The organism is Paenibacillus sp. FSL H8-0104 (assembly GCF_038050215.1).
Lineage (GTDB): Bacteria > Bacillota > Bacilli > Paenibacillales > Paenibacillaceae > Paenibacillus > Paenibacillus amylolyticus.
Genome location: NZ_JBBOTC010000001.1, coordinates 2,076,174 through 2,537,546 on the forward strand (window position 1 = coordinate 2,076,174; position 461,373 = coordinate 2,537,546).

Annotated in this window: 399 protein-coding genes, 3 tRNA genes, 1 other RNA gene, 2 pseudogenes and 1 riboswitch (2 of these 406 running past the window's edge); of the genes and pseudogenes, 313 read left to right on the plus strand and 92 right to left on the minus strand. The window is 46.1% G+C overall.

Annotated elements, in window-relative coordinates; translation table 11 throughout:
- Positions 1-1,485, plus strand: partial view of an ABC transporter ATP-binding protein gene (locus tag NST38_RS09455; protein WP_179087903.1) — the 3' portion only. The gene continues 333 nt to the left of window position 1, outside the view; the window shows 1,485 of its 1,818 coding nt (coding positions 334-1,818); its start codon lies beyond the left edge, outside the window; its stop codon occupies positions 1,483-1,485.
- A 162-nt stretch (positions 1,486-1,647) separates the two neighbouring features.
- Here NST38_RS09455 and cysC read toward each other — a convergent pair whose 3' ends face one another.
- Positions 1,648-2,286, minus strand: a complete 639-nt coding sequence (cysC, locus tag NST38_RS09460; RefSeq protein WP_017689556.1) for an adenylyl-sulfate kinase — start codon at positions 2,284-2,286, stop codon at positions 1,648-1,650.
- Between the two features lie 207 nt (positions 2,287-2,493).
- Here cysC and NST38_RS09465 point away from each other — a divergent pair, with 207 nt between their 5' ends.
- Together NST38_RS09465 and pdaA are read left to right on the plus strand one after the other, a co-directional pair.
- Positions 2,494-2,904 carry a hypothetical protein gene (locus NST38_RS09465; protein ID WP_076209139.1) on the plus strand — a complete coding sequence of 137 codons (411 nt, stop codon included), beginning with the start codon at positions 2,494-2,496 and terminating at the stop codon, positions 2,902-2,904.
- A 97-nt stretch (positions 2,905-3,001) separates the two neighbouring features.
- Entirely contained in the window at positions 3,002-3,781 is a 780-nt protein-coding gene (gene pdaA / locus NST38_RS09470; protein WP_076252385.1) for a delta-lactam-biosynthetic de-N-acetylase, read from the plus strand.
- Positions 3,782-3,980: 199 nt separating this feature from the next.
- On the opposite strand, the gene NST38_RS09475 is transcribed toward pdaA, so the two are convergent.
- Positions 3,981-4,829, minus strand: a complete 849-nt coding sequence (locus tag NST38_RS09475) for a DegV family protein (RefSeq protein WP_036609970.1) — start codon at positions 4,827-4,829, stop codon at positions 3,981-3,983.
- 106 nt (positions 4,830-4,935) lie between these two features.
- A complete protein-coding gene (locus NST38_RS09480) occupies positions 4,936-5,406 on the minus strand; it encodes a hypothetical protein (protein ID WP_083684617.1) in 471 nt (156 codons plus the stop codon).
- Positions 5,407-5,693: 287 nt separating this feature from the next.
- Between NST38_RS09480 and NST38_RS09485 the strand changes: the two genes are divergently transcribed.
- Positions 5,694-6,080, plus strand: coding sequence for a DUF423 domain-containing protein (locus NST38_RS09485; protein WP_017689551.1), 387 nt, complete (start codon positions 5,694-5,696; stop codon positions 6,078-6,080).
- Positions 6,081-6,204: 124 nt separating this feature from the next.
- On the opposite strand, the gene NST38_RS09490 is transcribed toward NST38_RS09485, so the two are convergent.
- Positions 6,205-6,777, minus strand: coding sequence for a hypothetical protein (locus NST38_RS09490; protein WP_076252384.1), 573 nt, complete (start codon positions 6,775-6,777; stop codon positions 6,205-6,207).
- 269 nt (positions 6,778-7,046) lie between these two features.
- Between NST38_RS09490 and NST38_RS09495 the strand changes: the two genes are divergently transcribed.
- The 16 genes from NST38_RS09495 to NST38_RS09570 all read left to right on the plus strand — a co-directional run bounded on the left by NST38_RS09495 (position 7,047) and on the right by NST38_RS09570 (position 26,940).
- Positions 7,047-9,767, plus strand: coding sequence for a hypothetical protein (locus NST38_RS09495; RefSeq protein WP_083684614.1), 2,721 nt, complete (start codon positions 7,047-7,049; stop codon positions 9,765-9,767).
- On the plus strand, positions 9,764-10,522 hold the full coding sequence (locus NST38_RS09500; RefSeq protein WP_076252382.1) for a hypothetical protein: 759 nt from the start codon (positions 9,764-9,766) through the stop codon (positions 10,520-10,522). Before NST38_RS09495 ends, NST38_RS09500 begins: the two co-directional genes overlap by 4 nt.
- Before the next feature lie 146 nt (positions 10,523-10,668).
- A complete protein-coding gene (locus tag NST38_RS09505) occupies positions 10,669-11,430 on the plus strand; it encodes a hypothetical protein (protein WP_076252380.1) in 762 nt (253 codons plus the stop codon).
- A gap of 19 nt (positions 11,431-11,449) precedes the next feature.
- The gene (locus tag NST38_RS09510; RefSeq protein ID WP_036609956.1) at positions 11,450-11,992 is read left to right on the plus strand and encodes a hypothetical protein; all 543 of its coding nucleotides are present in this window, start codon (positions 11,450-11,452) and stop codon (positions 11,990-11,992) included.
- 64 nt (positions 11,993-12,056) lie between these two features.
- Positions 12,057-12,677, plus strand: coding sequence for a hypothetical protein (locus tag NST38_RS09515; RefSeq protein WP_036609954.1), 621 nt, complete (start codon positions 12,057-12,059; stop codon positions 12,675-12,677).
- Between the two features lie 32 nt (positions 12,678-12,709).
- On the plus strand, positions 12,710-13,282 hold the full coding sequence (locus NST38_RS09520) for a hypothetical protein (RefSeq protein ID WP_036609952.1): 573 nt from the start codon (positions 12,710-12,712) through the stop codon (positions 13,280-13,282).
- A 4-nt stretch (positions 13,283-13,286) separates the two neighbouring features.
- Positions 13,287-13,973: a hypothetical protein gene (locus NST38_RS09525; RefSeq protein WP_076252378.1), complete on the plus strand. Its 687-nt coding sequence runs from the start codon at positions 13,287-13,289 to the stop codon at positions 13,971-13,973.
- Between the two features lie 3 nt (positions 13,974-13,976).
- Positions 13,977-16,610: a discoidin domain-containing protein gene (locus tag NST38_RS09530; protein WP_076252376.1), complete on the plus strand. Its 2,634-nt coding sequence runs from the start codon at positions 13,977-13,979 to the stop codon at positions 16,608-16,610.
- A gap of 50 nt (positions 16,611-16,660) precedes the next feature.
- Entirely contained in the window at positions 16,661-17,872 is a 1,212-nt protein-coding gene (locus tag NST38_RS09535) for an SPRY domain-containing protein (RefSeq protein ID WP_341343919.1), read from the plus strand.
- A gap of 60 nt (positions 17,873-17,932) precedes the next feature.
- Entirely contained in the window at positions 17,933-19,081 is a 1,149-nt protein-coding gene (locus NST38_RS09540) for a hypothetical protein (protein ID WP_076252372.1), read from the plus strand.
- A 58-nt stretch (positions 19,082-19,139) separates the two neighbouring features.
- The gene (locus tag NST38_RS09545) at positions 19,140-20,339 is read left to right on the plus strand and encodes a hypothetical protein (RefSeq protein ID WP_076252370.1); all 1,200 of its coding nucleotides are present in this window, start codon (positions 19,140-19,142) and stop codon (positions 20,337-20,339) included.
- A gap of 47 nt (positions 20,340-20,386) precedes the next feature.
- Complete coding sequence (locus tag NST38_RS09550) at positions 20,387-22,495, plus strand: hypothetical protein (protein ID WP_341343920.1); 2,109 nt, start codon at positions 20,387-20,389, stop codon at positions 22,493-22,495.
- 11 nt (positions 22,496-22,506) lie between these two features.
- Positions 22,507-24,465, plus strand: a complete 1,959-nt coding sequence (locus NST38_RS09555) for a DNRLRE domain-containing protein (RefSeq protein WP_341343921.1) — start codon at positions 22,507-22,509, stop codon at positions 24,463-24,465.
- Between the two features lie 146 nt (positions 24,466-24,611).
- The gene (locus tag NST38_RS09560) at positions 24,612-24,872 is read left to right on the plus strand and encodes a hypothetical protein (RefSeq protein ID WP_341343922.1); all 261 of its coding nucleotides are present in this window, start codon (positions 24,612-24,614) and stop codon (positions 24,870-24,872) included.
- Between the two features lie 636 nt (positions 24,873-25,508).
- Positions 25,509-26,270, plus strand: a complete 762-nt coding sequence (locus tag NST38_RS09565; protein ID WP_341343923.1) for a hypothetical protein — start codon at positions 25,509-25,511, stop codon at positions 26,268-26,270.
- A 367-nt stretch (positions 26,271-26,637) separates the two neighbouring features.
- Entirely contained in the window at positions 26,638-26,940 is a 303-nt protein-coding gene (locus NST38_RS09570; protein WP_017689545.1) for a YunC family protein, read from the plus strand.
- Between the two features lie 106 nt (positions 26,941-27,046).
- On the opposite strand, the gene mtnA is transcribed toward NST38_RS09570, so the two are convergent.
- Both mtnA and mtnK read right to left on the minus strand, forming a co-directional pair.
- On the minus strand, positions 27,047-28,120 hold the full coding sequence (mtnA, locus tag NST38_RS09575) for an S-methyl-5-thioribose-1-phosphate isomerase (RefSeq protein WP_339188565.1): 1,074 nt from the start codon (positions 28,118-28,120) through the stop codon (positions 27,047-27,049).
- A gap of 24 nt (positions 28,121-28,144) precedes the next feature.
- Complete coding sequence (mtnK, locus tag NST38_RS09580) at positions 28,145-29,362, minus strand: S-methyl-5-thioribose kinase (protein ID WP_339191362.1); 1,218 nt, start codon at positions 29,360-29,362, stop codon at positions 28,145-28,147.
- Positions 29,363-29,658: 296 nt separating this feature from the next.
- On the opposite strand from mtnK, the gene NST38_RS09585 reads away from it, so the two are divergent.
- From NST38_RS09585 to NST38_RS09630, 10 genes are all read left to right on the plus strand, one after another.
- Positions 29,659-30,120, plus strand: coding sequence for a Dps family protein (locus NST38_RS09585; protein WP_017689542.1), 462 nt, complete (start codon positions 29,659-29,661; stop codon positions 30,118-30,120).
- A 125-nt stretch (positions 30,121-30,245) separates the two neighbouring features.
- On the plus strand, positions 30,246-30,821 hold the full coding sequence (locus tag NST38_RS09590) for a DUF1802 family protein (RefSeq protein ID WP_017689541.1): 576 nt from the start codon (positions 30,246-30,248) through the stop codon (positions 30,819-30,821).
- A 377-nt stretch (positions 30,822-31,198) separates the two neighbouring features.
- Positions 31,199-31,981, plus strand: coding sequence for a Fe-S cluster assembly ATPase SufC (sufC, locus tag NST38_RS09595; protein WP_036609931.1), 783 nt, complete (start codon positions 31,199-31,201; stop codon positions 31,979-31,981).
- Positions 31,982-32,006: 25 nt separating this feature from the next.
- Entirely contained in the window at positions 32,007-33,311 is a 1,305-nt protein-coding gene (gene sufD, locus NST38_RS09600; protein ID WP_339188562.1) for a Fe-S cluster assembly protein SufD, read from the plus strand.
- Positions 33,308-34,528 (plus strand): cysteine desulfurase, encoded by a 1,221-nt coding sequence (locus NST38_RS09605; RefSeq protein WP_047842300.1) that lies wholly within the window; start codon positions 33,308-33,310, stop codon positions 34,526-34,528. Before sufD ends, NST38_RS09605 begins: the two co-directional genes overlap by 4 nt.
- Positions 34,518-34,949: a Fe-S cluster assembly sulfur transfer protein SufU gene (gene sufU / locus NST38_RS09610; protein ID WP_017689537.1), complete on the plus strand. Its 432-nt coding sequence runs from the start codon at positions 34,518-34,520 to the stop codon at positions 34,947-34,949. Before NST38_RS09605 ends, sufU begins: the two co-directional genes overlap by 11 nt.
- Before the next feature lie 20 nt (positions 34,950-34,969).
- Entirely contained in the window at positions 34,970-36,367 is a 1,398-nt protein-coding gene (gene sufB, locus NST38_RS09615; protein WP_036669904.1) for a Fe-S cluster assembly protein SufB, read from the plus strand.
- A 370-nt stretch (positions 36,368-36,737) separates the two neighbouring features.
- Positions 36,738-37,352 carry a jacalin-like lectin gene (locus NST38_RS09620; protein ID WP_341343924.1) on the plus strand — a complete coding sequence of 205 codons (615 nt, stop codon included), beginning with the start codon at positions 36,738-36,740 and terminating at the stop codon, positions 37,350-37,352.
- Positions 37,353-37,560: 208 nt separating this feature from the next.
- On the plus strand, positions 37,561-38,280 hold the full coding sequence (locus tag NST38_RS09625; protein ID WP_341343925.1) for a M23 family metallopeptidase: 720 nt from the start codon (positions 37,561-37,563) through the stop codon (positions 38,278-38,280).
- A gap of 150 nt (positions 38,281-38,430) precedes the next feature.
- A complete protein-coding gene (locus NST38_RS09630; protein WP_017689533.1) occupies positions 38,431-38,571 on the plus strand; it encodes a hypothetical protein in 141 nt (46 codons plus the stop codon).
- Between the two features lie 132 nt (positions 38,572-38,703).
- Here NST38_RS09630 and NST38_RS09635 read toward each other — a convergent pair whose 3' ends face one another.
- Positions 38,704-39,753, minus strand: coding sequence for an HD-GYP domain-containing protein (locus NST38_RS09635; protein ID WP_036609925.1), 1,050 nt, complete (start codon positions 39,751-39,753; stop codon positions 38,704-38,706).
- Between the two features lie 123 nt (positions 39,754-39,876).
- Entirely contained in the window at positions 39,877-40,623 is a 747-nt protein-coding gene (locus NST38_RS09640) for a molybdenum cofactor biosynthesis protein (RefSeq protein WP_076252351.1), read from the minus strand.
- Positions 40,624-40,743: 120 nt separating this feature from the next.
- On the opposite strand from NST38_RS09640, the gene NST38_RS09645 reads away from it, so the two are divergent.
- The 8 genes from NST38_RS09645 to NST38_RS09680 all read left to right on the plus strand — a co-directional run bounded on the left by NST38_RS09645 (position 40,744) and on the right by NST38_RS09680 (position 48,081).
- Positions 40,744-42,174 carry a bifunctional metallophosphatase/5'-nucleotidase gene (locus NST38_RS09645; protein WP_076252349.1) on the plus strand — a complete coding sequence of 477 codons (1,431 nt, stop codon included), beginning with the start codon at positions 40,744-40,746 and terminating at the stop codon, positions 42,172-42,174.
- Positions 42,175-42,247: 73 nt separating this feature from the next.
- On the plus strand, positions 42,248-43,369 hold the full coding sequence (locus NST38_RS09650) for an HD-GYP domain-containing protein (RefSeq protein ID WP_036609917.1): 1,122 nt from the start codon (positions 42,248-42,250) through the stop codon (positions 43,367-43,369).
- Between the two features lie 220 nt (positions 43,370-43,589).
- Complete coding sequence (yfkAB, locus tag NST38_RS09655; protein WP_101313331.1) at positions 43,590-44,726, plus strand: radical SAM/CxCxxxxC motif protein YfkAB; 1,137 nt, start codon at positions 43,590-43,592, stop codon at positions 44,724-44,726.
- Positions 44,727-44,772: 46 nt separating this feature from the next.
- A complete protein-coding gene (locus NST38_RS09660; RefSeq protein WP_076252347.1) occupies positions 44,773-46,125 on the plus strand; it encodes a hemolysin family protein in 1,353 nt (450 codons plus the stop codon).
- A gap of 278 nt (positions 46,126-46,403) precedes the next feature.
- Positions 46,404-46,643, plus strand: a complete 240-nt coding sequence (locus NST38_RS09665) for a spore coat associated protein CotJA (protein ID WP_076252345.1) — start codon at positions 46,404-46,406, stop codon at positions 46,641-46,643.
- Positions 46,633-46,908, plus strand: coding sequence for a spore coat protein CotJB (locus NST38_RS09670; protein WP_017689525.1), 276 nt, complete (start codon positions 46,633-46,635; stop codon positions 46,906-46,908). The genes NST38_RS09665 and NST38_RS09670 overlap by 11 nt, the downstream gene beginning before the upstream one ends.
- Before the next feature lie 102 nt (positions 46,909-47,010).
- The gene (locus NST38_RS09675; RefSeq protein ID WP_076252342.1) at positions 47,011-47,580 is read left to right on the plus strand and encodes a manganese catalase family protein; all 570 of its coding nucleotides are present in this window, start codon (positions 47,011-47,013) and stop codon (positions 47,578-47,580) included.
- Positions 47,581-47,772: 192 nt separating this feature from the next.
- Positions 47,773-48,081, plus strand: coding sequence for a hypothetical protein (locus NST38_RS09680; RefSeq protein WP_076252340.1), 309 nt, complete (start codon positions 47,773-47,775; stop codon positions 48,079-48,081).
- Between the two features lie 265 nt (positions 48,082-48,346).
- Here the strand turns inward: NST38_RS09680 and NST38_RS09685 are convergent, their stop codons facing one another.
- From NST38_RS09685 to NST38_RS09700, 4 genes are all read right to left on the minus strand, one after another.
- The gene (locus NST38_RS09685; protein ID WP_341343926.1) at positions 48,347-49,345 is read right to left on the minus strand and encodes a 3-oxoacyl-[acyl-carrier-protein] synthase III C-terminal domain-containing protein; all 999 of its coding nucleotides are present in this window, start codon (positions 49,343-49,345) and stop codon (positions 48,347-48,349) included.
- A 48-nt stretch (positions 49,346-49,393) separates the two neighbouring features.
- Positions 49,394-49,744 carry a hypothetical protein gene (locus NST38_RS09690; RefSeq protein ID WP_036609902.1) on the minus strand — a complete coding sequence of 117 codons (351 nt, stop codon included), beginning with the start codon at positions 49,742-49,744 and terminating at the stop codon, positions 49,394-49,396.
- A gap of 187 nt (positions 49,745-49,931) precedes the next feature.
- The gene (locus NST38_RS09695; RefSeq protein ID WP_017689521.1) at positions 49,932-50,300 is read right to left on the minus strand and encodes a carboxymuconolactone decarboxylase family protein; all 369 of its coding nucleotides are present in this window, start codon (positions 50,298-50,300) and stop codon (positions 49,932-49,934) included.
- Positions 50,301-50,312: 12 nt separating this feature from the next.
- Entirely contained in the window at positions 50,313-51,944 is a 1,632-nt protein-coding gene (locus tag NST38_RS09700; RefSeq protein ID WP_076252336.1) for a thiamine pyrophosphate-binding protein, read from the minus strand.
- A 411-nt stretch (positions 51,945-52,355) separates the two neighbouring features.
- Between NST38_RS09700 and NST38_RS09705 the strand changes: the two genes are divergently transcribed.
- Positions 52,356-53,327 carry a Gfo/Idh/MocA family protein gene (locus tag NST38_RS09705; protein WP_076252334.1) on the plus strand — a complete coding sequence of 324 codons (972 nt, stop codon included), beginning with the start codon at positions 52,356-52,358 and terminating at the stop codon, positions 53,325-53,327.
- A gap of 179 nt (positions 53,328-53,506) precedes the next feature.
- Here the strand turns inward: NST38_RS09705 and NST38_RS09710 are convergent, their stop codons facing one another.
- Positions 53,507-55,225, minus strand: a complete 1,719-nt coding sequence (locus tag NST38_RS09710; RefSeq protein ID WP_076252332.1) for a methyl-accepting chemotaxis protein — start codon at positions 55,223-55,225, stop codon at positions 53,507-53,509.
- A 294-nt stretch (positions 55,226-55,519) separates the two neighbouring features.
- Between NST38_RS09710 and NST38_RS09715 the strand changes: the two genes are divergently transcribed.
- From NST38_RS09715 to NST38_RS09750, 8 genes are all read left to right on the plus strand, one after another.
- Positions 55,520-56,206: an HAD family hydrolase gene (locus NST38_RS09715; protein WP_076252725.1), complete on the plus strand. Its 687-nt coding sequence runs from the start codon at positions 55,520-55,522 to the stop codon at positions 56,204-56,206.
- 205 nt (positions 56,207-56,411) lie between these two features.
- A complete protein-coding gene (locus NST38_RS09720; protein ID WP_017689516.1) occupies positions 56,412-57,302 on the plus strand; it encodes a carbohydrate ABC transporter permease in 891 nt (296 codons plus the stop codon).
- Between the two features lie 22 nt (positions 57,303-57,324).
- Positions 57,325-58,194 carry a carbohydrate ABC transporter permease gene (locus NST38_RS09725; RefSeq protein ID WP_051447142.1) on the plus strand — a complete coding sequence of 290 codons (870 nt, stop codon included), beginning with the start codon at positions 57,325-57,327 and terminating at the stop codon, positions 58,192-58,194.
- A 104-nt stretch (positions 58,195-58,298) separates the two neighbouring features.
- Positions 58,299-60,050, plus strand: coding sequence for a sensor histidine kinase (locus NST38_RS09730; protein ID WP_076252330.1), 1,752 nt, complete (start codon positions 58,299-58,301; stop codon positions 60,048-60,050).
- Positions 60,051-60,061: 11 nt separating this feature from the next.
- Positions 60,062-61,666: a helix-turn-helix domain-containing protein gene (locus NST38_RS09735; protein WP_076252327.1), complete on the plus strand. Its 1,605-nt coding sequence runs from the start codon at positions 60,062-60,064 to the stop codon at positions 61,664-61,666.
- Between the two features lie 133 nt (positions 61,667-61,799).
- The gene (locus tag NST38_RS09740; protein ID WP_076252325.1) at positions 61,800-63,197 is read left to right on the plus strand and encodes an ABC transporter substrate-binding protein; all 1,398 of its coding nucleotides are present in this window, start codon (positions 61,800-61,802) and stop codon (positions 63,195-63,197) included.
- Positions 63,198-63,265: 68 nt separating this feature from the next.
- Positions 63,266-63,601: a cupin domain-containing protein gene (locus NST38_RS09745; protein ID WP_036669940.1), complete on the plus strand. Its 336-nt coding sequence runs from the start codon at positions 63,266-63,268 to the stop codon at positions 63,599-63,601.
- On the plus strand, positions 63,598-65,520 hold the full coding sequence (locus tag NST38_RS09750) for an alginate lyase family protein (RefSeq protein ID WP_076252323.1): 1,923 nt from the start codon (positions 63,598-63,600) through the stop codon (positions 65,518-65,520). The genes NST38_RS09745 and NST38_RS09750 overlap by 4 nt, the downstream gene beginning before the upstream one ends.
- A 62-nt stretch (positions 65,521-65,582) precedes the next feature.
- Here the strand turns inward: NST38_RS09750 and NST38_RS09755 are convergent, their stop codons facing one another.
- Genes NST38_RS09755 through NST38_RS09775 form a run of 5 tightly spaced genes read right to left on the minus strand, consistent with a single transcriptional unit; the run spans position 65,583 to position 71,945 of the window.
- Entirely contained in the window at positions 65,583-66,761 is a 1,179-nt protein-coding gene (locus NST38_RS09755; protein WP_143781262.1) for a YheC/YheD family endospore coat-associated protein, read from the minus strand.
- Positions 66,762-66,796: 35 nt separating this feature from the next.
- Positions 66,797-67,903: a YheC/YheD family endospore coat-associated protein gene (locus tag NST38_RS09760; RefSeq protein WP_036609870.1), complete on the minus strand. Its 1,107-nt coding sequence runs from the start codon at positions 67,901-67,903 to the stop codon at positions 66,797-66,799.
- Positions 67,903-69,276, minus strand: a complete 1,374-nt coding sequence (locus NST38_RS09765) for a YheC/YheD family endospore coat-associated protein (RefSeq protein WP_036609869.1) — start codon at positions 69,274-69,276, stop codon at positions 67,903-67,905. The genes NST38_RS09760 and NST38_RS09765 overlap by 1 nt, the downstream gene beginning before the upstream one ends.
- A gap of 60 nt (positions 69,277-69,336) precedes the next feature.
- On the minus strand, positions 69,337-70,527 hold the full coding sequence (locus NST38_RS09770; protein WP_076252321.1) for a YheC/YheD family endospore coat-associated protein: 1,191 nt from the start codon (positions 70,525-70,527) through the stop codon (positions 69,337-69,339).
- Between the two features lie 50 nt (positions 70,528-70,577).
- Complete coding sequence (locus NST38_RS09775; RefSeq protein ID WP_036609865.1) at positions 70,578-71,945, minus strand: YheC/YheD family endospore coat-associated protein; 1,368 nt, start codon at positions 71,943-71,945, stop codon at positions 70,578-70,580.
- Between the two features lie 237 nt (positions 71,946-72,182).
- Between NST38_RS09775 and NST38_RS09780 the strand changes: the two genes are divergently transcribed.
- The 3 genes from NST38_RS09780 (at position 72,183) to NST38_RS09790 (ending at position 74,558) form a co-directional block, all read left to right on the plus strand.
- Entirely contained in the window at positions 72,183-72,530 is a 348-nt protein-coding gene (locus NST38_RS09780; protein ID WP_036609862.1) for a YlbF family regulator, read from the plus strand.
- A gap of 196 nt (positions 72,531-72,726) precedes the next feature.
- Positions 72,727-73,011 carry a hypothetical protein gene (locus NST38_RS09785; protein ID WP_085981456.1) on the plus strand — a complete coding sequence of 95 codons (285 nt, stop codon included), beginning with the start codon at positions 72,727-72,729 and terminating at the stop codon, positions 73,009-73,011.
- Positions 73,012-73,223: 212 nt separating this feature from the next.
- Positions 73,224-74,558 (plus strand): DRTGG domain-containing protein, encoded by a 1,335-nt coding sequence (locus NST38_RS09790; RefSeq protein WP_036609860.1) that lies wholly within the window; start codon positions 73,224-73,226, stop codon positions 74,556-74,558.
- A 148-nt stretch (positions 74,559-74,706) separates the two neighbouring features.
- Here NST38_RS09790 and NST38_RS09795 read toward each other — a convergent pair whose 3' ends face one another.
- The 3 genes from NST38_RS09795 to NST38_RS09805 all read right to left on the minus strand — a co-directional run bounded on the left by NST38_RS09795 (position 74,707) and on the right by NST38_RS09805 (position 75,970).
- On the minus strand, positions 74,707-75,048 hold the full coding sequence (locus tag NST38_RS09795) for a YtpI family protein (protein WP_036669948.1): 342 nt from the start codon (positions 75,046-75,048) through the stop codon (positions 74,707-74,709).
- A gap of 82 nt (positions 75,049-75,130) precedes the next feature.
- Complete coding sequence (locus tag NST38_RS09800; RefSeq protein WP_036609856.1) at positions 75,131-75,619, minus strand: hypothetical protein; 489 nt, start codon at positions 75,617-75,619, stop codon at positions 75,131-75,133.
- A 21-nt stretch (positions 75,620-75,640) separates the two neighbouring features.
- Positions 75,641-75,970, minus strand: coding sequence for a YtrH family sporulation protein (locus NST38_RS09805; RefSeq protein WP_026081169.1), 330 nt, complete (start codon positions 75,968-75,970; stop codon positions 75,641-75,643).
- A gap of 171 nt (positions 75,971-76,141) precedes the next feature.
- Here NST38_RS09805 and NST38_RS09810 point away from each other — a divergent pair, with 171 nt between their 5' ends.
- The 12 genes from NST38_RS09810 to NST38_RS09865 all read left to right on the plus strand — a co-directional run bounded on the left by NST38_RS09810 (position 76,142) and on the right by NST38_RS09865 (position 89,890).
- Complete coding sequence (locus NST38_RS09810) at positions 76,142-77,812, plus strand: ABC transporter substrate-binding protein (RefSeq protein ID WP_076252319.1); 1,671 nt, start codon at positions 76,142-76,144, stop codon at positions 77,810-77,812.
- Between the two features lie 119 nt (positions 77,813-77,931).
- The gene (locus NST38_RS09815) at positions 77,932-78,849 is read left to right on the plus strand and encodes an iron-siderophore ABC transporter substrate-binding protein (RefSeq protein WP_076252317.1); all 918 of its coding nucleotides are present in this window, start codon (positions 77,932-77,934) and stop codon (positions 78,847-78,849) included.
- Between the two features lies 1 nt (position 78,850).
- Complete coding sequence (locus tag NST38_RS09820) at positions 78,851-79,435, plus strand: nitroreductase family protein (protein ID WP_076252315.1); 585 nt, start codon at positions 78,851-78,853, stop codon at positions 79,433-79,435.
- Positions 79,436-79,598: 163 nt separating this feature from the next.
- Positions 79,599-83,708, plus strand: coding sequence for a DNA polymerase III subunit alpha (locus NST38_RS09825; RefSeq protein WP_341343927.1), 4,110 nt, complete (start codon positions 79,599-79,601; stop codon positions 83,706-83,708).
- Positions 83,709-84,017: 309 nt separating this feature from the next.
- Positions 84,018-84,509 (plus strand): phosphatidylglycerophosphatase A family protein, encoded by a 492-nt coding sequence (locus NST38_RS09830; protein WP_036609851.1) that lies wholly within the window; start codon positions 84,018-84,020, stop codon positions 84,507-84,509.
- Positions 84,510-84,793: 284 nt separating this feature from the next.
- A complete protein-coding gene (locus tag NST38_RS09835) occupies positions 84,794-84,982 on the plus strand; it encodes a hypothetical protein (RefSeq protein ID WP_017689496.1) in 189 nt (62 codons plus the stop codon).
- A gap of 207 nt (positions 84,983-85,189) precedes the next feature.
- Positions 85,190-85,324 (plus strand): hypothetical protein, encoded by a 135-nt coding sequence (locus NST38_RS09840; RefSeq protein ID WP_255319678.1) that lies wholly within the window; start codon positions 85,190-85,192, stop codon positions 85,322-85,324.
- 63 nt (positions 85,325-85,387) lie between these two features.
- Positions 85,388-86,281 (plus strand): acetyl-CoA carboxylase, carboxyltransferase subunit beta, encoded by an 894-nt coding sequence (gene accD, locus NST38_RS09845; RefSeq protein ID WP_036609844.1) that lies wholly within the window; start codon positions 85,388-85,390, stop codon positions 86,279-86,281.
- Positions 86,282-87,313, plus strand: coding sequence for an acetyl-CoA carboxylase carboxyltransferase subunit alpha (locus tag NST38_RS09850; RefSeq protein WP_036669951.1), 1,032 nt, complete (start codon positions 86,282-86,284; stop codon positions 87,311-87,313).
- A gap of 105 nt (positions 87,314-87,418) precedes the next feature.
- Positions 87,419-88,846: a pyruvate kinase gene (gene pyk, locus NST38_RS09855; protein WP_017689492.1), complete on the plus strand. Its 1,428-nt coding sequence runs from the start codon at positions 87,419-87,421 to the stop codon at positions 88,844-88,846.
- A 101-nt stretch (positions 88,847-88,947) separates the two neighbouring features.
- Positions 88,948-89,484 (plus strand): acyl-CoA thioesterase, encoded by a 537-nt coding sequence (locus NST38_RS09860; protein ID WP_047842320.1) that lies wholly within the window; start codon positions 88,948-88,950, stop codon positions 89,482-89,484.
- A gap of 7 nt (positions 89,485-89,491) precedes the next feature.
- Complete coding sequence (locus NST38_RS09865) at positions 89,492-89,890, plus strand: FxsA family protein (protein WP_036609835.1); 399 nt, start codon at positions 89,492-89,494, stop codon at positions 89,888-89,890.
- A 101-nt stretch (positions 89,891-89,991) separates the two neighbouring features.
- On the opposite strand, the gene ytvI is transcribed toward NST38_RS09865, so the two are convergent.
- Positions 89,992-91,110 (minus strand): sporulation integral membrane protein YtvI, encoded by a 1,119-nt coding sequence (gene ytvI / locus NST38_RS09870; RefSeq protein WP_036609832.1) that lies wholly within the window; start codon positions 91,108-91,110, stop codon positions 89,992-89,994.
- A gap of 530 nt (positions 91,111-91,640) precedes the next feature.
- Between ytvI and citZ the strand changes: the two genes are divergently transcribed.
- The 4 genes from citZ (at position 91,641) to NST38_RS09890 (ending at position 95,711) form a co-directional block, all read left to right on the plus strand.
- Entirely contained in the window at positions 91,641-92,753 is a 1,113-nt protein-coding gene (gene citZ / locus NST38_RS09875; RefSeq protein WP_017689488.1) for a citrate synthase, read from the plus strand.
- A 147-nt stretch (positions 92,754-92,900) separates the two neighbouring features.
- The gene (gene icd / locus NST38_RS09880) at positions 92,901-94,193 is read left to right on the plus strand and encodes an NADP-dependent isocitrate dehydrogenase (RefSeq protein WP_036609828.1); all 1,293 of its coding nucleotides are present in this window, start codon (positions 92,901-92,903) and stop codon (positions 94,191-94,193) included.
- Between the two features lie 15 nt (positions 94,194-94,208).
- The gene (gene mdh, locus NST38_RS09885; protein ID WP_074094381.1) at positions 94,209-95,150 is read left to right on the plus strand and encodes a malate dehydrogenase; all 942 of its coding nucleotides are present in this window, start codon (positions 94,209-94,211) and stop codon (positions 95,148-95,150) included.
- Between the two features lie 135 nt (positions 95,151-95,285).
- Complete coding sequence (locus NST38_RS09890) at positions 95,286-95,711, plus strand: hypothetical protein (RefSeq protein WP_017689485.1); 426 nt, start codon at positions 95,286-95,288, stop codon at positions 95,709-95,711.
- A gap of 264 nt (positions 95,712-95,975) precedes the next feature.
- Here the strand turns inward: NST38_RS09890 and NST38_RS09895 are convergent, their stop codons facing one another.
- On the minus strand, positions 95,976-97,535 hold the full coding sequence (locus tag NST38_RS09895) for a histidine kinase N-terminal 7TM domain-containing diguanylate cyclase (RefSeq protein ID WP_101313348.1): 1,560 nt from the start codon (positions 97,533-97,535) through the stop codon (positions 95,976-95,978).
- A gap of 389 nt (positions 97,536-97,924) precedes the next feature.
- Here NST38_RS09895 and NST38_RS09900 point away from each other — a divergent pair, with 389 nt between their 5' ends.
- The 12 genes from NST38_RS09900 (at position 97,925) to NST38_RS09955 (ending at position 111,104) form a co-directional block, all read left to right on the plus strand.
- On the plus strand, positions 97,925-98,797 hold the full coding sequence (locus NST38_RS09900; RefSeq protein ID WP_036669971.1) for an SDR family oxidoreductase: 873 nt from the start codon (positions 97,925-97,927) through the stop codon (positions 98,795-98,797).
- 292 nt (positions 98,798-99,089) lie between these two features.
- Entirely contained in the window at positions 99,090-99,437 is a 348-nt protein-coding gene (locus tag NST38_RS09905) for a cupin domain-containing protein (protein WP_101313349.1), read from the plus strand.
- Between the two features lie 43 nt (positions 99,438-99,480).
- Positions 99,481-101,301 carry a two-component system histidine kinase PnpS gene (gene pnpS, locus NST38_RS09910; protein ID WP_036669981.1) on the plus strand — a complete coding sequence of 607 codons (1,821 nt, stop codon included), beginning with the start codon at positions 99,481-99,483 and terminating at the stop codon, positions 101,299-101,301.
- 116 nt (positions 101,302-101,417) lie between these two features.
- Positions 101,418-102,146, plus strand: coding sequence for a response regulator transcription factor (locus NST38_RS09915; RefSeq protein WP_036609823.1), 729 nt, complete (start codon positions 101,418-101,420; stop codon positions 102,144-102,146).
- Between the two features lie 152 nt (positions 102,147-102,298).
- Positions 102,299-103,480 carry a methyl-accepting chemotaxis protein gene (locus NST38_RS09920; protein WP_101313350.1) on the plus strand — a complete coding sequence of 394 codons (1,182 nt, stop codon included), beginning with the start codon at positions 102,299-102,301 and terminating at the stop codon, positions 103,478-103,480.
- A gap of 229 nt (positions 103,481-103,709) precedes the next feature.
- The gene (gene pstB, locus NST38_RS09925) at positions 103,710-104,465 is read left to right on the plus strand and encodes a phosphate ABC transporter ATP-binding protein PstB (RefSeq protein ID WP_036609821.1); all 756 of its coding nucleotides are present in this window, start codon (positions 103,710-103,712) and stop codon (positions 104,463-104,465) included.
- 63 nt (positions 104,466-104,528) lie between these two features.
- Positions 104,529-105,188 (plus strand): phosphate signaling complex protein PhoU, encoded by a 660-nt coding sequence (gene phoU, locus NST38_RS09930; protein ID WP_101313351.1) that lies wholly within the window; start codon positions 104,529-104,531, stop codon positions 105,186-105,188.
- Positions 105,189-105,421: 233 nt separating this feature from the next.
- Positions 105,422-108,076, plus strand: a complete 2,655-nt coding sequence (gene polA, locus NST38_RS09935) for a DNA polymerase I (protein ID WP_101313352.1) — start codon at positions 105,422-105,424, stop codon at positions 108,074-108,076.
- Between the two features lie 118 nt (positions 108,077-108,194).
- Positions 108,195-109,022: a DNA-formamidopyrimidine glycosylase gene (gene mutM / locus NST38_RS09940; protein WP_036669994.1), complete on the plus strand. Its 828-nt coding sequence runs from the start codon at positions 108,195-108,197 to the stop codon at positions 109,020-109,022.
- A gap of 142 nt (positions 109,023-109,164) precedes the next feature.
- Positions 109,165-109,938, plus strand: a complete 774-nt coding sequence (locus tag NST38_RS09945; protein ID WP_036670002.1) for a manganese efflux pump — start codon at positions 109,165-109,167, stop codon at positions 109,936-109,938.
- A gap of 9 nt (positions 109,939-109,947) precedes the next feature.
- A complete protein-coding gene (gene coaE / locus NST38_RS09950; protein WP_101313353.1) occupies positions 109,948-110,544 on the plus strand; it encodes a dephospho-CoA kinase in 597 nt (198 codons plus the stop codon).
- Entirely contained in the window at positions 110,541-111,104 is a 564-nt protein-coding gene (locus tag NST38_RS09955) for a lytic transglycosylase domain-containing protein (RefSeq protein WP_062833563.1), read from the plus strand. Before coaE ends, NST38_RS09955 begins: the two co-directional genes overlap by 4 nt.
- Before the next feature lie 82 nt (positions 111,105-111,186).
- On the opposite strand, the gene NST38_RS09960 is transcribed toward NST38_RS09955, so the two are convergent.
- The gene (locus NST38_RS09960) at positions 111,187-111,408 is read right to left on the minus strand and encodes an alpha/beta-type small acid-soluble spore protein (RefSeq protein WP_017689472.1); all 222 of its coding nucleotides are present in this window, start codon (positions 111,406-111,408) and stop codon (positions 111,187-111,189) included.
- Between the two features lie 116 nt (positions 111,409-111,524).
- On the opposite strand from NST38_RS09960, the gene nrdR reads away from it, so the two are divergent.
- From nrdR to NST38_RS09975, 3 genes are all read left to right on the plus strand, one after another.
- Positions 111,525-111,992, plus strand: a complete 468-nt coding sequence (gene nrdR / locus NST38_RS09965) for a transcriptional regulator NrdR (protein ID WP_026081166.1) — start codon at positions 111,525-111,527, stop codon at positions 111,990-111,992.
- 185 nt (positions 111,993-112,177) lie between these two features.
- Positions 112,178-112,250: transfer RNA gene (locus tag NST38_RS09970), tRNA-Ala, on the plus strand.
- A gap of 159 nt (positions 112,251-112,409) precedes the next feature.
- Complete coding sequence (locus tag NST38_RS09975) at positions 112,410-113,447, plus strand: tyrosine-type recombinase/integrase (RefSeq protein WP_341343928.1); 1,038 nt, start codon at positions 112,410-112,412, stop codon at positions 113,445-113,447.
- A 599-nt stretch (positions 113,448-114,046) separates the two neighbouring features.
- On the opposite strand, the gene NST38_RS09980 is transcribed toward NST38_RS09975, so the two are convergent.
- Positions 114,047-114,271: a helix-turn-helix domain-containing protein gene (locus NST38_RS09980; RefSeq protein ID WP_341343929.1), complete on the minus strand. Its 225-nt coding sequence runs from the start codon at positions 114,269-114,271 to the stop codon at positions 114,047-114,049.
- Positions 114,272-114,632: 361 nt separating this feature from the next.
- Between NST38_RS09980 and NST38_RS09985 the strand changes: the two genes are divergently transcribed.
- The 18 genes from NST38_RS09985 (at position 114,633) to NST38_RS31615 (ending at position 129,810) form a co-directional block, all read left to right on the plus strand.
- Positions 114,633-114,983, plus strand: coding sequence for a hypothetical protein (locus NST38_RS09985; RefSeq protein WP_341343930.1), 351 nt, complete (start codon positions 114,633-114,635; stop codon positions 114,981-114,983).
- Positions 114,984-115,144: 161 nt separating this feature from the next.
- Positions 115,145-115,411, plus strand: a complete 267-nt coding sequence (locus tag NST38_RS09990; protein ID WP_341343931.1) for a hypothetical protein — start codon at positions 115,145-115,147, stop codon at positions 115,409-115,411.
- Positions 115,412-115,873: 462 nt separating this feature from the next.
- The gene (locus tag NST38_RS09995) at positions 115,874-116,752 is read left to right on the plus strand and encodes a hypothetical protein (RefSeq protein ID WP_341343932.1); all 879 of its coding nucleotides are present in this window, start codon (positions 115,874-115,876) and stop codon (positions 116,750-116,752) included.
- A gap of 149 nt (positions 116,753-116,901) precedes the next feature.
- Complete coding sequence (locus NST38_RS10000; protein WP_341343933.1) at positions 116,902-117,084, plus strand: hypothetical protein; 183 nt, start codon at positions 116,902-116,904, stop codon at positions 117,082-117,084.
- A 15-nt stretch (positions 117,085-117,099) separates the two neighbouring features.
- Positions 117,100-118,503 (plus strand): winged helix-turn-helix domain-containing protein, encoded by a 1,404-nt coding sequence (locus tag NST38_RS10005; RefSeq protein WP_341343934.1) that lies wholly within the window; start codon positions 117,100-117,102, stop codon positions 118,501-118,503.
- Positions 118,504-118,571: 68 nt separating this feature from the next.
- Entirely contained in the window at positions 118,572-118,802 is a 231-nt protein-coding gene (locus NST38_RS10010) for a helix-turn-helix domain-containing protein (protein ID WP_341343935.1), read from the plus strand.
- Positions 118,803-119,146: 344 nt separating this feature from the next.
- On the plus strand, positions 119,147-119,338 hold the full coding sequence (locus NST38_RS10015; protein WP_341343936.1) for a hypothetical protein: 192 nt from the start codon (positions 119,147-119,149) through the stop codon (positions 119,336-119,338).
- Positions 119,316-119,528 (plus strand): cold-shock protein, encoded by a 213-nt coding sequence (locus NST38_RS10020; RefSeq protein ID WP_341343937.1) that lies wholly within the window; start codon positions 119,316-119,318, stop codon positions 119,526-119,528. Before NST38_RS10015 ends, NST38_RS10020 begins: the two co-directional genes overlap by 23 nt.
- Positions 119,529-119,532: 4 nt before the next feature.
- Complete coding sequence (locus NST38_RS10025; protein ID WP_341343938.1) at positions 119,533-119,985, plus strand: hypothetical protein; 453 nt, start codon at positions 119,533-119,535, stop codon at positions 119,983-119,985.
- Between the two features lie 13 nt (positions 119,986-119,998).
- Entirely contained in the window at positions 119,999-120,703 is a 705-nt protein-coding gene (locus NST38_RS10030; protein ID WP_341343939.1) for a hypothetical protein, read from the plus strand.
- A 215-nt stretch (positions 120,704-120,918) separates the two neighbouring features.
- The gene (locus NST38_RS10035) at positions 120,919-121,191 is read left to right on the plus strand and encodes a hypothetical protein (protein WP_341343940.1); all 273 of its coding nucleotides are present in this window, start codon (positions 120,919-120,921) and stop codon (positions 121,189-121,191) included.
- A gap of 14 nt (positions 121,192-121,205) precedes the next feature.
- A complete protein-coding gene (locus tag NST38_RS10040) occupies positions 121,206-121,853 on the plus strand; it encodes a hypothetical protein (protein ID WP_341343941.1) in 648 nt (215 codons plus the stop codon).
- Positions 121,850-122,137: a hypothetical protein gene (locus tag NST38_RS10045; RefSeq protein WP_341343942.1), complete on the plus strand. Its 288-nt coding sequence runs from the start codon at positions 121,850-121,852 to the stop codon at positions 122,135-122,137. The genes NST38_RS10040 and NST38_RS10045 overlap by 4 nt, the downstream gene beginning before the upstream one ends.
- A 48-nt stretch (positions 122,138-122,185) precedes the next feature.
- Complete coding sequence (locus tag NST38_RS10050) at positions 122,186-122,422, plus strand: hypothetical protein (protein ID WP_341343943.1); 237 nt, start codon at positions 122,186-122,188, stop codon at positions 122,420-122,422.
- Between the two features lie 395 nt (positions 122,423-122,817).
- A complete protein-coding gene (locus tag NST38_RS10055) occupies positions 122,818-126,708 on the plus strand; it encodes a phage tail tape measure protein (RefSeq protein WP_341344263.1) in 3,891 nt (1,296 codons plus the stop codon).
- On the plus strand, positions 126,705-128,786 hold the full coding sequence (locus NST38_RS10060) for a phage tail protein (RefSeq protein ID WP_341343944.1): 2,082 nt from the start codon (positions 126,705-126,707) through the stop codon (positions 128,784-128,786). Before NST38_RS10055 ends, NST38_RS10060 begins: the two co-directional genes overlap by 4 nt.
- Before the next feature lie 67 nt (positions 128,787-128,853).
- A complete protein-coding gene (locus NST38_RS10065; RefSeq protein ID WP_341343945.1) occupies positions 128,854-129,396 on the plus strand; it encodes a hypothetical protein in 543 nt (180 codons plus the stop codon).
- A gap of 114 nt (positions 129,397-129,510) precedes the next feature.
- The gene (locus NST38_RS31615; RefSeq protein ID WP_445933716.1) at positions 129,511-129,810 is read left to right on the plus strand and encodes a phBC6A51 family helix-turn-helix protein; all 300 of its coding nucleotides are present in this window, start codon (positions 129,511-129,513) and stop codon (positions 129,808-129,810) included.
- Positions 129,811-130,714: 904 nt separating this feature from the next.
- Here the strand turns inward: NST38_RS31615 and NST38_RS10070 are convergent.
- Positions 130,715-134,344, minus strand: coding sequence for an S-layer homology domain-containing protein (locus tag NST38_RS10070; protein WP_101313354.1), 3,630 nt, complete (start codon positions 134,342-134,344; stop codon positions 130,715-130,717).
- A gap of 419 nt (positions 134,345-134,763) precedes the next feature.
- On the opposite strand from NST38_RS10070, the gene NST38_RS10075 reads away from it, so the two are divergent.
- On the plus strand, positions 134,764-142,788 hold the full coding sequence (locus NST38_RS10075; RefSeq protein WP_341343946.1) for an immunoglobulin-like domain-containing protein: 8,025 nt from the start codon (positions 134,764-134,766) through the stop codon (positions 142,786-142,788).
- Between the two features lie 144 nt (positions 142,789-142,932).
- Here NST38_RS10075 and NST38_RS10080 read toward each other — a convergent pair whose 3' ends face one another.
- On the minus strand, positions 142,933-143,871 hold the full coding sequence (locus NST38_RS10080; RefSeq protein WP_101313356.1) for an FAD:protein FMN transferase: 939 nt from the start codon (positions 143,869-143,871) through the stop codon (positions 142,933-142,935).
- 9 nt (positions 143,872-143,880) lie between these two features.
- A complete protein-coding gene (locus NST38_RS10085) occupies positions 143,881-144,810 on the minus strand; it encodes a LysR family transcriptional regulator (RefSeq protein ID WP_101313357.1) in 930 nt (309 codons plus the stop codon).
- A gap of 180 nt (positions 144,811-144,990) precedes the next feature.
- Between NST38_RS10085 and NST38_RS10090 the strand changes: the two genes are divergently transcribed.
- The 5 genes from NST38_RS10090 to NST38_RS10110 all read left to right on the plus strand — a co-directional run bounded on the left by NST38_RS10090 (position 144,991) and on the right by NST38_RS10110 (position 151,143).
- On the plus strand, positions 144,991-145,605 hold the full coding sequence (locus NST38_RS10090; protein ID WP_341343947.1) for an NADPH-dependent FMN reductase: 615 nt from the start codon (positions 144,991-144,993) through the stop codon (positions 145,603-145,605).
- A 13-nt stretch (positions 145,606-145,618) separates the two neighbouring features.
- On the plus strand, positions 145,619-148,045 hold the full coding sequence (locus NST38_RS10095; RefSeq protein WP_341343948.1) for a flavocytochrome c: 2,427 nt from the start codon (positions 145,619-145,621) through the stop codon (positions 148,043-148,045).
- 258 nt (positions 148,046-148,303) lie between these two features.
- Positions 148,304-149,113: an alpha/beta hydrolase gene (locus tag NST38_RS10100; RefSeq protein WP_341343949.1), complete on the plus strand. Its 810-nt coding sequence runs from the start codon at positions 148,304-148,306 to the stop codon at positions 149,111-149,113.
- A 46-nt stretch (positions 149,114-149,159) separates the two neighbouring features.
- Positions 149,160-149,681, plus strand: coding sequence for a MarR family winged helix-turn-helix transcriptional regulator (locus NST38_RS10105; protein ID WP_036609787.1), 522 nt, complete (start codon positions 149,160-149,162; stop codon positions 149,679-149,681).
- 112 nt (positions 149,682-149,793) lie between these two features.
- Entirely contained in the window at positions 149,794-151,143 is a 1,350-nt protein-coding gene (locus NST38_RS10110) for an FAD-binding oxidoreductase (protein ID WP_341343950.1), read from the plus strand.
- A gap of 172 nt (positions 151,144-151,315) precedes the next feature.
- On the opposite strand, the gene NST38_RS10115 is transcribed toward NST38_RS10110, so the two are convergent.
- The 3 genes from NST38_RS10115 to NST38_RS10125 form a co-directional block, all read right to left on the minus strand.
- On the minus strand, positions 151,316-151,612 hold the full coding sequence (locus NST38_RS10115) for a putative quinol monooxygenase (RefSeq protein WP_036609783.1): 297 nt from the start codon (positions 151,610-151,612) through the stop codon (positions 151,316-151,318).
- A 64-nt stretch (positions 151,613-151,676) separates the two neighbouring features.
- On the minus strand, positions 151,677-152,327 hold the full coding sequence (locus tag NST38_RS10120) for a nitroreductase family protein (protein ID WP_036609781.1): 651 nt from the start codon (positions 152,325-152,327) through the stop codon (positions 151,677-151,679).
- 27 nt (positions 152,328-152,354) lie between these two features.
- Positions 152,355-152,774, minus strand: coding sequence for a MarR family winged helix-turn-helix transcriptional regulator (locus NST38_RS10125; RefSeq protein WP_036609779.1), 420 nt, complete (start codon positions 152,772-152,774; stop codon positions 152,355-152,357).
- A 421-nt stretch (positions 152,775-153,195) separates the two neighbouring features.
- On the opposite strand from NST38_RS10125, the gene NST38_RS10130 reads away from it, so the two are divergent.
- The 14 genes from NST38_RS10130 (at position 153,196) to NST38_RS10195 (ending at position 175,919) form a co-directional block, all read left to right on the plus strand.
- Positions 153,196-155,217, plus strand: coding sequence for an AraC family transcriptional regulator (locus NST38_RS10130; protein ID WP_341343951.1), 2,022 nt, complete (start codon positions 153,196-153,198; stop codon positions 155,215-155,217).
- A gap of 50 nt (positions 155,218-155,267) precedes the next feature.
- On the plus strand, positions 155,268-156,869 hold the full coding sequence (locus NST38_RS10135; RefSeq protein WP_341343952.1) for an AraC family transcriptional regulator: 1,602 nt from the start codon (positions 155,268-155,270) through the stop codon (positions 156,867-156,869).
- A gap of 108 nt (positions 156,870-156,977) precedes the next feature.
- Complete coding sequence (locus tag NST38_RS10140) at positions 156,978-157,958, plus strand: ABC transporter substrate-binding protein (RefSeq protein WP_036609773.1); 981 nt, start codon at positions 156,978-156,980, stop codon at positions 157,956-157,958.
- Complete coding sequence (locus NST38_RS10145) at positions 157,959-158,771, plus strand: (2Fe-2S)-binding protein (RefSeq protein ID WP_036609771.1); 813 nt, start codon at positions 157,959-157,961, stop codon at positions 158,769-158,771.
- A 235-nt stretch (positions 158,772-159,006) separates the two neighbouring features.
- Entirely contained in the window at positions 159,007-159,528 is a 522-nt protein-coding gene (locus NST38_RS10150; protein ID WP_036670036.1) for a TetR/AcrR family transcriptional regulator, read from the plus strand.
- Between the two features lie 74 nt (positions 159,529-159,602).
- Positions 159,603-160,562 carry an NAD-dependent epimerase/dehydratase family protein gene (locus NST38_RS10155; protein WP_341343953.1) on the plus strand — a complete coding sequence of 320 codons (960 nt, stop codon included), beginning with the start codon at positions 159,603-159,605 and terminating at the stop codon, positions 160,560-160,562.
- A 352-nt stretch (positions 160,563-160,914) separates the two neighbouring features.
- A complete protein-coding gene (locus NST38_RS10160) occupies positions 160,915-168,234 on the plus strand; it encodes a beta strand repeat-containing protein (RefSeq protein WP_341343954.1) in 7,320 nt (2,439 codons plus the stop codon).
- 111 nt (positions 168,235-168,345) lie between these two features.
- Complete coding sequence (locus NST38_RS10165) at positions 168,346-168,585, plus strand: DUF896 domain-containing protein (protein ID WP_047842338.1); 240 nt, start codon at positions 168,346-168,348, stop codon at positions 168,583-168,585.
- Positions 168,586-168,908: 323 nt separating this feature from the next.
- Positions 168,909-170,339, plus strand: coding sequence for an NAD(P)-binding domain-containing protein (locus tag NST38_RS10170; RefSeq protein WP_076249939.1), 1,431 nt, complete (start codon positions 168,909-168,911; stop codon positions 170,337-170,339).
- A 134-nt stretch (positions 170,340-170,473) separates the two neighbouring features.
- Positions 170,474-170,959 carry a hypothetical protein gene (locus tag NST38_RS10175; RefSeq protein ID WP_036609765.1) on the plus strand — a complete coding sequence of 162 codons (486 nt, stop codon included), beginning with the start codon at positions 170,474-170,476 and terminating at the stop codon, positions 170,957-170,959.
- Between the two features lie 253 nt (positions 170,960-171,212).
- Positions 171,213-171,959 (plus strand): DeoR/GlpR family DNA-binding transcription regulator, encoded by a 747-nt coding sequence (locus NST38_RS10180; protein ID WP_017689448.1) that lies wholly within the window; start codon positions 171,213-171,215, stop codon positions 171,957-171,959.
- Positions 171,960-171,961: 2 nt separating this feature from the next.
- Positions 171,962-172,873, plus strand: a complete 912-nt coding sequence (gene pfkB, locus NST38_RS10185; RefSeq protein WP_076249938.1) for a 1-phosphofructokinase — start codon at positions 171,962-171,964, stop codon at positions 172,871-172,873.
- A 90-nt stretch (positions 172,874-172,963) separates the two neighbouring features.
- Positions 172,964-174,931 carry a PTS fructose transporter subunit IIABC gene (locus NST38_RS10190; RefSeq protein WP_076249937.1) on the plus strand — a complete coding sequence of 656 codons (1,968 nt, stop codon included), beginning with the start codon at positions 172,964-172,966 and terminating at the stop codon, positions 174,929-174,931.
- 199 nt (positions 174,932-175,130) lie between these two features.
- Complete coding sequence (locus tag NST38_RS10195; protein WP_076249936.1) at positions 175,131-175,919, plus strand: class I SAM-dependent methyltransferase; 789 nt, start codon at positions 175,131-175,133, stop codon at positions 175,917-175,919.
- Positions 175,920-176,058: 139 nt separating this feature from the next.
- Here NST38_RS10195 and NST38_RS10200 read toward each other — a convergent pair whose 3' ends face one another.
- The 3 genes from NST38_RS10200 to NST38_RS10210 all read right to left on the minus strand — a co-directional run bounded on the left by NST38_RS10200 (position 176,059) and on the right by NST38_RS10210 (position 179,432).
- Positions 176,059-177,198 (minus strand): zinc-dependent alcohol dehydrogenase, encoded by a 1,140-nt coding sequence (locus tag NST38_RS10200; RefSeq protein WP_036609757.1) that lies wholly within the window; start codon positions 177,196-177,198, stop codon positions 176,059-176,061.
- A gap of 79 nt (positions 177,199-177,277) precedes the next feature.
- Positions 177,278-178,441 (minus strand): oxalate decarboxylase family bicupin, encoded by a 1,164-nt coding sequence (locus NST38_RS10205; protein WP_076249935.1) that lies wholly within the window; start codon positions 178,439-178,441, stop codon positions 177,278-177,280.
- Positions 178,442-178,583: 142 nt separating this feature from the next.
- Entirely contained in the window at positions 178,584-179,432 is an 849-nt protein-coding gene (locus tag NST38_RS10210) for an SDR family NAD(P)-dependent oxidoreductase (RefSeq protein WP_076249934.1), read from the minus strand.
- A gap of 172 nt (positions 179,433-179,604) precedes the next feature.
- Between NST38_RS10210 and NST38_RS10215 the strand changes: the two genes are divergently transcribed.
- Positions 179,605-180,039, plus strand: coding sequence for a MerR family transcriptional regulator (locus NST38_RS10215; RefSeq protein WP_306068485.1), 435 nt, complete (start codon positions 179,605-179,607; stop codon positions 180,037-180,039).
- A gap of 64 nt (positions 180,040-180,103) precedes the next feature.
- Here NST38_RS10215 and NST38_RS10220 read toward each other — a convergent pair whose 3' ends face one another.
- Positions 180,104-181,039, minus strand: coding sequence for an AraC family transcriptional regulator (locus tag NST38_RS10220; protein WP_076249932.1), 936 nt, complete (start codon positions 181,037-181,039; stop codon positions 180,104-180,106).
- Positions 181,040-181,255: 216 nt separating this feature from the next.
- Between NST38_RS10220 and NST38_RS10225 the strand changes: the two are divergent.
- From NST38_RS10225 to NST38_RS10245, 5 genes and pseudogenes are all read left to right on the plus strand, one after another.
- Positions 181,256-181,360 (plus strand): annotated as a pseudogene (locus NST38_RS10225) (Atu4866 domain-containing protein); the annotation flags it as partial.
- Positions 181,361-181,384: 24 nt separating this feature from the next.
- Positions 181,385-182,122 carry an SDR family oxidoreductase gene (locus NST38_RS10230; protein ID WP_076249931.1) on the plus strand — a complete coding sequence of 246 codons (738 nt, stop codon included), beginning with the start codon at positions 181,385-181,387 and terminating at the stop codon, positions 182,120-182,122.
- Positions 182,123-182,181: 59 nt separating this feature from the next.
- Positions 182,182-183,084 carry a LysR family transcriptional regulator gene (locus NST38_RS10235; RefSeq protein ID WP_017689438.1) on the plus strand — a complete coding sequence of 301 codons (903 nt, stop codon included), beginning with the start codon at positions 182,182-182,184 and terminating at the stop codon, positions 183,082-183,084.
- Between the two features lie 159 nt (positions 183,085-183,243).
- Positions 183,244-183,981 (plus strand): spermidine synthase, encoded by a 738-nt coding sequence (locus NST38_RS10240; RefSeq protein WP_076249930.1) that lies wholly within the window; start codon positions 183,244-183,246, stop codon positions 183,979-183,981.
- A 272-nt stretch (positions 183,982-184,253) separates the two neighbouring features.
- Positions 184,254-185,765, plus strand: coding sequence for a sensor domain-containing diguanylate cyclase (locus tag NST38_RS10245; RefSeq protein ID WP_306068484.1), 1,512 nt, complete (start codon positions 184,254-184,256; stop codon positions 185,763-185,765).
- A gap of 50 nt (positions 185,766-185,815) precedes the next feature.
- Here NST38_RS10245 and NST38_RS10250 read toward each other — a convergent pair whose 3' ends face one another.
- Complete coding sequence (locus NST38_RS10250) at positions 185,816-186,178, minus strand: winged helix-turn-helix transcriptional regulator (RefSeq protein WP_036609739.1); 363 nt, start codon at positions 186,176-186,178, stop codon at positions 185,816-185,818.
- Positions 186,179-186,402: 224 nt separating this feature from the next.
- Positions 186,403-187,395, minus strand: coding sequence for a Gfo/Idh/MocA family protein (locus NST38_RS10255; protein ID WP_076249928.1), 993 nt, complete (start codon positions 187,393-187,395; stop codon positions 186,403-186,405).
- 225 nt (positions 187,396-187,620) lie between these two features.
- On the opposite strand from NST38_RS10255, the gene NST38_RS10260 reads away from it, so the two are divergent.
- Positions 187,621-187,704, plus strand: a tRNA-Leu gene (locus NST38_RS10260).
- 105 nt (positions 187,705-187,809) lie between these two features.
- Here the strand turns inward: NST38_RS10260 and NST38_RS10265 are convergent.
- Entirely contained in the window at positions 187,810-187,995 is a 186-nt protein-coding gene (locus NST38_RS10265) for a hypothetical protein (protein WP_036609735.1), read from the minus strand.
- Between the two features lie 158 nt (positions 187,996-188,153).
- Here NST38_RS10265 and NST38_RS10270 point away from each other — a divergent pair, with 158 nt between their 5' ends.
- A complete protein-coding gene (locus NST38_RS10270; protein ID WP_341343955.1) occupies positions 188,154-189,308 on the plus strand; it encodes a sn-glycerol-1-phosphate dehydrogenase in 1,155 nt (384 codons plus the stop codon).
- A gap of 223 nt (positions 189,309-189,531) precedes the next feature.
- On the opposite strand, the gene NST38_RS10275 is transcribed toward NST38_RS10270, so the two are convergent.
- Positions 189,532-190,128, minus strand: a complete 597-nt coding sequence (locus NST38_RS10275) for a helix-turn-helix domain-containing protein (RefSeq protein ID WP_017689431.1) — start codon at positions 190,126-190,128, stop codon at positions 189,532-189,534.
- 448 nt (positions 190,129-190,576) lie between these two features.
- Here NST38_RS10275 and NST38_RS10280 point away from each other — a divergent pair.
- The 10 genes and pseudogenes from NST38_RS10280 to NST38_RS10325 form a co-directional block, all read left to right on the plus strand.
- Positions 190,577-190,960: pseudogene (locus NST38_RS10280) on the plus strand (phage holin family protein); the annotation flags it as partial.
- Between the two features lie 285 nt (positions 190,961-191,245).
- Positions 191,246-191,533 (plus strand): Dabb family protein, encoded by a 288-nt coding sequence (locus NST38_RS10285; protein ID WP_017689429.1) that lies wholly within the window; start codon positions 191,246-191,248, stop codon positions 191,531-191,533.
- A 173-nt stretch (positions 191,534-191,706) separates the two neighbouring features.
- Positions 191,707-192,168, plus strand: coding sequence for a DUF86 domain-containing protein (locus tag NST38_RS10290; RefSeq protein ID WP_076249926.1), 462 nt, complete (start codon positions 191,707-191,709; stop codon positions 192,166-192,168).
- A gap of 10 nt (positions 192,169-192,178) precedes the next feature.
- Positions 192,179-193,093 carry a DUF4261 domain-containing protein gene (locus tag NST38_RS10295; protein WP_076249925.1) on the plus strand — a complete coding sequence of 305 codons (915 nt, stop codon included), beginning with the start codon at positions 192,179-192,181 and terminating at the stop codon, positions 193,091-193,093.
- 183 nt (positions 193,094-193,276) lie between these two features.
- Positions 193,277-193,654 (plus strand): YtxH domain-containing protein, encoded by a 378-nt coding sequence (locus NST38_RS10300; protein ID WP_017689426.1) that lies wholly within the window; start codon positions 193,277-193,279, stop codon positions 193,652-193,654.
- A 219-nt stretch (positions 193,655-193,873) separates the two neighbouring features.
- Positions 193,874-194,683: a glutamate racemase gene (racE, locus tag NST38_RS10305; protein WP_076249991.1), complete on the plus strand. Its 810-nt coding sequence runs from the start codon at positions 193,874-193,876 to the stop codon at positions 194,681-194,683.
- A gap of 228 nt (positions 194,684-194,911) precedes the next feature.
- Complete coding sequence (locus NST38_RS10310) at positions 194,912-196,123, plus strand: M14 family zinc carboxypeptidase (RefSeq protein WP_370511406.1); 1,212 nt, start codon at positions 194,912-194,914, stop codon at positions 196,121-196,123.
- 196 nt (positions 196,124-196,319) lie between these two features.
- On the plus strand, positions 196,320-196,577 hold the full coding sequence (locus tag NST38_RS10315; protein ID WP_017689423.1) for a hypothetical protein: 258 nt from the start codon (positions 196,320-196,322) through the stop codon (positions 196,575-196,577).
- A 142-nt stretch (positions 196,578-196,719) separates the two neighbouring features.
- On the plus strand, positions 196,720-197,022 hold the full coding sequence (locus tag NST38_RS10320; RefSeq protein ID WP_036609727.1) for a heme biosynthesis protein HemY: 303 nt from the start codon (positions 196,720-196,722) through the stop codon (positions 197,020-197,022).
- 21 nt (positions 197,023-197,043) lie between these two features.
- Complete coding sequence (locus NST38_RS10325) at positions 197,044-197,265, plus strand: DUF1450 domain-containing protein (protein ID WP_017689421.1); 222 nt, start codon at positions 197,044-197,046, stop codon at positions 197,263-197,265.
- 100 nt (positions 197,266-197,365) lie between these two features.
- Here the strand turns inward: NST38_RS10325 and NST38_RS10330 are convergent, their stop codons facing one another.
- The gene (locus tag NST38_RS10330) at positions 197,366-197,764 is read right to left on the minus strand and encodes a hypothetical protein (protein WP_076249924.1); all 399 of its coding nucleotides are present in this window, start codon (positions 197,762-197,764) and stop codon (positions 197,366-197,368) included.
- Between the two features lie 149 nt (positions 197,765-197,913).
- On the opposite strand from NST38_RS10330, the gene NST38_RS10335 reads away from it, so the two are divergent.
- Together NST38_RS10335 and NST38_RS10340 are read left to right on the plus strand one after the other, a co-directional pair.
- Positions 197,914-198,195, plus strand: a complete 282-nt coding sequence (locus NST38_RS10335) for a hypothetical protein (protein ID WP_076249923.1) — start codon at positions 197,914-197,916, stop codon at positions 198,193-198,195.
- A gap of 174 nt (positions 198,196-198,369) precedes the next feature.
- On the plus strand, positions 198,370-199,200 hold the full coding sequence (locus NST38_RS10340) for an aldo/keto reductase (protein ID WP_076249922.1): 831 nt from the start codon (positions 198,370-198,372) through the stop codon (positions 199,198-199,200).
- A 354-nt stretch (positions 199,201-199,554) separates the two neighbouring features.
- On the opposite strand, the gene NST38_RS10345 is transcribed toward NST38_RS10340, so the two are convergent.
- From NST38_RS10345 to NST38_RS10360, 4 genes are all read right to left on the minus strand, one after another.
- A complete protein-coding gene (locus NST38_RS10345; protein ID WP_076249921.1) occupies positions 199,555-200,280 on the minus strand; it encodes a DsbA family oxidoreductase in 726 nt (241 codons plus the stop codon).
- A gap of 82 nt (positions 200,281-200,362) precedes the next feature.
- Entirely contained in the window at positions 200,363-200,791 is a 429-nt protein-coding gene (locus NST38_RS10350; protein ID WP_076249920.1) for a cytidine deaminase, read from the minus strand.
- 75 nt (positions 200,792-200,866) lie between these two features.
- Entirely contained in the window at positions 200,867-202,867 is a 2,001-nt protein-coding gene (locus NST38_RS10355; RefSeq protein WP_076249919.1) for an LTA synthase family protein, read from the minus strand.
- A 215-nt stretch (positions 202,868-203,082) separates the two neighbouring features.
- Positions 203,083-204,237 carry a THUMP domain-containing class I SAM-dependent RNA methyltransferase gene (locus NST38_RS10360; protein WP_076249918.1) on the minus strand — a complete coding sequence of 385 codons (1,155 nt, stop codon included), beginning with the start codon at positions 204,235-204,237 and terminating at the stop codon, positions 203,083-203,085.
- Between the two features lie 239 nt (positions 204,238-204,476).
- Here NST38_RS10360 and NST38_RS10365 point away from each other — a divergent pair, with 239 nt between their 5' ends.
- Positions 204,477-205,109, plus strand: coding sequence for an O-methyltransferase (locus NST38_RS10365; RefSeq protein WP_036670998.1), 633 nt, complete (start codon positions 204,477-204,479; stop codon positions 205,107-205,109).
- A gap of 181 nt (positions 205,110-205,290) precedes the next feature.
- Here the strand turns inward: NST38_RS10365 and NST38_RS10370 are convergent, their stop codons facing one another.
- Positions 205,291-206,502: an asparaginase gene (locus NST38_RS10370; protein ID WP_047842361.1), complete on the minus strand. Its 1,212-nt coding sequence runs from the start codon at positions 206,500-206,502 to the stop codon at positions 205,291-205,293.
- A 487-nt stretch (positions 206,503-206,989) separates the two neighbouring features.
- Here NST38_RS10370 and NST38_RS10375 point away from each other — a divergent pair, with 487 nt between their 5' ends.
- A complete protein-coding gene (locus NST38_RS10375; RefSeq protein ID WP_076249917.1) occupies positions 206,990-208,192 on the plus strand; it encodes a cytochrome P450 in 1,203 nt (400 codons plus the stop codon).
- A gap of 106 nt (positions 208,193-208,298) precedes the next feature.
- Here NST38_RS10375 and NST38_RS10380 read toward each other — a convergent pair whose 3' ends face one another.
- Entirely contained in the window at positions 208,299-209,510 is a 1,212-nt protein-coding gene (locus tag NST38_RS10380) for an MFS transporter (RefSeq protein WP_076249916.1), read from the minus strand.
- 204 nt (positions 209,511-209,714) lie between these two features.
- On the opposite strand from NST38_RS10380, the gene hemE reads away from it, so the two are divergent.
- From hemE to NST38_RS10410, 6 genes are all read left to right on the plus strand, one after another.
- Entirely contained in the window at positions 209,715-210,779 is a 1,065-nt protein-coding gene (gene hemE, locus NST38_RS10385) for a uroporphyrinogen decarboxylase (RefSeq protein ID WP_074094433.1), read from the plus strand.
- Positions 210,772-211,722 (plus strand): ferrochelatase, encoded by a 951-nt coding sequence (hemH, locus tag NST38_RS10390; RefSeq protein ID WP_036609705.1) that lies wholly within the window; start codon positions 210,772-210,774, stop codon positions 211,720-211,722. The genes hemE and hemH overlap by 8 nt, the downstream gene beginning before the upstream one ends.
- Positions 211,722-213,146 (plus strand): protoporphyrinogen oxidase, encoded by a 1,425-nt coding sequence (gene hemY / locus NST38_RS10395; protein WP_047842365.1) that lies wholly within the window; start codon positions 211,722-211,724, stop codon positions 213,144-213,146. Before hemH ends, hemY begins: the two co-directional genes overlap by 1 nt.
- Before the next feature lie 185 nt (positions 213,147-213,331).
- Positions 213,332-214,753, plus strand: a complete 1,422-nt coding sequence (locus NST38_RS10400) for a CapA family protein (RefSeq protein ID WP_076249915.1) — start codon at positions 213,332-213,334, stop codon at positions 214,751-214,753.
- Between the two features lie 24 nt (positions 214,754-214,777).
- Complete coding sequence (locus NST38_RS10405) at positions 214,778-215,530, plus strand: glycerophosphodiester phosphodiesterase (RefSeq protein ID WP_047842367.1); 753 nt, start codon at positions 214,778-214,780, stop codon at positions 215,528-215,530.
- A gap of 46 nt (positions 215,531-215,576) precedes the next feature.
- Positions 215,577-216,209, plus strand: a complete 633-nt coding sequence (locus NST38_RS10410; RefSeq protein ID WP_076249914.1) for a fumarylacetoacetate hydrolase family protein — start codon at positions 215,577-215,579, stop codon at positions 216,207-216,209.
- A gap of 122 nt (positions 216,210-216,331) precedes the next feature.
- Here NST38_RS10410 and NST38_RS10415 read toward each other — a convergent pair whose 3' ends face one another.
- Positions 216,332-216,739: a hypothetical protein gene (locus NST38_RS10415; protein WP_076249913.1), complete on the minus strand. Its 408-nt coding sequence runs from the start codon at positions 216,737-216,739 to the stop codon at positions 216,332-216,334.
- 386 nt (positions 216,740-217,125) lie between these two features.
- Here NST38_RS10415 and NST38_RS10420 point away from each other — a divergent pair, with 386 nt between their 5' ends.
- From NST38_RS10420 to NST38_RS10460, 9 genes are all read left to right on the plus strand, one after another.
- The gene (locus NST38_RS10420; protein ID WP_076249912.1) at positions 217,126-217,683 is read left to right on the plus strand and encodes a MarR family winged helix-turn-helix transcriptional regulator; all 558 of its coding nucleotides are present in this window, start codon (positions 217,126-217,128) and stop codon (positions 217,681-217,683) included.
- A 59-nt stretch (positions 217,684-217,742) separates the two neighbouring features.
- Positions 217,743-219,191 (plus strand): aryl-sulfate sulfotransferase, encoded by a 1,449-nt coding sequence (locus NST38_RS10425; protein ID WP_101313392.1) that lies wholly within the window; start codon positions 217,743-217,745, stop codon positions 219,189-219,191.
- Between the two features lie 12 nt (positions 219,192-219,203).
- The gene (locus tag NST38_RS10430) at positions 219,204-220,259 is read left to right on the plus strand and encodes an ABC transporter substrate-binding protein (RefSeq protein WP_076249910.1); all 1,056 of its coding nucleotides are present in this window, start codon (positions 219,204-219,206) and stop codon (positions 220,257-220,259) included.
- Positions 220,260-220,286: 27 nt separating this feature from the next.
- Positions 220,287-221,063, plus strand: coding sequence for an ABC transporter ATP-binding protein (locus NST38_RS10435; RefSeq protein ID WP_076249909.1), 777 nt, complete (start codon positions 220,287-220,289; stop codon positions 221,061-221,063).
- 17 nt (positions 221,064-221,080) lie between these two features.
- Entirely contained in the window at positions 221,081-221,854 is a 774-nt protein-coding gene (locus tag NST38_RS10440) for an ABC transporter permease (protein ID WP_076249908.1), read from the plus strand.
- A 229-nt stretch (positions 221,855-222,083) separates the two neighbouring features.
- The gene (locus NST38_RS10445) at positions 222,084-222,893 is read left to right on the plus strand and encodes a DUF92 domain-containing protein (RefSeq protein ID WP_036609682.1); all 810 of its coding nucleotides are present in this window, start codon (positions 222,084-222,086) and stop codon (positions 222,891-222,893) included.
- 13 nt (positions 222,894-222,906) lie between these two features.
- Positions 222,907-223,485 (plus strand): TetR/AcrR family transcriptional regulator, encoded by a 579-nt coding sequence (locus NST38_RS10450; RefSeq protein ID WP_036609680.1) that lies wholly within the window; start codon positions 222,907-222,909, stop codon positions 223,483-223,485.
- 60 nt (positions 223,486-223,545) lie between these two features.
- Positions 223,546-225,477, plus strand: coding sequence for an ABC-F family ATP-binding cassette domain-containing protein (locus NST38_RS10455; RefSeq protein WP_076249907.1), 1,932 nt, complete (start codon positions 223,546-223,548; stop codon positions 225,475-225,477).
- A gap of 161 nt (positions 225,478-225,638) precedes the next feature.
- Entirely contained in the window at positions 225,639-226,577 is a 939-nt protein-coding gene (locus tag NST38_RS10460) for a hypothetical protein (protein WP_076249906.1), read from the plus strand.
- 121 nt (positions 226,578-226,698) lie between these two features.
- Here NST38_RS10460 and NST38_RS10465 read toward each other — a convergent pair whose 3' ends face one another.
- The 5 genes from NST38_RS10465 to NST38_RS10485 all read right to left on the minus strand — a co-directional run bounded on the left by NST38_RS10465 (position 226,699) and on the right by NST38_RS10485 (position 230,792).
- Positions 226,699-227,739 carry a M42 family metallopeptidase gene (locus NST38_RS10465; protein ID WP_076249905.1) on the minus strand — a complete coding sequence of 347 codons (1,041 nt, stop codon included), beginning with the start codon at positions 227,737-227,739 and terminating at the stop codon, positions 226,699-226,701.
- A gap of 113 nt (positions 227,740-227,852) precedes the next feature.
- Entirely contained in the window at positions 227,853-228,233 is a 381-nt protein-coding gene (locus NST38_RS10470; protein WP_047842377.1) for a LapA family protein, read from the minus strand.
- Between the two features lie 132 nt (positions 228,234-228,365).
- A complete protein-coding gene (gene pepF, locus NST38_RS10475) occupies positions 228,366-230,156 on the minus strand; it encodes an oligoendopeptidase F (RefSeq protein ID WP_036609671.1) in 1,791 nt (596 codons plus the stop codon).
- A 213-nt stretch (positions 230,157-230,369) separates the two neighbouring features.
- Entirely contained in the window at positions 230,370-230,555 is a 186-nt protein-coding gene (locus NST38_RS10480; RefSeq protein ID WP_036609669.1) for a hypothetical protein, read from the minus strand.
- A gap of 3 nt (positions 230,556-230,558) precedes the next feature.
- Positions 230,559-230,792 (minus strand): hypothetical protein, encoded by a 234-nt coding sequence (locus tag NST38_RS10485; protein ID WP_017689395.1) that lies wholly within the window; start codon positions 230,790-230,792, stop codon positions 230,559-230,561.
- A 162-nt stretch (positions 230,793-230,954) separates the two neighbouring features.
- On the opposite strand from NST38_RS10485, the gene NST38_RS10490 reads away from it, so the two are divergent.
- Positions 230,955-231,152 carry a cold shock domain-containing protein gene (locus NST38_RS10490; RefSeq protein ID WP_017689394.1) on the plus strand — a complete coding sequence of 66 codons (198 nt, stop codon included), beginning with the start codon at positions 230,955-230,957 and terminating at the stop codon, positions 231,150-231,152.
- 155 nt (positions 231,153-231,307) lie between these two features.
- Here NST38_RS10490 and NST38_RS10495 read toward each other — a convergent pair whose 3' ends face one another.
- Together NST38_RS10495 and NST38_RS10500 are read right to left on the minus strand one after the other, a co-directional pair.
- Positions 231,308-232,480, minus strand: a complete 1,173-nt coding sequence (locus NST38_RS10495; protein WP_076249904.1) for an MFS transporter — start codon at positions 232,478-232,480, stop codon at positions 231,308-231,310.
- Between the two features lie 40 nt (positions 232,481-232,520).
- On the minus strand, positions 232,521-233,861 hold the full coding sequence (locus NST38_RS10500) for a multi antimicrobial extrusion protein MatE (protein ID WP_076249903.1): 1,341 nt from the start codon (positions 233,859-233,861) through the stop codon (positions 232,521-232,523).
- 179 nt (positions 233,862-234,040) lie between these two features.
- On the opposite strand from NST38_RS10500, the gene NST38_RS10505 reads away from it, so the two are divergent.
- Complete coding sequence (locus NST38_RS10505; protein ID WP_017689390.1) at positions 234,041-235,120, plus strand: tetraprenyl-beta-curcumene synthase family protein; 1,080 nt, start codon at positions 234,041-234,043, stop codon at positions 235,118-235,120.
- 53 nt (positions 235,121-235,173) lie between these two features.
- Positions 235,174-236,145 (plus strand): 6-phosphofructokinase, encoded by a 972-nt coding sequence (gene pfkA, locus NST38_RS10510; protein ID WP_036609663.1) that lies wholly within the window; start codon positions 235,174-235,176, stop codon positions 236,143-236,145.
- Between the two features lie 87 nt (positions 236,146-236,232).
- Here the strand turns inward: pfkA and NST38_RS10515 are convergent, their stop codons facing one another.
- From NST38_RS10515 to NST38_RS10530, 4 genes are all read right to left on the minus strand, one after another.
- Positions 236,233-237,585 carry an MATE family efflux transporter gene (locus NST38_RS10515; RefSeq protein ID WP_076249989.1) on the minus strand — a complete coding sequence of 451 codons (1,353 nt, stop codon included), beginning with the start codon at positions 237,583-237,585 and terminating at the stop codon, positions 236,233-236,235.
- A gap of 201 nt (positions 237,586-237,786) precedes the next feature.
- Entirely contained in the window at positions 237,787-238,968 is a 1,182-nt protein-coding gene (locus tag NST38_RS10520; protein WP_076249902.1) for a putative glycoside hydrolase, read from the minus strand.
- Between the two features lie 163 nt (positions 238,969-239,131).
- Complete coding sequence (locus tag NST38_RS10525; protein ID WP_029880762.1) at positions 239,132-239,320, minus strand: hypothetical protein; 189 nt, start codon at positions 239,318-239,320, stop codon at positions 239,132-239,134.
- Positions 239,321-239,494: 174 nt separating this feature from the next.
- Positions 239,495-240,316, minus strand: coding sequence for a YitT family protein (locus NST38_RS10530; protein ID WP_036609659.1), 822 nt, complete (start codon positions 240,314-240,316; stop codon positions 239,495-239,497).
- 305 nt (positions 240,317-240,621) lie between these two features.
- On the opposite strand from NST38_RS10530, the gene NST38_RS10535 reads away from it, so the two are divergent.
- The 4 genes from NST38_RS10535 (at position 240,622) to NST38_RS10550 (ending at position 244,072) form a co-directional block, all read left to right on the plus strand.
- Complete coding sequence (locus tag NST38_RS10535; protein ID WP_340389993.1) at positions 240,622-242,223, plus strand: DEAD/DEAH box helicase; 1,602 nt, start codon at positions 240,622-240,624, stop codon at positions 242,221-242,223.
- Positions 242,224-242,441: 218 nt separating this feature from the next.
- Positions 242,442-243,254 (plus strand): YesL family protein, encoded by an 813-nt coding sequence (locus NST38_RS10540; protein ID WP_036609655.1) that lies wholly within the window; start codon positions 242,442-242,444, stop codon positions 243,252-243,254.
- 51 nt (positions 243,255-243,305) lie between these two features.
- Positions 243,306-243,497: non-coding RNA, 6S RNA (ssrS, locus tag NST38_RS10545), on the plus strand.
- A gap of 182 nt (positions 243,498-243,679) precedes the next feature.
- Positions 243,680-244,072 (plus strand): DUF1499 domain-containing protein, encoded by a 393-nt coding sequence (locus tag NST38_RS10550; protein WP_017689382.1) that lies wholly within the window; start codon positions 243,680-243,682, stop codon positions 244,070-244,072.
- Positions 244,073-244,144: 72 nt separating this feature from the next.
- Here NST38_RS10550 and tpx read toward each other — a convergent pair whose 3' ends face one another.
- Entirely contained in the window at positions 244,145-244,663 is a 519-nt protein-coding gene (gene tpx, locus NST38_RS10555; RefSeq protein WP_036609653.1) for a thiol peroxidase, read from the minus strand.
- A 148-nt stretch (positions 244,664-244,811) separates the two neighbouring features.
- Between tpx and NST38_RS10560 the strand changes: the two genes are divergently transcribed.
- Together NST38_RS10560 and NST38_RS10565 are read left to right on the plus strand one after the other, a co-directional pair.
- Positions 244,812-245,438: a rhomboid family intramembrane serine protease gene (locus NST38_RS10560; RefSeq protein ID WP_036670140.1), complete on the plus strand. Its 627-nt coding sequence runs from the start codon at positions 244,812-244,814 to the stop codon at positions 245,436-245,438.
- Between the two features lie 69 nt (positions 245,439-245,507).
- Positions 245,508-246,419, plus strand: coding sequence for a LysR family transcriptional regulator (locus NST38_RS10565; protein WP_036609648.1), 912 nt, complete (start codon positions 245,508-245,510; stop codon positions 246,417-246,419).
- Between the two features lie 43 nt (positions 246,420-246,462).
- On the opposite strand, the gene NST38_RS10570 is transcribed toward NST38_RS10565, so the two are convergent.
- The gene (locus tag NST38_RS10570; RefSeq protein ID WP_036609646.1) at positions 246,463-247,143 is read right to left on the minus strand and encodes a zinc metallopeptidase; all 681 of its coding nucleotides are present in this window, start codon (positions 247,141-247,143) and stop codon (positions 246,463-246,465) included.
- Positions 247,144-247,171: 28 nt separating this feature from the next.
- Positions 247,172-247,600: a MerR family transcriptional regulator gene (locus NST38_RS10575; protein ID WP_017689377.1), complete on the minus strand. Its 429-nt coding sequence runs from the start codon at positions 247,598-247,600 to the stop codon at positions 247,172-247,174.
- Between the two features lie 351 nt (positions 247,601-247,951).
- On the opposite strand from NST38_RS10575, the gene NST38_RS10580 reads away from it, so the two are divergent.
- From NST38_RS10580 to NST38_RS10590, 3 genes are read left to right on the plus strand one after another with little or no spacing between them, the layout of a single operon-like run.
- Positions 247,952-249,352, plus strand: a complete 1,401-nt coding sequence (locus NST38_RS10580) for an ammonium transporter (RefSeq protein ID WP_341343956.1) — start codon at positions 247,952-247,954, stop codon at positions 249,350-249,352.
- A 41-nt stretch (positions 249,353-249,393) separates the two neighbouring features.
- Complete coding sequence (locus NST38_RS10585) at positions 249,394-250,479, plus strand: DUF294 nucleotidyltransferase-like domain-containing protein (RefSeq protein WP_445933725.1); 1,086 nt, start codon at positions 249,394-249,396, stop codon at positions 250,477-250,479.
- Complete coding sequence (locus NST38_RS10590) at positions 250,476-251,213, plus strand: exonuclease domain-containing protein (protein WP_017689374.1); 738 nt, start codon at positions 250,476-250,478, stop codon at positions 251,211-251,213. The genes NST38_RS10585 and NST38_RS10590 overlap by 4 nt, the downstream gene beginning before the upstream one ends.
- On the opposite strand, the gene NST38_RS10595 is transcribed toward NST38_RS10590, so the two are convergent.
- Positions 251,199-251,690, minus strand: a complete 492-nt coding sequence (locus tag NST38_RS10595; RefSeq protein WP_100529307.1) for a M67 family metallopeptidase — start codon at positions 251,688-251,690, stop codon at positions 251,199-251,201. The two genes, NST38_RS10590 and NST38_RS10595, sit on opposite strands and share 15 nt — an antisense overlap.
- 226 nt (positions 251,691-251,916) lie before the next feature.
- On the opposite strand from NST38_RS10595, the gene NST38_RS10600 reads away from it, so the two are divergent.
- Positions 251,917-252,468, plus strand: coding sequence for a TlpA family protein disulfide reductase (locus NST38_RS10600; RefSeq protein ID WP_341343958.1), 552 nt, complete (start codon positions 251,917-251,919; stop codon positions 252,466-252,468).
- A gap of 119 nt (positions 252,469-252,587) precedes the next feature.
- On the opposite strand, the gene cimA is transcribed toward NST38_RS10600, so the two are convergent.
- Positions 252,588-254,207: a citramalate synthase gene (gene cimA, locus NST38_RS10605; RefSeq protein WP_076326940.1), complete on the minus strand. Its 1,620-nt coding sequence runs from the start codon at positions 254,205-254,207 to the stop codon at positions 252,588-252,590.
- Between the two features lie 531 nt (positions 254,208-254,738).
- Here cimA and NST38_RS10610 point away from each other — a divergent pair.
- From NST38_RS10610 to NST38_RS10620, 3 genes are all read left to right on the plus strand, one after another.
- Positions 254,739-256,040: a DNA polymerase IV gene (locus NST38_RS10610; RefSeq protein ID WP_076249898.1), complete on the plus strand. Its 1,302-nt coding sequence runs from the start codon at positions 254,739-254,741 to the stop codon at positions 256,038-256,040.
- A gap of 116 nt (positions 256,041-256,156) precedes the next feature.
- Positions 256,157-256,399, plus strand: a complete 243-nt coding sequence (locus NST38_RS10615; protein ID WP_017689369.1) for a ferredoxin — start codon at positions 256,157-256,159, stop codon at positions 256,397-256,399.
- Positions 256,400-256,617: 218 nt separating this feature from the next.
- Positions 256,618-258,060: a L,D-transpeptidase family protein gene (locus tag NST38_RS10620; RefSeq protein WP_341343959.1), complete on the plus strand. Its 1,443-nt coding sequence runs from the start codon at positions 256,618-256,620 to the stop codon at positions 258,058-258,060.
- 42 nt (positions 258,061-258,102) lie between these two features.
- On the opposite strand, the gene NST38_RS10625 is transcribed toward NST38_RS10620, so the two are convergent.
- A complete protein-coding gene (locus NST38_RS10625) occupies positions 258,103-258,240 on the minus strand; it encodes a hypothetical protein (RefSeq protein WP_017689367.1) in 138 nt (45 codons plus the stop codon).
- Positions 258,241-258,495: 255 nt separating this feature from the next.
- On the opposite strand from NST38_RS10625, the gene NST38_RS10630 reads away from it, so the two are divergent.
- From NST38_RS10630 to NST38_RS10640, 3 genes are all read left to right on the plus strand, one after another.
- Positions 258,496-259,593 (plus strand): quinone-dependent dihydroorotate dehydrogenase, encoded by a 1,098-nt coding sequence (locus NST38_RS10630; protein ID WP_341343960.1) that lies wholly within the window; start codon positions 258,496-258,498, stop codon positions 259,591-259,593.
- Positions 259,594-259,728: 135 nt separating this feature from the next.
- A complete protein-coding gene (locus NST38_RS10635) occupies positions 259,729-260,544 on the plus strand; it encodes a GTP pyrophosphokinase (RefSeq protein ID WP_036609636.1) in 816 nt (271 codons plus the stop codon).
- On the plus strand, positions 260,531-261,013 hold the full coding sequence (locus NST38_RS10640; protein WP_101313403.1) for a DUF309 domain-containing protein: 483 nt from the start codon (positions 260,531-260,533) through the stop codon (positions 261,011-261,013). The genes NST38_RS10635 and NST38_RS10640 overlap by 14 nt, the downstream gene beginning before the upstream one ends.
- Positions 261,014-261,230: 217 nt before the next feature.
- On the opposite strand, the gene NST38_RS10645 is transcribed toward NST38_RS10640, so the two are convergent.
- Entirely contained in the window at positions 261,231-261,779 is a 549-nt protein-coding gene (locus tag NST38_RS10645; RefSeq protein ID WP_047842389.1) for a thioredoxin family protein, read from the minus strand.
- Between the two features lie 221 nt (positions 261,780-262,000).
- Here NST38_RS10645 and NST38_RS10650 point away from each other — a divergent pair, with 221 nt between their 5' ends.
- The 6 genes from NST38_RS10650 to NST38_RS10675 all read left to right on the plus strand — a co-directional run bounded on the left by NST38_RS10650 (position 262,001) and on the right by NST38_RS10675 (position 268,781).
- Positions 262,001-263,698, plus strand: a complete 1,698-nt coding sequence (locus tag NST38_RS10650) for an RsmB/NOP family class I SAM-dependent RNA methyltransferase (protein ID WP_101313404.1) — start codon at positions 262,001-262,003, stop codon at positions 263,696-263,698.
- On the plus strand, positions 263,695-264,441 hold the full coding sequence (locus tag NST38_RS10655; RefSeq protein ID WP_101313405.1) for a pseudouridine synthase: 747 nt from the start codon (positions 263,695-263,697) through the stop codon (positions 264,439-264,441). Before NST38_RS10650 ends, NST38_RS10655 begins: the two co-directional genes overlap by 4 nt.
- A 420-nt stretch (positions 264,442-264,861) precedes the next feature.
- Complete coding sequence (locus tag NST38_RS10660) at positions 264,862-265,665, plus strand: Cof-type HAD-IIB family hydrolase (protein ID WP_036670159.1); 804 nt, start codon at positions 264,862-264,864, stop codon at positions 265,663-265,665.
- Between the two features lie 96 nt (positions 265,666-265,761).
- Positions 265,762-266,802 (plus strand): hypothetical protein, encoded by a 1,041-nt coding sequence (locus NST38_RS10665; RefSeq protein ID WP_076249894.1) that lies wholly within the window; start codon positions 265,762-265,764, stop codon positions 266,800-266,802.
- Positions 266,803-266,908: 106 nt separating this feature from the next.
- Entirely contained in the window at positions 266,909-267,457 is a 549-nt protein-coding gene (locus NST38_RS10670; protein WP_076249893.1) for a GNAT family N-acetyltransferase, read from the plus strand.
- 193 nt (positions 267,458-267,650) lie between these two features.
- Positions 267,651-268,781 (plus strand): glycosyltransferase family 4 protein, encoded by a 1,131-nt coding sequence (locus NST38_RS10675; protein ID WP_076249892.1) that lies wholly within the window; start codon positions 267,651-267,653, stop codon positions 268,779-268,781.
- Positions 268,782-268,916: 135 nt separating this feature from the next.
- Here NST38_RS10675 and NST38_RS10680 read toward each other — a convergent pair whose 3' ends face one another.
- Positions 268,917-269,972, minus strand: a complete 1,056-nt coding sequence (locus NST38_RS10680; RefSeq protein WP_036609619.1) for a YkvI family membrane protein — start codon at positions 269,970-269,972, stop codon at positions 268,917-268,919.
- A gap of 204 nt (positions 269,973-270,176) precedes the next feature.
- Here NST38_RS10680 and NST38_RS10685 point away from each other — a divergent pair, with 204 nt between their 5' ends.
- The 4 genes from NST38_RS10685 (at position 270,177) to NST38_RS10700 (ending at position 271,994) form a co-directional block, all read left to right on the plus strand.
- Positions 270,177-270,758 carry a xanthine phosphoribosyltransferase gene (locus tag NST38_RS10685; RefSeq protein ID WP_036609617.1) on the plus strand — a complete coding sequence of 194 codons (582 nt, stop codon included), beginning with the start codon at positions 270,177-270,179 and terminating at the stop codon, positions 270,756-270,758.
- A 97-nt stretch (positions 270,759-270,855) separates the two neighbouring features.
- Positions 270,856-271,185 (plus strand): hypothetical protein, encoded by a 330-nt coding sequence (locus tag NST38_RS10690; protein WP_036609615.1) that lies wholly within the window; start codon positions 270,856-270,858, stop codon positions 271,183-271,185.
- 119 nt (positions 271,186-271,304) lie between these two features.
- A complete protein-coding gene (locus NST38_RS10695) occupies positions 271,305-271,523 on the plus strand; it encodes a hypothetical protein (protein WP_036609613.1) in 219 nt (72 codons plus the stop codon).
- 141 nt (positions 271,524-271,664) lie between these two features.
- On the plus strand, positions 271,665-271,994 hold the full coding sequence (locus NST38_RS10700) for a carboxymuconolactone decarboxylase family protein (RefSeq protein WP_017689352.1): 330 nt from the start codon (positions 271,665-271,667) through the stop codon (positions 271,992-271,994).
- Positions 271,995-272,067: 73 nt separating this feature from the next.
- On the opposite strand, the gene NST38_RS10705 is transcribed toward NST38_RS10700, so the two are convergent.
- Complete coding sequence (locus NST38_RS10705) at positions 272,068-272,532, minus strand: C40 family peptidase (protein WP_036609611.1); 465 nt, start codon at positions 272,530-272,532, stop codon at positions 272,068-272,070.
- 5 nt (positions 272,533-272,537) lie between these two features.
- Positions 272,538-272,669: riboswitch (cyclic di-AMP (ydaO/yuaA leader) on the minus strand.
- A 419-nt stretch (positions 272,670-273,088) separates the two neighbouring features.
- Here NST38_RS10705 and pelA point away from each other — a divergent pair.
- A complete protein-coding gene (gene pelA / locus NST38_RS10710) occupies positions 273,089-274,051 on the plus strand; it encodes a pectate lyase (protein ID WP_036609609.1) in 963 nt (320 codons plus the stop codon).
- A 176-nt stretch (positions 274,052-274,227) separates the two neighbouring features.
- A tRNA-Leu gene (locus NST38_RS10715) sits at positions 274,228-274,311 on the plus strand.
- Positions 274,312-274,456: 145 nt separating this feature from the next.
- Here the strand turns inward: NST38_RS10715 and NST38_RS10720 are convergent.
- The gene (locus NST38_RS10720; RefSeq protein WP_036609608.1) at positions 274,457-276,151 is read right to left on the minus strand and encodes a carbohydrate-binding protein; all 1,695 of its coding nucleotides are present in this window, start codon (positions 276,149-276,151) and stop codon (positions 274,457-274,459) included.
- 451 nt (positions 276,152-276,602) lie between these two features.
- On the opposite strand from NST38_RS10720, the gene NST38_RS10725 reads away from it, so the two are divergent.
- Positions 276,603-277,397, plus strand: coding sequence for a divergent polysaccharide deacetylase family protein (locus NST38_RS10725; RefSeq protein ID WP_442789428.1), 795 nt, complete (start codon positions 276,603-276,605; stop codon positions 277,395-277,397).
- On the opposite strand, the gene NST38_RS10730 is transcribed toward NST38_RS10725, so the two are convergent.
- A complete protein-coding gene (locus tag NST38_RS10730; protein WP_036609607.1) occupies positions 277,372-278,118 on the minus strand; it encodes an N-acetylmuramoyl-L-alanine amidase family protein in 747 nt (248 codons plus the stop codon). The genes NST38_RS10725 and NST38_RS10730 overlap by 26 nt on opposite strands.
- A 195-nt stretch (positions 278,119-278,313) precedes the next feature.
- Here NST38_RS10730 and NST38_RS10735 point away from each other — a divergent pair, with 195 nt between their 5' ends.
- Positions 278,314-278,532, plus strand: a complete 219-nt coding sequence (locus tag NST38_RS10735) for a YqzE family protein (protein WP_036609606.1) — start codon at positions 278,314-278,316, stop codon at positions 278,530-278,532.
- 120 nt (positions 278,533-278,652) lie between these two features.
- Here NST38_RS10735 and NST38_RS10740 read toward each other — a convergent pair whose 3' ends face one another.
- The 3 genes from NST38_RS10740 to NST38_RS10750 form a co-directional block, all read right to left on the minus strand.
- Positions 278,653-279,660: a hypothetical protein gene (locus tag NST38_RS10740; RefSeq protein ID WP_341343962.1), complete on the minus strand. Its 1,008-nt coding sequence runs from the start codon at positions 279,658-279,660 to the stop codon at positions 278,653-278,655.
- 154 nt (positions 279,661-279,814) lie between these two features.
- The gene (locus NST38_RS10745; RefSeq protein ID WP_076249886.1) at positions 279,815-281,014 is read right to left on the minus strand and encodes a YqhG family protein; all 1,200 of its coding nucleotides are present in this window, start codon (positions 281,012-281,014) and stop codon (positions 279,815-279,817) included.
- Between the two features lie 3 nt (positions 281,015-281,017).
- Positions 281,018-282,781, minus strand: coding sequence for a DEAD/DEAH box helicase (locus NST38_RS10750; RefSeq protein WP_076249885.1), 1,764 nt, complete (start codon positions 282,779-282,781; stop codon positions 281,018-281,020).
- A gap of 501 nt (positions 282,782-283,282) precedes the next feature.
- On the opposite strand from NST38_RS10750, the gene NST38_RS10755 reads away from it, so the two are divergent.
- On the plus strand, positions 283,283-285,922 hold the full coding sequence (locus NST38_RS10755) for an adenosylcobalamin-dependent ribonucleoside-diphosphate reductase (protein WP_076249884.1): 2,640 nt from the start codon (positions 283,283-283,285) through the stop codon (positions 285,920-285,922).
- An 82-nt stretch (positions 285,923-286,004) separates the two neighbouring features.
- Here the strand turns inward: NST38_RS10755 and catA are convergent, their stop codons facing one another.
- Positions 286,005-286,652 (minus strand): type A chloramphenicol O-acetyltransferase, encoded by a 648-nt coding sequence (gene catA / locus NST38_RS10760; RefSeq protein WP_076249883.1) that lies wholly within the window; start codon positions 286,650-286,652, stop codon positions 286,005-286,007.
- Positions 286,653-286,885: 233 nt separating this feature from the next.
- Here catA and NST38_RS10765 point away from each other — a divergent pair, with 233 nt between their 5' ends.
- The 9 genes from NST38_RS10765 (at position 286,886) to NST38_RS10805 (ending at position 300,068) form a co-directional block, all read left to right on the plus strand.
- The gene (locus tag NST38_RS10765) at positions 286,886-287,446 is read left to right on the plus strand and encodes a flavin reductase family protein (RefSeq protein ID WP_076249882.1); all 561 of its coding nucleotides are present in this window, start codon (positions 286,886-286,888) and stop codon (positions 287,444-287,446) included.
- A gap of 574 nt (positions 287,447-288,020) precedes the next feature.
- Positions 288,021-290,114 carry an acyltransferase family protein gene (locus tag NST38_RS10770; protein ID WP_076249881.1) on the plus strand — a complete coding sequence of 698 codons (2,094 nt, stop codon included), beginning with the start codon at positions 288,021-288,023 and terminating at the stop codon, positions 290,112-290,114.
- Between the two features lie 258 nt (positions 290,115-290,372).
- On the plus strand, positions 290,373-291,686 hold the full coding sequence (locus NST38_RS10775; protein ID WP_076249880.1) for an extracellular solute-binding protein: 1,314 nt from the start codon (positions 290,373-290,375) through the stop codon (positions 291,684-291,686).
- A 101-nt stretch (positions 291,687-291,787) separates the two neighbouring features.
- The gene (locus tag NST38_RS10780) at positions 291,788-292,669 is read left to right on the plus strand and encodes a carbohydrate ABC transporter permease (RefSeq protein ID WP_047842406.1); all 882 of its coding nucleotides are present in this window, start codon (positions 291,788-291,790) and stop codon (positions 292,667-292,669) included.
- A gap of 36 nt (positions 292,670-292,705) precedes the next feature.
- A complete protein-coding gene (locus tag NST38_RS10785) occupies positions 292,706-293,560 on the plus strand; it encodes a carbohydrate ABC transporter permease (RefSeq protein ID WP_165790059.1) in 855 nt (284 codons plus the stop codon).
- Between the two features lie 30 nt (positions 293,561-293,590).
- On the plus strand, positions 293,591-295,372 hold the full coding sequence (locus tag NST38_RS10790) for a cache domain-containing sensor histidine kinase (protein ID WP_341343963.1): 1,782 nt from the start codon (positions 293,591-293,593) through the stop codon (positions 295,370-295,372).
- Positions 295,369-296,955 (plus strand): helix-turn-helix domain-containing protein, encoded by a 1,587-nt coding sequence (locus tag NST38_RS10795; RefSeq protein WP_076249877.1) that lies wholly within the window; start codon positions 295,369-295,371, stop codon positions 296,953-296,955. The genes NST38_RS10790 and NST38_RS10795 overlap by 4 nt, the downstream gene beginning before the upstream one ends.
- A gap of 90 nt (positions 296,956-297,045) precedes the next feature.
- Positions 297,046-299,622: a beta-mannosidase gene (locus tag NST38_RS10800; protein WP_076249876.1), complete on the plus strand. Its 2,577-nt coding sequence runs from the start codon at positions 297,046-297,048 to the stop codon at positions 299,620-299,622.
- 215 nt (positions 299,623-299,837) lie between these two features.
- Complete coding sequence (locus NST38_RS10805; protein ID WP_076208990.1) at positions 299,838-300,068, plus strand: hypothetical protein; 231 nt, start codon at positions 299,838-299,840, stop codon at positions 300,066-300,068.
- A 117-nt stretch (positions 300,069-300,185) separates the two neighbouring features.
- Here the strand turns inward: NST38_RS10805 and NST38_RS10810 are convergent, their stop codons facing one another.
- Positions 300,186-301,301 carry an FAD-dependent monooxygenase gene (locus tag NST38_RS10810; protein ID WP_076249875.1) on the minus strand — a complete coding sequence of 372 codons (1,116 nt, stop codon included), beginning with the start codon at positions 301,299-301,301 and terminating at the stop codon, positions 300,186-300,188.
- A gap of 270 nt (positions 301,302-301,571) precedes the next feature.
- Here NST38_RS10810 and NST38_RS10815 point away from each other — a divergent pair, with 270 nt between their 5' ends.
- A complete protein-coding gene (locus NST38_RS10815; protein WP_036609579.1) occupies positions 301,572-302,054 on the plus strand; it encodes a MarR family winged helix-turn-helix transcriptional regulator in 483 nt (160 codons plus the stop codon).
- 98 nt (positions 302,055-302,152) lie between these two features.
- On the opposite strand, the gene NST38_RS10820 is transcribed toward NST38_RS10815, so the two are convergent.
- On the minus strand, positions 302,153-302,452 hold the full coding sequence (locus tag NST38_RS10820) for a hypothetical protein (protein ID WP_047842412.1): 300 nt from the start codon (positions 302,450-302,452) through the stop codon (positions 302,153-302,155).
- 214 nt (positions 302,453-302,666) lie between these two features.
- Between NST38_RS10820 and NST38_RS10825 the strand changes: the two genes are divergently transcribed.
- The 5 genes from NST38_RS10825 (at position 302,667) to NST38_RS10845 (ending at position 307,617) form a co-directional block, all read left to right on the plus strand.
- Entirely contained in the window at positions 302,667-304,691 is a 2,025-nt protein-coding gene (locus NST38_RS10825) for a Na+/H+ antiporter (RefSeq protein WP_036609574.1), read from the plus strand.
- A gap of 109 nt (positions 304,692-304,800) precedes the next feature.
- Positions 304,801-305,739, plus strand: coding sequence for an aldo/keto reductase (locus NST38_RS10830; RefSeq protein ID WP_076249874.1), 939 nt, complete (start codon positions 304,801-304,803; stop codon positions 305,737-305,739).
- A gap of 66 nt (positions 305,740-305,805) precedes the next feature.
- The gene (locus NST38_RS10835) at positions 305,806-306,594 is read left to right on the plus strand and encodes a polysaccharide deacetylase family protein (protein WP_076249873.1); all 789 of its coding nucleotides are present in this window, start codon (positions 305,806-305,808) and stop codon (positions 306,592-306,594) included.
- A gap of 214 nt (positions 306,595-306,808) precedes the next feature.
- Positions 306,809-307,015, plus strand: coding sequence for a YwbE family protein (locus NST38_RS10840; protein ID WP_076249872.1), 207 nt, complete (start codon positions 306,809-306,811; stop codon positions 307,013-307,015).
- A gap of 2 nt (positions 307,016-307,017) precedes the next feature.
- Positions 307,018-307,617: a DUF4269 domain-containing protein gene (locus NST38_RS10845; RefSeq protein ID WP_083684245.1), complete on the plus strand. Its 600-nt coding sequence runs from the start codon at positions 307,018-307,020 to the stop codon at positions 307,615-307,617.
- A 222-nt stretch (positions 307,618-307,839) separates the two neighbouring features.
- On the opposite strand, the gene NST38_RS10850 is transcribed toward NST38_RS10845, so the two are convergent.
- The gene (locus tag NST38_RS10850) at positions 307,840-309,282 is read right to left on the minus strand and encodes a hypothetical protein (protein ID WP_076249871.1); all 1,443 of its coding nucleotides are present in this window, start codon (positions 309,280-309,282) and stop codon (positions 307,840-307,842) included.
- 399 nt (positions 309,283-309,681) lie between these two features.
- Between NST38_RS10850 and NST38_RS10855 the strand changes: the two genes are divergently transcribed.
- From NST38_RS10855 to NST38_RS10950, 20 genes are all read left to right on the plus strand, one after another.
- On the plus strand, positions 309,682-311,481 hold the full coding sequence (locus NST38_RS10855) for a sensor histidine kinase (protein ID WP_076249870.1): 1,800 nt from the start codon (positions 309,682-309,684) through the stop codon (positions 311,479-311,481).
- Complete coding sequence (locus tag NST38_RS10860; RefSeq protein WP_076249869.1) at positions 311,456-313,069, plus strand: response regulator transcription factor; 1,614 nt, start codon at positions 311,456-311,458, stop codon at positions 313,067-313,069. Before NST38_RS10855 ends, NST38_RS10860 begins: the two co-directional genes overlap by 26 nt.
- 180 nt (positions 313,070-313,249) lie before the next feature.
- Positions 313,250-314,236, plus strand: coding sequence for an ABC transporter permease (locus NST38_RS10865; RefSeq protein WP_076208980.1), 987 nt, complete (start codon positions 313,250-313,252; stop codon positions 314,234-314,236).
- Positions 314,237-314,253: 17 nt separating this feature from the next.
- Positions 314,254-315,162, plus strand: coding sequence for a carbohydrate ABC transporter permease (locus NST38_RS10870; RefSeq protein WP_017689303.1), 909 nt, complete (start codon positions 314,254-314,256; stop codon positions 315,160-315,162).
- 133 nt (positions 315,163-315,295) lie between these two features.
- A complete protein-coding gene (locus NST38_RS10875) occupies positions 315,296-316,825 on the plus strand; it encodes an ABC transporter substrate-binding protein (protein WP_036609560.1) in 1,530 nt (509 codons plus the stop codon).
- Between the two features lie 319 nt (positions 316,826-317,144).
- Complete coding sequence (locus tag NST38_RS10880; protein ID WP_341343964.1) at positions 317,145-317,705, plus strand: hypothetical protein; 561 nt, start codon at positions 317,145-317,147, stop codon at positions 317,703-317,705.
- A 300-nt stretch (positions 317,706-318,005) separates the two neighbouring features.
- Entirely contained in the window at positions 318,006-319,760 is a 1,755-nt protein-coding gene (locus NST38_RS10885) for a sensor histidine kinase (RefSeq protein WP_036670219.1), read from the plus strand.
- Between the two features lie 62 nt (positions 319,761-319,822).
- Positions 319,823-321,451 (plus strand): response regulator, encoded by a 1,629-nt coding sequence (locus NST38_RS10890; RefSeq protein ID WP_036670221.1) that lies wholly within the window; start codon positions 319,823-319,825, stop codon positions 321,449-321,451.
- A gap of 123 nt (positions 321,452-321,574) precedes the next feature.
- Entirely contained in the window at positions 321,575-323,260 is a 1,686-nt protein-coding gene (locus NST38_RS10895) for an extracellular solute-binding protein (protein WP_076249867.1), read from the plus strand.
- 189 nt (positions 323,261-323,449) lie between these two features.
- Positions 323,450-324,340: an ABC transporter permease gene (locus NST38_RS10900; protein ID WP_017689297.1), complete on the plus strand. Its 891-nt coding sequence runs from the start codon at positions 323,450-323,452 to the stop codon at positions 324,338-324,340.
- 29 nt (positions 324,341-324,369) lie between these two features.
- On the plus strand, positions 324,370-325,248 hold the full coding sequence (locus tag NST38_RS10905; protein ID WP_036670224.1) for a carbohydrate ABC transporter permease: 879 nt from the start codon (positions 324,370-324,372) through the stop codon (positions 325,246-325,248).
- Between the two features lie 32 nt (positions 325,249-325,280).
- On the plus strand, positions 325,281-326,366 hold the full coding sequence (locus tag NST38_RS10910) for a glycoside hydrolase family 53 protein (protein WP_082219046.1): 1,086 nt from the start codon (positions 325,281-325,283) through the stop codon (positions 326,364-326,366).
- Between the two features lie 97 nt (positions 326,367-326,463).
- On the plus strand, positions 326,464-328,536 hold the full coding sequence (locus NST38_RS10915) for a beta-galactosidase (RefSeq protein WP_076249866.1): 2,073 nt from the start codon (positions 326,464-326,466) through the stop codon (positions 328,534-328,536).
- A gap of 211 nt (positions 328,537-328,747) precedes the next feature.
- Entirely contained in the window at positions 328,748-330,187 is a 1,440-nt protein-coding gene (locus NST38_RS10920) for an NAD-dependent malic enzyme (protein ID WP_074094504.1), read from the plus strand.
- A 1-nt stretch (position 330,188) separates the two neighbouring features.
- On the plus strand, positions 330,189-330,911 hold the full coding sequence (locus NST38_RS10925; RefSeq protein ID WP_083684243.1) for an HD domain-containing protein: 723 nt from the start codon (positions 330,189-330,191) through the stop codon (positions 330,909-330,911).
- Between the two features lie 300 nt (positions 330,912-331,211).
- Positions 331,212-332,279 carry an FUSC family protein gene (locus tag NST38_RS10930; protein ID WP_017689291.1) on the plus strand — a complete coding sequence of 356 codons (1,068 nt, stop codon included), beginning with the start codon at positions 331,212-331,214 and terminating at the stop codon, positions 332,277-332,279.
- 135 nt (positions 332,280-332,414) lie between these two features.
- On the plus strand, positions 332,415-332,876 hold the full coding sequence (locus tag NST38_RS10935) for a hypothetical protein (protein WP_076249985.1): 462 nt from the start codon (positions 332,415-332,417) through the stop codon (positions 332,874-332,876).
- Between the two features lie 244 nt (positions 332,877-333,120).
- Complete coding sequence (helD, locus tag NST38_RS10940) at positions 333,121-335,496, plus strand: RNA polymerase recycling motor HelD (RefSeq protein WP_047842422.1); 2,376 nt, start codon at positions 333,121-333,123, stop codon at positions 335,494-335,496.
- Positions 335,497-335,805: 309 nt separating this feature from the next.
- Positions 335,806-337,665, plus strand: coding sequence for an adenine deaminase (locus NST38_RS10945; RefSeq protein WP_076249865.1), 1,860 nt, complete (start codon positions 335,806-335,808; stop codon positions 337,663-337,665).
- A gap of 385 nt (positions 337,666-338,050) precedes the next feature.
- Positions 338,051-338,971, plus strand: coding sequence for a hypothetical protein (locus NST38_RS10950; RefSeq protein WP_076249864.1), 921 nt, complete (start codon positions 338,051-338,053; stop codon positions 338,969-338,971).
- 166 nt (positions 338,972-339,137) lie between these two features.
- On the opposite strand, the gene NST38_RS10955 is transcribed toward NST38_RS10950, so the two are convergent.
- A complete protein-coding gene (locus NST38_RS10955; RefSeq protein ID WP_076249863.1) occupies positions 339,138-340,058 on the minus strand; it encodes an AraC family transcriptional regulator in 921 nt (306 codons plus the stop codon).
- A 172-nt stretch (positions 340,059-340,230) separates the two neighbouring features.
- On the opposite strand from NST38_RS10955, the gene yicI reads away from it, so the two are divergent.
- The 4 genes from yicI to NST38_RS10975 all read left to right on the plus strand — a co-directional run bounded on the left by yicI (position 340,231) and on the right by NST38_RS10975 (position 347,990).
- Entirely contained in the window at positions 340,231-342,549 is a 2,319-nt protein-coding gene (gene yicI / locus NST38_RS10960; RefSeq protein WP_076249862.1) for an alpha-xylosidase, read from the plus strand.
- A gap of 75 nt (positions 342,550-342,624) precedes the next feature.
- Positions 342,625-343,635, plus strand: a complete 1,011-nt coding sequence (locus NST38_RS10965) for a phosphotransferase family protein (RefSeq protein ID WP_076249861.1) — start codon at positions 342,625-342,627, stop codon at positions 343,633-343,635.
- Between the two features lie 19 nt (positions 343,636-343,654).
- Positions 343,655-346,606: a glycoside hydrolase family 3 C-terminal domain-containing protein gene (locus NST38_RS10970; RefSeq protein ID WP_076249860.1), complete on the plus strand. Its 2,952-nt coding sequence runs from the start codon at positions 343,655-343,657 to the stop codon at positions 346,604-346,606.
- Between the two features lie 82 nt (positions 346,607-346,688).
- On the plus strand, positions 346,689-347,990 hold the full coding sequence (locus tag NST38_RS10975) for an MFS transporter (protein ID WP_076249859.1): 1,302 nt from the start codon (positions 346,689-346,691) through the stop codon (positions 347,988-347,990).
- Between the two features lie 158 nt (positions 347,991-348,148).
- On the opposite strand, the gene NST38_RS10980 is transcribed toward NST38_RS10975, so the two are convergent.
- Together NST38_RS10980 and NST38_RS10985 are read right to left on the minus strand one after the other, a co-directional pair.
- Entirely contained in the window at positions 348,149-349,492 is a 1,344-nt protein-coding gene (locus NST38_RS10980; protein ID WP_076249858.1) for an MFS transporter, read from the minus strand.
- 30 nt (positions 349,493-349,522) lie between these two features.
- Complete coding sequence (locus NST38_RS10985; protein ID WP_235200756.1) at positions 349,523-349,969, minus strand: MarR family winged helix-turn-helix transcriptional regulator; 447 nt, start codon at positions 349,967-349,969, stop codon at positions 349,523-349,525.
- A gap of 231 nt (positions 349,970-350,200) precedes the next feature.
- Between NST38_RS10985 and NST38_RS10990 the strand changes: the two genes are divergently transcribed.
- From NST38_RS10990 to NST38_RS11000, 3 genes are all read left to right on the plus strand, one after another.
- On the plus strand, positions 350,201-350,674 hold the full coding sequence (locus NST38_RS10990) for an RbsD/FucU family protein (RefSeq protein ID WP_036609525.1): 474 nt from the start codon (positions 350,201-350,203) through the stop codon (positions 350,672-350,674).
- A gap of 242 nt (positions 350,675-350,916) precedes the next feature.
- Positions 350,917-351,447: a GNAT family N-acetyltransferase gene (locus tag NST38_RS10995; RefSeq protein WP_083684241.1), complete on the plus strand. Its 531-nt coding sequence runs from the start codon at positions 350,917-350,919 to the stop codon at positions 351,445-351,447.
- Between the two features lie 77 nt (positions 351,448-351,524).
- The gene (locus NST38_RS11000; protein WP_237176010.1) at positions 351,525-352,145 is read left to right on the plus strand and encodes a TraX family protein; all 621 of its coding nucleotides are present in this window, start codon (positions 351,525-351,527) and stop codon (positions 352,143-352,145) included.
- A gap of 125 nt (positions 352,146-352,270) precedes the next feature.
- On the opposite strand, the gene NST38_RS11005 is transcribed toward NST38_RS11000, so the two are convergent.
- Both NST38_RS11005 and NST38_RS11010 read right to left on the minus strand, forming a co-directional pair.
- Positions 352,271-355,945, minus strand: coding sequence for a non-ribosomal peptide synthetase family protein (locus NST38_RS11005; RefSeq protein ID WP_076249982.1), 3,675 nt, complete (start codon positions 355,943-355,945; stop codon positions 352,271-352,273).
- A 79-nt stretch (positions 355,946-356,024) separates the two neighbouring features.
- Complete coding sequence (locus NST38_RS11010; RefSeq protein WP_076249981.1) at positions 356,025-357,767, minus strand: methyl-accepting chemotaxis protein; 1,743 nt, start codon at positions 357,765-357,767, stop codon at positions 356,025-356,027.
- Between the two features lie 510 nt (positions 357,768-358,277).
- Between NST38_RS11010 and rpiA the strand changes: the two genes are divergently transcribed.
- The 13 genes from rpiA (at position 358,278) to NST38_RS11075 (ending at position 371,485) form a co-directional block, all read left to right on the plus strand.
- On the plus strand, positions 358,278-358,949 hold the full coding sequence (gene rpiA / locus NST38_RS11015) for a ribose-5-phosphate isomerase RpiA (RefSeq protein WP_076249857.1): 672 nt from the start codon (positions 358,278-358,280) through the stop codon (positions 358,947-358,949).
- Positions 358,950-358,974: 25 nt separating this feature from the next.
- A complete protein-coding gene (locus tag NST38_RS11020) occupies positions 358,975-359,574 on the plus strand; it encodes a GNAT family N-acetyltransferase (RefSeq protein WP_076249980.1) in 600 nt (199 codons plus the stop codon).
- 15 nt (positions 359,575-359,589) lie between these two features.
- On the plus strand, positions 359,590-360,051 hold the full coding sequence (locus NST38_RS11025) for a MarR family winged helix-turn-helix transcriptional regulator (RefSeq protein WP_017689273.1): 462 nt from the start codon (positions 359,590-359,592) through the stop codon (positions 360,049-360,051).
- Positions 360,052-360,337: 286 nt separating this feature from the next.
- Positions 360,338-361,426, plus strand: a complete 1,089-nt coding sequence (locus NST38_RS11030; RefSeq protein ID WP_076249856.1) for a cobalamin B12-binding domain-containing protein — start codon at positions 360,338-360,340, stop codon at positions 361,424-361,426.
- Between the two features lie 15 nt (positions 361,427-361,441).
- On the plus strand, positions 361,442-363,139 hold the full coding sequence (locus NST38_RS11035) for an ATP-binding protein (protein ID WP_076249855.1): 1,698 nt from the start codon (positions 361,442-361,444) through the stop codon (positions 363,137-363,139).
- 36 nt (positions 363,140-363,175) lie between these two features.
- Positions 363,176-364,129, plus strand: a complete 954-nt coding sequence (locus NST38_RS11040) for an alpha/beta hydrolase (protein WP_076249854.1) — start codon at positions 363,176-363,178, stop codon at positions 364,127-364,129.
- A gap of 68 nt (positions 364,130-364,197) precedes the next feature.
- Positions 364,198-364,911: a class I SAM-dependent methyltransferase gene (locus NST38_RS11045; protein WP_076249853.1), complete on the plus strand. Its 714-nt coding sequence runs from the start codon at positions 364,198-364,200 to the stop codon at positions 364,909-364,911.
- A 68-nt stretch (positions 364,912-364,979) separates the two neighbouring features.
- Positions 364,980-365,165: a hypothetical protein gene (locus tag NST38_RS11050; RefSeq protein ID WP_076249852.1), complete on the plus strand. Its 186-nt coding sequence runs from the start codon at positions 364,980-364,982 to the stop codon at positions 365,163-365,165.
- Between the two features lie 55 nt (positions 365,166-365,220).
- Positions 365,221-365,658, plus strand: a complete 438-nt coding sequence (locus NST38_RS11055) for a GNAT family N-acetyltransferase (protein ID WP_036609514.1) — start codon at positions 365,221-365,223, stop codon at positions 365,656-365,658.
- A gap of 219 nt (positions 365,659-365,877) precedes the next feature.
- Complete coding sequence (locus NST38_RS11060) at positions 365,878-366,336, plus strand: MarR family winged helix-turn-helix transcriptional regulator (protein ID WP_036609512.1); 459 nt, start codon at positions 365,878-365,880, stop codon at positions 366,334-366,336.
- Positions 366,333-369,500, plus strand: a complete 3,168-nt coding sequence (locus tag NST38_RS11065; RefSeq protein WP_076249851.1) for an MMPL/RND family transporter — start codon at positions 366,333-366,335, stop codon at positions 369,498-369,500. The genes NST38_RS11060 and NST38_RS11065 overlap by 4 nt, the downstream gene beginning before the upstream one ends.
- 204 nt (positions 369,501-369,704) lie before the next feature.
- The gene (locus NST38_RS11070) at positions 369,705-370,331 is read left to right on the plus strand and encodes a GDSL-type esterase/lipase family protein (protein WP_017689264.1); all 627 of its coding nucleotides are present in this window, start codon (positions 369,705-369,707) and stop codon (positions 370,329-370,331) included.
- Positions 370,332-370,423: 92 nt separating this feature from the next.
- Complete coding sequence (locus tag NST38_RS11075; RefSeq protein WP_101313420.1) at positions 370,424-371,485, plus strand: phosphotransferase; 1,062 nt, start codon at positions 370,424-370,426, stop codon at positions 371,483-371,485.
- A gap of 113 nt (positions 371,486-371,598) precedes the next feature.
- Here NST38_RS11075 and NST38_RS11080 read toward each other — a convergent pair whose 3' ends face one another.
- The 3 genes from NST38_RS11080 to NST38_RS11090 form a co-directional block, all read right to left on the minus strand.
- Positions 371,599-372,276, minus strand: a complete 678-nt coding sequence (locus NST38_RS11080; RefSeq protein ID WP_026081149.1) for a tetratricopeptide repeat protein — start codon at positions 372,274-372,276, stop codon at positions 371,599-371,601.
- Positions 372,277-372,290: 14 nt separating this feature from the next.
- A complete protein-coding gene (locus tag NST38_RS11085; RefSeq protein ID WP_076249849.1) occupies positions 372,291-374,279 on the minus strand; it encodes an elongation factor G in 1,989 nt (662 codons plus the stop codon).
- A gap of 142 nt (positions 374,280-374,421) precedes the next feature.
- Positions 374,422-375,348 (minus strand): AraC family transcriptional regulator, encoded by a 927-nt coding sequence (locus tag NST38_RS11090; RefSeq protein WP_083677279.1) that lies wholly within the window; start codon positions 375,346-375,348, stop codon positions 374,422-374,424.
- Positions 375,349-375,489: 141 nt separating this feature from the next.
- Between NST38_RS11090 and NST38_RS11095 the strand changes: the two genes are divergently transcribed.
- Positions 375,490-377,007 carry a tagaturonate reductase gene (locus NST38_RS11095; protein WP_076249847.1) on the plus strand — a complete coding sequence of 506 codons (1,518 nt, stop codon included), beginning with the start codon at positions 375,490-375,492 and terminating at the stop codon, positions 377,005-377,007.
- A complete protein-coding gene (locus NST38_RS11100; protein WP_179086417.1) occupies positions 377,004-378,518 on the plus strand; it encodes a UxaA family hydrolase in 1,515 nt (504 codons plus the stop codon). Before NST38_RS11095 ends, NST38_RS11100 begins: the two co-directional genes overlap by 4 nt.
- 101 nt (positions 378,519-378,619) lie before the next feature.
- Here the strand turns inward: NST38_RS11100 and NST38_RS11105 are convergent, their stop codons facing one another.
- The 3 genes from NST38_RS11105 to NST38_RS11115 all read right to left on the minus strand — a co-directional run bounded on the left by NST38_RS11105 (position 378,620) and on the right by NST38_RS11115 (position 382,763).
- Complete coding sequence (locus NST38_RS11105) at positions 378,620-379,339, minus strand: AlkZ-related protein (protein WP_341343965.1); 720 nt, start codon at positions 379,337-379,339, stop codon at positions 378,620-378,622.
- Between the two features lies 1 nt (position 379,340).
- On the minus strand, positions 379,341-380,297 hold the full coding sequence (locus NST38_RS11110; RefSeq protein WP_047842441.1) for a helix-turn-helix transcriptional regulator: 957 nt from the start codon (positions 380,295-380,297) through the stop codon (positions 379,341-379,343).
- A 438-nt stretch (positions 380,298-380,735) separates the two neighbouring features.
- Complete coding sequence (locus NST38_RS11115; protein WP_076249846.1) at positions 380,736-382,763, minus strand: beta-galactosidase; 2,028 nt, start codon at positions 382,761-382,763, stop codon at positions 380,736-380,738.
- A gap of 128 nt (positions 382,764-382,891) precedes the next feature.
- Between NST38_RS11115 and NST38_RS11120 the strand changes: the two genes are divergently transcribed.
- From NST38_RS11120 to coaD, 15 genes are all read left to right on the plus strand, one after another.
- Positions 382,892-383,725, plus strand: coding sequence for an AraC family transcriptional regulator (locus tag NST38_RS11120; RefSeq protein ID WP_076249845.1), 834 nt, complete (start codon positions 382,892-382,894; stop codon positions 383,723-383,725).
- 143 nt (positions 383,726-383,868) lie between these two features.
- Positions 383,869-384,657 carry an alpha/beta hydrolase gene (locus tag NST38_RS11125; protein ID WP_036609494.1) on the plus strand — a complete coding sequence of 263 codons (789 nt, stop codon included), beginning with the start codon at positions 383,869-383,871 and terminating at the stop codon, positions 384,655-384,657.
- Between the two features lie 81 nt (positions 384,658-384,738).
- Entirely contained in the window at positions 384,739-385,404 is a 666-nt protein-coding gene (locus NST38_RS11130; protein WP_047842445.1) for an SGNH/GDSL hydrolase family protein, read from the plus strand.
- A 12-nt stretch (positions 385,405-385,416) separates the two neighbouring features.
- Complete coding sequence (locus NST38_RS11135; RefSeq protein ID WP_076249844.1) at positions 385,417-386,298, plus strand: SMP-30/gluconolactonase/LRE family protein; 882 nt, start codon at positions 385,417-385,419, stop codon at positions 386,296-386,298.
- Between the two features lie 404 nt (positions 386,299-386,702).
- Positions 386,703-389,783 carry a X2-like carbohydrate binding domain-containing protein gene (locus NST38_RS11140; protein WP_076249843.1) on the plus strand — a complete coding sequence of 1,027 codons (3,081 nt, stop codon included), beginning with the start codon at positions 386,703-386,705 and terminating at the stop codon, positions 389,781-389,783.
- Between the two features lie 271 nt (positions 389,784-390,054).
- Entirely contained in the window at positions 390,055-391,602 is a 1,548-nt protein-coding gene (locus NST38_RS11145; RefSeq protein WP_076249842.1) for a response regulator transcription factor, read from the plus strand.
- Positions 391,603-391,620: 18 nt separating this feature from the next.
- The gene (locus NST38_RS11150) at positions 391,621-393,390 is read left to right on the plus strand and encodes a cache domain-containing sensor histidine kinase (protein ID WP_036670305.1); all 1,770 of its coding nucleotides are present in this window, start codon (positions 391,621-391,623) and stop codon (positions 393,388-393,390) included.
- Positions 393,391-393,741: 351 nt separating this feature from the next.
- Positions 393,742-395,025, plus strand: coding sequence for an extracellular solute-binding protein (locus tag NST38_RS11155; protein ID WP_256719978.1), 1,284 nt, complete (start codon positions 393,742-393,744; stop codon positions 395,023-395,025).
- A gap of 141 nt (positions 395,026-395,166) precedes the next feature.
- A complete protein-coding gene (locus NST38_RS11160) occupies positions 395,167-396,057 on the plus strand; it encodes a carbohydrate ABC transporter permease (RefSeq protein ID WP_036610887.1) in 891 nt (296 codons plus the stop codon).
- The gene (locus NST38_RS11165; RefSeq protein ID WP_036609483.1) at positions 396,050-396,880 is read left to right on the plus strand and encodes a carbohydrate ABC transporter permease; all 831 of its coding nucleotides are present in this window, start codon (positions 396,050-396,052) and stop codon (positions 396,878-396,880) included. The genes NST38_RS11160 and NST38_RS11165 overlap by 8 nt, the downstream gene beginning before the upstream one ends.
- Positions 396,881-397,037: 157 nt before the next feature.
- The gene (locus NST38_RS11170; protein WP_076249841.1) at positions 397,038-400,085 is read left to right on the plus strand and encodes a glycoside hydrolase family 2 TIM barrel-domain containing protein; all 3,048 of its coding nucleotides are present in this window, start codon (positions 397,038-397,040) and stop codon (positions 400,083-400,085) included.
- Positions 400,086-400,255: 170 nt separating this feature from the next.
- Positions 400,256-400,561, plus strand: a complete 306-nt coding sequence (locus NST38_RS11175) for a hypothetical protein (protein ID WP_017689244.1) — start codon at positions 400,256-400,258, stop codon at positions 400,559-400,561.
- A 521-nt stretch (positions 400,562-401,082) separates the two neighbouring features.
- Entirely contained in the window at positions 401,083-401,517 is a 435-nt protein-coding gene (locus tag NST38_RS11180; protein ID WP_076249839.1) for a hypothetical protein, read from the plus strand.
- Between the two features lie 301 nt (positions 401,518-401,818).
- Complete coding sequence (gene rsmD / locus NST38_RS11185; protein WP_036609474.1) at positions 401,819-402,427, plus strand: 16S rRNA (guanine(966)-N(2))-methyltransferase RsmD; 609 nt, start codon at positions 401,819-401,821, stop codon at positions 402,425-402,427.
- Position 402,428: 1 nt separating this feature from the next.
- Positions 402,429-402,935 (plus strand): pantetheine-phosphate adenylyltransferase, encoded by a 507-nt coding sequence (gene coaD / locus NST38_RS11190; RefSeq protein ID WP_085981453.1) that lies wholly within the window; start codon positions 402,429-402,431, stop codon positions 402,933-402,935.
- On the opposite strand, the gene NST38_RS11195 is transcribed toward coaD, so the two are convergent.
- Entirely contained in the window at positions 402,913-404,241 is a 1,329-nt protein-coding gene (locus NST38_RS11195) for a nucleoside recognition domain-containing protein (RefSeq protein ID WP_076249838.1), read from the minus strand. The genes coaD and NST38_RS11195 overlap by 23 nt on opposite strands.
- A 251-nt stretch (positions 404,242-404,492) precedes the next feature.
- Here NST38_RS11195 and NST38_RS11200 point away from each other — a divergent pair, with 251 nt between their 5' ends.
- Positions 404,493-405,533 carry a SepM family pheromone-processing serine protease gene (locus NST38_RS11200; protein ID WP_076249837.1) on the plus strand — a complete coding sequence of 347 codons (1,041 nt, stop codon included), beginning with the start codon at positions 404,493-404,495 and terminating at the stop codon, positions 405,531-405,533.
- 349 nt (positions 405,534-405,882) lie between these two features.
- On the opposite strand, the gene NST38_RS11205 is transcribed toward NST38_RS11200, so the two are convergent.
- Complete coding sequence (locus NST38_RS11205; protein ID WP_076249836.1) at positions 405,883-407,115, minus strand: nucleotidyltransferase; 1,233 nt, start codon at positions 407,113-407,115, stop codon at positions 405,883-405,885.
- Positions 407,116-407,334: 219 nt separating this feature from the next.
- Positions 407,335-408,570 carry an NO-inducible flavohemoprotein gene (gene hmpA / locus NST38_RS11210; RefSeq protein WP_076249835.1) on the minus strand — a complete coding sequence of 412 codons (1,236 nt, stop codon included), beginning with the start codon at positions 408,568-408,570 and terminating at the stop codon, positions 407,335-407,337.
- A 463-nt stretch (positions 408,571-409,033) separates the two neighbouring features.
- On the opposite strand from hmpA, the gene NST38_RS11215 reads away from it, so the two are divergent.
- The 21 genes from NST38_RS11215 to NST38_RS11315 all read left to right on the plus strand — a co-directional run bounded on the left by NST38_RS11215 (position 409,034) and on the right by NST38_RS11315 (position 429,017).
- Positions 409,034-409,540: a YceD family protein gene (locus tag NST38_RS11215; protein WP_036609465.1), complete on the plus strand. Its 507-nt coding sequence runs from the start codon at positions 409,034-409,036 to the stop codon at positions 409,538-409,540.
- Between the two features lie 67 nt (positions 409,541-409,607).
- On the plus strand, positions 409,608-409,781 hold the full coding sequence (gene rpmF / locus NST38_RS11220; RefSeq protein WP_017689233.1) for a 50S ribosomal protein L32: 174 nt from the start codon (positions 409,608-409,610) through the stop codon (positions 409,779-409,781).
- 372 nt (positions 409,782-410,153) lie between these two features.
- On the plus strand, positions 410,154-410,702 hold the full coding sequence (gene fapR, locus NST38_RS11225; RefSeq protein WP_047842457.1) for a transcription factor FapR: 549 nt from the start codon (positions 410,154-410,156) through the stop codon (positions 410,700-410,702).
- A complete protein-coding gene (plsX, locus tag NST38_RS11230) occupies positions 410,699-411,694 on the plus strand; it encodes a phosphate acyltransferase PlsX (RefSeq protein WP_076249834.1) in 996 nt (331 codons plus the stop codon). The genes fapR and plsX overlap by 4 nt, the downstream gene beginning before the upstream one ends.
- An 8-nt stretch (positions 411,695-411,702) precedes the next feature.
- Positions 411,703-412,692 carry a beta-ketoacyl-ACP synthase III gene (locus tag NST38_RS11235; RefSeq protein ID WP_076249977.1) on the plus strand — a complete coding sequence of 330 codons (990 nt, stop codon included), beginning with the start codon at positions 411,703-411,705 and terminating at the stop codon, positions 412,690-412,692.
- Positions 412,693-412,717: 25 nt separating this feature from the next.
- Positions 412,718-413,659, plus strand: coding sequence for an ACP S-malonyltransferase (gene fabD / locus NST38_RS11240; protein ID WP_076249833.1), 942 nt, complete (start codon positions 412,718-412,720; stop codon positions 413,657-413,659).
- Between the two features lie 211 nt (positions 413,660-413,870).
- Positions 413,871-414,620: a 3-oxoacyl-[acyl-carrier-protein] reductase gene (gene fabG / locus NST38_RS11245; protein WP_017689228.1), complete on the plus strand. Its 750-nt coding sequence runs from the start codon at positions 413,871-413,873 to the stop codon at positions 414,618-414,620.
- Positions 414,621-414,772: 152 nt separating this feature from the next.
- Entirely contained in the window at positions 414,773-415,006 is a 234-nt protein-coding gene (acpP, locus tag NST38_RS11250; protein WP_024630176.1) for an acyl carrier protein, read from the plus strand.
- Between the two features lie 176 nt (positions 415,007-415,182).
- A complete protein-coding gene (gene fabF, locus NST38_RS11255) occupies positions 415,183-416,421 on the plus strand; it encodes a beta-ketoacyl-ACP synthase II (RefSeq protein ID WP_036609459.1) in 1,239 nt (412 codons plus the stop codon).
- A 13-nt stretch (positions 416,422-416,434) separates the two neighbouring features.
- Positions 416,435-417,139, plus strand: coding sequence for a ribonuclease III (gene rnc, locus NST38_RS11260; protein ID WP_036609458.1), 705 nt, complete (start codon positions 416,435-416,437; stop codon positions 417,137-417,139).
- A 218-nt stretch (positions 417,140-417,357) separates the two neighbouring features.
- On the plus strand, positions 417,358-420,927 hold the full coding sequence (smc, locus tag NST38_RS11265; protein ID WP_076249832.1) for a chromosome segregation protein SMC: 3,570 nt from the start codon (positions 417,358-417,360) through the stop codon (positions 420,925-420,927).
- A 108-nt stretch (positions 420,928-421,035) separates the two neighbouring features.
- Positions 421,036-422,049 (plus strand): signal recognition particle-docking protein FtsY, encoded by a 1,014-nt coding sequence (gene ftsY, locus NST38_RS11270; protein WP_036609455.1) that lies wholly within the window; start codon positions 421,036-421,038, stop codon positions 422,047-422,049.
- 146 nt (positions 422,050-422,195) lie between these two features.
- Complete coding sequence (gene trhA / locus NST38_RS11275; protein ID WP_017689222.1) at positions 422,196-422,843, plus strand: PAQR family membrane homeostasis protein TrhA; 648 nt, start codon at positions 422,196-422,198, stop codon at positions 422,841-422,843.
- A gap of 262 nt (positions 422,844-423,105) precedes the next feature.
- On the plus strand, positions 423,106-423,456 hold the full coding sequence (gene ylxM, locus NST38_RS11280; protein ID WP_017689221.1) for a YlxM family DNA-binding protein: 351 nt from the start codon (positions 423,106-423,108) through the stop codon (positions 423,454-423,456).
- Between the two features lie 63 nt (positions 423,457-423,519).
- Positions 423,520-424,899, plus strand: a complete 1,380-nt coding sequence (gene ffh, locus NST38_RS11285; RefSeq protein WP_076249831.1) for a signal recognition particle protein — start codon at positions 423,520-423,522, stop codon at positions 424,897-424,899.
- A gap of 53 nt (positions 424,900-424,952) precedes the next feature.
- Positions 424,953-425,225, plus strand: a complete 273-nt coding sequence (rpsP, locus tag NST38_RS11290; RefSeq protein ID WP_017689219.1) for a 30S ribosomal protein S16 — start codon at positions 424,953-424,955, stop codon at positions 425,223-425,225.
- 23 nt (positions 425,226-425,248) lie between these two features.
- The gene (locus NST38_RS11295; RefSeq protein ID WP_017689218.1) at positions 425,249-425,479 is read left to right on the plus strand and encodes a KH domain-containing protein; all 231 of its coding nucleotides are present in this window, start codon (positions 425,249-425,251) and stop codon (positions 425,477-425,479) included.
- A gap of 292 nt (positions 425,480-425,771) precedes the next feature.
- Complete coding sequence (gene rimM / locus NST38_RS11300) at positions 425,772-426,284, plus strand: ribosome maturation factor RimM (RefSeq protein ID WP_036609454.1); 513 nt, start codon at positions 425,772-425,774, stop codon at positions 426,282-426,284.
- Between the two features lies 1 nt (position 426,285).
- The gene (gene trmD / locus NST38_RS11305) at positions 426,286-427,053 is read left to right on the plus strand and encodes a tRNA (guanosine(37)-N1)-methyltransferase TrmD (RefSeq protein ID WP_036670343.1); all 768 of its coding nucleotides are present in this window, start codon (positions 426,286-426,288) and stop codon (positions 427,051-427,053) included.
- 187 nt (positions 427,054-427,240) lie between these two features.
- On the plus strand, positions 427,241-427,615 hold the full coding sequence (locus NST38_RS11310) for a VOC family protein (protein ID WP_076249830.1): 375 nt from the start codon (positions 427,241-427,243) through the stop codon (positions 427,613-427,615).
- A 154-nt stretch (positions 427,616-427,769) separates the two neighbouring features.
- Positions 427,770-429,017, plus strand: a complete 1,248-nt coding sequence (locus NST38_RS11315) for a hypothetical protein (RefSeq protein ID WP_076249829.1) — start codon at positions 427,770-427,772, stop codon at positions 429,015-429,017.
- A gap of 3 nt (positions 429,018-429,020) precedes the next feature.
- On the opposite strand, the gene NST38_RS11320 is transcribed toward NST38_RS11315, so the two are convergent.
- Positions 429,021-429,986, minus strand: a complete 966-nt coding sequence (locus NST38_RS11320) for a polysaccharide deacetylase family protein (protein ID WP_076249828.1) — start codon at positions 429,984-429,986, stop codon at positions 429,021-429,023.
- 349 nt (positions 429,987-430,335) lie between these two features.
- Here NST38_RS11320 and rplS point away from each other — a divergent pair, with 349 nt between their 5' ends.
- The 10 genes from rplS (at position 430,336) to NST38_RS11370 (ending at position 439,023) form a co-directional block, all read left to right on the plus strand.
- Positions 430,336-430,677, plus strand: coding sequence for a 50S ribosomal protein L19 (gene rplS, locus NST38_RS11325; protein WP_017689212.1), 342 nt, complete (start codon positions 430,336-430,338; stop codon positions 430,675-430,677).
- 304 nt (positions 430,678-430,981) lie between these two features.
- A complete protein-coding gene (gene lepB / locus NST38_RS11330) occupies positions 430,982-431,602 on the plus strand; it encodes a signal peptidase I (RefSeq protein WP_036609449.1) in 621 nt (206 codons plus the stop codon).
- Between the two features lie 30 nt (positions 431,603-431,632).
- A complete protein-coding gene (ylqF, locus tag NST38_RS11335; RefSeq protein ID WP_017689210.1) occupies positions 431,633-432,496 on the plus strand; it encodes a ribosome biogenesis GTPase YlqF in 864 nt (287 codons plus the stop codon).
- 463 nt (positions 432,497-432,959) lie between these two features.
- The gene (locus NST38_RS11340) at positions 432,960-433,661 is read left to right on the plus strand and encodes a ribonuclease HII (RefSeq protein WP_083669772.1); all 702 of its coding nucleotides are present in this window, start codon (positions 432,960-432,962) and stop codon (positions 433,659-433,661) included.
- A gap of 31 nt (positions 433,662-433,692) precedes the next feature.
- Positions 433,693-435,750: a hypothetical protein gene (locus NST38_RS11345; protein ID WP_076249827.1), complete on the plus strand. Its 2,058-nt coding sequence runs from the start codon at positions 433,693-433,695 to the stop codon at positions 435,748-435,750.
- Entirely contained in the window at positions 435,747-436,058 is a 312-nt protein-coding gene (locus NST38_RS11350; protein WP_036609395.1) for an EscU/YscU/HrcU family type III secretion system export apparatus switch protein, read from the plus strand. Before NST38_RS11345 ends, NST38_RS11350 begins: the two co-directional genes overlap by 4 nt.
- Positions 436,052-436,450: a YraN family protein gene (locus tag NST38_RS11355; protein WP_076249826.1), complete on the plus strand. Its 399-nt coding sequence runs from the start codon at positions 436,052-436,054 to the stop codon at positions 436,448-436,450. Before NST38_RS11350 ends, NST38_RS11355 begins: the two co-directional genes overlap by 7 nt.
- 321 nt (positions 436,451-436,771) lie before the next feature.
- Positions 436,772-436,933, plus strand: a complete 162-nt coding sequence (locus NST38_RS11360; protein ID WP_139331839.1) for a paeninodin family lasso peptide — start codon at positions 436,772-436,774, stop codon at positions 436,931-436,933.
- A gap of 60 nt (positions 436,934-436,993) precedes the next feature.
- Positions 436,994-438,190: a carboxypeptidase-like regulatory domain-containing protein gene (locus NST38_RS11365; RefSeq protein ID WP_076249825.1), complete on the plus strand. Its 1,197-nt coding sequence runs from the start codon at positions 436,994-436,996 to the stop codon at positions 438,188-438,190.
- A 281-nt stretch (positions 438,191-438,471) separates the two neighbouring features.
- Positions 438,472-439,023, plus strand: coding sequence for a nitroreductase family protein (locus NST38_RS11370; protein WP_076249824.1), 552 nt, complete (start codon positions 438,472-438,474; stop codon positions 439,021-439,023).
- Between the two features lie 245 nt (positions 439,024-439,268).
- On the opposite strand, the gene NST38_RS11375 is transcribed toward NST38_RS11370, so the two are convergent.
- Positions 439,269-440,879, minus strand: coding sequence for a YifB family Mg chelatase-like AAA ATPase (locus NST38_RS11375; protein WP_076249823.1), 1,611 nt, complete (start codon positions 440,877-440,879; stop codon positions 439,269-439,271).
- Between the two features lie 471 nt (positions 440,880-441,350).
- On the opposite strand from NST38_RS11375, the gene NST38_RS11380 reads away from it, so the two are divergent.
- The 19 genes from NST38_RS11380 to NST38_RS11470 form a co-directional block, all read left to right on the plus strand.
- Entirely contained in the window at positions 441,351-441,806 is a 456-nt protein-coding gene (locus NST38_RS11380; RefSeq protein WP_036609387.1) for a MarR family winged helix-turn-helix transcriptional regulator, read from the plus strand.
- Between the two features lie 243 nt (positions 441,807-442,049).
- Complete coding sequence (gene sucC, locus NST38_RS11385) at positions 442,050-443,210, plus strand: ADP-forming succinate--CoA ligase subunit beta (RefSeq protein ID WP_036609384.1); 1,161 nt, start codon at positions 442,050-442,052, stop codon at positions 443,208-443,210.
- Between the two features lie 63 nt (positions 443,211-443,273).
- Positions 443,274-444,203 carry a succinate--CoA ligase subunit alpha gene (gene sucD / locus NST38_RS11390; RefSeq protein WP_074094556.1) on the plus strand — a complete coding sequence of 310 codons (930 nt, stop codon included), beginning with the start codon at positions 443,274-443,276 and terminating at the stop codon, positions 444,201-444,203.
- A 244-nt stretch (positions 444,204-444,447) separates the two neighbouring features.
- Positions 444,448-445,578, plus strand: a complete 1,131-nt coding sequence (gene dprA, locus NST38_RS11395) for a DNA-processing protein DprA (RefSeq protein ID WP_076249821.1) — start codon at positions 444,448-444,450, stop codon at positions 445,576-445,578.
- 116 nt (positions 445,579-445,694) lie between these two features.
- On the plus strand, positions 445,695-447,794 hold the full coding sequence (gene topA / locus NST38_RS11400) for a type I DNA topoisomerase (protein ID WP_047842473.1): 2,100 nt from the start codon (positions 445,695-445,697) through the stop codon (positions 447,792-447,794).
- Positions 447,795-447,850: 56 nt separating this feature from the next.
- Positions 447,851-449,194 carry an FADH(2)-oxidizing methylenetetrahydrofolate--tRNA-(uracil(54)-C(5))-methyltransferase TrmFO gene (gene trmFO, locus NST38_RS11405; RefSeq protein WP_370511405.1) on the plus strand — a complete coding sequence of 448 codons (1,344 nt, stop codon included), beginning with the start codon at positions 447,851-447,853 and terminating at the stop codon, positions 449,192-449,194.
- A 26-nt stretch (positions 449,195-449,220) separates the two neighbouring features.
- Positions 449,221-449,763, plus strand: coding sequence for an ATP-dependent protease subunit HslV (hslV, locus tag NST38_RS11410; RefSeq protein WP_017689194.1), 543 nt, complete (start codon positions 449,221-449,223; stop codon positions 449,761-449,763).
- Between the two features lie 116 nt (positions 449,764-449,879).
- Entirely contained in the window at positions 449,880-451,280 is a 1,401-nt protein-coding gene (gene hslU / locus NST38_RS11415; protein ID WP_047842474.1) for an ATP-dependent protease ATPase subunit HslU, read from the plus strand.
- 987 nt (positions 451,281-452,267) lie between these two features.
- Entirely contained in the window at positions 452,268-452,675 is a 408-nt protein-coding gene (gene flgB, locus NST38_RS11420; protein WP_036670359.1) for a flagellar basal body rod protein FlgB, read from the plus strand.
- 6 nt (positions 452,676-452,681) lie between these two features.
- The gene (gene flgC / locus NST38_RS11425; RefSeq protein WP_017689191.1) at positions 452,682-453,131 is read left to right on the plus strand and encodes a flagellar basal body rod protein FlgC; all 450 of its coding nucleotides are present in this window, start codon (positions 452,682-452,684) and stop codon (positions 453,129-453,131) included.
- Positions 453,132-453,188: 57 nt separating this feature from the next.
- Entirely contained in the window at positions 453,189-453,500 is a 312-nt protein-coding gene (gene fliE / locus NST38_RS11430) for a flagellar hook-basal body complex protein FliE (RefSeq protein ID WP_017689190.1), read from the plus strand.
- A 137-nt stretch (positions 453,501-453,637) separates the two neighbouring features.
- The gene (fliF, locus tag NST38_RS11435) at positions 453,638-455,221 is read left to right on the plus strand and encodes a flagellar basal-body MS-ring/collar protein FliF (protein WP_076249820.1); all 1,584 of its coding nucleotides are present in this window, start codon (positions 453,638-453,640) and stop codon (positions 455,219-455,221) included.
- 11 nt (positions 455,222-455,232) lie between these two features.
- Positions 455,233-456,249 (plus strand): flagellar motor switch protein FliG, encoded by a 1,017-nt coding sequence (gene fliG / locus NST38_RS11440; RefSeq protein WP_036609368.1) that lies wholly within the window; start codon positions 455,233-455,235, stop codon positions 456,247-456,249.
- Entirely contained in the window at positions 456,242-457,105 is an 864-nt protein-coding gene (locus tag NST38_RS11445) for a FliH/SctL family protein (protein WP_076249819.1), read from the plus strand. The genes fliG and NST38_RS11445 overlap by 8 nt, the downstream gene beginning before the upstream one ends.
- The gene (gene fliI / locus NST38_RS11450; protein WP_036609365.1) at positions 457,092-458,411 is read left to right on the plus strand and encodes a flagellar protein export ATPase FliI; all 1,320 of its coding nucleotides are present in this window, start codon (positions 457,092-457,094) and stop codon (positions 458,409-458,411) included. The genes NST38_RS11445 and fliI overlap by 14 nt, the downstream gene beginning before the upstream one ends.
- Before the next feature lie 11 nt (positions 458,412-458,422).
- Positions 458,423-458,875 (plus strand): flagellar export protein FliJ, encoded by a 453-nt coding sequence (gene fliJ / locus NST38_RS11455; protein ID WP_036670362.1) that lies wholly within the window; start codon positions 458,423-458,425, stop codon positions 458,873-458,875.
- A gap of 43 nt (positions 458,876-458,918) precedes the next feature.
- Positions 458,919-459,860, plus strand: coding sequence for a MotE family protein (locus tag NST38_RS11460; RefSeq protein ID WP_076249818.1), 942 nt, complete (start codon positions 458,919-458,921; stop codon positions 459,858-459,860).
- 39 nt (positions 459,861-459,899) lie between these two features.
- Positions 459,900-461,288, plus strand: a complete 1,389-nt coding sequence (locus NST38_RS11465; protein WP_076249817.1) for a flagellar hook-length control protein FliK — start codon at positions 459,900-459,902, stop codon at positions 461,286-461,288.
- A 19-nt stretch (positions 461,289-461,307) separates the two neighbouring features.
- Positions 461,308-461,373, plus strand: the 5' portion of a protein-coding gene (locus tag NST38_RS11470; protein ID WP_047842480.1) for a flagellar hook capping FlgD N-terminal domain-containing protein. 492 nt of this gene lie beyond the right edge of the window; 66 of the gene's 558 nt are visible here — the first part of the coding sequence; its start codon is at positions 461,308-461,310; its stop codon lies off the right edge, out of view.

Here is a 461,373-nt window from a genome sequence, read left to right on the forward strand (position 1 = left end):
CGCATGGAAACCTATGGTGCTATTATTATGGCGCAATGGTCATTTTTTCTCCAAAAACGAAAATCCGATTTTAACCATATATTAACGACTGAACTTGCACGTGTGAGCCAGGGTACGAGCATTATGCTGCAAATGGCAGCCTCTCTGATCTTTACGGGCATTCAGATCGGTCTTGCTTTCTGGTTATCCGCCAAGTTGACGGCACTTGTGCTGGTCTGTGGATTGTTATTATTTTTTGTCTTACGAAAATTCGTCAAGCGGGCCAAGCAGATCGGAGACCAGACCTCTGAATTCTCGCAAAGTTATTATAACGGCATTACCGAGCATTTCAACGGCATTAAGGATATTAAGAGTAACATGCTTGAGCGCTCACACATGAACTGGTTTGAGCGCATGTGCAGACAGATAGAACGCAATGTCATTCAGTTTAGCCAATTGAACAGTGGAACACAGCTGATTCACCGGATGTCCGCGGCAATCATTATTGCGGCATTCATCTATCTTTCTCTCCGTGTAATGACGGTGCCACCCGCAAGTCTGCTGCTCATCATCCTAATCTTTTCCCGCTTATGGCCAAGGTTTACGGCAATTCAGTCCAATCTGGAGTACATCAGCTCCATGCTGCCTGCATTTCGGGTAGTCAGAGAATTACAAGCGCAGACGGCGAAGAGTCGTGAGATTAGTGAAGAGATTGCTTCGGCAGGAGACGTTGGAACTGATGGGATTCAACCTATGGAACTGAAGGGATCTATCACCTGTGAGGATGTCTGCTATCGCTATGAGGGAAGTGATGCTTACTCATTGAGAAATGTGCAAGCTTCGATTCCAGCAAGGGGTATGACCGCAATTGTGGGGAAATCCGGAGCAGGCAAAAGCACGCTGATAGATCTGATTATGGGCCTTGTGAGGCCTGAAACTGGTCGTATTTTGATTGACGGTGTTCCTCTGTCAGAAGAACGATTATTGAGCTGGCGAAGTTCAATCGGATATGTCTCCCAAGATCCATTCCTGTTTCACACAAGTATTCGTGAGAATCTGCGTCTGGTTGATCCAAATGCAAGTGAAGAACAGATGTGGCAGGCTTTGCAATTTTCCTCCTCTGCAGCATTTGTACGGAAGTTGCCTCAGGGTCTGGATACGATTATTGGTGATCGGGGTATTCGTCTATCCGGGGGTGAACGTCAGCGATTGGTGCTTGCCCGGGCTATGCTACGTAATCCTTCTGTATTGGTACTGGATGAAGCAACGAGTGCGCTGGACAGTGAGAATGAACAGTACATTCATGAGGCGCTGGAACGGTTAAAAGGACATGTGACCATTATCGTGATTGCACACCGATTGTCCACGATTCGGACGGCAGATCGTGTAATTGTACTTGATGAAGGTCGGGTGATTCAAGAGGGCGGGTACCAGCAGTTATCTACTGATCCGGTAGGGACGTTCAGCAAACTTTTGAACATGCAAGCGGGTGTTGTGGGGCAGTAAGTGAGTGAGTGGACATCAGAAGACGTTCAAACGTGATGATAGAGTGTGTATCTTTTTCTCTTTATTCATTTATCTATGGTATAACCAGCAATGGGTTCACGTAAAGAGGCGCGCCACGATTGGTGCGCCTTTCATGTAAGTAGTTAGTATAATGAGCAAGAATTAATGAACGAGGGCTGTTTTCGTAGGAAGCGGCAGTTGAAGAGCACCGATCTGCTCCAAATGCTGTACGATCTCTTGCACGGCTTCCTCAATGGACCATTGCTCTGTATCGATGATAAATGAAGGAGATTTGGGTACATCATAGGGGGCGGAAATGCCTGTGAAATGCGGGATGTCACCATTGCGTGCTTTTTTGTATAGACCCTTGGGATCACGACGCTCACATTCTTGAATTGAACAGCGCACATAGATTTCAATGAAATCATCTGGTTCAAATAACTGTCTAACCATCTCCCGATCCTGTTCATGAGGAGAGATAAAAGCCGAAAGTACAAACAACCCGGCGTCTACCATTAACTTTGATACTTCACCAATTCGCCGCAGATTTTCTTGACGATCCCCTGCTGTAAAACCGAGATCACGGTTCAGTCCATGACGTACATTATCCCCGTCCAGAACATAACAGCGTACGCCTTGATCGTAGAGATACTGCTCCAGGGCAAATGCAAGGGATGACTTTCCTGCACCTGATAACCCGGTAAACCATATGGCACGACTATGGTGCCCATTATGCTTCTCCCGGTCTTGCCTGTTGATGCTGGATGATTGCCAGGTTATGTTGCGCTCTTCCTTCGACATGAGTATCCCGCCTTTTCCCTACCATGATATGTATAATATTTTAACATATTTACAAGATTATAGCACCTTACAGATTTCTTCAAAATAAGCGTGAATCGACAAAATATCGGGTATAGATGTAGTACATACATAAGCATTATGCATATATCCAAGGAGTATTTTGAATCGAATGATGCAAAATGCTCACATAGCAGGAGGAACAATGTCATGAACAAAAACATTCAAAACATACAAGTTGGGTTCAAATGCCCGGATTGCGAGCAGGATATCCGAGCGGAATTTATAGATGAACAGGTCAGCACGGTTCGTTGTAAAGGTTGTGACAGAGCGTATACACTTTTGAAGCCAACCATCGGTGATGAGATTCTACTGGATTGGGAGCAGGAGGCTTTGTATCACAAGCTGAGGGCAGAGCGGTCCGAACTGGATAATCACAATATGTCGGCCTTGATTATCAAAGTTATCGAGTTGCTTACATGGCGTGATCGGGGAGATGGACAGACCCGTGCCATACAGACCGTGAGGGAATGGCTTGCTTCCAGTGGCAAACCTCAGACCTTACTTGAATTGTTCCATCAATCTCCGCCACAACCTGAAAATAAACGTTTCGATCGTTAATGATTTACATACATTAGCCGTTCCTGTGGCATATTACCTGAAGGTGTTCGTGTGTGCAAACGACTAACCGAATTTTTCAGGAACAGGAGCGGATAGAATGAAGCGAATGGTTCTATATATACTGTTGGGACTGTTATCCATCAGTATGGTACCGGCACAGACTGAAGCATCACCGGTTACCGGAGCGTATCACTTTGGCTTCAAAAAAAGTCAAAACGGTCAACTGCCCTCCATTGATCAGGAAGGCTTCAAATCAATCTTACAACATAACGATGCCATTTTCCTGGGGGATACAAAACAGAAGGAATTGTATCTCACGTTTGATAACGGGTATGAGAATGGATTCACACCTGCCATACTGGATGTTTTGCGTACCAAGAAGGTGCCGGCGGCTTTCTTTGTGACAGGTCATTATCTGAAAGATCAGCCTGAGTTGGTCAAACGTATGGCGGCTGAAGGTCATATTGTCGGTAATCATTCATGGAGTCATCCGGATATGACCTGCATCTCCAATGAAAAGCTTAGAGAGGAACTTGAGAAGGTCAAGACGGAGGTCAATCGGCTGACCGGTCAACAAGCGACCTTTTTACGGCCACCGAGAGGAATTTTTAACAATCGTACGCTTGCAGAGAGTCATGCCCAAGGGTATGTGAATGTGTTCTGGTCTGTTGCTTATAAAGATTGGGATACCAATGTGCAGCGTGGCGCACAATATGCTCATCAACAGGTGTTGAAACAACTCCATCCGGGCGCTGTCATTTTGCTTCATTCAGTATCCAAAGATAACACGGAGGCTCTGGGTTCCATTATTGATGAGGCCCGCAAGCAAGGATATGCATTCAAAAGTCTGGATGATCTGCGGACCAAAAGTTATTGATCCATTATCATAATGAGCAATGGACCAAGTGTAGGTCATTCAAAAGTTTAGCAAAAATATTAAAGGGCATCCTGAGCGATTAAGCTCGGAATGCCCTTTTTAGTTATAACGTTATGCCAGTCCAAGTATTGGATGTACCACATACAGATCCAGAAGAAAGGATTGGATTGGGTAATACGATACGATGTAAAGTGTAATACTATAAAACAGTATTATAGATGATTCCAATCGTTTTCGGGCCGCAATGACTGCATACTACACAACCAGCAGTGGTTAGTTCAACTCGGGCACCCGTCTGTTCCTGCAAAGACTTCTGCAAGTCAAGCGCATCCTCTTCAGCCATGGTGTGCACAACAATCAGCAGGTCTGGATCGATCTGATCCTTCTGGCTGAGCGTATTATTCAGCATTTGTTCCAGAGCTTTCTCCCGTTTGCCGCGCACTTTATAGGCAGGTGCCATCTTGCCATCTGTTACCCGGATGACAGGACGAATCTTCAACAGGCTTCCAATCAGGTTCTGCATGCCCGAACAGCGTCCGCCTTTATGCAGATACTCTAGTGTATCGATAACAAACTCCGTGCGTACATTTGATTTCATCGCCTCAATCAGGTGTGTAATCTGAGTCAGGTTTTGTCCTTTATCAGCAGCATGAACAGCTTTCATCACCATCAGTGCAATTCCTGATGAGAGATTCTGTGAGTCAATGACCGATATTCGACCTTCCGGGAACTCGGAACTCGCTAGTCGTGCATTTTGATAGGTAGAGGAAAGTTCAGAAGATAAGCTGATATATAAAATCTCATCCCCTTGATCTATGTAAGGTTGAAATGCCGTTATGAAATCAGCGGGGGAAGGTGCAGCTGTTTTGGGAAGACGCCCATCTTGGCTAACACGTTCATATAGCTGTTCAGGCTTAATCTCAGCACCGTCTTTCAGTGATTCTTCACCGAACACGACATATAAGGGGATGATACCGATATCGTGCTGCTGGATCCATTCTGGAGCCAGATCACTTGTGCTGTCCGCAAAAATTTTGATTCGTGACATGTCAATCTCCTTTGAAAACAATGATTTTGGCAAAAAAATATAGATTATACTTATGTGTAAACCCATTCATTTTAATTATAAGGAAACATGACGCTGATGCAAAGCGTTACATCAGCGTCATGCCTACCAAGATAAGTCCAACGAATAACAGAATCATGATCCCATTTAATAGGGTTCCGATAATGGCAAAAACTTTCTTTCGATTCTTGAGGACAAGACCAATAATTCCGACGATGCCTCCGGCCAGATTGAGAATCAGGCAGACCAGGATGGCTAATGAAGCCAGAGCCACTGCTGGATGCAAGGCGATCTCTTCTGTCTGCAACGGGGTTAGAACTCCGATGGACTCGTTTACAGCCATGGTGGCAATAAAGAATATCAGAATATAACCCAAGATTGCAACCAACCCAATGACAAAGCTGGCGATCCCAGGTCCGGAATGTTTCAGTGGTGCCATTGGTTGCCTCTCATGATCTGGCGGGTATGCTTCATACCCATTGTTATTGTATGGATCTGCACGGCCAGGATTCTGATCCGTGTTGTTATAACCTGAATTATAGGAATCGCGATTATCCATAATGTTGACTTGCCTCCCTTAATCATCGTACTGAGTGTTATTAACCTAATCGATGAGTAATGATTCTCCTTTTAAAATACAACGATTACATACCTGTTTACTTTTCCATAATTATCGATAAAAATCAAGGATATACGCCAGTTTTCTACGATATTTAGGGTAGGGATAGGTTTAGTAAGTATAAACAGACATATGATCTATGAAGCTCCACCCCGACTGGTAAAGGAGGAGTGGATTCGCTACAATAATAGGAGTGAAGTGTAGTTGAATTAAGGGAGAGAACTTATATGCAACGAAGATGGATGATGCTTGGAGCTGTAATGACCATGCTATCGGTGGCGATTGGTGCGTTTGGTGCTCACATGCTCAAGGATACGATTGGGCCGGCGGCCATAGCTACATATGAGACAGGTGTGCAATATCACATGATTCATGCATTGGCTTTGCTCATTATTGGTTTGACGGCTGGTCAACTTGGAGCATCGACAAAACTGAAGTGGGCAGCGCGTCTGTTGTTTATCGGAATTATTGTGTTCTCGGGCAGCTTGTATGTGCTTAGTATTTCTGGCATCAAGATTCTGGGCGCCATCACACCGATTGGTGGGGTAGCCTTCATTGCCGGATGGTTGTTATTGGCATTAGATGTATGGCAGCGAGGTAAGGATCGCTCCTGATGGGTCCAAACAAATCCCGGAGGGTTCAATTCTACATGAACCATAGAACTAAAAAAGCAACTTGCGTTAGAATGTACCGTCATTCTAACGCAAGTTGCTTTTTGTTTTAATCCGATGAAGTTAGTTACAGGAACTCATCGATTTCATTGGTTCGGAACGTATACACCTGTTTTTCATCGACATGGTAGATGCTCACAATACTGGTATCACGATCAAAATTCAGAATACGGCAAGGAATGCTCTGATGTTTACCGTTCTTGTTATTGACAACAATACGGGTGAGTTTATTCTCTTTGATGAGTGTGTCAATCCACGCATCAAACGAGTTTCCATCGGATACATTGGATGTTTGGGTGGCAGGCTTTATCTCGCTAACCGGTTGTTCTTGTAGATTCTGTGTTTTGACTGGAGCAGGTGAGGCAGGTGTCTGAGCTGCAGTGGACGCCTTCTGTGCTGCGTTGGCTTTTTTGCGTTCGTTGTGAAGTGTGACGAAAGAGTCCTTCTTGGACTGGAGTGTCGCTTCAATAATTTTGCCTAGCTCTATGCCGGATTGAATCCGAAAGTCCGCAATTTGTTCTTCATTGTTTATGAACTCCAACAGGGACTGCAGTGCCAATGCATTTGAGCGGCTCTTAATAAGTATATCGACATTAAATAAAAAGCCGATGTCCTCTTGATTGGATAAGGTTTCTTTCATTCATCCCAGCCCCGTTAAAAATTATGTCAGCTCAAAAAAACGCTTCAATTCACTATATCATTAAAAAGGAAATTATCATAGTGCTAGAGACGCAGAAATATGCCGATTCGAGATGAATCTAGTCCCGGAGTGCCCCTTAAATTCTCTCCAGAATAGAACAAATATTCTTCTTTTTTCATCCCCTGATCGTCCTGTTTGCCTGCGCCAGTCGTGCGGGTCTACTCTATAATTTATTTAATCAGGACAGGAAGCAACAGGGGGAATCGGGAATGGGCAATGCATATCAGGATCGATTGAGATACGTTTATAAAATTACATCTTCCAGAATTAGAAAAGCGGATTATGATCTGCATCTTACTTATCAAGAAGCGACAGTAAATGGAGAAGTAGCATCTATTGGGAGTCATCAGGTGTTTCGTTTTATAGATCGTATTCGAGGCTACAAGGATAGAGAGGCAGATCTGGCTAGAATCAAGTTGGAAATGCAGCAGTTAAAAACCTTGAAAACCAATGCTGAACATAAAAGAACAATGAAGAAATTGCATGAAGAACTGAAAAATCTGAAGTTTGCCGATGATTACCTGCTGGTAGTCATTGAAAATAATAAAGACTATGATCGGCTGAATTCATCGAAAGCTTTCTCCATCAACGGCAAGAAATACAAGCGGTTATTGGCTACGACAGGTGGAGCCAAAAGTTCGACGGTCATTTATGTGAGTGAGGATATTCATCCGCTGTTAGAGAAAAGATTGAACAACGGCAGAGATCCCAATAAAGAGCTGGTTCCTGCCAAACTGGAGGCGTATAAGGCCTTGGCTTGCAGTACAAGCACGCCTGTGTCACATCCCGAGCGGGTATTGGTTGTTCATGATTGTATAACTGAATTTGGCGCAGACATAATTCAGATTGATGATACCGAGACAGAATACCCTCGCATAGAGAGTAGGAAAAATGAGCCTATTCAGATGAACATGAGTGATGGGTTCGGTCTTATCTCTCCTGCACTTAGTGAACGATGGGCAATCGAGCTGGGACATAAATATATCCCGAGTGGATTTTGTATTCGCAATAGCTTCTGTAAAGGTATGGTCTTTACATTTGATTATCACGAATTTGCTGATCGAGTTGCAGGTAATTATATGGTGGACGATGCCTGGGGTAATCCTGTGGATATTCGAGAGATAGACCTGATCATCACAACGTCTATGCTCAAACTATGGAGCTCATACAACAGTATCGACGATTACCTGTTATGTTGCGGTTATTATGGCTACACGTTTAGCGTAACGAAGGTTACACCTGAAGAGCTCGAGGACGAGCGTCATTTAAACTACCAGTTTATTCAGTCGCTCCAATTGGATGATAATGAGATTGGTGAACTTATTCGGCCTACGGTAGACTCGATTAAAAATGTGCTAGGTGAAGACTATCGCAAGGCACTGTTATTTCTCAAAGGAATTCACATCCATGAGAACGATTATAGAAATAGTCCAGATGATTATATTAAAGGGCTGATGGTAGACCCGCGACTTATAGATGATCCTTTTGTGCGCAACAAAATTCATACCTTATTACGTAAGCGAATGAATGAAGCCAAGATCGGAGTTCTAAGAGTGAAAGGCAATTTCAGCATTATATCTGGCGATCCCTATACATTGTGTCAGAGCATTTTTGGCTTGCCTTTAACAGGATTGCTGAGCTCGGGTGAGTTCTACTCCAGATATTGGAATGAACACCATGTGGACCGCGTAGCTTGCTTCAGAGCTCCGATGACTTGTCATAACAATATCAAGGTGCTTCGTTTTCAAAATACAGATGAGATGCAGCATTGGTATCGCTATATGAACACGGTCACGATCTTAAATTCATGGGATACGACGACGCATTCCTTAAATGGTGCAGATATGGATAGTGATCAGGTCTTAACTACAGACAACGACACAATTCTTGGGGCAATTCAGGAGCTTGATGCGATTGTATGTGTACAGAAAACCTCAGCCCAAAAAATTCCGGATGAGAAGGATCTGATTCAGGCTAACAAAGACAGCTTTGGTGATCTGATCGGTTTTACAACGAACAAAATCACGTCGATGTTTGATGTATTAGCCAATTATGAGGAGCATAGTGCAGGATATCAGGAAATGATGTACCGAATTCAATGTGGTCAGCATTATCAACAAAATGCCATTGATCAGGCTAAAGGTATTGAATGTAAAAAAATGCCGAAGCACTGGTATGATATTCGCGCTGCGGTAACCGACGAGTCTGCCTTGAAAATGGTAGCACACAAGAAACCTTATTTTTTTATATACAATGACCCGGAACAGAAAAAAGAATATACCACCTATGTAGAAAAAACGAGTCAGAAGTGCTTGCAGTTATTTGGCATGACTGTGGATGAGTTGTATTCGAATAAGGAGCTATCTCCGGATCAGGAACAGTTCCTGGCACAGTATGAACAGAGAATGCCTGTATCCACAGCACCATCTGTGATGAACCGGTTATGTCATCAAGTGGAAGATGAGTTCAACAAGTTAAAGCTAAAACAGTCCGAGAGTCCATTTGATCATACGATATTGATGAGTACCAAAAAATACTCACAAGCTCGTTACAAAGAGATTCAACGTTTATATCAGATGCATAACGAAGAGCTACGTAGCTATATGACTAACTTGCGCAAGAGTAAGGTGAAAAAGGAAGAAAGATCTGCCCGATGGCAGTTGTTTGTTTCACGCTTTAAGGAGCAGGCGCTGGAGATCTGTAATAACGAAGAAGATCTGTGCAATATGATTGTGGACATGTGTTATCGAAATGCGGAGAAATCAAAGCAATTTGTATGGGATGTGTCAGGAGATCAGATTATTCGCAATCTATTGCTCAGCAATGATCACATCATCCATTATCCGGTTAGAGAGCCGGACGGCGATATTGAGTATGCCGGAAGAACCTTTAAAATGACCCAAATGTATGTGAAGGAGCAGCGCCCTTGAAAATCATTCTGAATGAACGTCATCATGCCGAGCAAGCAATTGCACATGGGAAAATGGATAAGAAGCCAACCAAAACGTTGATTTGTTTAGCTAAATACGGGCTTCAACAAGGGAAGAACGCCGAAGATGCATATGCGTTGTTAAATCAGTTTATGACCAAGTATTATCCAGACTACAATGCTGTCCAGTGGGATACATTTCTCAATCGTATCATTAAGCAGTCTCAGAAGTATATCAAGATAAGGGAGGAGGCAAGCAAGAGCACGCTAATCGAGATTGATCATGTACCTGTAACGCACGAAGAACTTCAAAAGATCAAACAACTTAAAAGTAAACGACTCGAGAAATTGGCCTTTGTTTTACTGGTCTACAGCAAGATTAATAATCGAATCAATGAAAATGATACGTACTGGATTAATAATGAATGGAAAGAAATCTACGGTGATAGTCAAATGGCCGTAAGCAAAAAAGATCAGGGGTTATTGGTGCACAAACTTATTCAGTTAGGGTATCTCAAAGAAAGTCAACGTGTCGATTCAACTAACGTACAGGTTTTGTTCGCTGCGGAGCATGGTGAGGTTGCCTTCCAGTTAGTTCGCTTCGATGATTTTGTGTTGGAGTATTCTCACTGGAAAGGAGAAAACATCAAAAATTGTACCGTATGCGGAAAACGAATGCTTGCAAAATCGAATCGAATGAAATACTGCAAGGAGTGCAAAAAAGCTGGCATTAGTCCAATTAGAAAACTTCTCTAAAGCCAGACACAGCAATGCTTTGCATGGTTGTTCAAGAATTTCTTTAATGATAAGCCAGAGACAGGTTTCCTAGTTATGGGGGAGGTATCAACTTGGAAACAGTCTTATAAAGAAAATATGCTACATAACGCTTAGGTAGGTGAATTATGTCAAATGGGATAACTTTAGCACATGTAGAGTCTTTAATTAGAGAAGCGGTGAAACATAGCGGTCCCGGGCAGCCAGGAGATCCTGGCGAAACTGAACTCGCTATCAAGCGGGCACTGGAGGCTGCTGGCGAAGCCTTACAGGCCGCCGGAAAAGCAAAAGAGGCTTATCAGACGACTCGACTTGTGTATCAGAGTCCAGTTGCTGATTTTGAGGAGTTAAGTATGCAATACCCTTCTCCTGAAATAGGCTGGACGGTGCAGACGTATAAGGATGGTAAAAGATATCGTTTTGATGGACAGACATGGGTAGAGATTGATGTATTTGGTCAAAACCTTCAGGTGGTTAATTCCGATATGGATGGGCTCATGAGTACAGCTGAACACCTGAAATTAAATGAGATTCCGTTGGAAGTAAAGGATCGGGTTATAGTCTTTTGCAAAGAATCACGGGTGTACCCGGAAGTACTGGGGATTTTAGCCCCCTTTCCATTCGATGGCGAGATTTTACATGTAAAGGGCTACTGTGGAGTTTCTGGAGATACCGCGACTGAAATAAGAATTGAACGATCCAAGGATCTCATTCACTGGCAGGATGTGATGGGGAGTCCACTGAAATTTGAAGCATTTCAACATCAAGATGATGGTGAGGCTACATTTGAGGTGAGAAAAGTGGAGGCTGGAGATATCTTCAGAATCAACATCATCGAAGCCGGTTCAAACATTCAACATCTTACGATTCAATTAACGATCAGAACATAAAAAAAGGAGATGGATTATAATGACACAACCAATTATTTCATGGATGGATGCTACACATAGTAATGAGATTATTACCCCTTTTGACTACAAGGTTATTGATGCGGATAGTAAAAGTGATATTTTTATTTTCAATGTATGGAACAATAAAAATGGTGCTTCGGACGTATCTAAAATGGAAGATTGCACGATTACAACGCGAGATATGACTGGTGGTACTGGTGACACGGAGGCTCATGATGTAGAAGTGGTGAAGAATAACTGGTTCCACGTTCAGGTTGATTCCTTGGGGGAGACAGACCTGGAAGAAGAAAGTTCACGTATTGGTAAGGATTTTTCCAAACCCATCGGAACAACAGGCAAGACAACCAAAGATCATACGGGAACCGCTTATGCAACACCATTTGCACCGGGACCGAAAGAAATCCTGGGCGTTAGTAACAATGGAAATCCTCAAGATGCGGCTGGTAACTATGTAACGCTATCCATTCAATGTGTAGTACCGCTGAACGCGAAAAGTGGCAAGCAACAGTTCAAGAAACGTATTTCCTACCGTTACGTGTAAAAAAAGAAACAGTTATGGGACAGGCTATTGCAGCCTGTCCTTTTTATTAAAAGGGGGAAGTCCTGTGATTCTAGGTAATACACAATTTACGCGCTCACCTGTATCTCAAGCCTATGTATGGATTGCTGATTATTATGATGGTACTTATTTAAGCGAATTCGATTTGCAGACACAACAATCAAACAGTTTTTATAAAATTAACAAGGAAAAGTTGGTCTCTTTTGGATTGATCGGGCAAGGATCTCACGTGTATCACAACGTTGCCAACGGTGTATTTCATATTAATGCGGATCGGTACTCTATATCATACGTATGTGAAGAACAAGAATACCCGCTAACGGGTAGGACCTTTCTATACAGTGACATCATTCAATTCAAGAATGTTTCTTCAGATGTGAATATGAGTGGACATTCAGGTCCTGGGAGTTCGGGGGCTTTCAATAATACGATTGAATGTTTTAACTTCGGGTACAAAAAAATGATGAATTTGAACGATGTGCAGATTAACTTTCAATGTGTGTGTTCCCTGCCATTGAAAGAAACTGCTTTTCTCCAAATTAAAATTACCTCAGATCAGGACCTGCCTGGGCAATTAGTTATTCGTAAAAATGGCTTTGTCATAGATCAAGTTGTAGCCCCTCTGAAGGCAAATCATGCAGGAATCATAAACTGGGACATTCGTTGAGTTGGATTTTGAGATGAGAAGGTGGTGAAAGTATGGCGATTCAAGAAATAGCACTGGATATAGATCTATCCATAGGTGTTTTCAAAGATACGATATATCAGGCCCAGAAGTTGAAACTAAGAGAGTTGAGCCAGGATGCGGACGGGAATTCAATCTATCCAGCTAATGGGTCTTGGGAGTCCACTCCCATTCGGATTCAGGATAAGATTGCTTCATTTAAAGGTGTGGCTGCAAGCGTAGATATTGCGGGTGGCGCAGCATACAAGATCTACTGGAGTACATCTGAGGATGGGTTTGAGTGGGGGGCGTATGAGGAAATCTCTGCTAATAGCGCTGTGTCCAAATCGCCTGCAAAGTATGCGAAGGTGAAAATTGAGATTTTTGCAGAAAAGAAATATTCGAACTTTTACATAGACGATTTTAAAGAGAAGGGGAAATACAACAACTCCTTTGTTGAAAGCGATTCGGGTTCACTAGGCTTGAAGAGAATATATCAATTGAACATGGAACGAGCATCGGATACTCCGACAGGGATAGTGCTACGTCAGAAGGTTGAAAATACGAAATTTCAAAAAGTAGATGGAATCAGAGTGAGTAAGGGGTGATTTTATGGCAGTTCCAGCGACTATAGGGCAGTTGAGAGAAAAGCTTTCTGATATGGAGATCGGAGACTATATTGTCTGGAAGTACGACAATACAACAAGTGGATATATTTTTGGAGGAAGTACGACCGGTTATACAGAAATTCCGCTAACAGGAAATCCGTTAGCCAGTATGCCTTTGAAATACTTCTGGTATGCGATCAAAGTGGATAAAGGTTTACTAATAGCAGATAGGGTCGTAAGTAACACGACAACATGGGATTGGTTAAATTCCAATAAGTTCGTCGAAGGTTCGCCACGCATTATAAGTGAAACATCAGGTGTGGTTCGTTGCCCAAGCGGAGGTGTTGCATATGCCGATGCGAGTGGAAATAAAGTTTTAACTACCACAAATACAGGGTATGGGGCTTGGCCTAGGATAAATGAGTGGGATACATATGTTGTTAATTTCCCAATGAATAAGATTCTTTCTGGAAAATCATTAAATGATGTATGGAACTTTAAGTGCATGACATGGTGTAAAGAAACGACAATATCTCTATCTGGAACAGTACCCGGAGGTTGGACAACAGGTGGCAGAACAGTTCGTTCTGAGAATACAACAAACAGCAAAGATAGACTTTGGAGTACAGCTTCTAACTACTCTAATGTAGCAGTGGGCTTTCGTCCAGTATTTGAATATAGGGAGGTGTAATATATGGCAACTGTAGGAGATCAGCTAAAAGAACCAGAGGTAGGATGGAGACGTTATGATGATACACATATAGGTTTAAAGTATACAGGAACTTGGACCACCCCATCCCCATCCAATACAGGTTATTATGGTGGCAGTATAAGAGTAACTAGCCGAGCTGTCGACAATAACTATGTTACATTTTCATTTTACGGAACAAAACTTAGGATAATCTCCGACTTTTATGAGCATAGGCATTCTGATAACGCTATCACGATAGATGGTGTAACAGAGACGTATAGTGCCTTTCGTGCAGTAGGCTCCCCTAGCCTTCAGCAATCCATAGTGTATGAAAAGACTGGATTACCTCTTGCATTTCACACAGTTACCATTGCAACAGGTCATAATCGTATAAATTTCACTTTAGATGCTATAGATATTGATGAAACAGGGTATCTGAGTGGGTATGCTTTAACGGCGACAGAATCTGGATGGAAAAGGTATGATGATAGTCATCCATTTGTGGTTCCCAGTGGGAACTTTGCACGAAATTCAACAGATACTAATTTTCACAACACATCCGCGATATTTATTCAAGATACTACAGGCGAAATAAAAATAAATTTCTATGGAACAAGGTTTAGACTGATCGGAGCTAAAAACACAAATCGGTCAACTAATGTAGAGGTGTTAATTGATGGAGTTTTGGATCAATCATTCTCTCAAAATGGAGCTCTATTGTATAAATCACTTGATTATGAAAGGTCAGGGCTTTCATTAGGCAACCATAGTATCATAATCAAAGGCAATGGATTATATGGATTTGATGCTATTGACATTGATGATAATGGACAACTTATAGCTAGTATTGGTTCCCGATTACCAACTCCAGATGAGTGGTGGAAGAGGTATGATGATAATAATTCGGCTATTAATTATGAAGGAGTAGGTTGGATTTCCGCTACAGGTGATCCTAATACTTATGCAGGGACAGCCCACTATACTTCGTTGAATGGAGAATCATCTAATAGGATCAAATTCAATTTTTATGGAACAAAATTGAGAATCATTGATCTTTATTGGACTAATAGAGTGAATAACGTGACCATAGAAATTGATGGAGAAGTCTCTACATGGAATCCCAACAATCCAGCGAATAAGTATCAAGTATTGGTTTTCGAAATATCAGGTTTAACAAAGGGTTTACACGAAGTGAAATTATCGACAACTAGTTCGAGTGGAACATTTTCTCTTGATGCTATAGACATTGACCTTGATGGTCGATTGTTCCATCCAGATGAAGTAACAAGTGTTACTGAACTTGAGATTGGTAAGCGTATCAGATGTCATTACCAGACTTCAGTAGCGAACAACGTTGGATTGTTTAGCGGATTAGGAGAGCAATCTTCTGATCTTATTCCTATATCAAGTTCTGCAACACCGAATGGTGATTTTTACTTCATTATGGTAGAAGATGGGGATGATCACAAGCTGTTGGTCGCTGATCGAAATATTCAACACAGCATAAGTTGGGACTCTATAAATGCAAATGGAATGGCTGGTGGTGGCGGTGCACCAATTTCATTATTAAAGACAAAAGAGATTTCAACCTCAATTCGACTTCCCACAGGCGGTATCAACGCAACGGATAAGGATAATGAATGGGATAAATATATTGTTAACTCTGCACTAAATGGAGCGATCAGTTCTGGTAGCAATGGTGTATGGAATTGGAGCGGAGCCGCATCATGGACTTCTACAACAAATACTGGTGGATCAGCAAACAGAACTGGACGAGGTGGCACAGGCGGAAATGTAGGAGCGAGTGGATATAATCCAACGTCTTATGTGGGTGCTGCTGCTGCAACTGGCTTTAGACCATTAATGGAAATTGAAATTCTCCCAATGTTTAGATCATTAATTAAGCATGACGCTGAATACAAACGCTTTAAATTGGGGAGCTCTAAAGTGGATAAAACTCTAATCATTACTCCTTTAATGACATCCAATACTACTCCATCAGGTGTAACAAGTGCAAGTAGCATATATAATTCCAGTTATGAAGGATGGAGAGCATTTAATGGTGGAGCAACAGGTACAGAAGATTGTTGGGCTTCAAGTGCTGGCAGTCCTAGTGGGCATCTAGCATATAAATTTAATGATATAACCACATTAAGTATGTATTCCATAACGTCAAGAGACGCATCAGATTTAGGTTCAGCACCTAAAGATTGGACATTTCAAGGATCTAACGATGGGATTAACTGGAGTGTAATTCACACGGTGAGCAACTCAACAGGATGGAGTCAGAAAGAAACTAGGCAGTTTGTTTTAGATAAAGAATATTCATACTTCAATTATAGACTAAATATTACATCTAATAACGGACTGAACTATACTACAGTAGGAGAATTGGAATTAATTAAGAAGAGTATAATTGATGCAATTCCATCTGAATGGAGCATGATTTCAGTAACTTTACCATCAGAAAGCACTTTTATTAATGATGGAATGGATGATCTGTCTGTATTTGATAGAAAGAATGTAGATTTAATTCAGATTATGACTGCCAATGGATCACTAGGATCAGGAAAATTGTTTAAAGGAAGCATTGATCTGAAGAAGTATATTGAAATAAAAAATGTGAGTGTGAAGTAGAGTATGTATGCTCTACTTCTTTTTTTATTTATATGAAAGGAGATAGATTTATGACAGGTGTATTTTGGCAACAACTACCTGGTATCACATTGTCGAATGATGATCTAACTGCAACATCACTAAACCATAATTATGCTGCAGTTGCTACAATAGGTAGGAGTTCGGGTAAGTGGTATTGGGAAGTGGTTTTGTCGGACAATTTAGCAATGATTGGTGTTACTAGCGTCACAACGGGTGTGAAAGTATGGAATACAGTTAATCATAGGGGATATTTCTCTGACGGTAAGAAATGGAGTGGTGCTTCAGGAGTAGCTTATGCGAACACTTTCATTATAGGAGATACAATAAGTATATTGATGGATTTGGATAATGGCACATTGGAGTTCTGGAAAAATGGGGTATCACAAGGAGTTGCATTTAATGACTTAAAAAGTCTTGGAATGATTTATCCAACTCATGGTAGCGGAGCAGCATCAACAGCATCCACTGTAACTGCAAATTTTGGAAAAAAAACCTTTAGATACAAAATGCCTTCTGGGTACGAGAGATATCAGGGATATGAAAATAAAATCTTACTTTCATCAGGCGATAAAGCATATTCTCTAATGAAGAAGTTTTCAGATAATTTGATAGCAATCATGACATCTAACACCACTCCAGCTGGAAAAGCATCTGCAAGTAGCATCTACAGTAATAATTATGGGGCGTGGAAGGCGTTTGACAGATTAGATGATCAATTTCTTTGGGCATCAACATCTAAAATTGGCTGGCTAGCATATGAGTTCTTTAAACCTGTAGTCATTGCTAAATATACTTTACTGGCAAATAGCGCAGAGTTAACTCAAGCACCTAAAAACTGGAAATTTGAGGGTTCTAACGATGGTGTTAATTGGACTGTATTAGATGCACAAACCAATCAGGTTGGATGGCAATCAGGAATGAAAAGAGAATTTGTAATTATTAATAAGAAGTCTTTCATTCAATACAGGGTAAACGTAACGGATAATAACGGAAGTAGTCTGTTATCTATCAGAGGTTTTGAAATGTATAATTATGAAATTAATCCAGATAAATTGGCTATCATCTCTAATCAATCAGAACAAACTTTTATTAGATATGGTATGGACTTATTAGTTGATATTGACCTGTTTAACGGAGTCCTGTCCGTTGAAACCAAAGATAATGTATTAAGTTCAGGCAAAACCTATGAGCACACAATTGATATGTCAAAACGCCGAGTGGATAAAATTACGCTTAGCTAAATTTATGAGGAGCACATCTATAAGGTGTGTTCTATTTAATTTTGAAAGGAGAAGGGTTGAATGGTAACATACACAGAAAATTTGATCCCTATCATGACATCAGATACCACTCCAAAAGGTAGAACTTTTGCAAGTAGTTTTAATCTCAATGGTGCGTTTATGGCATTTGATAATTCTGATACCTATGGATTTGTGAGTGGGAATGGTAGTGTTGGACAACTTGGATATGAATTCGTGAACTCTGTTAGAATTGGCAAGTACGTTGTTAGGAGCTTATCCTCAACTTACTTTGCTCATATGCCTAAATCATGGACATTCGAAGGCACTAATGATGGTGTTAGTTGGACTATTCTCGATACACAGTCTAATCAAATATGGACAACTGCAAATACAGATAAAGAATATATTATTGATTACAATAAAGCTAAAAGATACAAAACATATAGGTTAAACTGGACATCCAACAATGGGGGGGCACAAGTTGTAATAAATGAATTGAAAATGTTTGGAGTCGGTTATTTTGATAAATTCTTGATTTCATCTGAAGACACGACATATTCATTGTACAGAAAGATCGGCAAACCTCTAATTCCTTTGATGGACGGATATGAGAATACAATTGGTAGCGTTATTGGATCAGCAAGTTATTCGACTGGCTACACTTGGAAAGCCTTTGATAGTGATGATACTACCGCTTATGGGACTAACTTCATACCAGATTCGTCAAAACCAATTTATGTAGGCTTCAGATTCAATGATCCTGTGTGTGTAAAAAGATATTCTTTTTTAGCGGGCCTGAGAACATTTAAATTCATGGCATCCAATAATGGAACTACCTGGGATACCCTTGACACCCAAACGTCACTAGTATCGAATACTTCAACAATACAGATGTTTGATATACAGAACGATAAGCTTTATAGCTATTACAAACTAGAAGCGACATTAGCGACTAGTGGAAATGCTTGGGTGAGCATTTTTTCTGTTCAGTTTTATGGATTGATGCCTTCTATTCTATTAGAATGCCCTTCTAGCGAGGGGAGTTATATTCGGAATGGTATGGACAAAGGATTTCAAATCGATACAGTTGAAGTGTTGAATGTTAAACAACATATTAAAGAAGATTCAATTCCGCTAGGATCAGGCAAACTCTTCAGACAACCAATCGACAGGGAGAAGCATAGAGCAAAAAAAATTATATTAGGCTAAATTTATGAGGAACACATCTATATGGTGTGTTCTATTCGTTTTGAAAGGAGATGTTTAAATGGCGAAATACAGCAATAATATTCTTCCAATTTTTACGTCCGCAAGTCCTGTAGATGGTGTATCAATAACAGCAACACCATTCGTTTCTGGATTTGAAGGTTGGAGAATACTTGCGTCTTCAGGCAATGGATGGTATCCCAACAACTCTACATCTGGAAGAGATAGTGGTGTTATTATTATTGAGTTAGACAAACAAAGAAAAATCGGAAAATATGAAATTGAGAGTGGAAGCTATTTTCCGAAAACATGGACAGTGCAAGGTAGTAATACAGGACTTTTTTCTGGCGAACAAGAAGTACTTGCAACTGTATTGGATAGTGAAATTGCACCAGATGGCGTAGAGACTAAGACTTTTATTATTGAAAATCCTAAAAGCTACAGATACTATAAGTTCGATATAACTAAATCGGCTACAGGTACATTTCTTCAAGTGCGTAAGATAAAGATGATGGAGAAGCTTCCAGAACATAAATTCTTAATTTCATCTGGTGCCGAAACACTTTCTATCGTTGCTGGAAAGAAAATCAATGATACTGCAATACCAAAAATGACTTCTGATACAGCACCATCTGGCAGGGCTTTTGCTGAAAGTGTTTATAACACAGCTTATGCTCCTTGGTACGCATTTAATGGTGTTGATGATGCAGAGGGATACGCTTCGCGACAGAGCAGTGGTGGAGTAGGGTATTTAGGATATGAATTCAGTGATTCTATATCATTATATAAATACGCTGTTCGATCTTGCGGATCAAGTAGTCTAAATAAAATGCCGAAGGATTGGACATTTGAAGGCAGTAATGATGGATCTAGTTGGGTTGTACTGGATACGCAGATTAATCAAACTTGGACAACTCAATATACAGATAAAATTTATCTATTAGATGAACATGTCCATTATATGAAATTCAAGATGTATCGTTTAAATTGGACAGCTAATAATGGATTTGCAAATTATACAGATGTAAATGAATTGAAGATGTTTGAAATAATCTTTCCAAAGCATATCAAACTCCCTTCTGCATCTGAAGAAATGTTTGTTAGATATGGAATGGACAAAGGAGATAATATTGATTTGTTTGCAGATACTGGATCAATCAGTTTTCTAAATATTTCACCTGCAACGCTTGGTTCAGGCAAAGTCTTCAAGCAAAAAATAGATACAACTAAAATACCAATCAAGAAAGCATCAGTTACATAACTATGTGAAATGATTGTTTGATTTAGAATTTAGAGAGGAGTGAGACAATGGCAACAATAGGACAATTTTTACCATCTCCAGAATCGGGTTGGCAGAGAATTGATGATCGACATGAGCTAATCACCTACGCTGGAAGTAGTTGGTCAAAACCAGCATCTAGCGATTTATATAACAATACAGCGATGTTAGCATCGACTAATGATAGTACTGTTAAGTTTACCTTTAAGGGTACTAAAATCAGGTTAATCGGTGCTCAATATACAACTGGTAGTAGTGATATTAGTGTCATCATAGATGGAGTAGTTGAAAAAACCACTCAGAATGCTGGATTAGTTTATCAAGTTCTTACTTATGAAAAATCAAGCTTGACTAATAAAGTCCACACTGTCGAAATTAAAAATAATCAAAACGCAAATATTTGGATAGATGCTATTGATATTGATAGTTCTGGTGAATTTGGTGCTACTGGCTTGTACAAAACGCTAGTCTTCCATGCCGATCAATATAAATATATCAATGGTACGAACTGGACAACTCTGATTAATGCAATTCCAACGGAAAATGATTATAAAGAATTCGGGATAGATGATATCACTACTATTCCAGAAGACATGTGGGTAAAGTTGGTAGGCGAAATAGAATTGTGTTATTACACAACAGATTCAAGAGTTTCGAATGCATCCTTTAACATCGAAACCGAACCTTTTACTCTCGAAGAGGAGTGGGCAGACAAGGATATTGAAGTACTTTATTATACAGACGATCCCAATGCAACAGAATCGGTGGTAACAATCGAAACCGAACCCTTCACCCTAGCCGAAGAGTGGGAAGACAAAGAGATCAAAATCATAGAATACACTGATGACCCCAAACAAACCGAATCAACGATCACCATTGAAACTGAACCGTTTACCCTCTACGATGAGCTGGGTGATAGTGTAGACGTTCTATACTACACAGACGATCCCTCCAAAACATCAGCGGAACTAAATATCACGGCTAACTACTCCCCATTGGATGAACTTGAGGGAGATTTTGACGTGGTTACGTGGACGAATGATGAAGAGGTAATTGCAGGGAATCGGGACATGATGCTAACGTATGACGCGCTACCGTTTGAACAATTAATTGTGCAACCAACAGACATAGCGTTATATGGAGACGTGAAAAAGGTTGTCGCTACGAAAGTAACGGAGAACAGTCCGGAAGGTATATTAAGAATGGCTGCTTCGTTCGACTCAGGGCTCACATGGAAGACATACCGTTTCAACAAGTGGCTTGATCTGGATATCCAGGATACAACGTTATTCAAAAGAAAAGGAATGAACCTGGACACACTCAACGCCATCCCTGAAAAGGATCTAATAGCTTTAACTCGAATTGCCTACTACTTCGATAGCAGTAAGCATTATGAAAACAGCTATTCGCTTGACGAAGTGAAAATGGTCGTTGATGCACCGCGACATGCAGTGGAGTTTAGAGATATGTCACTGCAACTGTTAAACACCACAGCCACAATCGACCTGACCTTCTCTGGTAACAAACTTACAGGTGTGCTGGATGATGCAGATCACGGCAAGGTTAAATACCGCGTCTTGTTGAACGGTAAAACGTATTATCCGGCGGATGGCAATTTTACACGACTAGCAGCATCTCCATTCAATATTGAACTCAATATTGACGAGAGAAATGTTAATTTTGGCGTAGAGAATACATTGAAGGTTGAATTTCAGGATTATTGGGGTGCCGTAGACTCACGGGAAATCAAGTTTATCGGATCGTATTCAGGATTAATGTTTATGGATGAGTCTGGAGATTTTCTTTCAGATACCTTTGGTGGTATTTTGAAAAAACTTGATTATGGGGTGATCATTGCCGGACAGACGACGTTAACAAAGAAAGTCAGAATCAAAAACTTGCTTGGTTATGCTGTGGATCATGTTTACCTGGAGATGGATAAGAAATTCGAAACGGATGGTGTTGAAGTCCAATTATCCAGACAGGCCGACCCGTTTCTTCCGATCGATTATCTGACCTATGGTCTGATTCAACCGGAGGATAGCATCGATTTTTATATTCGTATCGCAACTGATATTCATGCCAAGCCGAATCCTAATGGCAATTTTGAAATGAAAGTCACAGCAGACCGGGTGTAGCTCTCAATACAATGAGACAGGAAGTGAGTGGAATTAATAACGGGGAGACTCTATTAGATAGTTATATACATATTAAAAGTCCGGAAAATCGTTTTACAGCAAAGTATATTCTGTACAATCAGGTGGATGAAGAACTGTCTTCAACCCTAATAGCTGCTACAAGAAAAGTGTCCGAGATCGTCTCTAGTGTATCTGTACGTGTCAGACGGTCACAGGAATTGAGCAATTCGCTATCGGTGATGTACAGGTCGCAAGGAGATCTGAGCGCAACCATTCAAGCGGCATCCAAAGTTGATCTTGGAGGCATGTTGTACGTTCGACCACATAACCGTGCACACGGCAAATATGAATTACTGGAAGCACCGCGTGTGACTGTTAACCTGAAGCCTGTTGCTGATGCGACCACACGAAGCCAAACTCACCTGCAGACGCTCAACTTTGGTGATACACAGCGTATGATGATCGGTAGAGACGAGATAGAGCAATTCGAATCGTTTATACATTTCGGTGATTTGGATACTAAAATACCTGATCTGTTATATCTGGAAGACGCTAAATTGAGGTTATATTACACAGGAACCCTGGCACCTGGAGCACACATTGAGCTGCATCAGCCTGATACGTTGTGGCGTGAGTACGGGATTACGTATGCGAACAGACCTCATTCCATTCAGCTCTTATCGTCCAGTTATACCCTGGATACGACTGAACGTTATGTTGAGTTTGATATGATGGAATTATTTCAAATATGGAGAGAAGGTATTCTTTCAAATGTTGGAATGATTATTCAGTCTAGCGGTAACACGCCGATATATTTCAACACTCGTGAGTCTTCCAAACCACCTGTTTTGCAGATTAAATATATTACTTCTCAAATCTATTCTATCGGTCGAACCGAAATCGAAAGTGAAGTTTTTATTTATGGTGCAGGTCGCAAGGAGATTAGTTCAACGTTAGTTGTACACAGTGATATTGGGCTGGATTGGCTCAAATCTCAGTTGTACGTCCACCGATATGAGGATCACATGCATCATGATATACCTCAAGTAATCGCGGTCAGCCGTCCAGACCTGGATGTAGATCTGATAGTAGCTAAACGTATAGATGCGGAACTGAATTCGAACATTTCTATTGCTGAAAGTAGGACAGAAGAGAAAGAAACATGGGTTTCAATTTCTAAGCCCGAGCTTCATTCGCAGTTCATTACTGCTATACGAACAACTAAGGATACAGACGGTAATCTTGCCATTAGAACAGGTCTGGACGACGAAAAAACTGTAGAAATCGCAGTGTCTCATCCTGACTTTCCTTCAGTTATTACGGTAGATAGACAAATGTCTCTTGTCAGTACGTTAACGATATCACAGTTGTTCGATGATGGACGGGATACGAGTTTAATTGTATCCGTACCAGATATTCATGCTTCATTGGAAGTCTCCAATTATATAAAAGCAACTTCAACGTTGGGATCTTTGCTTACGGTCATGTACGACGGTGATTCGACTGTGATTTCGGAGATTAAGGTTAATAACCCTGATCTGAATAGTGATCTTCAAGTCAAAGCATTAGATCATGATGAGAGGGCAGCTAGTCTTGAGATTCCTTACTTAGCAGAGCAGCTTGGGCAATTATATATTTCAAGACCTGATGTGCTTTCCAGCATTGAGGTCAAGTATATGGATGTTTTGGATGCACACATTAGTATCAAGGAAAGAGAATACTTGGATAGCTATCTTCAGGTGCGAGAGTGGAAGGATATGCAGTCTACAGTAGATGTGAGACAGATTGTCGATATGGCTACTGAAATGACAATTTCCAAGCCTGATCTGGCTGCGTATATCCGACCAAGAGTTGTTGCAAATGAAGAATTGGATTCGATCACAAGTATCCGTAAACGGGATGCCAGTGATTTAGTGACCACAGTAATTGTGAAGAGTCCAGGAAATCAAGCGTATTTTTACATTTTATAGAATGAGTACATTATCAAAGAGGGCGTTGGCCCTCTTTTTTTTTACGTTTAGGATTTGCCCAACTCTAAGCATCTGTACTTTATTATGTAACAGTCATCTTCTCGTTATGATACAATGTGTTCATCACATATTAAGGAATGAAGAGCATGCGTCAAGAGGACAGCGTATTTGAACAGATTATGAAGCAGAAAAGATTGAAGCCTATCAAGCCTGAAACTACAAAAATTCAAGTTAAACCAATACATAAAAAGAAACTAGCTCAGGAGCCATTAAGTGATTTGGATGTCCAGTTCAAAAAGTCGGTAGCTGAATCAATAGACCGCAGTGTACTGCATAGACGTGTACTGGGAATTAGAAGAGAGTTAACGGAGATAAGACGATTAAAGAATGATGAGCATACGTTTTAAGGTAGGCCCAATTTGGCTCACTTTAGACGACGCTTTAATCCGTTTTCATATGGTGTGAATTCCATTTATAGTCTATTTTAACCAGTTAAATTTATGATAGCAAAGACGTAGAAAAAGATATAGACGCCGATGTGGTTGCTTTTGAATCTAATTGGGTGAGGGTCAAAAATAACCATCTCCACCTCCTGAAACAGAGATTGATGATAGGTGGTGATTATATACTTGCGCCCTCTGTTTTTTATTTTCTTGCGATATATTGATGTATTGATTATTTCTAATAGCTTTATCTGAAAGTGGAGAGGAACGAACAACAGGTTCTCTATTGCTACTACAGTCTTTTTTCGGTGATTTCTTTTGTTGTTTTCTACATCCATAACCATGTTTAGGATTTGTCTTTTTGTTCGTACTTAAAGTTGTTAGAGGAGAGTCTGCCTGAATCTTATAATAATAGTTATATGGTTCAAAAGAGATAGACGTAAAGAAACAAATTGAATGTAAAATGAAAGATAAATTTTATGCCGGTATTTAAGGCCTGTTTCAATGAACATCGCGGGATGAAATGGCAATTATTTAAAGACATTAGTCATTATTTACTATATAATTAGCAATGTAAATAGTACATTAGGAGGTAGTGTTTTGAAGTTGTTAAGAATTTTAGCTTGGTTATTTGTTCCTTTCATTATGATTTTTGTCTCATGGAAGAAGCTTGGCAAGGTTGCGAAAATCGGCGGTGCTATATGGGCTGGCTTTATTTTATTGATAATTGTGATACCAACTGAGGAAAAGCCAAACGTGACAGCAACCGTAGAAACAGATGCAGTGGCCTCACAGGAAAAAGCACCAAAAGTGGAAAAGGCAGTTGCTGTGGTTGATACAAAAACCGAGAAAAAAGATGATCAAAAGGCTAAAGAAGAGGCTAAGCTGAAAAACGAAACTGACGCTGCTGCTAAAAAAGCCAATCAAAAAGAAGTATTAGCATTTGAAAAATCAGTTTATGCATTTGAAGAGACTATGTCTCCAATTATGAATACATATCAAGAAGCTATGACAGGTTTAGGAAATGGTACGGTTGACATCTATACTGTCTATGAAGCAACAGAAAATGCACAGAAGGCCGCCAAACACTTGCAGAGCAAATTCTATAATTTAGATGTTCCAGAAAATCTCCCTAAAGATGTGAAACAAATGTTGAATGCAACGGCTTCGAACTTGAGTACAGCCTATTATTCTAAAGGTAAAGCGTTCGATGCAGTTCTTGAGTTCTTGGACGATCAGAAGCCCAGTCATATGTCCAAATTTAAAGAAGAAATCTCTATGGCAGATTCATTTGTTATGAAGGGTATTTTGAAATTAATGGAAGCGAAAACTGCTGTTGGATTAGAGGTAGATTCAAAATAGGTTGATATTAGAATAAAAATGAGATGCCCGTTATAGGGCATTTTTTCATTTTTAAAAGATTAATTTTAACAGTAACTAAGCAGTCCTAATAGATCGGTTTTTTTATTTTATGAGAAAATAAAAAGAAGTCCAGTTCGTACTATATCGCATTTTTTGTCCTGTTAAAAAGCTGCCTCATTTCTGAGGTGGCTTTTCATATTCCAATGAAAGTGTATATCTATATCTAAGTCTGCGAGGAGAATTACCAACAGTATATTTGAACTGTAAGTACCTACATTTTCTCAACCACGGCAGGTGTCCACACGACAATCCAGAATGAGGCATACAATTATCGTGACCTGTGGAAGAGGAGGTGGATCGGGAAATTATGGTGACGATGGAGCCTATTGTAGTTGGAGAACATGTATTAGTTGGGGTAGAAGTCAAACTGCCCAAAACAACTTTGCTGACTATTAACACATCCAAAGGATATATCATGTGCGGAGCACTCGACGTGGGATTACTTAATGAGAAGCTCGGGGATCGCAAAATTATTGCAGCTCGGGCGGTTGGTGTGCGTACACTGGAGCAATTATTGCATGCACCTATGGAGTCGGTGACAACAGAAGCCGAGGCCATGGGCATTACGGTTGGCATGACGGGTGTAGAGGCTTTGTTGAAAATGATCTAAGCACTAACAAAAGGGCTCCCTATGGGAAGCCCTTATTTAACGCCGTAATACAGAGCCTGGCACATCGTAGCTCCCACCTCTATACACACGAACGCTTTCTATTAAATTAAGCTTCTTCCTTCGCGAACAAGGCAGCCAGATTTTCTTGGAAAGGTGCGCGAACAACGCCTTTTTCCGTGATAATAGCTGTTACATATTCGTTAGGCGTTACATCAAATGCTGGATTGTATACTTTAACACCTTGCGGTGCTGTACGTTTCCCAAATCCTTCAGTGACTTCTTCCGCAGCACGTTCCTCAATTGGAATGAGGTCCCCGGATGGAGTGGACAAGTCGATGGTCGACAATGGGCTGGCTACATAGAACGGAATATTGTGAGCTTTGGCAAGCACAGCCACGCTGTATGTTCCGATTTTGTTAGCTACATCGCCATTCGCAGCAACACGATCAGTTCCGACGATAACGGCTTGAATCCAGCCTTTGGACATCACCATGCCTGCCATGTTATCACAGAGCAGCGTAACGTCAATGCCGGCTTGCTGTAACTCAAATGCAGTCAGGCGTGCACCTTGAAGTACGGGACGAGTTTCGTCTGCAAATACCTTCAGGTGAATGCCACGTTCCTGTGCGAGATACATTGGAGCAGTTGCCGTACCATATTTCGCAGTAGCCAGTCCACCTGCATTACAGTGAGTGAGTACACCCATACCATCTTCGAACAATGGCAGTGCATTCTCACCGATCATGCGGCATACTTCTTCGTCTTCTTTCTGAATCAACAGAGCTTCTACTTCAAGAGCATCATTGCCCTCATCCAGGCTCAGGCCGGATTCAACGACCTCATTTGCTTTTTGCATCATGCGATCCAGTGCCCAGAAAAGGTTCACCGCTGTTGGTCGGGAAGTAGCCAGATGAGCACATATGGATTTTACGTGATCCAGCCAACCTTGAATGGTCGATCCGTCATATGACTTGGCACCCAGTACGACACCAAATGCAGCAGCAATACCGATTGCTGGAGCACCGCGCACTTTCATGGAGTGGATGGATTCCCATACTTCCTCAGGAGTGTACAATTTCAGCATGAGGATGGTTTCGGGCAGCAGACGCTGGTCAAGCATTTCAAGCTTGTCCTTTTTCCAGATGAGAGAGGACAGAGGCTGATATTCAGGGGTTGTCATGGGTGGTTCCCTCCGTTCCTTATGTTAAGCCTTAGTAGTAGTAACAGCTGTGGATACAATATCCAATACTTCGCCGATGGTATTCAAGCGACGATTGTTCTTGATCAATGCTTTACCAATGGACAACGCTTTACGCTGAGCATGTTCACGTTCAGTCGCATTTGGAATGGTATCTATATCCGCCACGTGAGCGAGTCCCACGATACGACGAACCATTTTGGCACCTGCAAAGCCGATCGAATCTCTGAACAATTGTTGCACATACAGATCCTGATAGCCTGGCGTTTTTGCCATCGGATCAACGAGGTCATTAACCCAGAGGGCACGGAAACGAGATTCGAATTCAGTCCATACATCACGAACCATATTCAGCAAAAGCGTCTCACGCTCACGCAAAGCAGTCTCATCCTGAATCCATCCTGGCAGGGATGCGTAATTCAAGAGCAGGTTCGCAAGGACTGCACCGACATCAAATCCCATGGGGCCGTAATATGCAAATTCGGGATCGATGACCTTGGTTGATTCAGGTGTAACAAAAATACTGCCTGTATGCAGATCTCCATGAAGCAATGCCTGCCCATGTGTTAGGAATTTTTCCCGCAGCAAGGCCACTTCAAGGTGAAGCTTTCCATCTGTACGAAGGGCTTCAGCCTCGTCCTCAATGGAAACATCATAATTATTTTTCTCAGCGATCCGGTAGGGTTCATCAAAGATCAGATCCTCCGTTATTTTGCATTGGTCCGGATTAATGAATCTGCCCTGTTGTTCCTTCTTCAATTGCTGATCCATGCCCAAGTCGGATGTGAAGAACAGCGTTCTTGCCATGAATTCCCCGATATGCTGTGCAAAAAGAGGATAGGAAACACCTTCGATCAGGCCTTTGCGCATGATCACATGATCACTCAGATCTTCCATAACCGTTAACGCAAGGTCATCATTGTAATGATACACTTCGGGTACCATCCCTGGACACAGACGATACTCTTCCTGAAGAATCTCACGTTCAATGCGGGCACGTACCAGAGAGAGCGGCCATGATTCTCCAACCACTTTCGCATAAGGAAGCGCCTGTTTGATAATGATACTTTTATCGGAGTTCTGATCCGTGATGTGGAATACCAAATTCAGATTGCCATCGCCGATCTCGTGACAATCCAGATTTGCATCTGCCGCAAATGGACCCGGTAATGTTTTGGCCAGTTCAATTGCATCCTGGGGGGTAAACGGGCGATATTGGGACAAAGGTGCCACCTCCATATATATGAAGAAACAGGAAAACCCACTTCTTTGCTTGGTATATGTCAGTATATCGGAAATAACGCGGTTTTTGAACTTTTTTTTGAGACAAGTCAAGTCGATCATGATTCGAACTTCCGGTTCAAGGGTAAAAACAAATAGGCCGGACGGTTGAGAGAAACGCCGTTAACAAGCCTCTCCACTACATGTGGTGACACATTATTAACTCTCTGTTATGCATTGCGGGACAACCTGCTTATCATGGCATGACAGACTAATTTTAAATAAAGGATGGGATTAATATGGCTACAAAAAACAAAACAGATCAAGCAAAATCGGTGGAACAAGTACTTAATCGTCAGGTAGCTAACCTGAACGTATTGTATGTTAAAATCCATAACTATCACTGGTACGTCAAAGGACCTAACTTCTTCACGTTGCATGTGAAATTCGAAGAGTTCTACAACGAAGTTACAGTACAAATGGATGAAATCGCAGAGCGTATCCTTACGCTGAAAGGTAGCCCAGCGGCTACAATGAAAGAGTATTTGGAGCTTTCCTCTATCCAGGAAGCAGCAGGCGGAGAAGACGCAAAAACAATGGTGCAAAACCTGATCGAGGACTTCGCTACACTTTCGAATGAATATCAGGAAGGTATCGAAGTTGCTGATGCAGCTGAAGATCAACCAACATCCGATATGCTGACAGGCTTTAAGGCTGACCTGGAGAAACACATGTGGATGCTTCGCTCTTTCCTGGGTTAATATAGCCAAGATTTTGCCTAATACAAGTGGGTCTCTTGCGTAAGCTTTCTGATCCCCGATCATGTTGTCAGAAACGCCCTGAGCGTCTATACTGCTGACAAGAACGATAGGGGAGGGGACCGCTTATGTTAGAACCAACGATACCGGCTTTAAAAGAATGGGCTTCTGCAATCAAAGCACTGGAAACGGGTCGCCAGATTATGGTGATGCGCAAAGGTGGGATTGTAGAGGAAACCCGACATTTTGAGCTGAAAAGTCCAGCGTTTTATCTGTATCCGACTTATGAACATCAGCGTAAAGAACTGATTAAGTCCTCGGATCAATCCTATGTTGAAGAATCACTGGCCGAATGGGTGCCCGAAGCTTCGACAATCCGTATTACTGCATATGCCGAAGTAACGCAGGATCTGGAGATACGAGATCAGGAGATGCTGGATCGACTTCTTGACTTTCATATGTGGACAGCGGATTTTGCCGAAGACCGTTTGAAATGGAAACGCAAAGATCCGCTCCATGTATTGATTTTACGTGTGTACCTTTTGAAAGAACCGATGGAAATCCCCGTACTGCCTGAATATAATGGTTGCCGTTCATGGATTTCTATTCCGAATGGTCCGGTGCCGCGCGAAATGACGCCGGTGGTGGACGTTGCGGATTTTGACGAACAGGTACAGAAGATTAACGAGATGCTCAAATTGTAAATGGTAACGTTATTTAACGGAGGGGCTTGTCCATAATATGGATGAGTCCTTTTTTAGATTAGTGTACAGCAGATGACATAAAAGCTTGAATTGCTGTGATTTTTCTCACTGTGCATTTGTGCTTAAGATGTTTTCTGATTTGATTCAATTTGTCTTTTACTATAGAATCAGAAAGAATAAGGTTTCATGCAAGGCACAAAGGTTCTTAGGAAATGACTTGATTATCATTGAGAATCAGTTTAGAATTATTCTAAAGTGTTCTTGCTTTAAGAATCGAGTACAGGAGAAATTCAGGGGAAGCCCTGTTCAGATATAATAGGCGCTTTTTCGTTTTCGACAACTAACATCAATTTAATCAATGGAGGGAAACAATACACATGGCTACGAATTTCGTCATTGAAGGTCTGAAAGCGACGATCGAAGGTAAGGAAATCCTTAAAGGCATCAACCTGGAAATGAAAGGTGGAGAAATCCACGCAATCATGGGTCCGAACGGAACAGGTAAATCCACTCTGGCTTCTGCATTGATGGGTCACCCGAAATATGAAGTAACAGACGGTAAAATTACACTTGATGGTGAAGATGTATTGGATATGGCTGTAGATGAGCGCGCACGTGCAGGTCTCTTCCTGGCTATGCAATACCCAAGTGAAATTGCAGGTGTTACTAACTCCGACTTCTTGCGTAGTGCAATTAACGCACGTCGTGGCGAAGGTAACGAGATCTCCCTGATCAAGTTCATTCGTCAAATGGAAGGTAAAATGAAAGAACTCGACATGAACCCTGAGTTCGCTCACCGTTACCTGAATGAAGGTTTCTCCGGTGGTGAGAAAAAACGTAACGAGATTCTGCAAATGATGTTGCTTGATCCGAAAATCGTAGTACTTGATGAAATTGACTCCGGTCTGGACATCGATGCTTTGAAAATCGTGGCTGACGGTGTGAACGCTATGAAGAGCGAAGACCGTGGCTTCCTGATCATCACTCACTACCAACGTCTGTTGAACTACATTACGCCTGACTATGTTCACGTAATGATGCAAGGTCGTATTGTGAAATCCGGCGGACCTGAATTGGCTCACCGTCTGGAAGCGGAAGGGTATGACTGGGTAAAGGCAGAGCTGGGAATTACAGACGAAACTGTAGGCCAAGAAGCGTAAAGACAAAACGGAGGAGGATTAATTAATGACTACACAAACAATTCTTCCGGTTGAATCTGAAGCGCTTCGCGCCTTGTCGGAAAGCAACAATGAACCCGGCTGGTTGACCGAACAGCGGCTTGAAGCTTTAAAGCTTGCGAGCGGGCTTGCGCTTCCTAAACTGGAAAAACAAAAAATCGAACGCTGGAATGTCAGCGAGTACGGAACATATAAAACAAGTGAAGCCATTTCTTCTTTGACAGAAGTACCTGCTTCTATCAAAGATCTGGTTCAGGATCAAGCTGAAGGCAGTCTGGTTATCCAGCGCAATTCCGGTACGGTATACTCCAAGGTGTCTGCTGATCTGGCAGCAAAAGGAGTTATCTTCACGGATCTGGCTACAGCGGTTCGCGAACATAGCGATCTGGTAAAACAATATCTGAACACAGCAGTGAAAGCGGATGAGCATTCCCTCGCTGCATTACATGCGGCACTTTGGAATGGCGGGGTCTTCCTGTATGTTCCGAAAAATGTCGAAATCGAAGTACCACTGCAAGCAGTGTTGCTTACGGACGACGCATCTGCAACGTTTGCACCTCACGTGCTTGTAGTTGCAGAAGCAAACAGTTCAGTAACTTATGTTGATAACTATGTATCTGGTGAATTGTCCGCACCTGTTTTCCATAATGGTGTTGTGGAAGTATTCGCAAAATCCGGTGCTAAAGTACGTTTCGCATCGGTTCATCAACTGAGTGTGAATGTAACTGATGTTTCATTCCGTCGTGCAGTGTTGGAGAATGATGCTTCCATCGAGTGGATTGTAGGCGAAATGAACAATGGCGACACAGCGAGCAACACGATGACCGTGCTGAAAGGCAATGGATCAAGTTCTGATTCCAAAGTCATCGCTGTAGGTTCCGGTTCGCAGAAAATCAACTACACCACAGAAGCTCGTCACTTCGGTAAGAATACGCCAAGCCAGATGATTACACGTGCAGTTATGCGTGAAGAAGCTTCTGCAATCATCAACGGCATCACGAAGATTGAGAAAGGCGCTACCAAAGCTGATGGACAGCAGACAGAGAAAGTGTTGATGCTGAGCCCTAAAGCACGTGGAGACGCCAACCCAATCCTTCTTATTGACGAGGATGATGTAACAGCAGGTCACGCGGCTTCTGTTGGTCAAGTCAATGCCGAGCAGATTCATTACTTGATGTCGCGCGGAATTAACCGTACGGACGCCGAACGCCTGATCATCTATGGCTTCCTGGCTCCGGTGGTGGCGGATATTCCTCTGGAAGCACTGCGCACCCAATTGCAGTCCCTGATTGAGAAGAAGCTGGGACAATGAACCCGTCCATTCGCGAGCAGTTCCCGATCCTCCACCAGGAAATTAACGGACACCCGCTCGTATATTTAGATAGTGCTGCAACTTCACAGAAGCCTCATGCTGTGATCGAAGCAGTCAAACATTATTATGAGTATGAGAACTCCAACGTACACCGCGGTGTTCATACCCTTGGAAGCCGTGCAACTGACGCTTACGAAGGCGCACGGGAGAAGGTAGCCAAGTTTATCAATGCCCGTAGTACACAGGAGATTATCTTTACTCGCGGGACAACGACAGCCCTGAACCTGGTGGCTTCATCGTACGCCCGCGCCAATTGCAAAGAAGGCGATGAGATTGTTATCACGCAAATGGAGCACCATAGTAACCTGATTCCTTGGCAGCAAGTTGCCAAGGAGACAGGTGCAACATTGAAATACATTCCGCTTCAGCCTGACGGTCATATTGAATTGGCTGATGTCGAGAAGACGATTACGAACAATACTAAAATTGTAGCAATCGCTTATGTATCCAATGTTATGGGTCTGATCCATCCTGTGAAACAAATTGCTGAAATTGCACACCGCAATGGTGCTGTCATCGTTGTTGATGGGGCACAAAGCACACCTCACATGAAGGTGGACGTTCAGGATCTGGACTGTGATTTCTATGCATTATCCGGTCATAAAATGTGCGGACCAACCGGAATCGGTGCACTCTACGGCAAAAAGGCGCTGCTGGAGTCCATGGAACCCATTGAGTTCGGTGGTGAAATGATTGATGATGTGGGTCTGTACGAATCCAACTGGAAAGAGCTTCCCTGGAAATTCGAAGGTGGAACCCCGATTATCGCAGGTGCGGTAGGGTTGGGAGCTGCCATTGATTTTCTGGAGCAGATTGGTATGGATGAGATCGCACATCATGAGAGTGTGCTGGCAGCTTATGCAACAGAACGACTGGCCGAGATCGATGGGTTAACCATCTATGGCCCAGCCAAGCGGCATGTGGGTGTTGTTACCTTTAATCTGGGGGATGTTCATCCGCATGATGTGGCAACTGTGCTGGATGCGAGTGGCGTAGCCATTCGTGCCGGACACCATTGCTGTCAACCGCTAATGCGCTGGCTTGAAGTTAGCTCAACAGCTCGTGCCAGCTTCTATCTATACAATAACGAACAAGATGTAGATCGGCTTGTCAGCGCCTTAATCCAGACAAAGGAGTATTTTGGCGATGCAACTTGATGATCTGTACAGACGTGTTATAATGGACCACTACAAAAACCCGCGTAACCGCGGAACATTTGATAATGACGCTGTCACGGTGAATTTGAACAATCCAACGTGCGGCGACCGGATTTCACTGCAAATTTTGCTAAAAGACGGAATCGTTCAGGAAGCCAAATATACGGGTGAAGGCTGCTCCATCAGCATGTCCTCTGCATCGATGATGACAGAGGCCGTCAAAGGCAAAACGATGGAACAGGCACTCGATATCGCTAACCGTTTTTCCTCACTGATGAAAGGTGAAGAAGTCGATTTCGACGATTATGAAGATCTCGAAGCCCTATCCGGTGTGAACAAGTTCCCTGCACGCATCAAATGTGCCACTCTGGCCTGGAATGCATTACGCAAAGGGATTGACGAAGAGAACAAAGTACAATAACGATAGGGAGGTAGAGCAAGATGGCTAAAAAAGCACCAGAAATGGAAGAGTACAAATATGGTTTTCGCGATGAGCACAAATCCATCTTTCAAACCGGTAAAGGTCTGACTGCAGAAGTGGTTACCGAAATTTCCAAGATTAAGAATGAACCGGAATGGATGTTGGAATTCCGTTTGAAATCCCTGAAGCAATTCGAAAAGATGCCAATGCCGAAATGGGGCGGAGATCTCGACGGATTGGATTTCAATGAAATTCAGTACTACGTTCGTGCTTCTGAAAAACAAGGTAAAACATGGGAGGAAGTTCCTTCCGAAATCAAGGAAACCTTTGATAAATTGGGTATCCCTGAAGCAGAGCAAAAGTTCCTTGCAGGTGTATCGGCTCAGTATGAGTCCGAGGTTGTATACCACAACATGCAAAAGGAATTGGAAGACCAAGGTGTAATCTTCATGGATACGGACACGGCTCTGAGAGAGCATCCGGAAATCCTGCGTGAATATTTTGCAACGGTTATTCCACCAGCAGATAACAAATTTGCTGCATTGAATAGTGCGGTATGGTCCGGAGGAAGCTTCATCTACGTGCCTAAGGGCGTTAAATGTGAAGTACCTCTGCAAGCCTACTTCCGGATTAACTCCGAGAATATGGGACAATTCGAGCGTACACTCATCATTGCGGACGAAGATAGCTTCGTTCACTATGTAGAGGGATGTACAGCTCCAATCTACAGCACGAACTCACTGCACAGTGCGGTTGTTGAGATCATCTGTAAGAAAAATGCTCGTGTTCGTTACACAACGATTCAAAACTGGGCACCAAACATCTACAACCTCGTTACGAAACGTGCGGTTGCAGAAGAAAATGCAACGATGGAATGGGTCGATGGTAACATCGGTTCCAAACTGACGATGAAATATCCAGCGGTTGTACTGAAAGGCCGTGGAGCTAAAGGTTCCGTACTCTCCATCGCTGTAGCTGGTAAAAACCAGCATCAGGATGCAGGTGCGAAAATGATCCACTTGGCTCCGGATACAACATCTACGATCGTTTCCAAATCGATCAGTAAACATGGTGGTAAAGTAACGTACCGTGGTTTGGCTTCCTTTGGACGTCAAGCTGAGGGCGCGAAATCCAACATCAAGTGTGATACACTCATTCTCGATAATGAGTCCACATCGGATACAATTCCTTACAATGAAATCATGAATGATAACATCATGCTGGAGCATGAAGCTACAGTATCCAAAGTGTCTGAGGATCAACTCTTCTACCTGATGAGCCGTGGTCTGACTGATGCAGAAGCAACACAGATGATTATCATGGGCTTCATTGAGCCATTCACGAAGGAATTGCCAATGGAATACGCCGTTGAGATGAATAGATTGATCAAGTTCGAAATGGAAGGTTCCATTGGTTAATCCAATGCAGCGCCTTTCGAAGCCGTAAAGCTGAAGCTAGTTGCTGATGTTAAGCGGTAGATATCTTTTTATGTGATCGAATACCCTCTAGAACAGACTTTCTAAAAAGTCTCTCTAGGGGGTATTTTTATTCAAAAAATCTGGGGATAACAGTGATCAGAAGATTATTTGTTATCGGAGTGGCAAGCGACTCTCCAATTACATAAAGGAGCACTCGGACGGGAACGCAGTTATCGTATTTGGGGATACCAATACACGGTACACCCGTGCCGCTGACAATATAGAGCTACTCATGTCTGAGAATGGTTTAAGAGATCCATGGATCGATTTGATTCGAGGTGGGAGTATTCCCGCTGATGGAGAAGCCCTTATGGATGCAAGCAATTTAAATGGACCCAACTATGAGATCGTGGACAAAATTTTGTATCGCGGAAGTAAAGCGTTGTCTCTGAATGCACAGAGCTATCGGTTAGAAAATCAAACATTTGTTGATCCGAGTGGGAAGCAACTCTCCGATCATTATCCGATTACAGCGGAATTTGTGTACAGCACATCTTCTCAGTACCAACTAAGTTCAACAATCGGAGGATCTGGAGGAAGTGGGTTTAATGATCTAAATCATATTCCGGAGTCCAGACCTAGTTCAGTGGTACTTAACTCGGGCAACCGTGTAGACGGCATTTCAACGTTGTACAGGGATGGAACGAACCTGGCACATGGTGGTCAATCCAACATTGTCACACTGAACCTGGCAGACGGAGAGTACTTAACTCAGGCTACAATTGGTCAGGTGACACGTAATGGAGATAAACGGATCTTTTACGTGGAGTTGTCCACCAATCTTGGAAATAAAGTAGAAGGCGGACAAAAGACCACAGAACAAATCAAACTTGAGGCACCAGCGGGGTGGTACATTGCCGGATTTTATGGAAGAGCAGGACAGGAATTGGATCAGCTAGGCGTCATATACAGACCTCTGAATTAGAAGTGAGCAGTGGTTAAAATGAAATAATAATATATACATCTCATAGAGTGTTCATATTAGCACAGCGCCGCTTGGAATATACCGTTGGAGAGACCATAAGGTTTCCTTAATGATATTCTGAGCGGTATTTTTGTGGAATAAAATAAGACCAATAGCACAAGCCATTTCATAGATTTAAGCATTTAATGATAGAAAAGGATGTGAGTGTATGAGCGTGAACCCTTTCGAGGGATATCGGATTACAAGTTCATTCGGCTATCGAATTCATCCTATTCATGGTGGACAGACATTCCACCGCGGAATTGATCTCGTGACAGAGCCCTGGAATGGCCCCGTCTACGCCTTTATGGAAGGCAGGGTACGTTTTGCTTCCAAAGGAGTTACAGGCTCCGGATTCGGCGGTTACGGGCTTACAGTTGCCCTTCAAGATCATCGTGGCTACTTGCATTGTTATGCTCACCTTTCGCGGATTGCCGTAACCGTTGGGCAGCGGGTGAAGCGAGGCCAGCTTATCGGTAATCAGGGAAGCACGGGTCAGAGTACTGGCCCGCATGTACATTATGAGATTCGTAAAACAAGTACACCATCTTACGGGTATACAGCCAGCGAAGATGGTGTGACGGAACCGGGTGCGTATCTACAGGCCGAATACGGAACTGGATCTCAGGAACAGGAGGCTCCGCCGATGACCACTGAGCAGAAGAAAATGTTTGAAGCTATGCAGAAAACGCTGGAGATTCAAGGGGGATGGATTCAGCAACAGGAGCAACTTTCCAATATGGATTGTCCCGCATGGGCCAAGCAAGCATTTGATTATTATCGACCGTTTATTATGAATGATAAAGGTAGTTATGAATTTTGGAGATTACTTGTTATCATGTACCGCAAGGAAAAAGGCATCCAGGTTCATTCGGAGTCCGATATATAGATCCCTGTAAAGAACAGGGAGTAGCAAAAGGCTAACCCACTCAGGTAGATGCAGACAGACAACCATTTATCGAATGTTGCCTGTTCGCCCGGTTCATTCCAACGGAAACGTCATATGTTAGGGTATACCTGATGAAGAGGAGGCAATCACATGAGCGAAGTAGGATATGGCTGTGGTGGCAATGTAGGCGGAGTAGGCGGCGTTGGTGGATACAATATGTTCACAAACACTGGTGCAATCTTGGTACTGTTCATTCTGTTGGTTATCATCACAAAAGCATTCTGCGTGTAATCCAACATGATTGAATCGGAATAGACAAAAGGGAAGCCGATTACGGCTTCCCTTTTGTCATACGCCAACCTATAAGTTGGTTATTTCAGTTACTATGGGGTTCTTCGTATACATGCTGTGTACAATGAACAGTTACTGTACATAAATCTCAACGATAGCAATATCTCTTTCTTTCGCTAAATCGATAAAGGCCGTAGAGGTCTGAACGAGTGGTCGGAAATAATCCGCAGGATTATTCATGACAATGAGCCCCGTCTGACCCGTGGTGAGCAGAACCCTTTTACCGATAAAATTAGGCAGCATATGCTTGATCAGTTCCTGTGTTGCTTCAGCATTTAACTGACCAAAGCTGAGGCTGTACAGTTCACATAGAACAGAGATCAGTTCCTGTTTGGTCTGGTATACCCGATTCGTCGTCATGGCGCTGTAAACGTCTGCTACAGCAGTTATACGGGCATATGGGTGGATCTCGTCTCCTCGCAGTCCATGAGGATAACCACTTCCATCCTCGCGCTCATGATGTTGAAGTGCAACCATTGCCAGAATTTCATCCTGCGTGGATTCTTTAATGATATCGTACCCATAGAATGTGTGTTTCTTCATTTCGTCAAATTCTTCCGTGGTCAATTTACCAGGTTTATGTAAAATCTCAGAAGGAATCTTGGACTTGCCGATATCATGAAGATATCCTGCTTTGGCTACAGTTAGACATTCCTCGGGGTTGTAACCCATCCAGCCGGCGATATAAAAAGCGAGCATTCCGACTTGCAATGAATGGTTGTACGTATAATCGCTATCCCCGTCCAGCATAAGCAACAAGGAGACAACATCTTTTTGTTTTTCCAACTGTTCTGTTAGGGTAAACAAAATCTCATCGACCTGTGTCTCATCAATAAAACCCTTCTCCATCGCTTGTTGAAATAGAGATTCAGTACCTTTGATCGTATCGTTAAACAAATTAGTTAACAGACGGGTTTGATCGGAAGGTAAGGTTTGTGCATCAGAGTGTAGGTCGGATGGTGTGTGTTCTACATCTGCGTACTCGATTCCATGTTGCAACAGTTTGGATAGGTCATCTTCACTGAGGGTGGAACCTTTCATCAGCATGTGGAGACCCGAACTGTTGTATACATCATTTTGTAACAGGTCACCCGGTTTAAGATCAGTAACATGCACTCTCACGTATAAACCACCTTTTCTCGACTAATATCGACACATATAATTATAATAACAAGAAAAAAATGGGTTGACAACGACTTATTTACTATTAACCCACTCTATCTAGAAGGTGTAAAGGCTCATTATTTAGTTCTCCATGGGGTTCCATGGTCCTAATTGATGTCCCTTCCATTCAGATCCATCTTCCCAAATTTCCTTTTTCCAGATCGGAACGGTCTGTTTCAGTCTCTCTATGGCGTAACGGCTTGCATCATAACAGTCGTTGCGATGAGGCGAGGAAACAGCAATGACTACACTAATCTCTGCTACATCCACTTTCCCGATTCGGTGACTGATTGCACATAATACACCAGGCCAGCGATCGGAGATTTCCACACCAATGGCTGCCATCTGAGAAAGAGCCATCGGCACATAGGCCTCGTATTCAAGATGGACGGTGCGCTGTTCACCGGTCATTTCACGAGTTGTACCTACAAAAGTAAGAGCTGCCCCGTGATTTGGGGTAATCACTAGCGCCGTTGTTGCTTCCACGGACAAAGTGGATTCTGTAATTAGAAATAAGCCATCTTCAGTCCGATGCTCTGGAACGTTAGAGCGAAGCTGTTCATCGGATATATCCGTACCATCGCCTCCAGAGACGGGAGGGATCAACGCAAGTTCATCTTCTGAGCTAAGTATAGTATCGGCAGGAGCGTACTGCTGGTTAACTGCCAAAAAGGATGTCCTTATCTGAGAAGCTGCCTCTGGGTAGGCCAGACTCAGTTTTTCTTTTAAATCGGCAGCGGTTGGAATGTCTCCAATGTACTCAAACTCCAGAAGGGATGTATTTAAACGTTCTGCAATGCCTGCAAATAGTTGAATTGTCAATTTCATAGATATGACTCACCTCTTTTTGATCTCTAAACCCTATAAATATATCATAACGACGCGGAAAATGTTATGCTTATCCATTAGAAGAATGAACGTTTATTGAAGAGCAGGGGAGGCGGTGTGATGAGCACCAGGGAGAAGCAAACGTTAACGATTCTGCACACCAACGACATCCACAGTCACTTCGGCTCCATGAGTACCATCGCCGCTATGATCAATGAGGAACGTGACCAAGGTGGCAACTTCCTTGTATTGGATATCGGCGATCATATGGACCGAATGGCCGTTGAAACAGAGGGAACACTGGGTACGGCTAATGTTGATGTTATTAACCTGACGGGCTACGATGCCATTACAATCGGTAACAACGAAGGACTAACCTTTACGCCAGATCAGCTCTCACAGTCCTACGCTGGACTTCTGTGTCCTGTGGTATGCAGCAATGTTGTAGAGCAAGATACTGGACTTGCGCCAGTGTGGATGAAACCTTCTCTGATTGTGGAGAAAGGTCCATTTCGCGTTGGTCTGCTGGGGGCAACGGCCCCTTTTACCACGTTCTATGAATTGCTCGGGTGGGATGTTCTGGACCCTGTGGAGTCATTAAGAGCTCAAGTGGAAGCATTACGTGATGAAGTAGATGTTGTGGTTATTCTTTCTCATCTGGGGCTTTCGACAGACCGGAGACTGGCAGAGCAGATTACGGGAATTGATGTTATTCTCGGTGGACATACCCATCATGTTCTCGAAGAACCCTTAGTCATTGGTCAGACCGTGCTGGGTGCAGCTGGAAAATTTGGCCAATGGCTTGGGAAAGTGGTTCTGGAACGAACAAGTGTGGGAGAACCTCTCCAACTGGTAAGTAGCGGTTGTATGGCTGCCAAGAGTATATTACTGGATGATCAGGTCGCGCTGGCAATCGCTACGAATCGTACGGAGGCTGAAAGGACACTCAATCAGACGGCAGTGATAACGGATCGGGTGCTGCCCATCACGTACGACCGGGAATCCCTGTTTGCAACCTTGCTTGCACAAGCTGTACGTCATTTCACGGGGGCACAGCTGTCTCTGGTGAATGCAGGTCAGCTTCTCGGAGATCTTCCACAAGGTAATATTACAAAAGGAATGTTGCATTCCCTATGTCCATCTCCTATAAATGCTTGTACAATATGCTTGAGTGGAAGTCATATTCGTGAAGCACTTGAGCAGTCCTTGTTGGACGAGTTTTCAGGTAAGCCCATTGTGGGATTTGGTTTTCGTGGTCATATTCTAGGCACGTTATGTATGGACGGAATAGAAGTTCAATACAACCCAGATGCGCCAGCCTATGAGAAGATCCAGACCATATCCATCAATGGGGAGCCTATGGACGAACAATGTGAGTATATCGTTGGGACACTGGACATGTTTACGTTCAATGTGGGGTATCCTCCTCTTGCTCATGGAACCCGTACGCTCTATCATCTTCCGGAATTCATACGCGATTTGCTGGAAACGGAAATAAAACGACCAGGGGCTCTGGACGACAGCCTGCGAGCCCGCTGGCATCAAAGCTAAATTTAAAGTGCTTGCCTTCTGCTGAAGCGGCGGCTAGTGGTAATTACATCTACGGAGCGGGAGAGGATAGGCTGTGCGTTTAGTACATATAAACTTATTGCAGCCTGGCATGAAGCTGGGGAAACGTATTTATAGTGAAGAAGGCCTTGTATTACTTAGTGAGGATGTAGAGCTAACCAGTCGATTGATTGGACGCCTTAAGGATCTCGGAGTCGGTTATGTGTATATTAAAGATGCTGCGACAGAGGACATCATTGTTCCTGAAATGTTGCAGGAAGAGACCCGAAGGAAAGCACTGGTCGAGATTAAACAGCAATTTCAGAGCATGTCAGGACTGAAAACAAAAAATCGGATTCCTCATTTCGGTAAAGCGCTTAGTGGTGTGATGAATGCGATTCTGGAAGACATCGGCAGTCAGAAGGAAGCCATGATTATGCTGATGGACATGAACTCCAGTGATTTTGACCTGTATAATCATTCGCTGAATGTATGTGTGTATACACTGGTTCTTGGTGTCGCTTCGGGTTACACACGCCAGCAATTAATGGAGATTGGCCTGGGTGCCTTATTGCATGATATTGGCAAGACTCAGATTGCACCAGAAATTCTGCATAAGCCTTCCAGATTAAGTGACGAGGAATTTAAAATCATTCAGCAGCACACTACATATGGACATCGTATTCTCAAAGACGAACCAGGTATACCGCTTCTATCTGCACATTGTGCATTGCAGCACCATGAGCGAATTGATGGCAGCGGATATCCCTTTGGGCTGAAGGATAAAGAGATTCATGAGTATGCCAAGTGGATTGCGCTTGCTGATTCGTATGATGCCATGACAACGAATCGAGTCTACAAGCAAGCCTTGCTGCCACATCAGGCCGTAGAGGTGCTGTATACGGGCTCAGGAACGCTTTATGAACAACGAATGCTGGAGAGATTCAGGGATTGTGTAGCGATCTACCCCGTGGGCCTATCGGTCACGCTCAGTACGGGAGAGGTTGGGGTGGTCGCAGCGATTCATCCACGTGTTCCTCAACGTCCACTTATCCGGGTGCTCAAGGATGCCGACGGCCAGACCTTATCTTCGCCCTACGAAATTAACCTGTCCACAGCACTGTCTGTGATGATCACAGGTGTAGAGGGTCTGGAGGATACACCTTCATCTGCCCAAAGTGAACGGTTGGAAAGCTGAACAAGCTTAGAAATGATTAGCGCTCATGTCGTAATATCGGGGCCGTTTCGTGATTCGGCCCGGAGTTACCTGAGTGTTTTTTGTCATGTAATGGACAGGGTCTACGTATGCCGGAGCATTCAAAATTGTGCTATGATAAAAGATAACTCCAAAAAGAGAAACACAAGGTATGATGTAAATAAAACTTTTTAGGTTAATAAAAGGAATAAGGTGAAGAACAATGACCATGCTAAACTCAGGATCGGTACAACCGATGCCTTTATCTCCAACGAATGATCCGTGGGATCCGATTGGCTCTCTGCGTACATATGGACGCCATGTGTTGACCAGTGTAGAAATGACTGTGACACATCTGTGTAACATGCGGTGTGAGCACTGTGCCGTAGGAGATATGCTTACGATGCGTGAAGCGCCGGCTCTTCCATTACCGCTGATGCTGAAACGATTGGATGAAGTGGAGCATCTGCAGACGATTAGTCTGACGGGTGGCGAGCCAAGCTTTAGCCAGAAAACAGTGGATGAGATGATCATCCCGCTGCTCAAATATGCCAAGGAACGTGGAATCCGTTCCCAAATCAATTCCAACTTAACGCTGGATATCAGCCGATATGAGCAACTTTTGCCGTATCTGGACGTTATGCATATCTCATTCAACTACCTGAATGCTGACGATTTCCATCAAGTTGGATTTGCGAATAGTGGCAGACCTGTGAAACGTGAAGTCGCGGTGAAGATGTATGAGAAAATGATTGAAAATTCCCGCAAATTAAGTGAAGCAGGCATGTTTATCTCTGCCGAGTCCATGATTAACTTCCGTACACACGACAAGCTGGATGGTATTCATCAATTGATTCGTGAGATGGGCTGTGTTCGTCACGAAGTGCATCCAATGTATAATTCGAACTTTGCTTCGTCGTTGCCCGTGTTATCACTGGACCATATGAGAGCAGCGATTCATCGTTTGCTTGATGCACGTGACAAAGATATGTGGATGCTCTTTGGTACTCTGCCATTCTTCGCGTGCAGTGCAGCAGAGCAGGATCGGGAACTGATCAACCGTTTATACAGCGAACCAAATGTGACGGTACGTAATGATCCGGACGGACGCAACCGCGTTAACGTCAACATGTTCACGGGTAATGTGTATGTGACCGATTTTGCCGATATCCCGGAATTTGGTAATATTCGTGATCGTAAACTGGATGATGTGTTCCATGAATGGTCAGCTGAACATCCGTTGAATCAAACGGTCAATTGCCATTGCGATATTGCATCCTGTTGCGGACCAAACCTGCTAGTGGCAGATATGTATTACAAAGGTGTGGATTTCAAATCGAGAAAGGCAATCACACGTTGATATTCCAGGTGTATTCCTGAAATAGATAGAAAAGGGGAGTTTCAACTTGGATATTCATACCGAATTTCATCTTGGGCAGCTGGTATTTAATCTGGTCTGTGTCTTTTTGCTCGTATTTTTGAATGGCGTATTTGTCGCAGCGGAATTTTCCCTTGTGAAAGTAAGGCAGACACGCTTAACTCAATTGCAGAGTGAAGGAAATCGTATGGCTGGTTATGCACTGAAGGTGAATAGTAAACTGGATTCCTATCTATCGGCAACTCAGTTCGGGATTACGCTGACATCGCTTGGACTCGGGTGGCTGGGAGAACCGGCCATCTCCGAATTGCTCGTTGAGCCACTCATGTTTAAACTTGGTGTAGGAGATACAGGGCTTATTTCGACCGTGTCGGTCATTATCGGTTTTTGTATCATTACGTTTCTGCATATTGTGCTGGGTGAGCTTGCACCTAAATCGTTGGCAATTCAAAAAACAGACGGAGTGGCATTGTTTTTATCTGCGCCCTTGCTGTTGTTCTACAAAATCTTCTTCCCGTTCATCTGGGTACTGAATGTATCGGCCAATGCATTGCTGCGTCTAGCGGGTATCGAACCTGCCAGTGAAGGCGAAGCTCACTCGGAAGATGAACTTCGTATTCTGATGAAGCAGAGTGCCAAAAGTGGTGTCATCGATAAAGATGAGATCAAACTGATGGACAACATCTTTGATTTCTCCGATATGCTGGCACGTGAAGTGATGCTGCCACGTACAGACATAGATTGTTTGTACACGCATATGTCTTTGGAAGAGAACTTGGAGATCATTAACGCAACCAAACATTCCCGGTATCCCGTAGCAGTAGAAGACAAGGATGAGATCATTGGATTTATACACATCACCGATCTGTTGCTGGCTAAACCGGAGCAACAACATGATCTGGCTTCACTTGTTCGTCCAATCTTAAACGTTCCTGAATCGATGGAAATCAGCCATGTGCTGCGTCTCATGCAGAAGAAACATTCACAGATGACGCTGGTTGTGGATGAATATGGTGGCACAGCGGGACTACTGACTGCGGAAGAAATTCTGGAAGAGATCGTTGGAGACTTGTATGACGAGTTTGAGGATGAGCGTCCGCATATGGAACGGAGTGGAGATTCATTTTCCATTGATGGTCGTTCGCTTATAGAAGAAGTTCATAAGTGGACCGGAGCCATCATTGAGGATGAAGAAGTGGATACCATCGGCGGATGGTTGTTTAAAGAGCTTGGGGGCAATCCATCCAAGGGGAAAACGCAGGAGCTGAATGGGTACGTTTTTGAAGTGGAAGAATCGACTCGTTTGCGAATTACCCGTGTTCGAGTGTACAAGCAATCTGTCCCTCAAGACATGAATTCGGAAGAAAAACCAGCAGAATAGAACTCGTTGCAGGAGTAAGATAAGACGAGCAAAAGTATGAAATGATGCAGATTACGAAGATCTGCCAGGATGTAAGACCTTTGGACGTTACCTGAAAGGGGAACGAACCGAAGGTCTTTTTTTATTTTAAAGAAGAATTTGGAGAAATTATGCACATAGTTCAAACGAATTTCGGATTAACTTCGGGGACAGCGTCATATGGATATAGAGACGGGAAGCGGGAAAGAACTCAGTGTTATTCAATATGCACCAACGATGTAATAAGGAGGCGTTGTTTTGTGAAAGATCCGCAACTTCGTGCTTACGCCCCTTTTGTGGGGCCGTTTGATCCTTGTCCGCCTGTAGAGATTCGAACGTATCTGGTTCCTCCGCAATTATTTATTCCATTTCAGCCTATGGGCTGGCCACAGTACAGTCCGGCAGAAGCATTAAGAGTGGGAACGTTGTGGCCTGCATTATACAGCCCTTATACACCAGCGAGATCAAAGGGAAGGAAGGTGGAAGTGGATGGAACCTGAAGTACCGAAACCCTGTGACCCTAAATACTACGAATTGCTTGAAGAACTTCAGGCGCTGGATTTCGTGTTAGTGGAACTGAATCTGTACCTGGACACCCATCCGGGAGACTTCCAAAGCATTGAGCAGTACAACAAGTTCAGTCAGGAGCGAATGCGGGTAGCCCATGAATTTCAGCAGTTGTATGGACCGTTGATGAACTTTGGTCATGCTTTCTCCAAGTATCCTTGGGAATGGTCTCAGACACCTTGGCCATGGCAAGTGTGACAACAGCAGCAGCCTCGGGTTTCCTTGCAAGACTATAAAGTTCGGGAAGCTCGGGGGCTGAAGAAGGGGCATTTTTTGATAACATAGAGGGAGGCGTCTGGCATGTGGGTGTATGAGAAAAAACTGCAATACCCCGTAAGGGTTAGTAAATGTGATCCTCATATGGCGAAATTGCTGGCGGAGCAATACGGGGGAGCGGATGGGGAACTCGCGGCGGCACTGCGGTATTTGAACCAGCGATATACGATTCCGGACAAAATTATCGGGCTATTGACAGATATAGGAACTGAGGAATTCGCTCATCTCGAAATGATTGCCACCATGATCTATAAGCTGACAAAGGACGCTTCGGTAGAACAGTTGCAAGAAGCGGGACTTGGGCCGAACTATGCGCAGCGTGACTCTGCCTTGTTTTATACGAATTCATCAGGAGTACCATTTACAGCAGCTTATATCGCTTCAAAGGGTGACCCGATCGCAGATTTGTACGAGGACATTGCAGCAGAAGAGAAAGCCAGGGCTACATATCAATGGTTGATTGACCTGACCGATGACGTGGATCTGCAGGATAGTCTGAAGTTTCTGCGGGAACGGGAGATTGTGCATTCCTTACGTTTCCGGGAGGCCGTGGAGATTCTGAAAGACGATCGGGATACGAAGAAGATATTTTGAACGTTTGGTATAAGGCAGAAGTCTGGCAGTCCATAAGGGCTGCCTTTTTGTATGAAAGGATCATATTATGAAAGGATTAATTTTAAAATAAAATTACATATAATTATATAATTTACAAATATTGTTGTAAAATACACTAGAATACTATACAATGAAATAGTAGTTAAAAATTCTATTTAGGAGATGATCATTTTGAGACTTAGTAAAGTTCTTATGTTGACTGCATGTTCCTTTATTCTGACCACTTCCATTTCAAGTGCAGGCGTGTCTGCGGCAAATATTCAACCGAATACTAGTGCAAGTGTATCAAACGTAGTAGCTGCTAAGCTTGAAAGCAGATTTGTATCTGTAGTGAATTATTACGCTGTAGGTTCTGGAGTACCGCAATATCTTACGAATTATCAGACGAGTGACGGTTATGTTGGAACCTTGGTGTTGGTTAGTTATAATACTGTGAATGGAACAGTTGCTGCAAGATACGAAGGGACCGTTTACAGATAATCAGAAATGGTAGATTAAACCTTCTAGTATTTAGATTCTTATAACAACGCATTTATTATAAATTTGAAAGTAGCAGTTCCAAGATTAAATAATTTTGGACTGCTACTTTTTACTTTTAAATAATATTTTTTGTGTAATAATATGTAAGTGTCTATTTTCACAATCGTGGATGTTTAATCTTCAATGATAGGGGGAGAAAAAGGAGAAAATAAAACCATCCCCAGTATACTACTGGAGATGGTTTTATTGAATTTGAAGTGTTTACCTAATATTCAACTACCATGGCAACATTTTGCCACCCGGCTCCAACGGTCCAGAACAGAACTTTGTCACCACGCTGAATCTGACCGGTTGTAACCGCTCGATGTAATGCGATGAACGGACTGCTGGTTGAGGTATACCCGAACTCATCTCCGATATAGACGGCAATATCATCACCAATGCCGACGTTCGCGGATACAGCCCGAATGTTACTAATGGATAGCTGGGAGAAGCAGGCGGCTCTGATCTCGTCTGGTCCAATCTCGTTACGTATCAGCAAGGTACGAATGGACTCTGAAGCAGCATCCACACAGATGGAATCATCAAATGGGATGAATTTCACATGAAAGGCACCCGCATCTACACCCGTTTTGCCCAGCTTTGCCAAGCCTTGTGCAGGAAAAAGAGAATTACCATACACGCAGGTATCCGTCTGATAGATTGAATCAATGAAACCGACAGCATGTTCATCCCGCTCTACAATAACCGCCGCTGCTGCATCACCGAAATTGGCGAAGTATACGGGATCATCGGGACTGGCGTGAGGAGCCACGTAATCAGAGCCGATGATTAATGCGCGGCGAATTCGAGGATTGCCCAGCATCTGCCGGCTAACTTGTTCGAAAGCAGCAGTCATACCCGCGCAGTTGGCGTTGCTGTCAATACAGATCGTGTGAGAAGCTCCGTTAATCAGGCGATGGATCATCAGGGAATTCGTAGGAAAGATGTATTCTGGCGTTTGGCTTGCATAAGCAATCAGATCAATATCTGCACCGGTGAGTCCGGTTTTCTCCAGTAGGTTACTGGCTGCCTCATAGGCCATGCTTAGTGAATTTTCGTCATCGTTGTCAATTTTATAACGTGTATCACGACCCAGTGCCTGTAACAATCCACGAATATCTACACCTCTTGCATCAAAATGTTCAATATAAAAATCATTGTGCACCTTGGTTGCTGGATGATAGATATCGATATCTACAATACGAATTCCGGCCATCTTCATTCTCCTCTTGAGCGGAAGGGTGAATTCACAGCTTGTCCGCCTGGTTTATTAAGTGGTAACGGTAGATATGATTTCGAGATTGTCCAGACCGACTGATCGGCCGAGCCGGGACAATTGCATTTTTAGAATCGCGTTGTTCTCGAGGGTCAACACGACTTTTTTATATTCATCTTTTTTGAACAATTGAAGGCAGCCTTCCAGAAGAGGAACAATCTCCGGAGCAGTAACATTCAACTTTTTGCAATCGATGTTCAGGTCATACTCCTTGGTGTTAATAGAAGCGATCGTATCCTGATAGGCCGAGATGGAACGCAAACCGTCTTCTTGAGAGAAAGAACCCTCCAGTTCAATGTTTAACACCTTGTTTGGAACGTCAGTCTTCAGAATGAAATTTCCCATGTTTGATCTCTCTCCTTTAAATGAGTTAAGGCTATCCTGTTAGTGGATACACAGCCCCATAGGGCCTCTGCTGAAAGCTTCTAAGATGAGAGCTGGTTCGAAGGATAATTTAACCATATTATAAAGGTAGGAATGTAAAAAGATCAATAAAAAAGTCGAATCATGTATAAAAATGTAGAAAAGTGAATTACTGTATTTCGTCCAAGGTGGCAAGCAAAATATTAAATGCACTTATAATGCGTGGAGCACCCACACATGGCGCCAGATGTAGCAATATTCCCTTGAGCTGATCTACAGTTACCCCGACACTCAGAGCCATCGTGTAATGTACGCCCAATTGTTCATACTGTCCTTGGGTGATCAACGAAGAGATGATAGCAACTTCCTTCCATTGATCCGTAATCGTGGTGCGCTGAAAGATATCCCCGTACGCCGTCCCCATAATAAATTCCGACAATTCGGGAAAATGTTCTTTGATGGGTGCGAGAGCTCTTGCGCCGTACTCACCAGATAGTTTCGCGAAACGGTCTAGTCCCTGAGCTACATGTTCACTCATGATATGCTCCTCCTAATTCAAATTTACGGTGCGGTGAGCTGTGGGTGGAATTTCATCTCGATCGGTCAGAAGCTCAATAACAGTTACCTGATTCAACGTCTGGGCTGTGTTCAACGCAGATGAGAATTCAGCAAGAGTCTCTGCTCGAAACGCAACCGCACCGAGAGATTCGGCAAATTTGGCAGCATCCATAGGAACTTCATATAACGTGCCATCAATTCTGCCTGTTGTTTTTTCCATTCCTTTGAGTGCCATGTCCAGTTGTTTGTTGTTAACGACAATGAAGATGACGTTCAGATTGTTGCATACTGCGGTATTGATCTCCGTCCCCAGCATCATGAAACATCCATCCCCGGTGATACATACAACGGTCTCTTCAGGAGAAGCGGCCTTTGCACCTATCGCCATACCAATGGCGTTCCCCATGCAGGCAAAGTACGCGTCAAACACAAAGCTGCCTGGTTTCTTGACTTTATATCGCTGGACCGCATGAAATCCATGGCTGCCATCATCAACAAACAGCTTATGATCATACGGAAGCAGATCACTCATTCCATCTAGTACAGAAGCTAGAGACAGTTGGGGGAGATCTGGTAAAGGGACAGTGTAATCCATGGGTGCCGTGGTTCTCACAGGAGTAGGGAGGTCTTCTAATATGCCCAACAAATATTGCAGGTTGTCCTTCAAATCACCGGTGATATGTAAGGTTTGAGCGCTCAGAATCTTGCCTACAAATGTAGGATCAGCGTCAAATTGAATGAGGTGTGCCGGGTGATGTTCAGGCTTCAGATTGCAGAGGGTCATGTCACTTAGACGTGAACCGAGTACGATATAAAGGTCACTTTGGTTCAACATGTCGTCTGCATGCGGGAAACCTCCAACACCACAAGGTCCATGGTACAGGGGATGGTCCCACGCAATCGCTCCTTTTCCACCAGGAGTAGTAATGACGGGAATGTTGAACGATTCGGCCAATTGAAGCAATTCATCATGGGCTCTGGCGCGACTTACGCCTTTACCAGCAATAATTAAAGGGCGGTTGGATTGTTGAATGAGAGGAAAAATGCGATTCAGATTAGATACGCTAAGCAGAGGTTCCGGTTCGGGAATAACAATCCGGCATTGGGATAACAATTCAGTCTGTACGTCAAAAGGAATACAGAGGTGAACAGGGCCTTTATTAGGGCCGAGTGCAATGGAAAGGGCATGATTCAGCAGTGTGCCGAAGTGATCTCCACGCTCAACCAGTTTGCTGAATAGCGTAGCAGGCCTGAACATTTCGGCCAGATCAGCCAGATAGGAAGAAGAATCCTGACACTGGGGGAGCCCCAGTTCCTGAATGGATTGATGACCCGTAATAAACAGTACAGGCAGATTGTTGGCTTTTGCATGGGCTGCTGCAGTAAGCAGGTTGGTTCCGCCTGGACCGGATGTGGCAAAGGCAACGCCGAGTTTACCTGTCTGTAATGCATAACCGGATGCGGCAAAACCTGAGCTGGATTCATGACGGCCTGGAATGAACTCTAATCCGTAATCCACCATTTTCAGTACAGCAGGACAGATGGATTTACCAATAATACCAAAGACATGAGTAACGCCTAGATTACGCAGAGTTTCTGCCAAATAGTCCGCAACTGTTCTCATGCGGGACACCTCGCTTCATGAAATAGGTTATTAGAACCATACGCATATTCCATTTATTGAATGCAAGTTACAGTCTAAGGTTGTAAGAGGAAATATTCATTGTTATTAGGAAGAGTATCTTTTTTTGTGGTTTTTTGTCAACCTGTTTTTGTGAGTCTAAATTCCTGATTCTTAAGTTGGTAACGCTTTAAGTGTTGCTGGTTAAAGTGAAAACAATTGGTTATATATCCCTGCAACGAATTACCCAATCGCAACAGAATTACAAATAATGTAAAATGATGACTGTAAATGAAGAATTTCAGCCTCTAATAGCAACTTGAAAGCTAGAGGTTTATTTTTTTTCGTAACAACGCATCGCATTCGCAATTCTTTGCTTTCTGCTATACTGGAAAGGAATTGGGAGGGGATGGAATGACAGTCATCAAGATGGCTCTGATTGGGCTGGGTAAAATGGGATTACATATGGTTCATCTAATCGAGAATACCAAGATGGGTACAAAGATTGAGATTGTAGCGGTGTGTGATGCGAATGAGGACGGTTTGGCGTCTTTTGCAGCTTCTCATCGGGGAGTTAGGACGTATACGGATTACAAGCAATTGATGAATGAACATCAGATTGATCTGCTGTATATTGCAGTTCCACCTAAATTTCATTACCCTGTTGTCATGGAAGCACTGGAGCGCAAAATTCATGTATTCTGCGAGAAACCACTTGCCAATAGTGTAGAAGAAGCCAAAAAGATGCTGGATGCAGCAGAGCAGGCGGGCGTAGTTCATGCCATCCACTTCTCTATGCCGCATGAACCTTCCGTGCTGAAGTTGCAAGAGATGATTGAGCAGGGTACAGTGGGGGCCATTCGCAAAATAGATCTCATTTTGCAATTTCCGCAGTGGCCACGATCATGGCAACAGAATGCATGGATTACGAGCCGGGAACAGGGTGGATTTATTCTTGAAGTGGGGATTCACTGGATTCATATGATTCAAAAGGTGTTTGGTGCCATCCGGGTTGTTAGCACTCAGGTTCAATATCCTGAGAATGGTGACTGTGAACTAGAAGTACAGGCTGCAATGGAACTGGAAGACGGAACCCGAATTCAGCTGAACGGCATCTCTCAATTTGCCGGGGAAGAACGTGTATCCATGGTGGTGTACGGTGCGAAGGGCACGATTGCCTTGGAAAATTGGGAAGAATTGAAGACGGGCCTGGTGGGACAGCCACTTTCTCCAGTGGAAGTGCTTGAATCCGCCAGTGAATTGCCGGTTCTTAAACATGTCATTGCCCGTATACAAGGCAAACCAGCTAAGATATATGATTTTAACGATGGGTATCAGGCACAATTGGTACTGGAAGCGCTACGGAACACAGAACAATCGAGATAAGAAAAGGAGTGCTTAGGTTTTTTCATATGAGGTGCACGGTGTACCTTTTCCTGATTCAGCTCTCCTTAACACAAAGAAGCATCGCAGAGGCTCGGGTGAGTCTGTCTGCGATGCTTTTTTCCTTTGATATATGCTCATGATACAGCTATTTAGATACTCGATCAGTATGTTGATTCAGTTCAAGCCAGCTTGAATTGCTTAACCAGCTGATCAAGTGCATCGGACATTTCATTCAACTGCTTGGACGTGTCAGACATTTCCTGCAGAGAAGCAAGTTGTTCCTCCGTCATCGCAGATACTTCTTCCGTGGCTGATGCAGTGTCTTCCACAACAGCCGATACTTCATTAATGGACTTCATCACAGCCTCACTACCGGAAGTTAACTCCTCGACAACAGCAGATACCTCTAGAACTTCACCACTGAGGTTATGAATATGCTGAGTAATGGTTGAAAAAGCATTACCTGCATCCTCAATGGTCCGCAATCCTTCATTCACATGTAGAGTGCTCTCATCAACCACTTGCACCGTACTTTGAACACCTGCTACCACGGTTTCCAATATACTTGTAATCTCTTTGGCTGATGTTGCACTTTGGTCTGCAAGATTACGGATTTCCGCGGCAACGACAGCGAAGCCGCGTCCATTATCCCCAGCGCGGGCAGCTTCGATTCCGGCGTTAAGTGCAAGCAGATTGGTTTGTCTCGCAATACCCGACATTGAATCTGCAATGTTGATCACTTGATCAGACATCTTCGAAATTTCATTAATGGCTTCCTGTACAGAGAGGAAGGATTGCTCAATGGAACTCATTTTACCTACAGCATTATCAATGCGCTGTTGCCCATCCACAGCAATGGATTCGGTACGAACTGCACGGCCTGCCACATCACTTGCCGAGGAGGCGACACGATTAAGCCCGTTGAGGGATTGCTGCATCGCAGCTACCATGGTTTGCGTAAGAGCAACCTGTTCATCAGCGCCTTCAGCGACACGTTCCATGGCAGTGGCAACTTCTTTTCCTGCAAGATGGCTATCGGCCACACCTTTATCCAATCGATCCGAAGCTGTGCTCAGAATCATGGCATTGCTCTGAACGTCCAGCATCATTTGCTGCAAACCAGTGAGCATTGTATTGGCCGCCTCCGCGAGTTCACGAGTTTCGTCTTTCATTGGCGTAGCGATTCTCAGTGTCAGGTCGCCATTGGAAGAACCGATGTCATTTAATGCCTGCTTTACGGTACGAATGTTTTTAACAATGGCACGTGACAGGACCAAAGCAGTGATGAACGAGATAATGGCCACAACGATAAGTGCCCCATACAGTTCCAAGTTCAGTATTGTGTTTTTTTGCTTCAGTGCTTCTGTACGGTTATCGGTTAACGTATGCTCGTTGGTTCGAAACGTATCGAGAGCAGTCCGAATCTGGTCCATGTCTCTTTTACCTGGATCATCTGCGAAAAAATCTCGAATGGCCTGTGTATTATTGGCTTGGCGAAGGGCGACCATAGGTTCACCAGCGACCTGGACCCAGTTCTCCATATTAGTATGTATGTCTTCCAAAAGTGCAAGTTGAGCCGGATTATCCGAAATTAAAGCAGCAAGTTCATCTCTGAGTGTAATAAGTTGCTCTTTTCCTTGGGTGTAGGGATCGAGATAGTTGTCCTGACCCGTGATGATGTATCCGCGTTGACCTGTTTCCATATCTACCATGTTTCTTTCGAGTTCATAGGTGAGGGCGTGTACCCTCATATCGTGATCGACCAGAAAATCCAGTTCCCGTTGGAGCTGACTTGTGCTGTTCTGAATCAGCAGGATGCAACCAGCCAGTACAGCCAGTACGAGTAAATATCCTAATCCAATCTTATAGAAAATCTTAAAGGTCTTTCGCTTTTTCATGTTTGTTATTCCTCTCTATGGGGTATATGTAGTTGTCGAAAAAACCGGAAATGTGATAATTGTAGGTCTTTAGATTAGGTGTCTAAAGAACTATTTTTTAGTATTATACGTAAAGAAACTTCTTTTGTATATAGTTTGTTTAACTATAATATAACGTTTGGTTAATGCTGTATAAGGTTGGGGTTGATGATGTTTTACAATCGTTGGTTTACACGTTCAAACGTTATGTTTATCATGGGAAGGGAACGATTCCAATTACATATACAATATCCCAATCCGAAAGGAACATTGGACATGAATAAAGAGAAGGTATTGCTCAAACCGGAAGCGATGATTTTTGACATGGATGGTACGCTGTTCCAGACAGAGACCCTGTTGTTGCCAGCTTACCAGCAACTATTTGATACATTGCGTGCCGAAGGGCACTTTGAAGGAGAAACTCCACCCGAGGAACGGATGCTGGGAAGTTTGGGCATGTTGCTCGAAGATATATGGAAAGTGGTTATGCCTGAGGCGTCGGAAGCGGCACATCGCCGTGCAGACGAACTGTTGCTTCAACTGGAGATTGAGGGGCTTGATCAAGGAAGTTCTCAATTGTATCCTGGGGTGAAAGAAACACTGCAATCATTAAAACAACAAGGAGTGCGTCTTTTTGTCGCAAGTAACGGGCTGGAGGACTATGTGAAGGGTGTGGCGTTTGCACACGAGATTATGCCTTTCTTTGAAGGGGTATACAGTGCAGGCCAGTACAAGACTCCTTCCAAGATTAATCTGGTGCAGATCCTGCTTGAGAAACATCGTATTCAGGACGCATGGATGGTAGGGGATCGCTCTTCTGATGTGGAAGCGGGTAAAATGAACGGTCAGGCGGTCATCGGCTGTGCCTATGCCGGGTTTGGTCGTGATGAGGAGCTTGCAGGCTCAGATGTGCTCATCTCTGATTTTACAGAACTGCTGCGTCTGTATGATGAAGCAGAGTAGCCTCTACGCCGTATACGTATCCTGAGATTTAAGATTACGAACCACATGATATGAACCTGTAGACTCAACGGAAATTCGTTGAATACAGGTTTTTTTGTATGATCATGCAGTCACATTCTCCCCTGTAGAAAGTTGATTTCCCTATCCCGCTTTCCTCCATATTCCCTCTATACTTCATTCAAAAGCTATAGGGGGTCCGATTCTGGTGAAACCATCCAAAATACATGCCTATATGTTCATCTTTCCAAGTCTTTTTTTAACTGTTGTATTCGGGATCTATCCGCTGTTATGGGCGCTGCGTTACATGTTCTATGATTATCAAGGCATCGGGACGCCTGTCTTCATCGGACTTGATAATTTTGGACGAATTTTGCGTGACGGCCAATTCTGGGATTCAGTAGGCAACACGGGTGTGTATGCCCTGGGCAAACTCGTCGTTACGATTCCACTGTCGTTAACTTTGGCGATTATTCTGAATCGCAAATGGAGAGGGCGATCCCTCTTTAGGGCGATCTATTATCTTCCCACTATTTTTAGCGCTTCGGTCATGGCGATTGTATTTTTTATTATTTTCAACTCCTATAACGGAATATTGAACCAATTACTGCTTAAGTATCATGTGATCTCCGAACCGATCGGCTGGCTGGGAGCTGAGCATGCTATGCTGACGACCATTATCATTGCCATCTGGGGTGCTGTGGGGAACTATATGTTGTTGTTCATTGCCGGTCTCCAGAGCATTCCCGAAGAGCTCTACGAGGCGGCATCACTGGATGGAGCCAGTGAGTTTCAGAAGCTGCGTAATGTGACGATTCCTTTGCTTGGTCCTGTTCTGCAGATGATTATCATGCTGGCGATTACCACGGCGCTGAAAGGTTACGAGAGTATTATGGTGCTGACCGAAGGGGGGCCGTATGGCAAAACAGAGGTGATGTATCTGTATTTGTTCAAACTGTTGTTTCCCGTGTCGGCTGACACACAATCACTCCAGCAGCTCGGTTATGGCAGTGCAGTCGGTTTCACAACGGCTCTCATCGTAGGGGCTGTGACGCTCATTTACTTCCGTATATCCAAAAAGCTCAATGATGTCTATTAATCCCTATCAGGAGGAAACGATGATGACTCAAAACGTGCTTGCGCCCTCAGGGTCTCCCCAACTCATTCGCTGGACCAAACGAACGGTACTTTGGTTGTTTTTGATCGCTATCGCTCTGCTGTCGTTGTTCCCCATCATACTTGTATTGCTCGGTTCCTTCAAAACAAACCAGGAATTGACCGGAGGAGCTACCATCTGGCCGAAGATTTGGCAGTTCTCCAACTATGCTCAGGCTTGGAAAACCGCCAATTTTTCGGGTTTTACCATTAACAGCGTGTTTGTTAGCATCAGTACAACAGTTGGCACACTGCTGGTAGCTTCGATGTCAGCCTACGCTGTGGATCGAGTGAATTTCAAAGGGAAAAAGGGGTACACCTTGCTCATGGCATCTACTCTGTTTATTTCCATAGGCGCGGTTGTGCTGCGTCCGCAATTTGACCTCATGGTCAAGCTGGGGCTGAATACCACGTTGTGGGGCGTTATTATTATATTGATCAGCGCACACGCTGCCACATACTTTATTCTGATTGGTTTCTTCAAGAGCATCCCGCGCGAACTGGATGAAGCGGCGATGATTGATGGCTGTAATTTCTTCACCACCTACTGGCGAATTATTCTTCCGCTCCTGCGGCCTGGACTCGCCGTTGCAGGTCTGGGTGTATTCCAGAGTTCATGGAATGAATATATTCTTCCTTTTGTGTTCACCATGAGCAATCCGGACTTGCAGACTTTGCCGGTTGGGCTGGCTAATCTGCGATATGGCATCGGAGCTGCGGCTGAGGTCCAACTGATGATGGCCGGAGCCTGTCTGTCCATTTTGCCACTGCTCATCGTTTATATTTTTGCCAACAAATCATTCATGCAGGTGACCTTGGGAGCTGTGAAAGGATAGGCGTGAGCACAATCATGGAAACGGTTTTACGGGTTATTCCACTGTGCTATACTCATTTTAATTCACAGCGGACGGGCCAAGCCGTGTTCAAGGAGCGAGCGCCGATGATATTCAACTTTTATAAAATGTCCCTGAAAAAAAGAATACAGCTGCTGTACATTTTTCTCGTTGTCTTGTGCATCAGTGTGACCGGGATATGCTCTTATCTCTTTGCTGCACGAAGCATTGAGCAGAATGCACTTGAACTGAAACAAAGCATTCTGAACAAATCGGTGCAGGTTATGGATGAACATCTGAGGCACATTGTTGTATCCTCTTTTTCTTTTATGCTCAATGAAACGTTCACCCAGGTCATGAAGGACGTGGGAAAAAATAACACATCTCATTATTATCAGAATCTCTCGCTGCTGCAAACATCGTTTGCTCAATTGAAGCTCGTAGAGCCACTGATTGATACCGCATATCTGACCACACCCATCGGTGATTTTTTCTCGACCAAAGATTTTCCGAATCACAATAACTCATTCAACAAGGAATACGGACGCTACGTGAAGCTGCAAGGCTGGAATACGATGTGGTTTGGTTCACATCAGAGTCAGTTATTCCAGTCCCAAGGAAATGTGTTATCTCTGTTGCTCAAACCCATTGTGATCGATAATCATACCTATTCGAATGTATACATGGTCGTCAATATGAAGGAAGAGGCGATGCGAGACATTCTGACGCAGGATCTCATGAATAACCAGATTCAACTGTTTTTGCTGCACAAAAACGGAAATGAAGTCATTCGGCCCAGGTCCCGAAATTACGATTTCATTATGGAGCCTGACTTTACCCAACAGTTTAGTCGTGGCGATGCTGGGGATTTTACCTACAGGAACGATCAGGGGGAGGACATGCTTGTTAACTATTCGGCATTGTCGATGAACGAGGATTGGGTCATGGTAAGTGTACAGTCCAAGGCTGACTTGTTGTCCCCCCTACAAAAGATACGCTGGCTGATCATCCTGATCATGTTGTTTTGCATTTTGCTCGCACTCGGGTTGTCCAAGCTGCTGGCCTCCGCTCTGTTGAAGCCACTGAACAAACTGCGACGCTTGATGGTTGAGGTGGAGTCCAATGATCTGGATGTGCGGTTTCGCAGCAAGTATGACGATGAAGTTAGCGCTGTAGGGCATCGTTTCAATCGGATGTTGGACCAGATTCAGATTCTGTTTGAAGAAGTACGGACAACGGAGCAAGACAAACGGCGGTTTGAAGTCAAGGCGCTTCAGGCGCAGGTTGATCCTCATTTCCTCTACAATACCCTTAATACGATGTTCTGGAAGAGTGAGAGCGGAGAGAAGAAGGATGTAAGTGAGATGATCGTCTCCTTATCCTTATTATTCCGTCTGGGACTGAATGATGGGAAAGACATCACCAGTGTGGATCAGGAGATCAAACATGTCGAACAATACATGCAGCTTCAGCAAAAATGTTACGAGGATCTGTTCGTTTATCGGATTGAGGTGGGGGACCCCTCTTGTTACGCTGTTGATATTTTAAAAATATTGCTTCAGCCCTTGGTGGAGAATTCCATCCTGCATGGATTCAAGGACAAAGAAGATTTGGGCGTTATCCTGATCCGCATTGATCGTCAGGGTGACACACTACGGCTGGAGGTGGCTGACAATGGATGTGGGATGGATGTAGCCAGTATCTATGCTGAGGATGTTCCTGACGGGGGACGCAAAGGTTATGCCCTATCCAATCTCCATGGCAGATTAAGCCTGCACTATGGGGATGTGGCCTCAATTGTATTTCATAGCAGTACAGATGTGGGAACAACGGTTGTTATCACGATTCCGATCACCTGAGGAGGGGCAGTATGGGCCAATTGACGATGTGTGTTATGGATGATATCCAGGCAGTTGTAAAGGGCATATCTTCAACTATTCCGTGGGAAGATCATCAGGTTCGGATTGTAGGCACGGCGAGTAATGGAGAGCGCGGTTGGTCCTTGTTGCTGGAGCAGCAACCCGACATCGTGATTAGTGATATCAGGATGCCCAAGTTGAGCGGGCTGGAGCTAATGAAGCGGGCATTGGATGCCGGACTGCGAGCCAGATTTATTTTCATCAGTGGTTATTCGGATTTTCAATATGCACAGGAAGCCATCAAGATGGGTGCATCCGATTATTTACTCAAACCGTTTACCCCTGAAGAAATACTCGGTGCGGTGTTGAAGGTAAGACAGGTGATTAAGGAAGAACAGGCACAGTGCAAACAGTTGGAACAGTTGGAGCAGAAGGTGGAGAGCAGCAGCCAGTACGAGCGTCACAGCTATCTACTGGGCTTGTTGCGTCATGAAGTCGGGGGATTCCTGAATGAAAGTCGCTGGAACGAGCTGCATATTGATCTCGATTCCTCCAATCTTATCGTCATGGTTATCGAGGTGGATGGTTATACGCGATATGGATACACGATGCATCTGGATGCCGAAATCGTTCCTTTTGCGGTTCAAAATATTGTTGGAGAAACCATAAATCGTTATACCAAAGGCGTTGTTTTACGGGAAAACCGATACCGGCTTGCAGCTATATTGAACACAACAAGCCAGATCGACGTCTCCGAGCTACTGGAGCAATGCCGCCAAAATGTGGAGCGATTCAGCAAAAAAACAGTCTCGATTGGTGTGGGTACGATTGCCCGCAGACCACAGGAGATCTGGACGTCCTACGCACATGCAGATCAGGCGATATCCTATCGTTTTTACAGTGAAGGAAATTGCATCCTCCAGTATACTGAACTGGAAAATCAGGCCTGTGTGGCTCCGATATATCCTCTGGAGAAGGAGAAAGAGCTCTTTTATGCACTGAAATGTGGTAATGAGAGCACCTGTCACCGCATCATTGATGAAATTCTCGAAGAATGGCAGGTTTCCGAAGGTTTTCCCGAGCCACTCACGATGATTCGTTTGCTGTCTGGACTTGCTTTTGCCATCTACCGTGCCTTTTGTGATGAGATTACAGCAGAGGAACGCTTGCGTCTGGAGGCCGACCTGACAGTGCTTGAGGCGATGCGCTCCTTGACGTTTGAGGGCTGGAGGGGATATATCAAACATTTTAGCAGTATGGGTTGCGAGATTATGGACAAAAAACGACTCACCGATGTCAAACAGGCGATTAGCAAGGCGCAGGAATATATCAGTTTGAATCTTGCAGAAAATCTGACGCTGCATGCCTGTGCCCAATCCGTACATTTAAGTCCGAGTTACTTTGCCAATGCCTTCAAAAAGGAAACGGGCATAACGCTGATTCAATATATTACTAAGATGAGGATGGAAAAGGCCAAAGAATTGCTGGTTGCAGGTGTACAGGTGCAAGAGATCTGCCAGAGGCTGGGTTATGAGGACAGGCCGTATTTCAGCGGTTTGTTCAAGAAATATTGCGGCATGACGCCAACCTGCTTCAGGCAAATGTATGAGAATTGAAACCGATACGGATCGTCATTTTTCCCACCATGCAAAGTCAGAATGTCCCTCACCTCCATGAAAGCGTAGCGATTATCATTACGTTAACGGATAACCAAACGGGTTGTCCAGACAAGCATAAGGGGGCATATCAATGGTTAAAAAGTGGATGGTGACTACGCTAAGTGCATTGCTGGCGCTAAGTTTGGCAGGTTGTTCTGCTGACAGTGGTACTTCGGCAAATAGCGAATCGGGGACCAGCGGGGAGAATGCCGGAGGGAAAACCAAAATCATATATTGGACACCGGACCGCCATGATGCTGATTTTATGAAATCCAAGATCGATGAGTTCAACCGGACGAACAAGGACAACATTGAAGTGGAGATGACCGTGATGGGGGACAACTATCCACAGGCGGTCGATATTGCTTTTGCCAGCAAGCAGGCACCCGATGTGCTGCAAGTTAATGATTTTCAGACGTATTATCAGAAGGGGTATCTCGCCCCGATCGATGGATACATGAGTGATGAGATGAAGGCCGTGTTTAAAGACAGCTTGATTGAAAATAAAAACACGATTGATGGAAAAATATATTCCCTCCCCAATACAGGGCAGGTCTGGCGGCTTGTGTATAACAAAGATATTTTCAAAAAGGCAGGGATCGAGAGTCCGCCAAAAACGTTGGCTGAGATGGTAGCGGATGCCAAAAAAATTACCGAAGTTGGTAAAAGTGAAGGCATCTATGGCTTTGCCAGCCCATTCAAGAGCAGCAGCGGCTTCTGGAGAGCAGCCAATACGATTGCAGGTGCAAGCAATAATGTTGGTATTGATGGTTACAACTACAAGACTGGTCAATTTGATTTTGGGATGTACAAGGATATCGCAATGGCGCTTCGTCAGATGAATCAGGATGGCAGCATGCTGCCAGGGGTTGAAAGTCTGGACATCGATCCACTCAGAGCCCAGTTTGCTCAAGGCAAAATCGGAATGTACATTAACCACTCCGGTGAACCAGGTGTATATAAAGATCAGTTTCCTACAAAAGAAAATTGGGCAGCCGCTCCTGTACCAACTAATGATGGAACGATCAAGGGCGCTTCACAAGTCATCGGGGGCTCCTACATCGGCATCAATGCAGATTCTGCCAACAAGGAAGCGGCATGGAAGTTTATGGCGTATGTGTACAGCACAGATCTTCAGAGTGAGTATTACGAAAAAGGATACGGAATCTCACTGATTCCTGCTGTACTAAGCTCTGACAAAAAACCAAGCATTCCGGGCATTGAAGGTTTCCTGCCCAAACGATATGATGCCATTTTCCCGGCAAATCCAAGTGTGGTGACCGAGAGTTCACTGGAAGGCACCAAATGGGGTGAGGCTTTTTCAATCTTTGTATTCACGGGTGGCGATCTCGATGCTGTGATCAAGGATCTGGATACAAGGTATAATGCAGCTCTGGAGAAAACCAAAGCGGCAGGGCTGACCAACATAACTGCTGATCCTTCGTTTGATTCTTCCAAACTTCAGGGTAAATTGTCCACAGAAGACTAATAAACGTTCATAGCGGCCGTGGTTTAACTACTTCGGTCGCTTATTCACAAGGAAAGGGGAAAAGCAAAATGATTATTAATCATGCGTCTATCGATGCACATATCGTGAACGAAACGAGTTCCCGCAAGATCTTGGGTATGGGCGGTACATTAATGATGGTGGAGGTTACCTTTGCTAAAGGTGGTATTGGAGAAGTTCACTCCCATGATGCGCACGAGCAGGTCAGTTATATCGTCAAAGGTAGCTTTGAGGTTCAGGTCGGTGAAGAAACTCGCATCTTAAAAGCAGGGGACAGCTTTTATGCCGGTTTTAACGTCCCGCATGGGGTTAAGGCACTGGAGGACTCCGTCATTCTGGATGTGTTTACCCCGTTCCGTCAGGATTTTCTTGAGGCGTCCCAATGAGCGATTTTTACCTTTCGGCAACGGACCTGCAACGGGCTGCCCAATATTATGAAAAACATTTTCCGGAAGAAGCCCGAAATTCGCTCACGATTGCCAATCGTGCCATCCTGAATGAATTTATCGTTCCTTATACCAACGATCTGAATCGCTGGATTCCGATGGGGACACCCTTGGACTGGCTTCACAACCCGACCAATGATCTGGAGTTCACATGGGGCATCAATCGACACTGGCATATGCTCGATCTGGGCAAGGCGTATCTGATGAAGGGCAATCCGCTATATGTAACAGCATTTATTGACCACTTCCGTAGCTGGAGACAGCAAAACCCGGTACCTGTAAATCTGGTTTACGACGAGGCTGTGTTCTTTCAAAAACCCGGTCCGTGGCGCCTGCTGGAGACGGGACTACGTGTGCAGTCCTGGATATCGGCATATAAATATATGGAAGCGAGTTCACTGATAGACGAAGGCTTTCAGGCGGAGTTTCGACAAGGTCTGGACGAGCACGCCGAGTTTTTGACCCGTTACCTCGGCAGCACGGAAATCAATCATGCCATTATGCATATGCAAGGGTTGTTCATGATCGCTACGTTCTACCACCAGCACCCGCGAAGTCCATACTGGCGTCAAGTGGCGATGGAACGTCTTGAGCTGTGTTTGCTGCATCAGTTGGGTGAAGAGGGAATACAGGTTGAACTGACAACACATTACCACAATGCCAGCATCGAAATGTTTGGCACCCCTTATCGGTTGGGCGAGATATCAGGACATCCTTTCTCGGCATGGTATGCCCGCTGTCTACGCCAAATGGCCGCATTTACTGAGGCGCTGATCCGACCAGATCATCAGTCTACCGGTATTGGTGATTCGGATTGGGTTGGCGATGGACGACAACGACTGACCCTGCTTGGAGCAATCCTGGACGATGATGATTTGATGGCTCGCGGAACGGATAGCTCGGAGTGTCTCTGGTTGCTGGGTGTAGAAAAATATGAGCGATGCCTCAGACTACAGGCTTCTTCTTCTCCGGTGTTGTCGAGCCGAGCCTTTCCGCAGACAGGATATTATGTCATGAGGGACAAGTATCAATATCTTTTTTTTGATGCGGCTGCCATGGGCGGAGCACACGGACATGCGGATGCGCTGAATGTGGAGTGGATGTGGAAGAACCAGCTTTTCTTCACGGACACCGGACGTTATACGTATGAAGAAGGGAAATGGCGTCGGTATTTCAAAAGTACGCGGGCACACAATACCGTCACGGTGGATGGTCTGGATCAGACACCTTATCTCTCCACACAGCAATGGGGTGAACCGGAGGCTCAGGCCACAACGTTACGTTGGGAGAGCAATGACACCTATCACTTCATTGATGCTTCACAGGATGGATATACACATTTGCCAGATCCAGTTACACATCGTCGGTGGATGCTGGCAGGGGTGGAGATCCCTATACTATTAATTGTGGATTGGCTGGAGGCAGAAGCAGAGCATACTCTGGAGCAACGTTTTCACCTGCATCCGCAAGCGGATATTGCGTTGAGAATGAATGAAGCTGGAGAAATGACGGCGGATATGAGCTATGAGGCATCTTCCATAACGCTGACGATGCAATGGGTTACGGCAGGCATCGGGAAGGGAGCCTTCGCGTTGACGGAGCAGCCCGGCTGGGTATCTGAGGTGTATGGTTCCAAGTCGGAAACATCGGTCATCCAGGGCAAGACTGATTTCTCGGGTAAAGTGGGTATTCTGACGTTGTGCCTCCCCGCGGATCATACAGACCAGGTTACACGTGTAACCACATGCCAACTGGAACCTGACCTGATGAGATTGGCATTATCTTATGTGCAAGGTGAGGAAAAAGGGTATATTGTGATTGACAACGACACGCTGCAATGGTCGAAAGAACAGAAATAAAAACAGTGAAGCAGGAGCAGATGCTCGCACTTGGCGAACATAGACTCCTGCTTTTTCTTCACTCACTTGGCTTTATTTTTTCTTTTTACTCTGGGTGATTTTTGCGTAACGGGCTTGGGACTGGCTGGCTTTCTGGCCGTTCCGGGAGGTCTGTTGCGATATACCCATAAGGCATACTCCAGCGGCTGAGTGATGGCTTTATAATAGATATCCCGCTCCCCGATGCGAGCGAATACTTCACGTGCAGGTTTGGGGTTAACTTCAAGCAGGTAGATACGCCCGCTTCTGTCAATCGCCAAATCCAGTGCCAACTCACATAGGTCCCCATACGTATCTTCCAGAAACGAAGCAACATCAATGCCGAATTTCTCTGCAGTTGTGTTAATTTCTGCCCGGAGGTCGTCATCTTCGATCCATTGCTTCATGAGTCGGTCCATCGCTATTGCCTGACCGCCGCCATGCAGATTGGAGGTCACGCTTTTTTCTGCACCCATGCGTCCGGCACATCCAGTAAGCTCCCATTGTCCTTCTCCGTTCTTCTGAACGAGCATGCGATAATCATGCACACGTCCATTCGGAAGCTGAAGTTGAATGCCCTTTTGTACAAGATACTTGTCTTTCATGTTCCAGTGCTGGAGCAACGCGCCAAGTCGTGATAAATGAACTTTACGTGGAGTGATGATACGACGCTTCTGATCCCGCCCTTGAACAAGCACTGTATTAGCCTCGCTACTGCTGCGTTCAATGCGCAGAATACCACGTCCGCCTGTTCCATTAATGGGTTTGAGATAGACCAGAGAAGAAACTTTAAGCATCCGGTTTACATCGGACATATCCTGAAATAGAGCGGTTTCCGGCAGGTGTTCACGAAAGTTGGCTTTTTGCAAAAGGGTCTGGTGGATGGTCCATTTATTGCGCAGTGGCCTGTTCAGAAAGAGCAGATGCCCATATTTCTCACGAAAAGCAAGCAATTGCTGGAACCTTCGGTTACGCTGAATCCGGCAACGATCAAAGATCAGGTCCGGGAATGATCGCCACTCCCTGGACCAGCCTTTTCCTTCATGAAAAACCATGGCTTCAATTTGTTTGCCGCCGGGGTGTACGTCGGCTGGTGTGAATACATAGATATCGAGTCCCCGCTTGCGCCCTTCAAGAATCATTCTGCGATAAACGCTTCGTTCTTCAAGAGCGCGATGTTCATTTAAGTACAACGTCATAATGCCCAGAACAGGTGAGGACACAAACAATCACCTTCTTTTTGCAGTATTCCTGTCTATCATCGTTTGGACTGACGGGCAAGATAAGCGCTGTAGTGAAATATACGTTCCAATGACCGCCGTCTGATCTGTGGTTCATCAAACTTCATGGGCTTTGCATTGGCTTCGAAGAACCAGAGTTCCCCCAGGTCATCAATGCCCAGATCCATGGACATTTCTCCGAGCGTGTAACCTGATCCCCGTTCTACCTGTCTTGCGATCATTAATGAAGTGGATTTCACACGTTTCATCAGGGTTGTTGACATTTCTTCGCCAAAAAGCTCGGTCAGCAGCTTCTCAGGGTCTTCTACGCTCCCGCCGCGCGGCACATGAGTTGTAATGCTACGGGAGCCAGCAAGTCTCGCTCCTACACCGGTTACGCTCCATTGGCCCTTGGTGTTCTTTTGTACAAGAACACGCAAATCGAAGGGGCGTTTACGAGAGGATGCCAGTTCAATGCCTTGTTGCATGATATAGGGCGTATGTCCGGTTTCTTTGCGAATTCGTGCCCATAACTTGGCAAGTGTAGATGCTTTATAGGTCGTGCTTCTACGTGTGGTTTGTATTTTGAGACGATAGGGAAGCCGTTCTTTTTCCTGAAATTTAAGCATCATGATTCCTTTACCAGCTTTGCCGCTCTCGGGCTTAAGGTACAGATAGGGATACGTCCGTAGAACGGCACCCAGAGAAGAAGCACTTCGCATCCGCCGAGTATAAGGGATCAGTTGCTGAGTCGATTTGGATTTCCTGAGCCATTCGAACAGATCCCATTTGTTGAAAAAGAATGGGTTATACAGTTCGATTCCTGATTGCATGCATTCGTCAATTTTACGCTGCACGGAAGGTTTTCCTTCGTCTTCCCGGTTGGGAATACGATTGTACAGAACATGGGGAAGGGGGAAAGGTTGTGAAACCCACTTTCCACTCCCCTTGTTGTACGTATATCCTTTCACGGTGGGGCCACTCACGTTCAGATCCCGTACAGTTACAATGTACACCACGTATCCCATGCTCTCGCCTGTCTGTAAGATATCCTGAAAATTTTGATGATTTCCCCTGAACATACGCTGTTTATCATGCATGGTCAAAACAGCAATGACAGGTTTGAAATCATCATGAAGGGTCATCAAATCTCTTCCTTCTTCCGGAACTTGCTCAAATACAGGCAGTGTTCCAAGATGTGCTCCACCGACGATTTGCCCTCCACCCGGAGTGAAGGGTGACGGAAAATGGAGCGCCCGGGTTTGGCGTTCGCTTCGAACATCCATACATGTTCCTCCTGATCAATGCCCAGATCAAAGCCAATCTCACCAATCAGATGCTGGTGCTGGGTTTCAATCGCCTGGGCCAGTGTAATAGCGACGGATTTGGCATGCTGAAGAACTTCTCCCGCACGATCGCCGAAGTTGCGACTGAGCGCCTGCTCAGGAGTCATTAGGGAGCCGCCATTTTTGATGTGTGTTGTGACGCTGCCACGTCCTGCCTTTTTGGCTCCAATTCCGACAACAACCCATTGATTGTTACCATTTTTGTGCATGTGAAAACGGAAATCAATTGGACATTCATCAATCTCAATTAGACGTATTCCCTGCTGAACTACATATCCGCGTAGCTGTTTGCCATGTCTTCCCTGAAGCATGCGCATCAGACTGTTGAAGGACCCAAAACGCAGGAGTGCATTACCGCCTTTTTTGCGATAACGTGCGAAATATCCACGTTTGGGCGAATAAGTCAGGCGGTAGATCCCGTTCCCCAGACTTCCTGCAGTAGGCTTATAGTAGACGAACTGATGGCGTTCCAACATTTCCTTCATCTGTTCAACGGAAGGATTGGTAATCGATTCAGGGATATACCGTCCTGCTGCCGGCTCGTTCTCCAGCAACGTATAGATATCCGATTTGTTGAAGAAGCTCCAGTTGAAGAACGGAATTTTTCGGCGAACAAATCGTTCCCGCAGCTGGTTGATTGCTGGTGAGAAGTCTGAACGACGGCTTGGTAACCGGTTGTAGACAACATCGGGCAGAGGTACCGTTCTGCGGGTAAAGCTTCCGTTATCATTCAGGAAAAAACCGGATACCGTCTCATTCTGCCAATTGATATCCCGAGGAGTAAATGCGTAAATGTAGGATTTACGGCTGCCTTCACGGAGTAACTGTTTGATGAAACCAGTACGGGAACCGAATGGATTCGTGCTCGTCGCAGGCCCATCAGAGAGTACGCCGATCAGTGGACCTAACTGGACCTCATCATTTTGCAAATTCCGGAGATAAATACTGCCCCGTTTGGGAACGTTCATCATATTACGGATACCTGAAGCGAGATACAGATGTTTACCTGCTTTTTTGATTGGTTTGATCGTTGCAGGTACCCGGTCACGCCCGAAGCGAAGGTGCACCGTTTTTTTGCCGGACAGGTTGAGGCTCTTCATTAAAGCGTTGGATACATAAACCACTTTATCCGGTTGCTTGGTGAAATGCAGATTGCAAAAGGTCAAACTCATGATTTATCCTCCTATCCTGAAAAGATCCTTGGGCTCCATGGCAAGCGGGCGCTGCGGGCCTCAGCCGCCGTGAATCGGGATGGGTTTCAGGCCAGCTTTGCTGGATGTATTCGGCAATTTCATTGGACGAAAGACGTCCGTGAGAACATGTTGTTGCAACAGATAACGGGCATAGGCAAGCGGCCGGGTATAAGTCAGGGTATGCATGCGTCGGTCGCCCGCTTCTGCAAATGAGGTGCGGCCTGGTTTGGAGTTGACTTCAATTAGCCAGAGTTGGCCCTCTGCATCTGCTCCGAAATCAAGCCCCAATTCGGCTAACCTGCCGAAACGGCTTTCCAGCAGGGTGGGGATAAGAGTAGCAGTCTGCCGGATGCTCTTCAGCAGAGTTTCCGTGCGGATCGTTCCATATCGCTGGAGCAGATATGCGTGGGCAGGATATGCTTTACCCCCACCGTGAAGATTGGACGTGAGTGAACCTTCGGGTCCTTCCCGTACCATACATCCGGTAAGCGTCCAGCGACCTTGCCCATTCTTTTGCATTAGAGCCCGTATGTCGAATGCTCTTCCATGATGGCTAAGCTCCAGATATGGCTGCACGATCATCTTACGTTCAGCCTGATGTAATGCTAGCCAGGAAGATACAGCCTGGGTATGGTTGAATGTAAGAAAAAAGGTTTCATTGTCCTCGTTACGGCCCTCCACGATCCATGTTGATGGAGTCGTTCCCCGAGACAGGCGAAAGGTATTTTTGCCATGAGTCCCGGATACCGGTTTGAAGAACAGTCCTTTGGGCCAACGGTCCAGCCATGTTTCCCAAGGAATATGCGATCCGATCCGGGTTGTGGGAGCAAGTTGTGACCTCAATTCAGGATTTCGGGACAACACACGATGTACCTCCCATTTTCCTGGAAGGGAAGCAGACCAATAACGGTGTTGATCTGTGCCGTTGGTTGGTATCCATTCCTTAAGCTGTTGTCTGACGTACCTGGAGATAGGGCGAAGACAACGATCCATAATGAGATCGACTGCAGGAACAGGTACCGAATTCCACTTCCCTTGATGATAGACATATCCCCATTGAAGAGGGAGATGGACTGCATCATTCGATATCGGGATCACAATAATCTGAAGGGCGTATTTCATGCTCCCCAAACTGAGACGACGGCAGAAAAGTTCATCCGTAAAGGGAGGTGAGCCTTCGGTTGCACGTACCAGAATGGCCAGTGTCTTGGTCTGAGATGTTGGAAACATTACGCTGCACCTCTCCTCTATCAGATTTGTTTCCAATAGGGAATAACTTTTCAAAAACCCGCCAGGTACGTAGAATATTCGAGCATGGCTTTGACGGAAGGGCGGATCTTGCTCTCACTCAGTGGTGTATTATCATTCTTGGATGGTTTGGAGTTGACTTCGAGCAGCCATACGCGCCCAGTGGTGTCCAAGGCCAGATCAATACCAAGTTCACCAAAATGAGCAGGGATGGCACTCTCGATTCCTTTAGCGATATCCAGTGCTGCGGTATGCAATCCTGCATACGCGGAAGCTTTGGCTGATCCAGACAACTGTGTTTTGGCAACAGCATCCTTGACGGTGCTGAGACTTCCACCCCGTGCCAGATTGGATACGTAGTGACTCCCGCCCGCAATCCGGGCGACGATGGAGGTTACACTCCATTTACCTGTACGGTTTTTTTGCACGAGCGCACGGAAATCCACGGGTCTGCCACTGTTGTCAATGAGAGTCAGCCCTTGTTGGATCTGATAACGCGTTGTTTTCATTTTCCCAGACATACTGGCATACAGTTTATCCAGAGAAGTATACGTTTGTTTCCGGGTCCCCCCGACGCCAGTCGCCAGAGTCAGGAAGCTTCCGTCAATCTGACGTGAGACCCGGATGATCCCTTTGCCCAAAGAACCGCGGACGGGCTTCAGAAATACAACCGGATGTCGGTTGCACATCGTCTTGAGCATGGCAGACGTCTTGAGCAAATGAGACTCGGGAAGAACTCGTTTAAGCGTTGAAATGGACTTGAGTGCGTCAAACACTTCGTTTTTGTCCAGAAACTTTTCATTGAAGGTTTGCGTGCCGTAGAGCGATTTTACTTCTTTCATAAAATGCTGTACGCTAGGTTTGTTCTCAAGCTTGCGGGACGTTAGCCGGTTATTGACGACGTCTGCTACAGGCAGAACAGTCTTTTTCCAGCCGTCATCATACACCCAGCCTTTCATATAACCCGTTACCGCTCCAATATCCTCCGGTGTGAAAAAGGATACATAGGCGCCTTGCTTACGGCAGGCGTTCACCAGTTCTTGACAGAACATCGTGATGGAGCCAAAGGGCCGATCGGGCTGATCGGGATAGTCCTGGCTAACCAGTACACTGATGTAGGGTCCAAGGCGAAGCGTACGGCTGGCTGAACGATAGGATACCCTCAGGACCGAACGTGGAACGAGACCGGTCTTGCTGGCAACTGTCTGATTGATGCGCAGCCCGTCATACCTTGGTACCGGAATAACAGTGACTTCGCGGCGGAAAGAGCCAAATTGCAACTGAAGCGGCCTTCCTGAAGGGATTTTAAGCGCCTTAAGCACCCCTTCGCCCAGCATGATGACGTCGTCCTGCAGGATGCCCGAGCCGGTAACCTGAATCGTTACTTTTTTAGTGGACATCACGGATCTCCTTCCGGGCGGCAACTTGATGTCTGATCTCGAAGTTGAACGGCATCTGAACATGGCATGTGCTTCATCATATGAGGACATATAACCCTTGGTGATTGACCCATATGGATTAAATGCATTTGATTTCGAGGCAGGTTATGGATGGCCTGTTTCAGAGCGCCCTTGTTTGACAGGAGAGAAAAGCGTGTATTAACACGGATGAACAAACCAATCTGAGGAGGAATAATAGTGAACATTTATGACAAAGCCAATGATTTGGCCAAAGCACTGAGAGAAAGCAGCGAGGTGGAAGAGATTACTTCCGCGATGAAGCTGATTGAAGCTGATCCGGATGCAAAAGCAATGCTGGATAACTTCCGTGATCAACAAATGGAATTGCAACAACGTATGATGAGCGGGGATATGCCAGCTCCGGATGAGATGGAGAAAATGGAGAAACTGTTTGAAGTACTGAGTTTGAATCTGAATATCCGTCGCTTGTTTGATGCGGAGCGTCGCCTCAGTGTCATCATTGAAGACGTGAATAAAATTATTGCTGACAGCCTGGGTCATCTGTACGGTGGCGCTGAAGCGTAAAAAGGTAATTCAAAAAGTCCACTTTTGATTACGAAGGATGCCTAGCTTCATTCCATCTTCTCGGTACTTAAAACTGATCTTTTTGAACACGTACTAAACGCTTGTCTTGTTTTTTTACCTGAACCTTTCATATTAGCTCCTTATCGTTCATAGACTAGACATATAGAGTCGATCAAGAACGAAGGAGCTGTGAATGGTGAAGAGGTTGAAAAAAGCAAAACATGTAATCTATCTGCTTATTGCGTTGTCGATGCTGGTCATTGCACTGCCGCGGATTTCCTTTGCTGGAGGAATGGACTGGGTTAATATTTTTGGCATCGTATGGGTGCTGTTCTCCTTATTAATCGTTGGTGCACATCTGCATTTTATTCTCGGTGTGGATGAAGAGAAGAAGCGTGCACTGGAAGCCGTTCGCCGGGCGAAGCTGCGGCAGTGGGAGATGAAACTGCTGGACAAGCAGGAGCGGAGCGAGTCTGTATAAGGTACAGTATGAGATCCAACATGGAAGACCGGAATCCCTTGGTACAAAGGGGCCCCGGTCTTTTTTGGTACATACAGAATTAGAGGTTAATGGAATGATTAAATTCAGATGGCGAACTTGCCTGTGAGAATGGGTAGGGGTGGGGTTATTTTCCTAAAGCCGTGTTATAATAGATACAGTATAGTACAGATGCATCTTCGGGGGTGGTACAGTTGGACGGACAGGAAGAGAACGTCACGAAGCATGAACAGTTACTTCAACATATTGAACAACTGAAGGTTGGCAGCAAAATATCAGTACGTGGACTCGCGCGGGAGCTGGGTGTAAGTGAAGGGACAGCGTATCGTGCGGTGAAAGAGGCGGAGAACTTCGGGCTGGTCGTGACCAAGGAACGAATTGGAACGGTGCGGATCGAGAAGAGACCTCGGGGCATGTCAGAACAGTTGACCTTTGCTGATGTTGTGACCATTGTGGAGGGCCATGTGCTGGGGGGGAACGAAGGTCTCGCCAAACCGCTACACAAGTATGTGATTGGCGCGATGAAGGAACAGGCAATGGCCCGTTATATTGACGCTGGGAGTCTGCTGATTGTGGGTAACCGTGAAGATGCTCACTCGCTTGCCCTCGAACAGGGAGCGGGCGTGTTGATTACGGGTGGTTTCGGGACAAGTCGTGAAGTAAGAATTATGGCTGACGAGCTTGGGCTACCAATTATTTCATCCAGACATGATACATTCACGGTGGCTTCGATGATTAACCGTGCGATCTTCGACCGGCTGATTAAGAAAAAAATTATGCTTGTTGAGGATATCATTGGTCAGAAACCTCGCTTGCAGGTGCTGAAGGTGACCAGTTCAGCCGCAGATTTTCATATGTTGGTTTCAGAGACGGGTGAACATCGCTTCCCGGTCGTGGATGAATGGAACCGGGTCATCGGGATTGTGAGTCTGAAGGATGTCAGTGAGCTGAAAGAAGATCAAAGTATTGAGAAATGTGTGATACGCCGCCCGATTACGGCCTCATTGCAGACATCTCTTGCTTCTGCTGCCCAGATTATGACCTGGGAAGGTATCGATTTTCTGCCAATCGTGGATCGGAATCGCAAACTGATTGCGTCCGTCACACGCAAGGAAGTACTTCAGGCCATGCGGGATGCACAGAAGCAGCCACAACTGGGAGAGACGTTTGATCATCTGATCTGGAACGGGTTTGCCGAGGAGCGCGGTGAACAGAACGAACTGTTATTTCACGGATTCATCATTCCTCAGATGGCAACGGATCTGGGTACGATCTCCGAAGGTGTTCTGTTGAATGTGATGACCCAGGCTGGCCGGCGGGCAGCGTGGGATGTTACAGGGAACGACCACGTGGTGGATAATGTAACAACTTATTTTGTTCGACCAGTACAGATTGAGGATCAGATCCTGGTTCGACCGTTAATTCTGGAAACCAGTCGTCGAACGTGCAAAATGGACATTGTGGTTACCCGTGAAGGCAGTGTGGTATGCAAAGCGGTAATGACATTGCAGTCGATTGACCATGCCTAGCAGGGTACGTTGCCTCGGGCATAGACAACAAAGAGAGTACTCCCTGATCAAGAAGCTCTGCCGGGTTGCGCTGTCGCGCGGTTCTGGCTTCGCTTAATGAAGGGGAAGTACTCTCTTTTTGCAGACACAACGATATAGCTTCAACGAATCATGCAGATTGTCCGGAGGTTGTACCTGATCCGTTACTGGACCGTTGTTGAAGCCGTGCATAATAACTGCGGTTACGTATTCCGGCAAATACATTGTACGCACCCATAATCAGAAATAGCGCTTCCACAATCACAGATAAAGTGGAGCCCGTGAAGACAAACATCAGGATCAGGGCAAGAACAACAAGCATGCCACCCATCCAGATATTTGTCCACGAACGGTACAGACCGGCGCTGGTAGCATCCGAACTTCTGTGTGAACGAATACTGTTCAACGCTGCAAAAACCATGGCAACAGCAAAGATGGCGATTAGAGCATATTTGAGTACATCAATGAACACAAAGACGCAGCTCCTTTTCTGGAAAGCATTTACTGCCCTTATTGTACCATGCAGAGATGCAGACAAGGGCAGTTTTTTGCTGTTACGCAGGAACGTGCATGCGAATCTGTACCCAAACTTGCAGTACCCCTTCCATAACCAGCATCGTTTTGACCTGAACGGTGTACTCCTTTTCCCTGACCGAGTACACTTTCTGATTCAGCATGATTCGCGTCATTTTGCTATATTCATCGATGTTGAATACATCTCTGCCCCGAAGTACCTCAAGTTCGTCTCCGAGCTTCTGTAACATCACTTTCAGAGAAGCCTCGTCTGGCCCCTTATCCGATTCTTCTGCACGGACTTTGATTTCCTTGATAACGGTTTGGCGTTTACTGTATTTTTTCAGCGTTTTGATATCCTCCTCATTCTGATGCAGCTGAAGCTGCAGCTCCTGATTGTTCAGCCACAACGCATTGTAACTCAGGTGAAATACACCGTTGTAGACGACACATCCAGCGATCATTCCCAGAACAAACACAGCGGTCATTCGCATCAGCGGGCGGTAACGAGAAAATGGCGGAACTCTCATGAACGCTGTTCCTGTCTCATATTAGCTCCGGCCTCCGCCGCACACCCATTTCACTAGCTCGGTTCCCATATGCGCGCCCATAAAAGCAGAGATCAGATACAGGATTTGTTTGACCGCCGGAGACAGGTTACCATCCAGAAAATTGCTCTCGATGACACGCATGGGATCTATTGTGCCGCCGACAGCGGCTGCGAGTGCCCATATCTTTATTTTTCCAGAAATATCGAGCATCGTCTGTGTCGGAGGCTGAAGAGAGATCACGGCTCCAATACCTCCGATCATCGCGCCGCCCAGCACGATTCCAAACGCAATAAAGAAATCAAGAATGGCTTTGGACAAAAATGTGCTCACTGGCAACACCCCTTTCAGACCTAGCAGCACACCTCCTGTCTTCGGTCTGTCACAGGGGGAGCGGCTTGTACTTCTATTGTATGGGCGTGCCCCCAAACGTTATGATAGAATGTCGATAAAAATGTATCGAGCGATTAAAGTTACTCACAGTCTGGCAGGGGAGATAAAGATATGAACTTGGAGACGAAATACGGATTGTTATTCAGAGACTGGACCATGGTGCTGAAAGATGCCGTGCAGGTCAGCTTGCTCGCAGGGGAAAAGTATAACTTCGGCACAGGTGTAGCTGTGAGGTCTGCTGCCGTATCTGGCGTGGAGTTGGTTCTTGGAGTTAGCGGCGATGGAGAGGTTGAACTGGAAGAGGGCATCCAATCCATTCGTCCCCATGACTTGCTTTTAATCGAAAAAGGGCAGTCGCCCTTTATGGTCAACCGGGGTTCAACTCCACTGGTCTGTTATATCATTCAATGTCATAGGGTTCGGCTGACGCAGGAGCTGGCACCCACGGAAGACCCATGGGACAAGCAGAATGATGAGGACGATCACGAGCTTGAGCCAAGCAGCTTCGTTGCTCTTCAACATGCTGCTGTGGAGGATATTAAGAAGATCGTGGAGGCATTTCAACATACTGACTTGCATGATCCAATGTGGTGTCATCTTCTTTTTCAACAATGGATATGTAAATTGGTCGAGCATATAAGAAGGGAAGCTGAACCCGAAGTTCACTCGCAACAGCCCGATCAGGCTGTACAAAGAACGATTGACTACCTAGATGAACATTACGACGAACCTGTCACGGTCCAGCAACTGGCGCAGATGGCTAATGTCAGCCGCAAATGGTACACCGTAAGGTTCAGGGAAATCACGAATCAAAATCCAAGTGATTATATCACCGAATTACGCATGAAACGGGCCAAGGAGTTATTGAATCTTACTGGAGACAGTGTCTATGAGATTGCCCGTAAGGTCGGTTATGAAGATGAGCATTATTTCAGCCGAAGATTCAAGCAAAAAGTAGGACGTTCCCCCCGTCTGTATCTGCATAATCGTCGATATTTAGGAACCACGATGACTGCACCTGAGCTGTTATATACACTTGGGATGACTCCAATAGCTGCCCAAGCGCCGTTTTGTGAATTTCCGCATTACCTGAAAGAATCGTTTAAGCAAGTTCGCAAGTGGGAGAGAAGTCATGTACTCAACCTGGAAGAGATTCGGAGGATGAAACCCGATCTGATCATTGCGTCCGCATGGCAGGACAGCATGAATTATGAGCAACTTAACCGAATTGCAACAACGGTGCTTCTGCCTGAGCGCAGCAACTGGAGAGAGGAACTAAGAGATCTGGGAGAATTATTAGGAAAAAGCAAACAGGCGCTGCAAGTGATCAGCAATTTTGATGAGGGGCTGTACCAGGCAAGAGAACAGTTACAGACGCTTATTCCTGATGAGACTATCGTCTACATTCGTCTGACCCGTGAGGGAATAACGCTTTATGGGGAACAGTCTTCAAGGGGGAGTATGCTGTATCGGGAGCTGGATTTGAACATGCCCAAGGCATCTCTTTTTTCTGGGGAGGGAACGCTGGTTGCCGTTGAACATCTCGCTGAAATTCAGCCTGATCATATTCTGCTTCAGATGGAGGATGGGGTAGATGCCCGGCTTCATCTTTATGATCACCCGATGTGGGATCGGCTTCTGGCTGTGCAGAATCATCGGGTGTATGTGCTTAGCAATACGGAGTGGTATAATTTCTCGTTTTCCCCACTTGCCACTCAATATGCCATTCATGAGATGTTAGATCTTTTGAAGAGGAAGAGACTGATAAGACGTATGACCTGAACTTGCCGACTTCGCAAAAATCCAAATCGGGACGCCCAAATATCCATTCATTAATATCTGGGTGTGTATATAATGAGAATGAGAATCGTTATTATTTAAACACCGAAGGGGATAAACAGATGAAACATTCGAACAAATGGTTTGGATTAGGAATGATCCTTACCTTGCTACTGGCTACAGCTTGCGCGGGGACGAATGGAGAGAAGGCGGAACCCAATGCGGGAACCGAACCTCAGACACAAGCACAGCGCGTGGTTGCGACTTCGGTGACATATCCTGATTTTTTGTATGTTCTTGGTGTGACTCCTGTGGCTGCAGAGAACTATCATTCGGATTATCCGGATTATTTGGAAGGCAAATTCGACAGCGTGCCTAAGTTAGGTAATGGTTCCAACATGGAGGGCATTCTCGCAACCGATCCGGATATCATTATCGCGCCGAAATGGCGGGATGAGAAATTATATGACCAGTACGCCAAGATTGCCAAAACAGTTCTTCTTCCCGATAGGGACAATTGGCGGGATGAATTGAAGGATATGGGTGAGGCACTGGGCAAGCAGAAGGAAGCGGAGCAGGCTATACAGGATTATGATAAGAAAATTGCGACTGCTCGCGATGAGCTAAAAGCTCTTGTAGGAGACGAGACGTTTATTTACTTAAGAATCATGCCCAAAGAAAGCTATGTTATGGGTGAACTGTCCAACAGAGGTATGGTGATTCATAAAGAGCTTGGATTGAAAACGGTAGCAGCCTATCCTAAAAATGAAGGGAGTGTGCCGGTCTCGCTGGAACTGCTTACCGAATATCAGGCTGATCACATCATTCTCCAAATTGACGGTGGCGATGACAACACGGATGCCCAGAAATTATACGATGAAATGAAAGAAAGTAACATCTGGAAAGGAATGAAGGCAGTCAAGGAAGATCAGGTATATCTGGTTGGGGACAAGGAGTGGATGAACTTTGGGTACTCATCCGTCGCTACTTTGAATGCAGTCGAGGATATTGTTTCTGTAATTAGGGAGAGAAATCACTAAGATGAAGAATACACAATCTAATTCGGTGGAGCGCGTTATTCGTGAGCGAAGAACAGTACGGTCATTCAGCAACAGACCCGTATCTGAGGATAAGCTGCTTGAATTGCTTGAGGCTGCGGTGTGGGCTCCGTATCATTCCAAACAAGAACCATGGCGCTTTATCGTTTTTATGAACGAGGGTCGCAAAATGTTCAGCAATGCTGTGCTATCGACATATACACCACAAGAACTCGAACAGTTTGGGCAGAGTGCAGCGAAGGACTATTGTGAAGACACGCCAGTGCATGTGTGCGTTGTGGTTCGACAGGGTACGGATCGTTGGAAAAATGAAGAGGCTTTGCTCGCAGCTGCTGGGCTGATTCAGAATTTGCAATTGCTCGCCTGGGAAGAACGCATCGGACTGGTATGGAAAACAAACGAATACAACCGGGAGGATACGTTTGCCGCGAAAATAGGCCTGAATTCCGGCGAACGGTTGGTGGGGACACTTCATCTTGGGTACCTTCGAGAAGATGCTGTTTCACGACCTGTAAGCAGAAAACCGGCAGAGCAACTCATTACCTGGATTCGTCATGAAGAGGGATAAGAAGGTTACACAGACTTGTAAAAAGAGATGTACAGATATTATGATATATCTGTTACCTCTCTTTTTTTTGTTCCCAGTCACACGTTTTTGCAAAGTTTAGCATACGTCTTTTATTTATAGATTTTTAATGGAATGTCTTTAGTGGGGAAAGGAAGAAAAAAACATGAGTTCTTTTGTGCATTTGCACGTTCACAGCGAATACAGTTTGCTGGACGGCGCTGCGCGTATTCCGGATCTCGTGGGCAAAGCCGCAGATCTCGGAATGACAACACTGGCGCTGACCGACCATGGCGTGATGTATGGTGCTATTCCTTTCTATAAAGCCTGCGTTGAACGAGGCATCAAGCCGATTATAGGGTGCGAGGCATACATGACAGCAGGGTCCCGCAAAGAGCGGGGAAGCCGCAAGGATCAACCGATTCATCATTTGATTTTGTTAGCCAAAAATATGACGGGTTACCGAAATCTGATGAAATTGTGCTCGATTGGACATCTCGAAGGTTTTCATTACAAACCCCGTGTAGATATGGAAAGTCTGGCTGCCCATCACGAGGGCATTATCTGTCTAAGTGCGTGTCTTGGTGGTGAAGTACCACAACATTTACTGCATGGACGAGAAGAAGAGGCGAGACGTGCGGCGTTACGCTACAAAAATATTTTTGGTGACGACTTCTATCTGGAACTTCAGGATCACGGGCTGTCGGAGCAAAAAAGGGTAAATCCACAGTTGATCAAACTGGCTGCCGAGCTTGAGATTCCACTTGTAGCCACCAATGATGCACATTATCTGTCCGAAGAGGACGCGGAGCTTCAGGATGTACTGATCTGTATCGGAACAGGCAAGACCGTGGATGATGAGAATCGGCTCCGAATTGGAACCAATCAGCTCTATCTGAAAAGTGAAGAAGAGATGGCTCGTTTGTTTCCTCATGTACCGGAAGCTCTGGCAAACACCGTCCGCATTGCGGATTCCTGTGAGTTGAAGCTGGAATTTGGCAAATCGATTTTGCCGGAATACAGACCGCTTCCTGATGGACTCAGCCCTTCGGTGTATCTGCGTCAGCTGTGCGAAGAAGGAATGAAGGAGCGTTATGCGCAGTCCACACGTTGGACAGATGCAGAGCTTCGATCCGAACTCGAACAACGATTGGCGTATGAGCTGGGTATAATCGACAGCATGGGATTCTCGGATTATTTTTTGATTGTTTGGGATTTTATCGCCTATGCGCATAAACAAGGCATTGTTACTGGACCGGGCCGGGGCTCCTCGGCAGGTAGTCTGGTAGCGTACACTTTGCATATTACCGATGTTGATCCGATGAAATACAACCTGCTCTTCGAACGATTCCTGAATCCCGAGCGGATCTCCATGCCGGATATTGATATTGACTTCAGCGATGAGCGGCGGGATGAGGTCATTGATTATGTCGCGCATAAATATGGCAAAGCCCATGTCGCCCAGATTATTACGTTTGGAACGATGGCTGCCCGTGCAGCCGTACGTGATGTTGGGCGGGCCCTGAATGTGCCTTATGGCGAAGTGGACAAGGCTGCAAAGCTGATTCCGGCGCAACTTGGTATTAACATCGAGCGGGCCATGGAAGCTACACCTGAGCTGAAGGCGCTGTATGAAACCAAGCCTAAGACACGTGAGCTGCTGGATATGGCGATGAAGGTCGAGGGCATGCCACGTCATGCTTCGACCCATGCTGCGGGAGTGGTTATCTCCCGTGACCCGCTGACCGATGCGGTGCCACTTCAGGAGGGCAGTGAAGGGACAGCGTTAACCCAGTATTCCATGGAAAACCTGGAGTCTATTGGGCTGCTTAAGATGGATTTTCTTGGTTTGCGTACCCTCTCAATCATTGAGCGGTGTGTACGCTGGATTGGGGAACATGGAGAAATTCCGGATTTCCGCCTTATCCCCGATGATGATCCGTTAACGTACGAGATGCTTGGGCGAGGGGACACGATGGGCATATTCCAACTGGAATCTGCCGGGGTACGCCGTGTGCTGAAAGAGATGAAGCCAAGTAGTTTTGAAGATGTAATCTCTGTACTTGCCTTGTACCGTCCGGGTCCGATGGAGTTCATATCCAAATACATTCAGGGCAAGCATGGACAGATTGAAGTGGATTACCCCCATGTGGATCTGGAGCCTATCCTGAAAGATACGTACGGGATCATCGTGTATCAGGAACAGATCATGCAGATAGCCTCCCGGATGGCGGGTTTCTCGCTGGGTGAGGCAGATTTGCTCCGCAGAGCGGTCTCCAAGAAGAAACGGGAAGTGCTGGATCTGGAGCGTGGACACTTTGTACAAGGCAGCCTGAAACAAGGGTATAGCGAAGAAGAGGCAGAACTGGTCTATGATATGATCGTCAAGTTTGCAAACTATGGCTTCCCGCGTGCTCATGCCGCGGCATATGGTGTGCTTGCGTTCCAGACGGCTTATCTGAAGGCGCATTATCCGGTTCATTTTATGGCATCCATGTTAACAGCCGTAATGGGCAGTCATCGGAAAGTGGCAGAGTACGTGGTGGAATGTCGGCGTATGGACATGGAGGTGCTTCCGCCGGATGTGAATGAGAGCGGTATTCTGTTTACACCTGTATTTCTGCCGTCCGGCAACGCAGGAACTGGGGATCAGAGCAATGTATCGCAGCAGACTGCGGGAGCAGATGCAGAGAGTGATGCCGGAAGCCCTGCCGAAGAACATGCCACGAACAGTAACGGGAGTTCCTTGAGGGAAGATCACGTTCATGAGCATGATGGGCATTCGGGACAAGCCGAATATGGTGAAGCACCTCTGCCGGATGATCCCGGTCCTGGACCGGAAGAGGACGGTGGTGGATATGAGTGGCAGGCAGCGACAACCATGCCTGAGGCATCCGACAACCGGAAGGAACCGGGATTGGTGACGGTTTCTTCAATGGATAATGGTAATGACGAAGGACAAGAGGTGTCTTCTTCGCGCGCGGAACAAGAGGAGCTGTCCTCTGTGGAGAAGAACGTTGCAGTGTCTGATGATAATTCGGATGAGGAAAAATTAACGGGTGCAATACGATTTGGTCTGGCCGCTGTGAAAAATGTCGGTACCCAGGCAATGGAAAGCATTATGATCGTAAGGCAGGAGAGACCGTTCGACAGTTTGCTCGATTTTTGTCGTCGTGTGGATTTGCGTGTATGCAACAAACGTGTGATTGAATCGCTGATCCAAGCCGGAGCTTTTGACACATTACCTGGGCACCGGGCCCAATTGCTGGCGATGCTGGATGAGACTGTTGAAGCAGCGTTGAAATGGCGCAAGGAACGTGAGGATTTGCAGATTCAATTGTTTGACTTTGTTGAGACGCCAAACTGGGAGATTGAATATCCGGAAATTCCTCCTTATTCCTCAGGGCAACAACTGGAGCTGGAGCGTGAGTTGTTAGGTTTGTATCTCTCCGGGCATCCGCTGGATGACTATGAAGATGTGCTGGAATCGAGTGGGGCTGACCGGATCATGGAGCTGACCGAGGCGGCAGACGACACGATGACCGTCGCCGCGGGTATGGTTGTGTCTGTGAAGTCGATTACGACGAAACAGGGCAAGGCTATGGCGTTCATGGAGCTGGAAGACCAGATTGAACGCTGTGAAGTGGTTCTCTTTCCCGAGGTATGGCGGCGTAGCCAGCAACATGTCGGGAAAGGTGAACTGCTCGTCGTGCGTGCCAAAGTGCAGCAGCAGGACGAAGGGTTTAAGCTGCTGGCTGAGGAAGTGGTGGCGTTGTCACCGGCGGCACTGGAGCAGCAGCTGCGCAGCCGTGACCGGCGCGTCAAGCCCGGCAGCGGCAGCTCTTCGCGCGCGGCGCAGGCGGCTTCGCCGCGGCGACCAGCGGGCGCAGGAGCCGAAGCGCAGCGCAGCAGCGCAGGCGGGGATGCTTCCGCTGTGCGTAGCAGCGGGAGCCAAGGCTCGGCAGCGACGCGCAGCGATGCGGGAGGTACGGGCGCAGCCACGGCGGCGGCAGGCAGCCCGGAGCAGAGCCGCGAACCGCGGGCTGTGGAGCAGCGGGTGTTCGTGAAGATTGCCCCGCATGCGGAGAAGCCTGAGCTTCTGGCACGTCTGAAGCAGCTACTTCAGGAGCATCCCGGACCTGTGGCGACAGTGCTCTTCTATGAGCAACAGCAGAAGCTGCTTGCGCTGAGTGATGCCTACCGGATTAAGCCATCACCAACCTTGTTCTCCGAGATGGAGAAAATGCTGGGTGAAGGCACGGTCAAAATTAAATAAGAGGCTGTCCCGTAAGTGATAGCACTTATCCATAGTATGAAACCTGTTTGGCTCAATGCTGAACAGGTTTTTTTTGATTATTTTAGTGCGAGCTCGGTTCCCTGACGACAGGGTTTAAACAAACAAATTGCAGACTTGTTATAGGCCAGCTACAGACCAGAGCGGAATGTACAATCCTGAAACAGGTTTAGGCTGCGACTGGTCTTAACCATCCGCACATTTTATGAACATTTTAACAGGTTGCTGCATACACTTGAGAACACCGAAGGACCTCGTGGTCCTCGGGGGATTGATGCGGGAGGTCGAGATATGTCATATGAAATCGTAGAAGCCATGCTGGCCCGGCGGGGTGTACGGATTGATGCAATCGCAGCAATTGTATACCGTCTGCAAAAAGGGTACCACCCCGAACTGACCTTGGACGACTGTGTAACCAGCGTGAAATCCGTTCTGCAGAAACGAGAGGTGCAATATACGCTCTATACGGGTATTGCTCTCGACGAACTTGCGGAGAAAAAACTCTTGCCCCAACCGTTACAGGCTATTATGGAAGCGGATGAATCCCTGTATGGAGTGGACGAGACTCTGGCCCTCGGCATTACTCATGTGTATGGTATGATTGGTTTAACCAGCTTTGGTTACCTGGATAAAGAAAAAATAGGTGTAATTCATGATTTGAACGAACACACAACAGCCATTCATGTCTTTTTGGATGATCTGGTCGCAGGGGTGGCTGCTGCGGCTTCTGCCCGGATTGCACACAAAAATATTAAAGCCAAAAAATACCCCTCAGACCTTTAACCCCCTGTATTTCCATGCTTGTCTGTTATGGTCAATCTAATGGCTCATATGAAGGTCTTCAAGGGCGGCTGACGCTGCCCTGATAAGCTTGCGGCTGCTTATGGAAGAGGTATGAACAAGAAGATTTCGTCAACCATATGAGTTATTCGTGGGGGACTAATGTCCCTCATGATCCCAAATTCTCCCCAAAGGTCCCGAACCCTTTCTTGCAGAAAAAAAGTGAGGTATGTTATCATTAGTCCAATATACGGGCTCTGAACATTAGCTTAGGGGGCGGACAAGGCATGTGGACGGTGATTTACATTGCACCGACAGCAAAGGTTGCGGACAAGATCAAGACCAAGCTTTCGGAAGAAGGTTTTCTGGTACAGACCCGTCCCATCAGTTTATCCAAGCAGCAATTTGAGATTCGTGTCCCTTCTGGGGAATTGGAAGAGGTCCAGGAAGTGTTGAATTCCATTCTGCATTCCTGATTTGTTCGACATCAACGTGCCTTGGCAGATGAAGAAGTACCATCGGTACATAAGGGACTAATCGCGTAAGCGGAGAGAGGAATCGACTTGCATGTATTGTATGCTGCTGTCCTTCCTTCTTTTTTTGTTAGGACAAGGACCGACCTGGTTGCTCCCGGAGACCCTACCAAGATAGATTCAAACATCGGCGCAACAATCTTTCGGTTTTTGCAGGTAACATCAATCGTGCTGACAGAAGCCGGTGATCCTTGCCCTGTACCGGCGGATTTTTTTGTTGTGAATGCTGGACAAGGCCCATGGCAGCGTGTGGGTCGTAAGCGGTTTACCGTAACACGCGGATGAAGCTGCCACAAGCAGCGCTCTGCAGGTTGCGGCCATCAAATCAACGGCTGGAGAGGTGTAGTTGTGTTCAAAGATATATTCCAGAAGAAACGGAAGTACGCTACCATACCTTCCGAGCGTGCACTTCCCGGCGAAGGCCAGGAAGTCCTAGAACGCCCAAAACGTGAAATACCTGAAGGGCTTATGAACAAGTGCAGCAAATGCGGCACCATTCAATATAGCAAGGAATTGGAGAAAAATCTGAAAGTATGTCCTGCCTGTGGTTACCATATGCGTCTTAACGCTATGGAGCGCATTGCTATGGTACTTGATGATCAAGGATTTGTTGAGTTTGATGCTGATATGATATCGGTTGATCCACTTGGCTTTCCTGGATATAGCAACAAATTGGAACAACAGCGTCTGAAATCGGGCCTGAAGGAAGCGGTAATTACAGGGGAAGGAACCATTGATGGCCTTCCTGTAGTTGTTGCTGTCATGAGCTTTGATTTCTTCACAGGCAGCATGGGTTCTGTTGTAGGGGAGAAAATTACCCGTGCCATTGAGCATGCCACAGAGAAACGGTTACCATTGATTATTTTCTCAACATCAGGTGGTGCTCGGATGCAAGAGAGTATTCTCAGCCTCATGCAAATGGCCAAAACAAGTGCAGCTTTATCCCGTTTGGATGAACAGGGCGGGTTGTACATTTCGGTCATTACGGACCCAACAACAGGTGGAGTCTCGGCAAGTTTTGCGAGCCTGGGCGATATTAACATTGCCGAACCTGGCGCTGTATTTGGTTTTGCCGGCAGAATCGTTATCGAACAGACGATCCGTCAGAAGTTACCTGATGATTTCCAAACGGCTGAATTTAATATGCAACATGGTCAGTTGGACATGGTTGTGCACCGGAAAGAGCTTCGGGCCACTCTTGGCAAGCTTTTGGATATGCATAGTGAAAAAGGAGGGGTCTAAATGGCGGGTGAGTTGCCATATGAAGCGCCTCTGGTTGAGATGCGCAAAAAGATTGATGAACTCGTACAGTTTGGACAGGAAAAAGGGATCGACTTCACGGACGAGATTGCCCGCCTGGAAGAACGTTACCATAGACTTGAAGAAGAGATCTACACTGGCATAACAGCAGCTCAGAAGATGCATCTGGCCCGTCATCAGCAGCGCCCAACGGCGCTGGACCTGATCCAGCTGATATTTACGGACTTCATTGAGCTGCACGGTGATCGCATGTTCGGAGACGATCTTGCGGTTGTTGGCGGACTTGCCAAGTTGAATGGAAAGACAGTAACGGTAATCGGACAACAGCGGGGGAAAGACACGAAGGATAATATCGCCCGCTTTTTCGGCAGCGCTCATCCAGAAGGTTTCCGAAAAGGACTTCGTCTGATGAAACAAGCGAACAAATTTGGCCGTCCTATTATTACGTTTATTGATACTAAAGGGGCGTATCCGGGTAATACTGCAGAAGAGAGAGGTCAATCGGAAGCGATTGCTCGCAACCTGATGGAAATGGCGAAGCTATCGGTTCCTGTTATTGTTGTGGTCATCGGCGAAGGTGGAAGCGGCGGTGCCCTCGCTATGGCTGTGGGTAATCGTGTGTTGATGCTGGAACATGCGATCTATTCTGCAATCTCTCCGAACGGCGCTGCTTCGATTCTCTGGAAGGATGCATCCAAGGCAGATCAGGCGGCTGAAGCAATGAAAATAACAGCCAAAGACCTGTTAGAGATGGAAGTCATTGAAGAGATTGTCCCTGAGCCACGCGGCGGTGCTCATCGGGATTATGAAGCGTCTGCTGCTTTCATCAGTGAAGCTTTGGTCCGTCATCTCGACGATATGAAGGGTTGGAGCGGGGATCAGCTGAAACAGGATCGTTATGAGAAATTCCGTAAAATTGGATCGGTCACGTTTGAACCTCAAGCATCCAATGAAGCCCCTCAAGAGCTTGTAAAAGTCGATGTTGCGAGTAATTTGTCGGGAAATGCTGAATAATGTGACGAATTTCCTATACAAATGAGCAAAAGTATAGTAAATTTAATAGTTGGAAAAAGAAAAATAGATAAAGAGTAATACCTTTAAAATCGGAGGAAACCCAAAATGCGTAAAACGAAAATTGTATGTACCATTGGTCCATCCAGTGAATCTCTGGAGAACACCAAAAAATTGATTATGGCCGGTATGAATGTGGCCCGTCTGAACTTCTCCCACGGTGATTTCGATGAGCACGGCGGACGGATCATTGCGATTCGCCAAGCATGCGAAGAGTTGAACAAAACAGTAGCGATCCTGCTGGACACCAAAGGACCGGAAATTCGGACAGGTAAACTCGAAGTTGAACCGATCGAATTGGTTCAAGACGAGTACATCACTTTGACAACAGAAGAAATTCTGGGCACCAAAGAACGTCTTTCCATTACGTATACAGATCTTCCGAATGATGTTGAACCGGGATCTACAATTCTGATCGACGACGGTCTGATCGGACTGACTGTGGTGGAAGTGCAAGGCACCGAGATCAAATGCCGTATCGTTAACGGCGGATCGATCAAAAGCAAAAAAGGTGTTAACGTTCCGGGCGTTGCCATTTCTCTACCGGGTATCACCGAAAAAGACGCTAACGATATCGTATTTGGTATCGAACAAGGTGTCGATTTCATCGCGGCTTCTTTTGTACGTAAAGCAAGTGATGTACTTGAGATTCGTGAATTGCTTGAAAAACACAATGCTGGACATATCCAAATCATCTCCAAAATCGAAAACCAACAAGGTGTCGATAACCTCGACGAAATCCTTGAAGTGTCTGACGGCCTGATGGTTGCTCGTGGAGACCTGGGTGTTGAGATTCCTGCGGAAGAAGTACCATTGGTACAAAAACGCATGATCCAAAAATGTAACGTTGCAGGTAAACCGGTTATCACAGCTACACAAATGCTGGATTCCATGCAGCGTAACCCGCGTCCAACACGTGCGGAAGCAAGTGACGTGGCGAATGCGATCTTCGACGGTACGGACGCAATCATGTTGTCCGGTGAGACAGCTGCGGGTAAATACCCAGTTGAATCTGTTCTGACCATGTCCCGTATTGCTGAAAAAGCAGAATCTGCTCTGCCTTACCAAGAGTTGTACCTGAAACAACGTGTTGCTCAACAAACAACAGTTACGGAAGCAATCAGCCAATCGGTTGCTCTCCAAGCTCAAGATTTGAACGCAAAAGCGATCATTACTTCGACTGAATCAGGACATACTGCACGCATGATTTCCAAGTATCGTCCAGAATCTCCAATCATCGCTGTGACAACGGAAGACAGAACTTCCCGTCGTTTGGCTCTGGCTTGGGGTGTAACTCCTGTCAAAGGAAGACTGGTTGATTCCACGGATGCTTTGTTCGAAAATGCAATTGAAGGCGGCGTAAAATCCGGACTTGTTAAAGAAGGAGACCTGGTTGTGATCACAGCAGGTGTACCTTTGGGTCGTTCCGGTTCTACCAACCTGATTAAAGTAAGCCAAATTCCAAACAACGCTTAATAGCGTCTTGGATGGAGAAGCAACAGGAGAGAAGCAATGGGGCTTTATTGTCCCGTTGCTTTTTTTCCATCTTATTGACACTTTACAACGAGGTAACACGTATGAATGATAGAACGAAGGAGGCCGATAACGTGCGAGAACAGAGCAATGGTAACTGGTATGCGGCACGTCTTCGTGTACGCTATCAAGAAAGTGACCAGATGGGCGTGGTCTACCACGCGAACTATTTGAATTGGTTTGAAATCGGTCGAACTGAGATGATTCGCCAAATGGGGTATACATATCGTAAAATGGAGGAACAGGGGTTACTGCTTCCCGTAACCGGACTGGATGTGAAGTATCACAAGCCTGCCCGATATGATGATGAGATTATCATATTCACCCGTATTGCTGCATTTAGTGGTCTGCGACTGAATTATGAGTATGACGTAAGACGCATGTCTGAAGAACCTGATGAGCATATGGCGATTGGAGAACGGGTATGGTCAACTGATGAATCACTCCCCGGTGAACGGCTAGTTACAGGTTCTACCCAGCATGTATGGGTGAATGGGGACTGGAAGCCAGTTCGGCTGGATAAGGCAGCCTCTGAGTTATACAGCGCGCTTGAAAAGGTGTGGCTTTCGGGAAAGGGGTAATACGTCAATGCGAAAATGGATGTGGGCTTTACTCTTAATCATTCCGGTGATTGAATTATTTGGTTTTATTCTGATGAGTGACTGGATCGGAGCCGGAAAGACATTGCTTCTCATGATTCTCACGTCCTTGATTGGTATAGCAATGTTGCAGTTTGAAGGGCGAAAAGTACTTGTGGACGCCAAATCCGAGATGGAGCGTGGCAAGGTACCTGGAAGAAAAATGGTCGATGGTCTTTTTATTTTTGTCGGTGGTTTCTTGCTTTTGATTCCAGGCTTTGTAACGGATCTGATCGGCTTTACACTGGTATTTCCTTTAACACGTCCGGTGTACCGTCTGTTCTTCCTGGGGTGGCTGGAGAAAAAAATGAAAAGTGGCAAAATTACGTTTTATCGTCGTCCGAAATGAAACACCAGTTGTTTTGCATAATGAAAAGGCTCCGCTCAACAGATGATTTCTGTTGAACGAAGCCTTTTTCTATTTTTCCTGCGTGCTCATAAGGTCATGCCTCATCGGACACGTCCGTTGATGATATACGTTCTGAGGTCGCGTAATACGTTAGCCCGATTGAACGCATCGAGAATCACGAGACTGACAGGGCCAATAATCAAGCCCAGAACACCAAACAACTTCAAACCCACAAACATGCCAACCAGCGTGGCGAGTGGGTCGAGCCCTACACTGCTTGCAAGTACCTTCGGTTCAATAATCTGACGGGCGATCAATAAGATCAGATAGATAATACTAATCCCAATACCCAGATACAGATCCCCATTCATAAAGAGGTACGCTGCCCAAGGCACCATGATAAGGCCAACACCCAGATAAGGAAGCAGATCGACCAAACCAATCATCAGAGCGATGGTGAAGGCTGAATTGACTTGCAATATAAGCAGTCCAATCATGACGAATAGTGCTGTAATCGAGATCATGATCAATTGTGCTCTTGCGTATCCGAACAGTGCCTTCTTAAGGTCGGTCCATATGTCGGATATCGGCTTGCGAATGGAAGAGGGTACCCATCCCGATACGGTGATGTTGTGCCTGGTCCAGCTTTTGCTAATGAAGAATGTAGACAACAGAACAACGATTAATACCGCACCCATGTTCGGCAGGGAAGTCAGCAGACTCAGAATCATGTTGAAAAATCCGGTGACCAGATCTGTCACGGCTGTACCCACCGTTTCAGTTGTTTTACTAATATTGCTGTTGATGGTTTCCTGGTAGTTGGGATTTTCCTTGTAAAATTCATTGATCTGCGCAGTCAAACTCTGAATGGTGTCATTCTGGGTCCAGCGCACAAACGTGTCCTTGATCTCATCAACATGTAGATCAAAGCTTGTCGTAAGTGAAATGACTTCTTTTACCATACGGGTAATCGCCGCAGACAGCACCACCGCAATGGCTCCAAAATAAAGGATCAATGAAAGAGTCACAGCCAGCCAGCGCGGGAATCGTGCTCGATGCTGAAGCAGTTTCACTAATGGATTCATGGCATAGGCGATAATCCAGGCAATCGCAAAAGGGTACAAGAGCGGGAACAGCAAGTATATGGCAACGGCGATCAGAACGGCCGCAATGATAACCCATAAGCCACGGAGCAGGCGTTTCATTATTATTCTATCCAAGCATCAACTCTCCTTATTTCAATTAAGCCGACCTATGTATGATCCATGAATCAGTATTAGAAATAGATGGCTATCTTAATTAATATAGAGCATTTTCAAGGTTTTGAAACGCCGGGATGTTAACAGATCTTGTTCAAGAGTGGACTTTTGCACAAGATCTACGAGGATTCTTTCTTTTGCCTAGAGTATGCCTTAGTATTACAGAATATAGCAATAGAAAGTTCCTCATACGACAGGATTGGTTAAAAAACATTAAATGTCAACCTTGTTTTTGTAAAGGCTTTCAAAAATGCTTTATCGGACCGATAAAGAAGTTTGATGTGCGAATGAACTCTCATCATGTTCACATAAACGACAAAATCCAGTATGATGTTATAAGTAAATACCGATTGACAGATAGGAAAACCTTAGTTTGAAATATTTGTTAATTTTAAAATGAAAATGTTTACAAAAAGAGAATAGGTGCATTTTGGCACTTATATGACACTCTGGAATGGTTCCTGATTTCGCTTATTAAAGGAGAGATGTATATGACAGCTACCAAAGGTCTGGAAGGCATCGTTGCGACAACCTCTTCGATCAGTTCTATTGTAGACGGTGTGCTCACATACCGTGGTTACGATATCGACGATTTGGCTGAACATGCCAGCTTTGAAGAAGTTGCCTATTTGTTGTGGTTTGGTAAATTGCCAACAACGGATGAACTGAAATCCCTTCGTAAAAGCCTGAGCGATTACGCGCCGATTCCGAGCGAGTTGATTGCACAAATCCAATTGTACCCGAAAAATGTCAGTACCATGGCAGCACTTCGTTCCGCTGTCTCTGCACTTGCACTGTACGACGAGCAAGCGGATGAGATGACAACGGAAGCGAATGAGAACAAAGCGGTTAAGTTGCAAGCACAGTTGCCAACGATTGTGGCAGCCATCGCCCGTATCCGTCAGGGCAAAGAACCTGTGGCTCCAAAAGAAGGCGCTTCCATCGCAGAGAACTTTTTATATATGATGACTGGTGAAGAACCATCCGAGACCGCAGTGAAAGCATTGGATCAAGCCCTTGTCCTGCATGCGGATCATGAGTTAAACGCTTCGACATTTGCAGCCCGTGTAACGGTTGCTACGCTGTCGGATATCTATTCCGGTGTAACTTCCGCCATTGGCGCACTGAAGGGACCACTGCATGGCGGTGCTAATGAAGCCGTTATGAAAATGTTGAATGAGATCGGTACGCCAGATCGTCTTGAAGCGGCAATTCAGGAAAAACTGAATAATCGTGAAAAAATCATGGGCTTTGGACATCGGGTGTACAAAAACGGTGATCCACGCGCCAAACATCTACAGAAGATGTCCAAGGAACTTGGCGAGATGAACAATGATACGCGTTTGTATGATATGTCTGTGAAGATCGAGGAACTGGTAACAGGACAAAAAGGACTGAAGCCTAACGTAGACTTCTATTCTGCTTCTGTATATACCCAACTGGAGATCGAACAGGAATTGTTCACTCCGATCTTTGCCATCAGCCGGGTGTCGGGATGGACTGCGCATATTTTGGAACAGCTTGCGGACAATCGCATCATTCGTCCACGTGCGGAGTACACTGGTCCTACAGAACAGAAATACGTTTCTATTGAACTTCGCTAATAGCCACAAAAACAGTATAATAATATGGACGAGGTGAAGGGTTGGAAAGCAGAGGCTTTACTGGCTTAAGCTCTCAGGACCCTTCTCTCAACAAGACTAGTGGTATGATGAATACTGCATATACGAAACCTAGGAGGAATTTTAACTATGAAATTAGAAAAATTTGCTCACCCAACTGAAGGCGAAAAAATCCAAATTGATAACGGTACACTTCAAGTACCTAGTAATCCAATCATTCCATTTATCGAAGGTGACGGTACAGGCCGTGATATCTGGAAAGCTTCCAAACGTGTATTGGATGCAGCTGTTGAAAAAGCTTATGATGGCAACAAAAAAATCGCATGGTATGAAGTGTTTGCTGGACAAAAAGCATTCGATACATACGGTGAGTGGTTGCCGAATGATACACTGGAAGCCATTCGTGAGTATATCGTAGCGATCAAAGGACCATTGACTACGCCAATCGGTGGCGGTATTCGTTCCCTGAACGTAGCCCTGCGTCAAGAGCTTGACCTGTACACATGCTTGCGTCCTGTTCGTTATTTCGACGGTGTACCTTCTCCGGTTAAACGTCCTGAGTTGGTAGACATGGTCATTTTCCGTGAGAATACGGAAGATATCTATGCAGGAATCGAGTATGCTGAAGGTTCTGAAGAAGTGAAAAAAGTGATCCAGTTCCTGCAACAGGAGATGGGTGCTAACAAAATCCGTTTCCCTGAGACTTCCGGTATTGGTATCAAACCAGTTTCTTCCGAAGGTTCGAAACGTCTGGTACGTGCAGCAGTGCAGTACGCAATTGACCATAACCGTAAGACGGTTACATTGGTACACAAAGGTAATATCATGAAATTCACAGAAGGTGCCTTCAAAAACTGGGGATATGAAGTGGCTGAAGAAGAGTTCGCTGACAAAGTATTCACATGGGCACAATACGACATCATCAAAGAAAACGAAGGTACAGATGCAGCGAATGCAGCACAAAAAGCTGCTGAAGATGCTGGTAAAATCATCGTAAAAGATGCGATTGCCGATATCGCTCTGCAACAAGTATTGACTCGTCCAGGCGAATTTGATGTTATCGCAACATTGAACCTGAACGGTGACTATCTGTCCGATGCACTTGCAGCGCAAGTTGGCGGAATTGGTATCGCTCCTGGAGCGAACATCAACTACGTAACAGGACATGCTATCTTCGAAGCAACTCACGGTACTGCACCTAAATACGCGGACAAAGATGTCGTGAACCCTGGTTCCGTTATTCTGTCCGGAGTAATGTTGCTTGAGCACTTGGGATGGCAAGAAGCAGCTAACCTGATCTACAAAGGTATGGAAACATCCATTAACAATAAAACAGTAACGTATGACTTTGCACGTCTGATGGACGGCGCTACTGAAGTGAAATGTTCTGAATTCGCGGATCAAATCATTAAAAACCTGTAAGGGGAGATGTGAATCTTGACTATTCAGCGCAAAAAAATCACAGTAGTCGGCGCCGGTTTTACCGGTGCTACGACCGCATTAATGCTTGCCCAAAAAGAACTCGGGGATGTTGTGCTGGTTGATATTCCTCAACTGGAGAACCCGACGAAGGGGAAAGCACTCGATATGATGGAAGCAAGTCCTGTTCAAGGATTTGACAGTCATATCGTCGGTACTTCCAACTACGAAGATACTGCAGGTTCTGAGATTGTAATCATCACCGCTGGTATCGCCCGTAAACCGGGTATGAGCCGCGACGATCTGGTCAATACGAATGCGGGTATCGTGAAGTCCGTTTGTGAAAATGTGAAAAAATATTGCCCTGATTCCATCGTCATTATTCTAAGCAACCCGGTGGATGCGATGACTTATGCAGCTTATCAGACCCTTGGTTTTCCTAAAAACCGTGTTATCGGTCAGTCAGGTGTTCTGGATACAGCACGTTATTGTACCTTCATTGCGCAAGAGTTGAATGTATCTGTTGAAGATGTTCGTGGATTCGTTCTTGGCGGCCACGGGGACGATATGGTACCCCTCGTTCGTTATTCGAGTGTAGGTGGTATTCCGATTGACACGCTGATTCCGGCAGAACGCATTGAGTCCATTGTTCAACGCACACGTGTTGGCGGAGGCGAGATTGTGAATTTGTTGGGTAACGGCAGTGCCTATTATGCACCAGCAGCTTCGCTTGTTCAGATGACCGAAGCCATTTTGAAGGACAAGAAACGTATCATTCCAGTGATCGCTTATCTTGAAGGTGAATATGGCTATAATGATCTGTTCCTCGGTGTACCAACCATTTTGGGTGGTAATGGCATTGAGAAAATATTCGAACTTGACCTGACAGCGGAAGAAAAAGCAGGATTGGACAAATCTGCTGATTCGGTTCGCAACGTCATTTCGGTAGTAAACCTGTAAGTTTGAAAACTTTTTGAACAGAAGCTAAAAGAAAACCTCCGGTAAACCCGGAGGTTTTCTTTTCTTTGGATAAGTTCCCCAGTATAATGGGATGTGATGTATAGCACACCGAAAATGTTGAGGAGGATGAAAATTTTGACAATGATTATGTATTTGCTCCATATTGTTGGAGCACTGGCGATGGGATTCTATTTGATTCTGCCATTTGTGGTCGGTAAAATCCGTACCTTGAATGCCGCAGCACAAGAGGGAGCCTTTGCATCACTTCGTTCTTTGAACAAAGTCGCGCAGTATGGACTTGTAATCCAACTTCTTACTGGTGGTTACCTGATGACCAAAGGTGAGTATTCTCATGTCTGGATGGCTGTCGTTGTTGTTCTGCTTTTGGCTATTGCGGCTATTGGAGGAATCATGGGTAAACCGCTGCGACTCGCTGCAGAAGGTGTGAAAAACAAACGTGATGTGGGTCCTGAGCAAAGCAAGATCCGTATGTTCAGTACACTTCTGGCTGTATTCTTGTTAATCATGGTGTACCTGATGGTGAATAATCAGGTGATCTAAGTGCGTTGCGGACGGTTAATCCACCCTACGAAGATGTATTGTTAGTTGTTGGTTAAGCGTTTGCAGACGCAATTAGGACAAGCCGGATGAGATGTAAGATGGTGTTTCGTTGGAACAAACAAAAAATAGACAGCCTCATTGGCTGTCTATTTTTTGTTATTATCAAGATGAAATCAGCAGTACTCGGTTTATTTTGAACTGGAACTAGAGGGATCACTACCCTACATATCATCATACATATTCATCTGACACGGTCTACGTTGGTTAGGTTGTACTCACAGTATATGCCCGCACTGCATTTCGACCATTACGCTTGGATTCGTACAAGGCAGTATCAGCATCGCGTAACAAGGACTCCAGCGAATCTGACCCTCCATTGTACTGGGCAATACCAAAGCTTGAGGTGAGCGTAATAGGCACTCCCTTAACATCCAGGGGGTCATTCAACAAGGCAACTCTCAGTTTTTCGGCAAGTTTCTCGGCTTCTTGAAGCGAGGTATTCGGAAGAGCGATGACAAACTCTTCTCCTCCATAACGGGCAAATAACATCTCAGGGCTTAAATATCGATTACAGACAGAGACCACATGAATGATGGCCTGATCGCCAACATCATGCCCGTACGTATCGTTGATGCGTTTAAAGTAATCAATATCAAATAAAATGAATGAAACAGGTTGCGGATTAAGCTGAGCTTCACTCAAAATCTCCCGTCCTCTATGCAAAAATTGAGTGCGATTATAGATTTTGGTCAAACCATCGAAATAAGCCAGTTGTTTCAGCTGTTCTTGCAAGAAGCGTTGTTCCGTTATATCGATTAACATAATTAGACTGCCCACAGTCTGTGCATCCTTGTTATACACGTAAGATGTCCTGACCTGATAACAGACGGTCTCTCCGTTTAACTGCCAGTACAGATCGGTTTGCAATCCTTCTCTTCCGTATTCAACGGGAAACGTCTTTCCAGCAAGATTAAGCCAGATATCATCCAAGGGTTGGCCAATCATGGTTGTATTAAGCTCTGGCAACATGTCACGCAGAGATCTGTTGTAATCGACCAGTCGATTGAAACTATCCAGTACAATTACACCTTCACGCATACTCTCAAAAATACTGTCTTTGGCGATGGGTACGATGGTCAGTAGACGTGAGGATAGAATCGCCCAGATATACATGGCAGATGTGATACACATGAGCACGGGGACGGGGTCCATCCCGCCGGGGGTCAAACCAAGCAAATACAGAAAAGCTGCGACCATGGGAATAATCTGTGAAGTAATGAGAGTAAGTAATTGACGACGATACATCTTCTTGGTGTGTCTCCATTGTCCAATCAGAATAAGGCAGGCACATAACAGACAGGAGAAGGTGAATGCACCATGTACAACATACCATTGACCCACTGCGATATCCATCAGAGGAACGGGACTATCTTCTCTCAGCCATACTTTTTTATAAAATAGATGATGAAAGTCATTGGTTGCAACCATACCTAGTGTAATGGAAGGGATTACAAACAGCGAGGCAGTTACCTTTTTGGATAACGTTTTTCCTGTGTACTTTATCATCAACATGAGGCCAAGAGATGCGGAGAAGGGCATGCCTGTATACTCCACGGTGGTCCAAAACATCATCTGCTCCAGCGTGTTGCTGGCCAGCTCAATCGCATAACCAAAAGTATATATGGAGAGTGCTGCTGTGTAGAGAATGAATATTTTGGAACTTGGAATCTCGGATCTTCTGAAATAGGTATATAAACACAAAAAGACATTCAGCACGGCTGAAGTAGCGACGAGTGTTATATATGAATTAATATGCGATTCCATTGTAAGGTCTCCATGTTAGGTTAGAATGATTAAACCAATAAAGATGAGAGTTAAAGCACATCAGTATACTGTACATTGTACATCAGCCCAAGCAGCATAGGAATACACTTTGTATCATGAAACAGTCTAATTTCGAATAAATTTCGAATTTTGGCCAAACAGGCATTAAAGCAAATTGGTTGTTTGATATCCAAAGAGAGTGGTAAATAACGATTAGAGACAGCACGCTGAGGCTTAAGTTGCTGTTCATCGCAGAAGAATAATCTGAACTGTTCATGCCATCCTACAGAATGAGACTTTTTCAGAGAACGAAAGACAAGGAAGTATACAGTTAGGGTCCATGTCTTCTGTAATCCAAACATGTTCACATTTTGAGAGGAGAATGTTAGATGTCAACCAACACACAGCAAAATCAAAAAACAATGCCAGCACAGCATCAGGATCAACGCCCCGGTATTGAATCGGAGATGCATCCCAGACCGGAATTTGAGAAGCCTGAATACAAGGCAGCAGGTAAACTGACGGGTAAGGTGGCCCTTATTACAGGGGGTGACAGCGGAATTGGACGTGCTGTTGCTGTTACGTATGCCAAGGAAGGCGCGGATGTAGCCATTGTATACCTGAGCGAGCACGAAGATGCCAAGGAAACGAAACGTCAGGTCGAACAAGAAGGACGCAAGTGTATCTTGATTGCAGGGGACATTGGTGATGATGCCTTTGCGAAGAAATCGGTTCAGCAGACAGTAGATGAACTGGGCAAACTGGACATTGTCGTGAATAACGCAGCAGAACAGCATCCACAGCAGAATCTGGAGGATATTACGCCAGAACAGCTGGAGCGTACATTCCGTACCAATATCTTCGGCATGTTCTATGTGACGCAGGCAGCCCTTCCACATCTGAAGAAGGGCAGTACGATTATTAATACAACCTCCATCACAGCCTATCGCGGCAGCCCGACCCTGCTTGACTATTCATCTACCAAAGGAGCAATCACTTCGTTCACTCGTTCGTTATCGATGAATGTGATTGAGAAGGGAATTCGTGTTAATGCCGTTGCACCAGGGCCGATCTGGACACCACTCATTCCATCCACATTTGATGAGAAAAAAGTAAGTGAGTTTGGCGCAACGCAGCCAATGAAGCGGCCAGGACAACCGGATGAACTGGCTCCAGCCTATGTATATCTAGCTTCAGATGATTCTTCGTATGTGAGCGGACAGGTGATACATGTGAATGGCGGCGAAGTGGTGAACGGATAATACGTAATGAATGTTTAGACTCAGGATAGGATTGATTATATAGAGAGACGTATCGCTTTCAGCATGGCTGAGCGGTGCGTCTTTTTTATATCAGGTGAATATGTATGTCAAAGATGCGGTTAGCACCTGTTTACAAAAGTCGGCATCTCTGTTGATACAACTATGATATTTTATTATTAGCCTTGTCTCACTGCAGTTGATAGCGTATTGCAAAGTACTGACTGAAAAGATTGGGAGTCCCCTAATCTGTGATATGATAGATCGAGCAATTATACTCGGAGGGACAAGTCATATGAAAATTAGCAAACAGAATGCGGCGCATTATATATGGGGTGGGAATTGCGATGGTTGGCACCTTGTTCAAAACGAAAAATTGAGCATCATTCATGAACGAATGCCCGCAGGAACGGCTGAAATACGACATTATCATTCGGTAAGCCGTCAGTTTTTTTTCATCCTCAGCGGTGAAGCATGTATGGAACTTAATGGAGAGACGTTTGTGCTGGAAACCCATGAAGGAATAGAGATTGCACCCGGAATGCCGCATCAGATGATGAATCGGAGCGACGAAGAAGTGGAGTTTCTTGTAATTTCCAATCCGGGTACCCGTGGGGACCGAATTGAACTGGATTCAATGTAGAGCAATTCATTAGATATTAATCTGATCATAAAGGAAGAGATAGATGAGACCGTTCCGAATTCGCCTTGCCATCATTATGATGGTGCTGATCGGTGTATCCGTCATTGTGGCTGGATATACGATGGGCAGAGTGTTTAAGACTACGCATATAGCCGCATTGGAGCAAACCATGGTGCGCGAGATTAATTTGCTCAAAGCAACTTTTCCATTCCATGATGCAAGTGATCCAACCTCGGAAGCCACACGAAAGTATTATTCAGATCGGGCGCTGGAACTGGATCGTCTGACGGATTCCCGGGTAACCTTCATCAATAAAGACGGCATGGTCATTGGAGATTCCGAGAGTGATCCGGCATCCATGGATAATCACTTGAACCGTGAGGAGATTAAGGGTGCCGTCGGAGATGGATACGGGCAATCCATACGTTACAGTGAGACATTGGGACAAGACATGCTGTATGTAGCGCTACCTGTGAATTCGGATCAAAGTGATATGATTGAAATACCTAGTGGCAAATTTGATGGTTACATTCGTCTATCCATGAGTCTACAGGCTGTGGATCAAGGGCTTCAGCGTGGTTGGATGATCATGTTTGCTGCACTTGGGCTATTGTTCTTAATTGTCGCGTTTGTCAGTTATCGGGTTGCACGTGGATTAACCTCCCCGATTGAGCATATTACAAAAGTGGCCCATCGGATCACCAAGCTGGAATACGATGCCAGAGTTGATGTAACGCGTAGAGATGAGATCGGACAGCTGGGGCTTGCCATAAACGGAATGGCAGACAGCTTGCAGTCCCAGCTGAAGACGATCCGTGATAATGAAGCGTTGTTACAGAGTGTCCTCGCGAACATGACCGGAGGTATTGTCATGATCGACGCAGGGCAATCCATTGCACTGGTCAATCGGGAAGCGGAGCGTATGCTTGGTATTCAGGCAGGAAAGGTTACGGGTAAACCTTATACTGAATTGAAAAGACACTACGAATTAACTCGCACCATTGAAGAGAGTGTTGCACTGAAAGAACGGATGCATGAAGAAGTGAGTGTGTTCAACCCGGAGGAAAAACTGATCCGTATTGATGGAGTACCGATGTCCGAAGATGATGGTGGGTATCGAGGCATGTTGTTCCTGTTGCAGGACGTGACGGCGATTCGCCGATTGGAGTCCATGCGCAGTGAGTTTGTTGCAAATGTCTCTCATGAGCTCAAGACACCAGTTGCTGCGGTCAAAGGGTTTGCCGAAACGTTGCTCAGTGGCGGGGTACAGGATAAGGAGACAGAGCGATCATTCCTGAAAATCATCTATGATGAAGGAGATCGACTTAACCGATTAATCGGGGATATTCTGGAGTTATCCAAAATTGAATCGAAACGCGCACCGCTGCAATGCTCCCCTGTTCATGTACACTCTTTCTTCGAAATGGTGCTGGGCACCTTGTCCAAGGTGGCGGAGAAAAAGCAGATTCGTCTGGAAATGCATGTTCCGGAGGAACTGTACATTGAAGCGGATGAGGACAAGATGAAGCAGATTTTCATTAATCTGTTATCCAACGGCATCAACTATACCCCCGATGGTGGACGAGTGAAGTTACAGGTGACGATGGATAACGATGATGAAGTTGTCTTTGCGGTGTCAGATACAGGAATTGGCATACCGAAAAAAGATTTGCCGCGAATCTTCGAGCGGTTCTATCGTGTTGATAAAGGCAGATCCCGTAATTCAGGGGGCACAGGCCTTGGACTTTCCATCGTTAAACATCTGGTGGAATTGCATCATGGCAAATTGTCTGTAGAGAGTGAACTGGGCATGGGGACAACGTTCCGTGTGATCCTTCCATTCATTCAAGACGAAGAGATGTAGGCGTCAGGTATCAAAATGTAAAAAGTGTGTATTGTTTTACACCGCGTTAACAAATTAGTGCTATGATAGAAAAAGTGTTGTGGCAACAGACAACCTATGAAGAGAGAAGGGGTATCATGGCACAGCGTTTGCTAGTTATTGAAGATGAACCTACATTATCAAGATTACTCACGTATAACCTGACACAGGAAGGTTATGACGTTACGGCAGAGGATCACGGATCTGCAGGATATGATCGGGCCTTGTCCCAGGAATTTGATCTCATTTTGCTGGATTTGATGCTTCCGGGCATGAATGGTCTGGACATTCTGAGCAAGTTAAGAATACAGGGTGTTAGTACACCTGTTATCATTCTGACGGCCAAGAACGGTGAAGCCGAGGTTGTACAGGGACTGAAATCAGGTGCCGATGATTATATTACCAAACCGTTTGGTGTATCTGAGTTATTAGCCCGAGTGGATGCGGTATTAAGACGTTATTCCAATGGTGAAGATTTACCACAGCTTGAGGACAAGGATGGCTCACGAATTATTCTGGGAGAGCTGGAGATTTACCCTTTGAAATATGAAGTGACACTGGGTGGACAATCCATCAGTCTGCGTCCGAAAGAGTTCGAAGTACTTCTATATTTGGCTAAAAAGCCGGGTGTGGTACTGACAAGGGATGATCTGATGAACGCTGTGTGGGGCTTTGATTATATCGGAGGTCAACGAACGGTGGATGTTCACGTCAGTTCATTACGTAAAAAGCTGGAGTTGGACCCGGAATCGGTTCACATTGATTCCATTCGTGGTGTAGGTTATAAATTGGTTGTCAAAAGAAAAACTCCCCATCATTCAAGTTAGCAATGATCGGGGAGTTTTATTTTACGTTCATTTAACATAAAGGAAGATTTTTCTTTACGTAGAGGGAGTAGCATGGACTTATCTGAGTGATACTTTGTACCTACATAACCCACCTCAAGACGGAGGTATTACGTAAAGGAGATTGCGCATTTATGCCCATGTTGCTCGAAGTGAAACCTGACCAGCCTCATGTTGTTTTACATAATGAAGAATTAACGACACCCATAATGGAGCAAACTGAAGTAGCACTAGTTGCTGAAGAATCTGTGATCCATTTGCAGGACTATTATCGTCAGGTACCTGTCGCGGGAGTCCATACCACCTGTGGAGAAGCTGCCACGATGATGAATCAGGATCAGGAACACCCATGTATCGTATTGTGTGATGAGCAGATGGAACCCACTGGATTGTTAATGCGAGAGACGTTATATCGGATGTTAAATGGCCGTTTTGCGGCAGATCTATTCTACCGTAAGCCGGTCATACAAGTAGTGAATACATCTCCCGTTATTGCAGATATTCATATGGAAGCCGCAACGATTATTGATATCGCACTTGGACGGAATGAACAGCATTTCTACGATTGTCTGCTGGTTACGGAACAAGGCAGACTGCTTGGTGTGCTGACGATGCGAGACGTAATGTCCCTCTCTCGCAGACTGCAACAGGCTGTTACGGAAGAGCGTATACGTACAGTAACCGAGAGCAGACAGGAGATATCCAGAATCAACGATGCGGTCACCAAGCTGGTGAATGCTGCGAATCAGACCGTTCATGAGGCCCGTGAGATCATGGCATTGTCCAAACAGGGCGAAGAGAGTTTGAAGCACGTTGATGCTTCCTATAACCGGGTACATCAGCATATGGAAAGTCAAGGTCAACATGCGGATCACATGCTGAATTCGATCAAAACAGGCTCAGGCATGGCACAATCCATTCGCTCCCTGGCAGATCAAAGTGGTCTCCTCGCCCTGAATGCTTCCATTGAAGCAGCTCATGCCGGTGAATATGGACGAGGTTTTCAGATTGTTGCAGGCGAGATTCGAGCGCTCGCAAAACAGACCCGTGAGGTTGCGGGGAACATGTCTTCATTGCTAGAGAATATTGGTGGATTGACCCTTCAGACTGTTGAACTGGTTAAGGCAAGCGGAGCGGAGATTGACGACAGTTCGGTGCATGTCACCGCAGGGGGAGCAACGTTCCGACAACTGAACAGTGCGGTGAGAGATTTGTCTCGTATAGCAGAGGAGATCGCCATGGAAGGCGGGAAAGCTGGAGAAGTTGCAGAGCACATTCGTACGAAGCTGGATGAGATGGTTTCGAATGGAGAGTAAACTATAAGGTAGTCAATAAAGCAGGCATCAGCAATCAGATTGATCCATCAAGCAGATCATGAAGGTTAAGGATGTCTTTTTTACATTCCGTTAACATGAAAGTGATACTGTTTTTACAATGAAAGGGTAGGATATTAAAGATGGCCGAGCAGCGATGAAAGATTATCAGTATCGGTCTCAACGTAAAGGGAGTTTCCGTGTCCCTGCAGCGAAGGAGAAGTGAACATCCATGAAGGACCTCATTCACATTGAAAATCTTAATTTATATTATGATACGCATCACGCGCTTAAAAATATATCGATGGATCTGCCGGAAAAAACCGTTACTGCGTTCATCGGGCCGTCAGGTTGTGGTAAATCGACATTGCTTCGCACGTTAAACCGGATGAATGACATGATTCCGGGTGTTCGTGTGGAAGGACAGGTTATGCTGAATGGCTCTGACATTTACAGTAATGAGATTGAAGTGGAGACACTGCGCAAACGAGTTGGCATGGTGTTCCAACAACCGAATCCTTTTCCAAAATCCATATACGATAACGTGGCTTATGGACCGCGCTTGCACGGGGTAACCCAAAAGGCTGAACTGGATCAGTTGGTGGAACAAAGTCTTGTCCATGCTGCATTGTGGGATGAAGTGAAGGATGTATTGAAAAAGTCGGCACTTAGTTTGTCCGGCGGACAACAACAGCGTCTCTGTATTGCACGGGCGCTGGCTGTACAGCCTGACGTTCTGCTGATGGATGAAGCAACGTCTGCACTCGACCCAATCTCCACATTGAAGATTGAGGAACTGGTGAAGGAATTGCATCACAAGTACACGATCGTTATGGTTACCCACAATATGCACCAAGCGGCACGGGTATCTGGACGCACGGTATTTTTCCTGAATGGTGAAGTGGTGGAGGCAGCTGATACGGAGACGTTATTCTCCACACCGCAAGATTCCCGGACCGAGGATTATATATCTGGAAGGTTCGGTTAAGCGAGCTGAATTGGAATGATCCCGGCATACCCGGAGATGATGGATAAGGAGGACATGAAATCTATGATTCGCAGAAAAGAATTTGATCAGGAGCTTGAAGAGCTGCGTACCTTGCTCAAACAAATGGGTGAACATGTAGGAGCAGCATTGGATGGTGCTATTGAGAGTTTACAAACGATGAACGCGGAGAAAGCTCAGGTCATCATCAAGAATGATGCGAATCTGAATGCCCTTGAAGACAAAATTATGGAACTTGGCTCCAAACTGATCATCACACAACAGCCGGTGGCGAAGGATCTTAGACGTATTATTGTGGCATTCAAAATCTCCAGTGATCTGGAGCGTATGGGAGATCTTGCACTCGACGTGGCGAAGGTGACACTCCGGATGGATGGACAGAAGCTGATTAAACCTCTGGTGGATATCCCGCAAATGGCAGAAATCGTGAAATCCATGGTCGATGAATCCATCGAATCTTTCCTGAAAGAAAACACAGACCTGGCCTATAAAATGGCTCAAACGGACGATCAGGTGGACCAACTGTATAGCCACATGATCAGTGATCTTTACACTTTAATGACTGAGCACCCGAATCAGGCTTCACAGGCTATGCTGCTGATGATGGTTGGACGTTACATTGAACGGATTGGCGATCATGCAACCAACATTGGTGAGAGCACGGTATACCTGGTGACAGGTAAACGTCCAGATCTGAATCAATAGAAGAGTATTGATTTGGAATTGGGGAATCGGTACTGATTAAGTAATGCAATCATATGAATGGAAAAGGACTTTCTCTCAGGTAGGCTGTGTACAGCTGTCTGTGGAGAAGGTTCTTTTTTGCGATTAAATGTGAAGTGAAAGAGGCTATTCTTTTTGATGTGACAGGTGGGTATGGTATCATGAGAGTAGATGTAATTTGAAGAGGTTGACCATATAATACGCGAGGTGCTGGAATGGACAAGTTTATTCTCATAGATGGAAATAGCATTATTTACAGGGCGTTTTTTGCAATGCCGCCTCTGACCAACTCGAAAGGTCTGCATACCAATGCGGTATATGGCTTCACTACGATGCTGCTGAGATTGCTTGAAGAGCATAAGCCTACACATGTCATGGTTGCATTTGATGCAGGCAAAATCACGTTCCGCCACGAAGGGTACCAGGAATACAAGGGTGGACGGGAGAAAACACCACCAGAGTTGTCAGAGCAATTCCCTTTGCTCAAAGAACTGCTGAAAGGACTTGGCATTGCTCAGTTTGAGCTAGCTGGATTTGAAGCGGATGACATCATCGGAACGTTAACCAAACGCGCAGATGAAGCGGGTAGACAGGTGCTTGTTGTATCGGGTGACAAAGATATGCTGCAGCTTGCTTCCGAACATGTACATATCGGGCTGACGCGTAAAGGGGTAACCGATATTGAGCTGTATGATCCTGCTCAGATTAAGGAGCGTTATGGTCTGACGCCGCTGCAAATCATTGATCTCAAGGGTCTGATGGGCGATGCGTCCGATAACATTCCAGGCATTCCCGGGGTTGGAGAGAAAACAGCGTTGAAGCTGCTGCACCAGTTCGGATCGGTAGAGGATGTACTGAACGGCACAAGTGAGCTGAAAGGCAAGATGAAAGAAAAGATCGAGGCCCATGCCGAAGATGCCCGGATGAGCAAACAACTCGCGACGATTCACCGGGAAGTTCCGCTGGAGCAGACGTGGGAGGATATGCAATTCGCTGGATTAAAAGAAGAAAATGCGGGCCCTGCATTGGCCAAGCTGGAATTCAAATCCTTGCTCGAACGCCTGTCGTTCAGTGGCAGCATCGGTTCTGAACAGGAAGCGGTCCCTGCTGCCGAAGTTGAATCCTCCATTGCAACAGAGGACAACATCAGTGAGCTGTTCAGTTCACTGAATTCCATTGATGTCCTCCACGTGGAGACACATGGGGATAACCCGCACCAAGCGAAATTGATTGGACTTGCTGTAGGTTCCGCTGGAACATATACGTTCATATCTCCCGAATTGCTTCATTCCGAAGCTGCGGCTCCAGTGCGGGCATGGCTTGGTAATTCAGACCAGCCAAAGCGCGGTTATGATCTTCATCGTGTGGACCTGGCCCTGCATGCGCATGGCATTGAATTCGCTGGTGCGTCATTTGATGTACAACTAGCTGCGTATTTGCTTGATCCAACGGAATCCAACCAGACGATTAGTGGACTCACGACCAAGTATGGTCTGCCTTCACTTGTGGAGGATGACACGGTTATGGGCAAAGGGGCCAAGTACAAGGTACCGGAAGTAGAAATACTGGGGGATTTCCTATGTCGGAAGGCTGCTGCAGTAGCAGCCATTATTCCACTTCAGGAGCAGGTGTTGGAAACCGATGAGATGAATTCACTGTTCCATGAACTGGAAATGCCGTTGTCACGTATATTGGCGGACATGGAGAAACAGGGCATCAAGGCCAATACAGCCGATCTACAGGCTTTGGGCAGTGAGTTTGAAGAACAGATCAGCAGGTTGATGGCTGAGATTTACAAGCTGTCAGGAACGGAATTTAATCTGAATTCACCAAAGCAACTGGGTGAGATTTTATTTGATAGACTGGGCTTGCCAGTGGTGAAGAAAACAAAAACGGGTTATTCCACAGATGCGGAAGTATTGGAGAAATTGGCTCCTTATAATGATGTGGTCAAGCATATTTTACAATATCGTCAGCTTGCCAAGCTGCAATCCACTTATGTGGAAGGATTGCTCAAAGAGATATCCAATCGGGATGGCAAGGTGCATACGTATTATCGTCAGACCATTGCTGCAACGGGACGACTTAGCAGTCAATTCCCGAACTTGCAGAACATTCCGATTCGGATGGAAGAAGGTCGCAAAATCCGGAAGGTATTTGTTCCTTCCGAACCTGGATGGTCCATTTTGGCAGCAGACTATTCCCAGATTGAACTGCGTGTACTAGCCCACATTTCGGACGATGAGCGCTTGAAGGAAGCATTTGTCAATGATATGGATATTCATACAAAGACCGCTTCGGATGTATTCGGCGTGAAGCCTGAGGATGTGGATGGGGATATGCGTCGTTCCGCCAAGGCAGTTAACTTTGGTATCGTGTATGGAATAAGTGATTATGGCTTATCACAAAACCTGCATATTACACGTAAAGAGGCCGCGCAGTTTATAGATCAGTATTTTGAAGTATTCCAGGGTGTGCGCCGATATATGGATGATATTGTGAAGGAAGCTCGCCAGGATGGTTACGTCAAAACGTTGTTGGAACGTCGTCGCTACCTGCCAGAGATTAATGCCAGTAACTTCAACCTGCGTTCTTTCGCAGAGCGTACGGCGATGAATACACCGATTCAGGGAACAGCGGCAGATATCATCAAGCTGGCCATGGTACAGATGGATGAAGCGCTACGGGAACGCAAGTTGAAGAGCCGTATGTTGCTTCAGGTGCACGATGAACTTGTATTCGAAGTGCCTGCGGATGAATTGGAATTGATGAAGGAATTAGTGCCTTCTGTCATGGAAAAAGCATTGGAACTGTCGGTTCCGCTGAAAGCAGAAGTCAGCTTTGGTGATAACTGGTACGAAGCGAAATAAATCAAGTGCTGCGCGGTTTTTCCGGTATTTTACAATAGGCCCTTCCATGTCCGAGATATAAGAAAAGGGTCCCGCTGAGCGCCATCTTCCGTTATAATATAGGGGAGGTGAGAACATCATGCCGGAATTACCGGAAGTCGAAACAGTCAGAAGAACATTGAATCAACTTATTGTGGGCAAAACGATTGATCATGTTACCGTTAGCTTGCCGCGGATTATTCAGCGGCCGGACGACATAGATGCATTTGCAATGGAACTCGCGGGACATACCGTCATTGGGGTGGAGCGCCGCGGCAAGTTTTTGCGTATTTTGCTGGACGGGCTGGTGCTTGTCTCCCATCTGCGGATGGAAGGAAGGTACGGAGTGTACGAGCAGCATGAAGATGTGGAAAAGCATACACATGTGATCTTCCATTTTAATGATGGTACGGAATTGCGTTATAAGGATGTGCGTCAGTTCGGTACGATGCATCTGTTTAATGCAGGTGAGGAACTGGTGTCCAAACCTTTGCTGAAGCTGGGACTGGAGCCGCTTGATCCAGCCTTTACGGTAACTGCATTCCGCGAGGCGGTTGGCAAGCGTACAACCAAAATCAAGGCTGTACTTTTAAATCAGGCATATGTGGTTGGTATCGGGAATATTTATGTGGACGAGGCTCTATTTCGCGCAGGTATCCATCCCGAGACCATCGCCAAGACACTGACCGAAGCTCAGTTAACGGTGCTCCATGAAGCGATTGTAGCTACGTTGCAAGATGCAGTGAATGCAGGGGGATCTTCCATCAAGTCCTATGTGAATGGACAGGGTGAGATGGGGATGTTCCAGCATCAACTGAAAATCTATGGACGCAAATCAGAACCTTGTACAACTTGTGGTACGTTAATTGAAAAAACGGTGGTTGGTGGCCGTGGCACGCATTTTTGTCCGAACTGTCAGCTGCTGTAACATGAACTGAATGAACGAAATGATGAAATCATAGCACCCTTGGATTCCTCCCTCCATATACTGATATGGCAGAAATAAGCGGGCGTATACCCATACTGGCATCTTCAGTTGGCACGAGTACCGCACAGAGGAGGAGTCCGGGGTGCTGCATCATTTTATTTCATTGCTGGCGCTTGCTTTGGCGCTTAGTTTAGATGGTTTTGGAGTCGGGATTACATATGGGTTACGGAGGACTAAGATTCCCCTGTTATCTATCGCTGTTATTTCGATCTGTTCGGGATTGGTTATTGCCTTGTCGATGCAAGTAGGTGTGTTGTTGTCCCATGTGGTGTCACCGGATATCGCTTCGATCGTGGGAGCCGTTATATTGATAGGTATTGGTGCATGGTCACTGTTGCAACTAATTCGAAAGCAAGGCAAAGAACAGCTGGAAACAGACACTGGAATGGGTGAGGCAGCAGAAGCAAAGGTAACTGGAGTGGGAGAAGCACAAGAGAGACTGTCGGATTCAAAGGGCAGGAATCAGGTGCTCGCACTGGATCTGGAGCAGTCGGCTTCAAATGGATCACTGGAACGAATGGTATTTACACTGGAGCTGCGCAAGCTGGGCGTTGTCATTCAGATCCTTCGTAGTCCCTCCAAGGCGGATATGGATAACTCGGGAAGTATATCTGCTCAAGAAGCGATGTGGCTGGGTATTGCCCTGTCTCTGGATGCGTTTGGAGCAGGTTTGGGAGCGGCACTTCTGGGATTCCCTACACTATGGACAGCACTCATTATTGCACTGTTTAGTGGGGCGTTTCTGTCACTCGGCATGAAGGTTGGCCTACGATTCTCAGCTCTGCGCTGGATGCGAAGACTGTCTGTATTGCCAGCGCTATTGTTAATGATTATGGGAATAATGAAGTTGTTATGAGGTGAAACGATGAATATAGGCTTAACCGGCGGGATCGCGACAGGCAAAAGCAGTGTTTCCGCCTATCTCGCCAGTAAGGGAGCGTTGCTCATCGATGCAGACGTTATTGCCCGGGAAGTTATGATGCCCGGGCATCCCGTGTTGGCCGCCGCTGTTAAGCGGTTTGGACAAGCCATACTGAACGAAGATGGAACACTGGATCGGAAAAAGCTTGGGAGTATTGTTTTTCAACAACCAGAGGAACGAAAGGCATTGGAGGCTATCACACATCCGGCGATCCGAAAAGAGATGCGCGAACGGGCTGCTGCATATGCGTTGCAACATCCGGATAAACTTGTGGTATCTGATATTCCTTTGCTCTACGAATCAGGTCTGGAGGACGGTTTCGAGGAAGTCATGGTTGTATATGTCCCGAGATCGGTGCAACGAGATCGCTTGATGAGTCGGGATGGAATGACTGCAGCGCAGGCTGAGGCTCGAATGGATGTACAGATGGATATTGAGCGCAAAAAACAGCTGGCTGACATTGTCATCGATAACAGCGGCTTATGGCCTGCGACGGAACAGCAAATTGACTCATATCTACAGCGTAAGGGTTTGTTATGAAGATATTGCGTAAGAAACGTGTACTGCTGTTGATGTTTGTGTCTTTTGTACTGGTGTTATTTCTGAATACAAACTGGATGGCATGGTTCTATCCCATACATTATAAGGAAGAGATCCGTGCCCAATCTCAGAGTTATGAGGTTGATCCGTTTCTGATTGCTTCCATTATCAAGGTGGAGACCAATTTTAAGACAAGCAAGGAATCCAAACGAGGTGCCATTGGGCTCATGCAACTGATGCCTGACACGGCGAATTGGATACTGGAACAAGCCAAAATTCCCGACACTTCGCTGGAGGAATTGAAGCACGAGCCTGAACGAAATATTCAGTTAGGCACATGGTATCTGCGGAATCTGTCCGATCAATTTGATGGCAATGAAGCAGTTATGATCGCTGCCTATAATGCGGGTCCAGGCAAAGTAAACAGTTGGCTTAGAGATGGTGTATGGGATGGCTCGTTCGATACAGTGAAAGATATTCCGTTTGGTGAGACGCGTCACTATGTACAAAGAGTCATTTACTATTATAATCAGTATGTAAAGATCTATAATACGTTCTAAGTATATAAGTAGAAGCACAGAGCAGGCCGGTTATTCACCGGCCGCTCCATGCTCCTCTGTGTAGCGTATTACGATGCAGATATTATTGGTATTGACCTGCCAATTGCTGTTCTGCAATTGTTACCAGACGCTTCGTGATGTATCCACCGATCGAACCGTTCTCGTAAGAAGTCATGTTACCTTGGTATCCGTCTTGTGGGATGCTGATTCCGAGTTCTTGAGCAACTTCATATTTCATTTGCTCGAGTGCTGCGGAAGCTTTAGTTACCACCAAGTTGTTGGAGTTACCATTGCTTTGTGCCATTGCTGTTCACCTCCTCGCGGGTTGGTAAAAGTATTATGTGTCGGCAATGCGTTTTTCATTACAAAATCAGTACAGGGAATATGTGGTAAAAAGTAAAACGTGGGAAGTGATCTGTTTTGAAGTGTCCTTATTGCGGTTATATGGGTACCAAAGTGCTTGATTCGCGTCCGGCCAACGAAGCAAAATCCATTCGTCGTCGCCGTGAGTGTGAGCAGTGTGCCCGAAGATTTACAACGTTTGAGATGATTGAGGAGACTCCACTGATCGTCATTAAGAAAGATGGCAGTCGTGAAGAGTTCAGCCGGGACAAAATTCTCCGTGGGCTTATTCGTGCCTGTGAGAAACGTCCAGTCTCCGTAGAGACCCTGGAGATGATGGTATCTGAAGTGGAGAAATCTCTGCGTAATACAGCTGATGCTGAAGTGGAGAGTCGCCAGATTGGTGAGTTATTGATGGAACAGTTGTTTCCAGTTGATGAAGTGGCGTATGTCCGTTTTGCGTCGGTATACCGCCAGTTCAAAGATATCAATATGTTCATGAAAGAACTGAAATCCCTGTTGTCCAAAGACAATCTGGAGGATTAGTGAAGTTGGTAAAGGGAGAAGAGCAGTCTGGAGTTCCAGTCCGTGTGTACCAGAGAAATCGGTTGTTCTTCTCCAATCACTTTGGATCTTGAGAAAGTGATTGACAGCGAAAGCTGGATTTTATATGATATAGGAGTCGCCTGTGGAACGTAGCAGTGTTGGACAAGTTATCTATTTCATATCCTGGGGCCTTAGCTCAGCTGGGAGAGCGCATCGCTGGCAGCGATGAGGTCAGGGGTTCGATCCCCCTAGGCTCCATACTCGTAGAGAATCCGCTAATATAGCGGGTTTTTTCGTTTGTCTAGACGTTGACTGTTAACGTGGACACCTCGCAGATATACGCTCCACGCATCGCAGATATACGCGCCTAATCCCTCGTTTTCTTACCGTAATTATTATCGAAGGAGACGGTATGGAATGGATAAACGAAAAGGAAGAACAATTAAGAGTGAGCGCACATCAACGCGCTTACAACATTCGTTAGACTATTTATTCGATTATTACTACCAAGCGAAGAAGTCGGAAGGTCGAGCGGAGAATACGCTAAAGACATACGTACAAAATTACAATTACTTCTGCGAATTTCTGGACGAGCGTAAGATCATTCGTGACATCCGGAATATCAACGTTGAAGTAGGGCGTGATTACATAATTTGGTTACGTGATGAAAAACGGAGGTTTAGTGATAACTGTAACGTTCCGGAATCTGTTCGCACTGTGGGACTGCTTCCGAAATCAATTAACACGCGCATTAAAAATATGAAGACGATGTTTAAGTTTCTAAAAGAAGAGGAAGTAATTGAAGCAGACCCGTTTACGTATTTAAAGAACGTACAGGACATTGGGAAGGATATTGAGGTACTTACCGCGGAGGAAATGAACGACCTCCTCAAAGCGCCAAACCAGCGCAAATACAGCGACTTCCGTGATTTCGTTGTGATAAATCTCCTAATTGACGGAATGTTACGCGTAGACGAGGCGTTAACATTACGAAAGACTGACGTAGACTTCACCGCATGTTGTGCAACTTTACGACGCGAAGTGACCAAGACGCGTAAGCCTCGAATTGTGCCGATCACAAAACGAACTGCTAAGCTGATGCAAGAGTTAATCCGTGAATCAACGGAGTTTGGAAGTGAGTATATATTCCTTAATAATTACGGGGAACGGTTGGTTCCGAATCACTTCCGTCACCAATTAAAGAAATATGCGGATAGGGCGGGAATTGAGAAACGTGTATATCCGCATTTACTGAGGCATTCGGGGGCAACGCTGTTTCTTGAGGAAGGCGGCTCACAACGTCATTTGCAAGTGATTCTTGGTCACGCGGACGGCCGTATGACTGCTCACTATACCCACCTATCTGACAAGAACGTGAAGAAGAACCACGACGAGTTCTCCCCATTGAACGCGGTTATTGGGAAGCTGGAAAAGCCTAGAAAGACTAAACGGTAGGCCCACTGGGGCCCTTCCTTCCCCTTTCTCCCTCTCAGTATTGATGAATTAATACCTATTATGTTGCAACGAGTACATTATTGCCCGCAGCGGATCTCGTTTCCGTTCGCGGGCTTTTTCGTTACGGGAGCGCATCGCTGCAACTACTTATTTCGCATATCCGCGTAATTTCAAGAGTTGGCGACGTCGCCAGGTTTCTCCCTCTTGTATAATCCGCCACTCCCGCGCTAGTCAAATCACACGACGTCGTGGACTACGTATCGATGTCGATACATCCCCATGTGGGGAACCTAGTTAGGCGACGTCACTAAATGTTCCGACGTTGGAACGTATGCCCAGGTATACAAATGTCGCGACATCCTCAGGGTTCGGTACTTGGTAGGGGTTTATATCGGACGACGTCGTCCGTTTTGAATGCGACGACATCGTCGGGTTTGTTGCGACGTCGCAACATGTAACGACGTCGTTACATCACGTAGAATCCCCGTAAGATCACCGTACATATAGCGCGCCAAGCCCGTCCGGGTACGTTCCTATTACCGGAGCCTAAACACGCTTAATACACGATAATTCCACGTAAAAAAGAAAGAGACGCATGATTAGCGTCCCTCTTCGTTGTCTTCCGGTATGTATTCGATTAAATCGCCAGGCAATACACCTAGCTTTACGCATAACGTATTCAGCGTAGGAAAGTCAATCCGTGCGTTAGCGTTCAGCGCGAGAGCCTTTACGGTGTTCCGGTTTATTCCAGTGATTTGAACAACGTCTTTCTGTTCGAGTCCGCGATCCTTCATTATCTTATCGAGTGAGAATCGGATAGCCACAAAAATTCCTCCAAAAAATAATGTAGTAAACTAGTTGACAAGAGTAACGCAGGGATGTATATTAGTAATCAAGTAAACTAGTTGACAAGATAACCTGTTAACATCTTATACGTAGTATCGTACCAAATGGTTTCATCATTATCAAGCGATAGTGTGGCCCGGTCTGAGATCGTGAAACTTAATCCAACATTCGAGTTACTTTAAAAATATGATTTGAAAAGGGGATACCTAACATGCAACTTACCGTCAATAATAATCAAACTACGTCTAACAATATTAAATCGAACGCCTACGGTCGGAGGTTTCTGAAACTACTTCGCGCAGTCTACTGCCTGATTATTATTACGAAGGAGATCGTAGCATGAGAGGCCGGGCGGAATTGGAATTGGCTTCTGCGGTCCTTGGTCCATTTGATAATGAGTGGGAATTTGCTCTGTACACAGGTTACGTTCTCAATGAAAGATTCATCTTTATCGTGGACGACTCTCAACTATGGCTTAGACATGTACATAAAACTAACATGGATCACTTATACGTCGACGGTGAGTCGGGTGGAATGGTTATCGCGAATGTTGAAGGTGATGGCCGCGAACTTATAGACATTATCATAGAGCGTCTACAGAGTATGTCGGCGTTGGACTTTCTATTGAACACGTTGCTTTGGACGACAGACCGAGGAGATATTAATTTGAAGCTTGAACGATTACGTTAACATACCGCCTGACGAGTCTGTGCGCGGAGCCAGACGAAACCTACGGACTATGTCCGGACGGTCGCGGTCATCCGCAAATATCAAGTAACGGCGTACTGTAACGATATCTATTTGCTTTCTACTTAATAGTCGCGCGGACTAAAAACGCCGAGGAGGCATCCATGGAAAAAACGACATTAATTGAAATTGGTTATGTACGCGATCATCGCACCGGTAATTTCATTGTTACGCTCATTGACGAATCATTCCATCCTAACAGTAACCGCCGTCGCCAGCAGATCGTTGTGTTACCTGGCGCATTCTTCCGCATCCTAACCAAAATAGACCGCCGATCCATCGCGAACACAGTTTATGTCACGTTGGAACAGGCGGACAACCTCGGATTCATTGTCTCGAAAATTCCTCTAACCGTTGAAGCAATCGCCTAATTCTCTTATTTATCCGTACCGTCAACGCTAATTGGCGGATCGCTATGCGGATAGTCTGTACTTTCTGACGCCAATCGGGAGGATCGCCATTCAGACGTTTAATACTGATTTACTTTCGCCGGTCTCGCGCCAACGACTCCGGCTTTTCTTAGAACATTCGCGGTGGGGATCGGCAACTCCCTCAGGCACATCGCTTCACATAGATTCTTTCGGAGGACAGCGGGAACTGCTTCTCCAACTTGTAAGGCGGCCGGTTTTATCCGGTTCAGGCATCGTCTTGCTTGTGTTATAATAGGTAATACGGAACAGGTGTTCTATTGGTTCCAAAATGATGAAAAAGTTTTTTCGAAGAGGTTGGCACACATCAACGTTGAATAATAACAGAGACCCGGGTACCCACAATTGAATACGCGGCGGCTGCTTAACGGTGGCTGTCGCTTCCTATTAAGGAGGACATCAGGAATGGATTTTATGGAGGCTATCGAGGATTACCAAGTTGGTGCGGATATAGCCGCCTTATTAATGGTCAAGGACGCTATGAAAATCGATTTCTACCGGAAAGTGCCCGCAGAAGGACGCCCCGAACAGTTTGTCGCGTTGGCCTGTCTGGGGTTACTTACGGGAAGGCTCCGTACGATTAAATACCGCCTCAACGACGGCAAGGTGCGCGGCGAGTCGAACATTCAAGGGAATGACGAAGACTTGCGTATGTTTTACCGTGACTTCGCTGGCCCGTACCGAGATTGGTTCGGAGTTGACGTAACAATTGAAAACTATCCGGAGCACCGCGCGGAAATGGCGGACTATTTTGGTTATTCAATAAGAGACGCCGATCTGGCCTACAAAAGAATAAATACCGGCGCGGCTGGGCGTGCGATCGAGATTCAAGAAAGGATAGTCGAGCAACACTGGGCGGACATGTCCAAAGCTTTAGAGTACGCTTTTAAACGGGTTGATTTATCACGATCACCGAGGGAAGTGACCCGGTACATTAACCAAGCAGCCCGGAGTGAGTATTACCGTATCCAGACAAAAGGGATGCGCCGCGTCCGTAGGGGAGGAGAAACAATTCACGTAGACCCAACGTTCAGCAGTGAAGTTGAGCACACGATATTGGGAGATTATGTTCCAGGTCGTTATCGAAGGTTATCGGTGAGACAGCGGAAACTTTTCGATCAGATTGCAGAGGAGGTAAAGGTGGACATGCGTAAATACGACGGGAAGGATTATGCGGTTGATAAGGAAGGAATGTACATTTTAAACAACAGAAAGATGGCTGCGCGGATTGGAATACACGAAGCAAGCCTGAGTCGAGCTCTGAAATTCATGAGAAAGTGTTAAACTTTGGGTGTATGGACTCGACAATAGTGACGGGAAGAAAAGAAGCAACTAGCATTTGAATAAACTTTTATGAAGGTGGCTGCTCGGGAACGGGCGGCTTATTTTTCTTTGCCTTTTACTCATTTTAATTTAGTTGAGGAGGAAAACAAATGACAATGATTCGGCCAATTAAAGTACCTGCAGGTTACGCTCCTGCCACGTACGAGGACTTAGCACACATGACAGGTCTGCCCGTAGAGGAGGCAAAGAAAGGCGTATCCGAATTGGAAGAGGCCGGAATCGTTAGTATAATCCGCCTGAATGGATTCATGTTTTACAAACTCAACCTTTAGAGAGGAGACGTGCCGATGCCGGATTTAATTGACCGTTTATTCGAGTTGTACATCATTCAAAATAACCACTACCTCATTCAGTTCAAAGGCGGAGGATACCGAACATTCTCTGACCGAAGCAAAGCGCTGAGACGCTACCATCTCGAAAACCATCTAAAAGGAAAGGCAACAATCGGCACGTTCAGCGGAGAGCATTTCACTAAATTCATGACGTTCGATGTGGACTTTAGAGATGAGGCAATGGCGAAGTGGGTAACGTACAAGATTACCGCGGCGCTAGTCTCAGTCGGAATCGAAGACTACGCAGTCTCATTCAGTGGCGGCAAGGGGTACCACGTTGATATTTTCCTCAATAAAGCCATTCACGTTCAGACATCACGTCGGTTCTTCGACCACATCGTTAGGATCGCGGATCTAAACAACGTGTCCGGGGGCGAAGTTGAGTACCGTCCGTCCGGAACCCAAGGTGTTAAGCTTCCGATCGGCACGCACCAAAAGACCGGAAAATATTGCGGGTTCTGTCTCGTTGAGGACGGGCTCCGCGTTATGAGTCCGGAAGAGTCAACGGAATACATTCATGCAATTCAGAAGACGGACCATACGTTACTGCTCGCGGTTATTCAGGACGAGGAGGATCTGGCGCGAGATATCGAGGCTGCTTCCGAAATGGAGACGGTCATTAGCGGCCACACGATGCTCGATACGTACGAACAGACGGAGAGTTACACACTGAGCCGAGCGGCTGAACGTTACAACAACGGACTGACCGGGCCGGGCCAACGTCATAAATCGTTTCTGATGCTGGCGCGCCTCTTCAACCACAACGGAGTAGACCGGGATAGCGCGGTTGAAGCCATAACGGAGTGGTTCGAATGGCAAGATACGAAGTATTACGAGTCGGATGCGGAGTTTTGCCTAAAGGACTTGAGGGAGTGCGTCAACTACGTATTCGACAATAATCAAACGCTCAGCGTCGAACATCGCGATATCACAGTCAGGTTCGGGGAAATCGACGAGATCATGCAGCGATGCCCGTCCATGAATCACAAGGCGCTTGCCTACGCGGTACTGATTCATTCTAAACGGTGGGCGGGCGAGACGGGAGCTTTTTACATGTCGATGAAACAAATGGCGGAGGCAACAGGAATGAACCGGACAACTGTATGGAGGAACCTCCCCACACTTGAGAACGTGGGAATCATTCAAGTCATCCAGAGAGATCAGAAAGTACGCGGCACGGTTGAGAAGAAGCCAAACGTGTACCGGATGACACTCCGTGATACCGAAGAAGAATCGCCGGTAATGGACGTTAGTAGTGGGGAAACACTGCCTCAGTGCTTGCGCTTCTTTTACGATGAAAAGCAACTCCGAGGAATATTACCAAGAAAACAATACTCAGCACTCGTCAGTGCATCATAACGGATTAACCAGGCAGGAGCGAACGGCTCTCTGCTTTTTTGTTGTCCGCAAAAAGGAGGAAGATCACAATGATTACCGCAGACAACCTCAAAACAGTCCGAATGTACGCAGGTGTATCCGCGCGCAGCCTGGCCGAAATGTTGGATGTTGATCCATCTTACATCAGTCTTATAGAAACAGGCCGCTGCCCACTTCCTACAGATAGAGCACGTCAGATACAAGAGGCACTCAGGTTGGACATGGAAAAGCTTCGTCTTATTCAAGACACATTCGATAGATTGCGAGAGGGGAATACGTAAGTGGATAAAGAGGACACACGACATTGCGAATATATCAATCCGGACAAGACATGCGCTATTATGATGGCGCTATCCGGCGAAACTGATCCGCGCTGTAAGTTATGGCGCGACGATCCGCAGGACTGCCGCTACCTGAGACTGTACGTTCTCAAAGGACGTAGGATGTACCGCGGAGGACGTGCGCGGAAACAGCATAAAGGAGCTGAGGCGCAATGATTACGGAACCGTTCGAAATAAGCTACGGAGCATCCCGACCTCTTCGATTCGAACCGTACGTGCTCGATAGCTATGAGCGCGAGGATTTTCTGACGGTGATTTACAACCACGTTTATCGAAGCTTCATCATGAGTACGGCGGTAAAGTTGGATCAGCCGCGTTTGTGCCGCTTGATTGAGAAGGCAACGATCGAGATCTGTAAAGAGCACGCGCCAACCAGGAACTTCGGAATCAAGAAGGCCGAGATTCGTGCCGCAATTCTGGCGCTCATTGATGGACATAAGGCGGGTGCAGACGATGGAGGCCACGGGCCGAGTTGAATATTACGATATAGACCGCGGTTTTGGCTTCGTTAGCTGCGCGGGAATTGAGGGCACGGTGTTTGTTCACGCGTCGAACATACGCACCGAGGGCACAACGCTACAGGTCGGAGATACCGTCGCGCTTGATATCGTACCGGGAGATCGGCGGCCGGTCGGAAAACGGGTGACATTAATTTACGGAGGGTGACGAGATGATGGACGAACGTTTATTACCGGATCAAATCACATACGCCCATGTCGCGATACTTAACACGGGTAACGGCCGCATTGTCGCCGGCGTCCGCCTTTCTAAGCGTGACCCTAGCGTCGAAGGTACCGTATGGTATGAGCCTTACGCAGTGCTTTCGCTTCATTATGATGAGCGCGATACGAAGACGATTACCATGCGCCAGGTTATACCGCTCATGATCAAGGACATTATCCGGAACGTAGACAGCCGCACGAAGTTCGTTGTTATACGAGGGAACGCGCCGCACTTCCAAAGATACCGCCAATATGAGCAGCATGTCCGTTTGTTCGCGGAAAGTCGGAACGTAGGTATCCGGATTAGTTGGAAGCCGAACATTGAAAACCGCATACCTGAACTCAAGGAATTAGCAAACGATGCTTTACAGCGCGGCGAGTCTTTAGTCGCAGCTATCTAAAGGAGGAATACAAATGACAGACATTAACACACATATTCAGTACGCAACGAACATGATTCACGGAGATACAACGGTGGGCATCTCAAAAGATATATTCGACATTGTTAAAAACGAGGTTAAGGGAATCCAGGAAGACAAAACGCTATCTCCAATGGGTAAGATTCAAAAAGAAGATGAAGCCCGTAAACGCGGAGCGTACCATCTCGCTAACATGCTCAACGCGAACCAAAACATGGTTAACGCCGAACTCCACGCAGCCGAAACGAAAGCTAACAAAGCCCTCGCGCAATTACCCCCAACGCCCCCGGACACAGAATTGCGCCAGTTCAACGAGAAGTATGCGGAGCTCAAAGCAAACCTCCAAGTTCATGCAAACGCACGAGCAGCCGGTCAGCTTCTTGAGTTCATGCGCGGGGTCAACGATCCATATCTCGCGGATCTCCTGACGCAAGATTATGCGGAGCTCGGTGGCGCGCTTATCAAGTATACGAAGAACCCGATTGGTGTTAATACGATCTATGGAACCCTGCGGAGCGCCAGAGATACCGCGGAACAGGTACAAGCTCGCACAGCACTCCAAGAAATCGCGCAACTTCGCCAGACAAGAGCGTATAACTCGTTGCTTGAACTTGGTGCGGACAAGGCGCTCGGACCGATCGGAAGATCAGCGATGAATGATCCGGCAGGCTTCATGCAGGCTAACGAAGGGAGTGCGTAACAATCCGATACCAACTGTACATTGCGGCTGCCGCTGATGATAAGCGCGCGGCCTATTCGTTCGTTCTCGCAAACTACGCCGGTATCGTCGCGCAGGGAACGTTCCTGACGGGAGGTGAGCGAAAATTTGACGATTCATTCTGCGGACATGTCGCTATCCAACGAGCACTCCGGACAGCGGCGAACAAGGCGGAAGGTGTAGCGGACATTACCGTTGTGCTAGACGAGAACATCGCAAATGACGTCGGCTTCGAGCTACTTGGCGTCAATCCTCCGTTGTACCCATCGCTATGCCGAAATACTCAGCGCGTCATGAAGCGGTTCAACTCCTGCGAGCTGGCCGCGATGAAGAAGGGCGACGAGCTTAATCCGGAAGAGGCCAGCGTGTTCGACGAGTGTCTGGCGGCACTAGAAGAGGCAAGGACCCCGCGCGGTCAGTTTAGGCTGGCGTGGGATATAGTAACCGGCTCCAACAAAATTATCCGATAAGGGGAAATGACAAAATGAAGATGCCACAAAAGGTACAAACAGCGATCAAGACTTATCAGGAGGAGCATGCGAAGTCTAGTAAGGCGGCGGGGCTCCATCACGAAAGCGCGGCAAAACTCAGAGCGGAGCTCGAAGACGTACATGCTCAACTCGTAGTAGCCGAAGATAAGACGCTATCCGATCCGACTGAGGAGAACGTACAAAGAGAGACGGGCCTACAACGCAAGGTTGCGGAACTGACGATGAATATTGCCGCAGCCGAAGAACGTGCGCGGACTATTAGCGGGAAGGCAAGCGGCCGCCTCATCGCACTAGCCGACGAAGCAATCGAAGCTGCTCGCGATGAAGCGTATCGACACTTTCACGATAACTACGACGCGAAGTTGAAAGCGATCGAGGACGCCAAGTATGCGTATCTCCAAGCTGTCACAGGTCTGCACACGTTGCGTATGGAATCTTACAACCTCTGGCACAGCACAGGCCAAGAAACAAACGCGAACCGATTGGAACGAGGAGGCAATCTAGTGTTTCCGGAGCCAGCCCTACATTATCGAGGCAATGCACGCCAGGTACACGGTGTTTCTGAACAGGAGGTAGCGCGTGCGTACCGTGATGGCAAGATTTATAGATCTAGCGTTGCAGAAGGGAGGGAAGTTGAATGAGTAAACCATTTGCACACAGCCCGTTTAGATTCACGGGCAATTACGAGGATAAATTAATCTTCAAGTTTCCAAGGACGGCCAGCTCGTTATTTATCAGGAACAACGGGGACACACGCATTCGATTCAGAACAAGTGTGAACGGAAAGTATTTCAACGAGTTTACGTTACCAATCGGGCAGTGTTTTGACGAGAACCTGGCGCCTTTTACCGAGCTGACAGTCGAGATTGACAGAGATGATCCTGTCGAGCAGCACATGACGTTTTATGGATATATACGTAGCTAAACGCGAGGGGCCTTCGGGCCTCTTTTCTATTTATAAGGGGGAATTTAAATGAACGAGGAAATTATGTTGCTGACTTATGAGTATGTGGGCCGGGACATGGAGAACATGCTGAGCATCTTGGATACGTCAGCTTCGGAACAGGAGATAGAAGATACGTTAAGGTACGGTGCGGAGTGCGCAGCAGCTAAATTCGAAACGGCCGGCCTATCAACCGAAGAACACCGCGGAGTCGTAACCGAAGGAATAATCGCGCTTGTAAAAGTAATGCACAAGGAGGGCTGCTAATGGCTGTTGTAGACGTTGGGGGAATACGCGCAGTTATTACGGCAGATATTAGCGGATATAACCAGACGATGGACAAAGCCAAAGCTAAGGCAAAAGAGCTAGGGGACGCGGGTAAGACTGCGTCCTCTTCTTTTTCTGCGCTGAATACGAGCCTTGCCGGAGTTGGAGCGTCCGCCGCGCAGATTGAGAAGATCAATACGAGTATGCGTAAGGCTAATCCGGATTTGCTACGGAGACAGCTAGAAGCCGTCCGAACGGAGATGAAACGATTAGGCGCAAGTAGCTCGGAGATAGATCAGGTTACGCGCGGGTTGGAGAAGAACGCGAAAGCGGCAAAGGGCGCTAATGGAGAGTTGAAAACGCTCGGTCTCGCTTACATCGCGTTATCTGCTGCGATGGCGGGCGTGATTGCAAAGGCGGTTGAGACTGCCGCGACATTCGAGCAATCAATGGCGAAGGTTAAGGCGATATCTGGCGCCACTGCGGAAGAGTTCGAAAACCTACGTAACCAGGCGTTAGAGCTCGGTGCTACTACGGTGTTTACGGCTTCGCAAAGCGCGGACGCAATGGGATTTTTGGCTATGGCTGGATTTAAAACAACTCAGATTATGCAGGCAATGCCGGGTGTCTTGAACTTGGCGGCTGCGGGCCAGATGGAAATTGCGCGGACTGCGGACATTGCATCTAACATCCTGACCGGTTTCCAACTAGAGGCAGGCGAAACGGGAAGAGTTGTCGACGTATTAGCTAAAGCGATGACATCCAGTAATACCAATATTGAACAGTTGGGTTATGGGATGAAATATTTGGCTCCTGTTGCCGCATCACTAGGCGTATCCATCGAAGAGGCGGCGACAGCCGTCGGTGTCTTGTCTAACGCCGGTATTCAGGGCGAAATGGCGGGCACGCAGTTACGTGCGATTCTCTTACGCTTGGTAAAACCACCGAAGCAAGCGCGCGAAGCCCTTGCCGCGTTAAACGTGACGTTACAGGATACGCAAGGTAACTTCCTGCCGCTCGGCAACATAATCGGACAGCTTGAGCGCGCATTCGGCGGCTTAACTCAGTCACAGCAAGCGCAAGCGGCGAGTATGATCGCGGGTGTCGAAGCTACCTCCGGTTTCCTTACGCTGATCAACAACGGGCAGGCTTCGTTTGATTCCTTTACGGATAGTCTGGTAAACGCGGGCGGTACAGCTCAAGAGATCGCGGAAATCCAAATGGATACGCTCAAAGGCGCCATTATCGAAATGACATCCGCGCTTGAAGGTGTAGGTATCACGGTAGGAGATAAATTCGCGCCTGCTGTCCGTATGGTTACGGAGGAAATAACGGGCCTATTGCTAGGATTTAACAACCTGGACCCGGCAATGCAAACCGCTATTATCGCATTTACAACAGCGACACCTCTTATTATGGGCGGGGTGATGGCGATACGAGCGTTGTCTGTTGCTCTATGGGGATTAGCCACAGCGAACCCGGTCTTGCTTGCGGTCTCAGTAGCTATTGGACTCATAGCGGCAGGAGTGTCCGCGCTCATCTCTAGTAACAATGAGGCGGCGGAGGCAGTGAAGAAGCACGACGATGCGCAGAAATCGCTCAACGAGACTTTATCACAATCTCCGCTAGACAGGTCAGTTGCACAGTTACAGGAGCTTCAACAGCAGACTGTTGATCTGGTTGCTGAACTGGAAAAGCGTGCAGAGGTACAAAAGCGGCTCAACGAGATCGAAGCTCTTCAAAAGGAAGGACTCGGAACGCCGGCTCTTCTTAACGAAATGTTCGAGATTAATGATCAGCTCGAAGAGATGGACGGTAAATTGCGCGGTATGGGCTACGACGGCGTAGAAGACGCGACTGCCAAGCTTGAAGAGATGAACACTGCGATCAATAATTCGACGCCTGCGCTCCTGAAAATGAAAGAGGCCGAGATCCAGGACCTCATTGTTAAAAAGGAGAAGATAGCGGCGACGGAACAATTGGTTGCGAGGTATCGGAACCTTGAAGCCGTTCAGAATAAGGACGCAAATCAGAAACAAGAGCTTACGGATCTCACAAACCAGCTCCGCAAAGAGTACCCGGACCTCATCCGCGAAATTGATTCCGAAGGAACGGCGCGCCTGACCAATATCGGAATCGTGGACGATCATCTTTCCGCTGAGAGAGACTTCGTTAACGAGTCAGCCCGCATGATGGCTATATACATGGATAATATGGCGGCAACGGCTCGTGCGAACAAAGCGTCTATCGAAGCACAAATCAGCAACTATCAAGCGCTGCTCCGTACACTAAGCGCGGTAGCCGGTGCGACATCCGGTATGAAGCAGAAGGTTACGGGACTCGGTGGAGTCAGCGTTAACCCCACGCTCGAAAACCATATCCAGAATAACGCGGGTGATTATGCAACGCAGGTACAGCAGAAGCTCGGCGGCCTATCTGGAGACTTGTATGATCAGACGCAGCATATCCGCGAAGTTGAGCAATACAAACAGGGACTTACGGACGGTTCCGCACTCGATCGTACTAAAACGGCCGGAGTAGGTGGGATCAATCTTGGCGGAGAAGATAAGAAAAAATCCGGCGGGAAGAAGGCGAAGTCGAGCAAGGCTAAAAAGGAGAAATCTGCAGCCGAAATCGCTAAGGAACTCCGCGACAAAGCTTATAACGCGGATCTTGCCACGATACGTTATCAGGCCGACATGTACGATTGGTCTGCTGAGCAACAGATCAAAGCATATGAAAAGCTTCGTAAAGCCCATGCGCAACATCTCAAAGAGACGGTAGAAGATTCGCGGACTCTTAACCTACAGCTCAAGCGGCTTCAGGAGGATAGCGTCAAAGCCCGTTATGACTTCTCATCCACTTGGATCGATAAGGATCAACGTCGCATGGAGGACGCCGGTAAATCTGAGGTTGAGATGGCTAATTCGAAGCTCGCAGCCTGGACCCGCGTGAGGGATCGCTACAAGAAGGATTCCGAGGAGTACAAGAAAGCCGACGAACAGGTATATCAGGCGCGGAAGGACCTCGTTAAATCAAACGAAAATGCCGTAGCGGATGCGTATTCTGCTTCCGAGAAGTGGATTACGAAAGAGGAGCGCCGTATGGAAGCGGCCGGTAAGTCCGAGGCGGAGATTACTCAGATGAAGATTGCGGCCTGGACACGTATCCGAGATCGCCATGAGAAGGATTCGGAGTATTACGAGCGCGCCGAGGATCAGCTCTACAGTCTCCGTAAAAAGCTCGCGCAGGATACCGAAAAGCTGGCGACGGAACTCGTTAAAGTTCAGAAAACAGCGGTAGAAGATGCGAAGAAAGCGGAATTGGATGCGATCGAGGAGCGCAAGAAGGCGTTTGTTAGCGCTCAGGACGAGAAAATTGCAGCCATCGACGCACTCATAGCGAAGGAAGCGGAGTACAATTCCGACGCGGATTACGGTACGCAGCTCGCCGAGAAGAATGCGCGCATCGACCTGTTAGCTTCGGCGGTGAGTCCGGAAGGTATTCAGGAACGCGAGGATCTGATCAAAGAACGTGACCGGATGATTCTTGAGCATGAGCGTGACCTACGTAAGCGTGAGCTGGAATCGCAGAAATCCGCGCTACAGGACGAGAAAGACGAACGTACTTCCGCATTCGACGCAGAGAAGACTCAGACGGAGGCCAAGTACGACGCGCTGAAATCGGCATTCGACGCGTATTCAGACGATATCATGTTTATCGAATCGGCTATCGGAGAGTTCCGGAAGAACGCTAACGCGGCGGCTAACACGGAGATACTTACGCAATTGGATTCGTTTGTGTCCGAGTATAACGCGAAGATGGCTTCGTTGGCGGCTCCGGTTGGCGGTGCTAATACGGACCTGGCCGAGTACAACGCGAATAAGGACGCTTGGACGGCGGCGAAAGCAAAAGGCGATACTGCGGAAATGGCGCGCCTCAGCTCACGCAATGAGGAGCTGCGTAAGTTGTACGGAATCGAGAAGGATACCGGCAAGCTTCAGCAGTTTAAAGTCGGCGGAGTTGTTCAAGGCGCGGCGGGATCGGCAGTGCCGGTTATTGCCCATGCGGGAGAAATGATTCTTAACGCGGGTCAGATCGGTAACTTGTTCCGGATGATCGACACTGGCAGCGTAGCAGGCGCGCAGGCACCTCAGATTATCAACCAATTCGATATGTCCGTTGCAGAGCTCACGCTTTCGGATAGAGCGGACGTCGATCTGTTCTTCACGGAGCGGGAACGTATGGCAATGAGAAACCAAACAAGGGGGAGTAAAGCAGTATGATAAATACAAAATACCTTCAATCATACGACAAGAACCGTAAGAAGATCGGCGTCCTAGTAGACGCGCAAGATGTACAAAGGCTGCGCCGAATTAACTCGGACGATGAGCTCACGTTCCTTGTCCCGATGATCTCGGAGGACTTCAAAAGCAAAATCCAGCTAAAAGGATACGTCGAGGATGAGCGCGGACAACTCTACGTGGTCAATAGCATCCAACGGGTGCGAGACGGCAAGAAGCTCACCGCGCAAGTCCAATGTCGGCATCTTATGTTCAAGCTCGTGGACTACAAGGTATTATACTCCTCTTATATCCCAGAAGCGTACGGCGTTCCTATTACGAGATTGACGGATATCATTACGGCGGCCACTAACGGCCGCTTTACTTTTTCCGTAGATGATACGTTTGACCTTTGCGACGTAAAGGATTGGGGCCGCACGAACGCGCTCGAAGCATTGAACGCGGTAGTCTCGATGTATGGCGCGGAAGTTGATCCGGATAATTTCGTCATTCACTTGCGCAAGAAGATCGGCGCGAACAATGGCATGCAGTACCGAATCCGTAAGAATATCGTATCCTCTACGTATTCCAGCAGCGGAGACTCATTGTGTACTCGGATGTTCGCGCAGATGAAGGATGGACGTACCTGGATCGGACAACCAGCGACTATATTGACCGCGGATGAGCGCGTGAGACTTGCCGCTGTTCCTGGCGCGATCGTTAATGGTATTCTGCAATCGAACTACCTTATATCTCAGTACGCGAGCGTATGGGGATCGGCTGACACTCCGTATTATGACTCGGAACTGATTGAGCAGAATATTACGAACATTACGGAGCTGCTGCGTGAGACACGTAAGAAGCTTGCCGATAACGAGGTGCCTGCGCTAGAAGTGACTGTCAGTGCGGCGGACGTCCATAAGCTGTATGAATCCGAAGCTGCTCCGAACTTGGGTGACACGGTTTATTGCGTTGACCCGGAAATGGAGCTCACCAATATTACGGCACGTATCGTTGAAATCACGGAGTATCCGTATGCTCGCGATCAACATGCTCAGGTGACAATTGCTAACGTCATGCGTAAGGATTACGCGGAAGTGATGGCGGATCTCGACAAGACGAAGCAGATCGTCGGCAACATCGTAAGTGGCGGCCTTGTCCGGACGGAAGTGTTCGAGACGTTCGCTAAACAGGCGATCCATGACGTGGACGCATCCAAAACGGAGATCAAATACGATAATCGCGGCATTGTCCTACAGGATAAGACAGACGCCCGTAACCAAGTCATTATGACTTCGAATGGTATCGTACTCTCTACGGATGGCGGGAACACCGCTAGGACGGCCATTACAGCGCGCGGCGTACTTGCGGAAACCGTAGTCGGCCAGTTCGGTAGCTTCGTATCTATGCTGATTGGCTCCGGAAATAACGTAAACCAAATCAATACGAACGGAATAGCGGCCGGCCACGCAACGTATAGCCTGGCGCCTTTCCGCGTGGACATGCAAGGTAACGTTACAGCTAATCGATTAACGGCGAATTCCGCGAATATCTTCGAATCTAATCTTAATGCGTCTACGTGGAAGGACGGCGTATTCTCCGGAAACATCACCGCACAGGGCGAGATTACAGGCGGTATCGTAACTGGTGCGTTAATCCGGACAGCCGCGAGTGGGAGACGTGTTGAGTTGAATACGAACGGATTCCGTGCGATCGATACCAGTGGGCGGGCGCGCATTACGATAGCAACGGATTCAGACGAAGGGATCTCCGGTTTGGCGTTCTTTGATCCGGCAGGAAGCTGGCACGGGCAGTTAATTGGTACGCCTTCAAACCTCAGCATGACCGCGCGTGACGGTCTATATCTATCTGGAGGTACGGGTACGATTACGCTTGGCTCCCGCGTTAATTTCACATACGGAATTGATATCGGTTTAGTGAACGGGCTGCAGTCTCAAATTGACTCGATGTGGCAGGCAATTAACAACCATACCCACAACGTAACTTTACCTACCCACAATCACGGTAATACCGCGAATCAGAACTGGGGCGGAACGTTCACCACTTCGAGATCTGCGTAAATACTGTAGTGCTAAGTTCCTGATATTGGTATACTGGTCGCAAGACATAATTTAGGAGGAACAACGTATGAAGAAGAAGATCACAGCGGGTGTCCTTGCGGCGGTATTACTAATTGGAGGAACAACGGCATTAGCAGCCGCGCCTACTCTCGTTGGTAAGAAGGTAGCGAAAGAGGTAACGGTAAGGATTGACGGGGAGCCTACGAAGAACAAAGCGATAATCGTAAACGGAGTGACTTACGCGCCGGTTCGTGAGATTGGCGAGTCCTCCGGATACGACGTCTCATATAGCGGGTCAGTCGTTGACCTAGAAAGTACCGCGGAAGGAGTACCGGGAATGGAAGTACCAGGATTCGACGATAACGTGAGAGCGGAACAGATTGCGCAACGTGAGAAGGCCATCGAGGTTCATGAGGCGGAGATCGCGCGCCTACAGCAAGGTATTGATTACAACGTTCAGATGTACGCGGAGATCCCGATGTACCGTGACACTGGTTTGAAGTATCAGGATACGGACTCTTATAAGGAAACCGTTGAGCGCATTAAGGCTTTGGACGCTAAGATCGTCACACTGCGAACAGAGATCGAACAGTTTAGTGCAACTAAATAACGCACTAAGTTCAACATAGGCCGTCCTTCGGGGCGGTCTTTTTGTTATGTACTCGTTGCAACATAATAGGTATTAATTCATCAATACTGAGAGGGAGAAAGGGGAAGGAAGACTATGGGAGCGAAGAAGAAACGGAAGCGTCGCCGCGCCGCGTTAGATGATCGTCATTATCTCGCGATTGAATTGTTAACGACAGTTCCGACGCCGAACCTCGATGACATCGCGCGGGCGTGTGGGGTTGACCGCCGAACGTTATACCGCTGGCGACTACGCAAGGACTTCGATAAGGCATGGCGCGAGTTGGGTAGACAAAAGGCTGCGGCTCGTTTCCGGAGAGCGAAACGTAAAGTGTACGAAATTAGTCGGGTTGAAGACATCGAGCTCATTCTCCGCGCTACTAAGCTCGTAGGATGACGTAAACCGGCGTTAATTGGAGGAAAACGGAGATCATCGCATGGCTGGCGCGGGGATTAGGCGTTATTAAAGTGTCCCAAAATTGCACTTCCGGTGCTTTTTTCCTACAACTCGCGCTTGGCGGACAGCCCCCCGTAAACTTTTCGAAGGGACCGGAATAAGCTCGAATTTGAGCCGATAATATGCGGAATAGTGCAAACGGAGGGGCTGGCGGAGGTAACGCGCATGTATCGTAAACGCCGTAAAGCCGCGTCCTGTCAACGTTTAGGCCGAGTTGTAACTACTATAGATATATTCATCATATGTGGATTTTGTGCAAGAGTCTACGCGTTAATGCGGTGAAGTAGACGACCCCAAGGCCCCTCCGATTTTCCCCGCAATCAGGTACATTTACAATCCACGCGTCAAAATAAACTCCTGGGGTCTGCGAGTGGTAGACGTCGACCACTGTTACGCAGATATGCGCCGTACAATTTGCAGATATACGCTCCTAAACGGTATAATAACGGTATCGGTAAGGGAATAGCGCGGGTAGTTCGTAGTCTGTACGATGGATAACACGCTATTTTGCGGGGTTTTTAGTCTAGCGTTGACTGAACGTTGGACAGAGCGGAGACACTTGCGAGCTGGCAGCGATGAGGTCAGGGGTTCGATCCCCCTAGGCTCCATAATCAAGAATGCCATCACATTATTGCGATGGCGTTTTTTTTGTGGTGAAATAAATCAGAACATGCATAATTAATTAGAATTTTTTGGACTTGGGGACGAATATTCTAGATGCAAAAATAGAGGGTTTAAAGTCCTGACTGTGGAGTTGTCAAAAAAAGTACAGTTTGAAAACAAGGAGACCCTTCCGGCTGGATATTGTCCAACCGGAAGGGTCTGCATTTATCTGTATACGCTTTCAGTTAGCCAGATATTCGACGAATCTTACAAAGATCGTGGCTACTTCGGCGCGGGTGGCGGTGGCTTTGGGAGCAAAGAAGTTGTCCGGCTTGCCTACTACAATGCCGATGTCCCGCAGTGCCTGAACGGCCTCCAATGCCCAGGAGCTGATCTCACTCTCGTCCGTGAAGGACTTAGCCTGGCTTTCAGGGAGCTCATAGCCTTTGTACTTCATGTAGTTGTACAGTATCACCAGCATCTGCTCGCGCGTCATTGGTGAATTGGGGTCAAACAGGTCTGCGTTTGTACCGTGGACTATGCCTTTTTCGGCTGCCCACTCGGCTGCCGCGGTGTACCATTGTCCGTCCGTCACGTCGTTAAAGCGGGAACTCGTGTAGCTGGAGAGGTTTACGTTCTCAAGATTGGCCAGTACCTGCACGAACATTGCTCGCGTCATTGCGTTGCCCGGTGAGAACGTCGTGGACGTCGTACCGTTGAAAAGATCGTATGTGTAGGCGAAATTTATATCGTTGTAAAACCAGTCGTCCATGTTGGCATCCCTGAAAGGATTGCCCGATATCACGAGGAAGCCCAGTGGGGTGACGTCATCAAACGCCAGCTCCGTACCCTCACGGATGTTCAACGACATGCCGTTATCTAAGCTAACTTTTGCGCCGCTCGGTCCTACCACAACCGCTCCGCCGCTCCGTATCTTCGATCCGCCGTGAATATCCACACGGTTGCCGTTGGGCAGGGTCACATGCGCGTCTTTGCCGCCTACTGTAACCGTACCGTCGCTCGCTATCGTCGATCCTCCCGAAATGGTCACTGTGCTGTTGTCGCCGGGTAGTATCACTTCGGCGCTCTTGTCTGCCGGAATGGTTAACTTACCGTTTGAGTCTATCGATGTGCCTTCGGGTACCTTAATCTTCGTCCCGCCTTTGGTCGCAATCTCGCCGCCACCGGGAAGGGTGGTGTTGCCGTTTTTGTCTGTGATCGCGGGTTTATCCTTCGGTGTATTCACTGTGTAGGTCGACTTCAACGTTCCAGCGTCTGTCCCGGTGCCCGTATTGTCGGTGTTGCCCGTATTACCGATGTTGCCGGTATTTCCGGTATTTCCGGTGTTTCCCGTATTGCCGCCAGAATCAGGCACAGTGGGAGTCGTCGTCTTCATCGGCGTCGTCGTAGCACTGATCTCCGCGCCGTCGCCCTTTGCATTCACCGCGATGATGGTGAAGTTGTAGCCTTGGCCATTTGTCAGGTTCTTGAAGGTATATTTGGTCTCCGTCGCATCCAGTGTGATCGGCGTCCCGTTGCCATACCATACCTTGTAGCCCAAGATCGCACTGCCACCGTCGTCAGCAGGGGCGGACCAGTTCAATGTGACCTGTCCGTCACCGGCTGTCGCCTTGAAGCCGCTCGGAGCACCTGGCACGACCGGTTTTCTCTGCGCGAACATCCAATCAAAGACGTCTGTGTAGTCATTGTTCCAAGCCGGCAAGTTAGAGGACTGCGCCGTGGGAGCTATGCTCCAATTCCCCATAGTTATCTGGTTGTAAAGAACCGCCGCTTCAACTTCGTGGGCTATGTAATCAGCCAGAACAGGTGTGTTGGCCGGATTAGGCCTCAGATTTGGCTGATCAAATTGATTGTAGGGCCACGTAAGGACCTCATTACTCTCAAAGCGCGAAGCCCTCGCGTTGATCATTTTTGGCATATTGTTATTGATGAAGTTATTGAGGTTAGTCTGGTAGCCTCCAACATTATGAGCATTTAAAAACATCCAATAGGCCAGATTGTTGTGAGCGTCGTTGTCCTTAGCATTCGGTGAACCGCTTACCGGGGCCATAGGTGCGGCGGCGGCGAAGAAGCCAGGATGGCTGTTAACTAAGTTGTTTGTATACTGGCCGCCCCATGAGAAGCCCGCCGCGTAAACACGATTAGGGTCTACTTCGCCGCTGGCAATCAGGGCGTCTATGACCTTCTTAACATTCTCTGTTGAGGGAACAGATACGCCATTATAGGAAATATTCAGTACATGGCTGGCGTACTTGTCAGGATTTTTCTCCATTTTTTTCATTAGAGCGACCGAGCCGTTGGCGGATTTCATGGCCGCTTTTTGGTCTGTCGCAGCGTTTGTGCCGCCGCGTGACATGCCGTGGGTATAAACATACAGCGGCAATCCTTTGATCACTTTACCGTCTTCATCCTTGTGAAGGTAGAGCGAGCGATTGACCGAATTGTCCGTGAATGTTGTAAACTTGTCAAGGATCGGATTCACAACTATTTCCTGTTCAAAAACCACGTTGCGAAGTGGACTCCCTTCTGTCAGTACGATCTCTCCGTTTGGGACGATGTTGTAAACCTGCTTTGTCGAGTTACTGCTGCCATCCAGCGTTGTTTTGCCGCCGCTCGCTGAATAAAACTCAGACTCAACTACGATGTAACGGCCGCTTGCCAGTCCGTCCTGATAATCTGGTGAATTGCTTACCGGCCCCAGATAGCCGCGTACCTTCGGTTCGTCATTAGCGTATACCCTTGTGATCTTGCGCGTTCCTTCAAAGGTCACCGCTTCGCCGTTCAGGGTTGTGTTTCTGGCTGACAAGGTAAACAAGCCCGAATTAAGCTCGGAGCCTAACGCTGCCTTCCCCTCGCCTAAGTCGATGATGACAGCCGTTGTGTACTCGCCACTGGCGAAGTTGTCATTCCATACGATAAAGGGAAGTATCCCCGCGTCCGGATCGTTTTTGAATGTTACGTGAATTGTATGGTCAGCCTCAATATTCGAAAAGGTATAAGTGCCAGCAGATAGAGTCACGGTCTCGCCGTCTACCGTTACGGTATCCACCATTTTGCCGGAATCGGGGGTAAACGTAAATTCTTTGTTAGAGTCCCGATCTACTCTCAGAACATCGCCGGGTGGGTTCGGCGTTATTCGGCCGCCCGGTCCCGCAGTGGCGGTGATTGAGAATCTGGTGTCCACTTCATTGGCTAAAGAGAGCTGCAGGCTGTCTGTAAAAGAAGCAGCGCTGGTGTAAGCCGCGTCCGGATCTCCGAAACTGGAAACGACTTCATAGCGGTCACCGCCCTTTTCCGTTGAGTTATTAATATAAACCTCAAAGGTAAGCTTGCCCTCCTCCAAGGTCAAGGTTCTTTTGGGTATTCTCATCTCCACGATATATCCTGTTTCCGTGATCTGGGTCCATGCAGCTCTGCCCGGAGCGGCCTGCCCTGAGAACACACCCGACGCGCTGACGCGCCATTGGTTTGAGCCTCCGGTTCCGGTGCCGACATAAAACTCCAGGCTGTCGTACTGGTGATCTCCGCCAGCTCCCTGATATAGATTACTGTCATTCACAACTACTCGGGAATACAGGTAGTCATGGTCCCAAAGGATTTTGGCTGTGCCCGTGGCATGGGGTCTGGGATCGGCGGGCACAGTGCTTTTGTTGATGTGATGCTCCATGGTCTGGCCCCAGAGTGGGTCGTTTGACCCGAGTTCGGGAGTTCCAAAAATGGCGGTGGGTGTTTCATTCGCTTCTGCGTTCTCGATGTTGTCAGTGGCGGCGGCATAGCTGGTAGGCATTAGCGACGCCACCATTACCAAGCAACAGAGGAACGCGAGCATTCTGCTAAATCGTTTTGGCATAAATGAAAATCCTCCTTATTTTTCGATGCGGTGCACCCATGGCTTACCGCATCGTATTCGGACACGTTGTCCATATGACAAGCGCCCAACTATATATATTATGTTTATCAGGCGTTCAATCCTTTAATTTAAACATAGCGTATATATAGAATGAAAACGATTACTTCGAAGTATAGAGATAGTGTTGAAGTTTGCTTGAATTGCAATAAAAAAATCCACCTTATTAACAAGATACTACATTGAATTGGAAGTGTTGAAGACGTAATATGAGAAGAAATGTAAGCGCATTCTTTTTTTTAAAACGTATCTCTATTTCCTTGAGCGAGGTGGTCTGGTTTTATAGGTGAGAGATATGGGTTGTATGCTTCTGAAAATTAATCGAAGGGAAGAATGCTATGCGGAAGCAAATTACAATCCTAATGTTAGTTTTACTTATGACCTTCAGTAGCTGGTTTAATCTTGTTCTGCCATTTAGCAATCAAGCTTCAGCGGACACAATAACACCAACGATGTTGGCGCATTATCCATTGCTTGAGGATGTACAGGATATATCAGGTAATGAAAAGCATGGAACGGCCGTAGGAGACATTACTTACACCGATGGTCTCACTTTACCTGGGGGAACAGATAGTAATACAAACTACGTTCAGCTTCCTACTGGTTTGTTTGATAATCAAGAAAATACAACGATATCTGTATGGATCAAGAGCAACACTGGAAGTGGGAACTACTCAGCATTATTCTACGGTACTCCAGCAGCTGGCAATAACTTGCCAACGAATTACTGGATGTTTAATCCATCGAATCCAAGTGGTGATTTTAAGTCAGTATTTACGAATAACAATAATGTTGACCAGCCTTGGACGACTGAGGTAGGGGTATCAGGCACTTCTACGTCACAGTACGAAGGTCAATGGGTTCACTATACGACGGTCATTACAGAACGCTCTATTACAGGTTACATTAACGGTGTAAGTATAGGCACGACCGCCAAAGAGAAAACAACAGCAAGTTTTGGTACTGATTTGCATGCTTACATCGGTCGCTCCAATTATTTAGGGGATGCTACTTTTGCAGGCAGCTTTCAAGATTTAAGAATTTACGGAGAGGCACTAGATAATGAAGATATCGCTGTAGTATATGAACAATCGTTTAATGAAAAGCAAATACAACAAGGCAAAATAGAGCTAACGTTAGGTGATATATCGGCAGTTACAGAATCTCTTGAACTGCCTACTCAAGATAAGAATGGCGCAATGATCTCATGGACTTCTAGTGATGAGAGTGCGATTAGTGCAACCGGGGAAGTGTTCTTACGAGAAATGGAGCAACAAGTGACGTTAACTGCAACCATTTCTTTAGGTGGAAGCCAGGCAACGAAGGAGTTTATTGTTACCTTACTACCTAAGGATGACTCTATTGAGCAGATTGCCGTTAAGAATGTCTTGCTTAATGAACCTACATTTATTTTATCAGCGGGGGACAGCGAGATATTAGTAGCTACTATTTCACCTTCAAATGCAACAAATAAAAGAGTTATCTGGGCATCTAGTGACTCCAGTGTAGCGATTGTCAATTCAACGGGTAAAGTTACAGCTGTTAGTGAAGGTACAGCCACAATTACGGTACAGACTGAAGATGGAGAGTTTACAGCTACATCAGCCGTTACCGTTAAGGGAAAATCGCTAAAAGATGATCTTATTCTTCATTACAACATGAAGACGACTGAAGAAGTAGACGGTCAACTCGTACTGAAGGATGTTGCCAATAAGGCAGTTACATTTGACGGAATATTTAGAAATCCAAACAATGGACAATTCATTTCAAACAGTGAGGTTGGCTTTGTCTCCTTCAATGGTGGAAGCTCTACATCTAATAGTGGGCATGTTGAGATTCCTAAGGGCTCAAATGGATTAGATCTACTACACGGTCTGAATGAGATTACAGTATCTTCAATCGTGAACTGGACGAATGATGGGACGAATCGCTGGATCTTCGGTTTGGGTACTGTATTAACACCAGAAACGAACAAATATTTCTTCGTAACACCACGTCACGGTAGTGGATCAGGTAATATGATTGCCACAGGTATCTCTAAAAATGGCTGGCCGAACGAAGCATTAGTTACAGGTAGCGCAAACTCAAACCTTATCGGTGGGCAGTGGAAGCATGTAACGGTGTCCTTGTCCGAAGCTAGCAATAGGATAACGTTATTCGTGGATGGAGCTAAGGTTGCTTCGGGTAATGCAAAGGGACTAAAGCTGTCAGAAATTATTAATCCGGATGCTACTTTCTCTGGCTTTATCGGTAAATCAATCTTCTCAAACGATCCATACCTTCAAGGTAGCGTAGCTGATTTTCGAGTATATGATCGCGCGTTGACAGACCAAGAAGTAGGCGAGTTATATCAACAAGAAGGAGCAACTCACATCTCAAAAATACGTCAGCTGACTGTTGATGATGCAGCGAATCAACTCAACATCAGTCGTTACTTAGGTGAAGGCGATAAAAGCACCGATAAGATAACAAGAAACGTTACATTACCGACAAGCGGTAAAAACGGCGTGAGCATTACTTGGAGTTCCAGTCATCCTACTGTCATTTCTAACCATGGCACTGTACAACGTCCAGCTGTTCAAGCAGATAATGTTCAGGCAGAGCTTACGGCTACTTTAACGTATCAAGGCGTATCAACTACAGCTGTATTCCCTGTTACGATCTTGAAGCAATTCGATGATCAGCAGAAGGTTGATCTGGACGCTGAACAAATAGAGATCTACAATGCTGAGAACGTTAAAGGTAACATACGTCTTGCTGCTACAGGTGAACAAGGCTCCACAATTACATGGTTATCTAGCAAACCGGCTGTTGTGAAAGGAACGTCTGAAGCGGCTGGTAATGCTAAACAGCTAGGCTGGGTAAGTCGTCAAGCTACGGATACGCCCGTTACGCTAATAGCTACAATTACAAATGGTGCAGCTTCTAAAGAGCTAATTTTTAACGTTACGATTAAACAAGCAATTGCGCCAGTACAGCATGATGCTTACTTCTTTGCGTACTTTACAGGTGAATATGAGGGTGGTGAAGAGATATCCTTCGCTACAGCTGAAGATCCATTGTTCTGGAAAGGGTTGAATAATGGTAAGTCGATCCTTCAATCTGATATGGGTGAAAAAGGACTTCGGGATCCATTCGTTATACGGTCTCCAGAAGGTGATAAATTCTATATGCTGGCAACCGATTTGAAAATGGGCGAAAGTACAAATTTCGACCAAGCTCAAATTACGGGTAGTCATTACATGATGATCTGGGAGTCGGAGGATCTCGTTCATTGGAGCGAGCAGCGTATGATCGAGGTTGCTCCTAAGAATGGAGGAAATACGTGGGCACCCGAAGCTATCTATGATCCGCTAACTGGAGAGTATATTGTATTTTGGGCATCATCGATGAAAAACACAGAGACATATGGTGATTATAACGGAAGACCTGCAGGCCAGTACAATGTGATGTACTACGCAACAACAAGAGACTTCTACAACTTCTCTGAGCCAAAGGTCATGATTGAGGAGTCACTTCCGACCATTGATACGACGTTTATTGAGCATAATGATATGTTGTACCGATTCACCAAATCAGAAGTGAATACTAAAGTGTATGTGGAGAAAGCACCAACTTTTTATTATGACAAGGACGGTATTGCAGCAAACGGCCTTCAATACGACGCTGTTCCGGGTACACGTGATAATAAACTTGGCTTGATCGGAAATAATGGAAACAACGAAGGGCAAACGATTTTTAAGGATAATAATAAAGACCAATGGTATCTGTTCCTTGATTCATGGCCATATCATGTTCGATATACAACAGATCTGGATAGTAGCACACAATATATGAACAATGTATTAAGTAGTGATCAATATGCACTTCCGCCAGGACCACGACACGGAACCGTAATTCCAATCTCACGTGCAGAGTATGATGCTTTGCAAGAGAAGTATGCCTGGAAAGGTCCAGCACCATCAACAGACCCGGTTGTACATTACTCATTTGATGCAAATACAGTGAATGGTACAACGGTGAATGACATTTCTGGCAATGGTCATCACGCAACACTAGTAGGTGGAGCAACGATTAATGAAGAGGATCGTATTGGTAAAACGGGTGGTGCACTAGAGCTTAATGGATCAACAGGATATGTGAAGCTGCCAGATAACTTGATTCAATCCTTGAATCTTGAGAAGGCTACGTTCTCTACATGGGTTCAAATGGACAGAAATCAAGCAAATCAAAGAATATTTGATTTTGCTTCCGACACAGGCAGACAGGTTAACCGCAACACCATGTACTTGAGCACACAAGGTGATACAGGTAGTCTAGAGTTTGCTGTCGTAACACCTTTTACAGAGAAATTTAGCAATGACAGCACGCGACTAGGATCAGAATATAAATATGCGGTGAGAAATTCCGGGTTATTACCAACGAAGACTTGGCAGCATGTTGCAATTACAATGGATGAATTTGATGCAGTATTGTATGTGAATGGTCAAGAGGTTAAACGTAGCTCGACATTTAACGTTGAGCCGAGAATGTTACTGGAAACAACGATGAATTATATTGGTAAATCGAGAAACAGCTCTCATAGTTTATTTGATGGTAAATTGGATGATTTCCGTATTTATAATCGTGCATTATCCGTTGAAGAGATTGCAACATTAGCTGATGAAGACGTTACTCCTCCAGTAGAGCAGCCATCTGGGGCAGAGCTCATTCTTCACTACAATATGGATGATATTGATGGTGCAACGGTTATTGACCAAACAGGAAACTTCAACGGAAAATGGATGAATCCGTCTAAAGCAGAATGGATTCGTACACAAGATGCTGGTGTACTAAGCTTTACTGGTGGCACAACTAACTCTTATGTAGAACTACCACAAGGAGTTCTCGATGGTTTAACGGATATGACTGTTTCATCCATTGTGAACTGGAGCGGTAAAAACGCTGCGGAGTGGTTATATGCATTAGGAAGACCAAACAATAATACACACTATACGTACTTCACACCACGTTATAACGCTAACGGTCTAGCTCGCCTAGGTATCGCGACGAATGCTTGGAATAATGAGTCTTCAACTTCTACCACGGGCTTAAAGAATAATGAATGGAAAGTAGTTACGACTGTTGTTTCAGGCACGGATGGTACACTAACGCTTTATATTGATGGTGTTGCTGTTGCATCAGGCTCAACGAATGGAATGACACTAGAACAAATAAAAAATACTTCAGGCAGTAGTGGAACCATCGGTAAGTCATTTTATACAGCTGATCCATACTTCGGCGGTATGATTGCAGACTTCCAAATCTATGATGGTGCAATGACTGCGGCAGATATTACATCACTTAAGGCTCATGCAGATCAGAAGATTGCTAAAATGGAGGGCATGCTTGTATCGGCTGCGACGGAGAAATTAACGATTCATGATCTTCTTGCTGCTAATGCATCAAAAGATACGATTATAAGCAATGTAACATTGCCAACATCAGGTGCTTATGGCACGAGAATAAGCTGGACTTCAGATAAGGGGAATGTCATCTCAACTACAGGTGCCGTAACTAGACCAGCTAACGCAACAGGTGATCAAGTTGTAACGTTAACAGCAGTATTTACAGATGGTACAGAGACAGTTAACAAAACTTTTCAGTTGACGGTTAAGGCATTGCCAAACGATGTCACTTCTGTAGATGAAGCAAAAGCAGCACTAGTCGTTCATAACATTAATGATGTAAGAGGTCATATATCATTACCAACATCTGGTCTATATGGAACAACGATTACTTGGGCTTCTGCACAACCAAACGTCGTTTCAGTTACTGGAGAAGTAAAACGTCCGGCACACGGTAGTGGAAATGTAGATCTGAAGCTTACAGCTACGATTAAGTTGAATTCAGCATCCACTACGAAGGAATTCATTGCGAAGGTGAAGGAACTGCCTGCTGATGAAAAATATGCGGGATACTTTTTCACATATTTCACTGGAGAAGGTACTGCAACAGGGGAGCAAGTTTACTTTGCACTAAGTAACGGTAATGATCCGTTGAACTGGCGAGAATTGAATAATGGTAAACCTGTATTAACCTCTACCTTAGGGGAGAAGGGTGTACGTGATCCGTTCATTATTCGTTCGCCTGAAGGTGATAAGTTCTACATGATCGCTACCGATCTGAAAATTAACGGCAATGGTAACTGGGGCAGAGCACACACATGGGGCAGTCGTTCCATTATGGTTTGGGAATCGAATGATCTAGTCAACTGGACAGATCAACGCATGGTAGAGGTTGCACCGGAAGAAGCGGGTAATACATGGGCACCAGAAATTATGTACGACAACACAACAGGTGAATATATCGTATTTTGGGCATCAAGAATGTTTGATGATGCATCCCATACAGGCGATGCTTACCAAAAAATGATGTATAGCAAGACAAGAGATTTCTATACGTTTACTGAACCGCAAGTATATTTGGATTATGGATATTCCATTATTGACACAACGATGATTGAGCATGAAGGAAAAGTGTATCGTTTTACGAAGGATGAGCAAAACAACGGAGCTTCTGCTCCATTTGGCAAGATGATCTTCCAAGAGGTGGGTGACTCGATCTTAGATCCAACCTTCAAGATGATTAATCAAGGCGTTGGTAACATCAAATGGGTCGAGGGTCCAACGATCTTCAAATCGAATACCGATGAAAAATGGTATTTATTCGTAGATGAGTTTGGTGGAAGAGGTTATGTTCCATTCGAGACAACAAATCTTGCATCAGGTGTCTGGACATTATCTTCTAACTACAACTTACCAGCTAGTCCGCGTCACGGAACGGTAATTCCAATTACACAAAGTGAGTATGATGCACTCAATGGGAAGAACGTACCCGTTAGCGAAATTAGCTTGGACAAAACGACGTTGTCCATCTTAGAAGGTCAATCAGGGCAATTGACAGCTACGGTAGCACCAGCTAATGCAACGAAAAAAGCAGTAATATGGAGCTCTAGCGATACAGCTGTAGCGACTGTAAGTGCGACAGGTCAAGTAACAGCGGTGGCACCAGGAACAGCAAGGATTACAGTAACTACAGTGGATGGTGGTTTATCATCAAGCGCTACGGTAACGGTAACACCATTGGTCGATGGAACACCACAAGCACCAAGCAGTGGTGATGGAAATGGTGGCGGTGACGGTAACATTCCTGCACCTACAGTACCAACAGCTCCAGGTGGAAATGAGCCAGTGGTCATGGACAACGGCCAAATAAACATTAAACCAGTTGTAAATGAGAGCGGTACTTCTAAAGTGAAGTTAAGTGCGGATACGCTGAAGCGTGCGCTTGATCAAACGACAGGCGGTAAGTTACACATGCAAGTTGAAGCTGATGCAAGCTTGAACGGGCTAACGATTGAGCTCGCAGTAGATGCGCGCTTAACAAGTGGATCTTCTACGATAGATCGCATCGAGATCAACACAGGCTCTGCAGTCGTAACAGTGGCAACCGAACTGCTTGGAACAGGAACAAGTGCGGGAAAAACGTTAGGATTGTCGATTAAGAAAATTGCAGCTAATCAACTGCCAGCTGGCGCACAAGCTCAGCTGAACGGTGAGGTCGTATACGATATCGAGCTAACGATTGATGGTAAGAAACTTATAGAGTTTGATGGCAGAGATGATCTCGTGATTGAATTGCCATACACACTAAAGGCTAACGAAAATCCAAACAACGTCGTTGTATACGATGTGAAGGACAACGGAGAGCTAAGAGTGGTGACGAATGGTAAATACAATGCAGCGACAGGAAAAGTAGAGTTCAAGCCAACGTATCTGAGCAAGTATACGGTAGCGTATGTTGCAACGAGCTTTAAGGATGTGACCCAAGATTGGGCGAAGGATGCGATCTCAGCATTGGGAGCAAGAGGCATTGTGAAGGGTGTAGGCAACGGCGAGTTTAATCCGAATGGTCAAGTGACAAGAGCAGAGTTCATCACCATGCTGATGAATATGTTTGAGCTATCGGATGAGAGCGCAACGACAAGTTTTAGTGATGTGAAGCAAGGAGAATGGTACCATGGAAATATCGCAACCGCGCAGAAGCTGGGGATTGTGAACGGGAAACCAGATGGACGATTCGGAGTTCATGAGAACATTACGCGAGAAGATATGGCGGTTATGGTATACAAGGCTGTCCAAATTAAGCAACTAGCGTTAGCAAGTGGTGAAGCTACAGCCTTCAAGGATGAAGCAAACATCGCAAGTTATGCGAAGCAAGCGGTAGAGGCAATACAGGGAGCAGGCATAATAAACGGTGTAGGTAACGATGAGTTTGCACCGAAGAAGAATGCCAGCCGTGCAGAAGCAGCAGTGATGATCTATAATGTGTTGGGTTTGATGTAGACACGTTAATTATAAGGCAGTTGCTATTGATTCACTCAGATCATAAAGTTGGGCGGAAGAACTTGTTCCGTCCACTTTATTGTCTGTTTAATCAGCGAGCAGGAAAAGCCGTTAGATCCTGGCTTAAAGAAGTAGCTGTTAACTTTACCTTAATACGGGCTCAATTCTTCCTCTAAGATTATCTGTATAGGCCAGATTTCCATCCGTCGTGATTACGGCAGCTTCGATATCCTTCATATTATTAACTTTATGAATAATGGAGACCGCATCTAACCCAAATAATTCTGTAGTATATATATCACAGTCGAGCGATCGATCCGCAATAATCGTTAAAGAAGCGATATTACTTTCGATGGGATAACCTGTTCTGCTGTTAAATATATGATGGTACTGACTCCCTTCCTTTTCTAAAACTCTCTCGTATATTCCTGATGTAACAACGGATTGCTCGCGTATACTAACGAGTGTTGCTGCATTTCCTCTAGGTAAAAAGGGATTTTGAATTCCAACCTTCCAGTGACTGGACCCGGTGGGAGAATCGCCATGAACCAGAACATTGCCGCCCATATCGACCATAGCTGATGCAGCTCCGTTTTTCTTGAAGAATGACATAACTTGATCAGCAAAATAACCTTTAGCGATCGCTCCAAGGTCGATTTCCATGCCTTTTTTGAATAAATGGACCGTTTGCAGCTCATCGTCAAGCTGTATATGCTCCGGATTCAAGAGCTCCAGCACTGCTTTAATCTCGGTATCTTCCGGCACATGTGCCTCGCGAAAACCAATTCTCCACAATTTGATCAAAGGCCCTATCGCAATATTTAAAAATGAATCTTTATTCAGGCTGTGTTCTTTGCCTATCTTAATAAGATCATACAGTTCCTTGTCTACTCTAAGTGGATGTGATGCGGCTTCTTTTTTTAGCAGGGCAAGCTGCGATTGCTCACTGTTGGCACTAAATACTTGTTCATAACGGATGAGCATATTCACGGCTTCCTCGGCAAGCTCTTCAGCATCTGTCCCCTCGATATAGAGGGATATGTTCGTTCCCATGAGTGGTATCGTTCTCGTAAAAGCTTTCATGATAGCCTCCTATATTGCACATTGTTGTCCGTGATTGAGAAAAGTATGGATGAGGTCATGATCCACGCTATTCAGCTTTTTTGCTCCATGATGGGCTATAAAATAATCCAGACTCATCTTCTCTAGAGGGATTGGATAGATGTTGTATTCCGAAGGGCACTCCTTGATATGGATGCTTTCAGGCACAAAAGTTAGACCTAAATTATGCTTTGCAAGCTTGAGTACAGTGTAGATTTCATTGCTTTCCATAACGATATTAGGCTGTACCTTGTAGACACTGAGCAATTGATCAATCTGTTTTCGGATTGCCGAACCCTTGGACGTTAGAATAAGCTTTTGATTCAAAATGGTGCTGATCTCAATTGTGCCCTCCGGGATGACTGCAACATTCTCTTGATATAATTCGCAGCAACGCGGAATGATGGCCTGGTAACTATGCCTGCCCCAGTTAAACGAGTTCAAGTTAGGGGAGATACTGCTTGAATTTTGCCCGATCCAGAAGTCCAGCTCATTATTTTGGAGACGTTTCTCATTTTTTTCAGGTAAATCCTCGACAAGATTAATCTTATAAGCAGGATGAAGCTCGAGAAAATCTGGTAAAAAAAGGGGCGTTAAGTACACACCGAGGCTCGGAAGAATGCCGATCCGTATCACCTTATTGCCAATATCCGATACATATGAGATTTCCCTAATAAGCTTGGCATAGCTGTTTTCGAGTGAAGTTAAGTATTGATAATATATTTTCCCCTGCTCGGTTAATCGGTACGGAAGTTTGTTGCGAGTGATTAGCTCACAGCCCAACTCAATTTCGATTTTTTTGATAACCTTTGTGAGGTAGGGCTGAGATATGTAAAGGGATTGTGCGGCCCTGCTATAGTTGCTGTATTTTAATAGGCTGTCAATGTAACACAAGATATCTTGAGATTCTAACTTAGACATGTTCCTCACCCCTTGTGAAAAAAGTAACAAACTTTGAATTTGAGGTGATTATAACAAATTAGTTATCAAACTGCAATGAATAACTATTAGATCATTTGAGCTTTGATATGTTAGAGTTAGGCCGAAAGATTGAGCCTGACAGTTACGAGCATCATCTCGAATGACAGAGAGGGGATTACGATGAACTATTTAGCTATCGTGGGCACAAATTCGGATGTGTCAACTAACCGCATGCTGCTTCAATTTATGCAAAAGCATTTTGCTAGTGAAGCCCAGATTGACTTGTTTGAAATTAAGGATATGCCTGCCTTTATTGAAAAAGATGAATTAGAGGATGCTGAAGTTGATATTCCTGTGAAAGTACAAGACTTATTAGATCAAATCTCTAAAGCGAAAGGTGTCATTATCGCTACTCCCGAGTATGACCATGCGATCCCTGCCGTGTTGAAAAGTGCTCTGGAATGGATCAGCTACACGACTCAAACCTTGAAAGACAAGCCTGTTCTGATTGTAGGTGCTTCACATGGTGCACTCGGTTCTTCCAGGGCACAAGCGCATCTTAGACAAATCCTGGATTCACCTGAGCTTGGTGCGAGAATGATGCCTAGTAGCGAGTTTCTTTTGGGAAAATCCCAGAGTGCATTTGATAGCAGTGGTAATCTCATTGACGCTCAAAAAGTGGCCGAGCTTGACGAAATCTTCAATGAGTTTGTTTTGTTTACGGAGATCACTACGGAACTGTTATCCAAAAGGACGTTGAAGAAAAAAACGAAAAAATTTTCCTGGCAAGAGTAGGGGGCTAATCACAATGAAAATCATAGCGATCGTTGGCACAAATGCAAAGAAATCGTATAATCGCAAGTTGCTTCAATTCATACAAAAGCATTTTGAGTCCAGAGCAACCATTGAAATCCTCGATATTACAGATGTTCCGATGTTTAATCAGTCCGATAACCAAACAAACAGTGTAATTATACAATCGTTTAATGAAAAAATTATCGCAAGTGATGGTGTCATTATTGCGACTCCAGAATATAACCATTCCATCCCTTCATCCCTTAAAAGCCTGCTGGAATGGTTGAGCTTTGAAATCCATCCGCTGGCTGGCAAACCCGTGATGATCATAGGTGCGTCACAGGGAACACAAGGTTCCTCGCGTGCACAACTGCATCTTCGTCAAATCCTGGATGCACCAGGTGTCGAAGCTAACGTGATGCCAGGGTATGAATTTTTGCTTGGCAGCGCACATAAAGCATTTGACGAATCAGGCAACCTGAACAATGAAGGAACGATCGATTTCCTGGAAACATGTTTCCTGCGGTTCCTTCGGTTTGCCAAAATTTCAAATCAGCTCAACGAAGAAGAGGAGTTTACCTATAGACCCGGTGTGTATGAGGTCAATGCCATAGGTCACAGTGGCAATCTGCCGATGAAGGTATCCTTTAGTGAAAATAGAATTGAAAGCATCGATATCGATTCGAAGGGTGAAACCGAAGGCATCGCCGATGTTGTTTTTGTAAGAATTCCGAATAAAATCATTGAGGGACAGACGCTGAATGTAGATGCTCTCTCAGGTGCTTCTGAAACCAGTAATGCTGTCATCAATGGTGTAGCCAAAGCGGTTAAGCTTGCCGGAGTGAATCCTGACATCCTGAAAAGACGTCCAAAACCTGCTAGCAGCCAGATGAAAGATGACGAAGAATACACTTGCGATGTGGTCGTTGTAGGTGGAGGTGGCGCAGGACTCAGTGCTGCTGCTACAGCTTTACAACAAGGAGCAAGTGCGATTGTACTTGAGAAATATCCTGCTGTTGGGGGAAATACGATCCGCTCAGGTGGTCCTGTCAATGCTGCAGATCCTGTATGGCAACAACAGTTCACTGAGAATCCAGGGGAAAGACAGACGATTGAGAATTTGTTAAGTACCGATGAGAGCTTGATCCATCCAGAATATGTAGATGATTTCCATGCACTCAAAGAAGAGTTTACTGCGTATCAGGATAAGTTCGGCACAGAAAAGGCTTATTTATTCGACTCCCCACTTCTTCACAGAATGCAAACGTATTTTGGGGGCAAACGTACAGACCTGAATGGGAGCATGATCTATGGACAATACGATCTGGTCAAAGTACTTACAGACCGTGCCTTGGAAAGTGTAACGTGGCTTGAGGATATCGGGGTTGAGTATGATAAGAGTATCGTATTTGCTCCAGTGGGTGCCCTTTGGCGTCGTGGCCATAAACCTGTCAAAAGTTATGGCTCTGCCTTTATCATTGCACTTAGCAAATATGTAGAAGAGCATTCAGGAAAAATTATTACAGATAGCCCGGTCAAACAATTGATCATCGAAGATGGAAAAATAACAGGTGTTATCGCAACAGGTGTCAATGGTCAGAAAATTACCATTCATGCTAAAGCGGTTGTTCTTGCTAGTGGTGGTTTTGGTGCAAATACACAGATGCTCAAGGAATACAACACATACTGGAGCCATATTGACGATGATATCAAAACAACAAATTCCTATGCGATGACTGGTGATGGAATATCGCTCGGTAAGAGTGCAGGAGCAGCGCTGACAGGCATGGGCTTCACTCAAATGATGCCGGTAGCCGATCCGGATACGGGCGAACTCTTCAGTGGACTGCAAGTACCGCCTGAAAACTTTGTCATTGTTAATAAAAAGGGAGAACGATTTGTTAATGAATTCTCTGGACGAGATGTCTTAACGAAAGCAGCTATCGAGCAGGGAAGTTTATTTTACCTGATTGCGGATGACGAGATCAAGAAAACGGCAGCGAACACAAGCCAGGAAAAGATAGACCGTCAAGTCGAAGAAGGTACCTTGTTTAGAGCCGATACCATAGAAGAACTGGCAGTGAAAATCAATATGGAACCTGAAGTTCTTAGAAATACGATTGATAAGTATAACTCATATGTGGATGCGGGCTTTGATCCGGAGTTCCATAAGGATACGTTTAGCTTAAAAGTCGAGAAGTCTCCATTCTATGCCACACCTAGAAAGCCGGCAGTTCACCATACCATGGGTGGTATCAAGATCGACACCCAAACTCGCGTATTGGATGAAAATGGTCAGCCGATTGCACATCTGTATGCCGCTGGAGAAGTTGCAGGAGGTATACATGCAGGCAACCGTTTAGGCGGTAATGCCTTGACGGATATATTTACTTTTGGACGAATCGCTGGTAAGACTGCCGTTGATGAGATAAATGATTAGAATGTAACCTAAAAGCCCCCCACTAAACACAAGGATTCTCGAGTGTTTAGTGGTTTTTTTATGATGCATAGCAGTGATACTATTTATTTGAAAGCGCTTTAAATTTATTGTAGACAACAGCTATGTCGGATGATATATTGTTTCTATAAGAAACAATATTATTTTTGAGAAAAACAATAATAAACGTGTCCATGGTAGGGCGGAGGAAATGATCTCTCGGAGCTTAAGCTTGGACACCACAAAAAGGACGGGGAAACGATGACTAAAATCGAGACAAGCATTCAATCCTTTGATGGTACACAGCTTTATTTCAGCAAGGATACAGTAGAAAATGCAAAAGCCGCTGTCGTTATTGTTCACGGACTAGCTGAACATGCAGGGCGCTACGAATATTTGACAGAGAAGCTGAATCAGCGTGGGTTTAGCGTGTATCGCTTCGACCATCGGGGTCATGCCAGATCCGAGGGACAACGTACGTTTTATAAAGAGTTTGATCATCTTATTGAAGATGTTCATGTCATTGTCGAGGCGGCATTGCAAGAGAGCGGCGATCTTCCGCTGTTTGTTATCGGGCATAGTATGGGCGGTTTTGCAACCTCGTCCTTTGGAACGAAATATCCAGGCAAGGTCAAAGGCATCGTGTTATCCGGAGCGCTCACTCGGTACAATACAAAAGTTGCCGGAGAACTGCCGATGGATCTTCCTGCAGGCACCTATTTCCCAAATGAGCTGGGCAACGGCGTGTGTAGTGATCCCGCAGTTGTATCCGCTTATGCGAATGACCCGCTGGTTGAAAAGCAGATCTCTGTAGATTTATTTAATAGTCTGGGAAATGGCATAATGTGGCTCAAGGAGAACGCCAAGCAGTTTACAGATCCCGTGCTTGTACTGCATGGGGCCAATGATGGACTGGTCAGCGAAAAGGATTCCCGTGACTTTTACGGCGATATCGCTTCAACTGATAAAACACTCAAAATTTATGCTCATCTGATGCATGAGATCTTTAATGAACCGACTCGTGATGATGTTATTGAAGAAGCAATTACATGGATTGAAAAACGGATCTGATTTCAGTAGAGTAAGAGAGAGAATCTGAATATGAAAGGAATTACGCATGAAATTAGATTGGATGGGCGACCATCGGGAACTGATTGAGAAAATTATCAAATACGGTAATGCGTACTCGAACACCTATAAGCTGCAGCGAAGTTATGGTACAGACATGATGTTCTCGGCTTCACAGATTCAGACGCTGGAATACATTCTGGAAGCCGAGGACAAGGAAGAGAAGATGTCGGAGATGGCCGCACGTCTGGGTGTAAGCCGCAGTACATTTTCCAAGAACGTGAAGAATCTGACGGAAAAAGGCCTGCTCGAAAAATTTCATTTAAGCGGTAACCGCAAAGACATTTACGTCAAACCTTCGGAGAAAGGTCGCGAGGTATATGCGAAGTATACCGAATTTGTAAGGGAGCTTTGCTTTGATGAGATTTTCAAGTATGCAGATCAGATTTCAGAAGCGGATAAGCAGAACTTTGTTCGCATCATGGATCTGTTTGCCGATGTGCTCGTCTGGTATGGTGAAAAAGAACAGGAAGCGCGCAAGTTAATCAGAATTGATTCCTCTGAAACATGAACCTTGAAATTAAGGGCAACAGCCCAATCCCTCCGCGAATGTCCGTCATACAGTATAAAGTGCTCAATGTAGCAGAGGCTGTAGGACAATTATTCAGCAGGGAGTGGGACGTGTGAAATCATCAACAAAGCTTACCGGACGGGTTATTTATAAAGGAGATCCGGGTTATGAAGCGGCGCGTAAGAACTGGGACCCGCATACGGACAAATTTCCCAAAGTGTTTGTATTTGCCCAACGGACGAAGGATGTATCCAATGCTATCCGATGGGCTCGTGAAAACAATGTACCGGTCAGGCCGCGGAGCGGCAGACATGCGCTTGAAGTGAATCTTTCACAGGTGAATGGCGGTATCGTGATTGATGTGAGTGATCTGAATTCCATCAAGCTTGATAAAAAAAATGGAACGGTTGTTGTTGGAACAGGAAACCGAGTGGGAAGAATTGCAAATACCCTTGCCAAGCAAGGGTTCATAGCTCCTTTTGGTGACAGCCCTACTGTAGGGATCGGTGGAATTACGTTAGGTGGGGGAATTGGGCCACTCCAGCGTACCATCGGTCTCATCAGTGATAACCTGCTTGAGGTAGAGATGGTGGACGCCAAAGGAAAAGTGATTCGGGCCAATAAAAATCGTAATTCGGATCTCTTTTGGGCCTCGCGGGGAGGAGGCGGTGGTAACTTCGGAGTATACACCCGCTACAAATTCAAAGTGCGCCGTGCTCCTGCGAAAGCAACTGTATTTAAGATCACCTGGCCATGGGCTCAATTCGAAAAGGTGCTCAAAGTATGGCAGAGGTGGGCTCCCTCTGTGGATACAAGATTGGGTAGCGAGTTGTCCATCGGACCGAAAAAGGGTGGCAATGTCGTCATGGAGGGGCTGTTCCTAGGGTCAAAAACAGAGGCACTCCGTCTATTGCAGCCGATTACGAGTGTTGGCACACCGACAAGTTCCATTGTTCGTTTGTTACCTTACACGGAAGTTGTGAAGTTTTTATTACAACCTGATCCGACCGAAACTCAACGGTATAGCAACCAGTTCTCGTCCGGTTTTGGACGAAAACCATTCCCCGACAAAGCCATCAAATCGATGCGAACATTTTTGGAGAACCTGGAAGAGGGGCCAGGCGGGTTCTATTTCCTCAACTGGGGCGGAGCAGTAAGTCGCAAATCACCTAGATCAACCGCCTTCTTCTGGCGTAAAGAGAAGTTTTATGTGGAATGGACCAGTACGTGGCTCAAACCATCCCATGCCGCCAAAAATATCGCACTCGCTCGTAATACTCGCAAGAAATTGCAACCATACATTGTGGGTTCCTATATCAACGTTCCAGACCAAGGGATCAAGAATTCCGGTCCAGTGTACTATGGAGCCAACTATGCCAGACTGCGGAGAGTCAAAGCCAAGTATGACCCAAAAAATGTGTTCAACAATCCGCAAAGTATCACTCCGGCTCGGATAGTGTAGTCCATGTTCACTTGTTTAATATCTCTTCAATGAGTGAAGAAAACACGCCTTAATTGGCGTGTTTTTTGTTGAAGTGAACTTATTTTCAAAAGGAAACTAAAAAGCTGCCCTCGGTCATATGACCAAGAGCAGCTTATTCACATGTTAGATACGCATGGCAGTTAAAGCGCTATTAAGCTTTAACTTGTTCTCCAGCAAATACTTCAACGTTCATTGGAGCGGCCATGAATGCTGCTGCTTGTTGAACAAAAGCTTGGAAATGCGCGCTTGTGTTGTGGGATGCTGTAGCAGCTTCATCTTTCCACAGTTCGATCATCGTGTATTGTTGTTCACGTTCTGTGCTTTTTGCCAAATCGTAGCTGATGTTACCTTCTTCTTGACGTGTTGCAGCCATCAGTTCTTTCGCAGCTGCGAGGAATGCTTGCTCTTGGTCCGGTTTAACTTGCAGATGAGCGTGAATGATAATCATAATGTAAAACCTCCATATTGTGTTTGTTTGGAATGTGTTAAGAAAGGGGAAACCGTCCCTGATATTATGCCCAAGTTGTGATTGTTTCTACAGGCAGGCGGTAGGATGGGTGACCTTCCTTGGCCGATTTACCAATCGAGATCAACATAACGGGTTGATAACGCTCTTTGTCCATGCCAAATGCTTCTGCAATTTGATCTTTTTCGTAACCACCGATTGGGTTAGTATCATAACCGTGAGCACGTGCTACAAGCATTAATTGCATGGAAGCAAGTCCAGCGTCGATCATATTAACTTCGCGAATAGCGGAAGCAGGCATATTTTCATAATAAGGCAATACTTTTGATAGTTGCATATCTTTAACTTCTTGTGGCATATAACCGAGTTCTACGGCTTTACCAAAAATTTCTTCCATATGTTCCGCGTTTTTCATGTCAATGAATACGCCAATGACTGCGGAGGAAGTCAACACTTGATTTTGATTAAATCTCGCAAGTGGAGCAAGCTTTTCTTTACCTTCAGTTGTATCTACAACCAGAAAACGCCAAGGCTGCAAATTGATCGAAGATGGTGCACGGGAAGCTTCTGACAGAATTTCAGTCATTTCTTCACGGCTAATTTTCACTTCAGGATCGTAAAGTTTAACAGAACGACGACCGTAGGTGATTTCGTTAAAATCATTGGTTTTTTGGAATTTGCTTTGAATTGTACTCATGCATGGATCTCTCCTCTATATATGGGTTTAGAAATTGTTCTGCATACGTTCCAGGAAATCGGCGAGTGATTGAACTTCGTCTTCACTGAAATCCTGTAAAATCTGGTTGATAAAATTGGTCTTCTCAGCTTTGTAGCCTTCAATCTGCTTCCGACCGTGGTCCGTCAAACGAACAAAAGTGACCCGATTATCATCGGGATTCTTACGTCTTGTAACCATCAGGTCCGCCTCAAGTTGCTTCAAGTGGCGTGTAATCGCAGCACTATCAATGTTAATGATTTTCTGCAACATGGATTGGTTAATCTCATCGACCTGATCCAGCTCATGCAGAATTTCAAAGCGAGAGGAACTGATACCTGTACAGCGTTCGAACTTGGGACTGAGTTTGTTACCCAACACGTTCAACAGATTGATGATTTGTTCTTCTTTGGAAACAATACGTGTCATGACTAGACCTCCCGGGTGAATCTGAATCATGAACAACGGCGTATGTTAACCAATGATTAATGTTGCAGTATACAATGCCATTGCCTAATGATTATTTGGATGCTCTCGAATCATTGATGTATCAATATTTGATGCGTCAATCATTGATGGCTCAATTAATATATCATGCCTTTTATGATTTTGCAACAGGTTAGAAAATGTTGCTGATTCTAGCGTTATTATCCCGCTACGTATACATTGCAGTCCATATATGTTGTCCAAATGGGTAAGTTAATATTGATTGTGCATGTTATTGAGAATTGTTATCAATTGATTTATAATGAAATGAAATATACATACTGAGCGAAAATTACAGGCTCTTCATAAAGAATAGCAAGAAGGTATGTCGATGTAATATGGCGGGAGGGAAAGTACAGCGGATATGAATTTGAATGATCACATCAGGTTGTGGAATCATGCTTTTGTTAAAATACTGGATGTACGCCAAAACGCTTTGCATCCTGGGGAGAAGTTGAAGAATTATCAACTACCAGCAAGTACCTATCTATATATCACCGACGGAAGTGCACGGATACGAATGGATCAACACAGATACATCGTGGAGGGATTCCACATCATTCATGGAGGCAAGCAGGCGTATTTAAACATGGAGACGGATTCGGGCGTGGCGTATTATATGATTTTGTACAAAGCCATCCTAGCCTTGCCCTGTGGGATGGAAATTCAGTATCTGATGGACCATGAACGTCCGTTTCAGGACCAATATGCACTTGTACCAACCCGTCCGCTACACATGTATCAGTGTATGGAGGAATTGAAACAGGAGTGGGAGCAGTCTACTAAGCTTGCAAAGTTACATGCCAAAACCTTATTTCATCAATGGGTATATCTTTTATTGACAGACTTACACGAACAATCCATTCAGCCACATAAACCGGATACGGTCACACAGGCTATTGAATATATGAAAGCTCATCTCCATGAGCCCATAGCTCTTGACGTAATGGCAGAAGCAATGGAATGCAGTGTGGGGCACTTGTCGAGGCTGTTCAAACAAAAGTTAAACATCAGTCCCATCCAGTATCTTGGACAGATTCGAATGGAGAGGGCCGCACATCTTCTGGTGCATACCAGTGCAACGCTGCAACAGATTGCAGAACAGATCGGCTATCCGGATGCACATTCACTGAGCCGCAGCTTCAAAAAAATAAAAGGGCTTTCTCCAATTCGCTACAAAAAAGGAGTAAGTCAACGGTTAAACAAGTCGAAACACCCATTGGTATTGAACAACAAGCAAGATTTGCCCAGTGTAATGCAAGAAAATGCCCTTCATTCGTTACATTCCCATCTATATAATGATATTGATTATCAATATCAAAAGAGTGTTGGAGGGGAATTAATAATGCAAGGAAAATTCAAAATGACAGCACTAAGCATGATGTTGTGTCTCACGCTATTGCTCACGGCCTGTTCCAGTCCAGCGCCGTCTGCAAGTGGTACGCAAACAGAGACCAATGCGACTACTACACAATCGGGTAACCAGGCAACGGAGGCAGGGAAATCGACTGCACAGCCGGAGACGCGGACCGTCTCTACAATGAGGGGAGATGTGGTAATCCCGGCCAATCCGCAGCGTGTTGCTTCAGATCAATATATGGGGTACCTGCTGAAACTGGGCATAGTACCGGTTGGTGTAAGAACATTTATGCTGAACGAAGGATGGATTGAAAAGTCTGGCATTGCTACTGATGTTATAGCGGGTATTGAAGATTTGGGAGGAGAGTTCCCAATGAATCTGGAGAAGTTAGTGTCACTTGAGCCGGATCTCATCATCGGTTCCATTGATAAAAATATTGAGGATTACGAAAAAATTGCAACGACCGTCTTTTTACCTTATTGGGAAGGTGATAAAACTTCTGGCCCACTGGAAAAGCTGCGCCGGATTGCTGGTGTTTTTGGAAAAGAGAAGGAAGCAGAGCAATGGATCACGACATATGAAGAGAATATCGAAGAGACTAAGAAGCAGATTGATGGTGTAATTAAAGAAGGCGAGACCGTATCCATCATACAAATAGGGTACAAAGCGTTGTATGTACTTGGTGCAGAAGGCGGGAACTATGGTAGTTCCACGATCTATGAGATGCTGAAACTGCCTCCAACTCAGCAAGCACTCGAAATGAAGGATGGATTCGAGACGATCTCCCTTGAAGTACTGCCTGAGTATATGGGAGATCATATCTTCTTATATGGTTCGGGTAGTGAGGACGCCAAAGAGATACTGAACAGCGAGGTTTGGAAACGTCTGCCTGCTGTGCAGAAAGGACAAGTCTACACCTATGGTTCCTTGGATGGTACAGAGGATGAGTTCGTCATGGAAGATCCCTATTCACTGGAGTTGCAGTTGGATAGTATAAAGAATTTACTATTGGGAGCTGAAAAATAGAGTGTAATCAGTTCACATAGAATCGATCAGAACAGGGAGGGGACGTGAGCATGAAGGAAAATGATTGGATCAAACAACTGGAGCAACTACATTTCTCTGCTGTCCACGTCTGCCATTACTCTAGCAATCCGGGGGCTGTTCAGCGTCGGATCTGGAAAAGGTTCGCCATTTGCAGGGTCATCGCGGGCAAAGGATCTTTGTCTATGGATAACATTGTACATACGGTATCTCAAGACGAGTGGTTTTTGTTGAAGCCAGGAATGCATGTGGAGTTTCAGACGGATATGGAAGCACCTGTCCGATATCAGATCATTTTATTTTCCTGTGTTACACTTACCCGGCGTCGGAATGCTTGGCATACCGAGGCATTTGATCTCCCTGTGACGGGCAAGCTTAATGTTCCTTCCAATACACGTGATATTCAGGAGATGATGGATACCCTGATGAGTGGAAAACACTCGTTTACGAGTCTGGAAAAGACGCGCAGGAAACATCTTTTGCATCAGTTGTTGATTCAGTTAATGATGCACGTGAATGAAGCAACACCCCCTGTAGCGGGGATGGATTTGGCACTTGATTATATGACGCATCAGTATAGGGAAGACATTCGAATTGATCAGATGGCCCGCATGGCAGGGCTCAGTGTGAATCATTTTATAAGAACATTCAAACGACAATTAAATATGACCCCGATTGAATATATACTGAAACTACGTATGGCAAAGGCCAAGCAGTTGTTATTTTCTTCAGATAAAATCAAGGAAATTGCGGAGCAAGTGGGTTATAAGGACGAGCACTATTTCAGCAGAGTTTTCAAGAAAAACGAAGGAATCGCCCCAACGTTGTATATGAAAAATAAAGTGAATCGCATTGCCACCTTGTATTACGGGTTGGACGATTATGTGATAACGCTTGGTTTGAGGCCAGTATCCGCTTTATCCTATGGTCAGAGGGTGGCTCGACATGTTGCCATACCTGCGCTTCAAGCACACAGTCATCAGGGACTTATTCTGGATAGCTTCAATCAGAACTATGATGATTTGAGGCGAGTCCAACCGGACCTGATCATTACAAGTGATCGTTTGGAGCCAAATGACTCCCTGAATCGTATCGCGCCTACCACCATGCTGGAGCACACCAACCATTTTGGCGAGAGGCTTCTGTATATGGCGGACATTATGGGCCGCACCGAACAGGCCGTACAGTGGATAGAACAACATGCTGAACTGAGCCGGGTTCTTCGAGGACGCATTCAATCGAGGTGGGGGAAACAGAGTGTCATGTTCATCCGGGTGACTTCTCATTTCTACCGAATGTATGGATTGAACAACCAGACAGGGGCCCTGTTGTATGATGATCTGGGATTTTATTTGCCTCGTGATTTTCCGGAACAACAGTGGGCTGTAGAGAGTAAAGTTTGCGATTTACAGTTATACGACGCGGATCATGTGTTTGTAATGGTCGATCCCACAGAAGAGGCACGTGCTCAACTGAGGCAATTACAGCAATCCGGTGAATGGTTGGCATTAAAGGCTGTTCAAGAAGGCCATGTATATAATGCAGGAGATATTTTTTTCAAAACGCTGGGTCCCACCGGACGCATGTGGGCCATGCGATATGTGGCAGAGCAACTTGGGGTTACCTTACGGTGATATTGTGCAAGAGAAGAGAGTGGAATAATCCATGGTAAGCCTGTATGCTTTTCCCTACTATAGTGATAATGATTATTATTATTAAATAGTAGAGGGGATTTACTACAAATGGTAAGACAGAGAGCAACAACGATGATACTGTTGGCCCTGCTTGTGCTCGTTCTGACGGCATGTAGCAAGGCATCAGAAGTAACAGAAGCAACGCCTCCGCAACAGGATACACCTGTGGAAGAGAGTGGTACGCAAACGATTGAGCATCTTAAAGGAACAACGGTTGTACCGCAAAAAATAGAGCGTATGGTGGTATTATCTGCTGCTTACATCGATCACATGTTGACGATTGGTGAGAAACCAGCAGGCGTTAATGTAGAAGTTCGTTACGGAGGAGATTATTTGCCTTACTTTGCAGATCAGCTTGCCGGCATTCCAACGGTAGGGTCTGCAGACAGTCCTAACCTGGAGGCTATCCTTCAGATTGATCCGGATGTCATCGTTATTGAGAGTCGAACTGCGGAGAGTACGTATGATCAGTTGGAGAAAATCGCTCCGACGATTGTACTTGGTACTGAATGGCTGGATTTTGTTGATGATACAACATATTGGACACAGGATCTGTTGACCATTGCCGGGATGTACAACAAAGTGGATCTGGCAAAAGAAAAGATAGCCGAGGTAGAGCAGCAGGCGAAGCAATTAAAAGCGAAGATCGAACAACTGGATCAAAAAAAGTTGGCTTATCTGCGTGTAAGAGAGAAGACCTTGCAAATATACGCGGCAAAAGGACATCCAACCAACACACTTTTGTATCATGATCTTGGATTTGTGCCAACGACTGTGACACCTGCCGAACAACGTGAGGACCTGTCCATGGAGAAAATTGCAGATGTGGATGCTGATTTCGTAGTTCTGGAGATTGACCCGAATGCCGATGAGTATGTAAACAACATCAACGCAAGCTCACTCTGGAAGGCAGTGCCGGCTGTCGGTGCAGATCAGGTCTATACGACAGACTCGTTCTGGTTGTTTAAGGGCTGGGGAGCGATTGGGCGAAGCGAGATTATCAACGAAGTTGAAGAGATGATTCAATAGATGAGACATTATCCAAGACATGATTATTCAGAGATGTCGGAAGTGTTACAGCAATTTTTTGTGACGACGATCCAAGTGGACTGCGATGATTCCAAGTATCCTTTCCGTGTGAAGGATCTGCTGAATGAAGAGAAACGAAACTTGATATTGCGTGAACAGGCTATGCAGCAAGGGCTTCAATTGGGCGGAAGAGGAAGTGCGGCCGTCGGTACACTTTTTGCCAAACGTTACTCCGTATTCGTGATGTCCGTAATTTCAGCATTCAGTCTATACGATACTATACTTAGCGTTGCAGACGATGATGTGCGGTTTGAATTGAATGGTGCAGGTGGCATGCGATATGAGACTCTGCTGGAGAGAACCTCTCTGGAGGGTGAAGATCCTGTTCAGCGCAGGTCAGAGAGTGGCTTGCTCAAGAAAAGAGTGCTGCTACATCTGGAACCTGTCCTGCGAGCGGTAGCCGTCGCTACAAGAGCGAGCGATAAGGTCATGTGGTCTCTGGTTGCCCATAATGTGCAACAATTGTATGCACGTATGATCAATGATCAGAGCATTTGGAAGACAGATGAACGGCTTGCAAAGATTCAAGAAGATCAAAGCCTCTGGCTGGATCGGCAAAACGATAATGCATGTACATTTGCCAATGAGCTGCAGCGCTTCGAACATTCCGGGTGGCAGGGACCTCCGTTCCTGCTACGCCGATATTGTTGTTTGGCTTATCTGGTTGGAGACGGAAGTCATACACATGGGTATTGTGACAGTTGTCCGAAGCTGGATTCGGAATCCCGATTGCGTAAACTTCTTCAGCAGTGAACAGACACTCTTGTACCGCATGGTACGAATCTGTTTCAGACAAACCATGTTCTCTTCGGTTTCCAGTGGATAGAATCTATGATCGACAAGTTACACAACCTGCAGCGGCTTGAGCCAGCGTCTGCGGGTTTGTTGGCTTTGTACAAGGTCACGATACCTTTGCATCGAGGGATAGTATTCGTTATACTTCAAGCTATTGATCAATTAATCACTAACTATTGGAGGGCGGATTATCATGGCAAAGGATAAAGCAGCGTCGGTTAACCGGCGAAATGATATTATCTCTGCAGCAATTGACGTCTTCGCGGAAATTGGCTATTATCGTGCAACTACAGCCCAGGTGGCTGAACGGGCACAGATCTCACAGCCGTATATATTTCGTTTTTTCAAAACAAAAGAAGCTTTATTATTAACTGCAATTGAGGTCTCATGGACACGGGTGATTGATTCGTTTCGAATTGTGGTGGAGATGGCGACACCAGATCAGTTAGAGAATGATCTCATTGAAGCCTATGATAAGATTCTGGAATCGCACAAGAGCGAGATCTTGCTTCAGATGCAGGCGCAAACGATCCGGGAGGAAGTCATTCGTCAGGCTATGCAAAAAGGCATTAGTGATGTAAGAGCCATGGTACTGGAAGCTTTCACCGTTGCAGGAATTGCTGAACCGCTGAAAAGAACCATGATTTTTCTGGCAATCGGGATGTTGTGTAATGTATCTAATGCACTGGATATGCCAGAGTTGAAGGAACGATAGAGAGGGAGGTAAAGTCCCTTTTTATATTTTAGTTATTGATCAATCACTAAATGGATGAAAGAGGTCGATCTACGATGAAAAGAGCTATTGTGATTGGAGCCACAGGTGGAACAGGTGCAGCAATTACGGAGGAATTGATTAGACGAGGGATTTCAACGATCGCATTTGGGCGCTCCCGTCAAAAGTTGAAGCAACTTGCGGTAAAATTGGGATATCCGGATCACCTGCTAATTGCAGTTGGAGATGCATTTCGGTCGGAGGATATTATTGCTGCTTCCCAGGGTGCCGATGTCATATTTCATAGTGCGAATGTCCCTTATAACGAGATGGAGAGCAGGCTGATTCCGCTCGGTGAATCTGTGATGGCGGCGGCAGAACACTTGGTTCTGAAAGTGGTGGTAATAGACGGAATTTACCCCTATGGCAGAAGACAAATGAACGAGGTAACCGAAGAACATCCGAAACAGCCACATACCCGTAAAGGCAAGATACGACTTGCCTATGAACAGATGTTATTCAGCACAAGTTGGAGCAGAGCTCAGGTGATGATCGTTCGTTTGCCAGATTATTATGGCCCATCGGCTAATCAAGCTTCCTATCTGGGTTCAACCCTTGAAGCGATAGCAAAAGGTAAGATGGCTTTTTTTATCGGAAATATGAAGGTGCCGAGAGAGTACATCTATTTACCGGATGCAGCGGTCATGGTGGTGGAGCTGGCAAGCAGAGAGACGACGTATGGACAGAATTGGAACATTCCTGGATCGGGGATCATCTCGGGTCATGACATCGTGCGATTGGCACAGAAGGCTGCGGGAAGAAGCAAACCTGTGATGGCGTTAGGAAGAGTGGGATTGTCTTTGATTGGACTAGGTGTACCCGTTATGAAAGAAATTGTAGAAATGTTATATCTGACCGAGGAACCCCTGATCTTGAGTAGACTGAAGTATGAGGAACGGATTGGCCCGGTTGTGGCAACAACTTTTGAAGAAGGAATTGCATTGACGATTAAGGAGTTGGAGTTGCAGGGGGAGTAGAGGGGAATATATTTTTTAGAGAAAAGTAATTGATTGATCACTAACTGTGAAGGTTTCATAGGTATATTGAATAGGGGGGCGCACAAAGCTAGTCCAGGGCATAGAGTGTACTATTGTAAAATGCGGGGATTTGACGTGGTGTACAAGGAGGGGGGATTCTCTTGTGAGCGGTATATCCAAAAGGAAACGCAAAATTTCCTCAATCAGTACAGGTAAACGGAAAGCAAAAAAATCAAAAAAACACTCTATCCCAAAGAAGAAGAGTAAGTCTTGTAAGAAAAGCAGACGTAAATGCAAAAAAAAGAAAAGTCACAGGATTCCTTTCCTTCGCGGCCCACGGGGTTATCAGGGAATGAGAGGATTCACTGGAGCAACAGGTGCTACTGGGTTAACTGGAGACCCTGGGTATCCCGGCATATGGGGAGCAACCATTTTAACAGGACGGACCGGAGTAACCGGAACCACGGGAAGTACCGGAATAACTGGAGTCACAGGTGCAACAGGAGCTACCGGACTGATGGGCACCACAGGTGTGACTGGTACTACAGGATTTACAGGTCCGACCGGTCCAACGGGTGAGGCGGGAGCAACTGGATCTACAGGAAGCACAGGAGTTACAGGTGCAACGGGTACAGGATCGACTGGAGTCACAGGAACAACCGGCGCAACTGGAATTACCGGATTTGGTGTTACAGGCGTGACCGGTGCTACAGGAAATACCGGTATAACCGGCTTCACAGGTCCAACTGGAGTTGCAGGATTAGCTGGGGCTACCGGGTTCACTGGAGCAACTGGTCCAACTGGGATTGGTGTGATGGGACTAACGGGATCTACTGGTGAAACAGGATTCACAGGAGTTACAGGTTCGACTGGATTAACGGGAAGTACTGGCGAAATTGGAATCACAGGCCCGTCCGGAGCAATAGGAACAACTGGTATTACTGGAACCACAGGTATCACAGGTATCACTGGAGTTACAGGCGCTACAGGATTTACTGGGGCGATAGGAGCAACGGGAAGTACGGGTCCAACTGGAAATACTGGCATAACCGGCATGACAGGGATAACAGGTGCGATCGGCGCAACTGGTGCCACTGGGGAAACGGGACTTACTGGTACGACAGGCCCCACTGGGGGGATCGGGTCTACGGGAGTTACTGGTGTAACCGGAACTACAGGAAGCACTGGTACTTCTGGAACAACAGGCACTACGGGGGCAACTGGATTAACGGGTGTGACGGGAGCAACCGGCGAAACAGGCATCACTGGCGTTACTGGAAATACTGGTGCTTCAGGGATTACTGGATTTACGGGCAGTACAGGTGCGACCGGCACGACTGGTTTGACAGGATTCACCGGAGCGACAGGAAGTACTGGTGAGGCGGGGCTAAGAGGAGTTACAGGCACGACTGGTCTAACGGGACCCACCGGGGTCACTGGCGAAACAGGAACAACCGGAACTACAGGAAGTACTGGAATAACAGGTAATACTGGTGAAACAGGATCAACAGGTACTACCGGATTACCTGGCGTTACGGGTACCACGGGTGTAACCGGTTCTACTGGAATTACAGGCCTCACGGGAATTACTGGTGTGACAGGACTCACTGGGGCCACTGGTATAAGTGGTGTCACTGGTGAAACAGGACCAACAGGTACAACCGGAGTAACTGGCGTTACTGGAATTGCGGGCACAACAGGAACGACTGGAATAACAGGTGCAACAGGTATTACTGGATTTACAGGCAGTACAGGTGCGATCGGAGCAACTGGTGCCACTGGCACAACCGGAGTCACAGGTACGACTGGTGTGTCAGGACCCACCGGGGATACAGGAGTAACGGGAACTACCGGTACCACAGGAATAACTGGCGTTACCGGAGCAACTGGCGCCACTGGAGAGACGGGTCTAACTGGGAACACCGGCACTACTGGAGAAACGGGTACCACCGGAGTTACAGGTGCTACAGGATCTGCTGGGGCGATAGGGGCAACGGGAAGTACAGGTACAACCGGCGTTACAGGCATAACCGGCATAACCGGCAATACTGGTGTAACAGGAGCCACAGGAATTACTGGAGCAACTGGAACTACTGGAGCAACTGGAACTACTGGAGATACAGGTCAAACAGGGGTCACAGGAACGACAGGGTTAACAGGGGTAACCGGAATCACCGGTGAGACTGGAGCCACAGGGATTACAGGTACAACTGGACTAACTGGCATTACTGGAACCACGGGTATCACAGGCGTGACCGGAGCTACCGGACTGACTGGTGTCACTGGGGAAACGGGTCTAACAGGATTCACAGGCACGACAGGAGCGACGGGACCGACTGGGGCGACTGGAGCAACCGGAATTACAGGTATCTCGGGAGTGACTGGCGTAACCGGAATGACGGGAATTACGGGAGCGACCGGGGCCACTGGTGTCACTGGAGAGACGGGTCTAACAGGAGGTACAGGTGCAACTGGTATTACAGGTCTTACGGGTGCGACTGGGACCACAGGAATCACGGGTACAGCTGGTGTAACTGGCCCAACAGGTGCGACTGGAGAAACAGGAAGTACAGGTGCCACGGGAGTAACCGGAACAACTGGTGTAACTGGAGAGTCGGGTCTAACTGGGGCTACAGGTGTAACGGGCTCAACCGGTTCGACTGGCCCAACAGGAGAGACAGGACTAACAGGTCTAACTGGAGCTACTGGAAGTACCGGTGCGACGGGAACAACTGGTGTTACAGGTGCAGCCGGAGTTAGTGGCACAACAGGAATTGCTGGCGTAACTGGCGCGACAGGACTCACCGGGGTTACTGGTTCAACTGGTAATACCGGAGCTACTGGCATAACCGGGGTCACCGGCGAAACAGGGCCAACCGGCACAACTGGCTTAACTGGCGTTACGGGTACAATTGGTGTGACCGGAGCAACAGGCGTCACTGGAGAGACAGGAGCTACAGGTCTGACGGGAAATACAGGACCAACGGGTGTCACCGGATTTACGGGTCCAACAGGTGAAACAGGAATCACTGGAGTTACAGGCCCTACTGGAGCAACCGGCTCAATCGGAACTCCTGGAGATACAGGTCCAACAGGGGTCACAGGTACGACTGGTGTGACGGGATCGACCGGTGCAACTGGAGAAACGGGAATTACAGGTGCGGCTGGACTAACTGGCAATACCGGAACCACGGGTGTCACAGGAGGTACCGGAGCTACAGGAATTATGGGAGCGACCGGAACCACTGGCGTTACTGGGGAGACTGGTCTAACAGGGAACACAGGTGTAACGGGACCAACCGGCACGACTGGTTTAACTGGCGTAACGGGACTTACTGGTGTGACCGGAACTACTGGCACTAGTGGTATAACGGGAACAACTGGTATTACAGGAGTAACCGGAGCAACAGGTGTCACTGGAGAGACGGGTCTAACAGGAGGTATAGGTGCAACTGGTATTACAGGTCCGACTGGTGTGACGGGACTGAACGGTGCAACTGGAGAAACTGGAATTACAGGTACAACTGGACTAACTGGCATTACTGGAACAACGGGTATCACAGGCGCGACCGGACTGACTGGTGTCACTGGGGAAACAGGTCTAACAGGATTCACAGGCGCGACGGGACCGACGGGATCGACTGGGGCGACAGGAGCAACCGGAATTACAGGTATCTCGGGAATGACTGGCGTAACCGGAACGACAGGTGTTACTGGAGAAACAGGGTTCACAGGAATTACTGGAACGACGGGAGCAACTGGCGTCACTGGAGAGACAGGAGCAACCGGCTCAATCGGAACTACTGGAGATACAGGTTCAACAGGGGTCACAGGTACGACTGGTGTGACGGGCCCTACCGGTTCGACTGGCCAAACTGGTGAAATAGGACCAACAGGCACAACGGGTGCAACTGGTATTACAGGTCCTACGGGTTTGACTGGAGAAACAGGAAGTACAGGTGCCACGGGAGTAACCGGCGCAACCGGAACAACTGGTGCAACTGGGCTAACAGGAGTCACTGGTGTCACCGGGGCTACAGGTGTAACGGGATCTACCGGTTTGAATGGCCCAACAGGAGAGACAGGACTAACAGGTATAACTGGAAGTACGGGTACGACGGGAACAACTGGTGTTACAGGAGCAACCGGAGTTAGTGGCATAACAGGAATTGCTGGTGTAACCGGTGAAACGGGTACGACTGGAGCAACGGGAAGTACGGGTACTACGGGAGCTACTGGTGTAGCAGGCACAACTGGTATCACAGGGGAAACAGGTCTAACAGGAATTACTGGTCCAACTGGTGTTACGGGATTAACTGGAGCCACGGGCACGACAGGACCAACAGGACCAACCGGAGCCACAGGTGTGACTGGCATAACTGGAGTCACAGGTACGACTGGAGTTACAGGAGCTACGGGGAGTACGGGTTCCACAGGAATAACTGGCGTATCCGGGCCGACTGGTGCTACTGGAATTACTGGCCAAACTGGTGTGACAGGATCAACCGGAGTTACGGGAGTAACTGGACTTACTGGATTAACTGGGGAGACGGGTCTAACCGGGATTACAGGTGCGACTGGTGAAACAGGAATAACCGGCACGACCGGCGTAACTGGCATTACGGGTGTGACTGGAGCTACTGGAATTACCGGCGCCACCGGCACAACTGGTGAGACGGGAGTAACTGGACTTACTGGACTTACTGGGGTTACAGGTAATACTGGAATTTCTGGAACGACGGGAGCGACTGGAGCCACTGGAGAGACGGGTCTAACTGGGGTCACAGGTACGACTGGTGTGACGGGGCCCACCGGGACTACTGGAGCAACAGGAACCACGGGCATTACAGGAGTGATGGGTGTAACAGGCGCTACCGGCACGACAGGTGCAACAGGACCAACCGGAGCCACTGGTGCGACTGGCATAACCGGAGTTACAGGTACGACTGGTACTACAGGGGCAACCGGTCCAACGGGTATTACTGGTGACACAGGAATACCCGGCACGACCGGCGTAACTGGCATTACGGGTGTGACTGGAGCTACCGGAATTACAGGTGCCACCGGCACAACTGGCCAAACTGGAGAGACGGGTGTAACAGGGGTCACAGGTACGACTGGTGTGACGGGACCCACCGGGGCTACTGGAGCAACCGGTCCAACGGGTATTACTGGTGAAACAGGGCCAACCGGCACGACTGGCGTAACTGGTGTTACGGGCACAATTGGTGCGACCGGAGCAACAGGCGTCACTGGAGAGACGGGTCTAACTGGGAGCACAGGAGCCACAGGAATTACTGGTGCTATAGGTCCAACAGGGGTCACAGGAACGACAGGTGAGACGGGTCTAACCGGGATTACAGGTGCGACTGGTGCTACTGGAGTTACTGGGGTAACTGGATTTACAGGTGTTACAGGAGCCACTGGCACAACTGGCCAAACTGGAACGACAGGAGCCACTGGAGAGACGGGCGTAACAGGTGCCACCGGTACAACAGGTGTAACGGGACCAACCGGTGTTACAGGAGCCACTGGGGCAACCGGAACTACGGGAGTTACTGGCGTAACCGGCTCGACTGGAGAGACGGGTGCAACAGGCGTTACCGGCACGACAGGTACAACAGGACCAACCGGAGCTACTGGTGCGACTGGCATAACCGGAGTCACAGGTACGACTGGTGCTACAGGGGCAACCGGTCCAACGGGTATTACTGGTGAAACAGGAGCAACCGGCACGACCGGCGTAACTGGCATTACGGGTGTTACAGGAGCTACTGGAATTACAGGAGCCACCGGCACAACTGGCCAAACTGGAGAGACGGGTGTAACAGGGGGCACAGGTACGACTGGTGTGACGGGACCCACCGGGGCTACTGGAGCAACCGGTCCAACGGGTATTACTGGTGAAACAGGGCCAACCGGCACGACTGGCGTAACTGGTGTTACGGGCACAATTGGTGCGACCGGAGCAACAGGCGTCACTGGAGAGACGGGTCTAACTGGGAGCACAGGAGCCACAGGAATTACTGGTGCTACAGGTCCAACAGGGGTCACAGGAACGACAGGTGAGACGGGTCTAACCGGGATTACAGGTGCGACTGGTACAACAGGTGTAACGGGACCAACCGGTGCGACCGGAGCCACTGGGGCAACCGGAGCCACTGGGGCAACCGGAGCCACTGGGGCAACCGGAACTACGGGAGTTACTGGCGTAACCGGCTCGACTGGAGAGACGGGTGCAACAGGCGTTACCGGCACGACAGGTACAACAGGACCAACCGGAGCCACTGGTGCGACTGGCATAACCGGAGTTACAGGTACGACTGGTGCTACAGGGGCAACCGGTCCAACGGGTATTACTGGTGAAACAGGAGCAACCGGCACGACCGGCGTAACTGGCATTACGGGTGTGACTGGAGCTACTGGAATTACAGGTGCCACCGGCACAACTGGTCAAACTGGAGAGACGGGTCTAACAGGGGGCACAGGTACGACTGGTGTGACGGGACCCACCGGGGCTACTGGAGCAACGGGAACTCCGGGTGCGACTGGTGCCACTGGCACAACTGGCGTAACTGGTGTTACGGGTACAACAGGTACAACAGGTACGACTGGAGCCACTGGGATCACAGGTGTGACTGGAGCAACAGGAACCACGGGTATTACAGGAGAGACGGGTGTAACAGGCGTTACAGGCACGACCGGCGCGACGGGAACAACAGGAAGTACGGGAACAACAGGAACCACGGGTATTACTGGCGTGACCGGAGCAGCTGGGGCTACAGGGCTCACAGGCACAACAGGAATTACGGGTATTGCGGGTGTGACCGGTGCTACAGGAACTACAGGTACAACGGGTGTAACAGGTGCCACCGGAAGTACTGGTTCAACAGGAGTTACAGGTATAACTGGCGCGACCGGAACAACTGGAGAAACAGGAATAACGGGAGCTACAGGACTAACTGGTGTAACTGGGACAACAGGAACTACAGGTGCAACTGGGGTTACAGGCATCACAGGAGCAACCGGCCCGACTGGACCAACTGGGGCTAATGGAATTACGGGGGCAACCGGTGTAACGAGTGCAACCGGAGCTACGGGTGCCACTGGAGCAACAGGCATAACAGGAACTACCGGTGCGACTGGGGCAACGGGGCAGACAGGAGCCACGGGCCCAACCGGCCCCAATTTTGCAACACAAGGGTTCTCGGCATTCCTGGCTACACTTTCGACAGCAACCAGCACTCAGTTAACCAACTGGACGACCACGGCTCCTTATTACGGTAATGCCAACTTCAATGCAACCACAGGAAACTATACCGTCCCGGTAACCGGAAGATACTCCATTGTGGCCACGATCAATTATGCAACGACTGCAGCGATTGCTCTATCTCTGGGTGCAGGCGTTAACCCAGCCTTTCTTGTACAAAGAACATCCCCTACGGTAACGACACTTGTCAGTGGTTTGTTGCCCGTCCTAAATGTCGCGATTACGCTACTTACACTGCGGGCAGTGCTGGGAAGTGGTTCCGTGACTTTGGCAGTGGAAGTCGCATTGAATGCGGGAGATGTGATTGGACTGTTCTATGCTGCAAACGGGTTGACGATTACATTGAACCTGGGCAGTGGTGCTACAAATGGCATTGTATGGTCTGTGCATGAGATCACCTAAACACTTCACAACGGATTGCGCCTATGGACAAATTCGTAAAGTTGTAATAAGTTAGTTTGAAGATATTCGAAATATCTTTTGGCAAGTGGACTAACAAGTGAGGTGGATTTCATGATTCCTATTTTGGGACGCATTAACGAATTAAGTCGAAAACAACGTAGCAGCGTCGGTTTGACAAAAGCAGAAAAAAGCGAGCAGCAGGAGCTTAGAAAACAATATTTACAGGCTATTCGAGGTCAGGTGCTGACAACCATGCTGGCAGTATCCGTTGTGGACCCACTGGGTCATGATGTGACCCCTGAGAAATTAACCAATGAAAAATTGCAGCGCCGTGAACAAGCCGGCCAATAGCATTCCTTTAATAAGACAGACCGAGGTTACATCTTGGTCTGTTCTTTTTTTTTTCTGCAAATCATCCGTTCAGCAGGAACTGCATCAAAAATCCAATTAGAGTTTCGTAGGAATTAACAAGCATGTCAGTTATTTTTAGTATTGATGACAATAAATCTACCGCGAACTTCAATTCATCCCCGATAACTCATATAATAACGCTAATATATTTCAGAAAAACAAACAAAAAGCACAATTACTCTCAATATAACTAACAACAAACTTACATCAAATAATCAAAGAAAGACTAGTTCATATATGTATCTCGAAAGGGTTGATGAATCATGAGCCTGGAAGCATTAAATGAACGTGTGAAGAATGATCTGGCTTATTTGTCATTTGGTGGCGCGAACTGGGTACGTCCAAGAGAACATGTGGATGGTCATGTCTATGATGTCGTCATTGTGGGTGGAGGCCAGAGTGGATTAGGAGCGGCATTTGGACTTCTTCGTGAACGGATCTCCAATATTGTAGTCATTGACGAGAATGCATCGGGGCTTGAAGGACCTTGGGAGACTTATGCACGTATGGTTACTTTGCGCACACCCAAGCATCTGACTTCCATCGATCTGGGTATCCCCTCGTTAACCTTTCGCTCATGGTGGGAAGCACAGGTAGGGCCCGAAGGTTGGGAAGAGGTAGATAAAATCCCGCGTGGAGACTGGATGAATTATTTACGCTGGTATCGGAAAGTGCTGAATCTGCCTGTGCTTAATGAGGCAGAATTGACGCTGGTTGAGCCTATGGAGAACGGAATACATCGACTTCATGTGAACAAGGCTGGATCTCAGATGGATGTTATACTTGCTCGCAAAGTAGTGTTTGCTACGGGAATACAAGGTGGTGGACAGTGGCATGTGCCATCCATGATTGCCGATAGATTACCTCGGGAGTTGTATGCCCACACGTCTGAAGGGATTGATTTTGATCGGTTAAAAGGTAAAAGAATTGCTGTGCTTGGCGGCGGCGCTTCTGCATTCGATAATGCGAGTTATGCCCTTGCCACGGGTGTGGCGGAAGCTCATGTATTTGTCCGGCGGGAACAGCTGCCTAGTGTTAATCCCATTCGTCAGATGGAACAATCTGGTATGATTGAGCGGTACCACGCTCTTCCGGTTGCTGATAAATATGAAGTGATCTCTCATTTCTTCAAATTCAATCAACCCCCAACCAATGATACGTTTAATCGTGCGGCAGCCTGGCCAGGATTCGAACTACATTTGAATTCGCCTTGGCTGAGTGTAGAAGCAACAGACCAAGGCGCGATTGTGCATACCGCACAGGGTGCATATGAGTTTGATTTTCTAATTATTAGCACAGGTCTTCTCAGTGATCCGGCACTCCGTCCTGAACTGAAGCTTGTGGAACCATACATCGCACGTTGGGAGGATTGTTACCAGGCTCCGCCAGAGCTTCGCAATGCGTTGCTGGACGCACATCCATACCTGAGTTCCGGGTTTGCAATGACAAGCAGGAGTGAACAGGGTGAGAAACCGTTGCACGGACTGTTTGTATTCAACTACTCTGCACTTGCCAGCTGTGGTCTGTCGGCATCGGCAATATCGGGGACCAAGAGCGCGGTGCCGAAACTGGTCTCTGCCATAGCGGATCAATTGTTCCTCGATGATCGGGAGATTATTTTGCAACAATTCTATGCGTATGAAGAACAGGAATTTACGGCTACGTGGGTGAAAAGTGGTGCGCTCGCTGAGTAATCGCACTCTATAATATTGTGAACGTGTGGCATCTGATGCTACACGTTTTTTCGTTTTTCATATGATGAAGGTTACACTTGCCTTTAATTTGTTGTAAAATGTCGGTTGGAACATGTTAAAGGCAGGGATAATAGATGAATGAAATGAACTATGAACAATTTAGAGCCCATTTGAAGAAAGCGTCGCGTAAACGAAATGTACCTTTGATTAAGATCGTAGCATTTCAAGAGAAATACATGAAGATTGAAGAAGTTCAATTTTACGATGTGGAACAAAATCATATGAGTGTTCGGGCCTGCAATACGTTGTGGATGCATCTGGAGAATAAATCTTTCCGTAATATGGTGTCCCAACATTTGCAGTTTTATAGAGATATGGAGAACCTGGGTCGGCATTCCTTTGAGAATCTGATCAAAGAACTATATGATACGTCTGTTCCTGTTCTGCTCGATTACAATCCCGCTCACTATTACACTTCGGGGCAGCTCGCTGAGATTCTGGTCATGGACGAGGAGAGGCTAATTGAACAATTGGAGATGGGCCGCTTCAAGGGTGCTTTTATTAATGAAGATGGCAAATGGCTTAAACCCAAACCGGATGCTATGGTTGTAGAGTCATAAACGTCATGCAGTTCCCATGAACAGCAAAATCCTGCAACGCCGCGCATCCAGCGCTGGAGGCTGCAGGATTTTTAATGAAGATTTGAAGGGCACGGAATTCCAACTTTAAGAACATGAAGTAAGGGAAAGGGACAATTGGACAAGAAAATAAGTCGAAAGATGCGGGTTTTTGAATGTTTTTAAATTATTTTGAATGAAAGTGGTTGTTTTTTGAGTGAATTATGATACTATAGAAGCAGTTGGAGGAATGAAGATGCTGACTGAAGAACGATATGCTGCAATTATAGAGCGCTTACATTTACAGGGAATTGTGAAATTACAAGAGCTTGTTGATGTGTTGGGTGCTTCTGAATCAACGATTAGGCGTGACTTGATCGATCTGGAGAGTCGTCAGATGCTCAAACGCATCCACGGCGGTGCCGCACTGGTGAATGAAAAAACGCTGGAACCGGGCATGGAAGAAAAAACGTTCAAAAACATTCAACAAAAAACGACGATTGCCCGTTTGGCTGCACAGGAGATCGAAAATGGCGAATGCATTTATCTGGATGCAGGAACGACAACGTTAGCCATGATTCCTTTTATTGAAGCTAAAGACGTAACGGTTGTTACCAATGGACTTTCGCATGTTGAGGCTTTGGTAAGCAAGCGTATTCGCAGTTATTTGCTCGGAGGTATGATGAAAATTCATACAAAAGCAGTCATTGGCAGTATCGCATTACAGAACATGGATAATTTCCGTTTTGATAAATGTTTTCTTGGAAGCAACGGAGTTGATCCCGAAATGGGGTATACAACACCTGATCCGGAGGAAGCCTTGATTAAAAGGCGTGCACATCAATTGTCGGGAAAATCTTATGTGCTGGCTGATTCCAGCAAAATAGGGGAAATTACTTTTGCCAAATTGTTTGATTTGGAGGAGGCCGATTTGATTACCGAGCAGATGCCAGAACATTGGCGGCCTGGAATCGCCCAGAAAACTAAAATAATTGAGGGATAACGATGATATATACGATAACACTTAACCCGTCCATTGATTACATCGTGGAAGTGGATGAGCTGAAGCTTGGCGGATTGAATCGAATGAATCGGGATTTGAAGCTCCCTGGTGGCAAAGGCATTAATGTCTCTCGCATACTGAATCAACTTGGAGCAGATAACACGGCTATTGGTTTCCTTGGTGGATTCACGGGACGTTTCATTAATGACAAGTTGCAAGAAGATAACATTCGGACAGACTTTGTTACGATTGCAGACGATACTCGCATTAACATCAAGCTGAAGCATGGAGAAGAGACAGAGATTAATGGTCTTGGACCTGCAATAAGTGCAGAAGAGGCAGAACAGTTGCTACACAAATTGTCCTCATTGCAAAAAGGAGATATTGTCATTCTCTCCGGAAGTGTACCACCGTCACTTGGAACGGACTTCTATGATCGTCTCATTAAAGTTTGCAAGCAAACGGGTGCAGAATTTGTAATTGACACAACTGGACCTGCACTAATGGAAGCTCTTGTACATGAACCATTGCTGGTGAAGCCAAACCATCATGAACTGGCTGAACTGTTCGGTGTAACGATTAATACTCGCGAGGAACTGGTGTTATACGGGCGTAAGTTGCTGGAAGCCGGTGCCAAACATGTGTTGATCTCCATGGCAGGCGAGGGTGCATTATTCATTACCAAAGCCGAAGTTCATCATGCGAATGTGCCAAAAGGCACTGTGAAAAACTCGGTTGGTGCCGGTGACTCCATGATTGGCGGATTCGTAGGTACCTATGTACAGAGCGGAGATTTGCTGGAAGCTTTCCGCACAGGGGTTGCATCTGGAAGCGCAACTGCGTTCTCGGATGATCTGGCAACACGAGAATTGATTGATGAATTGCGTAATCAAGTGACCATTACGACAATCTAGTCTAACGGTCTTATAGACGGTCTTCATTGTAATTGTAATGTAGTGAGGCCTGCCTATGCAGGCCGACTGAACTTAAGGGAGTGTACCAAGATGAGAATAACAGACTTGATGATCCAGGAAACGATGATCATGGACCTGCAAGCCACAACCAAAGATGAGGCTATTGATGAACTAATTGCAAGCCTGAACCGAAGCGGACGAATCAATGATCCGGTCCTGTTCAAGGAAATGATCTATAAAAGAGAAGCTGAATCCAGCACAGGTATCGGTGGCGGAATTGCAATGCCACATGCCAAAACAACAGCGGTGAACGAACCAACAGTTGTATTTGCCAAGAGTAGAAAAGGGCTTGATTTTGAAGCGTTGGATGATCAGCCAGCTCATGTGTTCTTCATGATTGCGGCTCCAGAAGGCGCAGGTAATACCCATCTGCGTACGCTTGCAGCTCTTTCCAGGTTGTTGATTGATAGCGATTTCATCTCACAATTGATGAGTACAGATACACCAGCCGAAGTTAGTACATTGTTTGATGCCAAACAGGCTGAAGCAGCTGAGAAGGAAGCAGCCAAAGAAAAAGCAAAAGCTGAAAAAGCAGCAAATGCCGCATCCACTTCTACTACTGGTCAGCAACAGAATACTTCTGGTGTGATTGTAGGTAATGCCAATTCGGAAGATTTTGTTGTTGCGGTTACAGCCTGTCCAACCGGTATAGCTCATACGTTTATGGCTGAAGATGCACTTAAAAAGAAAGCTCAGGAAATGGGCATTAATATTCGCGTAGAGACAAACGGCTCTGAAGGAGCGCAGAATGTTCTCACTGCTGATGAGATCGCTCGTGCTAAAGGGGTTATCGTTGCCGCAGACAAAAATGTGGAGATGGCACGTTTCGATGGCAAACCGGTATTACAAAGACCGGTGAGTGATGGAATCCGTAAATCCGAAGAGCTGATTCGCAAGGCCGTTAACGGTGATGCACCGATCTATCGCAGCCAAGGCGGAAATGCCAAGGAAGAGGGCGCAAGCACTGGCAAAATTAGTGTAGGTAGCAAAATCTATAAAGATCTGATGAACGGTATCTCGCATATGCTGCCATTTGTTGTAGGTGGCGGTATCCTGCTAGCAATCTCCTTCTTGTTCGAACAACTCGCTAGCCCTGAGAATCCGATTGTACAATTGCTTCAAACGATCGGTGGCGGAACAGGTGCGTTCCACTTCCTGATTCCGGTACTTGCCGGATTTATCGCGATGAGTATTGGTGATCGCCCAGCCTTGATGCCTGGTATGGTCGGTGGATTGATGGCGGTTAACTCAAACGCCGGTTTCCTTGGTGGTTTGGCTGCCGGTTTCCTGGCGGGTTATGTAGTTATTGGTCTCCGTAAGTTGTTCAAAGGATTGCCAAAAGCGATTGATGGCTTGAAACCAATCTTGCTGTATCCGGTATTTGGTTTGCTGATCGTAGGTGCCATCAGTTTCTATGTCTTTGATCCAATCTTTGGTTCCCTGAACACCTGGCTTGTAGATGCACTGGGTAATCTGGGTACAGGTAATGCGGTATTGTTGGGCTTGCTGCTTGGCGGTATGATGTCCATCGATATGGGTGGACCATTCAACAAAGCGGCTTACACATTTGCTATTGGGGTATTCACATCCAGTGGTAACACAGACGGTGCATGGATGGCAGCGGTTATGGCAGGCGGTATGGTGCCTCCTCTGGCGATTGCACTTGCAACAACGTTCTTCAAATCCAAATTTACAGAGCAAGAACGCAAATCAGGCCTGACTAACTATGTACTTGGATTCTCTTTCATTACAGAAGGTGCAATTCCATTTGCTGCGGCTGATCCATTACGTGTATTGACTTCTTGTATTCTGGGTTCCGCTGTTGCTGGCGGATTGACACAACTGTGGAGCATTAATGTACCAGCTCCGCACGGCGGGATCTTTGTTGCAGCACTGGCGAACCACGCATTATTGTTCCTGCTGGCTGTTGCGATTGGTTCTGTGATCTCCGGTCTGATTCTGGGACTGTGGAAGAAGTCACCAACGCTTGTGAAGTAACAAATATAAGAAACATCTCCTGGGTGAAACTCACTTGGGGGATGTTTTTTATTTCAGCTTTTTGGTTAGGTAGTGGAAAGTTGCCTCCGGATTTGTGTAAAATGCTTATTTAGCTTTTACATTCATCTATGGTAAAATAAATATAATTATATTTTGAAACTGTGTTTCGTCTAATGAAACTTATGCGGGAGGAATTGGAATGTCTGATGTAATCAAAAGTCAGGTGCAGAAGCAGTTTGCGAAAAATGCTGGTAAATACGTGACGAGTTCGGGGCATGCCAAAGGTGAGGATCTCGCGTTGCTCGTGGCTTTATCTCAAGCCACTCCAGATATGAATGTGCTGGATATCGCCACTGGAGGAGGGCATGTCGCTAATGCATTGGCTCCACTTGTTCAGCGGGTGACAGCCCTCGATCTAACGGAAGAAATGCTTCAGGTAGCTGAAGCATTTATCCAGGGCAATGGACACCGTAATGTAGATTTTGTTGCCGGGGATGCAGAGAAGCTGCCATTCGATGATGATATCTATGACCTTGTGACCTGCCGAATCGCTGCTCACCATTTTCCGGACGTTTCTTCGTTTGTTCATGAGACATTACGAGTCATGAAGCCCGGTGGAAGGTTGTTATTCATTGACAACGTGGCACCTGAACGTGATGAGAATGACCAATTTTACAATGAAGTGGAGAAGTGCCGGGATGCAAGCCATGTTCGAGCATGGCGCAAGACGGAATGGATTCATATGCTGGAGTATGCGGGCTTCCGAATGGAAACGATGGTTTCCTTCCAGAAGCGCTTTAAGTTTGAAGAGTGGTGTAACCGTGCGGCACTGCCGGAACGGGAGAGAAGGGAACTTGAAGCAAGTATGTTGAGTGCACCGTCCATCATCCGAAAATTCTTCAACTTTGAAGTGACAACGAACGGGAAGCTCGACAGCTTCGAAGGGGAAAGTGTGTATATCCAAGCGATTAAACCGACTCATGTCTGATTAGGTAAAGACCATTTAGCTGGTTGAGCAGTTTATGCAACGGTAACAGGATGAATGTTGATAAAATAAAACAAGCAGAGTACCTTGAACAGGTAGTTCTGCTTGTTTTATTTTGTATATTTATAATCAAAGCGACGGTTCAGGGTTTTAGTATAACTTTGGTACATTCGTCTTCATGATCGTTGAAAATGCGGTATGCATCGCTTGCATTTTCCAGTGAAATCCGATGGGAGATGATCTCCGTTGGATCAAATTCACCAGCAGTGATTTTGCGGAACAATTCAGGCATGTAATGTATAACAGGAGCTTGTCCCATTTTAAGATTGATATTGCGTTCAAACAAATTACCTAACGGAAACATGTTGTAGGAAGAGCCATATACACCCGTAAGTTGGAGTGTACCGAATTTGCGGATTGCTTTCATACCGATTTCGATCGCACTCAGTGAACCGCCATGAAGTTTCAGCTTCTGTCCGATCTCCTCTAGCGTGGTTTTTTTACCATCCATACCTACACAGTCGATAACAACGTCGGTTCCGCCTTGTGTAATCTCACGAATGTGCTCACCCATATCATCGTAATCTTCGAAATTAAAGATCTCTGCATCGTTCAAACGTTTGGCTTTCTCCAGTCGATAGGGCAGGCGATCCACAGCAATAACGCGTTTGGCACCTTTCATCCAGGCGAACTTCTGCGTCATCAGCCCAATGGGTCCACTACCGAGTACAGTGACCGTATCTCCCGGTTTAACTCCGGCATTCTCCACGCTCCAATATGCGGTTGGAAGAACATCGGACAGGAATAATAAAGCCTCATCTTCCAGTTCACAGGATTCAGGAATCACAAACGGAGTGAAGTTCCCGTAGGGAACACGCAATAATTCTGCCTGACCTCCGGGGTGGTTTCCGTAACGTTCGGTGAATCCAAAATATCCACCTGTATGAATATCCGGATTGCCATTGGAATTATCGCACTGGCTCTCCATGTCATGATTGCAATAGAAGCATTCACCACAAGCGATGTTAAAAGGCAGGACCACACGGTCCCCCTTCTTCACACGTGTCACTTCTGGACCTACTTCTTCTACAATGCCCATCGGTTCATGACCGATAACGTAATCTTTGGCAGCAGGCAAGGCTCCCTGATAAATATGCAGATCCGATCCACATATAGCTGTGGAAGTAATACGAACGATAATGTCATCCTTCTGTTGCAGTTTGGGATCTTCAACCTCTTTGACTTGAATGTCCTTGATTCCCTGAAACGTAACGGCTCTCATCTTTCATATTCCTCCTTATATAGTGGGATTCTCTGACAATTACCCCATTTCAGCTTAAATGATAGATATACATACTAAATTAAACGACAGGCCATTTTACTTTACGCAAGGCATTGAGCAACTCAGGCGGCGCATTCAGATTGTCACGGACCAGATCCTGCGGGGTTAACGCCATCCACTGATTCAGCGATACATCCTCGAATCGATCACTTCGGAATATCTCCAAAAACCATAAAGTGTCTGTGCTGGTATTTTGTATATAGTGTCCCATTGCGACAGGAACATATCCGACATCTCCAGCCCGATAGTCAAATGTGCGAGCAATGCCATTGCCTCCAAAGACAGTCATTCTCCCTTGTCCTGTCAGATAGTATTGCCATTCATCTGCATTGGGATGCCAGTGCAGTTCACGCATGGCGCCAGGTCGGATCTCAACGAGTGCGGCTGCAACGGTAGTTGAGATGGGGAAGTTGGTGGAGTCGACAATCCGGACGCTTCCGCCGGGGGTAATGAGTGGTTCCTGGGCCAGCAATCGGTGTTTGAATGTGAGAGGAACAGTACCATATGGCGACTGAACTTCTTGGCTCTCGATGGAACCCGGGACGGTATCTTGGAAAATGTAGACCTGTTCCATCGGCATTGACTGAAAAGCGGATTCGGGCACGCCGAAATTGACAGACAATACCTCTGGTGGGGTATGGGCAAACCAATCGGATATGGATAACGTATTCAGATCGGAGAAGGACCCGTCATCAAACACAAGCAGAAATTCACAACCATCCTCCAGTCCCTGAATGGAATGGGGTAGACCCTTGGGGAAAAACCAGAGATCGCCAGGCCCGACATCCGCAATAAAATTACGTCCGTTCTGATCTACCGAAGTGATTCTTGCCGTTCCCCAGATCATATAGGCCCACTCGGATTGCTGATGCCAGTGCAATTCCCTTACACCTCCCGGTGTCAGGCTCATGTTCACACCTGCCAGTGTAGTGGCAATAGGGAGATCCCGTACGGTGATTTCACGTGACCAACCCCCATGGTTCAATTGCATATGGGTATCGGAAAAAGACATTCTCAGATTGGGCAATAACCCGTTATCGGTTGCCGGAGGTACCAGCATATCGGGGTTTTGTATATCTCTCATGACGTCTCTGGGTCCCAGATCAGGTCCACCAGCGCCATCACTGCGAATGGGTTGCGGGATAATAAATGATTTTTCGTTAGGTTGCTGTCCTTTAGTCATTGAGTGATCCCTCCAGATTCAATAACATGTCACACGCGACATTGTATCGTTATGTTTACACCTATGAATCAGGGCCTGGATAATATGAGGGACAAACGACAAAAAAAGACGTGACCGCATGTGATCACGTCTTTATTCCAGACTACATTGTACGAAAACGCTGCTCGTAGATCTCGTTTACCCGCTTTAAAACAGCAGGGCCTTGCTCTGTGAAACGAAGCACTGTCGCTTTATTTTTAACCAGGAACGCACCGGATTCGTGTCTGGCTGGGGATAAGGCCGCATTGTAGAGCAACGAAGCGCCATGGCTTGGATGAGGAAAGAACCATTTCATGATAGGTTTGATATAGAAGGGCAGGCCGGATGTTTTGTTGCCCCTTAGCGTGTTATTTCCACCGGGATCTACGCTTAGTAATTGTATGCCATCCGCACTGGCAGACTTGGCAACCTCGCGTGTCCATAGGGATAAGCCGAGCTTCGAGGTGGCATAAGGACCAAACAGCTTTTTGAATTCGGCTGGACGTTCCAGGATGTTCATATCAAATTGTCTGACCATATTGAACGAGGTGGTGGAAGTATTAATAACTGTTTTCATCTGTCCTTTGAGTAATCGCTCAACTAATTCCATGTAGATGATGTAAGGGACTATCGTCTGAAGTTCAAAGTGCAGTTCATGCCCCTGATCAGAGAAACGAAGTTCGGCAGCGCTACCCCCGGCATTGTTAAACAAGACATCAATCGAATCGGTATCGGATTTAATCTGATCCAGTGCAGTTCTCAGACTGTCATAGTTGGTCAGGTTAGCCTGAACCCAACGGAGCTGGCCTGAACGTAAGGCGTTCTGAATATCGGTATCCTCGGATGGGAAAGCAGAACGGTTGAGACCGATTACCTGCCATCTCTCAGCGAGTAACCTGCGTGTCAGTTCAAGACCAATTCCTGACGTTGAACCTGTGATGAGAGCGGTGCGAAGCTGATTTTGTATATTCATATATACCTCCAGATAGAATGGGATTACAGAACGAATCTGTATGCTGCGCTCATTCTATAACTTGGAGTCGACTCCAAGTCAAGGGGTGTTGGGATGGAATGGATCATGCTTGACTTGGAGTCAGCTCCAAGTTGTAATATGGAGAGAAATGAATGTGGAGGAGGCCCATATGATGAGTGAGAATGAAGTGTTCTCCATTAAAGAAACGTCAGAACAGGCCGGATTATCAGAAGATACAATTCGTTATTATGAGAAGATTGGGCTGCTTCCCCGAGCGGAACGCAAGGCCAATCGCCATCGGGTATATCGCTCGGAGGATATCCATACGATGAAGTTGATCACTTGCCTGAAAAAAACAGGAATGTCTCTGGAGGAAATGAAGCCTTATTTACAAATGTCCATGGATTCCGATCTCTCAGATTTCCCGGATGAACGGGAGATGCTGGTGAATCACCGGAAGAAAGTTGAAGCACAGATTGCTTCGCTACAGCAGGTGGTTGATTTTATCGACGAGAAGTTGGAGAAACGAAGTATGTATCCTGATGAATGTCCTATTACCAGGGAGAACCAGATGTCTGTTTTTGAAAAACAGAGCCTATTCTCTTGATGGCACTGCTGCCTATATGAATCTGAAAACCCACGTCATGATGACGCGGGTCTTTTTGTTGTTTCTAGTATTTAATATCGAGTGTATGACGAAGTCGTTTGATATCGCTTTTGGGAGGGAGACCATACATGCGGGCATACTCCCGGCTGAATTGAGACGGACTTTCATAGCCAACCTGGAACGCAGCGTCGGCGGCATCGGTTGAACCTGCAAGCAACATTCGCCGGGCTTCATGCAATCGAATTTGTTTCTGGAATTGCAAAGGGCTCATGGCGGTAATGGCTTTGAAATGATGATGTAATGAGGAAGAACTCATGTTGATCATGGCAGCAAGTTGCTCAATCCGAAGTGGCTTAGCGTAATCGGATTGGATGACTTCGATCACCTCGGCGATGTGCTGTGCATGACTGTCCTGAATCGCAAACTGCTTGATGGAATGTCCATGTTCATCCTGAATAATACGATATAGAATCTCGCGGATAAACATAGGGGCAAGGACGGGAATGTCTTCAGGTGTATCCAGCAGCCGAACCAATCGGATCACGGCTTCAAGAAGGGAAGGTTTGGTTGAGCTAACAAACAATCCTCTCCGTGTTGAATGGTCAGGTTTGGGTTGTGCAGAAGGCGTATCCTGAATCAGATCGAAAATCTGTCCTGAATCAAAATCGAGTCGAATACATAGATAGGGATGTTTGATTGTAGCCTTTACAACCTGCCCTGAAATAGGCAAGTTTACGGAAGCTACCAAGTATTGTGACAAGTCGTAGGTGTAGCTCTCGCGGCCGAGTATAACTAATTTGGAACCTTGGGCGACAATGCAGAGGGCAGGCTGATGAACGGAGTATATGGGTTGTGAGATCTCGGAGGCACGGATTAAGGCAAGGGATGGAATTGCTGTTGTATGTATCCCATCATTTGGGGTGAAATGCTCAATAAGTTGAGCCAATTGTTGCTGCTGCTCCGTGATGCCCGTATCCGTTTCATTTGTTTTGATAAGCATGAATTGCAGTCCCCCTTGTAAACCACGATTACTATTATTTTAAAATGCTCTGGAGGAATAGGCAAGAATACTGCGGGATTTTTCTATCGTACAACGACTGATCCTCTACATAATGGAGATAAGCAACGGAATCTTTTGAAGCAGAAAGGAGTGAGAGACAATGGAGCGCAATTCAATGGGCAACCAACAAGAACCAAAACACCCGTATGTAGGAAACATATAGAGTACGTGGATGATACGGGATTTACAGCGGATGGAGACTTCAGGGACGGCGTTTTGTATCATGCAGGCATGGTTTTGTATAGAGAAAATGTACAATAACAACTAAATAAGGAGTGATTTAATATGTCCAATGTAAAAGGGAAAGTGGTTGTCATTACCGGTGCGAGTAGTGGAATTGGCGAGTCAACAGCTCGATTGCTTGCACAGCATGGAGCACATGTAGTTATTGGAGCTAGACGTATGGAACGTTTGGAGGCATTGGCCTCCTCCATTCGTGTGGAAGGCGGATCGGTGGAGTATCATTCGCTGGATGTTACCCGATTGGAAGAGATGCAAACCATCGTTGACCTCGCTCAAACTCGCTATGGACGTGTCGATGTTATTTTAAATAACGCTGGAGTTATGCCGCTATCTCCCCTTGAATCGTTAAAAGTAGATGAGTGGAATCGCATGATAGATGTTAACATTCGTGGTGTTCTGCATGGCATTGCGGCTGGACTGCCCGTCATGAAAAAGCAGGGTTTCGGCCAGTTTATTAATATCGCCTCTATTGGAGCCTATGCCGTGTCACCAACGGCAGCGGTGTATTGTGCAACCAAATACGCGGTCCGCGCCATTTCGGAGGGGTTGCGACAGGAAGTAGGCGGAGGTATCCGTGTAACCCTTGTATCACCGGGCGTGACGGAATCGGAACTCGCGGATACGATTTCTGATGAAGAAGCACGTGATCTCATGAAAGAGTATCGGCGCATATCCATTCCCGCCTCGGCGATTGCGCAAAGTATATTGTTCGCCATTAGCCAGCCGGCAGAGGTGGACGTAAATGAGATTGTAGTGAGACCGACAGCAAGCATGGCTTAAGTTCGGATCCTCTTTTGGTATATAATAGATTCAATTGATACGAAAAGAGGAATAGTGCAGTGACATTACAACAACTAAAATATGTGATCGAAGTTGCCACGCGCGGTTCCATGAATGAAGCAGCCAAAAGGTTGTTTATCTCGCAACCCAGCCTTTCGAATGCCATTCGGGATCTGGAGCAGGAGTTGCGAATTACTATTTTTGAACGTACCAATAAGGGAATATCTCTGTCTAAAGAAGGCGTTGAGTTTCTGAGTTATGCACGTCAGGTGGTAGAACAAGCTGAATTGCTGGAGAATCGTTATCTGAACGCCAAGCCATCCCCGCAGCACTTCTCTGTATCGACGCAGCATTATGCGTTTGCAGTGAATGCCTTTGTTCGTCTGGTACAGCAGTATGGTCAGGATGAATACGAGTTGGCGCTTCGGGAGACAAAGACCTACGAGATTATTCAGGACGTGAAAAGCCTGCGCAGTGAAATTGGCATCCTGTATTTGAATGAGTTCAATGCCAAGGTAATTAACAAATTGTTAAAAGATGCGGGGCTGGTTTTCACCAGTTTGTTCACAGCCAAGCCTCATATCTTTATCAGTGTGAAGAACCCGCTGGCGAAGCAGGAGTCGGTTGCAATCGAGCAACTGCAGGATTATCCCTACTTGTCATTTGATCAGGGAGAGTACAATTCCTTTCATTTTTCCGAAGAGATCCTGAGCACGTTATCTCACCCCAAAAGCATACAGGTCAATGACCGCGCAACATTGTTTAACCTGTTGATTGGTCTGAATGGTTATACGATTTCTACAGGTGTACTTAGCGCTGATCTGAACGGAGACGAGATCATTCCTGTTCCGCTGGAATGTGAGGAGTCCATTAATGTAGGGTGGATAAGCCACAAGAGCACTTCTCTCTCTAATCTGGGTGTAGCATATGTCCAGGCTCTGCATGAGGCCATAGGGTCTTAGAAGTGTTAAATGGTTCATCAAAAGGCCGTTTCCGAATGAGTCGGAACGGTTTTTTGTTGTACTATGATCTTTAAAGTATAGGGTGGTATGTTGTCATCCCGTGTAATAGAATGAAGGTATATGTCGAATGTGTGCAATAGATTGAAGGGAGAACGGTTAGTGAGAGTTCTGTATCGGAATAAAAGTGAACAGCATGAGCTGACGGTATATGATACCAAAAAGCTTTATGGAGAGAAGGGCCAGTTTCGTGTATTAGAATTCTCCAACGCAGCTGTGCAGGGAGCCATGGATCTGGATGAGCCTAACCGGATGGTGTTGGAGTATCCGAGAGCGATAGTGCATCTAATGGAACGGAATGATCCTGAGTTTGATACCGTATTTGTGGTGGGACATGGTATTGGCACATTGCCAACCTACTTGTCTCATCGTCAGGTAAAGGTGGTTGAGCTTGACGCAGAGGTCGTGGAGTTGAGCCGGACCTTTTTTGGATATGAGGGAAGTCCTGTGCTCATTGGGGATGGTCGTGAATTATTGGGCCAGGAACCTGCTGCGTCATATGATTATATTATTATTGATGCTTTTACGGCAACGGGTACACCCGAGCAGTTTATATCCAGTGATTTTTTTGCCATGGTCAAGGACAAGCTGGACTCGGACGGAGCTGTGATCCTTAATGTGTTCGGGCGTGCGGGCAATGATCGGCTTGTCAATGCGATCTATACGACACTTCAGGCACAGTTTGCCTATACACGTGCATTCGCATTACCTACAGAAACAGCGGATGAAGTTCAAAATCGCATTTTAATGGGTAGTCATCACCCGATCGAATTTCAGGTTCGTCAGATGGCAGGGTTTGTTGAACAAGAGCCAGAAGAAGGATATATCATTGTCGATTAGGGCGATCCTGAACAGTGATTCTTCCAGGGAAAGTAAAATGTCATTAAATCGTCAATCTTACGATGTAATTGTTAAGATTTCTCAGTCTCTTTATTTGATCTTAACAACTTTCGTATAAGATAGAAGGAATATGCTTTTTCATGAAAATCCGGGGGAAGTAAACGATGATTGCACAGATCAAGAGATCTAGAAGATTACGAAGAAAAATAAAAAACATCAAGAAGATCAGCCTCACGGCTTTACTCGGCGGGTTGGTCACTATTTCAGTTATAATGACATTGACCCTCATGGTCATCTCATCTTATACATCTCAGAAACAGTCACTCATTGATAACACCCTGTCCTTAAACTATGCAAGCGCTGTGCAAATGAGTCAAACGCTGGATTCGCTTTTTTATTCCATGCAGGAGAGCTTGAAATATGCAGCCAATTATTTCCCGGATATGGATCACTCCAATACAAAAGAGTTGAATTCCACATTGGATTTAGTTCGCAATAGCAGTAATTTTTTCAATTCCGTTTCTTTGGTAAATAAAGCGGGGGTAGTCAGGTCAACCTCACCTTACTCAGAGGCTAGTGTAGGTCACCATGTTAGTTCCAATGCAGCAAAAGAAGCGGTTAAATTGAGAACTTCGTATATCTCCGAAGCGTACCAGACACCCAGAACCAAACGCAGAATTGTATTTGTCAGTGAACCGATCTTTGATTCGGCAGGGGAGTACCAAGGAACGATTGGTGGAAATATCTTTTTACAGGAAAATAATATATTGAGTCTGTCTTTTGGCAGTCAGCTCAAGACAAGTAATGGTTCCTACTTTTTTATTGTGGATAAGAAGGGCACATTGTTATTTCACCCAAACACCAACCGAATTGGTGAAAATGTCAGTAAAAATGAAGTGGTGCAAAAGCTGCTAGTAAACAAGAACGGTAAAGAACAATACAAAAACCTGGCAGGTGTGGATTCGCTTGCAGGTTATTACAAAGTTCCATCAACAGGTTGGGGCGTCGTAATCGTGTCTCCAACCCAAACGGTGTACGATCAGTTGAATCATCATATCCGTATGTTGTTGCTGTACACCTCAGTGCCTTTTCTGATCCTGACCCTTATTGTGGTTCGGGTTGCACGCAAGCTGGCCAGTCCTTTTGCTATGCTGGCTGATTTGGTGAATCAGGTCGATAAGGGACAAGTAGATCTGCCTGTGATGAAGCCTCACTGGAATAGAGAGGCAGACCTTCTAACAAGAGCAGTTGTTGGCGCATTGGCGAACTTTAGGAAACAGACAAACCAGCTTGTCTATGATGCCAGAACCGATGTTTTAACAGGCATGAACAATCGCAGAACCTTCGAAGAAGTCATTCAGGAATGGATTCAGGATGAGGTGCCATTCTCCATTATTGTTCTGGATATCGACCGCTTCAAGTCCATTAATGATACATTCGGGCATCATGCTGGGGATGAAGTATTAAAACACATTGCCAATATCATTCAATTGTCTGTTCGACCAGAAGATGTCTGCGCCAGGTTTGGTGGAGAGGAATTTGTAGTCTTGTTAAGAAATTCCGAGTCTAACGTCGCTTTTGAGATTGCTGAACGTATCCGAATAACGGTCGAAGAAAGCGTATTGCCTATAGATCGTTCCGTGACCATCTCGGCTGGAATTGCTGAATATCCGAAGCACTCCACAACATCCACAGAACTGTTTCACTTGGCGGATAATGCACTGTATCAAGCGAAGGAAGAGGGACGTAACCGTACGGTTACGATCCAATCGGTTATTAAATAAGCGAGCAAAGAAGCTGTTCCCTAAAAACCAGGGACAGCTTCTTTTGTGTACTATACCTCTTGTGAGGATCTGGCCAGAACCTCATTTGTATACGTTTCTCCCCAATCTCGCATGCTGAAGATAATCGGCCTTAACGTTTCACCGAATGGTGTGAGGGAATACTCCACTTTAGGTGGGATCTGGGGGTATATTTCACGATGAACAATTCCGCTGCTTTCCAACTCTCGAAGTTGCAGGGTGAGCATACGCTGGGTGATGTCAGGAAACAATTTTCGGATCTCGTTAAATCTCAAAGGACCGGAGAATAAATGATACAAAATGGCACCTTTCCATTTGCCTCCGATCACACTGAGGGTAACTTCCACGGAACAGCCGTATGGCGCGGGACATAGCTTGGTTGCGTCCTTTTTCATTATAAGTACACCTCCACTTTCCGGTGATTTTCTATAGTATCTATTTGGGTGGTTATATTACATAACGTACGTATAGTTCATGAAAGAGCATATCACTTATGATGCGGATTATAAACCCTAATTATAGTTGAAGGCAGATGTGTTGATGTCTATAAGATAAAAAAAGAGCCCGGGTTTTAGGCTCTTCGCTGGATGAATAAAATATGATGATGAGCGTATATACGCTACTTCAGTGACGTTAGAATGGAGTCACATAGAGCCATCGTTGCAATATTATCCTTGGCACTGGAATGTGGGACAGTCTGATTCTGGCAACACGCGATGAAGTGCGCCATTTCACCAACAAACCCGCGTAGATAAAGGTCCCGATAAGCTCCGGACATTGGAGATCCGGAAGGTGTATACACAGTATCTTGCTCCTCGAGAGATTTCCAGGGAAGGCTGGTCGAGCTTCGGGATTGATGAACAGTAAGTGTGTTGATCTCTTCAGCTGACGCAAATCCGTTGTCAAAGGTGACGAGTACACTTTCACTTTCCCGTGACCAAGCACTCATGCCGGTAAAATAAGCGCTACCTACTACGTTATTTTCAAATACAAGGGAAATGCTTTGATTAATGTGTTCCCCATCCTTCACGGTTGTGCCTGTAACTCGTATTGCTTCTCCGAATAAGTAACGCATCAGATCAACCATATGAATGGCAGCGAGCTTCATGAACTGTTCCTCATCCTTGCAAAATGGGGTACTGTCTACAGCAAATTTCATCTGGAATGAACGTACCTTACCTAGCGAACTTCTATCAATTAGCTCCTTCAACTTCATGTATATGGGGGCATAACGCTTCATAAAACCGACCATGACAACGACGCCAGCCTGCTCGGCAGCTTCTGCTACAGTCGCGGCTTCCGCTGCGTTCCATCCGAGCGGCTTATCCACGTATACATTCTTGCCAGCCCGAATGCATTCGAGAACAAGAGCGGTCTGATCTACAGGCTGGGCGACCACAACGACTCCGTCACAGATTTCCTGCTGCAACATAAGCTGAGCATTGTCATACGCTTGTCCGTTGCTGCCAAATCGCAGCAGAGCTGCTTCAGAGCGTTCCATACTGCGTGTGGCAATGGCCTGGATCTGCGCTCCGGCTTCAACAACAGAAGGGTAAATATTCGTGGATGCATGAAACCCGGCACCGATAAAGCACAGATGGGTTGTTTTCAAGGTGGATCTCTCCTTCATTTTTGCATTCGTATGGATGGTATATTTGTTGTTTAATGCTACGATAGGGTGTTTGAAGTTGAGAAAAAAGGACATATGTCCTATTCTTGAATGAATAAAAAAGAAGTTGCATTTTTATTTTGGAGCATGTATACTCTGAATTACGGTAAAACAAGGAATTGTTTCACCAGAACGCTTTTCATCGATGGATGAGGAGATACATATTATGCGGTCGTGGCGGAATTGGCAGACGCGCACGGTTCAGGTCCGTGTGGGCTAACCCCCGTGGAGGTTCGAGTCCTCTCGACCGCATCTAACAAAAAAGGTTCGTGAGTTGCTCTAGGGCAATTCACGAACCTTTTTTTATTTTGTGGATCATTCGTGTGAAGCCTACATTTTGCTACCAGCATGCCAATGCTAATGTTGCCGCTGGCGCAGAATGACTGCCGTGATGATCCCGGCAATGGCTCCTGCAATACCAAATAGCGTTACACTGGCAACCACTTCAACCGACTGGAGACGAAACAAAAAAGCGATACCGCTGCCAAAAGTGGTTCCGGCGAGAAATCCGAGCGAAATTCCTAATTCTTTCGTTAATTTCATTGCTTCACCTACTTGGAAATGTGAGATATGGATTTGCAAATATTGGGTACAGGCAGTAAAGTGTGATCAGGAAAATCATCACATTTTATTTCCTTTTTTATCTTGTGGTTTTAACCCGTTAATTATGCATGATATCTCATATGGGAGGGTAAGAGCGAATGAATATGAACGAACGAATTGCAGCATGGAATGAGGAAGCACAGCAGTGTGCTTGCGGTCATCAACACAGAGTGGTGGATATGCTGATACATCTGGAAGCTGGTGCCATTCAGAGGTTACCGGGTTATTTGTCTGAGCAAGGATATCGTCAGGTGACGGTTGTTTATGATCGACATACGTTTCGGGCCGCCGGATCTGATGTGCTGAGTAGTATTCGCGAAGCGGGAATGCATGTGGATGAGATCGCTCTACCGGAGAATCGCACGGGGGATATCATTGCGGATGAAGCAGCTATTGTACAGGTCATGTTGGGTGTGAGACTCGAAAGTCAGGCTGTGATTGCGGTGGGTTCAGGTACCATTCATGATCTGGTGAGATTTGTTTGTTCCAAAATGAATAAGCCCTTTCTGTCGATACCGACAGCGGCTTCAGTAGATGGCTTTACCTCTGCGGGTGCACCCTTAATTGTAAGCGGAATCAAACAGACATTTCAGGCTGTTCCGCCTGAAGCCATTTTTGCTGATATGAATATCCTGGAGCAAGCTCCCCAAGTGATGACGGCTGGCGGATTCGGAGATATGCTTGGCAAATATACTTCCCTTGCAGATTGGATTGTTTCTCGTGATCTGGGCGGGGAACCGTTCTGTCCGGTTGCTTATCGGATGACAGAAGAAGCGCTGAATACCTGCATAGATCATGTACAAGCGATTGCGGAGGGGCGAGCAGAGGGAGTGGCTGTATTAATGGACGCATTAATTGTTTCCGGTATCTCCATGCTGATCATTGACCATTCCCGTCCGGCATCCGGAGGTGAGCATCATCTGTCCCATATTTTGGAGATGGATCTGATGCAAGCGGAAGAAAGACCGGTTCTGCATGGTGCCAAAGTTGGTGTAGCATGTGCATTGCTTACAGTGAAATATAAAGAACTTGCACAGACATCGGGTGAACCAGTGTTTGGGATATATGATCAATTGCCGGAGGCTTCTCAGCTCATCGCATGGTTGGAACAAGTAGGTGGACCTGTGACTACTGAGCAACTCGGTGTAACCCCGGAGATGGTGGAACATGCATTCAACACAGCGCATACGCTTCGTCCTCGATATACCGGATTGAGATATATCAATGAAGTGTTAAACACGAGTTTAGGATGACCTTTTAGAGAGAATGATCATGATGAAATGCTTTAACTTCGCTTGTAACGGGCTGTGATGGCTCTCCTTGGGAGCAAAAGGTGAAGAAGGATAGGTTATCTGACATTTCTGATGGAGTAGCCAGAACAGTGCTTCAAATCCGAGAGAGAAGGCATACATTTTATTTTAAAAAAGGCTCTGGCCTCCCTATGGGGAGATCAGAGCCTTTTGGCTGTTCGCTTATTTAGTTGTTGCGACGATCTTTCAAGATGACATCTGCGAACAAAATAGTTTTCGGGATACGGAAAAATTGCTCCGCTTGTTCCTGAAATGCAGCAGAAGGCAGTGTTCCCTGATGCAGCCATTTGCGGAAAGTGCCGGGATGAACCCCGATCCAGTGGCTGACATCTGTCACCGACAGATCATGGACCATACACAAGCCTGTCAAAATACGGTTACTAACCGGAGAACGGGTCACCGTACGCTTCATGAAGCGAGATGACTCGGGTTGACATATGACAGGGCTATTACGCACAACTTCTTCATTGAAGAGAATATGACGCGGGTAGCCGAGTAATTGGCAAGTCTTGTCCAAATTGGTACTGCCGGGTATCCGCCCTTCATATACCCACGCACTGACACTACGTGAAGAGATGGAGAGGTCTTCAGCAAGCTGGGACAACTTGATATCATTGGCCATCAGCACGGCAAGAAGAACACGATTGCGGATTTGACAGCGTGTCGGTTTTCGGAATCGTTTAACACGGACGCCTTTTCCCAAGTATTTACGGTTGATCAGAGACCACGCCTGGATGGAATGTTGTTCTGGTTGATTAGGCATATTTCCTCCGATTTTTTTTAACCAAATACTACAATAAACAACGGGGTACTTTCAAGTGCCGGGATTACCGGTTACAAATGCGTCAATGCGTGAATTCACGATAAAGAGGGAACTACGAACTAGACCATGCGCAATTCACATCCTAGTATATTCCTAGATTACAATGTTTCACTAAAAATGAGGGGAGAAATTGAACAGGAATAAAAATAATATAGTTCTAATTACTTATTAATAGGTCTAAAGAACTTTTATCTGTTTTTTGTTGATATGATGCGGTTTATTTCCCTGAATTCCCCAAAAGCATGTGATTTTCGTTCCCCTGTTGAGAAGAGGATGTGCACAAATCTGAAATGATAAATCCGCATGTTCAGCATGACATGTGACCTGTCAAATCTCTTACTTTTACATATATTGTATGATACTCAAGTGTAAAGGAGAGGTGAGGAACGTGCATCTATCTGTGAATACCTTTGCTGTCATCTCGGGAGCATTTGTTACGTTTGCTTTTGGCGGATGGGATCAATTGCTGAGCCTGCTCGCGGTCGCGATGGCTGTGGATTATATAACAGGTTTGGCAGCGGCGGTAAGAACAGGTACCGGGTTGAATAGCAACATTGGATTCTGGGGGATTGCTCGCAAAGGGCTCATGCTGACCGTTGTTTTGCTTGCTCATCGAATTGATCTGATCATGGGAACCGATTTTATCAAAGGAGGAGCTATTTATTTCTATCTGGTGAATGAACTCATTTCGATTACCGAGAATTATGCCAAAATCGGTCTTCCATTGCCTGCAAAGCTCAGACAGGCCATTGCAGTGTTGAAGAAACAGGAAGATCAGGAGGATCTGATGAATCGTGAATGGGCCAAACCACAGCAAACTCCAGACAACATCAAGCAGCAGGCTGAAACAGGACAAACTTTGCAGGATGACTCCGCGAAACAGACGGAGGATGGATCGCAAAAGAAATCCGAATCGAAAGGAAACGGTTCGGATTAGTTTTTCTTATCAAGAGAACGTTTCCAAGTATCCTTTCGTAATAGAGAACGTTATGATATATTTTGGATACATGAAAATTCATTCATTTCTACTATTATATTAAACGAGGTGTTTGCCCAGATGATAAAACATATTGTCCTGTTCAAAATGAAAGATCGCTCAGCAGAAAGTATTGAAGCTGCAGCTCAGGTGCTTCGCAATCTGGAAGGTAAAATTGATGTCCTGGTTTCACTTGAAATCGGGATTGATGTGCTTCGCTCGGAGAGATCGTTCGACATTTCACTCACAGCTGAGTTTGCGTCACTGGAGGATCTCCAGGCGTATCAGGTACACCCGCTTCATCAGGAAGTTATAAAGTACATGAATGAAGTCAGAGAACAGTCAATTGCAGTGGACTACGAAATCTGATCTTTCATTCAAACTACGTTGAGATAAAGGGGACTCTGCATGAGCGATTTAAGAGACGTTATGGAATTTCTATATATTTTTGTTGTGTTTCTAATCGCTTGTCCTGTGATGATATTCTGGCTTAAGCGAAGAGGGAAACGGAACCGATAACTCACTGAACGGGAAGTGAACGAATGTATTATGTGAACAGAGAACAGATTGCCCGCCGGCTTGCTGCTGTACCAGAAGTAACTGAAGGGCTTCGCGGGGCAGCAGAAGCTTGGGATGGGAGTCTCATGCTGGGTATGGTACAGGAACGTTGTCTTCACCTGGCGATCGAGATTGTTACCGATGTGGGAAGTTATCTGATAGACGGCTTCATCATGAGAGATGCAAGCAGCTATGATGATATTATTCAGATTAATTATGAAGAAAAGGTTTTTGATAATCCGACCTATGAGATATTGCGTCAGCTTGTCACGTTACGCAAGCCACTGGTGCAGGATTATTACACTTGGGAGCGGTCTGAGCTCCATCCGCTTAGCGTAGAGTTGCCGAGTATACTTGAACATTTTACTACTCAGGTTAGCGCCTACGTGGAAAAAGAACTTGGTCCTTTCAATACGGCACAAGCCGAGGGACAGCGTAAGGAATGAGGGAAATCGCATGACAAATGAATCAAAAGAATTCAATGAAGTAAATACTGAAAGTAACGAAACAAATGAAACACCTTCCGGATTCCATCCGGTGTATATGGTTGAACTTTTGTTCCGGGAACGTCCAGAGGTGGATCGCCTGCGTTTGCAGGAAGCTATGATCCGTCATACAGGACAAGTCCGACTGGATGTGAAACAAGAGAGCGGAGGGCAAAAGCATGAGATGCTTGTCTTCTATCATCTGGACCACAAGGTATCCTTCCAGGAAGGGGATATCCCTGCTCAGACTTGTATGCTTCCTGTGAATGAAATCGCAGATCGTGCTCGCTTTGGCGGTGCTCTGCAACAAGCATGGCATTGGCCGGATGCAGGACAAGCTGTGGAAGCTGCGCGTTACTCCATTCGGATACATGATATGTTCACGGCTGCCATGCCTCGTAAACAGCGCCTGGAGCTGTTTCAGAAGACTGTACTGGCAATCATGGAGAGTGTGACCTGTGACGCGCTGTATTGGTATGGCAGTGATAAGCTGGTTGAACCGGAAGCATACACGCAAGCTCAGGAACGTGAGGAACATCTGTATGCAGCCATGAACGTTCGAATGTATCAAGCCGGAGGTACAGAGGAACAGCGCGGGTTGGTCATGGATACCGTGGGATTATCTGCGCTGGGTGTACCTGATGTCCAGTGTCACTTCGTTGGTCTTGATCCCGATACGGTGGCTCAGACCTTACTGGGTGCAGCATATTACATATTTGATCAGGGGGATGTTCTGCAAGATGGACAGACACTGGGTTCTTCAGGTGGACGTCGCTGGCGTTGTGAACATCAGGCAGCATTGATTGCACCTGGACGATATGTGATTGATTTGGACCCGGGGGATGAGCATGCCGCGGCTGATCTCGAGCCGGCTCGTCAGAACTGAGTTTAAGCCGTCATTTGCATCCATTCAAAAAGGGCGTTCAGATTATTTTTAACATCTGGAGTGTCAAGTCAAGCCTGTGCTGCTTATAATGCATCAACAGAGTAGGCATTCGCCCGGATGGCTGAGCGACAGACCGTTGCTTCTGATCCGGTACTTAAACAATAGTAAAGGGAGAGATGTGACGTGAAGGATTCTAACAAAAGTTTGTTGTGGGGAGCTCTTATTGGCTCCGTGGTTGGTTCAGTAACGGCATTATTGCTGGCGCCGAAATCGGGACGTGAACTTCGTCAGGATATTACAGAAGGTGCTCGTCAGGTGTCGGAGAAAGGTCAGGAACTGGCTGGTATCGTGGGAGAACAAAGTTCGCAGATCGTATCCAAAGTTAAAGAGACCGCAGATGTTGTGATTCAGGATATTCAATCCTGGCGTAATTGCGCTGAAGGGAAAGAAATTCGCATCTCGGCAGCCATTGTTGATAATGATATCGATAAAACAGTGGATGAACCCGGAATTGACATTGTAGCGAAGCTTCCTGCGGATGAGTCCAAGGACGATAACTAAGCAAAGCTTGATAAGCAGGCTTTCCTCTATTTAGAGGAGAGCCTGCTTTGTTGCGTGTCCACACATAGATGACGTAGCGCGTGGATTTAATTTGAACCCTGCGATGAAATCGGGTAAGATGTAGGTACCTTTTTGCCGGAATGTTCATACGGTAGGAAGAAAGCTCTGAGAAACAATCGTTTTGAGAACCAATTCAATGAAGAAGGAAGCGGTGTGTTCGTGCAGCAAGCAATCGCTATATTAGACTCCGGTGTGGGGGGATTGACCGTCGCCAAGGAAGTGATGCGTCAGCTCCCGCGGGAAAAGATCATTTATTTTGGGGATACTGCCCGGACACCGTACGGACCCCGTTCGTCCGAACAAGTAAAACAATTTACGGAACAAATCGTTGATTTCTTGATCCAATTCGATCCGAAGGTTATCGTTATCGCCTGTAACACAGCAACAGCAGCCGCGTTGGAGTATATCCGTGGCAAGGTGAATATGCCTGTCATTGGTGTTATACATCCAGGTGCGCGGGCCGCAATCACAGCGACACGTACAGGACGTATTGGTGTGATTGGTACCACAGGTACCATAGGTAGTGGGGCTTATACATCGGCACTCAAGCAGTTGTCCCCCTATATTGATGTGGTCAGTCAGGCTTGTCCGGCGCTGGTGCCGTTGGTGGAACAAGGTGAATTTCGTTCCGAGCACACGACACATACGGTGGAACAATCATTGGGCGAGATCAAACAACAGCCAATCGATTGTCTTATTCTGGGTTGTACGCATTATCCCTTTCTCATGGACACGATTCAGGAAGTTATGGGACAGGAAGTGAAGTTAATCAGTTCAGCAGATGAAACGGCACGTGAAATCAGTACGATTTTATATGATAAACGAAAGCTGGCCAGTGGGGATGAGACTCCGGTGCATCAATTTTTCTGCACGGGTGACCCGAGAATGTTCCAGAATATCACCCGTCGATGGTTGGGGGAGCAGATCTCCAAGACTCCTGTTGTCTGGCAAGTTACGCAATTATCATAGTTATACTCAAATTATGCATGAATAAGACTTTTAATTAATGTAATTTGGTTGTGGACTATCCCGGAACTGTGAAGTTCCGGGATTTTTTGTCGTCATTATGCATTAACCGGAGATAAACATGATTCTTGTCACATGACGGACAACCTGACCTGCATACATATGTTACAGACACGAAATTGGTCAGAACTGGACAGGAGACCTGTCTTTTCCTGTGGAAAGGAGAACAACATGGATCTGCAGTGGATTATTGTTCAGCGGGGAGATACGTTGCCGCGAATTGCGTCATCACACCATATGACCAAAGAGTTCCTTGCTGCACTAAACCCGGAAGTGGCTTCCCAGCCATACTTGCTGGCAGGTCAGATGCTGCGTATTGTCCCCGGGACAGGTCGCAGATACGCTGTACCGCCTGGAGAAAGTGTTGGGGAGATTGCAGGGAGATTTGGTCTGGACGAAGAGTTGTTGCGCCAGGCCAATCCTGAAATTACCAATATAACCGACTGGGTTGGTCGCTGTATTCATATTCCGGCTTCGAATGGAAAAACTATTGTAAAGATTCAGGGAGAGTATGGTTATCGAGAATTAATCAGGGATATAGACAAGCTGGAGAATCAATACCCGTTTATTGAAACGGGTTCAATCGGAACAAGTGTCATGGGCAAGTCACTGCCTTATTTGCGTATTGGGCAAGGGGCGAGACATATCCATGTTAACGCTTCCGTTCATGCGAATGAGTGGTTGACAACAGCAGTTCTGATGAAGTTTATTGAAGAGTATGCCGAGGCGTATGGTGCGCATAGGGCATGGCATCAATACCAGACAGAACGCTGGATGCAAGAGACGACACTCTGGGCCGTGCCGATGGTTAATCCGGACGGGGTCGAACTGGTTCAGGAAGGTGTGGTCAATCAGCATCCACATGCACAGCAGTTGTTGGCCTGGAATGCCGACAGATCACATTTCACCCATTGGAAGGCCAACATCAGAGGGGTGGATCTGAATGATCAATTTCCAGCCCATTGGGATGAAGAGGCAGCGAGAAGAGGTATAACCTCACCGGGCCCCAGGGATTATGCGGGGACAGCGCCATTGACAGAACCGGAGGCACAGGCGCTTGCGCAGTGGACGCAGCAACATACATTTGATGCGGTTGTATCCCTGCATAGTCAGGGACAGGAGATCTATTGGAACTACCGTGATCTGGAACCCAGGGAGAGTGGACCACTGTCGCGTAGACTCGCCAAAGCTTCCGGCTACAAGGCGGTGAAGCTCGGTGGCAGTGATGCCGGATACAAGGACTGGTTTATTCAAGATTTCGGTAGACCGGGCTTCACGGTAGAAGTTGGATTGGGTGTTAATCCGCTTCCCGTAGAACAGTTTGATGATATTTGTATAGAAGTGGGAATGTTGCTGGCTGAACTGTTATCCAATGGACAATGAGGCAAGACCCTGAATTATGATGGTGTGAAACTTAACAGTAGATCATTCGTATAACAGGAACGGACGCTATGAGCGACGTTCCGTTTTTATTATTTTTTATAATGGCATGTTACGTCATTCGTTCTGAATGGTTTTCGAACGGGTAATGATGGATGTGCCTTTTCGGCGACATATATAATTATACGGAGGGATTCAAATGAAGTGGAGAAGACTGCTGTCGTTCAAACGATGGACACAAGTTTTCAAAAGGCTCCCCCGGCTGCTCCGGGCTCCGCAGATTCCTTTGGGAGAAAAGCTGTTGTTTATTATTCCAGCGCTGTTGTACTGGGTACTTCCTGACGTAATGCCGTTTATGCCCATCGATGATATCGGGGTCACTTTGATTCTGATGAACTGGTTTGTAAGCCGGGCAGAACGTAAATATCCTGTGCTTCAGGAAGGGGCTCCTTCTTAATTTGTGCCTAAATGGATCATATTGACATTGAATTCGCATCAATGTTATTGCGAAGAGCGGTAACTTTCTTTACAATAGATGCTGTAGTTTAAGAATGCTGAAATTGTTGAAATCTGCAATTACAATATAGGAGATGAAGAGAATGAACTGCAAAATTACGCGTAATGCTGCTAAAGTATTGAAGCTTGAATTGGACAAGCCGGAGAACGAAGGAAAAAAACTGCGCGTTGTCATCACCCATGCACATGGTGACCATGCTCACTACGGCCTGGATATCGACACACCAAAAGAAAATGATACAGTTGTATCTACCGATAAAGAGATTGATGTCATTCTCGCGAATGATCAGCCTTTGTTAAACGGTGTTAAAATTGACTACCTCTACTTCCCGGAAGAGGGATTTGTTATTACAAATCCGTCCCAGGGTAATCACGGCGACCACTAAGGGCGCGAAGAAGGGGAACTCATGGCTAACGATATCCGCGTATGCGAAAAGTGTAATCATGTCCGACTGAAATCGATTGTGCCCAAGTTGCAGAAAATGGCTCCAGACACGGAGATCAAGATTGGGTGCAAATCCTATTGCGGTCCTTGCGCGAAACGTGCATTTGTCTTTATTAATGGTCGGTATATCAGTGCGCCGACAGAAGAAGAAGTGCTCGCCAAAGTCGCAAAGTTTGTGAAGTAATAGGATATAACAAGGTGAGTGGAGAAAACTGTCCACACATCAGAAAGGAGGGGCTACGTGCCTCTCCTTTTTTGCGTTTGGGTAGCGGTGAAAGGGTGTGTTACTCCATAGCACCTTTGACCAACTCAGTAATTTGGAAGGTATCTTCTCGAATTTCAATGGCAATGACGGTCGTATCCTTTTTCAGAAAATGTACATGTCCCAGCCGTTCTTCCTCTAATTCCACCCATCCTGTATCCGCTAGCTTCTGAAAATAATCCATTGGCGGGTATAGTCCTTGCTCACCCCCAATATGTTTCAGTTCGTAATTAGCGCCTTTTTTAAGATTTGGATCATCGGAATAAGTTATGTTCTCAATAAGTTTTGCATTGGTTGGAACCGGGATGTCTGGGTTCATGGATGACGCTGTATATCCTTCTATCTCGTATGTAGCAGGAGTGCAGCCCTGTACCCAAATGAGCAAGGGCAACATGCAAAGTGTCAGTAATATTTTCTTCAAATAAATTCCTCCCGACTCACATGATTATCTAATAAACGTAGCGTGATCAACTAAAGTTACGATAAAAACACAAAAGAAGAATAAGGAAGGCTTGTGTTATCCATCCTAAAGGGGTAACAGGAACATGATAATCCCAAGGAGGAATACTCATGCCGAAGCGTTATGATTCCAGTTTGCAAGCCGATACCACCGTATCTCAGGCGCAAAATGCGGTGAACAAGCTTCATTATGCTGTATCTCAGGCCATGTCTCATCCGACTGCACAGACCATTGTACAGGCGGAGCGACGTCTGGCACACACGGAGCAGGCGATGCGACAAGCAGAGCTTTCACTCGGAGGGCAAGGTGTTGAGTTGGCAGAGGAAATGTTCATCGAGGAGAAGAGAAAATTGAATTCAATCCAGAGTCAGCACGGTCAAGGGAATTTATAACGTTCCTGTCACATCAGAACCCGCAGGGCAGCAATGCTTTGCGGGTTCTTCATATCTTTTGCAAAGACTCTGGGTCCATGGGTTTACTCCGACAGTATGTCGAATGGTCGCTTAAAATTCTGTGAGAAGGTTAATAGAACAAGAGCAGGCAAAATTCCATACGGGAGGTACAGAATGACAAAACATATTACAGATTGTACGATTCTGAACAACGGAGTAACGATGCCATGGCTAGGATTTGGAACATATAAAGCAAAAGGTAAGGAAGTACAACAGGCGGTTGAGACCGCTTTGGAGGTTGGATATCGTAGTATTGATACCGCGTCCATCTATGGCAATGAGGAAGAAGTGGGACAAGCTATTGCAAGCAGTGGTGTTGCCCGTAACGAACTGTTTGTGACGACCAAGCTCTGGAACGAGGATCAGGGATTTGATTCAACGTTGAGAGCATTTGAAGCCAGTCAGAAGGCACTTGGATTGAATGTGATTGATCTTTATTTAATTCACTGGCCTGGCAGAGACCAGTATAAGGAGACGTGGAGAGCATTCGAACGTCTATATAGCGAAGGAAGCATTCGTGCGATTGGTGTGAGTAATTTTCAAGTACACCATTTGCAAGATATTATAGATGAGGGCGGAACGGTGCCTGCGGTTAATCAGGTAGAGCTGCATCCGGGTCTGATCCAGCAGGAACTTCAGGATTTCTGCGGGGCGCAGGGAATTCAGTTAGAGGCTTGGAGCCCGATCATGAAAGGCAAGCTGAACCAAGAGTCTACCCTCAAAGCGCTGGCCCAGAAATATGGGAAAACGCCAGCACAGATTATTCTGCGTTGGGACATTCAGAATCAGATTGTGACGATTCCGAAGTCGGTTACCCCGGAGCGGATTCGTGAGAATGCGGACATCTTTGACTTTGAATTGACACCGGATGAGTTGAAACAGATTGATGCACTGGATTCAGATAAGCGGACGGGTCCACATCCGGATCAACTGTTTTGGGATTAAGTAGGTGGCGCTAATTGAATATAAGTGTTTGATGAACTACTTGTGATTGTTCCGGTTACGGAATCGTTCTTCGTGGGTTTAAGATGTAGCATAATCGGTCACGCTAAGACACTACTTGTGCAGAACAATCTTTCGATCGCCGTTATCCCCGGATTTTTTTGAAATTCCCTGTATCAAGGGAGAAATCCGGTGATAAATGCGAGCGCTCCGCTTCTCCAGCTTTTTTCTGCCCACTCCGTTATCGTGAAAATTACAAATCCATCTTTAGATTTGGTGGGTAATTAAGAAGTATAAGAAAAAGCAGCCGGATCGGGAAATATCCCTGATCCTGCTGCTTTTTGTATGTGAATTGGCTTAATTTTTTTTCGGGACTTCGCATCCGTCATCTGTGCAGATGCCACTGCCGTCTGTTTCTGTTGTGTTGGATTCAACCATGGTGAAAGGGGAACGGTCGTCCCATGCTTTTTGAATGGCATCCAGGAACACCTCGTCAGGCTGAGCGCCCGATACGGCGAACTTACGGTCGAATACAAAGAACGGTACACCGCGGATACCAAGTTGCTCGCCTTCTGCTTGGTCAGCACGGACATTGTCGGTGAATTGATCACTGGACAGCACTGCCGCAGCTGCGTCATGATCCAAGCCGACTTCTTCTGCTAACTGAGCCAACACTTCAGTGTCGCCGGAGTGTTTACCTTCAATAAACACAGCTTGGAAGATTCGTTCACTCAGTTCAAGCGCTTTGCCTTGTGTATCTGCCCAGTGTGTCAAGCGGTGAGCTGAGAAGGAGTTTGTAGGGATCATGGCATCGATATTGTATTCCAGTCCTGCCGTACGAGCATTGGCATTCATCTGGGCATTCATACCTTTGGCTTGTTCCACGCTCATATTATATTTGGCAGCCAAATATTCCGAATTGGTTTTGCCTGGGTTCAATGCAGCGTTTGGATCAAGCTCGAAGCTTTTGAATTGCAGCTTCACTTCATCACGGTGTGGGAACTGTTCCAGTACATTCTCCAGGCGGCGTTTACCGATATAACAGAAAGGGCACAGAAAATCAGACCATATCTCAATATTCATTTTATTAAAACCTCCATCATCCTTTTAGTTGAAACCAATATGGTTACAATTATAAAGCCACTTTCTATAATTCGCAAGGAGATTACTTTTTATCCCGATATGCCTTGGACCAATGGTAAGGTTGAATCTCATCCAGTCTCTTGAAGACCAGTTGGCCAGAAGGATCAAATACGGCAGCTTTGACTTCTTCGCCCCAGTAAAATAATCGTTCCTGGCATACACCGCAAGGTGTAAGGACCTTGAATTCTGAATGCTCGTCATCACGAGCGATACAGAGGGAGTGGGTGACACGTTCGTTCAATTTGTGGGCTTCCAGATAAGCTCCTGTTTCCATACATAGATGCGTCGCATCGTTGATGACCTCTGGAGCTACACTAATCAGCAGCGATCCAGCTTCGGTATAGACGGCACCCGCGCCGCCCCATCCCTGAGGATAACGTTGCTTCACAAATTTTGCAGCTGCATTGAACAATTGCTGTTCAATATTGAGTGGTTCAGTGTGTGATGTCATGTAATGCAAGTTCCCCTTTTTAAATCCAATTTAATTCATTTCGTGTATTTGTTTAGCTTGTCATTACGATATCGCTCATTGTGATGTTGCTGTTGAATTGTCTTCCTCTCGAAAGTGCTGAATCAAATCATAAGTAATGACCGTGTCCGAGACATGCAATCGCTTGGTTGCTTCATCATGACCGGGGCGGCAAGCATTGATGTCCGTTTTGTCGCGTGTGGACAGGTCATAACAAGCACCGCTCTCATAGATATAATCATCCGATGGAATATAGAATACAGAACCATCCGAGAATGTACCATTACGCAGCACAACCGTACGCCCAGACCCGTCATATACGTTGTTACCCATGTGATAATAGGACTGGTCGGATAAACCTAGCAAATGCATTACGGAAGGCGTGATGTCCAGTTGTCCCGAAGGTTCGTTGATGGTTCCGGCAGCTGCTCCGTCAGGTAAATGCACGAGCAGGGGAACCTCGTTCATGATCTGTGCCATATCCAGTTCGTTCAGCGAACGTCCCAAGAACTGTTCGTATTGTGATTGTTCCTTAATTGAGTTGTCGTGGTCTCCGTAGAACATAAAGATGGTATTTTCCCATAATCCCCGATTTTTCAGATCCTCGACCATCTTGCCGAGCGCCGAATCCACGTAATGAACGGACTGCAGATAGTTACCAAACATGGTTCCCTGGAACTCGCCTACATCCAGTTGCTGCTTCTCTTTTGGCAAGGCATACGGATGGTGACTGGTAAGAGTGATTAGGAAGGAATAGAATGGTTCGGTCACCTCACTACTCATTTTCTCAACGGATTGCCGGAAAAAGGATTCATCAGACAGGGACCAGCCAAGCGGGTCATCCTGTGCAAAATCATTTTTACTATAAAACTTGTCGTACTTCATGTTCTGATACATCGTATACCGATTCCAGAAGCCACTCTCATAAGCGTGAAATACGTTGGTGCTGTACCCGTTATCCTTCAGGATGGAAGGAAGGGAATCATACGTATGGTCTGCATAACGTACAAACGCGGATCCAACCGGAAGTGGATGTAGGGAAATGTTTGCGCCAAAATCGGCATCTGACGTTCTGCCCTGACCGGTCTGGTGGTAAAAGTGACTATAATACTGGCTTTCCTTCATCAGTTCATTAAAATGGGGCGTGATCTCCTGACCGCCAATGCTCTGGCCAATCATGAAGTTCATAAAAGCCTCACCCTGGACAATGATGACATTGCTGTCCTTATATTTTCCAAACAAGGCATCGTTCTGTGGTTCAGCTCCTTGCCTTTCAGCAAAGAATGCCTTTGCTTGTTCGACATCAGCGGGATCAGCCTGCGGCCCGGAGCCGATGTGGTCTTTGGCAAAGTTGTACAGATCATAACCGTGAAAAGCGAGCAGTCCGGTCACATTATACATGGATACATTCCACCAGTTGTTATCGAACAGGCCTTTGGCCCATGTTTTGCTGTAGAAATAAATCGGGCCAACCGCGAGGCCAAGTCCCAGCACAAGGGCGATGCTGCCAGCCGTGAGACGGCGGCGCAACCGTGCCTTGCCATCGTTATACGAATAACTCCCGTAACCAGTAACAGACGTACTGGAGTGCTTCGAACGGTAACGTCTGCTGAACAGTACGATAGCAGCGAACGGAATGACGACAAGCCAATCGGCAAAGAACCATAGATCGCTTGTGTAGATCAATGTAGCGATGCTGTCACCCAATGCGTCAACTTGTCTCGCCTGCAACAATACCGGGATGGTCAAGAAATCCTGGAAATAGCGATAATACACCATATCGGCGTAGATTAGTGCGGTAAGCAGCAGGTTAAGCACCACGAGAGACACGATCATTCCTCTACGTGGCAGCAACCAGGTCCAGAAGGACAAGAGTAGTAAAGATCCAATAGCAATGACTTTATCCAGCAGTCCCATCGTAATGTTATAAGCGTGAAGATTGTGATGGAGCCACATGAGTTTGAGCAGCATGAGCACAAGAAAAATAAGATATAACGTTAATGGATGATTTAGAAGCCCGCGTGGCATGGAGCTGCGCGTAAGCCGAGTGACAACCATATGTATGTCCCCCTTGCTTTTGTTGTTTTGTTATCGGAATGTAAAATAGGGCTCCATCCATTATAGCGTGGCCTCATGTGTTTTCAACTATGCCTCAGGGAGAATTGATTTCTGCGGAAGCGAAGACCGAAGTCGGTGAATTCATATGACTAGAATAACGCACAAAAAAAAGCGCCCCGGCCATAGATGGCAGGAGCACTTTAGATTCGAAATAATTATGAAGATTGTGGTGTTTTATTTCGTGGGGGCAGTGGGCCCAAATACTGATAGTACTGGGTTTCAATTCGTCCGTTGAACAACTTGCGACGCTTGTCTGCCTTATGACCGAAATACTCCTCGAAAGCTTTGGTTGACGTGATTGCAAAAAAGGACCATGTTGGCATGTCGAGGTAACTGCGCCCTAATGAGCGGAGCAACTTCTGAACTTCTTTTTCTTCACTCAAACGTTCACCATATGGGGGATTGGTAATGATAACACCATATTCACCCTGTGGTCTTGCGCGATGAGCGGGCAGGACGCTGACTTCAATATCTTTGGCGAACCCAGCACTTTTGATCGCTGCCATAGCAACTTCAATCGCTTCCGGATCAATATCGCTACCTGAAATTTGTAACGGGATATCGTCACGAACAGCATCAAATGCTTCTTCGCGCGCCTGTTCCCATAATTCTTCAGGAATGACAGCCCAGTCCTCTGAGTTGAAGGTCCGACGAAGTCCTGGTGCAATGTTCCAGCCGATCATAGCGGCTTCGATCAGCATTGTGCCTGATCCACAGCATGGGTCATAGAATGGACGAGATACATTCCAGCGACTGAGCTGAATAAGAGCGGCAGCAAGTGTTTCTTTGAGTGGCGCTTCGGTGACGAGTTTACGATAACCCCGTTTATGCAGACCTGGTCCCGTTGTATCTAAAGTAAGCAGGGCGCGATCGTTCAGCAGAATGACCTCAATCACATAACGAGATCCATCCTCTGGGAACCACTCTGTGTCATAAGTCAGCTTCAGTTTCTCTACGATTGCTTTTTTCACGATCCCTTGTGATGCAGGCACACTGCTTAACTGGGATTTTTGAGAACGACCCTCTACAGGGAATTCGCCGTCGGCTGGAATCCACTCTTCCCAAGGCAACGCTTTGGTGCCTTCAAACAATTCGTCGAAAGTCGTGGCAGGGAATTCACCCATTTTCACCAATACGCGATCCGAACTTCTCAGCCACAGGTTACAACGGCAAATATCAATATAATCTCCTGTGAAGAAAACCCGGCCATTGTCGATCGTAACATCTTCATACCCCAGTTGCTTCAGTTCCCGGGCAACAACAGCCTCGAGTCCCATCGCCGAGGTTGCAATCAATTGCAATTGAGCCATGTGATTCATTTCAACTCCATTTCAAGCTGGAGAAGGGAAATCCTTCTCTCTGCTGTATAGTAACGGTGCGGCCTTGCCGCTTTCCGTGAAAAAACTTACAATGAGAAATGCGGTGAACGTATGCACGCCTCTTTCGAAGTGATGCATCAGTCAACCGCCTGTGTTGATAACAAACATTTATTATAGAACATTGGCATCCATATGGAAAGCAGTCCAAGTGTCCAAGGAGGATTTTAGTGGTGAATCTGACCCCTGATGAATATGTAAATCAATTATTTCAAGAGGATGAGCTTTTGCTGAAAGTGAAAGAGGCCATCCGTTCGAACGGTATGCCGGAAGTTTCGGTTGCGGCGGCATATGGACGATTGCTCACGTTTCTAGCGAAGACATCCAAAGCAGAAGCTGCGCTCGAAATCGGCGTGCTGGGCGGTTACAGTGGGATCTGCATTGCGCGTGGTTTGCGTGAGAATGGAACCCTGACTTCGCTGGAACTGAAAGAGGAATATGCGGCAATGGCGCGTGGTCATCTGGAGGAAGGCGGTTTTGGCGAAAAGGTGGAGTACCGCATTGGCCCGGCGGCAGACAGCCTGGAGCAATTGGAGCAGGAAGGTCGCACATTTGATTTCTTCTTTATTGATGCAGATAAGGAGAATTATCCGGTATATCTTGACTATGCCATCAAGCTGGCTCGGCCAGGTGCTGTTATTGTTGGTGATAACTGTTTCCTGCGTGGTCGTACGCTGAATCCGGACAAGCAGGGTCCGGCCGTGCTGGCTGTTCGCCGTTTCAATGAACAGATGGCAAGTGACCCGCGTCTGGTGACGACGATGCTGCCGGATTACGATGGGCTGGTACTTGCTTGGGTGAAGTAAAAGTGGATATTTCCTAAAGATAAAACTCCGATGGAGCACGATCTCACGCTTTTATGTTTGTGAGGGGATCGTGATTCTGTACGGAGTTTTCTGAAAACAAAAAGAAGAGACGACACACCTTGAATCACAGGGAGTATCGTCTCTTTCTTTGTGTTTACAGATATCGTTATAGTAGTTCTATTTATACTTCAGGTGTTCCGTACGTTTCAAACCATTTTTTGATGGTGTCAAAATCATCACTGAAGGACAAACCCAGCATCAATAATACACGAGCTTGTTGTGGACTCAGGTTGTCGCCTGCAATGATACCTTTGCCACCGCCGTACACACTTCCTGAACCCGTCCGAGTGGTGGTCACAAAGATGACACCTTCTTCAATGGCTTTGGTACGAGCTTGTCCCATAGCTCTGGAGATACCGCCAGCTCCGGTACCGGAAGTCACAATTCCTTTGGCACCGCTGCTCACGAATCCTTCAATGGCTCCGCCGCCAGCTTCTTGATATGAGATCGCAATTTCTACTTTGGCCAGATCTGCCTTTGTGATTTTACTTAGATCAAATACGGGCTTCGCTGTGCCTTCAGGTTTCAAGGCACGTGCAGGAGCACGGTAGATTCGAATGTTTTCTTCATCAATATATCCTACAGCTCCGAGCATCGGCGTTTCAAACGTATCTGTTCGATAATCATTTGTCTTGGTTACACCGCGAGCGAGCTGAATTGTGTCATTCAACATGAGTACTGTGCCAAATGAAGTGGTACGACCACTGCCTGCAAGTTTGATGGCGTTGTACAGATTGGCTTGAGCGTCAGAACCGATGACGGTCCATGGACGCATGGAGCCTGTGATCACGACAGGTTTGTCACTCTGAACCGTCATATCGAGGAAATAAGCGATTTCTTCCATTGTATCTGTACCCGTGGTAACGACAACACTGTCATACGTTGCCAGAGCTTTGTCTACCGTCTGCGACAAGTCATAGAGGTCGGTCATGCTATAGGAACCTGAACCTGAGTTTCCGAATTGGAGTGTGCTAACATCAGCAATCTTCTGTTTATCCGGTAAGGCGTCTACCATCTCTCCAATCGGAAGTGTACCTGCCTTGTAATTCTGGAAGCTGGTGGCATCCTCGGATTGACCGGCAATCGTTCCGCCAGTTCCAATCACCAATACATTAGGAAGTGCAGATTGTTTGGAAGAGTCTGGTATTGCAGGAATGGAAGTATTGCGAGCCGGAGTAGTAGTTGCTGTCTGAACAGCACCTGTTGTGCCTTTCACCTCTACCGTAGCTGCGTGTGCGGCGTAGGTTCCAATGGGGGACAACGAGATGGTCAATGCTGTTAAAGCTGCGGTACTCCATACGGCCCAGGGACGAAGATTGGATGTTTTACTCATGAATAGCACTCTCCTTCAAGTAAGTTTGATGTTAAGTTTGTTAAGAAGAATATGTATACCATTTCAAATTGATTGTATTTTATGTTAAGTAATATGACAAATATAGATAACAATAGAGTAATCGGTTACATTCATAGATAATGAGAGTAAAATGATTGTTTATAAGGAATTATGAAAGATTATTCATTTTGGTTAGAGATAGAAAAGAAGCGGTTTTAGTATTTTTGAAGGAAAATAAGCCCTTTTAATGTTAATTAATATTACATAATGAGTCTTTTGTCCTGATAAAATGAAGCATTTTAATAAAAGAATGTCGAATTGGGACTCATATCAGAAGTAGGTAACAGAATGAGAGGATGATAGTAACGCATATTAGGTAATGGGGATCAATTACGGTCTAAAGAGTGGTTTCGTAATAGAGTTATGTTTATAATAGGGGTGATCACCATATGTAAATAAATATATAATATTGATTGGAGGAGAAACGATGAAACAGGCACCGAGAAAGTATGCAAATTACATTCCGATTCGGGAACTGGAGACTTTGGAAGAGAGGTTATCTCCCTTCAAGGTGTATGCAGAACTTCGTGATAACACTCCAGTCCGCTATGATGAGCATCGAGAATGTTGGGATGTTTTTGGTTATGAAGATGTGAAGTATGTTCTGAAAAATCCGAAACTATTCTCTTCTGCACGTGATCGTGCCAATACGAGCATGTTGACGACAGACCCTCCCAAACACAAACAGCTGCGTGATCTGGTGAACCAGGCGTTTACACCCAAGGCAATTGAAGCATTGGCTCCGCGTATTCAGGAAATCACAGATGAGTTAATTGCTCCACACCTGTCAGAAGGACATATGGAACTTATCGATGACCTTGCAACACCATTGCCCGTCATTGTCATTGCGGAATTGATCGGAGTCCCTGCGACGGATCGTCAAAAGTTCAAAGACTGGTCTGATGTATTGGTGAAAGGCGCGCGTGATGATAGTGAGCAGGCCTTCCAGGAGTTATTGGAGGAGAAAAAAAGAAATATGCAGGAGTTGCATATCTATTTCACTGGCATTATGGAAGAACGTCGGTTGCAGCCAAAAGATGATCTGATCTCATTACTGCTTGCTGCGGAGATTGATGGTCAGCAATTGACTTCAGATGAAGTGGTAGGCTTCTGTATTCTCTTACTTGCTGCCGGTAATGAAACAACAACCAACCTGATTACCAATGCGGTTCGTATTCTGTCTGAACAACCCGAGCTACAACAGGAGTTGCGCGAACATCCTGAGCGGATTACTTCTGCGATTGAAGAGACGTTGAGATATTATCCGCCAATTGTGGCGATTGGGCGGGTCGCCAAGGAAACTGTAGAGTTGAATGGTCAGACGATTCAAGCTGGAGAGCAGGTGATTTCCTGGGTTGGAGCAGCCAATCGGGACAGTGCCCAATTTGAAAACCCGGAAGACTTCATCTCTGATCGCAAGCCTAACAGGCATATGGGCTTTGGTTTTGGCATTCATTTTTGTTTGGGTGCACCACTCGCTCGATTGGAGGCAAGGGTAGTTCTTCATACATTGCTTCAGCACATGGGAAACATTCAACTTGTGTCTGGAACGGCTCTGCAACCGATACAAAGTGCTTTTGTATTTGGTGTGAAACATTATCCGATAGAATTCAATCTAATAAATAAATGATGAATGGCGCATGAATGACAAAAGCCGCTCTCAGGCCAATTAGGCGCTGGAAGCGGCTTTTTCAAATGAAAAATTAAGATGGACTATTTAAGAAATGAATAGGGAATCAGGATTCCTGAATAGAAGCAGGTTTGTTATACAATTTGAATCGGACCCAAACCATATTAAGCAGCAGCAGTCCGCCAGAGACGATAAACAGACCTTCGATCCCGATGAATCCTGCCATAAATCCTCCAATGATCGCTCCAAGCATGTTGCCCAGCGCCAGAGTACTCGTATTAAAACTGAATGCACGGCTGATCATGCTATCGGATGTATAGGAACGGATCAGGGCATTAACGCTCGGAAGCAAGCCACCCATGAACACACCCATCATGAAACGAACAAGAATGAGCTGCCACACGGTCTGAACAAATGCCTGCGGAATAAGCATGAGTCCTGTTCCTATGAGAGAGAACGTCAGCACCTTGTGAGGACCAATCCGGTCACTCAGTTTCCCGAGAATCGGAGACATCGCCATATTGGATAGTCCCGTAACTGCACCGACAAGTCCTGCCCAGAAGGCCACATTTACATCCGAAGCATGCAATTTTTGCACATACAGCGGCAAGAGTGACATGGGGCTAATCATCGCAAACTGCAACAGAAACGTCACAGCAAACAGTGCGGGCAGTTGAGGTGACTTGTTCAATTCCTTCAGACCGGACAATACGGATTGTGCCGGCAGTTTGGCTGCTTCTTGACGGTCAAACTTCTCTCTCACCAGGAACATGGCGAGCATGGAAGCAACAAAGATCAGTCCACCTGTAATGTAGAAAATGGGGCGGAAGCCTACCGCATCCGCTAACAAGCCACCAATGAGTGGACCCAGGATGGTGCCGGCAACCTGCCCGGACTGACTGATTCCCATGGCAAAACCCATGCGGTCTTTCGGTGTGGTACCCGATATCAGTGCAACAGCTGCAGGATTGAAACCGGAGATGGTACCGTTAAGCAAACGCAATAAGAGAAGCTGCCAAGGATTCTGTGCCAGACCCATAAGGGCAATTACGATGGCCATCCCGAATCCCGACCGCAGCAGCATAACTTTACGGCCATACTTGTCCGATAACTTGCCCCAGAGCGGTTGGAACAAAAATGAGGTGAGGAAATTGGCTGCAAAAATAAAGCCCGCCCAAATGCCAATTTCATGTTCGCCAACAACACCCAGATCTCTTGCGAGATAAAGAGACAAAAATGGGGTAATCATGGTCATGCCCGAATTGACCAAAAATTGTCCGAACCAAAGCACAATGAGGTTTACTTTCCACGTTTTCAAAGTGCTTTCACTTCCTTTCAAAGATATTTCTGTAATTCTCAAAAAAACACCATTCTTTCATTATAACATAATTGGCATATGAGGGATGGGTGTAAGGAATGTCATAGTATTGTCACGTAGAACGCATCTGCATGTGGTTGTTACGGCTGTTTAAAAAGGGCATAATGGTAATTATGAGTCCAAAAACTATTGGAGGCTTCTTACATGAGCTATAATGATCGACTGATTCGGGCAAGTTTCAAACAACAGGTAGACCGTGTCCCGGTATGGTACATGCGTCAAGCTGGACGTTACGATCCTGAATATCGCAAAATTAAAGAAAAGTACTCCTTGCTAGAAATCTGCAAACAACCCGAGCTGGCGGCTGAAGTTACACTCATGCCGGTACGCAAACTTGGTGTAGATGCGGCTATTTTGTATTCCGATATTATGAATCCGGTTGCCTCTCTGGGCATTGATTTTGACATTGTAAAAAATATTGGTCCAGTTATCGATAATCCTATTCGGTCCGCTGCAGATGTGGATCGGCTGCGTCCCATCGACGTAGAAGGAGATCTGTCACATATTCTGGAAACCATTCGAATTCTGGATAAGGAGCTTGATGTGCCTCTTATTACGTTTGCGGGCGCACCATTCACGATTGCGAGTTATCTGATTGAAGGACGACCTTCGAAAGGGTATATCCGCACCAAAACGATGATGTACAGCGAGCCTGAGGTGTGGCACAAGCTGATGCAGAAGCTTGGTGATATGGTTATTACATATGTCCGTGCGCATATTGCGAATGGCGGTAAGGCATTCCAGTTGTTTGACAGCTGGGTTGGAGCACTTTCTCCCAAAGACTTCAGAACATATGTGTTGCCTACGATTACCCGTATCTTTACCGAATTATCGGATTTGAATGTACCGAAGATTTATTTCCCTGGTGTTGCATCTGGTGAGTTGTTGCCAGCACTGCATAATTTGCAAGCCGATGTGATTGGACTGGACTGGAGAGTATCCATTTCGGAAGGGCGTCAACGTCTTGGCGGCAAATTTGCAGTACAGGGTAACCTGGACCCATATTTGCTGACTGCCCCGATGGAACTGATTAAAGAGCAAGCCAAAGTGATTATTGACGAAGGAATCAAGGAGCCGGGTTATATATTCAACCTCGGACACGGATTATTTCCTGAAGCATCGCTAGAGAAGCTCAGAGAACTAACGGCGTATATTCATGAATATTCTGCCGAAGCAATGAAGACTGGGGTGACGGTAACCAATGACTAATACTGTAGGTGTACTGGTGATGTCGTATGGCACACCGGAAAATATGGAGAGTGTTGAAGCGTATTACACACATATCCGCAGAGGACGTCCGCCTGAACCAGAGCAATTGAAAGAACTGACGGATCGTTATGAAGCCATTGTTGGCGGTGTTTTCCCACTTCGGGAGAACACAGACAATCAGGTCAAGGCCCTTCAAGAGACATTAAACCGCGATGAGCGTGGCACTGATGTGGAATTCCGTTGTTATCAAGGACTGAAGCATGCCTATCCGTTTATTGAGGATGGCGTGGAGCAGATGGCGAAGGATGGAATTCAGACAGCGATTGGTATTGTACTGGCTCCTCATTTTTCCACGATGAGTGTAGGCAGTTATATCAAACGTGCGCGTGAAAAAGCAGAAGAGCTGGGCGTTCATATGTCCTTTATTGAGAGTTATCATCTGCATCCAAAGTTAATTCAGGCGTTGTCCACACGTGTCAGTGCCAAGTTGGATGCGTTCGAAGAAGCTGGAGCAAAACGCGGAGATGTGAAGGTGTTGTTTAGTGCGCACAGTCTGCCGGCGCGTATTGTGGAGATGGGTGATCCATACCCGCAACAATTGCTGGAGACTTCGGAAGTGATTGCATCACGTGTAGGCATAACCAATTGGCAATTTACGTGGCAAAGTGCCGGACGAACAGCTGAGCCTTGGCTTGGACCGGATATTCTGGATACGTTACAGGAGCTTTCTCGTGAACAGGTAGAGGATGTGCTTGTTGCACCAATCGGGTTTGTCTCGGATCATCTCGAAGTGCTCTATGATCTCGATATTGAGGCCAAATCGATTGCCAAAGAGATCGACATGCGCCTGATGCGTATTGATTCTCTCAATAGCGATCCTCTATACATGGAGACCTTAAGCGACGTTATTATAAGCCAATGGCAGCAAGGGTCGGATGAGTAATGGGTGATAAGAAACGCCGTGTTGTTGTTGTCGGCGGTGGCCTTACCGGCCTCAGCGCGGCATTTTATATCCGCAAGCATTACCGGGAAGCAGGAGTTGAACCTGTGATTACTTTGGTCGAGAAAAGCTCGTCCATGGGAGGCATGATTGAGACACTGCACCGGGATGGATTTGTGATTGAAAAAGGGCCCGATTCTTTCCTGGCTCGCAAAACAGCAATGATTGATCTTGCCAAAGAATTGGAGATTGATCATGAATTGGTCAGTCAGAATCCGGAGTCGAAGAAAACGTATATCATGCAGCGTGGCAAGCTTCATCCTATGCCAGCAGGACTTGTTCTCGGTATTCCGACAGAACTAAGACCATTCTTGAGAAGTGGTCTGGTCTCTCCGGCAGGCAAACTGCGGGCGTTGATGGATTTTGTCATCCCGCCGCGTCGTACAACAGAGGATGAATCGCTCGGTTATATGATTGAACGTCGTCTTGGAGCAGAAGTGCTGGAGAACTTGACGGAACCACTGCTCGCAGGAATCTATGCAGGTGATATGCGGCGATTGAGCCTCCAGGCTACTTTCCCGCAGTTCGGAGAAGTAGAGCGCGATTACGGAAGCTTGATCCGGGGCATGATGACGGGTCGCAAACCGGCTGAGACGCATACAGGAACAAAACGAAGTGCCTTTCTGAACTTTCGCCAGGGGTTGCAGAGCCTTGTTCATGCACTCGTCCATGAGTTGCAGGATGTGGATCAACGTCTGAACACTGCGGTGAAGTCGCTGCAACGTCTTGATGGAGCGCAGACCAGATACCGTGTTGAACTTGGTAATGGCGAAATGCTTGAAGCCGATGATGTAGTGGTTACTGTGCCAACGTATGTCGCGTCGGAGCTGCTGAAACCTCACGTGGACACGGCGGCACTGGATGCGATTAACTATGTATCTGTAGCCAATGTGGTGCTTGCTTTTGAGAAAAAAGAGGTCGAGCATGTATTCGATGGATCGGGTTTCCTTGTTCCGCGGAAAGAGGGGCGTAATATTACGGCTTGCACGTGGACATCGACGAAATGGCTGCATACCAGTCCCGATGATAAAGTACTGCTTCGCTGTTATGTTGGTCGCTCCGGTGACGAACAGAACGTAGAGCTTCCGGATGAAGCGCTGACGAATCTCGTTCTCAAGGATCTGAGAGAGACGATGGGTATTGAAGCAGTGCCGATCTTCTCCGAGATTACAAGGCTACGTAAATCCATGCCACAGTATCCGGTGGGACACCTCCAACATATTGCTGCCCTCCGTGAGGAGCTTGGCAGCAAATTACCGGGTGTGTACATTGCAGGTGCAGGTTATGAGGGCGTAGGTTTGCCTGATTGCATCAGACAAGCGAAGGAAATGTCTGTTCAGGCTACACAAGAGCTTGCAGCAGATTAAGTACAGCAAGAGAGCTGTCTCAAACGTAGAATTATCTACTGGAGAGATGGCTTTTTTTATGTGAAGATCTGGAAGCTAACTGAGTTCATACCCTTTCAATCGATACAGTTCCAAGGAATGATGGAAATCCAGAATATGCCTGATATAATGGTATGTATGGCTGTGAAGAAGAAGAGGAGTTGCTTATGTATCCCCCAAGATCAGAGCGAAGTGTAAAGAAGAAAAAAGGTAGTAAACGCACCCGCAATACAATCACAATCATCTGGACAGTTAATATTGTATTGATCATTGCAATTGGTCTGGTGGGCATTTTTTATGTCATTAATACACGTCAGCAACAGGCAGACCAGCCGGTGAAACAAGAAATCGTCGATCAGGATCAGCCTTCCATTGGAGATGATGCCAAAGGCGGGGATCAAGTAAGTTCTCCAGACTCGGAATCCGATGAGACTTCGGAAGAAGAGCCCAAAGCTACGGATGAAGAGACAACAGCGGATGCAGATAAGACATCTGGAGTAGCGACACCTGACACTTCAAGCAATACCAATAGTGAGAAAACAGAATCCGGAACGAAAAAACCTACGGCAGATTCGACACCGTCCGGTACCAAGGGAAATGCAGGTGTGGATCAGGAATCAGGGACGTCGAAACCTTCCAATTCAGCGAAGGATGTCACAATTAACTTTGTTGGTGATATTCAATTTTCGGGCAAAGTTGCTGAACTGCTGGATAAAAACGGTTATGATTATCCCTTTGCCAAACTCGGCAGGTTATTCAAGGATGATGATCTTACCATCGGTAACCTGGAGACACCAATAACTCATGGTGGTACCAGTGCAGCTGACAAAACCTATGTGTACAAATCTTCGCCCAAAGCATTGGCGGCAATGGCCTCTGCGGGTTTTGATGCTGTCAATTTGGCTAACAATCATATTTTGGATCAGGGCGTAGAGGGCTTGGTGGATACGTTAACTTATCTCAAGGAATATGGCATAGCTCACACCGGGGCAGGTATGAACAGGGATGAGGCCTATGCACCAGCATATCTGGAACGCAAAGGCATGAAGATTGCATTGCTTGGGTTCTCCCGAGTTGTACCGGAAACGAGTTGGAAGGCGGAAGGCAATCGGGCTGGCGTGGCTGAAGCCTATGATTCCACAGGAGCAGTCAAAGCGATCCAGGAGGCCCGTAAGAAGGCTGATCTGGTGATCGTGGTTGCACATTGGGGAGAAGAACGTGTAAGTACTCCGAATAGTGACCAGACCCGATTGGCTCATGAGTTTGTAGATGCTGGCGCTGATCTGGTCATAGGTGGTCATCCTCATGTGTTGCAAGGGTTGGAGTACTATAAGGGGAAGTGGATTGCATACAGTACGGGAAATTTCATTTTCTCCAGATCAACAACCGAAGAGACTTGGAAAACGGCGGTATTTCAGGCTCGCTGTAGTCAAGATGCAGCTTGCAGCATGAAAGTTATCCCTTATGAGGCCGGGCTAGGTCAGGCCATTCCAATGATTGATGAGGCGAACAAACTGCTGTTGGAACAGATGGCAAAGCTCTCCCCGGGTATTCGATATGATGGGAATGGAGTCGCTTCGCCTAATTAAAAACCTTTTTGAGGAGGGAATCGAATGAACAACCTTTGTGTAGCACACCGTGGATTTTCTTCTATTGCACCAGAGAATACGATGGCTGCATTCCTGATGGCCATGGAGCGACCTGAAGTTCAGTGGATGGAGCTGGATGTGCAGTTGTCGCGTGATGGTGTACCAGTGGTCATTCATGATTTTACAGTGGATCGCACGACGAATGGCAAGGGTCTGGTTCGGGAAACTGATTGGGCTGATCTGCAACGTCTGGATGCCGGAGCATGGAAAAACAAGTCTTACAAAGGCGAACGGATTCCGGCGCTAAGTGAATTGTTAGATCGCTCGTGCGGCAGAGTACGTTTGAACATTGAACTGAAAACGCAGGGAGACATGTACCCGGGTCTGCCTGCGGCTGTTATACATGAAGTGAGAAAAAGACATATGCAAAATGATGTTGTGATCACATCATTTGAACCAGCCGCTCTGATCGAAGTGAAGAAACTTGCACCGGAGATCCAGACGGGGCTAATTATCGATGCACGACCAGGTGATCTGTTAACCGCGTTGCGGCAGATGAATTGTACATTCCTATCGATTGGATACACCAATGTAGACAAATCCTTAATGAACGAGATGCGGAGTGCAGGTATTCGGGTGATGGCTTGGACAGTGGATGACAAGACCATTATGAAGAAACTGGCGGCAGTTGATCCAGAACTGATGTTATGTACGAACCGTCCTGACGTATGGGAGCTGGCATTTCAGGAGACGAGCAGCCGATTTTTCAGACCTTAACTTTACTATATGCACTAATGAATCCGATAAAGGTGGTAATATACCCATGTTGACTAACATTCGCAATGTATACTGTGTAGGACGCAATTATAAACTTCATGCGGAAGAATTGGGTAACGCGGTTCCGGATGAGCCAATGATCTTTATGAAACCTTCCCATGCAGTCGTGCCCTTGAATGGTGAAACCCTTGGATTGCCTGCTACCAAGGGTGAAGTTCACTATGAAGCTGAATTGGTCGTGCAAATCGGCCGGAGTTATGAGCCAGGTATGGCGGTAGATGAGCTGGTGGATGCGTATGCATTTGGTATTGATTTTACGTTACGTGACGTACAGACCGTGATTAAGAAAAAAGGCCACCCGTGGACAGCGGCCAAAGGGTTCAAAAATTCCGCTCCGGTTACTGCATTTCAGGCATTCCCGGGTGCGGCAGCATTACTGGAGAAAGACTTTACATTGACCAAAAATGGTGAGGAAGTCCAGCGTGGTAATATTCGTAACATGATCTTTAGTTTACAGGATATTGTGGATTATGTAGGTCATCATTACGGCTTGGGGCCGGGCGATGTCATTTTTACAGGAACACCGGAAGGTGTTGGACCAACACAAGCAGGAGATGTGCTCGAACTGGCATGGGACGGCGAATCCTTGGGTGCCTGCACGATTGGGGCAGTGCAATAAGGATTACACATCATACCTGCTTGAAATGAATAGGTTACAAGAAAGGGGCGTGTATACGCTCCTTTTTGTCGTGCTATCGTGGATATATGTTTATACCTTCATCGTACGGATACGCTACTAATTTACGCCAAGCTGTATGCTGTGTTTGCGCTCTGTGTGACCAACTCTTCCAGTTCAGCTTGTTGTGCAGCATGTTGCTCCGAACTGATACTTCCACTTGCGAGCCGTTCATCCAACTGCTCTCTGAGCTGTCTTACTTGAATAGCAATGACCTCATCCAAATTCCCGTTATTTTCTTCCGTAATCGTCCTCAGTGATTTGCCGCTGTACAGTTCTTGATAGAGATCCGCTTCTGAAGCCTGATTCAGAGCGTCGAGCAGCTCATCACTGCTTCCCTCACGAGTGTCCAAGTCAACGATGGACCATTTAGCAGTAGGTATGGGAGAGATGGCGGATTGGCCCCATGCTGTTCCAGCGAAGGACATAGTGACAATCATTGTGCCTATAATAATGACTCTTTTCATATTCATATGGATAATCCTCATTTCTGTAGTTGAGTACGAACTGAATCGTAGCTTGTCGTTGATGTAGTTGTAGATGTTTCGATCTGAGAATAGTGTAAACGGGAAACCTGAAGTGAAACTTAAAACAGGATAAGTAATTTCAAACCGGCGGGTAATGACTGTAAAAGTAGATCTATATTTTAATTCTCACTTGACAGGTTGGGTTAGTTGGTTATATGATAATCTCAATTATTTTAATACTCATTAAATGAACAGTGAACTAATTTGAACTGAAAACTGCATTGAGCTGATTGGACCACCAAAGGCTCCCGGGACTACTCCTCTAAGGAATGTCCTCGGGGGCCTTTTTTTGTATCTTTATTGAAGCTTCAAACGATCAAGGAGGTTATGAAATGAGTGATAGAGACTGGGAAGCGTTGGAGCGGACGGATTGGTTATTTCGCAAAATGGTCAGACGATTTGTCAAAGAGCGGGATCGCATCTCTGTAGAAGGTATCAGCCTGCCAGGCATGCTTATCCTGCACAAAATCATTCGTGAGGGAGAACAGCGGCTTGGAGATCTGGCAGAACAGTTGGACTTTACATCCGGTGCCATTACTGCTCTAACCGATAAGTTGGAAAAAAAGGGACTCACCATCCGCAGACGAAAGGAAGACGATCGCCGGACGGTTTTACTGGACATCACATCCAGCGGGCGGGAGATGTATGCGAGAAACAGCAACATCGGTGCCCGATGTATCACGCTTCTGTTTGAGGGTTTTACGAGTGAGGAACTGGAGCAGCAAAGTCAATTCTACGAGCGGGTAGTAGCGAATCTGGAGGGATTCTCGGACACGGTGCTGGAATTGGCGGAGAGCAACGGGATACAAGAACATAATCGGTCCTCCACAAGTGACCTTGAGCAGAAGCAGCGGGACAATACCGGGAAGAGGAACTATCTCAGTTATTGAGGTTGGGTCAATGTAACGACATTTTGATATACCACAAACATTCTAGGGAGAGATGATCAATGGGACACTCAACAATATATCCAACTGGAGCGACGTTATACAATCCGGATAAGGCTTGGGGCGGTTATACCGTTTATCAGGCAGGTGAAGAAGGCGTAGTATTGATCGATATGAATGGCAAGGAGGTTCACCTGTGGAAAGGATTGTTAGGTTTTCCGGCCAAAATATTACCTGGCGGCTACGTGCTGGGCAGCACGGGTCGGAGAGATCCGAAGTTCGGTATTCAGGATAATGTCGATCTGGTCCAAGTGGATTGGGACGGCAACATTGTATGGAAATACAATAGCTACGAACACATCGAAGATCCGGGGTATGAGCCACTATGGTATGCCCGCCAGCATCATGATTATCAGCGTGAGGGGAATCCGGTAGGTTATTATGCACCTGGCCTTGCGCCAAAGACGAAGAGTGGTAAAACACTTATTCTGGCACACAAAAATGTGAGTAACCCGCAAATTTCAGATAAGCCATTGCTTGATGATGCCATTATCGAAGTCGATTGGGAGGGGGAGGTACTCTGGGAGTGGCTGCCTAACGAACATTTTGAAGAATTAGGTTTTGATGAAGCTGCTCGAAATGTCCTGTTCCGTGATCCGAATACACGTTCTTTCGGTCATATGGGTGTTGGTGTTGGTGACTGGTTACATATTAATTCTGCTTCTTATGTCGGACCCAACCGTTTCTATGAAGAAGGAGACGAACGGTTCCACCCCGACAATATTATCTGGGATGCCAGAGAGGCCAACATTATCGCCATTACAGACAGACAGAGTGGAAAGATCGTGTGGAGATTAGGGCCAGACTATACTTCACCTGAAGTGAAACACATCGGCACAATTATCGGGCAGCATCATGCACATATTATTCCCCAAGGTCTACCGGGTGAAGGGAATTTGCTCGTATTCGACAATGGCGGGTGGGCAGGTTACGGCCTTCCAAATCCGGCTTCTCCATTTGGATTGAAACATGCGATTCGGGATCACTCCCGTGTACTGGAGATTAACCCGGTCACCCTGGAGATTGTCTGGCAATATACCTCGGCAGAAGCAGGTTTCTCGGTTCCGACGGATTCTTATAAATTTTATAGCCCATACATCAGTTCCGCCCAGCGTTTACCTAACGGCAACACCCTAATAACCGAGGGTTCCAATGGCAGATTGTTCGAAGTGACAGCGGAGCATGAGCTGGTATGGGAGTATGTTTCTCCTTACACCGATGGGCGGAATACCAATATGGTCTATCGCTCGTATCGAGTTCCTTATCAGTGGGTTCCACAGTTGGAGAAACCGCAGGAAGTTGCGATCGAAGCTATTGATGTCTCTACCTACAGGGTCCCGGGAGCAGCACCCAAAGGTTCTGCATCCATCGTGAGCGTAGAGACAACTCTTCCATTTGTGGAGGGTGCAGCCTGTGTGGCAACGTCGGATGAAGGCAAGTCAGGCGGCTAGGCGTCAAGAATCATGATTAGATCGAATGGGGTGTATATTGTGAGAAAACCATCCATAGTAACCGGCATATTGATATTATTTCTGGCTACGGCACTCCTATTATCCGGGTGCAGTTCAAACGCAGCAGGATCTGGAGCAAAAGACGCTACCGGCAAGAATACCGATAATGTAAAAATTCGAATCGCAGATACAAGTACGAACCCAACGTTCAGGGTAGCCATTGCCAAAGGTTTTTTTGAAAACAGGGGCATTGATGCAGAGAGTATTACGTTTGGCTCACCAGCTGAAGGTGTAAATGCACTATTTATCAAACAGGTAGATATTGCGTACGGGGCGGACTTCCCTGTATTAAATGCTTTGTCTAAAGGGGAATATTCAGTCATCGCTTCTGCAGGCCAGACTACGGATGAAGCGGCAGCCGCCTGGAAGCTGTATGCAAGGGAGGATATTCAGAGTGGAGCGGATTTGAAGGGCAAGAAAGTGAGTTTCATTCGAGGCACATTTATTCCGTATCTATGGGATGAATATTTGAAAGATCAGGGGGTGGCGCTGAGTGATGTGACGCAAATTGGTCAGGGGGCTTTTGATGAGGCCTACATCGCACTGAAACAGGGAGACCTTGATGCCGCTTGGGTCATAGGTTCCGCGTTAACCGATAAATTCGATGCACTCGAAGGAGTACATCAGCTGACGGATATGTCTCAGACGCCTATACGCCTTGGTATGGGACTGGTATCAAGTAATGAATTCATCCAGGCAAACCCTGAAAAGATCAGTGACTTCCTTGCGGCGCTGGATGAAGCATCCACGTATGCTCAAGCGCATCCTGAAGAGGTTGCCGATCTGATGTATCAAGAGACCAAACAGCCTAAAGATGCCACATTGAAAGACCTTCCGATCAATCCATGGGAAGTTGGATTTACGCAGGCTGCTTATGATAGTTTGGCAGGTCAGAAGCAATATATGGTGGACACTGGAATCATCGAACAGGATTTTGATCTCGACACCAAACTCGATCTGACTTCTCTCCAGCAGGCTCTGCCGGAAAAAGTGACATTTAGTAAATAATTCTTATGGAAATGGGAGGTGTCCGTTATGTCCTTACCTGCAACTCAGCATACCATTCATATTGAACAGCTTCGGAAAACGTATCATGCCCCGACCAATGGGGATGTGCATTATATCATTAAGGATGTCGATCTGGTTATCAAGGGAGGAGAGTTCTTTGTCCTGCTTGGTCCCAGTGGGTGTGGGAAGTCAACGTTGCTGAATATGATCGCTGGCTTTATCTCCAAGTCAGGCGGACAGCTCAAGGTAGACAACAAGGAGATCGACAGACCGGGCAGGGATCGGGCGATGGTGTTCCAGCAGGCGGATTCTTCTCTCTTTCCATGGCTAACTGTGAGGGAAAATGTTGAATTCGGACTTCGAATGTCCAAGGTGTCTAAGACAAAACGACGTGAGATCTCTGATCGATACATTCAGCTTGTTGGATTGAGTGCTCATGAGGGGAAATTTCCGAAAGAACTCTCGGGTGGCATGAAGCAGCGGGTCCAATTGGCCCGGGTACTTGCGAATGACTCGGCGATCTTGCTGATGGATGAGCCATTCGGTGCGCTGGACGCAATGACGCGGCGGACCATGCAGAAAGAACTGGTTAAAATTTGGAAAGAAACACATAAAACCGTTATCTTTGTCACTCACGATATTCAGGAGGCGTTATTGCTTGGTGAGCGCATAGGCATTATGTCTGTAGGTCCATCTTCGAATATAACGGATATTTACCACAACAACTTACCTTACCCGAGGAACATCGCCTCGTCTGAGTTCAACACCCTGTATGACCGAATTCAAGGCCACTTTGAAGAATAATTGAGGTGATATACAAGATGAAATGGTTGGAGAAAAAATGGGTGTCTATCCCGCTTCTATGGGTAACGGTCATCTTAATCTGGCAGCTTGGTGCCCTCATCTATGGGCCTGACGTAATCCCTGGTCCGTGGCACACGATCCTGGGAGCACGCGAACTGATAGCTGACGGTACGCTGATGGAGTATATCGGAATCAGCTTCACTCGTGTACTGGCGGGCTGGGTACTCGGAAGCATCATTGCTATTCCGGTAGGGCTGATTATTGGCAAAGTTCATCTCATCCGGCTGTTCGCGGAACCGTTCCTTAACTTTATACGTTTTATCCCGCCGATCGCCTTTATTACCTTATTTCTGGTGTGGTTCGGAATTGGTGAGCAATCCAAGATCGCGCTCATTATGTATGCAACCTTCTTCATTGTTGTATTGAATACACTGACAGGTGTACTCTCCGTTGAAGAAGACAAAATCCGTTCGGCCCGCAGTATGGGAGCCAATGAACGGCAGATTCTGCTGCATGTGATTGTTCCGGCGACAACCCCGTATATCTTCACAGGTGTGCGACTGGCGATGGGAACCTCGTATATGGCCATAATCGGTGCTGAGATGATTGCCTCGAATGAGGGAGTGGGTTACTTAATCTGGAACTCCAGACTCTTTTTCCGAACAGATTGGATCTTTGTCGGGCTGATTTCCCTGGGTTTTATGGGATTCCTGACGGATCGATTGTTCAACTGGTTTGGTCGCAGAGTACTCTACCGATATGGGGTCATTGGAGGAGCGAAGCGGGCCTGAAACAGAACTTGGGAACACCGAATTCCAGACGTTACTTGAAAAGGGAAGTTATCTTGTTTTTAACGTTTGATCAATAACCTGTTTTGGCACTTCTACACGAGGCCAAAACAGGTTTTTTGTGTGCTGGCGTAAGGAGTTTCGGCATTGGGATCAAACCGTGGTATAATTGAATTTCAAAAATACAATAAACGTCATGCGGGCTGTACATACGCTGCATGCAGGAGACATTATGGATTGGATTATTGGCGCCGTATGCGCTTCTATGGTGGCAGGTGCTGCCTATGCGAAAAAGTCGCTAACCTTGTCTGGCTGCCTGGCAGCCATCATGATGGGAACGATATATTACGGAGCGGGTAACCTGTTCTGGTTTGGCACGTTATTGTTGTTTTTCATTACTTCAACGTTGCTCTCCAGGTTTCGTAAAGATCGGAAGCAGGAGCTGGAGAAATCCTATGCCAAGTCAGGAAATCGGGATGCTGGGCAAGTGATGGCTAATGGTGGAATGGGCATGTTCCTATGTCTGGGATACTGGATATTTCCACATCCGGCATGGGTATATGCTTTCATTGGTGTAATGGCTACCGTTACATCGGATACATGGGCAACCGAAATTGGGAGTCTCAGTCGCAAGCCGCCGCGCTCTGTGCTCACGTGGAAGGTACTTACGCCAGGTGCTTCAGGAGGTGTTTCACTTCTTGGCACCGTGGCTGCAGCCGTAGGCGGGGCTCTGATTGGTGCGGGAGCATTCTTGTTTTCCTGGATCGCCGGGATAGAAGGGCTTAGTCTGTTTAGTTGGACTTTTGTCGGTCTTGCAGGCGGGTTGGCAGGGGCTTTTGCCGATTCCTATCTGGGCGCAACTGTGCAGATGATGTATCGTTGTACTGTGTGTGGCCGTGAAGTTGAGGTACATGAACATTGCGGGCATCCAACGGTGCGGGCTCGTGGCTGGGCATGGATGAGTAACGACCTGGTGAACGTGCTTAGCTCGGTGATCGGCGGATGTGTGGCGATTGGTTTAGGTAACATTTTGGCGTTGTAGGGGGGAGTACATTTTGAGCACTGTACAGGGAGACAAATCGGAGGCTATTTTGGATGCGGCCTATGGTATTTTTGGCTCGAAAGGTTTTTATGAGACCAAAATGTCTGATATTGCAGACGAAGCCGGCATCGCAAAAGGCACCATTTATTTATATTTCAAAAGCAAGGAACAATTATTTATCGCAGTATCCAAGCGGGATTGTAACAGTTTTATCAGCCGTCTTGAATATGCTTTGAACTCGTATGAGAACACAGGTGATAAACTTGGAGCAATAGCCAAGACCCACCTTACGTATTATTATGAGCGTCGCAATCATACCAAGCTCTTTTTTATGGCACCCAATAATGATCCGGATCTGATGAAATTCATGAAGGCATTCATGAATCAATACATGAGTATGGTGTGTGAGGTACTGGAGAGTGCAAGTGTACCTGAGCCTGTATTGCTCGCTGAAGCATATATCGGAATTCTGGACCGGCTGAAGATGGATATCATGTTGAATCCGGAGTTTAATGAGGAACATCTGAACAAACGAATTGCTTTTGCAGCAGCGTTGTTTCTGGATGGATGCCGTTCTTTTTTACAAGTTTAAAGTAAGTGCGCGGATGTACGTAATATTGAATTTTAATTCACAGAGAAGTGGGTACGAGCAATGAACATAATGACGGTAGAACAAATTGCAAAAAGTTATGGTGAAAAAATATTGTTCAAGGATGCTTCATTTGGTATGGCTGATCAGGACAAGATTGGTGTCGTTGGGGTAAATGGAACCGGTAAATCCACGTTTTTGCGTGTGATATCGGGTATGGAACCCGCAGATGCGGGACAGATCTCCATCGGTAATGACGTACGTATTCAGTTCCTGGCGCAAAATCCGGATATCAATCCGGATAATACGGTACTGCAACAAGTATTCGAAGGTGACAGCATGGAAATGAAAACCGTGCGTGAATATACGGAAACGATGGAATTATTGGAACTGAATTCGTCCGATCCAGCGTTGCAAGAGCGATTATTACGTTTGAATCAGCAAATGGAGCAGCTTCAGCTCTGGCAGATGGAGAGTGAAGCGAAGAGCATTTTGTCCAAATTGGGTATTCGTCAATTCGATGCACTGATGGGCACATTGTCTGGTGGACAACGCAAAAGGGTAGCACTTGCTGCTGCGCTGATTCATCCTTGTGAACTGCTCATTCTGGATGAGCCGACGAACCATATTGATAACGATTCGGTCGTTTGGTTGGAGCAGTACTTGCAGAAGCGCCGCGGCGCACTGCTTATGATTACGCATGATCGGTATTTCCTGGATCGTGTGGCGAATGTCATGCTGGAATTGGATCATGGACGTTTGTTCCGATACGAAGCGAACTATACACGTTTCCTGGAACTGAAAGCGGAGCGCGAAGAACGGGAAGCTTCTTCCGAACAGAAACGCAAGAACTTGCTTCGGACAGAGCTCGCATGGATTCGTCGTGGTGCCAAGGCACGGACGACAAAACAAAAAGCGAGAATTGATCGCTTCGAACAACTCAAAGACCAACAAGGAGTCCAGCGCTCGGGTTCATTGGAAGTATCCGTTGGCTCCACTCGTTTGGGTAAAAAGATTCTGGAGATCGAGCATCTTTCCAAATCCGTGGGTGGCCGCACGCTGATCGAAGATCTGAGTTATATTGCCGTACCTGGAGATCGGGTAGGGATTGTCGGACCGAACGGTAGTGGTAAGTCCACGTTGCTTCAGATGATATCTGGCAAGCTGGAACCTGATGCAGGTGTGGTTGACGTTGGTCCTACGGTCAATCTGGGTTATTTCACACAGGAACATCAGGAGATGGACGAATCTCTTCGTGTGATTGAGTACATCAAGGAAGTGGCCGAGAATGTGAAAACAGCTGATGGCTCTCTGATTACAGCATCCCAGATGCTGGAGCGGTTCCTGTTTACTCCGGCATCCCAGTGGACGCCAATCTCCCGTCTTTCTGGTGGAGAGAAGCGTCGTCTGTATCTGCTGCGTGTGCTGATGGCTGCTCCGAATGTATTGCTGCTGGATGAGCCGACGAATGATCTGGACATCCAGACACTCGCTGTACTGGAAGACTACCTGGATGATTTCCCCGGTGTTGTCTTTGTCGTATCCCATGATCGCTATTTCCTTGATCGTACTGTGGATAAAGTATTGTCTTTTGAGGGCAACGGTGCTGTACGTGTACACGTCGGCGACTACAGTGAATATGCGGAATGGATGCTGAAAAATGCACCCGGAGTTACTCAAGAGAGTGACACAGGAGCGGCGAAGGTGAAGCAGTCATCGGAGAAAACGACTCCTGCTGTGTCAGCGGCTAAACCGAAGTTGAAATTCAGCTTCAAGGAGCAACGTGAATACGACCAGATTGATGAAAATATTGAGAAGGCTGAAGCCAATCTTGTCCGGATTAACAAAGAGATGGAAGAGTCGTTTAGTGATTCTGCCCGTCTGCAGGAGTTGATGGCGGAGCAGGTTGAGGCTGAACGTCATCTGGATGAATTGATGGAACGCTGGACCGTTCTGAATGAACTTGCAGAGCAGATTGAACAGAGCAAGTCTTGATTTATAACTAAACATCGCCCTTTCTTCTACAGTGACTTTATGTCGCATAGGAGGAGAGGGCGTTTTTTGTCTGCAAATTTGCGCATTAAAGTGAAACGTTCTGTATGTTCATAACGTTTTATAAGTAAAGAATTCCATAGAAGGGAGAGAACACCACACTTATGTATAAGGAAATTAATGAACAATTGGCAGTGCTCAAGGAAAAGGGGAGAATTTACGAGAAATGGACCAAACGTCTGGAGAAGCTTCAAACGGAGGAAAGCGAATGGGAAGCAAAGGTAAAACGTCGTCTGGAGCATCTCCAGAAGGAGCAGAAGGACGTTGATCGACTGAACAGTATGACATTGTCAGCATTTTTCTATCAATTGATTGGCAAAAAGACAGAACGGCTGGAGAAGGAAGAAATGGAACTCATGGAGAGCAAGGCTGCATACGACACCGCTTGTCGCATGTTACAAGACGTACAGGAGCAACGAATTCATGTGGAGCAGGAGTTAGAGGGCCAACGGCAGTATCAGTACTGGCAGAGCGATTACAACGCGCTGTGGGGGAAGAAGGAAGGTCGACTGCTGGACCAGGATGCGGAATTGCAACACATGGCTGAGAATCGGGAACATCTGGCGAGTGAGCTTCAGGAACTGGATGAAGCTTTCCGGGAGGGAGAATATCTGCTCTATGCTCTTGAACGTGCCGAGAAGGCTTTGTCTTCGGCAGGTAATTGGGGGATATATGACATGATGGGCGGTGGAGTCATCTCCACGCATATCAAGCGAGGAAGAATGGATGACGCTCAGGTCGCCATCATGGATGCAGGTAAGCGTCTACGACGTTTCCAGAAGGAGTTGGAGGATGTAGAGATGGCTGTACACGCGGATCTGCATCTGGGAAGTCTGCTTTCATTCGCAGACTATTTCTTCGATAACCTCTTCGTGGACTGGATGGTTCAGGACAAAATTCGCAAAGCCGAACGTCAGGTGAAGGATGGACTGAGTGCAGTTCGGAAAACCATGCATGTGTTAAGAAATGAAATGCGTGACCATAAGGCAGAGTTAGAGATATTGGATCGTAAGTATCATGCATATGTCGAACAGGCAGATTAAAAGATATGACAACAAAGGCCCCTTCCAAGCACAACAATTCAGTGTGCTTGGAAGGGGCCTTTTTGATTAGACAAGACATATGAATGTCACCATAATGATTTCGTAGAAAAATGATTCTGTTTTACTTGGTTGTAATGTAGGCTGCGAGCAATCGTGCCGTATTCAGGACAGCATCCTTATGTGTACGCTCCATGGAATGAGATGCATGAACTCCAGGACCGATCAGTGCTGCACGGATATTGTTTCCTCCGCGTAATGCTGCACTGCCATCTGAGCCATAGTGGGGATAAATGTCGACGACGTAATTCATCCCATCTTGTTTGGCCAGTTCAATGAGACGACTGGTCATATCGTAGTCATACGGGCCAGAAGAATCTTTGGCACATATAGAAACGTCGGTTTCTTTACAGCTCAGGTCATCACCCATAGCTCCCATGTCTACAGCGATCATTTCACTGATTTCCGCAGGGATATACGATGCGCCATGTCCAACTTCTTCATAGTTCGAGATAAGCAGAGAGACGTTATGTAATGGTTTCCAGCCTTCACGATGTGCAGACTCAAGGATGCCAAAGAGGGCAGCCACGCTGGCTTTGTCGTCCAGATGACGTGATTTGATATAACCACTCGGCGTGATGACTGCGCGAGCATCAAAGGAGATAAAGTCGCCGACAGAGATCCCGAGTTTCAACACATCTTCCTTGGAGGAGACGACCTCATCGATTCGAACTTCCATATGGCTCTCGGACCGTTCAAAGCTACGTGCATCCGGATAAACGTGGACAGACGGATGAAGGGAGAGAATGGTGCCTGTGTATGTTTTTCCATCCCGGGTATGGATGCTGCAATATTCGTTTTCAATACTTTGCATCGAAAAGCCACCGACAGAGGTAAGCTTCAATGTGCCGTAGGATGTAACCGAGCGTACCATGGCCCCTAGCGTATCCACGTGAGCGCTTAAAGCGATTGTCTTGGAAGAGTCCTGTCCGGGCAATGTAAGCACCGCACCGCCCTTGTTATTCAGCTCACAAGCGATGCCTAGTGCGGCTGCTTCCTTCCGGATCATCTCGATAATATGATGTGTGTAACCACTTGGGCTTGGTGTATCCAACAATTTTTTTAGAAAAGACAGAACGTATGATTCATCAATTGTAAAACTCATTGTGTAATTTCCTCCTCGGATCATGGGTATGGTGTGAAACAAAATACAGCCTGTCTGGGGGAGAGAATGTGATACTACCATTCCTGACTCGCCAGCAGGCTGTCTCTGATTGGTTACAGTGTTCCCGTAGGGTTTCCTTTGCGCTGACTCTGGATCGAATCATTCTCCAATAGGCTGTCGGATTCATTTGAGTCAAGCGAATCCATCGATTTGAAAGAATCCAACGTAGATTTGCTTGTCGCGGAACTTTCCAATTCAGATACACGCAATTTCAATTGTTTGTTCTCGCGTTGCAGTCTGTATTGGCGATAGATGCCATATGACCCTACAATAATTCCACCGATCAGGGTACAGCCGAGAATCAGCAAGATCAGCGGGATTTGTACCGTGTTAAATAACAGGTTGACTTGTACGGAATCCACATTAATAACCGCAAAGATTCCCGTGAGCAGTGCAAAAACAAGACCTGCTATGAGTGCCCATTGCATTTTCATGGTGTTGCCTCCTTGTTGAACAATTGAGAACTAGATATGCATTACCCATATTCGGGTATGTTGCATCTTGCAATGATGATAAAATCCCCTGCCCGAACGGGCAAGGGATGCAGGTCACATGGAAAGACAACCTTATTTGGTTAGTTGCTCCATCTGTTCAATCAATTCCTTGAACACACTCATAGCTTCACGAATTGGCTGTGGTGTAGACATATCCACACCTGCTTTTTTCAGAATGTTGATGGAGTAATCACTGCCACCACTCTTCAGGAAGCCAAGATATCGGTCAACAGCTGGTTGGCCTTCTTCCAGGATTTGCTTGGAAAAGCTTGTTGCTGCGGAGAAGCCTGTAGCATATTTGTAAACGTAGAAGCTGTTATAGAAGTGGGGAATACGAGCCCATTCCATTTCAATTTCTTTGTCAACAGCCATGCCTTCTCCGTGATATTTAACGTTCAGATCATAATAGATCTCGGATAACAATTGTGGTGTTAATGCGTCACCTTGTTCCGCACGTTCATGAATGATTTTCTCGAATTCAGCAAACATGGTTTGGCGGAATACTGTTGTACGGAATTGATCGGCATAATAGGTCAGCAGATACAATTTTTCCTTTGGGTCTGTTGATTTGTTAAGCAGATAATCCATCAGCAACGCTTCGTTGGTTGTGGATGCAACCTCAGCCAGGAAGATGGTGTACTGTGCATCACGATACGGAAGTGTTGTATCCGAGTAATGTGAATGCAGAGCGTGACCCATTTCATGTGCGAGTGTGAACATGCTGTTTAGGTTATCTTTGTGATTCAACAAGACATACGGGTGAGTGCCGTAAGCGCCCCAGGCATATGCGCCTGAACGTTTATTTTCATTCTCATATATATCGATCCAGCGGTTATCATATCCAGTCTGCAATGCGTCAGCATAGTCCTTGCCGAGTGGTTTCAGACCGTCTTTAACCGTTTGTTTCGCTTCCTCATAGGTAATATCCATTTTGTATTCGTCTACGAGTGGAGCGAACAGATCGTACATGTGCAATTGATCCACACCCAGCAACTTTTTGCGCAGGTCCATATAACGATGCAATAACGGAAGGCTCTCGTGAATGGTGTCTACCAGATTGGTATACACATCCGTTGGGATGTTATCTCCATATAGGGACATTTCCATCACGGAAGGGTACTTCCGAACATTAGCATAGAACATATTTTTGGTTACATTTGCATTCAGGGCAGCCGCAATTGTGTTCTTCTGTTTGGCATACGTTTCGTATACCGCTTTGAAGGCACGTTCGCGAACTTCACGGTTAGGGTTCTCCAGGAACTGAATGTAGCTGCCGTGTGTCAGCTCAACTTCGTTACCATGTTCATCCTTGATTCTTGGGAACTTGAGATCGGCGTTATTCAGCATGCTGAAGATTGTCTGTGGTGCTTGTGAAAGGTTGCCTACCTGTGCAAGCAAAGCCTCTTCTGCTTGGCTAAGAACGTGGGCTTTTTCGCGTTTCATCTCTTCCAGCGTAAATGTATAAGCAGAAAGTTTTTCGTTTGCAATAAATGCGTCCAACTGATCATCCGGCAGGGAAAGAATCTCCGGTGTGACAAAAGAAAGTGCTTCACCAACCCGTACGCCTAATTTCTGGGCTTTTTGGGACAGGTTTTGATATGTAGGATTCGCTGTGTCTTCATCTTGATGCATACGTGCGTACACAAAGAGGCGTTCTATTTTGAGGCTGATCTCATCTTCGAATTCGAAGCAAGATTTGAGTACATCAGGTTGATTCAGTTTGCCTTGGAATTCGGAGGCCTTCTTGGTCAAAGACGATACTTCTTCATATTCTTGATCCCAGGCTTTCTGATCGGCAAATAAATCTTCCAGTTTCCAGCTATGTTCAGCCGGCACCTCGGAACGTTTCAATAATTGACTCATGGAAATCCTCCTTTGATGATCTGATGAATGTATGGACGAAGCTGCCTTCGTCTCGCTTGCCTGTGCGGAGAGAGACGAAGGAATCAGACTAAGTACCAGGATAACAGATAGCGATTTCTGGTATTTCAACGGCCTTCCTCCTTACGATACGAATAATCTCGTATAGTATGACCTTAGGCACGTTGAAATATTTGAGCATCTGGGTCCCCGTGATTAGGCTCCCATGTTATACAGAAAATAAACGATCAGGAAAAAGGCGAAACAAATGAGCAGGGTAGCAATAAGCGCCATTCCCCGTCTTAATCGATCCGGGATGGAATTGCGTCCCAGAATAAGCACAATACCAAGAGAGAAGGCAAGGATAATAAAGATGACGACATTGCTTGAGTCAAGCTGCATGGGTTAGACCCCTTTGAAGGCAGCCATCAATTGACGCCATTCATCCTCACGGTTCTCAAAATCTGCTTTTGGAAAACGGCGTTCAGCCCAGTGCATTAATGCAGGACGGCTAAGGAATGTATGGCATTCTTCGCCCCACTCTTCCGAAATTTCTCGCAGTACGAGATATTTGCCTTGAACTTCTACGGTCATCATATTCCACTTGTCTGTTTTGTATATTTCATGTTTTTTTATCATAGGTAGTCTCCAAACTAACGGTTTTGGTAAAATGATACCGTACCCTACGATTCAAAGCAAATTTTTTCGACATTTATGGAAAGATAAATTGCAAAATGGAAGCCCATACAGTATAATAAGGGTATTCGCCATAGATGGCGATATTTTTAGGAGGTTTTTCATTTGAAAGGTACAGTTAAATGGTTTAACGCAGAAAAAGGCTATGGCTTTATTTCAGTTGAAGGCGGCGAGGACGTATTCGTACATTTCTCCGCAATCCAAGGAGATGGCTTCAAAACATTGGAAGAAGGTCAAGCGGTAGAATTCGAAATCACTGATGGAAACCGTGGTCCTCAAGCAGCTAACGTAAACAAACTGTAAGAATTTATCCGGCTAACGGACTTCTTATATATTATAAATTTATAGCTGAATATTAAGAACCTAAGCACAGTCCCCCAAGGGAGGCTGTGCTTTTTTTGATTCTAACATTTTCAGTGTAAATAACGGTTGAATACGATGTAAGTTTCCCTGTGTGTTCAGGAGACACGATTGGTCATGCTGGACCATAACTTCAATCCGAAACCGATTAGTGCAGCCAGGGAGAAAGCCATAGCGGTGAGATAGAAGGTTTGTCTGCCTGCATGTTCCAGCAGCAGTCCGCCCAACGTTCCACTAAGAAGTCCCGAAGCACTGGACCAGACAATGGTGAACAAAGCCATACCTGTAGCTCTGTAGCCGTCCGGAACTAGGCGAATGATGTAGCGGACCGCCGTAACGTAGAAAATACCAAAGGTAACACTGTGCATCGTCTGAATCGCAACAACAGCTGCAGGTGTATCGGAGACAGACATGAGAAGCAAACGAACCGTATACATCAGTGCAGCAAAAGCAATTAGCGGCAGTTCTTTATAACGGTTTCCATACTTGCTGAGCAATAGAAATATGGGGATTTCACTTACGGAAGAGATCAGCAAAGACCAGCCGATCAGCCCCTCGCTGGCACCCAGATCTTTTAGCGTGATGGTAAGAAATGCTTCGTTCATGCGATGTCCCATGGCAAGCAAAAATACACAGCCAAAAAAGGTGAGCACATCTCTGCGTTTCAAAATAGCCCATAACCCCGATAGATCCATTTTGCTACTGCTTCCCGAAGGTTGATCCTTCAATTGAAAACCGATCAATAGTGTAGTTGCAGCAAGACCAACGCAGACCCAAATCGTCCATGCTGGACCAAAAGATCCAAGGAAATACCCGATACTTAATGCAAAGAAGGCATAACCGATCGATCCGAAGACTCGAATGGAAGTGAAATTTCGGCCGTACTTGCTGGCCGTTGTAATAGCCATCGTATCGGAGAGTGGATAGACCGGATAATAGAAAAAGTAAAACAGGGTCACGAGTACAAATACTTGACCAAAAGTTGTTGCATTGGCGAGCATGATCCCTGTGATCAATTGACCACCAAGCAGAATGATCATCACTTTGCGTACCGTTTGGTAGCGGTCGCTGGCCATGCTCCAGAACATATTGGAGAACACAGAGATGAGGGGGCCAATTCCGTAGAGATATCCAATCTCAGCCCGACTGAAACCCAGATGACTGAAGTAAAGCTGGAAGTAGGATACCACGAGGACGGTGGAACCAAAGATGGTGAACATGAGAGCCCGCAGCCAGTTCTGGTCCGGGCGGGCGTTGTGACTTAATTTCATGATGAGAGACTCCAATCCTGATAACAATTCAATGATTTTATTACCCTTTCAGGGATGTTGATTTACGGGCTCTAGGCACGGACATCGTAGGTTCTTGCTTCGTGCGCCGGATGACAAGCCAGACAATGATAAGTTCGGCGAGCAGGCCAAGGGATTGGGCTACAGCGCCAATCATGCCGTTCCACGCAGGAAAAATACTAACCAGTATAAGCAGCACAATCACCGTGCAGATTGCATTCGCCGTTTGCGAACGAAACATCGTTTTTGTCTGACCGCGAAGCAGAATGAGGCCATTGCTGAAATCCAGAAAAGGGAAGATCAGTGGAAATAAGACGAACGCACGCAGTGTCCACAGACTTTGTTGCAAAAGTTCGCCCTGAACGCTCATGACATTTTCGAGTACCCATGGTCCCAAGGGGGTATAGGCAATCGACACCATCATCGCAAACGGAATAAATCCGGTGACAAGTGCAAATTTTCGTACCAATTTGGCGTCCACAAGGTAGAAATTCAGCACGATCTGATGGATGTATGTAAAGAAGCTTAGCATCAACTGCATCAGACTGCTTGCTATGGCAAAGGATGAAATGGCTAGTGCGATCCCGGTCGTTTTGCCAAGTACGATGTTAATAACCGGTCCTATGAACAGCGCTACAAAGCTGGATAAAAGCAGTGGCTTATAAAAGCGAAATACGTCTCCCTTGCTCTCGACGGGATGATCCTCAAGCTTGGCTGGCATCTTGCGCTTGATGCTGTTACCCTCCAGAAAGCTGACAAGCGCTTCAATCATCATGCCAGCAGCAAAAATGATAGCGCCTACACGTCCACTGTTAATGCTGTCTGTATATATGAAATAGAGGGAAAGGCCGTACATACCGGCTAAACGGAATACCATCCCGATGGTTAACCACTTGGTGCGGTTATTCGTAATGATGATCCCCTGATAGATGTTGCGGATCACTGAAAAGATACTCACATACATGAGAATTTCATATACGTCAATGACTTTGTTCAGCAGATCCGGACTTACACCAAACAAGTATTTGAACACCCCGGTACCAACGGGAGAGTATACGATAAGAAACCCAATGAGAAGCACACAGGCAAGAAATATTTTGGTCACAAACGTGAGGGCCTGAAAGGAAAGGCGATCGCGAACCAGTGCGGAACAGGTTTGCCGCAGCAGGGTGGAGGGGCGTTCCGTGAGGGTTAACAAGCTACCGGCGATGGCATAGCTGGCAATAACCGTCTCGGGATGAGCGGAACGTGCTAATGTACTGTTTATAATGACGTGAGAAATGGTGACGAGAGAGGCGGAAATGCCAAGTGGCACAAAAAAAGAAAATAACCGTCTCCACGAAAGTGATTCACTTGACGACATGTCAACGACTCCTTTGATGGATGAAATATGCCTAGTATATCACAAAGCTTTGGGCGCGGATGCGATTTTTTATGCGGAATATACGGCAGATCATTTGTACAATTAAGGGGATCATATTATAATAGGAATGGTTAAAAATCGCTCTAATACGTATTCAACCAAGTGGAGGCACATTTATTTTGAGCCAATCAAATCGAAAACGTCATCAATATCCGCGTGGACCGCTGGCATTGATGAGAGGGGTGTACAAATACACCATTCCGGAAACACGGAAGGCACTGAATGGATGGCGTGCTCAAGCTGAGGCGATTCCGAATGAGGAATTGCGTACACAGGCACTTGCCAGTCTGAAGGATAAACAGTTTCACTGTGAAGGCGGAACCGTCTACGCATTAGCTGATTTGCCAAACAGACACATTCTGATTCCGCTGATCGTTTCATATCAAACTATTAGTGATTATTTGGACAATCTGTGCGACCGCAGCACGTCGATGGACCCGGATGACTTTCGTCTTCTCCATCAATCCATGCTTGATGCGGTAGATCCCGAAGCAATTCCCGTCAATTATTATGCCCTCCGTGAGGAGCAGGATGACGGTGGATATCTGCGGAATCTGGTGACCACATGTCAGGAACTGACCCGTCAGTTACCAGGCTATACGTCCGCCAAGCCCCAAATTCAGGATCTGGCAGGCCTATACACGGACCTGCAGGTATATAAGCATATCAAGCCGGAACTGAGAGAAACGGCACTGCTCGAATGGTGGTCGGAGCATCGTCATCGCACACCTCAGTTTCGTTGGAACGAATTTGCTGCTGCAACTGGCTCTACACTGGGCGTTTTCATGCTGTTTCTGGCTGCGAGTGACGATCAGTTGACTGAAGAGCAAGCGGCCTCGATCCACACGGCCTATTTCCCACATGTATGCGCATTGCACATTATGCTCGATTATTTAATTGATCAGGATGAGGACCGCATCGGGGGAGATCTCAACTTCTGCAACTATTATGAGAATGTGGAGACAATGCTGGACCGAATTGCTTTTATTGTGGAGATGGCACGCAGCGATGTGCAGAAGATTCCGGGAAGCTCCTTTCACCGGATGATCATCGAAGGACTGATTGCCATTTACCTGTCTGATCCCAAAGTCAGCGAACAACAGGAAGTTCGCGTTGTATCCAAACGTCTGCTGAAAAATAGTCCGATCACAAGAATATTTTTCTTCATTTTCAGTCGCTGGATACGGAAAAATATGTAAGTCAGGTGTGATATTGCGGAGCCTGAAGTGAAACTAGAGGAGGAAGAAACATCATGACAGCAGTAAAGAAAATCGCAGTATTAACGAGCGGTGGTGATTCACAGGGGATGAACGCGGCTGTTCGTGCGGTTGTTCGCAGCGGACTGTTTCACGGTCTCGAAGTATTTGGAGTTCAACGTGGATACCAGGGTCTTTTGAATAATGACATTTTCCCAATGGATTTGCGGAGTGTAGGGGATATCATCCAACGTGGGGGAACGGTTCTTCAATCGGCACGTTGCAAGGAGTTCTATACCGCTGAAGGTCAGCAAAAAGGTGCGGACATTCTGCGTGCGCGTGGCATTGACGGTCTGGTTGTTATCGGTGGGGATGGTTCCTACAACGGAGCAAACAAACTCAGCAAGCTGGGCATTAACACCATGGGTCTGCCAGGAACGATTGATAACGATGTTTCATTCACCGACTATACCATCGGATTTGATACAGCTGTAAGCATAGTAGTTGATGCAGTAAACAAATTGCGTGATACGATGTCTTCACACGAACGTTCTTCCATCGTTGAAGTTATGGGTCGTCACTGTGGAGATATCGCTCTGCATGCCGGACTTGCTTCGGGTGCTGAAACGATTCTTGTCCCAGAAGTTCCGTTTGACATGGACGAAGTAGCAGATCGGATGAAAGCTAACTTTGCACACGGCAAACGTCACAGTATTATTATCGTTGCTGAGGGCGTGGGCAAGGGTGAAGATGTAGCAAAAGAACTGATGGAACGTTGCCCAACGTATGAGCCGCGTGTAACCGTTCTGGGTCACATTCAGCGTGGGGGTACGCCAACACCTTTCGACCGTAACTTGGCAAGCCGTCTTGGCGACTTCGCTGTTCGCAGTCTGATTGCAGGCGAGACAGACAAAGGTTGTGGCATTATCAAGGGTGAACTTACCCTGACGGATATTGATAAAGTGGTTAACACAAAAAAAGATTTCGATATGGTGACTTACGAGCTTGCACAACGTTTGTCCCAATAATTCGATTCATAAGCAAAGAGCACAATCCCGCATTGACGAGGATTGTGCTCTTTTTGTTGTTTTCCAAAGTAAGTAAGTGTTCCGATGTTACGCCTTGCGGAGTGCGGCTTGTTTTTGTACCAGGAAGAGTCTCCAGAGAAGCGCTGTTGCTCCTACAGCAAGGCCGGCAATGAGGCCGATCCAGTATCCGAAGGCACCGAGTGAAGTATACGTAGCAGTTAGATAACCTACAGGCAACCCAATAATCCAATACGCTATGAACGTAATGATCAGTGCCGGATTAACATCTTTGTAGCCACGCAATGCTCCTTGGGTCGGTGTAGCAATCGCATCCGAGATCTGAAAGAAAATGGCGTAGATGAGGAAATGCTGCGTAAGTGCAATGACCTCTCGATCGTTTGAATACACGCCTGCAATCTGTTCGCCGAACACAATCAACACGATCGCTGTCAGCAGTGAGAGCCCGATGGCTCCACCAATTCCAAGCAGAGTGTATTGTCTGGCATCTCTCAGACGCCCCGCACCTGCTTCATAGCCCACAAGGATCGTAAGAGCCATACATATGCTCACAGGCAACATGTAGAGCGTAGAAGCGAAATTCAGCGCCGCCTGGTGGGCAGCAATGGTTGTGGTATCGAAACGGCTCATCATTAAAGTCACAGCAGCGAAGATGGACGTTTCGAAAAAAGTCGCAAATCCGATGGGCACTCCAATCTTGAGTAACTCTTTCCATTTGGAGAATGAGACACGGGTCCATTGACGGAAAATGCCATACTGGGCGAAAGGTTCGACCCGATGGACAAAAAAGAGACTAATAAGAAAGATCAGCCAGTATGTACATGCTGTAGCAACACCAGCACCAACACCGCCTAATTGTGGAAAACCCCAGCGGCCGAATATTAGCAGATAATTTAGAAAGATGTTAACGGGCAGGGAAACCAACGTAATGAACATCGTAGTCCGTGTCTGGCCAAGTGCATCCATGAAGCTGCGCAGCACTGTATATCCGAAGAGCGGAATAATGCCAAAAGCGAGTGCGCACAAAAAATAGAAGGCGACTTGGGCAACCCTGGGCTCCAGAGGCATTCCGTTCAGTATAGGGCCAAGTAACAACGCCCCGGCTCCGATAACGACGAGACTGACTGCAATCCCGAGATACAGCGCCTGGATGACGTTATACCCAATCTGATCATTACGTTTGGAACCTAACAGATGGGAAACGACAGGTGTAATACCGATCAGAATCCCGCTTAGTCCAGTTTGAACTGGCATCCACAGACTTGTGCCGATTGCAACTCCTGCAAGGTCGGCTGGGGAAAACTTGCCTGACATATTCGTGTCGAAGAACGACATGGCAGAGAGGGCGATTTGAGTGGTGAAGATGGGCAAAAATATAATCAGGAATTGCTTCACTTTTTGGGAAAAACTTGTTGTGTTCATGTTCACTGGCAGTGCCTCACTATTCTATAGAGATGTCATCCAAGTGTCATATCTGGACAGCTATTTATTGTAGTGGATTTTGTTCAATTTGAATAGGGACAGAAGCAGAGTAGGGGGCAGAGAAAAATGAACACCAAAAAACCTCGCTCCGCTTCAAGCAGAACGAGGTTGGATGAAATGAGAAGTATGAAAGAGTGCGGACTACTTATATTGTACACCTGATGTATAACGGTTGGACGCATTCCAGAGCAGATATTCATGCACATCCATGTCTTTCATCGCTCTAATCTGGTCTTCCACTTGTTTCTTGCCATACTTGACATAATGCCCACTGCCCAGCCAGCTTGCTGTGAAGTCCTGGATCCACGGACGAATGACGGGTTTGAGTTCTTTGGTAGGGTCCAGTTTCTTGTGTGTATCTTCCATTGAACCCTTGATGGTTGTGTAAGGATCTTTGTCAGGGTCCTTGACCCCATACCAGCCAGTAGAATAGTGACTAGGGTATACCATCGGTGAGATTACGTCCACATTTTCGGATATTTTAACAAAATCCTGTCCAATGCCTTCAGCCGCAGGTACAGAAGCGGCATAACCGAAAATATCAACCGATACCCGAACACCTAGCGGTGCCAACTCCTTGCGTGCATATTGCACGAATTCAGCCACAACATCCACTCGTGACTTGTCAGATTTGGTATATTTCAGTACATCGGCTCGAGTTTCGAAACCTTCCGGGAAACGAACGTAGTCAAATTGAATCTCTTTAAATCCAAGCTTGGCAGCTTCCTTTGCAATCTCAATGTTATAGTCCCATACTTCCTTGCTGTACGGATTCACAAAGCTGTCGCCTTTGCCATTTGCCCATACAGATCCATCCTTGTTGCGGAAGGAGAGCTCCGGATTTTTCTTGGCAAGAATCGTATCTTTGAATACAACGACACGTGCAATCGGGTAGACCTCATGTTTTTGCAATCGTTTCATCAAGGCATCGATATCCCGAATAAAAGGTTGCGATTTACCCATTTTCTGAAGCGCTTTGTTTTCTGTGGGATAAGTTATGTATCCGAGATCGTCTTTGATATCAAGGACCATGGCATTCAGTTCTGTACTGTCGGTCAGTTCCAGCAATTCTTTCATACGTGCACCGCCGGCACTGTAGGCCGTTACATAGATACCTTTGACCACGGGTGCATCAGGTTGAGGATCAATTTTGGCAGGTGGGTTATCGGCATCAATAACAACCTGATCTTTTTGAGATTGGATAATTGCGGTGTTAAAACTGTTGGTTAACGATTGGAATTGAGGATTTCCCTGGTCCGCCACTGCGGGGGCACCACCAAAGCTTCCAAAGGCCATAGCCATTAAAGCCCAAAACATGTTCATTCATTTCCACTCCCTTATGTGTGCATTCCATGTATGAATTATACATTAAAGCCTCTGGGCTTTTAACCATATTAATCAAGTAATGAAACACATGGAAAAAATGAAAACCGCTTCCTGCTGAGGAAATCCCCTGCAAGAAGCGGCGTGATCAATCTGAAAAAAATTATTGAATGTAAATCTCATTTTGATGCTCACAAATACTGTACTGAATGATTTCCATTGCGTCTCCCTGTTCCAGGATGCCCAGCCCATCCCGGAGGACAATCAGTGAGTCGAGTTCATTCGGTTTCAAGAAAGGGAGCATTTCCGGGCACCATCTGTTGACAATCTCAAACAGTTTTACCGTTTCCATATCCACAATAATCACCCTTTCCTACTCGAATTCCAAAATGGTAAGTCATTCGGCGCGATTCGGGAAAGCATATGGCCTGTGAAATTGAAGGGTTGAACCTGCTATACAACATATTTAGGAGCCGTACACCGTTATTATACCACAATGTTGTGAATTGTTAACCGTACAGGTGTCTCAACTTCTGCGAAAAGAACCCATAACACCAACCGTTTCCACAATGTTAACAAAAGCGTTTGGATCTGTATCCTTGATAATACGTTTAATTTCAACCAACTCGTAGCGGGTGGTAACGGTCATGAGCATGTCCTTCTCAATATCCGTGTAGGCTCCCTGAGTCTTAATTTTGGTAACTCCACGAGGCCGAACAAGTAATTTTTTTAACATGGCTTCGGTTTCGTTTGTAATAATGTACAGTGTTACTTTGACGTGACTGATATGGATCAGATCAAGCACTTTTCCTGTAATGTAGATGGATACCATCGAGGCCAAGGCTGTATTCCAATTGTCACTCAGGTATCCTGCAAGCATAATGATCGTACCGTTCATACCGGCCATTACTGTACCAATCGGAAAGTCTCGTTTACGCGTGAAAATGGACCCAACAATGTCGAGTCCTCCTGTGGAGCCGCCCACTCGGAAGGAAACGCCAGTGCCCATTCCAATAAGCACACCGCCAAATACAGAACTAAGTAAAGGGTCTGTAGCCACAGCAAAAACAGGCAGAAGCGCAATGAACCAGGAAGTGGCTGCTACCGAAAGAATACTTAATGTAATGAAGCGTCGTCCAAGAATAAACCAACCTGCAATGAGCAGGGGAATGTTAAGAACAAAATACATTATACTAAGATTCAACGTTGTAAAATAACCCAGAAGCATTGAAATACCGGACACCCCGCCGCTTAAAAGCTGATGGGGGACCAAAAACCAGTTGAAGCCGCAGGCAATAGCTGCAGCACCCAAAATGATCACTAAAGAGTGCCAAATTATTTTGGGCAATTTAATCACCTCATTTATATTTAAAACCAGATTGCTGGTAATCTTGAATTGTTTTGTGATATAATAATTTGTGGATATTCTTGAGTAGGAAACTTTTCCTAAATGGAGCAATAAAATTTTGAAATGTTTCAAACACATGTATGTAGTTTTAGTCTTATGTTGGGGACCCATTCATGGAATTATATTCGTTAGTGAAAATAATTCGTCCCGTTGGGATACCCTATAAATATTAACGCTACTTAAGAATACAGACAACAAAGTGGATTGTCCACCATGTCCACCATATAAAAGGAGCATGAATAATTTTGACAAATTTAAACTTTACAGATTTCAATCTTGAACCACTGGTGCTGCAAGCCATCACTGAGCTCGGGTTTGAAGAAGCAACACCGATCCAATCCAAAGCGATTCCTTTGGCACTCGAAGGCAGAGACTTGATTGGTCAAGCTCAAACAGGTACGGGTAAAACAGCTGCATTCGGTATTCCGTTGATCAGCAAAATCTCAAAAAGTGACGAGAAAATCCGCGCCCTTATTATGGCACCTACACGTGAACTTGCAATTCAAGTTGCTGAAGAGATCGAAAAACTCACTCGCTTCAAAGGTCTGCGCTCCCTGCCAATCTACGGCGGACAAGATATCGTGCGTCAAATCCGTGCACTGAAAAGAAAACCACAGATCATCATTGGTACACCTGGACGTCTCCTTGACCACATCAACCGCAAAACAATCAAACTAGATGATGTACAAACTGTTGTACTGGATGAAGCAGATGAAATGCTCGACATGGGTTTCATGGAGGATATCCAATCCATCCTGAAACAAGTTCCAGACGAGCGCCAAACTATGCTGTTCTCAGCAACAATGCCTCCTAACATTCAAAAATTGGCACAACAATTCTTGAACAATCCTGAACACATTTCTGTGATTCCGAAACATGTTAGTGCACCATTGATTGACCAATCCTATATCGAAGTACCTGAGCGTCAAAAATTCGAAGCATTGAGCCGTTTGTTGGATATGGAATCTCCTGAACTGGCGATCGTATTCGGACGTACAAAACGTCGTGTTGACGAATTGGCTGAAGCTTTGCAAAAACGTGGATATTCTGCAGACGGTCTTCATGGTGACTTGTCCCAGAATCAACGTGATGCGGTAATGCGTAAGTTCCGTGACGGTAGCATTGACGTACTCGTTGCAACAGACGTGGCTGCACGTGGTCTCGACGTATCTGGTGTAACTCACGTTGTTAACTTTGACCTTCCGCAAGATCCGGAGAGCTATGTTCACCGTATCGGTCGTACAGGTCGTGCGGGTAAAGAGGGTGCTGCTTGGTCCTTCGTTACACCGCGTGAGATTGATCACTTGCACTTCATCGAGCGTGTAACACGTCACCGTATTCCACGTAAACCACTGCCAACAATGGCAGAAGCGGTTGAAGGTAAACAACGTTTGACAGCAGAGCGCTTGCTGGAAATCGTACAATCAGGCGAACTGAACGAATACAAGGGTATTGCGATTCAAATGCTTGAGCAATATGATTCTGTTCAACTGTTGTCGGCTGCACTGAAGCTCCTGACAGGTGACAAAAAGGATGCTCAAGTTGATCTGACTCCTGAAGATCCAATCCGTGCAAAACGTCGTAAACCAGATGTTCGCTCAGGCGGACGTAAACCATCGGGTTACAGCGGCAACCGCACAAGTGGTAGCGGCGGCAGTGGTGGTGGTTACAACCGCGATCGCAACAGCAGTGGCAGCGGACGTGGCGGTTACAACCGTGATCGTAACAGCGGCAGCAGCACTGGCACTGGCGGTGGAAGCAGAGAAGGTGGTTACAACCGTGACCGCAAACCGCGTCCAAGCAGTAACGAAGGACGTCGTCCAGCGAAAGATTCTTCTTTCGAGTAATATAAACGTATGATCTGAAAAATGGAGCGGGCAACTGCTCCATTTTTTTATTTTCAAAGTGACTGCATCATTTTATTTTACTATCATAAGCGGCCAGAAGCGCTAGCTAAGGACAATGACGATCTCTTTTCGGGAAGTACTGGCTTTTCCTATCTATAATAAGGTATATTAATATTAGACTTCAGGTAATTCGCAAGGCTGCAGAGGAGGAGAAATGTTTGGAATTTAAAGGAGCTATGGGTGGGATCTACCGGCTTACAGAGTGGATTACGAGACTGGCCGCAACCAATCTGTTGTGGGCTATTTGTTCGTCTCCGTTCTTGTTTTTCTTGATTATGAAACTGCTCGTGATGCAGCAGAACCTCGCAAACGAATCATTGCAAATGAACTGGGCTATAGCTATTGTGGCACCGCTTACACTGTTCCCGGCGACTTCGGCGCTGTTTACGGTTGTTCGTAAATGGAATATGGGCGATACGGATGTACCGATCTTCCGTACTTTCTTTGTAGGTTACAAGGAAAACTACAAGCAAAGTTTAATTGGGGGTATTTTTTACACACTGCTATTCGCGATTATGTATCTGGATTATACAGTGTACATGACTCAGTTCCGCAATATGCAGCTCGTGGGAATCATCATGTTAGTACTGCTTCTCTTGTTATTTGTATCACTCTTTAACTTTTTCTCGATGGTTGTACATTATCATATGTCCATCGGACTCATTATCAAAAACGCGGTATTGCTTACGCTGATCAGACCATTCCGTGTATTTTCCACATTGCTGGGAAGTGGATTGCTGTTCTACATCGGTTTCCGTTATCCGGTCTTGTTTGTTTTCTTCATTATCAGCATCATTGCCTGGTTTGCTTTCTTTAACTTCTACGCAACCTTCAACAAGATGCAGGAGCAGATGGAGAAGATGCAACTCAAGAAGGAAGAAGAGGAAGCTGCTGCACTGGCTGAACAATCAGCAGAGAATGGTGAAACACCTGAGCCATCAGACGACAAAAACATTACATTGCAAAAATAAAACATGATGAATCGCCATTTACTTTTTACACAGTTAGGGATATAATAATTGTACATCCTGCGATGTACGTTTCGGTTATTCGTTGTTTTGAACCAATGATGATGTCTTCGGGAGATCAACACAGAATGTTGCTGAAAAGCCCTGTCTATACGACATGGGGACTTCAAAAAGCATTTTTGCGGTCACCCACCTGCCAAGCAGGTTCATAAGACAATGTAGCCGGACGGCATAGGCGGGTTCCTAAATCTTCATGTACAGCACCCTGACTTTTCCTCTACAAAAGGAATTTCAGGGTGTTTTTAAGTTGTGATGAATGTTTTTGATTGGTTTTATGATAAATATGATGCTTGCCCTTTTGTTACTACTTGAACAATGTTACACTAAGATACATAAATGGAACGGTTACAATCAAAGGAGGAAGGGTCTTGACCTTAAAGAGAACGCTCGTCGGTATCATCCGCAGCATGGAGGGGACCAGCGATCGAGCCAAGGATCCCAAATTAAAAACACGGTATTATAACTTATCCAAAGACAGAGCCTGGGAAGAGGTCTCTTCGACACTCAAAAAGATTCCGGGTTATAAAGTGCTGCATGAAGTGCCTTCTGTTGGAGAAGTTATTCTGGAGAAGCGGACTACCTTTGGACGGACGATGGATATTACAGTTTCCATTATCTCAGTAAGTCCTGTTCGAAGTGCGGTGGATATGTATTCAGCTTCACGTGGTTCACTTGGAGACTTGGGTTCCAATTATCGCACGATTATGAACTTATTCTCTGTACTGGATAAAAAGCTAAGCAAGTATAAAGCAAATGATTGAAATAGATGATAAATAACAAAAAGCGAGTGAAGGTTAACCTTCCTCGCTTTTGTTCTGAACGTATGATAACTTCTACAGCAAAGCTTTTACAGCAGCAATCGCTTGTTCGAAGTTAGGGGAGTCTGTCATTTCAGGCAAATACTCCACATATGTAATCCGGTCTTCGGCATCCAAAACAAAAATGGAGCGCATGTCGAGTTGGAATTCTTTGATCAGAACGCCGTAGTCTTCACCGAAAGAACGTGTTTTGTAGTCTGACAATGTAACTACGCGGTCAACACCAGCTGCTCCACACCAACGAGCCTGAGCAAAGGGAAGGTCAACACTGACTGTCAAGACAACAACATTGTCTCCGAGTTCTCCAGCTTCCACGTTGAAACGACGAGTTTGCGCATCGCATACGCCAGTATCCAGGGAAGGGACAACGCTGATTAATTTGATTTTGCCTGCGAAGTCTTTCAGGGAAGCATCCTCAACCAGGTTCTTGCTCAGTGTAAAATCAGGTGCTTGATCGCCCACTTTCAGTTCGGGTCCGATCAATGTAATAGGGTTGCCTTTAAATGTGGCTGCGCCTGTACGTTCTTGTGTCATAATAATGTTCCTCCTTATAAATTGGTGATCCGTGCCAAAATCCATTATAATCTTTTATGAAAGGCATTGTCCAATTCGGACATGTACCATTACGATGGATCAGAGATGTAAGTCCGATCTGAACAGGGTGGAGTGAAAGAAGAAATTTATGATATTTATTCGCTATGAGAACTGGAAAGGTTATTTGAAGTATTTCCCTTTGACGTCGCTTTTTTTAATTGCCAATGTAGTCATGTTTATTGTGTTAACGGTGAACGGTGGATCAACGAACAATATGGTGCTGCTGAAATTCGGGGCACTTACGAATCATGAACTGTTCGCGCATGAATGGTGGCGTTACATTACATCCATGTTCCTGCATGCGGGCTTCGGTCATTTATTGTTTAACAGCTTTGCGTTAATCGTATTTGCTCCACCGATGGAGCGGTTGCTCGGGTCGGTAAGGTATGGTGTATTGTACCTGGGTGGTGGTGTATTGGGTAATATTCTTGCTGTTGCGTGGTACAACTCGGTTGGGAGTATTACCATCTCGGTAGGTGCTTCAGGAGCGATCTATGCCGTCTATGGTGCATTCCTGTATGTAGCGCTGTTCCAGCGAACGATGATGGACGAGGCTTCGCGCAAAACGATGTACACATTGCTTTTGTTCGGGATCATATTCTCCTTCGCCATGTCAGGCATCAACTGGATGGCTCACCTTGGCGGATTGTTGGGTGGATTCTTTATTTACGGACTGTTGATCAGATTGTGGAAACCCCGCAGCTTAAAGCGGTAGTCAGAACGTTCTCAAGATGGAATACAGTCAAGGATAAGTAGGGTATAACAGATTGGAGCGATCAGGCGAGTGGAATTAAGACAGTTGCATTACTTTTTGAAAGTGGCACAGAAGGAACATGTAACACAGGCTGCTGAAGAGTTGCATGTGGCACAGTCGGCGGTGAGTCGTCAGATTCATCAGCTGGAAGAAGAACTGGGCGTGGACCTTTTTATGCAAAAGGGACGAAACCTGCAGTTGACTGCAGTGGGGCAGCTTTTTTGCAAACGAATTGAAGGTATATTAAAAGATTTGGACAAGGCAGTTGGGGAAGTTCATGAGTTTCTGGACCCGGAGCATGGAGAGATTCGAATTGGGTTTCCGCATAGCCTGGGAATTCATCTCATTCCTTCCGTGGTGGCTGCTTTCCGTCAGCGCTACCCCAACGTGAAATTCAGATTCAAGCAGGGGATGTTCCCTACGCTGATTCGTGATGTGTTATCCGGAGAGGTAGACTTGGCATTCATTTCTCCTTTTCCAGAGAAGCATGATCAAGTAGATGGCGATATTGTACTCACGGAAGAATTACATGCTATCCTTCCTCCTAATCACCCGTTAGCTGGTGAAGAGACAATTGCGCTTGAACAGCTCAAGGATGATAAATTTGTATTGTTTAGCAAAGGTTATTCTCTTCGTCCTATTGTGTGGCATGCCTGTCTGGAAGCTGGTTTTACACCCAAGATCGCTTTTGAAGGGGAAGAGACCGACACCATCCGCGGATTGGTCGCTGCGGGCATGGGGGTCAGTCTACTGCCTGAGATGGCGTTATTCCAGACGAATCCGTTGCAACCGGCACATGTGGCTATCTCCCATCCAAAAGTAACGCGAACTATCGGGTTAATTCATCGTGCGCATGATAAACTGCCGCTGGTTGCTCAGTCCTTTCGTTCATTCTTGCTTGATTATTTCGGTTTACAACAAAACAATACCCCATCCGATTAACGGTGGGGTATTGTTTTTTGTTTTTGTTGTATTAAGTATCCAATTAATCGCGGCTGTTGAAGATTCCGATGTAACGAATCAACTCAAGCAGTGAAATCAACGCTGCAGCAACGTAAGTCAAGGCTGCGGCATTCAGAACTTTTGCAACACCTTTTTCTTCTTCATTACGGATGTACCCTTCGGATACCATAATCTCTCTAGCGCGATTACTTGCATTGAACTCAACCGGTAAAGTGATGAGTTGGAATGCTACAGTTACGGAGAAGAAGATGATACCGATACCTACAAGATTCATGGCATTGAAGATGAATCCTGCAATTAACAGGAATGGAGCTAATCCGGATGCAAAGTTCACAATTGGGAAGATTCGGTGACGCAGTGCCAGCATCGGATAACTTTCTTTATGCTGAATGGCGTGGCCAACTTCGTGACACGCTACCGAAACAGCTGAGATTGAGTTTTCGTAATATACTGGTTCTGATAAACGTACAACCCGATTGATCGGATCATAGTGATCAGAGAGTGTACCACGTACAGGTTCAATTGGAACATCGTGCAGGCCGTTAGCATCAAGCATCTGGCGAGCGGCATCGTAACCAGTCATTCCGTTCTGGTTCGGAACCTCCGACCAACGTCTAAACGTACCTTTAACGCGAAATTGCGCCCATAAAGAGAGCAAAAAGGCGATAATGATCAATACGAACATACCGTTATTAAAACTCATATTCATTCCTCCGCTTTCTAAGAATAAGCTACATCATGGTGTTCTCAAGCAAGATTTTTAGTGCCTCCATTGTACCGGCACTTTTGGTGAGGAGTCCTGCCATCATTTTACGTGCTTGTACAGGTTTCATCTCTCCAAGTAGCGGTTTGAGTTCGTTAACCTCTCGCTCAAGTTGTTGTACGTGAAGTTCCAATGTTGTCAATTTGCTGGCAACTTGTTCTTCTGTACTAACCAGACGCCACTTCTCAAGAGATTGCTTAATCTCGTCGAGACTATACTTCTCTTGTTTCATCTGTACAATACGTTCAAGCCTCGTTAAAGTTTCATTACTATAGAGACGATAATTTTTTTGTGTACGTTCTTCGGGAGCGATTAGTCCAAGCTTTGTGTAATAATCAATCGTCCGTTCACTAACACCAGCGGTCTTGGCGAGTTCGCCAATCCGAAAAAGTTTCATATCCCCAATGATATTCACCTCGCTTGCAAGTTCAAATGTAGGGAATTGTAGTTTCCACTTGTGAATTTCTAGACTACGCCCATTTTTCTTACTAATAAGTATGATACATGATCTTTAACCGTACAGTCAAACGTTATGCTTTGGCAATCAGCATACTGCATTTCTATATCTATGTACTCATAGAATGTGATTATGTACTTAAGTGCAAGAAAAAGACGTATGACTTTATTCCCAGAAATAATTTTCAATTTTGATGAAAATACTCTTGTCAACTTTCCTCTCTTCTGCTTATAATGACATTAAGAGTTTCACGTTATGTGAAGAAACTTAACATAAGAGGGAGTGGGGTATATGAGAAAGAAATGGTTGGTTTCCATGTTAGTAATGCTTACTTTGTTCGCTTTTCCGGTTAGCGCATTTGCGGCTGCGGAGGGTCCGACTAACATTGAACTTCAAAGTGGTTTGAACTCAGCCTTTACGTTTCTGGCTGTTGTACTCGTGTTCTTGATGCAAGGGGGATTTGCTTTACTTGAAGCGGGTTCAACACGAATGAAGAATGCAGGACACATTGCGGGTAAGACCATCCTGACATTGGGAATTTCAGTTATTGCCTTCTGGGCTTTGGGTTTCGGTCTTGGTTTCGGTAATGGTAACAGCTTCTTTGGAACAACAGGATTCTTCCTGAGCGGTGACAAGATGGCTACTTCCTTCGAATCACTGGCTTTCTCCGATGTTCCACTGACTGTTAAATTCGTTTTCCACCTCGCTTTTGCGGCGGTATCTCTGGCCATTGCCTGCGGTGGTATGGCTGAACGTGCAAAAATGAGCGTATATATTGTATTCGGTACACTTTATACCATTATCATGTATCCGGTTGTTGCTCACTGGGTATGGGGCGGCGGCTGGTTGGCTGAGCTGGGTATGCAAGACTTTGCAGGATCGACGGTTGTTCACTTGACTGGTGCGACTGCAGCATTGGTAGCGACCATCTTGTTGAAACCACGTATTGGTAAATACAACAAAGACGGCAAACCTAACATCATTCCAGGTCACAACCAAGTGTATTCCGTACTCGGGGTTATTATCCTCTGGATCGGTTGGTTCGGTTTCAACCCAGGTAGTACGTTAACGGCCTTGGATGACGGATTCTTTGGTTATGTTGCATTAACTACTAACGTAGCTGCTGCAGCTGGTGGTGTTGCTGCACTGTTGATTTCTTGGGCAGTTCTTGGCAAGTCCGATATTCCTAGCATGTTGAACGGTGTGCTTGCGGCACTCGTTGCAATTACAGGTGCTTGTGCCTTTGTAGAACCTTGGGCAGCTTTGGTTATCGGTGCTTTGGCTGGTGTTATCACATTCTTCACAGCACAGTACTTCGATCGTAAAGGAATTGACGATCCAATCTACGCTTTCTCCGTACACGGTGTTGCTGGTATGTGGGGAGCAATCTCCACAGGTTTGTTCGCTACACCAGAACTTGCTGAGCATGCGGGTGTAGGTCAAGCGGGTCTGTTCTATGGTGGTGGATTCCACCAATTGGGCGTACAGCTTCTCGGTCTGGTAGGTGCTTTTGCCTTCGTACTGGTAATGTCCTTCATTATTCTGGGCGGTATGAAAGCGATCATGGGCATCCGTGTTACTGAAGAAGAAGAAACAATGGGTCTGGATATCAGTGAGCACGGTACTTACGGATACCCTGAACAAATGAAAAATGTAGATTCTAAATCCAATGGTGGTACGTTCAGCTCCTGAGGTGAATGATGCTGAATCATGCTTCAAGGAGGCTGGACATGATGGAACCCATCTCGTATACAAACTATTCCTGGTCTTATCAGGGAATCGATGGTGCGGTGTCTTCTCAAGAACTGCGCCAGGCACGTGTAATATTACAGAACGAGCTCCAGGAATTGTTGTCCGCTTCCTTGTCGCCGATCGAGTGGTACCAAACGGTAAATGAACTGCATGACCGGATTGCACGGAAAGCAGTAGAGTTATGCATTCAGGGGATGGTTGAGGAAGGCTTCGGCCAACCTCCCGTCCCCTATGCCTTTATCGTATTTGGCAGTTCCGGCAGGGAAGAAGCAACGTTATGGAGTGATCAGGATAATGGCATGATCATTAGCGATACTCCGCATGAAGGTAAAGAGGAATATTTTGCTCAGCTCGGACAGCGAATGACGGATGTGTTAGAAGAGCTTGGTTACGCCAAGTGCGAAGGTAAAGTCATGTGCTCTGAGCCACTCTGGAGAAAAACGCTGGCGTCATGGAAACAACAATTAGCAGATTGGAGCTCGGATCTGAATTGGGAGCCTGTTCGTAATCTGATTATTGCTTCAGACATGCGTTTTGTTGCAGGTGAGCAAAGTCTGGCGGAGGAATGGATCACGAGTTTTTATGAACAGTTCAGACTGATTCCTGAACTTTCGGATGCGGTTCTTCGCAATACGGTTAAACATAAAGCTACATTAAATGTACTTGGACGTGTGGTCACAGAACGATTTGGTGAACATGCAGGCGGATTTGATATCAAGTATGGTTTGTACATTCCGCTGGTGAACAGTGCTCGTTATTTGGCTTTGCAACATGGAATCAAGGAGTCATCTACGTTAAAAAGAATGGAGAGACTGACTTCACTTGAAGCTGTTCCATTTACATTACTGGATGCATGCCAGCGGGCCTTCTTAGCTGCTTTGAAATTTCGCCGAAGTACACCGGTTGTCATCCAAGGGGATTTGCAACATAGCAGTGGGTTCCTGGATGAGAAACAGATGAAACAAAAACAGATTCATTATGAGCTCAGGGATACGCTCGGGTTGGTACGACGAGTGCATCGTGCTTTGCAAAGACAGTTGCGTTTTGCAGAAAGGAGACGTCCATGAGAGAGCCGGCAAGGGGCAATACAGGATTCTGGAATTCGCTGCGTCAGGGAGGGGTTCCTTCCGCCATCGCTTCCATTATGGGAGCCCCTACGGCGCAACACATGGCGTTTATCCGCTCTATGATGAGAGAACAGCGCAGACCTGAGGTTCTGCATACACCTCTAAATGAGTTGGACGCAGTTGTATTTGATCTGGAAACGACGGGATTTTCGCCCCAGCATGGGGATGAGATTATCTCATTTGGTGCGGTCCGTATACATGGTGGTGTGGTACTGGAAGGGGAGCAGTTCTACACGGTGGTGCAGTCCAAGACCGCAGTTCCGGAACATATTACTGAACTTACAGGTATTACACAGGAGATGACGTTGGACGCACCAACTTTGCTGGAAGGGTTGCATGATTTCATGTCTTTTGTAGGTGGAAATGTTCTGATTGCACACGCAAGTGCGCATGACCGAGCCTTTCTGAATGCAGCTCTGTGGCGGACTTCAAAGGTAAGGCTGACGCATCGTTTAATCGATACGATGATGTTGGCCCGCTGGCTTGAACCAAGCAGGCCGGGGTATGGTCTGGATGAATTGCTGGAATCTAGAGGGATTCCGATCTATGGACGTCACCATGCACTGGAAGATTCAAAAATGACTGCACAGTTATGGTCCTGCTACTTGGAGGACATGACTCGTAAAAATGTGGAGACTTTGGGTGATCTGTATACCCAGCTAAGTCACGCATAACGGAACGGGAAGCAGATTGTATGAAGGCACAACGTGTTGTGCCGGATCCTGCGATTCCTTCAAAGATTCAATCAGATAACCGTTCAGATGCATATGAGATCGCGACCCGCTTGTAAGGTCGGGTGAGCCGATGAGGTACATCTGAAGCAAACCGGCGAAGGCCGGAAGAGCTTGCAAGTCCTCTAAGGAAGGAACAGGCCTGGTCTTGGGATGAGAATGGAAGATACCAATGAGCTTGGGCTCGGAGAATACGCACCGAATCCATTCGGCATCGTCCAGAGTAAAATGGTGCAGCGGGTCAGGTGCTACGTTACGAATGGGCTGAAACCGACTGATTCGTATACCGCCCGCTGCGGTTTCACCCAGCATAACCCCGCAGGCTTCTTGCGGCAGCGAAAGGAACATGTGCTTTGACATCTCTTGTTCTACGGAAGAAGGGATGTAGAAGGCGTTTTGCTGCCCGTGAAGTGCTGCCATTTGTATTCACCCCTCTCTCTTTGGCTCCTGCTATGGCAGGAGTCCTTTTTCATTTTATTTTCTGTGATGCGGATTGTAAAATTTTAAAGGAAAAGGGTACAATAATAAAGAGAACATTTGGGAATCATGTTCTGGTGAACTATGATAGAGCGTGATAAACACTTAGCATGTGCAGAAATTACGGTTTCAGTTTCAATGTGCTAATTATATAAAAGGGTGGCGGGTTATGAAACGAAACATATACATACTCCTTGGTGCTGTCTTGCTGGTTGGTATTGCACTGGCCCAGAATGCGGGTGACGGCATTGCAGCCGTCTTTAAGCAGGAAGAACCCATGCCTACTGAGACGGGACCACGTGCGGGTCTTCTGGCACCTGCTTTTTCTCTGACAGCAATGGATGGAGAGACGTACAGTGTGGGCGGTGCCAAAGATAAGGCCACGTTCGTCAGTTTCTGGGCATCCTGGTGTGAGCCGTGTAAGCAGGAAGCACCAGAGCTGAACAGAATGTCTGCGAAATACAAGGATAAGCTTGACATGTATGGGGTTAATGTAACGTCATACGATAAACTCAAGGATGCCAAAGCTTTTGTGGATGAGTACCAACTGACATTCCCTATTCCCTTGGATGAGAAGGGGACTGTGTATGCTCAATACAATGGGGTGGCTTTTCCAACGAATGTTCTGATTGACTCCAGAGGAGTTATACAGGAGATTGTTCTGGGCATATTACCCGAGAAAGAGTTGGAACGTAAGATTAAAAAGTTAATTGCGAATTAATTTTCATGTAAACAAAGAAGCCTTTGCATCCATGAATCATGGGTACAGAGGCTTCTTTATATTTTCCGGGAAATAAGCGTTAAGAGGTTGTTCAAAAAACGCTTTTTTGAACATGCACTTTAGTGGTTGCTTATCCCATGAGCAGGAATAGGGAGTGAGCCCGGCTCATCCTGTAATTTTTCTTGAAGCAAAGCATAGCGGAAACTGTGAACAAGCGCTTCCCAACTTGCTTCAATTACGTTCTCGGATACACCAACAGTGTTCCATGTGTTTTCCGTATTTTTGGATTCGATCAATACACGAACTTTGGCAGCTGTAGCATCCTTCTCATCCAGAACACGCACTTTGTAGTCCGACAGATGCATGTTGGCAAGTGAAGGGAAATATTGCACCAGCGCTTTCCGAAGGGCGTTATCGAGTGCGTTAACCGGACCATTGCCCTCAGCAGCGGTATAAGCGCTTGTTCCAGCGATATTCACTTTGACAAAAGCTTCAGAAACAACGGATTTACCCGCCGTTTTCTCCACAAGCATTTTGAATGATTCAAACGTGAACAATTCTTTCATGTCACCGTTCGCTTCACGAATTAACAATTCAAGCGAAGCATCTGCACCTTCGAACTGGTAACCCTGATGTTCCAGGTCTTTAATCTTCTCAATAATCTGACGTGAATTGGCACTGCTTGGATCGAACTCAAGCCCCAGTTCCTGTGCTTTGGATACAATGTTACTTTGTCCGGCAAGTTCAGAGACCAGCACACGTTGTTTGTTACCAACCAGTTCAGGCACGATGTGTTCATAGGTACGTGAATCCCGCAGGATGGCAGAGACGTGAATTCCACCTTTATGAGCAAAAGCAGCATTGCCGACATAAGGCTGATTAATCGGCATATTCACATTGGCAATCTCGCTAACATAACGAGCCACGTTTGTAAGTTGTCTCATGGAATCATCAGTAACACATTCATAGCCAAGTTTCAGTTGCAGGTTCGGGATAATGGATGCGAGATTGGCGTTACCGCAACGCTCTCCATAACCGTTCATCGTTCCTTGCACTTGACGGGCTCCGGCTTGTACAGCGCTGAGTGTGTTGGCCACAGCCAGTTCACAATCATTATGTGTATGGATCCCGAGATGTGCATGAGGCAGGCTTCTATGCAATGTGGATACGATCTCGTGCACCTCGTTTGGCATCGTCCCGCCGTTGGTATCACACATAACGAGCCAGTCCGCTCCAGCTTCGTGGGCCTTGGTCAAGACCGCTTGAGCATACTCCGGGTTATGTTTGAATCCGTCAAAGAAGTGTTCTGCATCAAAGATCACTTCCATTCCATTCTGTTTCAGATAGGCGATGGAATCATAGATCATGGACAAATTTTCTTCCAAAGTAGTCTGCAAAGCGGTATGCACATGGAAGTCCCATGATTTACCGACCAAGGTTGCAGCCTGAGCACCAGATTCGATCATGCGCTTCAGGTTGGCGTCTTCACTAGCAACACTGCCTTTTCGGCGGGTACTGCCAAAAGCAACAACCTTTGCGTTCAGGTTTAATTCCTTGACTCTTTTGAAAAACTCAATGTCCTTGGTATTGCTGCCGGGAATTCCGCCTTCAATATAATGGACACCCAGGTCATCAAGCTTCTTGGCAATTTTGAGTTTGTCGTCTGCCGATAAGCTGACACCCTCCCCTTGTGTGCCGTCACGTAAAGTCGTATCGAAGATGGAAATGGCCTTTGACATGAAGATCCTCCTTTGAGATAAAGCGCTCTTTTAAAAGTTTGGATTTTAAGTTAGGAAAAGCTGTTAAGTACGTTAGTGGACGAATCCTTCGATTCGGCAACGCTACACTGTGTTAAACTCAATGCGCTGATTTGTCCTAAAGTCGTCAATTTGTATAATTAATTATTATAGCACCATTATAGCCAAATGCTACATAGAAATCGCAGTTTCATGTAACAATTAACGTATTTTAGAGAAAAAAGAAGGATGTTAATCATAATCCGGATGTATGTTATAATCTATTATTGAGTTTTAATTGTAATATATGGAAGAAAAGGAGGGTTAATTTTGAGTTTTGTATGGGAAAATACGATTATTGCTCTGATCACTTTGATACTTTTTGTGAGTGTAGGCTGGTTAATTATTCGGTCTCTGATCAGATCTCGCAGAAAATAAATGCTCATGACTGAATTAACATAACGGGTTTGATATACTATAGAAGAAAGAAATTCGTTTCATTAATTAGTGTGCAAGAAAGGGCGGGGGTTCATGATGTCTTCAGGCGGCAATCCTCCAGCAAATGTGGATCAATATTACCCTGCAGCCGGACGGGTAATTCTGCATGTCGATATGAATGCTTTCTACTGCTCTGTACATGAAGCCGAGGAACCAGATTTATATAGAGGAAAAGCAACGGCCGTTGCGGGCAGCAGTGAACTGCGAAAGGGTGTAATTGTAACCTGCTCATATGCCGCTCGTAATCGAGGCATCTCAACAGGTATGGTTGTGCACCAAGCCATGAAAAAGTGCCCTGATCTCATTGTGATACGTCCTGATTTTCATTTATATCGTCAATATTCAAGAGCCTTCATGCAGATTGCGTATAGTTATACGCCTCAACTTGAGGCGACATCCATTGATGAATGTTATCTTGATATTACAGGTTCAAGGCAATTCGGGAATCCAATGGAGATTGCGGAGAGCATTCAGCGGAGAATCAAGGATGAATTGGGGCTGCCATGTTCCATAGGCATTGCGCCCAACAAATTACTGGCGAAAATGGCTTCGGATCTGAAAAAACCTAACGGTATCTCCATTTTACGCATGAGGGATGTACCCCGGATTCTTTGGCACAGACCATGCAACGAGATGTTTGGCATTGGCAAAAAAACGGCTGAAAAGTTAAAAAAACTGGGCATTGAAACGATTGGTCAATTGGCCAAGTCGGATGAGAACATGTTGACCGAACTATTTGGAGTTAATGGAGCATGGCTCAAAAATTCCGCAAATGGCATTAACCATTCCGCAGTTCACGCGGAACGTGAGGCCAATAAATCCATTGGGCATACAACCACTTTACCGGCGGATGTATCGGATATGAATGAGATTCATCGGGTGTTCCTCAATATAAGTGACCAGGTAGCCAGAAGGTTGCGTAAGCACGAAATGTTCAGCCAGGGTATTCAGATTACAATCCGGACACCGGATATGAAGACAATCACTCGATCACGTCTAATGGAAGTTCCTACGGAGGATGCAACGGTCATTTACCGTGAGGCCTGTAAACTATTTGAGAAGCATTGGGGTAGTGGCAAGCCTGTACGCATGCTGGGTGTGACACTTCAAAACCTGATTCCAAGAGAGGAATCCGCTGTACAGATGGACTTGTTCGAATATGAGCAGAAGCCCAAGAAGGACAATCTGATTCGGATTATGGATCAGTTACGTGATAAATTTGGTGAGAATGCTGTTGTGACCGCGGGCATGCTTGGAGACGATCCTTCCGTGCTGCTTCGTAATCATAAAGTGCGCGGTACTTCCCTGCAAAAAGATAACTTGCAAAGTCTTGATTAAATAAGGGATAATAGAGACTTGTGGTTGCAAAATGTTTGTAATTATCCTTACTTTGTATTAATATGTTTCTAGATAAAAACACTGTACGTTTTGAATTTTAGGAGGAGAGAATGTAAATGAGTAAATATACTTGGGTTGAAAAAGACACATGCATCGCATGTGGCGCTTGTGGAGCAACGGCTCCAGACATCTACGATTATGATGATGAAGGTTTGGCTGAAGTTATCTTTGACGGCGATGCTAACCATGGTGTCAAAGCTATTCCAGACGACTTGTTTGACGATATGCAGGATGCATGCGATGGCTGCCCTACAGATTCAATCAAAGTAGCGGACGAGCCTTTCAATAAAGAAGGCTAAGTATCTCTCACATGAACATAGAGCACTTTCTTTTGTCTTAACGACAAGGGAAGGTGCTTTTTTTGCATTCATTTAACTGTGATTATCTGACTATGGATCAAGGACGAACATTGTCGAACCCCCTTTTTTCCACCGGGTACTCAAGTCCTATGGATTCAACGCCTGGTTATGCCGATATATAATGATATACGGAAAAAGGCGAAATAGTGGAGGATCGGATGCAAAATACTCATCTAAGAACATATGTCAAGAAACATCCCGACAATAAAATGGCTTGGTACTTGCTCGGAAAGGAGTATTTGGGCGAAGGACAGGAGGCCAAAGCCAACTATTGCTTTCAGCAAGCGGGCGAGGTTTATGAGGCATTTGAACGCAGTAAAGCTCCTGCTGACATCTGGGTAGACTATCAGGATAAACTGGTGGAAATGTCTGAGCAAAAGGAGAAAAAACAACGTAGACGCAAAATGTGGCTTACATTGTTAATGCTGCTTGTGCTGGCAGGTCTGCCACCTGCGGACGCTCCGGGTTTCAGTCGTGAAGCAGCTGACGCACTGTCAGCAGCACTGGAATCCACAGATGACATCGAAGCGCCTGTAGAAGCGGATAAACAGGTTGGAACTGCATCCATTGCTCCAAGCAATGTGTTCACTGCTGCGGCATTTGGTGGAGGTAATCATGGCGAGGCTGCGCTCGCAGCTGCCTGGTCCGGGTCTGGCCCAAAAGTAGAGACCTCTGCTGTACTGGGTATGCAAACCTCAGATGACTGGTCTTTATGGAAGCGAAATATGCCTGTGAAATACATAGTACAAACCAATACAAGCGGGAAATTAACTGCACAGAGTTATGATGCCAAGCAATGTAACTGTGAACCTCCTGAAATTACACCGAAAATCAAAAAGATGGCCTTGGCGTGGACCGCCAAGCAGGAAGCAGCTGCATCATTATCAAGTGCAATCGTTGCCTATCGCAAAAAAAATGACGCTTGGCCCAAGAGTGTAACGCAAATGGCTCAGCCATTTCCGAACAATATTCTGGGAGAGACTGCGTCAGGGATGACCGAGATGTTTCCGAAGCTGTTAGCTTTGCATCAAGGAAAGGCACAGGAAGGGAAGATCGATTCGAGTAGTAAAGAGAATGGTTCAACGACTTCGAATTCGTCTCAAGGCAAAAATACCGCTTTTGCAGATACGCTGGGAGGTCAGCCTTTTTTGCAGGAACCGCTGGAGATTGTCATTGATAAGGATAGACATAAACTTGCATTAATCAGTGGGGATACCATTATTCGTATGTATGATGTGGGACTTGGCGGTGATCGAACACCGGAGGGATCATTTGTCATTACAGATAAAGTGGTCAATCCGAATGGACGCTCGAACGGGGAGTTTGGAAGCAGAGGTATGCAACTCTCGAATACGAATTATGCCATCCACGGGACCAACGAGCCAGACAGTATCGGACTGGATGAGTCCCTTGGATGTGTGAGAATGCGCACAGGAGATGTAGAAGAGTTATTCGCTCTTGCTCCGCAAGGCACTCCGGTACGCATTGGAGAAGATGTACTGCCAGATCTGACGCTTGTTCCAGAAGCAAAGCAGCGTTATCAGCATACACTTGTTCCAAAGCAAAATAATCCGAACAAAACGTATCACTGGCTGAATTGATCTGTTTGATATGTAGAATCAGATGGATTCAGCCTGAATCATCTACATGTTGGCAATAATGATAAGAGCACCAATGATGATGATCAGGCCGCCTACACTGGCTGCTGTCCATGCAATGGCTTTGCGATTCACTTCTTCTTTCTTTTGCTGTAATGCAGGTGGTTTACGTTTGGGAGCCATGAGTTATTCCTCCTTATTTGGAATAGAACTGGTGTAGAGTAACCATGCTCTCATTGTAAAGAATTCAACTCGTCATTTCCAGTGGGCGGGTGGATTTCTTGTGAGCATTTTGTATTATTCGATTTGTGCTGTCTATGCGCAAACTACTTTCCTTTTTAATAAGAAACAGATAAACTTGTGAGTAGAGTGTTTTTTTACATATGAAAAGACGGACAACGGCTTTTTGGCGTACCGGACCAGAACGGAGTGAGTGATTTGTTATACAGAAGTCTTGCTAAACCTTTGTTGTTCAAAATGGACCCTGAACAGGCCCATCATCTGATTATTGGCGGCCTTAGTGGCGTGGGTAGCATCCGTCCAGTTCCTTCCGGACTGCGTGTGATGTACGGCGTTCGTGAAACGTCTGATCTGGGTGTTGACATGTTTGGGTGTCATTTCCCTACACCTGTTGGTCTGGCTGCAGGTCTGGACAAAAACGGGCAGGCCGTAACGGGCTTTTCTTCCATCGGATTTGGATTCATGGAAGTGGGAACCGTGACACCACTTGCACAACCTGGTAACGATCAACCACGGCTGTTCCGTTTGCCTCCAGATGAGGCGTTGGTGAACCGAATGGGCTTCAACAATCTTGGTGCGGAAGCCATGGCAGGTGAATTGGCACGTCTACAGGATCGGCGTATTCCAGTGGCTGTTAACATCGGCAAGAATAAGGCAACTTCTAATGAGGAAGCTCACCTGGACTATTCGAAGTGCATTCAGGCACTATACGATTATGCTGATCTATTCGTGGTTAATATCAGTTCACCAAATACACCGGATTTGCGTAATCTGCAACATGGGAATGAATTGAAGGAACTGCTCGCTGCGGTTATGAACGAGATGAACGTGCAGCATGCACGAGCGGGCGGAGCGACCAAATCCGTTCTGGTGAAAATTGCACCGGATGTGAATGATCAGGAACTTGAATATATGGTTCGCACAATTGCAGACAGCGGTGTTGCTGGTATTATTGCAACGAACACAACCATCAGTCGTACAGGACTTTCCCACCAACATGCGAAGGAAACAGGCGGTCTGAGCGGTAAACCTCTACGTGACCGTTCAACGGAGATTATTCGCCAGATCTATCGCCAGACCGAAGGCAAACTTCCGATTATCGGTTCAGGTGGCATTTTCACAAGTGAGGATGCATACGAGAAAATTAAAGCCGGAGCAAGCTTGGTCGAAATATATACAGCATTGATCTATGAAGGACCTGAGGTGAATCGGCGCATTCATGCCGGACTGCGTGAGTTGCTGCGCAAGGACGGTTATCGTCATATCTCTGAAGCGGTTGGTGCGGAGCATCGTTAAGAAGGAATGTGAATCCCCGGAATGAAAATATAGAAGCATGGGAAGAGCGTAAAATGGTTCGGGACTCTTCCCCCCACCAAACATCATGTATAATGGAATAGAACAGGGGACGCTATAGAGACAGGAGGCATAAGCATGGACGGTAGAGACTGGGGTACATTTTTACTTCCTTATGAACAAGCGGTAGAGGAATTGAAAGTCAAGTTTAAGACAATGCGAGCGGAACTGAAGAAACGGGAAGAGTATGCCCCGATTGAATTCGTTACCGGTCGTGTCAAAAAAATATCCAGTATTCTGGAGAAATCCAGACGACTGAATGTGTCGCTTGATGACGTGGAAACAGGCATTGAGGATATTGCAGGTATCCGCATTATGTGCCAGTTCGTGGATGATATCCGTCGGGTTGCCGAGTATATTCGAGGTCGTAAGGATCTCACAGTACTCATTGAGAAAGATTACATTACGAATTTCAAAGAGAGCGGCTACCGAAGCTTCCATATGATTATTGAGTATCCCGTTCAGACGGCTCTGGGACAAAAGAAAGTTTTGGCCGAGATACAGATACGGACGCTTGCCATGAATTTCTGGGCTACCATTGAACATTCGCTGAGTTACAAGTTTCGGGAAGGGTTACCTGATGAGATGAGAACCAGGCTGAAAAAAACGGCTGAGGCCGCGTTTATACTGGACAACGAGATGTCTGCAATTCGTCTACAAATTTTGGAGGCGCAGAAGGCATTTGAGGATGATTCCAATATCGTGTCAAGAACATTGAATATCATTCATCAATTATACTTCTACCACCTTGTTAGTGAAGCAATTGAAGCACAGAAGCGATTCAACGATTACTGGGAACGGCATGATATGGAAGGGCTCAAAGACTTGCTGGATGACGTGAAGAAACTTCTGAACAACGCCAGAAAGGGCGAAAACCCGGATGAGCATCTATGAGCCGCTGTACGTTGACTACTTAATTTACTTCAATCGGGATCAGGATTATTTCGAGTGTCATGAGGTGCTGGAAGAATTGTGGCTTGAACGTAACCGGGATTCTCTCTATAAAGGGTTGTTGCAAATTGCGGTTGGTTTATACCACTTCAGGAATGGCAATCTCCGCGGAGGAACGATGATGTTACAGAGCTCACTTGATCTTCTGGAACCTTATCCTGCTACCACTCTGGGCATTGAGCTTGGGATTTTGGTACAGGAAGTAAAGGCAATCGTGAAGCAACTGTCTGAGCCTGACGCTCAGTCTGCGACTTATAGGGATTTGTCCATACGAATTGTTGATGAGGTCTTAGAACAAGAGATATCTAGAAGATCGCTTGAGCTAAAACCAAATATTCCGCAACGGCGGAGTCCTACCAGAGGGCGAATATACGAAGAGAAGATGAAGGCGATGGATCAGAGTAAAAGTTGAACCGTAATCACGCTAACATTCAAATGAGCATCCCATGGATATGAAGTTCCATGTATATGAAACACCCCGACGATTCCTGTAAAAGGAACGATCGGGGTGTTTTTGAATGTTGCGTCATATTCAGATGATTGCAGGTGGCATAGCCTGTCCTTCAACAGAACAGTGTCTGGTGATACAAGTGCCTGATTGTAGATACTTGTGGGAACGGATCTAGCAGTTAGCTTGCCGAAGGAGCGGCACTGCCTTTATATTTTTGGAAAAATTGTTTGTAATCATCCAGCGTGTAGCCCTGGTCACTACCATTCTCTTGCAGTCCGCCAACCATACGGTCTTTCTCGACACCAGCCTCATAATAGACGAGTGTAGGCGTGAACTCGATATTGTAATCGGTCCATCCTGCTTCGAATTCACGCAGATTGAACTGTGGAAGCTCAATACCTTCACTGTCAACCAGTGGCATCAACTGAGGTGTTGTGGCACGGCAGTGCGAGCAGTCGGAAGCAAAGAAATAAACAAAAAAGCTGTCTTTGTTATCGATTTTGGCTTTGAGATCAGTGGGTACAATAATTTGTTGATAGTTGGGATCACTAAGTAGCTCCCGTGTAGCTGGATTAAGCTTGGAAGCAGCGATGCCATAAGCATTTTCCACTGAATCCATCTGTTTCTTGGATTGCTGGTCTACGACAACCAGTGCTGCAATCATAATGATTAAAATACCCAGGAAAATAAGGATCGCAGCACTTTTCTTTTTCTTCTTGGATTTCATTGGACATCCCCCATCGATCATATCGAAATATAGTTTGGGCAAAAATAAAGGTTGGGATAATATGCATAAACACCCGAATTTTTGCTCAGGAATCAATCTACTTGCCATTATACTACATTACACGCTGTAGTGGAATAGATACGATATGATAGGAAAGCAAAGCTTGGATATGATAAAATAAAACGATATTGCAATCTTACCAAGACAGGATGAGTGGGAATATGGGTGTAAAGTTACCTTTGATATTTGCTGAGCGAATGAAAAGTTTGCTGGGTGATGAGTTTGAACAATTTATGAAATCTTATGAACAGTCTCCACATGCGGGGCTGAGAGTGAATACGCTAAAAATATCGATGGAACAATTCGATGAGATTGCTCCGTTTGATCTAAGACCTATTCCGTGGTGTGAGACAGGATTCTATGTACCTCATGGTGTTAAACCGGGGCTGCACCCTTATTATCATGCAGGCTTGTATTATATACAGGAACCAAGTGCAATGGCTCCAGTTGAATTATTGCAGGTGGAGCCTGGAGATCGTGTGCTAGATCTATGTGCTGCTCCGGGAGGAAAAACGACACAGATTGCTGCAAAGCTGCAAGGCAAGGGTGTACTTGTCACGAACGATATCCATGCTGAACGCACAAAAGCGCTGGCCAAGAACGTGGAATTGTACGGGGTGCGTAACGCGGTTGTTTTGAATGAGTCGCCAGAGCGGATCGCAAATGCATTTCCTCATTATTTTGACAAAGTATTAATTGATGCGCCTTGCTCAGGTGAAGGCATGTTCCGCAAGGATGAAGACATGGTGAAATCGTGGGAACATCATTCGGTGGAAAAATGTGTGCTCATGCAGCGGGATATCTTGGAGACTGCGGCACGGTTGCTGGCCCCGGGAGGAACCATTGTGTACTCGACATGTACCTTTGCGCCGGAGGAAAACGAAGCAATGATTGCGGAGTTCCTGAATGTAAACCGTGATTTCGTAGTAATGGACATTCCTGAAGAAAAAGGATTCGCTCCAGGACGTCCGGAATGGGTACGTAAGATGATGCCAGAGAAGGCAGAGGAGACGGAAGCTGTACTGGATCAAACGCGTGGCACCGCAAGATTGTGGCCTCACCTTTTGGAAGGAGAGGGGCATTATGTCGCTGTGTTGCTGCATCGTGCAGGGCAAGAAATAGAAACAGATCAACCTGGAGTAGTTAAAGAAGGAGCAATGGAGTATGGACAGGTCGTGGATGTGTCCAGGATTGAAGCAGAGGGGAACAAGGATCACTCTATTGCTGCTTCTTCAATTGCTATGACCAAGGCTGATCGTAAAAAGGAACGTTTATTGCGAATCGAATCCCGAGAGTCCCATGACAGACAGGCTGGTGGCGGCAAGAATTCGGGTAGACAGAGCAAAAAAGGTAAAGATCACGGTGGACGTAAATCGGAACGAGGTCAGGGACGCGGAGCTGATCCGGCAAGTATTGATCCGGTTGCGATATACAGTCAGTTTATGAAAGAACAATTGGAGATTGAGTTAACTGGAGAGACGGTATGTTACGGAGATCGGGTGTATCAATCATCAGTTGGTGCAGCTCGGTTGGAGGGACTGAAAGTCATTCGTCCAGGCTGGTTTATGGGCACGATTAAGAATGGGCGATTTGTTCCGTCCCACCCGCTTGCGTGTGCTTTGAATGCATCTGAAGCACGGCGAAGCGTAAATCTGTCATCCGCTGATGGCGAAGCCGTGAGATACCTCAAGGGTGAAACGTTAAATATTGAAGAAGAACGAGTGGTGCTCAAGGCGGATACGTTTGCCAAAGGGTATGTTCTTGTATGTGTAGATGGTTATGCCGCTGGCTGGGGAAAATGGCTGGATGGTGTACTGAAGAATGAATATCCGGCAGGTTGGAGGTGGACATCGGTATGAGTGGAAAAGGAAAACAAACGTTGCGTCTGGACAAAATATTAAGCCATATGGGTGTGGGAACACGAAGTGAACTTAAAAAGATGGTGAAACAAGGCAGAATCCATGTGGACGGCAAAGCGGTGAAAGACAGCGGGGTACAGGTGAACCCCGAGGTCAACGTCATTGAAGCCGATGGAGAGCGGATTGTGTATCGGGAGATGATCTATCTGATGCTGCATAAACCTCCGGGTGTCGTGTCTGCTACCGAGGACAACAGAGATAAGACGGTACTGGATCTGCTGCGCAAAGAGGATCGGGTGTTCAATCCTTTTCCTGTGGGACGACTGGATAAGGATACGGAGGGACTGCTCATTCTTACGAATGACGGTCCACTTGCCCATGATCTGTTATCTCCACGCAAGCATGTGCCCAAAACCTATGAAGCCCGTGTGCTGGGAAACGTGGATGAAGCGGATGTGCAACGTTTCAAGGCGGGAATTCAATTGGATGACGGGTACGAGACATTACCTGCTCAGCTGACTATACTCGGTCAGGAAGAGACGGAAGAAGGTACGATCTCGTCGATCTCGCTTATTATTCACGAAGGGAAGTTTCACCAAGTGAAACGTATGTTTCAGGCGGTAGGCAAGCGAGTGATTTATCTGAAACGCGTAGCTATGGGTGATCTGGAACTAGCTTCCGATCTTACTATCGGAAGCTATCGTGAACTAACCGCAGATGAGTTGAGCCTTCTGCGGAAGTAAAAGCTCCCGTCCTTTGCGAAGCGAGCAGGGAGTCGTGGAGGGAAGCAAAGCCCCGATACTAACCGCCGAAGGCGAAAAAGCTCCCGTCCTTTGCGAAGTGAAGCAGGGAGTCGTGGAGGGAAGCGGAGCCCCGATACTAACGCCGCAGGCGAGAAAGCTCCCGTTCTTCACGAAGTGAAGCAGGGAGCCGGGCAGAGAGCGAAGCCCTGCCTGTAATGGTCCCGGTTAAGCTTGGGCGGGACCGCCGCTGACCAGCGGTGTGCCCGGCAACAAGCGTTCCGACGACAACCGTGACATAGCAAGACCCGACCTAACAACGGTGAGCAAGACGGGAGTCCAGAGGGCAGAGCCCTCTGGGGCCCTCCCTCGGAAGGGAGGGTTTGGGTGGGTGCGACTACTAACAGATGAGGATGAAGCCAGATGACTTATAAATTAATTGCACTTGATGTAGATGGAACATTGCTGAATGATCATCATGAACTTACCGAATGGACTCAGGAGACCTTGATCCAAGCTTCCCGTCAGGGAGCAGAGATTGTCCTGTGTTCAGGTAGAGGTCCTGCCAACACGATTCCTTTTATGGAGCAGATGGGACTGGATGGATATGTGATTACGCATAACGGCGCCGTTACCGCACAAGTCGATACCCGTGAGGTAGTTCATCATTTTGCATTAGATGGACAAGGACTGGAGCCGATCATATCCTACTGTCGAACCAATGGAGTACATTTTGACATCAATACGGCATTTGGTCTGTATGTGGATCAACCGGAAGGTTTGGGGTTGCAGGTGCGTGAGATGTATTACAACTTTATGGCCGAGCCACTGAAGTTACCCAAGTGGGTTGACATGACAGAACCGCTGGCGAAGTTCACTGCATTTGGTCCGATTGAACAGATGGATGCAGTACTTCAGGAATGGTCTACTTGGAATCTGCCTTATTATATGACACGGAGTGGTGACTTTTTTATTGATCTGATGCATCCCGAAGCGTCCAAAGGCGCTGCGCTGAAAAGGCTTGCCGAATCGAAAGGAATCATGCCTTCGGAGATTATGGCGATTGGTAACTACTTCAATGATATTACGATGCTGACTTTTGCGGGAAAAGGCATTGCCATGGATAATTCACCGGACGAGGTGAAAGCTGCTGCGGACGAGGTTACACTCTCCAATAACGAGCAGGGTGTGGCACACGCAATCCAAAAATATGTGTTATCCGTCTAACCCTACATCCTATACTTAAAATGTACGCTTTCCTCATAATCTACCGTCCTCGGGGCATCCTAAGAGAATAACGTTAGGAATGGAGGAGGACACGTGATGAAATATGATGTGGAATTGGTTGCAGACCTGCGGACATCAGGTGGAGAAGTACAGGACGTGATGGTCAATGGTCAATATGCAGGATCACTTTTCCTTGTGTACAGAGAAGGAGATCGTTTATCAGGTAGTCTTCAGATCGAGCAGGAGTCTCTGCCAGATGATACAGAGCAACGTATCGTGGAAAAAGTACATGCCTATGTCCGATCTCTTGCAGATGCGTTGGAAGCTGCGTATTATGAAGTGCTGGTTAGTTGTGGCTCATTACATACGGTTCTGCATATGCCTGAGTCAGAGACAGTGTGGCCGTCTGAAGAGATGAATCATGACGAAGGTAGCTATGACGATATAGGTAGCAGTGGAAGTAAGGTAATCCCTGTTTCACAATCCGAATCGTTTACATATGAAGATCGGGATCAGGTTCTGGAGATGGAAATGGTAAGCGCAGGACGCAGCATATCGACGTATATTTTCAATGATGTCGAAGGGCAGGAACTAGCAGAAGCTTCCTTAAAACAATATGGCGCTGATGTACAAGGTGAAATACACTGGTATGACGAGCCGGAAGAGAATCAATTGGAAGCTGCGGCAGAGTTACTGGTCAGAGAGCTGGATGAAGATATCATCGATACGATTACAATCCGCATGTGGCATCAGGGCAACGAACTCGAAACGTTAGAGTGGGTACATCGCGATTTCTCCGAGGAATTTGAGGATACCGATGAATCGGATTTGGATGAGTTGGAAGCTGCTGAAGAAACATGTTATGTCATGCTGAAGCGTAAGGATCGGGAGTTCCGGGTATATGAGCTGTTTCTTCAGGAGCGAGGTGGATTGCCTGTGGGAACAGCAACAATAGACACTTCTCATTCCGATCTGACGGGATACATTGAATACGAGGTTCCTGGTACCAGCATTCAGCGAAAGACCCTGGTCGAAGTGTTGATGCAGGAGTTGGACAAGGAAATGGAGTTTGACACCTTGCACCTGACGATGTTGTATCGAAATCAGATTATTGATGAAGCCAGAATAGATGGGTAAAGGGCAACCGCCTTTTACCTTTTTTTGTTCTCATTTTGACGAAAAATCCATTTCCCGGTATAGTACCATTAGTTTAAAAGAGATCAGGAAGCGGAGGAGAACAATGATGCACTCATTCAGGATCAGTAGCGAATATATTAACGATGGTTTTCAAGCGGTTCAGGCGAAGCCGGAAGATATGGAGGATGTGATGTCGCTGCTGGTGGAGACAGCCGAATGGTTACAGAGCCAAGGTTCTTCCCAATGGAACGCTTTGCTTAAAGGTGAAGATTCACATGATACGGCAGGGGCGATTCGGCGTGGGGATGTGTTTGTATTTAGAAAAGGGGCGGACGTAGCGGGGATGGTCATCCTTTTGGTTCAGCCAAGTCCTTGGGATATTCATCTTTGGGGTTCAAAAGCTCATGCCGAGGATGGCGCAATTTATCTGCATCGGCTAGCGATTCGAAGAAAATATGCTCAGAGCGGTTTAGGACGGTCCATTTTGCAATGGTCCAGCAGCGGGATACATTTTAAAGGCAAACATACTGTTCGGTTAGATTGCGGAGCGAGCAATGCTACGTTGAACGCCTTTTACGCGCGGAACGGGTATACTTTTTTGGGAGTGACCGATGGTTACAGTACATATGAGAAGCCCGTGGAGCCACTGAGCTGAGAATTCTGACTATCCTATGAATATGTTGACGACAACCGCAAGCGATGGACTGCTGAATTAAAGCTTTTGCTTCTGATGGGGACGTTTCATGAATATGTTGTATATACGAGTTATCGTAATATAGATGTTCCGGCTTCCCTATGTCATAATGGATAGTAGAGTAGTACGTAAGTTAGAAAGGGGGAAACTAACGGTGAAATTGCTGCAGGCGCTTTTCTTTCCTCCGGAGCAGCCCGGAGGTGTATCCTCTATGATTCCGTATATGCAAGAGAGATTTACAACCCCGAGGTGGGAAATGGATCTGTTCTCGTTGCCAAAGCGAATTCGCAATAAGGGCAGAGAGGAAGTTCAGTTCGAAACGTTTGACTGGACTGAATATCAGGATAGTCCTGTTGTCCAAAAATATATTCAAACATATCGTGATTATCTTTGGTGGACCAAACTGCGAATTCAGAAGCCCTATGATCTGATTCATGCCCACCATCCAATTGCAGGACTTGCGATGAAAACAGTTTTCCCGGATACACCCCTCATTCAGACGATTCACTCCAGTTATGAACGAGAATTAATCCTTAATGGACGCATTGAAACGGATGGACCGGAGCATCGATTCCTGCTTGCGATATATGGTGAGCTGGAACACCAGGCAGAGCGCCTTTTGACGGTGTCGGATTCGTTCCGCCGTTATCTGGCTCCCTACGTGAAGGAACCTAATGTCATCGGTGTGATTCCCAATGGATTTGATGAGAAGCGTTTTAAGCCGATCCCTCATGATAATGCGATACCACAGCTGGTCACGGTATGTCGGCTTGTTCCGGCAAAAGGGTTGGATATTCTTTTCAAAGCTTGTGCGGAACTGAAGGGTCGAGGTCATGATTATGTGTTACATATTATTGGAGATGGACCGATTCGTCCTGACCTGGAAGAATTGGCGCAGCGACTGGGGATCTATAATGAGACCATCTTCTATGGTTACACACTGCACCCTGAGGAATTCATGCCATTCTTTGATATTTTTGTACTTCCTTCACGGGCAGAAGCATTTGGTTCCGTCTTTGCTGAAGCGGCGCTGAGTTGTCTTGCCCTTGTGGGTACGGATGTAGGTGGTATACCGGAACAGATCGAGAACGGTAGTAATGGGTTGCTTGTACCGGCAGAAGATCCTTCTGCATTAGCTGAAGCGCTTGAAAAGGTGATGCTGGACCCGGCTTATCGTTATGAACTTGCCCGTTCAGCGTGTGAAAAAGCCAAAACACATTACTCGCTCGGCAGATCAGTCAATGAGCTGAAAAAGATGTATCTTCAGTTTCCTAGCCAAGCCTAAAACGTAGAGCAAAAAGTGCGAGCCGCTGTGATAAACAGCGGCCTTTTGTCATGTTTAAGGAAAGAGTACCCGCGGTGAATTGTGGTTAGAAGGCAAACGGATGCTCATATTCATGAAATACATGGACCGTGAGATTTATATATTGTTGCGTTTACGAAAGGTGCCCCAGCGGTTCAGTACCAATTTGGCAGCCCAGATTAATGCCATAGTTCCAAAGATGGGGTAAAGGATGGACAGCAGGGAACTGAATCCAAACTGGCTGAGTGAGTAACACAATAGCATAATGGTTAATGTAATGAAACGGGGATGGACACGTATATGTTGTCTCAGTTGCAAGGTCATTCCATAGATATCGGCTACAAAGGTAGTGAATATTTCCATGAAAATAAGGGATACATATACAGATTGCACTGCCCATCCAAGTTGAAAGGCAATGCTGCCCATCGGGATTTCGAATTGGATGATGCCGGGCATCTGAGCTGACATGGCAAAATGAGCTGCCATCAGCATGAAACCAACGCCAATTCCACCCAATACTCCACCCCACTTCAGCACATTCCGGCTACGAATCTGGTTACCTACAGGCACAAGAACAGCTTGAGCCAAAACCAGATTGAATGAAGTATACAACAGTGGAGACAGCCACACTTGAATAGGGTTTGAGTCTGTCGTCAGTGTGATGAATCGGGAAGCACCTGGATGATGGATGGTACTTGTGATCATGAGCAGAGATAACAGGAGCATCATGGGCACAACGATGCTATTCATTTGTAGGATGGCTTGAATGCCCCGACCGAGAAGCAGATATGTCCCTACAAGTGTGACGATCAGACCTGTCTGATAATGCAAACCCAGATGTTCGACAAAAACGGAGCCTGCTCCGGCAAGCATGACACTGTTCACGCCAATGAGAATGAGAAGGGTCACCCAGGTGATCCATTTGCCCGCCTTATGGCCGAATAAATGTTTGTTCAGATCCTCATAAGAGCGGGACCCGGTATCGTGAGCGATCAGCATCATTTTGGTACCTAACCAGACAAAGAGCATGGTGGATAAGCCTATGGTGATGGTGGCCCATTTGCCATACTGGGTAAAAAACTGCAAAATTTCCTGCCCTGTAGCGAAGCCGGCTCCAACAACCGTTCCGATGTATGTAAATGCGATCTGCAGCACCCGAAATGCCTGTTTCATGTGTTTCCCCTCTCAGGCCCCTGTATAGTTTGGACATGCGGGTACCATGGTACAAGGTATGCTTGACCCACGAAAGTCATGACAATCGATAATGAGCTTTGGCTTGAAATGCGTCTCAAGGACAGCGCCCAGGCAATTTCGCTTGAACTTATAGATAGATATATGATACTTTTACCTCATAGGATAGGCTTGGGAGGTCAAATCATGGAATTATTGAAACAACGAATATTACAAGAAGGTGTGGTTATCTCGGATCAAGTATTAAAGCTGGATGGTCTGTTGAACCACCAGATTGATCCTGCATTAACGATGGAGATGGGACGTGAGTTTGCTGCCCGTTTTCGTGAAAGTGGAGTAACTCGGGTAATCACGGTAGAATCCTCAGGGATTCCGGTTGCTTTTGCAGCAGCCTATGAACTTGGGGTGCCCCTTGTATTCGCCCGTCGTAAAAAAACACTTCTGGCTGATCCTGATGCTTACTGTGAACGTGTACCGTCCTTTACCAAAGGAATTGTAACTGACATTATGGTATCCCGCGAGTTCATTCATGAGAATGACCGCATTTTGTTCATTGATGATATCATTGCCAATGGAGATGCCGCTCGTGGCGTCATCAAAATTATCGAGCGTTCCGGTGCGGAACTCGTCGGATTCGGCGTTGTGGTCGAGAAAAGTTTTCAGGCGGGGGCACGCACGATTCGTGAACAGGGTATTCCGGTGGAAGCCTTGGTACGCATTCGTTCCCTGAACGATGGAACAGTACAATTTGACGATAACGAAATGTGACATTTTAAAGGAATAGGGCCTATTTTTTGAACTATGCCTTTGCATGACCGCCGATTTCATTTATAATGGGGTTATGTTAGGGAGAGGAGGCAACACCATGGGGAACCAACCGGCAACAGAACAATTTTTTAATGATAAGCTGGCGGAATCGAAAGTTCATTTTGAACGTGCCCTGGATTGTAAACATACGGAATTCGATGACCTTTATCCCTATATGATTGAACATCCTCAATTTTTCTGGTACAAACGCTATGTTGCCTGGTCAGAATTACTGACGATTGTAGGCTTGTGCGAAGAGTTGTCCTTCTCTTGGAAAGAACAATTTACACCGCATCAAGTGGAGTACCTTGAAGAACGTGTGATGTCCGCCAAAGTGCTTGATTTTTGGTTCGAGAAGAACGACAGCAAAGAGCACGCGCAGCGGTAACTTTCAGTCGGGACATAATTTCGAATGACATGACAGTCCAATACAGTCACGTGAGACCTAAATGACTTTTCATTTAGGTCTCTTTTTGTAAATAAATTTGAAATATAGGAGCCATGAAGATGATTAGTGATACAGAATTGGACGCCCTGCGTCTGTCAGGTGAGAAAGTTAGAGTAGTACGGGACGAGCTGGAATCGAACGACGTGAAAGGGATTGTGGTTGCCTGGGATGGCGAGCAGGTACTTATCCGTCGTCAGAATCGACGTGTCGTTAAGCTGGACCGAGGTTACAGCTATCAGCTGTTCAGCGAGCCGCGCCAGAGTCCACTTAGTGAGTAACAGCTTATAATTATGGCAGAGCCATGCGCGTTAAATGTTTGGAATTACCATGATTTCTTGGCATAAATGGCTCACTCGGGAGAGAAGATAGGTACAGTGAGGAAGATCTGTAACTATAGCCGAGAGGGTGTGCTACAAGCCATGACATTGATGAATGATAAAGTTCATGCCTACAAGGATCAGATTGGAGCATTAAGCGATGTGCTGCCAGGTGTGGTGAAGTCGTATCATGAGTTTACCGGAGAATGTTTCCAACCTGGTGTGATTGATGCGAAGACAAAACAGCTAATTGCGCTTGGCATTGGATTATTCGCAAACAATGAGGTATGTACCTTCTACCATGTAGAAGAAGCCCGGGCCAAGGGAGCAACAGATCAGGAGATTATGGAGACCGTTGCGGTGGCCGGAGCTGTTGGAGGAGGACATGCCCTGTCTCAGGGTGCGATGCGAGTGCAGAAGGCGCTGCATTAGTAAGCAATGCAACATACATTTTTAAGTGCAAAAAAGGCATCCGGTTAATAACCGATGCCTTTTTGTATGCGAATCACATTTTACCTAACATTTTATCATACATAAACTGTCCAGTTACCCGACGTGCGGTTACATAACGATCATTGAAGTATGGATTCGATAACTTCGTGATGCTTACACCTTTACTGCTGGAGGCATGAGCGAATTGTCCGCCGCCGATATATACACCTGTATGTGAAATGCCTTTGCCTGTTGTATTAAAGAACACCAGATCACCTGTCCGAACATTGCTCTTGGATACGGGAGTACCTGCTTTGGCTTGCTGCTGCGAAGTACGTGGTAATTCAATGCTGTATTTGTTGAAAAGATATCTCATAAAACCAGAACAGTCGAAGCCGGCTACAGTTGTGCCACCCCATTTGTAAGGAATACCTGTCATGTTGTTCACTACGGAGTTGATACTGCTTGCCTCTGTGCTTGTTGCCCCGGATGTAAATAATACAGCTGCTCCAAAAATGGAGATAATCAGTTTTTTCAAAATCAATGTTCTCCCTTCGATGCCTACGGAGTTAGCTAAGGGTTCGGTAGAAGGTTCCCTATATTTCCTATGTATAAGAATAATTCACCCAAATTGGTTCCCCCGTTTTCAAACATGAAACTCGGCAATGAATAATTAAGTTTTTGTAACTATTTGAAACTATATTGCATAAATGCGTAATTGTCAAACCCATTTAAACCCTTTCTTAATACCTCAATGTTAGCGGAATTAAGGTTTTTATATGAAAAAAGGGATCGAGTTTGGGTATCATTCATGACAAAAACGTCATTATTGATTCGTGTAAGACGAATTTGGATAAATAGATAGGTTTGTCATGAGTTAAAAGAACTATTCCGTTATGTAGAATTAGAGAGATTATATTCATTAAGTTGCATATATTGACAAAAATCGATTTTTTGCATATTATCTGATTATCCAATCCACATATTGGATTAAAATTGATTTTATTATGCGATAAATACAAATAAAGGAGGTTTAGAGACGCGTATCATAGGTAAAGTAGAAGTGGAAGATTTATAAAAACGAACATAGGAGAGTGTTACATTTGAAAGCGAAGAAAATAATTACTTTTGTCCTGGCATGTACGATGGTGTTCTCAGCAGTTGGAATGGCAGTTCTCCCTGTAGGGACGGTATCTGCTGCAGATGCGTCGGGTACTACAGCGAGTATTTCTGATATTTTGAAGAACCAGCTGCCGGATGGAGGTTGGAGAAAAGATTATAAACAGACAAGTGGAGAGTGGGCAAAGTCCACGATAGACAACAAGGCTACATACTCAGAAATTAGAAGATTGGCGAAGGAATTTAAAAAGACGAATGATCCGCGTTACTCCACAGCTGCAATCAAAGGAATTAACTTTTTGATCAACATGCAGTATTCAAACGGCGGGTGGCCACAAGTTTACCAAAGCTCCGGATACCACAAGCACATCACTTACAATGATGATGCCATGATTAATGTAATGATCATGCTGGATGAAGTAGCGGCACGCAAAGGTGATTTCTCATTTATCGACAGTACACTTGCTAACCGCAGTAAAAATTCAGTTGCCAAAGGTGTGGAGGCGATTCTGAATACACAGGTCGTTTCAGGTGGTAAGCTGACAGCATGGGGACAACAACATGATTCCAGCTCTCTTAAACCAGCGAGCGCAAGAATCTACGAAGTGCCATCGCTGACAGCTGGAGAGAGTGTAACGATTGTTAAATTTCTGAAAACCAGACCTGCTAACGCTAAAATTACCGCATCCATTAAAGGAGCGGAGGCTTGGTTTAACAAAGTGAAAATTACGGGTTACAAGTATGAAAGAGCTAATGGAGATAGTAAAATTATCGCTGATTCCAAAGCTGCACCAATTTGGGCACGCTTCTATGAGATCGGAACGGATAAACCAATCTTTATTGGTCGTGACGGGGTAGTTAAATACAAATTAAGTGATATTGATAAAGAAAGAAGAGGCGGTTATGCATGGTATGGCAACTGGCCTTCCAAGCTGTAATTTGTAGTATGCTTCCGTATTAATGAACCAAACTATTAGCAACAGTTAAAGGTAAGGCCCGAATCGACATGGACGTCTGATTCGGGCTTTATTGTTATTATTTTCAGTGTTGACATGATAGATTACGCATGATATATTATTTCTTGTCGCCGATATGGATGACGAAGATACAATATGCGGTCGTGGCGGAATTGGCAGACGCGCACGGTTCAGGTCCGTGTGGGCTAACCCCCGTGGAGGTTCGAGTCCTCTCGACCGCATCTAATAAAAAGACTCCTTAAGCTAACGCTTAAGGAGTCTTTTTTTGCATTTTTTGATATAACACTAACTTTAGTGATGAGTATTCAAGAGGTTAGTGCTTAGCTGCACGTACAGCAAATGTCTTCCATCAGCCATACGGAACGTTTATTGTGCTGCGGTAACATTAACGCTGTCAATATTCGGTCCTTCCGATCCGGTGGTAACCACTTTCAATGTATTGGTCCCCGTGTTCATGGGGACCTGTATTGTTTTTTCAACCCAAGTGGACCAGCTTCCCGTAGCGGGAAAGGGCTCGTTGCTGATGACTTTGGTTCCGTTCACAAAAATGTCGAGGTTCCGAGTGCCGCTTTCCAGCGCATAACGAAACTTTACGTTTTTGGTACCTGTTGTCGTGTTATTAATGCCGTTCCATTGAATGGCTGAACCAGTCATCGCATTGAAGTTAACATACCCGGAGCCAGTGTAACCGGGGTAGATTGTTTCAATGGCAGCTTCCGTAAGTGACGTTCCGGTCTCGGCTTCATACGTCGTGCCACTGCCTGTATTCCCGCCGCTATTTCCGCCAGTAACGTTGGCAACAAACGTTGTTACGCTCTGAGGCGGGAGCTGTGCCGTGAAGGCTCCATTGGATACGTTAAGCGAGGTTCCGCTTGCCAGGTTTCGACTGCTGTCCGTAATCCATGAGGACACAGTAGAGGCATTACCATTTTGCAGAACGAATTTTTGGCTTGTGGCTGAAGTTCCACGGTTAATTGCCACGACGACGACTTTGTTATCACCTTTATAGGCTGAGACAAATGTGTTCGTATCCGGATTTTTCGTTGCATCGACTCGCAGGTAGCCTGGACGCACGAATTTAGAGAAATGAGCCATATTATACCCGCGTTTGCTTATGGTACCGTCCTCTTTCATCGGACCATACTGTCTGCGGATGTACCACCACACGTAGGCCTGGAAATCACCTTCTACCATGGCATTGTGCATGTGATAGGAAACGTCTAATGCTTCAGGCCAGCGGTCTGCTGAGTTGTTGTCACTGTTTGGAACATACACTTCAGTCATCCACAGTTCTTTACCGGCTCCTTTTTGCTTAAAGAGAGGGTAGGCAAAATTCGAAATCTGGGTTCCATACGTATGTGCTCCCAGAATGTCCATGTTGGCAAGTGCCTGCGGATCATTCAGGATTGGGTCGGATATGTTCTTTAAGTACTGGAAGGATTCAGGCGCCATGACTTTGGTACCTTGGATGGACCCGGCATTTTCTTTCATGAATCGAAGGATCTCTTGTGGAGTCCACCAAGTCCAGTCATGAGCATAATCCGGTTCGTTTTGTACAGAAATGGCATACAGATCTACGCCGTTATTTTTCATGTAGGTTACAAAGTCGTTCAGATGTTGCGCATATGCGGTATATTTGTCGTATTTCAGACGTTTGGCATTTGTGTCCCCATTGCGGTTGAATGTTTCAACCATGCTGCTTGGAGGATTCCATGGGGATGCAAATACAATAGCACCCTTTTCGATAGCCCGTTTGGCTGTGGCAACTTCACGATACCAGTTATTGGAATCTGGATCAACGTAGATCCTGAGAATGGAGAAGCCTAATTGATTCTGGTCATTACCAAAAGCAGTTTCACGTTGAGCGGGAGTCAGATCACCAATCCAGGCAGGAAGGTTAATGCCCCCAAAGCCCTTGATCAGCTGTTTTTCCGAGGACAAATTAATGTTGGCATCGCTGGCTGCTGACACATTTGTCGGGGTTAACATCAAAGGCAGGGCTGTTAAACAGGCCAAAAGAACATTAATCGTCTTTTTTAGTTTGAATTTCACTACTTTCATCCTCCTCGATAATAGTAAGTTACATAGAGAAACCGCAACCAGGAATAACAAACAAGAATAGCGGATTGTCTGGCATTTATTTTATGTAAACCCTTTCAAAACCTCCTTCCATAAATCATAGGATAGAATTGAAGCATAGAACCTCTTTCATTTGTTGATTCTACTAAAAAATTCCTAAACTGAAAACCTGACAAATTACAGTATTTTTTCTAATTAATCTCTATTTTCTAACTATTCAATGACAGTTCTTGTCTGAATGCAAAAGGGAAAACTGGAATGATGGGGGATTCGCTTGAGATAGAGGTCTTCAATGGGCGGGGGTATGATCATTAAGGAAGGCTTTGGCTTACATATTCCTCCCTTCATTATCAAACAATGAGATCACAGAAGTTACGGGGAGGGAATCATGATGAAGGTACAGAGAAAGAATTATCGATTCATTGCAGGTATCATGGCATTATTGATTGTGTTTTACGCAGGCATATCGGCAGGAGGGCCTACAGCGGCAGCTTCAGAGTCCACATCGAATCACAAACGGTTAGCGATTATCATCGATGATGTTGGTAATGACATGAAGGGTACGGCAGAGATCCTGGCGATGCCAGTCAAACTGACGGTAGCGGTTATGCCTTTTTTACCAACAACGAAGAAAGATGCGATGGCTGCACATGAAAAGGGAATGGATGTGATTGTGCACATGCCCATGGAACCCAAGAAAGGACGACCTGAATGGCTGGGCCCGGGTGCAATCACATCCAATCTAACAGATGAAGAAGTCCGCTCACGCGTGGAGAAAGCGATTGATGATGTGCCCCACGCCATTGGCATGAACAATCATATGGGTTCCAAAATTACTTCGGACAAACGCATCATGTCCATTGTGCTCGATGTATGCAAGGAGCGGGGTCTCTTCTTTGTAGACAGTCGTACGAACTTTCGCTCCGTGGTGGGGGAACTGGCCATATCCAAAAACATGCCACCTGTAGGTAATGACATTTTCCTGGATGATCAAAACTCCAAGCAACACATTCGCAAGCAACTGGATCTGGCTGCTCAGCGTGCGATCGACAAGGATATCTGTGTTGTCATTGGTCATGTCGGTCATTCGGGGATGAACACATCCGCAGTAATTCGTGAATCCGTCTCCCGTCTGCAAAATCAGGTCCAATTTGTAGGGATTGGTGATCTGGTTCGAGATGTGTGGCAATGGCAGTCTGCTCCTACACTACCGACAGATAATAAATAATGCCATTGGCAATGGACTGGGCGATTCGTTTTTGCTCAGCGGGGTCATTCATTCTGGCTCGATCTGCCGCATTGCTCAAAAATCCGGTTTCGACGATGACGGCAGGTTGCTTCACGTAATTCAATATATAAAAGGGCTTGCCCCATACAACCCCGTGCTCCGTTTCGTACAACTTGTTCATGGCATCCTGAATGGATTGGGCCAGCAAATAACTCCTGCCTTCTTTCTGGTGCAGTACCACCGGGCCGTGTGCTGTCGATCGGGGACTCCAGTTCGCATGAATGCTGACCACGATATCTGTACTTACTTCTTCGCTAAGGCTTTTACGTTGAGCAAGATCTCTGGTATGACGGGAGCGGCTGTTCAGCCAGCGGTTCTCATCACTAAGTGCATAATCACCAAGTCGATTGATGATAACGGCATAACCTTTGCTGCGAAGCAGGAGATAGACCTTTTGGCTAATGGCCAGGTTGATATCTTTTTCCAGCACACCTTGGGCTGACGTACCACCGTCAATACCCCCATGGCCTACGTCGAGCAGGATAACGGGTGCTGCAAAGGCATGATGACTTGAGCGATAAGCATCTCCATCGGTCACTGGTAGCATGGATGGACTGTTCTGGGACGGGGCTGCTTTTCCATGCGCGACATGGTGGGGCAGGATGGGAAGACAATGGAAGCTAATGAGCAAGGCCACCGAAGCGGTCAGTAGCTTATACATGGGAATACACACTCCTTCATGAAATAGGTACCGGATGCAGATTAAAGACTGTATGGATACCTTTGGCATTAGACTGTGCATTTTGAGGGTTTTCATACTCCTTTCAATAAAAAAATGTTTAACCATTGCACATCCTGCACACAATAGAACTATCGTAAGCTCCGTGAAAGTGCAGGAGCGAAGGAGGCAGAGGTTATGGCCAAAAGTGATGAGTTGGTAAAATACATTACGCAACGTGTAGTACATTATATCGATACGCCGAAGGATGAGCGGAAAGGTCGCACCAAAAGGAAAGAGCCGTGGGCGATGAAGTGGTTTGGTATGATCCCTTTCGCTGTATCCCTGTGGGTGGGGAAAAAGGAAAAAGAATTCGATACACAGTCTCATAAACGAAGTTCTTCGGGAAAAGGGTGACTATCCCTTACCTATTTCACTAATGGTAAACCAAAAGACGCAATCCCTTAATAAAATGGGAAGGCGTCTTATTTGTTGTTTTACAAATTATCTGACTGTGTCTTAAGAATTTGCTGATGATCAAGGATTTACGAGGTAAAAATGGCCATCTTGCTGCAATGTGCTTAAAGGGACAAAGCGTTGAACGGATGATTTTCCACCTAGCGCTACATATAGAATGGACTCTGCTACCTGATCTGTATGCCACAGCTGATAACCGCTAACAGGTAGAGGACCGCCGTATACAACGTTACGATCACCCGCTGAGAAAACAATCTCTTGATTCTCCCCGTGTTGTATCACATCTTGTGCCCGGTCGGCAGCAACAGGTTTGGAGGTAAGCCACAACAGATTGTCAGCCGGATTGAAGACGGGTCGGAGATGAAGTGGGTCGACTGATAAAGATGGCGTTGTGGATAAATCAGTTATGCTGACAGAGGTCTGTTTGGAATCAGCCTCCAGCAGGTTCAGAAACTCTGACGGTAGTACATCTCCGTTGGTAGCATCAATATAAAGTGCAGGATGATTAGGTTGCTCCACTTTCCAATAAGCCAGCAGGGGAAGAGCATAACCAAGATGAAGCTCTCCTGCTCCAGCAAGTAATACCTCAAGGTCCACATGTTGTCGATCCAAGGTTTGTCCAAGAAGTTCATTGTTGTATGGTGACTGTTCTCCATGACCATATTCACTAAGCATCAACTGACCCTGCTCTGTGGCCGTAATAATCATATATCCGATCGGTTTGCCTTCAAACACAGCTTGTACGAGCCAGCTATGTAAACCCGGCCCCAGAGGGTAGAAGTCCAGGTCGGCGTTCTTCCAATGCACTTCGCCGTTAGCTGTACCAAGTGTAACAGCTTGTTGCTCTGCAAACCGTTGCACAGCAACGGGAGCTAGCTTTTCATTCTGAATGGCATGATGTTTGGGACTATACTCAATTGATGATGCGGGGGATAGCGAAGACGTTTTTAGTTCCTCTGCATTGGCTATCGACCAAAAAGAGAATAGGGCAAGACAACTGAGCAAGCCCAAGGTTATACAGGTTGTTTTCCAAGCGTTGTTCCAACACGTATGAAAGAATCGTTTCAAATTTACACCTACTTTTTCATTTATCCGTTACCTGAGCGGGTCCTAGTTTCATTCTAGGGGACAGGTTATGCAAAGGTTGCTACAACCTGTCGGGTAGCTGATCATAAATAAACACTACTTTTGCCAGCATTTGCAGGAAAAGTAGTGTCTTCGTCTATCTTAAGTGAAACATGCCGCTGCTAATGGCAGTCACTTTCACTTTGGGTTCATATTGCCAGATCATCTCGGTCCGGCGTGTCTCATACTGCAGTTTCATAGCTTCGCGATCGATTACCGCCTGTTTTGCTTTCTCTTCTTCGGCATCTGTCTCGGAGTTGATCGGTACTGCGGCCTCTGCCGCCAGTTCTACATCTGCTCCAATGGGTTTAGCGTTAGTTATATCCACAACTTTTATCAGTGGTGCAGGTGGCGTGCGGTCAGAATGGACATTCTCATTCTCCGTGTCTGAGGTTATGTTACCTGGTAATTCTACCTCAGGCGTATCTTCCCGGAGTACCGCCTCATAGTAGGTGTCCAACACGTCCAGCTCCAGATCAAGCCGCTCTTGGGCTTTCTCTGCCCAGCTATAATCGAGTTCCAGCAAGCGGTTCGTCAAATGAGATTCCAAAGCAGCTCCGGCATCAAATAACGAAACTTTAGCTGTCTGTACATGCATGTTCTCCGCAAGCCTCGGACTGAGATCACGTCGGTTCAGCTTAGTACCGAATTTTTCTATAATTTCACCCGAGCGAAGGGAGATGCCGAGAAAATGCAATTCCTCCCGTTTCAAATCACAGGCGAATTCCACCTTGAAACAGACACCAAGCCAAGGCTCATATACGGCTGGCGCTGTAGCCCGCAATTGCCGTTTGGCAGCCTGTTCGAACAGGTTCACGAAGGCACCGCCTTCACGGGCAGCGCCGAAAATCTGCTGCAGTCTGCGACTGCCATACACCACTTCTTCACGCAATATTCGTCCTGGCCCCAGCTGTGGCAACGATGGCGTAATACCGAAGTAACGGCCTAGAATAGTTTCTTTTGGTGGCTCCCCTTGAGGACTGCCGTTGGTTACGCCATTCGTTCCATCAGGGTTAGGAACAGCAGGAGGTGATGCTTGCGCAGCTGTGGCTTCTGCTGCTTCAATGGCCTGCTGATAACTGTCAGGATCAAATATAAATGTAAAGGACATCGTCTCAGCGGGTGCTCCGGTTCGTTCCACGAACCCCCAATAATAGGGGCGATTGGTCAACGCTTTGTCCGCCTCAGGCGAGAGTTTGACTGTAACATGGGCAGGGGAACGCTCCATAATCTGACAATCCAGTGCTTCCAGATAGGTGAGAACATAAGCCTGTACTTCATGGGGAGACATGGTCATGAGTTAGCTACCTCCTTTGCGAAGATCTAACAACCCGGATACGGCAGGCCCTTCATCTGAAACCTCACGTTGAATAGAGTTCAACGATTGTCCAAGTGAATCCATTTTGCGGCGAATATCATCATCAGTTTGTGATTCCAGCATGATTTTGTACAAACTTTTCTCAATAGACTCCTTCTTCTCTAACCGTTCCAGAATGACATCCAGCCCGCCGATCACCATCTCAAACATATTGATCTTCTCATGCAGCAGATTCAAAATATGTTCCTCAATGGTTCCAGTCGTGGATAAATTGAAGATGTTCACGTCATTTTGCTGTCCCAGCCGGTGTACCCGACCGATCCGCTGCTCAACCCGCATAGGGTTCCAAGGCAAATCAAAGTTGATCATATGATGGCAAAATTGCAGATTAATGCCTTCACCACCCGCTTCGGTTGCAATCATGGCCTGCACACGCCCGCGGAAGAGATCCATCATCCAGTCTTTTTTGCCTCGATTCATGCCACCCCGATAGGGTACAGCCGTAAGCCCATTGTTGCGGAAATAGTTTAGCAGATACTCCTGCGTGGCCCGGTATTCAGTGAAGATAATTACTTTTTCATTCATGTTCCGAACCAGCTCCATCGTTTTCTCCGCTTTGGTATTCTCCTTGATCGCTTTAATATGGGCAACGAGTTCCCAAATCTTGTCCCGAAGGGGAGAGTCCAGCGGAAGTTTCTTCGACAGATTAACCAGCGTCACGAATACAGCATCCCGACTGCTGCACACTTCACGTTGCAATGTAACAAGGGAGAGCATGCTGCTCAGGTTACCGCCAGCTTCCTGGTACTGGTCTTTAACAAAGGAAGTCACGCCATCATAAAGCGCTTGTTCTTCGAGCGATAGTTGCAGATTCACGTTGGAGACATTCCGTTTGGTAAATTGAACAGGGCCTTCGCCGCGGCGGTTACGAATCATGACTTTGGATAACTCGTTCTTAAGCTGTTCCTGATTTTTCGGAACTCGTTTGTCTACAACAAAGTTGGCCGCAAAGTCACCCTGACGACCCAGTTGACCGGGCTTCAGCAGGTTGATCAGATTGAACAATTCACTCATATCGTTCTGCACAGGTGTAGCTGTAAGCAACAGACAATACTTTTTGCGCAATTTGAGCATGAATTGATAGTTGGTTGTTTTCTTGTTTTTGAGCTTATGAGCCTCGTCAATAATAATCATGTCGTAATCAGTATTCAGCAGCATATCTTTATGCGGGTCACGTTTGGCTGTATCCATGGAAGCAACAACCACTTCATTCTGCCAGGAATAGGCCTTTTTCTGGGCAATAGCAGGGATGCCAAATTTTGAATTCAACTCCCGTACCCATTGCAGTACAAGAGAGGCAGGCACGAGAATGAGTACCTTGGATACGAGACCTCGAACCATATATTCTTTCAGAATGAGACCGGCTTCAATGGTTTTGCCCAGACCCACCTCATCGGCGAGAATGGCCCGGCCTGACATTTCAAATAATACTCTGCGAGCAGTGTCCATCTGGTGAGGGAGTGGAGTGAGGCCTTGTAGATGCTTGAGACATTGGATCTCGTCAAAATTGGGAATCAGGTTGGTCTCTTCGGCTTGAATGCCCAGTTGGAAGAGTCGATAATCCCCCCAAGGACCTCCTTTATCCAGTCGTGATTCCAATTGATTAATCCAGGTCCGATCAAATTCCAACGGAACGGGTAGCTCGGCTACAGGTTGATTCATGTGGTGCGGGTTTTTCCGGTTCATGGTGTTTCCTCCCCTGCCATACGTGATGACGTTTTATTCGTAGGTAATAGTATGGACGAATGAGAGTCAGTTCATAACTATGTGGGTTCAAATAAGGAATATTTACACTTGTCACTCCGATGACAGAATAACCTTCCAATCGCTGTTATCCCCAGATTTTTTTGATTCCCTTGTCCAAAGGGGGAAAACCCGGGGATAGCGTATGCTTTCGATGCAGCTTTCTTTCAGAAAGCTTTTAGGCCAACGCTTCGCTTCTTCAGGTTATTTCTGTCCTCTCCGTTCTTGTGTAAAAAGTTTAGTTGAACCAATGTGAACTACAGTTTATTTACAAGAAGCTTGTCCGAGTATAGGGAGTATATGAAGATGGATTATGATAAAAGTCATATGGAAAATCAATATATGGTGTATTATACTGAATTTATATCACTATATGTGGTGTCTCATCATAATTTACTCATATAGTGAACATGGAGCTTTATACCGGGGAGGTTGAATGTAGCGATGAAATCGAACCAACGATCGTACCAATTAGAAGGACTTAGCGAAAAAATATTTCTGGACCGATACGCCTGGAAGGACGCTGATTCGAATCATGCCAAGGTCGGAGATGTGGTATTGGTATTAACGAAGGATGATCCGAAGTTCCCAACCAAGGAAGTGGGCGAAATCATAGAACGTCAGGGTCAGCTTGTACAGGTAAGAACTCGAAGCGGAGAGATGATCGAGACAAGTGTGGAGAAATTGACACTCAACATAGAAAAAACACCGGAAGAGATGTGGGACCGTCTTGCCAAAGCGATGGCTTCTGTCGAATCCACAGCTGATAAGCGGGCAACGTGGGAGTCCAAGTTCCGCTCTGTGTTGGAAGATTGGAAGTTAGTACCCGGAGGCCGAATTGCTGCAGGTGCGGGGGCAAGCGATGAGTTGACACTCTTCAATTGTTATGTCATTCCATCTCCGCAAGACAGTCGGGGTGGCATCATGAAGACTTTGACCGAGATGACGGAAATTATGGCACGTGGGGGAGGCGTAGGTATTAATTTGTCCTCTTTGCGTCCTCGCCGAGCGGTGGTGAAAGGTGTCAACGGATCATCTAGCGGTTCCGTATCCTGGGGTGGCTTGTTCAGTTATACGACTGGACTGATTGAACAGGGTGGAAGCCGCCGGGGTGCGCTCATGCTCATGATGAATGACTGGCATCCAGATGTGCTTGATTTTATTACCGTGAAACAAACGATGGGGCAGGTGACCAATGCCAATCTGTCTGTATGTGTGAGCAACGCATTTATGGAGGCTGTCAAGCAGGACGGAGATTGGGACTTGGTTTTCCCCGATACAAACGATCCGGACTACGACACCGAGTGGAACGGGGATATGCAGCAATGGAAAGCCGCAGGTCATTCGGTGGTGCACTATCGTACACTGAAGGCTCGCAAAATCTGGCATACCATTATTGAATCAGCCTGGAAATCGGCAGAGCCTGGTGTGGTATTCATGGAGTACTACAACCAGATGTCCAACAGCTGGTATTTCAATCCGATTATCTGTACTAATCCGTGCGGGGAACAAGGCCTGCCTGGCTGGGGTGTATGTAATCTGTCTGCCATTAATCTGTCCAAATTCTACGATGAAACAAATCATGATGTGGCATGGGATGAACTGGCGGAAACCACTCGTATCTCGACTAGATTTTTGGATAATGTCATCGATGCAACACCATATCATTTTGAGGAAAATAGACTGAATCAGCAGCGGGAACGCCGGGTTGGGCTTGGCACGATGGGACTGGCAGAGCTGATGATTAAGCTGCGTATTCGATACGGCAGTCCTGAATCTCTTGTTTTTCTGGATAAACTGTATGGATTCATGGCGAAGGAGGCCTATCTGGCATCGGCACAGATTGCAGCAGAGAAGGGAGCTTTCCCAGCTTTCGAAGCTGAACCGTATTTACAGAGTGGATTCATGAAAAACATGGTTGCGACGTACCCTGAAGTGGGAGAGGCCATCCGTAAACAGGGCATTCGAAATGTCACACTGATCACACAAGCGCCAACGGGAAGTACAGGTACGATGGTGGGCACATCAACAGGTATTGAGCCGTATTTCGCCTTCAAGTATTTCCGTCAAAGCCGTCTAGGTTATGATGAACAGTTCGTACCGATTGCACAAGACTGGCTGGATGAACATCCGGGTGAAGCTTTACCAGACTATTATGTGACGGCAATGGATTTGTCGGCTGAGAATCACATACGGGTGCAGGCTGCGATCCAGCAATGGGTGGATAGTTCGATCTCGAAGACGGCCAACTGTCCGGCTGATTTTACAGTGGAGGATACGGCTGAGCTGTACGAACTGGCCTTCGACCTTGGTTGCAAGGGAGTAACGATATACCGCGACGGCAGCAGGGATGTGCAGGTGTTGTCCACGTCGAAGAAGGAAGAGACCCAAGGTGAAGATCAGAACACGGCGGAAGCTGAAGAGAAGACAGTCGTATCTGCTATAGAAAACCCGAATAATGCTGAAGTACAGGCAAGTGATGGAACTTCCAATAGCCAGGTTGGTGTTAGAACGCATTCTTCTGATCAAGCCCCGTCCTCTTCTACAGTACTGGATAAACAATACAGAAGCCGTCCTCAAGTACTGCGCGGTGCGACATACAAAATCAATACGCCATTTGGTATGGCTTACATTACGATCAATGATCTGGAGGGAACCCCGGGTGAGATCTTCCTGAACGTGGGCAAAGCGGGATCGGATGTGTTTGCCATGGCTGAGGCACTCGGTCGAGTATGCTCTCTGTTCCTTCGATACGGAGATCATGGGCAAAAGGTTGAACTGTTGATCAAACATCTCAAGGGAATCGGTGGTTCGGGAGCGATTGGTTTCGGAGCCAATAGGGTTGAATCGATTGCTGATGCAGTCGCCAAAGCATTGGAAAGTCATGTACAGAGCGATGTGCAGGAGAACAAAACTGGAGCATTACAAGAACAGAGTCAAGTGGAGAGCACGTATCCAAAAGTGGAGGATCAGAAAACCTTTACCGAATCGAGAGATTTATGTCCTTCATGCGGCTCGGCATCCCTGATGAATGTGGAAGGATGCAGAACATGCAGCAACTGCGGGTACAGTAAGTGCAATTAAATATCTTTTGAAAAAAAGAGAAAAAGAAAGGCACTCCTGACTCCATCATGAAGTCAGGAATGCCTTTTTGTCATTTAGCTAACTAACACCAATCCTGGCATCGATCTGCAAGTGATTGCAATTCATTAAATACAACACCAGCATGGTAGCCGTCGCACACGGCGTGATGTAACTTAACGGATAAGGGAAGATATACTTTATCGTTCTGTTGTACATATTTCCCCATCGTGAAAATAGGCAACAAGTAGGTTCCCTCGTTGTAAATATTCAGATTAAATGCCGTAAAGTTCACCCAAGGAATACTGGAAACGGGAAAAGTATTTGGCGGTTCATTGGGTTTGGCAACAAATTGTTTGTGATCTTTGTAATTCTTCATATCTTCCAGATAACGAATGTGGAACGTCTCGAAATCTTCATGGAATGCTGTCCAGATCGTTGAGAAACTTTTGTTGTCCTCATGAAAAATTGTATAACTCGGAGACATTTCGTCCCAGTAGCCCAATTTCCCCTCGGCATCAAAACAGGTTCGAAATTCCCTGTGTGCATTGACAACCGTAGAGATCATATGAATAAGAGCCGGATAGAACTTCAATCCTTTAAGCTTCAGTTCGTTGATCAATAGAGTGATATCCAGATTAGCAGTTATGCTGTAGGTACATCTGACCTGATTCAAGTAGTGGTCAAAGTATGGCTTTCGATCCCACTGATCTAACACGATTGAATTAAACATAAGTTATAACCTCCTAAATTTGAATAATGTCTTTTATTTAGGAGGTATATTTGACTGATTTGACCATATCCTATCACATTCCCAGTATTGTATTTTTAGAAATTGATCCATCTCAGTATAACATGATACTGAATGTGTCGCTTATAGCGAAATCCTCTGCAAAACGCTTTTTCAACCTGTTTCTTTCCTTTATAATTAAAGTTGTGTTTATAACGAAGAAGAGAGGGGATTAGATGCGTCAGCCGATAGAAGAACCCATATTTTATTCTTATCCTGGAATGGTAGCGGTGGTGACTTCACGTCATGAGGGAGTCCAGAATGTGATGGCGTCCGGATGGCATACATACATCGGGTCATCACCAGGCGTATACGGCATCTCCCTTCGTAAGGAAACATACTCCTATGAACTCATTGAGAAGAGTGGCGTATTCGGTGTTCATTTCCTACCAGGTCATCGATCAGAGTGGATTCAAGCTGCAGGAACGTTCAGTGGAAGAGATACGGATAAATTCACAAGATTCGGCATTCCATATGAGGAAGGAATCAAGGTAAGTGTACCCATGTTGACAGATGCTTATTTTGCTTATGAATGCAAGGTTATGGATATTACGACATATGGTGACCATGAATGGATTGCAGGCGAAGTGTTGCAGCGATATCAGGATCAGAAGTACTTTCTGGAGAATGGAATGGTTGATCTGGAGAAGTTGCAAATCCCAATGTACACAGGGCGTTCAGCATACCGGATCATGGATGCGAGGACAGAAGAAAAGATTCACCCGTTCCACCTCTAGGGTCCTAGGCAAGAAGAAGCAATTATGAGCAAAACTTTCAATCCGGTCTGACATAGGTTTATAATGGATATTGGCTGCTGAGCAAGTCGGCAGCCTTTTGTTATGAATTCAATTGTTTCAATCGATGTGTGCGTGGGTATGCTGGTTTGCGCAAGTGAGACAGGTAATTTTAGCCACTCGATGAAAAGTACTATATTTAACGACAAAATTAGAGTATGATTTTACAGCTATATGAGCTGGCAGGAAAGGTTACATCGGTTTAATCGTTTGTAACTATTCCTGTAAAGTATGAGGCTTATTTCGGGCGTATAATGCTAAACGTGAACTCACGAATGAATATAAAGAATATTTTAATAATTAAACTTAATGGACAGGCAAATCGTCTTCTTTAAGATTATAGAATTCACACAGAATGTCGCATCATCGGATCGTGCTTCAAACAGAAGCTTTTCTTATGCTGTAAATGAAAGATGGAAGGTGCAATACGTATGTTAATGACAACCAGAACGATCAGGAGTTCCTTTATGCCCCCAACACCGATGTTGTTGACTCACAGTAACAAGGAGGGGCATGCATGTCACAATCGTTAAATCGTAAGAGACATATGAACGGACTTGACGGCTTGCGAGCCATCGCTGTACTTGCGGTAATCGCGTATCATCTAAATTTGGATTTTATCCCGGGCGGACTGCTCGGTGTAGGTATATTTTTTGTTCTCTCGGGATATTTAATTACAGATATTCTCGTGTCACAGTGGCAGGAACATGGACGCATTTCACTCGGTGATTTCTGGGTAAGACGGGTAAGGCGTTTGCTTCCAGGCATGCTGACCATGACAGCTGTGGTGATGATCTGGTTGGCTTGTACAGATCCATCCCGGCTTGCTGCGCTTCGTGGTGATATCGTTTCGGGTGTATTATACATAAGCAATTGGTGGTATATCTTTCACAACGTTTCCTATTTCGAAAGTTTTGGCCCTCCATCACCGTTTGGACATTTCTGGTCACTGGCTGTGGAAGAGCAATTTTATCTTATATGGCCTCTTCTACTGATCGCAGCAATCGTAGTGTTCAAAAGAAAGGGATGGCTGGTCGTTTTCATTGTCGTCGCAGCTGAATTATCTGCTGGCGCAATGGCCATCATGTATAATCCGGATTTGGACCCGAGCCGTGTATATTATGGAACAGACACGCGGGCATTTGCACTGCTTGCTGGTGCTGCTCTTGCCGTGGTGTGGCCTAGTCGCAAGCTATCGAACTCTCTGTCTGGCATGAACCGGCTTGTGCTCGATGTGTCGGGACTTGCTGCGCTCGCTTTGTTAATCTACATGATGCTGAACAGCAGTGAATATGATCCGTTTCTGTATCAAGGGGGCATGGTGCTTCAAGCTATCGCAACAACGTTGCTGGTAGCGGTGTTGGCTCACCCATCGTCTTTCCTGGCACGTATCATTGGCGCGAAGCCATTACGCTGGATCGGAGAGCGATCCTACGGATTATATCTGTGGCATTATCCAGTCATTATGTTAACCAATCCCGCGGTGGATACGGGAGGAGCACATCCTGTACGAATCATTTTACAGGTTGCTGCAACGGTTGTACTGGCCTCATTGTCCCTTAAATATATTGAAAATCCGATTCGGTACAATGGATTCCGTGATTCTTGGTCCCGAATATGGGGAAGAGGGCGGTCATCAATCGGTATACGTAACGTATGGTGGAAGCGGGCAGGTCTGTTGATGACGATTCTGCTGTTGTCCTATACGGTATCTCAGATGATGGTCTCACATGCAGCGAACTCTGACTCCCATTCGGTATCGATGTCCAACACATTAAATGGAGAGAATTCCGTAGCGGAGGAACAGGGACAGGATGTGTTGCCAGCTATTACAGCGACGTCAGGCTCTGGCGAAAAGAACGATGCTCATACCCATAAACCGGAAGCAGGAACGAAAGATGATCCGGGGAAAAATGAGAAGCCAACGGGAGAGTCTGCTCCAGATTCAAAACCTGACGACCAAGACAATTCAGTGAATCCTGGTAAGGACGGTCAGTCTGAAGATAAGCCGGCCGATGACTCCGTGACTAACGAGAATGATACACCGGATGACGCCGGAGCGAATCAATCCGATAATACGGATCATACGGATGATGCACCTGATTCATCTCAGGACAATGAAGAAACGGCTCCTCCTGCCCAGGATGGCAAGGTTCATTATACCGTCATTGGAGATTCGGTGATTTTGGATGCAAAACCGTATCTGGAGCAAAGTATATCGGGAGTGTATGTGGACGGACATGTCGGTCGTCAGATGTGGCAGGCAGGCGATGTATTGGAAGGTCTGAAACAAAACAACCAAATGGGCAGCAAAGTGGTGCTGGAGCTCGGGACGAATGGTTCCTTTAACTCCAAAAACTTGAATGCTGTGCTTGATTATCTGAAAGATGAGGATCAGGTATTTCTGGTTACTGTGCGCGTACCTCGTCCGTGGGAACGAACGGTGAACAGGGCATTGAATGAGGCTGCATCCAAATACAGCAATGTCTCCTTGATTGACTGGAACAGTGCAAGTGAGGGACATGACGAATATTTTGAAAAAGATGGCGTACATCTCACTACGCAAGGGTCCGAAGCTTTTGCAGAACTGGTGAAAAACAGTATCCAATAATACGCAATCCATATTTAATACGATTTAGCACTTATTCATTATATATAGCCTGGGGTGAAGCTACCAACGGCTGCAACAAGAAAGAGCTCTCATTGTGAGGGCTCTTTTTAGTTGTTATGAACAAATAAGTCAGCAAAGTAAATTCCAAACAGGGGAACCGATATTTTTCACCCCTGCATCCGTGGATCGTCACCTTACGGTATGATAGCGTTAACATTTACAATAAGTGTATTCAAATCGCCGAGGGGGATTATAGAGATGTTAAAAAAATGGCTTTCAGGTTTCCTGGCAATAACATTGTTCTCCATTATTCTTGCTGGCTGTGCTGGCGGGGACACTTCAGAAGGAGGCAGCGGCAATGACAAAGTAACCGTCACACTCTGGCACAACTGGACCGGACAGGATGCAAAGGCGGTTGCGATGCGCAAAATTATTGAAGATTTTCGCGCGGCGCATCCAGATATTGAAGTTGTGGATGAAGGCTTGCCAACAGATGGTCTCAAAACCCGGCTTCGTACGGTGGCAGCTGCCAACGAGATGCCAGACCTGTTCGTGATGTGGCCGGATGCCATGACTAAGGAATTTGTCAAAGGGGACCTGTTACAGCCCATTAATGCAGAGCTGGACGCAAAGCCGGAGTGGAAAGATAACTTTATCCCGAATGCATTGGACGGATACACCGTAGACGGGAATATCTACTCCGTGCCGATGAATCTGGCGCCGAGTTCCTTCATTTATTACAATGAAGCTCTTTTCAAGCAGTACAACGTAAAAGTGCCTGAGACATGGGCGGAACTGGAACAAGCGATTGCTACTTTTAATCAAAATAAAGTCATTCCCATGGCACTTGGCAACAAAGCCAACTGGGTAGCTCAATCAACGATATTCAGTACACTGGCTGATCGGATTACCGGTACGGACTGGTTCCTGAAAGCGGCAGCACAAGAGGGTGCTAGCTTTACCGATCCACAATTTGTTGAAGCCTTGAACAAGATGCAGGAGCTTGGCAACACCAAAGCATTCCAAGATGGATTCAACAGTATCGATGAGACACAGATGATGCAGCTTTATTTCCAAGGTAAGGCAGCGATGGTCATGAACGGCGGATGGGCCTTGGCAAATCTGGTGAACAATGCACCTGAAGAGGTGTTGAACAACACACATATTACGATTCTTCCTCCAGTGGACGGAGGTCAGGGTGAACCAAGAACAACATCCGGTGTAGTAGGAACCGGATTGGGTGTAAGTAAAAAGCTGAGCGGTGCACAAAAAGAGGCAGCGATGGAGCTGTTCTACGCGCTGGCAGGACCTGATGGTCAGAAGGCCACATTGGATAGCAGCACATTGGTGAGTTACAAGATTGATCTGGACAAAACCAAAGCACATCCATTGTTCGTAGAATTATATGATCTGATGCAGGAAGTGAAGATCACGCCAGTATACGATTCCAAGCTGGGATCGGCAACGGTTGAGGTTATTAATAATGCATTGCAAGAGTTGCTTATGGGCGGCAAGGCCGAAGACATTGCGGCTAAAATTCAGGCGGCTCAAGCCAATGCAGTTAGTCAGTAACCATTCGTTAAAACCCCTTCCCGGCAGGGGAGGGGTTTTAAGTATGAATGAGACAGTCAGTTGCAAGTTGGTAAAGGAATTTATGGAAGGGAAGTGAACAGATGAACGCACTGCGAAGTCGGCGTTTTATTATGCTGGGGCTGGCCCCGGCAGTCATCATTTATGCATTGTTTGTATTTGTACCGGTCGTGTGGTCGGCATACTACGGTTTCTTCAACTGGTCCGGCATCGGCGCATCCAAATATATTGGTGTGGATAATTACGTAGAGATCTGGCATGATCCTGTGTTTTGGCGGGCACTGAAAAATAACGTTATTTTTGTGTTGGCATCGGTGTTTGGACAAATTCCGTTAGCGTTGATGTTGGCGGTCATATTACACAAAAGCAATCCATTACAGCGGTTTCTGCGCTCAGCCGTATTTCTGCCGATGGTGTTATCCACTGTCGTTATCGGTATGATCTGGCAGTATATCTATCATCCGCAGATCGGGATATTGAACTTTCTGCTGGACGCTCTGGGGCTGGAAAGTTGGAAGCTACAATGGCTTTCCGATGACAAGATTGCCATTTTCTCATTGGTACCGCCGCTGCTCTGGAGCTTTGTCGGGTTGTATCTGATTATCTTTATCTCGGCACTACAGAATATTCCAGGCGAGATTCATGATGCTGCCAAAATAGACGGTGCTTCAGGAATCCGGAAACTGGTATCGGTCTCTTTGCCCATAATCTGGGGTACGGTTCAGGTAGCGATCATTCTATGTATTTCGGGTAGTCTGAAATCATTCGATCTGGTCTACATCATGACCAAGGGTGGTCCCGCACATGCGACGGAACTGCTTGCAACGTATATGTACAATTCAACCTTTACAACATACCGATATGGTTTTGGTAGTGCGATCTCCACAACCATCGTACTGATCTCCCTGCTGCTGATCGGAACAAGCCAGTGGCTAACCAGTCGCAAACGAAAAGAGAATCAATAGAGAGGAGGAGCTATCATGCGCGTGACACCTGTATCCATGCCATCACCTCGAAGCAGCTCGGGCCATCCGATTCGTCGCTTACGTAGCGGAATTGTTTGGACGCTGCTAACGGTCTATGGTATTTTAACATTGTATCCGTTCTACTGGCTCGTGATTAGTGCATTCAAAACAAATGAAGATTTCTATAGCAGGCCCTTTGGTCTGCCGGAAAACTGGAATGTTGCCAATTTCAGCAATGCATGGGAAAGCTCCAGGCTAGGGACTGCTTTTGGCAATTCACTAATCGTATCGGTGGGTTCACTTATTCTGACGCTGTTTATTGCAGCGCTGGCTTCATTCATCCTGGCTCGTTTCCAGTTTCGCTGGAAAGGGTTGATCATGACCTTCTTTGTTGTTGGTATGCTTATTCCGATCCATAGTACGCTTGTCCCCTTATTTATTCTAATGAAACAGATGTCCTTACTAAATACGTACTGGGCCTTAATATTACCTTATACGGCTTTTGCATTGCCTACGGCCATTTTTGTGCTTACGGCTTATCTGACAAGTGTTCCACGTGATATTGAAGAGGCAGCTTTTATTGATGGAACAGGACTTTGGGGGCTGTTTACCCGAATCATGTTACCCATGTCTGTGCCTGCGTTGTCAACGGTTACGATCCTGAGTTTCTTGCATGCGTGGAATGACTTTTCATTTGCGCTTGTATTCATCAACAAAACCGGATTGAAAACGTTACCGCTGGCCATTGCGAACTTTGCGGATGGGTATCAAACCGATTACGGATTAACGCTTGCTGCCATGACCCTGTCGGTTATTCCAACCATTATCTTGTATCTCGTATTCCAGGAACAAGTTATGAAAGGCATGACAGCCGGAGCTGTCAAAGGATAAGCGAAAGCGCATCCAGAGGAGGAGAAACGTTTGGCACGCTGGCTCACATCTTCGTTACAAAGGAAGCTATCGGTCGTCGTGACGGCTTCAATGATTGTGCCATTGCTGGCGTTGGGTCTGTTCGCCTTTCTGATCTCTTCCCGCATTACAGAGCAAAAAACAAAACTGTCTGGCATGGATACGCTGAAACAGGTGGAAGCAAATCTTCGTTATATGCTGCAAGATGCCGAGAACCTATCGATTTTCCTGATTGGAGAACGGGACATCCAGCAGTATCTTAGCCACAATGAAGATCATGAGCTGGACCGGGTGGATATCCTGGGCAGGATGACCAATCTGGCGGCTTCCAAGAAATATATCGCCAACATCGCCATATATCCAAGCCGATTCGATGCCACATTGTCTACGGCTACCTGGTATGAATCCAATAATTCAAGCTTATCTTATCCACCAGTGCCGAGCGGAGAAGCAGTGAAAAAATGGACGGGGGTATATCCGGTCCAGAATTATGCGGGTATACAAAATGTGATCACATTGGTTAGGCCAATCCGTAGTATCCATGATTATCGACCCATCGGCTGGTTAGCCATTAGTCTGGATGAGAAGGCCATATCCAAGGGATGGGCCGCTCTGGGATTAGGCAGAGGGCAAGGCAGACTGGAGCTCATCGGCAGTTCTGGAGAGATTCTGTCTTCGATGGACAAATCCCGGCTTGGACTTAAGCTGGAAGGTGTCGAACCAGGGATTTCGACGTTAATTCAGGATGGCGGTAGCGGAACCACCACGTATGGCAGTGGTGACGATAAACGGACATTGCTCTATTATCCGGAAGGATTGACGGGGTGGACGTTGGTTGGAACAGTCCCATACGACCAGTACAAGTCCGAGAATCGGTACATTCTTATTCTAACCGGCTGCGCCGTTGCCATGTCTGCTGTGATCAGTGCTGGCTTGGTCTGGTTTACGGTGCGGCGTGTGACGAGGCCGCTTCGTGTGCTTACCCGGCATCTGTCCCGAATTGATCCGGAACGCCCGCTTCCTCTGTTTCGATCTGAAAGTGATGACGAGATTGGCAGGCTTGGGGAGAGTTACAATCTGCTCGGTGCACATATTCAGTTATTAAAGGAAGAGGTTATTCGAGGTGAAGCTCGCAAAAAAGAAGCGGATCTTCGGGTGCTTCAGGCGCAGATTAATCCGCACTTCCTATATAACACGCTCTCTTCAATTCATTGGATTGCCTTGATGTCTGAAGAGAAGCGGATTGCGGATATGGTTGAGGGCCTAAGTGATTTTCTACGTATCAGCTTGAACAATGGTCAGGATTACTGCCTTGTGGAACAGGAGATTGCTCATATTCGCCATTATGTGCGTGTGCAGTCGATTCGTTTCCCTGATCAATTTGTGTTGCATTATATCGTAGATCCAGCGCTTGAGAAGCGAATGATGCTGAAGCTATTGCTGCAACCGCTTGTTGAGAACGCCATGATTCATGGCATTCAGCCCAAAGCAGGCGTGGGTACCATCACCATAATGATTCGCAAGGACCCGGATAATGAACAGATAAATGTGCTGGTGCTGGATGATGGTGTCGGCATGGAGCCGGACAGACTGGAGCAATTAAGGATAAGCATTAGGGAATGGAAGGGAAAACAGCCGGAAAAACAGCTGAACAAAGGCGGTTATGGGCTCTGCAATGTAAATGAGAGACTGCTGCTCCATTATGGAGCGGATGCACAGCTTGAAGTAGACAGCAGAGTTGGGGGAGGTACCCGGATTTCGTTTTCCATTCCAATCTTGGAGGGTTCGCCATGAGACTATTAATTGTTGATGACGAAGTCATTATCCGTACAGGGCTTGCCAGCGTTATCGCATGGCATGAACTCGGAATTGAGCTTCTTCAACCTGCTGCCTCGGCAGAGGAGGCGTTAACACGCATGGCTGAGGAACGTCCGAATATCCTGATGACGGATATTCGGATGACAGGCAGATCGGGGTTGGAACTGGCAGAAGAGGGACTACGATTGTTACCTGAGCTGGAGGTCATTATTTTGTCTGGATACGATGACTTTTCTTATGCCCAACAGGCCATTCGCCAAGGTGTTACAGATTATCTGCTCAAAACAAGCAAGCCGGAAGAGATCATCAAAACCGTATTACAGGCCAAACAGCGAATCACGGAACGTTGGGCAGAGAAGTCCAGAGAGGGCCAGCTTATGCGGGAGAATCGAGAGCGGTTATTTGCTGGATGGATCATTGATGGTGACACCGCTTCGGGCCATTTTCCTTCATTCTTGCGATCTGATGCTGGAAAAGAGGCAGGGGTTGTTGGCCTTGATGATGAACAGATTCTCAGACAAGTCATTATTCTTCGAGCAGAGGGTTGGGATCAATCCTCGGATGCGCTATTACGATTTGCGGTGCAGAATACCCTGGAGGATATGTTACCTGGTGCCATTGCTCATGTAGAGAAACAGCAAATTATCTGTGTAGTTTCATGGCCGCCTGTGGAACATGAAACTACGTTCAGGCTGGAGAGTGCACTACGTCGGGTGGAGCAATTACTGAAGTGCACCCTCCGCGCAGCGGTAGGTCTGCCTATGCGTGGATATGCAGATCTGCACGAAAGCTATAGAACTGCTTCAGTTGCCTTCCGATATCGGGGTTTGATGGATGATAAAGTATGGCATTATGAGCACGTTCAGGATCGCCAAGGTGGTAAAACTGTACTTACGCACGAAGAGGAGACCAGACTTGGTACAATATTGCTGGATAATGATTCAGTCACGTTAACGACTTGGACGCGGGAACTTGTGGCTAATCTGATTACAGAACCGGAGGTCACACCAGAATCGTTCAGTGCTTGTTTGCACTCGGCTGTCATTGCAGGTCATCGCTGGCTGACTCGCACAATGCGAGCCACAGGGCGTGAAGAACCCGCAAGGCTCGAGCCCTGGTTGCCGGAACCGGATGCCGAAGCTGTGGAGCTCGGGGATATGCTGTTCCATCATCTGTATGGCCTGATGCATGTATATCATAGCCGAATGGGCCAGGGACAGGCTGCCCATGTGCAGAAGGCTATCGGTTATATTGAATCATCATTGGCGCAGGATATTAATCTGCAACAGGTAGCTGGACATGTTCATTTGCATCCGGGTCACCTCAGTGAGCTGTTTAAAAAAGAAATGGGTGTGACCTTCGGAGATTTTGTCACCGATATGCGTATACGAAGAGCGATGGATATGCTGGCGGTGTCTCCAGCGAAGGTCAGTGAAGTCGCTGCAATCAGCGGCTACGAGGACGTGAAATATTTTAGCAGACTGTTCAAAAAACATACGGGCAAGACCCCGAGTGAGTATCGCGAAGAGGCGTTGTTGTTCAAGCCTTCGGGAAGTTAGAAATGAGCAGATTAGGAAACATGTTTTACCTTTCTGCAAACGTTTTCGATATGGTATTACTCAGGGTTATTGGAGAGTGAGGGCATACTGATGAAGACCTATAGTTCAAGTCAGGATTTATCGGGACAATGGAAGATACAGCATTTTGAAGTTGGAGAGAAGCGGGCAATGGATGTGGCAGCAGCTACACTGGATGACCGTTTCTGGATCGGGGCTGAAGTGCCTGGCGATGTACATGCTGCATTGGTTGAGCGCAGTATCATTGATCCGCCCTATTACGGACATAATGATGCCAAAAGTCGCTGGATTGAGCAAAAGGAATGGTGGTATCGCACAACCTTCAATCTGGTGAGAGATGCAGAGACGGAGGAGCACTTTGAATTGGTGTTCGAAGGATTGGATACGTTTGCAACGGTATATGTCAACGGCCATGAAGTCGGGAAAACGGCCAATATGCTTATGTCACATGCATTTGATGTAACGTCTCTGGTACGCAGCGGTTGGAATGCGATTGCTGTCAAGTTTGATCCGCTTCACCTGCATCACCGGGACAAAGAAACCTTTGACTGGTCCTCGTATACGAAGGAACGGCCATGGTTGCGCAAAGCAGCGATGAACTTTGGCTGGGACTGGGGTCCACGCATGGTTACGGTGGGGATCTGGGGTGCGGTAAGGCTGGAAAAACGAACAATCGCCAAGCTGGAAAGTGTATATGCTCGAACGGAATCAGTCAGTTCAGAGCTAGCTGTCTTACATGTCACGGCTGATGTGAAGTCGGTCTTGTCTTACCGTAACAGACAGAAACGTGAGCAGGCTGTGGTTGCGACCTGTAATGTTCGTCTGTTGGATCGCAGTGGACACGAGGTGGCAGGTGTCACTGAACTACCCGTAGAGGGTGGTATAGCAGATACCACATTAAACGTTACGTCACCTCAGTTATGGTGGACTCATGATCTGGGTGAGCCGTATCTGTATACGCTGGAGGTTACATTATTCGCCGATGGCGTTGAGGTGGATCGTTATAGCGAGCCTTATGGGTTACGAACGATTGAGCTGGCTCTTCACAATGAACGGGGTGAAGATGCATTTACTTTTATTCTGAACGGAGTCAAAGTATATGCCAAGGGTGCCAACTGGATTCCGGCTGATCATCTGATTGGCGCCATCCCGAACTCTCGATATCGTGAGCTTGTCGAGCTGTCGGTGGAAGGGCATATGAACATGTTGCGTGTCTGGGCTGGTGGTGTATATGAGAAGGATGTCTTCTACGATGAGTGTGATCGGCAAGGGGTGTTGGTGTGGCAGGATTTTGCATTCGCAAACGCATTATTCCCGGATTTCAATCGTGATTTCATGGATAATGTACGGCAAGAGATAGAAAACAATGTCCTGCGCCTGCGTAACCGTGCCTCGCTTGCTATTTGGTGTGGTAATAACGAGATTGACTGGCTCTATGATATGAAGTCGGCAAGTGGAGATATTACCAGTCCGTTCTACGGCGAACAGATCTATCATGAGCTAATCCCTGAAGTGCTGGAGCGCTTGGATCTGTCTCGTCCGTACTGGCCTTCTTCGCCGTTCGGAGACAGCAACGGTCAGGATGCGAATGACCCGGATGTGGGGGATCGCCACAACTGGCAGGTATGGCATGGTTCGGTCTATCCAAGGAAGCATGGAGAGCCACCACTGCTGGACTACAGTATTGAAGGTGTAACGTTCAAAAATTACAAAAACGATCATGCATTGTTCAGCAGTGAATTTGGTATGCACGCCTCGGCCAATCGTTACACACTGGAGAAAAATATGCCCGCAGGTCAGTTTTACTGGGGCAGTCCGGAGATGGCCTATCGTAACAAAGATACCAATCATCAAAAAGGTATTTTGCTGATGGAGGGTTACACAGGGATTCCGCAAAATATAGAAGAGTATATGAACTACTCCATGCTTACTCAAGCAGAAGGGCTACGATATGGAATTGAACATTTCCGGCGCATCAATCACCGCAACAGCGGAGCGCTTGTATGGCAATTGAACGATAGTTGGCCAGGAACAAGCTGGTCCATGATTGATTATGAACTGCTGCCGAAGGCATCCTTTTATTATGGGAAAATATTCTTTCATCCTGTCCTGTTGTCACTGGAGCATGAGCCGGGTGAGCCGCTTGCGTTGTGGGTTGTGAACGATACACGTGACGTCTTGAAAGGGGAGCTTCGACTCAATGTCTATGCATTGGATGGAGAGAAGATCTACTCCGGCTCACGTGCTGTTGAAGTAACATCCCAATCCTCACGGTGTATTGTTGAATTAACTGAAGTAGAGGTGTTACAGGGTAGACGCGCGGAGGAAGTAATGGTTGAGTTGATATCCGAAGGATTTGCGGCACCGAGTAATCGTTACTTCTTGCGCGATCCTAAGGATGTGACGTTGCCAGAGTCGCAATTGAGCGTACATGTGAACGAGGAGGAGCAGTCTGTTACGGTTACGGCCAGTGGTGGGATTGCACGATTGGTGAAGCTGGAGCTTCCCCTTGGGCGTGTCCGATTCAGTGACAATTATTTCGATCTGCTCCCCGGTGAGAGCCGAACAGTGAGACTACTTCACCCAGAGCAAACGTCTCTGCCACTGACAGAACTTCGAGTTAGTGCCATGAACGGCAGAGAAGGATAAAATAATAATCACAGACTTCGAATCTTATTCGAGGTTCAAGGTGGTAATCCTGATCAGGGATGCCACCTTTTTTACTTTTGCAGCAGGGTGAGTTCATGTCGTTGTGTCAGGTAATTTAGTCCTTATTCCACAAGCGAAACTTCCAATCGGGTTCACATCTTGAATCATTAAGGTTAGAATGATATAGAGAAATCGTTTTCAAAGGAGGTGGATTCATGTCATTTGTCTTTTACCCGGAGATGGTTATATTCATTCTGATGTTGATCCTGCTGATTATTGGTATCGTATATATCGTTCGTAAAAGCAAACAAGTATTGCGCCGCTTAAGCAATCTGGAGAAAGCAGTATATGAAAAAGATAACATCTCATCCTATCCGAAGGACGTTGATACTGTACAAGAAGGAGCACCCAGAGAAGACACGTTTGCTCCACGCAAACGAAAATGAAGAAGGATACGGAATTACATAAAAAAGATAAACCAACAAACCAAACAGCCGATTCTTCTCTATGAGGAAGTGATCGGCTGTTTGGGCATATAGGCATTTTATCTGTATTAACTGGGTTTAGAGAAAGGATTCATACCGCTGTTGGAAAGAGGATTCCATCTCCACTTGTCGTGCCAGTTGCTGCTGTACCTTTGCACCGCGAATCGTCTGAAGTTCCTGAAGTTGTGCAGTGGAACTGAATTGATCTGCAGCCATTTGGACAAGTAATTCGGAGAGCACATCCGCATCTTCGAGCGCGGCATTAAGTCCAAACGCACCGGTTGGTGTCATGGTATGAGCGGCATCACCGATGAGTACAACATTGTCCTGTGCCCACGACTGGCAATAGCTGCTTTCAACAGATAACAGAACAAAATCACTCCAGCTCTGAATGTTGGCAGCTACTGAATCAGACAGGCAAGGAAAAGCAGATACAAGTTTATCTACAAAAGGAGCAATCGGCTGCTCTCGCAGCTTGGAGTAAGCTCCTTCGGGAATGTTCCATCCAATCTGAACATAACCGCCGAACTGTGAGAACAGTGCGAGCTGTTGACCATCCATGCTGGCCATTCGAACAGCGGGTTCCCAACCTACGGGTGCCGGAATGCGTGCCCAGAGCAGATCATACCCATGCTTACGAATCTCCGGGGTCATACCGGAATGTTTGCGTACAGCAGAGTATCTGCCATCAGCACCCACAATTACAGATGCTTCAATGGAGGCAGGAACACCCTTCTGCCGAATGTTAATACCCACGACCTGGCCGTTCTTGTCTCGTAACAAACCGGTCATAATCGTATTGAATAGTACTTGTTCGTTTGAATTGTGCTGCTGAGCATGCGACACGATGGCTTCCAGGAGATGATCTTGGGGTACATGAATACCAACATGAGATTCTCCATTGCCTGGTGATACCGTATGAATAATCTGCCCATTTTCCCAATACTGAATCTGTTCCAAGAGCAGCGCTCCGCGTTGCTGAATGAGGGAATAGAGGCCGTGTTTATTTAAAATGGCTTCGCCGTCCACATTAAGCAACTCCCCGCGAAACGACTTGTGCAGGTGGGGCTGCCGCTCAATGAGCATCGTGGAGATTCCTTTTTGATTCAGTAAATAAGAAAGCAAAGCACCGCCAGGTCCAGCGCCCACGATGCAAACATCCGTTTTGAGTTGTGATTGTGTATTCTGATTCATGTGCATAAGTCCCTTGCATTATAATGGTGACGCTTTATTTACTTTATAACAACAGATTTATTAAAATCATTAAGTAACTAAAAGTAACTTTAAAGATATAGGTTATTATAAACAAACCCGTTGCCATAATGCAATAGGCGAAACCCAAAATAAAACAAGAGTCTTGCAGTCAACGATAAGGTGTTGGATACAAGCGCATTTTTCACAAACATCATAGTGTAGATATGTTACAATATAAGGTAGGTTATGATGAAAGGCGGAGGAACGTTTATGAGCCCGGATACGGAGCGAAACTCTCAATTGGCAAACGTAGATCAATTGTTGGAGGCCTTCTTCAGATATAAAAATAAAGTATTGGATCAGCAACAGAAGACCGAAACCAACTGTAAACTGAATCCGACAAAAAGTCATATATTGGGCATGATTTTACGTGAAAAACGCTGCATGGCGGTTGATGTGGCTAGACAACTCAGTTTGTCTTCCGGCGCAACCACCATTGTACTGAATCAACTGGAGACGGAAGGGTTGATCCAGCGGGTGCGCAGTGAAGAAGACCGGAGAATTGTGTGGCTGTCCTTAACGGATGAAGGCGCGCAGCTTGCCAAGACACTTAATGCGAATCGCGGCCGAATGACGTGGGAATTGTTGCAAGCACTTTCCGAAGAGGAGCAACAGCAGATGTTTGGCATGCTGAAGAAAATTGAACTGAAACTGCTGGAGAACATGAAGTCGTTTGAGCAGATCCACCGGTAGTCCATAATATGACTTGATTCCTTGAAGACGTCAGTCCTCATGAGTTCGTCCCTAATTGCGGGGGGATGAACCTTGAAGACTGGCGTTTTTGAGTTGGTTTACAAATGAAAGCGAACCACATGATCTGTCATGCCTTCTTGGATCAAAATTTCTTTTTGCTTGCTGCCCATCAGGTCAAAGTGGGGAAAGGGCTGCCGCCGATGAATGTATCGCGGGTCCAGCCCATGATCGTTGCACCAACGTTCGAGACGTTCCAGATCTGCACAGCCAACTTTGGTGACACTGGTGATACCGGGAAATCGGTTGTCAATCCAGAAATGAGTGAGGTACGCAATCTCACCCCGAGCCACTTGTTCCTTCCACGCAGCAAGCTCTTGTCGTTTAATTCCAAATGCCATAGATGCAAGTTCCTTTCCAAACGGGTATTGTCCTGAGCATATTGTAACATCTTATATACAGAATCCATCAGAAATCTTTCATTCAGACTAGTCTGAGGCGAGTTGATTGGGTATATGAATATGACAACATTTTTATAATAAAGTCTGGATTATGTTAAAATAAACCTATACAACAAAGGTTTCACCACTTCTATAGCGGAAAGGGATTGTCATCATGGAAATATTTATTGCCGTACTTGTGTTACTGGTACTGATTGGTTTATCCAATATCTTAAACCGGTTTGTACCTTTTATTCCCATTCCGCTCATTCAAATCGTGCTTGGTGTAGCTATAGCTTTGCTTCCCGCAGGTGTTCACCTGCCGTTGAATCCGGAATTGTTCTTTGTACTGTTCATCGCTCCTTTGTTATACAACGATGGTAAGCGAACGCCAAGGAATGAATTATGGAATCTGCGTGCACCGATACTTCTGCTTGCACTAGGGCTTGTATTCGTGACGGTGGTCGTGGCGGGATATGCCATTCACTGGCTGATTCCTTCGATTCCGTTACCTGCTGCTTTTGCTCTTGCAGCCATACTGTCCCCGACAGATGCTGTGGCCGTTGGCGCCATGGCGGGCCGGGTACATTTGCCCAAAGGCATACATAGGCTTCTTGAAGGTGAAGCATTAATGAATGATGCATCTGGCCTCGTGGCCTTCAAATTCGCAATTGCAGCCACAGTTACAGGTGTATTTTCCCTGGCGAATGCAACCTTCAGTTTTATTCTGATTGCGATTGGCGGACTTCTTGTCGGGGCATTGTTATCTTTTCTGTTAATCAGGCTAGGGGTATGGATCCGTAGACTGGGCATGGAAGATGTGACCATTCACATGCTGCTGCAAATCCTGACGCCATTTATCATCTATCTGGTGAGTGAAGAAATTGGGGTATCAGGTATTCTTGCGGTAGTGGCAGGCGGTATTATCCACGCCATTGAGCGTGACCGCGCTGAATCGGTTCAGTTGAAAATGCAGGTGGTATCTGCGAGCACATGGTCAGTCATTTTATTTATACTAAATGGCCTTGTGTTTGTTATTTTGGGTGTACAGGTACCGGATGTGTTGAGTACCATCTTTGAAAATGTTTCGTTTAATAATCTGCAGGTGTTGGGATATGTGGGCTTGATCTCGGTGCTACTGCTGGTTCTGCGTTTTCTCTGGATCTATCTGTTCTGGCAAGGGAATGAATTGCTGCGTACCAAATCCTCTATTGGTCGGCCCAGATTCAAGGATATTACGATCATTTCCCTCTCTGGAGTGCGGGGGGCTGTAACATTGGCGGGTGCGTTCTCCATTCCTTATGTGCTTCAGGATGGATCACCTTTCCCTGAACGGGATCTGATTATTTTCCTCGCGGCAGGGGTTATCCTCTTCTCCCTGATTGCGGCGAGCGTGTTTCTTCCAGTTCTGGCCAAGGACGATGGGAAATCTACAGAAGAAACACCGCAGAAGTCAGAACGAAAAGCACATGACATTATGCTGAATGCGGCAATACGAGCTGTCAAATCCGAAATGAACGATGAGAACAAAGCTGCGGCACTCGCGGTTGTCTCCGACTTGTCCAAGTACATTAGACAGGCCGCAGGTCAGCTTACCGCCGATAAACGCAAAGATATTCAGAAACAAGAAACGGCTATTAACCTGATTGCCACCCGGGCGGAGCGTAAAGAAGTTGAAGTAATGTTAGACGAAAATGCAATTGCTTCTGATGCGGCCTTCAAATGTGACAGCTGGCTGGATCGCAAGGAAATGATGCTGGCGAATCGTGCAAACACTCAGTTCATGACTTCGATCAGCGAGATCGGTCGTGTGTTAGGACATCTCTTCACCAACCGGTCCCAGAAGCCGAATCAACCATTTATGCTTGAAAATGCAGAACTGTTCCGTCAGGTGAAGCTGCGCACCTCTGAAGCGGCAATTAAGGCTATTCGTGCCCATATGAACGATGGGAATCGAGTAGTCGCACTGTCGGTCATTGCCAAGTATGAGCGTGTAATTGCCAAATTGCGTACCTGGAACCAGGGTAAAACGGAAGATCCATTTAATCAGGAGAAATTGGAGTTGCAGATGGTGGCGATTCAGGAACAGCGTAATACAGTGCAACAACTGTATGAAAACGGCGAAATCACCCGTGATGTGGCTGCAAAACTGCGCCGGTTTATTAACGACGTGGAAGCAACTGCGCTGAAAAACACCTAATCCGATAAATCCGATATTTTAAATATGCTAAACGGTTTGATATAATATGGGACAAGAAAGACGTTACAACTAAATTATACTTATTCGATCAGTGAAGGAGAGATGAGACATGGCAGAACAACAAATTCGGTTGGGCAAGACGGATCTGATCGTGAATCCCATTGGACTGGGTGCGAATGCAGTAGGCGGACATAATATCTATCCGGACATGCTGGATGATGAGACAGGTAAGGAAGTAGTTCGTACAGCTTTAAAACAAGGTATTAACTTTTTGGATACGGCATACATCTATGGACCGGAGCATTCCGAACGACTGATTGGTGAAGTACTGAAGGAAACCGGTCAGCGGCAGAATACCATCATTGCAACCAAGGCAGCTCATAAATTTGTGGATGGCAAGATTGTCATAGATAACTCACCTGCTTTTCTGAAAATAGCCGTGGATGAGGCGTTGAAACGTCTGCAAACCGATTACATTGATCTGTTCTACATCCACTTTCCGGATGAACATACGCCTAAGGATGAAGCGGTAGATACGTTAAAACATTTAAAAGACGCTGGCAAAATTCGTGCCATTGGCGTATCTAATTTCTCCATTGATCAGTTGCGTGAAGCCAACAAGGACGGGCATGTAGACGTACTGCAATCTGAATATAATCTGTTCAAAAGAGATGCGGAAAAAGAGCTGTTGCCGTATACGGCTGAGCATAACATTTCTTTTGTTCCTTACTTCCCTCTGGCAGCGGGACTGCTGGGCGGGAAATATAATCGTGATACAACCTTTCAGGATGGACGGGCAAAGAACCCGCTGTTCACAGGTGAAGCTTTCATTGAAAATCTCGATAAAGTTGAGCAACTGCGCAGCATAGCACAATCCAAGGATGTTGAGGTCGCTCATCTGGTTCTGGCCTGGTACCTGACTCAGCCTTCTATTGATGCATTGATTCCGGGTGCCAAGCGACCAGAGCAGGTCACTAACAATCTGCAAACATTAAATGTGGAATTAACTGCTGAGGAAATTGCAGTCGTGGATCAGATCTTTCGTTAATGAGTTCGGGTGAATCGGGAAATGCTAACAGGGAGTTTACGTATGAAGACAAAGTGAGGACACCACATGAACCTGAAGGCAGCCCGAGTCATCGGAATGTTCACGCTAATTATTTTGCTGGGTAGCAGTTCTGCCTATGCGAAGCCTGTACAGAAGAACCGTCAGTATTATGAGGAACGAGGAGAGATTGTGTGGGAAGTTCCCACACAGGATAAACTCATCGCCCTTACCTTTGATGATGGACCAGATCCGATTCAGACTCCGCAGATCCTGGCTTTGTTACAGCAGTATCATGCTAAAGGAACTTTTTTTGTACTTGGCAAATGGGCAGATAAATTTCCTAAACTGATTAAGCAGGAACAGCTCGAAGGGCATGAAATCGCCAACCATACGTATGCGCACACGTATGCAGTTCGATCAACACGTGCGGAAAAGTACATGAAGGATATGAACGAAACAGAAAGTTCCATTATTAAAGCTGGCGCGGAGCGTCCCCTGTTGTTCAGACCACCGGGCGGCTATTACAATGACATGGTCATCCAGGCTGCCAAACAAAAAGGGTATACCATTGTACTCTGGTCTTGGCATCAGGATACACGGGACTGGGCTTCTCCAGGTGTATCGGCTATCGTTAACAAAGTGTTGAAGAACGCACGTAATGGGGATATTGTACTTTTTCACGATAAGGTGGAAGGCAAGTCGCATACGGTAGCAGCACTCAAAACGATCCTGCCGAAACTGCAGCAGCAGGGGTACCAATTCGTTACGGTGTCTGAGCTACTTGCTGTAAAGGCACGCGAAGCCGCGAAGGATGGGACTTCACCTTCTTCTTCGTTGAAGAACGTAAAGCCCTGAACATGGTAATCCAATTAGAAACCGTAGGTCTCAGATGAAGAGACCTGCGGTTTCTTTATCTTGGTCTTCATATCAACCATGGAATCAGGCGTAGGAGGTTATTGCCGTGTCCCTTTTGTTTTGAAACCAAAACGTCTACAATAGATGGAGCTTTGTGTTTAAGGGTTATATAGTATACAAGATATGAATTACGACATAGAGGAGAGTGAACATAATGAATGGACAACAACGCGTAAATATTAAGCCAGGTCTGGAAGTGGACATTGTGCTGAAGCAGGATCAAGCTACAGGTAAGCTGACACGTGGCATTGTGAAGGATCTGTTAACCAAGTCACCTACGCATCCACACGGAATCAAAGTACGACTGACGAGTGGTCATGTGGGACGTGTGAAACAGGTCATTACAGGAGGCTCGAACTAACTGTGGCCCAAGACGGGGAGATGAGTAATACGGCAGAAGTAATGGCACATCTGGCTTCGGGTAATACACGTCAGCAGGACGCCTATCATGTGTTACAGAGCAGTGGATTGCTCGATATATTAGCTGACTATCACCCATATCCAGCAGGAACGGTGCCAATTGATATTGATATTCCGGGCAGTGATCTGGATCTGCTGTGTTATGCAGAGGATCTGGATGTGTTTGAAGCCGAGGTATACAATCGAATCGGAGCCGTTACTGAATTTCAATGTGTACGTGGTGGGGATCTTCCAGACCAACGTCCTTATATGACTTGTAATTTGCAAGTGGGACATTGGCCTGTGGAGATTTTTGCCCAATCCGTTCCAGTTTACAGGCAGAATGCATACCTACATATGATCGTAGAGTGGAGATTGTTGCAACTGTGGGGAGACGCGGGACACCGTGAGATCCGCAGACTAAAACAGGCAGGGTGGAAGACGGAGCCTGCTTTTGCTTCTGTACTTGGACTACAGGGAGATCCATATGTGGACATGCTGCATCTGGCAGAGATGAAACGTGAAGATCTCTGGAACTGGGCGCGTTCGCGCACGTCTTTTTAAAATGTCTATTTGAGATGAACTAATCATTTACACGATAACGGAGAGGACAGAAAGAACCTGAAAAAGCGAAGCGGTCGCCTAAAAGCTTTCTGAAAGAAAGCTGCATCGGAAGCATACGCTATTACCGGATTTCCCCTTGAGAAAGGGGATCAAAAAAATCTGGGAATAACAGCGATTGGAAGGTGCTTCTGTCATCGTAGTGTCAGTGGAAATAACCTTTGGTCAGATCAGAAAGATGGCTACAATTGTTGTTACCGTGAGTCCCAGCAGTACAGGCTTCAGGTTGCGTCTTGCAAGTTCAAAAGGATTGACTCCGCAGATTGCAGCAGCAGGAATCAATGCCCATGGAATCAAGGTTCCACCACCTACCCATATGGCTGCAACCTGACCTAATGCTGTCAGTACAGGTGCGGAATCTGCCGAACCTGCAAACATGGATGCAATCGAGCCAACCAGGGATATCCCCGAGAACCCCGAACCATCCATTCCGGTCACTGCTCCGGTTACCGTCATTGTAATCGCGCCCACCGTATCATTTAATGGCACCAGCCCAGCAAGTGCGACCCCGAGATCATTCACAATCCCGTGTGAACCTTCAGGAAGAGGGTTGATGAACAACTCCGTAATCGCAGCATCTCCCAGATAAAAAAATGCGGCTATGGGAATAACCGGTCCAAACACCTTGAAACCAAACTGAAATCCTTCTATTAAATAATTGGTCGTTTCCTCTGGTCCCGCATGTCGGTGTGCGGCAAGGGTAACGGCGATCAGTATAACCACAGCGGTTCCGCCAATCAGAGCTGTTGCGTCGCCGCCTTGCAATTTCAATACAAACATCAGAATCACATCAACTGCGAATAACAGAGGGATAAGCAGAGCGAATGCTTTTTGCAAACGGAGTGACATGGCTTGACGTTCAACAGGCTGATCAGTGGGTAGGGAGGTGGACACAGCCTCTGATGAAGAAGAAGGTTCCGTGCTCACGGTACCTGATGTAACGTTTGGGGAATGAACAGGTGAACCTGATTTCATCTCTTTGCGCAGCATCCAGAAGGCTGTAAGTGTAGATACGGTGCCCATGACAATGACCAAAGGAATGCTGGCCGTCATGACGGAAGTGACTGGTATACCCGCCGCATCAGCTGTAAGTTTAGGAGCCCCCTGAATAATGTAATCTCCCGACAGTGCAATCCCATGTCCAAACAGGTTCATCGCAATAGCAGCTCCAATCGGAGGAAGACCTACACGCACGGCTACAGGAAGCAGTACTGCACCAACGAGTGCTACGGCCGGGGATGGCCAGAAAAATAGCGATACTACCATCATGATCAATCCGATACCCCAATACGCGACCTGAGGAGAACGGATAAACCGGGTGACGGGTGTTACCATGACCTCATTAATGCCGGTTCTGATCAGAACACGGCTCATTGCCACAATAATTGAGATGATAAAGATTGTACTCAGCAATTCTTTTGTTGCATAGATAAAACTGCTGAAGATCCCAGCAACTGACCCGCTTAAGGTTTCGGTTGCCAGAAGTCCAATGGTCATAATACCCGCAACACAGATGATGGTGGTGTCCCTGCGCCGGATCATAACTGCGATGATCAAGACGATAAATGCCAGATAGACATAGTGTAACGCAGTGAGTTGAATATTCATCGAACAGGCCTCCCTACATCCTGGTGACTAACCCGAGGAGTGATATATCGTATGCATGTCAAGATCGGGCGTTCGTGGAGTCCGGGGCTTGCCGCAGCATTTATTTTTAGGGTGAAGCTTCTGAGTAATAATGAAGGATTTTTTTTACAACTGGAGAATTTATTACTACATGAAGCTTGTTACTCTTGAAATTGGAGCGGATGGAAGTCACCAGAATTGATATGTGAAGGTCACGGGACCCCATAGACAGTGGCAAGCAGGGGTGATTACAATAAACATGCCATCATAAGGAAGAAAATAGAAAAAAACTATGTTGAAATAAAGTGTGTGTTCAATAAGTCTGGTTTCAGTACAGCGGACTTTTTGAACTACCTCTAAAAGGGCGGGAATCCATAATCCATGAGCTTTATCCGTTCACTTCGTTTTAAATTTATAGTGGGTCTTACATTGATCATGCTGCCATTATTCATGCTGCTTTATTACAACAACGTCTACGCCATGAAAGTTGTACGTGACAAAGTATCCCTCACCAATATGAATCATCTCGCCAAGAGTGTGGAGCAGAATGAACGTGTGTTACAGGAGACGAATCGGTATTTATATAGTCTGGGCGAGCGGGACCCGGATATTATCTCTCTGTTTTTTCTGAAATACGGCAGCGGTGATTATATCATTGCAAAGCAACGGATTATGAACAAATTCATGACAGATATCGGTTTTTATAATCTAATCGATTCTTTTTTTCTATATGATGCCGTGAATGATGATCTGCTGCTCGCCACTTCAGGCAATTATGATGTCAAAAAGTCGGTTGTGCAGGAGAGTATGCCAGTCCAGATGCAGCAATTGGAAGGGGATATCCAGAAGCCGGAATGGAGCATCGTGCGTGGCGGGACGTGGAATGCGCTGGTGAAAACGGTGCGAATCAACCAGCAGTTCTATGCAGGTGCACTTGTTGATATGAATGCACTGAATCATACACAACAATTCACTGAATCCGGAGATCGGGGAGGTGCAGTCATTGTTGGAACAGACGGTGGGGCACTATCGGATTCCACATTGAATACTGCACAGATTCAGCTGGCTGCAGCGCATCTTCCCGGCCTGAAGAATCCGTATCAGGTGATCTCTGAAGTTGTGAACAAGGGAGAAGCACGTCAATATTTGATGTTGGGTACTGCCTCGGCCATGTCCCAGATGAATTATATCGTGCTGCTGCCTGAGGAAGACATGATGCGTAACCTCCCGTTTTTCCAGCAGATCATTCGTCTGCTTCCCATTGGTGCGGCAGTAATTCTGGTTACCGCACTGATCTTTTTGCGGCATCTGTTATTCCGCCCGATGAATGCGTTAATCCGAGGCATGAGAAGGGTGAGCCGTGGAGATCTCGATGTGAAGCTGGACCCGCCATCTTCGTCGGAGCTTGAATTTATGACACGAAGTTTCAATCAAATGACCAGTGAGATCAGGCATCTGAAGATTGATGTGTATGAGGAACAGTTGCGGACGCGGGAGGCAGAGTTCAAACAACTGCAGATGCAGATCAATCCTCACTTTTACCTGAATTCACTCAATATTATTCATAGTCTGGCTTCCTTGCAAAAACATGAGTTGGTGCAGCAGATGGCTGGTCATCTGGCCGATTATTTTCGATTCAGTCTGCGTGCAGGCAAACGTGTTATTCGTCTGGATGAAGAGCTCGAGCACATTCGTCATTACTTAGAAATTCAAAAGCTGAGGTTTCCAAGCAGATTCGATTTTGAACTGGATGTTGAGCCGAATCTGGGACATTATGTGATTCCGCCATTAACCATTCAGCCTTTTGTGGAGAATGCCATTATTCATGGATTTCAGCGCCGGACACAAGCATTTGTCATTCGGATCGTGGCGCGCCTCGGTGAGAAGTCATCCGGTCAGGTCGATGGGACGGTGCTTCAACTGATGATTGTGGACAATGGTGTTGGATTTGAAGAGGAATTGTTGGGGCGTCTGCAACATGGACAATACGCTGAAGATCCGAGTGGACAGCATATCGGTATATGGAACGTGGCTCATCGGCTTTTAGTGAAGTATGGTGATCAAGCCAGTTTGCAGTTTGGCAATGAGGTGGATCATGGCGCCAAAGTCATCATTGATTTACCCGCTCAGACCGAAGAGGAAGAAGGGGGAGCCTATGCGGAACCTGTTGATCGTGGATGATGAAGTGTATGCATTACAAGCGATGGTGGAAGGGGTCGATTGGCAAGCAGCAGGCATTGACCAGGTATACAGTGCTGGTGATGCCGAAGAGGCAAGAAAGATTTTAAAGGCTAATGCTATTGATATCATGATCTGTGATATCGAGATGCCTGGTGAAACAGGGCTTGACCTGCAAAGTTGGGTGTTAAAACATGATCCAGGTATAATGACCATTTTCCTGACAGGGCATGCTTTATTCGATTATGCTCAGACAGCCATTAAGCTAAACAGCTTTGATTATGTGTTGAAGCCGGCTCCAGCGGATCAATTGATTAAGGTAGTAACCCAGGCGGTGGAGAAGATCAAGGATGGAGAGCAGCGTACCCGTACCAACGAAGTTTATGAGACCGTATACAAACGCTGGAAAACCCATAAACCGCTACTGACGGAACGCTTCTGGAAAGATGCCATCTCTCAGCGTATCACGTTAACCGAACAACGGTTGCAAGAGCTCGCAGAACTGTATGGTGCCGAGATTGATCCGCATGCTCGTGTGTTACCTATTGTGATCTCAGTAGAGGAATGGGTGCGTGATTTTGATTTGCGTGACGAAGAGGTATTGGAATATGCCCTTCGTAATGCAGCCAAAGAGATGCTGCTTGGCGACAAGCCCGGTGAGGTGTTTCAGGATCAAAGTGGATTAAATATTGTGCTTGCTTATGAGCAAGATGGCATCATTCCAAGTGCGAGCGAAGTGGCACAACGTTGTCAGGGATATATTCAGGAATGTGGTACGTATTTCTACTGTCGGTTGTCCTGTTATGTTGGTGCCCCGGTTGCTGTAACTGAGTTGCAAGGCATGTTAAATGAACTGATGGATATGGAACGGCGCAATATTAAGGAGCTTGAAGAAGTTTTTGTCTATGATGAGCGGGGAAGAGATCAGGAAGATCGCTTTTTGCCTATTCCATGGTTTTCGGAATTATCTATTCTTTTTGAGACAGGTAAAGTAGGAGATTTGCGAGAACGTGTGGATGAGATTTTTGAGTTGCTTGCTGCCCAGGAGGGTTTGTCTCCTGAAATGCTGCATCTCTACTATCATGCCATGCTGCATGTGGTCTATCCGCTGCTTCATCAGAAAAACGTGTCAATACGCAGTCTTTATCCGGGTGAACGGGAGCCGGAAGAGAGTATGGTGACAAGGTCGTTGCCGCAGTTGAAACAGTGGACGGCTGATCTGATTGATCGTGTTATCCCGGTATTGTACCCGGACGATCACAGCCCCATGACCATTGTGGATCAGTTGTGCGTTTATATTGAAACTCATATTGGTGAAGAACTTATGCGAGAGGAGCTTGCAGCTTTTGCCGGATTCAATCCCGCTTATCTATCACGTCTGTTTCGGAAAGAGAAGGGGATGTCCCTATCTGAGTTTATCCTGCAGGGCAGAGTAGCCAAAGCGAAGACATTGTTGTCCCAGTCCACCGTCAAAGTGACGGATATCGCTGGCAAGGTGGGGTACTACAATTACTCGCATTTCACCAAAATGTTCAAAAAGTGCACGGGTATAACGCCACAGGAGTTTCGAAAACAGTCACGTACCGTATAGTTCAGGGCGCAGCATGCTGCGTCTTTTGTTTTTTCTGGATCTAAAGTCATAATTTGATAAGTCAACAGGTCACCACAGCAGATAGAGGTCTTACTCGCCCCGCCGTATACTTGAACCACAGGAGCCGCAACGGAGCTTCATCCTGAGGAAGAATTCAAGAGGAGTGAGGGAGAACAAGTTATGAAGACACAACCCCAGGCGGGTAAGGGAGTACGGATATCGGAAATACCGGGAGAAACAGTCCGAAAGCGCAAGTCTGTGTGGCACAATCTTGGCAAATTCAAGGTGCTGTATCTCATGTTCTTGCCAGGTGTCCTGTTTCTGCTGGTGAACAACTATATGCCGATGTTCGGCGTTCTGATCGCATTCAAAAATGTAAACTATGCTGATGGTATTTGGGGTAGCCCATGGAGTGGGTGGGACAATTTCAAATATTTGTTCTCAACCAGTGATGCATGGGAAATTACCCGAAATACACTCGCGTATAACACCGTGTTTATTGCACTGAATCTCTTTGTAGGTGTCGGGCTTGCTATTCTGCTCAATGAAGTGAAGAACAAGGCAATGTCCAAGTTATATCAATCACTTATGTTATTACCGTATTTCCTGTCCATGATTGTGGTCAGTTATCTGGTACTGGCTTTCCTGGGCAAGGATTCAGGTTTCATGAACTCAACGATTCTACAGATGTTCGGCGGTCAGCCGATCGATTGGTATTCAGAGCCGAAGTATTGGCCGTATATTTTGCCACTGGTGAACACATGGAAGAATATTGGATATTATGCCGTCATTTATCTGGCAGCTGTCGTGGGTATCGATGAAGAATATTATGAAGCAGCTGTGCTTGATGGAGCAACAAAATGGCATCAGATACGTTTCATCACCATTCCGTTTCTCGTCCCATTAATCGTCATTATGACGTTATTGCAAATTGGCCGTATATTCTATGCAGACTTCAGTCTGTTCTATCAGGTTCCATTGGAATCGGGAGCGCTGTTCCCTGTAACGAATGTACTGGATACCTACGTATATCGTACGTTCCTTATCGGTGGAGATATCGGGATGTCATCAGCAGCCGGTCTATACCAAGCAATCGTTGGATTTGTGCTGGTTCTTGTATCCAATACCATCGTAAGGCGAATAGATAAAGATAATGCATTATTTTGAGAGGAGGCAAGTCAGCTGTGAAATCACGTGATCCACTAGCCGTATCGAAGCGTTCCGCATCCGTTATTCATGCGATGTTTCTATTCTATGCCATTGCCTGTATCGTGCCGATCCTGCTTGTCTTCGCCATCTCATTTTCGGACGAGACAACAGTCATTGCCAATGGATATAAGCTTATTCCAGAGAAGTTCAGCCTGACGGCTTATGAGTTTCTGTTCAGAGATATGGATCAGATCATTCACTCGTATGGTATATCCTTTATCGTTACCGTTGTAGGTACCATTACAAGTGTTGCGCTGACCGCATTGTATGCGTATCCGCTCTCACGGAGAGATCTGCCTTACCGGGGCTGGTTCGCCTTTTTCATCTTCTTCACGATGTTGTTCAACGGGGGTCTGGTACCTTGGTACCTGGTCTATGTCAACGTATTGGATCTAAAAAACTCCCTACTGGCACTCATTATGCCGCTACTGCTATCTCCATTCTTTGTACTGGTCATGCGTACATTCTTCGCGAACTCCATTCCGGTGTCTATTCTGGAATCGGCTCGGATTGATGGTGCGGGAGAATTGAGAACGTTTGCACGTATCGTGCTTCCGCTCTCTCTTCCCGTAATGGCAACCGTTGCGTTGTTCAGTACATTGAATTACTGGAATGACTGGTACCTTAGCATGATTTTTATATCAGATAACCGGACGATCAGCCTTCAGTACCTTATGTACCGGACGCTGCTCGATATTCAATATTTAACAACCAACTCCAACGTCTCTTCACAGATTTCGTCGCAGGGTGGATTGCTCAATCTGCCTAACAAAACTCTGCAAATGGCGATGGCTGTAGTCGGTATTGGTCCAATTGTACTGGCATATCCGTTCTTCCAGCGTTATTTCATCAAAGGTCTTACGGTTGGCGCTGTGAAGGGATAACTCTGAACCGGTTAGCGGAGTGGGCAAGGTAAATGAAGATGGACTGAAAGGGCATATACAGAAGTAGTTATCGGTTTATTTGTGAATTGGGGAATTCGGTTGAATGTTTCAACACATGACAGGAGGGGTTCAATTGGTTAGATCATTAAAGGTATGGTCACGCATGATGGCAACGGTTATGGCGCTGAGCCTGGTGCTGGCAGCTTGCTCATCAGACAAGGGTGGAACAACAACACCTGGCGCAGAAGGCGGAGGAGCAAGTGAAGGTGGGGGCAAACCCTATGAAGTGACACTGTTCTACCCAGGGACACCACAGAAGGATGTCGCTCTGGTGGAAGCCGAGATTAACAAAAAGATGGAACCAAAGATCGGAGCCACGCTTAAGATCAATGCGATTGACTGGGGACAGTGGGATAACAAGCTGAATCTCATGATTTCTTCAGGTGAAAAATCAGACATTATCTTCACAGCAGCTTGGCAGAACTACACGGTGAATGTAGCTAAAGGCGCATTCTTGCCCTTGAATGATCTGCTTGATGCACATGGTCAGGATATTAAGAAAAACCTGGACCCTGCCTTTCTGGAAGGTTCCCAGGTGGACGGCGTGAATTACGGCGTTCCTACGAATAAGGAACTTGCTGCCACACGTGGTGTGTTGGTACGTAAAGATCTGGCTGACAAGTATAAACTGGACCTGACAGCTGTAAAGACATGGGCTGATCTGGAGCCACTTCTCAAAACAATCAAGGAAAACGAGCCAGCCATCACACCATTCTATATGTCCAATACCAATGGTAACGGGCTGTTGGAGAATCTGGATTGGGATTATCTCGGTGATGCTTCCGTACCTGGAGTTATCTCCAAAACAGCAGGCGGAACAACGGTGCTGAATGAAGTGGAGACCCCAGAATTCAAAGAAGCGGCTGAACTCGCTCGCAAGTGGTATCAAGCGGGATATATCAACAGTGATGCTGCTACGTCCAATGTGTTCCCGAAAGACCAGGCGAAGGCTGGAAAAGCGTTTCTCTGGACGGATGGCATGAAGCCAGGCAAGGATAAAGAAGAAGAAGGGTATGTGGGTTTCCCACTCACTCAGATTGAGATGACACAGCCGACAATCACGACGGGTGATGCATCTGGAGCGATGCTCGCGATCTCCCGTTCTTCCGAGCAACCCGAGAAAGCGATGCAGGTCATTAACCTGCTGCATTCCGACAAGGAAATTAACAACTTGCTGAACTTCGGAATTGAAGGTACACATTATGTGAAAAAAGACGGACAGGATAATATCATTGCTCTCCCTGATGGCGTAGATGCCAACAGTCGTACCTATAACCCAGGTGCCCAATGGCAGCTTGGTAACCAGTTCCTGAACTTCCTCTGGGATAATGAAGATCCACAGAAATGGGAGAAGTTCAAAGAATTTAACGCCAAAGGTGTCAAGTCTCCAGCACTGGGCTTTACATTCAACAGCCAATCTGTCAAAAATGAAATTGCTGCGGTCAACAACGTGAACAAACAGTTCAAGCCGGGTATGACATCGGGCGCCGTTGATCCAAATGAGATGATTCCGAAATATCTGGAGAAATTGAAAGCAGCAGGAATTGATAAAATTATTGCAGCCAAACAGGAACAACTCGATGCATTCTTGTCTAAGCAATAAATGATCGTCAGCCATGACAGAGAGACCTGTGTTACTACAAGCTCTTGTCAGCGGTGAAAATGGAGGACGTTTTCGGTAAACAACCGAAGGCGTTCTTTTTATGTTGTTTTTTTGATTTGGATTGTTAATCATAAATAGGAAAAATATGATATAATAAGGTGGTTGATTAGGGGGTGTTCGTGTGTCGAGAACCAGATTTGTGTTCTCAGGGGCTTTATTGCTTTTTGCTATTATCTTTACATGTAACCATCATCTTGGTTTTTCTGTTGGAGATACCATGCTGTCAGCAATAGGTATATCACCGTATACTACATCTTACTTGAGTGGAGTTCATATCACACTTTTCATCGGATTGGGGATATTCGCGTGTGGATTCTACCTTACTCGCAAAGAAATCGGGAAATCATTCCCCGCTCTTGCAAAAGGGTTATGGATCGTAGTTATCGCTATCGTTCTCAGTTATTCGTACATGACGGATAAATTCATGTATGTAGCCAAGTGGGGAGCTTCAGGCATTAATGCGGTATCCTATGTACAGAATGCAAGTTCTTGTACCTTTAACGTGCTGAAAACGGGTGAGACCCGAGCAACCTGTGATCTGACACTCAAAAATTACGGCAGAGATTCCGTATCCGCCGTGTTATTGCCTGATCTCGCACGCAGTTATAAGTTTAAGGACGATCCACTATTGGAAGCCTTGCAGTCTGTCCAATTAAGGCCCGTACATGTTGAGATTGAACGCCATGGAACGTTTACAGGTAAGTTGGAGTTTTACGGGAAAGCGGAATCCCCTCTGTTCGTCAATGGGAAACTTATGGATATTGTGCTGGATGTAGGCGTGGACGGAGCGAATACGGTATTTGATTATGATATTCCATAGTTGATATTTTCATAGAAAAAAAGAATAATTACATAAACAGAAGTGGAATAAAGTTTGAGTTGAATAGAACGATTAAAGATATATACTGAAATTAGATAGAGAGCTGGCTAATCGCTGGCTCTTTTTGTGCGTGGAAGTTGCATTTAGTGCAGAAATATTGGTTTTATCTCCTTCCCCCTTGAATTGGTAACGCTTACGCTAGATAATGAATCGGTTTGTCTCAAAAAAAATAGTTTGTCTTTAGCGCTTACATCATTACAATTAATGTCACGACAAATTAAGACAAGGTGAGATGAAAAGATGTCATATCGGACAAACCTGTTTTCCAAAATGGTCATTCTTATTCTGATTATGCTGATTCCGGTAGTGCTTTTGTACTGGTACTCCAATCACAAAACAACAGCTGTTCTCAGAGATGAGTTGAATCGATCAAATAGTAACCAGCTTGAATTTTTCCAAAATCAAGTGAACACACACATCGAACTGTTATCCTCATGGCCGAATCTGCTCATACATGATCCTGATATTGGCAGCTTCCGGCGAATCTATGCGGACAGTAACTACTTTGATCTGGATGCGATCAACCTGGTCAAACGTATTCAGAATAAGCTGAGTATTCAGGAAAGCTCATCCAATTGGGCCACGAAATTATATCTGTATTCTCCTTCGCTGGGCAGGGTGGTTTCCGAAAGGGACGCACGTTCTTACGATAAAGAAGCGCTAAGGGAAAATATCATTTCCGGCTGGGATGTACGCAAAATTCAGGATGGGGAAGATGATCGGTTCATGTTTAGCTGGATTACGGTATCTCCATACGGTATTAAAGACCCGGCTAATAATGCAGAAACGATTATTAAACTGGAGTTTGATAGTGACAACATTCGGGATATGCTCGACAAATTCAAAGACGATGGCAGGCATGACCCCTTCTATTTCCGTGAAGAATCGGGTGTTATCTATAACCGGACTTCAGATCGTTCATTAACGAATCAGTTGATGGAAGAACTGTCCATCCATAAACTTCAGGACGTTGATAATCGTACAGTAGTGATCGGGAACGAGCCATATATGGTCAACACTGTGAAATCCAGTACAACAGGCTGGTATTTGGTGGACTATATGCCGCTATCAGATATTCTGAAGCCCATTCATCAATCCAATATGCTGTTCTATTCTTCCATGATTTGTTTGTTGTTAATGAGTTTTGGTGTGGCGTATTTGTTCTATGTACAGGTGCAGGTACCAGTGAAACAACTCATTCGTGGGTTCCAGCGATTGAAGCAGGAGGATTATTCAGTGAGGATTAAGCCAAAGGGCCGCAATGAATTCAGTTTCCTGTCCGAACGTTTCAACTTGATGGTGGAGCAGATCCAGCAGTTATTTGAACACGTTTACCTGGAACAGATTCATGTACGTGAAGCTCGGTTGAAGCAGCTGCAATCGCAGATTAACCCGCACTTTTTCTATAATTGTTTCTCCTTCATTACAAGTATGGCGAAACTCAAGCGTATGGACGCTGTTGTAGCGATGTCGCATAATCTATCGCGATATTATCGGTATACAACAAGACAGGAGCGGGACGTGGTACCGTTGACAGAAGAGATTGAATTTGTCAGCTGTTATCTGGAGATCCAACGGATGCGTATGGACCGCATTCATTACAAAATTGATCTGTCTGATGAGATGTTAAGACAGGAGGTACCGCCACTCATCGTGCAACCACTAGTGGAGAATGCGGTGATTCACGGTATCGAAGCGGACGCGGAGGCCGGAGAAATAAGAGTATCAGGGGAAAAACAGGGCGGTGTCATGGTTCTTGTCGTTGAAGATGATGGGCAAGGCATGACGCAGGAGGCACGTGAGGCGCTTCTGAATAAGCTCAGGGGAACGATGGATCAGGAGATGGGCTGTGGCCTGTGGAATGTGAATCAGAGACTCCAGCTTCGATATGGGGAGCAGGCAGGGCTGGGTGTAACGGAATCGGAACTTGGTGGATTACGCGTAACGCTGTCATGGCCTGCCGAACAGGAGTTTCTTCTGGAGAATGAAGGATAAGCACTTGGAATGTGTAGCGATGGAATCCATTTGCAGAATGAACGAAATAGGGAGTGAATCACTTGATTGATATATTACTGGTAGATGATGAGACTTACGTAACAGAAAGTCTGGAACTTACGATCCCCTGGGGAGAGCTTGGAGTAACGACCGTGCTGCGTGCCGCATCCGGTAAGGAAGCGTTGGAGATTATGGAGGAAAATGCAGTAGATATCGTGGTTACCGATATTCGCATGCCTGGCATGTCAGGACTGGATCTCATTGCAGAGGTAAGCAAGCGCTGGTCTCATATCCGCTGTATTTTACTAACGGGTCACAGTGATTTTGATTATGCTAAAAAAGCCATTCAATTGCAGGCAGCAGATTATATCCTGAAACCCGTAAACGATGATGAGTTTATGGGATCGGTGTCGGCAGCCATCACGTCTCTTCGCGATGAGTGGGATGAATTCGATAAATATCACCGGCTTTTATACAGTCGGAAGTCTGACTATAAAATTTTGCGGGAAAATCTCATGCATGATCTGCTGCTGGGGCGTGAGATCACGGCGCGGGCACTTCGGGAACAACTGCAACAATATGAGATTCATATCGATCCAGAACAATCGGCTGTGATGATGCTGATTCGTCTTACAGGACGCTTCTCATCGATGGACCAGCAGTCTCTGGATCTGATGGATTTTGCGGTAGGTAATATTGCAGAGGAAGTACTTGGAGAGCAATTTAACGTGTGGTTTGGTCGCGGACCCCATGAGTGTCTGGTTATGTTCTTGCAGAATCAAGATCAGATCGGAGCTCCGCAGATGGACTTGGAGACGTTGAGAATCTCAGCTGAAACTTTCCGTGAGCATGTCATTCGATATTTACAGGGAGATCTGTCCATGGTAGTTACACCGTCATTTCCCTTTAACGAGTTGACAGCAGCTTATCGAAAAAGTCTGGGTTCGCTTGTCCTTTCAGGACCGGAAGAACACAAGATTATATACATGGACATGGATCAGGCACTCAGCAAAAGACCGGAGAATGATGCAACGCAGGCGCTCGAAGAGCTATATAAACCACCTGTACTTCCGCAATTGCTTGAGACCAAGCAATGGGAAGCGGCAGCGCGTAAGCTGAACACGGTCTTTGACGCGGCAGAACAGGTACGATTGTCCAGAGAACATGTGTATGAGATGTATCTGTCGGTAACTAATGCATTTATGTATATTGCCCATAAACAGGGGCATCTGGTGCATGAGATTGATCATGCGGGATTCGATCTGCTCCTTGCTCATCAGTTGATTCAATCCCCCGAGAAGCTGCGGCGTTGGGCCACCGAGATGCTGGCGAAGCTTCAGGAAGAGTTGTCCGATCAGGAAGGTGTGCAGAGCCGCAGACATGTGATCAAGCAGGTTCAGGAGTTGGTGACAAGAGATACAGGACAGGATCTGTCAGTGAAGATGATTGCGGACAAGGTATATTTACACCCCGTATATCTATCGAAAATTTACAAGGCAGAGACTGGGGAAGGTCTTGGGGACTACATGATTCGTATGCGCATGGAACGTGCTCTATATCTGCTTAAGAATAGCAACAAAAAAATATACGAGATTACGAGTGAACTTGGCTATCAAAATCCGCAATATTTCAGCAAAATGTTCAAAAAACATTATGGTATGACACCAAATGAATTTCGGGATCAGGCATAATTTCAACAACATTCCAGAATATAGGTTGGCAAAGGTGCAGAAATCTTGATTTCGTATCATAGGCTCAAAGGCCTGGTCAGCCTATAATGAAAGGGTAACCAAAACGATTTAAGGGGGAACAACATGAGAGCGCAATCAACAAAAAAGAGATTCTTGACGCTTCTCGCTACAACGCTGAGTCTAACTGTCGTTCTTGCAGGATGTTCAGGAGGCAGTGGGGGCGGAGATAGTGCAACACCAAGTACATCTGGAACCCAAAACGAATACAAAGAGAAATATGATCCGGCAGTTACTATTACTACAGCATGGGGAATCGATCCAGAGCTGAAATTTAAAAATGGCGAATCCATGGAAAATAACGTGGCAACCAAGTGGGCCAAAGATCAATTCGGGATTGAAATCAAATCGTTGTGGTCAGTAACAGACACAAATGGAGCATTTGCAACCAAGCTTCGTCTTGCGATGTCATCAGGACAGGAAATGCCTGATATTGTAAACGTAGGTGATAATCTGCTTGCTCAGGATCTGATTGATTCTGGAATGTATCAAGAAGTAGGTCCACTGTTCGATAAATATGCTTCGGACACATGGAAAAAAGCAATTGAACAAGATCCAAACGTATGGAACCAGTATAGTCGTGATGGAAAAAGAATGGGTATCCCTGTTCTGGACTATGCCTACAACAATGATTACTTGCTCTGGATTCGTCAGGATTGGCTGGATAAGCTGAACATGAAGGCGCCAAAAACCATCGACGAACTAGAAGCAGTGATGGAAGCATTCAAAAACAATAACCCTGACGGCTTGGCTCCTGATAAAGTCACTCCGCTCAGCATTGGTTTCAAAACTTCCATGAATACATGGATGGGAGACCCATCTTGGATCTTCGGAGCATATGGAACATTGCCGTTCCAATGGAATCTGGGGGAAGACGGCAAGCTGGAGTATGGCTCCATCAATCCGGGTATGAAGCAAGGTCTGACCAAATTGAGCGAATGGCTCAAAAAAGGATATATCCCGCAGGAAGCAGCTCTATGGGATGAGAACAAAACAGCAGAGCCAGCAGTTGCAGGAACTGCCGGTATTATTCCAGGACCTTACTGGATGAGTGGATGGCCACTTCTCGATACAGTGAAAAATGTACCGAGTGCCGTGTGGAAACCGATTGAAATTCCTACCGGTCCTGAAGGCAAAGCGATGCGTCACGGGACACAGTTCGTTAATGGTGTTACGTTGATCAAAAAAGATATGGCGCATCCAGAAGCATTCTTTACGTACCAGAACTACCTGTTCGACAATTATGCAGACCCGGCACCAGGTAGCCCTTATGATAACGGTCTGTTTGCAGGCTATGACTATCAACTGGATGCAAATGGAAAACAAATGCCGATTGACGAGATCGAAGGCGGATACGTGAACGTTGTACGTTATTTGCTTGTTCGTGACGGTGCTCGTATTCCAGATGCACAGATGAAAGCTCTGATGAATTTGGCCAATGGCAAAGAGCCGGAAACCAAGCTTGAAAAAGATGTTGCTGTCAACTACGGTAAAGAGACTCCAGCAGCAGCGAAAGTGTTGCTGAGCCAAGAAGAAATTTCCTTCAAGAACATGTTCACAGGTCCGACAACAAAGACGATGAAATCCAAGCTTGACTATTTGAACAAAATCGAGAATCAAGCATTTAACGAAATTATCTATGGCAAAAATCCGGTTGATGCGTTTGATACCTTTGTACAAACGTGGAAATCCGGTGGCGGTGACCAAATTACGCAAGAGGTTAACGAATGGTATGACAGTGTGAAAAAATAGTTACAAGCAGCGCTCAGACGACTAACGTCTGGGCGCTTTTTTTGTTTATTCAAGTTAAGGCAAAGTGGTTGAATTTGTGCCATTTATATTGCTTTTATGTGCTGTTTGGACCCCGTAAAAGGTTGATATAATCGCATTATAAGCCACTCAGGGAGTACTTGAGTAGGAAGAAATACAGGGGGAGCAATCATGAGAACTTTGAAACGCACTTGGCCATTCCACGTTATGCTGTTGCCAGCCATTATCTTTCTGATTATCTTCAGTTATGTGCCTATGGGCGGAATCATTATGGCGTTCCAGAACTACAAGCCATGGCTTGGGATTAGCGGTTCTGAATGGGTTGGGCTGGACAACTTTAGATATTTGTTTGAACGTGAAGACAGCTTACAGGTCATCTGGAACACATTAATTATTGCTGTACTTAAACTGATTTTCAATTTATTTGTTCCATTTGTTTTTGCCATTCTTTTGAATGAGGTTCGCAAGATGGCTGTACAGCGAACGATTCAAACACTCGTATATTTACCTCACTTCTTGTCCTGGGTCATTCTGGGCGGGATTTTGATAGATCTGTTGTCAACAGGCGGCTTGGTTAACCGGGTTCTGGGAACCTTTGGACTTGGGCCATATTTCTTCCTGGGAGACAACAGTTGGTTCCGATCTACGGTCATTCTGACAGATGTGTGGAAAGAATTTGGCTATAACATGATTGTCTTTCTGGCTGCCCTTGCCGGAATTAATCCAGCGTTGTACGAAGCAGCGGAAATTGACGGAGCAGGACGCTGGAAACAGACACTGCACATTACAATCCCTTCACTTGTGCCGATGTTGATGGTTGTAGGAACACTGGCGCTTGGTAACGTACTGAATGCCGGATTTGACCAGATATTCAACTTGTATAACCCGCTCGTATATCAAACGGGTGACATCATTGATACATTCGTATATCGTTCCGCAATGCAGAATGGTGAGATGGGCTTTGCAACCGCGATCGGATTGTTCAAATCGGTTATTAGTATGATCTTGATCCTTGTATCGTACAGCTTAGCCAAAAAATACGCTGGATATCGCATATTCTAAACGAATGAACAGAGAAAGAAGGGACCACGATGTATCATAAATCATTGCCTTATCGCGTGTTTAATATAGTCAATACCTGCTTTCTGATTTTGGTCGCCATTATGTGTATCGTACCAATGATTCATGTACTGGCAGTATCCTTTAGTACAAAGGCTGCTGCCGATGCCAATCTGGTCAATCTCTGGCCCGTAGGTTTTTCACTTGAGGCTTACAAAAAGACGATGAACAATCCAATTTTCTTGAACTCGCTCTGGATTTCACTTCTACGTACAGTGATCGGTACAGCTATTACCTTGCTGATTACGTTCCTGGCGGCGTATCCGTTGTCCAAAGAGAATAGTGAATTCAAAGGCAGAACGATCTACTCCTGGATTTTTGTATTCAGTATGATTTTCAACGGGGGACTGGTGCCGTTCTACATGGTTATCCAGAAGATCGGGTTGATGGATTCCTTCTGGGTACTGGTACTCCCAGGAGCAGTTAACACATTCCTTGTCATTCTGATGCTGAACTTCTTCCGCGGTATTCCAAAAGAGCTGGAGGAAGCGGCGCTCATGGATGGAGCTAACCATTTCAGAACATTGTTCAGGATCTTCCTTCCCATTTCGATGCCGTCCATTGCAACAATTGCATTGTTCAGTATGGTGTTCCACTGGAATTCCTGGTTTGATGGATTGCTCTACATGAATAACGCTAAGGATTACCCACTTGCTACATTTATGCAAACGGTCATTATTGGACGTGATATGAGTAGCATGAGCATGAATCCAAAAGAAATGGAAGCTCTCTCTCAAACTACGGTAAGGGCAGCTCAGATTTTCATCGGAAGTGCACCAATCTTGATTGTGTATCCTTTCCTGCAACGTTTCTTTGTTAAAGGTATGACGTTGGGCTCAGTTAAAGGCTGAGCCTGTACCCCAAATTAATGGAGGTTGATACAGTGAGCAACTTGACGGAAAAGACATTCATTCTGGGAATGGATGTGTCCTTTATGGATGAAATCGAACAGCATGGCGGGAGTTATAGTGATGTGGATGGCAAGGAACAAGACTTGCTGTCCATCCTGAAGATTAATGACGCTAACGCGATACGACTTCGAATCTGGAATGATCCTGTTGGTGGATTCTGCAATCTGGAGCGGACGGTGGAGGTAGCCAAACGGATCAAGGAACAGGGATTGAAATTTTTGCTTGATTTCCATTATTCTGATCGCTGGGCTGATCCAGCCAATCAATGGAAGCCGAAAGCATGGGAGAATCTGTCCTATGAAGAGCTTCAACGTGCGGTATGCATGTATACGGCTGACGTTCTGAGAACGTTGAAGGAACACGATGCGCTTCCGGACATGGTGCAGGTGGGCAACGAGATTACACCAGGCATGTTATGGAATGAGGGACGTGTCGGTGGAGAAGAGCATGATACGGATGAACAGTGGGAGCGTTTTGCAGGCCTTGTGAAGTATGGAATTGCTGCGGTCAAATCCGTTGACGCGGATATTCAGATTATGATACATATTGATCGTGGTGGAGATAACGCCGAGAGCCGCAAGTTTTACGATCGCTTTGAAGCACTGGGTGTGGAGTTTGATATCATTGGTCTCTCGTATTACCCTTGGTGGCATGGAACACTCGATGCGTTACGTGACAATCTTCATGATCTGGCTGAGCGTTATGGCAAACCTATCAATGTAGTTGAAACCGCTTATCCCTGGACGCTGGAGCAGCCGGAAGGCATTGAATGGATTTTGAATCAGGAAGATATGTTGTTACCAGGATACCCTGCAAGTGTAGAGGGACAGACCAAATATCTGAAGGATCTATTGCAGATTATTCGCGAAGTTCCTGGTGGTTTGGGGCACGGATTCTATTATTGGGAACCTGCCTGGATACCAAGTAAAGAAGAATGGTCCGTCGGACATCCGAATAACTGGGGCAACCTCACCATGTTTGATTTTAAAGGTCGCAAGTTGGAATCGTTTACAGCACTTGCTACTGTTGAAGAATCAGATGTCGTGACATACGTGTAATCTAGCGTAATACGTATCGTCTGTGAAGTCGTTGTTATCGTTATCGTTATCGTATATAAACTAAAAAAACAGTAATTAAAGCAAGGGAGTTGTCCTTATGACATACAAATTTCCACCTGTAAGTTCCAAAGCCCCGCACATGTTGCATGGCGCAGACTATAACCCGGAGCAATGGCTCCGCTATCCTGAAGTTCTGGAAGAAGATATTCGCTTGATGAAGCTTGCCAAGTGTAACGTGATGTCCATTGGTATCTTCTCGTGGGTATCCCTTGAGCCGGAAGAGGGCGTATACACGTTTGAATGGCTGGATCAGGTGTTGGATCGTTTTGCAGCAAACGGTATCTATGCATTCCTCGCTACACCAAGTGGTGCCAGACCTGCTTGGATGTCCGCGAAGTACCCGGAAGTGCTCCGTGTATCCGAGAAGCGTGTCCGCAATCTGCATGGTTTCCGTCACAACCACTGTTATACTTCCCCGGTATACCGTGAGAAGGTTACTGCGATCAACACAAAACTGGCAGAACGTTATTCGGATCATCCGGCTGTAATTGGCTGGCATATCTCGAACGAATTCGGCGGAGACTGTCATTGTGATTATTGTCAGGAAGCATTCCGTGGTTGGGTTCAGAAGAAGTATAAAACACTCGATGAACTGAATCATTCGTGGTGGACCACATTCTGGAGCCATACGGTTACAGACTGGAGTCAAGTGGAATCTCCGGCGCCACACGGTGAGACACAGGTACACGCAATGAATCTGGACTGGCGCCGTTTCGTTACGGATCAGACAGCTGATTTTATCGTGCATGAAACGAAACCATTAAAAGCTCAGAATCCTGATCTGCCAGTCACAACCAACCTGATGGAATTCTATGGCGGTCTGAACTATTGGAAGTTCGCTGATATTCTGGATTTCCTCTCTTGGGACAGTTATCCGACTTGGCATGATGCAAATGACGATGCGAAACAGGCATCACGTATCGCGATGATGCATGATATCGTTCGTTCCATCAAAGGCGGTCAGCCGTTCTTGCTGATGGAGAGTACTCCAAGTTCGACGAATTGGCAAGATGTCAGCAAACTGAAGAAACCGGGCATGCATCTGCTCTCTTCTCTCCAGGCTGTGGCACACGGCTCCGATAGTGTTCAGTACTTCCAGTGGAGAAAAAGCCGTGGGTCCAGTGAGAAACTTCATGGTGCGGTGGTAGACCACGTAGGAACGGAACACACTCGAGTGTTCCAAGATGTCACCGACGTAGGAACGGCTCTTGAAGGCATGGAAGCTATTGTAGGAACAGCGGTTCCGGCAGAAGTTGCAATCATATTTGATTGGGAAAACCGCTGGGCCGTTAATGATTCCCAGGGTCCGCGTAATATCGGTGTGAAGTATGAGCAGACGGTGGAAGAGCATTACGAAGCGTTTTGGAAAAAGGGAGTCGCTGTAGACGTAATTGATATGGATGCAGATCTGTCCAAGTATAAGTTGCTGATTGCTCCAATGCTCTATCTGGTACGTGAAGGTGTCGGGGAACGTATTGAGAAGTTTGTAGAACAAGGTGGTACGTTTGTAGCAACTTACTGGTCTGGTATTGTTAACGAAAACGATCTGTGTTTCCTGGGTGGATTCCCAGGCCCGCTGCGTAAGACACTTGGCATCTGGTCCGAGGAAATTGATGGACTGCATGATCGTGATCTGAACGGAATTATCCCTGAGAAGGGCAATGAGCTTCAGCTCAATACAGCGTATGATGCAATTGAACTGTGTGATCTGATTCATCTCGAAGGCGCGAAGTCCCTGGCTACGTACCGTTCTGACTTCTATGCCGGACGTCCGGCATTGACGGTTAACCAGTTGGGTTCAGGAAAAGCATATTACGTAGCGACACGTCTGAAAGCACCATTCTATGATGATTTCTATGCGAAGCTAATCGCTGACCTGAACATTGAGCGTGGACTTGAAACTGAGCTGCCTGCCGGAACAACGGCACATACGCGTACAGATGGTACAGCAGATTATGTGTTTGTACAGAACTACACGCCAGATGAGAAGCTGGTTAAACTAGATGGACAGTCCTATACCGATCTGCTCAGTGGTGATGCTGTGGAAGCAAGTCTCAGCTTGAAGCCATATGACATTTGTGTTCTGCGCAGACCGGCTGCCCGGAAATAATGTAGATTCTATATGTTACTAAATAAATGAAGTTAGTAATTAGAAAAAGAGTGCCCTGAACGCCTGCATTGGTGTTCAGGGCATCTTTTTTATTTTATGCATTTGGCTGTTGAACGACTTTTTCTGGACAAGATAAAGGATAAACGTGTCCGCGCAGCGAAGACAAACACGTAACATGTAACTCAAGACTTTCAGTCTGGGAGGAATGGAAATGAATCAAAGGAATCTGGATGGTAACAGCATTATTATTCGACTGGAAATGACAACTAAGGATATCAAGTTTGGCGAAGTGGCTTCGGCCATCTCGGAAGCTGGGGGAGACATCATTGCCATCGACGTGATTTCCACCAATCAGGATGTAAGCGTGCGCGACTTGACGGTCGCAGTTACAGATGCACAAGATAACAGTAAAATTATAGAAGGGGTGCGCCAGCTCAAAGGTGTATCCATTATTAACGTATCGGATCGGACGTTCCTGCTTCATCTGGGCGGTAAGATCGAAGTAACACCAAAGACCCCGATTCAAAACCGGGAAGATCTGTCACGTGTGTACACTCCGGATGTGGCTCGTGTATGTTCAGCCATTTCAGAAGAACCTGGCAAAGCCTTCTCATTGACAATTAAACGGAATACAGTGGCCGTCGTATCTGATGGCAGTGCGGTACTTGGACTGGGCAACATTGGTCCCCGTGCAGCGATGCCTGTCATGGAAGGTAAAGCGATGTTATTCAAACAGTTTGCTGGTGTGGATGCTTTCCCAATCTGCCTGGACACACAGGATACTGAGGAAATCATACGTACTGTGAAAGCGATATCACCTGGTTTTGGCGGCATTAATCTGGAAGATATCTCGTCACCGCGTTGTTTCGAAATTGAACGTCGTCTGAATGAGGAATTGGACATTCCTGTATTTCATGATGACCAGCATGGCACAGCGGTTGTGTTATATGCTGGTCTGATCAATGCGCTCAAACTGGTGGGCAAGTCCATTGAAGATGTGAAGATTGTGGTCTGTGGCATCGGTGCAGCAGGTGTAGCATGCAGCAACATATTATTGTCCGCGGGGGCCAGCCGGCTTATAGGTGTCGATCGTGAGGGTGCAATTGTACGAACACAAACCTATGAGAATGAAGTCTGGAGTGATTATGCAGCTCGTACTAATCCCGAACTGGAGACTGGCTCGCTGCGTGATGTCATTCGTGGAGCCGATGTGTTCATTGGCCTGTCCCGCGGGAATCTGTTAACTCGCGAAGATGTGCAGACCATGGCAGAAGATCCAATCGTGTTTGCAATGGCAAACCCGGTACCTGAGATTATGCCTGCCTTGGTGGAAGACATTGTGGCTGTAATGGCAACAGGCCGATCCGATTATCCGAATCAGATCAACAACGTGTTATGTTTCCCGGGTATCTTCAGGGCAGTTCTGGATTGCCGTGCTACTGAAATTAATGAAGAAATGAAGCTGGCAGCCGCGCAAGCGATTGCTTCGGCCATTACGGACGAAGAGCGTACACGTTATTACATTATTCCGAGTGTGTTCAATGATAAAGTAGTCAAATCGATGCGCAGTCGCGTAATTGAAGCAGCTATTAAGACGGGTGTAGCTCGACGTATTCCTCGTGAACAGGCCCGTGAAGGCGGGGAATCGTAAGATGTCAGAGAACCCTCTTCAACCTGGTGGGAATCTGCAAAAATTAGGGCACATGCATAATATAGATGGAATAACGGCAGGAGAGGCTGTTCTGCGCGCCGCCCGATCCTTTGTTCAAGGGGACTCATCCAAGCATAGTGATGGTCATGACTGGCCGCACATTGAACGGGTAACCGCACTTGCGGTTGAACTCGCTCACCGTATGGGTGCAGATCCATTTGTCTGCGAACTGGCTGCATTATTACACGATGTACCGGATGAGAAGCTGAATGAGAGCTTGGAAGCCGGGATGGCCAAACTGAATGACTGGCTGGATACCCAGCCTCTTGACCCGGATATACGTAATAAGGTTGTGGGTATTATTAGCACCATCTCATATGCGGGAGGACAGCGTCCTGCGGTTAGCTCGCTTGAAGCACAGGTTGTACAGGATGCGGATCGACTGGATGCATTGGGTGCGATTGGGATCGCGCGAACCTTTGCCTTTTCAGGCGCCAGAGGGCGCGAGATGTACGATCCGTCCCTTCCCCCACGGGAGCATATGACCCGTGAGGAATATCGCAATGGGCGCAGCACAACGATAAATCACTTTTACGAGAAGTTGTTCAAGCTCAAGGATCTGATGAATACCTCCTATGGCAAGGAGTTGGCGGAACAGCGTCATGATTATATGGTGCAGTTTGTGGACCAGTTCAAAAGAGAATGGGAGGGCACGGATCGTTAGGCAGGCATAATAAGCATGAGTATTCCAAAGAGGTATAATTAGTAACAGAGGCGAATCTTTGAAGTGGTGAAAATCCATTTTGAAGATTTGCTTCTTTTTGGGTTAATAATGTGTATTAACATACATAAAGAAATCAATTTCACAATACCTCTGACTTATGACATGGCAACGGAAGACCTTACATGGTACAATAAATCGTTCTCCTGAATGAATTCAGGCAAAAAAAGAAATATGGGGTAATAATGAACATGATCATCAAATGTAAAATTTCAGGTTCGGTAAAGAGGAGGGGTCACCACCATGTCGTTTGGTGCACGTGTACTTAAGACGGGGATCGCGGTCACGCTTGCCTTGTACCTAAGCAGCCTGTTCTTGAACCCGCAATCTCCCGTGCCTGCCGCAATCGCGGCTATATTCGCCATGCAGCCTTCCATCTATCGTTCCTGGAAATACTTCCTGGATCAATTGCAAACGACCACGCTGGGAGCTATTGTCGCCCTGGTGGGGGGCATGGTGTTGTCCAATGAGCCAATCGCCGTTGGATTAATTATTGTACTTGTCATCATGATCTGTCTTAAATTGAATATGGGTGAGACGGTTGGCCTGACACTGGTCACGGTTGTATCCATTATGGAAGCCTCGGGTGACTGGCATTTTGCACTCAATCGTTTTCTGTTGACATTGGTTGGTATTGTATCGGCGTTTCTCATCAACATTACGGTATTTCCTCCGAAACCGAAGGTTCAGTTCGTGAAGCAGATCCATAGTGTATTCAGCGGTATGTCGTTGCTTCTGCGAACTTCGATCTCGGATGAGATCAAGGAAGTTGTATTCCGGGAGGAGAAAAGTAACCTTGGCGGTTCCATTAAGTCTTTGTCCGACAAGTATAACTTGTTCGAAGAGGAACAGAAAAAGATGAAACGTTCGAAATTCAGCGAAACTCGTCAGATGGTGGTCTACAAACAAATGCTGCTGAGTTTGCAAAAAGGGTACGAGGTGCTGGATTCGGTGGAACGCCACTATTTCCAGGCACCGCGGACAACGGCCATGGATCAGTTTTTTGACTCACATCTTGAACTGGTTATCAAATTCCATGAGCATGCACTGCTCAAGTTCGAGGATAAGCTGAAGCCTAATGGGGAAGAGGCTGCACAGTTTGTATTGGATAATGACCGTTTCATGGAGCAGGCGATCACCCAGTTTGATATCGACAAGGAAGGGATGTTACGATTGTCCATCGTGGCTGCTGCCATTTATGATTATGGATATCAGTTGGAACGTCTGAATCGACTTGCCGAACATGTGCATAGCGCCAGTGAAGACAAAGAATCACAGGACAAAATTTTGAATTGGCTTAAGTGGCCTTGATAACGAATTGCGCACCTGCTTGGCGATCATATACAATGTAGTTACAACATAGCCCGGACCATCGTGTCCGGGTTGTTTTGTCATACATAGGGCTGAAGGGCATGAATGAATATTAACGAACTGAGGGATAGAGACATGATTATAGAGGAATTGGACGCTGAACTAATGGAATGGTTGAGTGGGACAAATCTGGAGCATAAACAGCATGAAGCCATGCAACTGCTGACCGTATCTGAGGATCAATGGCCGCATCAGGCGATGATTAGTATGGGGGAAGTGATTGCGATAAATCCGCATCAGCTTAGACTGGCTCTATGGCCAGGTACACAGACCAGTATGAACATGAGCAAAACAGGCAAGGCTACCTTGATTGCGGTTCAAGGACATCGATTGCTGCATATTCGTACAGAAGTAGAACGGCTGCCTGAGATGAAGGGGGCTGTCCATCCGAGAGATCGTTTTGAAGCACAAGTGCTCCATGTACGTGTGGATCACGCGCCATATGCGGAGATCACTTCAGGAATAACCTTTCAATTGAAGGATGAACTTGGAGCAATTACACGCTGGAAAGAGACAATTGAAGAATTACGAAAGTAGGCAGGAGTAGCTAGGTCAGTTGAGGACCCGGTGATTGGGTAATAATGAAGAAGAAAACAACAAAAAACGCCTCCGCTTGCATCGGGACGTTGTCACTGGTACAATAAAAAATGGTTTTCAGAAAATTAGAACTAATTAACATATAATTAAAATGTTTACTTTCTAATAATTATACCATTGCCTTTTCGGGCTTGTCAAATGGGATTTTGAGGACACAATCCGGGGAAAGAGGGGCTATTAACATATGAGTACAGATCAGCAATGGAATGAGGAACAACAACGGGTCAACACCGTGACCGATCAGATTGAACGCAAGATCACAACGCTGGAAGATGAAGTTGGTTCCTTTCGTGACGAAGTGGTTGGCATGAGAAAAGACTTCTGGGACGAAGTCACGATGAACTTTAGCGAAGCGGATGATGTCGGGGAGACTTCAACCAGCATGCGGCAGCAGTCACAGGTATTGTCCGATCGGGAGCGTAGCCATCTCAATACAGCAGCTGCGTTGGATAAAATGAAACGACTGCATCATTCACCGTATTTTGGGCGCATTGATTTTAAGGAAGATGGATATCCAAATGCAGAACGCATTTATCTGGGCATTGCATCGTTACTGGATGAAAAAGAGGAATCTTTTCTGGTCTATGACTGGCGTGCGCCAATCTCCAACCTGTATTATGACGGAGCACCGGGTCCAATCACGTATCATACACCCAGTGGGGAGATCAGCGGTGATATAGAGATGAAGCGACAGTTTGTCATTCGGGATGGTCGTATCCGGTTTATGTTTGACACAGGGGTCACGATTGGTGATGAGTTGTTGCAGGCCGTGCTCAGTCGAACTTCGGATGCACAGATGAAGAGTATTGTAGCGACCATTCAGAAGGAGCAAAACCGGATTATCCGTAATGACCGGACACGTATGCTCATTGTGCAAGGCGCAGCCGGCAGTGGCAAAACATCCGCGGCGCTCCAGCGTGTGGCATATCTTCTTTATAAATACCGCGAGCATCTGCAAGCGGATCAGATGGTTCTTTTTTCACCAAATCCAATGTTCAACAGTTATGTCTCCACGGTACTGCCTGAGCTTGGGGAGGAAAACATGTTGCAAACGACCTTCCAGGAGTATCTGGAGCGCCGTTTGGGTCGTGAATATCAACTGGAAGATCCGTTTATTCAGCTTGAATATGTACTTACGGGGACGGAAGATCCCGATTACGATGTTCGCATGTCCAGCATTCGCTTCAAGTCGTCCGAAACGTTCCTCAAGGTAATTACACGTTATAAGGAAAGTATGTTGTCAGGTGGCATGAAATTCAAGCCGGTTCGCTTCCAGGGCCGAGCGATTGTCACGTCAGAGGCTATGGCTGAGAAATTCTACAGCTTCGAGTCATCCGTTAAGCTGGTGAGTCGACTGGAGATGTTACGGGACTGGATGCTGAAAGAACTGTCTGCCTTTGGTAAAGGTGAACTGGATGCGCCTTGGGTTGATCAGCAGCTTGATCTGATGGAGCCGGAGGATCTGCAACGTGCGTATCAACGGTTGAAGCGCAAGCAAAAAGGAAAGACCCATACGTTTAATGACTTCGAGCAGGAAAGAGGGATTCTGGCACGTATGGTGGTCAGTGACCGACTCAAACCGTTGCGAAAATGGATTAAGTCCTTACGATTCGTTGATATAAGACAATTATATGCACATCTATTCAACGATCAGGCTCAGATGGAGCGATTGCTGGGTGACGAAGTGCTACCTGCTCAATGGGATGAAATCTGTAAGATGACTTTACGCAGATTGAAGCTTCAGGAGTTGGCATATGAAGATATTACGCCATACTTGTACTTGCGTGAGCTTATGCTTGGATTCCATATTAACTCGAATATTCGTCATGTCATTATTGATGAAGCCCAGGATTATTCCGCGTTTCAGTTGGCATTTATGAAGAGATTGTTCCCACGGGCGAAAATAACAGCACTTGGTGACTTTAATCAGGCAATCTATGCCCACTCTTCAGTACTTAGTGGAACAGGACCTTTGACTAACCTGTACGGACCAGACAACACGGAAGTCATTGAGCTGACCAGAAGTTATCGATCTACCCGGGAGATCGTGGAGTTTACACGTGGCATGGTGCCTGGTGGGGAAGAGATTATTCCATTTAACCGCAGCGGTGAGAAACCTAAAGTGATCGTTTCTTCTGATTCAGAGCGTCATATGAATGTCATCACGACAGACCTCAAGCACTTGATTAAGGAAGGGTACGAATCGGTTGCAGTTATCTGCAAAACCGCCGAAGAGAGCAGAGACGTACATGCTACATTAAGTAAGGCGCTGCCCACAGCACCGAAGTTAATCAAAAAAACGACGCTGGCTTTTGAGCAGGGTGTTCATGTCATCCCAGCGTATCTGGCCAAAGGTGTGGAATTCGATGCAGTCCTGATCTATGACGGCTCTGCGGAGCAGTATGCTCAGGAGCATGAACGCAAGTTGTTCTATACGGCTTGCACACGAGCGATGCATCTGCTGCACGTTTACTGCGTGGGCACACCAAGTCCGTTCATTACCGCCCAGTCGGAAGAACAGTATGATCTTGGCAAGGTGTCTACTGCGCAAGTGGACTGACATAACACTTCATATGCATGAGGAAGGCTTCCGTTCAATGGAACGGGAGTTTTTCTGTATATGATACATATATCGGGAAGAAGCTAGCTTAGCGAGGGAATTATACGTGATGAGGTTACAGCCATATAAGTGATCGTATTGATAAAAATACCTAACGTGAATTCGTAAGGATTGGGTCCCGTGGATAAAAATGACTTGATAATTTGTATTCAAGGACAATGGATGTGATTTTTCTTTACACATGAGGTCCGGACTCATATAATCGTAACAATATATTTTTTTGGATCGTTTATTAAAGGAGGCAACAAAATGAACAAATCATCTTTTGAACGGCCACTTATGGCCGATTGTGTACCTGATCTGGTCGCTACAGCACGGGGAGATTTGCCAGCGACTTTGGTCATTCGGGGAGGTACGCTGGTAAACGTGATATCGGGTGAGATTTTGCCTGAGATGTCCATAGCTGTACAGGGAGCTCGAATCGCTTATGTCGGTAAAGATGTAAGCCACACCATCGGAGAACATACCCGGATCATTGAAGCAAACGGTAAGTATATCGCTCCTGGTCTGTTGGATGGACACTGCCATATCGAAAGTACACAGATGAAAGTAACCGAGTTTGCGAGAGCGGTATTGCCTTCAGGCACGACCGGAGGTTTCTTTGACCCACATGAGATCTCCAACGTGCTTGGTCTGAAAGGTCTGAGACTAATGCTAGATGAAGCACGGACCACACCGATGGCAGCTTATATGCAGGTGGCTTCCTGTGTGCCTTCCACGCATCCAGGATTGGAGACAACAGGTGCTTATATCGGGCCTGAAGAGGTAGCTGAGGCTCTTTCCTGGGGTCCGGACATGATTGGTCTTGGTGAAGTGATGAACTTCCCTGGAGTGGTCTATGGGGATGAGACGATGATTGGTGAGATACAGGCAACGCTCCGGGCAGGTAAAATGGCAGACGGTCATTTCACCTGGGCTGCAGATGACTGGCGTCTGCCAGCCTACGCAGCGAGTGGTGTTACAGGGGATCATGAATGTGTGACCAAGGAAGATGTGGTTGAACGTCTGCGACTCGGGATGTACGCGAAGATGCGCCAAGGTTCAGCATGGCATGATGTGGCTGAGACGATCAAAGCCTGCACTGAGCTTGGTCTGGATACACGCCGGATGATGCTGGTGACTGATGATCGAAGCTCTGAATCGCTGCTCAAAGAAGGACATATGGATTTTGTTGTTCGTCTCGCAATCTCCCAAGGGGTGAAGCCGGTCACGGCTTTCCAGATGGCAACCATTAATACGGCTGAGCGTTTCGGTGTTGCGCGCGACATTGGAGCGATTATTCCAGGCAATATAGCCGATATTATTCTGCTGGACGGCCGGTTGGCGGATGTACGTGTGGGCATGACGATTGCTGCCGGGCAAGTTGTAGCTGAGAACGGGAAAATGACGGCGGTCTGGGACAGCTTCACGTACCCTGAGGAAGCGCTGAACACGGTGAAGTTAGAAGCTAATATTCAGCCGGAAGATCTGGAGTTGGCTGCACCGATTGTAGAGGGGACGATTGGTGCCAAAATCATTCATGTGACAGAGAACCATGTGGATACAAAGGAGAAACACTTGCCTGTTACCGTAGAGAACGGCAAGGTTGTGGTTTCAACTTCAGGGGAAGTATGCAAAATTTCTGTATTGGAGCGTCACAAACAAACCGGGAATCGAGCGGTAGCGCTTGTTGGAGGCATCGGCTTCAAATCACCTGCAGCGATTGCGATGACAGTTGCTCATGATAGTCACAACCTGTTGATTATCGGTAATGATGATGCGCTAATGGCTGAAGCCGGTAATCGCGTCATTCGTATGCAGGGCGGGGTCGCCGTGGTAACGGCGGCAGGTGTAACCGAATTCCCGCTAAGGATTGCAGGTTTGATGTCAACCGAGCCATTCGAAGTCGTTGCAGCCCAATCGGCAGCAATCAGTGAAGCTTTACAGTCCGCAGGATGTACGTTGAATAATGCGTTCATGACGCTTTCGTTATTGGCGCTGGTTGTGATTCCAGAATTACGTTTGTCTGACAAGGGGCTTGTGCGGATCTCGGCAGAAGGTATTGAACTGGTGTCTCTTTTCGATGAAGTGGTTGACAACACACCTGTAGCTCCATCGGGTAATGAATGAACGGAAATGTCGACAAGACATCATTAAATAGGGTTCCATATAAAGCCGCCTTAGGGCGGTTTTTTGGTGTATTTTGAGAGAAAGCGCTTTCTAGGTCTTCTGTAGCTTGGTGTACATATGGCAATAATGACTGAAGTCATGCTGGAATAAGGATTGAATTTGAAAATAATAAATAATTGTGACTTTTGAACTATACATACAGAACTACGAATTCCCGAAATATAGTTATATGATTCTTTCGTCGTAAGTCTTAAAGATGATATTGCATATAAAAGCAAACCAAATTCGTCGTACCTAATAAGTATCCATTAAATGAATATGAAACGACACAATTTCATCCAGATTTGCACGTCAGAGCTGATAACTTCAGAGGGAGTGTACAAATATGAAAAGCAAAAGGGGTTACCGTTTTATCGTATTACTGAGTTGTTTGATCCTGTGTGCGAGTACAGCCTGTTCTTCCAAAGCCATAGCGGATGGTTCAGTCGACAGTTATGCAACGATTCATGGAAAACTTGATGTGCCAGTAAGAGCGACTTGGGTATGGGATACCACCCAGATCCGAAGTACTCCTCAAGAAGTGTTAAATTACGCTACAGCGAACAAAATCAATACGATCTATCTGCAGATGAACCGGGATATAAAGATTCCTGAGTATAAAAGTTTTATCCGCCAGGCGAGAGCCAAGAACATTGCGGTTGACGTCATGGATGGAAGATCAGCGTGGGGATTGACGGAAAGTCGGGAGCAGATTGCATCTTTCCTGGACTGGATCGAGGCATATCAGGCGCAGGCGTTGTCCAATGAGAAATTTGCTGGTATTCATCTGGATATTGAGCCACATGTGCACCCTCAGTGGAAAATCAATCAGGCCAGTGTAATTACCCAGTGGCAAGGCAATGTGGAGTATATTGTTGAGCGAGCATCACGGCTGAAGATGCCGGTAGCGGCTGATCTGCCTTTCTGGCTCGATAACTACAAAATTCCGGGTTCCACGATGGCCGTAAGCAGCTGGATGATTCGCAAGTTTGATTCCATCACCATTATGGCTTACCGCGATACAGCTGCTGCAATCTATAGTGTAGCGAAGGATGAACTTGCAGAAGCAGCTCTGCTCGGCAAGACGATCTCAATCGCCGTGGAAACAAAGCAAAGCAAGGAAGGCGACTTCATTACTTTTTATGAAGAGGGATCTGCTTATATGGAAGCACAATTAAAGTTGGTCGAAAAAATGGCTTCAGTACATGCGTCCTTTAACGGTTTCTCCGTACATGAGTACATTTCATGGAAGACGCTAAAAAAGTAAGACACTGTTAAGTTTCAAAGCGTAAGGCTGATAGCAGCCAATGAGATGATTTCTAACTGAGCCAATGTGGCTCAGATCAGATCGTTACCTCACTCGTTAGCAGGAAAGTTGATGAAGAAGATAAAGAAGGTGCTTGCAGCTGAATAGCTGTGAGCACCTTCTTCTTTTACACCTGAACTAGGGCAGACTCCATTCCTACGTTCTCATAGAACATTTTGCGATACTGTGAAGGTGTGGTGGCTTTATGCTTTTTGAATGTAGTGATAAAGTAGCTTAGATGCTCAAAACCCACATCCATGGCGATATCAACAATTTTGTGATCCGTATTCTCAAGCTGAACGCAGGCCTGCTGAACACGGTAATAGTTAATGTAATCAACTGGGGTTTTCTGCACCATCTGTTTGAAGAAACGACAGAAGTGCCCTTCACTCATATTGGCCTCATCAGCAAGTTCTTTCAGTTTTAATGGTTCAGGATACCGTTTGTGAATATAACTGAGCACGGATTTCAGGCGCTCTACCTTGTCATGACTCCCTGTAGCCACAGTGCCTTTGAGCGGAGCAGGTCTCATATGTTCGAACATTCGGGCAAATATGAGGTACAGGTACGCTTTTGTTGACATTTCACACGTTTCGGTTCGGGTAGCATGGTCTGCAAATATGCGTTTCAGGAGATCCAGAATTTCTTGTCCCCAGTTCTCATCTGCCTTGATATGACTGGGGGGAATCACCGTTTTGCGTACCAGTGGACCGATGAATTTCTCTTGGACCGTATCGAAGGTACGGCTGCCAAGCAGTTCGGGATTAAATACAATGGAAGAGAATACGCAGGGCACATCGCCCTTCAGATACCCCGCATGAATCTCACCTCGATTGATGAAGATCGCTTCTCCAGCTTGAACCTCAACAGTGTTCATATCGATCTGAAAGACGGCGCAGCCCTGGGTCACCATGGTGAACTCCATCTCATCATGCCAGTGGCAATCGAGAATGCTATCCCCGTTCAGTTGTTGAATATCCGGGTACACACTGACTGGATACATGGCATTGCCGTGAATCCGGTCTTCCCGTAATCGTTCACGTTCCATATCAGATTCTCCTTTTGTATCATTATTAATGTAATCGTTTCCATAGATTGGTGATGATGTTCAAGAATCGGATGTTTATTATCAAAATCGTGATATATTTGGTCAAAATAAGAGAAGAAATTCGTTATTAATATCAATATTATTATAATATAACCAAAGGGGGAAAGAAAATATGAAATTTACTGATGGATTCTGGATGACTCGTGAAGGGTACCAGATTCAAAACCCGACTGACATTCGTGATATTGTGCAAAAAGATAATTCTTTGACCGTATATGCGGCAACTAAATATATTCGCAGCAAAGGCGACACGTTGAACGGTACATTGCTGAAAGCAACGTACAGCTCACCTATGCCAAACGTTATTCGTGTAACCTTGAATCATCATAAAGGCGGAGTGAAAAAAGGGCCTGTATTTGAGCTTAACACGCAAGATGCGAACGTTGACATCTCAAAAAATGAACAAGGCGCAGTTTTGAAAAGTGGCAACCTGGAAGTTCAAATCGACAAAACAAACGGTTGGGACGTTAGCTTCCTATATGGAGGAAAACGGATTACAGGTAGCGGTCAAAGAGCTGCCGGTTATATTACAGGTCCAAGCAAGGAAGCGTACTTCCGGGAGCAGCTTGATCTAGGTATTGGTGAATACGTTTACGGACTCGGTGAGCGCTTCACACCGTTTGTTAAGAATGGTCAAATCGTCGATACCTGGAATGAGGACGGCGGTACAAGCAGTGAGCAGTCCTATAAAAACATTCCGTTTTATTTGTCCAATAAAGGATATGGCGTATTTGTAAACCATCCTGAACGCGTATCGTATGAGATTGCATCCGAGAATGTATCTAAAGTTCAGTTCAGCGTAGAAGGCGAGACGTTGGAGTACTTCATTATCGGCGGTGACAATCCAAAGGATGTACTTGATAATTATACGAAATTAACAGGTAAACCGGCGCTTCCACCGGCATGGACTTTTGGTCTGTGGCTGACAACATCATTCACAACGGATTATGATGAAGCAACGGTTAATCATTTCGTAGATGGCATGGCTGAACGTGATCTTCCGCTGTCTGTATTCCATTTTGACTGCTTCTGGATGAAGGAATACCAATGGTCTGATTTTGTATGGGATGAAGCGATGTTCCCGGATCCGGAAGGCATGCTTGCACGTCTGAAAGAAAAGGGACTTAAAATCTGTGCTTGGATCAATCCATATATTGCAGAAAAATCCTACTTGTTCGATGAAGGTATGGAGAATGGTTATCTGGTTAAAACAGCCGATGGAAGCGTATGGCAATGGGATATGTGGCAAGCAGGTATGGCTCTGGTTGATTTCACGAATCCGGATGCTGTGAATTGGTATAAGAGCAAGCTGGAAGTCCTGCTGGATCAAGGTGTAGATTCCTTCAAGACCGACTTCGGCGAAAGAATTCCGACAGATGTTGTGTACTTCGATGGTTCTGATCCCGTTAAAATGCACAACTATTATACACAGCTCTATAACAAAGCTGTATTTGAATTGCTTGAAGAGAAGATTGGCAAAAACGAAGCTGCCCTGTTTGCACGCTCTGCAACAGCAGGTGGTCAACAGTTCCCGGTTCACTGGGGCGGTGACTGCTCTTCCACGTATGAATCCATGGCTGAATCACTTCGTGGTGGCCTCTCACTGGGGCTTTCCGGTTTCGGATTCTGGAGCCATGATATCAGTGGTTTTGAAAGCACAGCGAGCCCTGATGTCTACAAACGTTGGGTACAATTCGGACTGTTATCTTCACACAGTCGCCTGCACGGAAGCACTTCGTATCGTGTGCCTTGGCTGTTTGACGAGGAATCCGTGGACGTTGTTCGTGACTTTACCAAACTCAAAATCAGCCTGATGCCGTACCTGTACAATTCTGCGGTGGAGTCGACGGTAAAAGGTATTCCGATGATGCGCGCTATGCTGCTGGACTTCCCAGAGGACCCAACAACATACAGCCTGGATACGCAATACATGTTTGGCGATTCAATCCTGGTGGCTCCGATCTTCAACAAAGAGGGTGATGTTCGTTACTACCTGCCTGAAGGAACTTGGACGAACTATCTGACAGGAGCGAAAGTACAAGGTGGACGCTGGATCAGTGAAAACCATGACTTCAAAACACTGCCAATGATGGTTAAGCCAAACAGCCTGATCGCTGTGGGTGCGGTGGATAGCAAACCGGATTATGACTTTGCAAATGATGTGTCCTTGCACTTGTTCGAACTGGCTGATGGTCAAACGGCTCAAGCTGTTGTTGTGAACCAAGCAGCTGAACAGGAGCTGACAGTTAACGTTACACGTAATGGATCAGTGCTGGATGTTCGTGCTGAAGGTGCGGGCAAACCTTGGAACATCGTACTTCGCGGTATTGAAAGTGTATCCAGCGTTGAAGGTGGTTCCCAAGTGACTGGTGCAAATGGTGTTGTTGTTACGGCAGCAACAGGCGCAAGCACGCTTACAATCCAACTGTAAAATGTTATAGTAAAAGAAAAGGACGGTGCCGAAAGGTGCCGTCTGTTTGTCTACGATGATAGGAGATTGAATGAAATGAGTACAATGAATTCGGGTTTGCACTGCACGATATCAGCAGAGATGCTGCATCAACTGGTAGAAATTCATTTTGGAAGCGATACCAAAGTGAAGGAGTTTGGTCTCCTGCAAGGTGGACTTTTTAATACAACCTATCGGATTCACCTTGAACATACATCCTATACGGATGTGATTTTACGTTTGGCTCCAGAGCGGGGAGAGATGGCGGCTGGTTCTGCGAGTGATCCCCTATTTTCTTTTGAACGTACGATGATGGCGGCTGAACCGATTGTGTATGAATATTACCGTAAGGCAGGCATTCCTGCTCCCAACATTATCGCTTGTGATGACAGCGGATCGATCATTCCAAGAACGTACATGTTTATGGAGTTTATCCCGAGTAAGCAGCTGGATCACGCATCGATTTCAGATATAGACAAAGAGCGATTGTACCATCAGCTAGGCGCCTATACCGCCATCATGCATCAGGTCGAGGGTGCTTCGTTTGGTTGGCCGCAAGGGGACGGTTCAATTAAAGGCTCGGATCAATGGTCCGAGGTGCTGCACTCTTTTGCAGAAGAAACGGCACTTAAAGCGGCACAAGTCGATTATATGTCAGGTGTGGGAGAAGATATCGCTGCTATTTTCATCAAAAATAAAGACTTATTTGATCAAGTGACCCGCCCGGTACTCGTTCATAATGACCTCTGGGAAGCGAATGTACTTGTTCATCAGGAAAATGGCGAGCTGAACATTGCGGCCATCATTGACGGAGATCGTTCCATGTTTGCAGACAGGGAGTTTGAAGCCATATTGTCAACAGAATCAGCGGCTTTTCATGAAGGATATGATCGTCCACTGGACTCATCCGCTGAAGGACAGGCACGCAGGCTTGCCTATCGAATACTGTCTTCGTATTTTAATGCCTACGTTCATGAACATCAGGTTAATCAACCTGAAGATGGTCAGAAGTATCGCCAGCGCACGCTGGATTTACTGCAGCAATGGAAGCAACTTGGACTTAACTAATTCGCAGGGGGAATGAAGGATGAAGGAGTATCATCAATACCCGATGTGGGACGCGTCACTTTCACTTGAGGAAAGGTTGGATGACCTGATTGCACGATTGACAACGGAGGAGAAAATCCGACTAATTCCTACACGCGAAGCAGCTGTACCAAGACTGGGCATTCCAGCCTACAACGTTGGGGGCGAAGCTGCCCACGGGGTTGCTTGGAAAGGGGAGGCAACGGTATTTCCGCAACCGCTCGGTCTATCAAGTACCTGGAATACAAGGCTCATGCGGGAGATTGGTTCAGTCATTGGCGATGAAGCGAGGGCATACCATCACCGTAATCCTGAGGTTCACGGGTTAACATTGTGGGCACCAACGGTTGATCTGGAACGTGACCCACGCTGGGGCAGAACGGAAGAGGGATATGGCGAGGACCCGGTCCTCACGGGAGAAATGTCGGCGGCTCTCGTCAAAGGTATGCAGGGAAATGATCCTTTTTATCTGAAAATGGTCGCGACATTGAAACACTTTTTTGCCAATAATAATGAGAAAGATCGGCTGAATTGTTCATCCAGCATTGATCCGCGCAATCTGCGGGAATATTATTTGAAAGCATTTGAGACACCATTTGTGGAAGGTGGAGCCTTGTCCATGATGACAGCTTACAATTCTATCAATGGTACACCTGCCATTGAAAGTCCATATGTGAATGATGTGGTTAAGGGTGAGTGGGCGATGCCAGGTTTCATTGTATGTGATGGTGGAGACCTGTCACAGACGGTGAACTATCATGGTTATCACACCAGTCATGCCGAATCAGCAGCAGGTGCGTTGAAAGCAGGAGTGGATTGTCTTACAGATGAAGTTGATCTTGTTTTATCTGCTCTGGAGGAGGCTCTTGACCGGAATCTGTTGGAGATCGGTGATTTGGACCGAGCAATCCGCAACATCTTTGGTGTGCGGATGCGACTTGGACAACTCGATCAGTCCGGGCTCAATCCATATGCGTCTATTCCCGAGTCGGTATTATGTGCACCGGAACATGCCAAAGTTAGTTATCGTGCCGCCGCCGAATCGATTGTTTTGCTCCAAAATGATGGATTGCTTCCGTTGCAGCCAGAAGTGTTGCAGAAAATCAGTGTGATTGGACCACTTGCCGATGTTGTCTATACGGATTGGTACAGTGGCACACTGCCTTATCGAGTATCCGTCCTAGATGGATTGCGCAATCTCCTACCTGAAGCAGACGTGACCTATGTGGATGGGAATGACCGTATTCAGCTGAAGTCAACAAACGGTCAGGTTATAACCTTGGGTGTGGAAGGTACACTCGTCGCTATACCGGAAGTCAGTGCACCTACTGCCGCCGAATTTGAACATCAGGATTGGGGTTGGGGAAGTCATACGCTGAGAAGTGTAAACAATAATCGATACGTTAGTTTAACCGAGCAAGGCATATATCAGGCAAACGCACCGGAGATTGGTGGCTGGTTTGTGAAGGAAGTTGTTCGTATAGATCCTCTAACGGATGGAAGTAACACCTTGCGGACGTGGAACGGTATCCCTGTTGGACTGAGCGAATATCAGGGACAATCTGCTGTATCACCACTCCGGCCACAAGGAGAACAAACTACAGCTACAGGTACAAATCCGAATGATGTTGGTGACTCTGGACACGCAATTCAATCACCAGGTAATACACAGAGACTTTCTGCATTCAATATTGATATTGTGAAACGCGGAATACAACAAGCCGTAGAAGCTGCACGTGGCAGTCAGGCATCTGTCGTTGTTGTTGGCAACAGCCCATATATAAACGGCAAAGAAGAAATTGACCGCCCAAGTCTGCTGCTTCCGCCGAGTCAGGTCGAGCTTGTCAAAGCCGTGTGTGAAGCCAATCCCAATACAGTGGTTGTCATTATGGGCAGTTATCCATTTGCCTTGCAGGAGTTGAAAGGTATTGCCCGCGCAATCGTTTATATGACACATGCAGGTCAGGAATTGGGGAACGCGCTTGCAGATGTGCTGTTAGGTCATTATGCCCCGGCAGGCAGATTAAATATGACATGGTATGAAGACGAATCACAGCTTCCTGACATGATGGATTATGACATCATTCAGAATGGCATGACCTATATGTATCATGAAGGACCAGTTCAATATGCATTTGGTCATGGTCTGACCTATTCGGAATTCGGATATGAAGCGATTCGTGTAAGTCGCAGTGCTCCGGATGAATCCACCACCACAGATCAATTAAAGATTGAAGTGGAGGTACACAATACAGGGGAGCGTGACAGTGATGAAGTTGTTCAGATCTATGGATCTTCACATACCTCCCGAGTGAAACGTGCTCAGAAGCAACTGCTTGCTTTCCGTCGTGTTCATGTCAAAGCAGGGACGTGTGTCACGATAAGTTTCGAAGTCCCTGTTCAGAAGCTGGCGCTATGGGATGTTACCCGAGATCGATACTGCGTGGAGACCGCGACCTGGGCCATCCTGGCAGGGCGTTCTTCCACAGATATACGTCAGTCGGCTGATATTGAAATTGAAGGTGAGATGATTCCCGATCGTCCGCTGCACTTGCTTACCTTTGCCGAGAATTACGATGCTTGTGCAGGTGTTCTACTGGATGAATGTCTGGAAGGACGTTCGGCAGTTCGGGCAATCACTCCGGAGGAACCTTTATATCGAGAGGGTCAGTCGTCTTGGATCTCTTTTAACCATAATGCTGTTCAGGAAGTACAAGGATTTGAAGCCAGAGTGGCAGCTTTTGGGGAAGAGGGCAGACTGGAGATTCGTTCCGGAGGACTGGAGGGTGAACTGCTCGGTGTGTATGAAGTTTCTGGACCTGGAGGCAGTGTGAATGGGAAAGATATCAAGTGGACAACAGTTCAGTGTTCGCTCGAGGAGCCGCATAAGGTGAATGAGCTATATATTGTCTTCAAAGGTGGAGCAGCGTTACGGCACTTTAGATTGTTGTAGTTGTAGCATGTCCTGAATAATCAACCTCCGAAACAAGCACAATAATGCTGTTGTGTGTAGAATCTGTAAAGGTGGTTGTGGTATGAACGATAAAAAGTGGGACCTCGTCGCACTTGCTTCCATCCCTTTAATTATGACCTTGGGTAATTCCATGCTAATACCGATCCTGCCACAGATTGAACGTGAGTTGAAGGTATCTGCATTTAAGGTCAGTATGCTCATTACAGTCTACGCTGTAGTTGCCATCCTGCTTATTCCTCTTGCAGGGTACTTGTCGGATCGTTTTGGCAGAAAAGCAGTTATCATTCCCAGCCTCGTTATTGCAGCTGTCGGAGGTGCTGTCGCTGGTGTGGCAGCATGGATGCTGAACGGAAACATAGCCTACTGGACCATTCTGGGTGGCAGGTTATTGCAGGGAATAGGTGCTGCCGGCGCATTTCCTATTGTTATCCCGTTGGTTGGGGACATGTTTAATGATGAGAACGAAGTAAGCAAAAGTCTGGGTATCATTGAGACCTCGAATACGTTTGGTAAAGTCATAAGTCCGATTCTGGGTGCAGCGCTGGCAGTCTGGTTGTGGTATGCGCCATTCATGGCTATTCCTATCCTTTGTGTGCTTTCGCTGGTTCTTGTTATTTTCCTGGTGAAGACTCCCCGGAAAAAAGAAAAGCCTCCCACCTTTCCTGAATTTGTAGCATCCATTCGTGACGTATTAAAAGAAAAGGGACGCTGGTTGTATGCGTTGTTTGCAATCGGCGGTATTTGCATGTTTGTCATCTTTGGTGTGTTATATTATCTATCCGAAACGCTGGAGAGCGAATTTGCCCTGAAAGGTGTACTTAAAGGACTTGTCCTTGCGATTCCGCTGGCAGCGTTATGTTTGTCTTCTTTCTTGGCAGGGAAGTGGATTGGGAAGAACAAAACGCGAATGAAATGGCTTGGCTTTGCAGGACTTGCGCTTCTGACGGTATCCCTTGGCGTTATAGGTTTATTCGATAATATCTATGTTGTAGTAGGTCTTTTCACATTGGGGAGTGCCGGAATAGGTGCAACGTTACCATGTCTGGATGCCTTGATTACAGAAGGCGTGGACAAAAAACAGCGGGGCACAATCACGGCTCTGTTCAGCAGCATGCGATTCATTGGGGTATCTCTCGGTCCACCTGTCGTTTCTTTGTTGATCGGTTCTCATCATTTCCTGCTTTTTGGTGTGCTCGCTGCGTCTGGCGCAGTGGGCGGATTGCTCACCTTATTTGCAGTTAAGCCGGATAAGGGAGATCAACCTACTTCAGGAAGCAAGCAGAAACAGGATGAAACATCTATAGATGTGATCGAGACGAGTAGAGGGTATGTTTCCATAGGTCGCAAGAAAAGTCCATTTTAGATAGACGGTGCTGTATGCTGCGTTCATTTCCATGCTGTCTTAAGTTTAACATCCAGATCTGTTCAAAAAAAACGCGTTTACGCCTAAGAAAGCGGATGAATTTGCTTTCTCGGTGTAAACGCGTTTCTCGTTTCTATGAGCAGAATGACTTTAACCAATCATTCGTGTTTGCTTTTATTTGACTGGCTAGTTTCGGTGTTGCCGGCTCCAGATTCTGAATTCTTGGATTGATCTTGAGGTGGTTCCGTTGCGGTAATATGAGTATGAGCGAGCAGAGCATGAGGTTCAATGGAGAAGCTGCCGCTTCGTTTTCCCTGAATCAGATATATAAGCAAGAACAGAATCATAAACATCACGGAATATCGATACATATCGGTATAACTGGTTATGGCCGCAATGGCACCAAGAAGAAGGGCACCGGTCGCAATACCCAGATCCAGCGAGTTTAAAAACATACCATTAGCCATACCCCGTTGAGTAGGAGATACAACTTGAATCATCCAGGTCTGGAGAGACGACTGCATGGAACCATAACCGATTCCGTAGATAAAGGCAGCAATGAACAGGAGGGACATGGAGGTTGCATACGAGAGCAGAATGAGGCCAACAGCAACGAATATTGCCCCTGGAATGAGCAGTGCTTTTGGACCTTTATTGTCATAGATCCGTCCTGCAAATGGTCTAACCAATAACACGGCGAGTGCATTGAACAAAAAGAACAGCGCAGGATTGGCCAGATTGGCTTCCTTACCATACAAAACGATGAATCCGACAAGCCCACCATAGGTGATGGATAACAGGCAATTCAGCACACTGGGCAGAATCAGCTTGCGGTTGAAAGGTATCTTCTGTTTTGGGTTGGACCCTGAGGCACTTGTTGTGGCTTGTGGCATGATGGTTGTACTGCTATCGGTTCTGACTGCTTTTTTGCGTGTCAGCGAATAACTCAGTGGATAGATCACAGCGAGTACACCCGCAGTACATAACATCAGGGTTACAAAACCTGCACCCTGGAGCAGAGTGACCCCAATGATTGGCCCCATAGACATAGCCAGGCTAGTCGATAGACCAAAGTAACCCATACCTTCACCCATTCGTTTGACGGGCACAATGTCCGAGGCCATCGTTGGAAAAGCGGTACTGCTCATACCAAACCCGATACCAAACAACATTCTGAGCAACAAGAGCACAGCTATGCCTGCAGCAAAATAATAGCCGAGCGTTGCCAGCAGGGCTACGGACAGGCCTATATAAATCATGGCGTTACGAAGACCCTTCTCCAGTGCTTTCGCGGAATAGAGACGGGCTGCTATGGCACTTAGTGCAAACAGACAGGTGAATAAACTTACTTCAAATGCATTGGCGTGAAATCGCTCCTGAACGTAGGACGGAAGCGGAGAGACAATCATGTGCAGTTGCAAGAACAACAAGAAGTTGCACAGCATCAGCAGTATAAAATCGGTGGTCCATAGTCTAACTTGTTGTGTAGATTGTTCTTTCATGATGATGTATTCCCCCTGAGTTGTGATTCATTACAAGTTGCGGTTAATGAGGGAAAGAGTATGTTTAAATGCTTCCATCTGGTCTTCGGATATACCTTCAGCAAGTTCTTTATTCATTTCTCTTTCAATCGGAACGAGGATATCAATTAACGCTTTGCCTTCCGTGGTGAGATATAACAGATAGGCTCTGCGATCCTGTTCGCTGGTCCGGCGTTCTACCCAGCCTTTTTTCTCAAGCAGATCAATAATCCGCGCAGTGGTGGGTTGGTCTTTGAAGACACGTGCAGCGAGTTCCTTCTGATTCACACCTTCACCGCGGTCAACATTAAAGAGAACAGAAAATTGCTCTGTCGTAATATCATAAGGTTTGAATCGCGTCGCAAGTAAAGCTACTGCTTTACGGTGTGTGAAACCCAGCATGAATCCAACAGATTGTTCCAGTGTATAGTCCATGTGATTGCTAGACCTCGCTTCCATAATAAAATGTCCTAATTAATTAGTTGTTACAACAACTATATGTCAAACAAGTATTTTTGTCAAAATGAAATATTCTCATATCGAACGTACGTGTGCGCTGTGCAATCATCCAGAAATACTGTTAGAATAGTGATGAAACCGCTCTTATAGAATCGATGTCTAGCGTGCTTGAAAAATGGAGAAAACCAATCTGCTCTAACTGATGTTGGAGATGAACAAGGAGATCTGTGTATGCTAAAGAATATACCCGCAATAATACCTCCAGAGTTACTCAAAATCATGTCCGAAATGGGTCATGGAGACGAGTTGGTTCTGGCGGATGGCAATTTCCCCGCAGCCAGTCATGCCAAGCGACTAGTACGTTGTGATGCACTGGGAGTTGTTGAACTGCTGGATGCCATCCTGCAATTATATCCACTGGATACCTATGCTGAGCGTCCCGCTGCTGTCATGCAGGTTGTGAAAGGGGATCAGGTGATCCCGATCATATGGGAAGACTACCGCCGGTTGATTGAAGAATATGAAGGCATCACGGATGCTTTTGATCATGAAGAACGATTTGATTTTTATAAACGCGCTTCGAATGCCTATGTGATTGTTGCAACTGGTGAGCGAGCGCAATATGCCAATCTGATTTTGAAGAAAGGTGTCATTTTCCCCGATGCTGATCCTGGTCAGGAACAGCAGAATGCTGAATCGAACTGAATAATTACGGCGACGGAGCAGTGGATGCTTTGGTCGCCTTTTTTATTTTTGCCAATACGAAGTAAATATAACAAAACGTACAGAATTGGCATGGACTAGATAAGCAGGATGCAATCTGGAAGCGCGCACGAACGAACGAATGTCAGCTCGCAGCTCAAGATACTACAAACTTTGATGCAGATGATGAATGGGGAAAAGGAAAGGACTGTTTTACAATTGAAAGAAATACAAAGGAGGAGACGATGGTCTCCATCCCAGAGGAGTTGAGTGAAATGCAACACCGAATCAGACAAGCGGATCTCCCTGATTGTAACGAAGTGGGACGTTTGTTCAATGAGTACAGGATGTTCTACAACCAAAATGCTGATATTGAGGCAGCACGTCAGTATATTAGAGAACGAATGGAAGGCCATGAATCGGTGATTTTGGTAGCAGAAACAGATGCGGAAAGTGATCATGGGACAGATGAAAGTAACGGTAGATCACTCTCGAAAGGCTTAATTTGTACTGGATTCGTTCAGCTATATCCCAGTTTCAGTTCGGTATCGATGGGGCCTGTCTGGGTGCTTAATGATCTATATGTGCATCCGGATTATCGTCAGCAAGGCATTGCCAGGAATCTCTTGCAAGCAGCCAAGCAATTGGCATCTGAGCGAGGAGTTCTTCGTATATCACTCTCAACTGAGTTAAGTAACAAGCTAGCGCAAGCTTTATATGAATCCGAAGGATATGCACAGGATACCAAATTCATGTATTATGAACTTAATGTATAAGAGTTTGCACCAAAAGATGGACTATATGAATGAATGGCACACTCGTGTCGTCGGCAACAAGGGAGGGGAGTCGCAACATGATGCAGTGGATTGCCATGATCACGATGTTAATTGATCATATAGGGGCTGTCTTTTTTCCACATATTATAGAGTTGAGGATCATAGGTCGTATCGCTTTTCCAATCTATGCTTTTGCAGTGTATATCGGTTATAAACATACACGAGACGTACAAAAATACATATGGCGGCTGTTCTGGATTGCGATCATATCACAGGTGCCGTTCATGGCTGCTTTTAATCATTATTCTCTGAACGTGGTGTGGACATTGTGGTCAGCCCTGTTGGTATTATTCGTTATCGATAAATTGCCATCCAAACTACTAGGGATTCCGATTGTAATTGGAGCAGGGTGGTTCATGGAAATTAGCCAAATGGATTACGGGATGTACGGGTTGTTATTGGTTCTGTTATTCCGTTATTTCCAGGGTCCTGTACTTGTCGTAGCACATGTCTTGTTAAATGCACTATATCTTCTGCTGCATAACAGCTCTGTGCAAATGTATAGTGTGCTGGCAACCGCCGGCATTGCTATTGCTCAGTATTACCAGGCGGGATTCCGTATGAAGGGGCCACGTTGGGTCTGGCGTTATTTCTATCCAGCGCATCTTGCCATCATTGCAATTATCCGATGGGTCTAAAAGATTGATCCAGAAATGCTAAAACGTCTGAAAAATGCGAAGTAAAGAAGCCACCTTCTCGTCAGTGAATGACGATGAGGTGGCTTCTGCGTATTCCTATTAGTTAAAGTTGAACTTCACGGAACTTACTCCATTGCTGTAGAAGTGCCGTTATGGCGCCGGATTGCAGACGGGAAATATCCAATCTGAACGGCGTAGTCTAACATGGCGGAGATGAAGCGATCATCTGTTTTTGCACATGAGATGCCAGCAGGTTCCACATAAGCCGTGGTGACAGGGCAAGCATAGACATATGCTGAATCCTTCGCACCGTCGCCTTCAAGCTGTGCAATAGCCAACTGAAGAGCTTCCGGCTCTTTGCTGATGCTCGCATCGAACAACCAACGTGTGTAATCCGTGAATGGTAGCGTCTCGACTTCGTAACCAGCCCGATTCACAGAACGGATCAGCTCATCATAACGGATGGGCTCCGGATTACAGATGTGGAATACACGACCAGCGGTATCCTGACGTAAGGCCAGATGAACGATAGCTTCACTTGCATAGTTGATCGGTGTAAAATCAACCATCCAGTCAGCCGCAGGAGCCTTGCCGAGCAATAACATCGCTTTGATCATACGATAAAAGGCGTTGCTATCAATATTGGACTGGAAGCGTCCAGTTTCGGAGTGGCAAGTGAGATTACCTGCACGATAGATGCTGACAGGTACACCTTCCTCTGCCGCAATCATGAGCACTTTCTCGGCTTCAAGCTTGCTGTCCGAATACAGGTTGTCCACATGCAAGTCAGCCGGGAACCGATCATATTGCAGGGAAGATTCCCATTGTCCGCTGAGTGCCAGATCTTCCGGAATACCCATCGTGGATACATGGTGGAAGGAAGCACCTGGTTTGCTACGAATCAAGTCTAGCAATGCGACCGTTCCTTCCACGTTTGTTTTGGCGAACTGATCGGCATCGCCGAAATGACGTACGTCTGCAGCGCAGTGGATGACACGGTCAATTCGATCCTGAACATAAGCCCTTTGTTCATCGGACAGACCGAGATTAGGTTGTTCGAGATCCCCTTCAATAATCTCCACACGAGTGGAGAGTTGGTCAGTCAGTTGTTTGCCGAAATATCCTTCCAGCACGTTAGTCAAACGTTCCATTGCAGTTATTCCATTGGAAGGTCGACGAACAAGGGTGTAGATTCGTGTACTGGAATTCAGAATTAACTGTTGCAGCACATGAGAGCCCAGATAACCAGTCGCTCCGGTCAGTAACACATGCTCAGGTTCACGAATGAGCGGATAACCCAACTGGGATGTTAGCTCCACAGGGTGTTCGGATAATTGTGTAATCATGCCATCGGTTACCACTGAATCCGTAACTACTGCTGCACTGAGAGACAATGCTTCCACACGACGAGCGAGAGCGCGGACTGTTTTCTCGGCAAAGAAGTCGGCAATGTTCAGTTGCGGATAATGTGGCTTCAGAATGACCAGTACATGAATGACCCGGAGTGAATCCCCACCGATATTGAAGAAACTGTCTTCGACACCGAAGTCATCGTGCTGAAGGATTTCTTTCCATGCGTCCAGGATAATGGATTCCGTCTCCGTCTCAGGCATGACCCGGTCAGGGCGATCTTCATGTCGTTCCACATGAGGCAGGGATACCATCGCTTTGCGATTGATTTTTCCAGTTGGTGCAATCGGCATTTCATCCAGCTGACAGATCCACTTTGGTACAAAATAAGATGGAAGTTTCTCCGTCAGTTCTGCCTTGATGTCCGAAACAGAGAGGGTACTGCCATCTTTCGATGTAAAGTAACCAACCAGCATATTTTGTCCATCGGATTCTTTCTTCGGAATGACGGCAACGTTCTGGATCTGATCAAGCCGTGCGAAGTGATCTTCAATCTCCCCGATCTCAATCCGGTGACCGCGAATTTTTAGCTGTGAGTCACTGCGACCAACATATTCGAGCAACCCGGTATCCAGCAATTTGGCAATATCGCCAGACTTGTAGATTTTCTCACTTATCGCAAACGGGTTCTCAATGAATGCTTGCTCTGTACGTTCTGGCTGATTCAGATAACCTTTGGCCAATGCAGGGGTAGAAATATATACCTCACCAGGTACACCTGCCGGACAGAGCTGTTGTTCTTCATTTACAATGTATACTTTGTAGTTATGAATCGGTTTACCGATAGGGATGTTCACCACATGTTCGGGAACCTGCTCACTGATGCGGTGAGTAGTTGTGGCTACTGTACATTCGGTAGGTCCGTACACATTAACAATATCAATCTGGTTTCCAAATTTGCGCTGGAAGGCACGAACCTGTTCACCATACAACGCTTCTCCGGCTACAGTAATGATTCTGACTTTGGCAAGCTTGTGGAAACCTTCATCGGATAAGTAGGAAGCAAGCTGATTGAAGAAAATCGTAGGCAGTATCGTAATGATGGTTGTTCCTGTCCGTTCAATTGCACTTGCGAATTCTTCAACGGATACACGTTCTTCCGCAGACAACAGATATAATTCTGCTCCATAGAACAAGGCGCCAATGGTATCCCACACGGATGCATCAAAGCTGTATGTAGCAAACTGGGTTAATACATCACCTGGTTGAATGTCACAATCACGCTGAACCACACTGCCAAGATTGGTTACACCCCGATGGGCAATCAGTGCACCTTTGGGTTTACCGGTCGACCCTGACGTGTAGATAATATACGCAAGATCATCGGGCTGAATATCCAGATTTGGGTTACTTGCTGCAAATCCGGCTAAACGACCATCCACAGCGAGAATCTGACGGACCGTAGCTATACTGGAGAACAAGCTGGAAGCTTGGGCATAAGAAGCCTCCGTTGTCAGCACGAAGGAGGATGCCGTATCTTCCACGATATAACTGTTACGTTCTTGTGGATGCTCAGGGTCGATAGGAACATACGCACCACCTGCCTTCAGAATACCAAGCAGGGAGATGATCGTCTCCAGACTTCGATCCATAAAGATACTGACGAATTCACCTTTCTGCAATCCATTGGATAACAGAACACGTGCAACCTGATTAGCTCGTTCATTCAATTCCCTGTACGTATAACTTTTGGATGGCGATGTTATCGCCGGTGAATCTGGATATGCCGCTGCCGTTGCTTCGAACCAGCCATGAACCGTTTGATTCTCTGGTTCGAGAACAGAAGTATCATTCATTTCACGGTAAAGCAATCGATCTGAGGCGGAAAGAATATCTACCGTACCGATTGCTTTCTCACCGTCACGCACGAGGGCGAGTAGAAGAGTCTGATAATATTCTGCATATCTCAGCACGGTAGACTCTTTTAACAGTGAACTATCATAGAACAGATCGAGGATGAGCATGTTCTGATCATCTCGAACGTTCCAGTTTAATATTTGAGGAGCTTGAGGCAACTGTACACTATTCAGCATAAAAAACGATTCAGGGTATCCACCGTTTTGCAACGTGTATTCAATCTTGAGCTGCTCTGAAACTTGATGACATAGTTGGCTGAAGGTCAATTTCCCCTGAATCTGTAATGAAAGATAGGAAGCTGCCTGATCGGGGGAAAGTATACCTATGGCAAGTTCCTGTTCAGCTGACAATCGGAATAACAAGGCTGCATAAGCTGAGAGTAGTACCGGGTACACCATCTGTTCTCCATACTTCTGTTTAAGTTCACGGCTCAGAGAAGCATGTAATGTGATTTGAGCAGACTGATAAGAGAATGATTGTTGACGTCGCCCAAAATCCAGTGGAATCTGCAGAACTGGCAAGCTAGATTCCATGGAATGGGAAGAAGATGGTTGGTTTTCAATCACTTCAGTTATTCCTCCTTGGTTCAAACCGAATGTTTGTGGATTTGAATTATTGTTTGCTTACATTGAAATGAGAGATCAATTCTTGGAGTTCCTCAGACATGCTGTTAAGGCGTGTGGAGGAGTCTACCAGTGTAATCAAAGATGCTTTTTGCTCATCAACAGATGAGGAAATTTGTTCACTGCTGTTTGCTGTCTTGCTTACGCTTGAAGACAAGTCGTCCGCTGTAGCGGTCATTTCCTCCGTACCCGCAGAGATTTCTTCTGTCGCGCTTGATACTTCCTGAATCTGATTAGATACTTTTTTCGCTGCTTCTAAAATATCTTCGAACAGTTGTCCTGTTTGATCGGCTACGCTGAGTCCTGTATCTACTTCTGACGTACCTTGTTCCATTGCACGTACAGCTTGTTTAATTCCAGCTTGAATCTCTTGGATCAATACGCCAACCTGGCTGGTTGCTTGTTCAGACTGCTCGGCAAGTTTGCGTACTTCACCTGCAACAACTGCAAATCCTCTTCCTTCTTCACCAACACGAGCTGCTTCAATGGAAGCATTAAGAGCAAGCAAGTTGGTCTGGCTGGAGATACCCGAGATGATATTGAGAATATCGCCGATTTCCTGTGAACGACTCTCCAGAACCTCAATGGCAGAAGCGGTATTCTTAACCGATTCCGTAATCAGATTCATCTGTTCAGACACCTGACGGACAACACTGTTACCTTGTTGCGAACGACGTTCCATCTCATAGGCTTCATCCGCTACACTTGCCGAGCTGCTGGCAATCGTCTGGATCACGGTAGCCATCTCTGACATGGCACGTGCACTATCCCGGGTTGCCTGTTCCTGTGAACGAATGTTGGAAGTGATTTGAGTTACATTATTATTGATAGAATCTGCATTCTCACTGTTGCGCTCGGAAACTTCATATAGCTCTTTGGCAGACTGATTTACTTCTTGTGACGTGATTTGCACTTTAACGATAGTATCGTTGATTTTGCGAACCATGGTGTTGAACTTCTCGTTAACGAGTCCCAGATCGTCTTTGCCTGTCGGAATGTTGACATTCAAATTACCCCGACTTACGTCATCAATTCCTTTGATCAAGTGACGGATAGGGGAAAGTGTGTTTTTGACTACAAGGTATTGGATAATCAGGAATAACAGCAAGAAGGCTACAAGGATGATAATTCCGTTTTTGAGCAAGGAGTTTAGTCCCGCAGGTACGGCTGATGCATCTGCATCAACGGCAAAATATGAGAAAATCTTTCCGTTGCTGTCTTTGATTGGATATGCAATGGTTGTCCATGTTCCGAAATCATCGGAATAAAATGTTGTGAATGTTGGGCGATCCGTATTAAGCATTTCTTTCAGTGCATTGGCTACAACGACCGGCTGCTCATACATGTCACCAATATTTACGTTCTCACTTTGAAAAGCCTCTCTTAGATTGGTGGGCATCGCTACAAGGGAAGTTAATCTCTTGTTATCGCCACCGAGCTCAACACCGAAGATGTAGGCCTGTGCAATGTTAGGATAATATTCTTGCATCTCATCGAAATACGCTCGTAATTTCGTTTGTGTTGCTCCATCATAGCTACCTTCCGCAATAGCAGCTTGTACCTCGGTAGGATTGATATCTTCAGCCCACTTTTTGGTAATTTGTTCCACCTGTCCATGCAGCTGTTCAACAAGAACTGTTTTTTGAAAATAGTAACTGCTTGCGATAAGTGCTACCCCGATGATAACGATATTGGTAAATGAGAGTAACAAATTTTTGGAGAAAAACGACATGCTTTTCCAACTTAATGATTTCACTAAATTCCACTCCTGATCTTCTTTAAATTAAGAAACTTTAGGGTTGCATTGGTACAGTGAACTAGATCATTCCGTGATCCCCTCCAAAGGAAATTTATGCGACCATGGTCTTGGTTTATCAGTCGCTTTCGTAGAGACTTATGTACCGTATGAACCATAGGTGTCTAATTATTAAAACACATCTATAATTAATATGTCGTATAAAATGTCGTTAAATTGAATAGTATCGTTAAATTATTTTTAATATTTTACGTATTTATGGACATATCAGATGGTTTATAGGTATTTAGAACTGTTTATTTTAAAATTTCCCATTTTTTAGCTTCATTCTGTATTCTATAACATGGTGGGTAAAAATACATCCTTCAACAAAACAAAAATATGATGGCAGAGATGCAACAGAAGGCACGGATATACATCGGAAGCGGTTTTATCTATAATAACTACATATGCATTTCTCAAATTATGAGCAGCGGGGGTTTATAGATGAATCTTAAACAGATAGCAGCAGAGCGTGCGGCAGAATATGTTGAAGATGGAATGAAGGTTGGATTGGGTACAGGTTCAACAGCTTATTATGCCATCTGCCGGATCGGTGAGCGGGTACGTAATGGATTGAACATTCAAGCGGTTGCCACTTCAGAGGCTTCAGACAAGCTTGCCCGTGAATGGGGGATTCCCATCGTCCCATTTGACCAAATTGGACGTCTGGATCTGACCATTGATGGTGCTGATGAAGTTGATCCCGAATTTAACCTGATTAAAGGGGGGGGCGGGGCTCTTTTGCGTGAGAAAATCGTGGCGGCCAATAGTGACAAATTGATTATTGTAGCGGATGGCAGCAAAGCCGTGCAAAAGTTGGGGAAATTCCCGCTTCCAGTTGAGGTGGTTCCATTTGCTTCTGAGTGGACCTTCCAGGCGCTCGAAAAATTGGGGTGTCAACCACAGTGGCGGATGGATGGACAGCAACGTTATCTGACAGACAACGGAAACCTGATAGCGGATTGCCACTTGGAGGCGATTGATCACGCTGCGGACCTTAATGTTCAATTGAACATGTTACCAGGTGTTGTTGATAACGGACTATTTGTGGATATGGCTAGTACAGTCATTCTTGCCAATGCGGACGGAAGTATCGAAGAACTTCATCGTTCTTAATATGGAAGAGGGTGCTTTTCATCGTATGAAAGAACTGCCAATCGTTGATGGTGAACTTGTACTCAGGTGTGTGGAGAAACAGGATCTGAAAGAACTCTACGAATTGATCTACAGTGATGACGTACCTGAATGGAAGCAATGGGATGCACCCTATTACCCACTTAAACACGAAAGTTATGAAAGTTTTGAACAAGGTATGCTCAAACGTATGGAAGTAGGTCCAGGCGATTCCAAACCCGTATCAATCCGTATTATTGAATCCGACAGACAAATTGTGGGTACAATCAGCTATTACATAGAAGATGAGTTATCCATGTGGCTGGAAATGGGGATTGTAATATACAGATCTGTCCAGTGGGGACGCGGGGTTGGCACACGCTCACTTGTCATGTGGTCAAGTCATTTGTTCGAACAGATGCCTTTGGTTCGGGTTGGATTGACTACTTGGTCTGGTAATGAACGTATGATGCGTGCGGCTGTGAAAGCCGGATTACAGGTGGAGGGGCGAATGCGGAAGTGTCGTATCGTTCGCGGGCAATATTATGATTCAATTCGTATGGGGATGCTCCGTGAGGAGTGGGAGCAGAAGCTGGCCCCTCATACGAGCCGAAATGTAAACAACTGATGGAGGATTATTGAAATGCTGAACACGGAGGACAACCGGGAACTGTCTTTACAATTATTCGTGGTTCTTGTTCGGGCCTACAATTCTGTGACCTCACGTTCCAATCGTGACATCCAGAGTCACGGACTGAATACGACAGAATTTGGTGTGCTTGATTTGTTATATCATAAGGGACCACAGGCATTGCAAAAGATTGGTGAAAAGGTGTTAATGTCCAGTGGTAATATTACGTATGTTGTAGATAAGTTGCAAAATAAAAATCTGCTGTTTCGTCGACCATCCAAGGAAGATCGGCGTGTCATTTACGCTGAGTTAACCGAAGAAGGAAGAGAATTGTTCACACAGATATTTCCTCAACACCATCAGGTCATCATTGATGCTTTGGAAGGACTTGACCCTTCCGAGAAAGTGGATGCGATTAAGATGTTGAAGAAGCTGGGACTGGCGGCAGAAGGGAAAACTGACTTGCGTTCATAACGCAGGTCAGTTTTTTTTGTGGATCTCGAAAAGTACAGGTATATACTGGCTGACTGACTTGCAAGGCCCTCCATAATATAGGAAGATTGTTCTATACATTCATCGTGTGTAAAACATGATCATCGAAAGTTCATGTATAATGGAACAGAACGATTAAGAGCGGAATGGATGGATTGGATCAAGTAGAAGAACCTATCCCGATTGCAAGTTAACTAACATCGATCTCATTCTGGATTAGTCACGAATGAAGATTGAGTGTGATGCGGGTATGAGGAGGGTGGCATCTATGAGTCATCAAGAAGCAGGAGAACGTTTGCTCCAGGAATCTGCGAACTTAGCTGATAAAATAACGGAGAAACAGTATCTCAGACAGCCCGATTTACTTGAGCGATTTGGCGAGAATGGAAAAATGCGAACCAAACAGGATTCGGAGTATAGCTTGAACTATTTGGCAGAAAGTGCGCTCGTACAGAGTCCAGGTCTGTTTACTCATTATATTGCCTGGCTGAAAGTTTTACTTGAGGGTTATAAGGTATCACCAGAAGACCTGGTGATTAATCTCAATCTGATCAAAGAGACCTTGGAAGAAGAATTTGACCATCCGTCAAAGGCGCTTCTGCTCGAGTATCTGGAGATGGGAATATATAGAACAACACATATGGAGTCACAGGCGGGTTACATCAACGAATCCATGCCATATGGAGATGCCGCGCAATCGTACTTACAGTGTTTGCTTGAGAATAAACGGAAAGAAGCCTTTGAGATCATTGAAGCCCAGTTAGAAGCCGGGGTGACGATTCGTGATATTTATCGATATATCTTTCAGCCTACCCAATATGAAATTGGACGATTGTGGCAATGCCATCGTATTAGTGTGGGGCAGGAACACTTTTGTACGGCAGCGACCCAGTCATTCATATCACGTCTCTATTATCGTTGGTTGATTCATACGGGTCAGGATAAAAAACTAGTGGCTACCTGTGTAGGCAGTGAGCAACATGAGATCGGACTGCGTATGCTCACAGATGTGTTCGAGATGGAAGGTTGGGATACGCATTATCTGGGAGCCAATGTTCCCAATGGAAGTGTAATAGAGGCTATTGAGCTGCATCAGGGCGATGTTGTTGCGATTTCAGTTACGATGACGTATCACCTTCATCTGGCCAAAGAGTTGATTCATCTGATCCGTCATCATCCGGCAACGGCATATGTGAAGATTATGGTTGGGGGATATCCCTTTAATATTGATCAGGAGTTGTGGAAAACGATAGGAGCTGACGGTTATGCTCCAGGAGCCGATGAAGCGGTAGTGGTTGCAGAACAATTACTGGCTCAGCCAGCTACGTGTAATCAGCTTGATATGGTTAGGGATTAAGAGAGGGATGATGTGATGTCTAATGAGGGCGGAGAGATACAGAGGCTACGCAGAACGATTGAGCAGTTATCGGATCAGATGATCCGGAGTAAAGAGCAAGAGGAACGGACACTTACGGAATTCTCGGATATGAATAATGAACTGGTGACACTCCAACGTCTGCTTGCAAAGAACAATAACAGTCTTGAAGCTGCACGTCAGCAAGCAGTAGATGCAGGTGATTCAAAAATCGCATTTATTGCAGGCATCAGTCATGATTTTCGTACGCCATTGAATGGCATATTGGGGATGGCTGAGATGCTGAAGCTGTCTCCATTGTCTGAAGAACAGGAGAATTCCGTTTCCGTTATACAGGATGCTGCCAAACTGCTGCTTAAGCTGATTCAGGATCTTCTGGATCTGTCCAAACTTGAGGCGGGTCAGATGCGACTTGAACTGGGAGAAGTGGATCTGCAAGAGACGATAAACTATATTGTTCGTTTGCTCGAACCCCAAGTCAGAAAGAACGGAAATCAGTTATCGATAGACTGTGACCCCAGAATCTCTACTCTTCTTGAAGGGGATCCAACGAGGATTACACAGATACTGATCAATCTAATTCAGAATGCGAACAAATTCACATCAGAAGGTACGGTGCGGATACGAGTCACCCTTGTGGAAGATGATGAAGTTACACAAATGATCCGATTTGAAGTCGAAGACACGGGGATTGGTATCTCGGAAGAAGATCAGAACCAGTTATTTCAACCCTACATGCAGACTGAACGAGGACGCTCAAGTGAGTATGGAGGAACGGGCCTTGGATTATCGATCTGCAGGTCGCTCGTTACACTGATGGAAGGTCGGATTGGAGTAGACAGTCAGGAGGGTGAAGGATCAACATTCTGGTTCGAACTTACACTTGGTAAGAAAGACGGTAACCAGTCTGTTGCTTCCGCTCAAGAGCAACAGGGGCAGGATATGGATGATGAAGCTCCTTCTGTATCTGTATTGCTGGCCGATGATAATGTCATCAACCGACAGCTTGTTATGTTGCAGCTCAAGAAACTGGGAATAACCCAAGTGGACGCTGTAGTGAATGGGGAAGAGGCAATAGCTGCTTTTCTCAGCAAAAAATACAGTTTGATTCTCATGGACTATATGATGCCATTGATGGACGGTTTGGAGGCAACACGCAAAATCCGCTCGATAGAAATGGATGAAATGCGCCATACCACACCAATCATTGCAATGACAGGTAATGTCATGCAGGGAGAGAAAGACAAGTGTAAGGAAGCCGGGATGAATGACTTTATTGGCAAACCCTTCACGCTGGAAATTCTGAGCAAGATGATCGAGAAGTGGAAGCAATCCTCCGAACCGACCGAGGTACTAAATATGAGCATCGTACATGAGATTGCGGAATTAAACACCGATGGCGATCGTACACTCCTTGGTATGTTGTTGGACATGTATCGTACCGATACACCTGGCAAAATTGAGGCGCTGCGCAGACATATTGTGTCCGGTGACCATGTTGCTGCAACCGAGGTAGCCCATGATCTGAAATCAGGGAGTTTGAGCCTGGGGATTCGTTATTTATCAACTTTGTTTGCCCGGATAGAGCAGTTGGCGAAGGAAGGTCAATCACGGAAAGCAGAACCTTTGCTAGATGCTTTGTTACCCGCCTATCAAGCAGCATGTGTAGCACTGCAACGAGTAAGTAAAGATTGAATATATCTTAATAAGGAAAGAGGGTAGGGCTCGTTCATGTTATTCTACGTACTTGCAGCACTGGTACTGATCGTTCTTGCTCTTCTGTGGGCAGGAGGGCTTTATTTTTTCAAAACGGCCATTCGCCGTACAGCAAAAACGTTTTTGGTAGATAATCCAAATCTGATGCCTGAACCGGACAATGAAATCATTAGCAGTGCTTCTGACTTGAAGTGGCTGGATGCTCAGCCTACAGAAGAGATATCTCTTCAATCAAATGATGGATTAAAACTGTATGGTACATGGCTCGGTTCCAATAAAGGGTCGAATCAGACGGTTATTCTGGCACATGGTTATTCGGGTAGAGGCAGAGAAATGGCTGGATTTGCCCGGTTTTATGCGGAAAAGCACGGTTATAACGTACTCATGCCAGATGATCGAGGTCATGGACAGAGTGAAGGTGATATCATTGGTTTTGGTTGGTTAGATCGGAAGGATTATGTCCAGTGGACCAACTGGGTGCTTAAAAAATTGGGTACACAAGGGGAAATCATATTGCACGGCGTATCCATGGGAGGAGCAACCGTACTGATGACAGGTGGTGAAGTTCTGCCGATTCAGGTTAAAGCGATTGTATCTGATTGTGCGTATACATCCGTGGAAGAAGAACTGACGTTCCAGTTGAAGCAATTATACAAGCTACCTGCATTTCCGTTTATACCTGTCACAAGTCTGATCTCCCGGTGGAAAGCAGGGTATTCCTTTAGAGAGGCTTCGGCTCTCAAGCAGCTTGCCAAAGTTAACGTTCCCGTGTTATTCATCCACGGTGAGGCTGATACGTTTGTACCAACGGAAATGGTGTACAGGTTGTATGAAGCCTGCCCAACCAAAAAGGAATTGCTGACCGTCCCCCGTGCCGGTCATGGCACAGCGTTTCAAGTCGATCGCACCGGATATGAGGCGGCGCTGGAATCCTTTATGAAGAAAAATCTGTCACCTGCTTTTAATTGATTTTTTTATGACAATCTGGGTATTAAGTAGAAGATGCAAATCATTTTCTAAACGATGGGGGTATCTTGATGGGAAACGAACAATTTGAGGCTGCGCGAAAAGCAGAGGCAGGTTATCATTCCAATTTCTATCAGAATAATGAATTATTCGCCTCTGGTACCTGGATGTCGAGGCCCATGCCTATGGTGATGGATATGCTGGAACGCCTACTTGCTCACAAGGAGGAATTGCGTGTCCTCGATCTGGGATGCGGAGTGGGGAGGCATACGATACCGATTGCACAGCGCCTTGCAAAAACGAAGAGTGAAGTCATCGGTGTGGATTTACTGGATGAGGCCGTAGACGGACTTCGCAAGTATGCGAAAGAATATCAGGTTGATCATATCGTACAGGCAGTGAAAGCAGATGTTGAACATTATGCTGTGGAGCCAAACTATTTTGACTATATCGCTGCTTGCTCTTGTCTGGAACATGTCTCAAATAAGCAAGCCTTCATGGAAGCGATAGACCGGTTACAGGCCGGAACTCGTACAGGGGGCATTCATTGTATTACGATGAGTACCAATGTGGAGGAGAAAGAAATCAATACAGGCAAGGAGATTAAACCATTAATTGAACTGAACCTGCCCACAGCCGAGGCGATTGCTATACTGGAGGATGCCTACAAAGGCTGGAATATTCTGCTTCAGGAACATGTTACACAGACGATTGAAGAGGAAAAGTATGATGAACCGACACAATTTCGTTGTGAACTGCTTCGTTTCGCTGTGCAAAAGCAATAAATTCTCTGCCGGGACCTGACAATGGACCCGGCACTCTTAATGTGCGGTCTGAAGGGAGATGGTTAAGGATGAATACATATGTAATAGGGATGGATGGAGGAGGGAGCCACACGCGTGTGGCTGTCGCAGATCAGAACGGGAAGATTGTATCCTATGTGCAAAAGAATGGTTGCAACCGTTATTACGATACCAATGCTGAGCAAAATGTGCTGGAGGGTATCGGAGTCGAATCGGCACACGACTTGAACTTTTAGAGGCTAACGACTACAATACGATAACGGAAACAAGCAAGGTATAGGAGGAATCAAAGTGTTAATTAATCTGAAATCACGCATACAGGAGCCGGAAGTACAGGAGCTGTTGTCCTACTCGGTCTTTCCTGATCCGGATCACTTGAACCGTGCGTTGCAACAATATGTAGAGAAAGACGAATTGCAAATGGGCGGTTACGAAGATGAGGGACAATTGATCGGTCTGATTGGATATGAGAAGACAGGAACAAGTGAGGTTACCATTCATCATATCTCGGTTTTGCCTGAAAACCGCTTTAAAAATTATGGACGTGGTATGATCTCACAACTGTTGGCAACATACAATCCCGATAGACTGATCGCTGAGACCGAGTTGGAAGCCGTCGAGTTTTATCGGAATACGGGGTTTGTGGTATATAGTCTGGGTGAATTATACCCAGGTGTGGAGCGATTCCGTTGTGTGCTTGAAAAAGAGGAAGATACGGACGAAGAGTAGCACAGAGACCTTTTATTACTTTAAGAAATATATGGATTATCATCAGTACAGGATGTTGGATTTGGCAATGAGCTGAGTCGGACGTCCTGTTTTTTTGTCGTTTTCATCTAAAAAGCAGGAAAAAAGTATTGCTTTGTAAGATTGTTTCATTATAGAATAGTTTCACAGAAGAATAGTTCGTTAAGTGAACTATATAGATTTGGGAAAGGAGAATGAAGAATGAGTACACCGGATGCAAAAAGTTTGGTGAACCGCTATTTGGATGCTTCCTTTATGGTCAATAAGCGGTTTGATACGCGGATACGCGAACAAGTGGGGCAGACCATAACGACCGATCAGTTCTGCGCACTTCGTCTGATTGAAGAGAAACCTTTCTGCACGCCCTCTGATCTTGCAGAGCTTCTGTGTATAGGTAAGAGTAGCATTACCGCTTTGGTCAACAAGCTGGTGGATCGCGATCTGGTCCATCGGGCCGGGGATGAACGTGACCGCCGCGTTGTATATCTGACACTGACGGATACCGGACGACAGGTATACAGGGAAACAGAACAGGAAATACAGCAGATTCTGGAGCCGTATCTGGTTCATTTTAAACCGGAAGAAGTCCGAATTTTCATTGAATCTTTTGAGAAGCTTGCAGCTTTGCTATCGCATGAAGGAGGACGGGAGAACGAATGAGAACGATACTAAAAGCAAGATGGTGGTTAATGGGGCTATGGGTTGTTGTAGCTGCCGTGTTGATGTTTACCGCCCCTAACATGAGTGAACTGATTCGGGAAAAGGGACAGTTTTCGGTTCCGGAAGGGTACTCTTCCACCCAGGCAGCAGCGATTCTGAATGAAGCTGCAGCACAAAAAGGAGAACAACAGGGGAGCCAGATCGCCCTTGTATTTTATAATCCCGATGGTCTGGGCACCACGGGGAAACAAGAGGCAGAGAAGGCCGTTAAGCAATTGGAGGCCGACAAGGAGAAGCTGGGCATTCTGTCCATTCTGGAACCTTTCTCTCAGCCTGAACTGTCCGAGAAGATGATCTCAGCTGATGGCAAAACGATTCTAACATCGCTATCCATTGATCAGGGAGATCGTACGGTCAAGGAAATGCGGGAAGACCTGAATGAAGCATTGAAGTCCGTCAATGTGGAGCACTACATAACCGGTAAAGGTCTGATTGATGAAGACACCATTGAAAGTTCCCAAGAGGGACTTAAGAAATCGGAATATATTACAGTTGTCTTTATTTTACTCATTCTGTTCCTGGTCTTCCGTTCGTTTGTAGCTCCGTTTGTCCCGCTACTGACGGTGGGGATCAGTTACATTGTATCGCAACAGATTGTTGCATTTCTGGTGGATGGGCTCGACTTCCCGATATCCACATTTACACAGATCTTTATGGTCGCCGTCATGTTTGGGATTGGTACGGATTACTGCATCCTGTTGATCAGTCGGTTCAAGGAAGAACTGGCTCATCATGAGAATACGTGGGATGCCATCATTGCCACCTATCGTACTGCCGGTAAAACGGTACTCTTCTCAGCACTAGCTGTGCTGGTTGGATTCATTGCGATCGGATTTGCCCAGTTTATGTTGTACCGTTCTGCGGTTGCCGTAGCTGTAGGTATTGCTGTGATGATGCTTGCCTTGGTGACCATCGTGCCATTCTTCATGGTGGTGTTAGGCAAGAAGTTATTCTGGCCGTCGAAGGGTTCACTTGAACATGCCGAGAGCAAGATCTATGGTGCAGCTGGTCGCTTTTCACTTAAACGTCCATGGGCTGCGCTGCTCATCGTTGCAGCTGTCTGTGTGCCTCTTCTGGCAACCTACGATGGCAAACTGTCGTTCAACAGTCTCGATGAGATTGGTGAGAAATATGATTCCGTAAAAGCATTCAACATTATCTCTGACAGCTTTGGTCCGGGTGAATCACTGCCGGGTCAGATCGTCATCCAGAACGATGAAGCGATGGATAATGCGAAATATATGGCCGTTGCCGAGAAAATTAGCCGGGAAGTAGAGAAAGTAGCCGGAGTCTCTGGTGTCCGCAGTATGACACGACCTACGGGTGATGAGATTAAAGATTTTGAAGTTACACAGCAAGTGGGAACATTATCGGATGGACTGGGTGAAGGCAAGACGGGTCTGGACAAAATCCGTGATGGCCTGAGTGAAGCCAGCAGTCAGCTAAGTAAAAATGAACCACAGTTAAAAGAAGCTGCTGATGGAGCAGGTGAACTTACCAAAGGAACCTCCCAGTTGCAATCGGGTATCAAGCAACTCAGTGAGGGACTAGGGCAGATTGAAAAAGGTATTCGAGATGGTTCGGCAGGTGCAGGGGATCTGAAAGCCGGTCTTCAGCAAGCCAAAACGAGTGCAGATCAGCTTGCGCAGGCGAACAATCAGTTGCTTGAAGCCTATCGTCAGGCGGGAGCAGGGGTCGCTGCGCTGGGGGATGGAACCCGCGAACTGGAACAACAGCTGAACGGGGTTTCAACAGCTCTAACCAGTCTGTCCGAATCCTTCACAGCACTTGAAGAGCGTTATCCTGAATTGCAGCAAGATGCTGATTACCAGCGTATCAAAGGTACGATTGGTGAAACAGGTTCTGGTACAGCGCAGCTTGCTCAAGGTTTGGGTCAGATTAAGACCAAACTTGGGGAAGCCGCTGCTGGAATTAATCAGGCCAATGAAGGCTTTGCCTCCGCAGCAGCCGGACAAAAGGCGCTTGCCGATGGTCTGGGCCAGATTGTAACGGGAATTGGTCAGTTGCAATCCGGTCTCAAACAGGCTGCGGATGGTCAGGGCAAAGTGATTAGCGAAATTCCTTCCATTCAGGATGGACTTGGCCAGCTTCAGGGTGGTCAGGAGAAAATTCAGCAAGGCTTCTCGGATCTGAGTGGTCAGCTGACACAACTGACAGATGGACTGAACCAGAGTGTCGATGGTATCAAACAGGTATCCGGGGGACTGGATTCAGCGCAGGACTACCTGACGCAATTGCAAAATTCACCAGATTCCGATCTGGCAGGCTGGTACGTTCCTGATGAAGCACTGAACAGCAAAGACTTCACACAGGTATTTGATACGTATCTGTCTGAAGATCGGAAAACGATGACGATTGATGTTATTTTCGCCGAAAATCCATACGGAACAGAAGCCATTGATCGTGTTCCTGACATTGAGGCGGCAGTACATCGCGCGGTACAAGGCAGTACGCTTGAAAAAGCGGACATCGCCATAGGTGGCGTTACGAGTACGTTTGCAGATTTGCAGGAGATCTCGAATAACGACTATACACGTACTGTAATGTTGATGCTGGCAGGTACATTCATTATTCTGGTTGTACTGCTTCGCTCGGTCATTATGCCATTGTATCTGATTGTTTCCTTATTACTGGCTTATTTCACATCGATGGCGTTAACCGAAGTGATCTTTGTTAATATCCTCGGATTCGCAGGCATTAGCTGGGTTACTCCGTTCTTCGGATTTGTTATGCTGATTGCACTTGGTGTGGATTATAGCATCTTCCTGATGGACCGTTTCAATGAGAACAAAGGTATGAAAGTACAGGATGCCATGTTGTACGCGATGAAGAACATGGGAACCGTTATCCTCTCTGCAGCAGTCATTCTGAGCGGTACATTTGCTGCCATGTATCCATCTGGTGTTCTCTCGATGATGCAGATTGCTACAGTAGTCCTTAGCGGACTGATCTTGTACTCTCTGCTGTTCCTGCCATTCTTCGTCCCAGTGATGGTGAAGATGTTTGGCCGGGCCAACTGGTGGCCGTTCCCGAACAAGGAACAATCAGATTCCGTTGATTCGGATCGGACCATAGGCATGTAATGCATTGCAATGAATCAGGCTCTGCCGCGTTATGCGGCAGGGCTTTTTTCTTTTTTTTACCTCTACAGAAGAAGAAATATGGTTTTATGCAAAAGAAAGGTGCATGCCTAAGGACACCATCCCGCGCCTTGTCTTGCCACTCATCATAAGATATAGAGCAGTTCATTATTGTTCAGAGAAATCACAGCAGAGAGGGGCGACGGGATGGTATATCGATATGTGGCTATAGGAGATTCATTAACGGTAGGTACAGGAGCGTTGCTGGGCACCGGCTTTGTTCCTTTATATCGGCGAATGGCAGAAATGAATGTTCGTACGTTTGTATCCATGGAAAATATGGGCGTGAATGGACTGACGTCGGGGGAAATGTTGCAGATGATCTCTTCGCATCCCCGAGTGCGGCAATCGCTCCGTGAAGCGGATATCATTACCATATCCATTGGCGGGAATGATCTGATTCGTACGTTTAAAGCAAGTAATGGCATTCCAAATGCCAGCAAAATGACACAGGTGCTCGGAGAAACCCGCAGTAATGTATCTCAGATCATGCGGCACATTCGGCAGTTAAAGGGCAACCATGAGTATATGGTCCGATCCATCGGATTGTACAACCCGTATCCACAAGCGACGGAAGCTGCATACTGGGTGCGCCAATATAATTCGTTTTTGAATGGAGCCGGATCAGGCAACTATGCGTGTGCTCAGGTCTATGACAGGTTCGAAGGTCGTGAACGTGAACTGTTGTTCTGGGATAGAGTACATCCTAATGCAAGAGGGTATCGTGTCATTGCGGAGCAGCTTAATCGGACGGGATATTACCCGTTCTCTTGATCACTTTGGAACAGAACTAGACCAAGCGATGGACTTCCTTTAAGATAAATAAAAGACAGTTCCATTTTGTGAGATAAAGGGGTTAATTTTTGGTGCAAAACATCGATTCCGGTTCCCTCCATCCTTCAGAGCAGCAGCGTATATCCGAAGTGTTGGCCTTATATGGTTTCACATCGGACTGGAAAGGCGAGCGTGGAAAGGGTGGGATGAATAATTCTACTTACATGCTCCATGTAGACGGGACTAATTACGTCATGAGACAATATGAAACACATAATGATCCGATGAAAATCACCTTTGAACACGAGGTGCTGGCAGCCCTTCAACGTTCGAACTTTAAGCTTGATACACCTTCACCTGTAAGGCGGTTATCTGGTGAGGGAGGTACATTCCTTCCTGTAAAAGATACCCTCACTGGTCATACCAAAATAGTGACTCTGTTTCATTATAGGGAAGGCGTCAATCCCATCTGGCACACACCAGATCAATTGATAGGGCTCGGTAAAGCGGCGGGGGCCCTGTCTACTGTTATGGCTACGCTGGATATACCACTTGAACCTGTGTATCCACCATACTATCGAATTCAGGATGCGTATCCGCTCTGTTCACCAGAACGATTATTACAGCTATGCACATCGCCGCCGGAGCAATTGGCCGCATGTACAAATGAGTTGAAGCAACTGAGAGAGGCGCTTCCAGATCTGTTTGAAGCCCTGCGGGGCATGGAACATCTGCCGCATCAATTGGTTCATGGGGACGTGAATGCCTCGAATGTGTTGGTAGATCAGCAGGATGGTGAAATCTGTGCCATTTTGGATTTTGAATTTGCGACATGGGATTTGAGGGTAATGGAGCTGGCTGTTCCGATGTCTGACCTCCTTACCATGGACAAGAGTGAAGATTGGATGTGGCAGGCACAGGAGGGACTGATCAGGGGATTTGGGGAACAGGTCAGCCTGAAACCGGAAGAGTTGCTGGCCATACCTCGATTGATTTTGCTGCGTAGTCTGGATGTGGTCATGCATTTCATCAGTCGGATGTTCGAGGGTACAGATGAGCCGGAAGTGGCTGTGGAGCAGATTGTGAAGCTCAAACAGCGGATCGACTGGATGAATCTCCATGAAGAACGACTGTGTGAGATATTGGTGTATTAATATCGCTGTTAAGAATAAAGTGCACTGGTTCTGCTCATACGAGGGCAGAGATCAGTGCACTTTTATTGGTTAGAAAAGTGATATATGAAGATTACGGTGTATAGCGGATGACATTACAATCCACGTTTGCGGAACCAACTGCGGACAGCCCAGCGGCGCTCCTGACGTTTTTTGTATTTGGGTAACGAACGATAAACGTTCAACGATTGCTCGTATGCCTGCTTCGCGTCTGCATTGCGCCCAAGGGAACGGTGAACCGAACCGAGCAGATAATAAGCTTCACTGGAAGAGGAATGAATCTCTTGAAACTGATGCACATAATCCAGCGCTTTGTCCTCATGCGTATCTTTGAAGGCTCCAGCAAGGGTTAGGTACGGGCGTCCGTACTTGACTCTGGGGTTGATCTCGAGGGCTTGCAAAATATGACGTTCGCCTTTTTCGATGTTGCCCAAATGAAGCTCAGTTGTCCCCAGTGCCTCCCAGTACTCAGCCGATTGTTCGTAAGGACGCTCCAGTTCAAGCAATAACGCATGTGCCTCACTGTAACGCTTGCGCTCAATTAACAGGCGAGCCAGTTCCAGCTTGGAAGAAACTTCATTAGGACTCATGGCAAGCTGTTGCCGAAGCCGTGAGATGTTACGCATACGTTTGAGAGGTTTCGTGAAGCTTGGGAACACCCCAACGTAACGACGATCCAGGAAATACAGTATAACGAGTAAAATGAGGATGGCAATGAACGGATTACCTACAATCCGCCATAGAAGGCCAAAGATAAGAAATTTAATAAGCACAGGTTCAACTCCATTTATGATGTAATCGCGTTTCGTACACTTAAAATATATTTCGACTGATCCAGCGGGTTAACTCCTCTGCGTTTGCAAGTATGATTCACACCCGCAGGACAATCTTGGTATCCGGCAAACGAAGTCGTAAGCACTCCGCGGCCGCTTGTCTCGGAACGCAGTTTCACCGGATAATCCATTGAGGTGGCAAGAGGCATAACTCCTTCAATAATACAACGTCCGCTACCAATGACGGGGGCTTCGAAGGTTGCCCGCATATGTACCAGATCACTAAGGGCCTTACCGCCGTATTCCTCCGGGACCGTCAGCCGGAACTGAAGAAGGGGTTCCAGCAACGTGGTACCTGTTCTCGCCAATCCATCCATGATTCCCATAGGCGTGGCTACAACAAAATCCAGCGGATGTGTATGCCAGACATGATGTTCCCCTTCCACCAGCGTGATGCGCAGATCGGTTACTTCCCAACCGAGCATACCTTGAGACAAGGCTTCCGGAATTCGTCGTTCAACTTCATTCTGATAACGTAACAGCAGATCTTCTGTCCTTACGGTTGAGGCATAGATCAGACCGCTTCCGCGAGGCAAAGGTTCAATCTTGAAGCGAAGGATGGCCCAGCAGGGCTTAGGCATCGTATAAGCGATGTAACCTTCTCCGGCTGTACGTGGTGTCTCCTTATAGATGACGGATGGCGGATCAAACACGACATCCAATCCGAAACGACTCAGCAACAGGCTGGATAAAATCTCAAGCTGAATGGTTCCCATGACCTTGAGATGCAGTTCTCGTTCCTCCGGCAACCATTGCAGGTCGAGTAAGGGGTCTTCATCCGTCAACTCTTGCAATGCTGCGACAAGATCGGGGTAACGTGCCGGGTCCTTGCCATGTACTTGTACGGTCAGCAAAGGCACAGCCATCTGTGGCAGAGGAGGTACACCTTCAGGATTGCCGATAATGTCACCCACATGTGTGTCACTCAGTCCATACAGCGCAGCAATCTGCCCCGCGTGAACGGCACCGGTATCCGCCCATTTCCGTCCATCCATACGGCGAATCTGCGTCACTTTCTCTTCAAGCTCCCGCGTCGAATTATGGATGGTATCCCGATTGTGTAAGATGCCACCATACATACGGACGTATGCCGTGCGGCCCATCGTACGGTCACGTTCAATTTTGAACACAACGCCGGATACGGGAGAGTCCACTGGTTGTGCAGGTGGAGGCAGAAATGCAAGGACCGTGTCCAGCAATGCCGTGACGCCAATTCCTTTGCCGGAAGCCCCATAACACACAGGGAACATCTCACCCTGATGCACATACCGCAGGAATGCTTCATTCAGATCCCTTTGTGATAACGGAGTCTCCTGGATGTAGGCTTCCATGACCTTTTCGTCCAGCTCGGCAAGTATCTCGACCAGACCTGGAATGGAAGGTGTGCCATCTGACAGAGAATCTTGATTCGGGTTCCATAGCGAGTCGATGCCATGAAATGAATCTTCGTGGAACTGATACGTTTGGATTTCGCATGCGAAAGGGGACAGGGTGGAACAAATCTGCTCCATTACCGCTGGGGCAGACGCACCAATCCGATCCATTTTATTAATATAAATGATGGTTGGGATGCGAAGTGAACGAAGGGCATGCCAGATGGCTTCACTCTGGGACTGAATGCCTTCTACTGCCGACAGAATGAGAATAGCTCCATCCATTACCCGTAGCGTTCGCTCTACTTCGGAGCTAAAATCAATGTGACCAGGCGTATCAATGAGGTCAATGATGGTGTTCTTCCAGATCAGAGAGGTCATGGCTGCCTGAACGGATATGCCACGTTCTTTCTCAATGTCCAGGGAGTCTGTGGCTGTTGTTCCGTCATCTACACGTCCCGGACTGCGGACGACACCACTCTCAAATAACATATGCTCGGTGGTGGTTGTTTTCCCCGCATCCACATGGGCGAAGATACCAATATTCCTGCGATTCAATTCGTTTAACATGGAATGCTAAGCTCCTCTGACAACGGAATGCAATGTTTCCGACAAGTAATAATCCAGATTATCATACCACATCTTCCATATGGAAGAATATGTGGATATATATGATTAGGCCCAGGCACCTATGTTCCAGTCTGGTTCTATTTTAACGAGAACTGTTCATGGTTCTGCGGTATGCTGCGGGTGTTGTACCGGTTAATTTTTTGAATTGACGGTAAAAGTGGGGCAGGCTGTCGAACCCGCAAGCATCGGCAACGGCTGCCATCGTCTCATCACCTTGCACCAGATGCTCTTTCGCCATAATGACCCTTCGTGCTAATGCGTAATCCGTTAGAGTCATTCCCGTGTATCGTTTGAAGGCACGACTGAAATGGGCAGGGGATACAGAGGCGTGCTGCGCCAGTTCAGGGAGGGACAGGCCATTCCGAAGGTTATCGTCAATATGAGAGATCGTAGAAGAGAGCCATGAGGGACCTGGAGCGGATTTACCCGGATTCGCAGGTCCCGCAGCTTCCAGACGTTCCAGAAAAATGAGCAACAGTTGCAGCCTTAACAGGGCCGCATGTGCGCTTAGATGATGACCGAGCTGGAATTCGGTCTGAATATTATCAATGAGGGTGGCCACCTGTGATTGCTCCTCTGTGTTCAGATGCCTCTTATACACGCGTTGTTTACGACAACGTTCAAACAGGCTTAGCAAGGAAGAAGCAGCGCCTCCAGCGGTCGATGCCAGCAAGCCCGGGCTGAAGAACAATGCGGAAGATGTGACAGGATTGCCTGCATCCGGCAAGGCTCGGTGAACCGTGCTGCCCGGTATAATGAACAGATCTCCTTCTTGCATATTCTCAAGTCCCGTATCAATAAAGATGCTTCCCTGACCCCGATATACATAGATAATTTCATGCCAGTCGTGAAGGTGATCTGGCAATTCGTTCTGAGGGGATTTGGTATCGCTGTACACCAGGCGGAACGGAATACCGGATTCTGCTTGAATAGTCGTACGAACAGGTGAACGTTCCATAAAGACTCCTTTCCAGACGATCGTCTTCAACGAGATGTTATACCTGGTCATGAGAGAGTATATTTACCGCAATATAAGCAATTTAATTTCCTTTTATTGATGATACAATGAATTTAAAGCGTTTACAATAAAAGGGTGCAGAGCCTTCGAGCTGCATTCCGACAGTACAAATAATCGATGAGGTGAGTGTCCATGTCGGCAAGCACGAAACGGCCAAGGTTGAAGCTGAATTTACTGGGGAGCGATGGTCAGCGCAAGTGCAAGGAGATTATGGAGCGTCCCGTGAAGGTTTTGCAGATTGGAGAAGGTAATTTCTTGCGGGGATTTGCAGACTGGATGCTTCATGAGAGTGCCAGACAAGGCAAATTCCATGGAAGTGTAGCTGTTACCCAACCACGACCGGGAGGCAAAGCCAAGCTGGAGCAGATTCGTGATCAGGATGGATTATATACGATGATTACGCGTGGGCTGTCTCAAGGAAAGCCGGTTGAGCGGACAGAGTTGATCTCCATTTTCTCACAGTGTATCAATCCGTATGAGGAATGGGATGCCTTTCTGAACTTGGCGGAACTGCCTTCACTTGAGTTCGTTATTTCCAATACAACCGAATCAGGATTGAAATATACGTATGCGGACTATATCGAGGGTGAACCCGTCCAATCATTTCCGGGGAAATTAACGGTTTTCCTGCATCAGCGATATTTGAAATTTGATGGTGATCCATCCAGAGGTTTGATTCATCTGCCATGCGAGCTGCTTGAAGGCAATGGTGATGTGCTGCGCAGTTGTGTCCTCCGTCATAGTGAGGATTATGGGTATTCGGAAGGCTTCCGCTCATGGATCGAGAACCATAATCACTTCTTGAACAATCTGGTAGATCGAATCGTAACAGGTGCGCCGACCCAGGAGGAAGCCGATTCCCTGACGAATCGCTGGGGGTATGAGGACCAGTTGATTAATACGGCAGAGCCATATCATTTTTGGGCCATTCAGGGTGATGAATCATTGGACAAAAAACTTCCTCTCAAGCAGGCAGGTCTCAATGTACATTGGGTGAAAGATCTGAAGCCTTTTCAGGTACGCAAAGTTCGTATTTTGAATGGGGCACATACCTTAATGTCATCCCTCGGCATTCTGCAAGGTAAGCGGCATGTGAGAGAAACGATGGAAGATCCGTATTTTGGCTCATGGATCAGGGAAGCTGTGCATCAGGAGATCGTGCCTGCTCTGGATATGCCCGATCATCAGCTGGACCAGTATGCAGAAGAAGTGTTCGAACGGTTCCTTAACCCATATATTGATCACAAATTGCAAGATATTGCTTTGAATACGATCGGAAAATTCAAGGTGCGTGTGCTGCCAACACTATTGTCTTACGAGCAAAATCAGGGAAGTTGGCCAGAACGTTTAATTCAAGGGTTTGCTGGATTATTGTGTCTCTATCGTCCGGTAAATACGCCAGAAGGTTACAAGGCACAAAGACTGAATGGAGAGGACATTCTGCTGCGGGATGACCCGGATGTCCTGGCTGCTTTGGCTGCACACTGGGACGGTTATGACACGCTTAACAGGAATCAGAACCAACTGGATGACCGGGTAGCGGCTGTGTTGTCGGATAACTTGATCTGGGGCGAAAATCTGGATGCAAGAGAAGGGCTGCGTGCAGCACTTGTTCGTGAAATCGGATTGTTGGAAGGTGAAGGGAAATGAACACAACAAGTACAATCAATGACTGGATTGCCATTCAACCACAGGATGATGTCATTATAGCGCTTCGGGATTATGCGAAAGGAGAATGCATTACCCTGCCAGACGGTGTTTCTTTTACCTTGCTGGATGACGTGCCCAAAGGGCATAAGATTGCTGTGCATACCCTGGCACCGGGTGATGATGTGATGAAGTATGGTTTCTCCATCGGGATTGCCCAAGAGCAGATTGAGCAGGGAAGCTGGATTCATAGTCACAACCTGAAGACAGGTCTGCACGGATTGCTTGAATATGAGTATCAGCCGGGCGCGCAGGTTCAGACGGACATGCCTCCGGAACATCTGCGCTCATTTGATGGATATTTGCGCCCCAATGGTGACGCAGGTATTCGTAATGAGATCTGGATTGTGAATACGGTTGGATGTATTAATAAAGTTTGTGAAGCTTTGGCACGTATGGGGCAGTCCCAGTTTGGAAGCCGGGTCGATGGTGTATTTCACTTTCCGCATCCATTCGGGTGTTCACAGCTTGGTGATGATCTGAAGTATACACAACAGTTGCTGGCCTCCTTGGTGGAGCATCCGAATGCAGGAGGCGTGCTCGTCATCGGTCTGGGCTGTGAGAACAATCAGGTCGATGAATTCCGTGAGTGTATTGCTCCGGAATACCGCGGTAAAGTACGGTTTCTCAAAGCACAGGAAACGGATGACGAGCTTGAGGAAGGGCTTCGACTGATGGAAGAACTTGTGGAGATCGCTGAACATGAACAACGGCAGCCGCTTCCGCTCAGTAAACTCAAAATTGGGTTGAAGTGTGGCGGTTCCGATGGTTTATCCGGCATTACAGCCAATCCACTGGTCGGTGCAGTTGCTGATATGCTGGTTGCTGCCGGGGGTACGGCTATTCTGACGGAAGTTCCGGAGATGTTTGGTGCGGAGACGATCTTAATGAACCGGGCTGCCAATGAGCAGGTGTTTCACGATTTGGTGGACCTCGTGAACGGCTTCAAGCAATATTTTGTGAACCATGGCCAGAACATCTATGAGAATCCTTCACCTGGGAATAAGGCTGGTGGCATCACAACGCTAGAGGAAAAGTCACTTGGATGTACGCAAAAGGGAGGACGTTCTTCCGTAGTCGACGTTCTACGTTATGGCAAACGTGTAACTCAAACCGGTCTGAACATTGTAGAAGCACCGGGTAATGACCTGGTATCTGTAACGGCACTGTCTGCGGCGGGTGCACATATTGTGCTCTTCACAACAGGGCGGGGGACTCCCTTCGGAGGTCCGGTACCTACCGTCAAGATTGCGACCCAATCCGATCTGGCAAATCGCAAAAAACACTGGATTGACTTCAACGCAGGCCAGCTGTTGGAGGGGCAGACGATGGATGAGGTGAAGGTACAGCTGTTCAGCCAACTGATTGACATTGCTTCTGGGCGGTCACACACACTTAGTGAGCAGCATGGATTCCGGGAGATTGCCATATTCAAGGATGGCGTAATTCTCTAAATCCATTGTCGATGGGGGCTGTTGATCGTCTGGGTTACATTATATGGTGAACCACAGCCAATTCCGGTTGAAATTTGTACTACAACCGGGATTGGCTTTATTTAGATTCCACGGATGCCAAGCGCTTTGGAGATGCTTGATAATGCTGCAGGTGAAGCATGTTGTTGTAGTTGCACAATCAATAGTTCACGTGCCTCTTCTATGCTGCCTTCATATGGCTTAATGCCGTGACGTTCCATCCAGTGACCAGCAGTCTCGTATGCGGAGCTGTTCCAGGCGACTTTGCCTTCTGCGAGCCCTTCTTTTTCTTTGGTGCCACTGATCACAATGGCTGCACAGCCCTGAAGGTCCAGAAGTCCACGGTCAAATGTTTTTTTGTCCTCTTTTGCCCCGAAACCGGCTTGTGATCGCAAGGCACGTCCATCGATGCCTTCTTGTTCTGCAACTAACGCATGAAGTTTGAACGCTTCACGGGAGAGTAGACCCGCTTCATACTGTTCCTTGATAGTTCTGGAATCGGCAAGCAGTCGGTGTACCCAAGGGAAGTATTCAGATGAGACAAGAAGCGCTTTCTTTTTGACAAATTTTCCATATGCAGCAATGCCCTCTTCAGCCAGGCGTGAACGCCATAACCAAGGATCGAATTCATCATCCTTGTGCCAATGTTCTTTGGGGGTTAGCGATGACAGAGAAGGATAATCGGCAAATAGTGGTGCCAGAGGCAGCAGCCCTATAGACTGGATACGCTGTACTGCTTCTTCGTACGTTATAACGGCTTCATATGTCATGATATCAGTAGGCTCCTTTTTGTGTGTAGTCAAGCTACGACTTGGTTGAAGCAAGGTATCTCCGGCTCACTTCCTCGGCATGCTGACGAATCTCACTGCGAAGTTGGAGAGGTTCAATCACTTCGGCTTCACGTCCTAATCGGTAAAAGAATCGTACGGCCCAGTCCCATTCCCCTGGTGGACAAAGGAATGATAATTCCCAGAGATCCGGGGCAATTTCAGTCATCTTTTCACCAATATGCTCGTCCTGTTCAGCTTCAATCATTCCCCGATAACTCAGTTGTACCTTAACCAGGGTTGGCGGCTGTTCTGGAGGGATCGGCTTGCTCTGCTGTTGCTCTGCCTGTTCATTAAGCATCTGTGCATCCTGTGGTTCGATCGCTTTGACTTCGATAATTCGGTCAACCCGGAACAGACGTTGTTCAACATGTTCGAGGGAATATGCTTCACAGTACCAGAAGCCAGAGGAAGCATATACCCGTGTGGGACAGATATGCAACCAACGCTGACGTGATGCGGAGCGATACAGCACACTAAGCCACCCGTGTTCGGGTATACATGCCAGCAGTGCGTCCAGATGAGGAAGAATGTAATTGCGGTCTGGAATATGATGATGCAGTTGTTTGAGCATGGGATCAATTCGCGACATAATATCATCCGGAATGATAGCCTTAACTTTGTTCATCAGGGTCCAGCGTTTCTCATGAAAGGGTGTGTCGGCGTAGCGACTTAGACCTTCAAGAGCGAATAAGAGCGTCGCTGCTTCTACCGGGTCCAGCTGTAATGGGGGTAATACGTAACCCTCCATAAGACTGAAACCGCCTCCCGGACCGGAAATGGCAATAATGGGCACATTCATCTCGGAGAGGGATTGAATATCCCGAAGAATCGTGCGACGGGAAACCTCAAATTTCTCACCTAATGAGTGTGCCGTTTCGTGACCATGCTGTAATGCCATTACAATGGCAGCAAGCCGATTTGTTCTGTTCATGTCAGCCACTCCGTTTCGATCTGCGCCGCCGGAAAGTGATGTCGTAGTTATATTTCTATTGTAACAACGAATAAGTGACATCATGAGTGTCACCAATTTTTCAACTGTTCATTATTTTATAATGGATCAGCATCAGGATTCACAAGCATGTTCCGGCAGGCTTTGTTAAAATGTGTTTCTCGTCCAATTCGCTTTGCATACTGATATTTCCTTCTATCAAAAAGACCACAGATCATGCCAAAAACCCGTATCCGGTGTAGACGGATACGGGAAGTAGCAGCTTTTGGCTTACAGAAGACGATAAAGGTCTGAAATCTATACCAATATCCTCGCTGAAGACAATAACAAGTATAAAAGGAATGAATATGTGACACTTTGTATCGCGGGAATTTCTATCACATTATATTATTCCGAATGATTTCAATTAAGCGAAATCGCTTATTTCATTTCGAGCAATTGCACTCCACGGGCTTCAATCTCAACACTTCCCGAAAGCCCACGATTGGTGAGCAGATCATGTGCCTTAGCTGTTCCCAGATCATAGGATTGTGTGGTTGCGTTATGGTTCATGACAAACAGGTAGGGTTTGCCGTCTTTGGTTCGTGCGCTTACTTCAACACCTTCTGGTGTCTCAAGCAAGGATTCTACGTTCTTGGTTGCTGCAAGCTGTCCCAGCAAACCATCCAGGAAGCGCTCATCCGGGTCGGATGCAACGTACCAGGCTTCACCTTGGCCAAAGGTATTACGTGTCACAACAGGCATGCCTTTATAAAAGTCGTCTCCATACTCCGCGATGACTTCGGCTCCTTCACTGTGCAGCAGGTCACACAGCATGCCGCAGCCATACTCTCCTTGAAGATCACCGTAGGTTTCTTTGAGGACAATGCGGTTCTTTTGCTCAGGCAGCAGGGCATCAATCTCTTCCAACCAGATTCCGAGCAGTTTACGAAGTTCTCCCGGATATCCACCTGTGGTCACGAGATCGTTCTCGTTGACAATGCCACTGAAGAAGGTCGTCAGGAATGTTCCACCTGCTTCAACATACTTCTCCAGTTTGGCGGCAAACCCTGGTTTAACCATGTAAAGAACAGGGGCAAGGACAATGTCGTATTTGCTCATATCCGTATCCACACTGATGATATCTACTTGTATGTTGCGGCGGAAGAAGGCTGCGTAGTATTTATGGATCTGATCCACATAGTTCAGGGCAACCGTAGGTCCGCTTGATTTTTCGATGGCCCACCAGTTATCCCAGTCGAACACAATGGCTACTTTGGATTCAACAGATGCATCCAGCGTGGTATCTCCAAGGATCTGCAATTCCTTGCCCAGCTCAGCGACTTCGCGGAATACACGTGTATTCTCATGCCCAGCATGCTCAATAACTGCACCGTGATACTTCTCACAGGCACCAATGGAGCGGCGAAGCTGGAAGAACATGATGGTATCGGCTCCGTGCGCAACAGATTGATAACTCCACAGACGCATGACACCTGGACGTTTCAGTGAGTTATATGGCTGCCAGTTCTGCTGACTTGGTGTTTGCTCCATCAGCATGAACGGTTGACCATCCTTCAGTCCGCGCATAAGGTCATGAGCCATTGCCGTGAAGCTGACGGGTGTTGCGAGACCAGGATAACTGTCCCAGGAGACGATATCCAAATATTTTGCCCATTTGAAATAGTCCAATTGCTTGAAAAATCCCATCAGATTGGTAGTAACGACGGAGTCCGGAATATGTTGTTTGATCGCATTATATTCCAATAGATAACAATCCAGCATGCTGTCGGAGTTGAAGCGAGAGTAGTCCAGCGAGATTCCCTGGAACGTTGAATTGTTGTTACCCCAATGTTCGCTCAGGTTGCTTGGTAATACAATTTCGTCCCAATCGTAGAAGGTATGCCCCCAGAAATTTGTATTCCATGCTTTGTTGACCTGTTCCAGAGTCTGATAGCGTTCTTTCAGATACACGCGGAACGCTTTCTCACAGTTGTCACAGTAGCACTCACCGCCATATTCGTTGGAGATGTGCCATACGAGAACCGCGGGGTGATCCTTGTATCGTTCGGCCAGTTTATCCGCAATCTTCTCAGCGTATTTGCGATAGGTCGGGCTGTTGGGACAGGAATTATGGCGCCCACCGAATTTTCGTTTGCGTCCATCGGCATCTACACGAAGCACGTCTGGATATTTCTTTGCCATCCAGGCCGGATGGGCAGCAGTGCTTGTTGCAAGGCATATATAGACACCGTTTTCATGTAAACGATTAATCAGTTGGTCGAGTTCTTCAAAACGGTAAGTAACTTCATCAGGCTGAATCAGGGCCCATGAAAATACGTTGATTGTGGCAATATCAATGCCTGCCAATTGGAACATGCGCAGGTCTTCAAGGTGGGTTTCGTGATCCCACTGTTCCGGGTTGTAATCGCCCCCGTAGAACATTTTGGGCAGTTTGTTACTAATCAATGTGTTCACCTCTTGTATAAGAATAATCCTATACTATATGATACATATGACTTTTAAAATATAATAAAAGTAATGACTCATATAAGAATACGGAAGTTTACTTCAACTTATACCCAAGGAGGCATCCCATGTTTATCTCCCCCCGACATCAACGATATTTCATGACGTCACGTGATCAGCCGTTGCCCCTTTATATTGAGAGCCTAGGTTATAACGGCAATCAGGAGAAGGTGTCCAGACCTGTGGGGTATCCCTGTTACCATTGGCTTCAGACAGTAAAGGGAGCCGGAGAATTCAAGTTTGCCGGGTCCACGGTCGTACTGGGGGAAGCATCAGGTATTTTGCTGCCGCCAAATGAACCGCATGAATATGTGCGCGCCCAAGGAGAGTGGGAGACATTCTATATTACATTTGGCGGTTCCCAGTGTCCGGCAATCTTGGAGTCACTTAGTCTGGGTGAAGCAGCGTTGCATCAGTGGGAGCAGAGCAGTCCGTTCAATGATTACGGCCAGGAAGTGCTGGATTCGATCAGAAGTGATCAGGATTTGTCGGGACTCGAGGCGTCAGCGGATATATATCGATTTCTGATTTTGCTCAAAAAACATGGCATGACCGGCAATCGCTCATCGATCTCTCATGCCGTGGAGAGACTCGCTCCGCTCATTGCATTCATGGAACAGCATTATGCGAATCCTGAGATTGGTCTCGAACATATGGCTGACGTCACGGGGATCTCATCCAGACATTTGAACACCTTGTTCAAGCAGTCCTTTGGCATGACAGCCTACAGTTATTTCATTTTGCTGCGCATTCGCAAAGCCAAGGAAATCATGACAGGGGATACCGCCCTGACGATTAGGGAGACTGCGATTAGGGTAGGGTTTCGAGATGCTAGCCATTTTGTAGCAACTTTTCGCAGGATTGAGGGGGTGACTCCTGAACAGTTCCGTAATTTGTACTAACATGTACCCAAATGATCAAAAAGTGATGCCAGGAAGGTATTGATGCGTTAGGGTCATTACCGTTATGATGGTATCGATTCCTGAGATTCGAAAACGTTTAAACGGACCCATGTATCCGTTCTACTTGGAGAGGATGATTGAAGATGACAACAACTATACCCTTATGGGATCATGCTGCACCTTATGCAGCCCAGGGTCATGAAGACGAGATGCCACATTTGATTCCATTTATTCAGCCCGGTTCCGAGAGCGCTGTCATTGTATGTCCAGGGGGCGGTTATGGATTTTTGGCTGATCATGAAGGTGCTCCAATAGCGGAATTGTTGAACCGTGCAGGTATAAGTGCATTTGTCCTGAATTATCGGGTGGCGCCTCACCAGCATCCTGCACCGATAACAGATGGTCAGCGTGCCATACGTTATGTTCGTGCTCATGCTGAGCAGTATGGCATCAACCCTGCTAAGATTGCAGTACTTGGTTTCTCCGCAGGCGGACATCTCACAGCAACACTGGGAACGCTGTATGACGAGGGACAACCGGATCATGAGGACCTCATCGAACGCCAGAGTTCACGCCCGGACCGAGTTATTCTCTGTTATCCGGTCATTACGATGGAGTCCTATGGACATGCCGGTTCCCGTGAGAATTTGCTTGGGTCGGACGCCTCTGCCGAGCAGATCAAGGCTTTCAGTGCGGAGCAGCAGGTAAGAGCGGATGCTCCTGAAGCGTTCATCTGGCATACCAGCGATGACCAGGCAGTACCTGTAGAGAATAGCTTGCGTTACGCACTTGCATTGGGTGCGCATGGCATCCCCTATGACTTGCACGTTTTTGAGAAAGGGTCACATGGACTTGGATTGGCTGAGGACAACCACGCGGTTCGGGTATGGTCAGATCTGTGTCTCACATGGCTCAAGAATCAAGGCTGGTAATCACTGATTGGATAACAACTTAACGGTCTGATTAATCAATTATTCTTATATTAGCGCCTTGGAGCGAAGGAGAAAAGAACGATGAAATTGCAAAAAAATGACAAGCTTCTGTTTATCGGTGATTCGATTACAGATTGTGGTCGGGAACATCCTGTAGGCGAAGGTAGCTCCGGTCTGGGACATGGTTACGTAGCGCAAGTCTATGCCCTCTTGCGGTCCATCTATCCGGAATTGATGTTGCGTGTCCAAAATGTGGGTAATGGTGGAAATACGATTCGTGATCTGAAGCAGCGCTGGGATCGTGATGTGCTGGACCTTAAACCGGACTGGCTGACGATCATGATTGGCATTAATGATGTATGGCGTCAGTTCGACAACCCATTGTCAACAGACTCACATGTGTTTCTTGAAGAATACGAATCCACATTGCGTGAACTGGTGGCTTCGGTTCGTCCCAACCTGAAAGGTCTGGTACTGATGACACCTTATTATCTTGAGGCCAATCCGGAAGACCCGATGCGGGCAACGATGGATATCTACGGAGAAGCGGTACGCAGGGTAGCGAGTGAGTATGATGCGGTGTATGTGGATACACAGGCTGCATTTGCTCCATTTTGGGATCATTTCTATACGTCTGTGCTGACTTATGACCGGGTACATCCGGATGCAACGGGCCATATGGTATTGTCCAAAGCATTCTTGGATGCCATCGGATTCGAATGGTCAGGCGGCGTCAAATCTGAATAAGGACGTGAGGGCATGAGCGACGTAACTGTAGCAGTACAAACCCCGGCATTACTGGGGGAAGGTCCAAGCTGGGATGCGGAGAACAATCGATTGTTGTGGGTAGATATTGAAAGCTTCAAGGTGCATGTGTATGATCCAGCTACAGGGCAGGATCAGACTTATGATGTCGGTGAACATGTCGGGGCTGTTGTTCCCTATCGTGGTGATGAAGTTGTGGTTGCTTTACACAGTGGATTCCATACGTATCACTTGCTTACGGGTGAGCTGCAAGCCATTGAGGACCCTGAACAAGGTAAGGATACCAATCGTTTTAATGATGGAAAATGTGATGCGAAGGGCCGCTTCTGGGCAGGCACGATGAGCATGAATAATGAGAGCAAAGCCGGATCATTGTATTGTTTGGAGCAAGGGCAACCCGTTCGCACAATGGTACAAGGTGTGTCTACATCCAACGGTCTGGGCTGGAGTCCGGATCGGCAGACCATGTATTACATTGATACCCCGACACGTTCTATTGACCGGTTTGATTTTGATCTGACGGCAGGTACGATACAAAATCGGACAAGTGTCATTCACATACCGGAGGAATTCGGTTTTCCGGATGGGATGACGGTTGATGGTGAGGGCATGCTGTGGGTTGCGCACTGGGGCGGAGGAAGAGTCACTCGTTGGAACCCGCATACATCAGAACTGTTGCAACAGATCGAGGTGCCGGCAGATCAGGTAACATCCTGCTGTTTTGGTGGACCGGATCTCGAAGAGTTATACATTACAACAGCACGTATAGGGATTAAGGAAGAACGTTTGAAAGAGACACCGGATGCGGGCTCACTTTTTGTCATCAGACCGGGCGTTAAAGGGCAGGAGACTCACGCTTATGGTAGCCAGCAATAAACAGGTGCCAATTATGTAGTGAACCTTAGTGAACCTCTGCCTGGTTTGCCAGGAAAGAAACGATTCCATTTTTTTACTCTTATATAAAATGTCGAAAGGTGCTGTTCTAACAGCATCTTTTTTTGTTGTATAAACCAGTTTGAACACTGAAAATATTTTACAAAAATCGGAATTTCGACAGAGGGGTTTGGAGATTGCCAGCGAATGTTATTTATTGAAAGTATTATCCAGATAACCGCGAATCAAGAACAATTATGTAAGCGCTTAACAATATGACTGGAAGGGGGTGAGGCTTCTTGTATCAAGGGATGCATTGATTCGTCTGGCACGCCATCATCAGCACGATGAGACAGCGGGGATAGACCGAAATGCAGTAACGAAGTAGAAGAGGAGGATAAGTTGATATGAGAACGTTTATGGGGAAATTGCGATTGATGAGCCTGACGGTTGCTGTAGTAACCGCCTCGCTGGGAGGACTTGCTGGAACAACAGCGGCGGCACCAAGTGAAGCCTATGAGTGGAAAAATGTGGTGACGGGTGCAGGAGGCGGGTTTGTACCGGGCATTATTTTCAACGAGTCGGAAAAGGATCTGATCTATGCCCGTACAGATATCGGGGGAGCCTATCGCTGGAATGCGGCAGACGAGAGGTGGATACCCTTAACGGATTTTGTCGGCTGGGATGACTGGAACAAGAATGGTGTGGACGCACTGGCTACGGACCCGGTTGATCCCGATCGGGTGTATATGGCAGTTGGGACGTATACGAATTCGTGGGACCAAAATAATGGCTCCATCTTGCGCTCTACGGACCGGGGAGATACATGGCAAACCACAACACTTCCGTTCAAAGTGGGCGGCAACATGCCGGGACGTTCAATGGGAGAACGCCTGACCGTGGACCCAAATGATAACAGTATTCTGTATTTCGGTGCACGAAGTGGTCATGGGTTATGGAAAAGTACCGATTACGGTGTGACCTGGAACGAAGTCACAAGCTTCCCGAATCCGGGAAATTATGTGCAAGATCCTTCGAATGAATATACCAGTGACATCGTAGGTCTGGCATGGATTACATTTGACAAAACAACAGGTTCGGCAGGGCAAGCAACCCAGACAATCTATGTGGGTGTTGCGGATAAAGATCAAAGCGTATATCGCAGCACAAATGGCGGCCTGACCTGGTCAGCTGTTGCTGGTCAACCTACAGGTTATATTCCGCATCATGGTGTGTTTGATTCAGACGGAAGCCTCTATATTACGTACAGCGATGGTGTTGGACCCTATGATGGGGCAAAAGGTGACGTGTGGAAACTGAATACGTCTACAGGTGTCTGGACCAACATCAGCCCTGTTCCAAGCAGTAGCACGGATAATTATTTTGGATATGGCGGATTGGCTGTTGATGCACAGAATCCCGGTACATTGATGGTTGCGACATTAAATTCCTGGTGGCCGGATGCCACCTTGTTCCGGAGTACAGATGGCGGAGCGACGTGGACACGCATATGGGAATTTGAAGGATATCCGAATCGGAAGTTACGTTATACACAGGATATTTCGGCAGCACCATGGCTCACATTTGGCACCAATCCTGCCCCACCCGAAACAACCCCAAAACTGGGCTGGATGATCGGTGATCTGGAGATTGATCCGTTTGATTCCGATCGCATGATGTATGGAACGGGTGCTACGATCTATGGAACGAAGAACCTGACAGACTGGGATGATGATGAAAAAATCAATATTTCAGTGATGGCGAAGGGGGTTGAGGAGATTGCTGTACTGGATCTGGTCAGCCCGCCAAGTGGTGCACATTTGATAAGCGGATTGGGAGATGTCTCCGGATTCCGTCATAACAATCTGGACCAGGCTCCAGCTACCATCTTTACGAGCCCGAACTATCCTTCCACAGAAAGTCTGGATTTTGCAGAGTTAAGTCCAAATACGATGGTTCGCGTAGGTAAAGCAGATTATGCTGCTGATCCCAATGCAAAATCCATTGGTTTGTCCAGTGACGGAGGTACTACGTGGTATAAGGCCAATGCAGAACCTGCCGGCACAACCGGAGGAGGGACCGTAGCCATCTCTGCGAATGGTAACCGACTCGTATGGAGCACATCAGATAAAGGCGTACATTATTCGACTGGCGGCAATTCCTGGACGGCAAGTACGGGGATACCTGCACAGGCAAAAGTGATTTCGGATCGTGTCAATCCAAACAAATTTTATGGATTTGCAGCGGGTAAAATCTATGTGAGTGTGAATGGTGGTGCTACTTTCACGGCATCATCTGCGATCGGACTTCCAATGGAAGGAAATGCCGATCTGGATGCCGTTCCAGGTGTTGAAGGCGAACTCTGGTTTGCAGGTGGTAGTGAGGAAGAAGGTCCTTACGGATTATGGCATTCCACGGATTCAGGAGCGACATTCACAAAGCTTGCCAATGTAGAGGAAGCAGACAGTATCGGATTTGGTAAAGCGGCCCCTGGGCAGAGCGTTGTTGCGTTATACACGGTTGCACAGATCGATGGAACACGTGGATTCTTCCGCTCCGATGACGGTGGTGCCAATTGGGTTCGTATCAATGATGATCAGCATCAGTATGCTCGTGTAACCACAATTACGGGTGATCCGCGTCTGTATGGAAGAGTATATCTCGGAACAAATGGCCGCGGAATTTTGTATGCTGACCGTGTTGGAGGTAACAATGGCGGAGGAGACGGCGGGGGTACTCCAGTGACCAACTCTGCGATTACACCGGTTACAGCCGAATTTGATCGCAAAGCAGGCAATCAGATTAATATTCCAGTCACGTTAACACTTAACGGCAATACACTTGCATCCATTCGCAATGGGAATGCAACGCTGGTTTCAGGTACAGATTACACGTTGACAGGCAATGAGGTCGTATTAAGTAAAAACTACTTGGCTTCACTTCCCAATGGCGCAGCGACGCTAACCTTTCAATTCAGCGCAGGTGCTCCTGCGACCTTGAATCTGCTCATTAAAGACACGACAGCTACACCTGTTGGAACCATACGCATTGAGATGTTTAACAGCAACACTTCAGCGACGGGCAGCTCGATTAGTCCCAAATTCAAACTGACAAACACAGGTACTACAGCCTTGAATCTGTCTGATGTGAAAATCAGATATTATTACACGATAAACGGTGAACAGCCTCAGAACTTCTTCGCTGACTGGGCGACTGCTGGCAGTGCGAATGTAACAGGCACGTTCAGTGCACTCAATCCAGTTCGGACAGGTGCTGACCACGTGCTTGAGATTGGATTCACAGCTTCCGCTGGAACTCTGAATGCAGGACAAAGCACAGAAATCCATACGCGCATCTCCAAGAACAATTGGACCAACTATACGCAAACGGATGATTATTCTTTTGCAGATAGTCAGACTTCCTATACGGACTGGTCCAAAGTCACTGGTTATATCGCGGGAAGTCTCCAATGGGGAATTGAACCATAAGTGAGTGATTTAACGAAATAAAGGATTGAAATAGGGGTCCTGATTCGCCAGATGATCAAATGGCGAGTCGGGGCTTCTTATTTTGTCGAAATATAGTGTAAACTATAGATAGTTACCATTGCTTAAAGGATCGTTTTAGGATATAAAAAGAAGTACAATTAATTTAGAATTAATGTAACCGCTAACACTGGAAAGTGTTTATAACCGATATATAATAGTTGGTATAGCCTGTACAGATATAGAGGAAAGATTAGACAAGGGGGTCGCGATCATGAACCGGTTGTGCAAGGTGCTGATTGTTGACGATGAGTTTCTGGTAAGACAGGGCATAAAGCACCATATGAACTGGGAAGCGGAAGGATTTATCATTGTGGGTGAAGCTTCCAACGGTGAAGAAGGATTACAGCAGGTGAACCTGTTAAAACCGGATATTGTGATCACCGACATTGTCATGCCTGTCATGGATGGGGAAACGTTTGTCCGTACACTAAAAGCCAGTAATCCGCAGATTGAAGTTATTGTACTTAGCAGCTTCAGTGAATTCGAGTATGTACGTTCAACGCTTCAGCACGGGGCAGCCGATTATATACTGAAACCCAAGCTGGATACGAATGAATTATTGCAGGTCCTTCAACGAACAGCGGGTAAAATTCCGGAGCTACAGTTCGAGCCGTCGCACGATGGCTGGAGACTTGGGCAACTGATGGAGAAGATGCTGTCCGGATTTACATTGGATGAAGATAGCGAAATGCCGATCATTCGAGATACCTTTCCGTATGACTCCTTTCGCTTGCTTGTGTATAAACCCGTGGGTGCTGGAGGGAATCCACTGAAGATGGATCAGGAGCAGATTGAGTCCAAGCTCCGCAGTGATCTGCCTGAAGTAGAATGTGCAATGGTTCCCGCAGAGGGTACATTACCTGTGATGCTTCTTAATGTCGATCCTGCGAGAGATGAATGGATGCTTGAGAGGATCAGACAGTTGGCCAGTGAAAATGTAGCAGGAGAAGACAGTCCTGGTTGGGTGCTTAGTGAAAGCTTTACTTCATTTGAACAGATGGGTGTTGTTTACCGGGAACGCCTGATTAAGCTGATTGAATATCGCTTCTATTATAAGGATCGACCAATCCTGGTGTATGGTGAACTGCCTCCAATGCATCCCGCAGGTTACCAGTTTAATGTGAATATGTTTTTGCAGCATGTGAAGCGTAACCGGGTCGAAGCGGCAAGGGAGTATTTACAGGATCATGCAAAAACACTTGGACGGGATTATATTGCCGATGTTTTTGAAATCAAATCATTTCTCGGTAACTTGATATTTAACGTGACCATTACCCTCGCGGATATGGATGTCCAGTCTGCCGGGCTGGAAGAGAGCAAATATACGTATTTTAAAAATGTAGACGGGGCTTCAAGCCTGGACGAAGTCATGACTGTGCTTGACCAATTCATGACGGAAGTTCAGGAGTGCACCGTTGGTGCGGGTGGAAAACGAAGTGATCCCAACATGAAGATGCTGCTGGATTACATGCATGAGCACTTTGATCAGCCGCTCGGGCTTGCTGAAGTAGCCAAGCACTTTCATTTTAATCCATCGTATTTATCCAGTTATTTCTCATCTCACAAAAAAGAAGGATTTAATGAATACTTGAATAAAATTCGGATTGAAAAAGCCGAGGAACTGCTCCGATCCGATGATGTAACGATCTCTGAGATTAGCAGTATGGTAGGCTATTCCGATCATAGTTACTTTTGCAAAGTGTTCAAAAAATTCACCGGATTATCACCAAGCCGATACCGGCGCAAATTCTGGGCATAAAGTCAGAAGGATAAGATCATGAAGAAATGGATGAACCAATTATCTCGTCTCGGATTGTTTCCTAAGTTGTTTCTGGTTATGGTGGTCAGTATTGTCCTCGTTTCTGTACTCATCTTATGGACGACCATTCACATGTCAACCAATCTGTTTACTGAGACGTTCAGTATCACAAACTCCAAGGTGCTTAATCAGATCAAAACAAATTTTGAATCCTTTAATGAGGCCATTGCTGCCGTATCGAATAATGTGACGCAGAGTGGATCGATCCGAGGATTCCTGTCCGAAGGAGATGCCGATTCCCTCACGATGGCCAAATCCTTCTATAATATGAGGGAAACGATGGATCGAATTCAATCCATCACAGAATCCTACGAAGTTGGGATAACAATTATCGGGATTAATGGACGCAGCTATTCCACGAATCGTGCTCACCTTCAGTTGTCCGTGGATGAATTGAAGCAGGAGCCAATTACGATGGAAGCCGCTGAGACGCCGAGTCGTCTTATCTTTGATGTTTACCAAAACGAGGCAACGCTCGGGAGTCAGCAGATGATCTCTGCGACGAAAGCGTTGACGGACCGAACACGCAGCCGGATATACGGTACGCTCTATGTCACGATGAGAGAAGACATATTCCGGCAATTTTACAGCAGCTTTACAAGTCGTGGCAATGATGTGGTCATTATGAATGAAAAAGGTGAGATTGTATCATCGAATCGTGAAGACTGGATCGGAACAACTCAGCTGGATTTGCTATCGTATGCCCGGGATATGAACAACAACTCTCCGAGAAGTATTAATGCTCGTGTGATGGATCAGGATAGCGTTGTGTTATCCGAGTATTTACCGTTCTATCGGTTTTATATTGTCAATGTAGTGGATAAGGATCTGGCGATGGGTCAACTTATCGACATGAAGACGGTTGCCCTGATCTGCGCAGCTATCGTTGTGGGGGCACTCATCCTTGTGTTTCTCATCACCAGCCAGATTACCAAGTCACTGCGCAGACTTGTGAAGCAGATGTCCAACATTACAAAAAGTGATCTGGACAACTATATTCCGGTGAGCGGAAGCTACGAGAGCAGGCAGCTTGGTCATGCTTACAATTACATGCTTGATGAACTGCATGATTATGTGGATCAGTTAGTACAGACACAGCATGAACAACGAAACGCAGAGCTTGCGGCATTACAGAGTCAGATTAATCCTCACTTCTTGTACAATACACTTGCATCTGTCAAAGTTCTGGTGCAACAAGGCAACAAAGACAGGGCTGCGGAGACGATTAATGCATTAATTGGATTGCTGCAAAATACGATCAGTGATGTGAGTCAGACGGTTACAGTGGAACAAGAAGTCGAGAATTTGAAAAATTATGTCTTCATTAATCACGTCAGATATGGTGGCCGGATTAAAGCAGCTTTCTACGTGGCTCCGGATTGTACACACTATCATGTACCCAAACTGGTGATCCAGCCGTTTATCGAGAATGCATTTTTCCATGGATTCATCAAGAAAGAAACGGGTACGATTCATGTCATGGTTTCCAGAGCGGGAGAATCACTCATCTGTGAGATTATGGACAACGGGGATGGAATTGAAGGACTTGTCATGGGAGAAACGTTGCCCAATCCAAAGAACAATCGTCAACTATTCAGTGGGATCGGTATTCGCAATGTCCATGACCGTATTGAGTTATTATATGGTTCACCTTATGGTGTCACCATTATGAGTACGGTTGGGGAAGGAACGAGAGTCACCGTTACACTACCTTTAATCACGAGTTGAATCGAAACCCGATTCCATTAAATACACTTAAAATCGAGATCCCTCGCTTCTGTTTTCTACAGAGTCGGGGGATTTTACGTGTCAGAGGTAAAGCGGGTGAAATCATTTTTGTACTATTTCAAGATCAAGAAATTACAAAATCAAAAGAAATTACAAAAAACCAAATTTAATGCAAACGGTTTCTGTAAAGGTTTTCATTGTGGCAATAAGATGACAAATCCGTACAAAATTATTACTAACGAATGGAGATATGGGAATGATAAGATGAATACATCGAAAGCAACCGCTTTCAGAAAACGCAAACAAATTACACACAAAGAGGTCGAAGGGGAGTTGAATGTTTTGAAAAAAATGTGGGTATTGATGCTCGTTACAGTACTGCTGTTGTCCGCATGTTCATCCGGTGGCGGAGGTAAATCCGCTAGTGGTGGTGACGAAAAAACAAACGAAATCACGGTCTGGGCTTGGGACAAAGCTTTTAACGTAGCTGCAATGGAAACAGCAAAAGAAGCATATCAAAAAGCAAATCCTGATGTGAAAATTAACATCATTGAATACGCTCAAGCTGATATCATTCAGAAACTGAACACAGGTCTTAACTCCGGAACTGCCAGTGGTCTTCCAAACGTAGTTCTGATTGAAGACTATCGTTCACAAAGCTTCCTGAATGCATATCCTGATGCGTTCAAAGATCTGTCTTCCAGTATCACGGCTTCCGATTTTGCAGATTACAAACTCGGACCAACAGCGTTTGATGGCAAACAATACGGAGTACCATTTGACTCCGGCGTTGCTGGTTTGTACTACAGAACAGATCTGCTGGAGCAAGCGGGCTACAAAGCAGCTGACCTGCAAGACATCACTTGGGATGACTACATCCAAATTGGTAAAGACGTAAAAGCTAAAACAGGTAAAGAGCTTCTTTCTCTTGACCCGAATGACCTTGGTTTGATTCGTATGATGATCCAAACTGCAGGTAAATGGTATTCCGCAGAAGATGGTAAAACACCTGACATTGCTAATAATGCTGCTCTGAAAGAAGCGTTTATTACTTACAAAGCAATGATGGATGCGAACATTGTTAAATTGCACTCTGACTGGAGTCAATTCGTTGCCAACGCAAATAACGGTAGCGTAGCAACAATTCCTACAGGTAACTGGTTCTCACCATCTGTACGTCAAGAAGCTTCCCAATCCGGTAAATGGGCTGTAGCTCCAATACCGAAAATGGCTGGTCAAGCAAACTCTGTTCACGCATCCAACTTGGGTGGTAGCTCTTGGTATGTTATGAACAACGTTCCTGGTGCAGATCAAGCAGCTGATTTTGTAGCAAAAACATTTGGTTCTGACAAACAATTGTATCAAGATCTGTTGAACAACATCGGCGCAATTGGTACGTACAAACCAGCAGTTGATGGTGACGCGTATGCCAAAGAAGACGAGTACTTCGGCGGACAAAAAATCTTCACAGACTTTGCAAATTGGACGAAAGAAATTCCAAGCGTAAACTATGGTATCAACACATATGCCATTGAAGATATTCTCGTTGTAGAAATGCAAGCATTCCTGAACGGTAAATCAATCGATGACGTTCTGGCTGATGCACAAAAACAAGCTGAAGCACAATTAAACTAAGATACCCAAGGTAACTTATAGAACCCTAGGAAACATCGGAGCCGTCTCCCACGTCCGGCGCAAGTCGAACCGGATATGGCGAGAGGCTCCGTGGGTTCTACCCATGTTCCATGGAGAGAGAGGAGCCATACTGTGAAAGCCATGAATACAGGAGACAGTCTCCAAAAGAAAAATAATTTGACTGGATGGGCTTTTGTTTTGCTGGCTGTTGTCGGGATTGTTGCATTTTACTTCTACCCGATGATTCAAGCGCTGCTCTTATCGTTCAAGTCTGGTGTAGGAGCCAATCTTGAATTTTCGGGCCTTTCTAACTACAAAAGATTGTTAGTTGATACAACATTCCGTACAGCATTATCGAATACTTTTATCTACTTGATTATTCAAGTGCCTGTAATGATTATCCTTGGTTTGTTTATTTCCGTATTGCTGAATGACAGCACACTACGTTTCCGGAGCTTCTTCCGTACAGCGATTTTCTTGCCTTGTGTAACTTCATTGGTAGCGTACTCTGTTGTATTCAAATATCTGTTCGCACCAGATGGAATGGTGAATCAATTCCTGATGGGCTTGCACATTATTGGCGATCCAATTCAATGGATCACAGACCCGTTCTGGGCTAAAATTACGATCATAATCGCCGTTACTTGGCGTTGGACCGGATATAACATGATTTTTTATCTGTCATCCCTGCAAAACATCGATCAATCGATCTATGAAGCTGCAAGAATTGACGGAGCGAATGCTTTTACACAATTCTTCAAAATCACTGTACCTTTGCTTAAACCGATTATCCTTTTCACGTCCATCACATCAACGATTGGTACATTGCAAATCTTCGATGAGATCATGAATATTACCAAAGGTGGTCCAGGTAATGCGACCATGTCGATTTCACAATACATCTACAACCTTTCGTTCAAATATTCACCGGACTTCGGTTATGCAGCAACAGTGTCGTATTCCATCGTAATCTTGATTATTGTATTGTCCATCATCCAGTTTAAAGTGGCAGGTGATAATAAAAATGGCTAAAGCTAAAGCAAAACGGATTTTCACGTATGTGTTCCTATCCATCGTCGCCTTTGTATCCATTTTCCCTTTCTTCTGGATGCTGGTCAGTTCAACGAATGCATCTGTCGATGTAACGAAAGGCAGATTGTTACCGGGTTCAGCTTTCATTGATAACTTCAACAAACTGATTGATTCGACAAATCTGGTACAGGCTCTCGGAAACTCGGCGATTATCTCTGTGGTCTCCACTCTCTTGGCACTGTTTATTGGTTCCATGGCAGGTTATGGTTTCGAGGTATATCGCACGAAGTCTCGTGACATTGTGTTTAATATCCTGTTGTTATCCATGATGATCCCGTTTGCAGCGATCATGGTACCACTGTATCGTATGTTTGCAACAATCTCGGGAGTTGCACCGGTTATCGGAATCAACACGATGGCAGCAGTGATCCTGCCAACCATCGCAACAGCGTTCCTGATCTTTTTCTTCCGTCAGAACACCAAAATGTTCCCGAAAGACTTGCTGGAAGCTGGACGTATTGATGGTTTGAGTGAACTGGGCATCTTCTTGAAGATCTATATGCCAACCATGAAAACAACATATGCAGCGGCAGCAATCATTACATTCATGAGTAGCTGGAACAACTATCTGTGGCCACTCATTGTATTGCAAACACCTGACCAACAAACGATTCCACTGTTGATCTCAAATCTGGGTGCTGGTTATTCTCCGGATTACGGAGTAATCATGACAGCAATCGTGATTGCAACACTGCCTACAGCAATCGTTTTCTTCATCATGCAGAAACATTTTGTTGCAGGTATGGTAGGTTCCGTGAAGTAATGAAAACAGCATAATCCGTGCAAATGACGGATGCAGGAAAGAAGAGAGGGCGCTGTTATGGCGTACCTCTGTCTTTTTTGTTTATGTAAAGCAAAAGGAAATCCAGCGTAAACCTTGAATAAGTCAAACTATAACGTTTTAAAGGGAGAGAGAGCCGATGAAAGCAACAAAGGCAGATATTAACTGGTTGGGGGACGTAAGTGTATTTGAGGTAAACCGTCTTCATGCCTATTCCGATCACCGTTACTACCAAACAATGGACGAGGCTGTAAGTTCAGGCGCGATGTCCATGCGTTATGATCTGAATGGTACGTGGAAATTCAACTATGCGATTCGTCCGGACAGCCGTTCTGAGTTTTTCTATACATCCGATTTTTCCAGTGAAGGCTGGGATGATATTGAAGTTCCGGGGCATATCCAACTACAAGGATACGGACAGATTCAATATGTAAATACACAATATCCTTGGGATGGCCTGAACGAAATTCGTCCGCCGGCATTACCACAGGATAAAAATCCAGTTGGAAGTTACATTCGCACATTCCACCTGCCGACAGGTTGGGAGTCGAATCCGGTATATATTTCTTTCCAAGGTGTAGAGTCTGCATTCTATGTATGGCTTAATGGACAATTCGTAGGATACGGGGAGGACAGCTTCACGCCATCTGATTTTGACCTGACGCCATTCCTACAGGATGGAGAGAACAAACTCGCGGTTGAGGTGTATCAACGCAGCACAGGCAGCTGGCTGGAAGACCAGGATTTCTGGCGTTTCTCCGGCATTTTCAGAGATGTGTATCTGTATACCGTCCCGACTGCACACGTACGTGATGTTCATGTTCGCACAGATCTGGACAAGTCCTATACGAACGGTACATTGCAACTAGATTTGAAACTGGAAGGAAAAGCGGTTGCTGGAGCACGTGTAGAGGCTGAACTTCGCGATCGTGAAGGTAATACCGTTAAAACGTTTGAAACCAAGGTTAACGATGGACAAGTAAGTCTTCGGGAAGATATTGGTACAGTGAACCTGTGGAGCGCAGAGATTCCATACTTGTACCGTCTCTATATTCGTGTATATGATGCTGCGGGTACACTGGTTGAGGTTGTTCCTCAAGCCGTTGGTTTCCGTACATTTGAAATGATCGATAAAGTGATGCACATCAACGGTAAACGTATCGTATTCAAAGGTGTGAATCGTCATGAGTTCAACCCGCGTCGTGGACGTGCAGTTACGAAGGAAGATATGCTGTGGGATGTTCGTACGATCAAACAGAATAATATGAATGCTGTACGTACGTCACACTATCCAAACCAAAGTCTGTGGTATGAGCTGTGTGATGAATATGGATTGTATGTTATTGATGAGATGAACCTGGAGACACACGGATCTTGGCAGAAACTTGGTGCCGTTGAGCCCTCATGGGTTATTCCAGGTGACAAACCGGAATGGCATGATATCGTTATGGACCGCGCTGTATCCATGGTGGAGCGTGACAAAAACCATCCGTCCATTCTGATCTGGTCTTGTGGTAATGAATCACACGGTGGTGAAGTCATCTACAAAGTATCCCAATACTTCAAATCAGCTGATCCAACACGTCTGGTACATTACGAAGGTGTATTCCATGATCGCCGTTTCGATGAAACAAGTGATATGGAGACTCGCATGTATGCCAAACCGGCGGACATTGAGGAATTCCTGAATGCAAACCCGACGAAACCTTATATTAGCTGTGAGTACATGCATGCCATGGGTAACTCTATTGGCGGTATGCACAAATATACGGAGTTGGAAGACAAATATCCGATGTATCAAGGTGGTTTCATATGGGATTACATCGACCAATCCATTTACAAAAAAGATCGTTACGGCAAAGAGTTCCTCGCTTATGGCGGAGATTTTGGTGATCGTCCATCAGACTATTCGTTCTGTGGCAACGGGATCGTCCATGCTGACCGTAAAGTAACTGCGAAAATGCAGGAGGTCAAATTCCTTTACCAGAACATCAAGCTGTTCCCGGATCGTGAAGGTGTTAAAATCGTGAACGGTAATCTGTTCGCAGATACATCTGCGCTGGAACTGGTATACAGCCTGGAGCGCGAGGGACATGAAGTGCTGCGTGGAACATTGGAAGTGAACGTGGATGCCCAAAGCGAGACGGTAGTGAAACTTCCGCTGGGTGCAGAAGCTCTGGCGGGCGGCGAGTATGCTGTGAACACTGCATTTGTGTTAAAAGAAGCTACACTGTGGGCTGACAAAGGCGAAGAAGTGGCATTTGGACAGTTTATTTTCACCCAGGATCAGGTCAATGATGCAGTTGAAGTCGACTTGAACCTTGTAAGTGATGTACACGTTATCGAAGGTGACGTTAACATTGGTGTTCGTGCTGGCAAGACACATGCGCTGTTCTCCAAACAGTTTGGGACACTAGTTTCCCTGAAATTGTCTGGTCGCGAGACGATTGCTGTACCACCTGCACCGCTCTTCTGGCGTGCAATGACGGATAATGACAAAGGTATGGCGATGGGCTTCGAACTGGGCGCCTGGTATGCAGCGAGTCTGATGCCACGTTCTGTAGAGTGGAAAGCGGAACAGAAACCGGATCAATACCGGATCGAGTTCACGTACAAGCTCAACATTTCGGAGGATGTACAAGTGAAAGTGGTATATACCGTTCATGCAGATGGAAGCGTGCGTGTGCATAATGCGTACAAAGGTACATCTGGATTGCCGAACTTGCCAATTCATGCATTGTCCTTCAGAACATCACCTGACTTCGAAAACGTGGAATGGCTGGCGATGGGACCCGAAGAAAACTATGCAGACCGCGCATTTGGCGCACGTCTGGGTATCCATGGCAGCAAGGTAGTTGATACCATGGCTCCATATCTGGTACCACAGGAATCAGGCAACCGTACAGGCGTACGTTGGGCCAAATTGACAGACAACGCGGGACGTGGCTTCAAAATTGAAGCATCAGGAACCCCGGTTGAACTGAATGTATCACCATATACGGCATTTGAGCTGGAGAACGCACAACATGCGTACGATTTGCCTCCTGTACACTATACGGTCGTGACTGTAGCGGGTAAACAAATGGGTGTTGGCGGTGATGACAGCTGGGGTGCTCCAGTTCATCCGGAATACCTGATCCCTTCGGACGGCGAACTGACATTTGAATTTGTCATTCGTGCACTGTAAGTAAAAGAATCGTACAGAATAAAGAATGTATACTATAAAGAACAGAGGTCTTCGCTATCGGAGGCCTCTGTTTTGTTATGTCAACGAACAGCTTGAGAGGCTTGGTATGAAACCGTTCTCTCTCCAACCTCGTAATGTACGAGACAGGAAACATAAGAGGGGGGTTCAAGATGAGTAAAAAAGCAAAGACAGGTATATGGGTGACGGTGTTGGTCTTCTTGGGCATCATAGTTGGATGTTTCATATGGTATTTCAATACCGCTTCAGGTGAACGTGCACTCAAAACAATGAGGTCCAATAACTCGGGTGGCCTGGAGAGGGTTGTTAAAGTGTACAGCAATAATGGTGAATTGATTCAGACCTATGATGGCAAGATTGACGTGGAAGATACGGAATACGGCAATAAAGTATTATTTGATCTCAATGGGAAACGTGTTGTGATCTATAATGCAACGATTGTTGTTGAAGAGAAGTAAGCGTAATTTGCCAGTCTTGACGAAGCGCTGGTTTGGAATTTGGAATGACACCTTATCTCTTATATGGTAAAATTAAGGAAATGATATAAGGGTCGGGTGAGATTTTTATGGTGGATATGTACCTCATAATCCTAGTTGCTATCTTGGGAATGATCCTGTTCTATAGCTTGATCGCTTATTTCTTGATTCGTTTCATTTCGAAAAAAGCATTCAAGCTGACGTTAACCAAATATGAAATGATGGAGATTATGACTTGGCTCGCCGTGTTGTTTATTACCTTCATGATGATTAAGACGGGTTCGATAAATCTTCTCTTGCCGGTTGTTTTACTTATCATTCCATTGATCAATTTGCGAAGGTCTAATCGAAAACATCGAGAGCTGAACTCGTAAGGTCTTGCTACGTTGGGGTAAGGCACAAGAGGGATGAACATAGGAAAGGTTGACGGAGATTACATCACTAGTCAACCTTTTCTAGTTGTATGATTATGAATGGTGAAAATGAACGGGAGGATTTCAATAATGATCTTCGGAAAATCAACGGATACTTCAGGTTTAACGCAAGTTGCCAATCTTTCGGATGAGTTGCAGTCTGTTTTTGATCAAGCAGAAAGCAAATATAAAATAGTTGATATTGAACTCTTCTTTGTTTTCAGGTGTCTTCCTGAAGAATACGATAGAAGATCCACCGTTAGGCATGTGAAGAAGGAGAATGTCATCTATTTTGATCTGGTGGTCAGCGAGGATCGTTATAAGACATTAAGCAAAAGCAAACAACGGTATGTCTTAAGCCATGAGTTTTATGCTTTTTTAAGTGAAAAGATCCAGAAATACAAGATTGAACATTTAAAAGTGAATGAGTTTATTGCAGATATGGGCATGTGGCTGAGGGAGATCGGATGGTTGCAGACTGAAGAAGAAGCAGAAATAAGTGAATTTGAAGAAAAATATAACTAGCAAAATAAATTAAAACATAAACAACAAAAAGAAGCCCTCTTTCGAGAGCTTCTTTTTCATGGGAGAGGAGAAACCGGACGAAGAGCTTATGGGGAAACGTAAGTCTTCTCCGCGGTTGTCTACGACACTTGTGATGTCGATAATTATAGAATCGCCCGATTGTTTCCTTTTTATACATAGCGTCAACAATTCGTCAACAATTTTCCAAGGGAAATGAAGACCGCACATTTTTCAAACCGAACCCGAATGTGGTACGATAGTCGTATCAATAAACTTACATAGAGAAAAGGTGACTCGTCAAGTGAGAGTGGTATCTGGGAGTGCAAAAGGCAGGCCGCTGAAGGCTGTTCCTGGCACGGGTACGCGGCCGACCACCGACAAGGTGAAGGAAGCGTTATTTAGCATGGTTGGTCCTTATTTTGAGGGCGGCACAGCATTGGATCTGTTTGCAGGCAGTGGAGGTCTCGGTATTGAGGCGCTGAGCCGCGGCATGGACAAGGCTGTTTTTGTTGATTTGGAATCGAAAAGTATTGAAGTCATCCGCATGAATCTGAAGGCAACCAAGCTGGAAGACCAGGCGGCCGTATATCGTAATGATGCAGGTCGAGCATTGAAGGCACTCGCCAAGCGAGGCACAACGTTTGATCTGGTGTTTCTCGACCCGCCATATCGCATGAAGAACGGGCACGAGTTAATGCTGACCATGCACGAACTGGAACTTTTGGAACCCGAAGCAACCATCGTGCTTGAATATGAATCCAAACATGATTACCCTGAGCAATTCGGCCCGTTTGAACAAACGCGCAAGGCTTTGTATGGGGAGACGGCAGTATCCATCTATTATTATGCGCCAGAAGCAGTTGAAGATGGAGAATCCATTACACCGGAAGAGGAGGCTCCTCATGACTGAAATGATACATCGACAGGAACGGATCGCCGTATATCCTGGAAGTTTTGATCCCGTAACGATGGGGCATCTGGATATTATCGCCAGAGCGTCGAAGCAATTTGATCGCGTCATTGTGGCTGTGTTGAACAATATGAGCAAAAATCCGCTGTTTACGGTGGAGGAACGCAAGGAACTGATTACGGAAGTAACCCGCCATCTACCGAATGTCGAAGTGGACAGTTTCCGCGATCTGACAGCCAATTACGTCCGGCAAAAGGAAGCTCAGGTCATCGTTCGTGGTATACGCTCGGTAACTGATTTTGAATACGAGTTGCAATTGGCGTCGACCAATAGCAAGTTGAACCCGGATGCGGAAACCATATTTATGATGACAAATCCGAAGTATTCCTATTTAAGTTCCAGCATCGTCAAAGAAATCGCTCATTATCATGGAGATGTTACAGATCTTGTCTCACCTGAAGTGGAAGCTGCGCTCCGTCAGAAAATCAGCGAGAAAACCGGCGGTTAAACCAGAAGGTAAGACCTGATAGACTAACCATGACTGCAAGAAGTAACGCAAGACCCATGCATGCAGCAGGGAAGACGCTCCAAATGGTGTTGATCGTGTATGTGTTGCCAGGACTATGTATGAGAAGCCAACCAAATGGTGTTGAGAGGTCTTGCTCTGCATTCGTCTGTAATGTGGTCCAGACTTCTGTGCTATAACGGCTGAACGGCATCCATAGGAACAGACTGATGAAAAAGGCGATTAATCCATGAGTCAGACGAACTCCAGCAAAGTACAACATCGATTTGCTGCCCGGACCAGTTGTTTTCAAGACAGCAGAGACTTGCAGATGGGAGCATAAACCACCCCATCCCAGAACGGCTGCAAGTAGAGACATGAGCAGCATGGGTGTTAATGAAGTCTGGCTCAAATGATAGGTGCCGAGGTGAAGCTCGAAGAAGGCTGGCCACAGCGCAGCAGAGGACCCAGGAGTTAGATAAAGGGAGACCAACCGGATAAATACGGCAAAACCGATCATGTATCCCCCAGTCATCATTAAGGTCTGCACAGCTTGGGATACGGTGTCACCGAGCAGTTTGCCAAATCCTCTTCCATCACGACGATGTGCTTCCCTCGCTACAATCATCATATCAGACCATATACTGCGTCGTTTGTTCGTAGCATGGTGGGGGGCAGATGAGCGACTTGTGGAACTTGCAGGCTGAGAATCAAGAGAGTTCTCATCTGCTTGTAAGGCTGTTGAGCCAACCCTGTCTTTCTGTTTACCCGGTGCTGGCAGGAGACGCGTGGCAAGAATGGCAGCAATCCAGCCGCTGATCCAGTGGACCACGAGTAGAAAATATCCGGCCGCTGGCTGGTGGAGAAAAGCAGTACCAACGACCAAAATGATCATCATTGGATTGGCAAAATGAGATGCCGCCGCAAGGACAACCGCCTGCTTGGCGGTAATTTGTCTATCCTGAAATAAACGGGATACCGCATCTGCTCCTGCGGGGAATCCGCCGCACATGCCAACGGCAATTGCCAGACCTGCGTTGCCTGGGAGTCTGAACCAGCGTTGCATTAACGGTCCAAGCAAGGCGCCGATCGCGTGGGTGAAGCCAAACGCAGTGAGCATCTGGGATAACATGAGGAACGGGAGCATGGCAGGGAAGATGATTTTCCACCATATATCCAGACCTTGAATAGAGGCGTCAAACGCTTCTTTGGGGGACGCAACTACCGCAATGACCAACATTAAAGCGCCGGTACTTAGGATTATCGTTCGTAACGGGCCAGAATCTCTAACCTCGCTCTGTAATGTCATCGTTTCACCTCATATCAGATAACGCCTATTTGGCATCTGAATCGTTATGGACGGCCGAATGACGCCCGAAGGGCGGTTCGGCCTTGACCGGACAGGCTATTGTATACAGCGGCCTATCCGGCCTGTACCATTGTATGCACAAGGACCAGAGTGTTAGACTTGAAAAAAATGATTAAACAAGATGGAATTACGATTGCTGATTAGTGTAGAGTTCAGCTTATATAGAGATACAAAGAACGGAGGCTCATGCGATGAATCGGATTCGGAAATCTGGCGGATTCAGAGCTTCGATCTTTGTGATCGTGGTGGCTCTGGTCGTCTATGTTGCCGTGTACATGCCAACGCCGTATATCATATATATGCCTGGCAGTGCAGATGAAGTAAAACCAATGGTAACCGTTAAGGGCGGAGACCAGGAAGAACACGGTGTGTTCATGATGACAACCGTGTCGGCAACATATGCCAACGTGTTTTTGCTAGGAACCTCTCTGTTCAATAAAAATGCACAAGTGGATAAAAAGGAAGACCGACTGCGCGGCAAAAGCGAAGCGGAATACTCTGCCGAACAGGTGTGGTTCATGAGTGACTCACAATCCTCCGCAATGGAGGCTGCATATGAGCAGGCTGGTGTGACTTACTCTATTGTACCTGAACATATCTTTGTATTTGGACTGTCTGAAGATCCAAAACCGGAAGGAGACATTGCTCCGGGAGATATCATTCTGGGAGTGAACGGAACAGCTACGCCGGATAATACGGTGCTTTCTGCCGAGTTAAAAGATAAAAAGGTCGGAGATACGGTTGAAATGCAACTGGAACGTGGTGGAGAGACCATTAGCCGGGATGTGAAACTGATTCAGGTAAAAGACAATAAAACAGGTGAAACCCGCCCGGGACTCGGAGTAATGATTGGTACGGTTCAGAAGGTGAAAGCTGAAGATCCGGACAAACAGATCTCCTTCACCGATACTCAGGTTGGTGGTCCGTCTGCCGGCTTGATGTTTACGTTGGAGATCTATAACCAGTTAACACCTGGAGATCTGACCAAGGGGCATCGAATAGCGGGTACAGGTACCATTACCAAGGAGGGTGTGGTGGGTGCCATTGGTGGTGTAGTACACAAGATTGTAGCCGCTGATCGAAAAGAAGCGGAGATCTTCTTTGTACCTAAAGATAACTATAAGGAAGCAGCAGCCAAGGCTGAACAGATCGGCACCAAAATGAAACTTGTGCCTGTGAGCACGGTGGATGATGCGCTGGCTTATTTGAAAACCTTGTCCGTGAAATCATAGGTTATAATCGGGCGGGAAGAGATCGATTTGAGTTGAACCGGATGGATAAAGAACGGATGAAATCGGAATAATTGATTACAGTGGAATGAAATGTGATCAAGAGATTTGAGAAGATCAACAGACTCACTAGACCCAAAGGGGTAGAGATACCCAAAAGATTTAAGAGAACAAGAATTAAGAGAATAAGAGAAGTGAATAAGAAAATCCCCTTGTTGCGAGGTGCCTGAGAGGCGCGCAACAAGGGGATTTTTTAATTGTATAGTTGAGTGTGGAACAGTGGATGTCAATGATCTGTTTGATGATGGAATAAAAAGCTCCATAGAGATGAAGCCTTATGGTCAAAAGGGGATTACAGTCTCACAGGCGACTCATAGTAGTCACTGAACATCCTACGTGTGTCCCTGTGCTCGCAAGCGAGCCCATACGCAACCTGAGCTTGTATATCCAGTTCCAGCTGATTGTGTGTGAACGTCGATGGTTTCAGCACAACAGGCAGTGACGCGGTTTTCTTCATTTGTTTAAGCAGGCTCTGCCCTTGAGCCTTAAATCCGAGGACTCGGAGATATCCGGGTCCGGCAGCCAATTGCTCTGGTGAACACTCGGCTTTGGTGTGATTCAGGAGCAAGTGGGCGAGCATACGCTGGAGCTTGGTGCGTGTGTATCGTTTGGTCTTCATTGCATTCAGGAGTGTTTCGACTGAAGGCTCCGGGAGCTGAGTGAGTGTACGGCTCAGCCGGTGTTCCAGGCCTTCCGTGACTTCGGCGATGCGTTCCAGCTCGGAGGCACGGCGGGTGGCCGCGAGGTGCAACAGCGGCTGTGCAAAGCGCTCCCAGTGTATGGGAGCGCGCCCTTCTTGCCATTCGCGATGCAGAATGGCAAGGGTTGCCGCCGGCACGTATGGCGCGGCGGCGTTGGGTCCGTCCGCCATCAGCAGGCGGCGCACGGCTGTGGCACTGGCGATCGCCCCCGGCCCGGGCGTCGCCTCATGATACGCGGCACCGGTACGCGCCGCCGTATAGGGCTGGATCGCGCTGCCAAGTCTTTGCAGCGCGATCAGGTAGTGCAGCCCAAGCGAATTGTTGGGCTGCTCCAGCAGTGCAGCGGCGTCGTGAGCATCGACGCCGCCGGGCGCCAGCGCCGCCGCCGCGCCAGCGTACGCGGCGGGGTAGCTGGCGCCTTCCCGCAGGCGGCGCGCGATGTCCTCGCGCATCCCTGCGGGCTCCACAGCCAGCACGCGCGCAATGCGCTGCAGGCTGTCCAGGTCGCCGGACTCGCTGCCAAAGCAGAGCGAGTCCACAATGCCGGTGCGGTGCAGCAGTGATACCGCACCGAAGGCAAACCACTCGGCCGGTTGGACCGCGTACGCAACCGGCAGTTCAAGCACGAGATCCGCGCCTGCGTGTAGCGCCATCTCGGTGCGTGCCCTTTTACCCACGATGGCGGGTTCGCCACGCTGGAGAAAAGGGCCGCTCATGACCGCAACAACGGCGTCTGCGCCGCTTAGCCGCCGAGCTTCCTGCAAATGATAGACATGCCCATTGTGCAAGGGGTTATATTCAACAATAACGCCTACGGCTTTCATGATTAGACGTACTCCTTTCGATTGGATAACCGAGTATGTATAACATCCATTCCATCATAGGGGATGTCATGTATTAGATCAAATCAAGCACCAATTCAGACAAGAAAAAGGCACAATTCCAACATCAGCAGATGTCAGACTGTGCCTGCAAATCTATTGTATATTACAGATTTTCGATATTCGGAGAACGGCTTCTTCAACTTAATAAATCAGCACGCTTTAGACACTTTCCGGCGCGGGAGATAGACTTGCTTTTGGCCCAAAAAATTCATAATGAATGTTGTCCGCTGCAACACCAAGCGCCTGAAGTTCCGTATACACTGCCCGCATGAACGAAACCGGTCCACACAGATAATACGTGGAATCCAGTTCATCGATCACTTGACGAAGCCAGATCGCATCTATATAACCTTCCTTATGAAAATACTCATTTTCACGATCAGCATCCTCAGGTTGAGTATAACAATAATAAGCTTTAACGCCCTGATTACGTTTTGCCAGACTGTCCACATAATCACGGAACGCGTGCGATTGACCATTGGGACTTGCGTGCAAAAATGTAATGTTGCGATTTTCATTCAAGTTAACCAGCGTATTTAACATACTGATCATGGGCGTTAAGCCAACACCACCACTCAGGAGAACAACAGGCCGCTTATCGTCTGCAATCAGCGTGAAGTCCCCAGCAGGAGCGGATAGCTCCACCAGACTACCTTCTTCAATGTGATCGTGGAGATACGTTGAGATAACTCCGTCAGGACGCTCTAATACACCTCGCTCACGCTTAACGGAAATGCGATAGTGGGGTTTACCCGGGGTATCTGAAAGGCTATACTGACGAATCTGGGTAAATGACTGTGCCTCTGGTTTGATTTTGATACTGATGTATTGTCCCGGTTCATAACTAGCAATGGGCTGGCCATCGTCTGGAACGAGGTAAAAGGACGTGATGATTTCACTTTCCTGCACTTTCTTGGCAACCTTGAAGGTACGGAACCCTTCCCAGCCACCCGTTTGGTTTTCCGCTTCCGTATACATATCCTGTTCAATCCCGATAAAGGCGTCTGCAATGACATTATAGGCTTCGCCCCACGCCGTGATAATTTCATCCGTTGCCGCGTCTCCAAGTACATCTTTGATGGCTTGAAGCAGATAGGTGCCAACAATCACATATTGCTCGGGAACGATACCCAGGCTGCGATGTTTATGTGCAACTTGCCGGACGGCAGGCAGGATGGAGGACAGATTATCGATATGCAGGGCAGCGGTGTATACCATATTGGCGAGGGCGGCTTGCTGTCGTCCCTGTTTCTGATTTGCGTGATTGAAAATATTCAGTAGTTCCGGATGAGCTGTGAACATCGTTTCATAGAAATGGCGTGTGATCGCTTCGCCGTGGACTTCAAGTACAGGTACTGTAGATTTAATGACTCTAATGGTGTGCTCGCTTAACATACATTTTCCCTCCCGATATAATATGAAATAGTTGGATAATAAATCGGTCATGGAGCTGATCATGCTTCGGTTTATAGCAAGTATAGATAGGGAGCAAGCGGGTCTGTGTGACATAGATCACACTAAACGTTAACGAAATGTGACCGCTATTTGCAAGGAACTACAATTAAAATGACGACTTGTAGTTTATCTTAAAGTGAGTCTATAATAGACCAGATGGAGTAAACGGTTCTGGGCCATTGGTTTTAAAATAGGGTGTAAAGTTAAAAGTGTTGACAAACGTCTTGAAAAATCGGTATAATGATTTTTGTTTGTTAAGTCAATTTCATAATACTTTTAACGAAGATTCGTCAGAATACATACAGTCAGGATTTATTGCTTTACAAAAGCAGGCTTGACCTGTATAACTGTCGTGATACGTTTGATACGAATTATGAAATTGGTTTCGTTTGGAGTGATGGAAATGTTAATGCCATTTCGCAAAGTGGCTACCAGTGATGGTCCCCTGAAGTTTAACGAACAGTGGGAGATCAAGGAACTGGTTTCTAACCGACAAGATATCACAGCCGTTACCCCGCTGACTGCGGACTTATCTGCAGAATTCAGAGAAGGTGACGTTGTGGATGTTCATGGCAAGCTGACTGTAGGAGTGGACATGTTGTGCTCCCGTTGTCTTAAGCCAATCAATGAACATTTTCATATTGATTTTCATGAGCAATTCAAGCAGGGAAAACAGCCAGAGGGATTACACGAAGACGATGATACGCTCTATGTGGATGGAGATAGCGTTGATCTGAAGGGTTATGCCGAGGAAGCTTTTCTGCTGGATCTTCCGTTTATACCGCTATGTAGCGATACATGCAAAGGGTTATGCCCCAAGTGTGGCCATGAGCTGAACGAAGGTGACTGCGGTTGTGATAACGAGGTTATTGATCCGCGGCTTGCAGGGCTCAAGGATTTTTTTAAATGAGCATGATTGAAAATCGAACATTTTAAGACTACCTGCAAAGGTTGATTTTGATAAGGAGGTGGGAATAATGGCAGTACCTCAACGGAGAACGTCCAAGACGCGTCGCGACAAACGTCGCACTCACTTTAAATTGGCTGTACCGGGCATGGTGAAATGTGAACAATGTGGCGAACTTAAACTTAGTCACCACGTGTGCAAAGTGTGCGGAACGTACAAAGCAAGAGAGATCATCTCTCAATAATAGTTGGACATTAAGTAGCACTTCATTTCGATGAGGTGCTACTTTTTTTGGATTAGAGAGTGTAGGTAGAGTGAGCTAACAAGCATGAAATCCTTGCACCAGAAGGGTGAATTGTTTTTGTTAGGCCAGTCTTTCTTTTTGACACGGGATGAGATATACTATAGTTTAGTACCAGGTTCTAAGATTTGACGTTACATATAGATGAACCATAATCCGTTTGAGAACGACCCTGGTGACCAGGGATGCAACTATAGAAGCAACACGAAAGAATGGTTGAACTGGCCGGACGGGACGGTTCCGTAAACGATACAGCGGGGGGTGTCAGGCATCGAACGTGTACCGAAGAGACAGAGGCAACAGCAGTTAACCAGAATGATAGAAGAGAACCCGTTTGTGACGGATCAGGAACTTACACGCCAATTGAAGGTGAGTATTCAGACGATTCGTCTTGACAGGCTGGAACTTGGAATACCCGAACTTCGGGAGCGGATGAAACTGATGGCAGAGCTCTCGTATGATCAGGTACGCTCGTTGCCCTTGCATGAGATTATCGGTGATATTGTGGATCTGCAACTGGATAAGAGCGGGATTTCCCTGTTTGAGATTAAGGAAGAACACGTGTTTTCCAGAACAGGGATTGCACGCGGACACTATGTCTTTGCACAGGCCAACTCCTTGGCTGTAGCGATTATTAATGACGAGATCGCGTTGACTGCATCAGCAGACATTCGCTTTGTCCGTTCGGTTCATTTGGGAGAGAAATGTATTGCAAAGGCTTATGTGAGATCGATCCCGGGTCAAAAGGGCAAAGCCAAAGTGGAAGTATTCACTTATGTAGGTGAAGAAATGGTGTTTCAAGGCAACTTTGTAATCTACCATTCAGGTGGAGAAGACAGCGGAGAAGGAGGTCATTTGGAATGAAAATCGTCATTGATGCCATGGGAGGCGACAATGCACCTGCATCAACGGTACAAGGTGCGATTGCCGCAGCCACGGAATGGGCGGATACACAGATCGTCCTGATCGGCGATGAAGCCAAGCTGGAACCTCTTTTGAGTCAGTCAGGTGTGAGACCTGCCAATCTTACGGTCCGGCATGCTTCCGAAGTTATTGGTTCGGATGATGAACCCGTCAAAGCAGTGCGTCGCAAGAAGGATGCCTCCATGGTGGTCGCAGGCCGCATGCTGAAAGAGGGCGAAGCGGACGCGATGATCTCGGCGGGCAATACTGGAGCGCTCATGACAGCGGGTTTGCTTGTTGTAGGTCGCATGGAAGGCATTGAACGTCCGGCGCTTGCGCCTATGATTCCAACGATTGATGATGTAGGTGTGCTTGCGCTGGATCTAGGAGCGAATATGGATGCCAAACCGGAGCACCTTGCACAATATGGCTTGATGGGCAGTTTGTATCGGCAAAAAGTACAGGGCATTGAGTCCCCACGAGTGGGCTTGCTCAATGTAGGAACAGAGCCAGGCAAAGGAAATGAGTTGACCAAACATGCATACCCTTTACTGGAACAACTCCCAATTCGTTTTGTCGGTAATGTTGAGGCACGTGATGTACTGACTGGTGCTTGTGATGTGCTTGTATGTGACGGTTTTGCAGGGAATATCCTGCTGAAGTCGCTGGAAGGCACAGCAGGTGCCATTTTCGCCTTGCTTAAGGAACAATTTTCATCTTCTCTCAAAAGTAAACTGGCTGCAGCTGTACTAATGCCTGAGCTGCGTGGGTTGAAACGAAAGCTGGATTATACGGAGCATGGCGGAGCGCCACTCCTCGGTTTGAGCAGACTAGTTGTGAAAAGTCATGGATCTGCTGATGGCAATGCCATCAAAAATGCTGTGCGCCAAGCTCGGATTGCAGTGCAGAATCACCTGGTAGAGAGCATATCTAAGGAAATTAGCGGGAAGTGAGTGACGATATGAATAATTTGCGCCCAGTAGGGATTATTGGTACAGGGAAATATGTGCCTGAGAAAATTTTGACAAATAGCGATCTGGAGAAAATGGTCGATACCAATGACGAGTGGATCGTCAGTCGTACAGGAATCAAAGAGCGTCACATCGCTGCACCCGATCAGGCAACTTCTGATCTGGCATACGAAGCGGCGATTAAAGCCCTTGAATCTGCAGGGATGACAGGCAGTGATCTTGATCTGATCATTGTTGCAACCATTACACCGGATTCTTCGTTCCCATCGACAGCCTGCATCTTGCAGGACAAATTGGGTGCAAAAGGTGCCGCGGCATTTGATCTGTCGGCTGCTTGTTCCGGATTTGTATACGGTTTGGCTAGTGCTACGAGCTTCATCCAAAGCGGTATGTACAACAATGCACTTGTCATTGGTGCGGACTGCTTGTCTCGTATTACGGATTATACAGACCGTAACACTTGTGTCCTCTTTGGTGATGGAGCAGGGGCGGTAGTCGTTGGTGAAGTTCCGGAAGGTCGCGGATTCAAAGCGTTCGATCTCGGTGCCGAAGGTGCTGGCGGTAGTCTTCTTCAGATGGAAGGCGGCGGTTCCCGTCTGCCTGCTACTGCAGAGACCGTTGAAAATAAAAAACATTACATCAACATGAACGGTCGTGAAGTGTTTAAGTTTGCGGTACGTGTCATGGGGACGGCTACCATTGAGGTATTACGCAAAGCTGGTATGGAGCGTACGGATGTGGATCTGTTTGTTCCTCACCAAGCGAATATTCGGATTATCCAATCTGCGATGCAACGCCTTGAACTTCCTGAAGAAAAGGTTGTAGTCAACGTGGATAAGTATGCAAACACATCTGCTGCTTCCATCCCGCTGGCTCTGGTAGAAGCAGCAGAGGAAGGTCGCATGAAAGCCGGAGATACCGTTCTGATGGTTGGATTCGGTGGCGGTTTGACATGGGGTGCATCGGTACTCATTTGGTAAAATAGACATCTGGGAGATGAATGAGATGGGTAAAATAGCATTTGTATTTCCCGGACAGGGATCACAGGCTGTAGGCATGGCCAAGGACGCGTATGAGTCCGTGCCTGCGGCAACCGAAATTTTTCGCACAGCAGATGAAACATTGGGTTTCTCTCTGAGCAACCTTGTATTTGAAGGACCGGAGACCGAGTTGAAACAGACATCAAATACACAACCGGCTCTGTTGACAGCAAGTATTGCCTTGCTGGAAGCTTTCAAAGAAAAAGGAATTCAGCCTGACTATACGGCTGGACACAGTCTGGGAGAATACAGTGCACTGGTGGCAGCGGGCGTTCTTTCGTTTGCTGACGCAGTGAGCACTGTGCGGGCACGTGGTCAGTATATGGAACAGGCAGTACCGGGTGGACAAGGAGCGATGGCTGCTGTGTTGGGTGCGGATCGGGAAGCGCTGGGGGTGCTTTGCCGTGACGTATCTGAAAGTGGTCATGCGGTTGAACTTGCCAACATTAATTGTCCGGGACAAATCGTCATTTCTGGTGTGAAGGAAGGCGTAGCTGCTGTTGCGGAACGAGTGAAAGAAGCAGGAGGTAAACGCGCCATTGCATTGGAAGTAAGCGGTCCGTTCCACTCTTCATTGATGAAGGGTGCAGCTGAGAAGCTGGCAGAGAAACTGAAAACCGTTACGTTCTCACCGGCAGCGGTCCCTGTAGTCGCTAATGTGACTGCAAGACCTGCAGAGGATGGACAGGTTCAGGATTTGTTGACAGCTCAGGTCTATTCTCCTGTATTATGGGAAGACAGTGTGACATGGCTTATTGAGCAAGGTGTGGATACGTTCATCGAGATTGGATCTGGCAGTGTATTGACCGGTTTGATTAAAAAAACAGATAAAACCGTAAAACTGTACAATGTGAACAGTCTTGAAACGCTCGAAGCAACGGCAAGTGAATTAGAAGGAATTATATGAGTTAAACTAAACTTTTTACACGAGAACGGAGAGGACAGAAAAAAACTGAAGAAGCGGAGCGTTCGCCTTTATCACCGGATTTTCCCTTTATAAAAGGGAATCAAAAAAATCTGGGGATAACAGCGATGGGAAGTTTATTCTGTCATCGGAGTGGCAAGTGTAAACATTCTTTGGTTGAACTGATATAGATTTGGGGAAAGGAGGAATGATTATGTCTAAACCATTAGAAGGTAAAAATGCACTTGTTACCGGGGCATCCCGGGGCATTGGGCGCAGTATTGCACTGGCACTTGCAGAAGCTGGAGCGAACGTAGCCGTGAATTATGCGGGTAGCCAAGCGGCAGCTGAGGAAGTGGCAGAAGCGATTCGTGCCAAAGGAGTCAAGGCGATTACACTTCAAGCCAATGTTGGCCTGATGGATGAAGCTGAACAAATGGTCAAAGCTACACTCGAAGCATGGGGCAACGTTGATATTCTGGTGAACAATGCTGGAATTACCCGTGATAATCTGATCATGCGTATGAAAGAGGAAGAATTCGATCAGGTTATTGAAACCAATCTCAAAGGTGTGTTTAACTGCCTTAAGGCGGTTACACGTCCAATGATGAAACAACGGTCGGGAAGAATTATCAATATCTCCTCGGTTGTAGGTGTGCTCGGTAATGCTGGACAAGCGAACTATGTTGCTGCCAAAGCAGGAGTCATTGGCCTGACAAAGGCATCTGCTCGTGAACTGGCTTCTCGTGGAATCACAGTTAACTGTGTTGCGCCAGGTTTCATTGAGACAGATATGACAAAAGAGTTGTCCCAGGAGCTGGTGGACGGTATGCTAAGTGGTATTCCGTTGTCCCGTTTGGGTCAGCCGGATGAAATCGCTGGTGTAGTCACTTTCCTGGCTTCACAGGCTTCATCTTATATGACAGGGCAGACGTTGCATGTCGATGGTGGCATGTACATGTAATTCTTCCCGGACTTGATCAATAGTCGGGGAACAGGCGCTGGACGATCCGAAATGCCGGAAAAAGGCCGGGTTCCCCGGCCGGGAGCCGCATATGTCTTCTATGGCATTTTGCCTGCGATTCTCGTATAATACCAAAGAAGGAGGTGAACCGGATGTCCGATGTATTGGAGCGTGTAAAACGCATCGTCGTCGACCGCTTGGGCGCAGACGAAGCTGAAGTTACACTTGAAGCATCTTTCAAAGAAGATTTGGGTGCTGATTCTTTGGATGTAGTGGAATTGGTCATGGAATTGGAAGATGAATTTGATTTGGAAATCTCTGATGAAGATGCAGAAAAAATCACGACCGTAGGTGAAGTTGTAAACTACATACAATCTCATACCTAAAGTCATTTTTAGTCCCGCACATGTTTTCGAACAGGCGGGACTTCTCATCATTCATTGGTTTTTCTCATTCCGCATGCAGCTCTACTCAAGCAGGCTATCTTGGTTGAGTAGATGTCTGTTTGCGGATATTCCCACAAAATACTTGCGTAATGCAGTCGATATAGAGGTGACTCGGTTTGAAACAAAGAGTAGTAATTACCGGAATGGGCGTAATGACATCGCTCGGAAAAGATTTGGAAACGTTCTGGGGCAGTTTAATGGCAGGAAAGTCCGGAATTTCTCAGATTGAGGCGTTTGATGTTAGTGAATACACGACACAGATTGCAGCCGAGATCAAGGATTTCAACCCGGAAGAATATATGGATCGCAAGGATGCTCGCAAAATGGACCGTTTTGTACAGTTCGCTGTGGCAGCCGGCTTCAAAGCCGTTGAAGACAGTGGTCTGAAAATTAACGAGAATATTGATGCAGAGCGTTTCGGTGTATCCATCGGATCAGGTATTGGTGGATTGGGTACGTGGGAGGACCAACATAATGCATTATTGCAAAAAGGTCCAAAACGGGTAAGCCCATTCTTTATTCCCATGATGATCTCCAACATGGCTTCAGGCCAAATGTCGATTTCCCTTGGTGCCAAAGGTCCTAACATTAACGTTGTTACCGCTTGTGCAACAGGTACACACTCCATCGGAGATTCCTTCAAGCTGATTGCTAATGGTGATGCAGATGCCATGATCTGTGGTGGTGCGGAAGCAACAATCAGACCAACGGGTCTTGCAGGGTTCTGTGCGATGCGCGCAATGTCTACACGTAATGATGATCCTGCGAAGTCAAGCCGTCCTTTTGATACAGAACGTGATGGTTTTGTTATGGGCGAAGGCGCTGGTGTTATGATTCTGGAATCCCTGGAACATGCTCAAAAACGTGGTGCACGCATTTATGGTGAAGTGATCGGTTACGGTCTGACAGGTGATGCACATCACATGACAGAACCAGATCCGGATGGAGCAGCACGTTGCATGAAGATGGCACTTCGTAATGCAGGTATTGAGCCTGAAGAAGTGGACTACATTAATGCACACGGAACTTCGACGCCTGTAGGCGACAGATCCGAAACGCTTGCGATCAAAAAGGCGTTTGGTGATCATGCGTACAAGCTCGCCGTGAGTTCCACTAAATCCATGACGGGCCACATGCTTGGCGCTGCTGGTGGTGTAGAAGCGGTTATCTGCGGATTGTCACTGACACATCAGACACTGGCTCCAACGATTAACCTGGAAAATCAGGATCCGGAATGTGATCTGGATTATGTACCAAATGTTCCACGTCAAACCAAAGTTAATATTGCCATGTCCAATTCATTTGGATTCGGCGGTCACAATGCCACCATTATTCTCAAAAAATTTGAAGCATAAGGGGCTAGTTCGTTTGAGTGAAGATCTGAAGCAGTTACAACATAAACTTCAAATCAAATTTGACAACAGGCAGCTTTTAAAACAAGCGTTTACCCATGCTTCTTATGTAAACGAACACCGGTTCAGTCAGCATCAGGACAACGAGCGTCTGGAGTTTCTGGGCGATGCCGTGCTGGAACTGACTGTATCGGAGTACTTGTATCATTTGTATCCTAACCGTCCGGAAGGTGAATTAACTAAGCTGCGGGCATCCATTGTCTGTGAGCCTTCCCTCGTCAAATTTGCTGAAGTGTTGGGTTTTGGGCAGTATGTACTTCTTGGTAAAGGTGAGGAACTAACTGGAGGACGGACACGGCCGGCTCTGCTGGCGGATGTGTTTGAATCTTTCATTGGTGCATTATATCTGGATCAGGGGCTTGCGCCTGTTCGGACATTTCTTGATCAGCATGTCTTCCCATTAATCGTATTGGGCAGCAAGCTGCAAATGAGTGATTACAAAACGGAACTGCAGGAACTTACTCAGCATCACAATATGGGAGCTTTGGAATACCGTATCGTTGAGGAACGGGGACCTGCCCATGAACGTGAGTTTGTCTCGGAGGTCCACATGGGTCAAGAAAGGCTTGGCAGAGGTACAGGACGTTCCAAAAAGGAAGCGGAACAACAGGCTGCATCTGCAGCACTTGATCGACTGAAGCTTCCGGAAGCCGGAGCTTAACCGATAGCGCATAGACAAACGAAGAGCAAAGAGCAGCCCGCGGGTCCGCCCCGGCGGAAGTAATCGGCCGGACTGCTTTTTGCTCTTTTTTTTGTAGAGAGGTTCAGGAGAAGGTTACCTGATCGTTAACTAAATAAGTGAACTTTATTTTGGTTCAATTTATTTAGGCGCTGGAATGCAATACTTGAAATTTGCAAGAGGAGGTGACGAGAAACCCTATGTTTTTAAAACGGATTGAATTGGGTGGATTCAAGTCATTCGCCGACAAAACGGAGATGGAGTTCGTTCGTGGCATTACGGCTGTTGTAGGTCCGAACGGAAGTGGAAAGAGTAATATATCGGATGGAATTCGCTGGGTTCTGGGGGAACAAAGTGCTAAGTCGCTGCGTGGTGGCAAAATGGAAGATATCATCTTTGCAGGTAGTGACGCACGGAAAGCCGTTAATTTCGGTGAGGTGTCGCTAACACTTGATAACGAGGATCACGCACTTGCATTGGATTTTGGTGAGGTGACGGTGACTCGTCGTGTACATCGCAGCGGAGATAGTGAATATTTTATCAACAAACAATCTTGTCGTTTGAAGGATATCACGGAGCTGTTTATGGATACCGGCATCGGTAAGGAAGCCTACTCGATTATTGGACAGGGGCGAATCGAAGAGATTCTGAGTACCCGTTCAGAGGATCGCAGAGGTATCTTTGAAGAAGCTTCAGGTATCGTTAAATATAAATCCCGCAAGCGGGATGCGACGCGCAAACTGGATGAGACAGAGCAAAATTTGCTGCGTATTCATGATCTGGTGACTGAACTGGAAGATCAGATTGGACCGCTAAAGGAACAATCGGAGAAAGCGATCCACTATAAGGAACTTCGTTCTCAGCTCAAATCGCAGGAAATTTCCATGTATGTGTACCAGATCGAACAGATTCATGCGTCCTGGAGTAAAGCGAACGAGCGCCTGCAATCGCTAAAACAGGAAGAGGTTGGACTGGCGGCGATTGTCTCTACGCATGATGCCAAGCTGGAAAATGACCGGAATGCGTTGCGTATCCTGGAAACAGAGACAGAGCAACTGCAAGCTGCTTTATTGCAATTCAGTGAAGCGACGGAGAAAAGTGAAGGGCTTGGAGAATTGCTCAAGGAGCGCTCGCACCATCTGCAAACGAATCAGGAGCAGCTCAAAGTAACGCTTGCCGCCAGTGAAGAGAGACATCGCGAACGGGAAACCGAGCTGCTTGCACTGCGTGAGAAGTTTGGCAAACTTGAGCATGAACTGAATGATGTGAGAAATCAGTTGTCCCAAGAAGAAGCCAAACTCATCGGTGTCACAGGTGGCATTAGTCAACAGCAAGAGGAAAGCCTCAAAGGCAACTTGCTGGAACTGATGAATCAGATGGCTCAGACACGAAATGAAATTCGTTATGTGGACCAGCAGAAAGAAACGCTGGAGCGCAGAATGAATCGCGCGGCTGAGGAATCGGGCAAATGGGAAGATCAAAAAGAGACACTGGAAAGTCGTAAAGCGGACATTGAGAAAAAAGTTGTTCGTTTGGGCAAAGAAATCAGTGATCTACGTGGTGGATACATTACGGAAAGTGAACGACTCCAGTCGCTGCAGAAGCTGCTTGAAGAAAGTCGGGGTACGGTCCGTAAATGGGAACAGAAGCGTGAAGCTCAAGTTTCCCGCCGCGATACGATGAAAGAGATGCAGGATGATTTTGACGGATTCATGCTGGGTGTCAAGGAGGTTCTCAAGGCTTCACGTAAAGGTACGCTGAGCGGTGTTCATGGAGCTGTGGCTGAACTCGTAAAAGTTCCCGAGAAGATCGAACTTGCGGTAGAAACAGCAATGGGAGCATCCTTGCAGCATGTGGTCATGGAAAATGAATCAGTTTCCAGACAGGCAATTGCTTTTCTGAAGCAACGCCAGTTGGGGCGTGCAACGTTCCTGCCTCTGGATGTCATTCGTCCTCGTGCCATTGGAGCGGCTGAACGTTCTATGATTGAAGGTATGGAGGGTTTTGTGGGGATCGGTGCTGATCTTGTACAATTCGAATCCAAGTATGCTTCAATCATTGGCAGCTTGCTCGGTAATGTTATTATTGCCGAAACGTTGGAGGTCGCCAATAAAATTGCGGCTCGCTGTCAGTATCGTTTCCGGGTTGTGACGCTTGAAGGTGACGTGGTCAATGCGGGTGGTTCCATGACAGGTGGTAGCCAGCACAAGAAAAATGTGAGTCTGCTCAGCCGGAAACGGCAGCTGGACCAGCTCGACCAGGATATTTTGGATACGGAAAATCAAATCGTGAAACTGCATCGCAGTGTGGATGATGTAAAAGTCCAACTGGAACAGTGTCAGGACAAACTGGATGAACTTCGTCAGTCCGGTGATGATACCCGAAATGCAGAACAGCAGGCTTCGATGGAAATGAAACAGGTAGAGCATGAGCTTCGCCATGTGCTTGAACAGGTTGCCGTTGCCGGGCAGGAGAAGAGCGGCTTTACCGAAGAGATCAAAGAGCTGGATACGGCTCGGATCGTCGCTGTGAAGAAGCTGGAGCAGCTTGAAGAGGAAGAAAAAGCGACTCATCGTGCCATTCATGCAGCTGAGTTTGCTCGGAAAGCCAATGAATCCGCGAAGGAAGAATTGCAGAGCCAACTCACCGAATTGAAAGTGCGTGAAGGCAAGCTGGATCAGGAGCGATTCTCCAATGGAGAACAATTGCGACGTCTGGAGCGGGAAGTAGAGTCGCTGGTGAAAGATCTTCGTCAGAATCGCACGTTGCTGGCTTCGATGGAAGCAGATCTCAAGAAAACACAGACCGAGAGTGTTAAACAGATTGAAGATCTGAACCAGTATAAGCTGAAAAAAGCGGAAGCTTCTCAGGATCTGGACTTCAAACGTGCTGCCCGAAGTGAGTTGTCGAAAAAGCTTGAGCTTGCCGAGAGCGAAACGAAGGAACAGCGCACGCAGTTAAAAGCTGTGGAAGAACAGATGCGACAGACGGAAATTTCCGTGAACCGGTTGGATGTTGAGCTGGAAAATATACTGCGAAAGCTGACGGATGAATACGAACTGGGCTATGAACTGGCCAAAGAGCGTTATCCTGTACCGGAAGACGTGGAGCATACACAGGCAGAGGTACAGAAGCTGAAGCGCAGTATATCCGCCCTGGGTGATGTGAACCTGGGAGCGATTGAGGAGTTCCAGCGAGTCAATGAGCGATACGAGTTCCTGAGTGAACAGAAGAATGACCTGGTGGAAGCTAAAACAACGTTGTATCAGGTTATTCGGGAAATGGAAGACGAGATGGCGAAGCGATTCAAGATTACGTTTGATGCCATCCGCCGTGAGTTCGGTACCGTGTTTAGCAAGCTGTTTGGCGGGGGACGTGCTGACCTTGTTCTGATGGACCCGGAGCGCTTGCTTGAAACGGGAATAGATATCGTGGCTCAGCCACCAGGCAAGAAACTGCAAAACCTGCAACTGTTATCCGGTGGGGAACGGGCTTTGACGGCGATGGCTTTATTATTTGCTATTCTGCATGTCAAACCGGTACCATTCTGCGTGCTGGATGAAGTTGAGGCAGCGCTGGACGAAGCTAACGTGGTACGTTTTGCCCAGTACTTGCGTGAATTCTCCGAACAGACACAGTTTATCGTTGTTACCCATCGTAAAGGTACGATGGAAGAGGCAGATGTGCTGTACGGTGTTACAATGGAAGAGGGCGGTGTATCCAAGCTCGTTTCGGTTAAACTGGAAGATGAGGAAGCAGTAATTGCCTGATCTGATCCAAACCTGCGAGACAAACGAACTCATTGTAATCATTGAAAATCATTCAGATTGAGCATTTTTGCAAAACCGCTTAGATTATGTACACGATGGAGGGGCTTTATGAGTTTTTTTAAAAAGCTTAGAGACAGCATTGCAAGCAAAACGGAGTCGGTCACCAAACAGTTTAAGGATGGATTGGAAAAGACACGTAAAGGGTTAGTGGAAAAAGTGTCGGATCTCGTAATCCGTCGCAAAAAAATCGATGAAGAGTTCTATGAAGAACTGGAAGAGATTTTGATCGGAGCAGACGTTGGTGTGAATACAGTCATGAATCTGATCGAAGACCTGCGCGTTGAGGTGAAAAAACGCAAAATTGAGGATGCGGCTGAGCTGCAGCCTGTATTGTCCGAGAAACTGACGGGTCTTCTTCGCGGTGAACAGAATAACGAATTGAAAATGAACCCGGATGGCATTACCGTCATTTTGTTTGTTGGTGTTAACGGTGTTGGTAAAACAACAACGATTGGCAAGCTGGCACATCGATTTAAACAACAAGGTAAAAAAGTCATCATGGCAGCTGGAGATACGTTCCGTGCCGGAGCCATTGAACAGCTGGAAGTATGGGGGCAACGTGCCGGTGTCGATGTGATCAAACAGCAATCTGGTTCTGATCCAGCAGCGGTTATGTATGATGCGGTACAAGCAGCGAAACAACGGGGTGCGGATGTTCTGCTCTGTGATACAGCAGGTCGTCTGCAAAACAAATCTAACCTGATGGACGAGCTTAACAAGATCTATCGTGTCATTCAGCGTGAAATTCCGGATGCTCCGCATGAAGTACTGATGGTACTGGATGCAACAACAGGTCAAAATGCTTTAAACCAGGCTAAACTTTTCGGTGAGAAAAGCGGTGTAACTGGCCTCGTACTGACGAAACTGGATGGAACAGCCAAAGGGGGGATCGTTGTTGCGATCCGTCAGGAGCTGGACTTGCCTGTGAAGCTCGTAGGACTGGGTGAGAAAATTGATGATCTGCAGCCGTTTGATTCGGAGCAATTTGTGCATGCCTTGTTCGCCGGATTGATCCAAGAACAGCCAGCGGAAAGTGCTGAAGAAGAGGAAGCTAATTCCTAGAATCATTAATAATAGAATGAATTAATAATGTTAACCGTATTGCCAGTGATATACGTGATAAGTGTCACGTGTAATGTCACTGGCAATACGTGTATAATGGAGGAATAAAGCAGGCAATGTTAAAGGGTTAGAAAGGACGGTTGAAAATGGCCAATACGTATACCTATTCTCGCCGTGAAGAAGTCGCCAATGCGGTGACACATGGAATCGGCGCTGCACTCAGTGTAGCTGCACTGGTGATATTGATTGTATTTTCAAGTATGAAAGGCACGGCTTGGCATGTGGTCAGTTTCACGATCTACGGAATCACCATGCTGTTGCTCTATACAAGTTCTACACTCGTGCATGCATGGAAAGATGGAAAAGTGAAAGATTTATTTGAGATTTTCGACCATTCTTCCATTTATTTATTTATTGCGGGATCGTACACTCCGCTTTTGTTTATTGCTGTTCGCGGTACACTTGGATGGACCCTGTTTGGCATAATCTGGGGTATCGCATTATTCGGCGTGATCTTTAAGGCATTTTTTACGAAAAAGTTTCTATTCATGTCCACGATTTTCTATATTGCGATGGGCTGGCTGATCGTTATTGCCTGGCAACCTCTTATGGCGGCCATTCCTACAGGCGGCATTGTGTTGCTGGTTGCTGGAGGCCTGATGTATACACTTGGTACGCTCTTTTATGTATGGCGTGGATTTCCGTACCACCATGCGATTTGGCATCTCTTTGTGTTAGCAGGCAGTATTCTTCATTTCTTTATGGTACTGCTGTACCTGACACCACTTCGTTAGAACACCATAGACGGATGCATCTCCACGGACTGAGACGCATTCGTTTTTTCTTCTACATAGAGGTGGGTCGCAGGGACACAGATAGAATTTGCTTGTAGTGAAGAAGGGCATAAACTACCCGTTAAACATCGAAATAACGTATCATCAGAGCTGTTTTTATTGTGACAAGTATTTTTGCTTGACAACCTGATTTGTTTTAGGTATTATTAGGAACGTTGCAAGAGTGTAAAGTGTTTTTCCTTGACGAAGGGAGTGCCCCGATGTGAGTCAAGAAAATCGGCTTGAGAAGACAAACCGGATTAACTTGCTGTTTGCTTTTTATGAATTGTTACTTACCGAGAAACAGCAGACTTTTCTAAAGTATTACTTTCATGACGATTTCTCACTTGGTGAAATTGCAGCCGAGTTTGAGATCAGCCGCCAGGCGGTATACGAGCATATCAAGCGTGCCGAACAAGTGCTGGAAAATTACGAAAGCAAGCTGGGCTTGCTGGAAAAGCATGAACGGCGTAATCGCAATCTTGAAGATTTGCAAAATGCATTGGAACGCGCAGGCGTCTCCATTGATAACAACAAACAAATACACGATATCGTTGCTCAGCTTAGTGAATGAAATATTGGCTGAGCGGAACGTATCGGTCTTGCAAACAGTATTAAAGCTTAAGGAGGTGGGATCATGGCATTTGAAGGATTAACGACCCGATTACAGAATGTGTTCAGCAAGCTGCGCGGCAAAGGCAAGGTGTCTGATGAAGATGTAGCCGAGGCTATGCGCGAGGTACGTCTGGCATTGCTCGAAGCGGATGTAAACTTCAAAGTGGTCAAGGAATTCATCGCCAAGGTGAAAGAGAAGGCTGTTGGCAAAGAAGTGATGGAGAGCTTCACGCCAGGAATGGTCATCATCGACATCGTTAACAAGGAACTAACGGATTTGATGGGTGGAAGCCAAGCGAAACTGGCTAAAGCGAACAAACCGCCTACGGTGCTGATGATGGTTGGTTTGCAGGGTGCTGGTAAAACAACCACATCGGGTAAACTGGCTAAAATGCTGCAAAAGCAAAACAGCAGACCATTGCTTGTTGCAGGAGATATTTATCGTCCCGCAGCGATCAAACAGTTGCAAGTACTTGGCGAGCAGATCAAAGCGCCGGTATTCACACTGGGAGATCAGACAAGCCCTGTTGAGATCGCACGTCAAGGTCTTCAACATGCGAAGGATAACGGTAATGACTATGTTATTATCGATACAGCTGGACGTCTGCATGTTGATGAAGAACTGATGGAAGAACTTCGCCAGATTCACAGCGTAGTGAATCCGGATGAAGTACTGCTTGTTGTAGACAGCATGACAGGTCAGGATGCGGTTAACGTAGCAGAACACTTTAACCAGCAGCTTAATCTGACCGGGGTTGTCCTGACCAAGCTGGATGGAGATACTCGTGGTGGTGCTGCGCTTTCCGTCAAAGCAGTTACGGGTTGTCCAATCAAGTTTGCTTCCCTTGGAGAGAAACTTGACGCTTTGGAGCCGTTCCACCCGGAACGTATGGCTTCACGGATCCTCGGTATGGGTGATATGTTATCTCTGATTGAGAAAGCACAATTAAACATTGATACCGATAAAGCCAAGGAAATGGAACGGAAGATGCGTAATGCAGAATTCACGTTTGAAGATTTCCTGGAGCAGATGGATCAAGTGAAAAAGCTGGGACCAATCGACCAGATCATGGATATGATTCCCGGCATGGGCAAGATGAAACAAGCCAAGGATCTGAAGGTTGATGATAAACAGATGGGCCGGATCGAAGCGATCGTTTACTCAATGACGACCGAAGAGAAACGTAACCCGGACATGATCAACCATAGCCGCCGGAAGCGTATTGCTACCGGAAGCGGAACATCTCTGGCTGAAGTAAATCGTCTGATCAAGCAATTTGATGAGATGCGCCGCATGATGAAACAGTTCTCGGATATGATGGGACCTAAAGGCGGCGGTAAAAATAAAGCTATGAAGCAGCTTAAAGGTATCGGTAAAGGAATGAAGTTTCCTTTCCGTTGATTTAAGCGAAGCTGGATCATATACAGATTTCATTGAAGGAGGTGAATTTTCAAATGGCAGTTCGTATTCGTCTGAAACGTATGGGTGCTCACAAAGCTCCTTTCTACCGCGTAGTGGTATCGGATTCCCGTTCCCCACGTGACGGTCGTTTTATCGAGGAGATCGGTTACTACAACCCGGTTGAACAACCGGCTGTTGTTAAGATCGATGAAGATAAAGCATTGGCATGGCTTCAAAACGGTGCACAAGCATCTGACACTGTCCGCAACTTGCTTAGCAAAGCGGGCGTGATGAAGAAGTTCCACGAGTCTAAATTATCTAAATAAAGTGCTGATTCGGAGGGTCATCTATGGAAGAATTAGTAAGCATAATTGCTAAGGCTTTAGTCGATCATCCGGAAGATGTGACGGTTCGGACGGTTGAGAAAGACCGGCTTGTCGTTTATGAGTTAACCGTTCATCCTGACGATGTCGGGAAGGTAATTGGTAAACAGGGACGAATCGCGAAATCACTTCGTACGGTCGTCACATCAGCAGCAGTTAAGATGGATAAACGGGTTACCGTTGATATCATATCTTAAAGATATACGAAAGGGGGTTAGGATGCATGTCCTAGCCCCTTTTCGTGCATGCTGAAACTTAAATAATATGATTGAAATAGCTCGTTAAGTATGATTATTTGCGGAAGTAGTGAAGGGTACGGAATCGATTCTGAAGAAGCGTCAGCGCTCGCCTTTATCACCGGATTTTCACCTTTAAAAATAATTAAAAAAATTAGGGGATAACAGCGATCCGAAGAACGATCCGTAACCGGAACGGTCGCATGGAGATCATCAAATATGAGTACCATATGAATGGATTTTAGGAGGAATTATGGCAGAGTTTATGAATGTAGGTAAAATCGTTAATACGCATGGAATTCGCGGTGAGGTGAGAATCATGCCTATAACCGATTTCCCAGAAGTGCGTTTCGCGAAAAATGCAGAGTTGTTTTTCTTTACACCAGATAATCATCCAGTCATGGTTAACGTGGAATCTGCACGTTTGCATAAAAATATGTATATTCTTCGTCTGAAAGAGTATGGCAATATTAATGAAGTAGAGAAGTTTAAAGGCGGTATGGCCAAAGTGTTAAAAGAGAACCTCGCTGAGCTGGAGGAAGGTGAATACTACTTCCATCAAATCGTTGGGTGTTCGGTTATCACCGAAGAGGGTGAAACGCTTGGAACTATCTCTGAAATTTTGACTCCGGGTGCCAATGATGTATGGGTTGTCAAAACGCCAGCAGGTAAAGAAGTGCTGATTCCCGTTATTGATGATGTAGTACTTGATGTGGACATCGAACAGCAGCAAGTGAAGATTCACCTGATGGAAGGGCTGCTGTAACATGAAAGTGGATGTATTAACACTCTTCCCGGAGATGTTTGATGGCGTATTCGGAGCAAGCATTCTGGGTAAAGCCCAAACGAAGGGGCTGGTGTCCCTCGGTGCAACCAACTTCCGTAATTATGCCACAAATAAACATAATACGGTCGATGATGCTCCTTACGGTGGGGGTGGAGGCATGGTGCTAAAACCAGATCCGATTTTTGCTGCTGTTGAAGATGTACTGGAGCAACGCGGAGAAGCCGCGGCAACCATGAAAGCTCCACGTATCATTTTAATGTGTCCGCAAGGTGAGACGTTTACACAGAAAAAAGCAGAAGAACTTGTACAGGAAGATCATTTGATTTTTATATGTGGACATTATGAAGGTTACGATGAGCGAATTCGCGAATTTCTCGTGACGGATGAACTATCCATTGGTGATTACGTGCTCACTGGTGGGGAATTGCCTGCTATGGTTGCGATCGACAGCATCGTACGCCTTATTCCCGGTGTGCTTGGCAATGAGACAAGTGCTGTGACGGATTCATTCAGTACTGGACTCCTCGAATATCCACACTACACACGTCCACCCGAGTTTAGGGGCATGAAAGTACCGGATATGCTGTTGTCGGGACATCATCTGAACATTGAGGCATGGCGCAGAGAACAGTCGTTGCTTCGTACGCTGGAGCGCAGACCGGAGATGTTGGAAACGGCTGATCTGACGGATAAAGAACGTATTTGGTTGAAAAAGATACGCTCAAACCGTAAACATAGCACAGAATAAGTATATGTATCGTATAAACACGTAAATATATCTTTTTATAGAGTTTGAAAAAGCCAACCTTGATACCAAAGGTTGGCTTTTCTTATGTGTTTTGTAAAGAAAGCTGGATATTCATTGGGTAATTCTATAAAATGGAGGTATATTTTAAAACTAAGTTTCACTAAATGAAACCAAAGGCGGTGTAAGAATGAATTACAATATTATTGATCTTGATCATATTCAGCTCGCAGCACCAGAAGGCTGTGAAGAGGAGGCACGTCATTTTTTCAATAAAGTTCTGGGCTGGACGGAGATTCCCAAACCTGAAATTCTGAGAAAACGGGGTGGTGTATGGTTCGAGTGTGGCAGACACCAAGTGCATATTGGGGTACAAAAAGATTTTATTCCCGCCACAAAAGCTCATCCGGCATTTCATGTACAACATTTGGATCAGTTACGTGATCATCTCATTCATAACCAAATTCATATTGTCGATGACGAAGCAAGAGTAGATGAAGGTGTAAGACGTTTTTATATAAATGATCCTTTTGGCAATCGTCTTGAGTTTTTAGAGTGGGCTTAAAATCATTCGTTTAAATCGTTTAATTACGTAGGCACTTTTTTGCAACTTTGAACATTTTTGCATGACCACATAATAGGGTTGTAAAAAATAGGGGTTTTCTTTATGGTGAACTCAGCTGGATTTGAATAACAACGATAAGCTGAGGAGGAAGATGATGAGCATTCAGCCTTATGAAATCGCCAGTCTAAATATTAGCCAAGCCGGAGAACGCTGCAAAATGCTTTTAGGAGATCTAAACGGGGATGGCAGACTTGAAATGTTGCTGGTACAGGCAGATGGGGGTATAGACGATCGGTATGTCCCGCATCAGGTATGTTGTTTGACTGCGTTTGATCTGGAAGGAACATTACTATGGCAGGTCGGAACTCCTGATCCCGATGCAGGGGGTCCGGGTTCAGACTATCCCGCTCAGGTCGCAGATTGGGATGGAGATGGAAATAATGAAGTGTTGTGTGTGATGGACAAACAATTTCTCGTGTTGGATGGCCGGACCGGAGAGATCAAAGAAACACGTGATCTGCCAGGTGATGAAGCACATGACTGCATTATTCTCGCCAACCTGACGGGTAACCAGCATAGAATGGACATTATACTGAAAGACCGCTATAAGACGTTGTGGGCACTCGACCATGATTTTAATTTGTTATGGAAGCATGAAGGGAATCCAGGACATTTTCCATGGGTATACGATATCGATGGAGATGGGAAAGATGAAGTGATGGCCGGATATGACATGCTGGATCATGATGGGACATTATTATGGTCTTGTCAGAATCTCGATGATCATGCTGACTGTATATGGTTTGGCGACGTTGACGTTGATGGGCAAGTCGAGGTTGTCATTGGTGGCAGTGTTACGGTCATGATGGACCGCTACGGAAATGAGAAATGGCGTTATGAAGATTCAATTGAATCACAGCATATTGCGTTAGGCCATTTTTGTACTGGAATGGAAGGTTTACAGATTGCAGGTCTGGACCGGATTGTCCGGGGGGATGAGCATGGTAAGGATGGAATGTTCATGCTGGATAGCGCTGGTAAAGAAATTTGGAAAGAAAACCGCACAACTCGGGGCTGGTTAACCATTATAGAGCCTGTGTGTAACTGGGATGAGGGTGGACTCGATTATATTTTGGCGTATCGCCGAGGGGGAGATGTGTTGCCTTCTTTGGTAGATGGAGATATGAAAACGGTTACTGAATTCCCGAAAGAGGGATATGCGGTACATGCAGACCTGGTTCAGACGGGGAAAGAGCAGATCATCATCTATGACGCAGAGGAAGCAGTGATTTATTCCAGCTCTCCGATGACATTATCACTTACCGATGCAAAAAGAGCCAAGCCTCAGCTCAAAAGGCTGTATAGCTCGACTCTGTATCCGGGCGGTGAAGTTAAAATCTAGATTTTACTGATCATTCTCCGATGCAGGTAATTCGTTCTGCGGATTGGATTTGGGTTGAAGCAACGTCGCCAAATCAGTACCTGTCGTGACCGTCAAGCGAGGCAGCCTCATGGGATGATCTCCTGGATGCACAAATCCAGACTTTACGGTAAAGGCCATGCGATATCCATGTTGTTGTAACTTGTAGATCATCTGTGTGCTGGTATAACCAAAAGGATAGGCCAAATAAGGTGTGTCTATTCCGATTTCCTTCATTTGCTGGATATCATCATCCAGAAGACTGGTGTCCAGACCGACAGGTACGCTGGTCCCACAGCGCATAAATCCCTTATGATGCAGGTTATAGGTATGGCTGTTGAACTCAAATACGTCGGTTGCTGCCTGCATCTCTGGCTTGGAGATGAAACTGTTGATGGCGGGCTCAAATACCGAAGGTTGATCCTGAATTTTACTGCCTATGACAAACAGCGAGGCATGAAAATTATATTTCTGAAGCACAGGGTAAGCTAAAGTATAATTGTTCTGGTATCCGTCATCAAAGGTAATCACAATGGACTTCTGTGGCAGGGAAATCTTCCCGCTAACATATTGTTCAAGCTGATTCAATGTAATCGAGCGGTAGCCTTCATCATGCAGGTATTTCATATTTTGCTCAAAATCCTCCAGATTAATGATGGATTTATTATCTGTCTCGTGATTATTCAGTTTGGGCTCTATGTAATGATACATCAGCACAGGAACTTCTGTAGCGGTACCTTGTTCAATCCTAAAGTTAGAACGATCCAGCGCAGATTGGCTAGAGAAGTCAGTGTGTGACAGCTCGAATGCTTTGCGTTTGACTATGTCCCAGGATGTGCAGGCTTTGTGTGACAGTGCATTCGTTGGGTGAGTTACGGCATATGAATATAGTGTAATGGAGCATGTGAGCATGGCGAGTAGGGCAAGTGTGATCTTTTTCCAATATTTCATAAGTCTTGGGATTCTCCTTTTAAAGTGGTCAATAAGTTATATCATAGACGATATTACTACACTGGAAGTTACAGTATTTTTTCCTGTATTAGGTTGACTTGCAGATGAGAGCGTTGATTCACTTTCCATACGGGAGAATGTATTTTAGAATGAAGTTAACATGTGATGGATGAGTTTCAGAGTGGCAGATTGAACAATAGGCATTTGTTTAATTTCTCTTGTGTTTTGATATGCTGCGTGATACAATAAGTCTGTTATGTGGAATACGGCGGTCCTCTATGGATGATGAAGGAGACAAGGTGATCTCTGGAAGAAGTATGAACGCCTGTATGGAAGGAGGGAGTCATAGATGAATATCGTTCAAGCGATTACACAAGAACAACTTCGCAAGGATCTTCCGAGTTTTCGTCCTGGTGACACTTTGAAAGTGCACGTTAAGGTAATCGAGGGAACTCGCGAGCGTATCCAATTGTTCGAAGGTGTTGTGATTAAACGCCGTGGTGGTGGAATCAGTGAGACTTTTACAGTTCGTAAAATTTCTTACGGTGTAGGTGTGGAAAGAGCTTTCCCGCTTCATTCCCCTAAAATCGATAGAATCGAAGTGGCTCGCCGTGGTAAAGTTCGTCGTGCGAAGCTTTATTATCTTCGTGAACTACGCGGTAAAGCAGCGAGAATTAAAGAAATTCGTTAATATAACGGATACCGGGAAGGGCTTGGAGACAAGCCCTTTTCGTTTTTGTCCGGGAAAAGTTGAACCGGAGGTACACTTCCGAGTAAAATGGTATGGCAACACATGCGGGGAATAGTCCGGGAGGCTTGTAAAATCAGTTATTGATAACATTTGAATTGTGGATTAAATGTACTGTAATGCTTGGTGTAAGATTACATAACTGATGTGAATGTTTTGTATCCATCCATTGAGTTATTGGAACGATACAGAATGCTGGATGTGTGTACTGCTATAAACATGTACTGTGAAGAGAGGAAGATCTTGAATGGAACAAGAAGTTCAACATGACCGGGGCAATCCTGCCGAAGAGAAAGATAGTCGATCCAAAAAAGCCAAAAATGAAATTGTTGAATGGCTTAAAGCCATTGTTATCGCATTAGTTCTCGTCATTCTCATTCGGTGGTTGCTCTTCAAACCGTTTGTTGTGGACGGTCCGTCCATGCAGCCGAACTTTGAAACGGGTGAACGTGTGATCGTCAACGAAATCTTATATGATATCAGAGAACCGAAGCGCGGTGAAGTTATCGTCTTCCACGTACCATCCGAAGGTCGAGATTTCATTAAACGTGTTATTGCTGTAGAAGGTGATACCGTTGAGGTTCAAGACGATACCGTGATGGTTAACGGTAAAAAGGTTGATGAAACGTATATTCAAGGAGCCATTGATGCAGCTGAAGCAAATGGTGGAACCTATAATGTGAAGGATTTCCCGAATGAACAGTTCCCTGATGGCAAAGTGCCGGCAGGTCATGTGTTTGTCATGGGAGATAACCGTCCAAATAGTACAGACAGCCGTATGATCGGTTATGTTTCGTTAAAAGATATTATTGGTCGTGCAGATGTGATTTTCTGGCCGATCGGTGAGATTAAGTGGATCAACCACTGAAATTGAAGTAAATAATGAGGTGAAGACAAGTTGACGATACAATGGTTTCCAGGTCATATGACTCGAGCCAGACGCCAGATTCAGGATAAGTTAAAGCTCATCGACGTGGTCATCGAACTATTGGATGCCCGTCTGCCTGTCTCCAGCCGTAATCCAATGATTGACGAAATATTGCTGGATAAACCCCGGATGATTTTGTTGAACAAATCGGATTTGGCAGATGCAAAAGTGACGCAAGAATGGATTGAATATTTCAAAAAAGAAGGAATTACCGCTTTTCCTGTAGATGCTTCGACGGGAACCAATGTTAAAGATATTCCCGTGCAGGCCAAGCTTCTTCTTAAAGAAAAAATTGACCGTCAAATTGCTAAAGGGATTAATCCTCGTGCGGTTCGCGGGTTGATCGTAGGGATTCCCAATGTAGGTAAATCCACACTGATTAACCGATTGGCTGGACGGAGTATTGCGTTAACAGGAGATCGTCCTGGTGTGACGAAGGGGCAACAGTGGATCAAGGTAGGCAAAGAAATGGAGTTATTGGATACTCCAGGTATTCTTTGGCCTAAGTTCGAAGATCAAAATGTAGGTTATCGTCTTGCCGTAACTGGTGCGATCAAAGAGGAAATTTTGAATGCAGAGGATATCGCCTTTTTTGGAATCAGTTACCTGATGCGTTATTACTGGGACGCCCTTGAAGAGAGATACGGACTTCAGGAGTTCTCCAAGGATGCAGATGATTCAGACAGTGTTATTGCGATTATGGAACAAGTCGGCCGTATACGTGGTTGCATTGTAAGCGGTGGACGTATTGATCTGGAAAAGGCATCACGAGCATTTCTGCGTGAACTGCGAGCGGGTAAAATGGGACGTTTCTCTATGGAAGCTCCCTATTAAAAAAATGGACTCTACACGATGGAGATCATTATCTTTATCTGTTCATTTCATATATACAAGTGCCGAAAGAAGCGGCCGTTACCGGATTACCGGGAGCGGTCGTTTTTTTGTGTATACAAACGTGGAAGTAGAGCTGGAACATACGTCGAAAACGATAAAATGGAAGAGGATTGAAGAACAGTACGCTTTATGGAATTGGCTGACCTATATATCAGGTGCATCTAAATCGTGCTATGATAAATGGTGGTGCAATTTAAATTAGACGAGGTCTGATATATTCAATTTATACCATCAAATACCGATAAATGAAGACATCACTATCTTTATATTGTAAATCTCAAGGAAAAGTTTTACTGAGAGAGACAGGTTGTACAGAACAAAAGACAGAGGATCTACGTCTATATTATAAAAAGTTGTAAGTGATACGTATGCTGAAAAAGCGTGGGTAGAGGAGATGAGCGTTATGGTTGAAAATAATGAAGAGATCGGGTTGAATCTACTGGATACTCCGATTGGACCAAAGAAGAAAAAAGAAGTCAGTGAACCTCGAGATCTGTTGCTCTATGAGCGGGAGTATTGGGACAGTGGATTTGAACGTATTGCTGGTATTGATGAGGTGGGGCGGGGCTGTTTGTTTGGGGATGTTGTGGCAGCGGCGGTTATTTTACCGAAGGATCTCATCCTGGAAGGCGTGAATGACTCCAAGAAATTAACGGAGAAAAAACGGGATGCATTATATGACATCATTATGGAAAAAGCGCTGGCGGTAGGTATCGGGTACGCGGATGCAGAGACAATTGATCGGCTTAATATCAAACAGGCTGCGAGACTTGCGATGAAACGTGCGGTTGAAGCATTGGGAGAAACTCCTGATTATATGCTGGTGGATGCCGAGAAGGTGGATGTGAATGTACCTCAACTGTCCATTATTAAAGGTGATGCTAACAGTCAATCGATCGCAGCGGCATCTATTATTGCCAAGGTAACGCGAGATCGGCTGTGTAAGGAAGAATGGGATACGTTATATCCGGAATATGGTTTGTCGATACATAAAGGATATGCAACAAAAGTTCATCGGGAGCAAATTATGGCATTGGGGGCAACCCCGATGCATCGGCGCAGTTTTCTGGGCAACCTGCTTGGAGAGCAGCAATCTTTGTTTTAAACACGGGTTTGAAGAAAGGAGGGGGAGAGATTTGAATATCGGTTCCATGATAAAGGGGTTAATGGGAGACAGTAAGCCCGGCAATGCCAAACCGCTTGAATTAAAGGAAGGTCAGGTGGTTCGTGGCTCCGTCGTTAGTGTATCCGATGATGGGGGAGAAGCAGTTCTGCAGATTCAAGGTGTGCAAGTGCGCGCCAAGTTGGAGACTCCACTCCGTCCGGGTGAGACCACGTTGCTTCAAGTGCAGCCTCCAGGTGAAAATGGCATAACGGTAATGAAACCTATGACGGGTACACTTGCTGAGCTGCCACAAGCTTCGCTGAACAACCTGCTTAAGGATGTAGGACTGCCGGATACAAAAGGGAACCGGGAACTGTTACTTGCCATGCAGCGTAGCGGATTGCCTCTCACGAAGGATAATGTGGCTATGGTCCAGAATATGATGACTGCCAAACCTGCACAGGTCCCTGTGGAAGAATGGGTGCAGGCGACAGGAATTGCTTTTCAGCGTGGTCTTCCGGTTACGGCGGAAACAGTAAAAGGATTACACCAGACGGTGTTTGGCCCCCCTCTGCACCAGTTGTTAAGCGGGTTGGCTGACCAGTTGGAAACGATGCTGACTCAAACAACAGGTAAACCGCTATTGCCTGGAGAACAATCTGCTACGTTGAAACCAGCAGTCGTGGCTGGTGCACCTGTTGTACCGAATGCTTCACAGACGGAAGAAGGATTGGCTGTATCAGGCAATGGTCGTCAGGTGACTGGAACCGGAACACCTGCTTTGTCAACGCAACAAGGACAAGCGGCATTGGCAGGATCTATATCCATGACGGATGGCGGGGCAGAGGATGCAGGTACTGCGGTGAAAGGAAACGTGCAGACCGGCGGAGGCACAGGAAATGCTGAAGCCGGGGCAAAGGCAGTTGCCAGCAACGTTGAAACGGCTGGCAAAGGGGGCGCAGGTATTCCGTCTGGAACCGGAATACCTGGAGAGAGCTCGCGCTGGGCTGACGCGGGGCAGGCTGGGAGCCGCCCAGGTACATCGGGGGCGGCTACTGAATCTGTGGCTGGCCGTGTAAGTGCAGGCCAGCCTGAAACAGGCGCGGCCGGGCGGACTGACGGCCGCGCTGAAACGCCTGCTGCTGCAGGGACGCCGTCCGCAGCAGGCCAGGCGGCGCCAGCAGCGCCTACGGCAGCGCAGCTGGCGCCCAAGCTGCTGGCGCTGCTGGACGCCCTGCGCAGCGCGTCCACTGCCGCACCGGCACAGCCTGGTGCGGCAGCACAGGGCGCCCCTGCATCGCAGGGCGGCCAGGCGGCTGCGGTTGCCGGAGGCGTGCCGCAGCCGTTGCCAGCCGGCGCTGATGCGCCGCCGGCTGGCGGTAGTGCCGCAGCACCTGCGGGAGCTGCGGCAGTGCACGCGCCTGTCACCCACGAGGGGGACCCGTGGGTGGGGCGCGTGCTGAAGCTGCTCGGTGCGGAGCACGAGCAGCAGGCCGTTCACGGCGCGGCAGTGCAGCCGCGCGTGGGGGATGCGGCGAGTCCGGCAAATGCGGACACGCTGAAGGGCTTACTGCTGCAACTTGCCAGCAGCGAAGGTGCACCGGCGGCGCTTAAGGATGCCGCCGGACAGGCTGTGCAGTATCTGACAGGTCAGCAGTTATTGCTGACGACAGATCGCAGTGCTACTTTTGCACAGATGCACTGGTTTATTCCGATCACTGGACCGGACGGGGAAGAAACGGCGTCTGTCCAGATTCAATCACGTCGTGGATCTCGTGGAGAGCTGGATGCGTCCAACTGCCGTCTATGGTTTGATCTGGACATGAAAAGTCTTGGGCCTACTCTGGTAGATGTCCATGTGGTTAATAACATTGTCAGTCTGCGTGTATTAAATGATCGCGAAGGAATGGGACCGCTTCTGGAGAGCGGACGAGAGGTGATCCATCAGGCATTGGACAAGCTGGGCTATCAACTGCTGACCTTCAAGGCGGAACCGTGGCCTGCGGGCCAGGAGCCGGGCGCGGAACGAAAAACGCGGGCCTCGGACTATAGTCCTGAACGATACAAAGGGGTGGACTTGAAGGTATGAAAGACGAGTCGTCACAACCGGACCTGCTTTCCAAAAAGGCGGTTGCCCTAAAGTATGTCCCTGGAGAGAGTGAAGCACCTGTTGTTGTAGCCAAGGGGCGCGGCAAAGTGGCAGAAGCCATTCTGGATAAAGCCAGAGAAAACGGCGTGGCTGTTCAGGAGGATGCAGCACTTGTGGAGGTGCTCTCCAAGTTGGATCTGGATGAACAGATTCCGGCAGAACTGTATCAACTGGTCGCAGAGGTGCTAACGTACGTCTACCGTGCAGATCGCATGGCCTCAGGACGTGAGGAAAATGAGTCATGGTAGAACGTAGATTGGGTCAGGACCCAGGATTAAAGCTCACACGACAGCAGAAAGGCCGATTAGGTGAAGAGGCTGCCTGTCAATGGTTGCGAGAGCACGATTATCGGATCATTAGACAGAACTGGCGTTGCCGTAGCGGTGAGATTGACATCATTGCTTCCTACGAGGGCCTGATTGTCTTTGTGGAAGTAAGAAGCAGAAGTGGAGCCGCTCAGTACGGTACACCTCAGGAATCGGTTGATATGCGTAAAATGCAGCAGGTACGTTCAACCGCATCCGTATATTTGCAAATGACGGGAGAGACGGAACTTCAGATCCGTTTTGATGTAATTGCCGTAATGCTTGATCAAGCAGGAGAAATTGTCTCTGTGAATCATATTGTTAATGCTTTTTAAGAATTACATTCGAAGTTACTGCTGCATTAATCGATACGAATTGTATCTTTTTTAATATGAGTCGGTCAGTTATTTCGAAGTACAAGTTTAATTATGTTTTATCTTTGCATTCGTTTTAGTTTTAAAATTAGTTAATATATTAAAGCCTTAGTTCCTATTTATACAGGATCTGCGGCTTTTTTTGATTTAACTATGAAATCATTAAACAGAGGATAGAGCATTGATAATAAAATCATTGTATTTCAGAAATTTATAGATACAAAATGTATCATTTGTAATAAACTAAGAAAGTTGAATTTTAAAGAGAGGTTGGTGGGATGTATGAAAGAGCTTCAGAATACTTCGAACAACACAGTAAAACAAGTATGGGAGTGCCCTCGGATGGAAGTGCTGGATATCAGCGAGACCATGAACGGTGGACAGGGGATTTGGCAATATGTTTGGGACGGAGAATTCTGGAAGCTTGAGCTTATGGTCAGTTAATTTAAGAAGTTAAAGAGGAATGTTTGATCAATAAAATAAATGGTGAGGTGTAGTGAGAAGATGCAGACAAGTATCAAATGGATCATTCGACTAAGTACACTATCTTTATGTTTCATTTTGTTTGGAATCATGTATTCCGGAGTTTCTTATGCAGCCGATCCGTCTACACAGGCAAGTGTATCAGGTAAAGTTATTGATCGTCAGGGATTACCTGTCCAGAACGCTACTGTCAAGTATTGGCTTAATTATCGTGGGGATACGTCAGAGAAAAGCGTGAAGACGGATGGGAATGGACGGTATCATATTATAGAGTCCGTTGAAGACAATACGGACATTACTTTTGTAGTTGAAGCAGAGGGTTATGTGACGTACAGACACTATGGCTCCTACGGATTGTCCGGTGGAGAGCAAATACAACTTGATTTTCGTATTTATGAGCCATCCACGATTGTAGGAACAGTCAAAGATCAGGCAGGCAGACCGGTTCCAGATGCTCGTATAAAAGTAACAAGTGTCTTTGATCGTATAGTGAAAACTGATCAGCAAGGTCGATATGCGGTTACAGGAATTGATTACGCCTATAATCCGAACATTGCAATATGGGTAGATGCCGATGATTATATGTTATATGAACAGGATCGCTTGGGTGTCCGGGAGGGAGGAACCTTGAGAATGGATGTTGTTTTGGCAGAGGCGGCACACGTGCGGGGAAAAGTTGTAGATGAGTCGGGCAATCCAGTAAGTGGGGCTAAAGTTAATGCTGGAGGTTCGGCAACAACAGATGCTCAAGGCAACTATTTAATAAAGCGCGTACCAACAGGGGCTAGAACGATAACGGGAGAAGCAGCAGGATATCTAAAAACGAGCCTGAGCGTTACTCTTGTAAAAGGAGATCATAATACGTTTAATATCGTACTTAAGAAGGATGCAGATATTACACCTCCAGTAACCAAGTACAGATTAGTTCCTATTACAGATACTGTGAACGGGAAAATATACATCAAAGGATTTACATTCAGACTTCAGGCAACAGACGAAGTCAAAGGTTCGGGCGTAAAAACAACGCAATATCGAATTAACGGGGGAGAATGGAAAAACTATGAAGGACCCGTCAAGTTTTATGCCCCTGATGTCAAGGTGGTAGAGTACTATAGTACAGATGTTGCAGGTAACCAGGAGAAGTACAACAAAATGGATTTTATTAATGGCACATTTGAAGGGAATGGCACGTTTGAAGGGGAGAGTTACGACGATTGATTAATCGTTGATATGATATGTGAATCAATAACATGAGAATAAAAGACGGTTCTGACTTTATGATCCCTCGTGGTGAATCAAGATTCAGAGTCGTCTTTTCTGTTGGAATGACCCTAACGGTACTGACCTTTGCCTCCCCTTTGAATCTCGTGATCAGATGGGTGTATAATCAAGAAGGTAAACTGGTATTTTATTATGTCATAAAGAAATTATATTGAATGTACAAGGCCGCGAATCACTATTGCGGTTGCAAATGATTTTATAAACAGGAGGTACGGCCGATGAGTAAAGCTACGAAAACAACAAATGAAGTCAGAAATGCGATTCAAAACCGTCGTACGGTGAAAAAATTCAAAAAAGAAGCTGTTCCTACACAGCAGATTATAGAATTGCTGGATACGGCAGTCTGGGCTCCTAACCATAAACTGCGTGAACCTTGGAGATTTTTGTTGTTTACAGGGAATGGACGGAAGAAACTGGCTGAGGCTATTGATGCAGAAATGGGAGAAGACAACAAATTCTCACCCAATATTATGCAAGTTCCATCCGTTATGCTTGTTGTGCTGGAAGAAGATCCAAGACAGAATATCTGGGACGAAGACTTCGCTGCGGTTAGTGCATTGGTTCAAAACTTTATGCTTGCAGCCTGGAGTGAAGACATTGGAACGTTCTGGGTGACCAAGCCATTTTTGTACGCTCCCAAATTCCGCAAATCGCTTGGAATAGAGGCGGGAGAGAAGATTGTAGGCATGATTTATATGGGTTACCCTGATGTTATTCCTTCTGCCAAAGAACGCACACCAGCCAAGGACAAACTCACTCTTTTTGAATAATAAATTATTGTAGACCTTAGCTATATAAGATCCCCTTACGTTTACAGGGGAAATCCACGTACAAGTACCTTTCTTCACAGAAGAGAAGGGCTTGTACGTTTTTTTGTCATGTTGGCGTATCCGCATTATAAAATCTGCATAAGGAATCCTTCTCGATCTTCCTCTGCTGTTTACAGTTTCATGCCCATTTCACTGCCTTTGCGTAAATCGGCCTGTTCTTCCCTCCATATGCTTCTAAAATAGCTTCAAAATAAATTAAGATCCAATTGACGATACTGGATGGCTTCAGCCACATGAGCTGTCACAATTTCACCTTCATGGTCCAGATCGGCAATTGTCTGCGCCATCTTGATAATCCGATCATGTGCACGCATGCTCAGGTTTAACGTTTGCAGCGTTTGCTCTAACAGTTGCTCTGCCTCTTGGGGGAGATGGATCGTTCGTCGCAAAAGCGTGCCCGAAAGCTGGCTATTCCAACGGACTGAACTTTTGGCATAACGTGTAGCCTGAATTTGATGAGCGTGGATCACTTTTGCCTGCATTTCTTCAGAGGAAGGAGAAGCAGCAGACTTGCGCCACTCGCCTGGTGGAGGAACCTCAACCTGAAGATCAATGCGGTCCAGAAGTGGTCCTGAAATTTTGGCTCGGTACGCGGCAACACGGGCTGGACTACATATGCAGCGTTGCTCCTCCGAATGAGCGGACAAATATCCGCAGGGACAGGGATTCATGGAACATGCAAGCATAAACTGGGCCGGAAAGGTGAAAGCAGCCCGTGCCCGACTAATTGTCACTGTGCGATCCTCTAACGGTTGCCTTAATACCTCCAGCACTTGGCGCTGGAATTCAGGTAATTCATCCAGAAACAATATGCCCCGGTGGGCAAGGCTCACTTCACCCGGTTTTGGGATACCACCGCCTCCAATCAGACCAGAGGTGGATATCGTGTGGTGAGGGGAGCGAAAAGGTCTGTCTGCAATCAGGCCTTGAGGAGCTTCTTTCAATTTGCCTGCGGCACTTAATACTTTGGTGACTTCCAACGCTTCATCTTCTGACAAAGGAGGAAGGATGGAGGGTAGCCGTTTGATTAACATCGTTTTGCCCGTGCCTGGCGGTCCAACGAGCAATATGTTATGCATGCCTGCTGCTGCAATCATAAGCGCGCGTTTTACATGATGCTGCCCTAGAACATCACTATAGTCGTCTGCAAATAATGGTGTTTGTCTCGGCTTCCTATCCGCCATCTTATGAGTCTTATCAGTTATAGGAGCAGCGAGGTGTGCATAATTTTTCAACACGACTGGTCCTGCATTCGAATTGTTTGGTATTCCCACTGAACTAGAGGGTTGATCTGGGTTTTCCGGAGCAATATCCTGTAAATGACGAATGCCAAACACCTGGATACCTCGAATCAGTGACGCTTCCTCCACGTTATCCAAAGGTAGGAGCACGGACGTAAAGCCTTGCCGTTTGGCCAGATCCACCATGGATAAAATGCCCGGCACGGACCTGAGCGAACCGTCCAACGCCAGTTCGCCAACCACTAGTGTCCGTTCCTGGGGAGGAAGTACAAGCTGGCCGCTTGTCATAAGTAAACCAATAGCAATGGCTAGATCAAAGGAAGATCCTTCCTTGCGTAGATCAGCGGGGGCCAGATTGATTGTGATCCGCTGTAAAGGATACTGATACCCGCAGTTTTTAATCGCTGCACGGACACGTTCAACGGCCTCACGAATAGCTGAATCCGGTAAACCGATGATGGACGTCTGTGGCAGACCATTGGATAAATCAGTTTCCACCTCGATCAGAACGCCATCAATTCCGTACAAACACGCACTGTGTAATTTTCCGTACATAACAAAGAAACACCTCACTCGATTCTTGACTCCGCATAATACGGGCCAGTCTACGAATTAAGGTGCTTCCTCAGCTTCTATTAAGCATTTTATATAAAAGGAATCATGGAGTCAACCTGTCATTATCATTGCTGTAGTCATCTTTCCTGATCCCTGAATTTTATTTCTGGAAGGAAATCATTAAATTACTTTGGCCAAAATGGCTACGTATAAACTTTCATTATGTTTATTAAATTTGACCCGAGAAAGCGTGAATCTGTTCGATGGACTTATCTATTATTGTTGTTAAATCATGGGGATGAACTGCTGATTATCTTTATGTTTTACACAATCTAATTTATCATAATTAAATTGAATAGTAAAATCATTTGTGCTCAATTATTCTGTTTTTTTTCTATTTTGTGATAGTATAGATCTATAGTTCCTGTATTATTAGGAATAGATTGCACAATAGGCAGGTGAGAAAGACATATGCAGACTGACAGTTTGAAGCTGGATAACCAATTATGCTTTGCCATATATGCTTGTTCACGTGAGATTACGAAGATGTACCAGCCTTATCTGGAGGTACTTGGCGTAACGTATTCCCAGTATTTGGTGTTGATGGTTTTGTGGGAACGTGAAGAATGTACGGTTAAGGAGATCGGGGAGGCTCTCTATCTCGATTCGGGAACGTTGACACCACTTCTCAAACGTTTGCAGTCAGCAGGACTTATTAATCGCGAACGCTCGGCTCAGGACGAACGAAAAGTATTAATTACACTAACCGACTCGGGCCGTGAGTTGCGGAACAAGGCATTATCCATACCTGAATCCATTCAGGGAGATGCATGTTTGAACAGCACAGAGTTTGAAACATTGCTGGGTCAGTTCAAAGGATTGCTGGAGAAAGTTCACGAAACCAACACCAACGCAGCCAAAAAATAAAATCTAGTTTTACATCAAGGAAACCTCAGTTTTTATCTGGGGTTTTTTCCATATATACCCAAGCATTCACAATATGGGATCATACTCATATCAAAATACTGTCTATTAACCATTAGTTTTTTAAGGAAAGCGTTTTAAAAACGTGTTACAATGAATTGGGCTTGAGTGAAAATAGTCAACATTTGTCTTTTGTTAGTCTACCAACCCGCCTTGTTGCAGTCATGTTGATAGGAGGATTCGAGAATGAATATCCATGAATATCAAGGAAAAGAAGTACTGAAACAGTATGGAGTTACCGTTCCAAACGGAAAGGTTGCTTATACAGTCGATGAAGCGGTCGCGGCCGCTGAGGCATTGGGCAGTCCAGTGACTGTTGTCAAAGCACAGATTCACGCAGGTGGCCGGGGTAAAGCCGGCGGCGTAAAAGTGGCAAAGAGTACGGATGAAGTTCGTGCCTATGCTTCCGAAATTCTGGGCAAAGTATTGGTAACACACCAGACTGGACCAGAAGGTAAAGAAGTGAAACGTCTTCTGATTGAAGAAGGATGCGATATCCGCAAAGAGTATTATGTGGGTGTTGTTGTGGACCGTGCCACAGGCCGTGTAGTTATGATGGCTTCCGAAGAAGGCGGTACTGAGATTGAAGAAGTAGCTGAAGCTACACCTGAGAAAATTTTCAAAGAAATCATTGACCCTGCCATTGGATTGCAAGTGTTCCAGGCCCGTAAACTGGCCTACAGCATTAAGATTCCAAATGAACTGGTGAACAAAGCTGTTAAGTTCATGCTCGCGCTGTACACTGCATTTGTCGAAAAAGATTGCTCTATTGCAGAGATCAATCCTCTCGTTGTTACCGGAGATGGAAACGTTATCGCGCTAGATGCGAAATTAAACTTTGACTCCAACGCCCTGTTCCGTCACAAAGACATTTTGGAACTGCGTGACCTGGATGAAGAGGATGAAAAAGAAATCGAAGCTTCCAAATACGACCTCAGCTACATAGCACTTGATGGCAACATCGGCTGTATGGTCAATGGTGCGGGACTTGCGATGGCAACGATGGATATTATTAAATACTACGGTGGAGACCCGGCCAACTTCCTTGACGTTGGGGGCGGTGCAACAACAGAGAAGGTGACTGAAGCATTTAAGATCATCTTATCCGATGCCAAAGTAGCTGGGATCTTTGTTAACATCTTCGGTGGCATCATGCGCTGTGATGTTATCGCCAATGGTGTTGTTGAAGCCGCGAAGCAGCTTGGCCTGACCAAACCGCTGGTTGTTCGTCTTGAAGGAACTAACGTGGAGCTTGGCAAACGTATTCTGGGTGAATCTGGCCTGAATATCGTTCCTGCTGATTCCATGGCCGATGGTGCACAGAAAATTGTTGCCCTCGTAAAATAAGTTCATTCCTTAGTACCGGAGCTGTCCGGGAATTGAAAAATAACCGTAAGGATGTGAAGCAACGTGAGTATTTTGATCGATAAAAATACAAAAGTCATTACGCAAGGCATTACGGGTTCAACGGGAATGTTCCACACGAAGGGCGCATTGGACTACGGAACCCAGATGGTAGGCGGAGTTACACCGGGTAAAGGCGGAACTAATGTGGATATCACGTTGGAAGACGGTACAGTAGCTAGTCTGCCGGTGTTCAACACTGTGCAGGAAGCGAAGGAAGCTACAGGCGCAACAGCGAGCGTCATTTACGTTCCTCCTGCATTTGCAGCAGATTCCATTATGGAAGCTGTTGATGCTGAGCTGGACCTCGTGATCTGTATTACAGAAGGTATTCCGGTTCTTGACATGATCAAGGTTGACCGCTTCATGGAAGGTAAAGATACTGTCCTGATCGGACCAAACTGTCCAGGTGTCATTACACCAGGAGAATGTAAAATTGGTATCATGCCTGGTTACATCCATATGGCAGGGCACGTAGGCGTTGTTTCCCGTAGTGGAACACTTACCTATGAAGCCGTTCATCAACTGACGACACGTGGTATTGGACAATCTTCAGCTGTAGGAATCGGGGGAGACCCTGTAAAAGGCTCGGAGTTCATTGATATCCTCAAACGGTTCAATGAAGATCCACAGACTCATGCGGTCATCATGATTGGTGAGATTGGTGGTACAGCTGAAGAGGATGCTGCAGATTGGGTACGTGAAAACATGACCAAACCGGTTGTTGGCTTTATCGGTGGCGTAACAGCGCCTCCAGGCAAACGGATGGGCCATGCTGGCGCTATTATCTCTGGCGGTAAAGGTACAGCCAAAGAGAAAATTGCTAAGCTGGAATCATGTGGAATCAAAGTAGCACCAACTCCTGCTGAGATGGGTTCGACTTTGGTGAGTGTACTTGAGGAACGCGGTATTTTGAATTTGTGCACGACACATTAATTCTTTTTCGTTATAATAGAAGAAACGGCTCGGAAATGATTTATTTCTGGTAGACCGACTATTATGGTTACGGAAAAGGTAAGCAACCTTTTGTCCTTGAACAGGGCGAAGGGTTGCTTTTTTGCGTTTTTTTTACGGGAAAAGGGGGAGGAATTGTCTCTCATCTGCGTAAACGCTTGCATTCCGTGGTCACTTAACACACAATATGAGGGAAGATCTCTTCCCGCTTTGGGAGGTTTATGGTATGGAAGAAAGATGGATCTTGTTTGGGTTACATGAGATGGAGGGCATTGGCAAGAAAACAATCTCGAAACTGATTCTGGGACAACATGAATTACCCGAACTATTGAATTATGGGGAAAGCGACTGGGTCGCAGCAGGCTTGCGCAAAGATCAAGCTGCACGCTTGGCTAGCCAATTTACTATCGACTGGATCGAGAGTAAAAGAGAACACGTTTACAATCAGGGGATAGAGGTTATTACTTATCTGGATCAGAAATATCCCATATTAATGAAGGAAACCGTTCAGCCTCCCTGGGTAATGTATGCTCGAGGGGATATTAGTTTGCTACACAATTCGTCTATTGCCATGGTAGGAACTCGTATGCCAACGGTGTATGGGCGCAAAGTTGGAGAAAAGCTGGCAGAGCAATTATGCAATGCAGGACTGACGATTGTAAGCGGGCTTGCCCGTGGTATTGATAGCGTATGTCATGAGGCAGTACTACGTGCTAAAGGAAAAACGATTGCAGTATTCGGAACAGGGATTGATAATATATACCCACCCGAAAATACAAGCCTCGCTGAACGAATCGCGGAGACGGGGCTGCTTTTGTCGGAATATCCACCAGGTACGAGAGCACGCCAAGGATTATTTCCGGAACGGAATCGAATCATTGCTGGTCTGACACTGGGAACATTGGTTGTTGAGGCTGACATTCGCAGTGGTTCACTCATTACAGCAGATGCTGCACTTGAAGCAGGCAGGGATGTATTTGCAGTCCCTGGACCGATTACATCGCCGAAAAGTCGGGGAGCACACAATCTTATCCGTCAAGGGGCTAAATTGGTCACTTGTGCAGCAGATGTATTGGAAGAGTATCGATTGGGCTTGCCAAATGCAGAACAACTTCCTTACAATAGAGGACGTTCGACCGTAACAACCGAGCTTTCCGGGCGAGGGATATTCGCTGAGGTTAAGCTCTCTCCAGATGAACAACGTGTGATTTATCTGTTGGAACAGGGAGAACAATCATTGGATCAAATGGTTGAGCTGCTTGGTTGGGATTTTGGACATTTGCATTCAGTTCTGTTATCTTTAATCATAAAAAAGCAGATTAGCCAATTACCAGGCACTAAATACGCGAGGGTATGACCAAGCTACAACCTACGTAGTGCGTGGAAATATATAATTAGCAGAAGTTATTAACTATGCATAAGCTTACAGAAACAGTTTCATGACAGTTTCATGACTGAGAGGAGGATGAACCTATGGCGGATGCACTCGTAATCGTGGAGTCGCCCTCAAAGGCGAAGACGATAGGCAAATATTTAGGCAGCAAGTTCATCGTAAAAGCTTCGATGGGGCATATTCGCGATTTGCCAAAGAGTCAGATTGGCGTTGAGGTAGAGAATGATTTTAATCCGAAATATATTACGATCCGCGGCAAAGGTTCAATTTTGAAAGAACTGAAGGATGCACGGAAGAAAGTGAAAAAAGTGTATCTCGCAGCTGACCCGGATCGCGAAGGTGAGGCTATCGCATGGCATTTGGCCCATGCCCTTGAACTGGACGATACGGCAGATTGCCGGGTAGTATTTAATGAAATTACAAAACAGGCGGTCAAAGATGCGTTCAAAACGCCGCGGAAAATCAATATGGATTTGGTTAACGCGCAGCAGGCAAGACGTATTCTGGATCGGCTCGTTGGATATAAAATTAGTCCGTTATTATGGAAGAAAGTGAAAAAAGGTTTGTCTGCAGGCCGGGTTCAGTCCGTGGCTGTTAAAATCATTTTAGATCGTGAAAATGAAATTGATGATTTTGAGCCGGAAGAATACTGGAGCATTACCGCCAAGCTGACAGCAGACGGCAATCCGTTTGAAGCCAAGTTTCATAAACTGAACGGGGCCAAAACAGAGCTGGGCAGTGAAGCGGAAGTGCAAGCGATCCTGAAACAGATCGAAGGTGCAGACTTTACGATCAAGGAAGTTAAAGAGAAAGAACGGAGCCGTAACCCTTCCGCCCCGTTTACGACAAGTTCGCTGCAACAGGAAGCGGCGCGTAAATTGAATTTCAGAGCTTCCAAGACGATGTCGGTCGCCCAACAACTATATGAAGGTGTAGACCTTGGAAAAGAAGGCACAGTAGGTCTCATCACGTATATGCGTACGGACTCCACACGAATTGCGGCATCTGCACAAGAAGAAGCCAAAGAATATATCGTTGGTAAGTATGGTGAGCCATTTGCACCTGAGACTCCACGAAACTATTCCAAAAAAGCAGCTAATGCTCAGGATGCGCATGAAGCGATTCGTCCAACTTCAATTTTGCGTGACCCTGACTCAATCAAGTCATTCATGAGTCGCGATCAGTTCCGGTTGTATAAACTGGTATGGGAACGTTTTGTAGCGAGCCAAATGTCTTCGGCTATCTTGGATACACTCTCTGTAGATATTGCTGCGGGGGACACCATTTTCCGTGCAGCAGGTTCGAAGGTACGATTCCAAGGTTTCATGAAGGTATATGTTGAAGGAAACGACGATGGTACAACCGATGAAGATCGTCTGTTGCCCCCGTTGAAAAGTGGAGATGTGCTTGAGAAGCAGGAGATTGAGCCAAAACAGCATTTTACACAACCGCCACCACGATATACGGAGGCAAGGTTGGTTAAGACGCTTGAGGAATTGGGTATAGGGCGTCCGAGTACATATGCGCCAACACTGGAGACCATTCAGAAGCGCGGATATGTTGCAATTGAGGAAAAGAAATTCATGCCGACCGAGCTGGGTGAACTGGTCATCGAACAGATGGAAGAGTTTTTCCCTGAAATCCTGAATGTAGAGTTTACCGCGAACATGGAAGGTGATCTTGACCATGTGGAGGAAGGTTCGGAGGATTGGGTCAAAGTACTCGCAGAATTCTATGAATCTTTTGAGAAACGCCTTGAGTTTGCGGAAGAAGAAATGAAAGAAATCGAGATTGAAGACGAAGTATCCGATGAGATCTGTGAGAAGTGCGGCAAACCGCTGGTTTATAAACTCGGACGTTTTGGCAAGTTTCTTGCGTGCTCGGGCTTCCCTGATTGCCGGAATACCAAACCGATTATCAAGGATATCGGCGTGACTTGTCCGAAGTGTAAGGAAGGTCATGTTGTTGAGCGTCGTAGCAAAAAAGGACGTATTTTCTACGGTTGTGACAAATATCCTGAATGTGATTTTGTCTCATGGGACAGACCTTCAGCCAAACCATGTCCAAGTTGCGGATCGCTAATGATTGAAAAGCGGAACAAAAAGGGAGCACGATTGCAGTGTACTTCATGTGATCATCAGGAGCCGGTGGATGAACCGGATGACGAATCAGCAGATTAGTATATATGTGAATCAATACAATTATAGTGAAATATGAAATTGCTTTATGGGGGTAAATGATTTTGACGAATGAACAACAAGTAACCGTTATTGGTGCCGGGCTGGCAGGAACAGAAGCGGCCTGGCAGATTGCAAGTCGCGGCGTACGCGTAAAATTATACGAGATGAGACCTGTTGTGAAAACGCCAGCCCATCATACGGATAAATTTGCAGAACTGGTATGTAGCAACTCGCTGCGTGCGAATGGATTGACCAATGCAGTAGGTGTGTTAAAAGAAGAAATGAGAATGCTCAATTCTCTTGTATTGTCAGCAGCAGACAAACATGCAGTTCCCGCAGGTGGGGCGCTTGCTGTGGACCGGGATGGATTTTCAGGTGAGATTACATCCACGTTGCACCAGCATCCGCTCATCGAAGTGGTGAATGAGGAATTAACTTCTCTGCCGGAAGATGGTATCGTTGTTGTGGCAACGGGTCCGTTGACTTCACCGGCATTGTCTGAGCAAATCAAGGCACTAATGGGTGAAGAATATTTCTACTTCTATGATGCAGCAGCACCGATCATCGAAAAAGATTCAATTGATATGAATAAAGTGTATCTGGCTTCCCGTTATGATAAGGGTGAAGCGGCATATCTGAACTGTCCGATGACAGAAGAAGAGTTTGATGTCTTCTATGAAGCTCTCATTACTGCTGAGGTTGCTCAATTAAAAGAGTTTGAGAAAGAAATCTACTTTGAAGGCTGTATGCCAATCGAAGTGATGATGAAACGCGGGAAACAGACGGCTCTGTTTGGTCCAATGAAACCGGTAGGTCTGGTTAACCCTCATACAGGAGAGTTGCCACATGCGGTTGTTCAGCTTAGACAGGACAATGCAGCTGGAACCCTGTATAACTTGGTGGGCTTCCAGACGCATCTGAAATGGGGAGAACAGAAACGTGTCTTTTCCCTTATTCCTGGACTTGAAAATGCAGAGTTCGTTCGTTATGGCGTAATGCACCGTAATACATTTATTAACTCTCCTAAACTGCTTCTTCCGACGTATCAGTTTAAAGAGCGTCCAAACCTGTTCTTTGCAGGTCAGATGACGGGTGTAGAAGGATATGTGGAATCTGCTGCATCAGGGCTTATTGCCGGCATGAACGCAGCCAAAGCAGCACTTGGGCAGGAACTGGTGGTATTGCCAGTAGAAACAACACTTGGCAGTATGGCTCAGTATATTACAACTGCTGACTTCAAGCACTTCCAACCAATGAACGCAAACTTTGGTTTGTTGCCGAAGCTTGAAACAAAGATTCGTAACAAAAAGGAAAAAAATGAAGCTCTTGCACAGCGTGCACTGGATGGCATTACTAGTTTTGCTGCGGCAGAAGGTCTAACTGTTCCGGAACGCGTATAAATTATTCGTGGGAGGATGCTGATATCATGGATATGTCATTTCATGCTACAACGATCTGTGCTGTTCGTCATAATGGTAAGGCTGCAATCGCAGGAGATGGTCAGGTGACCATGGGCCAAAGTGTTGTGATGAAGAATACAGCCAAGAAGGTAAGACGTTTGTACCGCGGACAGGTTGTTGCTGGCTTTGCTGGTTCTGTGGCGGATGCGATCACCCTGTTTGAGAAATTCGAAGGTAAGCTCGAGGAGCACCATGGTAACTTGCAACGTGCTGCTGTAGAGCTTGCCAAGGATTGGCGTCAGGATCGGATCTTGCGTAAGCTTGAGGCACTGTTGATTGTGATGGACAAATCAGGTATGCTGCTCATTTCAGGCGGCGGGGAGATAATTGAACCGGATGATGACGTTATTGCTATCGGATCAGGTGGAAACTTTGCCTTATCTGCTGCGCGTGCGTTGAAACGTCATGCAGTAAACCTGGAAGCGAAAGATATTGCGCGTGAATCACTTCAGATTGCCTCGGAGCTATGTGTATATACCAATAATAATATTATTGTAGAAGAGTTATAAGCCAAAGAAATCTCCCGTAGTGGAGCATGATTCTGTAATCTGCTCCAGGACGTCTAGGGGATTCTTTGTCCTTGTTAGGAAAAATAAATTCAACATACTGGTAGGAGGGAAGCAATATGAATACTCAAGCGTTAACACCGAGACAGATTGTTGCAGAGCTTGACAAGTATATTGTAGGTCAAAAGAAAGCTAAAAAATCGGTAGCTGTAGCCCTTCGTAATCGATATCGGCGTAGCCTTTTGCCTGAGCACACTCAGGACGACATTGTGCCTAAAAATATCTTGATGATTGGACCTACCGGTGTGGGTAAAACGGAAATCGCCCGTCGCCTTGCTAAACTGGTAGGTGCGCCATTTGTGAAAGTGGAAGCTACCAAGTTCACTGAAGTAGGTTACGTTGGCCGTGACGTTGAATCGATGGTGCGTGATCTGATTGAGACATCACTGCGGATGGTGAAGCTGGAGCGGACTGAAAAAGTGAAGGACAAAGCTGAAGAAGCTGCCAATGAGCGAATTGTACATATTTTGGCTCCTTCACAGTCTAAGTCCAAGAGTCAGCGTAATCCCTTTGAGATGATCTTTGGTAATAATGGCAACAACGTTCAGGAACAGGATGAGCCAGAACCAGATACCGGGGTTGCCGAACGCCGCCGTAAGATCAAGTTTGATCTGTTGTCCGGCAAGTTGGAGGATGACATCATTGAGATTGATGTCGAAGACACTGCGCCTAACATGATGGACATGTTTGCTGGTCAAGGTAATGATCAGATGGGCATGAACATGCAGGAGATGTTTGGTAGCTTGTTGCCTCGTCGTACGAAAAAGCGCAAGCTCGCTATCAAAGAAGCTCGCAAAGTGTTGATCCAGGAAGAAGCAGGCAAATTGATCGATATGGATGATGTTACACAAGAGTCCATTCGCCGGGCGGAGCAGACAGGTATCATTTTCATAGATGAAATCGACAAGGTTGCCAGTCAAGGACGCGGTAGTGGACCCGATGTATCCCGTGAGGGTGTGCAACGTGACATTCTGCCTATCGTAGAGGGCTCTACAGTGATGACGAAATATGGCCCTGTCAAAACGGATTATATTCTGTTTATGGCAGCTGGCGCATTCCATGTCGCCAAACCCTCTGATTTGATTCCTGAGCTTCAGGGACGCTTCCCAATTCGTGTGGAACTAAGCAGTCTAACACTGGAGGAGTTTGTATCCATTCTGACTGAACCCCAAAATGCACTGACCAAGCAGTATGTTGATCTGTTGCGCACAGAGAATATTGAGATTGAGTTCTCGGATGAGGCTATTCGCGAGATTGCCAAATTGGCTGAATCCGTCAATCAAAATACAGAAAATATAGGTGCACGTCGATTGCATACGATTCTTGAGAAGCTTTTGGAGGATTTATCCTTTGAGGCACCTGAGCTTACACTGGAACGTATGGTGATTACTCCGGAGTATGTCCGGGAGAAATTAAATGATATTGCGCTTGATCGTGATTTGAGTCAGTATATCCTGTAACATGCGGCTGCGGCTAGTAATGTAGTTGTTAAAATGATGTTATAAATGAACGGTATGCAAGAGAGTAGAGAACATTTGTGTGATCGACAAAGGGAAGCGATCCTTTAACGAATCACAAAGGCCCTCTTACTTAACGCATATCGTTTATTTTTGTTTCTATCTAAAGGATTTTGATGTTACAACCGATAAAAGATGTGTGGTTGTTATACGGATCGACAAAACCTAGGACTTGTGCCGCATGTATCCGGAGTTAAAACCTATCGGAGTGGTAGTTATTCTTCCATTCCATACCCAATGATTCCCATTAAAAGAATTTTCCTTATTCCAAGTCTGGTCATCGGTTTAGTCGACAGATTGGTAAATGTTGCGTAAATGCGCAAAATGATGAATTGTTGAAAAGTTTGAAGCCACTAATTGTTTTCTTAAAATTAAAATATATAGACCCCACTGAATTGTTAAGAAAGTGTTGTGTGGGCAAGACGAGTTTTCTTTATTCTTGAAAGATAATTTGTCAATTGATTAATATACAGCTTTGTATGTATACCTATCATATTGTCCTTAAACCCTTAGTATGACGGCAAAAAATTCTAACATTATCAACTATGAAATATTCGGAAATATACATAATTACGGGCGTTATAAGCTCATGCTGAGACTCGAAATTTTTTTTTTATTTTAAGAATGTTAAAGAACAATAAGGGAGAGTATTAACATACTTTTGTTTTGGGCCCGAACATTTACGAAAAAATTCATAATTTGCAGAAAATACACAAAAAGCCCCGTCTTTCAGAAAAGATAGGGCTTTTTTCTTATTGTAATAAATCCCAAACTCGAAGAAACTTATGTTATACGACAACATCAGAGTTAATTCTACTTAAGTCCTAGAAAACCGTGTAAAGACGAATGTTTTTGTCGAAAAAAACATAAGAATTTTCAAGGGAAAAGATACAATCTTTTTCCATAACTTCTAAAGAGAGGAGGGGGATTGTGAATCTTTTAAACGATATCAGCTTTAAAAGATTGCAAGGTGCACTCGATGCGTCCAATATCAGACAACGAACAATTGCTGACAACATCGCGAACGCCGATACCCCGTATTTCAAGCGCTCGGACGTTTCTTTTGAAGAAATGTTGCAAGGGCAAATGAATGGAGATATGCCTGTTCTTAAGGGTAAAGTAACTGATGCAAGGCATTTTGTCATAGGTCCTTCCTCTTCCGTACCCACGCCAGTAGTTAATATGGACCAGTCAACCTCCATGAATAACAACGAAAACAATGTCGATATAGACAGAGAAATGAGTCTTCTGGCGGAGAATCAGTTACGTTATAACGCTTATATTCAGCAAGTGAATGAACAAATTAAAATCATGCGTGTTGGCGTGGAAGGGAGATAACCTAAATTGAACATTAGTAATAGTTTTAGTATCAGTAGCTCAGCTCTGACAGCCCAACGGTTGCGGATGGACGTTATATCTTCCAACATTGCCAACGCAGAGACTACGCGCGCGAGCGTATCCAATGGTGAAGCGGTCCCTTACAAACGTAAAATGGTTGTGCTTGAGCCGAATAAAACGTCATTTGGTACGATGCTGCAAAATCAGATGAGAGGTAGCGGTTCAGGAGATGGCGTAAGAGTAACGGAGATTCGCGAGGATCAGTCACCTCTGAAACCTGTGTATGACCCTTCTCATCCGGATGCAAACGCAGAAGGATATGTATTTATGCCTAATGTGGATATTGCGAAAGAAATGGTCGACATGATCTCTGCTTCGCGTTCCTATGAAGCAAACGTAACAGCACTGAATTCAACCAAAGCGATGATCTCCAAAGCTTTGGAGATTGGAAGATAATCTGCTTAAAAATGAAAATAAGAAAAATACAAACCAGGATGAAGGGGAGGGACATTAATGATTCAGAACAACATGTTTAGCACACAGGGGATACAACCGCTACAGATGAAGAGTGCAACCGAAAGTAAGCCTTCTACACCAGCCGAAACCATTCAGAGCTTCGGTACATACTTACAGAATGCATTAGGGTCCGTTGCAGCACAGGAGGCTCAATCGCATGAAATGTCGAATCAATTTTTGGTCGGCAAAGCGAATGTGGATCAAGTGATGATTGCTTCAGAACAGGCCTTGTTAAGCCTACAACTCACAACTCAAGTCCGAAACAAAGTGGTCGAAGCATACCAAGAAGTTATGCGAACGCAGTTATAGAATAACCTACTTGCGCTTCGATAATAGCGCTGATCATTACAACAAAGCAGCTGCGATGCTGCTCCTGATCGTCAACCTATGAAACGGTTTGGGTTGAGTAAGGACAGACTAAGCAAAGTTTCGGATGGGGTGACAGAGTGAATGAGAGAATCGCCCAGTACAGGGATAAGGCATCCCAGTATTGGAATAGTTTTAGCAAAAAGCAAAAAGTATTATTTATATCCACCTTCCTGTTCCTGATTTTGGCTGCAGTTGTACTCACGATGCAATTGTCCAAAACGGAATATGAAGTTGCTTTTACAGATTTGAATGCAAGTGATTCAGCGGGCGTGATCAGTTATCTCGATTCATCTAGCATTCCATACAAATTAAGTTCAGATGGCAAGACCATATCCGTACCGAGTACAAGTGTTGCAATTGCAAAGGTGAACGTTGGATCTCAAGGGATTATTCAGAATGGTTCATTAGGGTATAAGTCATTCGAGGAGTCATCATCCCCCATCGGGATGACGGATAAAGAGTTTGATGTAAAGTACAACAACGCTATAAACGGAGAAGTTGAACAGTTACTTCAGCGGATGCAAGGGATACAGGATGCTAAAGTACTGGTTAATATGCCGAAAGATAACATCTTTGCTGGTTTAGAAGAACAAGACAAAGCATCAGCATCGGTAGCTCTTCAATTCAAACCGGGTTATCACCCAAATCAGGCAGCGGTAGATGGCTACTTTAACTTGGTTAAGACTGCAATTCCTAATCTGCCTGTTGAGAACATCACAATTACGAACACAGATGAAGCAGAATTGATTCCAACTGCCCGAGGTGGCAGTGGCGGGTTGTCTTCCGAAGTTCAAGAGAACATGGCACTACAGAAAAAGTTTGAAAACGATGTCCGTAATAACGTAAAGCAATTCCTTTCCCAGATTGTAGGCGAAGACAAAGTTAATGTTTTGGTAGCCTCCAAGCTTAATTTTGACAAAGAAACACGTAAGGAAAATCTGGTCACACCTGTTGATGTAGATAATATGAAAGGCATCGAGATCAGTGTGCAGGAGATTCAAAAGAGCTACACTGGCGCAAGCAATCCAACAGGTGGTGTTGCTGGCACAGGACAAGAGGAAGTTCCGGGTTACCCATCATCTGATGCAACCGGTAACTCTACCTCCGAAGAATCATCAAGCACTATAAACTACGATGTTAATCGAATTGCCAAGGATATTATTTCCAGTCCGTATACTGTAAAAGACTTAACCATTAACGTTGCGGTTGAACCACCGAATGGAGAAACAGAATTACAGGGACCGGTTCAGGACGCAATTGAGAACATTTTGGTTAACATTGTTCGTGCTTCACTGGCAGACTCAGGCACTCTAATAAGTGACGCCGATCTGACAAAGAAAGTTTCAGTCATGTCACAAGGCTTCCAGACTGCCTCTGCAGACAATACAGGTTTCCAGCTTTCCTCAACGATGATGTGGGGTGGAGGCGCACTCATAGCGGCATTGATCGCAGCGGTAGTTATTTTGTTAGTACGCCGACGCCGCAAACAAAACGAAGTCGAAGAAGAAGAGATTCCTCTTCCAATAGCAACAGAGTTCCCGTCCATTACGCTGGACAGTGTAACGAACGAAAGTCAGGTGCGCAAACAATTGGAGAGTTTGGCCAAGAAAAAGCCAGACGAATTCGTCAATCTGCTGCGTACATGGCTGGCTGACGAATAGAGGTGAGCGCATTGGCAAAGGCAAGCAGTCAAGGTTTGACTGGCAAACAAAAAGCAGCAATATTGTTGATTACATTAGGTCCGGAAGTATCGGCTCAGATATTCAAACATCTGCGTGATGAGGAGATTGAGCAACTTACGTTGGAGATTGCCAACGTTCGCAAAGTTGATTCTTCTGAAAAGGATATGATCATGGCCGAGTTTCACCAGATCTGTCTGGCGCAGGAATATATCTCTCAGGGCGGTATCAATTACGCCAGAGAAATCCTGGAAAAAGCTCTGGGTTCATCAAAAGCACTTGAAGTCATTAATCGTTTGACAGCTACGCTGCAAGTCAGACCATTTGACTTTGCGCGCAAAGCAGATCCGAATCAAATTTTGAACTTTATTCAGAATGAAAGCCCGCAAACGATTGCCCTGGTTCTGTCTTACCTGCAATTCGAACAGGCAGCAGCGATTCTATCATCCTTGCCACAAGAGAAACAGGCAGATGTCGCTCGCCGGGTGGCTGTTATGGATAGTACTTCGCCGGAAGTCATCTCTCAAGTGGAGCGGGTTCTGGAACAGAAGTTATCCTCTACCGTAACGCAGGATTACACCAATGCAGGTGGTATCGAATCGATCGTTCAGATTCTGAACGGAGTCGATCGGGGTACAGAACGTACTATTTTGGACTCGCTTGAAATTCAGGATCCAGAGCTTGCAGAGGAAATCAAAAAACGCATGTTTGTATTCGAAGATATCGTCAATGTGGATGATCGTTCGATTCAGCGCATTATTCGGGATATCGACAACGCAGATTTGCAGCTGGCACTCAAAGTGGCAAGCGAAGAAGTTCGGGATGCCGTGTTCCGGAATATGTCGAAACGGATGTCCGAAACATTCAAAGAAGAGATGGAATTCATGGGACCTGTGCGATTGCGTGATGTTGAGGAAGCTCAGACACGTATCGTAGGAACGATACGCAGATTGGAAGAAGCCGGTGAGATCATTATCGCACGCGGTGGAGGAGATGATATCATTGTCTAATTTGATTAAATCTTTCCAGTATGTACCCGTTGATGACCGTAAAAAACTTGAAAATCATCATCATTATGGTGGTGCTGAGGAGTCTGAAACGGAATTAAATGGTGTGAGTGCTGAAGGTTCTGAAGTTGAAACACTTCAAGCACGCGTGGACGAAGAAACACAACGTCTTACCGCAGAAATGCTGGAAGATGCCAAGGAGTTTGCAGAAAAGCAAGTACGTGAAGCTTCAGAAGAGGCAGAGCGCATGCTTCAAGAGGCCCGTGAACAGATCGACAGCTGGTGGCAGGAACAACGACAACAGGATGAACATCTGACTGAAGCGCTTCGTTCACAAGGTTTCCAACAGGGTTTTGAAGAAGGCAAAGTACAAGCTGAACTGGATCTCCAGGTGCAAATCGAAAAGATGATGATTGAAGCCCAGGAAGTGCTCAAGGAAGCTTATGTAGCTAAAGATCAGATCATTCAGGAAGCCGAACCGTTCCTCGTGGAGCTCGCTTGCGGGATCGCTGAGAAAGTCATTGATAAGCAACTTACCATTGAACCCGATCATACATTGGAACTGATTCGTCAGAGTTTGTCACGTAAACGGGAACAGGGTTTGATCACACTCTGTGTGGCACCTGATCAGTTTACATTTGTACAGGCAGCTCGTGAAGAATTGTCTCTGTCTATTGACTCTCAGGCAGAATTGCAGATTTTGCCTGATTCAACGGTCAAAGATAAGGGATGTGTCATTCGTTCTTCGTTCGGAAGTGTAGATGCGAGAATTGATACACAGCTTGCTGAGATTAAAAAAGAACTGGTCCGCATAGCACTTGAGGATGAGGAGCGAAAAAATCAACATGAAGGTTCTTAGTTCACAGCGATATATGGAACATTTGCGCCAATTCGATCCTGTTCGTATTAACGGCAAAGTTACTCAGGTCATTGGTCTTATGGTGGAGTCAGAAGGGCCAGATGCAAGTATCGGTGACGTATGTTATATCTATCCTGGGAAATCGGCCAAGCCTCTTCAGGCCGAAGTTGTTGGGTTTCGAGATAACAAAGTGCTGCTTATGCCACTGGGTGAACTTCAATCCATCGGTCCTGGTTGCGATGTAGTAGGTACGGGTAAACCACTCGGCGTTCAGGTAGGCTCCGAATTGCTCGGTAAAGTATTGGACGGACTTGGACAACCGCTGGACGGTTCCCTCCTTCCATCCAGAATGCCGATGTACTCTACCTCCAATACACCGGTTAATCCAATGGATCGTCCACGTGTACTTGAAACGATGGGTGTTGGTGTAAGAGCTATCGACGGATTGTTGACCGTAGGTAAGGGACAGCGTGTAGGTATTTTTGCCGGTTCTGGTGTTGGTAAGAGTACATTGATGGGCATGATCGCTCGTAATACAGCAGCAGATGTCAATGTCATCGCGCTTGTGGGTGAGCGTGGACGTGAGGTACGTGACTTTATTGAACGGGATCTGGGTCCGGAAGGACTGGAACGCTCCGTAGTCATTGTTGCAACTTCAGATCAGCCTGCCCTGATTCGGATTAAGGGAGCAGTTATTGCGACCACTATTGCAGAATATTTCCGAGATCGTGGAATGAACGTGATGCTCATGATGGATTCGGTAACCCGATATGCGATGGCACAAAGGGAAGTGGGTCTGGCTGTAGGCGAACCTCCGGCAATGAGAGGATATACGCCATCGGTTTTTGCAAGTTTGCCCAAACTGCTTGAACGGGCGGGTACAGGACCTACGGGTTCGATTACAGCCTTTTACACCGTTCTGGTCGATGGGGATGACATGAATGAACCGATCGCGGATGCGGTAAGGGGTATTCTGGATGGACACATTGTGTTAAATCGATCCATTGCAAATAAAGGTCATTTTCCAGCGATTGATGTGTTAGCCAGCATAAGCCGTGTTATGAAGGATATTGCTCCAGAAGAGCAGTTGGAAGCCGTTAATAATATGAAACGTTTGATGGCTGTGTACAAAGAATCGGAAGATTTGATCAATATTGGAGCTTACCAGCGGGGATCAAATGCAGCCATAGATGAATCGATAGACCAGATTGATAGTATATGGAACTTTACCAAGCAGAAAGTCGACGAGAAAGTCACTTTAAGTGAAGTACAGGAACGTTTGATTCTTGAATTTGCAAGGAGATGAATGGGTAAACGATGAAATTTCGATATCATTTCCAGAAAGTTGTTGACCTGAAGAGTAATGAAAAAACACAGGCAGAGTGGATGTTATCCACAGCGATCGGTAAACTTCAGACGGAGGAAGAACATCTGATACAACTTCTTAATGATAGAAGTAATCTGATCGGCATTATCCAATCTGCTACGGAAAATACAGCGTCTGTAAACAGTCTGCAGGAGATGCAGCGTTATGTACATCACCTTGACGAGTGCATTTCACGCAAAAACAGTGATGTTAAACATGCTCAGGTCAATGTGCAACGGAATCAGACGTTTCTGAACGGTAAGATGGTTGATGAAAAAGTATGGCTTGGAGCGAGAGACAAGGCAAAAATCAAATTTCAGCAGGAGATGCTCCTCCGGGAACAGAACGATCTGGACGAGATGGCTACTGTACGCTTCGCTGCCAAAGCCGGACGCGCGAATTGATGTGAGCCGGACGCGAAGTTGTCTCGTGAAGGAGGAATAAACGATGGCTGTTAAAGATGATAGCGACATGGAAAAAGAGTCGGGAGGCGGTTGGGAAAAGTTTCTCATGATTTCTATCCCGATTGTATTCACCGTGGTATTGCTAGGTGTACTACTTACACTATTTAATGTAGATATTCGTAATAATTTGTTTGAATTTGCCAACAAGATACCGGTAGTTAAGGAATGGGTACCTGATCCTGTACTGGATCCGGAGAAGGAGAAGCTGGAGAAGAGTGAGCAGCAGGTTGAAAGTGCTGAAGCCACAATCGAAAAGCTGAAATCCCAAGTAACTGCCAAAGAAACAGAGCTCAAGGCAGCACAGGAAGCGACAACAACTGAAGCAAAGAAGGCCACGGACCTTCAGAAGAAGTTGGATGATGCGGAAAAAGCGGCTGAAACGGCTACAGCAGCAACGCCCGAAACGGAATCTGATTATCAGAAACAAATCAAAGATTTGGCTAAAATGTATGCTGACATGAGCCCAAGCAAAGCTGCACCGATTTTGCAAAATATGACGAATGAGGAAATGGTATTGTTGTTAAATGCCATGCAGTCATCTGCTCGGACCAAGGTGCTTGAAAAGATGGACCCGAAAACGGCAGCCGATGTCACCGTGATGATGAAGGATGCCAAACCGTCCGGGGATCTGGCGCTGGATGCGCTGCAATCCAGATTGAAGAAAGAAACCACAGCAACTTCAACTGCATCCACAACCACAAGCAAAAACCTGGATAAAAACCAGCTTAGTCAAACATTTGCTTCGATGTCTGCTTCAAGTGGTGCCAAGCTATTATTGGAAACATACAAGTTAAGTCCTGACAAAACATTGACCATCCTGAATTCAGTAGATGATGCAACACGCTCTCAATTGCTTGAGAACATGTCTTCAGAGGATTCGGTTGAAACTGCAAAAATTTTGAACAGATTAATGGGTAACAAGTAGAACTGATTACTCTGTATAACCGAGAGGAGGTGAAAATAAATGTCGATTGTATATCAAATGGCATCCACAGCATCTGCAAAAGTAACGGGGACAGGTCAGACAACCGGAGCACAATCGAAAGGTTCAGCTGTAGGTGCTAGCGGTGAATTTCTCCAAACTCTTGCACAATCGCTATCTGGAGGAAACACAGAAGGTGATAGTTCAAGCGCTACTGGAAGTTTAACTGCCAATCCGTTGGTGTTTTCCTTTGCTACAAGTGAAGAAGGAGAAGCGGCATCAATCACGGCTATACTGAATTCGTTGTTCACGGACTTGGATTCACTTGACGAAGCTTTGGAAAATGACCCAGCTCTACTTGCAGGTTTGCAAACTCTGATTCAACAGATGTATACACAATTAAGTGATCCTTCAGGTACTAATGCAGAAGGTTCCGACGAGTCTTCGAACGGAGCGGAAAGTGTAAAAACAGTACCCGCAATTGAACTGTCGCAGCATCCTGCAGCAGTACGTTTTGTTCTGCAAGATATGCTTACACAATTAGTAGCTGGAATGAATGATCCTGAGAGTAACGTTGCGAAGAACGCTCCTGAATTCAAACATTTGTTACAATCTCTGCAGAGTCAGCTTCAAGAGGCTGGAGTGGATACCACTAGTAACAAAGGATGGACTGAACTGAAATCCATACTGGATACATTGACTGCAGTTAAGGATCAGACTGCACAAGTTGCTCCAAGTACTTCGCTTCAAACATCCAAACAGGATTCGGTCGTACCACAAGTTCTTGTTGCGGCAGTGGCGAATTCTGGAACCCAGGTGAAAGCTGAAGCTGAGACAACATCTGCTTCAAATGCAGGTGGAGAAGTGGAACACTCAACCATCATTACTGCAGGAGAGCTGTCCTTGCGTTCATCAGGTACAACAGCAGGAAAACCGGCTGAACCTGTAATGCAAACATCACAGTTTGCGAAGGAAATGACCCAGTTTGTTGTTAACAAGCTGGATATTGTCCAGCAAAAAGGATTTTCCGAGGCGACCATCTCACTTCGGCCTGAGCATCTAGGTAAGTTGGATGTTCAAATTACCTTACAGAACGGGCAGTTGGTTGCACGGTTTATGACTGAGCATACGATGGCTAAAGACATGCTTGAACAACAAATGACGCAGCTGCGTTCTTCACTTCAAGCCCAGGGAATTCAAGTGGAACGACTTGAGGTTACCCAGAACAGTTCAATCGGATCACAGATGTATCAGGACGGAGGCCGTCAGCCGGGAAGTAACTCTCAACAACAACGCCGTTCGCGTGAGCGTGAGGAACAATCGGATGATGCTATAGCTACAGCAGGGATTCAAGAAGAATTGCGTAACTGGCGTAGCGAGCAAGTCGAAGGAAATGAATTACAGAGAGATACGTTTAGTGCTGAGGCTTAAACAGAAATGAGGTGAGCATATGGCTAATGAAATTGTTTCAACGAATAATACCTGGCCGAACTATTCGGCAGCCAATAAAGCAACC

What these genes read in the sequence shown, in the direction of transcription:
- NST38_RS09550 (WP_341343920.1), top strand. Translation starts at nt 20,387, where the DNA reads ATGGCAACAATAGGACAATTTTTACCATCTCCAGAATCGGGTTGGCAG.
- NST38_RS10325 (WP_017689421.1), top strand. Translation starts at nt 197,044, where the DNA reads ATGGCTAACGATATCCGCGTATGCGAAAAGTGTAATCATGTCCGACTG.
- NST38_RS10005 (WP_341343934.1), top strand. Translation starts at nt 117,100, where the DNA reads ATGCCGGATTTAATTGACCGTTTATTCGAGTTGTACATCATTCAAAAT.
- tpx (WP_036609653.1), bottom strand. Translation starts at nt 244,663, where the DNA reads ATGACACAAGAACGTACAGGCGCAGCCACATTTAAAGGCAACCCTATT.
- NST38_RS10580 (WP_341343956.1), top strand. Translation starts at nt 247,952, where the DNA reads ATGAGAAAGAAATGGTTGGTTTCCATGTTAGTAATGCTTACTTTGTTC.
- NST38_RS10320 (WP_036609727.1), top strand. Translation starts at nt 196,720, where the DNA reads ATGAACTGCAAAATTACGCGTAATGCTGCTAAAGTATTGAAGCTTGAA.
- NST38_RS09865 (WP_036609835.1), top strand. Translation starts at nt 89,492, where the DNA reads ATGCGAAAATGGATGTGGGCTTTACTCTTAATCATTCCGGTGATTGAA.
- NST38_RS10610 (WP_076249898.1), top strand. Translation starts at nt 254,739, where the DNA reads ATGTCTTCAGGCGGCAATCCTCCAGCAAATGTGGATCAATATTACCCT.
- NST38_RS10970 (WP_076249860.1), top strand. Translation starts at nt 343,655, where the DNA reads ATGAAGGAGTATCATCAATACCCGATGTGGGACGCGTCACTTTCACTT.
- NST38_RS11160 (WP_036610887.1), top strand. Translation starts at nt 395,167, where the DNA reads ATGAATACAGGAGACAGTCTCCAAAAGAAAAATAATTTGACTGGATGG.
- yfkAB (WP_101313331.1), top strand. Translation starts at nt 43,590, where the DNA reads ATGACCATGCTAAACTCAGGATCGGTACAACCGATGCCTTTATCTCCA.
- NST38_RS10025 (WP_341343938.1), top strand. Translation starts at nt 119,533, where the DNA reads ATGATGGACGAACGTTTATTACCGGATCAAATCACATACGCCCATGTC.
- NST38_RS10220 (WP_076249932.1), bottom strand. Translation starts at nt 181,039, where the DNA reads ATGCTTATCAAAACAAATGAAACGGATACGGGCATCACGGAGCAGCAG.
- phoU (WP_101313351.1), top strand. Translation starts at nt 104,529, where the DNA reads ATGATTCGCAGAAAAGAATTTGATCAGGAGCTTGAAGAGCTGCGTACC.
- NST38_RS09895 (WP_101313348.1), bottom strand. Translation starts at nt 97,535, where the DNA reads ATGGAATCGCATATTAATTCATATATAACACTCGTCGCTACTTCAGCC.
- NST38_RS10420 (WP_076249912.1), top strand. Translation starts at nt 217,126, where the DNA reads ATGAGTGATAGAGACTGGGAAGCGTTGGAGCGGACGGATTGGTTATTT.
- NST38_RS10415 (WP_076249913.1), bottom strand. Translation starts at nt 216,739, where the DNA reads ATGAATATGAAAAGAGTCATTATTATAGGCACAATGATTGTCACTATG.
- NST38_RS11145 (WP_076249842.1), top strand. Translation starts at nt 390,055, where the DNA reads ATGAACCGGTTGTGCAAGGTGCTGATTGTTGACGATGAGTTTCTGGTA.
- NST38_RS11140 (WP_076249843.1), top strand. Translation starts at nt 386,703, where the DNA reads ATGAGAACGTTTATGGGGAAATTGCGATTGATGAGCCTGACGGTTGCT.
- NST38_RS10130 (WP_341343951.1), top strand. Translation starts at nt 153,196, where the DNA reads ATGAATTTGAATGATCACATCAGGTTGTGGAATCATGCTTTTGTTAAA.
- NST38_RS10125 (WP_036609779.1), bottom strand. Translation starts at nt 152,774, where the DNA reads ATGACACGTATTGTTTCCAAAGAAGAACAAATCATCAATCTGTTGAAC.
- NST38_RS11020 (WP_076249980.1), top strand. Translation starts at nt 358,975, where the DNA reads ATGAAAGAACTGCCAATCGTTGATGGTGAACTTGTACTCAGGTGTGTG.
- sufU (WP_017689537.1), top strand. Translation starts at nt 34,518, where the DNA reads ATGCAACTTGATGATCTGTACAGACGTGTTATAATGGACCACTACAAA.
- NST38_RS10080 (WP_101313356.1), bottom strand. Translation starts at nt 143,871, where the DNA reads ATGAAAGCTTTTACGAGAACGATACCACTCATGGGAACGAACATATCC.
- NST38_RS10935 (WP_076249985.1), top strand. Translation starts at nt 332,415, where the DNA reads ATGATTATAGAGGAATTGGACGCTGAACTAATGGAATGGTTGAGTGGG.
- NST38_RS10425 (WP_101313392.1), top strand. Translation starts at nt 217,743, where the DNA reads ATGGGACACTCAACAATATATCCAACTGGAGCGACGTTATACAATCCG.
- NST38_RS09765 (WP_036609869.1), bottom strand. Translation starts at nt 69,276, where the DNA reads ATGAGTTTGACCTTTTGCAATCTGCATTTCACCAAGCAACCGGATAAA.
- NST38_RS10285 (WP_017689429.1), top strand. Translation starts at nt 191,246, where the DNA reads ATGATAAAACATATTGTCCTGTTCAAAATGAAAGATCGCTCAGCAGAA.
- NST38_RS09560 (WP_341343922.1), top strand. Translation starts at nt 24,612, where the DNA reads ATGCGTCAAGAGGACAGCGTATTTGAACAGATTATGAAGCAGAAAAGA.
- NST38_RS11035 (WP_076249855.1), top strand. Translation starts at nt 361,442, where the DNA reads ATGTCTAATGAGGGCGGAGAGATACAGAGGCTACGCAGAACGATTGAG.
- cysC (WP_017689556.1), bottom strand. Translation starts at nt 2,286, where the DNA reads ATGTCGAAGGAAGAGCGCAACATAACCTGGCAATCATCCAGCATCAAC.
- NST38_RS11125 (WP_036609494.1), top strand. Translation starts at nt 383,869, where the DNA reads ATGACAACAACTATACCCTTATGGGATCATGCTGCACCTTATGCAGCC.
- NST38_RS10665 (WP_076249894.1), top strand. Translation starts at nt 265,762, where the DNA reads ATGAAATATGATGTGGAATTGGTTGCAGACCTGCGGACATCAGGTGGA.
- NST38_RS09465 (WP_076209139.1), top strand. Translation starts at nt 2,494, where the DNA reads ATGAACAAAAACATTCAAAACATACAAGTTGGGTTCAAATGCCCGGAT.
- NST38_RS10750 (WP_076249885.1), bottom strand. Translation starts at nt 282,781, where the DNA reads ATGAACCGGAAAAACCCGCACCACATGAATCAACCTGTAGCCGAGCTA.
- sucC (WP_036609384.1), top strand. Translation starts at nt 442,050, where the DNA reads ATGAATATCCATGAATATCAAGGAAAAGAAGTACTGAAACAGTATGGA.
- NST38_RS09540 (WP_076252372.1), top strand. Translation starts at nt 17,933, where the DNA reads ATGGTAACATACACAGAAAATTTGATCCCTATCATGACATCAGATACC.
- NST38_RS09960 (WP_017689472.1), bottom strand. Translation starts at nt 111,408, where the DNA reads ATGGCACAAAGCAATGGTAACTCCAACAACTTGGTGGTAACTAAAGCT.
- NST38_RS09820 (WP_076252315.1), top strand. Translation starts at nt 78,851, where the DNA reads ATGAAGAATACACAATCTAATTCGGTGGAGCGCGTTATTCGTGAGCGA.
- NST38_RS10785 (WP_165790059.1), top strand. Translation starts at nt 292,706, where the DNA reads ATGCCATCACCTCGAAGCAGCTCGGGCCATCCGATTCGTCGCTTACGT.
- NST38_RS10360 (WP_076249918.1), bottom strand. Translation starts at nt 204,237, where the DNA reads ATGGCTCAATTGCAATTGATTGCAACCTCGGCGATGGGACTCGAGGCT.
- NST38_RS10265 (WP_036609735.1), bottom strand. Translation starts at nt 187,995, where the DNA reads ATGAAATTAACGAAAGAATTAGGAATTTCGCTCGGATTTCTCGCCGGA.
- hemY (WP_047842365.1), top strand. Translation starts at nt 211,722, where the DNA reads ATGGGTGATAAGAAACGCCGTGTTGTTGTTGTCGGCGGTGGCCTTACC.
- NST38_RS09485 (WP_017689551.1), top strand. Translation starts at nt 5,694, where the DNA reads ATGCAACGAAGATGGATGATGCTTGGAGCTGTAATGACCATGCTATCG.
- NST38_RS11025 (WP_017689273.1), top strand. Translation starts at nt 359,590, where the DNA reads ATGCTGAACACGGAGGACAACCGGGAACTGTCTTTACAATTATTCGTG.
- pdaA (WP_076252385.1), top strand. Translation starts at nt 3,002, where the DNA reads ATGAAGCGAATGGTTCTATATATACTGTTGGGACTGTTATCCATCAGT.
- NST38_RS10575 (WP_017689377.1), bottom strand. Translation starts at nt 247,600, where the DNA reads ATGAAACTTTTTCGGATTGGCGAACTCGCCAAGACCGCTGGTGTTAGT.
- NST38_RS09625 (WP_341343925.1), top strand. Translation starts at nt 37,561, where the DNA reads ATGAGCGTGAACCCTTTCGAGGGATATCGGATTACAAGTTCATTCGGC.
- NST38_RS31615 (WP_445933716.1), top strand. Translation starts at nt 129,511, where the DNA reads ATGGGAGCGAAGAAGAAACGGAAGCGTCGCCGCGCCGCGTTAGATGAT.
- NST38_RS10030 (WP_341343939.1), top strand. Translation starts at nt 119,999, where the DNA reads ATGACAGACATTAACACACATATTCAGTACGCAACGAACATGATTCAC.
- rpiA (WP_076249857.1), top strand. Translation starts at nt 358,278, where the DNA reads ATGAATCTTAAACAGATAGCAGCAGAGCGTGCGGCAGAATATGTTGAA.
- NST38_RS09475 (WP_036609970.1), bottom strand. Translation starts at nt 4,829, where the DNA reads ATGTCACGAATCAAAATTTTTGCGGACAGCACAAGTGATCTGGCTCCA.
- NST38_RS10205 (WP_076249935.1), bottom strand. Translation starts at nt 178,441, where the DNA reads ATGACTAAAGGACAGCAACCTAACGAAAAATCATTTATTATCCCGCAA.
- NST38_RS10905 (WP_036670224.1), top strand. Translation starts at nt 324,370, where the DNA reads ATGTATCATAAATCATTGCCTTATCGCGTGTTTAATATAGTCAATACC.
- coaD (WP_085981453.1), top strand. Translation starts at nt 402,429, where the DNA reads ATGATACATCGACAGGAACGGATCGCCGTATATCCTGGAAGTTTTGAT.
- NST38_RS09495 (WP_083684614.1), top strand. Translation starts at nt 7,047, where the DNA reads ATGGGCAATGCATATCAGGATCGATTGAGATACGTTTATAAAATTACA.
- NST38_RS10370 (WP_047842361.1), bottom strand. Translation starts at nt 206,502, where the DNA reads ATGAGTAAAACATCCAATCTTCGTCCCTGGGCCGTATGGAGTACCGCA.
- NST38_RS09630 (WP_017689533.1), top strand. Translation starts at nt 38,431, where the DNA reads ATGAGCGAAGTAGGATATGGCTGTGGTGGCAATGTAGGCGGAGTAGGC.
- NST38_RS10900 (WP_017689297.1), top strand. Translation starts at nt 323,450, where the DNA reads ATGAGAACTTTGAAACGCACTTGGCCATTCCACGTTATGCTGTTGCCA.
- NST38_RS10480 (WP_036609669.1), bottom strand. Translation starts at nt 230,555, where the DNA reads ATGCAGCTTGACTCAAGCAATGTCGTCATCTTTATTATCCTTGCCTTC.
- NST38_RS10695 (WP_036609613.1), top strand. Translation starts at nt 271,305, where the DNA reads ATGATTAGTGATACAGAATTGGACGCCCTGCGTCTGTCAGGTGAGAAA.
- NST38_RS10805 (WP_076208990.1), top strand. Translation starts at nt 299,838, where the DNA reads ATGTCATTTGTCTTTTACCCGGAGATGGTTATATTCATTCTGATGTTG.
- NST38_RS10725 (WP_442789428.1), top strand. Translation starts at nt 276,603, where the DNA reads ATGGCATTATTGATTGTGTTTTACGCAGGCATATCGGCAGGAGGGCCT.
- pnpS (WP_036669981.1), top strand. Translation starts at nt 99,481, where the DNA reads ATGAGACCGTTCCGAATTCGCCTTGCCATCATTATGATGGTGCTGATC.
- NST38_RS09835 (WP_017689496.1), top strand. Translation starts at nt 84,794, where the DNA reads ATGTGGACGGTGATTTACATTGCACCGACAGCAAAGGTTGCGGACAAG.
- NST38_RS11000 (WP_237176010.1), top strand. Translation starts at nt 351,525, where the DNA reads ATGATGCAGTGGATTGCCATGATCACGATGTTAATTGATCATATAGGG.
- NST38_RS10655 (WP_101313405.1), top strand. Translation starts at nt 263,695, where the DNA reads ATGAGTGGAAAAGGAAAACAAACGTTGCGTCTGGACAAAATATTAAGC.
- NST38_RS11310 (WP_076249830.1), top strand. Translation starts at nt 427,241, where the DNA reads ATGAATTACAATATTATTGATCTTGATCATATTCAGCTCGCAGCACCA.
- NST38_RS09535 (WP_341343919.1), top strand. Translation starts at nt 16,661, where the DNA reads ATGACAGGTGTATTTTGGCAACAACTACCTGGTATCACATTGTCGAAT.
- NST38_RS10860 (WP_076249869.1), top strand. Translation starts at nt 311,456, where the DNA reads ATGCGGAACCTGTTGATCGTGGATGATGAAGTGTATGCATTACAAGCG.
- NST38_RS10195 (WP_076249936.1), top strand. Translation starts at nt 175,131, where the DNA reads ATGTCTGATGTAATCAAAAGTCAGGTGCAGAAGCAGTTTGCGAAAAAT.
- NST38_RS10780 (WP_047842406.1), top strand. Translation starts at nt 291,788, where the DNA reads ATGAACGCACTGCGAAGTCGGCGTTTTATTATGCTGGGGCTGGCCCCG.
- NST38_RS10965 (WP_076249861.1), top strand. Translation starts at nt 342,625, where the DNA reads ATGAGTACAATGAATTCGGGTTTGCACTGCACGATATCAGCAGAGATG.
- fabG (WP_017689228.1), top strand. Translation starts at nt 413,871, where the DNA reads ATGTCTAAACCATTAGAAGGTAAAAATGCACTTGTTACCGGGGCATCC.
- NST38_RS11320 (WP_076249828.1), bottom strand. Translation starts at nt 429,986, where the DNA reads ATGAAATATTGGAAAAAGATCACACTTGCCCTACTCGCCATGCTCACA.
- NST38_RS10950 (WP_076249864.1), top strand. Translation starts at nt 338,051, where the DNA reads ATGAAAAGCAAAAGGGGTTACCGTTTTATCGTATTACTGAGTTGTTTG.
- NST38_RS09620 (WP_341343924.1), top strand. Translation starts at nt 36,738, where the DNA reads ATGGATGCAAGCAATTTAAATGGACCCAACTATGAGATCGTGGACAAA.
- NST38_RS10810 (WP_076249875.1), bottom strand. Translation starts at nt 301,301, where the DNA reads ATGAATCAGAATACACAATCACAACTCAAAACGGATGTTTGCATCGTG.
- NST38_RS09920 (WP_101313350.1), top strand. Translation starts at nt 102,299, where the DNA reads ATGCCCATGTTGCTCGAAGTGAAACCTGACCAGCCTCATGTTGTTTTA.
- NST38_RS09745 (WP_036669940.1), top strand. Translation starts at nt 63,266, where the DNA reads ATGATTATTAATCATGCGTCTATCGATGCACATATCGTGAACGAAACG.
- NST38_RS10345 (WP_076249921.1), bottom strand. Translation starts at nt 200,280, where the DNA reads ATGAATATTGAGATATGGTCTGATTTTCTGTGCCCTTTCTGTTATATC.
- NST38_RS10335 (WP_076249923.1), top strand. Translation starts at nt 197,914, where the DNA reads ATGCCGAAGCGTTATGATTCCAGTTTGCAAGCCGATACCACCGTATCT.
- NST38_RS10040 (WP_341343941.1), top strand. Translation starts at nt 121,206, where the DNA reads ATGAAGATGCCACAAAAGGTACAAACAGCGATCAAGACTTATCAGGAG.
- NST38_RS10010 (WP_341343935.1), top strand. Translation starts at nt 118,572, where the DNA reads ATGATTACCGCAGACAACCTCAAAACAGTCCGAATGTACGCAGGTGTA.
- mutM (WP_036669994.1), top strand. Translation starts at nt 108,195, where the DNA reads ATGCCGGAATTACCGGAAGTCGAAACAGTCAGAAGAACATTGAATCAA.
- NST38_RS11340 (WP_083669772.1), top strand. Translation starts at nt 432,960, where the DNA reads ATGGTTGAAAATAATGAAGAGATCGGGTTGAATCTACTGGATACTCCG.
- NST38_RS10215 (WP_306068485.1), top strand. Translation starts at nt 179,605, where the DNA reads ATGAGTGAGAATGAAGTGTTCTCCATTAAAGAAACGTCAGAACAGGCC.
- NST38_RS10755 (WP_076249884.1), top strand. Translation starts at nt 283,283, where the DNA reads ATGAAATCGAACCAACGATCGTACCAATTAGAAGGACTTAGCGAAAAA.
- NST38_RS09860 (WP_047842320.1), top strand. Translation starts at nt 88,948, where the DNA reads ATGAATGATAGAACGAAGGAGGCCGATAACGTGCGAGAACAGAGCAAT.
- NST38_RS10290 (WP_076249926.1), top strand. Translation starts at nt 191,707, where the DNA reads ATGTATTATGTGAACAGAGAACAGATTGCCCGCCGGCTTGCTGCTGTA.
- NST38_RS09590 (WP_017689541.1), top strand. Translation starts at nt 30,246, where the DNA reads ATGTTAGAACCAACGATACCGGCTTTAAAAGAATGGGCTTCTGCAATC.
- NST38_RS10795 (WP_076249877.1), top strand. Translation starts at nt 295,369, where the DNA reads ATGAGACTATTAATTGTTGATGACGAAGTCATTATCCGTACAGGGCTT.
- NST38_RS10460 (WP_076249906.1), top strand. Translation starts at nt 225,639, where the DNA reads ATGTATAAGGAAATTAATGAACAATTGGCAGTGCTCAAGGAAAAGGGG.
- NST38_RS11040 (WP_076249854.1), top strand. Translation starts at nt 363,176, where the DNA reads ATGTTATTCTACGTACTTGCAGCACTGGTACTGATCGTTCTTGCTCTT.
- ftsY (WP_036609455.1), top strand. Translation starts at nt 421,036, where the DNA reads ATGAGTTTTTTTAAAAAGCTTAGAGACAGCATTGCAAGCAAAACGGAG.
- NST38_RS10990 (WP_036609525.1), top strand. Translation starts at nt 350,201, where the DNA reads ATGCTAAAGAATATACCCGCAATAATACCTCCAGAGTTACTCAAAATC.
- NST38_RS11045 (WP_076249853.1), top strand. Translation starts at nt 364,198, where the DNA reads ATGGGAAACGAACAATTTGAGGCTGCGCGAAAAGCAGAGGCAGGTTAT.
- NST38_RS09830 (WP_036609851.1), top strand. Translation starts at nt 84,018, where the DNA reads ATGTCATATGAAATCGTAGAAGCCATGCTGGCCCGGCGGGGTGTACGG.
- NST38_RS09700 (WP_076252336.1), bottom strand. Translation starts at nt 51,944, where the DNA reads ATGAGAACAGTTGCGGACTATTTGGCAGAAACTCTGCGTAATCTAGGC.
- NST38_RS10670 (WP_076249893.1), top strand. Translation starts at nt 266,909, where the DNA reads ATGCACTCATTCAGGATCAGTAGCGAATATATTAACGATGGTTTTCAA.
- NST38_RS11295 (WP_017689218.1), top strand. Translation starts at nt 425,249, where the DNA reads ATGGAAGAATTAGTAAGCATAATTGCTAAGGCTTTAGTCGATCATCCG.
- NST38_RS10730 (WP_036609607.1), bottom strand. Translation starts at nt 278,118, where the DNA reads ATGTATAAGCTACTGACCGCTTCGGTGGCCTTGCTCATTAGCTTCCAT.
- NST38_RS10495 (WP_076249904.1), bottom strand. Translation starts at nt 232,480, where the DNA reads ATGAAATTAAGTCACAACGCCCGCCCGGACCAGAACTGGCTGCGGGCT.
- NST38_RS10520 (WP_076249902.1), bottom strand. Translation starts at nt 238,968, where the DNA reads ATGAACATGTTTTGGGCTTTAATGGCTATGGCCTTTGGAAGCTTTGGT.
- NST38_RS10200 (WP_036609757.1), bottom strand. Translation starts at nt 177,198, where the DNA reads ATGAGAGCCGTTACGTTTCAGGGAATCAAGGACATTCAAGTCAAAGAG.
- NST38_RS09710 (WP_076252332.1), bottom strand. Translation starts at nt 55,225, where the DNA reads ATGAAAAAGCGAAAGACCTTTAAGATTTTCTATAAGATTGGATTAGGA.
- NST38_RS10140 (WP_036609773.1), top strand. Translation starts at nt 156,978, where the DNA reads ATGGTAAGACAGAGAGCAACAACGATGATACTGTTGGCCCTGCTTGTG.
- NST38_RS09955 (WP_062833563.1), top strand. Translation starts at nt 110,541, where the DNA reads ATGAAGATATTGCGTAAGAAACGTGTACTGCTGTTGATGTTTGTGTCT.
- NST38_RS10150 (WP_036670036.1), top strand. Translation starts at nt 159,007, where the DNA reads ATGGCAAAGGATAAAGCAGCGTCGGTTAACCGGCGAAATGATATTATC.
- NST38_RS10100 (WP_341343949.1), top strand. Translation starts at nt 148,304, where the DNA reads ATGACTAAAATCGAGACAAGCATTCAATCCTTTGATGGTACACAGCTT.
- NST38_RS11005 (WP_076249982.1), bottom strand. Translation starts at nt 355,945, where the DNA reads ATGGAATCTAGCTTGCCAGTTCTGCAGATTCCACTGGATTTTGGGCGA.
- NST38_RS10690 (WP_036609615.1), top strand. Translation starts at nt 270,856, where the DNA reads ATGGGGAACCAACCGGCAACAGAACAATTTTTTAATGATAAGCTGGCG.
- NST38_RS10165 (WP_047842338.1), top strand. Translation starts at nt 168,346, where the DNA reads ATGATTCCTATTTTGGGACGCATTAACGAATTAAGTCGAAAACAACGT.
- NST38_RS09985 (WP_341343930.1), top strand. Translation starts at nt 114,633, where the DNA reads ATGAGAGGCCGGGCGGAATTGGAATTGGCTTCTGCGGTCCTTGGTCCA.
- pyk (WP_017689492.1), top strand. Translation starts at nt 87,419, where the DNA reads ATGCGTAAAACGAAAATTGTATGTACCATTGGTCCATCCAGTGAATCT.
- NST38_RS10720 (WP_036609608.1), bottom strand. Translation starts at nt 276,151, where the DNA reads ATGAAAGTAGTGAAATTCAAACTAAAAAAGACGATTAATGTTCTTTTG.
- NST38_RS09585 (WP_017689542.1), top strand. Translation starts at nt 29,659, where the DNA reads ATGGCTACAAAAAACAAAACAGATCAAGCAAAATCGGTGGAACAAGTA.
- NST38_RS11060 (WP_036609512.1), top strand. Translation starts at nt 365,878, where the DNA reads ATGAGTACACCGGATGCAAAAAGTTTGGTGAACCGCTATTTGGATGCT.
- NST38_RS10600 (WP_341343958.1), top strand. Translation starts at nt 251,917, where the DNA reads ATGAAACGAAACATATACATACTCCTTGGTGCTGTCTTGCTGGTTGGT.
- NST38_RS10055 (WP_341344263.1), top strand. Translation starts at nt 122,818, where the DNA reads ATGGCGGGCGTGATTGCAAAGGCGGTTGAGACTGCCGCGACATTCGAG.
- NST38_RS10645 (WP_047842389.1), bottom strand. Translation starts at nt 261,779, where the DNA reads ATGAAATCCAAGAAGAAAAAGAAAAGTGCTGCGATCCTTATTTTCCTG.
- NST38_RS10485 (WP_017689395.1), bottom strand. Translation starts at nt 230,792, where the DNA reads ATGATAAAAAAACATGAAATATACAAAACAGACAAGTGGAATATGATG.
- NST38_RS11050 (WP_076249852.1), top strand. Translation starts at nt 364,980, where the DNA reads ATGAATACATATGTAATAGGGATGGATGGAGGAGGGAGCCACACGCGT.
- NST38_RS11355 (WP_076249826.1), top strand. Translation starts at nt 436,052, where the DNA reads ATGGTAGAACGTAGATTGGGTCAGGACCCAGGATTAAAGCTCACACGA.
- NST38_RS10340 (WP_076249922.1), top strand. Translation starts at nt 198,370, where the DNA reads ATGACAAAACATATTACAGATTGTACGATTCTGAACAACGGAGTAACG.
- NST38_RS10170 (WP_076249939.1), top strand. Translation starts at nt 168,909, where the DNA reads ATGAGCCTGGAAGCATTAAATGAACGTGTGAAGAATGATCTGGCTTAT.
- hslV (WP_017689194.1), top strand. Translation starts at nt 449,221, where the DNA reads ATGGATATGTCATTTCATGCTACAACGATCTGTGCTGTTCGTCATAAT.
- NST38_RS10685 (WP_036609617.1), top strand. Translation starts at nt 270,177, where the DNA reads ATGGAATTATTGAAACAACGAATATTACAAGAAGGTGTGGTTATCTCG.
- NST38_RS09825 (WP_341343927.1), top strand. Translation starts at nt 79,599, where the DNA reads ATGAGTTCTTTTGTGCATTTGCACGTTCACAGCGAATACAGTTTGCTG.
- NST38_RS10250 (WP_036609739.1), bottom strand. Translation starts at nt 186,178, where the DNA reads ATGAAAAAGGACGCAACCAAGCTATGTCCCGCGCCATACGGCTGTTCC.
- NST38_RS09735 (WP_076252327.1), top strand. Translation starts at nt 60,062, where the DNA reads ATGGGCCAATTGACGATGTGTGTTATGGATGATATCCAGGCAGTTGTA.
- NST38_RS10180 (WP_017689448.1), top strand. Translation starts at nt 171,213, where the DNA reads ATGCTGACTGAAGAACGATATGCTGCAATTATAGAGCGCTTACATTTA.
- pstB (WP_036609821.1), top strand. Translation starts at nt 103,710, where the DNA reads ATGAAGGACCTCATTCACATTGAAAATCTTAATTTATATTATGATACG.
- NST38_RS10745 (WP_076249886.1), bottom strand. Translation starts at nt 281,014, where the DNA reads ATGACCATGTCTCCCCATGAAGTACAGGCTTATGTTCTCACCTATCTG.
- NST38_RS10500 (WP_076249903.1), bottom strand. Translation starts at nt 233,861, where the DNA reads ATGTCGTCAAGTGAATCACTTTCGTGGAGACGGTTATTTTCTTTTTTT.
- NST38_RS11135 (WP_076249844.1), top strand. Translation starts at nt 385,417, where the DNA reads ATGAGCGACGTAACTGTAGCAGTACAAACCCCGGCATTACTGGGGGAA.
- sufB (WP_036669904.1), top strand. Translation starts at nt 34,970, where the DNA reads ATGGCTAAAAAAGCACCAGAAATGGAAGAGTACAAATATGGTTTTCGC.
- pfkB (WP_076249938.1), top strand. Translation starts at nt 171,962, where the DNA reads ATGATATATACGATAACACTTAACCCGTCCATTGATTACATCGTGGAA.
- NST38_RS11380 (WP_036609387.1), top strand. Translation starts at nt 441,351, where the DNA reads ATGCAGACTGACAGTTTGAAGCTGGATAACCAATTATGCTTTGCCATA.
- NST38_RS10375 (WP_076249917.1), top strand. Translation starts at nt 206,990, where the DNA reads ATGAAACAGGCACCGAGAAAGTATGCAAATTACATTCCGATTCGGGAA.
- NST38_RS10680 (WP_036609619.1), bottom strand. Translation starts at nt 269,972, where the DNA reads ATGAAACAGGCATTTCGGGTGCTGCAGATCGCATTTACATACATCGGA.
- NST38_RS10595 (WP_100529307.1), bottom strand. Translation starts at nt 251,690, where the DNA reads ATGGCAGCACTTCACGGGCAGCAAAACGCCTTCTACATCCCTTCTTCC.
- helD (WP_047842422.1), top strand. Translation starts at nt 333,121, where the DNA reads ATGAGTACAGATCAGCAATGGAATGAGGAACAACAACGGGTCAACACC.
- NST38_RS09525 (WP_076252378.1), top strand. Translation starts at nt 13,287, where the DNA reads ATGGCAGTTCCAGCGACTATAGGGCAGTTGAGAGAAAAGCTTTCTGAT.
- NST38_RS10435 (WP_076249909.1), top strand. Translation starts at nt 220,287, where the DNA reads ATGTCCTTACCTGCAACTCAGCATACCATTCATATTGAACAGCTTCGG.
- NST38_RS09705 (WP_076252334.1), top strand. Translation starts at nt 52,356, where the DNA reads ATGACAGTCATCAAGATGGCTCTGATTGGGCTGGGTAAAATGGGATTA.
- NST38_RS11200 (WP_076249837.1), top strand. Translation starts at nt 404,493, where the DNA reads ATGAATCGGATTCGGAAATCTGGCGGATTCAGAGCTTCGATCTTTGTG.
- NST38_RS10995 (WP_083684241.1), top strand. Translation starts at nt 350,917, where the DNA reads ATGGTCTCCATCCCAGAGGAGTTGAGTGAAATGCAACACCGAATCAGA.
- hmpA (WP_076249835.1), bottom strand. Translation starts at nt 408,570, where the DNA reads ATGTTAAGCGAGCACACCATTAGAGTCATTAAATCTACAGTACCTGTA.
- NST38_RS10640 (WP_101313403.1), top strand. Translation starts at nt 260,531, where the DNA reads ATGAGCATCTATGAGCCGCTGTACGTTGACTACTTAATTTACTTCAAT.
- NST38_RS09905 (WP_101313349.1), top strand. Translation starts at nt 99,090, where the DNA reads ATGAAAATTAGCAAACAGAATGCGGCGCATTATATATGGGGTGGGAAT.
- NST38_RS10175 (WP_036609765.1), top strand. Translation starts at nt 170,474, where the DNA reads ATGAATGAAATGAACTATGAACAATTTAGAGCCCATTTGAAGAAAGCG.
- sufC (WP_036609931.1), top strand. Translation starts at nt 31,199, where the DNA reads ATGGCTACGAATTTCGTCATTGAAGGTCTGAAAGCGACGATCGAAGGT.
- NST38_RS10955 (WP_076249863.1), bottom strand. Translation starts at nt 340,058, where the DNA reads ATGGAACGTGAACGATTACGGGAAGACCGGATTCACGGCAATGCCATG.
- trhA (WP_017689222.1), top strand. Translation starts at nt 422,196, where the DNA reads ATGGCCAATACGTATACCTATTCTCGCCGTGAAGAAGTCGCCAATGCG.
- NST38_RS10635 (WP_036609636.1), top strand. Translation starts at nt 259,729, where the DNA reads ATGGACGGTAGAGACTGGGGTACATTTTTACTTCCTTATGAACAAGCG.
- NST38_RS09975 (WP_341343928.1), top strand. Translation starts at nt 112,410, where the DNA reads ATGGATAAACGAAAAGGAAGAACAATTAAGAGTGAGCGCACATCAACG.
- NST38_RS11315 (WP_076249829.1), top strand. Translation starts at nt 427,770, where the DNA reads ATGAGCATTCAGCCTTATGAAATCGCCAGTCTAAATATTAGCCAAGCC.
- cimA (WP_076326940.1), bottom strand. Translation starts at nt 254,207, where the DNA reads ATGTCAAAGGCCATTTCCATCTTCGATACGACTTTACGTGACGGCACA.
- mtnA (WP_339188565.1), bottom strand. Translation starts at nt 28,120, where the DNA reads ATGACAACCCCTGAATATCAGCCTCTGTCCTCTCTCATCTGGAAAAAG.
- NST38_RS10650 (WP_101313404.1), top strand. Translation starts at nt 262,001, where the DNA reads ATGGGTGTAAAGTTACCTTTGATATTTGCTGAGCGAATGAAAAGTTTG.
- NST38_RS10295 (WP_076249925.1), top strand. Translation starts at nt 192,179, where the DNA reads ATGACAAATGAATCAAAAGAATTCAATGAAGTAAATACTGAAAGTAAC.
- rpsP (WP_017689219.1), top strand. Translation starts at nt 424,953, where the DNA reads ATGGCAGTTCGTATTCGTCTGAAACGTATGGGTGCTCACAAAGCTCCT.
- NST38_RS11235 (WP_076249977.1), top strand. Translation starts at nt 411,703, where the DNA reads ATGAATAATTTGCGCCCAGTAGGGATTATTGGTACAGGGAAATATGTG.
- NST38_RS10410 (WP_076249914.1), top strand. Translation starts at nt 215,577, where the DNA reads ATGTTGACTAACATTCGCAATGTATACTGTGTAGGACGCAATTATAAA.
- NST38_RS10585 (WP_445933725.1), top strand. Translation starts at nt 249,394, where the DNA reads ATGGAACCCATCTCGTATACAAACTATTCCTGGTCTTATCAGGGAATC.
- NST38_RS10120 (WP_036609781.1), bottom strand. Translation starts at nt 152,327, where the DNA reads ATGAGTACAATTCAAAGCAAATTCCAAAAAACCAATGATTTTAACGAA.
- NST38_RS09530 (WP_076252376.1), top strand. Translation starts at nt 13,977, where the DNA reads ATGGCAACTGTAGGAGATCAGCTAAAAGAACCAGAGGTAGGATGGAGA.
- NST38_RS09775 (WP_036609865.1), bottom strand. Translation starts at nt 71,945, where the DNA reads ATGTCCACTAAAAAAGTAACGATTCAGGTTACCGGCTCGGGCATCCTG.
- NST38_RS09505 (WP_076252380.1), top strand. Translation starts at nt 10,669, where the DNA reads ATGTCAAATGGGATAACTTTAGCACATGTAGAGTCTTTAATTAGAGAA.
- NST38_RS10105 (WP_036609787.1), top strand. Translation starts at nt 149,160, where the DNA reads ATGAAATTAGATTGGATGGGCGACCATCGGGAACTGATTGAGAAAATT.
- NST38_RS09715 (WP_076252725.1), top strand. Translation starts at nt 55,520, where the DNA reads ATGAATAAAGAGAAGGTATTGCTCAAACCGGAAGCGATGATTTTTGAC.
- NST38_RS11460 (WP_076249818.1), top strand. Translation starts at nt 458,919, where the DNA reads ATGGCTGTTAAAGATGATAGCGACATGGAAAAAGAGTCGGGAGGCGGT.
- NST38_RS10440 (WP_076249908.1), top strand. Translation starts at nt 221,081, where the DNA reads ATGAAATGGTTGGAGAAAAAATGGGTGTCTATCCCGCTTCTATGGGTA.
- NST38_RS09605 (WP_047842300.1), top strand. Translation starts at nt 33,308, where the DNA reads ATGAACCCGTCCATTCGCGAGCAGTTCCCGATCCTCCACCAGGAAATT.
- NST38_RS11110 (WP_047842441.1), bottom strand. Translation starts at nt 380,297, where the DNA reads ATGAACAGAACAAATCGGCTTGCTGCCATTGTAATGGCATTACAGCAT.
- NST38_RS10980 (WP_076249858.1), bottom strand. Translation starts at nt 349,492, where the DNA reads ATGAAAGAACAATCTACACAACAAGTTAGACTATGGACCACCGATTTT.
- NST38_RS09670 (WP_017689525.1), top strand. Translation starts at nt 46,633, where the DNA reads ATGGAACCTGAAGTACCGAAACCCTGTGACCCTAAATACTACGAATTG.
- NST38_RS10975 (WP_076249859.1), top strand. Translation starts at nt 346,689, where the DNA reads ATGAACGATAAAAAGTGGGACCTCGTCGCACTTGCTTCCATCCCTTTA.
- NST38_RS11150 (WP_036670305.1), top strand. Translation starts at nt 391,621, where the DNA reads ATGAAGAAATGGATGAACCAATTATCTCGTCTCGGATTGTTTCCTAAG.
- hslU (WP_047842474.1), top strand. Translation starts at nt 449,880, where the DNA reads ATGAATACTCAAGCGTTAACACCGAGACAGATTGTTGCAGAGCTTGAC.
- citZ (WP_017689488.1), top strand. Translation starts at nt 91,641, where the DNA reads ATGACAGCTACCAAAGGTCTGGAAGGCATCGTTGCGACAACCTCTTCG.
- NST38_RS09490 (WP_076252384.1), bottom strand. Translation starts at nt 6,777, where the DNA reads ATGAAAGAAACCTTATCCAATCAAGAGGACATCGGCTTTTTATTTAAT.
- NST38_RS11370 (WP_076249824.1), top strand. Translation starts at nt 438,472, where the DNA reads ATGAGTAAAGCTACGAAAACAACAAATGAAGTCAGAAATGCGATTCAA.
- NST38_RS10020 (WP_341343937.1), top strand. Translation starts at nt 119,316, where the DNA reads ATGGAGGCCACGGGCCGAGTTGAATATTACGATATAGACCGCGGTTTT.
- NST38_RS10015 (WP_341343936.1), top strand. Translation starts at nt 119,147, where the DNA reads ATGAGTACGGCGGTAAAGTTGGATCAGCCGCGTTTGTGCCGCTTGATT.
- NST38_RS11130 (WP_047842445.1), top strand. Translation starts at nt 384,739, where the DNA reads ATGAAATTGCAAAAAAATGACAAGCTTCTGTTTATCGGTGATTCGATT.
- NST38_RS10245 (WP_306068484.1), top strand. Translation starts at nt 184,254, where the DNA reads ATGACATTGACCCTCATGGTCATCTCATCTTATACATCTCAGAAACAG.
- NST38_RS09990 (WP_341343931.1), top strand. Translation starts at nt 115,145, where the DNA reads ATGGAAAAAACGACATTAATTGAAATTGGTTATGTACGCGATCATCGC.
- NST38_RS10065 (WP_341343945.1), top strand. Translation starts at nt 128,854, where the DNA reads ATGAAGAAGAAGATCACAGCGGGTGTCCTTGCGGCGGTATTACTAATT.
- NST38_RS10850 (WP_076249871.1), bottom strand. Translation starts at nt 309,282, where the DNA reads ATGAATATTCAACTCACTGCGTTACACTATGTCTATCTGGCATTTATC.
- NST38_RS11180 (WP_076249839.1), top strand. Translation starts at nt 401,083, where the DNA reads ATGATCTTCGGAAAATCAACGGATACTTCAGGTTTAACGCAAGTTGCC.
- NST38_RS09815 (WP_076252317.1), top strand. Translation starts at nt 77,932, where the DNA reads ATGAAACATTCGAACAAATGGTTTGGATTAGGAATGATCCTTACCTTG.
- NST38_RS10070 (WP_101313354.1), bottom strand. Translation starts at nt 134,344, where the DNA reads ATGCCAAAACGATTTAGCAGAATGCTCGCGTTCCTCTGTTGCTTGGTA.
- NST38_RS11085 (WP_076249849.1), bottom strand. Translation starts at nt 374,279, where the DNA reads ATGTTAAACGAATTGAATCGCAGGAATATTGGTATCTTCGCCCATGTG.
- NST38_RS09740 (WP_076252325.1), top strand. Translation starts at nt 61,800, where the DNA reads ATGGTTAAAAAGTGGATGGTGACTACGCTAAGTGCATTGCTGGCGCTA.
- NST38_RS10445 (WP_036609682.1), top strand. Translation starts at nt 222,084, where the DNA reads ATGGATTGGATTATTGGCGCCGTATGCGCTTCTATGGTGGCAGGTGCT.
- NST38_RS09770 (WP_076252321.1), bottom strand. Translation starts at nt 70,527, where the DNA reads ATGTTTCCAACATCTCAGACCAAGACACTGGCCATTCTGGTACGTGCA.
- NST38_RS10560 (WP_036670140.1), top strand. Translation starts at nt 244,812, where the DNA reads ATGATATTTATTCGCTATGAGAACTGGAAAGGTTATTTGAAGTATTTC.
- NST38_RS11175 (WP_017689244.1), top strand. Translation starts at nt 400,256, where the DNA reads ATGAGTAAAAAAGCAAAGACAGGTATATGGGTGACGGTGTTGGTCTTC.
- NST38_RS09690 (WP_036609902.1), bottom strand. Translation starts at nt 49,744, where the DNA reads ATGGGAAATTTCATTCTGAAGACTGACGTTCCAAACAAGGTGTTAAAC.
- NST38_RS11215 (WP_036609465.1), top strand. Translation starts at nt 409,034, where the DNA reads ATGTTAATGCCATTTCGCAAAGTGGCTACCAGTGATGGTCCCCTGAAG.
- NST38_RS10865 (WP_076208980.1), top strand. Translation starts at nt 313,250, where the DNA reads ATGAAGACACAACCCCAGGCGGGTAAGGGAGTACGGATATCGGAAATA.
- NST38_RS10945 (WP_076249865.1), top strand. Translation starts at nt 335,806, where the DNA reads ATGAACAAATCATCTTTTGAACGGCCACTTATGGCCGATTGTGTACCT.
- NST38_RS10400 (WP_076249915.1), top strand. Translation starts at nt 213,332, where the DNA reads ATGTATCCCCCAAGATCAGAGCGAAGTGTAAAGAAGAAAAAAGGTAGT.
- NST38_RS09915 (WP_036609823.1), top strand. Translation starts at nt 101,418, where the DNA reads ATGGCACAGCGTTTGCTAGTTATTGAAGATGAACCTACATTATCAAGA.
- NST38_RS09750 (WP_076252323.1), top strand. Translation starts at nt 63,598, where the DNA reads ATGAGCGATTTTTACCTTTCGGCAACGGACCTGCAACGGGCTGCCCAA.
- NST38_RS09545 (WP_076252370.1), top strand. Translation starts at nt 19,140, where the DNA reads ATGGCGAAATACAGCAATAATATTCTTCCAATTTTTACGTCCGCAAGT.
- NST38_RS10930 (WP_017689291.1), top strand. Translation starts at nt 331,212, where the DNA reads ATGTCGTTTGGTGCACGTGTACTTAAGACGGGGATCGCGGTCACGCTT.
- NST38_RS11205 (WP_076249836.1), bottom strand. Translation starts at nt 407,115, where the DNA reads ATGAAAGCCGTAGGCGTTATTGTTGAATATAACCCCTTGCACAATGGG.
- yicI (WP_076249862.1), top strand. Translation starts at nt 340,231, where the DNA reads ATGAAATTTACTGATGGATTCTGGATGACTCGTGAAGGGTACCAGATT.
- NST38_RS10735 (WP_036609606.1), top strand. Translation starts at nt 278,314, where the DNA reads ATGGCCAAAAGTGATGAGTTGGTAAAATACATTACGCAACGTGTAGTA.
- NST38_RS11195 (WP_076249838.1), bottom strand. Translation starts at nt 404,241, where the DNA reads ATGACATTACAGAGCGAGGTTAGAGATTCTGGCCCGTTACGAACGATA.
- NST38_RS09685 (WP_341343926.1), bottom strand. Translation starts at nt 49,345, where the DNA reads ATGAAGATGGCCGGAATTCGTATTGTAGATATCGATATCTATCATCCA.
- NST38_RS09645 (WP_076252349.1), top strand. Translation starts at nt 40,744, where the DNA reads ATGAGCACCAGGGAGAAGCAAACGTTAACGATTCTGCACACCAACGAC.
- hemE (WP_074094433.1), top strand. Translation starts at nt 209,715, where the DNA reads ATGAGCTATAATGATCGACTGATTCGGGCAAGTTTCAAACAACAGGTA.
- dprA (WP_076249821.1), top strand. Translation starts at nt 444,448, where the DNA reads ATGGAAGAAAGATGGATCTTGTTTGGGTTACATGAGATGGAGGGCATT.
- polA (WP_101313352.1), top strand. Translation starts at nt 105,422, where the DNA reads ATGGACAAGTTTATTCTCATAGATGGAAATAGCATTATTTACAGGGCG.
- NST38_RS10060 (WP_341343944.1), top strand. Translation starts at nt 126,705, where the DNA reads ATGATAAATACAAAATACCTTCAATCATACGACAAGAACCGTAAGAAG.
- lepB (WP_036609449.1), top strand. Translation starts at nt 430,982, where the DNA reads ATGGAACAAGAAGTTCAACATGACCGGGGCAATCCTGCCGAAGAGAAA.
- plsX (WP_076249834.1), top strand. Translation starts at nt 410,699, where the DNA reads ATGAAAATCGTCATTGATGCCATGGGAGGCGACAATGCACCTGCATCA.
- NST38_RS09900 (WP_036669971.1), top strand. Translation starts at nt 97,925, where the DNA reads ATGTCAACCAACACACAGCAAAATCAAAAAACAATGCCAGCACAGCAT.
- NST38_RS09695 (WP_017689521.1), bottom strand. Translation starts at nt 50,300, where the DNA reads ATGAGTGAACATGTAGCTCAGGGACTAGACCGTTTCGCGAAACTATCT.
- NST38_RS10835 (WP_076249873.1), top strand. Translation starts at nt 305,806, where the DNA reads ATGAACCTGAAGGCAGCCCGAGTCATCGGAATGTTCACGCTAATTATT.
- NST38_RS09760 (WP_036609870.1), bottom strand. Translation starts at nt 67,903, where the DNA reads ATGACCCTTCATGATGATTTCAAACCTGTCATTGCTGTTTTGACCATG.
- NST38_RS10800 (WP_076249876.1), top strand. Translation starts at nt 297,046, where the DNA reads ATGAAGACCTATAGTTCAAGTCAGGATTTATCGGGACAATGGAAGATA.
- NST38_RS10815 (WP_036609579.1), top strand. Translation starts at nt 301,572, where the DNA reads ATGAGCCCGGATACGGAGCGAAACTCTCAATTGGCAAACGTAGATCAA.
- NST38_RS09510 (WP_036609956.1), top strand. Translation starts at nt 11,450, where the DNA reads ATGACACAACCAATTATTTCATGGATGGATGCTACACATAGTAATGAG.
- NST38_RS09810 (WP_076252319.1), top strand. Translation starts at nt 76,142, where the DNA reads ATGAACTTGGAGACGAAATACGGATTGTTATTCAGAGACTGGACCATG.
- NST38_RS10275 (WP_017689431.1), bottom strand. Translation starts at nt 190,128, where the DNA reads ATGCCTAATCAACCAGAACAACATTCCATCCAGGCGTGGTCTCTGATC.
- NST38_RS10085 (WP_101313357.1), bottom strand. Translation starts at nt 144,810, where the DNA reads ATGTCTAAGTTAGAATCTCAAGATATCTTGTGTTACATTGACAGCCTA.
- NST38_RS10160 (WP_341343954.1), top strand. Translation starts at nt 160,915, where the DNA reads ATGAGAGGATTCACTGGAGCAACAGGTGCTACTGGGTTAACTGGAGAC.
- NST38_RS10470 (WP_047842377.1), bottom strand. Translation starts at nt 228,233, where the DNA reads ATGAAAATGCAATGGGCACTCATAGCAGGTCTTGTTTTTGCACTGCTC.
- NST38_RS09850 (WP_036669951.1), top strand. Translation starts at nt 86,282, where the DNA reads ATGGCGGGTGAGTTGCCATATGAAGCGCCTCTGGTTGAGATGCGCAAA.
- trmD (WP_036670343.1), top strand. Translation starts at nt 426,286, where the DNA reads ATGAAAGTGGATGTATTAACACTCTTCCCGGAGATGTTTGATGGCGTA.
- NST38_RS09800 (WP_036609856.1), bottom strand. Translation starts at nt 75,619, where the DNA reads ATGAGAGTTCCGCCATTTTCTCGTTACCGCCCGCTGATGCGAATGACC.
- acpP (WP_024630176.1), top strand. Translation starts at nt 414,773, where the DNA reads ATGTCCGATGTATTGGAGCGTGTAAAACGCATCGTCGTCGACCGCTTG.
- NST38_RS10095 (WP_341343948.1), top strand. Translation starts at nt 145,619, where the DNA reads ATGAAAATCATAGCGATCGTTGGCACAAATGCAAAGAAATCGTATAAT.
- NST38_RS10455 (WP_076249907.1), top strand. Translation starts at nt 223,546, where the DNA reads ATGAACATAATGACGGTAGAACAAATTGCAAAAAGTTATGGTGAAAAA.
- fabD (WP_076249833.1), top strand. Translation starts at nt 412,718, where the DNA reads ATGGGTAAAATAGCATTTGTATTTCCCGGACAGGGATCACAGGCTGTA.
- pepF (WP_036609671.1), bottom strand. Translation starts at nt 230,156, where the DNA reads ATGAGTCAATTATTGAAACGTTCCGAGGTGCCGGCTGAACATAGCTGG.
- NST38_RS10590 (WP_017689374.1), top strand. Translation starts at nt 250,476, where the DNA reads ATGAGAGAGCCGGCAAGGGGCAATACAGGATTCTGGAATTCGCTGCGT.
- NST38_RS09730 (WP_076252330.1), top strand. Translation starts at nt 58,299, where the DNA reads ATGATATTCAACTTTTATAAAATGTCCCTGAAAAAAAGAATACAGCTG.
- NST38_RS09725 (WP_051447142.1), top strand. Translation starts at nt 57,325, where the DNA reads ATGACTCAAAACGTGCTTGCGCCCTCAGGGTCTCCCCAACTCATTCGC.
- NST38_RS09570 (WP_017689545.1), top strand. Translation starts at nt 26,638, where the DNA reads ATGGTGACGATGGAGCCTATTGTAGTTGGAGAACATGTATTAGTTGGG.
- pfkA (WP_036609663.1), top strand. Translation starts at nt 235,174, where the DNA reads ATGACAGCAGTAAAGAAAATCGCAGTATTAACGAGCGGTGGTGATTCA.
- NST38_RS11030 (WP_076249856.1), top strand. Translation starts at nt 360,338, where the DNA reads ATGAGTCATCAAGAAGCAGGAGAACGTTTGCTCCAGGAATCTGCGAAC.
- NST38_RS11010 (WP_076249981.1), bottom strand. Translation starts at nt 357,767, where the DNA reads ATGTCGTTTTTCTCCAAAAATTTGTTACTCTCATTTACCAATATCGTT.
- NST38_RS10895 (WP_076249867.1), top strand. Translation starts at nt 321,575, where the DNA reads ATGAGAGCGCAATCAACAAAAAAGAGATTCTTGACGCTTCTCGCTACA.
- NST38_RS10825 (WP_036609574.1), top strand. Translation starts at nt 302,667, where the DNA reads ATGGAAATATTTATTGCCGTACTTGTGTTACTGGTACTGATTGGTTTA.
- NST38_RS10430 (WP_076249910.1), top strand. Translation starts at nt 219,204, where the DNA reads ATGATTAGATCGAATGGGGTGTATATTGTGAGAAAACCATCCATAGTA.
- smc (WP_076249832.1), top strand. Translation starts at nt 417,358, where the DNA reads ATGTTTTTAAAACGGATTGAATTGGGTGGATTCAAGTCATTCGCCGAC.
- NST38_RS09640 (WP_076252351.1), bottom strand. Translation starts at nt 40,623, where the DNA reads ATGAAATTGACAATTCAACTATTTGCAGGCATTGCAGAACGTTTAAAT.
- NST38_RS11090 (WP_083677279.1), bottom strand. Translation starts at nt 375,348, where the DNA reads ATGACCAGGTATAACATCTCGTTGAAGACGATCGTCTGGAAAGGAGTC.
- NST38_RS09520 (WP_036609952.1), top strand. Translation starts at nt 12,710, where the DNA reads ATGGCGATTCAAGAAATAGCACTGGATATAGATCTATCCATAGGTGTT.
- catA (WP_076249883.1), bottom strand. Translation starts at nt 286,652, where the DNA reads ATGTTTAATTCAATCGTGTTAGATCAGTGGGATCGAAAGCCATACTTT.
- NST38_RS10525 (WP_029880762.1), bottom strand. Translation starts at nt 239,320, where the DNA reads ATGGAAACGGTAAAACTGTTTGAGATTGTCAACAGATGGTGCCCGGAA.
- NST38_RS10625 (WP_017689367.1), bottom strand. Translation starts at nt 258,240, where the DNA reads ATGGCTCCCAAACGTAAACCACCTGCATTACAGCAAAAGAAAGAAGAA.
- NST38_RS10155 (WP_341343953.1), top strand. Translation starts at nt 159,603, where the DNA reads ATGAAAAGAGCTATTGTGATTGGAGCCACAGGTGGAACAGGTGCAGCA.
- NST38_RS10820 (WP_047842412.1), bottom strand. Translation starts at nt 302,452, where the DNA reads ATGGCATTTGGAATTAAACGACAAGAGCTTGCTGCGTGGAAGGAACAA.
- NST38_RS10570 (WP_036609646.1), bottom strand. Translation starts at nt 247,143, where the DNA reads ATGAGTTTTAATAACGGTATGTTCGTATTGATCATTATCGCCTTTTTG.
- NST38_RS10315 (WP_017689423.1), top strand. Translation starts at nt 196,320, where the DNA reads ATGAAGTGGAGAAGACTGCTGTCGTTCAAACGATGGACACAAGTTTTC.
- NST38_RS10210 (WP_076249934.1), bottom strand. Translation starts at nt 179,432, where the DNA reads ATGAATATACAAAATCAGCTTCGCACCGCTCTCATCACAGGTTCAACG.
- hemH (WP_036609705.1), top strand. Translation starts at nt 210,772, where the DNA reads ATGACTAATACTGTAGGTGTACTGGTGATGTCGTATGGCACACCGGAA.
- fliJ (WP_036670362.1), top strand. Translation starts at nt 458,423, where the DNA reads ATGAAATTTCGATATCATTTCCAGAAAGTTGTTGACCTGAAGAGTAAT.
- NST38_RS10090 (WP_341343947.1), top strand. Translation starts at nt 144,991, where the DNA reads ATGAACTATTTAGCTATCGTGGGCACAAATTCGGATGTGTCAACTAAC.
- NST38_RS10350 (WP_076249920.1), bottom strand. Translation starts at nt 200,791, where the DNA reads ATGACATCACACACTGAACCACTCAATATTGAACAGCAATTGTTCAAT.
- NST38_RS11120 (WP_076249845.1), top strand. Translation starts at nt 382,892, where the DNA reads ATGTTTATCTCCCCCCGACATCAACGATATTTCATGACGTCACGTGAT.
- fliI (WP_036609365.1), top strand. Translation starts at nt 457,092, where the DNA reads ATGAAGGTTCTTAGTTCACAGCGATATATGGAACATTTGCGCCAATTC.
- NST38_RS10615 (WP_017689369.1), top strand. Translation starts at nt 256,157, where the DNA reads ATGAGTAAATATACTTGGGTTGAAAAAGACACATGCATCGCATGTGGC.
- NST38_RS11165 (WP_036609483.1), top strand. Translation starts at nt 396,050, where the DNA reads ATGGCTAAAGCTAAAGCAAAACGGATTTTCACGTATGTGTTCCTATCC.
- NST38_RS10145 (WP_036609771.1), top strand. Translation starts at nt 157,959, where the DNA reads ATGAGACATTATCCAAGACATGATTATTCAGAGATGTCGGAAGTGTTA.
- NST38_RS10135 (WP_341343952.1), top strand. Translation starts at nt 155,268, where the DNA reads ATGAAGGAAAATGATTGGATCAAACAACTGGAGCAACTACATTTCTCT.
- NST38_RS10775 (WP_076249880.1), top strand. Translation starts at nt 290,373, where the DNA reads ATGTTAAAAAAATGGCTTTCAGGTTTCCTGGCAATAACATTGTTCTCC.
- NST38_RS11155 (WP_256719978.1), top strand. Translation starts at nt 393,742, where the DNA reads ATGTGGGTATTGATGCTCGTTACAGTACTGCTGTTGTCCGCATGTTCA.
- topA (WP_047842473.1), top strand. Translation starts at nt 445,695, where the DNA reads ATGGCGGATGCACTCGTAATCGTGGAGTCGCCCTCAAAGGCGAAGACG.
- NST38_RS10700 (WP_017689352.1), top strand. Translation starts at nt 271,665, where the DNA reads ATGACATTGATGAATGATAAAGTTCATGCCTACAAGGATCAGATTGGA.
- NST38_RS11070 (WP_017689264.1), top strand. Translation starts at nt 369,705, where the DNA reads ATGGTATATCGATATGTGGCTATAGGAGATTCATTAACGGTAGGTACA.
- NST38_RS10770 (WP_076249881.1), top strand. Translation starts at nt 288,021, where the DNA reads ATGTCACAATCGTTAAATCGTAAGAGACATATGAACGGACTTGACGGC.
- fapR (WP_047842457.1), top strand. Translation starts at nt 410,154, where the DNA reads ATGATAGAAGAGAACCCGTTTGTGACGGATCAGGAACTTACACGCCAA.
- NST38_RS10985 (WP_235200756.1), bottom strand. Translation starts at nt 349,969, where the DNA reads ATGGAAGCGAGGTCTAGCAATCACATGGACTATACACTGGAACAATCT.
- NST38_RS10515 (WP_076249989.1), bottom strand. Translation starts at nt 237,585, where the DNA reads ATGAACACAACAAGTTTTTCCCAAAAAGTGAAGCAATTCCTGATTATA.
- NST38_RS10915 (WP_076249866.1), top strand. Translation starts at nt 326,464, where the DNA reads ATGACATACAAATTTCCACCTGTAAGTTCCAAAGCCCCGCACATGTTG.
- NST38_RS09480 (WP_083684617.1), bottom strand. Translation starts at nt 5,406, where the DNA reads ATGGATAATCGCGATTCCTATAATTCAGGTTATAACAACACGGATCAG.
- icd (WP_036609828.1), top strand. Translation starts at nt 92,901, where the DNA reads ATGAAATTAGAAAAATTTGCTCACCCAACTGAAGGCGAAAAAATCCAA.
- NST38_RS10270 (WP_341343955.1), top strand. Translation starts at nt 188,154, where the DNA reads ATGAATATGAACGAACGAATTGCAGCATGGAATGAGGAAGCACAGCAG.
- NST38_RS11170 (WP_076249841.1), top strand. Translation starts at nt 397,038, where the DNA reads ATGAAAGCAACAAAGGCAGATATTAACTGGTTGGGGGACGTAAGTGTA.
- NST38_RS10465 (WP_076249905.1), bottom strand. Translation starts at nt 227,739, where the DNA reads ATGAGTTTTACAATTGATGAATCATACGTTCTGTCTTTTCTAAAAAAA.
- NST38_RS10920 (WP_074094504.1), top strand. Translation starts at nt 328,748, where the DNA reads ATGAATCAAAGGAATCTGGATGGTAACAGCATTATTATTCGACTGGAA.
- NST38_RS09555 (WP_341343921.1), top strand. Translation starts at nt 22,507, where the DNA reads ATGAGACAGGAAGTGAGTGGAATTAATAACGGGGAGACTCTATTAGAT.
- NST38_RS10115 (WP_036609783.1), bottom strand. Translation starts at nt 151,612, where the DNA reads ATGATTATCATTCACGCTCATCTGCAAGTTAAACCGGACCAAGAGCAA.
- NST38_RS10045 (WP_341343942.1), top strand. Translation starts at nt 121,850, where the DNA reads ATGAGTAAACCATTTGCACACAGCCCGTTTAGATTCACGGGCAATTAC.
- NST38_RS09675 (WP_076252342.1), top strand. Translation starts at nt 47,011, where the DNA reads ATGTGGGTGTATGAGAAAAAACTGCAATACCCCGTAAGGGTTAGTAAA.
- NST38_RS10190 (WP_076249937.1), top strand. Translation starts at nt 172,964, where the DNA reads ATGAGAATAACAGACTTGATGATCCAGGAAACGATGATCATGGACCTG.
- trmFO (WP_370511405.1), top strand. Translation starts at nt 447,851, where the DNA reads ATGATTTTGACGAATGAACAACAAGTAACCGTTATTGGTGCCGGGCTG.
- NST38_RS11350 (WP_036609395.1), top strand. Translation starts at nt 435,747, where the DNA reads ATGAAAGACGAGTCGTCACAACCGGACCTGCTTTCCAAAAAGGCGGTT.
- fliE (WP_017689190.1), top strand. Translation starts at nt 453,189, where the DNA reads ATGATTCAGAACAACATGTTTAGCACACAGGGGATACAACCGCTACAG.
- NST38_RS10620 (WP_341343959.1), top strand. Translation starts at nt 256,618, where the DNA reads ATGCAAAATACTCATCTAAGAACATATGTCAAGAAACATCCCGACAAT.
- NST38_RS10925 (WP_083684243.1), top strand. Translation starts at nt 330,189, where the DNA reads ATGTCAGAGAACCCTCTTCAACCTGGTGGGAATCTGCAAAAATTAGGG.
- NST38_RS10885 (WP_036670219.1), top strand. Translation starts at nt 318,006, where the DNA reads ATGTCATATCGGACAAACCTGTTTTCCAAAATGGTCATTCTTATTCTG.
- NST38_RS10840 (WP_076249872.1), top strand. Translation starts at nt 306,809, where the DNA reads ATGAATGGACAACAACGCGTAAATATTAAGCCAGGTCTGGAAGTGGAC.
- NST38_RS10355 (WP_076249919.1), bottom strand. Translation starts at nt 202,867, where the DNA reads ATGGTTGTCACTCGGCTTACGCGCAGCTCCATGCCACGCGGGCTTCTA.
- NST38_RS10310 (WP_370511406.1), top strand. Translation starts at nt 194,912, where the DNA reads ATGGATCTGCAGTGGATTATTGTTCAGCGGGGAGATACGTTGCCGCGA.
- NST38_RS11360 (WP_139331839.1), top strand. Translation starts at nt 436,772, where the DNA reads ATGAAAGAGCTTCAGAATACTTCGAACAACACAGTAAAACAAGTATGG.
- ffh (WP_076249831.1), top strand. Translation starts at nt 423,520, where the DNA reads ATGGCATTTGAAGGATTAACGACCCGATTACAGAATGTGTTCAGCAAG.
- NST38_RS10660 (WP_036670159.1), top strand. Translation starts at nt 264,862, where the DNA reads ATGACTTATAAATTAATTGCACTTGATGTAGATGGAACATTGCTGAAT.
- NST38_RS10405 (WP_047842367.1), top strand. Translation starts at nt 214,778, where the DNA reads ATGAACAACCTTTGTGTAGCACACCGTGGATTTTCTTCTATTGCACCA.
- NST38_RS11100 (WP_179086417.1), top strand. Translation starts at nt 377,004, where the DNA reads ATGAACACAACAAGTACAATCAATGACTGGATTGCCATTCAACCACAG.
- NST38_RS10050 (WP_341343943.1), top strand. Translation starts at nt 122,186, where the DNA reads ATGAACGAGGAAATTATGTTGCTGACTTATGAGTATGTGGGCCGGGAC.
- NST38_RS09995 (WP_341343932.1), top strand. Translation starts at nt 115,874, where the DNA reads ATGGATTTTATGGAGGCTATCGAGGATTACCAAGTTGGTGCGGATATA.
- NST38_RS10075 (WP_341343946.1), top strand. Translation starts at nt 134,764, where the DNA reads ATGTTAGTTTTACTTATGACCTTCAGTAGCTGGTTTAATCTTGTTCTG.
- coaE (WP_101313353.1), top strand. Translation starts at nt 109,948, where the DNA reads ATGAATATAGGCTTAACCGGCGGGATCGCGACAGGCAAAAGCAGTGTT.
- rplS (WP_017689212.1), top strand. Translation starts at nt 430,336, where the DNA reads ATGAATATCGTTCAAGCGATTACACAAGAACAACTTCGCAAGGATCTT.
- NST38_RS10230 (WP_076249931.1), top strand. Translation starts at nt 181,385, where the DNA reads ATGTCCAATGTAAAAGGGAAAGTGGTTGTCATTACCGGTGCGAGTAGT.
- NST38_RS10765 (WP_076249882.1), top strand. Translation starts at nt 286,886, where the DNA reads ATGCGTCAGCCGATAGAAGAACCCATATTTTATTCTTATCCTGGAATG.
- NST38_RS10000 (WP_341343933.1), top strand. Translation starts at nt 116,902, where the DNA reads ATGACAATGATTCGGCCAATTAAAGTACCTGCAGGTTACGCTCCTGCC.
- sufD (WP_339188562.1), top strand. Translation starts at nt 32,007, where the DNA reads ATGACTACACAAACAATTCTTCCGGTTGAATCTGAAGCGCTTCGCGCC.
- NST38_RS11375 (WP_076249823.1), bottom strand. Translation starts at nt 440,879, where the DNA reads ATGTACGGAAAATTACACAGTGCGTGTTTGTACGGAATTGATGGCGTT.
- NST38_RS11365 (WP_076249825.1), top strand. Translation starts at nt 436,994, where the DNA reads ATGCAGACAAGTATCAAATGGATCATTCGACTAAGTACACTATCTTTA.
- NST38_RS10830 (WP_076249874.1), top strand. Translation starts at nt 304,801, where the DNA reads ATGGCAGAACAACAAATTCGGTTGGGCAAGACGGATCTGATCGTGAAT.
- rpmF (WP_017689233.1), top strand. Translation starts at nt 409,608, where the DNA reads ATGGCAGTACCTCAACGGAGAACGTCCAAGACGCGTCGCGACAAACGT.
- NST38_RS11465 (WP_076249817.1), top strand. Translation starts at nt 459,900, where the DNA reads ATGTCGATTGTATATCAAATGGCATCCACAGCATCTGCAAAAGTAACG.
- rimM (WP_036609454.1), top strand. Translation starts at nt 425,772, where the DNA reads ATGGCAGAGTTTATGAATGTAGGTAAAATCGTTAATACGCATGGAATT.
- NST38_RS11065 (WP_076249851.1), top strand. Translation starts at nt 366,333, where the DNA reads ATGAGAACGATACTAAAAGCAAGATGGTGGTTAATGGGGCTATGGGTT.
- NST38_RS11095 (WP_076249847.1), top strand. Translation starts at nt 375,490, where the DNA reads ATGTCGGCAAGCACGAAACGGCCAAGGTTGAAGCTGAATTTACTGGGG.
- NST38_RS10855 (WP_076249870.1), top strand. Translation starts at nt 309,682, where the DNA reads ATGAGCTTTATCCGTTCACTTCGTTTTAAATTTATAGTGGGTCTTACA.